General features: G+C 72.6%; 417 protein-coding genes, 1 tRNA gene, 3 pseudogenes and 2 riboswitches (2 of these 423 cut by a window edge). Of the genes and pseudogenes, 184 read left to right on the plus strand and 237 right to left on the minus strand.

The genetic code is table 11. The features are described 5' to 3' along the window. Positions 1 to 708, minus strand: the 5' portion of a protein-coding gene (lon, locus tag ACFY29_RS00260) for an endopeptidase La (protein WP_328416441.1). Its footprint begins 1,623 nt before the window's first position; the window shows 708 of its 2,331 coding nt (coding positions 1-708); it begins with the start codon at positions 706 to 708; its stop codon lies off the left edge, out of view. Between the two features lie 38 nt (positions 709 to 746). Next, entirely contained in the window at positions 747 to 1,031 is a 285-nt protein-coding gene (locus ACFY29_RS00265; RefSeq protein WP_386981935.1) for a hypothetical protein, read from the minus strand. 69 nt (positions 1,032 to 1,100) lie between these two features. Here ACFY29_RS00265 and ACFY29_RS00270 point away from each other — a divergent pair, with 69 nt between their 5' ends. Both ACFY29_RS00270 and ACFY29_RS00275 read left to right on the plus strand, forming a co-directional pair. Next, complete coding sequence (locus ACFY29_RS00270; protein ID WP_386981938.1) at positions 1,101 to 1,436, plus strand: LuxR C-terminal-related transcriptional regulator; 336 nt, start codon at positions 1,101 to 1,103, stop codon at positions 1,434 to 1,436. Positions 1,437 to 1,594: 158 nt separating this feature from the next. Next, positions 1,595 to 1,942, plus strand: coding sequence for an Lsr2 family protein (locus tag ACFY29_RS00275; protein WP_328416437.1), 348 nt, complete (start codon positions 1,595 to 1,597; stop codon positions 1,940 to 1,942). A gap of 342 nt (positions 1,943 to 2,284) precedes the next feature. On the opposite strand, the gene ACFY29_RS00280 is transcribed toward ACFY29_RS00275, so the two are convergent. Both ACFY29_RS00280 and ACFY29_RS00285 read right to left on the minus strand, forming a co-directional pair. After that, positions 2,285 to 3,556: a hypothetical protein gene (locus ACFY29_RS00280; protein WP_386981943.1), complete on the minus strand. Its 1,272-nt coding sequence runs from the start codon at positions 3,554 to 3,556 to the stop codon at positions 2,285 to 2,287. A gap of 293 nt (positions 3,557 to 3,849) precedes the next feature. Next, positions 3,850 to 4,722, minus strand: a complete 873-nt coding sequence (locus ACFY29_RS00285; protein ID WP_355611359.1) for a DUF2726 domain-containing protein — start codon at positions 4,720 to 4,722, stop codon at positions 3,850 to 3,852. Positions 4,723 to 5,427: 705 nt separating this feature from the next. Here ACFY29_RS00285 and ACFY29_RS00290 point away from each other — a divergent pair. From ACFY29_RS00290 to ACFY29_RS00300, 3 genes are all read left to right on the plus strand, one after another. After that, complete coding sequence (locus tag ACFY29_RS00290; protein WP_386981946.1) at positions 5,428 to 6,210, plus strand: Asp23/Gls24 family envelope stress response protein; 783 nt, start codon at positions 5,428 to 5,430, stop codon at positions 6,208 to 6,210. Beyond that, complete coding sequence (locus ACFY29_RS00295) at positions 6,207 to 6,767, plus strand: hypothetical protein (RefSeq protein WP_386981949.1); 561 nt, start codon at positions 6,207 to 6,209, stop codon at positions 6,765 to 6,767. Before ACFY29_RS00290 ends, ACFY29_RS00295 begins: the two co-directional genes overlap by 4 nt. Positions 6,768 to 6,833: 66 nt before the next feature. After that, positions 6,834 to 7,559 carry a helical backbone metal receptor gene (locus ACFY29_RS00300; RefSeq protein ID WP_386981952.1) on the plus strand — a complete coding sequence of 242 codons (726 nt, stop codon included), beginning with the start codon at positions 6,834 to 6,836 and terminating at the stop codon, positions 7,557 to 7,559. Between the two features lie 9 nt (positions 7,560 to 7,568). On the opposite strand, the gene ACFY29_RS00305 is transcribed toward ACFY29_RS00300, so the two are convergent. Next, entirely contained in the window at positions 7,569 to 8,447 is an 879-nt protein-coding gene (locus tag ACFY29_RS00305) for a TerC family protein (protein ID WP_386984570.1), read from the minus strand. A 220-nt stretch (positions 8,448 to 8,667) separates the two neighbouring features. Next, positions 8,668 to 9,357, minus strand: coding sequence for a CBS domain-containing protein (locus ACFY29_RS00310; protein WP_355611374.1), 690 nt, complete (start codon positions 9,355 to 9,357; stop codon positions 8,668 to 8,670). Between the two features lie 191 nt (positions 9,358 to 9,548). On the opposite strand from ACFY29_RS00310, the gene ACFY29_RS00315 reads away from it, so the two are divergent. Next, positions 9,549 to 10,106: a hypothetical protein gene (locus tag ACFY29_RS00315; protein ID WP_328416424.1), complete on the plus strand. Its 558-nt coding sequence runs from the start codon at positions 9,549 to 9,551 to the stop codon at positions 10,104 to 10,106. Positions 10,107 to 10,431: 325 nt separating this feature from the next. Then, positions 10,432 to 10,824, plus strand: coding sequence for an FKBP-type peptidyl-prolyl cis-trans isomerase (locus ACFY29_RS00320; protein ID WP_328416422.1), 393 nt, complete (start codon positions 10,432 to 10,434; stop codon positions 10,822 to 10,824). 188 nt (positions 10,825 to 11,012) lie between these two features. Here ACFY29_RS00320 and ACFY29_RS00325 read toward each other — a convergent pair whose 3' ends face one another. After that, on the minus strand, positions 11,013 to 11,399 hold the full coding sequence (locus tag ACFY29_RS00325) for an STAS domain-containing protein (RefSeq protein WP_328416420.1): 387 nt from the start codon (positions 11,397 to 11,399) through the stop codon (positions 11,013 to 11,015). A gap of 284 nt (positions 11,400 to 11,683) precedes the next feature. Here ACFY29_RS00325 and ACFY29_RS00330 point away from each other — a divergent pair, with 284 nt between their 5' ends. Next, positions 11,684 to 12,700, plus strand: a complete 1,017-nt coding sequence (locus ACFY29_RS00330) for an SMP-30/gluconolactonase/LRE family protein (RefSeq protein ID WP_386981957.1) — start codon at positions 11,684 to 11,686, stop codon at positions 12,698 to 12,700. A gap of 72 nt (positions 12,701 to 12,772) precedes the next feature. On the opposite strand, the gene ACFY29_RS00335 is transcribed toward ACFY29_RS00330, so the two are convergent. Beyond that, entirely contained in the window at positions 12,773 to 14,032 is a 1,260-nt protein-coding gene (locus ACFY29_RS00335) for an Ig-like domain-containing protein (protein ID WP_386981959.1), read from the minus strand. A 669-nt stretch (positions 14,033 to 14,701) separates the two neighbouring features. On the opposite strand from ACFY29_RS00335, the gene ACFY29_RS00340 reads away from it, so the two are divergent. Continuing rightward, complete coding sequence (locus ACFY29_RS00340; RefSeq protein WP_386981962.1) at positions 14,702 to 15,658, plus strand: TIM barrel protein; 957 nt, start codon at positions 14,702 to 14,704, stop codon at positions 15,656 to 15,658. A 25-nt stretch (positions 15,659 to 15,683) separates the two neighbouring features. Further along, positions 15,684 to 17,792, plus strand: a complete 2,109-nt coding sequence (locus ACFY29_RS00345; protein ID WP_386981965.1) for a PQQ-dependent sugar dehydrogenase — start codon at positions 15,684 to 15,686, stop codon at positions 17,790 to 17,792. Between the two features lie 54 nt (positions 17,793 to 17,846). Here the strand turns inward: ACFY29_RS00345 and ACFY29_RS00350 are convergent, their stop codons facing one another. The 4 genes from ACFY29_RS00350 to pdhA form a co-directional block, all read right to left on the minus strand. Further along, positions 17,847 to 19,523: a right-handed parallel beta-helix repeat-containing protein gene (locus ACFY29_RS00350; protein WP_386981968.1), complete on the minus strand. Its 1,677-nt coding sequence runs from the start codon at positions 19,521 to 19,523 to the stop codon at positions 17,847 to 17,849. A 136-nt stretch (positions 19,524 to 19,659) separates the two neighbouring features. Beyond that, entirely contained in the window at positions 19,660 to 21,036 is a 1,377-nt protein-coding gene (locus ACFY29_RS00355) for a dihydrolipoamide acetyltransferase family protein (protein ID WP_386981971.1), read from the minus strand. Further along, positions 21,033 to 22,049, minus strand: a complete 1,017-nt coding sequence (locus tag ACFY29_RS00360) for an alpha-ketoacid dehydrogenase subunit beta (RefSeq protein WP_386984572.1) — start codon at positions 22,047 to 22,049, stop codon at positions 21,033 to 21,035. Before ACFY29_RS00360 ends, ACFY29_RS00355 begins: the two co-directional genes overlap by 4 nt. Continuing rightward, on the minus strand, positions 22,046 to 23,212 hold the full coding sequence (gene pdhA, locus ACFY29_RS00365; protein ID WP_328416406.1) for a pyruvate dehydrogenase (acetyl-transferring) E1 component subunit alpha: 1,167 nt from the start codon (positions 23,210 to 23,212) through the stop codon (positions 22,046 to 22,048). Before pdhA ends, ACFY29_RS00360 begins: the two co-directional genes overlap by 4 nt. Before the next feature lie 106 nt (positions 23,213 to 23,318). Between pdhA and ACFY29_RS00370 the strand changes: the two genes are divergently transcribed. Together ACFY29_RS00370 and ACFY29_RS00375 are read left to right on the plus strand one after the other, a co-directional pair. Then, complete coding sequence (locus tag ACFY29_RS00370) at positions 23,319 to 23,825, plus strand: Lrp/AsnC family transcriptional regulator (RefSeq protein ID WP_386981975.1); 507 nt, start codon at positions 23,319 to 23,321, stop codon at positions 23,823 to 23,825. A gap of 73 nt (positions 23,826 to 23,898) precedes the next feature. Beyond that, the gene (locus tag ACFY29_RS00375) at positions 23,899 to 26,046 is read left to right on the plus strand and encodes an acyltransferase family protein (RefSeq protein WP_386981978.1); all 2,148 of its coding nucleotides are present in this window, start codon (positions 23,899 to 23,901) and stop codon (positions 26,044 to 26,046) included. 28 nt (positions 26,047 to 26,074) lie between these two features. Here ACFY29_RS00375 and ACFY29_RS00380 read toward each other — a convergent pair whose 3' ends face one another. Both ACFY29_RS00380 and ACFY29_RS00385 read right to left on the minus strand, forming a co-directional pair. Then, positions 26,075 to 27,046, minus strand: coding sequence for a DNA primase small subunit domain-containing protein (locus tag ACFY29_RS00380; RefSeq protein ID WP_328416402.1), 972 nt, complete (start codon positions 27,044 to 27,046; stop codon positions 26,075 to 26,077). 22 nt (positions 27,047 to 27,068) lie between these two features. Further along, entirely contained in the window at positions 27,069 to 27,395 is a 327-nt protein-coding gene (locus tag ACFY29_RS00385) for a hypothetical protein (RefSeq protein WP_386981982.1), read from the minus strand. Positions 27,396 to 27,593: 198 nt separating this feature from the next. Between ACFY29_RS00385 and ACFY29_RS00390 the strand changes: the two genes are divergently transcribed. Next, positions 27,594 to 28,325, plus strand: coding sequence for a histidine phosphatase family protein (locus tag ACFY29_RS00390; protein WP_386981984.1), 732 nt, complete (start codon positions 27,594 to 27,596; stop codon positions 28,323 to 28,325). A 61-nt stretch (positions 28,326 to 28,386) separates the two neighbouring features. After that, positions 28,387 to 28,477, plus strand: a riboswitch (ZMP/ZTP riboswitch). A gap of 18 nt (positions 28,478 to 28,495) precedes the next feature. Beyond that, positions 28,496 to 29,932, plus strand: a complete 1,437-nt coding sequence (locus ACFY29_RS00395) for a glycine hydroxymethyltransferase (RefSeq protein ID WP_386981987.1) — start codon at positions 28,496 to 28,498, stop codon at positions 29,930 to 29,932. Between the two features lie 151 nt (positions 29,933 to 30,083). Here ACFY29_RS00395 and ACFY29_RS00400 read toward each other — a convergent pair whose 3' ends face one another. Both ACFY29_RS00400 and ACFY29_RS00405 read right to left on the minus strand, forming a co-directional pair. Next, positions 30,084 to 30,344: a hypothetical protein gene (locus ACFY29_RS00400; protein WP_328416394.1), complete on the minus strand. Its 261-nt coding sequence runs from the start codon at positions 30,342 to 30,344 to the stop codon at positions 30,084 to 30,086. Between the two features lie 107 nt (positions 30,345 to 30,451). After that, positions 30,452 to 31,567 carry an alpha-hydroxy acid oxidase gene (locus ACFY29_RS00405; RefSeq protein ID WP_386981990.1) on the minus strand — a complete coding sequence of 372 codons (1,116 nt, stop codon included), beginning with the start codon at positions 31,565 to 31,567 and terminating at the stop codon, positions 30,452 to 30,454. Between the two features lie 209 nt (positions 31,568 to 31,776). Between ACFY29_RS00405 and ACFY29_RS00410 the strand changes: the two genes are divergently transcribed. The 3 genes from ACFY29_RS00410 to ACFY29_RS00420 are packed head-to-tail and all read left to right on the plus strand — an operon-like array spanning position 31,777 to position 33,763. Beyond that, entirely contained in the window at positions 31,777 to 32,700 is a 924-nt protein-coding gene (locus ACFY29_RS00410) for an aminoglycoside phosphotransferase family protein (protein ID WP_355608949.1), read from the plus strand. A 19-nt stretch (positions 32,701 to 32,719) separates the two neighbouring features. Then, a complete protein-coding gene (locus ACFY29_RS00415) occupies positions 32,720 to 33,124 on the plus strand; it encodes an MmcQ/YjbR family DNA-binding protein (protein ID WP_355608946.1) in 405 nt (134 codons plus the stop codon). Between the two features lie 9 nt (positions 33,125 to 33,133). After that, entirely contained in the window at positions 33,134 to 33,763 is a 630-nt protein-coding gene (locus ACFY29_RS00420; protein WP_355608944.1) for an HAD family hydrolase, read from the plus strand. Positions 33,764 to 33,779: 16 nt separating this feature from the next. Here ACFY29_RS00420 and ACFY29_RS00425 read toward each other — a convergent pair whose 3' ends face one another. Continuing rightward, the gene (locus ACFY29_RS00425; protein WP_386981995.1) at positions 33,780 to 34,379 is read right to left on the minus strand and encodes a hypothetical protein; all 600 of its coding nucleotides are present in this window, start codon (positions 34,377 to 34,379) and stop codon (positions 33,780 to 33,782) included. A 268-nt stretch (positions 34,380 to 34,647) separates the two neighbouring features. Here ACFY29_RS00425 and ACFY29_RS00430 point away from each other — a divergent pair, with 268 nt between their 5' ends. After that, positions 34,648 to 35,592: an exo-alpha-sialidase gene (locus tag ACFY29_RS00430; protein ID WP_386981998.1), complete on the plus strand. Its 945-nt coding sequence runs from the start codon at positions 34,648 to 34,650 to the stop codon at positions 35,590 to 35,592. Between the two features lie 74 nt (positions 35,593 to 35,666). On the opposite strand, the gene ACFY29_RS00435 is transcribed toward ACFY29_RS00430, so the two are convergent. The 10 genes from ACFY29_RS00435 to ACFY29_RS00480 all read right to left on the minus strand — a co-directional run bounded on the left by ACFY29_RS00435 (position 35,667) and on the right by ACFY29_RS00480 (position 44,550). After that, entirely contained in the window at positions 35,667 to 35,816 is a 150-nt protein-coding gene (locus ACFY29_RS00435) for a hypothetical protein (protein WP_355609009.1), read from the minus strand. Positions 35,817 to 36,164: 348 nt separating this feature from the next. After that, the gene (locus ACFY29_RS00440; protein ID WP_386982001.1) at positions 36,165 to 36,503 is read right to left on the minus strand and encodes an antibiotic biosynthesis monooxygenase family protein; all 339 of its coding nucleotides are present in this window, start codon (positions 36,501 to 36,503) and stop codon (positions 36,165 to 36,167) included. After that, a complete protein-coding gene (locus ACFY29_RS00445; RefSeq protein ID WP_355608933.1) occupies positions 36,500 to 37,747 on the minus strand; it encodes a beta-ketoacyl synthase N-terminal-like domain-containing protein in 1,248 nt (415 codons plus the stop codon). Before ACFY29_RS00445 ends, ACFY29_RS00440 begins: the two co-directional genes overlap by 4 nt. Further along, positions 37,744 to 39,021 (minus strand): beta-ketoacyl-[acyl-carrier-protein] synthase family protein, encoded by a 1,278-nt coding sequence (locus ACFY29_RS00450; RefSeq protein WP_386982005.1) that lies wholly within the window; start codon positions 39,019 to 39,021, stop codon positions 37,744 to 37,746. Before ACFY29_RS00450 ends, ACFY29_RS00445 begins: the two co-directional genes overlap by 4 nt. A gap of 114 nt (positions 39,022 to 39,135) precedes the next feature. Further along, entirely contained in the window at positions 39,136 to 39,540 is a 405-nt protein-coding gene (locus tag ACFY29_RS00455) for a cupin domain-containing protein (RefSeq protein ID WP_328416379.1), read from the minus strand. Then, a complete protein-coding gene (locus ACFY29_RS00460) occupies positions 39,533 to 40,285 on the minus strand; it encodes an SRPBCC family protein (RefSeq protein ID WP_355608927.1) in 753 nt (250 codons plus the stop codon). Before ACFY29_RS00460 ends, ACFY29_RS00455 begins: the two co-directional genes overlap by 8 nt. Beyond that, a complete protein-coding gene (locus tag ACFY29_RS00465) occupies positions 40,282 to 41,724 on the minus strand; it encodes an acetyl/propionyl/methylcrotonyl-CoA carboxylase subunit alpha (protein ID WP_386982008.1) in 1,443 nt (480 codons plus the stop codon). The genes ACFY29_RS00460 and ACFY29_RS00465 overlap by 4 nt, the downstream gene beginning before the upstream one ends. Before the next feature lie 20 nt (positions 41,725 to 41,744). Further along, positions 41,745 to 42,320, minus strand: a complete 576-nt coding sequence (gene accB, locus ACFY29_RS00470) for an acetyl-CoA carboxylase biotin carboxyl carrier protein (protein ID WP_386984574.1) — start codon at positions 42,318 to 42,320, stop codon at positions 41,745 to 41,747. 110 nt (positions 42,321 to 42,430) lie between these two features. Next, complete coding sequence (locus tag ACFY29_RS00475; protein WP_386982011.1) at positions 42,431 to 44,215, minus strand: acetyl-CoA carboxylase carboxyltransferase subunit alpha; 1,785 nt, start codon at positions 44,213 to 44,215, stop codon at positions 42,431 to 42,433. Next, positions 44,212 to 44,550, minus strand: coding sequence for a TcmI family type II polyketide cyclase (locus tag ACFY29_RS00480; RefSeq protein WP_355608916.1), 339 nt, complete (start codon positions 44,548 to 44,550; stop codon positions 44,212 to 44,214). Before ACFY29_RS00480 ends, ACFY29_RS00475 begins: the two co-directional genes overlap by 4 nt. A gap of 446 nt (positions 44,551 to 44,996) precedes the next feature. Here ACFY29_RS00480 and ACFY29_RS00485 point away from each other — a divergent pair, with 446 nt between their 5' ends. The 5 genes from ACFY29_RS00485 (at position 44,997) to ACFY29_RS00505 (ending at position 50,193) form a co-directional block, all read left to right on the plus strand. Continuing rightward, positions 44,997 to 45,791, plus strand: a complete 795-nt coding sequence (locus ACFY29_RS00485; RefSeq protein WP_355608913.1) for a BTAD domain-containing putative transcriptional regulator — start codon at positions 44,997 to 44,999, stop codon at positions 45,789 to 45,791. A 95-nt stretch (positions 45,792 to 45,886) separates the two neighbouring features. Next, positions 45,887 to 46,234: a TcmI family type II polyketide cyclase gene (locus ACFY29_RS00490; RefSeq protein ID WP_386982016.1), complete on the plus strand. Its 348-nt coding sequence runs from the start codon at positions 45,887 to 45,889 to the stop codon at positions 46,232 to 46,234. A 13-nt stretch (positions 46,235 to 46,247) separates the two neighbouring features. Further along, positions 46,248 to 47,597 carry an FAD-dependent oxidoreductase gene (locus ACFY29_RS00495; RefSeq protein WP_386982019.1) on the plus strand — a complete coding sequence of 450 codons (1,350 nt, stop codon included), beginning with the start codon at positions 46,248 to 46,250 and terminating at the stop codon, positions 47,595 to 47,597. 243 nt (positions 47,598 to 47,840) lie between these two features. Further along, positions 47,841 to 48,776: a hypothetical protein gene (locus ACFY29_RS00500; protein WP_386982022.1), complete on the plus strand. Its 936-nt coding sequence runs from the start codon at positions 47,841 to 47,843 to the stop codon at positions 48,774 to 48,776. A 223-nt stretch (positions 48,777 to 48,999) separates the two neighbouring features. Continuing rightward, positions 49,000 to 50,193, plus strand: coding sequence for a low temperature requirement protein A (locus ACFY29_RS00505; RefSeq protein WP_386982025.1), 1,194 nt, complete (start codon positions 49,000 to 49,002; stop codon positions 50,191 to 50,193). 25 nt (positions 50,194 to 50,218) lie between these two features. On the opposite strand, the gene ACFY29_RS00510 is transcribed toward ACFY29_RS00505, so the two are convergent. After that, positions 50,219 to 50,977: an Asp/Glu racemase gene (locus ACFY29_RS00510; protein WP_386982028.1), complete on the minus strand. Its 759-nt coding sequence runs from the start codon at positions 50,975 to 50,977 to the stop codon at positions 50,219 to 50,221. Continuing rightward, positions 50,974 to 51,801, minus strand: coding sequence for a hypothetical protein (locus ACFY29_RS00515; protein WP_386982031.1), 828 nt, complete (start codon positions 51,799 to 51,801; stop codon positions 50,974 to 50,976). Before ACFY29_RS00515 ends, ACFY29_RS00510 begins: the two co-directional genes overlap by 4 nt. Positions 51,802 to 52,047: 246 nt before the next feature. Between ACFY29_RS00515 and ACFY29_RS00520 the strand changes: the two genes are divergently transcribed. After that, positions 52,048 to 52,254, plus strand: coding sequence for a hypothetical protein (locus tag ACFY29_RS00520; protein ID WP_252415601.1), 207 nt, complete (start codon positions 52,048 to 52,050; stop codon positions 52,252 to 52,254). A 261-nt stretch (positions 52,255 to 52,515) separates the two neighbouring features. Then, positions 52,516 to 53,475, plus strand: a complete 960-nt coding sequence (locus ACFY29_RS00525; protein ID WP_386982035.1) for a TIGR03557 family F420-dependent LLM class oxidoreductase — start codon at positions 52,516 to 52,518, stop codon at positions 53,473 to 53,475. 117 nt (positions 53,476 to 53,592) lie between these two features. Here ACFY29_RS00525 and ACFY29_RS00530 read toward each other — a convergent pair whose 3' ends face one another. From ACFY29_RS00530 to ACFY29_RS00550, 5 genes are all read right to left on the minus strand, one after another. Next, a complete protein-coding gene (locus ACFY29_RS00530; protein WP_386982038.1) occupies positions 53,593 to 55,107 on the minus strand; it encodes a hypothetical protein in 1,515 nt (504 codons plus the stop codon). A gap of 185 nt (positions 55,108 to 55,292) precedes the next feature. After that, complete coding sequence (locus ACFY29_RS00535; protein ID WP_386982041.1) at positions 55,293 to 57,389, minus strand: amino acid transporter; 2,097 nt, start codon at positions 57,387 to 57,389, stop codon at positions 55,293 to 55,295. Positions 57,390 to 57,476: 87 nt separating this feature from the next. After that, entirely contained in the window at positions 57,477 to 57,866 is a 390-nt protein-coding gene (locus ACFY29_RS00540) for a hypothetical protein (protein ID WP_355608888.1), read from the minus strand. Positions 57,867 to 58,256: 390 nt separating this feature from the next. Beyond that, a complete protein-coding gene (locus ACFY29_RS00545) occupies positions 58,257 to 59,027 on the minus strand; it encodes a DUF5995 family protein (protein ID WP_386982044.1) in 771 nt (256 codons plus the stop codon). A 134-nt stretch (positions 59,028 to 59,161) separates the two neighbouring features. After that, positions 59,162 to 62,059 carry an AAA family ATPase gene (locus ACFY29_RS00550; protein ID WP_386982047.1) on the minus strand — a complete coding sequence of 966 codons (2,898 nt, stop codon included), beginning with the start codon at positions 62,057 to 62,059 and terminating at the stop codon, positions 59,162 to 59,164. A 193-nt stretch (positions 62,060 to 62,252) separates the two neighbouring features. Here ACFY29_RS00550 and ACFY29_RS00555 point away from each other — a divergent pair, with 193 nt between their 5' ends. After that, positions 62,253 to 64,745 (plus strand): AAA family ATPase, encoded by a 2,493-nt coding sequence (locus ACFY29_RS00555; protein WP_386982050.1) that lies wholly within the window; start codon positions 62,253 to 62,255, stop codon positions 64,743 to 64,745. A gap of 95 nt (positions 64,746 to 64,840) precedes the next feature. Here ACFY29_RS00555 and ACFY29_RS00560 read toward each other — a convergent pair whose 3' ends face one another. From ACFY29_RS00560 to paaK, 5 genes are all read right to left on the minus strand, one after another. Continuing rightward, positions 64,841 to 65,455: a hypothetical protein gene (locus tag ACFY29_RS00560; protein WP_386982052.1), complete on the minus strand. Its 615-nt coding sequence runs from the start codon at positions 65,453 to 65,455 to the stop codon at positions 64,841 to 64,843. Positions 65,456 to 65,541: 86 nt separating this feature from the next. Continuing rightward, positions 65,542 to 66,108: a dienelactone hydrolase family protein gene (locus tag ACFY29_RS00565; RefSeq protein ID WP_386982055.1), complete on the minus strand. Its 567-nt coding sequence runs from the start codon at positions 66,106 to 66,108 to the stop codon at positions 65,542 to 65,544. Between the two features lie 55 nt (positions 66,109 to 66,163). Then, positions 66,164 to 67,270, minus strand: coding sequence for a nucleotide disphospho-sugar-binding domain-containing protein (locus ACFY29_RS00570; protein ID WP_386982058.1), 1,107 nt, complete (start codon positions 67,268 to 67,270; stop codon positions 66,164 to 66,166). Between the two features lie 10 nt (positions 67,271 to 67,280). Next, on the minus strand, positions 67,281 to 67,664 hold the full coding sequence (paaI, locus tag ACFY29_RS00575) for a hydroxyphenylacetyl-CoA thioesterase PaaI (protein ID WP_386984575.1): 384 nt from the start codon (positions 67,662 to 67,664) through the stop codon (positions 67,281 to 67,283). 31 nt (positions 67,665 to 67,695) lie between these two features. Next, positions 67,696 to 69,003, minus strand: a complete 1,308-nt coding sequence (paaK, locus tag ACFY29_RS00580) for a phenylacetate--CoA ligase PaaK (RefSeq protein ID WP_386982061.1) — start codon at positions 69,001 to 69,003, stop codon at positions 67,696 to 67,698. A gap of 345 nt (positions 69,004 to 69,348) precedes the next feature. Here paaK and ACFY29_RS00585 point away from each other — a divergent pair, with 345 nt between their 5' ends. From ACFY29_RS00585 to crcB, 3 genes are read left to right on the plus strand one after another with little or no spacing between them, the layout of a single operon-like run. Further along, entirely contained in the window at positions 69,349 to 70,107 is a 759-nt protein-coding gene (locus ACFY29_RS00585; RefSeq protein ID WP_386982064.1) for a class I SAM-dependent methyltransferase, read from the plus strand. A gap of 33 nt (positions 70,108 to 70,140) precedes the next feature. Then, a complete protein-coding gene (locus ACFY29_RS00590; protein ID WP_386982067.1) occupies positions 70,141 to 70,626 on the plus strand; it encodes a fluoride efflux transporter FluC in 486 nt (161 codons plus the stop codon). Then, positions 70,623 to 70,985, plus strand: coding sequence for a fluoride efflux transporter CrcB (gene crcB, locus ACFY29_RS00595; RefSeq protein ID WP_386982070.1), 363 nt, complete (start codon positions 70,623 to 70,625; stop codon positions 70,983 to 70,985). Before ACFY29_RS00590 ends, crcB begins: the two co-directional genes overlap by 4 nt. 126 nt (positions 70,986 to 71,111) lie before the next feature. Here the strand turns inward: crcB and ACFY29_RS00600 are convergent, their stop codons facing one another. The 17 genes and pseudogenes from ACFY29_RS00600 to ACFY29_RS00680 form a co-directional block, all read right to left on the minus strand. Beyond that, positions 71,112 to 73,304, minus strand: a complete 2,193-nt coding sequence (locus ACFY29_RS00600; protein ID WP_386982072.1) for an FtsX-like permease family protein — start codon at positions 73,302 to 73,304, stop codon at positions 71,112 to 71,114. Further along, the gene (locus tag ACFY29_RS00605) at positions 73,301 to 73,981 is read right to left on the minus strand and encodes an ABC transporter ATP-binding protein (protein ID WP_386982075.1); all 681 of its coding nucleotides are present in this window, start codon (positions 73,979 to 73,981) and stop codon (positions 73,301 to 73,303) included. The genes ACFY29_RS00600 and ACFY29_RS00605 overlap by 4 nt, the downstream gene beginning before the upstream one ends. After that, a complete protein-coding gene (locus tag ACFY29_RS00610; RefSeq protein ID WP_386982078.1) occupies positions 73,978 to 74,502 on the minus strand; it encodes a PadR family transcriptional regulator in 525 nt (174 codons plus the stop codon). The genes ACFY29_RS00605 and ACFY29_RS00610 overlap by 4 nt, the downstream gene beginning before the upstream one ends. 104 nt (positions 74,503 to 74,606) lie before the next feature. After that, positions 74,607 to 76,238, minus strand: coding sequence for a uroporphyrinogen-III C-methyltransferase (cobA, locus tag ACFY29_RS00615; protein WP_386982080.1), 1,632 nt, complete (start codon positions 76,236 to 76,238; stop codon positions 74,607 to 74,609). Further along, positions 76,235 to 76,831: a precorrin-8X methylmutase gene (locus ACFY29_RS00620; protein ID WP_386982083.1), complete on the minus strand. Its 597-nt coding sequence runs from the start codon at positions 76,829 to 76,831 to the stop codon at positions 76,235 to 76,237. The genes cobA and ACFY29_RS00620 overlap by 4 nt, the downstream gene beginning before the upstream one ends. Before the next feature lie 88 nt (positions 76,832 to 76,919). Continuing rightward, positions 76,920 to 77,117 carry a 4Fe-4S binding protein gene (locus ACFY29_RS00625; protein ID WP_328416320.1) on the minus strand — a complete coding sequence of 66 codons (198 nt, stop codon included), beginning with the start codon at positions 77,115 to 77,117 and terminating at the stop codon, positions 76,920 to 76,922. Next, the gene (gene cobJ / locus ACFY29_RS00630) at positions 77,105 to 78,862 is read right to left on the minus strand and encodes a precorrin-3B C(17)-methyltransferase (protein ID WP_386982087.1); all 1,758 of its coding nucleotides are present in this window, start codon (positions 78,860 to 78,862) and stop codon (positions 77,105 to 77,107) included. Before cobJ ends, ACFY29_RS00625 begins: the two co-directional genes overlap by 13 nt. Then, entirely contained in the window at positions 78,850 to 80,190 is a 1,341-nt protein-coding gene (gene cbiE, locus ACFY29_RS00635) for a precorrin-6y C5,15-methyltransferase (decarboxylating) subunit CbiE (RefSeq protein WP_386984577.1), read from the minus strand. The genes cobJ and cbiE overlap by 13 nt, the downstream gene beginning before the upstream one ends. Further along, positions 80,151 to 81,221: pseudogene (locus ACFY29_RS00640) on the minus strand (cobalt-precorrin-5B (C(1))-methyltransferase); the annotation flags it as partial. The pseudogene ACFY29_RS00640 and the gene cbiE, both read right to left, overlap by 40 nt. Beyond that, positions 81,218 to 82,084, minus strand: a complete 867-nt coding sequence (cobM, locus tag ACFY29_RS00645; RefSeq protein ID WP_386982090.1) for a precorrin-4 C(11)-methyltransferase — start codon at positions 82,082 to 82,084, stop codon at positions 81,218 to 81,220. The gene cobM and the pseudogene ACFY29_RS00640, both read right to left, overlap by 4 nt. Beyond that, complete coding sequence (gene cobI, locus ACFY29_RS00650; RefSeq protein WP_386982093.1) at positions 82,081 to 82,869, minus strand: precorrin-2 C(20)-methyltransferase; 789 nt, start codon at positions 82,867 to 82,869, stop codon at positions 82,081 to 82,083. The genes cobM and cobI overlap by 4 nt, the downstream gene beginning before the upstream one ends. Next, positions 82,866 to 84,233 (minus strand): cobyrinate a,c-diamide synthase, encoded by a 1,368-nt coding sequence (locus tag ACFY29_RS00655; RefSeq protein WP_386982096.1) that lies wholly within the window; start codon positions 84,231 to 84,233, stop codon positions 82,866 to 82,868. Before ACFY29_RS00655 ends, cobI begins: the two co-directional genes overlap by 4 nt. Further along, positions 84,230 to 84,841, minus strand: a complete 612-nt coding sequence (cobO, locus tag ACFY29_RS00660; RefSeq protein WP_386982099.1) for a cob(I)yrinic acid a,c-diamide adenosyltransferase — start codon at positions 84,839 to 84,841, stop codon at positions 84,230 to 84,232. The genes ACFY29_RS00655 and cobO overlap by 4 nt, the downstream gene beginning before the upstream one ends. Continuing rightward, on the minus strand, positions 84,841 to 87,075 hold the full coding sequence (locus ACFY29_RS00665) for a magnesium chelatase subunit D family protein (RefSeq protein ID WP_386982101.1): 2,235 nt from the start codon (positions 87,073 to 87,075) through the stop codon (positions 84,841 to 84,843). Before ACFY29_RS00665 ends, cobO begins: the two co-directional genes overlap by 1 nt. Then, positions 87,072 to 90,740, minus strand: coding sequence for a cobaltochelatase subunit CobN (gene cobN / locus ACFY29_RS00670; RefSeq protein ID WP_386982104.1), 3,669 nt, complete (start codon positions 90,738 to 90,740; stop codon positions 87,072 to 87,074). The genes ACFY29_RS00665 and cobN overlap by 4 nt, the downstream gene beginning before the upstream one ends. Positions 90,741 to 90,860: 120 nt before the next feature. Beyond that, positions 90,861 to 90,992, minus strand: coding sequence for a hypothetical protein (locus ACFY29_RS00675; RefSeq protein ID WP_386982107.1), 132 nt, complete (start codon positions 90,990 to 90,992; stop codon positions 90,861 to 90,863). Between the two features lie 84 nt (positions 90,993 to 91,076). Then, positions 91,077 to 91,206, minus strand: a riboswitch (cobalamin riboswitch). 513 nt (positions 91,207 to 91,719) lie between these two features. After that, entirely contained in the window at positions 91,720 to 92,055 is a 336-nt protein-coding gene (locus tag ACFY29_RS00680) for a hypothetical protein (RefSeq protein WP_328416301.1), read from the minus strand. 120 nt (positions 92,056 to 92,175) lie between these two features. Here ACFY29_RS00680 and ACFY29_RS00685 point away from each other — a divergent pair, with 120 nt between their 5' ends. The 5 genes from ACFY29_RS00685 to ACFY29_RS00705 all read left to right on the plus strand — a co-directional run bounded on the left by ACFY29_RS00685 (position 92,176) and on the right by ACFY29_RS00705 (position 97,532). After that, positions 92,176 to 92,757, plus strand: a complete 582-nt coding sequence (locus tag ACFY29_RS00685; RefSeq protein ID WP_386982111.1) for an RNA polymerase sigma factor — start codon at positions 92,176 to 92,178, stop codon at positions 92,755 to 92,757. After that, complete coding sequence (locus ACFY29_RS00690) at positions 92,750 to 93,463, plus strand: hypothetical protein (RefSeq protein WP_386982114.1); 714 nt, start codon at positions 92,750 to 92,752, stop codon at positions 93,461 to 93,463. The genes ACFY29_RS00685 and ACFY29_RS00690 overlap by 8 nt, the downstream gene beginning before the upstream one ends. A 313-nt stretch (positions 93,464 to 93,776) precedes the next feature. Further along, entirely contained in the window at positions 93,777 to 94,067 is a 291-nt protein-coding gene (locus tag ACFY29_RS00695; RefSeq protein ID WP_386982117.1) for a hypothetical protein, read from the plus strand. Between the two features lie 602 nt (positions 94,068 to 94,669). Next, positions 94,670 to 96,814: an RNA polymerase recycling motor ATPase HelR gene (gene helR / locus ACFY29_RS00700; RefSeq protein WP_386984579.1), complete on the plus strand. Its 2,145-nt coding sequence runs from the start codon at positions 94,670 to 94,672 to the stop codon at positions 96,812 to 96,814. A 52-nt stretch (positions 96,815 to 96,866) separates the two neighbouring features. Then, a complete protein-coding gene (locus ACFY29_RS00705; protein ID WP_386982120.1) occupies positions 96,867 to 97,532 on the plus strand; it encodes a hypothetical protein in 666 nt (221 codons plus the stop codon). A 61-nt stretch (positions 97,533 to 97,593) separates the two neighbouring features. Here ACFY29_RS00705 and ACFY29_RS00710 read toward each other — a convergent pair whose 3' ends face one another. After that, a complete protein-coding gene (locus tag ACFY29_RS00710; protein WP_355608815.1) occupies positions 97,594 to 98,832 on the minus strand; it encodes an MFS transporter in 1,239 nt (412 codons plus the stop codon). A 164-nt stretch (positions 98,833 to 98,996) separates the two neighbouring features. Between ACFY29_RS00710 and ACFY29_RS00715 the strand changes: the two genes are divergently transcribed. Both ACFY29_RS00715 and ACFY29_RS00720 read left to right on the plus strand, forming a co-directional pair. Then, entirely contained in the window at positions 98,997 to 99,986 is a 990-nt protein-coding gene (locus ACFY29_RS00715; protein WP_386982124.1) for a LacI family DNA-binding transcriptional regulator, read from the plus strand. Positions 99,987 to 100,108: 122 nt separating this feature from the next. Further along, positions 100,109 to 100,816, plus strand: coding sequence for an alpha/beta hydrolase (locus tag ACFY29_RS00720; protein WP_386982127.1), 708 nt, complete (start codon positions 100,109 to 100,111; stop codon positions 100,814 to 100,816). A gap of 62 nt (positions 100,817 to 100,878) precedes the next feature. Here ACFY29_RS00720 and ACFY29_RS00725 read toward each other — a convergent pair whose 3' ends face one another. Further along, complete coding sequence (locus ACFY29_RS00725; RefSeq protein WP_386982130.1) at positions 100,879 to 102,003, minus strand: aromatic acid exporter family protein; 1,125 nt, start codon at positions 102,001 to 102,003, stop codon at positions 100,879 to 100,881. 78 nt (positions 102,004 to 102,081) lie between these two features. Here ACFY29_RS00725 and ACFY29_RS00730 point away from each other — a divergent pair, with 78 nt between their 5' ends. Then, positions 102,082 to 102,600 (plus strand): FAD-dependent monooxygenase, encoded by a 519-nt coding sequence (locus ACFY29_RS00730; protein ID WP_386982132.1) that lies wholly within the window; start codon positions 102,082 to 102,084, stop codon positions 102,598 to 102,600. A gap of 20 nt (positions 102,601 to 102,620) precedes the next feature. Here ACFY29_RS00730 and ACFY29_RS00735 read toward each other — a convergent pair whose 3' ends face one another. Further along, positions 102,621 to 103,049 (minus strand): NUDIX domain-containing protein, encoded by a 429-nt coding sequence (locus ACFY29_RS00735; protein ID WP_386982135.1) that lies wholly within the window; start codon positions 103,047 to 103,049, stop codon positions 102,621 to 102,623. A 328-nt stretch (positions 103,050 to 103,377) separates the two neighbouring features. Here ACFY29_RS00735 and ACFY29_RS00740 point away from each other — a divergent pair, with 328 nt between their 5' ends. The 17 genes from ACFY29_RS00740 (at position 103,378) to ACFY29_RS00820 (ending at position 120,452) form a co-directional block, all read left to right on the plus strand. Next, the gene (locus ACFY29_RS00740; protein WP_386982138.1) at positions 103,378 to 104,073 is read left to right on the plus strand and encodes an LppM family (lipo)protein; all 696 of its coding nucleotides are present in this window, start codon (positions 103,378 to 103,380) and stop codon (positions 104,071 to 104,073) included. 150 nt (positions 104,074 to 104,223) lie between these two features. Continuing rightward, positions 104,224 to 104,568 carry a hypothetical protein gene (locus ACFY29_RS00745; protein WP_328416277.1) on the plus strand — a complete coding sequence of 115 codons (345 nt, stop codon included), beginning with the start codon at positions 104,224 to 104,226 and terminating at the stop codon, positions 104,566 to 104,568. 11 nt (positions 104,569 to 104,579) lie between these two features. Then, the gene (locus tag ACFY29_RS00750; RefSeq protein ID WP_328416275.1) at positions 104,580 to 105,188 is read left to right on the plus strand and encodes a glycine zipper family protein; all 609 of its coding nucleotides are present in this window, start codon (positions 104,580 to 104,582) and stop codon (positions 105,186 to 105,188) included. Further along, positions 105,185 to 105,883: a carboxypeptidase-like regulatory domain-containing protein gene (locus tag ACFY29_RS00755; RefSeq protein ID WP_328416273.1), complete on the plus strand. Its 699-nt coding sequence runs from the start codon at positions 105,185 to 105,187 to the stop codon at positions 105,881 to 105,883. The genes ACFY29_RS00750 and ACFY29_RS00755 overlap by 4 nt, the downstream gene beginning before the upstream one ends. 23 nt (positions 105,884 to 105,906) lie before the next feature. Next, entirely contained in the window at positions 105,907 to 107,154 is a 1,248-nt protein-coding gene (locus ACFY29_RS00760) for a phage tail sheath subtilisin-like domain-containing protein (protein ID WP_328416271.1), read from the plus strand. A gap of 1 nt (position 107,155) precedes the next feature. Next, a complete protein-coding gene (locus tag ACFY29_RS00765) occupies positions 107,156 to 107,638 on the plus strand; it encodes a phage tail protein (protein ID WP_386982143.1) in 483 nt (160 codons plus the stop codon). 1,612 nt (positions 107,639 to 109,250) lie between these two features. Further along, positions 109,251 to 109,496, plus strand: a complete 246-nt coding sequence (locus tag ACFY29_RS00770) for a hypothetical protein (RefSeq protein WP_386982145.1) — start codon at positions 109,251 to 109,253, stop codon at positions 109,494 to 109,496. Further along, a complete protein-coding gene (locus ACFY29_RS00775) occupies positions 109,496 to 110,443 on the plus strand; it encodes a hypothetical protein (protein ID WP_386982148.1) in 948 nt (315 codons plus the stop codon). Before ACFY29_RS00770 ends, ACFY29_RS00775 begins: the two co-directional genes overlap by 1 nt. Beyond that, positions 110,440 to 112,050 carry a phage baseplate assembly protein V gene (locus tag ACFY29_RS00780; protein ID WP_386982151.1) on the plus strand — a complete coding sequence of 537 codons (1,611 nt, stop codon included), beginning with the start codon at positions 110,440 to 110,442 and terminating at the stop codon, positions 112,048 to 112,050. The genes ACFY29_RS00775 and ACFY29_RS00780 overlap by 4 nt, the downstream gene beginning before the upstream one ends. After that, positions 112,050 to 112,388, plus strand: a complete 339-nt coding sequence (locus tag ACFY29_RS00785; RefSeq protein WP_386982154.1) for a hypothetical protein — start codon at positions 112,050 to 112,052, stop codon at positions 112,386 to 112,388. Before ACFY29_RS00780 ends, ACFY29_RS00785 begins: the two co-directional genes overlap by 1 nt. Continuing rightward, the gene (locus ACFY29_RS00790; protein WP_328416260.1) at positions 112,385 to 112,819 is read left to right on the plus strand and encodes a GPW/gp25 family protein; all 435 of its coding nucleotides are present in this window, start codon (positions 112,385 to 112,387) and stop codon (positions 112,817 to 112,819) included. Before ACFY29_RS00785 ends, ACFY29_RS00790 begins: the two co-directional genes overlap by 4 nt. Next, a complete protein-coding gene (locus tag ACFY29_RS00795; RefSeq protein WP_386982158.1) occupies positions 112,816 to 115,509 on the plus strand; it encodes a putative baseplate assembly protein in 2,694 nt (897 codons plus the stop codon). The genes ACFY29_RS00790 and ACFY29_RS00795 overlap by 4 nt, the downstream gene beginning before the upstream one ends. Continuing rightward, complete coding sequence (locus tag ACFY29_RS00800) at positions 115,490 to 116,005, plus strand: phage tail protein (RefSeq protein WP_386982160.1); 516 nt, start codon at positions 115,490 to 115,492, stop codon at positions 116,003 to 116,005. The genes ACFY29_RS00795 and ACFY29_RS00800 overlap by 20 nt, the downstream gene beginning before the upstream one ends. Next, positions 116,002 to 116,931, plus strand: coding sequence for a hypothetical protein (locus ACFY29_RS00805; RefSeq protein ID WP_328416254.1), 930 nt, complete (start codon positions 116,002 to 116,004; stop codon positions 116,929 to 116,931). The genes ACFY29_RS00800 and ACFY29_RS00805 overlap by 4 nt, the downstream gene beginning before the upstream one ends. Beyond that, on the plus strand, positions 116,928 to 117,389 hold the full coding sequence (locus tag ACFY29_RS00810) for a hypothetical protein (protein WP_386982164.1): 462 nt from the start codon (positions 116,928 to 116,930) through the stop codon (positions 117,387 to 117,389). The genes ACFY29_RS00805 and ACFY29_RS00810 overlap by 4 nt, the downstream gene beginning before the upstream one ends. Before the next feature lie 19 nt (positions 117,390 to 117,408). Further along, complete coding sequence (locus tag ACFY29_RS00815) at positions 117,409 to 118,164, plus strand: hypothetical protein (protein ID WP_355608772.1); 756 nt, start codon at positions 117,409 to 117,411, stop codon at positions 118,162 to 118,164. A gap of 50 nt (positions 118,165 to 118,214) precedes the next feature. Then, the gene (locus tag ACFY29_RS00820; protein ID WP_386982168.1) at positions 118,215 to 120,452 is read left to right on the plus strand and encodes a hypothetical protein; all 2,238 of its coding nucleotides are present in this window, start codon (positions 118,215 to 118,217) and stop codon (positions 120,450 to 120,452) included. Positions 120,453 to 120,501: 49 nt separating this feature from the next. On the opposite strand, the gene ACFY29_RS00825 is transcribed toward ACFY29_RS00820, so the two are convergent. Genes ACFY29_RS00825 through ACFY29_RS00850 form a run of 6 tightly spaced genes read right to left on the minus strand, consistent with a single transcriptional unit; the run spans position 120,502 to position 126,415 of the window. Beyond that, positions 120,502 to 121,395 (minus strand): PmoA family protein, encoded by an 894-nt coding sequence (locus ACFY29_RS00825; protein ID WP_386982171.1) that lies wholly within the window; start codon positions 121,393 to 121,395, stop codon positions 120,502 to 120,504. Beyond that, the gene (locus ACFY29_RS00830) at positions 121,392 to 122,021 is read right to left on the minus strand and encodes a hypothetical protein (RefSeq protein ID WP_386982174.1); all 630 of its coding nucleotides are present in this window, start codon (positions 122,019 to 122,021) and stop codon (positions 121,392 to 121,394) included. The genes ACFY29_RS00825 and ACFY29_RS00830 overlap by 4 nt, the downstream gene beginning before the upstream one ends. Then, positions 122,005 to 122,904: a carbohydrate ABC transporter permease gene (locus ACFY29_RS00835; RefSeq protein ID WP_355608765.1), complete on the minus strand. Its 900-nt coding sequence runs from the start codon at positions 122,902 to 122,904 to the stop codon at positions 122,005 to 122,007. The genes ACFY29_RS00830 and ACFY29_RS00835 overlap by 17 nt, the downstream gene beginning before the upstream one ends. Further along, entirely contained in the window at positions 122,904 to 123,887 is a 984-nt protein-coding gene (locus ACFY29_RS00840; protein WP_386982178.1) for a carbohydrate ABC transporter permease, read from the minus strand. Before ACFY29_RS00840 ends, ACFY29_RS00835 begins: the two co-directional genes overlap by 1 nt. 31 nt (positions 123,888 to 123,918) lie before the next feature. Then, positions 123,919 to 125,265, minus strand: a complete 1,347-nt coding sequence (locus ACFY29_RS00845) for an ABC transporter substrate-binding protein (RefSeq protein ID WP_386982181.1) — start codon at positions 125,263 to 125,265, stop codon at positions 123,919 to 123,921. Between the two features lie 19 nt (positions 125,266 to 125,284). Further along, positions 125,285 to 126,415, minus strand: coding sequence for a LacI family DNA-binding transcriptional regulator (locus ACFY29_RS00850; RefSeq protein WP_355608756.1), 1,131 nt, complete (start codon positions 126,413 to 126,415; stop codon positions 125,285 to 125,287). A gap of 239 nt (positions 126,416 to 126,654) precedes the next feature. Here ACFY29_RS00850 and ACFY29_RS00855 point away from each other — a divergent pair, with 239 nt between their 5' ends. From ACFY29_RS00855 to ACFY29_RS00885, 7 genes are all read left to right on the plus strand, one after another. After that, complete coding sequence (locus ACFY29_RS00855; protein WP_386982185.1) at positions 126,655 to 127,983, plus strand: Gfo/Idh/MocA family protein; 1,329 nt, start codon at positions 126,655 to 126,657, stop codon at positions 127,981 to 127,983. 25 nt (positions 127,984 to 128,008) lie between these two features. Beyond that, the gene (gene uxaC / locus ACFY29_RS00860) at positions 128,009 to 129,445 is read left to right on the plus strand and encodes a glucuronate isomerase (RefSeq protein WP_386982188.1); all 1,437 of its coding nucleotides are present in this window, start codon (positions 128,009 to 128,011) and stop codon (positions 129,443 to 129,445) included. Next, entirely contained in the window at positions 129,442 to 130,746 is a 1,305-nt protein-coding gene (locus ACFY29_RS00865; protein WP_386982191.1) for an enolase C-terminal domain-like protein, read from the plus strand. The genes uxaC and ACFY29_RS00865 overlap by 4 nt, the downstream gene beginning before the upstream one ends. Beyond that, entirely contained in the window at positions 130,737 to 132,230 is a 1,494-nt protein-coding gene (locus ACFY29_RS00870; RefSeq protein WP_386982194.1) for a mannitol dehydrogenase family protein, read from the plus strand. The genes ACFY29_RS00865 and ACFY29_RS00870 overlap by 10 nt, the downstream gene beginning before the upstream one ends. Before the next feature lie 55 nt (positions 132,231 to 132,285). Beyond that, a complete protein-coding gene (locus tag ACFY29_RS00875) occupies positions 132,286 to 133,464 on the plus strand; it encodes a Gfo/Idh/MocA family protein (RefSeq protein WP_386982197.1) in 1,179 nt (392 codons plus the stop codon). A gap of 213 nt (positions 133,465 to 133,677) precedes the next feature. Beyond that, positions 133,678 to 135,066 (plus strand): polysaccharide lyase family 1 protein, encoded by a 1,389-nt coding sequence (locus tag ACFY29_RS00880; protein ID WP_386982200.1) that lies wholly within the window; start codon positions 133,678 to 133,680, stop codon positions 135,064 to 135,066. Positions 135,067 to 135,192: 126 nt separating this feature from the next. Further along, entirely contained in the window at positions 135,193 to 135,921 is a 729-nt protein-coding gene (locus ACFY29_RS00885) for an HD domain-containing protein (protein WP_386982203.1), read from the plus strand. A gap of 106 nt (positions 135,922 to 136,027) precedes the next feature. Here the strand turns inward: ACFY29_RS00885 and ACFY29_RS00890 are convergent, their stop codons facing one another. The 17 genes from ACFY29_RS00890 to ACFY29_RS00970 all read right to left on the minus strand — a co-directional run bounded on the left by ACFY29_RS00890 (position 136,028) and on the right by ACFY29_RS00970 (position 155,172). Next, positions 136,028 to 136,792: a BTAD domain-containing putative transcriptional regulator gene (locus tag ACFY29_RS00890; RefSeq protein ID WP_386982205.1), complete on the minus strand. Its 765-nt coding sequence runs from the start codon at positions 136,790 to 136,792 to the stop codon at positions 136,028 to 136,030. 137 nt (positions 136,793 to 136,929) lie between these two features. Continuing rightward, positions 136,930 to 138,057, minus strand: a complete 1,128-nt coding sequence (locus ACFY29_RS00895) for a hypothetical protein (protein ID WP_355607216.1) — start codon at positions 138,055 to 138,057, stop codon at positions 136,930 to 136,932. 13 nt (positions 138,058 to 138,070) lie between these two features. Continuing rightward, positions 138,071 to 140,416 (minus strand): hypothetical protein, encoded by a 2,346-nt coding sequence (locus tag ACFY29_RS00900; RefSeq protein ID WP_386982208.1) that lies wholly within the window; start codon positions 140,414 to 140,416, stop codon positions 138,071 to 138,073. 11 nt (positions 140,417 to 140,427) lie between these two features. Beyond that, entirely contained in the window at positions 140,428 to 141,864 is a 1,437-nt protein-coding gene (locus ACFY29_RS00905) for a baseplate J/gp47 family protein (RefSeq protein WP_386982211.1), read from the minus strand. Further along, positions 141,857 to 142,372 (minus strand): hypothetical protein, encoded by a 516-nt coding sequence (locus tag ACFY29_RS00910; RefSeq protein WP_386982214.1) that lies wholly within the window; start codon positions 142,370 to 142,372, stop codon positions 141,857 to 141,859. The genes ACFY29_RS00905 and ACFY29_RS00910 overlap by 8 nt, the downstream gene beginning before the upstream one ends. Before the next feature lies 1 nt (position 142,373). Then, positions 142,374 to 142,697 (minus strand): hypothetical protein, encoded by a 324-nt coding sequence (locus tag ACFY29_RS00915; protein ID WP_386982217.1) that lies wholly within the window; start codon positions 142,695 to 142,697, stop codon positions 142,374 to 142,376. Between the two features lie 10 nt (positions 142,698 to 142,707). Then, positions 142,708 to 144,735, minus strand: a complete 2,028-nt coding sequence (locus ACFY29_RS00920) for a hypothetical protein (RefSeq protein WP_386982218.1) — start codon at positions 144,733 to 144,735, stop codon at positions 142,708 to 142,710. Further along, positions 144,732 to 145,379: a hypothetical protein gene (locus tag ACFY29_RS00925; protein ID WP_386982221.1), complete on the minus strand. Its 648-nt coding sequence runs from the start codon at positions 145,377 to 145,379 to the stop codon at positions 144,732 to 144,734. Before ACFY29_RS00925 ends, ACFY29_RS00920 begins: the two co-directional genes overlap by 4 nt. Next, the gene (locus ACFY29_RS00930; RefSeq protein ID WP_386982223.1) at positions 145,379 to 145,879 is read right to left on the minus strand and encodes a hypothetical protein; all 501 of its coding nucleotides are present in this window, start codon (positions 145,877 to 145,879) and stop codon (positions 145,379 to 145,381) included. Before ACFY29_RS00930 ends, ACFY29_RS00925 begins: the two co-directional genes overlap by 1 nt. Positions 145,880 to 145,881: 2 nt before the next feature. Continuing rightward, entirely contained in the window at positions 145,882 to 147,360 is a 1,479-nt protein-coding gene (locus ACFY29_RS00935; RefSeq protein ID WP_386982226.1) for a hypothetical protein, read from the minus strand. Further along, positions 147,357 to 150,566 carry a hypothetical protein gene (locus ACFY29_RS00940; RefSeq protein ID WP_386982229.1) on the minus strand — a complete coding sequence of 1,070 codons (3,210 nt, stop codon included), beginning with the start codon at positions 150,564 to 150,566 and terminating at the stop codon, positions 147,357 to 147,359. The genes ACFY29_RS00935 and ACFY29_RS00940 overlap by 4 nt, the downstream gene beginning before the upstream one ends. A 2-nt stretch (positions 150,567 to 150,568) precedes the next feature. Then, a complete protein-coding gene (locus tag ACFY29_RS00945) occupies positions 150,569 to 150,823 on the minus strand; it encodes a hypothetical protein (protein ID WP_355607190.1) in 255 nt (84 codons plus the stop codon). A gap of 42 nt (positions 150,824 to 150,865) precedes the next feature. Next, positions 150,866 to 151,294 (minus strand): hypothetical protein, encoded by a 429-nt coding sequence (locus ACFY29_RS00950; protein WP_355607187.1) that lies wholly within the window; start codon positions 151,292 to 151,294, stop codon positions 150,866 to 150,868. 17 nt (positions 151,295 to 151,311) lie between these two features. Further along, positions 151,312 to 152,481, minus strand: coding sequence for a hypothetical protein (locus tag ACFY29_RS00955; RefSeq protein ID WP_386982232.1), 1,170 nt, complete (start codon positions 152,479 to 152,481; stop codon positions 151,312 to 151,314). Positions 152,482 to 152,527: 46 nt separating this feature from the next. Beyond that, complete coding sequence (locus tag ACFY29_RS00960) at positions 152,528 to 153,469, minus strand: hypothetical protein (RefSeq protein WP_386982235.1); 942 nt, start codon at positions 153,467 to 153,469, stop codon at positions 152,528 to 152,530. A gap of 815 nt (positions 153,470 to 154,284) precedes the next feature. Beyond that, positions 154,285 to 154,650 carry a barstar family protein gene (locus ACFY29_RS00965; RefSeq protein WP_386982238.1) on the minus strand — a complete coding sequence of 122 codons (366 nt, stop codon included), beginning with the start codon at positions 154,648 to 154,650 and terminating at the stop codon, positions 154,285 to 154,287. Between the two features lie 72 nt (positions 154,651 to 154,722). After that, positions 154,723 to 155,172 (minus strand): ribonuclease domain-containing protein, encoded by a 450-nt coding sequence (locus tag ACFY29_RS00970; protein WP_386982241.1) that lies wholly within the window; start codon positions 155,170 to 155,172, stop codon positions 154,723 to 154,725. A 325-nt stretch (positions 155,173 to 155,497) separates the two neighbouring features. On the opposite strand from ACFY29_RS00970, the gene ACFY29_RS00975 reads away from it, so the two are divergent. Then, positions 155,498 to 156,265: a hypothetical protein gene (locus ACFY29_RS00975; RefSeq protein ID WP_386982245.1), complete on the plus strand. Its 768-nt coding sequence runs from the start codon at positions 155,498 to 155,500 to the stop codon at positions 156,263 to 156,265. Between the two features lie 111 nt (positions 156,266 to 156,376). On the opposite strand, the gene ACFY29_RS00980 is transcribed toward ACFY29_RS00975, so the two are convergent. The 8 genes from ACFY29_RS00980 to ACFY29_RS01015 all read right to left on the minus strand — a co-directional run bounded on the left by ACFY29_RS00980 (position 156,377) and on the right by ACFY29_RS01015 (position 163,088). Further along, positions 156,377 to 157,309 (minus strand): HNH endonuclease, encoded by a 933-nt coding sequence (locus tag ACFY29_RS00980; RefSeq protein WP_355607173.1) that lies wholly within the window; start codon positions 157,307 to 157,309, stop codon positions 156,377 to 156,379. Positions 157,310 to 157,555: 246 nt separating this feature from the next. Beyond that, a complete protein-coding gene (locus ACFY29_RS00985; protein ID WP_386982248.1) occupies positions 157,556 to 158,104 on the minus strand; it encodes a hypothetical protein in 549 nt (182 codons plus the stop codon). A 68-nt stretch (positions 158,105 to 158,172) separates the two neighbouring features. Next, on the minus strand, positions 158,173 to 158,460 hold the full coding sequence (locus ACFY29_RS00990; protein ID WP_355607168.1) for a transcriptional regulator: 288 nt from the start codon (positions 158,458 to 158,460) through the stop codon (positions 158,173 to 158,175). Further along, the gene (locus tag ACFY29_RS00995) at positions 158,457 to 158,951 is read right to left on the minus strand and encodes a hypothetical protein (protein WP_386982251.1); all 495 of its coding nucleotides are present in this window, start codon (positions 158,949 to 158,951) and stop codon (positions 158,457 to 158,459) included. The genes ACFY29_RS00990 and ACFY29_RS00995 overlap by 4 nt, the downstream gene beginning before the upstream one ends. 47 nt (positions 158,952 to 158,998) lie before the next feature. Continuing rightward, positions 158,999 to 159,118, minus strand: coding sequence for a DUF3024 domain-containing protein (locus tag ACFY29_RS01000; RefSeq protein WP_386984581.1), 120 nt, complete (start codon positions 159,116 to 159,118; stop codon positions 158,999 to 159,001). Between the two features lie 253 nt (positions 159,119 to 159,371). After that, complete coding sequence (locus tag ACFY29_RS01005; protein ID WP_386982254.1) at positions 159,372 to 160,325, minus strand: DUF559 domain-containing protein; 954 nt, start codon at positions 160,323 to 160,325, stop codon at positions 159,372 to 159,374. Between the two features lie 205 nt (positions 160,326 to 160,530). Then, the gene (locus tag ACFY29_RS01010; protein ID WP_386982257.1) at positions 160,531 to 162,156 is read right to left on the minus strand and encodes an ABC transporter permease; all 1,626 of its coding nucleotides are present in this window, start codon (positions 162,154 to 162,156) and stop codon (positions 160,531 to 160,533) included. Further along, positions 162,153 to 163,088 carry an ATP-binding cassette domain-containing protein gene (locus tag ACFY29_RS01015; RefSeq protein ID WP_386982259.1) on the minus strand — a complete coding sequence of 312 codons (936 nt, stop codon included), beginning with the start codon at positions 163,086 to 163,088 and terminating at the stop codon, positions 162,153 to 162,155. Before ACFY29_RS01015 ends, ACFY29_RS01010 begins: the two co-directional genes overlap by 4 nt. Positions 163,089 to 163,196: 108 nt before the next feature. Between ACFY29_RS01015 and ACFY29_RS01020 the strand changes: the two genes are divergently transcribed. Beyond that, positions 163,197 to 163,967, plus strand: coding sequence for a TetR family transcriptional regulator (locus ACFY29_RS01020; protein WP_386982262.1), 771 nt, complete (start codon positions 163,197 to 163,199; stop codon positions 163,965 to 163,967). A gap of 39 nt (positions 163,968 to 164,006) precedes the next feature. Here ACFY29_RS01020 and ACFY29_RS01025 read toward each other — a convergent pair whose 3' ends face one another. Next, positions 164,007 to 165,800, minus strand: a complete 1,794-nt coding sequence (locus tag ACFY29_RS01025) for an ABC transporter ATP-binding protein (protein WP_386982265.1) — start codon at positions 165,798 to 165,800, stop codon at positions 164,007 to 164,009. Positions 165,801 to 165,883: 83 nt separating this feature from the next. Here ACFY29_RS01025 and ACFY29_RS01030 point away from each other — a divergent pair, with 83 nt between their 5' ends. Then, positions 165,884 to 166,312, plus strand: a complete 429-nt coding sequence (locus ACFY29_RS01030; protein ID WP_328416208.1) for a MarR family winged helix-turn-helix transcriptional regulator — start codon at positions 165,884 to 165,886, stop codon at positions 166,310 to 166,312. 157 nt (positions 166,313 to 166,469) lie between these two features. Further along, entirely contained in the window at positions 166,470 to 168,254 is a 1,785-nt protein-coding gene (locus ACFY29_RS01035; protein ID WP_386982268.1) for an N-acetylglutaminylglutamine amidotransferase, read from the plus strand. A gap of 13 nt (positions 168,255 to 168,267) precedes the next feature. On the opposite strand, the gene ACFY29_RS01040 is transcribed toward ACFY29_RS01035, so the two are convergent. The 5 genes from ACFY29_RS01040 to ACFY29_RS01060 form a co-directional block, all read right to left on the minus strand. After that, complete coding sequence (locus ACFY29_RS01040; protein ID WP_386982270.1) at positions 168,268 to 169,401, minus strand: glutamate--cysteine ligase; 1,134 nt, start codon at positions 169,399 to 169,401, stop codon at positions 168,268 to 168,270. 91 nt (positions 169,402 to 169,492) lie between these two features. Next, positions 169,493 to 170,701, minus strand: a complete 1,209-nt coding sequence (locus ACFY29_RS01045; protein ID WP_386982272.1) for an RNA polymerase sigma factor — start codon at positions 170,699 to 170,701, stop codon at positions 169,493 to 169,495. Positions 170,702 to 170,703: 2 nt separating this feature from the next. Continuing rightward, the gene (locus ACFY29_RS01050) at positions 170,704 to 171,060 is read right to left on the minus strand and encodes a YciI family protein (RefSeq protein ID WP_328416200.1); all 357 of its coding nucleotides are present in this window, start codon (positions 171,058 to 171,060) and stop codon (positions 170,704 to 170,706) included. A gap of 246 nt (positions 171,061 to 171,306) precedes the next feature. Continuing rightward, positions 171,307 to 173,940: a discoidin domain-containing protein gene (locus ACFY29_RS01055; protein WP_386982274.1), complete on the minus strand. Its 2,634-nt coding sequence runs from the start codon at positions 173,938 to 173,940 to the stop codon at positions 171,307 to 171,309. Between the two features lie 204 nt (positions 173,941 to 174,144). Next, positions 174,145 to 175,344, minus strand: a complete 1,200-nt coding sequence (locus tag ACFY29_RS01060; RefSeq protein WP_386982276.1) for an ROK family protein — start codon at positions 175,342 to 175,344, stop codon at positions 174,145 to 174,147. A 233-nt stretch (positions 175,345 to 175,577) separates the two neighbouring features. On the opposite strand from ACFY29_RS01060, the gene ACFY29_RS01065 reads away from it, so the two are divergent. The 4 genes from ACFY29_RS01065 to ACFY29_RS01080 all read left to right on the plus strand — a co-directional run bounded on the left by ACFY29_RS01065 (position 175,578) and on the right by ACFY29_RS01080 (position 180,177). Further along, on the plus strand, positions 175,578 to 176,876 hold the full coding sequence (locus ACFY29_RS01065) for a sugar ABC transporter substrate-binding protein (protein WP_328416193.1): 1,299 nt from the start codon (positions 175,578 to 175,580) through the stop codon (positions 176,874 to 176,876). 70 nt (positions 176,877 to 176,946) lie between these two features. Beyond that, positions 176,947 to 177,939, plus strand: a complete 993-nt coding sequence (locus ACFY29_RS01070; protein ID WP_386982279.1) for a carbohydrate ABC transporter permease — start codon at positions 176,947 to 176,949, stop codon at positions 177,937 to 177,939. Continuing rightward, on the plus strand, positions 177,932 to 178,771 hold the full coding sequence (locus tag ACFY29_RS01075) for a carbohydrate ABC transporter permease (protein ID WP_328416190.1): 840 nt from the start codon (positions 177,932 to 177,934) through the stop codon (positions 178,769 to 178,771). The genes ACFY29_RS01070 and ACFY29_RS01075 overlap by 8 nt, the downstream gene beginning before the upstream one ends. Positions 178,772 to 178,800: 29 nt before the next feature. After that, entirely contained in the window at positions 178,801 to 180,177 is a 1,377-nt protein-coding gene (locus ACFY29_RS01080) for a GH1 family beta-glucosidase (protein WP_386982281.1), read from the plus strand. A gap of 64 nt (positions 180,178 to 180,241) precedes the next feature. On the opposite strand, the gene ACFY29_RS01085 is transcribed toward ACFY29_RS01080, so the two are convergent. From ACFY29_RS01085 to ACFY29_RS01095, 3 genes are read right to left on the minus strand one after another with little or no spacing between them, the layout of a single operon-like run. Beyond that, positions 180,242 to 182,701 (minus strand): FtsX-like permease family protein, encoded by a 2,460-nt coding sequence (locus ACFY29_RS01085; protein WP_386982283.1) that lies wholly within the window; start codon positions 182,699 to 182,701, stop codon positions 180,242 to 180,244. Then, positions 182,698 to 183,423, minus strand: a complete 726-nt coding sequence (locus tag ACFY29_RS01090) for an ABC transporter ATP-binding protein (RefSeq protein WP_355607119.1) — start codon at positions 183,421 to 183,423, stop codon at positions 182,698 to 182,700. The genes ACFY29_RS01085 and ACFY29_RS01090 overlap by 4 nt, the downstream gene beginning before the upstream one ends. Then, entirely contained in the window at positions 183,420 to 184,043 is a 624-nt protein-coding gene (locus ACFY29_RS01095) for a PadR family transcriptional regulator (protein WP_386982285.1), read from the minus strand. The genes ACFY29_RS01090 and ACFY29_RS01095 overlap by 4 nt, the downstream gene beginning before the upstream one ends. Positions 184,044 to 184,186: 143 nt before the next feature. On the opposite strand from ACFY29_RS01095, the gene ACFY29_RS01100 reads away from it, so the two are divergent. The 7 genes from ACFY29_RS01100 to ACFY29_RS01130 all read left to right on the plus strand — a co-directional run bounded on the left by ACFY29_RS01100 (position 184,187) and on the right by ACFY29_RS01130 (position 190,198). Further along, complete coding sequence (locus ACFY29_RS01100) at positions 184,187 to 184,861, plus strand: TMEM175 family protein (protein ID WP_328416180.1); 675 nt, start codon at positions 184,187 to 184,189, stop codon at positions 184,859 to 184,861. Between the two features lie 175 nt (positions 184,862 to 185,036). Continuing rightward, positions 185,037 to 185,501 carry a 2Fe-2S iron-sulfur cluster-binding protein gene (locus ACFY29_RS01105; RefSeq protein WP_386984583.1) on the plus strand — a complete coding sequence of 155 codons (465 nt, stop codon included), beginning with the start codon at positions 185,037 to 185,039 and terminating at the stop codon, positions 185,499 to 185,501. After that, positions 185,498 to 186,490, plus strand: coding sequence for an FAD binding domain-containing protein (locus tag ACFY29_RS01110; protein ID WP_386982287.1), 993 nt, complete (start codon positions 185,498 to 185,500; stop codon positions 186,488 to 186,490). Before ACFY29_RS01105 ends, ACFY29_RS01110 begins: the two co-directional genes overlap by 4 nt. Then, a complete protein-coding gene (locus ACFY29_RS01115; protein ID WP_386982289.1) occupies positions 186,487 to 188,586 on the plus strand; it encodes a molybdopterin cofactor-binding domain-containing protein in 2,100 nt (699 codons plus the stop codon). The genes ACFY29_RS01110 and ACFY29_RS01115 overlap by 4 nt, the downstream gene beginning before the upstream one ends. A 28-nt stretch (positions 188,587 to 188,614) precedes the next feature. Further along, a complete protein-coding gene (locus tag ACFY29_RS01120) occupies positions 188,615 to 188,971 on the plus strand; it encodes an ArsR/SmtB family transcription factor (protein ID WP_386982291.1) in 357 nt (118 codons plus the stop codon). A 5-nt stretch (positions 188,972 to 188,976) separates the two neighbouring features. Beyond that, on the plus strand, positions 188,977 to 189,618 hold the full coding sequence (locus ACFY29_RS01125) for an SRPBCC family protein (protein WP_328416172.1): 642 nt from the start codon (positions 188,977 to 188,979) through the stop codon (positions 189,616 to 189,618). A 64-nt stretch (positions 189,619 to 189,682) separates the two neighbouring features. Continuing rightward, complete coding sequence (locus tag ACFY29_RS01130; RefSeq protein WP_355607098.1) at positions 189,683 to 190,198, plus strand: NUDIX domain-containing protein; 516 nt, start codon at positions 189,683 to 189,685, stop codon at positions 190,196 to 190,198. A 149-nt stretch (positions 190,199 to 190,347) separates the two neighbouring features. Here the strand turns inward: ACFY29_RS01130 and ACFY29_RS01135 are convergent, their stop codons facing one another. The 4 genes from ACFY29_RS01135 to ACFY29_RS01150 all read right to left on the minus strand — a co-directional run bounded on the left by ACFY29_RS01135 (position 190,348) and on the right by ACFY29_RS01150 (position 196,452). Next, positions 190,348 to 192,288 carry an ABC transporter ATP-binding protein gene (locus ACFY29_RS01135; RefSeq protein ID WP_328426598.1) on the minus strand — a complete coding sequence of 647 codons (1,941 nt, stop codon included), beginning with the start codon at positions 192,286 to 192,288 and terminating at the stop codon, positions 190,348 to 190,350. Between the two features lie 148 nt (positions 192,289 to 192,436). Then, positions 192,437 to 193,069: a flavin reductase family protein gene (locus tag ACFY29_RS01140; RefSeq protein WP_386982293.1), complete on the minus strand. Its 633-nt coding sequence runs from the start codon at positions 193,067 to 193,069 to the stop codon at positions 192,437 to 192,439. Positions 193,070 to 193,171: 102 nt separating this feature from the next. Further along, on the minus strand, positions 193,172 to 194,611 hold the full coding sequence (locus tag ACFY29_RS01145; protein WP_386982295.1) for an ATP-binding protein: 1,440 nt from the start codon (positions 194,609 to 194,611) through the stop codon (positions 193,172 to 193,174). A 173-nt stretch (positions 194,612 to 194,784) separates the two neighbouring features. Further along, positions 194,785 to 196,452, minus strand: a complete 1,668-nt coding sequence (locus ACFY29_RS01150; RefSeq protein ID WP_386982297.1) for an FAD-dependent oxidoreductase — start codon at positions 196,450 to 196,452, stop codon at positions 194,785 to 194,787. A gap of 152 nt (positions 196,453 to 196,604) precedes the next feature. On the opposite strand from ACFY29_RS01150, the gene ACFY29_RS01155 reads away from it, so the two are divergent. The 7 genes from ACFY29_RS01155 (at position 196,605) to ACFY29_RS01185 (ending at position 203,226) form a co-directional block, all read left to right on the plus strand. Further along, positions 196,605 to 198,842, plus strand: a complete 2,238-nt coding sequence (locus ACFY29_RS01155; protein ID WP_386982299.1) for a hypothetical protein — start codon at positions 196,605 to 196,607, stop codon at positions 198,840 to 198,842. Between the two features lie 25 nt (positions 198,843 to 198,867). Continuing rightward, on the plus strand, positions 198,868 to 199,359 hold the full coding sequence (gene smpB, locus ACFY29_RS01160; RefSeq protein ID WP_328416160.1) for an SsrA-binding protein SmpB: 492 nt from the start codon (positions 198,868 to 198,870) through the stop codon (positions 199,357 to 199,359). Positions 199,360 to 199,485: 126 nt separating this feature from the next. Further along, complete coding sequence (locus ACFY29_RS01165; protein ID WP_386982301.1) at positions 199,486 to 199,878, plus strand: SCO5389 family protein; 393 nt, start codon at positions 199,486 to 199,488, stop codon at positions 199,876 to 199,878. Between the two features lie 261 nt (positions 199,879 to 200,139). Then, entirely contained in the window at positions 200,140 to 200,565 is a 426-nt protein-coding gene (locus ACFY29_RS01170; protein ID WP_328416157.1) for a MerR family DNA-binding transcriptional regulator, read from the plus strand. A 32-nt stretch (positions 200,566 to 200,597) separates the two neighbouring features. Beyond that, entirely contained in the window at positions 200,598 to 201,350 is a 753-nt protein-coding gene (modA, locus tag ACFY29_RS01175) for a molybdate ABC transporter substrate-binding protein (RefSeq protein WP_386984585.1), read from the plus strand. Next, entirely contained in the window at positions 201,347 to 202,162 is an 816-nt protein-coding gene (locus ACFY29_RS01180; protein WP_386982303.1) for an ABC transporter permease, read from the plus strand. The genes modA and ACFY29_RS01180 overlap by 4 nt, the downstream gene beginning before the upstream one ends. Beyond that, the gene (locus ACFY29_RS01185; RefSeq protein WP_386982305.1) at positions 202,159 to 203,226 is read left to right on the plus strand and encodes an ABC transporter ATP-binding protein; all 1,068 of its coding nucleotides are present in this window, start codon (positions 202,159 to 202,161) and stop codon (positions 203,224 to 203,226) included. Before ACFY29_RS01180 ends, ACFY29_RS01185 begins: the two co-directional genes overlap by 4 nt. Before the next feature lie 52 nt (positions 203,227 to 203,278). Here the strand turns inward: ACFY29_RS01185 and ACFY29_RS01190 are convergent, their stop codons facing one another. The 3 genes from ACFY29_RS01190 to ACFY29_RS01200 all read right to left on the minus strand — a co-directional run bounded on the left by ACFY29_RS01190 (position 203,279) and on the right by ACFY29_RS01200 (position 205,622). Beyond that, positions 203,279 to 203,692, minus strand: a complete 414-nt coding sequence (locus tag ACFY29_RS01190) for a type II toxin-antitoxin system Phd/YefM family antitoxin (protein ID WP_386982306.1) — start codon at positions 203,690 to 203,692, stop codon at positions 203,279 to 203,281. A 42-nt stretch (positions 203,693 to 203,734) separates the two neighbouring features. Next, the gene (locus ACFY29_RS01195; protein WP_386982308.1) at positions 203,735 to 204,307 is read right to left on the minus strand and encodes a GNAT family N-acetyltransferase; all 573 of its coding nucleotides are present in this window, start codon (positions 204,305 to 204,307) and stop codon (positions 203,735 to 203,737) included. A gap of 79 nt (positions 204,308 to 204,386) precedes the next feature. After that, positions 204,387 to 205,622, minus strand: coding sequence for a hypothetical protein (locus ACFY29_RS01200; RefSeq protein ID WP_386982310.1), 1,236 nt, complete (start codon positions 205,620 to 205,622; stop codon positions 204,387 to 204,389). A 188-nt stretch (positions 205,623 to 205,810) separates the two neighbouring features. Between ACFY29_RS01200 and ACFY29_RS01205 the strand changes: the two genes are divergently transcribed. Continuing rightward, a complete protein-coding gene (locus tag ACFY29_RS01205; protein WP_386982312.1) occupies positions 205,811 to 207,370 on the plus strand; it encodes an NAD(P)/FAD-dependent oxidoreductase in 1,560 nt (519 codons plus the stop codon). A gap of 60 nt (positions 207,371 to 207,430) precedes the next feature. Continuing rightward, positions 207,431 to 207,751: a PKD domain-containing protein gene (locus ACFY29_RS01210; protein WP_386982314.1), complete on the plus strand. Its 321-nt coding sequence runs from the start codon at positions 207,431 to 207,433 to the stop codon at positions 207,749 to 207,751. Positions 207,752 to 207,848: 97 nt separating this feature from the next. Here ACFY29_RS01210 and ACFY29_RS01215 read toward each other — a convergent pair whose 3' ends face one another. Both ACFY29_RS01215 and ACFY29_RS01220 read right to left on the minus strand, forming a co-directional pair. Then, on the minus strand, positions 207,849 to 209,768 hold the full coding sequence (locus ACFY29_RS01215) for a hypothetical protein (RefSeq protein WP_386982316.1): 1,920 nt from the start codon (positions 209,766 to 209,768) through the stop codon (positions 207,849 to 207,851). Further along, on the minus strand, positions 209,753 to 210,517 hold the full coding sequence (locus ACFY29_RS01220; RefSeq protein ID WP_386982318.1) for an ABC transporter ATP-binding protein: 765 nt from the start codon (positions 210,515 to 210,517) through the stop codon (positions 209,753 to 209,755). The genes ACFY29_RS01215 and ACFY29_RS01220 overlap by 16 nt, the downstream gene beginning before the upstream one ends. Positions 210,518 to 210,737: 220 nt before the next feature. Between ACFY29_RS01220 and ACFY29_RS01225 the strand changes: the two genes are divergently transcribed. Further along, the gene (locus ACFY29_RS01225) at positions 210,738 to 211,694 is read left to right on the plus strand and encodes a DUF4034 domain-containing protein (protein WP_386982319.1); all 957 of its coding nucleotides are present in this window, start codon (positions 210,738 to 210,740) and stop codon (positions 211,692 to 211,694) included. 57 nt (positions 211,695 to 211,751) lie between these two features. Here the strand turns inward: ACFY29_RS01225 and ACFY29_RS01230 are convergent, their stop codons facing one another. The 8 genes from ACFY29_RS01230 to ACFY29_RS01265 all read right to left on the minus strand — a co-directional run bounded on the left by ACFY29_RS01230 (position 211,752) and on the right by ACFY29_RS01265 (position 219,722). Beyond that, entirely contained in the window at positions 211,752 to 212,906 is a 1,155-nt protein-coding gene (locus tag ACFY29_RS01230; protein WP_386982321.1) for a hypothetical protein, read from the minus strand. Beyond that, complete coding sequence (locus ACFY29_RS01235; protein WP_386982323.1) at positions 212,899 to 213,702, minus strand: sugar phosphate isomerase/epimerase family protein; 804 nt, start codon at positions 213,700 to 213,702, stop codon at positions 212,899 to 212,901. The genes ACFY29_RS01230 and ACFY29_RS01235 overlap by 8 nt, the downstream gene beginning before the upstream one ends. Next, on the minus strand, positions 213,699 to 214,850 hold the full coding sequence (locus ACFY29_RS01240) for a dihydrodipicolinate synthase family protein (protein ID WP_386982325.1): 1,152 nt from the start codon (positions 214,848 to 214,850) through the stop codon (positions 213,699 to 213,701). The genes ACFY29_RS01235 and ACFY29_RS01240 overlap by 4 nt, the downstream gene beginning before the upstream one ends. Beyond that, complete coding sequence (locus ACFY29_RS01245; RefSeq protein ID WP_386982327.1) at positions 214,847 to 215,998, minus strand: Gfo/Idh/MocA family protein; 1,152 nt, start codon at positions 215,996 to 215,998, stop codon at positions 214,847 to 214,849. The genes ACFY29_RS01240 and ACFY29_RS01245 overlap by 4 nt, the downstream gene beginning before the upstream one ends. A gap of 38 nt (positions 215,999 to 216,036) precedes the next feature. Then, complete coding sequence (locus ACFY29_RS01250) at positions 216,037 to 216,792, minus strand: ABC transporter ATP-binding protein (RefSeq protein WP_386984587.1); 756 nt, start codon at positions 216,790 to 216,792, stop codon at positions 216,037 to 216,039. 43 nt (positions 216,793 to 216,835) lie between these two features. Then, a complete protein-coding gene (locus ACFY29_RS01255) occupies positions 216,836 to 217,840 on the minus strand; it encodes an ABC transporter substrate-binding protein (RefSeq protein ID WP_355607039.1) in 1,005 nt (334 codons plus the stop codon). 25 nt (positions 217,841 to 217,865) lie between these two features. Beyond that, entirely contained in the window at positions 217,866 to 218,825 is a 960-nt protein-coding gene (locus ACFY29_RS01260; protein WP_386982331.1) for an ABC transporter permease, read from the minus strand. A gap of 180 nt (positions 218,826 to 219,005) precedes the next feature. Further along, entirely contained in the window at positions 219,006 to 219,722 is a 717-nt protein-coding gene (locus ACFY29_RS01265) for a cupin domain-containing protein (RefSeq protein ID WP_386982334.1), read from the minus strand. Between the two features lie 172 nt (positions 219,723 to 219,894). Here ACFY29_RS01265 and ACFY29_RS01270 point away from each other — a divergent pair, with 172 nt between their 5' ends. Both ACFY29_RS01270 and ACFY29_RS01275 read left to right on the plus strand, forming a co-directional pair. Further along, on the plus strand, positions 219,895 to 220,983 hold the full coding sequence (locus ACFY29_RS01270) for a LacI family DNA-binding transcriptional regulator (RefSeq protein ID WP_386982337.1): 1,089 nt from the start codon (positions 219,895 to 219,897) through the stop codon (positions 220,981 to 220,983). A 39-nt stretch (positions 220,984 to 221,022) separates the two neighbouring features. Further along, complete coding sequence (locus ACFY29_RS01275; protein WP_328416126.1) at positions 221,023 to 221,508, plus strand: GNAT family N-acetyltransferase; 486 nt, start codon at positions 221,023 to 221,025, stop codon at positions 221,506 to 221,508. Positions 221,509 to 222,017: 509 nt separating this feature from the next. Here the strand turns inward: ACFY29_RS01275 and ACFY29_RS01280 are convergent. Beyond that, entirely contained in the window at positions 222,018 to 223,292 is a 1,275-nt protein-coding gene (locus tag ACFY29_RS01280) for an MFS transporter (RefSeq protein ID WP_386982341.1), read from the minus strand. 74 nt (positions 223,293 to 223,366) lie between these two features. On the opposite strand from ACFY29_RS01280, the gene ACFY29_RS01285 reads away from it, so the two are divergent. The 3 genes from ACFY29_RS01285 to ACFY29_RS01295 all read left to right on the plus strand — a co-directional run bounded on the left by ACFY29_RS01285 (position 223,367) and on the right by ACFY29_RS01295 (position 226,707). Next, positions 223,367 to 224,488: a hypothetical protein gene (locus ACFY29_RS01285; RefSeq protein ID WP_386982344.1), complete on the plus strand. Its 1,122-nt coding sequence runs from the start codon at positions 223,367 to 223,369 to the stop codon at positions 224,486 to 224,488. 99 nt (positions 224,489 to 224,587) lie between these two features. Further along, on the plus strand, positions 224,588 to 225,793 hold the full coding sequence (locus ACFY29_RS01290) for an NAD(P)/FAD-dependent oxidoreductase (protein WP_386982346.1): 1,206 nt from the start codon (positions 224,588 to 224,590) through the stop codon (positions 225,791 to 225,793). Further along, complete coding sequence (locus ACFY29_RS01295) at positions 225,790 to 226,707, plus strand: RNA polymerase sigma-70 factor (protein ID WP_355607021.1); 918 nt, start codon at positions 225,790 to 225,792, stop codon at positions 226,705 to 226,707. Before ACFY29_RS01290 ends, ACFY29_RS01295 begins: the two co-directional genes overlap by 4 nt. Positions 226,708 to 226,710: 3 nt before the next feature. On the opposite strand, the gene ACFY29_RS01300 is transcribed toward ACFY29_RS01295, so the two are convergent. The 3 genes from ACFY29_RS01300 to ACFY29_RS01310 all read right to left on the minus strand — a co-directional run bounded on the left by ACFY29_RS01300 (position 226,711) and on the right by ACFY29_RS01310 (position 228,210). Next, positions 226,711 to 227,193: an SRPBCC family protein gene (locus ACFY29_RS01300; RefSeq protein ID WP_355607018.1), complete on the minus strand. Its 483-nt coding sequence runs from the start codon at positions 227,191 to 227,193 to the stop codon at positions 226,711 to 226,713. Then, complete coding sequence (locus ACFY29_RS01305; RefSeq protein WP_355607016.1) at positions 227,190 to 227,513, minus strand: metalloregulator ArsR/SmtB family transcription factor; 324 nt, start codon at positions 227,511 to 227,513, stop codon at positions 227,190 to 227,192. Before ACFY29_RS01305 ends, ACFY29_RS01300 begins: the two co-directional genes overlap by 4 nt. 136 nt (positions 227,514 to 227,649) lie before the next feature. Beyond that, positions 227,650 to 228,210: an NAD(P)H-dependent oxidoreductase gene (locus ACFY29_RS01310; protein WP_328416110.1), complete on the minus strand. Its 561-nt coding sequence runs from the start codon at positions 228,208 to 228,210 to the stop codon at positions 227,650 to 227,652. Between the two features lie 137 nt (positions 228,211 to 228,347). Between ACFY29_RS01310 and ACFY29_RS01315 the strand changes: the two genes are divergently transcribed. After that, a complete protein-coding gene (locus ACFY29_RS01315) occupies positions 228,348 to 228,812 on the plus strand; it encodes a MarR family winged helix-turn-helix transcriptional regulator (protein ID WP_328416108.1) in 465 nt (154 codons plus the stop codon). Between the two features lie 9 nt (positions 228,813 to 228,821). Here the strand turns inward: ACFY29_RS01315 and ACFY29_RS01320 are convergent, their stop codons facing one another. The 8 genes from ACFY29_RS01320 to ACFY29_RS01355 form a co-directional block, all read right to left on the minus strand. Beyond that, positions 228,822 to 229,436 carry an FMN reductase gene (locus ACFY29_RS01320; protein WP_355607010.1) on the minus strand — a complete coding sequence of 205 codons (615 nt, stop codon included), beginning with the start codon at positions 229,434 to 229,436 and terminating at the stop codon, positions 228,822 to 228,824. Beyond that, entirely contained in the window at positions 229,433 to 230,530 is a 1,098-nt protein-coding gene (locus ACFY29_RS01325; protein ID WP_386982353.1) for an LLM class flavin-dependent oxidoreductase, read from the minus strand. Before ACFY29_RS01325 ends, ACFY29_RS01320 begins: the two co-directional genes overlap by 4 nt. A gap of 310 nt (positions 230,531 to 230,840) precedes the next feature. Next, entirely contained in the window at positions 230,841 to 232,688 is a 1,848-nt protein-coding gene (locus ACFY29_RS01330; RefSeq protein ID WP_386982357.1) for an IucA/IucC family protein, read from the minus strand. Further along, a complete protein-coding gene (locus tag ACFY29_RS01335) occupies positions 232,685 to 233,278 on the minus strand; it encodes a GNAT family N-acetyltransferase (protein WP_386982359.1) in 594 nt (197 codons plus the stop codon). The genes ACFY29_RS01330 and ACFY29_RS01335 overlap by 4 nt, the downstream gene beginning before the upstream one ends. Next, a complete protein-coding gene (locus ACFY29_RS01340; protein WP_386984589.1) occupies positions 233,275 to 234,564 on the minus strand; it encodes a lysine N(6)-hydroxylase/L-ornithine N(5)-oxygenase family protein in 1,290 nt (429 codons plus the stop codon). The genes ACFY29_RS01335 and ACFY29_RS01340 overlap by 4 nt, the downstream gene beginning before the upstream one ends. A gap of 35 nt (positions 234,565 to 234,599) precedes the next feature. After that, positions 234,600 to 236,150 carry a pyridoxal phosphate-dependent decarboxylase family protein gene (locus ACFY29_RS01345; RefSeq protein WP_386982362.1) on the minus strand — a complete coding sequence of 517 codons (1,551 nt, stop codon included), beginning with the start codon at positions 236,148 to 236,150 and terminating at the stop codon, positions 234,600 to 234,602. A gap of 97 nt (positions 236,151 to 236,247) precedes the next feature. Beyond that, complete coding sequence (locus ACFY29_RS01350; RefSeq protein WP_386982365.1) at positions 236,248 to 237,105, minus strand: siderophore-interacting protein; 858 nt, start codon at positions 237,103 to 237,105, stop codon at positions 236,248 to 236,250. 4 nt (positions 237,106 to 237,109) lie between these two features. Continuing rightward, positions 237,110 to 238,141 (minus strand): ABC transporter substrate-binding protein, encoded by a 1,032-nt coding sequence (locus ACFY29_RS01355; RefSeq protein ID WP_386982368.1) that lies wholly within the window; start codon positions 238,139 to 238,141, stop codon positions 237,110 to 237,112. A 157-nt stretch (positions 238,142 to 238,298) separates the two neighbouring features. Here ACFY29_RS01355 and ACFY29_RS01360 point away from each other — a divergent pair, with 157 nt between their 5' ends. From ACFY29_RS01360 to ACFY29_RS01380, 5 genes are all read left to right on the plus strand, one after another. Then, positions 238,299 to 239,339 (plus strand): iron chelate uptake ABC transporter family permease subunit, encoded by a 1,041-nt coding sequence (locus ACFY29_RS01360; protein WP_328416095.1) that lies wholly within the window; start codon positions 238,299 to 238,301, stop codon positions 239,337 to 239,339. A 76-nt stretch (positions 239,340 to 239,415) separates the two neighbouring features. Then, positions 239,416 to 240,444, plus strand: coding sequence for an iron chelate uptake ABC transporter family permease subunit (locus ACFY29_RS01365; RefSeq protein ID WP_355606994.1), 1,029 nt, complete (start codon positions 239,416 to 239,418; stop codon positions 240,442 to 240,444). A 29-nt stretch (positions 240,445 to 240,473) separates the two neighbouring features. Continuing rightward, positions 240,474 to 241,298 carry an ABC transporter ATP-binding protein gene (locus tag ACFY29_RS01370; RefSeq protein WP_328416091.1) on the plus strand — a complete coding sequence of 275 codons (825 nt, stop codon included), beginning with the start codon at positions 240,474 to 240,476 and terminating at the stop codon, positions 241,296 to 241,298. A gap of 55 nt (positions 241,299 to 241,353) precedes the next feature. Then, positions 241,354 to 243,417, plus strand: a complete 2,064-nt coding sequence (locus ACFY29_RS01375; RefSeq protein WP_386982373.1) for a penicillin acylase family protein — start codon at positions 241,354 to 241,356, stop codon at positions 243,415 to 243,417. After that, on the plus strand, positions 243,407 to 243,979 hold the full coding sequence (locus tag ACFY29_RS01380) for a GNAT family N-acetyltransferase (protein ID WP_386982376.1): 573 nt from the start codon (positions 243,407 to 243,409) through the stop codon (positions 243,977 to 243,979). Before ACFY29_RS01375 ends, ACFY29_RS01380 begins: the two co-directional genes overlap by 11 nt. 53 nt (positions 243,980 to 244,032) lie before the next feature. Here ACFY29_RS01380 and ACFY29_RS01385 read toward each other — a convergent pair whose 3' ends face one another. The 4 genes from ACFY29_RS01385 to ACFY29_RS01400 form a co-directional block, all read right to left on the minus strand. Next, positions 244,033 to 244,650: a bifunctional 4-hydroxy-2-oxoglutarate aldolase/2-dehydro-3-deoxy-phosphogluconate aldolase gene (locus ACFY29_RS01385; protein WP_386982379.1), complete on the minus strand. Its 618-nt coding sequence runs from the start codon at positions 244,648 to 244,650 to the stop codon at positions 244,033 to 244,035. Continuing rightward, positions 244,647 to 245,390 carry an IclR family transcriptional regulator gene (locus ACFY29_RS01390; protein ID WP_386982382.1) on the minus strand — a complete coding sequence of 248 codons (744 nt, stop codon included), beginning with the start codon at positions 245,388 to 245,390 and terminating at the stop codon, positions 244,647 to 244,649. The genes ACFY29_RS01385 and ACFY29_RS01390 overlap by 4 nt, the downstream gene beginning before the upstream one ends. A 3-nt stretch (positions 245,391 to 245,393) precedes the next feature. Next, positions 245,394 to 246,422, minus strand: coding sequence for a sugar kinase (locus tag ACFY29_RS01395; RefSeq protein ID WP_386982385.1), 1,029 nt, complete (start codon positions 246,420 to 246,422; stop codon positions 245,394 to 245,396). An 87-nt stretch (positions 246,423 to 246,509) separates the two neighbouring features. Then, positions 246,510 to 247,376: a S1 family peptidase gene (locus ACFY29_RS01400; protein WP_386982388.1), complete on the minus strand. Its 867-nt coding sequence runs from the start codon at positions 247,374 to 247,376 to the stop codon at positions 246,510 to 246,512. Positions 247,377 to 247,562: 186 nt separating this feature from the next. Here ACFY29_RS01400 and ACFY29_RS01405 point away from each other — a divergent pair, with 186 nt between their 5' ends. Continuing rightward, positions 247,563 to 248,744 carry a low temperature requirement protein A gene (locus tag ACFY29_RS01405; RefSeq protein WP_386982391.1) on the plus strand — a complete coding sequence of 394 codons (1,182 nt, stop codon included), beginning with the start codon at positions 247,563 to 247,565 and terminating at the stop codon, positions 248,742 to 248,744. 18 nt (positions 248,745 to 248,762) lie between these two features. On the opposite strand, the gene ACFY29_RS01410 is transcribed toward ACFY29_RS01405, so the two are convergent. The 8 genes from ACFY29_RS01410 to ACFY29_RS01445 form a co-directional block, all read right to left on the minus strand. Next, positions 248,763 to 249,335, minus strand: a complete 573-nt coding sequence (locus ACFY29_RS01410; protein ID WP_386982394.1) for a nucleosidase — start codon at positions 249,333 to 249,335, stop codon at positions 248,763 to 248,765. A gap of 67 nt (positions 249,336 to 249,402) precedes the next feature. Then, complete coding sequence (locus tag ACFY29_RS01415; RefSeq protein WP_386982397.1) at positions 249,403 to 249,966, minus strand: hypothetical protein; 564 nt, start codon at positions 249,964 to 249,966, stop codon at positions 249,403 to 249,405. 21 nt (positions 249,967 to 249,987) lie between these two features. Then, the gene (locus ACFY29_RS01420; RefSeq protein WP_386982400.1) at positions 249,988 to 251,181 is read right to left on the minus strand and encodes an ABC transporter permease; all 1,194 of its coding nucleotides are present in this window, start codon (positions 251,179 to 251,181) and stop codon (positions 249,988 to 249,990) included. Further along, positions 251,178 to 251,915, minus strand: a complete 738-nt coding sequence (locus ACFY29_RS01425; protein WP_386982403.1) for an ABC transporter ATP-binding protein — start codon at positions 251,913 to 251,915, stop codon at positions 251,178 to 251,180. Before ACFY29_RS01425 ends, ACFY29_RS01420 begins: the two co-directional genes overlap by 4 nt. Next, the gene (locus ACFY29_RS01430; protein ID WP_386982405.1) at positions 251,915 to 253,156 is read right to left on the minus strand and encodes an efflux RND transporter periplasmic adaptor subunit; all 1,242 of its coding nucleotides are present in this window, start codon (positions 253,154 to 253,156) and stop codon (positions 251,915 to 251,917) included. The genes ACFY29_RS01425 and ACFY29_RS01430 overlap by 1 nt, the downstream gene beginning before the upstream one ends. Before the next feature lie 46 nt (positions 253,157 to 253,202). After that, positions 253,203 to 254,765, minus strand: a complete 1,563-nt coding sequence (locus tag ACFY29_RS01435) for a sensor histidine kinase (RefSeq protein WP_386982408.1) — start codon at positions 254,763 to 254,765, stop codon at positions 253,203 to 253,205. Next, positions 254,762 to 255,526, minus strand: a complete 765-nt coding sequence (locus ACFY29_RS01440) for a response regulator transcription factor (protein ID WP_386982411.1) — start codon at positions 255,524 to 255,526, stop codon at positions 254,762 to 254,764. Before ACFY29_RS01440 ends, ACFY29_RS01435 begins: the two co-directional genes overlap by 4 nt. 58 nt (positions 255,527 to 255,584) lie before the next feature. Beyond that, positions 255,585 to 256,886, minus strand: coding sequence for an efflux RND transporter periplasmic adaptor subunit (locus ACFY29_RS01445; RefSeq protein ID WP_386982414.1), 1,302 nt, complete (start codon positions 256,884 to 256,886; stop codon positions 255,585 to 255,587). Positions 256,887 to 257,106: 220 nt separating this feature from the next. Here ACFY29_RS01445 and ACFY29_RS01450 point away from each other — a divergent pair, with 220 nt between their 5' ends. Both ACFY29_RS01450 and ACFY29_RS01455 read left to right on the plus strand, forming a co-directional pair. Next, positions 257,107 to 257,736 carry a hypothetical protein gene (locus ACFY29_RS01450; RefSeq protein WP_386982417.1) on the plus strand — a complete coding sequence of 210 codons (630 nt, stop codon included), beginning with the start codon at positions 257,107 to 257,109 and terminating at the stop codon, positions 257,734 to 257,736. Between the two features lie 175 nt (positions 257,737 to 257,911). Further along, complete coding sequence (locus tag ACFY29_RS01455; protein WP_386982420.1) at positions 257,912 to 258,343, plus strand: Rieske (2Fe-2S) protein; 432 nt, start codon at positions 257,912 to 257,914, stop codon at positions 258,341 to 258,343. A gap of 13 nt (positions 258,344 to 258,356) precedes the next feature. On the opposite strand, the gene ACFY29_RS01460 is transcribed toward ACFY29_RS01455, so the two are convergent. The 4 genes from ACFY29_RS01460 to ACFY29_RS01475 form a co-directional block, all read right to left on the minus strand. After that, positions 258,357 to 261,272: an Hsp70 family protein gene (locus tag ACFY29_RS01460; protein WP_386982423.1), complete on the minus strand. Its 2,916-nt coding sequence runs from the start codon at positions 261,270 to 261,272 to the stop codon at positions 258,357 to 258,359. Between the two features lie 103 nt (positions 261,273 to 261,375). After that, positions 261,376 to 261,669 carry a hypothetical protein gene (locus tag ACFY29_RS01465; protein ID WP_355606950.1) on the minus strand — a complete coding sequence of 98 codons (294 nt, stop codon included), beginning with the start codon at positions 261,667 to 261,669 and terminating at the stop codon, positions 261,376 to 261,378. A gap of 232 nt (positions 261,670 to 261,901) precedes the next feature. Continuing rightward, complete coding sequence (locus ACFY29_RS01470) at positions 261,902 to 262,444, minus strand: GNAT family N-acetyltransferase (RefSeq protein WP_386982426.1); 543 nt, start codon at positions 262,442 to 262,444, stop codon at positions 261,902 to 261,904. 9 nt (positions 262,445 to 262,453) lie between these two features. Next, positions 262,454 to 263,653 carry a helix-turn-helix domain-containing protein gene (locus tag ACFY29_RS01475; protein WP_386982429.1) on the minus strand — a complete coding sequence of 400 codons (1,200 nt, stop codon included), beginning with the start codon at positions 263,651 to 263,653 and terminating at the stop codon, positions 262,454 to 262,456. A gap of 300 nt (positions 263,654 to 263,953) precedes the next feature. On the opposite strand from ACFY29_RS01475, the gene ACFY29_RS01480 reads away from it, so the two are divergent. After that, entirely contained in the window at positions 263,954 to 264,199 is a 246-nt protein-coding gene (locus ACFY29_RS01480; RefSeq protein ID WP_386982432.1) for a hypothetical protein, read from the plus strand. 270 nt (positions 264,200 to 264,469) lie between these two features. Here the strand turns inward: ACFY29_RS01480 and ACFY29_RS01485 are convergent, their stop codons facing one another. Then, positions 264,470 to 264,994 (minus strand): DinB family protein, encoded by a 525-nt coding sequence (locus tag ACFY29_RS01485; protein ID WP_386982435.1) that lies wholly within the window; start codon positions 264,992 to 264,994, stop codon positions 264,470 to 264,472. Positions 264,995 to 265,158: 164 nt separating this feature from the next. Here ACFY29_RS01485 and ACFY29_RS01490 point away from each other — a divergent pair, with 164 nt between their 5' ends. Together ACFY29_RS01490 and ACFY29_RS01495 are read left to right on the plus strand one after the other, a co-directional pair. Further along, positions 265,159 to 265,851: a response regulator transcription factor gene (locus ACFY29_RS01490; RefSeq protein WP_386982438.1), complete on the plus strand. Its 693-nt coding sequence runs from the start codon at positions 265,159 to 265,161 to the stop codon at positions 265,849 to 265,851. After that, positions 265,844 to 266,857, plus strand: a complete 1,014-nt coding sequence (locus ACFY29_RS01495) for a sensor histidine kinase (protein WP_386982441.1) — start codon at positions 265,844 to 265,846, stop codon at positions 266,855 to 266,857. Before ACFY29_RS01490 ends, ACFY29_RS01495 begins: the two co-directional genes overlap by 8 nt. A 27-nt stretch (positions 266,858 to 266,884) precedes the next feature. Here ACFY29_RS01495 and ACFY29_RS01500 read toward each other — a convergent pair whose 3' ends face one another. The 3 genes from ACFY29_RS01500 to ACFY29_RS01510 are packed head-to-tail and all read right to left on the minus strand — an operon-like array spanning position 266,885 to position 268,988. Further along, positions 266,885 to 267,640, minus strand: coding sequence for a class I SAM-dependent methyltransferase (locus tag ACFY29_RS01500; RefSeq protein WP_386982444.1), 756 nt, complete (start codon positions 267,638 to 267,640; stop codon positions 266,885 to 266,887). Next, entirely contained in the window at positions 267,637 to 268,317 is a 681-nt protein-coding gene (locus tag ACFY29_RS01505) for a DUF2064 domain-containing protein (protein ID WP_386982446.1), read from the minus strand. Before ACFY29_RS01505 ends, ACFY29_RS01500 begins: the two co-directional genes overlap by 4 nt. Beyond that, positions 268,314 to 268,988 (minus strand): glycosyltransferase family 2 protein, encoded by a 675-nt coding sequence (locus tag ACFY29_RS01510; RefSeq protein WP_328416039.1) that lies wholly within the window; start codon positions 268,986 to 268,988, stop codon positions 268,314 to 268,316. Before ACFY29_RS01510 ends, ACFY29_RS01505 begins: the two co-directional genes overlap by 4 nt. 145 nt (positions 268,989 to 269,133) lie before the next feature. Between ACFY29_RS01510 and ACFY29_RS01515 the strand changes: the two genes are divergently transcribed. Continuing rightward, positions 269,134 to 270,669, plus strand: coding sequence for a hypothetical protein (locus ACFY29_RS01515; protein ID WP_386982450.1), 1,536 nt, complete (start codon positions 269,134 to 269,136; stop codon positions 270,667 to 270,669). Positions 270,670 to 270,837: 168 nt separating this feature from the next. Here the strand turns inward: ACFY29_RS01515 and ACFY29_RS01520 are convergent, their stop codons facing one another. Continuing rightward, positions 270,838 to 271,902: an NAD-dependent epimerase/dehydratase family protein gene (locus tag ACFY29_RS01520; protein ID WP_386982453.1), complete on the minus strand. Its 1,065-nt coding sequence runs from the start codon at positions 271,900 to 271,902 to the stop codon at positions 270,838 to 270,840. 243 nt (positions 271,903 to 272,145) lie between these two features. On the opposite strand from ACFY29_RS01520, the gene ACFY29_RS01525 reads away from it, so the two are divergent. Together ACFY29_RS01525 and ACFY29_RS01530 are read left to right on the plus strand one after the other, a co-directional pair. After that, entirely contained in the window at positions 272,146 to 273,510 is a 1,365-nt protein-coding gene (locus tag ACFY29_RS01525; protein WP_386982456.1) for a molybdopterin-dependent oxidoreductase, read from the plus strand. Then, entirely contained in the window at positions 273,503 to 273,997 is a 495-nt protein-coding gene (locus tag ACFY29_RS01530) for a hypothetical protein (RefSeq protein WP_386982459.1), read from the plus strand. The genes ACFY29_RS01525 and ACFY29_RS01530 overlap by 8 nt, the downstream gene beginning before the upstream one ends. Here the strand turns inward: ACFY29_RS01530 and ACFY29_RS01535 are convergent. The 7 genes and pseudogenes from ACFY29_RS01535 to ACFY29_RS01565 all read right to left on the minus strand — a co-directional run bounded on the left by ACFY29_RS01535 (position 273,964) and on the right by ACFY29_RS01565 (position 279,775). After that, entirely contained in the window at positions 273,964 to 274,671 is a 708-nt protein-coding gene (locus ACFY29_RS01535) for a dihydrofolate reductase family protein (RefSeq protein WP_355606914.1), read from the minus strand. The two genes, ACFY29_RS01530 and ACFY29_RS01535, sit on opposite strands and share 34 nt — an antisense overlap. A 140-nt stretch (positions 274,672 to 274,811) precedes the next feature. Beyond that, positions 274,812 to 275,429: pseudogene (gene ribA / locus ACFY29_RS01540) on the minus strand (GTP cyclohydrolase II); the annotation flags it as partial. 58 nt (positions 275,430 to 275,487) lie between these two features. Then, complete coding sequence (locus tag ACFY29_RS01545) at positions 275,488 to 276,426, minus strand: lysylphosphatidylglycerol synthase transmembrane domain-containing protein (RefSeq protein ID WP_386984591.1); 939 nt, start codon at positions 276,424 to 276,426, stop codon at positions 275,488 to 275,490. A 64-nt stretch (positions 276,427 to 276,490) separates the two neighbouring features. Continuing rightward, positions 276,491 to 277,315 carry a class I SAM-dependent methyltransferase gene (locus tag ACFY29_RS01550; protein WP_386982462.1) on the minus strand — a complete coding sequence of 275 codons (825 nt, stop codon included), beginning with the start codon at positions 277,313 to 277,315 and terminating at the stop codon, positions 276,491 to 276,493. Further along, positions 277,312 to 278,397 (minus strand): glycosyltransferase family 4 protein, encoded by a 1,086-nt coding sequence (locus tag ACFY29_RS01555; protein WP_386982465.1) that lies wholly within the window; start codon positions 278,395 to 278,397, stop codon positions 277,312 to 277,314. The genes ACFY29_RS01550 and ACFY29_RS01555 overlap by 4 nt, the downstream gene beginning before the upstream one ends. Further along, on the minus strand, positions 278,394 to 278,792 hold the full coding sequence (locus tag ACFY29_RS01560; RefSeq protein WP_328416026.1) for a 6-carboxytetrahydropterin synthase: 399 nt from the start codon (positions 278,790 to 278,792) through the stop codon (positions 278,394 to 278,396). Before ACFY29_RS01560 ends, ACFY29_RS01555 begins: the two co-directional genes overlap by 4 nt. 2 nt (positions 278,793 to 278,794) lie before the next feature. Next, entirely contained in the window at positions 278,795 to 279,775 is a 981-nt protein-coding gene (locus ACFY29_RS01565) for a dehydrogenase (protein ID WP_386984593.1), read from the minus strand. 93 nt (positions 279,776 to 279,868) lie between these two features. On the opposite strand from ACFY29_RS01565, the gene ACFY29_RS01570 reads away from it, so the two are divergent. Continuing rightward, complete coding sequence (locus tag ACFY29_RS01570) at positions 279,869 to 280,810, plus strand: CDP-alcohol phosphatidyltransferase family protein (RefSeq protein WP_386982467.1); 942 nt, start codon at positions 279,869 to 279,871, stop codon at positions 280,808 to 280,810. Then, positions 280,810 to 282,552 (plus strand): sulfatase-like hydrolase/transferase, encoded by a 1,743-nt coding sequence (locus tag ACFY29_RS01575; RefSeq protein WP_386982469.1) that lies wholly within the window; start codon positions 280,810 to 280,812, stop codon positions 282,550 to 282,552. The genes ACFY29_RS01570 and ACFY29_RS01575 overlap by 1 nt, the downstream gene beginning before the upstream one ends. Positions 282,553 to 282,578: 26 nt before the next feature. Here ACFY29_RS01575 and ACFY29_RS01580 read toward each other — a convergent pair whose 3' ends face one another. Beyond that, positions 282,579 to 283,022: a helix-turn-helix domain-containing protein gene (locus ACFY29_RS01580; protein WP_328416024.1), complete on the minus strand. Its 444-nt coding sequence runs from the start codon at positions 283,020 to 283,022 to the stop codon at positions 282,579 to 282,581. Between the two features lie 141 nt (positions 283,023 to 283,163). Between ACFY29_RS01580 and ACFY29_RS01585 the strand changes: the two genes are divergently transcribed. Then, on the plus strand, positions 283,164 to 284,030 hold the full coding sequence (locus tag ACFY29_RS01585) for an aldo/keto reductase family oxidoreductase (RefSeq protein WP_386982471.1): 867 nt from the start codon (positions 283,164 to 283,166) through the stop codon (positions 284,028 to 284,030). A gap of 115 nt (positions 284,031 to 284,145) precedes the next feature. Next, positions 284,146 to 284,556: a hypothetical protein gene (locus ACFY29_RS01590; protein ID WP_386982473.1), complete on the plus strand. Its 411-nt coding sequence runs from the start codon at positions 284,146 to 284,148 to the stop codon at positions 284,554 to 284,556. 82 nt (positions 284,557 to 284,638) lie between these two features. On the opposite strand, the gene ACFY29_RS01595 is transcribed toward ACFY29_RS01590, so the two are convergent. Next, positions 284,639 to 285,232 carry a helix-turn-helix domain-containing protein gene (locus ACFY29_RS01595; protein WP_386982476.1) on the minus strand — a complete coding sequence of 198 codons (594 nt, stop codon included), beginning with the start codon at positions 285,230 to 285,232 and terminating at the stop codon, positions 284,639 to 284,641. 82 nt (positions 285,233 to 285,314) lie between these two features. On the opposite strand from ACFY29_RS01595, the gene ACFY29_RS01600 reads away from it, so the two are divergent. The 3 genes from ACFY29_RS01600 to ACFY29_RS01610 all read left to right on the plus strand — a co-directional run bounded on the left by ACFY29_RS01600 (position 285,315) and on the right by ACFY29_RS01610 (position 290,290). Further along, positions 285,315 to 286,880: an FAD-dependent oxidoreductase gene (locus ACFY29_RS01600; protein WP_386984595.1), complete on the plus strand. Its 1,566-nt coding sequence runs from the start codon at positions 285,315 to 285,317 to the stop codon at positions 286,878 to 286,880. 229 nt (positions 286,881 to 287,109) lie between these two features. Next, a complete protein-coding gene (locus tag ACFY29_RS01605; protein WP_386982478.1) occupies positions 287,110 to 288,750 on the plus strand; it encodes a hypothetical protein in 1,641 nt (546 codons plus the stop codon). 145 nt (positions 288,751 to 288,895) lie between these two features. Further along, positions 288,896 to 290,290, plus strand: coding sequence for a dihydrolipoyl dehydrogenase family protein (locus tag ACFY29_RS01610; RefSeq protein WP_386982480.1), 1,395 nt, complete (start codon positions 288,896 to 288,898; stop codon positions 290,288 to 290,290). Between the two features lie 38 nt (positions 290,291 to 290,328). On the opposite strand, the gene ACFY29_RS01615 is transcribed toward ACFY29_RS01610, so the two are convergent. Genes ACFY29_RS01615 through ACFY29_RS01625 form a run of 3 tightly spaced genes read right to left on the minus strand, consistent with a single transcriptional unit; the run spans position 290,329 to position 293,021 of the window. Next, the gene (locus tag ACFY29_RS01615) at positions 290,329 to 291,105 is read right to left on the minus strand and encodes a nucleotidyltransferase domain-containing protein (protein ID WP_386982482.1); all 777 of its coding nucleotides are present in this window, start codon (positions 291,103 to 291,105) and stop codon (positions 290,329 to 290,331) included. Positions 291,106 to 291,165: 60 nt separating this feature from the next. Further along, entirely contained in the window at positions 291,166 to 292,542 is a 1,377-nt protein-coding gene (locus tag ACFY29_RS01620; protein ID WP_386982484.1) for a hypothetical protein, read from the minus strand. Between the two features lie 5 nt (positions 292,543 to 292,547). Then, positions 292,548 to 293,021, minus strand: coding sequence for a hypothetical protein (locus ACFY29_RS01625; RefSeq protein WP_386982486.1), 474 nt, complete (start codon positions 293,019 to 293,021; stop codon positions 292,548 to 292,550). A gap of 103 nt (positions 293,022 to 293,124) precedes the next feature. Here ACFY29_RS01625 and ACFY29_RS01630 point away from each other — a divergent pair, with 103 nt between their 5' ends. Both ACFY29_RS01630 and ACFY29_RS01635 read left to right on the plus strand, forming a co-directional pair. Next, positions 293,125 to 293,976, plus strand: coding sequence for a copper resistance protein CopC (locus ACFY29_RS01630; protein WP_386982488.1), 852 nt, complete (start codon positions 293,125 to 293,127; stop codon positions 293,974 to 293,976). Between the two features lie 256 nt (positions 293,977 to 294,232). After that, positions 294,233 to 296,629 carry a ricin-type beta-trefoil lectin domain protein gene (locus ACFY29_RS01635; protein ID WP_386982490.1) on the plus strand — a complete coding sequence of 799 codons (2,397 nt, stop codon included), beginning with the start codon at positions 294,233 to 294,235 and terminating at the stop codon, positions 296,627 to 296,629. Between the two features lie 94 nt (positions 296,630 to 296,723). On the opposite strand, the gene ACFY29_RS01640 is transcribed toward ACFY29_RS01635, so the two are convergent. After that, positions 296,724 to 297,110: a DUF2267 domain-containing protein gene (locus tag ACFY29_RS01640; protein ID WP_328416002.1), complete on the minus strand. Its 387-nt coding sequence runs from the start codon at positions 297,108 to 297,110 to the stop codon at positions 296,724 to 296,726. 215 nt (positions 297,111 to 297,325) lie between these two features. On the opposite strand from ACFY29_RS01640, the gene ACFY29_RS01645 reads away from it, so the two are divergent. The 4 genes from ACFY29_RS01645 to ACFY29_RS01660 all read left to right on the plus strand — a co-directional run bounded on the left by ACFY29_RS01645 (position 297,326) and on the right by ACFY29_RS01660 (position 298,896). After that, positions 297,326 to 297,658, plus strand: coding sequence for a nuclear transport factor 2 family protein (locus tag ACFY29_RS01645; protein ID WP_328416000.1), 333 nt, complete (start codon positions 297,326 to 297,328; stop codon positions 297,656 to 297,658). A gap of 129 nt (positions 297,659 to 297,787) precedes the next feature. After that, entirely contained in the window at positions 297,788 to 297,955 is a 168-nt protein-coding gene (locus ACFY29_RS01650) for a hypothetical protein (protein WP_328415998.1), read from the plus strand. After that, positions 297,955 to 298,380 carry an ATP-binding protein gene (locus ACFY29_RS01655; RefSeq protein WP_386982493.1) on the plus strand — a complete coding sequence of 142 codons (426 nt, stop codon included), beginning with the start codon at positions 297,955 to 297,957 and terminating at the stop codon, positions 298,378 to 298,380. Before ACFY29_RS01650 ends, ACFY29_RS01655 begins: the two co-directional genes overlap by 1 nt. Before the next feature lie 111 nt (positions 298,381 to 298,491). Further along, a complete protein-coding gene (locus ACFY29_RS01660) occupies positions 298,492 to 298,896 on the plus strand; it encodes a nuclear transport factor 2 family protein (protein ID WP_328415995.1) in 405 nt (134 codons plus the stop codon). Between the two features lie 9 nt (positions 298,897 to 298,905). On the opposite strand, the gene ACFY29_RS01665 is transcribed toward ACFY29_RS01660, so the two are convergent. The 7 genes from ACFY29_RS01665 to ACFY29_RS01695 all read right to left on the minus strand — a co-directional run bounded on the left by ACFY29_RS01665 (position 298,906) and on the right by ACFY29_RS01695 (position 302,348). Beyond that, positions 298,906 to 299,442, minus strand: coding sequence for an SUKH-4 family immunity protein (locus ACFY29_RS01665; RefSeq protein ID WP_386982496.1), 537 nt, complete (start codon positions 299,440 to 299,442; stop codon positions 298,906 to 298,908). Beyond that, positions 299,439 to 299,996, minus strand: coding sequence for a hypothetical protein (locus ACFY29_RS01670; protein WP_355606865.1), 558 nt, complete (start codon positions 299,994 to 299,996; stop codon positions 299,439 to 299,441). The genes ACFY29_RS01665 and ACFY29_RS01670 overlap by 4 nt, the downstream gene beginning before the upstream one ends. Further along, complete coding sequence (locus tag ACFY29_RS01675) at positions 299,993 to 300,523, minus strand: endonuclease (protein WP_328415989.1); 531 nt, start codon at positions 300,521 to 300,523, stop codon at positions 299,993 to 299,995. The genes ACFY29_RS01670 and ACFY29_RS01675 overlap by 4 nt, the downstream gene beginning before the upstream one ends. After that, the gene (locus ACFY29_RS01680; RefSeq protein ID WP_386982499.1) at positions 300,516 to 301,010 is read right to left on the minus strand and encodes a hypothetical protein; all 495 of its coding nucleotides are present in this window, start codon (positions 301,008 to 301,010) and stop codon (positions 300,516 to 300,518) included. Before ACFY29_RS01680 ends, ACFY29_RS01675 begins: the two co-directional genes overlap by 8 nt. 4 nt (positions 301,011 to 301,014) lie before the next feature. Next, a complete protein-coding gene (locus ACFY29_RS01685; protein ID WP_386982501.1) occupies positions 301,015 to 301,344 on the minus strand; it encodes a hypothetical protein in 330 nt (109 codons plus the stop codon). Continuing rightward, positions 301,341 to 301,754, minus strand: a complete 414-nt coding sequence (locus tag ACFY29_RS01690) for a YbaB/EbfC family DNA-binding protein (protein WP_386982503.1) — start codon at positions 301,752 to 301,754, stop codon at positions 301,341 to 301,343. The genes ACFY29_RS01685 and ACFY29_RS01690 overlap by 4 nt, the downstream gene beginning before the upstream one ends. 108 nt (positions 301,755 to 301,862) lie before the next feature. Beyond that, positions 301,863 to 302,348, minus strand: a complete 486-nt coding sequence (locus ACFY29_RS01695) for a molybdenum cofactor biosysynthesis protein (RefSeq protein WP_355606856.1) — start codon at positions 302,346 to 302,348, stop codon at positions 301,863 to 301,865. Between ACFY29_RS01695 and ACFY29_RS01700 the strand changes: the two genes are divergently transcribed. Beyond that, entirely contained in the window at positions 302,347 to 302,475 is a 129-nt protein-coding gene (locus ACFY29_RS01700; protein ID WP_386982505.1) for a hypothetical protein, read from the plus strand. The genes ACFY29_RS01695 and ACFY29_RS01700 overlap by 2 nt on opposite strands. Positions 302,476 to 302,477: 2 nt before the next feature. On the opposite strand, the gene ACFY29_RS01705 is transcribed toward ACFY29_RS01700, so the two are convergent. Together ACFY29_RS01705 and ACFY29_RS01710 are read right to left on the minus strand one after the other, a co-directional pair. Further along, a complete protein-coding gene (locus ACFY29_RS01705) occupies positions 302,478 to 304,580 on the minus strand; it encodes a PQQ-dependent sugar dehydrogenase (protein WP_386982507.1) in 2,103 nt (700 codons plus the stop codon). A gap of 37 nt (positions 304,581 to 304,617) precedes the next feature. Beyond that, the gene (locus tag ACFY29_RS01710; RefSeq protein ID WP_386982509.1) at positions 304,618 to 305,574 is read right to left on the minus strand and encodes a LamG-like jellyroll fold domain-containing protein; all 957 of its coding nucleotides are present in this window, start codon (positions 305,572 to 305,574) and stop codon (positions 304,618 to 304,620) included. A 132-nt stretch (positions 305,575 to 305,706) separates the two neighbouring features. On the opposite strand from ACFY29_RS01710, the gene ACFY29_RS01715 reads away from it, so the two are divergent. The 4 genes from ACFY29_RS01715 to ACFY29_RS01730 all read left to right on the plus strand — a co-directional run bounded on the left by ACFY29_RS01715 (position 305,707) and on the right by ACFY29_RS01730 (position 308,720). Further along, a complete protein-coding gene (locus ACFY29_RS01715) occupies positions 305,707 to 306,741 on the plus strand; it encodes a LacI family DNA-binding transcriptional regulator (protein ID WP_355606844.1) in 1,035 nt (344 codons plus the stop codon). A 163-nt stretch (positions 306,742 to 306,904) separates the two neighbouring features. Then, positions 306,905 to 307,081 (plus strand): hypothetical protein, encoded by a 177-nt coding sequence (locus tag ACFY29_RS01720; RefSeq protein ID WP_328415975.1) that lies wholly within the window; start codon positions 306,905 to 306,907, stop codon positions 307,079 to 307,081. A 92-nt stretch (positions 307,082 to 307,173) separates the two neighbouring features. Continuing rightward, the gene (locus ACFY29_RS01725; RefSeq protein ID WP_386982512.1) at positions 307,174 to 307,578 is read left to right on the plus strand and encodes a hypothetical protein; all 405 of its coding nucleotides are present in this window, start codon (positions 307,174 to 307,176) and stop codon (positions 307,576 to 307,578) included. A gap of 125 nt (positions 307,579 to 307,703) precedes the next feature. Continuing rightward, positions 307,704 to 308,720, plus strand: a complete 1,017-nt coding sequence (locus ACFY29_RS01730) for a methyltransferase (RefSeq protein WP_386982514.1) — start codon at positions 307,704 to 307,706, stop codon at positions 308,718 to 308,720. 81 nt (positions 308,721 to 308,801) lie between these two features. Here the strand turns inward: ACFY29_RS01730 and ACFY29_RS01735 are convergent, their stop codons facing one another. Continuing rightward, on the minus strand, positions 308,802 to 309,653 hold the full coding sequence (locus tag ACFY29_RS01735; protein ID WP_328415970.1) for an alpha/beta hydrolase: 852 nt from the start codon (positions 309,651 to 309,653) through the stop codon (positions 308,802 to 308,804). A gap of 154 nt (positions 309,654 to 309,807) precedes the next feature. On the opposite strand from ACFY29_RS01735, the gene ACFY29_RS01740 reads away from it, so the two are divergent. Next, entirely contained in the window at positions 309,808 to 310,674 is an 867-nt protein-coding gene (locus ACFY29_RS01740) for a metallophosphoesterase family protein (protein ID WP_386982516.1), read from the plus strand. Between the two features lie 62 nt (positions 310,675 to 310,736). Here ACFY29_RS01740 and ACFY29_RS01745 read toward each other — a convergent pair whose 3' ends face one another. The 4 genes from ACFY29_RS01745 to ACFY29_RS01760 form a co-directional block, all read right to left on the minus strand. After that, positions 310,737 to 313,121, minus strand: a complete 2,385-nt coding sequence (locus tag ACFY29_RS01745; protein ID WP_386982518.1) for a discoidin domain-containing protein — start codon at positions 313,119 to 313,121, stop codon at positions 310,737 to 310,739. A 158-nt stretch (positions 313,122 to 313,279) separates the two neighbouring features. Continuing rightward, positions 313,280 to 314,533, minus strand: coding sequence for a YeiH family protein (locus ACFY29_RS01750; protein WP_386982520.1), 1,254 nt, complete (start codon positions 314,531 to 314,533; stop codon positions 313,280 to 313,282). Then, positions 314,533 to 314,679, minus strand: coding sequence for a hypothetical protein (locus tag ACFY29_RS01755; RefSeq protein WP_328415962.1), 147 nt, complete (start codon positions 314,677 to 314,679; stop codon positions 314,533 to 314,535). Before ACFY29_RS01755 ends, ACFY29_RS01750 begins: the two co-directional genes overlap by 1 nt. Before the next feature lie 403 nt (positions 314,680 to 315,082). Beyond that, complete coding sequence (locus ACFY29_RS01760) at positions 315,083 to 316,966, minus strand: adenylyl cyclase (RefSeq protein WP_386982522.1); 1,884 nt, start codon at positions 316,964 to 316,966, stop codon at positions 315,083 to 315,085. A gap of 507 nt (positions 316,967 to 317,473) precedes the next feature. On the opposite strand from ACFY29_RS01760, the gene ACFY29_RS01765 reads away from it, so the two are divergent. Then, positions 317,474 to 318,499 (plus strand): LPXTG cell wall anchor domain-containing protein, encoded by a 1,026-nt coding sequence (locus tag ACFY29_RS01765; RefSeq protein ID WP_386982524.1) that lies wholly within the window; start codon positions 317,474 to 317,476, stop codon positions 318,497 to 318,499. A gap of 112 nt (positions 318,500 to 318,611) precedes the next feature. Here ACFY29_RS01765 and ACFY29_RS01770 read toward each other — a convergent pair whose 3' ends face one another. Then, positions 318,612 to 319,367 (minus strand): alpha/beta fold hydrolase, encoded by a 756-nt coding sequence (locus tag ACFY29_RS01770; protein ID WP_355613037.1) that lies wholly within the window; start codon positions 319,365 to 319,367, stop codon positions 318,612 to 318,614. A gap of 59 nt (positions 319,368 to 319,426) precedes the next feature. Between ACFY29_RS01770 and ACFY29_RS01775 the strand changes: the two genes are divergently transcribed. Continuing rightward, the gene (locus ACFY29_RS01775) at positions 319,427 to 322,465 is read left to right on the plus strand and encodes a BTAD domain-containing putative transcriptional regulator (RefSeq protein WP_386982527.1); all 3,039 of its coding nucleotides are present in this window, start codon (positions 319,427 to 319,429) and stop codon (positions 322,463 to 322,465) included. A gap of 7 nt (positions 322,466 to 322,472) precedes the next feature. Here ACFY29_RS01775 and ACFY29_RS01780 read toward each other — a convergent pair whose 3' ends face one another. From ACFY29_RS01780 to ACFY29_RS01795, 4 genes are all read right to left on the minus strand, one after another. Further along, a complete protein-coding gene (locus tag ACFY29_RS01780) occupies positions 322,473 to 323,027 on the minus strand; it encodes a dihydrofolate reductase family protein (protein WP_386982529.1) in 555 nt (184 codons plus the stop codon). A gap of 72 nt (positions 323,028 to 323,099) precedes the next feature. Beyond that, a complete protein-coding gene (locus ACFY29_RS01785; RefSeq protein ID WP_386982531.1) occupies positions 323,100 to 323,654 on the minus strand; it encodes a hypothetical protein in 555 nt (184 codons plus the stop codon). 94 nt (positions 323,655 to 323,748) lie between these two features. Then, positions 323,749 to 324,003, minus strand: a complete 255-nt coding sequence (locus ACFY29_RS01790; protein WP_386982533.1) for a hypothetical protein — start codon at positions 324,001 to 324,003, stop codon at positions 323,749 to 323,751. After that, positions 324,000 to 324,230: a DivIVA domain-containing protein gene (locus ACFY29_RS01795; protein ID WP_328415948.1), complete on the minus strand. Its 231-nt coding sequence runs from the start codon at positions 324,228 to 324,230 to the stop codon at positions 324,000 to 324,002. The genes ACFY29_RS01790 and ACFY29_RS01795 overlap by 4 nt, the downstream gene beginning before the upstream one ends. Before the next feature lie 170 nt (positions 324,231 to 324,400). Here ACFY29_RS01795 and ACFY29_RS01800 point away from each other — a divergent pair, with 170 nt between their 5' ends. The 3 genes from ACFY29_RS01800 to ACFY29_RS01810 are packed head-to-tail and all read left to right on the plus strand — an operon-like array spanning position 324,401 to position 326,400. After that, positions 324,401 to 325,288 (plus strand): helix-turn-helix domain-containing protein, encoded by an 888-nt coding sequence (locus ACFY29_RS01800; RefSeq protein WP_386984597.1) that lies wholly within the window; start codon positions 324,401 to 324,403, stop codon positions 325,286 to 325,288. Beyond that, on the plus strand, positions 325,281 to 325,490 hold the full coding sequence (locus ACFY29_RS01805; protein WP_386982535.1) for a DUF397 domain-containing protein: 210 nt from the start codon (positions 325,281 to 325,283) through the stop codon (positions 325,488 to 325,490). Before ACFY29_RS01800 ends, ACFY29_RS01805 begins: the two co-directional genes overlap by 8 nt. Continuing rightward, entirely contained in the window at positions 325,483 to 326,400 is a 918-nt protein-coding gene (locus ACFY29_RS01810; protein ID WP_386982537.1) for a GNAT family N-acetyltransferase, read from the plus strand. Before ACFY29_RS01805 ends, ACFY29_RS01810 begins: the two co-directional genes overlap by 8 nt. A gap of 763 nt (positions 326,401 to 327,163) precedes the next feature. On the opposite strand, the gene ACFY29_RS01815 is transcribed toward ACFY29_RS01810, so the two are convergent. From ACFY29_RS01815 to ACFY29_RS01825, 3 genes are all read right to left on the minus strand, one after another. After that, complete coding sequence (locus tag ACFY29_RS01815) at positions 327,164 to 327,925, minus strand: maleylpyruvate isomerase family mycothiol-dependent enzyme (RefSeq protein WP_386982539.1); 762 nt, start codon at positions 327,923 to 327,925, stop codon at positions 327,164 to 327,166. A gap of 106 nt (positions 327,926 to 328,031) precedes the next feature. Beyond that, complete coding sequence (locus tag ACFY29_RS01820) at positions 328,032 to 328,634, minus strand: dihydrofolate reductase family protein (RefSeq protein WP_386982541.1); 603 nt, start codon at positions 328,632 to 328,634, stop codon at positions 328,032 to 328,034. A 160-nt stretch (positions 328,635 to 328,794) separates the two neighbouring features. After that, positions 328,795 to 330,078, minus strand: coding sequence for an SGNH/GDSL hydrolase family protein (locus ACFY29_RS01825; RefSeq protein WP_386982543.1), 1,284 nt, complete (start codon positions 330,076 to 330,078; stop codon positions 328,795 to 328,797). A 196-nt stretch (positions 330,079 to 330,274) separates the two neighbouring features. Between ACFY29_RS01825 and ACFY29_RS01830 the strand changes: the two genes are divergently transcribed. Then, entirely contained in the window at positions 330,275 to 333,568 is a 3,294-nt protein-coding gene (locus ACFY29_RS01830; protein WP_386982545.1) for a BTAD domain-containing putative transcriptional regulator, read from the plus strand. Positions 333,569 to 333,591: 23 nt separating this feature from the next. Here the strand turns inward: ACFY29_RS01830 and ACFY29_RS01835 are convergent, their stop codons facing one another. Next, the gene (locus ACFY29_RS01835) at positions 333,592 to 334,074 is read right to left on the minus strand and encodes an SRPBCC family protein (RefSeq protein ID WP_386982547.1); all 483 of its coding nucleotides are present in this window, start codon (positions 334,072 to 334,074) and stop codon (positions 333,592 to 333,594) included. Then, a complete protein-coding gene (locus ACFY29_RS01840) occupies positions 334,071 to 334,433 on the minus strand; it encodes an ArsR/SmtB family transcription factor (RefSeq protein ID WP_386982549.1) in 363 nt (120 codons plus the stop codon). Before ACFY29_RS01840 ends, ACFY29_RS01835 begins: the two co-directional genes overlap by 4 nt. A gap of 141 nt (positions 334,434 to 334,574) precedes the next feature. On the opposite strand from ACFY29_RS01840, the gene ACFY29_RS01845 reads away from it, so the two are divergent. Next, positions 334,575 to 335,552, plus strand: coding sequence for an aldo/keto reductase (locus ACFY29_RS01845; protein WP_386982551.1), 978 nt, complete (start codon positions 334,575 to 334,577; stop codon positions 335,550 to 335,552). Between the two features lie 63 nt (positions 335,553 to 335,615). Here the strand turns inward: ACFY29_RS01845 and ACFY29_RS01850 are convergent, their stop codons facing one another. From ACFY29_RS01850 to ACFY29_RS01860, 3 genes are read right to left on the minus strand one after another with little or no spacing between them, the layout of a single operon-like run. Then, a complete protein-coding gene (locus ACFY29_RS01850; protein ID WP_386982553.1) occupies positions 335,616 to 336,359 on the minus strand; it encodes a YqjF family protein in 744 nt (247 codons plus the stop codon). Positions 336,360 to 336,378: 19 nt separating this feature from the next. Next, positions 336,379 to 337,536, minus strand: coding sequence for a winged helix DNA-binding domain-containing protein (locus ACFY29_RS01855; protein WP_386982555.1), 1,158 nt, complete (start codon positions 337,534 to 337,536; stop codon positions 336,379 to 336,381). Then, complete coding sequence (locus ACFY29_RS01860; protein ID WP_386982557.1) at positions 337,533 to 338,666, minus strand: epoxide hydrolase family protein; 1,134 nt, start codon at positions 338,664 to 338,666, stop codon at positions 337,533 to 337,535. The genes ACFY29_RS01855 and ACFY29_RS01860 overlap by 4 nt, the downstream gene beginning before the upstream one ends. A 62-nt stretch (positions 338,667 to 338,728) precedes the next feature. On the opposite strand from ACFY29_RS01860, the gene ACFY29_RS01865 reads away from it, so the two are divergent. Further along, positions 338,729 to 339,697, plus strand: a complete 969-nt coding sequence (locus ACFY29_RS01865; RefSeq protein WP_386982559.1) for a helix-turn-helix transcriptional regulator — start codon at positions 338,729 to 338,731, stop codon at positions 339,695 to 339,697. A gap of 147 nt (positions 339,698 to 339,844) precedes the next feature. Continuing rightward, on the plus strand, positions 339,845 to 340,306 hold the full coding sequence (locus ACFY29_RS01870; protein ID WP_355613000.1) for a DUF5709 domain-containing protein: 462 nt from the start codon (positions 339,845 to 339,847) through the stop codon (positions 340,304 to 340,306). Positions 340,307 to 340,363: 57 nt separating this feature from the next. Here the strand turns inward: ACFY29_RS01870 and ACFY29_RS01875 are convergent, their stop codons facing one another. The 3 genes from ACFY29_RS01875 to ACFY29_RS01885 all read right to left on the minus strand — a co-directional run bounded on the left by ACFY29_RS01875 (position 340,364) and on the right by ACFY29_RS01885 (position 344,480). Then, entirely contained in the window at positions 340,364 to 341,944 is a 1,581-nt protein-coding gene (locus tag ACFY29_RS01875) for a DHA2 family efflux MFS transporter permease subunit (protein ID WP_328415918.1), read from the minus strand. Between the two features lie 291 nt (positions 341,945 to 342,235). Beyond that, entirely contained in the window at positions 342,236 to 343,039 is an 804-nt protein-coding gene (locus tag ACFY29_RS01880) for an IclR family transcriptional regulator C-terminal domain-containing protein (protein ID WP_386982561.1), read from the minus strand. 4 nt (positions 343,040 to 343,043) lie between these two features. Next, positions 343,044 to 344,480, minus strand: coding sequence for an amidohydrolase family protein (locus tag ACFY29_RS01885; protein ID WP_386982563.1), 1,437 nt, complete (start codon positions 344,478 to 344,480; stop codon positions 343,044 to 343,046). Between the two features lie 194 nt (positions 344,481 to 344,674). Here ACFY29_RS01885 and ACFY29_RS01890 point away from each other — a divergent pair, with 194 nt between their 5' ends. From ACFY29_RS01890 to ACFY29_RS01920, 7 genes are all read left to right on the plus strand, one after another. Next, positions 344,675 to 345,811: a CaiB/BaiF CoA transferase family protein gene (locus ACFY29_RS01890; protein WP_386982565.1), complete on the plus strand. Its 1,137-nt coding sequence runs from the start codon at positions 344,675 to 344,677 to the stop codon at positions 345,809 to 345,811. Next, positions 345,796 to 346,566, plus strand: coding sequence for a citryl-CoA lyase (locus tag ACFY29_RS01895; RefSeq protein WP_386982567.1), 771 nt, complete (start codon positions 345,796 to 345,798; stop codon positions 346,564 to 346,566). The genes ACFY29_RS01890 and ACFY29_RS01895 overlap by 16 nt, the downstream gene beginning before the upstream one ends. Positions 346,567 to 346,593: 27 nt before the next feature. Then, the gene (locus ACFY29_RS01900) at positions 346,594 to 347,460 is read left to right on the plus strand and encodes an extradiol ring-cleavage dioxygenase (RefSeq protein WP_328415908.1); all 867 of its coding nucleotides are present in this window, start codon (positions 346,594 to 346,596) and stop codon (positions 347,458 to 347,460) included. Further along, the gene (locus tag ACFY29_RS01905; protein WP_328415906.1) at positions 347,457 to 347,819 is read left to right on the plus strand and encodes a hypothetical protein; all 363 of its coding nucleotides are present in this window, start codon (positions 347,457 to 347,459) and stop codon (positions 347,817 to 347,819) included. The genes ACFY29_RS01900 and ACFY29_RS01905 overlap by 4 nt, the downstream gene beginning before the upstream one ends. Continuing rightward, complete coding sequence (locus ACFY29_RS01910; protein ID WP_386982570.1) at positions 347,816 to 348,781, plus strand: zinc-binding alcohol dehydrogenase family protein; 966 nt, start codon at positions 347,816 to 347,818, stop codon at positions 348,779 to 348,781. The genes ACFY29_RS01905 and ACFY29_RS01910 overlap by 4 nt, the downstream gene beginning before the upstream one ends. 84 nt (positions 348,782 to 348,865) lie before the next feature. Beyond that, positions 348,866 to 350,290, plus strand: a complete 1,425-nt coding sequence (locus tag ACFY29_RS01915) for an aldehyde dehydrogenase family protein (protein WP_386982572.1) — start codon at positions 348,866 to 348,868, stop codon at positions 350,288 to 350,290. 305 nt (positions 350,291 to 350,595) lie between these two features. Next, on the plus strand, positions 350,596 to 351,429 hold the full coding sequence (locus ACFY29_RS01920; protein WP_328415900.1) for a helix-turn-helix transcriptional regulator: 834 nt from the start codon (positions 350,596 to 350,598) through the stop codon (positions 351,427 to 351,429). 16 nt (positions 351,430 to 351,445) lie between these two features. On the opposite strand, the gene ACFY29_RS01925 is transcribed toward ACFY29_RS01920, so the two are convergent. Both ACFY29_RS01925 and ACFY29_RS01930 read right to left on the minus strand, forming a co-directional pair. Next, positions 351,446 to 352,267, minus strand: coding sequence for an alpha/beta hydrolase (locus tag ACFY29_RS01925; RefSeq protein ID WP_328415898.1), 822 nt, complete (start codon positions 352,265 to 352,267; stop codon positions 351,446 to 351,448). 114 nt (positions 352,268 to 352,381) lie between these two features. Further along, on the minus strand, positions 352,382 to 353,239 hold the full coding sequence (locus tag ACFY29_RS01930; RefSeq protein WP_386982574.1) for an AraC family transcriptional regulator: 858 nt from the start codon (positions 353,237 to 353,239) through the stop codon (positions 352,382 to 352,384). A gap of 50 nt (positions 353,240 to 353,289) precedes the next feature. Here ACFY29_RS01930 and ACFY29_RS01935 point away from each other — a divergent pair, with 50 nt between their 5' ends. Further along, on the plus strand, positions 353,290 to 353,712 hold the full coding sequence (locus ACFY29_RS01935; RefSeq protein WP_386982575.1) for a DUF2000 family protein: 423 nt from the start codon (positions 353,290 to 353,292) through the stop codon (positions 353,710 to 353,712). A gap of 94 nt (positions 353,713 to 353,806) precedes the next feature. On the opposite strand, the gene ACFY29_RS01940 is transcribed toward ACFY29_RS01935, so the two are convergent. Together ACFY29_RS01940 and ACFY29_RS01945 are read right to left on the minus strand one after the other, a co-directional pair. Continuing rightward, on the minus strand, positions 353,807 to 356,332 hold the full coding sequence (locus ACFY29_RS01940; protein ID WP_386982577.1) for an ABC transporter permease: 2,526 nt from the start codon (positions 356,330 to 356,332) through the stop codon (positions 353,807 to 353,809). 11 nt (positions 356,333 to 356,343) lie between these two features. Beyond that, positions 356,344 to 357,102, minus strand: coding sequence for an ABC transporter ATP-binding protein (locus ACFY29_RS01945; protein WP_386982579.1), 759 nt, complete (start codon positions 357,100 to 357,102; stop codon positions 356,344 to 356,346). Between the two features lie 147 nt (positions 357,103 to 357,249). Between ACFY29_RS01945 and ACFY29_RS01950 the strand changes: the two genes are divergently transcribed. The 8 genes from ACFY29_RS01950 (at position 357,250) to ACFY29_RS01985 (ending at position 365,941) form a co-directional block, all read left to right on the plus strand. Beyond that, entirely contained in the window at positions 357,250 to 358,452 is a 1,203-nt protein-coding gene (locus ACFY29_RS01950; protein ID WP_386982581.1) for a sensor histidine kinase, read from the plus strand. Next, the gene (locus tag ACFY29_RS01955) at positions 358,449 to 359,087 is read left to right on the plus strand and encodes a response regulator transcription factor (RefSeq protein ID WP_328415888.1); all 639 of its coding nucleotides are present in this window, start codon (positions 358,449 to 358,451) and stop codon (positions 359,085 to 359,087) included. Before ACFY29_RS01950 ends, ACFY29_RS01955 begins: the two co-directional genes overlap by 4 nt. Before the next feature lie 57 nt (positions 359,088 to 359,144). Further along, entirely contained in the window at positions 359,145 to 360,548 is a 1,404-nt protein-coding gene (sthA, locus tag ACFY29_RS01960; protein ID WP_328415887.1) for a Si-specific NAD(P)(+) transhydrogenase, read from the plus strand. 73 nt (positions 360,549 to 360,621) lie between these two features. After that, on the plus strand, positions 360,622 to 360,777 hold the full coding sequence (locus ACFY29_RS01965; protein ID WP_386982584.1) for a hypothetical protein: 156 nt from the start codon (positions 360,622 to 360,624) through the stop codon (positions 360,775 to 360,777). A gap of 65 nt (positions 360,778 to 360,842) precedes the next feature. Beyond that, entirely contained in the window at positions 360,843 to 363,593 is a 2,751-nt protein-coding gene (locus tag ACFY29_RS01970) for an AAA family ATPase (RefSeq protein WP_386982585.1), read from the plus strand. A gap of 46 nt (positions 363,594 to 363,639) precedes the next feature. Continuing rightward, positions 363,640 to 363,906: a hypothetical protein gene (locus tag ACFY29_RS01975; protein ID WP_355612963.1), complete on the plus strand. Its 267-nt coding sequence runs from the start codon at positions 363,640 to 363,642 to the stop codon at positions 363,904 to 363,906. A 14-nt stretch (positions 363,907 to 363,920) separates the two neighbouring features. Next, entirely contained in the window at positions 363,921 to 364,478 is a 558-nt protein-coding gene (locus ACFY29_RS01980; protein WP_386982587.1) for a hypothetical protein, read from the plus strand. 20 nt (positions 364,479 to 364,498) lie between these two features. Next, the gene (locus ACFY29_RS01985; protein ID WP_386982589.1) at positions 364,499 to 365,941 is read left to right on the plus strand and encodes a hypothetical protein; all 1,443 of its coding nucleotides are present in this window, start codon (positions 364,499 to 364,501) and stop codon (positions 365,939 to 365,941) included. A 111-nt stretch (positions 365,942 to 366,052) separates the two neighbouring features. Here ACFY29_RS01985 and ACFY29_RS01990 read toward each other — a convergent pair whose 3' ends face one another. The 12 genes from ACFY29_RS01990 to ACFY29_RS02045 all read right to left on the minus strand — a co-directional run bounded on the left by ACFY29_RS01990 (position 366,053) and on the right by ACFY29_RS02045 (position 380,874). Continuing rightward, entirely contained in the window at positions 366,053 to 367,423 is a 1,371-nt protein-coding gene (locus ACFY29_RS01990) for an endo-1,4-beta-xylanase (protein WP_386982591.1), read from the minus strand. A gap of 35 nt (positions 367,424 to 367,458) precedes the next feature. Further along, the gene (locus ACFY29_RS01995) at positions 367,459 to 368,757 is read right to left on the minus strand and encodes a PHB depolymerase family esterase (RefSeq protein WP_386982593.1); all 1,299 of its coding nucleotides are present in this window, start codon (positions 368,755 to 368,757) and stop codon (positions 367,459 to 367,461) included. A 480-nt stretch (positions 368,758 to 369,237) separates the two neighbouring features. Continuing rightward, on the minus strand, positions 369,238 to 370,386 hold the full coding sequence (locus ACFY29_RS02000; RefSeq protein ID WP_386982595.1) for an acyl-CoA dehydrogenase family protein: 1,149 nt from the start codon (positions 370,384 to 370,386) through the stop codon (positions 369,238 to 369,240). 60 nt (positions 370,387 to 370,446) lie between these two features. Then, positions 370,447 to 373,233: an AAA family ATPase gene (locus ACFY29_RS02005; protein WP_386982597.1), complete on the minus strand. Its 2,787-nt coding sequence runs from the start codon at positions 373,231 to 373,233 to the stop codon at positions 370,447 to 370,449. A gap of 64 nt (positions 373,234 to 373,297) precedes the next feature. Then, the gene (locus ACFY29_RS02010; protein WP_386982598.1) at positions 373,298 to 373,909 is read right to left on the minus strand and encodes a TetR/AcrR family transcriptional regulator; all 612 of its coding nucleotides are present in this window, start codon (positions 373,907 to 373,909) and stop codon (positions 373,298 to 373,300) included. Between the two features lie 91 nt (positions 373,910 to 374,000). Then, the gene (locus tag ACFY29_RS02015) at positions 374,001 to 374,768 is read right to left on the minus strand and encodes an SDR family oxidoreductase (RefSeq protein WP_386982600.1); all 768 of its coding nucleotides are present in this window, start codon (positions 374,766 to 374,768) and stop codon (positions 374,001 to 374,003) included. Between the two features lie 167 nt (positions 374,769 to 374,935). Beyond that, on the minus strand, positions 374,936 to 376,222 hold the full coding sequence (locus ACFY29_RS02020) for an ABC transporter substrate-binding protein (protein ID WP_386982602.1): 1,287 nt from the start codon (positions 376,220 to 376,222) through the stop codon (positions 374,936 to 374,938). Positions 376,223 to 376,305: 83 nt separating this feature from the next. Continuing rightward, positions 376,306 to 377,430, minus strand: a complete 1,125-nt coding sequence (locus ACFY29_RS02025; protein WP_386982604.1) for a branched-chain amino acid ABC transporter permease — start codon at positions 377,428 to 377,430, stop codon at positions 376,306 to 376,308. Further along, positions 377,427 to 378,305: a branched-chain amino acid ABC transporter permease gene (locus tag ACFY29_RS02030; protein ID WP_328415864.1), complete on the minus strand. Its 879-nt coding sequence runs from the start codon at positions 378,303 to 378,305 to the stop codon at positions 377,427 to 377,429. Before ACFY29_RS02030 ends, ACFY29_RS02025 begins: the two co-directional genes overlap by 4 nt. Positions 378,306 to 378,336: 31 nt before the next feature. Beyond that, a complete protein-coding gene (locus ACFY29_RS02035; protein ID WP_328415862.1) occupies positions 378,337 to 379,059 on the minus strand; it encodes an ABC transporter ATP-binding protein in 723 nt (240 codons plus the stop codon). A 25-nt stretch (positions 379,060 to 379,084) separates the two neighbouring features. Next, positions 379,085 to 379,870, minus strand: coding sequence for an ABC transporter ATP-binding protein (locus tag ACFY29_RS02040; RefSeq protein WP_386982606.1), 786 nt, complete (start codon positions 379,868 to 379,870; stop codon positions 379,085 to 379,087). Positions 379,871 to 380,007: 137 nt separating this feature from the next. Continuing rightward, entirely contained in the window at positions 380,008 to 380,874 is an 867-nt protein-coding gene (locus tag ACFY29_RS02045; RefSeq protein WP_386984599.1) for an alpha/beta hydrolase family protein, read from the minus strand. A gap of 562 nt (positions 380,875 to 381,436) precedes the next feature. Here ACFY29_RS02045 and ACFY29_RS02050 point away from each other — a divergent pair. Continuing rightward, positions 381,437 to 381,859 (plus strand): annotated as a pseudogene (locus ACFY29_RS02050) (catalase HPII); the annotation flags it as partial. 68 nt (positions 381,860 to 381,927) lie between these two features. On the opposite strand, the gene ACFY29_RS02055 reads toward ACFY29_RS02050, so the two are convergent. After that, on the minus strand, positions 381,928 to 382,803 hold the full coding sequence (locus ACFY29_RS02055; protein ID WP_386982607.1) for an LLM class F420-dependent oxidoreductase: 876 nt from the start codon (positions 382,801 to 382,803) through the stop codon (positions 381,928 to 381,930). Positions 382,804 to 382,956: 153 nt separating this feature from the next. Here ACFY29_RS02055 and ACFY29_RS02060 point away from each other — a divergent pair, with 153 nt between their 5' ends. Genes ACFY29_RS02060 through ACFY29_RS02070 form a run of 3 tightly spaced genes read left to right on the plus strand, consistent with a single transcriptional unit; the run spans position 382,957 to position 386,281 of the window. Further along, positions 382,957 to 384,123, plus strand: a complete 1,167-nt coding sequence (locus tag ACFY29_RS02060) for an acyltransferase family protein (RefSeq protein WP_386982609.1) — start codon at positions 382,957 to 382,959, stop codon at positions 384,121 to 384,123. Further along, a complete protein-coding gene (gene alr, locus ACFY29_RS02065) occupies positions 384,120 to 385,262 on the plus strand; it encodes an alanine racemase (RefSeq protein WP_386982611.1) in 1,143 nt (380 codons plus the stop codon). The genes ACFY29_RS02060 and alr overlap by 4 nt, the downstream gene beginning before the upstream one ends. Further along, the gene (locus ACFY29_RS02070) at positions 385,259 to 386,281 is read left to right on the plus strand and encodes a D-alanine--D-alanine ligase family protein (protein WP_386982613.1); all 1,023 of its coding nucleotides are present in this window, start codon (positions 385,259 to 385,261) and stop codon (positions 386,279 to 386,281) included. The genes alr and ACFY29_RS02070 overlap by 4 nt, the downstream gene beginning before the upstream one ends. 16 nt (positions 386,282 to 386,297) lie before the next feature. On the opposite strand, the gene ACFY29_RS02075 is transcribed toward ACFY29_RS02070, so the two are convergent. From ACFY29_RS02075 to ACFY29_RS02090, 4 genes are all read right to left on the minus strand, one after another. Then, positions 386,298 to 386,807, minus strand: coding sequence for a hypothetical protein (locus ACFY29_RS02075; RefSeq protein WP_328415850.1), 510 nt, complete (start codon positions 386,805 to 386,807; stop codon positions 386,298 to 386,300). Continuing rightward, a complete protein-coding gene (locus ACFY29_RS02080; protein ID WP_386984601.1) occupies positions 386,804 to 388,183 on the minus strand; it encodes an ATP-binding protein in 1,380 nt (459 codons plus the stop codon). The genes ACFY29_RS02075 and ACFY29_RS02080 overlap by 4 nt, the downstream gene beginning before the upstream one ends. 74 nt (positions 388,184 to 388,257) lie before the next feature. Next, on the minus strand, positions 388,258 to 388,953 hold the full coding sequence (locus ACFY29_RS02085) for a response regulator (RefSeq protein ID WP_386982616.1): 696 nt from the start codon (positions 388,951 to 388,953) through the stop codon (positions 388,258 to 388,260). A gap of 61 nt (positions 388,954 to 389,014) precedes the next feature. Then, positions 389,015 to 390,025 carry a phosphatase PAP2 family protein gene (locus ACFY29_RS02090; protein WP_386982618.1) on the minus strand — a complete coding sequence of 337 codons (1,011 nt, stop codon included), beginning with the start codon at positions 390,023 to 390,025 and terminating at the stop codon, positions 389,015 to 389,017. 273 nt (positions 390,026 to 390,298) lie between these two features. Between ACFY29_RS02090 and ACFY29_RS02095 the strand changes: the two genes are divergently transcribed. Further along, complete coding sequence (locus ACFY29_RS02095; protein ID WP_355613886.1) at positions 390,299 to 390,814, plus strand: winged helix-turn-helix domain-containing protein; 516 nt, start codon at positions 390,299 to 390,301, stop codon at positions 390,812 to 390,814. A gap of 133 nt (positions 390,815 to 390,947) precedes the next feature. On the opposite strand, the gene ACFY29_RS02100 is transcribed toward ACFY29_RS02095, so the two are convergent. After that, positions 390,948 to 395,321: a S8 family serine peptidase gene (locus ACFY29_RS02100; protein WP_386982620.1), complete on the minus strand. Its 4,374-nt coding sequence runs from the start codon at positions 395,319 to 395,321 to the stop codon at positions 390,948 to 390,950. Between the two features lie 349 nt (positions 395,322 to 395,670). Here ACFY29_RS02100 and ACFY29_RS02105 point away from each other — a divergent pair, with 349 nt between their 5' ends. Then, positions 395,671 to 396,189, plus strand: a complete 519-nt coding sequence (locus ACFY29_RS02105) for a winged helix-turn-helix domain-containing protein (RefSeq protein WP_328415841.1) — start codon at positions 395,671 to 395,673, stop codon at positions 396,187 to 396,189. A 60-nt stretch (positions 396,190 to 396,249) separates the two neighbouring features. Here the strand turns inward: ACFY29_RS02105 and ACFY29_RS02110 are convergent, their stop codons facing one another. Then, complete coding sequence (locus ACFY29_RS02110; protein WP_386982623.1) at positions 396,250 to 397,146, minus strand: diiron oxygenase; 897 nt, start codon at positions 397,144 to 397,146, stop codon at positions 396,250 to 396,252. A gap of 48 nt (positions 397,147 to 397,194) precedes the next feature. On the opposite strand from ACFY29_RS02110, the gene ACFY29_RS02115 reads away from it, so the two are divergent. The 8 genes from ACFY29_RS02115 to ACFY29_RS02150 all read left to right on the plus strand — a co-directional run bounded on the left by ACFY29_RS02115 (position 397,195) and on the right by ACFY29_RS02150 (position 405,646). After that, a complete protein-coding gene (locus ACFY29_RS02115) occupies positions 397,195 to 397,923 on the plus strand; it encodes a TetR/AcrR family transcriptional regulator (protein WP_328415838.1) in 729 nt (242 codons plus the stop codon). Continuing rightward, positions 397,920 to 398,219 (plus strand): DUF4873 domain-containing protein, encoded by a 300-nt coding sequence (locus tag ACFY29_RS02120; protein ID WP_386982625.1) that lies wholly within the window; start codon positions 397,920 to 397,922, stop codon positions 398,217 to 398,219. Before ACFY29_RS02115 ends, ACFY29_RS02120 begins: the two co-directional genes overlap by 4 nt. Then, positions 398,219 to 399,712, plus strand: coding sequence for a flavin-containing monooxygenase (locus ACFY29_RS02125; protein ID WP_386982627.1), 1,494 nt, complete (start codon positions 398,219 to 398,221; stop codon positions 399,710 to 399,712). The genes ACFY29_RS02120 and ACFY29_RS02125 overlap by 1 nt, the downstream gene beginning before the upstream one ends. Then, positions 399,702 to 400,574: an SDR family oxidoreductase gene (locus ACFY29_RS02130; RefSeq protein ID WP_386982629.1), complete on the plus strand. Its 873-nt coding sequence runs from the start codon at positions 399,702 to 399,704 to the stop codon at positions 400,572 to 400,574. Before ACFY29_RS02125 ends, ACFY29_RS02130 begins: the two co-directional genes overlap by 11 nt. Continuing rightward, complete coding sequence (locus tag ACFY29_RS02135; RefSeq protein ID WP_386982631.1) at positions 400,571 to 401,398, plus strand: alpha/beta fold hydrolase; 828 nt, start codon at positions 400,571 to 400,573, stop codon at positions 401,396 to 401,398. Before ACFY29_RS02130 ends, ACFY29_RS02135 begins: the two co-directional genes overlap by 4 nt. 76 nt (positions 401,399 to 401,474) lie before the next feature. Next, entirely contained in the window at positions 401,475 to 402,095 is a 621-nt protein-coding gene (locus ACFY29_RS02140; protein ID WP_355613872.1) for a TetR family transcriptional regulator, read from the plus strand. A 74-nt stretch (positions 402,096 to 402,169) separates the two neighbouring features. Then, the gene (locus tag ACFY29_RS02145) at positions 402,170 to 403,750 is read left to right on the plus strand and encodes an MDR family MFS transporter (RefSeq protein WP_386982633.1); all 1,581 of its coding nucleotides are present in this window, start codon (positions 402,170 to 402,172) and stop codon (positions 403,748 to 403,750) included. Positions 403,751 to 404,089: 339 nt separating this feature from the next. Further along, entirely contained in the window at positions 404,090 to 405,646 is a 1,557-nt protein-coding gene (locus tag ACFY29_RS02150; protein ID WP_355613870.1) for an OFA family MFS transporter, read from the plus strand. Between the two features lie 50 nt (positions 405,647 to 405,696). On the opposite strand, the gene nrfD is transcribed toward ACFY29_RS02150, so the two are convergent. The 4 genes from nrfD to ACFY29_RS02170 all read right to left on the minus strand — a co-directional run bounded on the left by nrfD (position 405,697) and on the right by ACFY29_RS02170 (position 412,302). Then, positions 405,697 to 406,770, minus strand: coding sequence for an NrfD/PsrC family molybdoenzyme membrane anchor subunit (nrfD, locus tag ACFY29_RS02155; protein WP_386982636.1), 1,074 nt, complete (start codon positions 406,768 to 406,770; stop codon positions 405,697 to 405,699). Further along, positions 406,767 to 407,810 carry a 4Fe-4S dicluster domain-containing protein gene (locus ACFY29_RS02160; protein WP_386982638.1) on the minus strand — a complete coding sequence of 348 codons (1,044 nt, stop codon included), beginning with the start codon at positions 407,808 to 407,810 and terminating at the stop codon, positions 406,767 to 406,769. The genes nrfD and ACFY29_RS02160 overlap by 4 nt, the downstream gene beginning before the upstream one ends. A 3-nt stretch (positions 407,811 to 407,813) precedes the next feature. Further along, positions 407,814 to 411,089: a formate dehydrogenase gene (gene fdh / locus ACFY29_RS02165; RefSeq protein WP_386982640.1), complete on the minus strand. Its 3,276-nt coding sequence runs from the start codon at positions 411,087 to 411,089 to the stop codon at positions 407,814 to 407,816. Between the two features lie 139 nt (positions 411,090 to 411,228). After that, positions 411,229 to 412,302 (minus strand): XdhC family protein, encoded by a 1,074-nt coding sequence (locus tag ACFY29_RS02170; RefSeq protein ID WP_386982642.1) that lies wholly within the window; start codon positions 412,300 to 412,302, stop codon positions 411,229 to 411,231. Between the two features lie 118 nt (positions 412,303 to 412,420). Between ACFY29_RS02170 and ACFY29_RS02175 the strand changes: the two genes are divergently transcribed. Genes ACFY29_RS02175 through ACFY29_RS02210 form a run of 8 tightly spaced genes read left to right on the plus strand, consistent with a single transcriptional unit; the run spans position 412,421 to position 420,706 of the window. Continuing rightward, a complete protein-coding gene (locus ACFY29_RS02175; protein WP_386982644.1) occupies positions 412,421 to 413,293 on the plus strand; it encodes an FAD binding domain-containing protein in 873 nt (290 codons plus the stop codon). A 2-nt stretch (positions 413,294 to 413,295) separates the two neighbouring features. After that, positions 413,296 to 413,844, plus strand: coding sequence for a (2Fe-2S)-binding protein (locus tag ACFY29_RS02180; protein ID WP_328415812.1), 549 nt, complete (start codon positions 413,296 to 413,298; stop codon positions 413,842 to 413,844). Then, the gene (locus ACFY29_RS02185; RefSeq protein ID WP_386982646.1) at positions 413,841 to 416,231 is read left to right on the plus strand and encodes an aerobic carbon-monoxide dehydrogenase large subunit; all 2,391 of its coding nucleotides are present in this window, start codon (positions 413,841 to 413,843) and stop codon (positions 416,229 to 416,231) included. Before ACFY29_RS02180 ends, ACFY29_RS02185 begins: the two co-directional genes overlap by 4 nt. A gap of 11 nt (positions 416,232 to 416,242) precedes the next feature. Next, on the plus strand, positions 416,243 to 417,109 hold the full coding sequence (locus ACFY29_RS02190) for an XdhC family protein (RefSeq protein WP_386982648.1): 867 nt from the start codon (positions 416,243 to 416,245) through the stop codon (positions 417,107 to 417,109). Positions 417,110 to 417,112: 3 nt separating this feature from the next. Then, positions 417,113 to 417,688: an NTP transferase domain-containing protein gene (locus ACFY29_RS02195; protein ID WP_386982650.1), complete on the plus strand. Its 576-nt coding sequence runs from the start codon at positions 417,113 to 417,115 to the stop codon at positions 417,686 to 417,688. Then, positions 417,685 to 418,554: an AAA family ATPase gene (locus tag ACFY29_RS02200; protein ID WP_386982652.1), complete on the plus strand. Its 870-nt coding sequence runs from the start codon at positions 417,685 to 417,687 to the stop codon at positions 418,552 to 418,554. Before ACFY29_RS02195 ends, ACFY29_RS02200 begins: the two co-directional genes overlap by 4 nt. Beyond that, on the plus strand, positions 418,551 to 419,471 hold the full coding sequence (locus ACFY29_RS02205; RefSeq protein WP_386982654.1) for an SRPBCC domain-containing protein: 921 nt from the start codon (positions 418,551 to 418,553) through the stop codon (positions 419,469 to 419,471). Before ACFY29_RS02200 ends, ACFY29_RS02205 begins: the two co-directional genes overlap by 4 nt. Further along, on the plus strand, positions 419,468 to 420,706 hold the full coding sequence (locus ACFY29_RS02210; RefSeq protein WP_386982656.1) for a VWA domain-containing protein: 1,239 nt from the start codon (positions 419,468 to 419,470) through the stop codon (positions 420,704 to 420,706). The genes ACFY29_RS02205 and ACFY29_RS02210 overlap by 4 nt, the downstream gene beginning before the upstream one ends. On the opposite strand, the gene ACFY29_RS02215 is transcribed toward ACFY29_RS02210, so the two are convergent. Further along, on the minus strand, positions 420,631 to 421,587 hold the full coding sequence (locus ACFY29_RS02215) for a LysR family transcriptional regulator (protein ID WP_386982658.1): 957 nt from the start codon (positions 421,585 to 421,587) through the stop codon (positions 420,631 to 420,633). The genes ACFY29_RS02210 and ACFY29_RS02215 overlap by 76 nt on opposite strands. 369 nt (positions 421,588 to 421,956) lie before the next feature. On the opposite strand from ACFY29_RS02215, the gene ACFY29_RS02220 reads away from it, so the two are divergent. From ACFY29_RS02220 to ACFY29_RS02235, 4 genes are all read left to right on the plus strand, one after another. Beyond that, positions 421,957 to 422,823, plus strand: a complete 867-nt coding sequence (locus ACFY29_RS02220) for an aldo/keto reductase (RefSeq protein ID WP_386982660.1) — start codon at positions 421,957 to 421,959, stop codon at positions 422,821 to 422,823. A gap of 61 nt (positions 422,824 to 422,884) precedes the next feature. Next, on the plus strand, positions 422,885 to 424,153 hold the full coding sequence (locus ACFY29_RS02225) for an MFS transporter (RefSeq protein WP_386982662.1): 1,269 nt from the start codon (positions 422,885 to 422,887) through the stop codon (positions 424,151 to 424,153). A gap of 67 nt (positions 424,154 to 424,220) precedes the next feature. After that, positions 424,221 to 424,283, plus strand: a tRNA-OTHER gene (locus ACFY29_RS02230). Positions 424,284 to 424,835: 552 nt separating this feature from the next. Further along, a complete protein-coding gene (locus ACFY29_RS02235; RefSeq protein WP_386982664.1) occupies positions 424,836 to 426,365 on the plus strand; it encodes a TROVE domain-containing protein in 1,530 nt (509 codons plus the stop codon). A 254-nt stretch (positions 426,366 to 426,619) separates the two neighbouring features. On the opposite strand, the gene ACFY29_RS02240 is transcribed toward ACFY29_RS02235, so the two are convergent. Continuing rightward, positions 426,620 to 427,774 carry an epoxide hydrolase family protein gene (locus ACFY29_RS02240; protein ID WP_386982666.1) on the minus strand — a complete coding sequence of 385 codons (1,155 nt, stop codon included), beginning with the start codon at positions 427,772 to 427,774 and terminating at the stop codon, positions 426,620 to 426,622. Between the two features lie 61 nt (positions 427,775 to 427,835). Between ACFY29_RS02240 and ACFY29_RS02245 the strand changes: the two genes are divergently transcribed. Further along, on the plus strand, positions 427,836 to 428,801 hold the full coding sequence (locus ACFY29_RS02245; RefSeq protein WP_386982668.1) for a helix-turn-helix transcriptional regulator: 966 nt from the start codon (positions 427,836 to 427,838) through the stop codon (positions 428,799 to 428,801). 13 nt (positions 428,802 to 428,814) lie between these two features. Here ACFY29_RS02245 and ACFY29_RS02250 read toward each other — a convergent pair whose 3' ends face one another. Both ACFY29_RS02250 and ACFY29_RS02255 read right to left on the minus strand, forming a co-directional pair. After that, complete coding sequence (locus ACFY29_RS02250) at positions 428,815 to 429,582, minus strand: hypothetical protein (RefSeq protein WP_386982670.1); 768 nt, start codon at positions 429,580 to 429,582, stop codon at positions 428,815 to 428,817. A gap of 69 nt (positions 429,583 to 429,651) precedes the next feature. Next, complete coding sequence (locus ACFY29_RS02255; RefSeq protein WP_386982672.1) at positions 429,652 to 430,398, minus strand: glyoxalase; 747 nt, start codon at positions 430,396 to 430,398, stop codon at positions 429,652 to 429,654. A 168-nt stretch (positions 430,399 to 430,566) separates the two neighbouring features. On the opposite strand from ACFY29_RS02255, the gene ACFY29_RS02260 reads away from it, so the two are divergent. The 4 genes from ACFY29_RS02260 to ACFY29_RS02275 are packed head-to-tail and all read left to right on the plus strand — an operon-like array spanning position 430,567 to position 433,824. Next, positions 430,567 to 431,496 carry a hypothetical protein gene (locus ACFY29_RS02260; protein WP_386982674.1) on the plus strand — a complete coding sequence of 310 codons (930 nt, stop codon included), beginning with the start codon at positions 430,567 to 430,569 and terminating at the stop codon, positions 431,494 to 431,496. Next, a complete protein-coding gene (locus tag ACFY29_RS02265; RefSeq protein ID WP_386982676.1) occupies positions 431,493 to 431,945 on the plus strand; it encodes an ABA4-like family protein in 453 nt (150 codons plus the stop codon). The genes ACFY29_RS02260 and ACFY29_RS02265 overlap by 4 nt, the downstream gene beginning before the upstream one ends. A gap of 32 nt (positions 431,946 to 431,977) precedes the next feature. Further along, positions 431,978 to 433,201 carry a sensor histidine kinase gene (locus tag ACFY29_RS02270; RefSeq protein WP_386982678.1) on the plus strand — a complete coding sequence of 408 codons (1,224 nt, stop codon included), beginning with the start codon at positions 431,978 to 431,980 and terminating at the stop codon, positions 433,199 to 433,201. Further along, complete coding sequence (locus ACFY29_RS02275; RefSeq protein WP_355610365.1) at positions 433,198 to 433,824, plus strand: response regulator transcription factor; 627 nt, start codon at positions 433,198 to 433,200, stop codon at positions 433,822 to 433,824. The genes ACFY29_RS02270 and ACFY29_RS02275 overlap by 4 nt, the downstream gene beginning before the upstream one ends. Before the next feature lie 24 nt (positions 433,825 to 433,848). Here the strand turns inward: ACFY29_RS02275 and ACFY29_RS02280 are convergent, their stop codons facing one another. Continuing rightward, positions 433,849 to 434,565 carry a YoaK family protein gene (locus ACFY29_RS02280; protein ID WP_386982680.1) on the minus strand — a complete coding sequence of 239 codons (717 nt, stop codon included), beginning with the start codon at positions 434,563 to 434,565 and terminating at the stop codon, positions 433,849 to 433,851. 69 nt (positions 434,566 to 434,634) lie between these two features. Here ACFY29_RS02280 and ACFY29_RS02285 point away from each other — a divergent pair, with 69 nt between their 5' ends. Further along, positions 434,635 to 435,318, plus strand: coding sequence for a GntR family transcriptional regulator (locus tag ACFY29_RS02285; protein WP_328415782.1), 684 nt, complete (start codon positions 434,635 to 434,637; stop codon positions 435,316 to 435,318). On the opposite strand, the gene ACFY29_RS02290 is transcribed toward ACFY29_RS02285, so the two are convergent. The 8 genes from ACFY29_RS02290 to ACFY29_RS02325 all read right to left on the minus strand — a co-directional run bounded on the left by ACFY29_RS02290 (position 435,315) and on the right by ACFY29_RS02325 (position 444,763). Then, a complete protein-coding gene (locus tag ACFY29_RS02290) occupies positions 435,315 to 437,105 on the minus strand; it encodes a gamma-glutamyltransferase family protein (RefSeq protein WP_386982683.1) in 1,791 nt (596 codons plus the stop codon). The genes ACFY29_RS02285 and ACFY29_RS02290 overlap by 4 nt on opposite strands. Further along, positions 437,102 to 438,061, minus strand: a complete 960-nt coding sequence (locus tag ACFY29_RS02295; RefSeq protein WP_386984603.1) for an ABC transporter ATP-binding protein — start codon at positions 438,059 to 438,061, stop codon at positions 437,102 to 437,104. Before ACFY29_RS02295 ends, ACFY29_RS02290 begins: the two co-directional genes overlap by 4 nt. A 38-nt stretch (positions 438,062 to 438,099) precedes the next feature. Beyond that, positions 438,100 to 439,161, minus strand: a complete 1,062-nt coding sequence (locus ACFY29_RS02300; RefSeq protein WP_386982685.1) for an ABC transporter ATP-binding protein — start codon at positions 439,159 to 439,161, stop codon at positions 438,100 to 438,102. Continuing rightward, the gene (locus ACFY29_RS02305) at positions 439,158 to 440,045 is read right to left on the minus strand and encodes an ABC transporter permease (RefSeq protein ID WP_328415777.1); all 888 of its coding nucleotides are present in this window, start codon (positions 440,043 to 440,045) and stop codon (positions 439,158 to 439,160) included. Before ACFY29_RS02305 ends, ACFY29_RS02300 begins: the two co-directional genes overlap by 4 nt. Beyond that, positions 440,042 to 440,998 carry an ABC transporter permease gene (locus ACFY29_RS02310; protein ID WP_328415775.1) on the minus strand — a complete coding sequence of 319 codons (957 nt, stop codon included), beginning with the start codon at positions 440,996 to 440,998 and terminating at the stop codon, positions 440,042 to 440,044. The genes ACFY29_RS02305 and ACFY29_RS02310 overlap by 4 nt, the downstream gene beginning before the upstream one ends. A gap of 6 nt (positions 440,999 to 441,004) precedes the next feature. After that, a complete protein-coding gene (locus ACFY29_RS02315) occupies positions 441,005 to 442,678 on the minus strand; it encodes an ABC transporter substrate-binding protein (RefSeq protein ID WP_355610356.1) in 1,674 nt (557 codons plus the stop codon). Between the two features lie 115 nt (positions 442,679 to 442,793). Further along, positions 442,794 to 444,026, minus strand: coding sequence for an MFS transporter (locus ACFY29_RS02320; RefSeq protein WP_386982688.1), 1,233 nt, complete (start codon positions 444,024 to 444,026; stop codon positions 442,794 to 442,796). A gap of 152 nt (positions 444,027 to 444,178) precedes the next feature. Then, complete coding sequence (locus ACFY29_RS02325; protein WP_355610352.1) at positions 444,179 to 444,763, minus strand: TetR family transcriptional regulator; 585 nt, start codon at positions 444,761 to 444,763, stop codon at positions 444,179 to 444,181. Between the two features lie 9 nt (positions 444,764 to 444,772). On the opposite strand from ACFY29_RS02325, the gene ACFY29_RS02330 reads away from it, so the two are divergent. Next, positions 444,773 to 445,525, plus strand: a complete 753-nt coding sequence (locus tag ACFY29_RS02330) for an NAD(P)-dependent oxidoreductase (RefSeq protein WP_386982690.1) — start codon at positions 444,773 to 444,775, stop codon at positions 445,523 to 445,525. 134 nt (positions 445,526 to 445,659) lie between these two features. Here the strand turns inward: ACFY29_RS02330 and ACFY29_RS02335 are convergent, their stop codons facing one another. Next, positions 445,660 to 446,172, minus strand: coding sequence for a hypothetical protein (locus tag ACFY29_RS02335; protein WP_328415766.1), 513 nt, complete (start codon positions 446,170 to 446,172; stop codon positions 445,660 to 445,662). Then, complete coding sequence (locus tag ACFY29_RS02340; protein ID WP_386982693.1) at positions 446,172 to 448,037, minus strand: RyR domain-containing protein; 1,866 nt, start codon at positions 448,035 to 448,037, stop codon at positions 446,172 to 446,174. The genes ACFY29_RS02335 and ACFY29_RS02340 overlap by 1 nt, the downstream gene beginning before the upstream one ends. A 334-nt stretch (positions 448,038 to 448,371) precedes the next feature. Between ACFY29_RS02340 and ACFY29_RS02345 the strand changes: the two genes are divergently transcribed. Then, positions 448,372 to 450,537 carry an AAA family ATPase gene (locus ACFY29_RS02345; protein WP_386982695.1) on the plus strand — a complete coding sequence of 722 codons (2,166 nt, stop codon included), beginning with the start codon at positions 448,372 to 448,374 and terminating at the stop codon, positions 450,535 to 450,537. Between the two features lie 16 nt (positions 450,538 to 450,553). Here ACFY29_RS02345 and ACFY29_RS02350 read toward each other — a convergent pair whose 3' ends face one another. The 3 genes from ACFY29_RS02350 to fxsT all read right to left on the minus strand — a co-directional run. Next, complete coding sequence (locus ACFY29_RS02350) at positions 450,554 to 451,741, minus strand: hypothetical protein (RefSeq protein ID WP_386982697.1); 1,188 nt, start codon at positions 451,739 to 451,741, stop codon at positions 450,554 to 450,556. A gap of 94 nt (positions 451,742 to 451,835) precedes the next feature. Then, positions 451,836 to 452,834, minus strand: a complete 999-nt coding sequence (locus ACFY29_RS02355) for a hypothetical protein (protein WP_386982698.1) — start codon at positions 452,832 to 452,834, stop codon at positions 451,836 to 451,838. A 12-nt stretch (positions 452,835 to 452,846) separates the two neighbouring features. Continuing rightward, a protein-coding gene (gene fxsT / locus ACFY29_RS02360) for an FxSxx-COOH system tetratricopeptide repeat protein (protein WP_386982699.1) crosses the window boundary here: on the minus strand, positions 452,847 to 454,487 show its 3' portion. 2,193 nt of this gene lie beyond the right edge of the window; 1,641 of the gene's 3,834 nt are visible here — the last part of the coding sequence; the start codon falls outside the window, past its right edge; it ends in the stop codon at positions 452,847 to 452,849.

Raw genomic sequence — 454,487 nt, forward strand, 5'->3', positions numbered from 1 at the left:
CCGGTAGTCGGCCGAGCCGTCCGGCTCGTCCTCACCCAGCTCCTTGCGGATCGCGGCGAGCTGCTGGCGGAGCAGGAACTCCCGCTGGGACTTCTCCAGCCCCTCCCGCACGTCGGTGTTGATCTGCTCGGTGACCTCCTGCTCGGCCAGGTGTTCCTTCACCCAGCCGACCAGCAGCTCAAGCCGGGCAGTGACGTCCGGGGCGGCGAGCAGTTCGGTCTTCTGCTCCAGGCTCAACCAGGGCGCATAGCCGGCCGAGTCGGCCAGCTCGGAGAGGTCGGTCATCCGCTCCATCGCGTCGATGACCTGCCAGGCGCCACGCTGCTGGAGCACGGAGGTCGTCAGGGCGCGGTACTCGCGGGCGAGCTCCCGGGCCCGGCCAGCGGGGGCGGGTTCGTCGAGTTCGGTCGCCTCGACCCAGAGTGCGGCGCCGGGGCCGGGCACGCCGGAGCCGATCCGGGCCCGGGACAGGCCACGGATGACGGCGGCCGGCTCACCGTCGGGCAGCCGTCCCACCTTCTCGATGGTGGCGACCGCGCCCACCGGGCCGTACTCGCCGTCGATGCGGGGCACGGCGAGCAGCTTGCGGTCACCGGTCGCGCGGGCTGCGTCGACCGCGGCCTGAGTGGTCGGGTCGAGGGTCACCGGGATGACCATGCCGGGCAACAGCACGGCATCGGTCAGAGGAAGTACCGGAAGAGTTGCCATCGAACACCTGCTATCGCGTTGACTTGAGCGTGTCTCACTCAAGTAACAAAGCGTTCCCCTTGTTCCGGAGTGTGACCCAGGCCACTGTCCGGCTCCGGTCGGCGGGCCGGCAGCAGCAGCTCACGCGCCAGCCGGCCGCCACCGGCGATCCCCACGGCGAGCGGGATGGCGAGGCTGATCGCGGCCAGGGCGACCACGATCCGGCCGGGCAGCCCGGCGGCGGCGGCGAGCACGGTCAGCGCCGCGAAGACCACCAGCTTCATCCGGGTCCGGGCCAGGGGAACCAGCCCGGTCTCCCGGGTGGGTGCGACGACGGACGACATCAGTTCTCCTTCGGTACGGAACGCGTCGGTCAGAGCAGGACGAACAGCGCGGCCGACCCGGCGCCCGCCTTGGACGCGCTGCGCGCCGGCGCCGAGGGGTACCTACCGAAAACCAGCGAACCGGGGGATCTCCTGCCCCCGCTGCTCGCCATCCTCGATGGCTGGGCGGTGCTGCTGCGCGCCGTGCTGCGGCCTTCGCGCGCCGCACCGGTCGACCTGGATGACGAGGAGCGCCGGCTGCTGCGGGCGATCGCCGTCGGCCGTAGCACCGTCGACATCGCCGAGGAACTGCACGTCTCGGAGCGAACGGTGAAACGGATGACCGCCACGCTGCTGCGGAAGCTGCGGGTATCCAACCGGGCGGAGGCCGCCGCCGTCGCCGGACAAGCCGGTCTGCTCGGGTGAATGAAGGCGGCCAACGCCCCGATTCGGCGTCCGTTCGCGGATTTGCTCGCCAACCAATCGCGACGCGCCGAAATGAAAAGGGCGCATATTGTTGCGGTTTCCCCGGGTGGTGGGTCAGACTTTGGACACATCCCGCCACACACAGGGAGTAATCGGCAATGGCGAGAAAAGTAATCACGGTGCTGACCGACGACCTCGACGGTGGGAAGGCAGACCGGACGGTCGAGTTCAGTCTCGACGGCGTGGCCTACACGATCGACGTCTCCGACGAGAATGCCGGCGTCCTGCGCAAGTCGCTGGATCCGTACATCAATGCGGGTCGGCGCATCGGGCGGGGCCCGGTTGAGGGCGCTCGCGCAGTCCGGCGGCCGGGGCGACCCAGCGGCGCCGGAATGGATCGGGAGCAGAACCGGGCCATCCGGGAATGGGCCGTCAAGAACGGCTACAAGATTTCCGAACGGGGCCGGATCCCGGTCGAGGTGGTTGAGGCGTACAAGAACCGCTGACCGGACGACACACAGACGGGGCCCGCCGGAAACGGCGTGGCCCCGTCAGATTGTCCGCGGCCGCCTTTCGGGCCGATGGGTCATTCCCCATCACTCCCCTCGGTAGACACGGCGCGGGGGGGGGGGGGGGGGCCGCCGGCGGGGGGGGGCCCCCGGGGGCCCCCCCCCCCCGCCCCCCCCCCCCAACCCCCCCCAACCCCCCGCCCCCCCACCAGGGGGGGGGCGGCCCCGTGGGGGGGGTTGTCATCAACCCACACCCCCCCGCGGGGGGGCGGGGGGGGGGGGGGGGCCCGGCGGGGGGGGCCCCGGGGGGGCCCCCCCCCGCCGCAGGTCGACTCAGACTCAGTTGACCTCGATACGCACCGCGTCGAACGCCGGGGTCTGGTTGGCGCGTTCCATCATCGGCAGCCGGTGCGAGCCGTCGCCGGCCCAGACCGCGCACTGCGCGGTACCCGACTCCGGCAGACCCGGGATCTGGATGGTCACCTCGTCCGGCTGGGCACTACCGCGCCCGTCCTCGGTGGCCACGAAGAACGCGGGCACCTCCTGCGGCTCCGGCGGGGTGGTCAGGCTGTCCAGCATGCGGCAGGCGGTGTGGAAGTGGCCGCGGACCAGACCCTGGTCGTTGAGCAGCGAGCTCTCCACGTAGTACCCGCCCTGACCAGCCGCGAGGAAGCGGTCCCGGATCAGGTTGCGGGTGCTGACCCGCAGGGTGAAGGCCTGGTTGCGGCCGACCTCACCGGGGAACTGGGTGATCAGCAGCGACGGGTTGTTGGCGGCAGCGCCGACCTCACCGAACTCGGTGCTCACGCAGCGGTTGCCGTTCTGGAAGCCGTCGTGCGGCTGGAGCTGACTCTCGTCGCAGTCGTTGGCCAGCACGCCGAGCCCGGCGCCGGGGGCGTTGCCACCGTTGTTCCCGCCGTTATTGCCGCCGCCGGTGTTCCCACCATTGTTGCCGCCGGTGTTGCCGCCGGTGTTCCCACCATTGTTGCCGCCCGTGTTTCCGGTCGGCTGCACCTGACACTCGGCGAGCTGCGCCAGCCCCTGCGGGCGGGGCCCGACCCGGTCGATGGCGGTCGTGATCCGGTCCAGCACCGCACGTCGCTTGGCGGCCAGTGGCTGGAGGATCGAGCTGCGGATGAACGCCTCACCCTTGCTGCCCTCGGCGGCCAGCCGGCGGTCGGCCTCCGCGATCTGGGTCTGCAACTGCGCGAGGTTGCGGTCCACCTCGGCCCGGGCCCGGTCCGGCACCTGCGGCAGCTTCGCCGTCACGTCCGGGCAGGCGATGGCCGAGCCGGTGCCCGACGTACCGTCCTTGCCGTCCTCGCACTCGGGGACCGACTGCTGCCCGTCACCCCAGTGGTTACGCACCCAACGACCGTTCTGCCAGGTCCGGGTGGTCGAACCGGCGCCAGTCGGCGCGGTCGCGCCCGGGCTCGGCTCCACGCACTGCCCCGCAGCCGGTCGCGGCTTGTTCGTCCGCCGATCCTGGGCCGACGAAATCTGGGTCACGGCGACGACTCCGCCGAAGACCACGAGCGTGCCGACAACGGCCAGCAGACGCTTGCTCCGCGCGTTGCCGGATGACCGGCGCGCCCGTGTGGACCTGCGCATCGAATTGCTCTCCTTCTCGATCCGGTAGTGGATTCCTGCCCTCGGCGGACCGACGGATGTGAGAGGGCACGCCACAGCGGCGACCACCGTGACCTACCCGGTAACGTGTCGATGGCCGACGATGCCCTTTCCGCACCGTCTCCCGCGTCCGGTCGACGCGGATGGGGAGATCCTGTTCATTCGCGCAGGAGTACGGGACGGCGACCGGGAAGGTTCAACCGGCGCACAGGAAATTGCCGCGACCCGACGCGGAGCCGGTGCGGAGAAGGGTCAGCAGGTGCGGCAGGCGCTGGTCAGTCGGCGCAGAGGTGGTCGAAGGCGAAGCCACCCACCAGTTCGTGCCGGCGCTGGCTCAGCGCGACGATGTCCGCGGTCAATTCGGCTCGCGGTTGCAGATCGGGGCCACCGATCTCGGCGGCGCGTAGCCGTTCCCCGACGGCGACCGTGGCGAGGTCCTCGGCAAGCCGGGCCGCGTCGATGCCACAGGAGAAGCGGTGCTCGGTTACCGAGACCCGTTCCACCAGGCACGCGTCGGGGCGTACGTGCACCCAGCTCCACCCCTGCGCGGGGCCGTCCGACCAGCGCACGTGCAGCCCTCGCACGATCGGGTCGGCGAGCCGCCGGGCCACGTACGCCTCGACAGCCGCCGCGCGGGCCAACGCGCCGAGGTCATTGACCGGGCCGGTACGGCCGTCCGGCAGCCGCCCGAGGATGTCCCGGAAGCCCACCGGGGCCGCCTCGTCCCCGGCGCCGCCCGCCGCGTAGGCGCGCGCGTCGATCACGTACTCCACCAGGCGTCGGCCGTGCTCGGCCGCCCGCAGCGTGGGCGACCCGACGCGCAGCACCGGCAGCCCGACCGCCGCGCTCACCGCGTCCTTGAGCCGCTCGGCGCGCTGCTGTGCCGAGCCGGCCGCAGCGACCGGGCCGATCTCCACGGCGACGATCGGACGCCCGGTGTCGGCGGCGCAGATCACGAAGTCGAAGCCGGCCCGGCTGGCCGAGCTCCACTGGCTGCCGGTGACGCCGGGCGGACGCCCCTGGACCAGCTCGCTGAGCCGGCGCGCCGGGTGGACCCGGTGGCCGGCGCGGGTGAGCAGCGTGTCCCGCCCACCGTCGGCGGGCAGCGCCCGCAGCCAGCCGAGGTCGTCGCTGACGGTGCTCGTCATCTGCCTGATCCATCCGCCGGTCGGTCGCGCCGGGCCGAGTCTAGGCGGTCGATCATGGTGCTCGCCTCGGCGGTGCGGCCGGCGCCGCCCCAACCGGCCGGACCCGCGCGCCCACCGACCGCTACTCGGCGCGCCCATCACCGGGCCCTCGATGGTGTGCTTCTGCCGGATCGGTCAAGGGAACCGAGGGGACCCGCATTGAGGCCCTCCTGGGGACGAAGGGGCCTTGCAACGTTGTAGAAGCGTCAACGGCGGCCGGACGGTGCCAGCGCTGGACCGCCACTGTGACCGGCATCACAGGAGCGTCGTGTTCCAGAGGTCCTCGCCTGGTGTATCCAGCGGGGTCGCCGGTAGCGGGCCGGCCGGGAGGTCAGCATGTCGCGACAGCAGTTCGGCGGCCTCGCCGATGGCAGTCTGGGCGCTCGCCCGCGCCAGAGTGACCGCCCTCGCCCTGCTCGCCGGCCTCGCCGGGCTGGTGATCCGACCATCCTCCGGCGACCCCGCGCTGATCGAGCTGGGCGACACCACAAACTCCCCCAGCGACCCATCGCCACCCGCCCGTCCGTCCCGACCGCCGGCCCAGCCCGGAGCGCCAGCGGGAATCCAAGCACCGGGAGCAGCCCGCGCGTTGGCGCGAACCGGCGAGAACGGGGTGCCGCCGGGGCGCCGGACGTCGCGCGGATCGCGGTCGACGCGGCCGGCCGGGTGCCGGGCGTATCCGGCGTACACCCGGCCGCCGTCCGCCTGGCCGACCGGTCCGTGGGCCTCGACCTGCACCTGGTCACCTCGTACGGGCACAGCGTGCCCGCCGTCGCCGAGGCGGTCCGGAGGGCGGTCGCCGACCGGGTATCCGCCGGCACCGGGCTCGCCGTGGCCGCGGTGACCGTCACGGTGGACGACCTGCTCGTCCCCGGCGCGGACGGCGCCGGGACAGGGCGACCGGCCAGACGGCCGGAGGCGGACATGCGGACCGCCAACCGGATCGCCTCGCTGCTACTGGCCGCCGCCCTGCTCGCCGGCGGCGCGCTGCTGGCCGTACAGGCGCTGCTGGTCACGCTGGATCGCCCGGCGCCGCTGTTCCCCCGGACCGGCGGGTACGACGCGCTGACCAACACCCAGTGGCGCGACCCGACGGTCCGGGCGATGGCCGGCGCGGCGTTGCTGCTCGGGCTGTCCATCCTGATCGCCCAGTTGCGCCGCTGGACGCCGGTCCGGCTGCGCATCGACGAGCGGGACGGCTGGTACCTGCACCGCCGCTGTGTGGAGCGCCGGCTGGCCGACGCGGCGCGTGCCGTGCCGGGCGTCCACCGGGCCCGCGTGCGGGTCCGTCGACGCGGCGACCAGTGGCGCCCCCGGGTGCGCGCGAGCGGCGACCCGGCGACCCGCGCCGAGGTCGAGTTCGCGGTGCACCAGGAGCTACACCGACTCGCCGCGCAGCGCACCGGCCGGATCGAGGTCCGGTTGCTGCCCGGAGGGCGGCCCGCATGACCGACGCCGCACACCGACTGCTGTGGACCATCATCGCGCTGCTGCTGGTGGCGAGCGGAGCGGCGGCGCTTGCCGTCAGCTTCGGCGTGCTGCCCGGCGGTGATCCCGGTGCGGTACTGCTCGGCCCCGGGCTGCTGGACCGGTGGCGGCTGGCAGCGCCGTGGAGCACCCTGGCCGCGGCGGTGGCCGGAGTGCTGGTCGCCCTCTCCGGGCAGCGCCTGCTGGACCGGGAACTGCGCCGGCCCGGCCGGGCACTGCGGGGCACACTGAGCCACCCCGGGCGCCGGCCCGGCCGTACCCGACTGGCCGCCGAGGTCCTCGCCCACGCGCTGGAACGCGACCTGACCGGCAACCCCGGTGTACGCCGCGCCCACGTGATGCTCACCGGCGCACCACCGCGCCCCGACGTGTGGATCCGGGTGGACATGACCGCCGACGCCGGGGCCGCCGGCGTACGCGAGCACGTCCACGCCGCGGTCCGCCGGTTCGCGACGACCGCCGACTGCCAACCGGCGCACCTCGACGTGACCGCCCGGATCGAGCCCGGCCGCCCCTGACCCGCGCCGCGCGGCGCCAGCCGGCATGATCGGTACCGGGACGGGTGGCGGACGGAGGTACGCGGGGTGCGGGTGGTGTCGCTGGTGCCGTCGCTGACCGAGGCGGTGGCGCTGACCCTGCCGGGAGTGCTGGTCGGGGCCACCGACTGGTGCAGCCACCCGGCCGGGCTGGACGTCGCCCGGGTCGGCGGCAGCAAGTACCCGGACCTGGACCGGGTCCGGGCACTGCGGCCGGACCTGGTGCTGCTGAACGTGGAGGAGAACCGCCGGGTCGACGCGGAGGCGCTGCGGGCGGCCGGTGTGCCGGTGCGGGTTACCTATCCGCGTACCGTCTCCGGGGCGTTGACCGAGCTGGCCGAACTGCTGGCCGAGCTGGGTGCGCCGGCGGAGCCGACCTGGCTGCGGGCGGCCCGGCGGGCGTGGGCGGATCCGCCCCGGCTCGCGCCGCCCCGCCGGGCGGTGGTGCCGGTCTGGCGTCGACCCTGGGTGGTGCTCGCCGACGACACGTTCGCCAGCGACGTGCTCCGCCGGCTCGGCGTGGTCAACGCGTACGACCAGCAGCCCGAGCGCTATCCCCGCCCGAGCCTGGCCGAGCTGCGTGAGCGCAAGCCGGAGCTGGTGGTGCTGCCCGACGAGCCGTACCGGTTCACCGCCGACGACGGGCCGGACGCGTTTCCGGGCGTACCCTGCGCCCTGCTCTCCGGGCGACACCTCACCTGGTACGGCCCGTCGCTGGCCGAGGCGCCCACACTGCTGGCCGACCAGCTGTCCCGGCCCGTGCTGGCCGGCTGACCGCGCGGGTCAGGCGACGTCGCGGCCGCGCCGGATGGCCAGGATGCTGGCCGCGATGGAGACGGCCAGGATCAGCACCACCACCGCGAGGGTCAACCAGACCGGCAGCTTGCCCACCGGCGTCTCGGCCAGGATCAGCTTGACGCCCGCGAAGGCCAGCAGCAGGGCCAGCCCGTAGCGCAGGTAACCGAAGTGCCGCAGCAGGCCGGCGAGGCAGAAGTAAAGGCTGCGCAGCCCCAGCACGGCGAACGCGGTGGCCGTCCAGACCAGGAAGGTGTTCGTGGTGATGGCGAGGATCGCCGCCACCGAGTCGATGGCGAACACCACGTCGGTGGCCTCGATGGCGACCAGCGTCACCAGCAGCAGGGTGGCCTGGCGCCGGCCGGCGACCCGGGTGGTGAACCGGTCACCGTGGTACTGGGCGTCGGTGGGTACCACCCGCCGGAACAGCCGGACCACCAGGTTGCGCTCCGGGTCCACGTCCGGCTTCCCGCGCACGGCCAGCCGCCATCCGGTCCAGACCAGGAAGGCACCCAGCACGAACGCGGCCCAGCTGAGCCGGTCCAGCAGCTCGGCACCGGCGAGGATGAACAGCAGCCGGAACACGAGCGCGCCCACCACGCCCCAGAACAGCACCTTGTGCTGGTAGCCCGGCGGGACCCGGAAATAGCCGAAGATCAGGGCGAAGACGAAGACGTTGTCCACCGAGAGCGCCTTCTCCAGCAGATAGCCGGAGAAGTAGGCGCTGGCCGGCTCGCCGCCCAGGCCGAACCAGACGACCAGCCCGAACAGCAGGCCGGCGCTGATCCAGACAGCACTCCAGACCACCGCCTCGCGCAGCTCGATGACGTGGCTGTCCCGGTGCATGAGCACGTCGATCGCGAGCATCACGGCGATCACCGCGCCGACCGCCGCCCAGGCCCACAGCGGCACCGCGACCGTCGCCTCGTCCACCCGGCGCCCCCCGCGTCGACCACTGTGCACCCGCCGCGCTGCCCCGCCGGCCGGCCGCTCCCGAGCCTAGGCGAGCGGCCGATCCGGCGAAGTCGCTCCGGCGAAGTCGATGCCCCGGCGGCCGGCGCGCCGGCCGCCGGGCCGGCGGCGATGATCAGGCGACCGGCATCACCTGCGTCGGATCGGGAAGGGTGTCATCGGCGTCGTAACCGATCGAGTTGGTCACCTGCACGACGCCACTGACCTGGGCCGCGAGCCGGCCGGCTAGGTCGACGGCGGAGCGGCGGTCCAGCCGGCCCGCCAGGGTGACCTCGCCATGGCGGACCTCGACGGTGACCAGACCGTCCCGCACGGCGAGCACCCGACGCAGCACTTCCTGCACCACGTCCTCGCGGATCTCGGCGTCCGAGCGCAGGTGCACCCGCAGCAGGTCGGCGCGGCTGACGATGCCGACCAGCCGACCCAGGTCGTCCAGCACCGGCAGCCGCTTGACCTGTTCGTGATCCAGCAGCCGGGCGGCGGCCGGCAACGACGCCTGCGGGCACGTGGTGACCGCTGGCGCGGTCATCAGATCGCGGGCCAGCAACGCCTCGCTCTTGCCCCGCGCGTCGCGCTGTCGGCGGCTCTCGAAGATCCGACGCTGCGCCGGCTCGCCGGCACGCTCGATGCGGTGCAGCAGGTCCGCCTCGGACACCACGCCCAGCACCCGGCGGAACCCGTCGATCACCGGCACCGCGCTCACGCCGCGGCGCAGCAACAGGTCGACCATCTCCCGGTACGGGGTGTCCGCCACCACGGTCACGACCTCCCGGGTCATCACGTCGCCCACCTGCCAGGTCCTCATCACGGCCTCCCTTTCGTAACTCCACCTCGGACGCTACGACCGACCGACGGTCACGGTCAGGGTCGCCGGACCGCGCCGTGGGGGGTCCAAGGTCCCGGGCCTTTGCGGTCCGTCGGCCCTGCTGCCCGACAGTGCGACGGGTGTCCACTTGAGATGCCACCGAGAAGCGCGGTGCGAGGCAGAGAAGGGACGTGGAGACCATGACCGCGACGACCGAGCGGATCACCGCCGAGACCAACGCTCCGGCGGCGGGCACCACCCGGGAAAGGGCCGTCCGGTACATCCTGGCCGGCACCCGGATGGCGCTCGGCTGGATCTTCCTCTGGGCGTTCATCGACAAGCTGTTTGGCTTCGGGATGGCCACCGAGTCGAAGAACGCCTGGATCAACGGGGGCAGCCCGACCAAGGGGTTCCTCACCTTCGGCGTGACCGGACCGTTCAAGGACATCTACGCCAACATCGCCGGGGCAGCCTGGGCGGACTGGCTGTTCATGATCGGCCTGGCCGGGATCGGTGTCGCCCTGCTGCTCGGTATCGGCATGCGGGTCGCCGCCGTGGCCGGCGGACTGCTCCTGGTCATGATGTGGACCGCGGTCCTGCCTCCGGAGAACAACCCCTTCATGGACGACCACCTGATCTACGCCGCGGTGCTGGCGGTGCTGGCGCTGGTCAACGCCGGCGACACCTGGGGCCTCGGCCGGGTCTGGGCACGGCTGCCGATCGTCCAGCGGATGCCCTGGCTGCGGTGACCCACACCGCTTCACCCCTCGGGGGGGGGGGGGGGGCCGGGGGCGGCCGCCCCCCCCCCCCCCCCCCCCCCCCCCCCCCCCCCCCCCCCCCCCCCGGGGGGGGCCCCCCCCGGGGCCCCCCCCGCCGACACACGTGTGCCCGACCCGCCGCCGCCCGGTGCGCCCGGCGGGTCGCGCCATTCCGCCGGGGGTGCCGCCCGCAGGCAGCGGGTTCCGCCAAAATGCTCCCGGGCCAGGTGGCGGGTCCGCCGCACATCGGTGGGGTGCGATCCGGCAGGATCGACGGTGACCGGACACATCACCCAGCACGGCAGGAGATCCCCGCATGAACCAGGCAGCAGGCGCCCGATCCGGCAAGCCCGAGGTGGGTCCGATCGAGGGTGCGCCGCCGGCCGACCTCGTGATCGAGGACATCACCGTGGGCGAGGGCCCGCAGGCCGAGCCGGGCCAACTGGCCAGCGTGCACTACGTGGGCGTGTCGCACTCCACCGGCGGCGAGTTCGACTCGTCCTGGAACCGGGGTGAGGCGTTCGAGTTCCCGCTCGGCGGCGGCCAGGTCATCGCCGGCTGGGACCAGGGCGTGATCGGCATGCGCGTCGGCGGCCGGCGCCGCCTCACCATCCCGCCGCACCTGGGGTACGGCGACCGCGGCGCGGCCGGCGTCATCAAGCCGGGCGAGACGCTGATCTTCGTCGTCGACCTGCTCGACGTGCGCTGACGAAACGTGGGGGTCGCCGGCCCACGCCGGCGGCCCCGCTCGGCCCGTCCACCAGGGCCTGAGGAAGGCCGGGTGGCCACGGTCCGGGTGCGGTCCCGGTGCCACGGTCCGGTGCGGTCCGGTGCGGTCCGGTGGTCATGGTCTGGTGAGGCGGACGGCCGCGCGGTGCCCGGGCCCGGCGGCGATGGTCAGGCGGCCAGCACCAGGGTCGAGGACGGGGGCATCCGGCGTCGCTCGGCCTCGACAACCCGGGCCGGCTCCAACACCGGCATCACCCGGTGCAGACCGGTGGCGCGCAGCACTCGGGCCACCACCGGGGTCGGATCGACCAGGACCAGCTCGCCACCACGCGCCCGGACGCGCAGGTGCGCGGCGAGCAGGGTGCGCACCCCGGCGGCGGAGAGCAGCCGCAACTCGGACATCTCCAGCCGGAGCACCGGACGGGCCGGCGCGGACCACAGCGCGGACCGGAACGCGGCCACCGTGGCGATGTCGACCTCGCCGGCCACCCGCACCTGGACCACCTGGTCACCCACGCTGACCTGCACGTCCAACCGGTCGCTGTGCTCTCCCATACCGACGAATCTAGCCCCCACCACCGACAGTTTCGCCCCTCCACCGAGTGATTCCGGGTACGCCCAGGGTCATCCCCGGAGGGCACCCGCCTCCCCCTAAGGGCGGAGGCCAGGGTGCCCCCTTGGTCCCGCTGGCCTGCGGGGGACGCACGGCTGCCGGCACCCCACGCCACCCGGCGGGCGTGCCGGCCAACGGGAGTCCGAGGCGTGCTCGGCGACGGCCGCCGCGCCGCGCCGCGGCGGTGCTCCCGGTCGGCCGGGCATCGGCGGTGGAGAATGGGACGATGCTGATCCCCCGGCCCCGGCCGCCCCGGCTCATCCGGCCCGTCCGCGAGCCGGCCACCGTCCCTCCCCCGCTCACCGGAGCGTGGGCCGCCATCGACCGCCGGCTCGACCAGGTCGACCTGCTGCCGTTGCCCGACGGCGCCGTCGGTCCGGAGGACGTACTGGTCGATCCGACCGGACGAGTGATCAGCGGCGACGAGGATGGCCGGCTCTGGTGGTGGCCGGCCGACGCGCGGGCCGGCACCCGACCCCGGCTGCTGGCGGAGACCGGCGGCCGACCGCTCGGCATCGAGTTGGACCCGTCCGGTGAGGCGCTGGTGGTCTGTGACGCGTACCGCGGGTTGCTGCGGGTCACACCGGACGGCGCCGTACACGAGCTGACCGGGACGGCACCGCCGGTGCACCTGGCCAACAACGCGACGGTGGCCCGCGACGGCACCATCTACTTCACCGACTCCTCCGATCGGTTTCCTGTCTCGCACTGGAAGCGGGACCTGCTGGAGCACCGCCCCAACGGCCGGGTGCTGGCCCACCACCCGGGCAGCGGGCGCACCGAGGTGGTGGCCGACGGGCTGTACTTCCCCAACGGGATCGCGCTGACCCCGGACGAGTCGGCGCTGATGCTGGTGGAGACCACCACCCACCGGCTGCTCCGCGTCGAGCTGGGCGGCGGGGTGCGAGTGCTCGCCGACCTGCCCGCCTATCCGGACAATCTCTCCGCGGTGGGTGACGGGACGTACTGGATCGCGCTACCCAGCCCGCGGGTCCCGATCGCCGAGCGGCTCCTGCCGCACCCTCGCCTACGCCAGATCGCCGCGTTGCTGCCCGACGCGATGCAGCCACAACCGAAGCGCTACGGGCTGGTCGCGCTGGTCGACGGCGCGGGCGTGATCCTCCGTACGCTGCACGGCCCGGCCGGGCACTACTGGATGATCACCGGGGTACGCCAGCACGGCGACCAACTCTGGTTGGGCAGCCTGATCGGGCCCGGGGTGGCCCGGGTACCGCTGGACTGAGCGCCCGCCGAAAGCCGGCCGGGGCCGACCCGCCGAGTCGGCGGGCCGGCCCCGGAGGCCGTCTGTGGTGTCTCAGCGACCGCTGACCGAGGGCGCCGGTGCGGGTGACCCGCCGGCCACCGCGCCCGGGTGCGCCGGGGCGACCGGTGCGGGCCGCAGCCCGGCCGGCACCGGCAGGGCGCTGCCCCGGATGAACTCGTCCCAGCTCACGTTCCACGCCGTCCAGCCGTTGCCGGCCTGCAACTCCACCTCGGTGCCCTTCACGGTGACCAGGTCGCCGACCTGGGTCACACCCATCAACCAGTCCGCCGCGGTGGCGGCGACGTTCGTGCACCCGTGCGAGACGTTGGTGCTGCCCTGGTCGCCCTCCGACCAGGGGGCCGAGTGGATGAACTCGCCACCCCAGGTGAGTCGCTGGGCGTCGTCGACGTCGACCACGTAGCCTCCGTCCGGCTCACCGCGGGTGTCGAACGTGGTCCGCTCGTGCTTCTCCATGATCACCATCTTGCCGCTGGAGGTCGGCGTGCTCGGCTTGCCCAGGCTGACCGGGATCCGGCGGACCTGCTTCCCGTCGCGCAGCACGGTCATCTGCTTGGTGTCGTTGTCGATCTCCAGCGCGACCTGTTTCCCGATCTTGGAGGTCGCGGTCCGCTCGGCGTCGCCGATCTTGTCCTTGCCGATCGGCAGTCCCTGCAGGCCGGCCCGGACGCTGATCGTGGTCCCCGGACGCCAGAAATCGGGTGCCCGGTAATAGACCTGACTTCCGTCTTCCAGCCACGACCAGGCACCCGGCTGGGGCGGATTCGTCTTTACGAACAACCGACGCTGGACGTCCGCCCTGGCCTCTTTCGGAATTCCCGGGTCAAACGCCACGGTTACCGGCATCGCGGTGCCGTACGTCCGGTTGCCGACGAAATAGAGGGTGCTGGTGATCTGCGGTTTGGTGGATTTGGCCATGGTGGTGAATGTCGACGTGCGGGTCGTCGTGGCACCCGAGTCGCCGGTCGCGGTCACCTCGGCGGTGTAGGTCCGCTTCGGTTGCAACGGCGTGCTCGGCACCCAGCCCGAGCCATCCTCCCGCGGCTCCGCCTTGACCTGCTTGCCCTTGTCGTCCGTGAGCTTGACGCCGGTGACCCGCCCGCCCTTGACCGCAGTGCCCACCTCGGCGCTGACCGGCACCTCGCGGGCCTTGTCCCCCGGCGTCACGGTGAGTTCCGGCGGGGCGGCGTGCCCCTTGCCCGACGGGTCCCGGTCGGCGGTGCACCCGCCGACAGCCAGCGGTACGGCTGCGATGGTTACCGCCAACATCGTCAATCGCCGCCTCAACGTCATGTTCAGTCCCCCCGTTTTCGGCTTCCCTCTGCCACATTCTCGCCGCCGCGACTGGCGTGCCCATGCCATTCGGAAATAATCGGCGTCGCATTTATCGGCGCATTTTCCGCAGCAATGCGCCGCTTGTCGAAACAAAGACACGACAGGTCCCCCCTGCCCGCCGCGCACCGGTCCGACCGACCCCGACCCACCCGCCCCACAACGTCCCGTCCGGCCCTCACCACGGCGGGCTTGCACTTTCTGCCGCAGTTGCGCAGCTTTCGCCCCGTAATGACCGGGCAGGAATCGGCGCGGTCTCGGCTCGGAGGGTGGTCCGGCACGGAGCGGCTTGCCCCATGGGGAGCGAGGGAGGTCAGGGCGGTGCCGCAGCGCGAGGGCAGCCTTTTGTTGTCTGGAGCGAAACTTCTGCTGATCGGGACGAAGCTTTGCCTTCGTCCGGAGGCAAGGGTAGGGTCGCGATTCAGATAGAAGGTTGCCCATTCGTCGATCAGCCTGCCGCCGACCTCTGCCGGGTCGCCGCGTTCCGCTCCTGATGGGTCCGGGCCGCACCCGCGCGCCGTCCGTCACGTCCCCGCCGGATCCCTGATCCGGCCGGTTCGGCGCGCCCGGAGGCGGCAGCCGGTCGACTGCCGCCGACGGCGTGCCAGCCGTCAGGAAGGGACCACCACCATGGATCAACAGACAACCCAGGCGGAGCCGTTACCGGTCTCCGGGCCGGTCAGCCGGCGCGGTGTGCTCCGCGCCGCGACCGTCTCCGCCGCAGCCCTCGGCACCGCCGGCCTGCTCGCCGGCCCGGCCACCGCCGCGTCGGCCGGGCACTCCAACGGCCGACGGCGGGTGCCGGTGGACCGGATCAGCATCCAGCTCTACACGGTGCGCGACCAGCTCGCCGCCGACCTGCCCGGCACCCTGGCCGCGTTGCGCCGGATCGGCTACCGGCGGGTGGAGCACGCCGGCTTCGTCGGGCGTACCGCCGCGCAGTTCCGGGCCGCACTGGACGCGGCAGGGCTGCGGTCCACCTCCGGGCACACCGGCATCCCGCAACCGTTCGACGCCGGCGCCTGGGAACGTGCCCTCGCCGACGCGAACGTGGTGGGCAGCAAGAAGATCGTCCATCCGTACTTCGGTCGAGACGCCAACGGGCAGCCGATCCGGGACCCGGCCGTCTACCGCGCCCTGGCCCGGGACCTGAACCAGGCCGGCCGGCTCGCCGAGCGCGCCGGGCTGGACTTCGGCTACCACAACCACCAACTGGAGTTCGTGCCACTGACCGACGGCTCCACCGGCTTCGACATCCTCACCGGGCAGACCGACCCGCGGCTGGTCCACTTCGAACTCGACCTCTACTGGACCTGGCGCGGGGCACACGACCCGGTTGACGTGATCCGGGCCAACCGCGGCCGGATCCGCCAGGTGCACGTCAAGGACCTCGACGTCGAGGGCGGCTTCGCCGATCTCGGGGACGGCGTCATCGACTTCGGCCGGATCTTCGCCCACGAGCGGGAGGCTGGCATCGAGGAGTACATCGTGGAACGCGACGATGCGGGCACCCCGCCGCGCGCCCCCGCTGACGCCCTGGACACCGCCCGGGTCGGCTTCGACTATCTCGCCTCACTCCGGTACTGACCACCACTCCTCGGGGGACGACCTGATGAACAGGACCGCATTCGTGTCCGCCCTGCTGCTGGTGACGGCCGGCCTGGCCGCACCACCGACAGCCGCGACCGCCGCGCCCGCGCCGGCCGCCGCGCCGCCGGACAGCAGCTTCCAGAAGGTGACACTGAACGACTTCCCGGGCGAGCCGATGAGTCTCGCCGTCCTGCCCGACCTGCGGGTGCTGCACACCTCCCGCACCGGCGAGGTGCGCATCCACGACCCGCGCACCGGGCTGAACACCCTGGCCGCCGACATCCCGGTGTACGAGCACGACGAGGAAGGGCTGCAGGGGGTCGCCATCGACCCGGACTTCGCCAAGAACAAGTGGGTCTACCTCTACTACTCGCCGCCCCTGAACACCCCGGTGGACGACCCGGCCACCCCCGACGTCAACGAGGGGGACGCGCCGCTGGTCGGCACCGAGGCGGACTGGCAGCGGTTCCGGGGCGCGCTGCGGCTGTCCCGGTTCAAGCTGGACGGGATGCGGCTGAACCTCAGCACCGAGCAGCAGATCATCGACGTGCCCACCGATCGGGGCATCTGCTGCCACGTCGGCGGCCAGATCGACTTCGACGGCAAGGGCAACCTGTACCTGTCCACCGGCGACGACACGAACCCGTTCTTCTCCGACGGCTTCATTCCGATCGACGAGCGGGCCGACCGCAACCCGGCGTTCGACGCCCAGCGCACCTCCGCCAACACCAACGACCTGCGCGGCAAACTGCTGCGCATCCGGGTGAAGCCCGGCGGTGGCTACACGGTGCCGGCCGGCAACCTGTTCAAGCCGGGGACCGCGAAGACGCGCTCGGAGATCTACGCGATGGGGCTGCGCAACGCGTTCCGGTTCGCCGTCGACCGGCGTACCGACAACGTCTACCTGGCCGACTACTCCCCGGACGCCTCGTCGTCCAACCCCGCGCGAGGGCCGGCCGGGCACGGCCGGTGGATGCAGATCGACAAGCCGGCGAACTACGGCTGGCCGTACTGCGTGACGCCGACGATCGCCTACCGCGACTACGACTTCGCCACCGGCGAGTCCGGGGCGAAGTTCAACTGCAAGCGCCCGGTCAACGACTCACCCCACAACACCGGCAAGCGGCAACTGCCGCCGGTCGAGCAGCCGGAGGTCTGGTACCCGTCCGCCGCCTCCGGGGAGTTCCCCCAGCTGGGCACCGGTGGCATCGGGCCGATGGGCGGCCCGGCGTACGACTACGACGGGACCAGCACCTCCCGCACCCGGTGGCCGGCCTACTACGACGGGGTGCCGCTGTTCTACGAGTGGACCCGGGACTACATCAAGGAGTTCCGGCTCGACTCCGACGGCGACGTGAAGGACATCCGTCCGGTGGTGCCATCCCTGGTGGTGGACAACCCGATGGACATGGAGTTCGGGCCGGACGGCGCGCTCTACGTGCTGGAGTACGGCGACGGCTACTTCGCCGAGAACCCGGACGCCCAGCTGTCCCGGATCGACTTCGTCCGGGGCAACCGGACGCCGATCCCGAAGATCAGCGCGGACCCGACCGCCGGGCAGGCGCCGCTGACCGTCGCCTTCTCCAGCGCCGGCACCACCGACCCGGACGGTGACCCGCTGCGCTACGCGTGGGACTTCAACGCGGACGGTTCGGTGGACAGCACCGACCCGAACCCGACCTGGACCTTCCAGGAGAACGGTTCGTACACGCCCACGGTGAAGGTGACCGACCGCACCGGACGCTCCGCGGCGGCGACTTTGCCGCTGCTGGTCGGGCCGCGCGCGCCGATCGTCGAGTTCGTCACCCCGGTGGCCGGGCAGCCCTTCCAGTTCGGGCAGACGGTCGCGTACCAGGTGAAGGTCACCGACGACCTGCCGGTGGACTGCTCCCGGGTGAAGGTCACCTACGTGCTCGGCCACGACGAGCACGGGCACCCGCTCTCCTCGGCGACCGGGTGCGCCGGGACCATCGCCACCTTCGTGGACGGCGGGCACGGCGGGGCGGACAACCTCACCGCGGTCTTCGTCGCGGAGTACACCGACGCGCCGACCGAGCCCGGTGTGCCGCCGCAGACCGGCACGGCGACCGTCGTGCTGGATCCTGACCCGGTGGCCGGCCTGGCCGGCTGACCGCCCGTCGGCGGCGGCGGCCCGGTCGGGTCGCCGCCGCCGACGCGCCAGGGCTCAACTCCAGTCGTGCTCGTCGTGGTTACCACTCCAACGCCCACCGACCGGTGGAGTGTCGAGCCGCATCCCGCCGGCGCCGTTGCCGGCCAGGTCGTTGTCCTCCACCCGGCAGGCCACGCAGCTACCCCTCCCGGTGATCCACAACCCGTGGGTCTGGGTCTGGTCGTCGTGGTTGTCCCAGATCCGGTTGCCACGCACGGTGGCAGAGTCGAAGTGCGCGTTGATGGCGATGCCGGCCCGGGTCTCCGGCGCGGCAACCAACTCGTACGGAGTGCCCGGCTTCGGCGTGTCACCGCTCCACCCGCTGAACGCTCCGGGGCGTACCGGAGCGAGGGTCAACTCGGTGTCGTTGTTCGCCGCCACCATCGCGACCCGCTTACCGACCCGCAGCACCTTGCCGCGGTGACCGTCGTGTGGCCAGTGGGCGGCCCGGTCCACCATCGACCGCTCGCTGTAGCGAACGCTCTCCCCGCCACCGGTGGCGGCCTCGCCGCACTGCCGTCCGTTGTTACGCAGCCGGTTGTTGAGCAGCACCGCGTCGGTCATCGGGCGGTCCACCCGGACGGCGTCGAGGCCGTTGCCCCAGAACTCGTTGCTCTCGATCACCACGTCCATCGCCGGGCCCTGGTAGCCGTGCCCCAGGTCGTGCCCGTGGTAGCCATGCCGACCGTTACCGCTGATCCGGTTACCCCGGATGGTGTACGGCCCGGGTGTGTTGCCCATGCTGATCCCGTCGCAGCCGTTGCCGTCGATGACACAGTCGGTCAGCACCCCGCCCCGCCCGGCGACGCCGGCGGTGCCCTCGGCGGAGATGTCGAAGCCGGCCTCCAGGTTGCCGGTCATCGTGCAGGCCGAGACGATCAGCCCATCGGCACCCCAGTCGGAGATGCCGAACCGGTTGCCCTCGCTGTGACAGCCGATGATCCGGTAACCCCGCGGCGGCGACCAGTAGTCCTTCTGCAACTCCAGGAAGATCCCGTTGGTGCCGTTTGCCATGGTGGTGCAGTTGGCGATGGTCAGCCGTTCCACCGCGCCCCAACCGCCGATGCCCACCCCGATCCCGGCGCCGCCCATCTGCTCGCCGTTGTCCAGCCGCCCGCAACCGACCACCACGACGCCGTCGATCAGGCTGTCCTGGAGGAAGTCGCAGCCGAGTCCGGTGGCGGCGGTGTGGTGGATGTAGAGGTTGCGGAAGACGCCGCGCACCACGTACTGGAGGCCGAGGCCCTTGGCGAGGTAGTTGTACTCCGCCATCGCCACCCCGGACCCGTCGATCTCGAAGTCGGCGAAGGTGCAGTCGGCGATGTGCCGGTCCCGGTCGGCGCCGTGCTGCACGGTGGTCCAGAACGCCAGCGGGGTCGGGTCGGTGCGGTTCCCGACGTTGCTGAGCAGGAACCGGGTGGCGGCGGGGCCGGCACCGATCAGCGAGACGCCGCTGCGCCACACCGTGCCGGCGTCCCGGATCGAGTAGATGCCCGGCGGGCAGTAGATCACTCGGGCCCGCCCGTCGGCGGCGTAGCCGTCGCCGAGCCGGTCCACCAGGGCGGCGAGCGCCGGCTGGTCGTTCGTCACCCCGTCGCCACAGAGTCCGTAGTCGCGGGCGTCGCAGTAGAACGGCGCACCGGCGACGGCCGGCTGACGGGCCCGTACGGCGACGGGCGAAACGTGCTGCACCGGGCGCTCCTCTCAGCGGGAGGGTGGCCTTCCGGTGCGCCGGTTTCCCGGCGGCGACGGCAGGAAACGTCCGCCGGACCTCCGAGGTGCGTCGACCCCGACGCCGCGTGCGGCGCCGGGGTCGAGGATGCGGTGGTCAGACGTTGGCGATCAGCAGCGCCGGCCGTTCCACGCAGTCGGCGACGTGCCGCAGGAAGCCACCGGCCACCCCGCCGTCGCAGACCCGATGGTCGAAGGTCAGGCTGAGCTGGGTCACCTTGCGGACGGCGAGCTGCCCGTCGACCACCCACGGCTTGTCCACGATCCGCCCCACCCCGAGCAGCGCCGCCTCCGGGTGGTTGATGATCGGCGTGGAGCCGTCGACGCCGAACACTCCGTAGTTGTTCAGGGTGAAGGTGCCACCGGTCAGTCGGGCCGGCGCCAGGGTGCCCGCCCGCGCCGCCGTGGTGGTGGCCGCCAGTTCGGCGGCGAGCTCGGCGGTGGTGAGCCGCTGGGCGTCGCGCAGCACCGGCACCAGCAGGCCCCGGTCGGTCTGCGCGGCGATGCCCAGGTGCACCCCGGCGGACTGGACGATCCGCTGGGCCTCGGTGTCGACCCGGGCGTTGAGCTGTGGGAACCTGCGCAGACCGCTGAGGCAGATCCGGGCCAGCAGGGCCAGGATGCTCACCGGCGCGTCCGGCGTCGCCGCGTTGATCGCGGCCCTGGTCTCCAGCAGCCCGGTGGCGTCCACGTCGACCCAGATGGTCACCTCGGGGATCTCCCGCCGGCTGCGGGAGAGCTTGTCGGCGATCACCTTGCGCACGCCGGTGAGCGGCACGATCACGTCGCCGTCCCCGCCCGGGGTCAGCGCGACGTGCGGGTCCGGCACGGCGGCGAGCCGGGCGGCGGGCACGGCCTGCGTCGCCTCCACGTCGGCGCGACGGATGACGCCGCCGGGCCCGGTGCCGCGCACCGTGCTCAGGTCGACGCCGCGCTCCCGGGCCAGCCGCCGGACGATCGGCGAGATGACCAGGACGGCCGGCGCCGTGGTGCCGGCCGGGGCACCGCTGGCGGCCCGGTCGGCACCGCCCGCCGGGCTGCTCGCGACGGACACGCCGGCCGACACGGCCTCGGTGGGCTCGGGGGCCAGCGCCAGCCGGGGCCGACGCCGGCGCCGGGTCGCCCCGCCGTGCCCGGTGCCGTACCCGATCAGCACGTTGCCCGAGCCGGCCCGCTCCTCCTCGCGGTAGGTGGCGTGCCCGGCCTGCTCGTCGCCGCCGTCCAGCGGCGCGATCGTGATCAACGGCTGGCCGACCGGGCGGACCTCACCCGCCGCGCCGTGCAGGGTGACCACCCGGCCGGCGTACGGGCAGGGCACGTCGACGACCGCCTTGGCGGTCTCCACCTCGACCACGCTCTGGTCGACCGTCACGACGTCGCCCACGGCGACCCGCCACTCGACGATCTCGGCCTCGCTCAGCCCCTCGCCCAGGTCGGGCAGGAGGAAGACCTGCGTCCGCTCGACCGTGGTCATGCCGCGCTGCCCTGCACCGACCAGCGCGGGTCCGGCTGGTCGTCCCACTGCAACCGGGCCACCGCGTCGAGCACCCGATCCACTCCGGGCAGGTGGGTGTGCTCCAGCATCGGCGCCGGGTACGGGATGTCCAGCCCGGCCACCCGCAGCACCGGCGCGTGCAGCGCGTGGAAGCAGCGCTCCTGCACCCGGGCGGCGATCTCCGCCCCGACGCCGGCGAAGCCGGGCGCCTCCTGGATGACCACGCACCGGCCGGTGCGCCGCACCGAGGCGGTGATGGTGGCGTCGTCGAACGGCACGATGGTGCGAACGTCCACCACCTCCAGGTCCCAGCCCTCCTCCCGGGCGGCCTCGGCGGCCTCCAGCGCGACCGGCACGGCCGGCCCGTACGCCACCAGGGTGGCGTCGCACCCGGCACGACGGACGACAGCCCGACCGAACGGCTCGGTCCGCGCTGGCAGCTCGGCCTCGGCGCTGGCGAAGTAGAGCTTCTTGGGCTCCATGAAGACCACCGGGTCGGGGTCGTCGATCGCCTCCCGCAGCAGCGAGTACGCGTCGTCCACGGTGGCCGGGGTGACCACCTTCAGCCCCGGGGTGTGCGCGTAGTACGCCTCGGACGAGTCGCAGTGGTGCTCCACCCCACCGATCCCGCCGGCGTACGGCACCCGGATGACGATCGGCACGCTCAGCGCGCCCCGGGTCCGGTTGCGCAGCTTCGCCACGTGCGAGGCGATCTGCTCGAACGCCGGGTACGCGAACGCGTCGAACTGCATCTCGACCACCGGCCGCAGCCCGGACATGGCCAGGCCGACGGCGAAACCGACGATGCCGGCCTCGGCGAGGGGGGTGTCGAAGCAGCGCTTCTCCCCGAACCGCGACTGCAGTCCGTCGGTGATCCGGAAGACGCCACCGAGCTGGCCGACGTCCTCGCCGAAGACGACCACCCGGTCGTCGGCGGCGAGCGCGTCGGCGAGCGCGGCGTTGAGCGCCTTCGCCATGGTGGTGGCCATCAGGCGTCACCCTCCTCGTCGCGGGCGGCGGCCAGCTCGGCGCGGACCTGTTCGCGCTGCTCGACCAGTTGGGGGGTGGGCTCGGCGTACACGTGGTCGAAGAGGCTCAGCGGGTCGACCGTCGGCTGCTCGTTCATCCGGGTCCGCAGGTCCGCCGCATACGCCTCGGCCTGCTCGGCGACCTCGGCGACCGCCGCGTCGTCGAGCACCCCGCGGGCCCGCAGGTAGGTCTCCAGGCGGGTGACCGGGTCCCGGTCGCGCCAGGCGTCGACCTCGGCGCCGTCGCGGTAGCGGCTGGCGTCGTCGGCGTTGGTGTGCGGCTCCATCCGGTAGGTGTGCGCCTCGACCAGGAACGGCCCCTTGCCGGCGCGGGCGTGCTCCACCGCGCGGGTGAGCACGGCGAGCACCGCGACCGGGTCGTTGCCGTCGACCTGCTCGCTGGGCACGCCGTAGCCGACGCCCTTGTAGGCCAGTGACGGTGCGGCGGTCTGCCGGGACAGCGGGACGCTGATCGCGTACCGGTTGTTCTGCACGAAGTAGACGACCGGCGCCTTGAACACGGCGGCGAAGTTGATCCCCTCGTGGAAGTCGCCCTCGCTGGTCGCGCCGTCGCCGATGAAGGCCAGCGCCACGGTGTCGCGGCCCTGGTACGCCTCGCCGTGCGCCAATCCGGCGGCGTGCACGCACTGGGTGGCGAGGGGGGTGCACTGCGGCGCGGTCCGCACGGCGGCCGGGTTGTAGCCGCAGTGCCAGTCGCCGCGCAGCAGGGTGAGCACCTCGACCGGGTCGATGCCCCGGGCGACCAGCGCCATCGATTCGCGGTAGGTGGGGAAGACCCAGTCGGTGTCGCGGACCGCGAGCACGGCGGCGACCTGGCAGGCCTCCTGGCCGCGGGAGGACGGGTAGACGGCCAGCCGGCCCTGCTTGGTCAGCGCGGTCGCCTGGGTGTCGAACCGGCGGCCGAGCACCATCCGCCGGTACAGCTCGCGCAGCACCTCGGCGGGCGGCTCCGGGTAGTCGGTGCGGGTGGGCAGCGGTGTGCCGCTGGGGTCGAGCAGGCGGACCGGCTCGGCGTCCGGCAGCAGCGAGCGCGCCGGGTCGGGCGGGGTGGCCGCTCGACGGGTGCGCGGGGATGCCCTGCGGACCGCCTGGGGAGTGGTCGTCACGGCGGAACCTCCTGGGACGTGTGGTGGGCCTATGCTTCCGCCTGTCGGATGATTGACTCAAGATCCAGGTAGAACGCGGGACGGTTGGCATGCGAATGGCGCATCGGTGAGCCAGGAGGCCGGAGACGGGTCGGGCCGGACCACCGGATCGGGACGATCGGCCCGGCACCTGGACGAGGTGGACCGGCGGATCCTCGACGAGTTGGTCCGCGACGGGCGTACCTCGGTGCGCACCCTGGCCGAGCGGATCCACATCTCGCGCACCAACGCGTACGCCCGGGTGGAGCGACTGGTGCGCGACGGCGTGATCACCGGGTTTCGGGCCCAGGTGGCGCCGGAGGCGGCCGGGCTGGGCACGTCGGCGTACATCGCGTTGACGATCGAGCAGAACACCTGGCGGGAGGTGTCGGCGGAGCTGGCCCGGGTCCGCTACGTCGAGCACGTCGCGCTGCTCAGCGGCGAGCACGACGTGCTGGCCCTGGTCCGCGCGCCGGACAACGCCACCCTGCGGGACGTGGTGCTGGACCGGGTGCAGCACATCGCCGGGGTGCTGTCGACGCGGTCCTGGCTGGTCTTCGAGGAGTACGACGGGACGCAGAGCCCCTGGCAGTAGGCCATAACACGAAGACATTGACAGACATGCCGAGATGCATCGTTCTGCGGCTAACCGCCCGTACTATCCCGGCGTGGCTATACCGGCAGAAATGTGGACACAGGCCAGGGCCGCTGCGCCGACACCGCCGAAGCCGGCCTCGGGCGGCTCGGGGTCCTTCCGCGGGGACATCGAGGGCATGCGGGCGGTGGCCGTGCTGCTGGTGCTCCTCGGCCACGCCGGGATACACCACCTGCCCGGTGGCTTCGTCGGTGTGGACGTGTTCTTCGTGATCTCAGGCTTCCTCATCACCGGCCTGCTGCTCACCGAACTCGACCAACGTGGACGGCTCTCACTTGTCGACTTCTACGCCCGCCGAGCCAAGCGCCTCCTTCCCGCCGCAGCGACGGTCCTCGTCGCGACTCTGGTGCTGACCTACTACTTCCTGCCCCGGGGCCGCTGGTCCACGACCGCCTGGGACGTCATCGCCAGCGCGTGCTACGCGATGAACTGGCGCATGGCCGGGCAGTCCCTCGACTACGCCGCCGCCAACGACGCCCCGAGCATCGCCCAGCACTTCTGGTCCCTCGCCGTGGAGGAGCAGTTCTACCTGGTCTGGCCGCTGCTGCTGATCGCCCTCGGTTGGGTCGCCCGCCGGAGGGCACGCGGGCGCCACGGCCTCTACCTGTTCGGGCTGGCGTTGATCGCGGTCCCCTCGTTCGCCTGGGCGCTGCGCGTCTCGCCGACCGGTCCGTCGGCGTACTACGTCACCACGACCCGGATGTGGGAGTTGGCCCTCGGCGGTGCCATCGCCGTCACGGCGACCTGGCTGAGCCGGTCTCCGCGCCTGGTGGCCGTTCCCCTGGCCTGGGCCGGACTGATCGCCGTCGGCGCGTCGGCCGCGCTGATCCGCACGGAGGCCGGCTTCCCGGGGTACGCCGCGCTCGGCCCCACCCTCGGCACCGCCGCGGTGATCGCCTTCGGGCCAGCGGCCGGCCGCGCCGGGCCCGCACTCCTGCTGGGCCGGCAACCGCTGCGCTACGTCGGTGGGATCTCGTACTCGCTGTATCTGTGGCACTGGCCGCTGCTGATCGCCGCGCAGGCGCACTTCGGTGAGCTCGGCGTCGTTGCCGCGCTCGCGGTGGTGGCCGCCTCGGCGATCCCCGCCGCGCTCACCTACCACTTCATCGAGAATCCGGTCCGTCGGTCGCCGACTCTCGCCGCACGGCCACCCGCGGCCCTGCGCGTCGGTGCCGTCTGCACCTGTGCCGCCGCGCTGGCCGGCCTGCTGTTCCAGCTGGCCATCCCGTCGACGGCGGGCCCGGCCTCCACCTCCGTCATCATGGGCCAGGTGCCCGGAGCCACCACCCATGCGGCACCGCCGCCTGCGCCGGGCGCCATGGCTCTCGGCTCCTCCCCCCGCACCAGCCGCGCCGGAGCGCCCGTCGACCAGGTCGCCTCGATCACCCCCGACCCGCTGGCGGCGAAACAAGACGCGTCGCTCCAGAACGCGAGCTGCCATGTGGACTTGGTTTCCTCGACCCCGAAGGCCTGCGTCCACGGGAAACCGGATTCGACGACCAGGGTCGCACTCGTCGGCGACTCCCATGCGGACCACTGGATTCCTGCCCTGCGGGGAGCGGCGGAGACGAACGGCTGGCGCCTCGCCACCTACACCAAGTCCGGCTGCCCCTTCCTGACGGCCGAGATCTCGCTGGACGACCGGCCCTACTCGTCCTGCACCGAGTGGAACAGGAGGGTACGGGCGGAACTACTCGGCGCGGACCGCCCCGACATCCTGATCACCACTCACTCCGTGTACCCGGTCCGGGGCGAGCCGGAGTCGAGGAGCCAGTCCGCGATGGCCCGCGAGCTGCGGAAGACGTGGAGCAGCCTGATCGCGGAAAAGCTTCCGGTGGTGGTGCTGCGGGACACGCCGCTCCACCTGAAGGACATCGCCGAATGCGTGTCCGAGAACCTGAAACGCCTGACGAGGTGCGCCACACCCCGGGCCGCTGCGCTCCGCCTCGGCGGCGGTCCCGCCCAGGAAGAGGCAGCAAAAGGGCTCATCGGCGTCCGCCTGATCGACCTGAACGACTGGATCTGCCCCGCGAACCACTGCGCGGCGGTCATCGGAGGCGTCCTCGTCTGGCGCGACGCGCACCACCTGACCGCCACGTACTCGGCCACCCTCGCACCCCGACTGGGCACCGCGCTCAAGCCCGCGATCGCCGAACTCTGAGCCGTTCGACAGGCCCGAGGGCGGGTGGTCACCGCTCAGGCGGGGCCTCCAGCCCTTCCCGGTCGGCCAGCTCCAGCAGCGGCTCCAGCGAGTGCCGGTCGCCGTCCAGGCCGGCGTGCGGGTCGCCCCGCTCGGCGAACCGGGCCGGCACGGACAGCACGTCGAAGTCCTCCGGCCTGGCGTCCTCCAGCTCCGCCCAGTCCAGCGGCGCCGACACCAGCGCCCTGGGCGTCGGCCGGATCGAGTACGCCGAGGCCATCGTGTGGTCCCGCGACATCTGGTTGTAGTCGACGAAGACCGGCCGGTCCCGCTGCTCGCGCCACCAGGTGGTGGTGACCAGCTCGGGCAGCCGGCGCTGCATCTCCCGGCCCAGCGCGAGCACCGCCCGGCGGCAGTCGCCGAAGCTCCACCGCGGCTCGATCGACAGGTAGACGTGCAGGCCCCGCCCGCCGGTGGTCTTCGGGTAGCCGGTCAGGCCCAGCTCGGCGAGGAACGCCCGCACCTCCCGGGCGACCGGCACCACCTGCTCGAAGCCGACGCCGGGCATCGGGTCGAGGTCGATGCGCAGCTGGTCGGGGCGTTCCACGTCGCCGGCGCTGACCGGCCACGGGTGGAAACGCAGGGTGCCCAGGTTGGCCGCCCAGATCACCACGGCCAGCTCGCTCGGGGCGACCTCGTCGGCGGTGCGGCCGCTGGGGAAGGTGATGTGCGCGGTCCGCACCCACTCGGGTGCGCCCGCCGGCAGCCGCTTCTGGTAGAACGCGTCGCCCCGGTTGGTCTGCCGGGTGGCGATGGTCGCGCCCTCGAAGACGCCGCGCGGCCAGCGTTCCAGCATGGTGGGCCGGTCCCGCAGTGCGCGCAGGATGCCGTCACCCACCGCCAGGAAGTAGCGGACCACGTCCAGCTTGGTCAGCCCGCGTTCCGGGAAGTACGGCTTGTCAGGGCTGGAGACGCGGACCAGCCGCTCTCCCACCTGGATCTCCTCCGCCACCGTGGCCACGCCCCTGAGGGTACGACGGCGGTCACGTGATCAGCAGGACGCCGACCAGGATCAGCGGCAGCCCGACGAAGAGGAAGATGCCGACGCCGGTGAGCACCCGTCCGCCGCCGGCCTCCTCGCGCTCCGGTGCGATCCCGAACGTGGCACGGGGGCCCAGCATGCCGATGCGGCTCAGCGTCAGGTCGCCGGTCACCCCGAACAGCGCGCCGACCACCATCAACGCGATCCCCAGTCGGCCGGTGAAGTCGCCGCCGTCGACCGCGACCCAGATCGCCGTCGCGACCGCGACCAGAACCGCGGCGATGACGAACAGCAGCAGTGCTTCCCGCAGACCCCGGACGACCGTCATCGCCGACCCCACCCCTTCGTCCCGGGGCGGCCCGACCGCCCCCGGTCGGACATTGTTCCCCATCGAACCGTCGGGCCGCTGTCCCGAACCGGACGCAACACCTGAGCAGCCATCAGCGCCGATCGGGTCCGGCGGGGCGGACCGGCACAGCGATGATCCGGCACGGTTACCCCGGCGGTGCTCGGGTAGGGGGCCGACATGGCGGAACTGGCGACGCTCTGGATCATCCGGCACGGGGAGAGCACCGCGAACGTGGCGGCGACCCGGGCCGAGGCGTCGGGCGAAGAACTGATCGGGCTGACCCATCGGGACGCGGACGTGCCGCTCTCCCCCATCGGCGAGGAGCAGGCCCGGGCCACCGGCCGCTGGCTCGCCGGGCTGCCCCCGGACCGGCGCCCGGACGTGGCGGTGGTCTCGCCGTACCTGCGGGCGGTCTCCACCGCCGAGCTGGCGCTGCACGGCACGGAGGTGCCGGTGAGCCGCGACGAACGGCTGCGCGACCGTGAGCTGGGCATCCTCGACGGCCTGACCGTTCACGGGATGCAGCGGCGGTTTCCGGACGAGGCCGAGCGGCGGGTCCGGGTCGGCAAGTTCTACTACCGGCCGCCCGGCGGAGAGTCGTGGACCGATGTGGCGCTGCGGCTGCGGACGCTCCTCGGCGACCTGCGCCGGGACCACGCGGGCAAGCGGGTGCTGCTGTTCGGCCACGACGCGCTGGTCTTCCTGCTGCGCTACCTGGTGGAGGGGCTGACCGAGCCGGAGCTGATGGCGCTGACCCGGGAGTGCGTGATCGCCAACTGCTCGATCACCGACTGGTTCGACGACGGGCAGGGCCGGCTGGTCCTGGGCGGGTTCAACGAGGTCGGCCACCTGCGTCAGCAGGGCGCCGAGCCGACCAGGGAGGACGAGGTCCATGCCGAGCCGGTCTGAGGTGAAGGTGATTCCGACCGCGGAGGTCGGCCGGGTTGCTCCGGGCCGACCCGGTAGGATCTGCCCGGGCCGTTACTGGCGCGTGGGGATGGAGAACCATCGGGGAGCGGCCCCGTCACGAGGACGTTTTGCCGAGCGCCTGGGCCTTCCGCACGCCTGTAGGAGGTCGCATGTCGCGCAACGCCGAGTCCACCGCATTCCGGAGTGCCCTTGAGGTGATCCGGGCCGTCGAGCCGCGGGTGGCCGACGCCATCGGCGCCGAGCTGACCGATCAGCGGGAGTCTCTCAAGCTCATCGCCAGCGAGAACTACGCCTCCCCGGCGACCCTGCTGGCGATGGGCAACTGGTTCAGCGACAAGTACGCCGAGGGCACGGTCGGGCGTCGCTTCTACGCCGGCTGCCAGAACGTCGACACCGTCGAGGCGCTCGCCGCCGAGCACGCCCGTGAGCTGTTCGGCGCCGCGCACGCGTACGTGCAGCCGCACTCGGGCATCGACGCCAACCTGGTGGCGTTCTGGGCGGTACTGGCCGACCGGGTGGAGTCCCCCGCGCTGAAGAAGGCGCAGGTACGGCAGGTCAACGACCTCACCGAGGCGGACTGGTTCGCGCTCCGCCGCGAGCTGGGCAACCAGCGGATGCTCGGCATGTCGCTGGACGCCGGCGGTCACCTCACCCACGGCTTCCGGCCGAACATTTCCGGCAAGATGTTCGACCAGCGCAGCTACGGCACCGACCCGGCGACCGGTCTGATCGACTACGACCGGGTGGCCGAGGCGGCCCGCGAGTTCAAGCCGCTGATCCTGGTCGGCGGCTACTCCGCGTACCCCCGGAAGGTGAACTTCCGGATCCTGCGGGAGATCGCCGACTCGGTCGGCGCCACGTTCATGGTCGACATGGCGCACTTCGCCGGCCTGGTGGCGGGCAAGGTCTTCACCGGCGACTTCGACCCGGTGCCACACGCGCACATCGTCACCACCACCACCCATAAGTCGCTGCGCGGCCCGCGCGGCGGAATGGTGCTCTGCCAGCCGGAGCTGGCCGACCAGGTGGACCGGGGCTGCCCGATGGTGCTCGGTGGGCCGCTGCCGCACGTGATGGCCGCCAAGGCGGTCGCGCTGGCCGAGGCCCGCCGTCCCGACTTCGCCGACTACGCCCAGCGGATCGTGGACAACTCGCAGGCCCTCGCGGAGGGGCTGCTGCGCCGGGGCGCGAAGCTCGTCACCGGCGGCACCGACAACCACCTGGTGCTGATCGACGTGTCCGGCTACGGGCTCACCGGCCGGCAGGCCGAGCAGGCTCTGCTGGATTCGGGCATCGTCACCAACCGCAACTCGGTCCCGCAGGACCCGAACGGGGCCTGGTACACCTCGGGCATCCGGATCGGCACCCCGGCGTTGACCACCCGGGGGCTGGGCACCGCCGAGATGGACCAGACCGCGGAGCTGATGCACACCGTGCTCACCCAGACCACGGCCGGCGCCAACGCCGACGGCACCCCCTCGAAGGCCAAGTACGCCCTCGACCCCGCCCTGGCCGACAAGATCGCCCGTCAGGCCACCGACCTGCTGACCCCGTTCCCGCTCTACCCCGCCATCGACCTGGCCTGACACTCAGGCTGGCCGGCACCGGCGCGCCGGGCGCGCCGGGATCACCGTGGGTAACGCCGTCGGTGGCGCTCGCTCGGACGAGCGCGATACCTCTGAGTCATCGATGACTCAGAGGTATCGCGCTTGGGGGTGCACGGCGGGCGGACGCGCCTCAGGCCAGGGGGCGCTTGAGGTGGTAGCGGTGCACCTCGGTGCTGCCCTGGACGTTGTTCACGTCCTCGGCTGCGGAGACCAGCTCCCAGCCTTCCCGGCCGGCCCGGTTGAGGTGCGCGATGGCGGTGTCGCCGTAGGCGGTGATGTCCTTGCGTGACCCGTCCGGGCCGTACCAGATGAACGAGACGTGAAAATTGCGGCCCTGTCCCTGATAGCGGCGGACAAGCAAGGCGTACTCCCAGGCAACCATGCGGCCCATTATGACCGTCCACCCAGGACGGCGGCAGGCGGGTCGTCGCTCATTGCCATCCGGTGAACGCGGTGTGTCAACACACCGAGCGGGTCGACCGGCTCGGTGGCCAGTGGTCACCCCACCGCGACCGTGCGTAGCTCGCCGGCCGCCGCGGTGTCGGGGCAGCCGGCCAGGGTCAACGCGTCGCGCAACTCGGCGGCGAGCAGCGCCAGCGCGTCCCGCGCAGCGGGCTGGCCGCCGGCGGCCAGCGCCCAGAGCAGCGGCCGGCCGACCAGCACCCCGGCGGCGCCCAACGCGAGCGCCCGCAGCACATCGGTGCCACCGCGGATGCCGCTGTCAAGCAGCACCTGGCAGCGGTCGCCGACCGCGTCGACCACCTCCGGCAGCATGGTGACGCTGGCCGGCGCCCCGTCCAGCTGCCGGCCGCCGTGGTTGGAGACGACCACCGCGTCCGCACCGGTCCGTACCGCCTCGGCCGCGTCCCGAGGGTCCAGCACCCCCTTGACCACGAGCGGCAGGTCGACGTGCTCGCGCAGCCAGGCGAGGTCCGCCCAGCGCAGCGCCGGCGCGAACGACGCGTCGGTGTGCGCGGCGATCGCGGACATCCCGGGAGCGCCGGCGTGCGCCAGGGCGTCCCGCCCGTCGGGCAGGTTCGCGGCGAACACCTCGGCGGGCAGCCGGAACGCGTTGCGCAGGTCCCGGGGGCGCCGGCCGAGCACCGGGACGTCCACGGTGACCACCAGCGCCCGGCAACCCGCCGCGACCACCTGGTCCAGCAGGTCGCGGACCAGGGCCCGCTCGCGCAGCCAGTAGAGCTGGAACCAGACCTCGGCGCCCGTGCCGGCGACCTGCTCGATCGGCGTACTGCCCAGCGTGCTGGCCAGATACGGCACCCCGGCCGCGGCGGCCGCCGCCGCGAGGGCCAGCTCCCCGTCGGGGTGCACCAGCCGCTGGTAGGCCATCGGCGCCACCCCGACGGGCATCGCGTACGGGCGGCCCAGCAGTTGGGTGCTCAGGTTGGCCGCGCTCACCCCGCGCAGCATCCGGGGCAGCACCGCGACCCGGTCCAGGGCGGACCGGTTGGCGTTCAAGGTCACCTCGGCCGCACTGCCGCCGGCGACGTAGTCCCACACGTCCGGCGGCAGCACCGCGCGGGCCCGCTCGGCGTACTCGTCGAGCGACACCGCCGGCGCCTCGGCCTGCAGGTCGGTCAGCACCGGCTCAGCCATCCCCTACCCCCGTGACATGCCGTCTCTTCGGGCTCGACATGGAACCCATCGTGTGGCTGCCCGGACCGTCCGCTCACGGCGTCCGCCCGGGCGATGGTTGAGAATCCTAGCCGCTGTCGATGATGGGCTTCGCAACCCACGCCCGCCACCACCCCCTGCCCGGCGCAAACCGGTTGCGTGCCCCGGCCGACCCCCGCAGGCTCGGACGGATGAGCGCAGAACCCCTCCCCGACGTACCGGACACCAACCACCCGGTGGCGGCCCGGATCGACGTGGCACTGGTCCGCCGCCTGGTGGCCGAGCAGTTCCCGCACTGGGCGGAGCTGCCGGTCCACCCGGTCGAGGTCGGCGGCTGGGACAACCGCACCTTCCACCTGGGCGACGCGATGACCGTGCGGCTGCCCAGCGGCGAGGGGTACGCCCTCCAGGTCGCCAAGGAACAACGCTGGCTGCCGGTGCTCGGCCCACGGCTGCCGCTGGAGGTGCCCGCCCCGCTGGCCCACGGCCGTGCCGGCGCCGGCTACCCGTACCCGTGGTCGGTCTACCGGTGGATCGACGGGCGGACCGCCCAGGTCGAGCGGATCGGCGACCTGACCCGGTTCGCCACCGATCTCGCCGGCTTCCTGCGCGCGCTGCGGGACATCGACGCCACCGGCGGGCCGGCGGCCGGCCGGCACAGCGCCTGGCGGGGTGGCCCGCTGTCCACCTACGACGCGGAGACCCGCGCGGCGATCGAGGCGCACCGCGACCGGTTGCCCGTCGACGCGGTCACCGGCATCTGGCAGGCCGCCCTCGACGCCACCTGGGCCGGGCCGCCGGTCTGGTTCCACGGCGACGTCGCGTCCGGCAACCTGCTGGTCCGCGACGGCCGGCTCGCCGCCGTCATCGACTTCGGCTGCTGCGGCGTCGGCGATTCCGCCTGCGACACCGTGATCGCCTGGACACTGCTGTACGGCGCCAGCCGGGCCGCCTTCCGCGACGCGCTCGGCGTCGACGAGGCCACCTGGGCTCGCGGGCGCGGTTGGGCGCTGTGGAAGGCGTTGATCACCCTGGACAATCCGGAGCCGGCGAAGGCCGCCGAGGCCCGCCACGTGCTCGGTCAACTGCTCGCCGAGCACGCCGTGGCCCCCTGAATCCCCGTACCGTGTGGACATGGCCAGCTGGGAGGACGTCCGCCGGATCGCACTCGCACTGCCCGAGACCACCGAACGGGCCTCGTACGACGGGCTGCCCGCCTGGCGGGTGCGGGACAAGCAGTTCGTCTGGGAACGACCACTGCGCGGAGCCGACCTCGCCGCCCTCGGCACGGCCGCGCCCGACGGGCCGATCCTCGGCGTACGGGTGCCCGACCTCGGCGTCAAGGAGGCCCTGCTCGCCGACGACCCGTCGGTCTACCTCACCACCCCGCACTTCGACGGCTATCCGGCCGTGCTGGTCCGGCTCGACCGGATCGGCCTGCCCGAGCTGACCGAGGTGATCACCGAGGGGTGGTACGCCCGCGCCCCGAAACGCCTCGCCGCTGCCCACCGAGCCCAGCAGGAGCCAACCGACGGCTAGGCTCGGCGGGTGGAGCAGGTGGACGCGATCGTCTTCGACATGGACGGCACGCTGATCGCCTCACACGCCGCGGTGCCGGCCGCGTACCGGGCCGCCATCCTCGCTGGCGGCGGGCGGCAGCACACCGACGAGGAGATCATCGCCGGTTACCCGCTCGGCGCGCCGTCGGCCCTGCTCACCGCGCTGCTCGGCCGGCCCGCCACCGAGACGGACGTCGAGCGGTACCACGCGGAGCTGGCCGCTGTCGCCGAGCAGGTCGCCAGCTACGACGGTGTGCCCGAGCTGCTGGCGGGCCTGGCCGGTCCGGCGCCGCTCGGGCTGTTCACCGGCGCCAGTCACCGGGCCGCCCGCATCCTGCTGGAGCGGGTGGGGTTGGCCGGCCACTTCCGGGTCATCATCGGCGGCGACGAGGTGACCCGGCCGAAGCCGGCTCCCGACGGGGTCGTCCTGGCCTGCCGGCGCCTCGGAGTCGCCCCGCAGCGGAGTGCCTACGTCGGCGACTCACCCCTCGACCTGCGGGCCGCCCGGGACGCCGGTGCGCTGGCGGTGGCGGCGCGCTGGGGCCACCAGTACGACCCGCACGCGCCCGCCGACCTGACCGTGGCCCACCCCCGCGACCTCCGCGCGCTCCTCGCCTGAGCGACCGGCGGTCGCGTCAGCGGTCGGCCGGGGTCGGGTCAGCGGCCGGCCGGGGAGTCGGAGTGGCGTGTTCGGTGCCGCAGCGTGGGCAGCGCAGCCGCGCCCCGGCGGCCCGGGGCACCCGTAGCCGCTGACCGCAACCGCAGGTGAACACCGGCCGGGTCGCCCGCAGGTATTCGTCGCGCTCGCGCTGCGGCCAGCTGCCATGGCAACGGTTGCACCGCTTCGGCGGGTAGCTCTGGTAGTAGGCCAGCCCGAACGCGCCCGCGATCATCACGGTGGCGGAGAACGGCAGGCCCAGCAGCGCGAGGAGGGCGGGCAGCAGTGCGCCAAAGCCGTCCGACAACACCACACCGACCACTGTGAACACCACCGCCGGCACGCCGAGCAGCAGGCCCGCGAAGCCCCACGTGAAGACCAGCAGGGACAGCACGAAGAGCACCCGCACCCCACCGGGCGCCCAGCGGGCCACGCCGTACCCGCCGCAGCGCGGGCAGTTCGGCGAGGCGGGATGCGGCACGACCCGCAGCGCCTTCGGCGCGAGCCACTCGACGAGCCGCTTGACGATCTCCTCGACCAGTTTGGTCGCCAGGGACTGGAGAAACGAACTGAACATGCCTCCACCCCACCCCAGCGCGCCGACGCGGCCGCGCGGGCGACACCAATCCGACAGCACCGGCCAGGCCCGTCCGGGTGTTCGTCGTACGTTCGTCTCGTGGCCGCGCGGGCGTCGGCAGGGGCGGCTAGCGTCGGCCGTCGTCACCGCGCCCGAACCCGGGTGGGGGCACCGGGTCGGGAGTACGGGCCGGCACCCGCCGAGCGGAACCGGGCACTGGCCGGCACCCGGGACGTCCCGCTCCCCCAGCGCCAGGAGGCCGCCGCGCATGACGTCGTCACCCACCCGCCGCACCGCTGCCGAGGTCACCGCCATCCACCGGATTGGCGACAGCGCGCCGCACAGCGCGTTCACCGACCTCGTCCGGTACGCCGGGAGCTGGTTCTGCGCCTTCCGCGAGGCGCGGACCCACCTCTCCGACGACGGCGTGATCCGGGTGCTGACGTCGATCGACGGGCGGTCGTGGACCTCCGCGGCTGTCGTCCGTCAGGCCGGCACCGACCTGCGCGACCCGCGCTTCGTCCCGCGACCCGACGGGCGGCTGCAACTGCTGGCGGCGGCCGCCACCGGGGAGGCCACCAAGACGTTCCAGACGGTGACCTGGCTCTCCGCCGACGGGTACGCCTGGGGCGACCCCATCCCGGTCGGCGAACCGGGCGTCTGGGTGTGGCGGGCGGCCTGGCACGACGGCGCGATGTACGGCGTCGGCTACGCCACCCGTGAGCCGAGGTTCGCCCGGCTCTACCGCAGCACCGACGGCCTCGACCTTCAACCGTGGGTGCCGACGCTGTTCGCGGACGGGTACCCCAACGAGTCGGGGCTGGTCTTCGACCCGGACGGCACCGCCATCTGCCTGCTGCGCCGCGACGGTGTTGGTGACGCCGCCACCGCGCAGCTCGGCCGGGCCGGGCCGCCGTACCGGGACTGGAGCTGGACCGACCTGGGTGTCCAGGTGGGCGGGCCGACGCTGCTCCGGCTGCCCGACGGGCGGCTGCTAGCTGGGCTACGCCTGCTCGACGGCGAGGTGCGCACCGCGGTCTGTGCCGTGGACCCGGAGCGGGGCGAGCTGATCGAACTGGTCTCGCTGCCCTCCGGCGGCGACACCAGCTACCCCGGCCTGGTCTGGCACGACGACCTCCTCTGGGTCAGCTACTACTCCTCCCACGAGGAGCGGACCTGCATCTACCTGGCCGAGGTCAGCCTGACCGGCTGAGCGACCGCCCGGCCAGGCCCTCGCCCGCCGGCCGGCCGGGCGCGGGTCGACGTCGACCTGGCGCAGCGGGCCGGTCACGGCGTGGCCGCCGAGGGCAGCGCGTCAGGCGAGCGGACCAGCTTGCCGGTGGTGGTACGGGGCAACTGGTCGAGCAGGTGCGGAATCGCCTGCGCCCCGGCGCGCCAGGTGGGCAGTGGATGACCGGTGAACAGAACGTCGTCCACCCATCCGGGGCCTGTCGCCGTTGGATCCTCTGCCGCCACTGCCGATCACCGCCCAGCATCAAGAGGGCCCGTCACGTACGCCCGTCGGGGTGCTGGTGGGAACCTTACGACGCCCACCGGATACATTGCCAGATGTAAATGGCTAGATCAGTTGGGCGGCTGGCCGGATTTCCGACAGCCCGTTCGACGGGCAGGATCGGTCCGCGTATGCCGACAGAGCGTCACCGCCAGTTGACGCAGAGGGCAGACGCTGCGCGACCCGACAATGAGCCCGCCCGCACCGTGCTCGGTGAGGACAGGGGTGTCCTCACCGAAGGCGAGGCCGCCTCGGTCACGGATCGAGCGCGATCATCCCGGCGGCGCTGGAGCCAGGACGGGGGTGGGGGTCTGGGCGTGGATGTGGAAGCGCAGCGAGCGGGCGTCGGTGAAGCACTCCCGCATCGGGCGCACCAGGTCCCGGTGCTCGGGGCTGCGCTCCCAACTCTCGAAGTCGGCCAGGCTCGCCCACTCGCTGGTGATCAGCCACTGCTCCGGGTCCGTCGACGAGCGGCAGACCTGGTCGACCAGATGCCCCGGCACCCCGCCGGCGACCAGATGCCGGACCGCCTCGTACGCGGCGAGGAACCGCTCGGTGCGCGCCTGGGGCACCCGCACCAGGAAGACCACCCGGGCCCGCTGCTCGCTCATGCAGTCTCTCCCCTCACCGGCGCGGCCCCGCGCAGGACCAGCGCGCTGTTGAACCCGTCGAAGCCCCGGGCGCAGACCAGCGCGAGCCGGCTGCGCGGCCGGCGGTGCTCGCGCAGGAAGTCCAGCTCGCATCCATCGGCCACCTCGTCCGGGCCGGCGGACGCGGGCAGCGTGTCGTGCGCGAAGGCGAGCAACGCGGTGGCCACGTCCAACGCCGAGCCGCCCTGGTACGCCCGCCCGGTCAACGACTTCTGCGTGGTCACCGGAGGCAACCGGTCGGCGAAGACGGCGCGCAGCGCCTCGGCCTCGCTGCGGTCGTAGCGGGGCACGCCGAGGGCGTCGGGCAGCACCACGTCGATCCCGGCCGCCGCGACGCCGGCCCGGTCCAGGGCCAGCCGCATCGCGCGGGCGTACTGGGCCGGGTCGCCGGCGCTGTCCGCCGTGGTGTGCGCGGCGTCGTGGGTGGCGCCCCAGCCGCTGACCTCGCCGTAGATCCGGGCGCCCCGCGACAGCGCGTGCCCCAACTCCTCCACCACGAACACCGCACCACCCTCGGCCGGCAGGTAGCCGCTGGCCGCGGCGTCGAACGGCCGGTACGCCCGCTCCGGGTCGGCCACGTCGCTGAGCAGCCCGGAGCGCAGTTGACAGGCCAGCGCGTACGGGCTCAGCGGGCATTCGGTGGCCCCGGCGATCACCACCGGGGTGCCCCGCCGCACCGCTCGGGCGGCGTGCGCCAGACTGTCCAGCCCGCCGGCCGCTTCCGCTACCAGCACCCCGCTCGGGCCCTTGAACTGGTGGTGGATGGAGAGCTGCCCGACGCTGGCCGCGTAGAACCAGGCGATCGACTGGTACGCCCCGACGGTGCGCGACGAACCGCCCCAGAGCCGTTGCAGCTCCCGTTGGCCGAACAGGTTTCCGCCGGACGAGCTGGCCAGGGTCACCGCGTAGCCGTACGGGTCGGGGGCCCGTTCGGGCAGGCCGGCGTCGGCCAGCGCCAGCCGGGTGGCGGCGAAGCCGAGATGCGTCCACCGATCGGTCTGCACCAACTGCCGGCTGTCGGCGTACCCGTCGGCGGTGAAACCGGGTACTTCCCCGCCGAGGCGGGTCGGGTAGCCGGCCGGGTCGAACAGGGTGATCGGCCCGGTCCGCCGGGTGCCGGCGAGCACGGTCCGCCAGTGCGCGTCCACGCCGACGCCGCTGGGCGCGACGACGCCGATGCCGGTCACCACCGCCCGGGCCGTCACCGGGCCGCCACCGCCCCGGGCAGCCGGCGGAACACCATCGCCGACTGGAAACCGCCGAAGCCGCTGCCCACCGACAGGGCCACGTCCACCGGGACCTCCCGCGCCTCGTTCGGCACGTAGTCCAGGTCGCACTCCGGGTCCCGGGTGGTCCAGTTGGCCGTCGGCGGCACCACGCCGAACTCGATGGCCAGCGCGCACGCGGCCATCTCGATCGACCCGATCGCGCCGAGCGAGTGCCCGACCATCGACTTGATCGAGCTGATCGGCACCCGGTACGCGGCCTGGCCCAGCGCCCGCTTGAACGCGGCCGTCTCGTGCCGGTCGTTCTGTCGGGTGCCCGAGCCGTGCGCGCTGATGTAGGAGACCTGGTCGGGGGCGATCCGTCCCTGCTTGAGCGCGTCGGTGACGGCCAGCCCCATCTCCAGCCCGTCCGGGCGCAGCCCGGTCATGTGGTAGCCGTTGCTGCGGCTGGCGTAGCCGGCCACCTCGCAGTAGACGTGCGCGCCCCGCCGCCGGGCGTGCCCGGCCTCCTCCAGCACCAGCACCGCCGCACCCTCGGCCAGCACGAACCCGTGCCGGTCGGCGTCGAACGGGCGGGAGGCGTGCGCCGGGTCGTCATTGTCCGGGCTGGTCGCCTTGATCGCGTCGAACGAGGCGACGGTGACCGGCGAGATCGGCGAGTCGGCCGCGCCGGCCAGCACCACGTCGGCCTCACCGTCCACGATCATCTGGTGGGCGTAGCCGATGGCGTCGATGCCGGAGGTGCAGCCGGTGGAGACCACCTGCGCCGGGCCGTGCAGCCCGTGCCGACACGCCACGTCGGCAGCCAGGCTGCTGGGCACCAGGGCCTGGTAGAGGTACGGGCCGCCGCGCGCCGCGTCGACCAGCCAGCGCCGGCCGTGCTCGCTGACCGTCACGTACTCCTGCTCCAGGGCCATCGTGCCGCCCACGGCGGTGCCGAGCACCACCCCGGCCCGGTCCCGCTCGGCGTCGGCGAGCACCAGCCCGGCGTCGGCGATCGCCTCGACGGAGCAGGCCAGCGCGAACTGCACGTACCGGTCGGCCCGGCGCCGCTCGGCCTCGGTGAGCCCGGCGGCCACCGGGTCGAAGTCGCACTCGGCGGCGATCTGCGAGCGGAACGCCGACGGGTCGAAGAAGCTGATTCGCCGGGTGGCGGTCCGCCCCTCGGTGATGGTCTTCCAGAAGCGGTCCCGGCTGGCGCCGCCGGGGGCGACCACCCCGATTCCGGTCACCACCGTGCGGCGCCCGCTCACGACGCCACCTCGGTTCGCGACTGCGGGGCTCGCAACCCCGGCTCACTCCTCGCGCTCACGACGCCACCTCGGTTCGCGACTGCGGGGCTCGCAACCCCGGCTCACTCCTCGCGCTCACGACCCGCCTCGCTGCTCGACGAGCTCGGTGTCGACGTGCCCCAACTCGGGCCGGGGTGCCAGCGGACCCAGGTGGAAGACCACCTCGGCCGGTTCGACGCCGGTGTTGCGCAGTCGGTGCCGCACGTTGATCGGCACGAACAGCGCCTCGCCGGCGGCCAACAGCATCGGCTGGTCGTCCAGGTCGACGGTGATCGCACCGCGCGCCACGTACAGGAACTCCTCGCTGTACGGGTGGTAGTGCTCGGCGATCTGCTCCCCCGGCGCGAGCGCGGCCACCCCGAGGAAGCCGGAGGTGCTGCCGACGGTGCGGGGGCCGAGCAGCACCCGCAGCTCACCGCCGCGCCGCCGGTCGGCGGGTACGTCCCGGGCGGCGATCGGCCGGGTGCTCAGGTCACTCATCGTCGGCCTCCGTCGGCTCGTTGCCGGCCGGGCGGCCCTGGTCGGCGCGTTCCCGGGCGATCCGCTCCACCCGGTCCTTGATCACCGTGAGCTGGATGACGCTGTTGGTGTTGATCCGCTCGGTCATGGCGGCGTTGTCGACCGGCGCGGTCGGCTTCATGGCGAAGTCCTGCACCCAGGTCATCCGCGTGCCGCCGGCCTCCTCGGTGTAGCGCCAGTGGATGCGCATGTACTCGAACGGCCCGGTCTCCACCCGGTGCGCCCGGACCTGCCGGCTCACCGGGTCGGCCGTGCGTTCACTGACCCAGCTCCAGGCCACCCCGTTCTCGTCGGGGTGCATGGTGAGCCGGAACCGGACGGTGTGCCCGTCGCGGTGCAGGATCTCCACCACGGCGTACTCGGTGAACAGCTCGGTCCAGTTCGACACGTCGTTGGTGATCTCCCAGACCAGTGCCAGCGGCGCGTCGATGAGCGTGCCGTTCTCGGTGTGCCCGGGCGGGTCGGCGCGGCGGGCGACCAGGTCGGCCACCGCCGGGATGCTCAGCTGGCCGGCCTGCTCGGGGATGCTCACCTGCCATCGGTCGGCGACGACGGCGGAGAGTTCCAGCAGGGCGAGCGAGTCCATGCCCAGCTCCTCCAGTGACGCGGCGGGCGCCCGGGCCGCGGCGTCGGCGTCCAGCCCGCAGTGCGCCACCAGGATGTCGGTGATCTCGGCGGTCAACGGGCGACCATGGGTGACGGTCATCGGGTCCTCCTGTGGGATACGTCGGGCTCCACGGCGGGCGCGGTGCGCGGTGTGGGGGTGGCCGCCGGCCGCTGCGCTGGCGCCGGGCCGGACGCGGCGAGCAGGCGGTCGACCAGGCCGGTGGTGTACCGGCCCTTGCGGAATGCGGCGTCGTCGAGCACCCGCCGGACGAACGGGATGGTGGTTCGCACGCCCGGCCCGGCGATGTCGAACTCCTCCAGGGCGCGCTCCAGCCGGTTGAGCGCCAACTCCCGGTCGGGCGCCCACACCACCACCTTGGCCAGCAGCGAGTCGTACCAGGGGCTGACCACGTAGCCGGCGCTGGCGTGGGTGTCCACCCGGGTGAACGGGCCGCCGGGCGGCACGAACCGTTCCAGCCGGCCGGGGGTCGGGGCGAAGCCGCGCTCGGGGTCCTCGGTGTTGACCCGGCACTCCACCGCGACGCCGTGCAGCCGGATCTCCTCCTGGCGCCAGCGCAGCGGCACCCCGGCGGCGATGTGCAGCTGCTCGTGCACCAGGTCGATCCCGGTGACCATCTCGGTGACCGGGTGCTCCACCTGGATCCGGCAGTTGATCTCCAGGAAGTGGAACCGTTCCTCCGCGTCGACCAGGAACTCCAGCGTGCCGGCGCCGACGAAGCCGACCTCCAGCGCGCCGCGCAACGCGGTCTCCGCGATGGTGTCGAGGGTGCCGGCGGGCAGCGCCGGCGCGGGCGCCTCCTCGACCAGCTTCTGGTGCCGGCGCTGCACCGAGCAGTCCCGGGTGCCCAGGTGCACCCCGTTGCCGTGCCCGTCGCAGAGCACCTGCACCTCCACGTGCCGCGCCTCGGTGAGGTACCGCTCGACGTACACCCGGTCGTCGCCGAAGGCGGCCTGCGCGGCGGCCCGGGTGCGGGTGTACGCCCGGGGCAGTTCGCCCGGCGTGCGCACCACGGTCATCCCCCGGCCGCCGCCACCGGCGGCGGCCTTCACGATCACCGGGTAGCCGATGGCGTCGGCCACCTCGGCCGCGGCGGCGGCGGTCGGCACCGGCTGGACACTGCCCGGCGGCAGCGGCAGGCCCGCCCGGCTCATCAGGGCCCGGGCCGAGGACTTGTCGGCCAGCGCGGCCATCACCGCTGGCGGCGGGCCGATGAAGATCAGCCCGTTGTCGGCGCAGATCTCGGCGAAATCGGCGTCCTCGGAGAGGAATCCGTAGCCGGGGTGCACGGCCTGCGCGCCCACCTGCCGCGCCGCCTCCACGATGGCGGCGGCGTTGAGATAGCTGCGGCGGCTCGACGCGGGCCCGATCCGGACGGCCTGGTCGGCGAGGCGGACCGCCGCCGAGTCGGCGTCCGCGGCGGAGTAGACCACCGCCGTCCGGACGCCGAGCTCCCGGCAGGCCCGCAGCACCCGCAGCGCGATCTCGCCGCGGTTGGCGATCAGCACGGTCTCGAACATCGGTCACCCCACCCGCGCCATCAGGCCGAATCCAGCTCGACCAGCGGCTGGTCGTACTCCACCGGCTGGCCGTCCTCGACGAGGATCGCGACCACCCGACCGGCACGGTCGGCGGCCACCTCGTTCATCAGCTTCATCGCCTCGACGATGGCGATCGGCTGACCCGGGCGGACCAGGTCGCCCACGGCGACGAACGGCGCCGCGCCGGGCTCCGGCGCCCGGTAGAAGGTGCCGACGATGGGCGCCCGGACCGCGGCGCGCCCGGGCACCGGCGGCCGGATCACCGCCGCCGGCGGGCCGGGCACCGTCGCGTCCGGCGGCACGGTCGCCGCCTCGACCGGCGGCGGAGCCGGGGGTACGTCCGGCCGCGCCGGATCGCCAGGGTGCCACTCGACCTCCAGCACCGCCGGCCCGCTGCGCAGCCGGATCCGGCGCACCGGCCCGCTCAGCTCGGCGACCAGTTGGCGCGCCTGCCGGCGCAGCCCGGCCAGCACCTCCTCGCCGCCCGCCCCGGCGTCGTCGGGCCGGCTGCCGTCCGGTGGACGGTCGGCGTCGAGCCGGACCCCGCCGTGCCCGTTTCCCGGTTCGGGGTGCAGGGACGCGCCGTCGTGCCCGGCGGACCGACGGTCGACGCCGGGCGTCCCGGCGGCGGACAGCGCGTCATCGCCGGGCGCCTGGACAGTCGACACCGCCCGGTCCCCGGCGGTCACCGGGCACCCGCCCGGGCACCGGTACGCGGCGCGCCGAACCGCCGGAACCGCTGTCGGCGGAGACGGACCAGCATCGCGGGCGGTACGTCCAGCAGTGGCAGCAGATTGGCCAGCAACGCGGCGCGCAACCGCCGGGCGGTCTCCGTGGGGTCGTCGTGCGCGGCCGCCGCCGGCTCCGGCACGATCTCGTCGACCACCCCGAGCCGGTGCAGGTCGGGCGCGGTCAACCGCAGCGCGCGGGCCGCCTGCGGCGCTGCGGACCGGTCGGGCCAGAGGATGGCGGCGCAGCCCTCCGGGCTGATCACCGAGTAGACGGCGTGCTGGAGCATCAGCACCCGGTCGGCGACCGCGAGCGCCAGCGCGCCACCACTACCGCCCTCGCCGGTGATGACGGCCAGCACCGGGGTGGGCAGCACGGTCAGGGTGAGGATGTTCTCCGCGATGGCCGCCGCCTGGCCCTGCTCCTCGGCGCCCACCCCCGGGTCCGCGCCGGGGGTGTCGACGAGGGTCACCACCGGCAGGCCGAGCCGGGCGGCGAGGCGCATCAGCCGCAGCGCCTTGCGGTGCCCGGCCGGGCTGGACATGCCGAAGTTGCGGGCCACCAGCTCGGCCGTCGTGTGCCCTTTCTGGTGGCCGATCACCATCACGTGCCGGCCATCCAGCCGGGCCACGCCGCCGACGACCGCCGGGCAGTCCCCGCCGAGCCGGTCGCCGTGCAACTCCACGAACCCGTCGAAGACGGAGTCGAGGTAGTCCAGAGTGGTGGGTCGACCGGGGTTGCGGGCCACCCGCACGGTGTCCCAGGGGTCGCGTGCCGCCGGCGCCGGGTCGGCGCTGGCCGTAGGTGTGCCGGCGGACGCGCCTCGACCCTCGCCGACCGGCGGGATCGTCGCGGGCGCCACCGTCGAGCCGTCGTCGGCCAGGCGCTCATGGCCCGGCGCCGGCTCCTGCCGGGGTACGGGCGGGCGCGCCGGGCGGCCGGTACGGGTCGCGGCGAGCAGCGCCGTCAACCGCCCGCGCAGCGACCGGCGCTGCACCACCATGTCGATCTGACCGTGCCGCAGCAGGAAGTCGGCGGTCTGGAAACCCTCCGGCAACGCCCGCCCGGTGACCTGGCGGATCACCCGGGGCCCGGCGAAGCCCATCCGGGCGCCGCTCTCGGCGAGCACCAGGTCGGTGTTGGTGGCGAACGACGCCGCCACCCCGCCGTAGGTCGGGTCGGTGAGCACGCTGACGGTGAGCAGACCCGCCTCGCGCAGCGCGGCGATGGCCTGGCTGACCGTGGCCATCTGCATCAGCGACAGTGCGCCCTCCTGCATCCGTGCCCCGCCGGAGGCGGTGACCAGGATGAGCGGGCTGCGGTCGTCCAGCGCCCGTTCGGCGGCCCGGGTTATCAGTTCCCCCACCGCGCATCCCAGGCTCCCGCCGAGAAATCGGAAGTCCATCACCGCCAGCACGGCCGGGTGCCCGCCGATGGTGGCGGTGGCGCAGACGACCGCCTCGGCCAGCCCGGTACTGGCCCGGGCTGCGGTGAGCCGGTGCGGGTACGGCAGCACGTCGACGAAGTCGATCGGATCCGCTTCGGGCAGTCGGTCGGGCAGCAGGCGCAGCGAGCCCGGGTCCACGAGCTGGCGTAGGCGTTCCGGGGCGCCGAGCCGGGCGTGCGCGCCGCACTCCGGGCAGACGTCCAGGTTGCGCCGCAGGCGTTTGCGGTACAGCAGGCTCGCGCAGCCCGTGCAGCGGGACCAGAGCTGCTCCTCGCGGGGCGCGGTGGCGGTCACGACCGCCGCCCGGCGTCCACGGCGTCGAACCGGTAGAAGCAGTGCGCCATCGCGTCGCGCGGCGACCGCCAGGTCGGCAGGTACGGCGAGACGTACGGCCGCAGCCGGTCGCTGACCCGGACGAACTCGGGATGGCCACGGGCGGCCTCCACCGCGCCCTGCGCCGGCTGCTCGGTCTCGAGCAGGTGCACGTAGAGGTCGTGCAGGCGGTACAGCGATCGGTGCCGGACGCCGACCAGACGCGGCAGCTCCGTCGCGTCCGACTCGGCGAAGATCTCGGCGACCCGCTCCTCGGCGGTCGGGACCACCTTCGCGACGATCAGCGATCGGTCCATGGCTGGGCCTCCCCCCACGGCGTCCGGGCCGGCGGCGGGTGACCCCGGACCGCTGGACGACTCCCGACACGATGCGGCAGTCCACGTCACGGCGGCGTCACCGTGGCGGGCCGTTCTGCGACGCTGGCTGGTGACGCTGCGTTGACGCAACCTGTGTATCAGCTATGCGCCGGGAAGCTCTGCGACGAAGGACTCGGGCGGGTGTTTTAGCAGTTCAGAACCGATCTCACGGTTGGCCGATCACCGACAGAAGGTCCACACTTCCGTTGACTCACCGTGACCCTATTGATAATCTTCACCGTGGTCAGCCCGGCGGCTCGAGCGGGCGGGGCCGCGCCCCGACAGCCATGGTCGTTTCCCACCGTTGGGGTCGACAGTGGCGTCACGGGCAGCCGATCCGGGACACAGGAGACAGTCGGGACGAGCGTTCCGCAGGGGGTGCCGCCGTGGCCGCTGATCCGTCCGTGCCGACCGCCGGACACCCTCCCGAGGCCGGCGTCTCGCTGCATCTGCTCGGCGGTTTCCGGCTGCTGCGTGGCGCGGCGCCGATCGTGGTGCCGCGCGGGCTGCAACGGGTCATCGCGCTGATCGGGCTGCGCCCCGGCGCCACCCGCAGCCAGCTCGCCGGGCTGCTCTGGCCCGACGCGTCGGAGGAACGGGCGCTGTCGTCGCTGCGCACGGCGCTCTGGCGGCTGCGGCAGGACCCCTGCTGCCCGCTGACCGTGGCCGGTGACACCGTGCGGCTGGGCCCGGCGGTCCGACTCGACGTGGACGAACTGGTCGGCACGGCGGCCCGGGTCCGGGACGGCGACGAGCCGCGTACCGCCGCCGGAGCTCTCGCCGCCGGCCGGCACGACCTGCTGCCCGGCTGGTACGACGACTGGGTACTGCTGGACCGGGAGCGGCTGCGCCAACTGCGCCTGCACATGCTGGAGCAGCTGGCCGGGCAGCACCTGGTCGCGGGGCGGCACGGTGACGCGCTGGAGGCCGCGCTGGAGGCGATGGCCGCCGAGCCGCTGCGCGAGACGCCGCACCGGCTGGTGGTCCGCATCCACCTCGCCGAGGGCAACGCCTTCGAGGCCGTACACGCCTTCTACGTTTACCGCGACCTGCTGCGCCGGGAGCTGCGCCTGGAGCCCAGCCCCGCGATGAGCGCCCTGCTCGACGACACGCTCGCCCCGATCCGCGAGGCCAGCCGGGAGGCCGCCGGTCGGCCGTCACCGGTCGGCCGGCGTACGTGACGGTGACGTGACAGTCGCTGCGGCACGGTGGGCACCTTGGAGCACGTGGCCGTCGACCCGAGGGTCGGGGAAGCCACCGGCGGAAAGGGGGTCCCATGAGTCGTCTACTGGTCGTCAGCCGAATCATCCCGGGCGCGGAGGGGCGGGTGGCGCAGATCTTCGCCGAGTCCGACGCCAGCGAACTGCCCGGTCTGACCGGTGTCACACACCGGTCGCTGTACTGCCTGCACGACGTGTACGTACACCTGTTGGAGACCTCGGACGTCGACCCGGACGCGCTGGCCGCCGCCCGCAACCACCCGCTCTTCCAGCAGGTCAACGAGCGGCTCTCCGCGCACACCTCGCCGTACCTGCCGACCTGGCGCTCCCCCCGGGACGCGATCGCCGGCTGCTTCTACCGGTGGGACGCGGCCGAGGCGCCCGCGGCGCACCCGGCCGGCTGAGCGGACGGGCGACGTGTCCACCCCGGCACCGCACGTCCTGATCATCGGCGCCGGCACCGGCGGGCTGTGCCTGGCACACGGGCTGCGCCGCGCCGGGATCAGCGTCGCCGTCTACGAGCGGCACCGCCACCGCGCCGAGGGGTTGCTCGGCTACCGGGTGGGCATCGGCCCGACCGGTAGCCGGGCGCTGCGGGAATGCCTGCCGCCGGAGCTGTTCGCCACGTTCCTGGCCACCTGCGCCCGGCCACCGCGCTACTTCAACGTGGTCACCCAGGGGCTGCGCCAGACCGCCTCGTTCGAGCTGCGGCCGGACGCCGACCCGGTGCACACCGAGCACTCGGTGGCCCGGATGGTGCTGCGCCAGGTGCTGCTCACCGGCGTGGACGACGTCGTGCACTTCGACCGGACCTTCGTCCGGTACGAGCAGCGCGACGACGGCACGGTCACCGCGTACTTCGCCGACGGCACCAGCGCCACCGGCGACCTGCTGGTGGCCGCGGACGGCACGCACTCGGCGGTACGCCGCCAGTACCTGCCACACGCGGTCACCCGCGACGCCGGCACCATCAACGTCGCCACCCGGATCCCGCTGACCGCGCGCACCCGCGACCTCGTCCCGGAGCGGGTCCGCCAGGGCATCTCACTGATCTTCGGCACCGGCGGGACGATGGGCGTCCTGCACATGATGGAGTTCAAGTGGGACGCCGAGCGAGCGATCAAACCCGGCGTCGGCGACGCCGACGCCGCCCTGCTGCGCCAATGGCCGGGCCTGACCCACGACACCACCACCGACAACATCAACCTGATCATCTGGAGCGCGGCCCGCCGGTTCCCGGCCGACGTCATGCAGCGCCGCGGCGAGGACCTCGTACGGGTCGCCCTGGACCTCACTCCGAACTGGCATCCACACCTGCGGGAGCTGTTGACCCGCGGTGAGCCGGACAGCGCCCTACCGATCAAGGTGACCACGTCCGAGCCGGTGCCGCCCTGGAAGAGCAGCACGGTCACCCTGCTCGGCGACGCCATCCACACCATGACACCCGGTCGCGGGGTGGGCGCGAACACCGCGCTGCGCGACGCCCGCCTGCTCTGTCAGCAACTCGCCCGCGCCGTCGCCGGCGACAAGACGCTGCTGCAGGCGGTCGCCGACTACGAGGCCGCGATGGTCCCGTACGGCTTCGCCCGGGTCATCGAATCGCTGAACCGCAGCGGCACCAGCGGCGACGACCGGATGTACCGGCCGGTGGTGGGTCGGCTCGCGCTGCTCGGCGCACGTGGCTACTTCGGGGTGACCAGCCGGGTACCCCGACTGCGCCGCCGGTTCGTCGACGACTTCCACACCTACGAGGGCGACCAGGACTGATCCCCCTGCCGATCCGGGTCCGGCGTCCCCACGCCGGGCCCGGATTCCGTCGTGCCCAGCACAACGCTGCGTCACCCATCCGGCACCCGGTGCGGCGACCGTCCCACCCGTACCGCACCCGACCGATCCTCCCTGTCGGCGTAAACGCGCATGTGCAAAGCTGCGGCGAGTTTTTCTCGTGACTTTTCTGACGACGTGATAGGGAGATTCGCCGTGGCGTGGTCTATCGGACACTCGCTGATAGTGATACTGGCACTGCTGCTGGGCCTGGCCGCTGGATGGTTGCTGCGCGGTCGGCAGGGCGTACGGGTCAGCGGGCAGGGTCCGTCGATCGTGGACGGAGATCCTGTCGCTGGCCTGGCCATGGTCGCCACGCCGGCACCGGCGGCCACCACCGACGAGGCCCGGCCGGCAGCGACCGTCGACCCGGCGCCGGCCGCGGTCGCCGACGAACCGGTCCCGGTGGACACGGTCAGCGCACCGGCCGCGGTGACCACGCCGGACGATCCCGCCCCGGCAGGCGCCCCGAGCACTGTCGACCCGGCCGACATGGCGTTGACCGACGCCCCGCCGGCCTTCTCCGCCACCGAGCGGTCCGATGCGGAGGCCCTCCGGCCCGAGCCCGCCGCGGACCCGGAACCCGCGCCGGTCGCGGTCGAGGAGCAGCCCGCCCCGGCGGCCGTGATCGCTCCCCGCCAGCCGGCGGATGACGTCACGCCCACGGACGCGCCGCAGGCCGAGGCCACGCCGATCGAAGCCACCACGACCGAGGCCACCACGACCGAGGTCGAGGCCACGCTGGCCGACACGACCCCGGTGGAGACGACGGCGGCCAGTGAGCCGGCGCACGTCGACGCGGAGCCGGTGCGGGCCACGCCGCCGGTCCGGCCGATCGCCGCCACCGCGCCGAACGGTGCGGACACCGGCTCGGAGGGCCCGGCCGACGACTTCCGCCGGATCCAGGGGATCGGGCCGAAGATGGCGGCCGCGTTGCAGGCCGCCGGCGTACGCACCTACGGCCAGCTCGGCGAGCTGGACGAGCCGGCGCTGCGCGACCTGATCCGGGCTGCCGGCCTGCGTGCCGCCCCCGGGTTGGCCAGCTGGCCGCAGCAGGCCCGGGTGCTGGCCGGCGCCGGTGACGAGATGGCCGCCGTCCTGCCGGGCGACGCCCGCGGCTGACGACGAGAACCGGGCCCCCGGCGAGGCCGTCCTGCGGGGCGGCGGGCCGGGGGCTCGGCCGTTCGGGCGGAACGACCGCGCGTCGACCGCCGAGGCCCGAGTCGATCACCCTCGGTCGAGGGAAGACCGGACAACCGGGAGGTAGCGTCGTCGGCTGCTCGCTACCGTCGGTCGAGGCAGGCGGATGGCCCCGCCGATTCGACCGGCACCGCAGGAGCAGCCCGTGCACTTCGCGCCGGACTCCGGGGCCGGCCCTCCGCTGCGCGACCCGGAGGGCCCACGCCGGGTGACGCTGCTCGAACTCTTCTTCGACCTGGTCTACGTGGTCGCGCTCGCACTGATCTCCCGGGGCATGGTCGAGGACCTCGACTGGCACCGGGCCGTTGAAGCGCTGATCCTGCTGGCCGCAGTCTGGTGGACCTGGGCCATCACCACCCTGGTCACCGACCTGTACGACCCGCAACGCAACGAGATCAAGCTGCTGATCACCGCGGTGATGTTCGGCGCGCTGCTGATGACCACCGCGATCCCGGAGGCGTTCGGCGCCCGGGGGCTGGTCTTCGCCGCCACCTACGTGGCGATCCACCTCGGCCGCGGGCTGTTCCTGATGCCCCTCGTGCGCAGGGAACCGCAGACCCAGCGCCGGGCGGCGCGGATCTTCGTCTGGTTCGCCGTGTCGGCGATCCCCTGGATCATCGGCGGGTACGTCAGCGACGACGCCCGGATCGCCTGCTGGGCCCTCGCGCTCGCCATCGACTACGGCGGTTTCCGGCTCGCGTACCCGGTGCCCGGCCTCGGGGTCGTGCCGGAGAAGCAGCGCAGCGTCACCGCGGAGCATCTCTCCGAGCGCTACCAGCAGTTCTTCATCATCGCCCTCGGCGACGCCATCCTGACCATCGGCACCATGTTCAGCCTGGCACACTCCGAGGTGGAGAACATCGGGTCGTTCGCGGTGGCGTTCCTGACCACCCTGGTGCTCTGGCGGATCTACGTGCACAAGTCCGGCGAGCTGCTGCCGGTGGCCATCAAGGCGTCCAAGGAGCCGAGCAAGTTCCTGTTCACCGCCCCGTACACCCACCTGCTGATGGTTGCCGGGGTGGCGACCACGGCCACCGGATTCCACCTGGTGCTGCACGAGCCGACCCAGCGGACGCCGCCGGCCTGGCTGGCGGTGATCCTGGGCGGCCCGGCGCTGTTCCTGGCTGGCCGGGCCGCGTTCGAGTACGAGGTGTTCAGCCGGGTGTCGCTGTCCCGCCCCGGCGGGCTGCTGGCGCTGCTGACCATCGCGCCCGCGGCGCTCTTCCTGCCACCAGTCTTCGCATCCCTCGGTGCCCTGCTGGTGCTGGCGGGCGTGGCGTATGCCGACTTTCGGCGCAGCCGCGGCAAGCCGCCGGAGGCCCCCGCCCCACCGCACTGAACCACCCGGTCGCCGGGCGGTCCGGTCAGCGCACCGCCGCCCCGGCCAGCAGCCGACCCGCGTCCGGCACGTACGGCTCGACGCCCAGGCCGGTGAGCAGTTGGTGCACGGTGGCGGTGGCCGCGGTGAGCACCGGGCGGCCGAGGCGGGCCTCCACCTGCGGTACCGCCGCCAGCGACGGCAGCTGGACGCAGGCGGAGAGGACCACCGCGTCCACGTCGGTCACGTCCAGCCGGTCGGCCAGCTCCACCAGGCGCTGCGCCGGGATCCGACCCACCGCGACGTTGTCCGGCTCGCTGAGACTCACCGCCTCCGTCACCCGCACACCGTGCGCGGCGAGGTAGCCGGCGACGGTCGCGGTCAGCGGCGGCAGGTACGGCGCGATCAGCGCCACCCGGCGGGCACCCAACGCACGCAGCCCGGCGACCAGCGCGCCCGCGCTGGTCACCACCGGCATCTCGTGACCGGCCCGGCCGGCCGCGCGGCCCAACCGCCGCTCGGCCCGCTCGTGCGCGCCGCTGCCCTCGCACATCACCGCCACCAGGCAGGCGTACGCGAGCACGTCGCAACGGGCGTCGGCCAGCTCGGCGGCGCACCGGAGGGCCGAACGGTTCATCCGGGCCAGCTCGTCGGGCGTCACCTGCTGCAGCCGGACCCTGCTGGCATGGGTGGTGAAGTGGACCGTCGGGTCGACGGTCTCGCGCCGTCGCAGCATCGCCGGGATCTCGGTCTCCATGGTGGTGTTCGAGCTGGGCACCACCAGCCCGATCCGATATCCGCTCACACCAGCGCCCCGGCGTACCCCCGGACCTGCAGGCGCTGCCCGGCGGCGCCGCCGAGGCGCACCTGGAGCCCGAGCGGCGCGGCGGCTCGGCGCACGTCGTCCAGGTGCAGGGAGCCGTGCCGGTCCACGGTGAGCACCGGCGGTTCCTCCAGCTCACCTTCCGGCGCGTGGAAGGAGAGCAGGGTGACCGAGGTGGTGAGGTAGCCCGGGTAGGCGGCGCGGGCCGCCGCCTCGTCCCGATGGGCGAGCACCACCAGGTCGTCGAGGTGGGCGAAGTCGGCGGCGAGACCTCCGGCCTTCCAGTGCGCCGGTTCCTCCGCCGCGCCGGTGAGGTGCCGGGACCGATTCGCCGAGGTGATGTAGAGGTGGTCCGACCCGGTCTCGGCGAGCGCCCGCTCGAAGAAGGCGTTGGACGGGCAGGTCAGCCCGGGCGCGATCACCTGGGTGGTGCGCAGCCCTCGGTCGACCTGGGTGAGATGCTCGGGCAGCCGGTCCGCCGCGGGGCCACGGAAGCCGAACGGACCGGCGCCGTAGAGGGCGTCCATCAGCGCCCGCACCCGGCCGACCGGCAGCCGGGGCGAGATCCGGGACCAGTCGAACATCGCCGGGATCCGGCCGACCGCGGTGGTGATGCTGCCAACCTGGTGGATCGGTCGGCCCTTGGCCAGGTTGACCCGGCGCACGGTGGCCGCGTCCGGGCGGGTGACGATGACGTAGAAGTTGGCAAACGCCGCCGCGACAACCGCGCCGCCGGCCAACGCGCGGGCCGCAGCCGCGACGTCCTCGGGGCGGTCGATGTACAGGGGCGGTGTCGGCGCGTCCATGAGTCCTCCTCGGCGGGGCCGTGAGGCAGTTCTACGTCCGGCGACGCGTACGGCGGCCGGGTTGGTCGTCGATCCGATAGCCGGCCCGCACTACCCGATGCGGGCGGCCGATGCCCGGGCCGTACCGACGGCGGACGCCATCGGCCGGACGGACGATCCCGGTGGTTGTCGCGGGCCGTTAGCCGCGAGACCGGATTGGGTACAACGCCTGCACCTCGACCCACCACATTCCTTCAGGAGGCAGCGATGCGCGGCACCTCGATACTCGGAGTCATCGTCGTGATCTGGCTGATCATCGGCGCGATCGCCGGCGGCCAGCGGGGCTACTACAGCGGTGACGACACCAACTGCGCCGAAGCCGGCACCATCCTGGTCACCATCGTGGCCGGGCCACTGAACTACATCGGCGCCAACCCCAAGGTCGACTGCAAGCTGCCCGAGCCGTCCAAGTAGGACACAGACGCCGGCCCGCGCCCGTCCGGGGCGCGGGCCGTTCGCTGTCCGGACCATGCCGCAGCGGAACGCGGGCGCGTCGGAGGCTCCGCCGACCGTCCGTCCCCCGCCGGGGTCCACGCGGCCGTCGGAGGCACCGCACATCGCCTAAGGCGTCCTAGGAGGCTGGCTAGCTGGCCGTCCCGCGTTTGTCGGTCCCGAGGCCGGGAACCGCTCCGGCGTCAGTCGCCGGGCGGAACCGGACCGAATCGGGAGCATGGCATGCAGATCGGCTACAAGCTGGCCTCGGAGGGCTACGGGCCGCAGGAGATCATCCGGCAGGCCGTCCGGGCGGAGCAGGTCGGTTTCGACTTCGTGGAGATGAGCGACCACTTCCACCCCTGGCTGGACGTCCAGGGCCACTCGTCGTTCACCTGGAGCGTGCTCGGCGCGATCGCGGCGAAGACCAGCAACTTGCGCCTGGCCACCGGCGTCACCTGCCCGACCGTGCGCTACCACCCGGCGATCATCGCGCAGGCCGCGGCGACCATGGCGCTGATCTCCGACGGACGGTTCACCCTCGGCGTGGGCGCCGGCGAGCGGCTCAACGAGCATGTGGTCGGGCAGGGCTTCCCCAGCGTGCAGGGCCGGCACGAACGGCTGCGCGAGGCTCTGGAGATCATCCGGCTGCTCTGGCAGGGCGGCTACCAGTCGTACGAGGGCCGGCATCTGCACCTGGAGGACGCTCGGCTCTTCGACCTGCCGGACACACCGCCGGTGATCGCGGTGGCGGCCAGCGGCGAAGCGTCGGCCCGGCTCGCGGCCGAGCTGGGTGACGGGCTGTTCGCCACCGAACCGGAGGCGTCGATCGTCGAGCACTACCGGCGCGCCGGCGGAGCGGGCCCGCGCTACGCCGAGGCGCCGTTGGCCTGGGCCAGCGACGAGCAGCAGGCGGTGCGGGCGGTGTTGCAGACCAGCCGGTGGATGGTCACCGGCTGGAAGGTGATGAGCGAGCTGCCCAACCCGGTCAACTTCGACGCGGCCAGCTCGTACGTCGAGGAGAAGCACATCCGCGAGCTCTTCGCCGTCGGACCCGACCCGGAGCCGCACGTGGCCAAGGTCCGGTCGTACGTCGAGGCGGGCTTCGACCACATCGTGCTGCAGAACGCCGGGCCCGACCCGGATGGTTTCCTCGACTTCTTCGCCGGAGAGCTGTCCGGTCGGCTGCGCGCGCTGGGTTGAGTCGCCGCCAGCCGTGAACGACAGCCGCCGCGAGCCGTGACGACACCGGCCGCCCGGACGATCGCCGTGATCGTCCGGGCGGCCGGCCGCGCTCCGGATGGCTGCGCGGGTCGCTGCTCAGCGGAAGCAGTGCGCGATCGGCACCGCGCTGCCCTCGCAGTTGGTCGGCTCGTTCTCGACGACCACGCTCTCGTCGTCGATCCTGGCCCCGGCGTGCTCGGCGAAGATGCCGCTCGGCTTCACCGTGGCCGCGTTCCCGGTGACCTTGCTGGTGTAGATCGCCACCGAGCCCGCGGTGGCAAAGATGCCGCCGCCCTTGGACGTCGCGCCGACCGCCTCGTTACCGGTGACGTCGCTGCCGCGAACCAGCAGGTTCGACTTGGCGGCGTAGATGCCGGCGCCGATGCCGTGGGTGGTGTTGCCGTCGACCACGCTGTCGTCGAGCGGCAGCAGGCCCTGCACGGTGGAGATGCCACCGCCGTTGACGGTGGAGGTGTTGCCGCGGATGGTCATCTTGCGCATCACCAGCACCGCGTCGGAGTTCGCGGCGCCGCCGCCGACCTGGGCGGTGTTGTTCAGCAGCTCGGTCTCGTAGACCTTGGTCCGGGCCGAGAAGCTGGCCAGCCCGCCACCCTGGCCGGCGCTGTTCTCCGCGAAGGTGGTGCTCTCCACGTCGGCCGCGCCCCGGAAGTTGCCAAGCCCTCCGCCGTAGGCATTGGCGCTGTTGCGGTGGAACTCGGAGCGCTTCAGCGTCAGTACGCCGCCGTTGAGCAGGCCCCCGCCCTTGCCCGCGGCGCCGGCGGCGCTGTTGCCGATGAAGGTGGAGTCGGTGACCACCATGTTGCCGTCGTTGAAGATCCCACCGCCGCCGCCCTCCGGGGACAGCGAGGTGCTCTGGGTGACGGTGACCCGCTCCACCACGGCCGTGGCGCCGTGCACCACGTGCACGCTGCCGCCCTCGATGGCCGAGCGGCCGTTGTGCAGCTCCACGTCGCGCAGGGTCAGCTCGCCACCGTCGCGGACGGTGAAGAAGCGGAACGCCGGGGCCTGGGCGTCGCGGGCGATGGTGGCGCCGGCGCCGTCAATGGTGATGGGCTGGTAGATCACCGGCAGACCAGCGGTGTCGTCGGCCGGGTTGTGCGGCGGCGCGTCCGCGTCACCGGGGGTCTCCGCGGCGTCGGCCGCCTCCCGCGCGTCGCGGATCCCACCGTCGTACTGGTCCTTCTCCTGGAACGCGTCGGTGAGGGTGTACCGGCACTTGGGCGCGAGCCGCAGCTCCGCGCCACCCTCGGCGTTGGCTGCCACCAGCGCCGCCACCAGCTTCGCCGCGTCGCAGGGCACCGACACGACGCCGCGCTTGCCGGTGCCCGGCGTGTTCGGTTGGCCCGGCTCGCCGCCGCGGCCCCCGTCGCGCTCCGGGGCAGTCGGGTCGGCGGCCTCCCGGTCGTCTTCACCCCGCGCCTCGGCAGCGGTCAACCTGCCCAGGCCCGAGAGGGAGAGGTCGCGGTCGGCGGCGGCGGCGCCGCCGGCCACTCCCACCACCAGGCTCCCGGCCAGGAGCCCGCCGGCTAAGAACCATCGGGACCGCCGCCTGGGTCGGGCCGGGCGATCTCCTCCACGATAAGTGGACATCAAGGTGCCTACCTTCCTGCCTGGGTGAACGTGACCGCGCGCCGATCCGGGCGCGGGGGGCTCGACGTGCCGCCGGCCACCAAAGGTCACGATAAGTCCGCAATACGGACAAGAAGGCGTGAACGTGAATAGTGTTGCCATTCACGTTCAAAGTCGTCAAACGGTGTACGGGACGGTCACCACGGTCAGCCGCCGACGTGGATACCGGGCCGGCGCAGCGGGTCCGGCTCGGTGCGGCGAATGATCTCCCGCACCACGGGCGGAGTGTCTCCCCGGCCAAGGATGAGGTAACGCAGCAGGTGCGCGATCGGGCTTCCCTCCGACCACTCGAAGTGCCCGTGCGGCCGGACCCCGGTGGCGTCGCGCAGGGCCAGCAGGATCGCGGCGATCGCGTTGGGCACGGCAGGGCTGCTGGCCCGCAGCACCCGGAACCCGCCCACCTCGACCCCGTGCACCCGCAACACGTGCCTGAACTCCGACGGGTCGACCACGTCGATCTCCAGGAACAGCACGTCGGCGGCCCCGGGCACCGGGTTCATCCCGCGCTGCGCACGCTCCTTGATCGTGTATTCCTTTACCGACCCGCTCTGCCGCTTGTTCGCGATCAGGTGCAGCTGCCCGTCGTGGGCCAGCGACTCGGCGACGAACCGGCGGGCCGGCTCGTCGAACTCGATCCGCTCGGCGCGCAGCTCGGTGGTCCGGGTGACCCGGGAGATCAGCGAGACCACGATGATGCCGAGAATGAACAGCGCGGAGATGGTGATTCCGTCCGGCTGCTCGATGACGTTCTCCAGCAGCGCGTACAGCAGCACCAGGGTCAGCACGGTGAAGCCGACGGCGGCCGAGCGCTGGCGACGGCGGGCCGCGGAGATGGTGACCGCCACCGCGCCGGAGACCATCATCGCCAGGATCCCGGTGGCGTACGCCCCGGCCTGGGCGTTGACGTCGGCCCGGAACGCGATCGTGATGGCGACGCTGACCAGGGTGTAGACGATGACCACCGGGCGCACCGCCCGCGCCCACTCCGGGGCCATGCCGTAGGAGGGCAGGTAGCGGGGCACGATGTTGATCAGGCCGGCCATCGCCGAGGCGCCGGCGAACCAGAGGATGAACACGCTGCTCACGTCGTAGACGGTGCCGAAGACCTCGCCCAGGTAGCGGTGCGCCAGGAAGGCCAGCGCCCGGCCGTTCGCGGCGCCGCCCGGCCGGAACTCCTCGGCCGGGATGAGCGCCGTGGTCACGAAGGTGGTCGAGATCAGGTAGACCGACATGATCAACGCGGCGGTGGTGAGCAGCCGGCGGGTATTGCGGATCCGGGCAGCCAGCCGGGCCTGCGGGTCCGGCCCGTCGGCTGCCACGAGCGGCATCATGCTGACCCCGGTCTCGAACCCGGACAGCCCCAGCACCAGCAGAGGGAAAGCCATCACGGCGGTGAGCAGCACGTTGCCCAACCCGCCGCCCTCCGCGGTCAGCGCGGCGGTCCAGTCCGACACGATGCCCGGGTCGGCGACGATCCGGGCCACCGCGACCACCACGATCACCGCGTTGAGCAGCAGGAAGACCACGACCAGCGGGATGGCCACCACCACGGCCTCGCGGAAGCCGAGCAGGAACACCCCACCGAGGATGAGCAGCAGCACCACCGTGACCACGACCGGAACGACGGGGCTGTGCAGGGTGTCCGGCAGCAACGGATTTTCCAGCAGGTGCACGGTCGCGTCAGCCGAGGAGAGGGTGATCGTGATGATCCAGGAGGTGGCCACGAAGCCCAGCAGCACGAGCACGAAGATCTTGCCCCGCCAAAACGGCAGCAGCCGCTCCAGCATCGCCACCGAGCCCTGCCCGTGCGGGCTCTCCTGGGCCACCCGCCGGTACATCGGCAGCATTCCGAACAGGGTGAGGGCGACGATCAGCAGGGTCGCGAGCGGGGAGAGCGCGCCGGCCGCCACCGCCGCGATGCCCGGCAGGTACGACAGGGTGGAGAAGTAGTCCACGCCGGTCAGGCACATCACCTGCCACCAGGAGTGCGCCCGACTCTGCGCCTCGGTCGCCTCCGGGCCCGGCGGCTGCACCTGGTGCTGAAAGAACCACCGGCGCAGCGGGCTCGCCGGCGGCGCCGGCCGGACCGGGCCGGCCACCCGTTCGGGCATCACGACACCCTGCCGGCCGCCCGGGTGCGCGCGGGCCGGGTCGCGGGCGGCGCGCAGCGCCGGGTCCGGCCCGGTGGGCGGGTGGCGACGTCCGCTGCCGCGTCGTGGTTTCGCCCGGTGCTCGTCAGCCATCGCCCGTCCCACCCTCGCAGGTCCTGATCCGACCGTAGGCGGTACGTAGTGGCCCGGCCGGTGGAACCGGGCAGGCAGACGGCCTGCTCAGGGCAGGTCCGGGCCGACGAACAGCCGCGCCAGGGCGGGCGGGTCGGCGACGGTCACCGTGGCCGCCGGGTGCCGGAGCCACCCCCCGGGCGCCAGGGCCGGCACCGGTACGCCGAAGCGCAGGCAGACCCCGCCTGCCGCGGTGCTGCCGAAGCTCACACCGCGATCGGCCAGCGACACGTGCGGGCCGATCACCCGCCACCACCGGTACGGGCCGCTCACCTCGACGCCGGTCACGTTGTCCCGATCGGTCCGCAACTGCCACGGCCCGTACCGGATCAGCAGTTCCCGGTCGCTGACGGTGACCCAGGCGGTTGCCGGCCGGACGCCCAGCAGCGCCAGGGCGGGGCGGAACACCGGGTCGAAGCGGAACGGGAACCGCGTCACGGGGCCGGTCATCCCGCACCGGGCCGGATGGCGGGTCGAGGCACCGGGCCGCCCGGCCGCAGTGGGCCGGGCCGCGCGGGCCGGGGTCGGGCGGCGGGCCGGCGCCGGGCCAGGACGGTCATGGCGCGGGCGTACCCGGAACTTGCCCGGCGACACCCCTCGTCCCGCCGGATCTCCCGCCGTCCCTCCCCGCCGCCTCTCCCCCACCGGCGGCCGGCCCGCCCCCGGGCCGGCCGCCGGTGTCAGCCGGTCGGCACCCCCCGGGTCGACCGGCTGTCCCCTCGGGGCCGACCGAGTTTCTCGGACCGGCCACGTGGAACTGGCGGGAGGGATGCGTCCCCGCGCTCCGCCCACCCCCCTGGGGCGGAGCGCGGGAACCCCCCGTCCCGGCTACTGCAGGAACGCCCCCAGGGGCGAGAGCAGCAGCCGACCGAGCGCCGCGGCATTGTCGTCCAACCGCGTGCGCTCACACTCGCGGGCGTCCGGATCGTGCCGGCACCGCCAGATCTTCTGCGCGTTGCGCCAGGCGACATCGCGGGTGTACTCGACCAGCTCCCCCTGGTACCAGTCGTCGATGTCACCGTTGAGCATGTCGATGAGCAGCTGCCACCGCTCCAGGTAACCCCGGCGCAGGCCGGGGATCTTGTCCGCGAAGATGTTGTTGATCTCGAGGTAGTCGTGGTGCTGGTCGCTGCCGTCGACCGGCTCCGACTCCAGGTGGTCGAACGTTGTCACCAGCGCGAACGGCAGGTCGAAGTTGATGTGCGCGTTGACCCCGGCGGCCGCCGAGGGCAGCGGGCGCGCATCCGGCCCACGCATCCGCTCGAACAGGCACGACCAGGCCTTCGGGGTGCCCGGGCTGGAGTCGGTCCACAGTCGCAGCGCGTCGAAATACCGCGCCGCGAACTCGACGTCCAGGCGGGAGAGGAACGCCGGGTCGACGAAGCGGTCGTCGTACAGCCCGTCCAGCACACTGCTGGTGATGGTCAGGTACAGCTTGTTGAAGTCGGCCAGCGGGCAACTCTCCTCCAGCGGAGGCAACCGCACCAGCATGTCCTGGAGCTTGGCGAGGTGATCGACCACGGCCGGCACGTCCGCGGGGTGGTCGGCGAGCAGGTCGACGATGTCCCGGTGCACGGGCCCCCAGACCGGTTCGGTCATCTCTCCTCCATGGTGGTCCGCAGCACCCCCGTGCCGCCGTCGACGGTGCTCAGCCTTTCAGCCGACACCCGCCCGTCGGATCAGTAGAACGACGTATCCCGGCGCGCACAGGCGCCGGCTGACGGACCGGTCGGTCAGCCGCGCCGGTTGCGCAACTGGATCGCGCTGGCCTGGACGCGGGTGCGGACCTGGAGCTTGTCGAAGATGTGCGACACGTGCACGCCGATGGTCCGCTCGCTGATGAACAGCCGCTGCCCGATCTCCTTGTTGGTCAGCCCCTCGGCGACCAGGGAGAGCACCTCGCGCTCCCGCACGGTGAGCGCCGCCAGCTCGTCGTCGACCGGCTCGGCCGCCGTACCCGGCGTGCCGTTGGTGGCCTCGCGCTCCTCCAGCGGCACCCGGGCTCGCCCGGCCAGCTCCCGGATCTCCGAGGTCAACGGCACCGCACCCAACCCCTGCGCCACCCCGTACGCCTCGCGCAGCAGCTTGCCGGCGGTGGCCACCCGGCTGCGCCGGGCCAGCAGCGCCTCGGCCTGCCGCAGCCGCGAGTACGCCGCCGGGTAGGGGTGGTTGCGACGGTCCCACTCGGCGACCGAGTTGGCCCACAGCTCCGGATCGCTGCCGTCGAGGCGGCTCACCTCGGCGGCGCAGAGCGCCAGGAAGCCGTCCACCACCGAGCGCACCGGTCGGGCCGCGGACGCGCTCTTGCGGGCCACCCGTTCGGCGGTCTCCCGCAGCCGGCGCACCGCCGTCGGGTCCACCGCTACGGTGCGGCTGGCGTGCGCCTCCGCCTCCGCGCGCAGGCCGTGCCAGACCAGCGCGGAGAGGATCGTCACGTCGTCGGAGCGACTCTCGGTCAGGCCGCGCTGCACCGCCTGCCGCGCCACGTCGTGCCGGCCCTCCCACATGGCCAGCCCGGCGCGCAGGGTGAGCAGCGGGATGACGTGCCGCGCACCACCGCCGGCGAGCACGGTGGCCACCGCGTCGAGGTCCCGGCCGGCGGCCTCGATGTCGCCGTAGCCCACCGAGAGCCGGCACCGGGCCAGGAGCAGCTCCACGGCGTCCGCGCCGGACGGGCGGTGCCGCAGCGCGGCGGCGACCACCTTCTCCGCCTCGGCCCACTGGCCCACGCGGAACAGGCCGTTGGTGGCGATGGCCAGCAGCCGGGTCTCCCAGGTGCGGCCCAGCCCCAGCTCGGCCACCCGCTCGGCGCCCCGCCGGGCCACCACCACCCCCTCTTCGAGGATGTTCAGCGGCCCGGTCAGCAGCTCCGCCAGGTGCAGGTACGCGCAGGCCACATCCTCCGGCTTACCGGCGCGCTCGGCGGTGTCGAGGGCCTGGCGCATCACCGCGAGCCCGGCGTCCGGGTCCTCCAGATAGGCGTCGCTGAAGCCGAGCGCCGCACTGGCCAGCACCACCTCGGTGGTGGAACCCTCCACCGTGGCGGCCAACTCCAGCGCCTCCCGGGCCCGCTGGCCTGCGTCGGCGTACCGGCCCAGGTGCAGCAGCAGCTCGGCCAGGTGCGCGGCGGCGGTGGCCCGGTCACGTGGCGAGCAGTCCGCCGCCACCAACGCCCGCTGGTACTCCTCCTCGGCCAGCGCCGAGCGCCCCGCGGCAGCCAGGTAGCGGGCCCGGCGGATGTGCAGCGCGCAGGTCGGCTCGCCACCCTGCACCGCGGCCAGCTCCTCCAGCAGGGCCAGCGCGCGGGCGTGCTCCCCACAGTGGTGGGCCGACTCGGCGGCGTGCCCGAGCAGCTCGACCCGGTCCACCGCCAGCGAGCCCGGGTCACCGGCCAGCTGCAACGCCGCCGACCAGTGCCGGTGCGCCTCGGCGTAGCCGTGCAGCCGCTCGGCCTCCTGCGCGGCGGCCACCGCCGCCGGCAACGCCCGGGCCGGCTCACCGGCCAGCCGCCAGTGGTGCGCCAACCGGGCCTGGTGCAGCTCGCCCGGTGCCGCGGTCAACGCCTCGGCGTAGCGGCGGTGCAGCCCGGAGCGCTCGGCCGGCAGCAGCTCGTGTGCCAGCACCTCGGCGACGAGCCTGTGCCGCAGCCGGTAGCCGTCGTCGGCGCCGACCAGCAGCCGGTGCGCCACCGCGGCGCGGGCCGCCTCGATCAGCTCCTCCTCCGGCAGCCGGAGCACCTGGGCCAGCATCCAGTGCTGCACCGGCTCGACGCCGGTGGCCACCGCGTGCACCACTGCGTGTGCGTGCTGGGGCAGCGCGTCGACCCGGGCGAGGAAGATCTCGCGCAGCGTCTCCGACAGCCCGTCCCGGCCGTCGCGCAGGTCGCGGGCCAACTCCTCGATGACGAACGGGTTGCCGCCGCTGCGCTGCCACACCTGCTCGGCCGCGTCGGCGGACAAGGTCCGGCCGACCACCGCGGCGGCGAGCCGTTCGGTGCCCGCCCGGTCCAGCGGGGCCAGGTCGAGCACCCGCACCGTCCGCAACCGGCGCAGCTCGGTGAGCACCCGGCGTAGCGGGTGTGCGCCCTGCAACGACTCGGCACGCACCGCGGCCAGTACCGAGAGCTGGAGGTCGCCGAGCCCGGCCAGCAGGTACAGCAGCAGCTGCCGGGTGCTCCGGTCGACCCACTGCAGGTCGTCCAGGATCAGCACCAGCGGCCGTCCCTCGGCGATCAGGTGCAGCCCGCGGGAGACCCGCTCCAGCAGCGCACCCGCGCCGTCCGGGCCGGCGGTCTCGTCGGCGAACATCTGCAACAGCCCACGGACCGCCGAGGAGGTGCGGGCCTGCGAGGCGGACAAATCAGCGTCGAAGCGCCGCAACGCCTGCAACAGCGGGTGCAGCGGGGAGGCGTCGCCGATGTCCAGACAACTGCCGGTGAGCACCAGTGCGCCCTGGTCACGCAGTTGGGCGCCGATCTCGCCGAGCAGCCGGGTCTTACCCACGCCACTCTCACCGGTCAGGAAGACGGCGGCGGTCTGCCCGTGCGAGACGTCACCGAGCAGCGCGGTCCGAACCGTCTGCACCAGCTCGGCTCGGCCCACGAGCGGTGCAGTGTCCACATCGCTGGCCATGGCACGCAGCCTAATCACACGCCCCCGAACCGTTCTACGGCCATCTCCCGCTTGTGGTACTCCTCGCGTCGACATTGCGACTAAAGGTTGCGGTGGGCCGACATACGTCGTTCTGCCGATCCCCTGTCGGCCCAGGAGTGCCAATCTCCGAAGGTCGTCAACCATCAGCTGGGGAAAGGCCGGTGCGATACCCATGAGCAGCACCGTCGTCGACATGCAGCGGACCGCCCACCGACACTGGCCGGTGCCGGAGGAGAGACGCACGGTAACCGTGCTCTTCGCCGACATCGTCGGCTCCACCGCGCTGGTCGACCGGCTGGACCCGGAGGACGTCCGGGCGCTGCAACGGGCCTACTTCGACACCGTCGGCGGTGTGCTGCACCGCTGGCACGGGGTGGTCGAGAAGTACGTCGGCGACGCGGTGATGGCGCTCTTCGGCGCGCGGCACTCCGACGGCTTCGACGCGTACCGCGCGGTCCGCGCCGGACTGGAGATCCAGGCCGCGCTGGACCGTCGGCAGATGGTCGGGGACATCAAGCTGCGGGTGCGGGTCGGTGTGGCCACCGGCGAGGTGGTGGTCGACCTGGGCGGCGCCGTCAGCGGCGGCCACGGCGTGGCCAGCGGCGCGGTGATCACCACGGCTGCCCGCCTGCAGGAGTACGCGCCACCCGGCGCCGTCGCGCTCTGCGCGACCACCGCCCGGGCCACCGCCGGCCTGATCGCCCAGCGCCAACTGGCGCCGGTGCCGGTCTCCGGTCGGGTGCCGCCGATGCCGGTCTGGCACGCCGTCGGCCCCGTACGACCCAGCGCCGACCGGCACGACGGCCCCCTGATCGGCCGCCGCCGCGAGCTGGCCACCCTCCGGGACCAGCTGAGCCGGGCAGTCCGCGAGCAGAACCCGCGCTGGGTGTCCCTGGTCGGCCCGACCGGCAGCGGCCGCAGCCGACTGCTGCACGAACTGACCCGTTCGCTGACCACGGTGGACGGAGTGGCGGTGCGCTGGTGCGTGGCGACCTGCCAGCCGTACCCCGACCAGGTGCTGGCGCCGGTCGCGGAGCTGCTCCGCGATTTCGCCGGGATCCGCCACGGTGACGGCCCGGCGATGGTCCGCGACCGGCTGGCCAACGCCCTGACGCCGCTGCTCCCGCCGGCCCGGGTCGCGGCGGCGGTGCCGGCGCTGGAGCGGCTGCTGACCGCACCGGACGGCTCGGCCGCGGCGCTGGCCGGCGCGGCGATCTGCCGGGACGCCCTGCTGCGCCTGGCCGCCCACCGGCCGCTGTTCGTCGCCGTGGACGACCTGGACCGTGCCGCGCCCGCGGTGAGCCGCTTCCTGCACGCACTGTTCACCGCGGCCACCGCGCGACGGGTGCCGCTGGCCGTGGTCACCCTGCACCAGCCCCAGTGGGCCGACACCCGGCCCGGCCCCGCCCGGCGGATGGCGATCCGGCCGCTGGCCGCAGTGCAGTCCGGGCGACTGCTGCGTCAGCTGTTGACCCGCGCCGGGCAGCCGGTGGCCCTGGTCGACCGGCTGCTTCCGCTGGTGGGCGGCCGGCCCGGGCACGCGGCCGCGTACGTGGCATCCATCGGGGATGGTGCGGACCCGGCGGCGCTCCCGCTGCCGGAGGCGGTGCGCCGGGCCGTCGGCGCGGAGCTGGACCGGCTCGACGGCGAGCGCCGGGCGGTGCTGATGGCCGCCGGCACGCTCGACGGCGTGATCTCCGACGCGGCGCTGGACCGGGTGCTCGGCTGGACCCCCGGGCGGTCCGCTCCCGTTCTGCGCGCGCTCGTCGCCGCCGGGCTGCTGTTCCCCCGCCGCGCCAGCGGGTACGCCTTCGCGGCGCCCGCGCTGCGCCGGGTCGCCGCCGAGCGACTGCCCCGCGCGTTGCGCGCCGTCTTCGCCCTCCGGGCCGCCGACGCCGCCCGCCTCGACGCTGTCCAACTCGACGCCAGCCACCTCGACACCAGCCACCTCGACGCCGTCGACCCGGACGTCCTTCGACGGGAGGCGAGCCCCGCCGCCGACCGGCCTGCCGGCGACCCCGTCGTCGGCGCCAGGTCTGCCGCCGTTGGTTCCGAGCGTGTCGGCGCTGCCACCGCACGCGCCGAGGTCGTGCGCCTCGACGCCGTCCGCTCCCAGGCCCGCCGCCTCGACGCCGTCTTCGCTGAGCTGGCCGCGGCGCGACCGAGCGGGTCCATCCAGCCCGCGGCGCGACCGAGCGGGTCCATCCAGCCCGCGGCGCGGCCGCGCGGGTCCGTCCAGCCTGCGCCGCTGCGCCGACACCTCCCCACCTCGACGGCGGCGGCCCCGCCGCCCGTGCCGAGTTCCGGGATCGGCCGTCCGGCGGCCGTCCGCCGGCTCCGCGCCGTCGCGTCGGCGGGCGACATGCCGTCGACGCGTTCCTCTGCGCTCGCCGTCCACCGCGCGGCCTCCCGGCTCGGCGCGCCCGTGGCGACCCTCTCCGGGGGTCATCCGCCCGTAGCCGCACCGGCGTCGCCGACCGGTGCATGCGCCGACGCTTCGCCGGCATCGGTCCGCGCGGCACCCACCGGGCCGGGGTCAGCCGGGCGACGCCCCCTGCCCGGCCACGGCGCGCTGGCCGTCGTCGGTGCTCCGCCCGGCGCGGCGCACGCCGTACCCCGCCCGCCGCTGATCCGCTGGCCGGACGGCCTGGCCGCGTCCGCCTGACGGTCCGTCGGCGGATGTGGGCTGGTGGGCGAGGTACGGAGATCTACCGAACTCCTACGGCAGTTGCAGGGTAGGCGCCGGTCCAGGCGGCGAGGCTATTGCTGCGGGGCCGAGGGTGCAGTGGGGGTCACCGTCGGAGCGTCCGCTTGGCTTCCGCGTGCCTGAGGCAGACGTCTCTGTGGACGTCGGAGCGAGGCGACCGACCAACGGGATGTGCGTCCGGGGACGAGCGGGTGGGTCAGTGGTTCACCGTTGGACTCACGGATCTTCTGTTGCAGGAGGTGGAGCGTCGGCCACCAGTCGGGGTAGCGCTCCACCACCTCGACGAGAACCGGGCTCTGCCGCAACATCTGCGCGGGCCAGTGGTGCCACGAATGAGCGAAGTTGAAGGCGGGCAGGAGCGAGGCCATCTGCAGGTTGCACTCAAGTACGTCGCCGAGCAGTTCCGCGAGGGTCAACACCTTCGGCCGCTCCACGTCGTCCGTCGTGGCGGGCTTCCCGTCGAAGAAGTACGGGCGTGCCGACGGGTCGTGGAGCAGCCGTTCGTGCCAGGCGCGAATGAGGTTGTTGACCTCCACGAGGGCGGCGGCCGACCCGATCCCGTTGTTGATGCGGCTCTGTCTCGCGACCTCCCGGGTCTGCAGTGCGGAGAAGCCGAGCGATACCGCGACCAGCACCAGACCGACGACACTGAGGACTGTCTCATTCACGGCTACGTGCCCTTCGAGGACGGGAGTCTGTCCTCACGCTAGAAAAGTGCCGCAACCATCGACAGTCGTTGGGCCCGGACAGGTGCTCAGGGGGCGGCGAGGAAAGCCAGCACCCGTGGCCAGGTCGCCGCGGCGGCCTCCGGGGCGTACTCGGCGACGTCCGGGTCGGTGAACAGGTGCCCCACGCCCGGATAGCGGAAGACCGTCAGGTCGGTGCCGGCCTCGGTCATCGCCCGCTGCCACTCGTCGACCTCGTCCGGCGTGTCGTACGGGTCCGGGTCGGCGAGGTGCAGTTGCACCGGCAGGCCGGGCCGGACCGACTCCGGCGCCCCACCGGTGCCGTGCAGCAGGAGCAGACCGGCGCTGTCGGGACGCTCGGCCAGCAGCGCCCCGGCCACGCCGGCACCCATCGAGAAGCCGGCGAGCACCGCCTCCGCCGGCAGTTCCCGCAGCGCCGCCCGAGCCCGGTCGAGCACCACGTCCTGGCCGATCTTGTCGAGCAGCGCGAAGCCCTCCTCGACGGTGTCGGTGGCCGGAACGCCGTACAGGTCCGGGGTGACGACCCGGTGTCCGGCGGCGCGCAGCCGGTCCGCGGCGGCGCGCACGGCGGGCCGCAGCCCGTACACGGAGTGGAACAGCACGACGTGTCGCATCCGGCCATCCTGCCCCAGCTGGGCGTCGATCCGGTGCGGCCACGCGGGCCGGCCGTCAGACCAGCGCGGCCAGCCGGGCCACCAGGTCGGACGGCGGCGGCATGGCGGCGATCTCCCGGCTGACCTGCCCGGCGGCGGTCCGCAGGCGGTCGTCGGTGAGCAGCCGGGTCAGCGTCTCCGGGGTGATGTCGCGCGGACGCAGCGCCAGGCCGGCGCCGCGGCGAGCCACCAGCTCGGCGTTGTGCCGGCGGTCTCCCGGGCCGACCGTGGCCATCTGCGGCAGGCCGGCGGCGAGGGCGCCGAAGCAGCTGCCCGCCCCGCCGTGGTGGACCAGCGCCGCGCTCGCCGGCAACGCCTCGTCGAGCGGGATCCAGTCCACCACCCGGACGTTGTCGGGCAGCGTACGGGCCGACCGCTGGTCCGGCCGGACCAGCACGAACTCGGCATCCACTTGGGCGGCGGCCGCCACCACAGCGGGCATCGGCCCCTTGTCGCCGGGGCCGGTCAGGGTGCTGCGGGTGACCAGGATCCGGGGTCGTTCACCAGGTTCCCGCAGCCAGGGCGGCAGCTCGCCGCCGCCCACGTAGGAGGTGTACCGCATCGGCCACCCCTCCTGCGTCGCCACGCTCGGCGGTGCCACGGCGAGGGCGGCGGCCGGTGGCGGCAGCTCGCTCAGGCCGTGCCGGCGCAGCGCGGCGCCGAGCCGGGCTGAGGTGGCCTGGACCAGGTCGCGTCCGTCGAAGAGGGCATTCTCCTGCCGGACCGCCGGCACACCCAGCCGGGCGGCGGCCACCGCGCCGGCCACCGCGAACGGCTCGTACACCACCAGGTCCGGCCGCCACTCGGTGGCCAGCTCGACGACCGGGTCGGTGAGCTGGTCGTTGAGCGCGCCGAAGAGCAGGCCGGCGCCCCGGGTGCCGGCGGTGCCGGCCAGCTCGGCCCGGGCGATCAGCGGATGGCGGGGAAAGACCCGCAGCGCGATCCGGCCGAAGTCGAAGCCCGGCGCGACGTCGTGCACCGACACGCCAGCCCCGGCGGCGGCAAGCCCACCGCCACCGGTGGCCAGCAGCACGTCGTGGCCGGCGTCACGCAACGCCACGGCGAGCGGCACCAGCGGGAAGACGTGGCCGACCAGCGGCGCGGACACCACCAACACGCGCATGGCCGGGATCCTATGTCGACGGAAGCGACGCCGGGGTCCGGCTGCGCCCCCGGAACTCCGCGACCACCGCGCCATCGTCCCGGGTGACGGTGACGTCGTAGATGCCGCTGCGGCCGTACCGGGTGCGCTCGGTGGCACAGGCGGTGAGCAGGTCACCGGCACCGGCCGGCCGGACGAAGGTGATCTCGCCGCCAGCGGCGACGGTGACCGGGCCCCGACTGTTGCAGGCCAGCGCGAAGGCGGTGTCGGCGAGCAGGAAGACGAAGCCACCGTGGGCGATCGCGTGGCCGTTGAGCATCTGCTCGGTCACCCGCATCCGGGCCACCGCCGCACCGTCGCCAGCCTCGACCAGCTCGATGCCGAGGCCACGCGAGGCCGCGTCGGCGTCAAACATGTCGTACGCCGGATTGCGCTGTTCGGTCACCTCAGCTTGCCCGGCGCTGGTCGACGATGCGCCGCATCTTGCCCACCGACCGCTCCACGCCGTCCGGGGCGAGCACGTCGACCGCCACGCTCACCCCGATGGTGTTCTTCACCAGCTCGACCAGGGTCGCGCCGGCCCGCTCGGCGGCGTCCACGCCGACTCCGGCCCGCCGCTCCACCCGCACCGTCAGGGTGTCCAGCCGGCCCTGCCGGTCGAGCACGCACTGGAAGTGCGGCGACAGTTGCGGGGTGCGCAGGATCAGCTCCTCGATCTGGGTGGGGAAGATGTTCACCCCGCGCACGATCATCATGTCGTCCGTCCGGCCGGTGATCTTCTCGATCCGACGCATCGGGCGGGCGGTGCCGGGCAGCAGCCGGGTCAGGTCCCGGGTGCGGTAGCGGACGACCGGCATCGCCTCCTTGGTCAGCGAGGTGAGCACCAGCTCGCCCTGCTCGCCGTCGGGCAGCACCGCGCCGGTCAGCGGGTCGATGATCTCCGGGTAGAAGTGGTCCTCCCAGAGGTGCAGACCGTCCTTGGTCTCGACGCACTCGGTGGCCACGCCCGGCCCCATCACCTCGGAGAGCCCGTAGATGTCGACCGCGTGGATGTCCAGCCGGTCCTCCATCTCGCGGCGCATGTCCTCGGTCCACGGTTCCGCGCCGAAGATGCCCACCCGCAGCGAGGTGGCCCGCGGGTCGACGCCCTGGCGCTGCATCTCGTCCACGATGGCCAGCATGTAGCTGGGCGTGACCATGATGACCTCGGGTTCGAAGTCGCGGATCAGCATGACCTGTCGTTCGGTCATACCGCCGGAGACCGGGATGACCGTGCAGCCCAGTTCCTCGGCACCGTAGTGCGCGCCGAGTCCGCCGGTGAACAGCCCGTAGCCGTACGCCACGTGCACCCGATCGCCGGGACGGCCGCCGGAGGCGCGGATCGACCGGGCCATCAGCCGGGCCCAGGTCCGCAGGTCGTCGCGGGTGTAGCCGACCACCGTCGGCCGGCCGGTGGTGCCGGAGGAGGCGTGCAGCCGGGCGACCCGTTCCCGGGGTACGGCGAACATGCCGAACGGGTAGTTCTCCCGCAGCTCCGCCTTGCCGGTGAACGGGAAGCGGGCCAGGTCCTCGAGGTCCCGGCAGTCGTCGGGGTGCACGCCGGCCTCGTCGAATGCCCGGCGGTAGTGCGGCACGTTGTCGTACGCGTGCCGCAACGACCAGCGCAGCCGCTCGTGTTGCAGGGCGCGCAGCTCGTCGACGCCGGCCCGCTCGATCGGTTCGAGCTCCTCGGGGCGAGGGGTGCGGTCCTGCATTGCGGGTGCCTCCTGTCCGCCGGACGCGGCCGGGTCGTGCCGGCCGACGCGGGTACGGTACGCCCGCGCTTAGGGGTGCTCGGGGTCCAGGTTGCGTGCGGCGCGGTCACCAGCGGGGCGGTGTGGGTGCCGCGTCGGTCGTCGGCGCGGAGGATCCGGGTCGCAGGACGCGCTGCTCCAGGCGGGTGACCAGCACGCGGATCTCGACCGCCGACCGGGGTTCGGCGCGGGGTCGGGCGGTGCCCGACCCCGCGACGGATCATCGCCCCGCCATCCTCTCGCAATTGCACATTGTTGGCAACAAGGTCTGGACAGCGGGCCGGTGCCGTAACTAGCCTCAGCGTCATGACTCCTTACATCACCGAACCGTCGGCCTGGCAGGAGAGCTGGGACCGCCAGCAGGAGGCCTACCTGCCGGACCGGGAGCACCGCTTCGCCGCCATGCTGGACGCGGTGGACGCGGTCACCGACGGCGCGCCCCCGCGTCTGCTCGACCTGGCCGGCGGCACCGGCACCATCTCGCTGCGCACCCTGCACCGCCACCCCGACGCTCGGGTCACCCTGCTCGACCTCGACCCTGCGCTGCTCGCCCTCGCCCGCGCGTCGCTGGCCGAACGCGCCACCGTCGTCACCGCCGACCTCGCCCGCGCCGACTGGGCCGACGCGCTGCCCTACCGCGACTTCGACGCGGTGCTCACCGCCACCGCCCTGCACTGGCTGCCCGCCGAGCGGCTGGCCGGGCTCTACGCGGAGATCCGCGACGTGCTGCGCCCCGGCGGCATCGTCGTCAACGCCGACCACATGCCCGACGACGGGCTGCCCGAGCTGACCAAGCGGCTGACCGCGTGGGCACGGGACCGGCGCGACGGCCGGTACGCCGCCGGCGCGGCCCTCTCCTGGTCCGACTGGTGGGCACGGGCCGGCGCAGACCCCACCCTCGCCCCGCTGGTGGCCCAACGCCAGGAGATCTACCCCACCGGGCACAGTCCCGAATGGAACCCGCCCGTGTCCTGGCACCTGACCGCGCTGACCGCGGCCGGCTACACCGAGGTCGGCACCCTCTGGCGGGGCGGGTCGGACGCGGCAGTGGTGGCGGTGCGCTGACCAGGCCGCACCCCGCCGGGTGACAATCGTGGTGTGGGAGGACCTGGGTCAGAGCCGTCCGAGCGGCGTACCGATCCCGACGTCGATCTGCGGGTACCCGCCGACCGGGCGGAGCTGCCCGCGCACCGGGCGGCGGTGCTCGGGGCCATCGCCGCTGGCGGGGTGCTCGGCACGCTGGCCCGCGCGGGCCTGCAGGCGGCCTTCCCGCACCATCCAGGTGGCTTTGCCTGGGCGACGTTCGGCATCAACGTCGGCGGCTGCCTGCTGATCGGCGTACTGATGGCGGTCCTCGGCCACCTCGGCGGCGGACCGCCGTTGGCCCGCCCGTTCCTCGGCGTCGGCGTGCTCGGCGGGTTCACCACCTTCTCCACCTACGCCATGGACATCCACCAGGCGGTGGCCGCCGGCGCGCCTCAGATCGCGCTGGCCTACCTGGCCGCGACGCTGGTGGGCGCGCTCGCCGCCGTGTGGGTCGGCGACGCGCTCACCGCCGCGACGCTGAAGTGGGGCGCGCGGTGACCGTGCTGCTGATCGCGCTCGGCGCGGCCGTCGGCGCGCCGCTGCGCTACCTCACCGACCGAGCGGTGCAGTCCCGGCACCGCTCGACCTTCCCGTGGGGCACCTTCACCGTGAACGTGGCGGGCTCGCTGCTGCTCGGCGCGGTGCTCGGGCTGCCGGCCGGGCCGGCGGTGACCGCGCTGGTCGGCACCGGGTTCTGCGGGGCGCTGACCACCTACTCCACCTTCGGTTACGAGACAGTGCGGCTGGCCCGTACCGGGCACCGGTGGCAGGCCCTGGCCAACGCACTGGGCAGCGTCGCCGCCGGCCTCGCCGCCGCGACCGCCGGCGTCGCCCTGGTCCGGTGGCTGACCGGCTGAGCATGACGAGTTCCCGCCGTTCCGTCGTGGCCGTGGCCGTGGCCGACACGGTGGCGAAGAGTGCCGGACCGGGCCACCGCCGCAGCCGGCGAGGCTGCGGCGGTGATGCCGTGACGCGTACGCGGGCTATTCGCTGCGGGCGGTCTCCGGTCCCGTGATCCGTTCCAGCAACGGCAGGGCGCAGGCGATGATGCCCAGGCAGGCTGCCAACCCGACGACGACGATCACGTAGAAGCCCGGGCTCGGCGCAGTGAGCCTGTAGTCCATCTGCGCCTCGAGGAACAGTTGTGCGGCGAGGAGGCCCATCCCGACCGCGACCGCTGCGACGGCGAGCATCGGTACGGCGCTCTCGAGCGCGACCACACGTCGGAGGACCCCCACCGGCGCACCGCTGAGTCGCAACAGACTGAATGGGCGCTTGCGCTCGGTGAGACCGCCGACCACGCTGACCGCGAGACTGCAGCCGGCGAGCGCGAGGCTGGTGACGATGATGACGTTCGCCAGTTGTTGCCAGCCGCGCAGGGTGTTGGCAAAGCCCGACTCGAAGTCGCCGGGAACGTTCGGGCCGACCCAGAAGGTCGGGTAGGCCAACTCGAGGACCGTTCGCGAGCGTTCCACCGCGGCGGCCGAACCATCGGTGCCGACGACGATCGACGTCACCGGCAACCGCGGAAGGTCGTCGAGTGGGACCGATGCGGCGGGCCAGACCCTCGTGGACGACGCCGATCCACGGAAGGGGACGAGGCTCGTCGGCACCTCGGCCACCGAGGCGCCGTCCGCGCACCGGCCGTACGCCCTCGGGAGGTCGGTGCACGCGATCACCCCGGGGTCGTCCGGGAGTACGGTCTCCAACGACCGGTCGCGTAGGGCGTTGGTGACGATCGGGTTTTCGCGGACGACGGTCGCGTTCTGCACGCCGGGGATCGCGCGGAGGTCGGCGAGCGCCGGGTCGGTTTCTGCCGGCGGGTCCTCGGCGAAGACGGTGGACAGGGTGCCGGCGTCGGTGGAGCCGATGGCCGCCGGGCCGCGGTTGTCGACGATTGTGGTGATCACGCCGACGGCCACGCTCGTGACGAAGAGCGCGAGCATGATCCCGCTGATCGCGCGGAAGCCGGCTTTCGGGTTGTCGGCGAGGCGTCGGGCGGCGATCAGCGTGGCGGGTCGGTTGGCGCGCCGGGCCAACACCCGGGCGCCCACCATCGTCAGCCAGGGGCCGGCGAGGATCAGGCCCGTCATGATGAGCAGGAACCCGGGCAGGAACACCGCGGTCTGGCCGTCGGACGTCTCGGGCCGGTGGCCGAGGGCGAAGGCCAGCACACCGACCCCGAGCACGAGCGGGATCAGCCGGTACGCGCTCGGCGCGCGTGGGGTTACCCGCCTGGTGACGCCGAGCGGTGAGATCCGCACGCGGCGCAGCGAGATCTGCGCGGCCACCGCCGCACCGGCCGGGACTCCCAGCGCGACGAGCAGGCCGTCCAGCACGCCCAGCGACATGTCGCTGGGGAAGAACGACATGCCGGTGAACGGGATGTCCGCGAGCGAACCGCGGAACGCGAAGAAGAGGAGGAAGCCGAGGGCGGTACCGGCGACGGCGGCGGCGGCCGCCTCGACCGCGGCGACCATCGAGATCTGCTTCGGCGTCGCCCCGACCAGGCGCATCGCGGCGAAGCGTTGCTCCCGACGGGCGGCGCTGAGCCGGGTCGCCGTGCCGATGAAGATCAGCACCGGGAACAGCAGGCCGCCGGCGATCACGCCCAGGATGAGGTTGACCGTCGTCTCGGGGAGCCTGGGAGTGTTGTCGCCGACGCTGGTGAGCTGCTGGGCGCGGGGCAGCTCGGCGACCTTGTCCGGGGTGCCGCCGACGATGACGAGCAGGGTGTCCGGTGAGGCCAGTGCCGCCCGGCCGATCGTGCCGAGGTCGCGTCCCGCATAACGGTCGCCCAGGTGGTCGGCCGGGTGGGCGGCCAGCAGCTTCTGCAACTCGGGCGAGGCGTAGTACTCCCCCGGCCCCGGCGTCGTGGGAATGCCGACCGGGGTGGGCGCGCTCGGTCCGGTCGCCGCGACGTCGATCCGGATGATCTGCTCGCCGTGGAAGTAGTCCTCCCGCGTCGACCACCACAGCGGGTCGGCGTCGCCACCGGTCGAGGCGGTGGGATACATCGACGCCTGCCTGGTGAGCTGCGCGTTGGCGGCGTTGACTCCGGCGAGGGTGACCAGCAGCAGCCCGGTGCCCACCGCGACGGCAGCGGCGATGATGGCGAGGCGGGTGAGCGCCTCCCGGCCGCCGGCGACGGCGAGGCGGAGCCCGAAGCCGATCATGAGGCGATCCTCTCCGGCGCGTTCACGCGCCCGTCGCGGACGATGACCTCGCGGTCGGCGTACGCGGCGATCCTCGGCTCGTGGGTGACCAGGATGACCGTGGTGCCCTGCTCGCGGGCGGCGGTGACCAGCAGGTCCATGACCTGTTCGCCGGTGAGCGAGTCGAGCGCACCGGTCGGCTCGTCGGCAAAGAGCACCTCCGGCTCGGCGACCAGGCCGCGGGCGAGGGCGACGCGTTGTGCCTGCCCTCCCGACAGCTCCCCCGACCGGCGCTGCTCCAGGCCGTCCAGGCCGAGGCGCTCAAACCAGCCGGACGCCTTGCGGAGCGCCTTCGTCCGGCGGATCCCACTGAGCAGCAACGGAAGGGCCACGTTCTCCACGGCGGTGAGCTCGGGGACCAGCTGGCCGAACTGGAACACGAACCCGAAGCGGTCCCGGCGCAGGCCGCTGCGCTCGGTCTCGGTCAAGGAGTCGATCCGTGACCCGTCGAACAGGACCTCGCCGGAGTCGGGCACGAGGATTCCGGCCAGGCAGTGCAGCAGGGTCGACTTGCCCGAGCCGCTGGGACCCATGACAGCGAGGATCTCGCCCTGGTCCACGGCGATGCTCGCGCCGCGCAGCGCGGGCGTCCGGCCGAACGAGAACTCCACCTTGCGGGCTTCGATCATGACGGTCATGGCCGCACCGTTTTCCTCAGGGCGTCCAGCCGGGCGCCGGTCATCTCGATCCAGCGGAGGTCCGCCTCCAGGTGGTACAGCCCATGGTCGGCGAGCAGCGCGTCGACGAGGCTGCCGGTGCGCTTGACCTCGGTGAGCTCACGCATCCGCTCCAGGTGTGCGCCGCGTTGGGTGTCGAGGTACTCGCTGGCGGGACGGTCCAGCATCAGCGCGAGCACGACCTTCGTGAAGAGCACCGACTGCAGGTGGGGCTCCGGCTCGACCGGCTGGGTCAGCCACTGCTCGACCTCGGTCGCGCCCAGGTCCGTGATGATGTACCGCTTGCGGTCGGGGCCGGCGCCGGGGCCGACCTCGCTGATCACCACCTTGCCGTCGCGGGCCAGGCGGCCGAGGGTCGAGTAGACCTGGCCGAAGGGCAGCGGCTTGCCACGCCCGAAGAAGGCGTCGTAGTCCCGCTTCAGGTCGTACCCGTGGCTGGGCTCCCGTTCGAGCAGGCCGAGCAGGGTCAAAGGAACGTTCATGCCGTGAGACTACCCTGAGGGTATACCTCGCGTATATACCTTCAGTATCTTCTCGAAACCCGAGCCACGCCGCCCCGGCCACACTGGGCCGGGGCGGCGGGTGGTCAGGTGGCTGGGAGGCCGGTGGCGGTGAGGGCGACCACCGGGCCCACCACGAAGACCGCCGGTGGGCGGATCTCCTCCCGGCCGGCGACCGCGCCGATCTCGTCCAGTCGGGCCGGAAGGGCGCGCTGCCCGGGGTGCCCGGCGTCCTGCACGGCCAGCACCGGGGTGTCCGGAGCCCGGCCGTGTTCGACCAGCGCGGCGGCGATCTTGGCGATGGTGTCCACCGCCATCAGCAGCACCAGCGTGCCGCGGGCCCGGCCCAGCGCCGCCCAGTCGACCAGCGAATCGGGGTGCCCGGGCGGCAGGTGCCCGGAGACCACGGTGACGTCGTGCGCGACCCCGCGGTGGGTCACCGGCACACCGGCCAGCGCCGCCGCGGCGAACGCGCTGCTCACCCCGGGGACGACGGTCACGGGCACGCCGGCCGCCGCGCAGGCCTGCACCTCCTCGTGGCCGCGACCGAACACGTACGGGTCGCCGCCCTTGAGCCGGACCACCCGCCGGCCGGCGCGGGCGTGCGTCATCAGGGCAGCGTTGATCGCCTCCTGGTCCATCGACGGTCCACGGGGCACCTTGGCGGCGTCGACGATCAGCACGTCGGGGCGCAGCCCGGCGAGCAGCCCGTGCGGGGCCAGGCGGTCGACCACCACCACGTCCGCGGCGTCGAGGAGCGCCTTGCCGCGTACAGTGATCAGGTCGTCGGGTCCCGGCCCGCCGCCGACCACCGCGACCGATCCGTGGTCGTGCTGGTCGTGCCCGTGCCCGTGGTGGTGGTGGCCGCCGACCGGGTCGTCGGGGTGGTCGTGCGGGCGTTGCGGGCGGCCCACCTTGTCGGCGAAGCCGGGCATCAGCACCCGGTACGCGCAGGTGTCGCAGTTCATCCGGATGTCCCCGCCCAGCGCCTCGGCGTACCGCTCCAGCACCAGGTCGGCCAGCGCGTCGCAGTCGCCGATCAGGTCGGCCACCCGCACGTCCAGCTCGGGGTGGGCGGCGGCGAACTCCGCGGACTGGGCGACGATCCGGTCCGGCAGCACCCCGGCGAACAGGAAGTACGGCGCGACCACGATCCGCCGCGCGCCGAGCCGACGCAGCCGGTCCAGTACCCCCGGCACCGACGGCTCGGCCAGGGAGATGAACCCCGGCTCGACGCCGGCGTAGCCGCGCCCCTCCCAGAGCAGCCGGGCCACCTTGGCCACCTCGGCGTTCGCGTCCGGATCGGTGGAACCCCGGCCGATCAGCGCGACCCAGGTGCCGGCCCGATCCGCTCCGGCCAGCGCCGCGTCGATCCGCTGTTCGAGGGCGTCGTGCAGCAGCGGGTGCGGCCCGAGCGGACGCCCGTAGCGATAGCTCAACCCGGGGTGGCGCTCTTGCTCGCGTCCCATCGCGGCGGGGATGTCGCCCTTGCCGTGCCCGGCGGCGGTGAGCACCAGCGGCAGCGCCACCAACGCCTGGTGCCCGCGCGCGACGAGCGCACCGACCGCGTCGGTCAGCGGCGGGCGGGACAGCTCGATGAAGCCGCCCTCCACATCACCGACTACGCCGCGGCGACGGACCCGCTCGACCAACGCGGCGAACTGGTCGATCCCGGCCACGCTGCGGGTGCCGTGCCCGACGATGACCAACCCGGTCATGGCATCTCCTCGACGTAGAGCAGGGCGTTGAGGGCGGCGGCGGCGACCGCCGAACCGCCCTTCTCCCCCACGTTGGACACCCCGGGCAGGCCGCTGGCCCGCAGCGCCACTTTGGACTCGGCAGCGCCCACGAAGCCGACCGGCAGGCCGACGACCAGCGCCGGCGCGGCGTCCAGGGTGAGCAGTTCGACCAGTGCGGTCGGCGCGCAGCCGACCACCCAGACCGCGCCGGGCCCGACCCGGTCGAGTGCGATCCGCACGGCCGCCGCCGAGCGGGTGATCCCGGCCGTCCGGCCCAGCTCGGCGGCGGCCGGTTCGGCGACCGGACAGACCAGTTCCAGGCCGGCTCGGGTGATGCCGGCGGCGACCATCGCCACGTCGGTGACCACCGGCACGCCGGCGCGCAGCGCGGCCAGCCCCGACTCCAGGGCCGGCTCGTCGCAGACCAGCTCGTCGACGTACGCCAGGTCGGCGCTGGCGTGCACCACCCGCTCGGTCACCGCCCGGCTCAGCGGCGGCAGGTGGGACAGGTCGACCCGGTCGCGCAGGATGCGGTACGACTCCGCCTCGATGGGGTGCACCACCCGGCTCACCGCCGCTCCCCCACACCGGCAGCCGACCGGGCAACACCGAACCGGTTCCCCCAGCCAGCCGGCGAAGCGGTGCTGACCACGGTCGAACTCATCGGACTCCTCCACGTTCATCGGGGTCGGCGACGCGGATCGCGTCCACCGGGCAGATCTCCAGGCACTCCAGGCAGCCGGTGCAGCGGTCGGCGCGGACCGTCAGGCCGCCGGCGACCGGCCGGATCGCGTGCGTGGGGCAGGTGAGCAGGCAGGCACCGCAGCCCTGGCAGGCGCCGATGGTCACGATCGCCACCGGTACCCCCGGGGCGTGACCATGCGGCCGGCGACCAGCCGGGTGTCGCTGCTGCCGACGACCACGACGCTGTACATGTCGACCACGGCCGGGTCGAGGGTGGCCAGGGTGGCCAGGTGCACGCGTTCGCCGGGGCGGCTGGCGTTGCGCACCACCCCGACCGGCGTGTCCGGGGGGCGGTGTTTGCCGAGGATCGTGAGCGCCGCGCCGAGCTGCCAGTCCCGGTTGCGGCTGCGCGGGTTGTAGAACAGCGTCACGAAGTCACCCTCGGCCGCCGCGGTCACCCGCCGCTCGATGACCTCCCATGGGGTGTGCAGGTCCGACAGGCTCAGGTAGGCGTGATCGTGGCCGAGCGGGGCACCGAGCAGCGCGCTGGCGGCCAGTGCGGCGGTCACCCCGGGGACGCCGACCACGTCGATCCGCTCGTCGGCGTACTCCAGGGCAGGGCTGGCCATCGCGTACACCCCGGCGTCGCCGGACCCGACCAGGGCGACCGCGTGGCCGGCGTCGGCCTCGGCGACGGCGGCGCGGGCCCGTGCCTCCTCCGCGCCGAGCCCGCTGGACAGCACGCGGGTGCCCGGGCGGAGCAGGTCGCGGACCTGGTCGAGGTACTGGTCGAGGCCGACCACCACGGCGGCCCGGCGCAGCTCGGCCACCGCACGCGGGGTGCGCAGGTCGGCGGCGCCGGGGCCGAGCCCGACGACGGCCAGCCGGCCGCGCGGCGCGTGCCGGGCCACCGCCACGGTGGCCATCGCCGTCGCGGTCTTCGGCACCAGCAGCGCGGCGTCTCCCGGGCGGCCGGACGTGCCGAGCAGCGCGGCGGCCTCCGCCACGCTCGGCGTGCCGACCGCGGCGCGGACCACCTCGCTGGGGTGCGGCACGTCAACCGCCGCCAGCCGCGCCGCCGGCCAGGTCACCAGGGGTACGCCGAGCGCGTCGGCGGTGCTCCGGATGCCCGCCTCGTCGGCCTTGACGTCGGCGCTGGCCAGGCAGCGCAGGCTGGCCGGACTGAGGCCGGCCTCGGCCAGCACCCGGTGCAGCAGCTCCGCCACCTCGGCGGCCGGTACGCCCCGGCTGGCGCCGACCCCGGCGACCAGTGACGGGGGGCGCAGCACCGCGGTCCGCTCGTCCAGCGGCACCACCCGGTCGGTGACCAGCAGCCGGTACCCGTCATCCGCCGCGTCGACGGTGCCGCCCTCGCCGCTCTCGGCGGTGGCGGGCTGTGGTTGGACGTTCGGTGGCAGGGCGGGCAGCGGCCAGGCGGCGTCGGCGATCAGCCGGACCGGCTCGCCGTCCAGGATGGCCCGGGACACGGCGGCGACGGCACCCTGCACCGGCCAGCCGAGGGTGTCCAGCCCCGGCAGCCCGACCGCGTCGGTGGCGGTGGTGACCACCGGCCGGGCGTTTAGCAGCGCGCCGACCTGCTCGGCGAGGTCGTTGCCGCCACTGGCGTGCCCGCCCAGCAGCGCCACCGCGTGCCGGGCCGCCTCGTCGACGACCACCACGGCCGGGTCGGTGCGCTTGTCGCCGAGCAGCGGGGCGAGGATCCGCACCACCGCGCCGGTGGCCAGGAAGGCGACCACGGCGTCGCACCGCCCCCACGCGGTCCGCAGCGCGTCGGCGACGCTCTCCCCCTCGACCAGCCGGGCGTGCGGCCAGGCGGCGGCGACGGTCTGGGCGTGCCGTCGGCCGGCGGCGGTGGCCGCGACCAGCCCGATCCGGGTGTGCGAGGTCAGGTTGTGCACGGGCGCTCCCCGGTGAGGACGACCACCGGGTTGGTGGCCGCGAGGCGGATCGACCCGCCGGGCAGGTCGGCGAGGCGGGCGGCGGAGAGCTGACTGCCCTCGACCGTGTAGCCGGCGGTGCGCAGCAGGCCGACGGCCGGCGCGACCCGGTCCAGGGCGGCCAGGGTGAGCACCACCCGGTCGGGTCGGCGGGCCGCCACGGCGGCGAGGACGTCGGCGCCGCCGCCACCGACGAAGACCGCGTCGGGCTCGGGCAGGCCGGCCAGCACCGTCGGGGCACGCCCGTGGACCAACCGGACGTCGACGGCGTGCGCGGCGGCGTTGGCCCGGATCGTGTCGCCGGCCCGAGGGTCCTGCTCGACGGCGAGCACGGCCGCGCCGAGCAGCGCGCACTCGATGCCCACCGAGCCGCTGCCCGCGCCGATGTCCCAGACCAGCCGACCCAGTCGGGGGCGCAGCCGGGCGATGACGAGGGCGCGTACCTCCGACTTGGTGATCATCGAGTCGCGGTGGGCGTACCGGGTCTCCGGCAGCGCCCAGCCGCCCGCCGGCGTGGCGGCGGGCTGGTTGTCCCACCGCATCCCGCCGAGGTTGGCCGGGTCGGTGGTGGCGAGGCTGAGCAGCACGTGCGGGTCGGACCACGTCTCGGCGGCGGCCTGCTCGGGGGTCACCTCACGGATCCGTTCGGCGTCGGTGCCCAGGTGTTCGGCGACCACCAGGCGGCGCGACCAGCCGGCCAGCCCGGCGCCCAGCTCGGCGGCGCCGGCGCCCGGCGCGGTGAGCACGGCGACCAGCGGCAGCGCCCGGCAGGCGTTCAGCGCCGGTCGCGGGTCACGGCCGTGCGCGGTGACCACGGCGGCGCCGTCCCAGGGCAGTCCGGCGCGGGCGAACGCGGCGGCCACACTGGACACCGCCGGGACCACCCGCAGCGGCAGCCCGGCCGCGCGCAGCCGCCGGACGATGCCGAACAGGCCGGGATCCCCGCTGGCCAGCACCACGGCCGGCACCCCGGCGGCGACGGCGTCGGCCAGCCGCCGCACGGCCGGGGCGAGCGGGCCGAGGGCTACGGTGGCCGCGCCGGGCGGTACGGGCACCGCCGCCAGGTGCCGGGCGGCCCCGACCACCAGAGCGGCGGCGGCCAGCGCCGGCGCGAGCGCGGGGTGCGGCGGGGCGCCGGCGGCGTCCAGACCGATCACGGTCACCGGGGTCACCGGTCCCACCGGCCCGACGAGGCGACCACCCGCGCGCCGGCGAAGTCGACCATCGCCACGTCCACGGTGACCGTCGGCCCGGCGAAGCGCCGCAGCACCTGGCCGACCCGCTGGCAGAGCAGGTCGCCGGCCGGGGCGAGCAGCCCGGCGGCCTCCCACAGCTCGTACGCGTGCCGGCCGGTGTTCGCCTGGGTCACCTCGTCGACCAGTGCCGGGTCGCCGCCGGCCTCGGCGGTCACCGCGCCGAGCAGCGAGAGGTCCACTTTGGAGCGGGTGTAGTGGGTCATCAGGATGCCGGCGGCGAGTTTGGCCAGCTTGCCGGCCATGCCGACGAAGACCACCCCGGTCATCGCGTCGCCCACGGCGGCGGTGACCGCGGCGCCGGTGAAGTCGCCGACCTCGACGAAGCACACCTCGGGCAGTTCGGGCAGCAGCGCGCGGGCGGCCCGTTCGGTACGCCCGCCGGTGCAGAGCACCACGGTCCGCTCGCCCTGGGCGGCCATCACGTGCACGGCCTGCACGACGCTGGCCCGCCAGGAGGCGGTGGAGAAGGGTCGGACGATCCCGGTGGTGCCGAGAATCGAGATGCCGCCGAGGATGCCGAGCCGCCGGTTGGTGGTCTTGCGGGCCATGATCTCGCCGCGCGGCACGCTGATCACCACGCGGACGCCGACCTCGGTGAGGTCGACCACCTCGGCCACCGCCTCGCTGATCATCCGGCGTGGGGTGTCGTTGATCGCCGGGCCGCCGACCGCGAGCCCGAGACCCGGCTTGGTGACCGTGCCGACGCCGGAGCCGCCGGCCAGTAGCAGCCCGGGTGCGTCAGCCCAGTCCACGGTGGCGGTGAGCTCGGCGCCGTGGGTGACGTCCGGGTCGTCGCCGGCGTCCTTGACCACCACCGCCTCGGCCCGGGCCGGCGGGGTGCCGGTCACCTCGCAGCGGGCAACCGGGAAGCGCACCCGCCGCCCGGCGGGCAGGCCGATCTCCACCTCCGGCTGGGCCGCGCCGGTGACCAGCGCGGTGACCGCGGCCTTGGCCGCCGCCGTCGCGCAGGCGCCGGTGGTCCAGCCGGTGCGCAGCGCGGTGGGCCGGACCTTCGCGGTCCGCGGCAGGTCCGGCTCGCGCAGCGGCGGCTCGGCGTACGTCACAGTGGGTGGCCCGGTGTGGCCGGCTCGCCGCCATCCTGGACCGCCCCGCCGGTACGGGCGCCCGCCTGGCGGCGGAGTTCGGCGCGGGCGGCCGGTTCGGCCCGACGGAAGGTGTGGAAGTGCCCGGGGTGGTACAGGTGCGACCGGGTGCCCTCGGCGGCCAACGCCGGGCCGACCAGAAAGAGCGTGTGCTTCCAGAGCCGGTGCTGCTTGACCGTGGCCTCCAGGGTGCCGACCGTGCAGCGCACCACCAGCTCGTCCGGCCAGGTTGCCTGGTACGCCACCACGGCCGGGGTGTCCGCCGGGTAGCCGCCGGCCAGCAGCTCGGTCTGCACCTGCCCGGAGCGGGCGGCGGAGAGGAACAGCGCCATGGTGGTGCCGTGCCGGGCGAAGTCGCGGACCCGCTCGCCGGGCGGCATCGGGGTCTTGCCACCCTCCAGCCGGGTGAGGATCACCGACTGGGCCACCTCGGGGACGGTCAGCTCCCGCCCGACGATCGCCGCGACGGCGGTGAACGAGGAGACCCCGGGCACGATCTCGACGGCCAGGCCGAGCGCCCTGCACACGTCCAGCTGCTCCTGCACCGCGCCCCACAGCGCCGGGTCGCCGGAGTGGATCCGGGCCACGGTCAGCCCGTCCTCGGCGGCCCGCTGGTAGAGCGGGAGCACCCCCTCGATGGGCAGCTGTGAGGAGTCGACGATCTCGGCCCCGGACCGGGCGTAACCGAGCACGTCGGCGTGTACCAGGCTGGCCGCCCAGATCACGATGTCCGCCTCGGCGATCACCCGGGCGGCCCGCAGGGTCAGCAGGTCCGCCGCCCCGGGGCCGGCCCCGACGAACCAGACCTTGCCGTCGGTGGTCACAGCTTTCCTCCTCGTTGCTCGCGGCGGGCCGGGACCAGCAGCGTCGACAGGTACGGCAGGTCGTGCTCGGGGTCGTCGACCGGGCCGATGCGTTCATCGGGCAGCCCCAGGCTGCGCCCGAGCACGGCGTCGGCGAGCCGGCCCTGTCGGCGCAGCTCGGCGAGCAGTTCCGGGTGCCGCCGCCAGCCCTTGTAGGCGACCACGGTGCCCGGCCCGGCCAGCGCGTCGGCGAAGAGCGCCAGCCCGGCGGTTGCCGGCAGCAGGGTCAGCGGCTCGCGTCCCTCGCATAGCGGGGTGCCACTGCGCGCGGCCAGCTCCTGCATGGCGGTGACACCGGGCACGGTCGCCATCCGCACCGCCGGGCGCAGCGCCCGGACGCTCTGCGCCAGGTAGCCGAAGGTGGAGTAGACGTTCGGGTCGCCGATGGTGGCGAAGGCCAGCGACCGCGCGCCCCTGTCGATGGCGTCGACCACGGCGCGCGCGGCGTCGTCCCAGGCCGCCGTCCGGCGGGCGGTCACCCCGCCCCGGTCGTCCAGGGCGAACGGCAGCCGGCGCAGCCGGTCCGCCGCCACGTACTCCCGCACGGTCCGCTCGGCCCGCCCGGCTGCGGCGTCCGGGTCGGGTCGGTCCGCCATCACGGGTACGAAGACCCGGTCGGCCTCGCGCAGCACCCGCACCGCCTTGACGGTGAGCAGTTCCGGGTCGCCGGGTCCGACACCGACCCCGGTCAACGTGGCGTCGGCCGAGCCTCGGTGCGCGGCGGCGGGACGAACGGCGGCGGTCACCGGCACGCCTCGACCAGGCGGCGGGCGGCGCCGGGGTGACCGGCCCAGTGGGTGTGCAGGTAGGAGGCGTGCACCCGGCCGGCGACGAAGCCATGCTGCGCGCCGTCCCAGCGCCACGCCGGCCGGTCGCCGTGCACCGGGTCGGTGGTGGTGCGGTGGAACTCGTGACCGCGTACCGGTTCGCCGGCCCGGGCCACCGGGGAGTCGGTGACGGCCACCGCCTCCCGGTAGCCGAGGGTGAGCCGGCCGGTCATCCGGGCGGTCAGGTCCAGCCGGCCGCACATGGGTACGCCGTCCAGGTACCGCCCGAGGTAGAGCAGCCCGGCGCACTCGGCCACGATCGGCCCGTCGAAGGCGGCCAGCTCGGTGCGAAGCGCGGCGTTGGCGGCCAGCGCCTCCGCGTACGCCTCGGGGAAGCCGCCGCCGACCACCACCGCGCGGGTGCCGGCGGGCAGCGCCGGATCGCGCAGCGGGTCGACGGTGACGACGTCCGCGCCGGACGCGGCGAGCAGTTCGGCGGTCTCCGCGTACGAGAAGGTGAAGGCCGGACCACCGGCGAGCGCGACGCGCGGTCGCTCCGAGCCGGCCGGCCCGCCGACGGCGGCGACCGGGTCCCAGGCCGGGGCGGTCAGTGCCGGGGCGGTCCGGGCCAGGTCGAGCACCGCGTCGAGGTCCACGGTGGACTCGACCAGCTCGGCGAGGGCGGTGACGATCGCGAGGGACTCGGGTGCCCGCTCGGCGACCGGGACCAGCCCCAGGTGCCGGGCCGGGGCGGCCACCTCGGCGGCCCGGGTGACCGCCCCGAGCACCGGTACGCCCACCTCGGCCAGCGCGTCGCGCAGCAGCGTCTCGTGTCGGGGCGAGCCGACCCGGTTGAGGATCACCCCGCCGATCCGTACGGCCGGGTCGAAGGCGGCCATGCCCAGCGTCAACGCGGCGGCGGAGCGGCCCTGCGCGGTGGTGTCCAGCACCAGCAGGACGGGTGCCTCGATCAGCCGGGCCACGTGCGCGGTGGAGGCGTAGTCGCGGCGACCGACAGCGCCGTCGTGCAGACCCATCACGCCTTCCACCACGGCCACGTCGGCGGGCGTCGGGACGGTGGCGCCGTGGCGCAGCAGCGGGGCGATCAGCTCCGGGCCGACCAGGAACGGGTCGAGGTTGCGGCCGGGCCGCCCGGCGGCGAGCGCGTGGTAGCCGGGGTCGATGTAGTCCGGGCCGACCTTGTGCGGGCTGACCGTCAGGCCACGGCGGCGCAGCGCGGCGAGCAGCCCGGTGGCCACGGTGGTCTTGCCGTGACCGCTGGCCGGCGCGGCGACCACCACCCGGGGCAGCGGCCACGGCTCTGCGGCGACTCCGACGCTCACCACTCGATGCCCTTCTGGCCCTTCTGGCCGGCGTCCATCGGGTGCTTGACCTTGGTCAGCTCGGCCACCAGGTCGGCGGCGGCCATCAGCCGCGGGTCGGCGTCCCGGCCGGTGATCACCACATGCTGGAAGCCGGGCCGGTCGGCCAGGGTGGCCACCACCTCGTCGACGTCCACCCAGCCCCACTTCATCGGGTAGGTGAACTCGTCCAGCACGTACAGCCCGTAGCGCTCGGCGGCCAGGTCGCGCTGGATCTGCCGCCAGCCCTCCAGGGCGTCGGCGGCATGGTCGGCGTCGGCGCCGCGCTGGATCCAGGACCAGCCCTCGCCCATCTTGTGCCAGGCCACCGGTGCGCCCTGGCCGGTGCGGTCGTGCACCTCGCCGAGCGCCCGGAAGGCGTTCTCCTCGCCCACCCGCCACTTGGCGCTCTTGACGAACTGGAACACCCCGACCGGCAGGCCGGCGGTCCACGCCCGCAGGGCCAGCCCGAAGGCTGCGGTCGACTTCCCCTTCATCTGTCCGGTGTGGACCATCAGCAGCGGCCGGTGGCGTCGCTGTCGGGTGGTCAACCCGTCGGCGGGCACCGTGCTCGGCTTCCCCTGCGGCATCAGGCGACACTCCTGTCTGGCGTGCTGGCGGTGCGGGCTGAGGCTTGCGGGTGCCGCAGGGGGTTGGCGGCGACGTCGTCGAGCCGGCGGTGGGGGGCGTGCAGTTGGAGTGCCAGGCGGTTGGCCAGGTTCAGGCGGACGGGGCCGGATTCGCAGTCGACGACGACGCAGGCGGCGCCGGTTGCGGCCAGCACCGCCGCCGCTCCCGCCGCGCGGTCCAGCGGGCGGCGGCCGGCGGTGGCTCGGCCGTCGGTGACGACCAGGACCAGGGGACGCCGCTTCGGGTCCCGCAGGCGCTCCACCCGCAGCAGGTCGGCGGCGGCGAGCAGCCCCTCGGCCAGCGGCGTACGCCCGCCGGTGGGCAGCTCGGCCAGCCGGGTCGACGCGGCCAGCACCGACGAGGTGGCCGGCAGCAGCGTCCGCGCGCCCGCGTCCCGGAAGGCGATCACCGCGACCTTGTCCCGCCGCTGGTACGCGTCGGTGAGCAGGGCCAGCACCGCGTCCTTGACGGCGGTCATCCGCTGCCGGGCGCCCATCGAGCCGCTGGCGTCCACCACGAACAGCACCAGGTTGCCCTCGCGTCCCTCCCGGACCGCCTCGCGTACGTCGTCCGGGCGCAGCCGCAGCGGGCCGGTCAGCCGTCCCCGCGCGGCCTGGTGCGGCGCGGCGGCGCGGACCGTGGCCGGCAGGTGCAGCGCCCCGACCCGGCCCGCCGGCACCCGGGCACCGGTGGTGCGGCCCCGCCCGGTGCGGGCGCGCGAACGCCGGCCGGGCACCCCGTCACCCACACCCGGCGCGGTGAGCAGCCGCGCCTTCAACCCACCCCGGGGTACGGCCATCGGCTGACCGCCCGCCGTGGCGTGCGCCCCGCCCCGGCTCGGGTCGCCGTCGGCCGCCCCGCTGGCCACGCCGTCGCCTCCCTCGGTCCGGTCGCCGCGTGGCCCGTTGTCCTGGTCGGGTCCGCTCCAGTCGTCGTCGTCCGACGCGCGCTGCGGCAACCCGCCGTCGGAACCCTGATCGGCCCGTCCATCGAGGCCGGTGTCGCCAGCGGCCGTCTGCCCGGCCCGGCCCGGACCAGGGTCTGCTCCGTCGGGGCCTCGTCCATCGGGTCCACGTCCGTCCGGACCGCCATCGCCGTCCGGACCGCCGCCACCCTGCGGACCACCACCGCCGTCCGGCCCCCGGTCGGGGCCGTCATCGTCCGGTTCGTCGTCGGGGTGCGCGTCCTGGGCTCGCTGCAACGCCTCGTCCAGAAGCTTCTCGTCCAGCCCGGGGGTGTCGAACGGGTCGCGGCGGCGCCGGTGCGGCAGGGCCAGCCGGGCGGCCACCCGGACGTCGTCGATGGTGACCCGGTCCCGGCCGTGCCAGGCGGCGTGCGCCAGCGCGGTACGGGCCGTGACGATGTCGGCACGCATCCCGTCCACATCGAACGCGGCGCACACCTCGGCGATCTGGCGCAGCGCGGCGTCAGGCAGCCGTACCCCGGGAAGCCGACGGCGGGCGGCGGCCACCTGGCTGGCGATCTCGGCGTCGGCGTCCGCCCAGCGGGCGGCGAAGCCGGTCGGGTCGGCGTCGGCGGCGAGCCGACGGCGGACCACCTCGACCCGGATCGCCGGGTCCCGGCTGGCGCCGACCTCGACGGTGAGCCCGAACCGGTCGAGCAGCTGCGGGCGCAGCTCCCCCTCCTCCGGGTTCATGGTGCCGACCAGCAGGAACCGGGCGGCGTGGCTGACCGAGACGCCCTCCCGCTCGACGTGACTGCGGCCCATCGCCGCAGCGTCCAGCAGCAGGTCGACCAGATGGTCGTGCAGCAGGTTGACCTCGTCGACGTAGAGCACGCCCCGGTGCGCGGCGGCGAGCAGGCCCGGTTCGAAGGCGCGTACCCCCTCGCCGAGGGCCTTCTCCAGGTCCAGCGAGCCGACCACCCGGTCCTCGGCGGCGCCGACCGGCAGCTCCACCAGGCGGGCTGGTCGGGTCTCGGCGGGGGCGCCGGCCGGGTGCGGGCCGTCCGGGCAGGCCGGGTCGGGCTCGGCCGGGTCACAGCCGAACCGGCAACCCGCGACGCGGGGTACGGGGGGAAGCAGCGCGGCGAGGGCGCGTACGGCGGTCGACTTGGCGGTGCCCTTCTCGCCGCGGACCAGCACCCCGCCGATCGCCGGGGACACCGCGTTGAGCAGCAGCGCCAGCCGCATGTCGGCCATGCCGAGCACGGCGCTGAACGGGTAGGTGGTCATGCGCGGTCCTCCAGGTCACCCTCGCTGGCCAGGTACGTGTCGCGGAGCCGGTCGAGGGTGGCCGGCTCGGGTTTGGCCCACAGCCCCCGGTCGGCGGCCTCCAGCAGCCGCTCGGTGATGCCGCGCAGCGCCCACGGGTTGGACCGCTCCAGGAACTCCCGGGTGGTCTCGTCGAAGAGGTACGCGGCGGCCAGGTGCTCGTACATCCAGTCGTCGACCACGCCGGCGGTGGCGTCGTAGCCGAACAGGTAGTCCACGGTGGCGGCCAGCTCGAAGGCGCCCTTGTAGCCGTGCCGGCGCATGGCGGTGATCCACTTCGGATTGACCACCCGGGCCCGGAACACCCGTCGGGTCTCCTCGGCCAGGGTGCGGGTGCGCACGTCGTGCGGCATCGCCGAGTCGCCCACGTACGCCTGCGGCGAGGCGCCGGTGAGGTGGCGGACCATCGCCACCATCCCGCCGTGGTACTGGAAGTAGTCGTCGGAGTCGACGATGTCGTGCTCGCGGGTGTCCTGGTTCTTCACCGCCACCGCGATCCGGGCGAACGAGCGTTCCATGTCGGCGCGCGCCTCCCGGCCGTCCAGGCCACGGCCGTAGGCGTAGCCGCCCCAGACCGCGTACACCTCGGCCAGGTCGGCGTCGCTGCGCCAGGTCCGGGCGTCGATCAGCGGCAGCAGCCCGGCGCCGTACGCCCCGGGCTTGGAGCCGAAGATGCGCGCGGTGGCCCGCCGCTCGTCGCCGTGTTCGGCGAGGTCGGCGGCGACGTGCGCCCGGACGTAGTTCTCGGCCTCGGGCTCCTCCAGGGCGGCGACCCGCCGGACGGCGTCGTCGAGCAGCGCCACCACGTGCGGGAACGCGTCGCGGAAGAAGCCGGAGATGCGCACGGTGACGTCGATGCGGGGCCGGCCCAGCTCGGCGGTCGGCACCACCTCGACGCCGGTGACCCGCCGCGACCGGTCGTCCCAGACCGGCCGGCAGCCCAGCAACGCGAGCACCTCGGCGATGTCGTCGCCCTGGGTCCGCATGGCGCTGGTGCCCCACACGGTCAACCCCACCGAGCGGGGGTACGCCCCGGTGTCGGCGAGGTGCCGGGCCAGCAGGGAGTCCGCCAGGGCCACCCCGACATCCCAGGCGTTGCGGCTGGGAATGGCCTTGGGGTCGACGGAGTAGAAGTTGCGGCCGGTGGGCAGCACGTTGACCAGACCCCGGGTCGGTGAACCGGATGGGCCGGGCGGCACGAACCGGCCGTCGAGCGCGCCGAGGGTGTTGGTCAGCTCGTCGGTGGTCCGGTCCAGCCGGGGCACCAACTCGGTGGCGGCGAAGTGCAGCACCGCGGCGACGTCCGGGATCGGTCGGCCGGTCACCTCCTCGACCACCGCGTCGACGGCCCCGGTGGGCCAGTCGAGGGTCTCCATCGCGATGACCAGCCGTCGCGCCAGCGCCTCGATCAGGTCGACGGCGTCGGCGGCAGTGCCGGCCGGTCCGTCCACCACGTCGGTCAGCTCGGTGGGCAGGGCCAGCCGCTGTCCCGGCGTCGCGAGCAGTTCCTGCTCGTCGAGCCCGTACGCGCTGGCGAGGGCCTGCCGCAGGCCGGGCAGGGCACGGGTGCCGCCCCAGATCTGCGGGGCGCGCAGCACCGCGAGGACCAGGTTGACCCGGGGTTCGCCGGTCGGCGCGGCGGCGAGGATGTGCAGCCCGTCGCGGATCTGTACGTCCTTGACCTCGCAGAGGTAGCCGTCGAGGTGCAGCACGAAGTCGTCGAAGTCGTCGGCGGCCGGCATCGCCTCGGCGTGCAGGTCGTGGTGCAACTCGGCGGCGCGCACCAGGTCCCAGATCTGCGCCCGCACGGTGGGCACCTTGGCCGGGTCGAGCGCTTGCACGGTGGCGTACTCGTCGAGCAGTTGCTCTAACTTGGCCAGGTCGCCGTAGGTCTCGGCGCGGGCCATCGGTGGCACCAGGTGGTCGATCACCACGGCGTGCGCCCGCCGCTTGGCCTGGGTGCCCTCGCCGGGGTCGTTGACGATGAACGGGTACACCAGCGGCAGGTCGCCGAGGACCGCGTCGGGCGCGCAGTCGGCGGCGAGGCCGAGGCCCTTGCCGGGCAGCCATTCCAGGGTGCCGTGCTTGCCCAGGTGCACCACGGCGTCCGCGCCGAAGCCGCCGTCGGCGACCGGCGCGGCCAGCCAGCGGTACGCGGCCAGGTAGTGGTGGCTGGGCGGCAGGTCCGGGTCGTGGTAGATGGCGATCGGATTCTCCCCGAAGCCGCGCGGTGGCTGGATCAGCAGCACCACGTTGCCGAAGCGCAGCCCGGCGAGCACGATGTCCCCGCCGTCGGTGTACAGCTCGCCGGGTGGCTCGCCCCAGTGCTCCCGCATCCGCTCGCGCAGCCCGGCCGGAATCCCTTCGAACCAGCGCCGGTACGTCTGCCCGGGCACCCGGGCCTCGGCGGCGGCCAACTGCTCCGGGGTGAGCCACTCCACGTCGTGACCCCCGGCGGCGATCAGCGCGTGGATCAACGCGTCTCCGTCGTCGGGCACCGGGCCGTCGCCGAGGTGGTAGCCGGCGTCGGCGAACGCGGCGAGCAGCCGGACCGCCGAGACCGGGGTGTCCAGCCCGACGGCGTTACCGACCCGGGAGTGCTTGGTGGGGTACGAGCTGAGCACCACGGCGACCCGCTTGTCGGCGTTGGGCACGTACCGCAGCCGGGCGTGCCGCACCGCGATGTCGGCCACTCGCGCGGCCCGTTCCTCGTCGGCGGCGTAGACCGAGATCCCGTCGGCGTCGATCCGCTTGAACGAGAACGGCACGGTGACGATCCGGCCGTCGAACTCGGGGATGGCCACCTGCATCGCGGCGTCCAACGGGGACAGTCCGGCGTCGCTGCCGGACCACTGCTCGCGGGTGCTGGTCAGGCAGAGCGCCTGGATGACCGGCACGTCCAGGGCGGCCAGCGCGCCGACGTCCCAGGCGTCCTCATCACCGCCACCGGAGGCGTCCGCGGCGACCGCGCCGCCGGCCGCGAGCATCGTGACGAGCAGCGCGTCGCAGCGGGCGAAGAGCCCGAGCGGGCCGGCGCCGGCGGTCAGGCCACGCAGTGAGCCGCAGAAGATGGGTAGCGGGTTGCCGCCGGCCGCCCGTACCGCGTCGGCCAGCACGTCGACGAAGCCGGTGTTGCCGGCCAGCGTGTGCGCCCGGTAGAAGACGATCCCCACGGTGGGCCGGTCCGGGTCGACCGGGTACTCGCCGTGCACGCCGTACGCCGGGGTGGGCGCGGGCGGGGCGAAGCCCTCGCCGGTGAGCAGCACCGTGTCGGAGAGGAACCGGGCCAGCTGGCCCAGGTTCTCCGGGCCGCCCTCGACCAGGTACGCCAGCGCCTGGGTGGCCACCCCGGACGGCACGGTGGAGACGACCATCAGCTCCGCGTCGGGCACCGCCTCACCGCCGAGCACGACCGTCGGCAGGCCGCTGGCGAGCACCGCGGCGAGGCCGTCCGGCCACGCCTGCCGGCCCCCGAGCAGGCGTACGACGGCGAGGTCGGCCCCGTCGAGCAGGGCGGGCACCTCGTCGGCGGCGACCCGCGCGGGGTTGGCCAGCCGGTAGTCGGCATCGCTGGAACGGGCGGCCAGCAGGTCGGTGTCGGCGGTGGAGAGCAGCAGGATGCGCACGGAAGGCTCCGGAGAGTGACGTCCCCGTCGCCCATGAGGGCGACCTGGACGAAGCGGGTGGATGCGGCGTCAGCCGGTACGACCGAGCGGACGGGTCACCGACGCGGGCGTCGGGGCCGGTCAGCGCCGGGTGCGCGACTCAGCGGTGCCGGTGGCCGGCGCGGTCGTCCACCCGACCGGCGCGGCGCATGCCGGCGGGGCCGGATCCGGGTGCGGCTGCGGGTACGGCGGAGCGTCCACCGTGCGGGTCATGACGGTGCTCGTCAACGAAAGAGACGCCATGCGCCATCGGGTCCTCCTCGGGTGTCCACGCCCTGGGGTACGTCCCGACGGCCGAAGTATCCTGGCTTCCGGATCGACGCTCTCCCCCGGCCTTCCAACCGCAGACACACGGTCGTGGCGCACGAGGGGGGATCACTCCCCGGTGACAGTGGCGGGACCGCGTCGGAATCGCACCGACTTCCTTCACTGCCGTCAGGCCGCGAATGCTGCCACACCCGTCCGCCGCCGGTCAACGCTGCCCCCACCGCCGAAGGCCGGGCCCAACCGATCGAGATACGCCGATCGGTACGCCTCGATTCGCCGCCCTCACAATGCCCCGCTTGAATGCCGCGCGCCCTTTGCCCTGCCGCACCCGGCGCGATAGCGGCAGCGCGTTCATCGTTGCGTTCCCGGCAACGGAACAATGGCGGGCGGACCATCCGGCCAGCCCGGGTCCCTGACGGGAGCGTTGAATCGGCACCCCCCGCCTCGAAGAGAGCGGACGTGGGTCAACGGCCACGATCAATCCGGCCCGACCCCGGGATCCGAACGCGGACCCCCGGCGCCCCACCAGTGACGCCGGCCCGGAACAACGTCCGGACCGAGGTTGCCAGGACCCCGCCGGAGGCGGAAATGTGATCGTCGACGCGGTCAGCCCAGGTCAGCGAAGCAGCGGACGGCGGCACCACCGTCGGCCATGATCCGCAGGCGGCGGGCCTCAGCGGGCGTGGCGCTCCGGGTGGGCCCGGCTCCACACCCGCATCCGCTCCGGGTAGCCGGTACGGGCCGCCTCGTACAGCGGCACCGCGTGCTTGCGGGCGATGGCGCCCGCCGCGCGTGGCGTGCCCGTCCGGCGGCGGATCCACTCGCCGTCGTGGGCGATCGCCATCACGGTGGTGTCGGTCGCGGTCGTCTCCGGCTCCAGGTAGAACTCCACCCCCTGCCGGCTGGCGATGAACGCCTCCAACGCCGCGAGGTCGTCCCGGGTCGCCTCCCGGTCCAGCTTCGTCGGGGTCGCTTCGGTGCCCCGTGCCCGTCGACTGAACCAGCCCATGACCCACCCCTCTCCTCGATGCCCTCCCAGTGCACCACCGATTCCTGGCAATACGCTGCACGTCGGGTGGGAGTGAGCTGGCCGAACCGCGGGTGGAACCCAGAGCGCGCGGGCGGTGTCATGAGTGTGATCCAACCGGAGGTCCCCCTGGACGACGACGTGCTCGTCACCCGCGCACGGGCAGGTGACCTGGAGGCATACGACCTCCTGGTCGCCCGGCACACCGCGTCCGCGTACCGGACGGCGGTGCTGCTCGGCGCGGGCTCGGATTCCGAGGACGTCATCCAGGAGGCGTTTGTGAAGGGATACCGCAAGCTGTCCCGTTATCGGGGCGAGTCGTCCTTCCGATCATGGCTGCTGGCGATCGTCGCCAACGAGACCCGCAACCTGCATCGGTCGCGCAACCGGCGGGACGGGCTCGTCCTGCGGGCTGCGGCGGCGAACCCGGCGTCCGAGATCGCCGAGGATGGCGCGGTCGACGCGGTCCTGGCCGGGGAGCGCCGCGCCACGCTGGTGCAGGCGCTGCGCCAACTGCCGGTGCGGGACCGCGAGGTGATCGTCTGCCGATTCCTCCTCGATCTCAGCGAGGAGGAGACGGTGGCGACGTTGGGCTGGCCCCGGGGCACGGTGAAGTCGCGGACGTCCCGCGCTCTGGCGAAGCTCCGCGGCCTGCTCGATCGCGAGGAGGTCCGGCATGGGTGACCTCGAAAGGGAACTGCGCGACCTGTCGGCCTGGCTGGAGACACCCGACCCGCCCGAGGTGACCGCGCGCGTACGCGCACAGCTCACCGCGCCCACCCGCCGGCGACGCCGGTGGCGCTCGTATGCCGCTGCGGCGCTCGTCGCCCTGCTGGTGGCGGTGCTGCCGCCGGGACGGAGCGCCCTCGCCGACGCCGTCGCGGGGCTGCTGCGCTTCGCCGGAGTCAGCGTTGCCACCTCGCCCGCGGAGCTGCCCACCGGCACTCCGTCGCCGTTGCCCGCGCAGCGGACCACCACCCTCGACGAGGCACAACGGGCGGTGCGCTTCCCGATTCGCCTGCCGGCGAAGCTGGGCACGCCCGAGCAGGTGCTGGTCGCCGATCCCGACGGCACAGGGCGCTACCGGGTGGCGACGCTGCTCTACGGCGGGGGCACGTTGCGCATCGATGCCTTCGACGGTCGACTCGACCTGGCCTTCCACAAGGAGACCAGCAGGCCGGCGGACTGGGTCCAGGTCAACCGCGACTTCGCCGTCTGGGTCGGCGGCCCACACACACTGGCCTATGTGGACCGGGCGGGAGAGGTCCGGGTGGAGACCGCCCGGCTCGCCGCCTCGACCCTGATCTGGCAGGCCGGTGGCGTGAGCTATCGGCTTGAGGGCGACCTCAGCAAGACCGAGGCGATCGAGATCGCCGGATCGCTGAGGTAGGGACGTTCGGGAACCTGGCAGGCCGGTCCGGTGTCTAGAGGGTGCGACGCGCGATTCGAGTCGCCAACGCTTATCCGGGAGGGGCGAGATGGGTTCGTGGGCCAGGTTCATGCTGGGGTCGGTGGTCCTGCTTGCGGGGTGTACGACCGGCCAGTCAGCCACGCCGGCCGGCGCTCCGGCCACCACGGCCCCGGCGAGCGCGGCGCCAGGCTGCAGCTCGCGGGTCGAGACGGGGTCCCTGCCGGACTGGGCGGACGCCGGGTTCAGCGGGGACGCCCGGGCCCCGCACGTCTTGGGCGCGAGGGGCGACATCGTGGCGGTGCTGTTCGCTCACCCACTGGCTCAGGTCAGGCAGGACGGGTCGAGCAACAAGATCCTGTGGGTCTCCCGCGCTGCCACAACGTCGCCCGACACGACGTCGCCCGACACGCTGGCGATCACCGCGACGCTGGACGGCACCGACACCAGGGTGACCCGGGAGGTCGCCGGCGGCCCTGGCCCATCGATCATCGACATGCCGCGGGCGGGCTGCTGGCACCTCGAACTCCGCTGGGCGGGACACACCGACACGATGGACCTGGTGTACGCCGACCGGCTGCCCTGACCGTCGTGGGCATGTTGCCGCCGGCATCGGTTTCCCGGCGGCAGGCCGTTGGCTGACCGCCTCATGGTGTGCGGGGGGTGTCCGTCTGGCGGACGATCAAGGGAAAGGGAAGTACCTACCCACTCCCTTCCACTCTCAACATATACCGCACCGGGGGCCTTGTGGCAAGACCCGGGTGATGCCACAGAATTGCCGGACCAAGGACATAACCTGCGGAAATGGGAGTCGCGAAATGCGGGTGTTGTTGTCGACGAGCGGGTCGCGCGGGGACGGGGTCTCAGGCAGATGCGCATGGCCTTCCCCCACGGTGTCGTAACGCGCCAGGACAGGGCTACCCGAGCCTGAGCGGGTGGGAGATGGCGGCGTAGAACACCGCCGCCGGTGACGCGCTGTTCGGCGCGGCGCTCAACCTCCAGACCGGCCTGCCACCGGTGGACAACGTACGCGGCCATGCCTCGGGCCGCGCGATACGCGTACGCGCAGGCGGTCCCGCGGGCCTCGACAGTGCTCGCGCGAGTGGCCATCGAGGCGATCCGTGCGCAGAGCCGTCGCGCACTCGTTCGACTGCAGGACCTCAGATCGGAGCTGATGACGTGACCTCGCTGACCACCAGCGTGTTTGATCTTCCCGACCACCTCTCCCCCAAGGCCGAGCCGGCGCTGATCGCGGGCGACGAGCGGCACTTCGCGGCCATCGCGGAACGCCTGGAGCAGTTGCTCGCCGACCTGTCCGACCGCCTCGACGCGGCGCGCAAGGCGCCCGGCGGCAAAGGCCGGCAGGCGGTGGACCGGGACATGGAGGTGCGCCGGCTGACGGCGCGTCTGCGCGCACTGGGTCGCTTCGGTCTGGACCTGTGTATCGGCCGCATGGTCAGCGCGGACAGCACCGAGCCCGTGTACATCGGGCGACGTGGCCTCACGGACGACGAGGGTCGTCGGCTGTTGCTCGACTGGCGCTCCCCCGCGGCTGAGCCGTTCTTCGGAGCCACCCACGCCAACCCGATGGGTCTGGCGAGCCGCCGCAGGTTTCGCTGGACCCTCGGCCGGATCAGCGACTACTGGGATGAGGTGTTCACCCCCGACGGGCTTGAGGGGCACGCCGCGCTCGACGACCAGTCCGCGTTCATCGCCAGCTTGGGCAGCAGCCGGTCGACCCAGATGCGGGATGTGCTGAGCACCATCCAGGCCGACCAGGACGCCATCATCCGCGCGGGATCGAGCGGCGCTCTCGTCGTGGACGGCGGCCCGGGTACCGGGAAGACCGTCGTCGCCCTGCACCGCACCGCCTACCTCCGCTATGCCGACCCTCGCCTCGGTCACGGCCGAGGCGGTGTGCTGTTCGTCGGTCCGCACCAGCCCTACCTGGCCTACGTCGCCGACGTCCTCCCCAGCCTCGGCGAGGAGGAGGTGCAGATCTGCACCCTGCGGGACCTCGTCCCCGAGGGTGCCGCGGCAACCATCGAGACCGACCCGGACGTGGCCCGCCTGAAGTCGTCCGCGGACCTGGTGAAGGCGATCGACGCGGCCGTCAGGTTCTACGAGGAGCCGCCGACCGCACCGATGACGGTCACGACGGACGAGGCCGACATCCGGCTGAGCGCCGACGACTGGGCCGAGGCGTTCGAGGCACCGGGGCCCGGCACCCCGCACAACGAGGCGCGTGACGAGGTCTGGGAGGAACTGCTCACGATCCTGACGGACAGGTACGACGGCGATGAGCCGGATGACGTGGTCCGCAGGTCGCTGCTGCGGAGCAGGGAGCTGCGCACGGCCTTCAACCGCGCCTGGCCGCTGCTCGACGCGGCCGACCTCGTCGGAGACCTGTGGTCGGTGCCCGCCTACCTGCGCAAGTGCGCTCCCCGGCTCAGCCCCGACGAGGTCCGCAAGCTGCAGCGCGGCGACGCCCAGGCCTGGACGGTGTCCGACCTGCCGCTCCTGGACGCGGCACGGCAGCGGCTCGGCGACCCGGAGGCGTCAACGCGTAAGCGTCGGCAGGGGGCCATCGTCGCCGTCGAGCGCGAGCGGATGGCCACGGTCGTCGATGAACTGATCGAGGCCCACGCCTATGACGACGGCGAAGGTGTGCTGTCGAGCCTGCGCCAACTGGATCTCCAGGATGCCCTGGTCGACGAGACCGCGCTGCCCAGCGCCGACCCGGACCTGCTCGCCGGCCCGTTCGCGCACATCGTCGTGGACGAGGCCCAGGAGCTGACCGACGCGGAGTGGCAGATGTTGGTGCTCCGCTGCCCGTCCCGAAGCTTCACCATCGTCGGGGACCGTGCCCAGGCCCGGCACGGGTTCACGGAGTCCTGGCAGGAACGACTCGAACGGGTCGGGCTCGACCGGATAGACCTGGCCTCCCTGAGCATCAACTACCGGACGCCGGAAGAGGTCATGGCGGAAGCCGAGCCGGTCATCCGGGCCGTGCTCCCGGACGCCAACGTGCCGACGTCGATCCGCGGCAGCGGCGTCCCCGTCGTACACGGACCTGCCTCTGATCGGGATTCGGTCCTCGACACCTGGCTCGCCGCGCACGCCGAGGGCATCGCCTGCGTCATCGGCGATCCCACCTTCGTGCCGACGTCCCGGGTCCGGTCGCTGACCCCGGAGCTGTCGAAGGGGCTCGAGTTCGACCTGGTCGTGCTCGTCGACCCGGAGGCGTTCGGCTCGGGCATCGAGGGAGCGGTTGACCGCTATGTCGCGATGACCCGCGCGACCCAGCAACTGGTCATCCTCACGAACTCCTGAGGTCCGGGAGTGGGGGGCGGCGCCCCGGTCAGGAGGTCTTAGGCTGCGGGGCGTGCCCCAGGATGTGCGGGAGGCGGCGGCCCGCGACAACGCCGAATGGTGCGACGTCGTCTGCGGCACTCACGGGTTGACCGGCCGGATCGACGCCGACGCCTGGTCGGTCCCCCGCCGCTCCCCACCCTGGTACCCGGACGCGGTCACCCTGCGCCCGGGCGTCGACGCCGGCGCCCTGCTGGCCCGGATCGACGCCGGGTCCGGTGCGTCGGTGAAGGACAGCTTCGCCGACCTCGACCTCACCGAGCACGGCTTCCGGGTGCTCTTCGACGCCCAGTGGATCCACCGGCCGCCGGCGGACCCACCGGCCGGCCCGCCGCTCACCCGGGTCACGACGCCCGCGGGGCTGGTCGCCTGGGCGGCGGCGCACGGCGGCGGGGACTTGTTCCGCCCGGCACTGCTGGCCGACCCCCGGGTACGGGTGCTGGCCCGGTACGACGACCGGGGTGCGGTCGTCGGCGGCGCGGTGGTCAGCGGCGACGGCGTGTACGGCGTCTCCAACCTGTTCGCCCGTACCGGCGACCCCGGCGAGATCTGGCACGGGGTGCTCACCACCCTGCCCCGGCTGCCGCTGGTCGGCTACGAATCCGGCCCGGACCTCGCCGCCGCCCGCAAGGCCGGCTTTGTCCCGGTAGGGCCCCTCCGAGTCTGGCTCCGCGACTGACCTTCCGCCTCGGTGATCATGAGGTTGGCGGCGCGAAACGCCGGCATCGAGGGCGATAACTTCATGATCGCCGGGGCGGACGCAGCACCGACACCAGCGCCAGCGTCGGCACCAGCAGCAGCGGCACCACCAGCAGCGCGTCCAGGGTGCCGACCCGGTCGCCGAGCAACCCCAGCAACGGCGGCCCGCCCAGGAAGGCGGTGTAACCGATCACCGCGACCACGCTGACCCGGACGGCGGCGTGCGCCTCCTCGTCGGCCGCCGCGCTCATCCCGACCGGGAAGCCCAGCGACGCGCCGAGTCCCCAGAGCGCGACGCCGACGATGGCCACCGGCCCCGAGCCCGCCAGCACGGCCAGGCTCGCGCCCACCACGGCGAGCAGGATGGTGCCGCTGAGCACCGGCACCCGACCCCACCGGTCCAGCGCGATCGTGCCCGCGGTGCGCCCGAGGGTCATGCCGACGACGAAGACGCCGAAGACCGCCGCGCCGGCCGCCTCGCTCAGGTCCCGGCCGTCCACGAAGGCGACCGCCAGCCAGTCGTTGGCGCTGCCCTCGGTGAACGCCATCACCAGCACGAACAGCCCGATCAGCAGGGTGCGGGGCTCGCGCCAGGCGGCGAGCTGTGCGCGGCGGCCGGCGGCCGGGCTGGCGGCCGCCGCCGGGGCGGCCGGGTCGACGACCGGCCGGGGCAGGAACGCCCGCGAGCCGAGCACGGTGCCGGTCAGCACCACCACCGCCACGGCGGCGAGGTGCGCGCCGACCGACACGTCGAAGCGGGCGGCCCCGGCGCCGAGCCCCGCGCCGGCCACCGACCCGAGGCTCCAGGCCGCGTGGAAGCGGGGCATGACGGTACGCCCCAACCGCCGCTCCACCACCGCGCCCTCGACGTTCATCGCGACGTCGCAGGCACCCGAGCCGTAGCCGAAGGCGACCAACCCCACCGCGACGACGACGGCCGAACCGGCCACCGTGGCGCCCAGTCCGGCCACGGTCACGCCCACTGCGACCAGCACCGTGCCCAGTCGCACGGTGCGGGCCGCGCCGAAGCGCTGGGCGAGCAGGCCGGAGGTGGGCATGGCCAGCAGTGCACCGACGCTCATCGCCAGCAGGAGCAACCCGAGCCGGCCGGCGGAGAGGTCCAACGCCTCGCGGACCGCCGGAACCCGGGAGAACCAGCTGCCGACGGCCAGCCCGTTGAGGGTGAAGACGACGGCGACGCCGTTACGGGCGAGCCGCACGGCACGTGACGGTGCCGGGGCGGTGTCGGGCGAAACCGATGAGCTGGTGGGGGCGGTCACGGGCGGCGGGTCCTCTTTCTCGGGGTGATCTCCTGGCACGATCGCACACCTGAGAGCGCTACCACCACAAACCGGCTACCGCCCCTTACCGGCTCTGCCTCCGGTCGGGGGATGATTCGAGGCAGGTGTTCGTCCGCCCGGACGGGTAACCGGAGGAGGGGACGATGACGGCAGCGGCACACCGACCGGCCACCCTGGAGGACGTCGCGCGGATCGCCGGGGTGTCCCGGTCCACAGCCTCGCGGGTGATCGCCGGGACCGGGTTCGCCTCGCCGGCAGCCCGGGACCGGGTGGCGGCGGCCGTCGACCGGCTCGGCTACGTGCCCAACCCGGCCGCCCGGGCGCTGGTCCGGGGCGGCGGCGTACGGCTGGTGGTGGCGGTCGCGGGGACCAGCGCCGCGGTGCTGGACGACCCGTACGTCCACCAGGTGGTCGGCTCGGCGGCCCAGGTCTGCGCGCCGGCCGGTATCGGCGTGGCGCTGCACTGGCTGCCGTTGAGCGATCCGAGCCCTCTCGACCAGCTCGCCGGGGACCGCAGCGTGTGCGGCGTGGTGCTGGTCAACACCACCGCGGAGCTGCTGGCCGCCGTGCCACGGTCGCTGCACGGCCGGGTGGTCTCGATCGGCGTCGGCTCAGCCACCGTCCCGTCGTTCGACGTCGACAACGACGCTGGCGCCAGCGAGGTGCTGCGTCACCTGTACGGCACGGGTCGCCGCCGGATCGCCATGGTGACCGGCCCCCGCTGGCTGCCGTGCTCACAGCGCCCAGTGGTGGCGTACCGCCGGCTGATGCGCGAGGCCGGCCTGCCGGAGCGGGTGCTGCCCGGCGACTTCACCGCGGCACGCGGCCGGGCGGCGGCCGACGAGGCGTTGCGGCGCTGGCCGGAACTCGACGCGATCTACGCGATCAGCGACGAGACCGCGCTCGGGGTGATCGCGGCGCTGCGCGACAGCGGGGTGCGGGTGCCCGGCGACGTCGCCGTGGCCGGCTTCGACGACATCCCGCTGGCCGGCATGACCACCCCCGCGCTGACCACCGCGAGCCACCCGGTGGGCCGGATCGCCGCCGCCGCGGCCACCGCCGTGCTGGACGGCCGCCGGACCGTGCCGGAGACCCTCTTCCCATCCGCCCTGGTGGCCCGCGACAGCGCCTGACCCGGTCAACCTGGCAGCCCGCGGCAGCTGCTGACCGGGCTGCCGGTGATGGCCGGCGGTTAACCCGTGGCGGGTCGGGTAAACGTGGCGCACACCCTGCCGACAGCGAGGAGCGGTGACCCGTGTCCGAACCCGCGCCGCCGGACCGCGTGCCGGCGGACGATCCACGGCACGGCCGGTTGACCGCCCGTGCCCACCCGCCGGTGGCGTCGGCGCCCACCGGGCTGATGCCGATGACCGGCGCCCACGGTGGGCCGCTGGCGATGGCGTACGCCCCGGAGCCGGCCACCGACGGGACCGCGTACCGGTTGGTGGTGCTGCTGCACGGGGCGGGCGGCTCCGCGCGGCAGGGCCTGGACCTGCTGCTGCCGGTCGCGGACGCGCATCACCTGCTGCTGGTGGCCCCGCAGGCGTCGGCGAGCAGTTGGGACCTGATCGCCGGCGGCTTCGGGGTGGACGTGCGGCGCATCGACGGGCTGCTGGCCACCGTCTTCGACGGCTATCCGGTGCGTGAGGTGACGCTCGGCGGCTTCTCCGACGGCGCCTCGTACGCGCTCTCGCTGGGCCTGGCCAACGGCGACCTCGTCGACGCGGTGCTGGCCTTCTCCCCCGGCTTCGCCGCGCCGCCGGTGACGCACGGCCGGCCGCGGATCTTCGTTTCGCACGGGGTGGACGACCGGGTCCTGCCGATCGACCTGTGCAGCCGGCGGCTCGTCCCGCACCTGCACAGCCTCGGCTACGACGTCACCTACGAGGAGTTCCCCGGCGGCCACGAGGTCTCCACCCCCTTGCGCCAGTCCGCCACCGACTGGCTGACCACCCCACCCTGACCGCCCCCGGGACACACGTCACCGCGCGGGCCGAGGGCGTGGTCGGGGTGAGGAGGTGGTGGTCAGATCGCGGGGAGGCCGAGGGCTTCGTCGACACGGGTGAGGACGGTGGCGTCGTCGTCGGGGCCGAGGCCGCGCAGCAGGTCGATGGCCGTGGCCCGGACCTGGCCGATGATCATGGCAAGCGGGAGGGTCTGGGCCGACCCGAAGAGCTGCCCGGCGGTGTGTACGGCGGCCAGCGCCAACTCGTCCGCCCGGATGGCGTGCCGGTCGGCGGCCTCGTCCTGCCCGTCCAGGTCGGCGGCGAGCGCCGAGCCGGCCTCCCCGACCGCCTCGGCCAGCGACCGCAGCGCGGCACCCAGTTCGGGCGGCGCGGGGGACGGCAGCCGGCTGAGCGTCACCCCGGCACGGGCGAGCACCCGTACGTTGCGTACCACGTAGTCGATCTGCCGGATCGACTCGTCCACCGACCGCAGACGGCCGATGTGCCGGTGCCGACGCACGTTGAGCCGCAGCGCCTCGCCGGCCGCCAGCACCCCGTCGCGCAGCCCGTCGACCCGGACGTCCATGCCACGGGCCTGGGCCAACGCGGCGACCGCGCCGGCCTCGTCCCGGCGGTCCAGCGCGTCGGCGATCCCGCCCAGCAGCCCGGCCAACTCGTCGAACGTGCGCCGCACCTCGGCGACCAGCGGGGCCAGCGGACGCCGGGCGTCGACCAGCAGGCTGACCGCGAGCGCGACCACGCCGCCGACCAGCGCGTCGACGAAGCGGAACGGCACCAGCGACCCGTCCGGCGGCGCGACCACCACCAGGTAGAGCGCGGAGACCGCGGCCTGCACCAGGGTCACGCCGCTGGCGCCGAAGGCCACCGCGAGCAGGACCGTGAGCAGGATGACGGTGAACACGGTCCAGGTGCTGCCCGGACCCAGCGCCTGCACCACCAGGTCCGCGACCAGCACCCCGGCAGCCACCCCGAGGACGACCTCGACGGCACGCCGGATTCGCTGCCCCCGGGCCTGACCGAGGACGATCAGCGCCGCGGCCGGGGCGAAGAAGGGCTGCGGGTGCCCGAGCAGCCGAGTGGCCAGCAGCCAGGCCACGGTCGCCGCGAGGGTCGCCTCCAGCACCGGCCGCCACCCGTGCCGCAGCCGTTCGCCGGCCACCCGCAGGCCGCTGAACCGCGCCATCCCCCACCTCCCCCACCGATCGCCGGACCGCACCACTCCACACCCGGAGCGACCCTCGCGATCGTCTACCATCGCGCGATGGACCCGCTCACCGGGCTGCTCGACGGCCGCGTGCCGGACGAGCTGGCGGCCGTCCGGGAGCGCTTCGGCGACTGGCACGCGCCCATCCCGGCGCTGCTGGCGGCGACCCCACCCGAGGTCGTCCTGCGCAACGACATCCACCACCTGGCCGCACCGCTCCCCTCGTACGTGCGAGGACGGGTGGCGCTGCTCGGCGACGCCGCCCACCCGACGACCCCCAACCTCGGGCAGGGCGCCGGCCAGGCGATCGAGGACGCGGTGGTCCTCGGCGCGGTCTGCGCCGCAGGCGCCGAGGGGCTGCCGGCCGCATTGGCGGCGTACGACCGGCAGCGTCGCCCGCGCAGCCAGGCCATCGCCCGGGCCTCCTACCGCGCCGGGCGGTACGGCCAGCAACTGCGCAACCCGCTGGCCGTTACCGTGCGGGACGCCGCGTTACGGCTCGCCCCGGCGCGGGCCGCCCTGCGGGGCATGGCCCGCTACGCCGACTGGCAACCTCCGGCGGAACCGGCCACCTGATCGCCGCCCCGGCCGGTCGCTCAGCGGGCGGTGGTCGTGCCGGCGCCGGCGTACTCGGGTGAGGCGAGGAACCGGGTCAGCACCTCGACGGTGCCGGGTGTGAAGGGGCGACCGTCGAGCACCCGGTCGCCGGGGACGAAGACCATCGCAGCCCCCTCGCCGAGCACCACGTCCTCCTGCCGGGCCCGGGTGCTGCCGGTGAAGTAGTGCTTCACCCGGCCCAGCTCGGGCAGCGACTGCACGGCGAACGGACGCAGCGGACCGTCGGCGCGTAGGCCGGTCTCCTCCCGCAGCTCCCGCTCGGCGGTCTGCTCCGGGGTCTCCCCCGACTCGCCGTGCCCACCGGGCAGCCCCCAGACGTTCGGGTGGAAGGCGGCGTTGCCGTCGCGCAGTTGCAGCAGCAGCTGCCCGTCGGGATCCACCAGCAGCACACACGCGATCACGACCATTCCCGCAGCCTATGCCGGCAGGTGGTGGCCAGCGGTGACCCTGGGCCGCGCCGCAGAGGACCCCGCTCGCGCCGCTCTGGCCAATGGCGGAAACAGCGCCGTGAAACTGCGCTGGGCCCAAAACTCCAGAATAGCCATTTGTGCTGCCGGCGGCCTCATCCGAACGTGACAGCACACCGGTAAGATCGGCGACTGCGTTCTGACTGATCGCTGACTGCTCGTGGTGATAGCGATCACACACACTGAGCCCATGAACAGGAGAGTCAACCGCGGTAAGGCACTCCGCGTCGCGGTGTGTCTCCTCCTTCTCGCCGTTTTGAGCGGCTGCATGCAGCTCAACATGGGGCTCACCGTCAACGCCGACGACACGGTCGACGGGCAGCTCCTGCTGACCGCCCAGAAATCCCTGCTCAGCTCACGGAACAAGAACATCCCGGCGGCGTTCGCGGAGCTGCGACAGAACATTCCCGCGCTGCCGCCCGGCGAGGAGACCGGCTACCAGGACGAGAAACTTTTCGGCACCCAGATCAGTTACCGCAAGGCGCCGCTGGCGGGCTTCGACACCGAGAGCGTCAAACTGGTGCGGGATGGCGATTTCTACCGCTTCACGTTGCCGCTCGACCCGGCCAAATACGGCGGAACAATAGCCCAACAGAATCCGCAGCAGCAGCAGGCATTCCTCAAGTTGATGTCATTCGAGATCTCGGTGACATTTCCCGGCCGGGTGATCGACACCAATGGCATCGTCAACGGCCGGTCGGTCAGCTGGAAGGTGGACTCCAACCAGGACAAGCCGACCGAACTGCGGGCCGTCGCCGAGGCACCGCCGCGACCGTCGGCCTCGCCGGTCGCCGCCGCCGACGGAGGCGGGTTCCCCTGGCTGCTGATCGTCGGCGGGCTGCTCCTGCTGCTGCTGCTCGCCGCGGTGGGCGTACTCCTGCTGCGTCGCCGTCGCCCGACGGCGCCGGCGGCCCCCGGCCCGACCTCGCCGGGCCCGCCCGCCGGCGCGCCCGGGCCCGGCTGATCCATCCGGTGGCCGGCCCCGCCGGCCACGCCCGGCTCCGGCCGCCCCGCGACGACGGCGACCGGCTCCGGTGCTCCCACCCGGGAGCACCGGACCTCACCTCACCACCACCTCATCCCGGTCGCACCATCGCAGAAAAGGGGGATCGCCGTGAACGATCTCTTCACCTGGGCCGCCCTGGGCAGCCTCGCCGGCGCGAGCGCCGCCACCCTACTGGCCACCAACGTCATCGGCGGGCTGATCGGCCCCAGCGGCGACAAGGCCCGCAAGTGGATCGCCATCGGCATCGCACTGCTGCTGTCCTACGTGACCGCGGCGTTCGCCGACAACGCCGGCGGCGAGAAGTGGATCATCGCGTTCTTCAACGCCCTGGTCATCTTCTCCGCCGCGCTCGGCGTCAACCAGATTCCGCCCGGCAACCGGCAGGCGACCCAGGCGTCGCCGACCCAGCTCGCGCAAGGCCGCGAGCCCCGCATCCTCCGCTCCTGGGTCTGAGGAGTGACATCATGATCTTCGGAATCATCAGCGCGGCAGTCCAGGTCGGCTTCGGCGCCCTGTTCGGCCTCCTGGCCGGCGGCCCGATCGGGCTGCTGATCGGCGCCGTCGTGGGCCTGCTGGTCGGCGCGGTCTTCGGCTGGGCGGTGGCCTCCGCCGGGGTGTACGGATCGGACGCCCGCGGCATCCTCCTCTTCGTCGTCGACCACACGTGGAGTCTGCTGAACACGTTCGTCGGGGCCATCTACCTGGCCGTGCACCTGCTCTTCGGGCACTCGCTGGACCGGCCCACCTCGCAGGGCAGCGGCCGGGTCAGCGTGGTGGAGGGGGTCTCGCCCCGCTACGCCACCACCATCGGCACCGTCTGCGCCGGCTCCAGCTCCGGCATCCAGCGGCACGAGGACGTGCACATCTTCCAGGGCCGCCTGCTCGGCCCGCTCTACATCCCACTGGTGCTGGCGAACTACGTGCTGTTCACCATCGCGCCGGTGTGGCTGCTCTACCACGACCACACCAACGCGCCGATCAACCGGTTCACCCGCTACTTCGAGATCGGCGTCTACCCCCACGTCTGGAACGAGGCCATCGCCTACCGGATCCAGGGGACGCCGCCGCGATGACCAACCACGGGCGCGGACCGATCGAGACGGCCACCGCCGAGCTGACCGCCTGGCTGGCCAGCGCGGCGGGGGGACCCGTCCCGATCGGCCCGCCCCGCACCGACGGCGATGCCGCCGGGCTCACCCTCTGGCCGATGGAGCTGCGCCCGGCCCGGCAAACCCGCTCCAGCGGCGCGGTCCGCGAGCCGTACCGGTTCACGATCCGCTACCTGCTCTGCGCGGCCGGGCCGGCCGGGCTGCCCGGCCTGGACCGGGTGCTCACCGCCGCCACCAGCGACGGCAGCTATCCGGTGGTGCTGGAGGCCGGCGACGCCACGCTGTGGACGGCGTTCGGCAGCGCACCCCGCCCGGCGCTGCTGATCGACGTGCCGGCGCAGGTGGACCACCCGACCCCGGCCGCGCCGCCGGTCCTGCAACCGCTGCGGCTGCGGCAGTTGGAGCTGCGCACGCTCGCCGGCCGGGTGGTCGGCCCCGAGGACCAACCACTGGCCGCCATGCGGGTCGAACTGCCCGGCACGGCGTCCGCCACCCGCACCGACCCCGACGGCCGGTTCCTGATCGTCGGAGTCCCGCACGACCCCGAGCAACCGGGCCCGGTCCGACTCCGGCTGACCGGACGAGGGCTCGTGCTCACCGCCGAGGTCGACCCCGCCGAACCCGAGATCGTCATCGTCTGCGCGCCACCGACCCACTGACGCCCACCCGCACAGGAGGACCGATGCCCAGCTACTTCTCCCCCGGCATCTACGTCGAGGAGGTCCCCGATGGCGCCCGACCGATCGGGCCGCAGAGCACCAGCATCGCCGCGTTCGTCGGCGTCGCCCCGGACCGCTCCGCCCAACTGGGCAAGGCGGTGCCGGTCAACAACTGGACCGAATTCCTCCGGCTCTTCGCCGGCGGCGAGCAGGCGGAGAGCACCGCGCTGGCGCGGGCGGTCTTCGGCTTCCTGGACAACGGCGGCGCGCGCTGCTGGGTGGTCAACGTCGGCGAAGGCGGCGCGATCACCGGCACCGGGCAGCGGCGCGGTGGCCTGCAACTACTGGAAGCGGTCGATGAGATCTCCATCATCGCCGCGCCCGGCTTCCACGACGTGGTGGCCCACGAGGCGCTGCTGAGCATGGCCGAGCGGACCCGCACCATGGTGGCGATCTGCGACCCAGCGCCGGACATCGATGACATCTCGGCGTTGACCCGGGTCGCCACGCCGTCCTCCGGCAAGCCCCCCAAGCCCGCCGAGGGCGCGGCCAGCGGTTCCGGCGGCTCGGGCGGTCCCGGTGGCTCGGGCGGTCACGACGGGGCGGCGTACCGGCCCCGGCAGTCCGAGTTCGGCGCCTTCTACTACCCATGGCTACGCGTGCGCGACCCGATCAGCGGGGAGCTGGAACTCACCCCGCCGAGCGGGCACCTGGCCGGCATCTGGGCCCGCACCGACGCCCTGCGCGGCGTGCACAAGGCACCGGCCAACGAGCCGGTACGCGGCGCCGTCGACCTGGGCTACCTGGTCACCCGACCGGAACACGACGTGCTCAACCCCAAGGGCGTCAACGTGATCCGCTACTTCGCCGGCGAGGGCATCCGCGTCTGGGGCGCCCGTACGCTCGCCGCCGAGGCCAGCGAGTGGCGCTACCTCAACGTGCGCCGGCTCAGCATCGCCATCGAGCAGGCCATCGCCAACGGCACCCGGTGGATGGTCTTCGAGCCCAACGACTTCACCCTCTGGCGCTCGATCCGGCGTGACATCGGGGCGTTCCTCACCCGGGTGTGGCGCGACGGCGCGCTGCTCGGGCGAAGCCCGGAGGAGGCCTTCTTCGTCAAGTGCGACGAGGAGACCAACCCGTCGGAGGTCCGTGACGCCGGCATGGTGATCGCCCACATCGGCATCGCCGTCGTCAAGCCCGCCGAGTTCGTGGTGTTCAAGCTGAGCCAGTGGGCCGGCGGCACCGAGACCGAGACGATCGGAGGCTGACATGCCCACCACAGCCACCCCGCAACCGGGTGCCCCGGTCGACCCGTACCGGGCGTACAACTTCAGGCTGCTCATCAACGGCGTCACCAACGGCCACTTCACCGAGATGAGTGGGCTGGAGGTGAACATCCCCGGGCAGCCGTACCGGGAGCACGGCCTGGGCCGGATGCGGATGGTGCCCGGCCAGGCGGAGTACGAGCCGGTGACCCTGCACTTCGGGCTCACCGCGTCCCGGGAGCTGTGGGACTGGGTGAACGCCACCGCCCAGGGCACGCTCAACCGCCGCAACGTCTCCGTGGTGCTGCTGGACTCCGTGGGCACCGCCGAGGTGCTGCGCTGGAACCTGATCGGCGCCTGGCCCACCCGCTGGCGCGGGGCACACCTCAACACGCTCAGTCACGAGATCGCCATCGCGTCGCTGACGCTGCGCTACGAGGGCCTGGAGTTGGAGACCGGCGGTGCCACCGCGCCGACTCCCGCGTAGCTGGCTGGCCGGCCGGCTGCGCTCGGCCGCCGGGGCCGTGCAACGCCTCGCCGGACGGGTCGAGCCCAGCGTCGCGACCGGGCAGCACTCGGTGCGCAGGCCGTCGGACCTGCGCACGGCAGCGCCGCGCCGCTTCGGGGAGCCACCGCAGCACTGGCTGGACCTGGTCGCCGCGCACGCCCCCGGTCTGCTGCAGGACCTGGACCTCGACGTACCTCCGGACGGTCGGGCCTCGACCGACGCTGCCGACACGGACACCGGCGACGGGCGCTACGGCCGGCCCGGCCGCGAGGACGGTGCCGGACCAATGGACCGGGGCCCCGGTGGTCGGACGACCACAGTCGGCCAGGGACCGGGCGAGCCTGGTCACCGGTCCCGGTCCACTGCCGACCCGCAGGGTGGGTTCGGAGGGCCGACCGGGATCCCAGGTACGGGTGGGTTCGAGGGGTACGACGCTGCCGGCGGGCTCGGTGTCCCTGGCGGCGCGTTCGGCGAGCCTGCCGGTACCGACGGCCCTGCCGCCGCTGGTGAATTCGGCTGGCGTGACGCTGGCGGCTTCGGAGAGCCCGGCTCGGCGGACGGGTCCGGAAGGCACGGCCCGGCAGGCGGACCCAGTCTGGCTGGGCGGTTCGGAGTGCCCGGTGCTGCCAACCGGTTCGGAGGATCGGGCGGGTGGCGGGCGGGTGGCGGGTCCGGGCACTCCGACGACCCGTCCGGCAGAGGTGGTGGACTCGGCGGATCTGGGCATGGCACCGCCGGTTCGTTCGGTGCCGCCGACACGTTCGGCAGGGGCAGCTCGTTCGGCGCCTCCGATGCGGCGGGTACTTCTGGCACCGCCAGAGTGTTTGGCACGGGGATGGCGTTCGGCGTGGCGGGTGGAGCGGCGCTCGATGGGACACTGCCGGCCCGACTGCGCGTCCGTCGCGGGTTCGACTCGGCGGCTGGGTCGGGTGCACCGGCGGGGTCGACTACGTCGGCGGGATCGGGTGCGTCGGCCGGATCGGGCGCGTCGTCGGGACGGGGTGGATCGGCGCAGCTTGGCGCGTCCGGCGCGGTTGGCGGGATGGCCGGCGACAGGTCAGCGGCGTCTGGACGGGAGAGGGAGGCCGTTGGGCCATCCCGGCCGATGATCCGCCCGGCGGTCCCCGGCCCACTCGGCTCGCCTCCAGGCACCGGCCCCGCCGACCGCCGGACCGAGCACCCCAGAACGGCCTTGACCACTCCCCAACCCACCCCCGCGCGCGGTTCGCGGGAGTCGCGCCAGTTCTTGGAAGATTCCGGGCCCCCTGGGGGCACGTTCCCTCCAAGATCTACAGCTGCGTTTGAGAGCGCCTCGGATGAGTGGGACGGAGGACACTCCTCGGCGGGCGGACGCGGGTTCTCGGCGAGACCGGGTGGGCTCGAAGCGAACGAGGACGGGTTCGGGATCGGCCGCAGCGGGTTCGGGGCTGGCGGTGACCCGACAGGATTCGGGGTTGGCGGCGGGCGGCTGGGCGGGGTTTCGGCGGCGGGTGGTGTGCCAGGCGGGCGGGACCTGGGCGAGGGCGACGGGCCAGCCGGGTGGACGGGTCCGTCGGGTACGGGGCCAGAGACGGGCGCCGGCCCGATCGGCGTGGCCCGCGCCGCTGGCCGCGGTCCCTGGCCGGCCCTGCCGGACGAGCCGGCGTCGCCCGGACACCGGGCCGGCGAGGCGGAGCCGGGTGGATCGGGGCCGGACCTGATCGGCGGTGGATGGTCGGCGGTGGCCAGCGGCCTGTGGCCGGCGCTGCCGGACGACCGGCCGCTGTGGACAGTGCCCGGTGAGGCGCTGGACGCGGCACAGCTGAGCCGCCTGGATCGGGAACAGGCGGGCGACTGATGGAACGCGTCGCCTTCCTCATCGACTCCTCCGGCGAGCGGGTGGACTGCCTGCTCAACCCGGAGACCGTGCAGGTGACCCGACTCGCCGGGGTACGCCATCGGGGTGCCGCCGGTGGGCAGCTCACCGGGGCCGGGCTGGCGGACGACCCGCTGGTCTTCACCGGTGGCGGCCGGACCGAGCTGGTGCTCGACCTGCTCTTCGACGTCGACTTCGTAGAGGCGCAGGTCCGCCCGAGCGACGTACGGGTGCTCACCCGGCCGCTGTGGATGTTGGCGGAGAACTCCACCGCCGAGCACGGGTGGCTGCGGCCGCCGCTGGTCCGGTTGGTCTGGGGCAAGACCTGGAACGTGCCCGGCGTGATCATCGCGGTGGCGGAGCGGTTCGACGCGTTCACCGGCACCGGCTCGCCACGGCGCTCCTGGCTGCGACTGAAGCTGGTCCGGGCGGCCGAGACGGCCGACCAGGCGGAGGCCGGCTTCGCCGAGGAGCTGGCTGCGGCGAACACCCCGACCGCCGCCCCGGGCAGTGCAGTGGTCGCCGCCGGTGACGGCGCCGCCGAGCCGGGGCGCTCCGGGGTGCGCTTCGATCTGCTGGCCAACGACGCGCTCGGCTCGCCGCTGCGCTGGCGGTTGCTGGCCGAGCACAACCGGATCACCGATCCGCTGGCGGTGCCGGCCGGCACCACACTGGCCGTTCCGCCGGCCGGTGCCACCCCGGCCGGCGGGATGGCGGGCAGCGGGTCGACGCTGGCTGGTGCGGTGGCCGGGGTCGCCCGGGCGGTGGCCGGCGCGGTCGGTGCTGGCGCGTCGTTCGTGGGCGCCTCGATCGCCACCGCCCCGGCGGCCTGGGGTGCGGCGACCGGAACGAGGACCACCCCAACACCGACCGGCGGCAACCCAGGCAGCACCAACCCCGGCGGCACCACCCCGGGCGGTGCGCCGTGACCAGCGTCGCGCCCCGGGCGCTGACCGTCCTCCTCGACGGCGTCGAACTGGCCGGCGCGGCCCGCCAGCGGGTCCGCTCACTGCGGGTGGCCGCCCGGCTCGACCAACCCACCCAGGCAGAGCTGGTGCTCGCCACGACCGCCGGGGGCGGCGCGTTCGACCCCCCGGTGCGCCCCGGCACGGCGCTCGACCTGCGGCTCGCCGATCATCCCGACGCGCTGTTCACCGGTGAGGTGACCTGCGTGGAGGTCGAGTACGCCGCGGACGGCGCCGCGGTGCTGCGGCTGCGGGCGTACGACGCGTTGCACCGGCTGCGCAAGCGACAGGGGCTGCGGGTCTTCACCTCGGTGACCGCCGCCGAGCTGGCCCGGGAGCTGTGTGGCGAGGTCGGGCTGACGGTGACGGCGGAGACCGACGGGCCGCGGCTGGAGCGGCTGCTCCAGCACCGGCACAGTGATCTGGAGCTGCTGCGCGAAGTGACCGGCCGGGCCGGGCTGCACCTGGCCGCCGACGGCGACGGGGTACGTCTGATCACCCTCGCCGGGTACGGCGAACCGGTGAAGCTGGCCCTCGGCGCGAACGTGCACACCCTGCGGCTCGCCACCAACCTGGACCAGGCCAGCGGCGCAAGCGCCGCGTTGGGCTGGCACCCGCAGCGGGCCGAACCGATCAGCCAGCAGGCCGACGAGGCGCGCTGCGGTCGGCCGGCGGGCGACCGGCCGGACCCGGCCGACGTGGGCGCCGACGGGGTACGCACAGCGGTCGACCAGCCCGGCCGCAGCGACGACGAGCTGGCGGCGCTGGCCCAGGCCCGGCTGGACACCCGGGCCGCCGCGCTGGTGACCGCCGAGGGGGTGGCCGAGGGCGATCCGGCGCTGCGACCCGGCCGGCGGATCGACCTGAGCGGCGTACCGGACCAGGTCGCCGGGGCGTACGTGCTGACCGAGGTGGTGCACACCGTGGACGGCAGCGGCCACCTGACCCGGTTCTCCACCGTGCCACCGGCAGCCCCGCCAACAGGAGCCGGCGCAACGGGTGGAGCGGCCGGCGCGGTGGTCACCCTCGGCACCGTCACCGACGTCACCGACCCGGACGGGCTGGGCCGGGTCCGGTTGACCCTGCCGGCATACGGGGACCTGGACGTCGGTTGGCTCGCCGTGCTCTGCCCGGGCGCGGGGCGCGGCAAGGGGCTGGTGGCTCTCCCCGATCCGGACGACACCGTGCTGGTGGTGCTGCCCGGCGGCGAACCGGCCTCGGGCATCGTGCTCGGCTCGCTCTTCGGCGCCGTCGAGCCGTACGACGCGGGCATCGACGACGGCCGGGCCCGCCGCTGGACACTGCGCACGGCCGGCGGGCAGTCGATCGTGGTCGACGACGTCCAGCGCAGCCTGCGACTGGCCACCGAGGGTGGTAGTTGGCTGGAACTCACCCCCGATCTGGCCACCCTGCACGCGGCGACCGACCTGGTGATCTCCGCGCCCGGCCGGGCCATGGTGGTCCGTGCCCGCAGCGTGGACTTCCTGCACGCCGAGTCGACCGAGGACCCGATCACCGCGGCCGAGCAAGCGCGTGCGCTCGCCCGCGCACACCACGAAGGAGGCGGCTGATGCGCTGGATCCACCGCGACTCGATGATCACCTGCGACCACGACGGCCGGGTCGAGAACCGGCCGTCGCAGCGGTGGGTGACCGTCACCGGCGTGCCGGTGCTGGTGGACGACGACCCGGAGGGACGGAAGATCATCGCCTGCCCGAACTACGGACCGACCATCAAGCCGTGCACCACGACGGAGACGTTGCGCGTCGGCTACAGCGAATGGCTGCGGGTCGACGGGCACCGGGTGGTGCTGGACAACCTGGAGGGGTTCACCAACGGCACGCCGCCCAACGCGGTCCACCACACGGTGCGCGACCCACGCCAGCGATTCCTGGGGGCGGACCGGTGAGGGCTTTCCGCTTCGTCGGCGCCGGCTTCGACGCCGGCCGGTCCGGTGGGTTGGCGCTCACCGCGGCCGGCGGCCTGGCCATGACCGAGGACGACGAGAGCGTACGCCAGGCGCTGTTCCTGCTGTTGTCGACCACGCCGGGCGAGCGGCTGATGCGGCCCGGGTACGGCTCCCGGCTGCACCGGCTGATCTTCGCGCCCAACGACGACACCACCGCCGGGCTGGCCATCCACTACGTCCGGCAGGCCATCGCCCGCTGGGAGCCCCGGGTCGAGGTGATCGACGTGGACGCCGGGCCGGATCCGGACGACGCGTGGCGGCTGGTGATCCGGCTGGACTACCGGGTCCGGGCCAGCCTGACGCCCGGGCAGTTGGTCTTCTCTGTGGACCTGCTCCCGATCGACGAACCGGCGCAGGAGGGACCGTCATGACGCTGCCCGTGCCGCACCTGGACGACCGCGCGTTCCTCGACCTGGTCACCGAGGCCCGGGAACGGATCCGGCAGTCCTGCCCGGCCTGGACCGACCTGTCGGCGCACGACCCGGGCATGGCACTGGTGGAGGCGTTCGCGCACCTCACCGAGGTGATGATCTACCGGCTGAACCAGCTGCCGGAAAAGGCGTACGTCTCGTTCCTGAACCTGCTCGGGGTGGCCCGGCACGCGCCCACCGCGGCGTGGGCGGACGTCCGGTTCACCCGCAGCGGCACCGACCGGGGCGCCGTGCGGATCCCGGCCGGCCTGCGGGTCGCGGCGGCCCGCGGCGCCGATCCCCGGCCGGTCGTGTTCGTCACCACCGAGCCGGCGCTGCTGCCCGCCGGCGAGGCGTCGGTGACCGTGCGGATGCACCACTGCGAGCCGGTCGAGGCGGAGCTGCTCGGCACCGGCACCGGCCAGCCGGGCCAGGTGCTACGGGCGGCCCACGCCCCGCTGGCGCACACCGCCGAGGCGCTGGACCTGCTGCTCGGCGTGGAGGTGCCGGCCGGCACGGTGGAGCTGGGCGCGGCGGCCCGCGAGCACGACGGCCGCACCTTCGAGATCTGGCGGCCGGTGGACAGCTTCGCCGGGCTCGGCCCGCAGGCCAAGGTGTACCTGGTGGACCGCTGCTCCGGCACGGTCACCTTCGCTCCCGCCCTCGACCTGCGGCCGCCCGCCGGGCCGTCCCACCCCGACACCCCCGGCGAGCCCACGCCGACCGATCCGGCCCCGCCCGCGGATCTCGCGGCGGGTGATCCGGCGCGGTCGCCGGTGACCGTGGCGGCGGTGCCGCCAGCCGGGCGGCAGGTGCGGCTCTGGTACCGGGCCGGCGGCGGGCCGACCGGCAACGTGGCCGCAGGCACCCTGACCAGCCTGCGCGACCCGCTACCCGGCGTACGGGTGGACAACCCCGCGCCAGCGGCCGGCGGGCGCGAGATGGAGGCGCTGGAGTCGGTGCTGCTGCGCGGCCCGTACGAGTTCTTCGCCCAGCAGCGCGCGGTCACCGCCCGGGACTTCGAGGTGCTGGCCACCAGCTCCGGCGCGGTGGCGCGGGCCCGCGCGTTCACCCGCGCCGCGGTGTACAGCTTCGCCCGGCCGGGCGAGGTCGAGGTGGTGCTGGTGCCGTACGTGCCGTCGACGGCCCGCCCGGGTGGCCGGTTGCCGGTGGCGGTGCTGCGCGAGCACGAGGTGCCCGAGGCGCGGCGCCGGGTGGAGGCGGACCTGGAACAGCGCCGGATGGTCGGCATCCGGTCCCGGGCGACCTGGGCCCGGTTCAAGGCGGTCTCGGTGCAGGCCCGGGTGGTGGTCCGGCGGGAGGAGGACGTGGACGCGGTCCGCCGGCGGATCCACGACCGGCTGCACCAGACGCTGAGCCCGCTGCCCACCGCGCTCAACCCGACCGGCTGGCCGTTCGGCGAGCCGCTGCGTGCGTCCAACGTGTACCGGCTGCTGGAGCACGCCGAGCCGGGTGTGCGCTACGTCGAGTCGGTCCGGTTCGTGGTCGACGAGGCGCCCGACGCCGAGGTGCGCGCCCTCGCCGTCGACCAGTACCAACCTCGCACCTGGTACGCCGGGCGGGGCGCGGTGCTGTTCCGCTCCAGCAACGCCGGCGCGGGCTGGGAGCCGGCGGGCCGGTTCGACGGCGAGACGGTGCTGCGGGTGGCGCCCGCGCCGGCGCCGGTACGGCCGGGCATCGTGCCACGTCCCGGCTCGGTGGCCGTGGTGACGCTGCGCGCCTCCGGCGGGTCCCGGGTGCACCTGAGCACCGACCTGGGCGAGACCTGGTCGCTGCTGACCGACCTGGATTCGCGGATCTCCGACGTGGCCTGGCTGGACCGGGACGGCGCGGGCGCGCTGCTGGTGGCCACCGACACCGGCCTGTACGAGGTGTCGCTGCTGCCCGGCGCGGTGCCCTTGCAGATCCTGGTCGATCCGTCCGACGCCGACAGGGGGTTCTACGCGGTGCGCGCGTTCGTCTCCGAACGGGGTGCGCCCGGCGTCGCGGTGGCCGCGCAGGCGGGCTTCGGGGTGTACCTGTCGACCGCCGGCGGCCGGCCGGGCAGCTTCGCCCACGTCGGTCTCTCCAACGTGGACAACCGGGTGCTGGCGGTGCAGTACGACGGCCCGGCCACGCTGCTGTGGAGCGGTGCCGGTGAGCCGGATCCGAAGAAGCCCGGCCAGGGCTGCCACCGCACCCGGTTGTTCGAGTCCGACGTGCAGTGGCAGACGGTGCAGGGCGGCTGGATCGGCGGCACCTGCCGGGACCTCGCGTTCGCCGGCCCCCTCGCTGTGGCGGCCACGCAGAGCGGCGGGGTGCTGCGGCTGGACACCCTGGCCGCGCAGCCGCAGTGGCAACCGGTGATGGTCAACTGCGGGCTGCCGCTGCGCGACCGGACCCGGTTCGTACCAGTGGACGCGATCGCCGTGAGCGGCAGCGCCACCACCGGCGCCGGTGGCCAGGCGGTGGAGCGGCTGATCCTGGCCGGCGGCGAGCGCGGGGTGTACCGCAGCGCCAGCGCGGTGGACTGGACCGCCAGCGCCAACCAGGCCACCGCCGACGTGGTGACCGTCCCGGACACCTGGCTGCTCTGCTCCGGCGAGCACAACATCGAGGTGGTGCGGCAGGATGCGACGCTCGGCGATTGAACGGCTGCTGCCCGCCGCCTACCAGCGGGCCTGCGTGCCGGGCAGCGTGCTCTGGGCACTGCTGGAGGTCATGGAGGAGCTGCACGCCCCGGACGAGGCCATCCTCGCCGAGGTGGACGCCCTGTTCGACCCGTACCGGGCGCCGGACGGGCTGGTCGCCCAGCTGACCCGCTGGGTGGCGATGGACCACGTCGTGGCCTCGCCCCGCCCGGACGCGCCGCTGCCGTTGCCGGTGGGCCGGCTGCGCGACCTGGTGGCCAACGGGGCGCTGCTGGCTCGTTGGCGCGGCACCCCGTACGGGATGCGAAGAGCTCTCGAGGTGGCTACCGGGTTGAGTGGTTTCGCCTTGGACGAACCGGCCGAGCAGCCGTTTCACGTCGTGGTGCGGGTACCGGCGGCCGCCGCCGGCCAGCTCGCCGTGATCACCCGAATCGTCGAGGCGGAGAAGCCCGCCTCGACCACCGTCGAGATCGTCGTCGCAGAGGAGTCGTCATGACCACCGAGTGGGCGGTCGTCGCCGCCGCCGAACAGTTCACCCTCGACCCGCGCAACAGCGGCGAGTTGACCTTCACCGTCTCCAACCCGGGCAACGCGCCGGACACGGTGGTGTTCGACGTGGCGCCCGGCGACGGCTCCCAGCGGGCCTGGTTCACCGTCACCGAGCCGCAGCGGGTCGTGCCCGGGCAGGGCTCGGTCTCGTTCCTGGTCAAGCTCGCCGTGCCGGCCGGCACCCCGCCGCGGCGCTACGACATGACCGGGTTCGCGTACTCGGCGAACACCGCGCCGGAGGAGAGTTCCCGCTCCAGCGGCCGGGTCACCTACGAGGTACGGGCGGTCGCCCCGCCACGGCGTACCCCGTGGCCGTGGATCGCCGCCGCGGCGGCGCTGGTGCTGGTGGTGGTGACCGTGGGGGTGGTGCTGCTGACCCGCGGCGGCGACCCGGACCCCGGCGAGCCACGGGTGGTCACCCTTGAGGCGGAGAGCCTGGTGGACGCCGCCGTGGTGGAGTCACCGCGGACCAGCGGGGCGGTCGTGGTGGCGCAACCCAACTGCTGCGGAGTGACCTGGTCCGGGGACAAGCAGCTGTTCTTCCAGGGGCTGGCCATCGGCGACCAGGTCACAGTCACGGTGCAGATCCCGGCCGACGGCACGTGGCGCTTCGCCGCCGTGCGCACCACCTCGCTCGACTACGCCAACACCGTGTTCGCCATCGACGGCAACCAGGTCGGCGGGGCGTTCCTCGGCTTCACCCCGACGGTGCAGAAGACGGAGTTCCTGGACGTCGGCACGGTTCGGCTGACCAAGGGTCCGCACCGGGTCACCCTGCTGGTGGTGGGCAAGACGCAGGGCACCAACCGCTACTTCGCGGGCGTCGACGAGATCCGGTTCACCGAGCTCGTGGCGCAGGCCGTCGCGCGATGAGTGGCCGGCAGAAAGCGCTGCTGGGGCTGCTCGCCGTCCTGCTGGTGGCGCTGTTCGTGGTCGCGGTCGGCGCGGGCCGCGACGACCAGGGTGATCCGGGGGCTCGGCACGGGCTGGTCGAGCGGTTGGGCGCGCTGGGCGCCGAGCGCTCGGCCGTCGACCCGGCCACGGTCAGCGCCGACTGCGCCGACGAGACCGGCGTGCTGGTCTTCTCCGGTAGCTGCGTGCTGCGGGTCGCCGACCCGGGCGGGCTGCGCACCCTGGTGCTGCGCAGCGGGGCACGGTTCACGGTCGTCGCGCCGGCGCCCGGCGACGCCGAGCTCACCATCCGCGACGAGGTCGAGCCGGCGGCGGACGGCACGGGCGCGGTGGCGAAGGTCGCCGTCGACCAGGCGACCGAGGTGGCGGTGACCTGTCCCGGTCTCGGTGGCTGCACGGTCACCGTGGCCACGTCCTGACCGAGAAGGCGGTGCCGCCGTGGGCGACCTGCGCAAGCCGTTCCTGCTGCTGGCGATGCTCGCCGTCGTCCTGGCGATCGGGGTGGAGTTGGGCGCCGGGCTGCTGCTCGGCGGCGCTGACGCCGGCACGGCACTGGTCGACAGTGCCGGCGACCTCGACGTGGAGCTCGACGACGTGTCCGGGGTCAGCGAGCCGTCCGGCCGGGGCACCGGCTACCTGGCGTTGATCGACGCGGTGGCGGTCTGGAGCACCGGGCTGTTCTGCCTGGGCCTGCTGCTGCCCGAACGGATCCAGGGCCGGGTGCAGGGCGTCGCCAGCCTGATCTTCTCGGTCATCCTGATCATCGTCGGGCTGATCGCGCTGATCGTGGCGTTCGTGGAACTGATGATCATGGTGTCGTTGTTCCTGGCCGTTCCGTTCGGCACGCTGGCCTATCTGGCCCTGTGGGGGTTCTTCCCAGTCGGCGAGGCGGCGGTGCTGCTCGGGCTGGTGCTGCTGCTCAAGCTGGTCTGGGCCGGGTTGCTGGTGCTGGCCCAACCGCGTTTCCTGCAGAACAAGGGCCTCGTGCTGCTGATCCTCACCACCCTGCTGTGCACGGTCGTGCTGGAGTTCCTGCACAACCTGGTGCCGGTGATCCTGGTCAGCATCGTCGACGACGTGGCGGCGCTGGTCTTCGCGGTGATCGCCATCATCTGGGGGCTGGTGCTGCTGATCGGTTCGATCCCGGCGATCGTCAAGGCCGTCCGGGTGACCGCCACGCTGCCCACCCGTTGACGTTTCGGCGATCGGCACCGCCCCGGTGGATCGTCTGTGATCCTGGCGGCGTGGACGGGACGCCGGCGTGCGACGCAGTGGAGCTGCGCGTGCACGGCGTCTCCGGGGTGACCGCGGAACGGATCCTCGATCACCCGATCGTGGTCCGGGTCGCCGGGGACACCCACGCGGGCTTCTTCCGACCCCGTCCGGGGAGCGGCGTAGCCGGTGGGGCCACCCCCGGAGTCACCGTTGAGGCGTACCACTGGGGATCCCTGACCGCCGGCGCCGCGGTCCGGTCGGCCTCGATGCTGTTGCTGCTGCCCTTCATGCTGGGCAACCTGGCCATCTGGCTGCGGCCGCCGGGGCAGGACCGGTGGGGGTTGCTCGGCGTGCTCTGCCGGCTGCTCGCCGGCACCCTCACCGCCACCTTCGTGCTGGCGATCGTGGGCGTCACGCTGGATCTGATCGGCTGGCAGTGCGTGCCCTACCCCGGGTGCCGGGCCAGCCGCCCCTACCTGGCCTGGCTCTACACGCTGCCGTCCGGCCCCCGGCTGGCTCTGCTCGCGCTCGTCCCACTGCTCGCGCTGCGGGTCGTCTGGGCGATCGGCGTCCGGTCCGCGCGGGCGTTCGAGGGCTTCGGCCCGTCGTCCGCGCAGCCGCCCGCCCCCGGTCAGACCGAGGGCCTCGAAGACGCCGGTTTCTGGTACGACGAGCGGACGATCGGTTGGCTGCGCCAGGTCCACGTGGCGCTCGGCGTCGGCACACTGAACGTCAGCCTGCTGGCGGGCATCTCGCCCGGCGGCGTCGGCGTATCCGGGCACATCGTGCAGTTCGTGGCGGCCGTCGGGCTGCTCGTGTTCTGCGTGGTCCTGCTCTGCCTGCCCGTGCCCGCCACCACCGCGTGGACCCGGCGGTTACTGCGATCGCTGTGGACGGCCACCGCGGGGGTGAGTGTGCTGTGCCTCGGCTCCGCCGCCCTCGCGGGCGCGGCACCGTCCGGGTCCGGCAAGCTGCCCGGGTACGAGGGCGCGGCAGCTGGCGTGGTCGCGGCCCAGGGCGTCCTGCTCGTCGTGCTCACCGTCGTGACGTACGCCCGCCAGCGCACTGCCGGCGCCCACGCCCGCCACTTCCTGCGCGGGCTCGGCACCCCGATCATGGCGGCGTCGGCGGTGAGCGTCGGTGCCGCCTTCACCGCCACCCTGGTCTACCGGACCGCCGACGCCCTCGACCACGGCGACATTCCCGATCCGATCCGGCCCAACGCGTCGAGCCTCGGCCCGCTGGAGCCGCCGGTCGCCTACTGGTGGGCCGCACTCGCCGGGCTCACCGCGCTGCTGGTGGGCGCGGCGGCTGCCTCGGCCACGCTCCTGCTGAGCCGGCAGCGGCGACGTCGGCTGGCGGCACGCGTCGTGGAGCGGGACTACCCGAACGTGCCGGCGCAGGAGCAGAAGCGGCTACGCCTGGTCCGGGAGACCATCGCCCGGTCCCGGTTCACCGAGGAGCTGGGACCGGTGCTCATCGCGTTCCTGGTGATCGCGTCGCTCGGGCTGGTCACCGTCGCCCTGGACCTGATCGGGATCGGTCCCACCCAGCTCGCGGCCCGGCTTGGCGGACACGGTGGCGCGCTGGCGGTGGTCGCCGCCTACGTCACCGACGCGGGTGTGTGGGTGATCAGCCTGCTGGTGATCTGCCTCATGGTCCTCGGTTTCCGCGCCTACCGGTCTTCCCAGACCCGCCGGGTGGTGGCGGTGCTGTGGGACCTCGGCACCTTCTGGCCCCGCACGGTCCACCCGTTCGCGCCGCCCAGCTACGCCGCCCGCACCGTTCCGGAGTTGGCGAAACGGGTCACCGGGCTCGCCGCACACGGGCCGGTGATCCTCTCCGGGCACAGTCACGGCTCGGTCCTCGCCGCCGCCACCATCCTGCAACTACCGCCGTCCGTGCTGTCCCGGGTCTCGCTGCTGACCTACGGCTCGCCGCTGCACCGCACCTACGCCCGGCTCTATCCGGCGTACCTGGGGCCGCAGACGCTCTGCGACCTGGGCGAGCGGATCGGGTGGCGGTGGCGGAACCTGTGGCGGGACACCGATCCGATCGGCGGGCCGATCTTCCCCGGGGCCTCGGACACACCGCCGTCCTGCGCCGACCCGGCAGCGGACGACGTCGACATCCGGCTCCGCGATCCCCGCAGCCTGACCATCGACCCGGCGGATACCGTGCCGCCCCCGGTCGAGCGGCACTGGCCGTACCACACCCAGGCCGCGTATCAGGCGGCGGTCCGCGAGCTGACCGATCGCTCCCGCTGACCACGCCCACGGTCGGTCGGCGTCGGCGCCCCGGGCGTGCACATCGGCCTCAGGGCACCGCCCCGACCAGGGTCGCAGCCCGGTTCCGGTCGAGCGTCCCGTCGGCCACCCACACCCGGTACCGGCCGTGCCGGGTCTCGCCGGCCGCGACCACGGCCGGCCGGTCGAACGCGAACGCCACGCAGACCCCCGGGTACATCGCGGTCCGCACGAACCACCGGTCGCCGCGCCCGAGACCGGCGAAGACCAGGGTGTACGCCCCGCCGCCCGGCCCGACGCCGGTCAGCGCGAGCCACGGCGCCGCACTGCCGTTGACCGCCTCCTCCCCTTCGGCGTCGGCGGTGAACACCGCCGGTTCGCCGTCGGCGGCGGCCCGCCAGAAGAACCCGCCATAGCCGGCCCCACCGGGGCGACCGTTGGTGGCCGGGCTGCCCAGGCGCACCTCCCGGTCGCCCGGGGCGGTGAGGGCGGAGTCCAGGTCGAGCCGCCAGGCGTCCGGCGCCAGCGCCGACGCGGCGAGCCGACGCCGCTCGGTCAGCAGCGTCCGGCCGGCACGGTCACGCCACTGGAGGTCGTGCGCGTACCGGTCCGGGGCCCGCTCGACGTGACCGGCGTGCGCGATGACCCCGTGGTCGTCGCGCCAGGTGTAGCCGACGTCGCGGACGTAGGTGCGTCCACCCCAGAGGTTGGTGCCGTTCACGTCCTGCACGGCGAGGGAGGCGCCGAGGTGCCACACGTGGTCGGCGGGCAGGGCGTCGGTGACGACCGTGCCGCGCAGGGTGCGTACCGGGTGCAGGTACGGCCGGGGACCGTGCCGCACGTCCAGCTCCGGGTCGAGCACGTACCGGGCCACCTCCGTCCCGTCGACCAGCAGCCGTGCCGGTTCCTCGGTCGTGGTGGCCGGGTCGGTGGCGCTGTGGCCGGACGGGCGCTCGGTGGTCATGGCAGCTCCGGGTGGGCGGGGAGCGACCGGCGACCGGCGACGGCGTACAGGGCTGCCACCGTGTAGCCGGCGAGGATCGGCACCGCCACCGGCGTGACCAGGACGCCGAGCAGCCCGGCCAGCGCGGTCACCCCGCTGAGGGCGGCCCAGCGGGCGGGCTGGTCGAGGCAGGCGCGGGCGGCGGACCGGGCCGCCGCCCACCACCGCCCGCCCCCGTTCCCGCCCACCTCGACGACGACCAGCCCGGCCCACCCGGCCAGGCCGGCCGTGACCAGCGCGGTCAGCAGCAGCGCGGGCGGGCCGCCCGGCACCCGGCCGGTGGCCAGGGCGGCCAGGTCGGCGGCGAGCAGCCCGGCCACGGCGACCGCCAGCAGGCTGACCGGCACGCCGGGCAGCACCGAGCGACCGAACCGGCCCAGGGTGGCCCGCGCCGGCGGCCAACTGCCGGTACGGGTCCAGTCGTGCACCGCCGCGCTGGCGGTGCCGACCGCCGCGGCGGCGGTGACCAGCGGTGCCGCTGCCAGCACCAGCAGGATGCCGAGCAGCGCCAGGTCGGCCGCGTCCCGGGCGACGTCGCGCCAGTCCCGCCGAACGCCGGTGTCCTCCGGCTCAGCCCTTGATGCCACTGGTGTTGATCCCCTCGACGAGCATCCGCTGGAACGCGACGAAGAACAGGAAGACCGGCAGAAGCGACAGCACCGACATGGCGAACATCGGCCCGACCGCGCTCTGGCTGGTCGAGTCGATGAACAGGGTGAGCGCGACCGGCACGGTGTAGTCCTCCAGTTGGGAGAGGAAGACCAACTGCCGGAAGAAGTCGTTCCAGGTCCAGATGAACGAGAAGATCGCCGTGGTGACCAGCGCGGGACGGCTCAGCGGCAGGATGATGTGCCGGAAGATGCCGAACGGGCCGGCGCCGTCGATCCGGGCCGCCTCGTCCAGCTCGCGTGGGACGCCCCGCATGAACTGCACCATGAGGAAGACGAAGAACGCCTCGGTGGCCAGGAACTGCGGGATGAGCAGCGGCAGGTAGGGCCACTCGCCGCCGACCAGCCCGAGCGTCCGGAACAGGATGTACTGCGGCACGATCAGCACGTGTTGGGGCAGCAGCAGCGTGCCGATCATGACGGCGAACCACATGCCCCGCAGGCGGAACCGCAGCCGGGCGAAGGCGTACGCGGCCAGCAGGCAGGAGAGCCCGTTGCCGACGACGGTGAGGAGGCTGACCATCGCGCTGTTGAGGAAGAACCGGCCGAAGCTGACGTCGAAGTTGGACCACCCGGCGGTGTAGTTGCCCGGGGTGAACCGCTCGGGCAGCAGCCCGACGTTGTTGACGATTTCCTCCTGGGACTTCACCGAGGTGCCCAGCATCCAGATCAGCGGGTAGAGCACCACGGCGACGATCGCCACCAGGATCAGCAGTCGCAGTGCCGATCGTCCGCCGGTGCGCCGACGCGCTGCCGGCGCCGGCCCGGTCGGTACGCCGGCCGTCGGGGTCACCGCCACCATCACCGGTCCTCCCCGTCGGAGTAGTGCACCCAGAACCGCCCGGTGCTGAAGAAGATCGCGGTGATCACCGCGATGGCGAGCAGGAACACCCAGGCCATGGCCGACGCGTAGCCCATCTCGAGGTCGGTGAAGCCGGTGATGTAGAGGTTCAGCGTGTACATCAGGGTGGAGTCGACCGGGCCGCCGGTGCCGTTGCTCAGCACGAACGCGGCGGTGAACCCCTGGAAGCCGTTGATCGTCTCCAGCACCAGGTTGAAGAAGATCACCGGGGAGAGCATCGGCAGGGTGACGTTGCGGAACTGGCGGAAGCGCCCGGCACCGTCGACCGACGCGGCCTCGTACAGCTCGGTGGGCACCTGCTTCAGGCCGGCCAGGAAGATCACCATCGGCGCGCCGAACTGCCAGATGGCCAGCACCATCAGCGTCTCCAGGGCCCAGTCGGGGTCGTTGACCCACGGCTTGCCCTGGATGCCGAAGAGGCTCAGCAGCGAGTTGAACGCGCCGTCGCGGTTGAACATGTTGACCCAGACGATGGCCAGCGCGACGCTGCCGCCGAGCAGCGACGGCAGGTAGAACAGCCCGCGGAACAACCCGACCCCGCGCCAGGCACGGTTGAGCAGCAGCGCCACGCCGAGCGCCGCGGCGAGCTTCAGCGGCACGGCGACCAGCGCGAAGGTCAGGGTCACCCGCACCGCGTGCCAGTACGACGGGTCGGCGGTGAACATCCGTTCGTAGTTGGCCAACCCCACCCACTCCACCTCGGAGAATGGGGTGAGGATGTCGTAGTTGGTGAAGCTCAGGTAGAGCGACAACAGCATGGGGACCGCCGTGACACCCATCAGGCCGATGAGCCACGGCGACAGGAAGACGTACCCCGCCAGACCTTCGCTGTGCCGGATCCGTCCGGGCCCGCGCCTCTCGGCGTGGGCCCGGACGGATCCGGGGCCAGGTCGGGTCGGGTCGGGTGCCGTGGTCAACGCCACGAACAGCTCCTCTCCTCGCCTGGTGGGGCGGTCAGGCGATGGCGGACTTGCACGCCTCGATGAACTGGGCGGCTGCCGCGGCGGGGGTGGCTCGGCCGTACTGCGCGTTCTCGGCGGCCTTGATCAGCTCGGACTTGACCTTGCTGTGCCCCTTGATCGGCACCTGCGGGGACTTGCCGAACTTCTGGGTCAGCTCCGCCTCGACGGCGATGGACTGCTTCATCGCCGGGTCGGTGGTGTCGTCGCTGACCACACGACGCAGGTCCAGATTGGACGGCAGACCGCGGTCGGTGCCGAGCAGCTTGACCGCCTCCTGGTCGTTGTTCAGGAAGTTGATCACGTCGACCGCGACGTCCTTGTTCTTGCTGCCCTTGAACACCGACCAGTACATCGAGGCCCGGGCCCACTGCGCGCTCGGGTCACCGGGGTAGGCGATCACGCCCAGCTCGTCCTTGGTGTTCTTCTTCAGGTCGGGCATCTGGTTGGCCCAGACCCAGGAGGTCGCCGACTTGCCGGTGACCACCAACTGCTTGGTGACGTCACTGGAGTTGCCCTCGTGGATGACGTCGGCGGTCGGGGTGGCCTTACGGTCGCGGGCGCCCTTCCACAGGTCGAACCACCCGGTCACGTCCTCGGCGGTGAAGCCCAGCTCCTTGCCCTTGTAGAGGTCCTTGCCCTGCTGGCGCAGCCACACCCAGAACGCCTTGTAGTCGGCGCTCGGGTCCTGCGTGCCGGGCACCCCGGTCTTCTTCGACACCTCCTCGGCCCAGGCGATGTGCGCCTCCCAGCTCATCCCGGTGGTGGGCTCGGGCAGGCCGTTCTTGGTCAGCAGCGTCTTGTTGTAGACCAGACCCTGGGTGTTCTCCCCGGCGGCCAGACCGGCGAGCTTGCCGTCGACCACGCCGTACTGCCAGAGGCTCTCGGGGAACTTGGAGGTGTCCAGCTTGCCGGACTCCTGGTAGGAGGTCAGGTCGAGCGTGGTGTTGCGGGCCGCGTACTCGGCCAGGTAGTTGTCGTCGATCTGGAACAGGTCCGGCGGGTTGCCGCCGGCGGTGAGCGTGGCCAGCTTGTCGAAGTAGCCCTGGTTGGCCTGCCAGGTCTTCTCGAAGGTCACGTTCGGGTGCTTCTTGGTGTAGAGGGCCAGGGCGTCCTCGGTCAGCTTGGCCCGGGCGTCGCCGCCCCACCAGAAGATGGACAGCTTGACCGGGGCGTTGGGATCGGCCGATTCGTCGTCTCCGCCGCAGGCGGCGGCGCCGAACAGCAGCGGTGCGGCGACCGTCGCGGCGAGCAGGCCGCGCAGCAGCCGCCGCCGGGGCAGCGGGGTACGGTGGGTGCGCCCGACGGACGCGCTGGCGGTGGGGGGCGTTGCGGGGTGCATGTGCGCTCACTCCTCGGCATTAGGAGGCGACGGCGTCACCGGTGGCCGCGGTCGGGGTGCCCGGGCCCGCAGGGCAATGCGGGTCCGGGCTCTGCGGCGCGGCCAGGGGACGTACCGGTCGGGCCTGCGGGCCCGGGCCGGTCGAGTCGCGGATGACCAGGTCGGTCTGGAGCATTACCTGTGCGGTGGTACGACGGACGCCGAGCGCCGTGCCGGCACCGAGCCCTCGCGCGCCGCGCGGTGACTCGGTGTCCTGTTGCAGCAGCATGTCGACGGCCGTCCGGCCGGCGGCCGCGGTGGGTGTGGCCACCGTCGTCAGTTTGGGGCGGGTGAGCCGGCTCAGGGCGATGTCGTCGACCCCGACGACACTCACCTCCTGCGGCACCCGGACCCCGAGCGCGTCCAGCCCCTCGATGAGGCCGATCGCCATCAGGTCGTTGTAGGCGAGCACGGCCGACACCCCGCTGCGGCGCACCTGCTCGGCGACGGCGGACCCACCGGTCTCGGTGGGCGCGTTCGGGCCGAGCAGGGTCAACTCCGCGCCGCCGGCCCGGGCGGCCGTGGCGGCGGCCCGGCGCATCTCCCGGTTGGTCCACGAGCTGCGTGGCCCGCCGAGGAGCGCGATGCGGGTGTGGCCCAGGCCGATCAGGTGCTCGATCGCCGCCCGGGCGCCCTGCCCGACGTCCATCAGCACGCAGGGCAGGCCGGTCACCTGGCGGTTCACCACCACCAGGGGGACCTCGCGGCTGAGCTGCTCGATCAGGCTGTTGCTCATCCGCGGGCTGCACAGCAGCACCCCGTCCACCTGCTTGGCCAGCGCGTGGACCAACTCCTCCTCGGTGGTCGGGTCCTCGTTGGTGTCGGCCACGAAGACGTGGTAGTCGCGGTGCCGGGCCTGGCTCTCCGCCGCCTTGATCAGCGGCGGGAAGAACGGGTTCGCGATGTCCGCGATGATCAGCCCGATGTTGTGCGTCCGCCCGGTGATCAGGGCGCGGGCGGCCCGGTTCGGCCGGTAGCCCAGGTCCTCCGCGCAGGCCAGCACCCGGACCCGGGTCTCCGGGTTGACCAGGTGCGGAGCGGAGAAGGTGCGGGACACGGTCGAGATGTGCACCCCGGAGGCACGGGCGACGTCCCGGATGGTGACTGGCACGGCGGCCCCTTCGTCCGATGTGGCGGCGGTCACGTGGGTGGGGCCAATTAATGCAAACGGTTGCGCCAGTGTCAACGGTGGACGATTACGGTTCTGTTGCGTCAGCGCTCCCACTGGCGACTCGCAGCCCCGCAAACACTGACATTTACCGCCGATTGTGCCGCCCTCGTTGACGCGATCGGATCGAGCATGATTACTTCACTGCAAACCTTTGCAGGATCATCCGGGGAGGCGACCGAATGTCACCGAGTGCCGACGGCCGGGTCCGGTACGCCGTCGTGGGCGCCGGCGCGCGGGCGGAGATGTTCGTCCGGGCACTGGTGCTCGACCACGCCGACTCCACCGAGCTGGTCGCCTTCGCCGACGTCAACCAGGCCAGGATGGACGCGCACAACCGCTGGCTGACCGAGCTGGGGCACCGGCCGGTGGCCACCTACCCGGCCGGCGACTTCCTGGCGATGCTGGACAAGGAGCGCGTCGACGTCGTCCTGGTGACCAGCGTCGACGTCACCCACGACGAGTACGTGGTGGCCGCGCTGCGCGCCGGCCGGGAGGTCGTCACCGAGAAGCCGATGACCGTGGACGCGCCGCGCTGCCGGCGGATCCTGGATGCCGTGACGGAGACCGGCGGCCGGGTGACGGTCGCCTTCAACTACCGCTACAACCCCCTGCACGAGCAGGTCCGCCGGCTGCTCGCCGACGGCGCGGTCGGCGAGATCGGCTCGGTGCACTTCGAGTGGCTGCTCGACGTGCGGCACGGCGCCGACTACTTCCGCCGCTGGCACCGGGACAAGGCCACCTCCGGCGGGCTGATGGTGCACAAGGCCAGCCACCACTTCGACCTGGTCAACTGGTGGCTGGCCGCCACCCCGATCGAGGTGTACGCGGCCGGACGGCTGTTCTTCTACGGCGACACCGGCCGCCGGCACGGCTACGCCCGCGACTACGAACGGGCGCACGGCTCCCCCGCCGCCGTCGACGACCCGTTCGCGCTGCGACTCGACGCGCACCCCCGGCTGCGCGAGTTGTACCTCGACGGCGAGGCCGAGGACGGCTACCAGCGCGACCGCAACGTCTTCGCCCCGGGAGTGAGCATCGAGGACGACATGGCGGTGCTCGCCCGCTACTCCACCGGCGCCACGATGACCTACCACCTCACCGCGTACGCCCCCTGGGAGGGCTACCGGGTGATGGTCAACGGCAGCCGGGGCCGGCTGGAGCTGGAGGTCACCGAGAACGACTTCGTCGACCGAGTCACCGCCGGCGCGGTCAAGGGCGCCGCGCTGCACGGCACCGAGGCACCCGCCGAGGGCGGCAACGCGACGCTCACCGTGCGCCCGTTCTGGGCCCCGCCCCGGCAGATCCCGGTCGAGGGTCGCACCCGGCACGGGCACGGCGGCGCGGACGCCCGGATGACCGGCGTGCTCTTCGGTGGCCACCCCGACCCGCTGGACCGGGCCGCGACCGCCGACGACGGCGCCCTGGCCCTGCTCACCGGCCTGGCCGCCAACCGGTCCTTCGAGACCGGCCAGCCGGTCCGGGTCGCCGACCTGCTCACCCCCCGCTGACCCACCCGACGAGGAGCCCAGCCCCGTGTCGACGTTCGACCACACCGACCTGCTCCTACCACCCGAGCCCGGCCAGCGCGCGCTGGCCCGGGAGCTGTACGCGCTGGCCGCCGAGCAACCCATCATCTCGCCGCACGGGCACGTCGACCCGGCCCTGCTCGCCGAGGACCAGCCCTTTCCGGACCCGGCGCAAATGCTCATCGTTCCCGACCACTACCTGACCCGGATGCTGCTCAGCCAGGGCGTACCCCCGGCGGACCTGGGCGTTCCCACCCGCGACGGCAGCCCGGTGGAGACCGACGGCCGGGTCATCTGGCGGCGCTTCGCCGCGCACTGGCACCTGTTCCGGGGCACCCCGTCGCGGCTCTGGCTGGAGCAGACGTTCCGCACCGTGTTCGGGGTGCACACCCCGCTGAGCCCGGCCACCGCCGACACCCTCTACGACGAACTGTCTGCCCGGCTCGCCGAGCCGGACTTCCGGCCCCGGGCGCTGTTCGAACGGTTCGGCATCGAGGTGCTGGCCACCACCGAGTCGCCGCTGGACGACCTCGGTCAGCACGCCAAGCTCGCCGCCGACGGCTGGGGCGGGCCGGGCGGCCGGGTGGTCACCACCTTCCGCCCGGACGACGTGGTGGACATGGAGTTCGAGGGCTGGTCGACCAACGTGGAGCGACTGGGCGAGCTGGCCGGCGAGGACACCGGCACGTACACCGGCTACCTGGCCGCGCTGCGGGCCCGCCGGGCCGCGTTCATCGCCGCCGGGGCGACCTCCTCCGACCACGGTCACCCGACCGCGCGCACCCTGGACCTGGCCCCGGAGGAGGCCGAGCGGCTGTACGACCGGGGCCGGCGCGGCGAGGCAGGCCCGGCCGACGCGGAGGCGTTCCGGGCGCACATGCTGGTGGAGTTCGCCCGGATGTCACTCGACGACGGCCTGGTCATGCAGTTGCACCCCGGCGCGGTGCGCAACCACAACCGCTGGCTGCACGCCCGGCACGGCCGCGACGTCGGCGGCGACATCCCGCAGGCCACCGAGTACGTGCACGCGCTCGCCCCGCTGCTCGACCGTTACGGCAACGACCCCCGGCTGCGGGTGGTGCTCTACACACTCGACGAGTACACCTTCACCCGCGAGCTGGCGCCGCTCGCCGGCGGTTACGCCGCTCTGCTGCTCGGCGCGCCCTGGTGGTTCCTGGACTCCCCCGAGGTGCTGCGCCGGTTCCGGGAGACGGTCACCGAGAGCGCGGGCTTCTACAACACCACCGGGTTCGTCGACGACACCCGGGCGTTCTGCTCCATCCCGGTCCGCCACGACGTGGCCCGTCGGGTGGACGCCGGCTTCCTGGCCCGGCTGGTCGCCGAGCACCGGCTGCCGATGGACGAGGCGGCCGAGACCATCGTCGACCTGGCGTACCGGCTGCCGAAGCGGGTCTTCAACTTTGGGAAGGAACAACAGCGGTGACGGTCACCATCACCTCCGTCGAGGTGCACGACGTACGGTTCCCGACCGCCGCCCGGGGCGACGGCTCCGACGCGATCAACCGGGGCGACTACTCGGCGACATACGTGGAGCTGGGCACCGATGCCGGGCCGACCGGCGCCGGGTTCACCTTCACCAACGGCCGGGGCAACGAGATCACCTGCGCGGCGGTCCGTGCACTGGCCCATCACGTGCAGGGCCGCACGGTCGAGGAGATCGCCGCCGAGCCGGTGGCGTTCTGGCGATCGCTCAGCGCCGACGTGCAGCTGCGCTGGTTGGGCCCCGAGAAGGGCGTCATCCACATGGCGACCGGCGCGCTGGTCAACGCGGTCTGGGACCTGCGGGCCACCCTGGCCGGCAAGCCGATGTGGCGGTTCCTCGCCGAACTGCCCACCGACGAGCTGGTCGCCAGCATCGACTTTCGGCACATCACCGACGCGCTCACCCCGGACGAGGCCGCCGCCATCCTGGACAAGGGATTGATCGGAGGGGATGGCAGGCTCGCGGAGCTCAAGGAAAGTGGTTTCCCTTCGTACACCACCTCGGTCGGATGGCTCGGCTACCCCGACGACAAGGTGCGGGCGTTGACCCGGCAGGCGTACGACGACGGCTGGCGGGCGATGAAGATGAAGGTCGGCGGCCCGCTCGCCGACGACCTGCGCCGGGCCCGGATCATCCGGGCCGAGATCGGCCCGGACGCGCTGCTCATGATGGACGCCAACCAGGTCTGGGACGTCGACGAGGCGATCACCGCGATGACCGTGCTGGCCGAGGTGGACCCGTACTGGATCGAGGAGCCGACGCACGCCGACGACATCCTCGGGCACGCCCGGATCGCCCGCGCGGTCACCGAGCTGACCGACGGGCGGTGCCGGGTGGCCACCGGTGAGGTGGCCGCCAACCGAGTGATCTTCAAGCAACTGCTCCAAGCCGAGGCGATCGGCGTGATGCAGATCGACGCGTGCCGGGTCGGCGGCGTCAACGAGGTCCTCGCGGAGCTGCTGCTGGCGGCCAAGTTCGGGGTGCCGGTCTGCCCGCACGCCGGCGGCGTCGGCCTCTGCGAGTACGTCCAGCATCTGGCGATCTTCGACTACCTGCGGGTCGGCACCGGCCTGGACGGGCGGATGGTCGAGTACGTCGACCACCTGCACGAGCACTTCGTCGACCCGGTACGTACCCGGGGCGGCCGTTACCTGCTGCCCGAGCGGCCCGGCTACAGCGCCACCATGAAGCCCGCGTCGATCGCCGAGTTCCGCTTCCCGGACGGCCCGGCATGGCGGTGACCGTCGGCGCCTCCCGACTCGGCCTGGGCATGCTGCGTCAACTGCCCGCCGAGGCTCGACCGCTGGTCCGGCCGGGCACCGTGCAGACCGGCATCGTCCACCTCGGGCTCGGTGCGTTCCACCGGGCGCACCAGGCCGTCTACACCGAGGCCGCGGTCGGTGCGGCCGGCGGCGACTGGGGCATCGTGGCGGTCGCCCCGCGCAGCACCGCCCTCGTCGAGGCGCTCGCCGCGCAGGACAACCTGTTCAGCGTCAGCACCCTCTCCGCCGCCGGTAGCGCCACCCGGGTGGTGGGCGCGCTGAGCGGGGTACGGCACGCGGCCAGCGACCCGGCCGCCGTGGTGGCGCTGCTCGCCGATCCGGCGGTGCGGGTGGTGACGCTGACCGTCACCGAGAAGGCGTACCAGCTCGACCCGGTGACCGGCCAGTTGTGCCCCGATTCGGCGCTCGCCGCGGACCTGGCCGGCGGCCGGCCCCCGACCACCGTGCCGGGGCTGCTGCTGCGCGGGCTGGCCGCCCGGGCCGCGGCGGACGCCGGGCCGGTGGCGCTGGTCAGCTGCGACAACCTGCCGGCCAACGGCCGGCGGTTACGCGGCCTCGTCGACCAGGCCGTCGGCCGGGCCGCCGGGGTACCCGCCGGGCTGCTCGACTGGGTGACCGGCAACGTCACCTGCCCCGGCACCATGGTGGACCGGATCGTGCCGGCCAGCACCCCGGAGACGATCGAGGCGGCCCGCCGGGCGCTCGGCGTGACCGACCTGGCCGCGGTGGCTGCCGAGCCGTACGCGCAGTGGGTGATCGAGGACGACTTCCCCGGCGGCCGGCCGGGCTGGGAGCACGCCGGGGCGGTGCTCACCGACGACGCCGGTCCCTGGGAGCGGTTGAAGCTGCGCACCCTCAACGGCGTGCACTCGGCCGCGGCGTACCTGGGCGCGCTGGCCGGGCGGGAGACGATCGCCGACGCGCTGGAGATCCCGCACCTGACCGATGTGCTGCGCCGGCTGATCGCCGAGGACGTGGCGGCAAGCTTCACCCCGCCGGACGGGGTACGGGTGGTCGACTACGGCGAGCAGGTCCTCGCTCGGTTCGGCAACCCGGCGATCCGGCACCGCACCCTGCAGGTGGCGATGGACGGCTCACAGAAGCTGCCGCAACGGATCCTGCACACCATCGCCGACCTGCGTGCGTCCGGAAGGTCCGCCCGCTGGGGCGCGCTGGTGGTGGCCGCCTGGTTGCGCTTCGTGCTGGGCCAGGCCGACGACGGCCGTCCGCTGCCGTTGCAGGATCCCCTCGCCGGGGCGATCCGGGCCGCGCTGGACGCCGGCACGCAGAGCCCGGCCGGCGTGGTCGACGCGGTCTTCGCGCTGCGCGAGGTCATCCCTGCCGAGGTGGCCGGGGACGACGAGGTTCGGGCCGAGGTGACCGCCTGGCTGACCGCGCTGGAGCGACACGGCGTCGAGGCGACGCTGGCCGGTGCCCGGTGAACGGGCCGACGCTGGCTTGCGGCCCGGCCAACGGGGCGACGCTGGTTGGTGCCTGGTGAACGGGCACACGCCGCCGACCCGGGTGGCGGTGATCGGGGCGAACGGGCACGGCCGGTGGCACCGGCGGGTGATCGCGCCACTGCACGCCGCCGGACGGCTGAAGCTGGTCGCCCTGGTCGACGTCCGGCCGGTGGAGGACGAGCCCGCGGCGCCGGTGCCGCCCGGAGTGGGAGTGTTTACCGACCACCGGGCGATGCTCGCCGCCGCGCGGCCGGAGGTGGTGGTGATCTGCACCCCGCCGCACACCCACCTGCCGATCGCCCGAGACGCCCTGGCCGCTGGCGCGGACCTGCTGCTGGAGAAGCCGCCGGTGCTGTCGCTGGCCGAGCACGAGGAGCTGACCCGGGCGTTGGCGGCCACCGGCCGGGTGGCCCAGGTCGGCTTCCAGGCGCTCGGCTCGGCGGCGCTGACCGCGCTGACCGACGCGCTGGCCGCCGGCCGGGTGGGCACGGTCACCGGCATCGCGACGGTCGCCGCCTGGCAACGGCCGGACGCCTACTACGTCCGGTCCCCGTGGGCCGGTAAACGGACCCTGGACGGCCGACCGGTACTGGACGGCGCGCTGGCCAACCCGCTCGCGCACGCGGTGATGCAGTGCCTGGCGGTCGCCGAGGTGCTCGGCGGTGCGCCGCCGTGGCCGACGGCGATCGAGGTGGAGCGCTACCGGGTCCGGCCGATCGAGGTGGAGGACACCGCGGTGCTGCGGGTCCGGTTCCGCGCCGGTCCGCCGGTGCTGGCGGCGGTCACCCTGGCCGCCGAGGAGTTCGTGGCGGGCGAGGTGGTGGTGACCGGCACAACGGGGCGGGCGGTGCTGGAGTATCCGACGGACCGGCTACGGCTGCCCGGGGACGTGGTGACCCGCCGGGTCCCGGGGCGGCGGGGCCTGCTGGAGAACCTGCTCGCGCACCGGGCCGACCCGGACGGGGTGCCGCTGATCGCCCCGCTGGCCCGTACCGCGCCGTTCACCGCGCTGCTGGACGCGTTGCGGGCCGCGCCGGAGCCCCGGCTGCTCGACGGCGACCTGGTCGCCGACGTGGGCGAGGGCGGAGATCGGGTACGCCACCTGCGGGGCATCGTCGATGTACTGCGCCGGACGGCCGAACGGGGGGCGCTGCCGAGCGAGCTGGCGGTGCCGTGGGCGACCCCGGCGTACCGCGCGGAGCTGGCGGGTTAGGGGGCGACGGCAACCGGAGTGCAAACACCGCCCGGACTCCTACGGGCCACATCGGACAGATCCCCCGATTCCTCGACCGGCGAGGTCGGGGCAATGCCGATCGAGCCGGACAACTGCAACATTCCTGCACACACGCCATATTGACTCTCACAAAACACCGAACCTACCGTTCCTGGTGACTGCCGAATCACCACCAGCGAACGGGAAGAATCGATGCGCAGAATCCTCACCGGCGCTACGGTGATCGCCCTCCTGCTTGTTGCCGCACCGGCCGGCGCCGCGCCCCGCCCGGACTCACCGGCCGCCGCTGTCACCGGCCCGGACTCGCCGGCCGCCGCCGACCGGCTCTCCTGGTCGGCCCGCCACCTCGGTCGGCAGGCGCTGCCCGAGCGGGACGGCTGGGCGGCCGAGGGCGCCGGGACCAGCGGCGGATCGGCGGCGACCCCCGAGCGGACCCGGGTGGTCCGCAGCCGGGCCGAACTGGTCGCCGCGCTGGGCGGCGACAACGCCAGCAACGCGACCGACGCCACCCCGAAGCTGATCTACGTGGACGGTGCCGTCGACGGCTTCGAGGGACCGGACGGCACGCCGCTGAGCTGCGGCGACCTGGCCGACCCGGCGTACCGGCTGGACGCCTACCTGGCCGCGTACGACCCGGCGGGGTGGGGTCGGGTGCCGCCGGCCGGGCCGCTGGAGGAGGCCCGGGTGCGCTCGGTGGCCAACCAGACCCGGCAGACCCAGATCAACGTCGGCCCCAACACCACCATCGTCGGGCTACCCGGCGCCCGGCTGACCGGGCTCACCCTCATGATCGACCGAGCGCCGAACGTCATCGTCCGCAACGTGACCTTCGTCGATGCCCGGGACTGCTTCCCCGCCTGGTCCCCGACGGACGGCGAGGCCGGCAACTGGAACAGCCAGTACGACCAGATCTCGGTACGCCGCAGCGAGCACGTCTGGGTCGACCACAACACCTTCACCGACGGCGACAACCCGGACAGCGCCCAACCGACCTACTTCGGACGGCCGTACCAGGTGCACGACGGGTCGCTGGACGTCACGCACACCGCCAGCCTGGTCACCGCGTCCTGGAACCGCTTCACCGGACGCGACAAGCTGATGCTGATCGGCTCGTCCAACACCGTCGGCCCGGACGTGGGACGGCTGAAGGTCACCCTGCACCACAACCTCTTCGACGGTGTCCTGCAACGGCTGCCCCGGGTGCGCTTCGGCCAGGTCGACGTCTACAACAACCACTACCGGCTCGGCGGCGCCGACTTCCAGTACGCGCTCGGCGTCGGCGTGCAGTCCGCGCTGTACGCGCAGAACAACTTCTTCACCCTGGACGCGGCGGTCGACCCGGCCGACCTGCTCTACGACTGGGGCGGCACCGCGCTCACCGAGCGGGGCACCTGGGTCCGCCGGGGCGGCGCTCCGGCGCGACCGGTCGACCTGCTGGCGGCGTACAACGCGGTGCACGACCCCGACCTGGGGGCCGACGCGGGCTGGACGCCGACCCTGCGCCGCGACCCGGTCCTGCCGGCGCCGCTGGTCCCGCTCCTGGTCGGGCCGCTCGCCGGCGCCGATCGGCTGCCGATCTGAGCAACCGGCCCACCATCGTTCCCACGACCGGGCCGAACGCCGTGACGGCGTTCGGCCCGGTCCCGTGCGGTCGGGTCGGCGACGCACGGGGCCATCGACATGGTGAAGATCGGCTATAAGTGACGCATGGACTTCCCGCCGCACCTGGGCAGCATGCCGATGCACGCGATCACCGAGATCCACGGCGAACCAGGCCTGCTGGAGCGCTTCCGGTTGGAGGTCCTGCAGTTCGACGACCACGCCCGGGCCCGGCTGACCGCCGCGCTCGACCTGGCCGCCGACCTGCACCGTGACGACCGGCGGGTCCGCGAGCCGTACCTCAACCACCTGCTGCGGGTGGCCATCCGGTTGATGCACCACTACCAGGTACGCGATGTGGACGTGATCGTCGCCGGCCTGCTGCACGACGCCGTCGAGGACCACCCGGCCGACCTGGCCGGCGGTGACGTGGGCACCGACCCGACCAGCGCCGCGCTGGCCGCTTTGGCCAGCCGGTTCGGGCCGCGGGTGGCCACCCTGGTCGCCGCCGTCACCAACCCGGCGTACGACCCGCAGCGCGACCGGAACGCGCAGTACCGCGAGCACCTGGCGGTCAGCCTGGACCGGGAGCCGTGGGCTCGGGTGATCAAGGTTTCCGACTTCACCGACAACGGCGTCGGGGTGATCCACACGGTCGGGCCGAAGGTCGTCTCATCGGCCCGCAAGTACCGGCCGCTGGTGCCGCTCTTCCGGGAGCTGATCGCCCGACCGGACACGCCGCTGTCGCCGGCGGTGAAGCGGCACATCTTCGGCCAGCTCGACCTGGCCGAGGAACGGTTCAGCGCGATCCTGGACCAGCCCGTCCATCCGAACTGACCAGGCCGGGGGCATCACCCGACCGGGTTCCGCGACAAGATCTCAGATCTTCGTAGAAGCCTCTCGTATTACGGTGGGTTTCCGCCAAGTGGGAGGACAGAGCCCGCTACCCGCCGGCCATGCCGGCCCGCACCAGGTGCTCCAGCCACGGCGTCGGCACCACCCCCAGCTCCCGGCTCAGGTCGGCGCGGAACAGCTCGAACCGGCGCATCGCCTCGTTGATGTTGCGCTCCGCCAGGTGCACGGCGATCAGCGTCCGAGTGGCGCTCTCCCGTAGCGGCTCCAACTGCACGGCGGTCAACGCGACCTGCACGGCCTCGCTGAACCGGCCCTGGGCGGTGAGCCGCTCGGCGAGGGCCTCCAGCGCGTACAACTGCGTCTGGCGCAGCCGCTCCCGTTCGGTCAGCACCCAGTCGTCGTACCAGCCGGGCAGCAGCTCGCCGGTCGCCAACGCTGGCACGCCGGGACCGGTACCCACCGGTGACCCGCCGGCCAGCAGGGTGGCGGCCGCCGCGCCCAGGGTGGCCACGTCGCTGGTCACCCCTGCGGCCAGGGCCAGCCGGTCCTGTTCCTCCACGAGCGGCTCGGTGGTGATTCGGTGCAGCCGCCAGAGCATGGTGCGCAGGTTTGCCCGGGCACGTTCCTCGTGCGAGCCGGGCCAGAGCGTACCGGCGGCCTCGGATCGGGCGCACCGCTGGCGTACCCCGAGGTAGGCCAGCAGCCGGCGGGCGCCCTGCGGCACGGCCACCGCGCGCCCGTCGCGTTCCAGCCCGAACCCGCCCAGCAGCCGCAGCGCATACCGGGGCCGCTGCCCCGCTCCGGCGTCGTGCGCTCCGGAGCGGAAATCGTGCGTCACCTCGTTGACAGCCATCCATGCGCCTTTCACACCCGATCGCCCCGTGCGAGTTTCACGGTCGGGTGTGGACGGTCGACGCGCCAGCGCTGTGTCGTCACACCGACCCGCCGAGCGGCGCGGATCAGCCGTTCGCCGGAGTTGGTGCCGCCCGTTCAGCGCAGCTTGTTCAGCGTCCGGGCGTACCCGGTCCACTCGGCGGCGTCGCCGACGTCGGCCCGGATCTGGGCCTCCTTCATGATGGCGAGCACCTGCTCGGCCGGCGCGTCGGCCAACTTGCCGAGCGTGCTGATCCCGGCGCGGGCCAGCGCCGCCCGGGCCTTGGTCGGCACCCCGGTGAGCATCGCGATGTCGGCGTCACCGACGTTCTCCAGCTCGGTCTCGATGCCGAGCGCCGCGGCCACCGCCGACTGGGCGCCGACCGTGGTCCGGACGATCACCGCCTCCCGCTCGCTCACCTCGGCGAACATCGCGTCGACGCTCGGGTAGCTGGTGTCGGCCGGAAGCACCTTGAGCACGTCGCGGATCAGCCGGCCGTCGGCCACCTCGTCCTCGCCGAAGATGCGAATGAACTCCGTGAGCTTCACCTCGCGCGGGAAGCGCTGCCGAACGTCGGAATGCTCGGCGGCGTACCGCTCGAGATGGGCGGCGCCCCGGAGCTTTGGTCCGGCGACCACGTCCACGCCGAGGGTCTCCACGGCGGGCAGCACGATGGTGCCGGCCTTGGTCTGCCAGATGCTGACCTTCTTGTCCATGAACATCGTGGTGCCCATGTACTTGCCGAAGTCCAGCGTGCTGATGTAGTTGGGGATCTGTTCGATCGCGTGCGGGCCGAGGGTGACCTTGTTCTCGTGCACCGTCGAGTGCAGCCGGTTGATCTCGGCGCGGATCTCGTCGAGCAGCCGGCGCAGGCTCACCCGCATCGCCGCCATGCAGGAGAACGCCTTGGCCAGATCGGTGCCGAGGTGGTCCAGGTCGTGCTCGATGCGGTGGAACCGCTCGTTGAAGCCCTGCTCGCCGGGGGTCTGCCCGGCCTGCACGACGTCCTCGCCGTCGACCCAGTCGCTGTGCGCGAAGGTGCGGGCGAACGGCGGCGGCGCGCAGCCCGGCTCCACCGCCGGGAACGACTCGGCGTAGCTAAACACCCGCTTCGCGGTGCCCACGTTCTCGTAGATCCAGGAGGAGACCAGCACGCTGGCGTCCGAGGCCGGGATGCCGTGCTTGGTGAACGCCTCGTACAGCTCGGTGACGGTCACCCCGTCGTAGTTGATCTCGCTCGCCATGGTGGTGTCCCTCTCAGAGCTGGTCGTACACGCCGCGGTGCCGGCGCTGCTGGAAGGTGCGGAAGGTCCGGGCCACCGCCGGGCGCAGCGGCTCGGCGGCGCCGTCGGCGTCGAGGTCGACGTGGTCGCGCCGGATGCCGAAAGTGTTGATCTCCACGCCGAGTGGGCAGACCCGGGTCAGTGCGTTCATCAGCCGCTCGTACTGCGCCAGGGTCAACGCCACCCCGTCGGGCAGCTCCACCCGGAACTCGTACGGGTCGGTCAGCCCGGTGCGCACATAGGAGAGCGCCACCACCGCGACCAGCCCGGCGTGGGTGGGCCGCAGCGTGGTCCGCGCGCCGACCGCCTTGATCTCCGCCGTACCGCCGCCGAGCCCCACGGTGTACCAGCGGAAGCCGGTGGCCCGCCTCTCGGCCAGGTTCAGCCCGGCCTGCGGCAGCCCGATCACGCTGCACACCAGCAGCACCCGGTTGCCGGTCTCGACCAGCGGCAGCGCGGCGGCGAGGTGCCGATCACGCAGCAGCCCGACCAGCCGGGCAAGCCGGTCGGCGGCGGCTGGCTGGCCGGCGATCAACGCGGTGGCCAGCGCCGCCGGCAGCTCGATGGTCTCCACCAGCTCGTCGGGGAGCCGGTTCAGCGCGGCCACCACGGGCGCCGGGTCCCGCACCGCCGGCAGACCGGCGGCGGCCAGCACCTGGTCGATCGGCTGCCCCGCCGGCCGGGTCGGCACGGCCGCCCACCGGGTCCGGGCCACCGCGTCGGTCAACGGCGTCCAGGCCGGCTCCCCCGCGCCGGTCCAGGCCGACGCGGCGCTCGCGAGCCCAGCCAGCAGCAACGCGTTTCCGCCCGGGTCACCGGGCGCGTGGAACTGCGCCTCGACCGCCGCGTCGACACCGACCGCCGCACTCAGCGGCGCGGTCACCGCCAGCCCCCGGGTCGGCAGGTGCGACAGGTACATCCGGGTGGTGCTGATCCGGTGCGTGGTCGGCAACCCGCACACCCGCCACAGCCACGCCAGCTCGCCGTCGGCCGCCACGGTGGGCACGCCGTACGCGCGGGCGGCCGCGATCAGCGCCTCGGCGGTCCGGTCGGCAGTGGGCGTCCGGCCGGTGTCCAGCACCCGGTTGCGCAGATCGGTGGCCTGCGCGGGGGTCGGCCAACTCACGTCCACACCGAGACCCAGCTCGTAGCGGCTGCCACCGGCGTCATCCTGGGCCCGGGTCACCTGCCACACGATCGCCGAGCCGAGCGCCCGACAGACCCGCCCCGCCCGGTCCAGGGCAGCGGCCAGCGGCGGCGCGATGCCGTGCGCGCTGTCGAAGGCGTACGACTGGCGCAGGCTGGCCCGCAGCGCGGTGACCTCGGTCAGCCGGCTGGCCGGTAGCGCCCGGCCGGCGTGCGTGGTGTTGTTCGGCGGGGTGTTCGCGGGCAGCACCAGCCGGTCCCGGCGCAACTGGGCGAGGAAGTTCGTCCGGTGCTGCGGATCGCCGGCGGCGACCAGCCGGATCGCCACCGCGAACCGGTCGTCGTCCTCGCGCAGGGTGAACCGGGCGCCGCCGGGCAGATCGGCGAAGAGCCCGGCGTTCGGGTCGGTGTCCGCGCCGGGGCCGTTGAGCAGTCGACGCACCGCACCCGGGGTGGGCAGCAGGAACCGCCGGTAGAGCCCGAGCCGGTGGGCGTACGCGGGGTCCGGCTCGCGGGCCGGCGGGGCCAGTCGGCGCGCGTACACCTCGCCGCTGGTCGGCTCGTGCACCAGCTCGTCGACGAAGCGGGCCACCCCGACGTCCGCGCCGATCCGGTCCAGCGCGTCACGTCGGGCGTGCGCCAGGGTCCGGTACGCGTGCACCTCCCGGGCGGCGCGGCGCAGTCGGTGCTTCTCGTACGACATCAGGTAGAGCAGCCGACCCAGGTTGCCCTCCAGCACGGCCAGCTCGACCAGCGCGGCCCGCGCCGCCCCGGTGACCGCGGTGGCGGCGGCGCCCTCGACGGCCCGCTCGACCGCCACGGCGACGGTGAACGACGCGACCAGCGGCTCGTCTGCGGTGTCCGGCGCGTACGCCGGCACCGAGGCGCCGGCGGCCGACCAGGGCGCGAAGACCACCGGCGGGAGCACCCGCTCGCCGGTGCCTCCCGGGTTCACGGTGACCGTCACCCGGACGGTCTCCTCGACCAGGTCCCGGCGCAGCACCACGGTGAGCAACGGGTGGCGGCTGGTCCAGTCCACCGCGGCGGTGCCGGCGGTGGCGATCGGCACCACCACCCGCCGCACGGTGCCCGGGTACGGGCCCTCCAACTGGTCGACGAGGTTACGTTCGACGGACGGGTCGGCCCCGTCCACCGGCACCCGGATGTCGGTCATCGCGCCCCCGCTCAGACGATCCGGAACGGCCGGGGGTCGTCCCGGTCGACGTAGACGGGCACCTGGTTGGCGGCGAGCACCGCGTTGTCGCCGACCGGCAGCCGCTGCACGCCGTCGCCGGTGGGCGCGCTGCCGGTCACCACCACCGCCGAGTCGGCCGGGAAGCGGACCAGCCGCAGCTCGCGGACGTCCGCGACGCCCGGCTCGTTCATCAGCGTCCAGATCACCTCGGCCGCCCGGACCGGCTCGCCGAAGGGCAGCTCGTCGACGTAGCGACGCAGCCGGGCGTGCAGCCGGGCGCGCAGCTCGGTGGCGGCGGTGGAGGCGTTCACCGTCTCCCGGGAGCCGGTGGGCAACGGCAGGCCGCGGATCACCAGGTCGGCCTCGACGCCGAGGCCCACCTCGTCGGCCCGATCCACCGAGGCGAAGATGCCCACCGGGCGCAGGTCCTCGATCACCGACTCGACGGCGGCCTGCAGCCCGTCCGGACCGTCCCAAATGGCCGCGGCGGTCGGCGCGACCAGCACCGTCACGTAGTACGGGTTGCCGAGGTCGCGTTCGGTGCTGAAGACCCGCTCGATGAAGTTGAAGTTGCCGAAGATGGACTGGTTGAGGTCCAGGCCGCCCCGACCGTCGAAGACCTGCACCTGGCGTACCCCGGGCACGGTGCCCACGGCCAGGCCGATCGCCTCGGCCGTCCAGATGGACCGGGGTGCGGCCAGCAGCAGCTGCCGGTAGCGGGCGTCGGAGACCTGCTGTTCGCCGCCGGTCAGCGCGACGGTGTGCGTGATCTCCACCAGCTCCTTGCCGGCGGCCTGCTCGGCGTCGTCCAGGTCGGCGAGCAGCGTGTCGGCCCGGTTCCACCGGTCGACCTTCTGGCTGGCCTGGGTGGGGTCGAGGTTGTGCGCGGGACCGGGGTAGAAGGCCGCGACGGCCGGTTCCCGCTCACCGACGGCGGCGGAGAGCACCACCGTCTCGTCCAGCGCGACGTGGTGCCCACCGGGGGTGGACAGTCGCGCGCCACGGGGCAGCGTCAGCTGGGTGCGGCCGGTCGGCAGCGCGTCCTTCAGCTTCACCTTCACCGTGCCCCGGGCCTGCAGGTACGGCCGGGGGATGCCGAGCTCCTCGCCGAGGCGGGTCAGCGCGTCAGCGGTCGCCGACACCACGTACGAGTTGTCGTAGACCGCGCCGAGCGCCGACCACAACCGGGCGTCCTCCAGCGCGGCCAGTTCGAGGACCTTGCGCAGCACCGCACCGCTGGTCAGGTCGACGTCCTCGCCGAAGAGCAGTCGGGCGGTGGCCAGCTTCTCGGCTAGCAGCCGGGCGAAGGACTTCGGTACGAAGCCGGTCTCGACGATGCCGAAGCCGGCCGAGCCGGTGGCTCGTAGCGCGGCGGCGTCGACGGCCAGCACGTCGGCCAGCTCGGCCGGGATGGTGGGATCAGACACTGGGCAGCTCCCCGAGGTGCACCGAGAGCCGGTCGTCGGTGATGGTTTCGAACTGGACCTGCACCTGCAGGGTGCGGGAGGCGCGCAGCGCGGCCCGGGCGGCGTCGTCCTGGCCATCGCCGGTGCCGCCGGCACCGAGCCGGCCGTCGTCGAGGTTGACGTCGACGATCCGGCGGACCCGGGGATCGCGGTCGAGCAGGGTGATGATGCCGATCCGCACCTGCTCGCGGATCAGGGTCGGCTCGACCGGTTCGGCCAGGGCGTTGAGCCCGTCGAAGCCGAAGGTGGCGTCGAAGACGTTCGAGCCGCGCAGCGTGGTCAACGCCACCGCGAGGCTCTGCGCCACGTTCTCGGTACCGGCGACGAGGGCCAGCACCCGGCCGTTCGGGCCGTCGTCGAAGACGACGTCGCGGGCCAGGTCCAGCCCGGGCATGGTGGGTTCGAAGGCGAGGCCCCAGCCGAGGTAGCGGCGCTGCGCGGCCTCCCGTTCCCGCTCGGTCCGGTCCATCTCAGACCGCCCGCAGCTTGCTGTGGCCGGCGGTCGCGGCCAGGCCGGAGGTGCTGCCGTTGGTAGCGCCGCTGAGGCTGTCCAGGGCGACCCCGGCACCGCCGACGTGCAGCTTCTGAGCGGCGCCGGACGCCGACACGACGTTCTTGCACTGCACGGTGGAGCTGCTGTCGGTGATCAGGCAGCCGGTCACCGACTTGCCGGTGATGCCGTCAGGGCGGACCACCGGGCTGCCGGCCACCGTCAGCTTCGCCTGCCCGGCCGGGGTGACCGTGCCCTGGCTGGGACAGTGCACGTCACTTGACGTGGTGAGCACGAATGCCATCTCGCTCTCCTCAGTGGACGTTCATCGCGTTGCTGACCTGGACGTCGACGTCGTCGGCGGCGATGCTGACCGAGCCGCCGCTGATGTTCACCGCGCCGTTGCCGGCGTCCAGGTCGATCTGGGTGGCGGTGATGGTGATCGAGCCGTCCTGTTTCATCACGATCGACGACCCGCCGGCGGCGTGCTCGATGGTGATGCTGTCCGCCTCGTCGGCGCGTTCCGGGCGCTGACCCCGGCCCCGCAACTGGGCCCGGCCCACCCGCACGGTCAGCTCACCCAACTCGATGACCCGGTTGCCGTCGCCGTCGGTCAGGTCGTGCGCCACCTTGCCGTCGTGGTCGGCGGGCACCACCGTGTCGCCGATGGATGACCGGCTGTTCGTGGCCACCCCGACCGGCAGCGACAGCCACCAGTCCCCCGGCTCGGAGACGGGAGCGTGCCCGGTGGGCCAGAGCGCGCCCACCTCCACCGGGTCGTCCGGCGCGCCGTTGCGGTAGGCCAGCGCCACCCGGGTGCCCGGGTAGCGGGGCAGGATGAGCCCGCAGCCACCCCACGCGAACGGGGTCAGGTAGGTCACGCCGGGCAGCGGCGCGGGCTGCTCCCGGCGTACCGGCAGCCGGCGGGCGCCGTTGGGTCGGCCGTCGGGGCGGGCGAGCCCCTCCCAGACCGTCTCGGTCTGCGCCGGCGGCTCGACCGCGCCGCTGGCGTTGGTGGCTGCCGCCCGCACCTCGCCGATCTCCAGCCCGCGCGACTCGCCCCGGGCCGCCCTGGCCGCGCGGCGCACCGCCTCGGCGGCGGCCACCCCGGGCGACGAGGCTGGCGCGGCCGGGTCGGCGGTGCCCACGCCGGAAGCGTCGCTCCAGGTGTCCCAGGCCAGGGTGGCCGAGGACACCTCGACGCCCTGCACCACCGTCACGAAGCCGGCGGTACGCGACAGGGTGTGCCGGGCGGCGCTGAGGTAGAGCAGCTTCGCCCCGGCACCCAACTCGCCGGTCGACGGGGCGAACGGAGCCGCGAACGAGCCGAGCAGCGCCGCCCCGACGCTGCCCAGCGTGGTCGCCTCGTCCACCGCGGGCGGGTCGAAGCGGACCAGGTCACCGGGCTTCAGGTCGGGCCGGCCCTTGCACGTCAGCGTCCACGCCCGCCGGCGCGGTGGCGCGGTGCCGCCGGCCTCGGTCGCCGCGTACGGGTCGGTGTCCTGGCTGCCGTTCTCGGTGCACTCCAGCAGGCCCGTGGCGAGGGTGAGCGGCTTCGGCTCCCCCTCCGGGTACGGGATCGGGCGCTTGCCGACGTGCACCGTGCCGTCGCGGATCAGCAGCATTCCCCGCCCGTACGCGTTGAGCGACTGCTGCAGCGCCCCGCCGATCCGGTCCAGGGCGGCACGGTAGAGCAGCCCGGCGCCGAAGGTGACCCGCTCGTCTCCGGCCGCCTCGGTGGCGCCCCGGGTCATCGTGCCGTCCGGGTTGGCGGCCCAGCCGGTCACGTCGACCCGGGTGCGCTCGGCGATGGCCCGGATCGCGGCGGTGAAGTTCGCCGCCTCGAACCGCTCGGCGACCCGCTGGCCGAGCCGGGCGTACGCCTGCTCGACGAGGGTCAGCTCGGTGTCGTACGTCCGCTCGCCGGTGAGCCGGCGCACCTTGGTCACCCGCAGCACGGCGACCAGCGCCTGGGTCAGCTCGGCCGGTGACGGGCCGGCGTTGACGCCGACCAGATTGGTGAAGAACGCGCCCACGGACGTGTTCGCGTCACGCCAGTACAGGTGCAGCTTCGCCACCAGCGGCGGTTGCCCTTCGGCGGTGCGCAGCGCGGCGAAGTGCTCGTCGATCAGCCCCTGCACGGTGATCGTGTACGCGCCGGGGCCCAGCCCGTCGGGCAGCGCGGCGTCGATGGCCGCGTAGTAGTCGGCGCTGGACAGGGTGAGCGCCGCGTCCTGGCTCAGCCCGGTCGGGGTCTCCCGGTGGAAGGTCAGGGTCCAACCGGCGTCGTTGCCGACCGCGCCCTGGCGCACCTGGCCGGTCTGGAACGGCGTGAGCGTCATCGCAGCACCCTCCGCAGCTTCTTGTCGAGCAGGTAGCGGTAGCGCAGCTTGCCGGGGCCCAGCTCGGATTCGACCCGCTGCGCTGGTGGGCGGCGGCGCCAGACGAACTCGTTGATCGGCGGCGGCCCGAACCGGTCCACCGCGCGGTCCGCGGGCCGCCAGGCCAGCGTCATCGACGAGCCGTAGTCGCCGGAGCCGCGTACCGTCCCGGCGTGCAGCAGCCAGGACAGCACCACCAGTTCCACGGCGACCGGGGCGGACCCGGTGGCGGCCGACGGGCCGGCGTCGGGGCAGACCCGGCGCAGGCCGGCGGCGAGCGGCACCGAGCCGAGGATCCGAGTGCCCTGGCGGACGACCAGTCGCAGCGGCACCCGTCCGACCAGCACCGGCGGCCGGGGCGTGGCCGGCGGCGCGGGCCGGGGTGCCAGGTCGTCGGCGGAGCTGGTGACCACCGCGAGGGGGTCGGTGTCCAGCCACTGTCGGGCCAGCCCGGTGGGCAGGATCAGCACCGCGTGTACGCCGGCGCCGAGCTCGATGCGGTGCGGCAGGCCGGCGGTGAGGTTCTGCCGGACCTCGGTGAACCCGTCCGGCACCTCGATCGGCGTCTCCGGCAGCAGGTAGCGGTCGATCGGGAACGGTGGCATCAGTTGCCCAACCCGTCGGCGAGCGCGCCGACTCCGATGCTGGCCACGTCGAGCAGCTTGCCGAGCAGGCTGGGACGGGGCACGTGGACGAGGGTGATGGTGGCGTCCAGGACGTCGCGGCGGGCGGCCGAGGCGTTGAAGGTCAGCGACTGCACCTGCATGTCGGTGCGGATGGTCATCGAGGTGACCAGGATCAACCCCCCGAACTTCCCGCCCGAGTACGCGGCCAGCGCCGTGCCGCGCTTGCTCGCCTCGGCCATCGTCTCCAGGGCGAACTTCCAGGCGTAGCGTTCCGCGCCGACCAGCACCCCGGTCAGCGTGATGGTGTCGTCGTGGGTGGCCACGATGGCCTTGTGCGCGGTGGAGCCGATCGGCGGCAGGTGGTAGGTCTGGGCCAGGGAGATGGCGGTGACCGCCCAGAGCGGGATCGGCAGCACCCCGTCGCTGATGATCGCCGACGGCACCGTGTCGTACCGCATGAAGCTGCTGGTGAATGCCATGCTCAACGACCTCCGGTGGGTGGCAGTGGCACCGGTGCGCCGGTGGGTTCGACGGCCAGGCCCAGGTCGCGCAGCGCCTGGGTGATCTCGCGGACCTCGCCGGCGGCGCTGGTCACCCGCAGCCGCAGCCGGCGCTCCTCCAGTGCCCGGCTGATCCGCGCCGGCCGGGTGGCCGCCGAGCCGCGTCGGTTGATCCGCTCGATCTCGGCGGCGGCGTCCTCCATCCGGGATATCGCGTCGAGGATCCGCGGGTCGGGGGTGAAGCCCGGGTCGTCGCGTTGCAGCCGGGTGATGGCGTCGCGGAAGTCGGCAGCGTCGCGGCGCAGGTTGGCGACCAGGTTGTCGGTGAGCGCGCTGACCCCGCCGACGCTGGTGGCCCGGTGTGACTTGTCGTCGACCAGCCACACCCAGCCGTCGTGGCCGATGCCGACGAGGTCGGTACCGGCGACCTTGACGTTGGCGTCCGGCCCCTTGAGGAACAGCTCGATGCTGCTCAGCGAGAACGCGGCGGTGTACTCGCCGAGCACGCCCCGGCCGTAGGTGACCATGTCGTGTCGCAGGTAGGCGCGGAAGCCGGGGCCGTCGTCGGCGCGTCCACCCCGGTCGCGGAAACGCCGCCACAGGGTGGCCAGAGCCTCCGGGTTGTGCAGGGCGAGCTGCTGGGTGAGCCAGACGTCGCCGCCGGCCACCACGGCCCGCAACTCCGGGTCGGCGATCCGGGCCAGGGCCTCCGCGAGCCGGGCCTGGCTGACCTGCAAGCCACGGTTGCGCGCCCGACCGAGGTCGTCCACGGCGGTGCGTAGCCGGCCCAGCTCGTCGGGGGTGAGCCGGCCGCCGAGCCGGGTCTCCAGGTCGGCGACGGCGGCGCGCTTGCCACCCTCGGTCTCGCTGGCCACCGCCCGCCACAATGCCTGCGGCTCCAGTGCGGCGGCGCGGCGCACGGCGGCCTGCCGGTCGGCGGGCATGGCCCGGAACGCGTCATTGACCGCCGCGGCCGGCTCGGAGTGCAGGCCGGCTGCGCCGCCGCCGGCCTCGAACTCCCGCAGCATCGAGTCGGCGTACGCGGCCGCGTCCTCGGCCAGCCGCAGCGGCGCGTCGCCGACGATGCCGTCGCGGGGTCGGCTCAGCTCGCGCATCTCGGTACGGAGCTGGTCGAAGGATTCGCCGAGCGCTTCCACCCGCACCCCTTCGGGCAGAGTCCCGCCCTCGAGCACGTGGTCGAGGATGCCAGCGATCCGCTCCCGCAGCACGGCGATCCGCTCCAGCCGGGCCACCGCGTTGCCCAGATGCAGGTCACCCACGTCGTCGACGACGCGTCGGATGATGTGCTCCAGCAGCCGCCGGGCGCGTACCTCGCCGGCGTCGCCGTGCCCGGCCACGGTCCGCATGAAGCGGCGCAGCCGTGGGTTGGCGTCGGCGGCGGCGTGCACCGCGGCGGCGTCCAGGAAGCGGCCGGCGCGGAACCGGCGGGGCGGGGTCACGGCCGCACCGCCGGGACGCGTGGCCCGGCGGCGGCGCCACCGGGTTGGGAGTCGAGCACCATGAGGAGGAACCGGGCGCCCTCCGGGCCGCCGACCGCGCTGCGCAGCATCGCCTCCCGCTCCACGTACGCCAGCACCGGCTCCATCAGCTTCTGCACGACGCGTTCCAACACCTCGTTGAGGAGGATCTCGGTGATGAACGCCTGCAGCAGGTCCCGGGAGGCCGCCTCGATGACCTGCCGGGCGACCCGGCGCGCCACGTACCGGCCGCCGGACCGTAGCCCGGCGCGCAGCCCGTACCGCAGGGCAACCCGGCCGCCGCGCATGGCCGCGCCGCCGATGGTGCCGATCTCCGGGATCAGTGACAGCGCCAGCCCGAGGTACGCGGCGAAGAGTTCCACCTCCACCTCGGCACGGGTGAGCACCAGCTCCGGGTCGATCAGCGCCCCGTAGAGCCGTTCCCGCCGGTGGGCGTGGACCACGTCACCCACGGCGACAGCCACGCCGATGGCGAAGCCCAGCGGTGGGCAGAGCACCGACAGGGCGATGATGCCGACGGTCAGCGCGAACGCCGACAGCGCCTGCCGGCCCAGTTCGCTGCTGAACAGGTCGTCGACGCCGAGCGCGTAGAACCCGTTGCCGCCGAAGAACTCGCCGAGCTGCTGGTGGGTGACGAGGTGGATGCCCTGCAGGGCGTACCGGCCACCGGGGATGGTGGCGGACGGGATGTGTTCACTGATCCGGCTGGAGCGGAACGCGAAACCGGCGTCCTCGCGGGCACGGCCGAGCATCTCGGCGTTGTTGCGCCGCATGTCCTGCAGTACCCGCCACAGCTCGTCGCGGATCGCCGACCGGTCACCGGCGAAGCGGGCAAGCACGTCGGGCAGATCGGCGATCTGCTTGACCAGCGGGTCGATGCCCTCGGCCTCGCCGCGCTGGATGACCAGCGCCTGCTCGATGTCGGCGACGGTCCAGAGCACTCCGTGCGAGTCTCGGATCCGGGCCACCCCGTCCCGCTCGACGATCTCGCCGGCCGCGCCGGGGCTGGTGAGGGCGGCCTCGGCGGCGAGGAACGCGCCGGAGAGCGAGTGCGCCGCGCCGTACCAGGCGGTGGAGGGGTTGACCAGGCTGGCGGTGGCGAGCGCCTCTCCACCGGTGCTCGTATAGGTCAGGAGCGTCCGGGCCGTCTCGTGTCGACGCAGCCGGTCGCGGAGGCCCTGCAACTCGACGTAGTCGGTGAGTTGGGAGACGATCAGCCGCTCGAAGATCGGCGCGTACCGGGCGAAGTTGGTGATCCGGGCCTGGATGCCCTGTCGGGAGGTGAGCAGCAACTGCACCAGCATGGCCTTGTTGCCGATCACGAAGATCGTCCCGACAGCGTCCTTCACCGCCGGTGTGAACTCGTGCAGGAAGTGCAGGTTCCAGGCGGCCGGGTGCTCCTGCAGGCCGCTGCGGATCCGGGCCCAGTGCTCCGGCTTCCGATAGACGGCCATGATCCGCTGGGCCAGGTGGTCCAGCCGGGGAACCACCCCGGCGAGGTGGCGCAGGAACTGGATGGCGGGCGAGGCGACCGGCCGGAAGTCCAGCGGCCCGAGCCGGCCGGTGCCCTCCGGAACCGGGCGGCTGAACCCCTCCCGTTCCGCCGCGCCGACCATGACGCCGATCGCGGCGGCCCGCGCGCGCAGCACCGCGGCGGCCTGCAGGCAGAAGGTCGCCGGATAGCGGCAGGGTTGGTTCATCTGCAGCCGGAACGCGATGTCGTCCATCAGCCGGCGCAGCTCGTCGGCGTCCGCGCCGAGCGCGTCAAGTTCGGGTTCGCCGTTGAGCGATCCGCACGCCGGGATCTCCGCACGTCCGCCGGTGACCAGCGGGAACCGGCTCGCACCGGCGCCGGGCGGCGCGCTCGGGGCGCTCGGGTCGAAGACGAACCCACCTCGAGGCGTACCGCCGGCTCCGTCGCCGGTGCCGCCACCGGCGCCCGTGCCGGTCCCTGTGCCGTCGCCACCCCCGGTGCCCGTGCCACCGCCGGCGCCCGTGCCGCCGCCAGCGCCGGAGCCGGTGCCGCCGCCCGGGCCGGTACCGCCGCCGACGCCGCCGCCGGGCGGCGCGTTCGGGTCGACCGGCGTTGTCGGGTGCTGCTCGACGCTGATCGGCAGCAGGTTGGCCCGCCCGGTCCAGTGCAGCGTCGTGTCGGTGGCCTCGGTGCCGACCAGCAGCAGGGACGTGCCGCCCACCTGGACGACGATCAGGCAGGTCGGTGTCGCGCCGCCCAGCGAGCCGAGGATCCCGTCGACCCGCCGGTTCACCTCCACCTCGACGGCCCGCTCGACCTGCGTCCGGTACTCCTCGACGGTGGTGGTCTCGCCGCGCGGCTGCGCGGTCTGCAGCCGGGACCGGATGTCGGCGCCGATCTCCTCGTCCACCATGGCCACCAGCGCGGCCCGGTCGGCGACCGGTCGGCGGTCGACCGTGCCTGGTTGCGGGCTGGGCGTCCGCGCCTCGATCTCGAAGTGCGGCTGCGGGGTGGCCCGGAATACCGTCTCACCGAACCGGTCGAAGGTGAAGTACGACAGCGGGGTGGTGGTCACCATGACCAGCCACACCTGCCGCCCTTCCGGGTCGGTGACCCGGGCGATGACGCCCTGTGCGGCCCCGGAGGGCAGGCCACCGTGCTGCCGGACCGCCTCCCTGGCCAGCTCGGCGAAGTGGCCGACGAGGTAGGTGACCGGGCGCAGGTGCCAGTCGTAGCGCACCGGCGGCGCCGCGTCGCCGTCCACCGGCACCTCGGCGGCATCGCCACCATCGTCGTAGGACGGCACCCGGTAGACGGCCAGCAGGTGGCGCATCCGCTGCGGATCGAACAGCTCGGTCGGCGGCCGGCTCAGCGGCGCGGCCACGCCGACCGGCAACCCCGGGTCGAGCCGCGCGGCGGTCACCACCTCGTCGATGCGCCGGCGCAGCCGGGACTCGAAGGCCCGCCGGTCGTCCGGGGACACCCGCTCACCGGCCACGCCGGTCCAGCGGAACTCCGGCGCGCCGGGGCGTACCTCCAGGTAGCCGCCACGCGGCGCGACCACCTCGCGCCGGGAGCGTTCCAGTGCGCGGGCCAGGGCCGTGGCGAGCGCCGCGGTCACCTCCTCCGGCCGCTCGGTCACCGACCGGGCGTCCAGCCGGATCCGCACCGGCACGTGCACCGAGATGGCCACCGTCAGAACCGCCCGTCCAGGTGCTCGGCGAGCCGGGCCAGCGCGAGGTCGGCGAGCGCGTCGGCGTCGACCGCGCCGCCGCCGGCGACGACCTCGATCTCCACCGGGAAGTGGTACGCGATGACGGCGCGATCGTCCTCGGCAACCTGCTCGGCCTCCGCCTCGCTGCCGGCCGCCGGCAGCACCAGCTCACCCGCGTGCACCAGGGCCAGCCCGGTACGGGTGACCCGGGCGGCACGGCCAGCTCCGGTCGCCATCTGCTACCTCCGGTTCGTCGTCGGCGGGCTGTCGTTGGCGGGTTAGGGCAGCACGGACGGGTCGCCGACCTTCGGGTCGACCGTGGCGGCCAGGCTGAACCCGCTGAAGGTCGCCGCCGGGGCGCCGGAGATGGTGGCGGTGGTCGGCGTCGCGCTGGTGATCAGGCAGTCCTGCAGCACGAACGAGGAGAACGCCCAGTCGTCGCCGGTGTGCTCCAGCAACGCGATGTCGAACAGCTCACCGTCGAGCGCCAGCTTGGTGAGCCGGCCGGCAACGTCCCCGATGGCCTTGACGGTCATCGTGAAGTTCATTGACACCGGCGCGTGGATCGCCCCCATGTGGGTCACCTCGCACGAGTGCAGCGGCTCGACGTTGAGCGAGAACGACGGGCTGAACGAGTCGATCGGGCTGATCAGCACCGTCTCGGTGCCCTTGGTGTACTGCACCGCGAGGCGGGTCTTCCACTCCATGGTCTGGTTCCTCCGGGTCAGAACTTGGCCACGAGCGTGACCAGCAGGCGGCTCACGGCCGGGCCGTACGTGACGGTGACGACCAGGTCGACGGTGCGGTCGGCCCGGGCGGCGGTGACGATCGAGGTGTCGGTGGCGGTGCGGGCGACCTCCGGGATGGTGAGGATGTCCAGCACCGGGATCTCGATCCGGTAGTCGTCGATCACCGCCTGCCGCTTGAGCGGGCCGAGGATGCCGTCCACCTGGGTCTTCAGCAGGGTCATCCCCGGCTTGGTGATCCGCGCGTCGCCGACCAGGCCGATCAGGCCGGCGCGGAGCATGAACTCGATCTGGTCGAGCGTGCGCACCAGGTCGACGTGCAGCAGGCTCGCGTCCGAGGTGAACAGCCGCCCGTCGGCGAAGTGCAGGCTCTCCCCGGTGATCAGTGTCGGGTCGATGATCGGCGTGAGGTTGGCCTCGGACAGGCCCTTGATCTCGGCCGGGCTGTACTGCTTGGCCACCGGCATGGCCACCCCACGGATCTTCTTCAGCACGATGCTGTGGTGTACCGGCAGCCCGGCCACGGCCGCCATCGCGGCGGTGGCGGCGTCGCCGTCCGCACCCCGGGCAGCGATCATCACCATCCGGCTGGTGCTGCTCTTGAGCGGGTTCGCCGCGGTGGTGATGTCGGCGACGTAGGTGGGGCCCTTCTCGGTGGCCGGGTTGACCATGGCGAAACCGAGCCGCCGCTGGCCGGCCGCCGACATCGTCTCCACGTGCGCCTTGAGCGCGTGCAGCCCCGTCGGCGCGCCCGCCCCGGCGGGGTTGCCGACGGTCGACTCGTTGGCCAGCGACACCATGGTCACGTCGTCGGCGGCCTCCAGACCGCTGAGCGCGGCGGCGTAGTCGTCGCCGGCGACCTTGACCCCGTACACCTTGGCCGGGCGCGGGTCCTGCAGAAAGGCCAGCTCCAGCGAGTTGTAGAGGGCGTTGCGGACCACGCTGCCGGTCTGCCGGCGGGCGAAGTTGGTGACCGCGTCGTCGAGGGTCTCGATCCGGACCGGGGTGTTCGCCGGGGCCGAGCCACCGTCGGCGGTGGTCGGGGCCTTGCCGACCACGGCGATGACGCCGGGCGAGCGCTGGGCCAGGGGCGCCGGTGGCGGCACGATCCGGACCTCGATGAACGGGAATGCTGCTGTCGGTGCCACGGGTCCTCCCGGACGGAGTTGCTGCTGCGGTCGATGGGCGGGAGTCTCAGGTCGTCAGGGCGGCCAGTCCGATGCCACTGCGGGCGAGCCACTGGCCGGCCCGGGCGAACCGGGCGGCCCGTCGTTGCACGTCGGTGCCGGTGTCGCCACCGGGCCAGCCGTCGTCGTCGAACGTCTCGATGGGCACCACCCAGACGGCGACGACCCGATGCCGCCGCCGAACGTCGTCCGGTGCGGGTACGTCCAGCCCCAACTCCTCGGCGCGAGCCCGCACCAGGCGGGTCTCGACGAGCAGGTCGGCCAGGGAGAAGCCCTGGTCGCGGATCAGCACGGCGGCGGCGAACGGCAGCGGACGCGGAGTGGGTGGGGCGGCCGACGGGGCGGCGTAGCGCAGTTGCACGGTGGCCCCAGCGGCCTGCCCGCGCATCCGCGCCACCAGGTCACCGGCATTGGCGGCCCCCACGCCGGCGAGCAGCCGGTCCAGGTGCGCGTCGGTGAACGCGGCAGGCTGGTGCAGCCCGGCCCGCAGCCGGGTCACCAGCCGGGTACGGCGCTCGGTCTCCAACTGCGCCGGGTCGGTCGGCAGCGCACCCAGGTCCGCGATGATCTGCGGGTCGACGTCGAAGGCGGGCACCGCCACGTCGAGGTCCTCGACCCGGTCCCGGGCCGCGCTGGTGCGCACCACCAGGCTGCCCCGCCAGAGCGCGTCGATGCGCAGCGCCGAGCCCCCGAGACCATGCAGCCGTACGTGCAGTTCGGTGCGGCTGGTGCCGCCCGAGCCGAGCCACTCCCCCTCGGCCAGGGTGACCGGAGCGGCGGCGAAGCCGAGGGTCAGCTCGTCGAACACCGCGGAGTACGGGGGCGCGACCGGCATCGCCTCGGTGTCGTACGCAGCCTCCACCAGGTGGGCCAGCGACGCGTCGTCGAAGACGGCGGCGCGGGTGCCCGGATCGGCCAACCGCACCAGCACTCCGTCGACGAAGTCCACCGCACCGACCTCCCCGCTACTCGCGCCGGTGCACCCTGCCCAGCTCGGCACGAGGATCGCGAAGGGCCCGTCACCCGACCGTCACCGCAACCGTCACCGCGACCGGACACGGCCCCGACTGTCGGGAACTGAGCACCCGCACAGCGATCCGACGCCTTCAGCCGCCGACCCCCGGCCTCCTGCCCTCAGGCGTGGCCACCCGTCAGCGGCCCCCGGCTTCCGCCACCCGGGCTCCGTCATAAGACGCGCGGCGCGGCACGGCACGGCGCGGACAGGCACGGCGCGGACAGGCACGGGACGGCGCGGCACGGAGCGACGCGGCACGGACCGACCACGGCACGGCGCGGCCCGGCACGGCACGGCACGGCGCGGACAGGCACGGCATGGGCCAGCGCAGCGTGGACCGGCACCGCATCGGCTAGCACCGCATGGGCTAGCGGGGCGGCGCGGGCCGGCGGCAATGTCGCTAAAGAGCGCGATACCTCAGAGTCATTTTGATACCTCAGAGTCATCACGCTCGTCGGGACATGTGCCCCCAGGTGCCGTCACCCTCCGTGAGACACCGTCGACACCCGGGTGACGAACGGCCTGCAGGGTTCCAGGGGCGTCTCCGGTCGAGCCGAACACCGCCGTCACCGCAGGCGTCGAACACCGCCGCCGTCACCTTGGCGCCGGACACCGCCGTCACCGCGCCGAACACCGCCGCCGTCACCGCTGGCGCCGGACACCGGCGGCGCCGGGCACGCCTTCCGGTCGTTCGGGGCTGGGCGGGGAAATCCCGCTACGCGGCGACCATTCGCGGGTCCGGGTAACTGTCAGGCGGGCGAGGCTTCGTGCAGGACGACGCGTAGGGGGTGCGGGGCGGTGGTGGCGAGGTTGCCGAGCACTGCGAGCAGCAGGGCGTACTGACCGGCCGGCTCGTCGGCGAGCAGCTGGTTGGCGTCGTTGATCAGCAGTGTGAGCGGGCCGGCGTCCAACCGGTCCCGAAGCACGTCGGCGAGGGCGTCCCAGGTGCTCCCCAGGTAGGTCGGCAGGGCCAGCGCGTCGGCCAACGCGGCGAAGAGCGCGGGCCGGGTCCGAGTCGCCGCGCCGGCCAGCACCGACGCGCCAGGCACCTGCGGGGCGCCGTCCCGGCACACGGTCAGCCAATCGGGCAACCGACCACGGTCCTGATCGAACATCACGTGCCTCCTGGTGTGGCCGGGCGACGGTGCTGCGGGGCCGGCCGGGTCGACCGGCCGGCCCCGGGTCGGTCAGAGCCGGTAGAAGTCGGTGTAGTGGTTGGGCGAGAACCAGGTGACCCCGGTGCTGCGGTTCACCACGATCCGGTACGCGTCCCGGGCGGCGCCCTGGGTGCGCGGGTACACGTCGTACTCGTGGTAGGTGCCGTTGGTGGGCAGTTGACCCTCGTAGTTGTAGAACCGGCCGCCGGCGAAGTTGGATTTGCCGCCGCTCCAGGAATACCAGCCGCGGCTGGTCGGGAAGCCCTTGGCGGACCAGCCCGAGCGGGCGGTACGGGCGTCCGCGCAGCGGCTGATGGTGCAGGAGTTGTAGACCGCCGCCGACGCGGAGTCGGTCAGTTGGGGGGCCACCACGGACGGGCCGACCAGCGCGGCGGCGACCAGGGCGAGGAGCAGGGCGAGGGCGGTGGTACGCCGGCGGATCGCGCCGAGCGTGGCCAACGGGGACACGAGGGTGGACACAGGCTGCCTCCAGACCATCCGATCCATCGATCCGCATCACTGTCGGATCGGAACCAGTCTCACCGTTGCCCCCTGCTCGCAACAGCCCTCTCCGCGCCAACTACTCCACAATGTTCGGTGAACCTCGGACGATCCAGTCCTCCGCTCGCGCGTCGGCGTGCGCTCTCAACGGCGTGGCGGCCGGCATATCGGTCACGGGTTGTTAGCGTGAAACGCGGATCCGTGACCATGGAGGGGTGCCATGACAGACACCCCCGATGGGCGGCCGAGGCCGGCGGATCGGTGGAGGCATCGGGGCATCCGCGGGCTGACCATCACCCGGGACGTGAGTGTCCGCAGTTGGCGTTGGTGGGCACGGACCTGGGATCGACTGGTCGCGGCGCTCCAGGATGAGGCGCCCGTGGGGCTGGGCGCCGACCCGTCTCCGTCCGGTCCGCTCGTCGAACAGCGCGACGTGCCCCGACTGATCGTGGTCCCTGCCCGTGGCTACGTGTACTCGTTCTACATCCGCGCCACGTTCGCCTGGTCGTCGCCGTCGAGCCTCCGGTCCGAGGTGTTGAGCTGGTACGTGCAGTACTTCCAGCCGAACGCGGTCCAGCGGCTGACCCGGCTCGCCGCAGACGCCGCCCGAGACCTACCTCCGCACCGGGCAGCGGACCTGGAGTTGGCCTTGCAGCGGGCGCTCGCCGACGACCCCACGTGGGACTATCAGCGGGGCGACATCGTCATCACCTGCCAACCCGATGCCACCATACGGCTCGACGAGCGGATCATGCCGACGTTCCAGCCGCACGTCGACCGGCTGATGAAGCTGGAGTACCAGTTCGACGAGCAGCTGCGAAAAGCCACCTACGCCCAGGAGCTGAGCCGGCGCTGGGCCGCGATCCTCGGCGAACACGTCGACGCCGAAGACGAGGACGTCGCCGACGCCCGCCAACACATGCTCACCGCACAGAGGGAGGCAGCCCGCTGGATCAGCGAACTCCTCCACCACCACTCTCAACACCCCACCGACCCGCCGGCCCCGCCCCCAATCCCACCCCAGCAAAGCCGCCCCAGCCCCGCCCCGCCGCCCTCCCATCCCAGTCCATGATCACTCGCGTTCGGCAGTTCGGCACCCTGACGACCACTCGCCAGAAAATGACCATGGGCGGGGGTGACGGACGGCGAGGATGGTCAGGATTTGCGAACAGGGGCACTGCGATCAAGCCGCTTTGTACACAGTGTCGAGGTGCCATTCCAGGAATTCGGCACGCGGCCGATCGCTGCGCCGCTCCGGAAGGGCGATCTGCTCGCCCGCCTTCGCATAGAACTGCTCGCCATTGCCGAACTCGCTCCGAAGCCGAGGACTGACCATGAGCCGATGTTTCGGATCGACGCCCAGATAGCCCCGGTCGAAAAGGATGTGCACGTCCGACTTGAGTAGCAGGCCGTTGTCAAGCCGATGCTCGCCACCCATCGGAAGCGGACGGATGTGCGCGGCCTGTAACACAGGCTGAACTTTGTTGCCGGTGATGGCGCAGCGCCGGCCGTAGGCCCCCAGAACCACCGCCTTGAATGACTGCTGCCCGAGCCGCTGGGGCACCAATCGGGGATCCCCATAGACGGGACCAGGACGATGCCAGGGCCCGTTCAGATCCACCTCGGCCGACGTCCCGATCAACCGGTGCATCAGCAGATCGAAGTATCCCGCTACCTCGGCATCAGCCAGGTTGTAAGTCTTGCCCTGCACGACGTTCGACGCGAATGCTGGCGGTGGGTCGACGGTCGACGCATCGTGAAAGAAGGTGACGTCACGAACGAATATGCAGCCGATGGTCGGATCCTCTCCGGAACCAATCGCCTGCTTGCGGTAACGCCCGACGCTGTAACGCATCTCATCGATGCTCGCAGCACCATTGGCCTCGCCGAAGAGCTCCCAGGCCTCCGATATTCGAAGCTGGGTGAAGCCGCTGAAGAAGCCTCCACCAACCACCCGGTTCAGTGGAAAGTGCGCCTTGAAGAGGAAGGGCTCGCCTGGGGTGAGCGCGCGGAAGGCACCGCCAGAGGGCCGCCAGAAGTTGACCTCATTCAGCTCGGGACGCTCCGCGAGGAAGCGGTACCACCTCTCGTCGGTCACACCTACGAAGGCCTTCACATCGAACAGGGTGCGTGAAAGTTGATCTGAACGCCACCATCTGAACGGTCACGTGCGCTTGCGTCGAGACGCCACAGGCGCTGGAGCAAGATCGTGCTCGATCCTGGAACGAGTGGCCTTCGCAGCGACCCGATACCACTACATCGAGGATCGAGCAGGATCATCCGGACCAGCACCACTCCACATTCGCTGGTCGGCGACGATCAGGGGCGAGCGGAGGACGTCAGCCTGCTGTCACGTCGGATGTCACGGTTGATCGGTCGAGAAGCGCTGCTGCAAGGCGGACGACTGTTCCACCGACCCACCCCGGACGCCAAGGCTGCGCCGGGCCATCCGGTAGTAGGCGTCACGGGCTTCGTTGACCCGGTTGAGCATGACGGCGATGTCCGGCGGCGGGTCGACGATCCCGCGAGCGAGCCGTTCGACCTGCCAGACCGCGTCCCGCCAAACAGCGGCGGCGGCGACCGTCGGCTCGTCGCCGAGCAGCAGCAGGTTCTCCCAGACGATGGTGCGCCTGGCGTCCGCCTCGGCCAACCGGGCCAGCCCGTCCTCCCGGTCGATGGGGTGGCTGTGCGATCCCGGCCGGTGATCGGCCGTCATCCGCAGCGCCACCGCGTGACTCTCCTTGATGGCATGCGCGTACTCGACGTACGCGTCGAGCCGCCGCTCGTCCCACCGGATGCTCTGGCTGCGCCGCCACCTTGCCCGGTCGGCCAGCGAGGTGGCGAGGATCGTGCCCAGGGTGCCGACCAGGACGCCGAGGAGTGCCGGAAGCTGCGTCAGAAGGGTGCCCACGACGCAGAGGCTGCCAGCAGCGGGCAAGCCCCGCCAGCCGCGGCGTGCCATGCCGGTGCACACCAGCGCTACGCGCCGCCGATCAGTGCCCTCAACGCCGCGCAGTGCTGCTCGTACGCTCGCTGCCCAGCCGGAGCTATCCGATAGGTGGTACTACCCCCACGGCCACGACCGGTTTTCGTCGAGCTGACGTAGCCAGCCGCTTCCAACGTGGACATCTGCTTTGACAGGTCCGACTCGCTGATCTGCAGGTGGTCCTTCAGAAACCGAAACGAGACCGAGGAGGCGTTGGCCAGGACGGCCATGGCCGCCAGACGCTTGGGCACGTGGATGATCGGGTCCAGTCCATCGATCACCGAAGGCGTGCCCGGGTCGTGGCGGCAGCTACGGCGTAACGCCGCTCGTAGACCGCCAGGCCAACCGTCACGAGGACGAACGCCGCCCCGGCGGCAGCCGGGACGCCGACCAGCCACCAGACGAGCCCGACGAGGAGAATGACCGCGGCCAGGCCAGCCAGGTATCCGCGCCACACTCCGGCGATCTCGACGGGCGGCGTTCCCTTGCCCGGCATCGGGAGCGCGCCGTGCCGACGCTGCATCCAGACAACGAACAGGGCCTCGACGGCGATCAGGACGGCGAGCGACGCCATGAACAGTGCCACGTTCTCGCGCCACCAGGTGAACGTGCCGATCATGGCAGCGGCCCAGGCACCGACGGAAGGCGCGTACCACCACGGGGTGGGCGGATAGGTGACGTAGGGCGCGGCGGCACCGCGCTCGGCCGCTTTGAGCTGTTCCTCCAGATCAGTACTTTCCACGTCGGAAAGTTTAATGAACACTTTCCACATGTGCAAGTGATAGGTCCAAACGCTGGCCGGTGCGGACGCCCGAGCCATCAGCCCCAGAAGATGCCGGTGGGGTCACGGCCGATCTCGTCGAGCAGGATGCTGACGTCGACGGACGGCCGGGCAGGGTCGTAGCGGTGAAACCGCACATCCCGGTCCCGGTAGTACAGGGCCTAGGTGCCGGCGGTCTTCGTATATCGCAGCCGTGCGCTGGGGAAACTCGTCCACTCCGGGCCAGTGTTCGCACCCCACGGCCGCCGCCGCTCGACGATCGTGAGATGCCGGGGACCGCCCTCGCATTCCACCCGCACCTGGTCTCGTGCCGCTTACGGCACGCGCTCGTCGCACCAGCTCCGCACCTGCGCTACGTCCTGCTCGGGAAGCCCCATGGTCTTCACTCTCCCCGTCAGCCATCGCACCAGCTCAGGCGATCGCGCCCGCCCGACGGGTCGCGAGGATGGCCAGGGTTTCGCGGCGTACCGCGTCGGCCTCGTGAACCAGGCGGCGGTGGGCGAAGCGGACCACCAGGATCCCGATGGTCGCCAACAGCGCGTCTCGCCGCAGGTCAACCTCTCGCTGGCGTGGGTCGCCGTGCGTGGCGGCGCCGTCGAGGTCGATGTTGACCTGCTCACACTCGGCGAACATGTCGAGGTACATGGTGCGCCGCCCAACGCGTATCGGGACCTGCCGGCGGAACGCCGGCATCCCCGGGCCGGTGAAGACGTGCTCGTGCCCCCAGATCTCCAGCGGGCTGCGGCAGCCGTCGGCGAGCCTCGTCAGCAGCGCTCGGAGCGCCGCCCGGCCGATCAACTTCGGCACATTTCCCAGGGCGATGGCTAGCCGCTCGGGCGTGGTCAGCCGATCGTTGACCGCTCGAATCACCGGCGCCCGCCGCTCGGTTGGCGGCAACGTCGGCCACGAGTCGACGAGGGCCTGCTCAACACGGGTCACCGTCAGCCCTCGCCGGACCACCACTTGTGGCGGTTCGAGGATGAGGCCCTGGCGTCGGTGCACCACCACACCGGGTCGGGTGCGCAGGCCGGAGCCCGCCGGTGCACTCAGATGGACCAGCTCGCCGACCGCCTGCTGGCGCAGCCCCCATGCGCTGAGCGCGCTGAGGTGACTGAGTGCGCCGCAACCCTCGGCCCAGGCGAGAGCCGCGCGCTGACCCAGAGCAGGGTCGAGTCGACTCAGGGCAGGGGTGCCGGGCCGAGCAGCAACCAGGTGCGCCGCTACGAACACCTCGGGCAGCACCCGCACCAGATCGCCGCTACGGCAAGCCTGCTGCAACGCCCACCGCGGCACCACCTGCCTGGCAGTCTCACGGGTCACCAGCCCCGCGCCAAGCGCTACCAACTCCCGCAGCACCGGATTCACGCCACTGACCGTGTCGCCCCACCCCAATCCCCCGCAACCCCTCCACCTCGCCCCTGTGCACACCCACCAACCTGTGGACAGCGCCCGCCGCCGCTCGATTTCTGCTAGCCGGACCGATCGGTGGCAGGTCAGCAGGGCAGGCGTCGGCGTGTCGAGTTGCTCAGCTGCCAACGATCACGAGAAGCCAACGACCACGGGGAGCAACTCAGCTTGGGACGTCGCGGTGGCGGAAGGCCGCGACGCCGACGGCTAGCAGCGCCGCCGCCACCCCGGCCAGCACCACCAGCGGCAGCACCGCCAGGTCGACCGCGGGCACGGAGGGCACATGGGTGTACGGAGAGAGGTTGAGCGCGGCCTGCGGCAGCTCCAGCACCGCGCCGAGTTGCCCGAGGAGCAGGAAGACCAGCAGCGCCGTCCAGGAGAGCACCACCGACCGGCGGGGCAGCAGTCCGAAGAGCGCGGTCACCACTCCGGCCACCACGAGCAGAGCCGGCAGCCGCAGCAGTGCAGCCCCTCCCAACTCGATGGCCGCGCCGAGCGGGTCGCCAGTGACCAAGCCGTAGCCGAGCCCGGTGGTCAGGCCGGCGAGCAGCAGCAGGGCGACCGCACCGAGCGCCGCGGCGAGCACCTGGGTGCCGAGCCATCGGGTACGGCTCACTGCGGTGGCGAGGGCGGCCTCCAGCACCCCGTCGGCTTCGTCGCCGCGTACCCGCAGCATGGCCTGCACCACGTACGCCCCGATCGTCAACGCGAACAGCCCGAGCATCGCGGCCAGATACGCGTCGACCAGGTCGGTGCCACCGCCCATCGCGTTGATCGCCTCGGCGGCGGCCGGGTTCTGGTCGATCATCGCGTTGAACTCGTCGGCGGCGACGCCCATCGAGAGGCCGAGCACGGCCACCCCGACCGCCCAACCGAGCAGCGTGCCGCGCTGCATCCGCCAGGCCAGCCCGGCAGGGCTGAGCAGCCGCGCCGCAGCGGTCGCCGGCCCGCGCCGAGGGGCGACCAGCCCGGCGCCCTGGTCCCGTCGCTCCGCGAGGGCGTACGCCAGCGCCACCCCGGCGAGCAGCAGTACGACGGGCAGGGCGAGCACCCACCAGCGTTCTCCGGCGAAGGCCCGCACCTGGTTGCCCCAGCCGAGCGGCGAGAGCCAGGACGGCCAGGCACTCTCCACCTGGGTGCCGTCGGCGCTGGAGTCGCCGAGCACATCGCCGGCGGCACGCAGCACGAAGGAGAGCCCGACGACGGCAGCGGCGAGGGCGTTGGCGCCCCGGGAGGTGACCGAGAGTTGCGCGGTGACCGCGGCGATGCCGGTGAAGCCCACCCCGACACCTCCGACCGCGCCGGCTGCCGCGACCGAGCCGGCCAGCGGCAGGCCGGCGCCGGCCAGAGCGAGCGTGAGCAGGGCCGCGGCCAGCACGTTCGCCGCGACCACGACCAGCAGCGCGGCGGTGAGCGGCGCGTACCGGCCGACCACGGAAGCGCCGAGCAACTCCGCCCGGCCGGTCTCCTCGTTCTGCCGGGTGTGCCGGGCCACCGTGAAGGTGCTCAGCAGGGCGACGATCAGGGCCAACGTCACGTACGTCTCCGCGACCACCACGGCGCCGAGGTCGGCGCTGGCGATGGGGCCGTTGAAGGCTCGGGCGACCAGGCTGGACGCCGAGGTGGCGGCGTAGCCGTGGCGGGCCGCCTCGTCCGGGTAGACGCCGGCGACGCTGCCGGCGAGGGCATAGCCGAGCAGGGGCGTGCCGAGGACCCAGATCGCGAGGCGGATCCGGTCGCGGCGCAGCACGAGACGGGCCAGCCGGCGGGTGCCGGTGAGGGCGGTCATCGGGCACCGGCCTGCGGGGCCTCGGCCGGTTGGTGATCGTCGGCGGCGGGTTGCTCCTCGCCGTAGTGGCGCAGGAACAGCTGCTCCAGGGTGGGTGGGGTGCTGGTCAGCGCGCGGACGCCGAAGCGGATGAGCTGGCCGAGCAACTCGTCGAAGTGCGCCGGGTCGACCTCCAGGTGGGTACGCCCGTCGACCTCGTGCACGCCGTGCACGCCGGGCAGCGCGTCCAGGCCGGTCACCGGCCGGGCCGTCTCGACGATCACCGTGGTGCGGGTGAGGTGGCGCAGCTCGGCAAGGGTGCCGGACTCGACGGTACGACCCTCGCGGATGATGCTGACCCGGTCGCAGAGCGCCTCGACCTCGGCAAGCACGTGGCTGGAGAGCAGCACGGTGGCGCCGGCCTGCTTGATCCGCCGGATCTCGTCCTGGAACACCGCCTCCATCAGGGGGTCGAGGCCGGAGGTCGGCTCGTCGAGCACGTACAGCTCCACGTTGGAGGAGAAGGCGGCGACGATGGCGACCTTCTGCCGGTTGCCCTTGGAGTACGTGCGGCACGCGCGGGTCGGGTCCAGGTCGAAGCGCTGCAGCAACTCATCGCGGCGACGCCGGTCGAGGCCTCCACGCAGGTCACCCAGGAGATCGATCGCCTCCCCGCCGGAGAGGTTCGGCCAGAGGCTGACGTCGCCCGGCACGTACGCCAGGCGGCGATGCAGACGCACCGCGTCGCGCCACGGGTCGGCGCCGAGTACCCGCGCGTCGCCGGAGTCGCGGCGGAGCAGCCCGAGCAGGATCCGGATGGTGGTGGACTTCCCGGCTCCGTTGGGCCCGAGGAAGCCGTGCACCTCCCCCGGCTCGACCCGCAGGTCGAGCCCGTCGAGTGCCCGGATGCCGCCGAACGTCTTGACCAGGTTGCCGATCGAAATGACGGGCATCGCCCCTCCTGCCATCGGATGCGTCGACCGTCCTCACTGTACTGACCGTCGGTCAGTCGAATCAACGGTGAGGTCTGCCACCGGTCAGGGCCGGCTAGGCTGGCCGGCATGACCGCCGATCCCGCGGACGACACCCGCACCCGGATCCTGCGCGCCGCGCTCGACCTCTTCGCGGAGCACGGCTACCAGCGCACCTCGCTGCGCCAGATCGGCGAGCGGCTGCGGCTGACCAAGGCTGCGATCCTGTACCACTTCCCGGCCAAGGAGCACCTGCTCGCCGCACTGGTCGAGCCGCTGGTGGCCGACCTGGAGGCGCTGCTCGACGCCGCGCAGGGGCAGCCGACCGAGCAGGCCCGGTGGACGGTGCTGGAGGGCTGGGTGGACACCATGCTCGCCCACCGCCGGCCGCTCGGCATGCTCTTCCACGACATCGCGCTGGTCGGCCGGGGAGACACGTACCACCGCCTGATGGGGATCGCGATGCGGGCCAACGACCTCATCGCCGGGCCGGACGCTGGACGCCGCGAACGGGTCCGGGCGGTCCAGGCGGTCGCCGCGTGCAGCGACCCGATCGTCTTCTTCACCGACGTGCCGGACGAGGTGCTGCGTGCCGACATGCTCGACGGCGTACGCCGCCTGCTGGCCATGCCGCCCGCACGCCCGGACGCCGCACCCCTGGTAGCGGCAGCACCGGGCGCCGGGGCGACTCCCCGCCGACGGCAACCGGGGCGGCCGCGGGCACTGGGCCGGGAGCAGGTCGAGGCGGCCCGGCGGATGCACGCGGCGGGCACCCACTCGGTGAACGCCATCGCCACCACTCTGGGTGTCTCGCGGGCCACCGTCTACCGACACCTGGACGACAGTAATGAGACGGTTTAGCGACTGTTTCGAGACGGTTGTGAACCGGCTGCCGATCGGTCAGGCCGCCAGGGTGGCGTAGCGGCCGTTGTGGTGCAGCAGGCTGTCGTGGGTGCCGGCCTCGACGATCCGGCCGTGGTCGAGCACCGCGATCTGGTCGGCGTCGCGGACGGTGGAGAGCCGGTGCGCGATGGTGATCGTGGTACGCCCCTCGGCGAGCACGTCGAACGCCCGCTGCACCGCCCGTTCGGTCTCGGTGTCCAGCGCGCTGGTGGCCTCGTCGAGGACCAGGATGCGCGGGTCGCGCAGCAGCGTGCGGGCGATGGCCAGCCGCTGCTTCTCGCCACCGGAGAACCGGTGGCCGCGCGAGCCGACCACGGTGTCGTACCCGTCGGGGAGGCCGGCGATCAGGTCGTGGATCTGTGCGGCGCGGGCGGCGTCCTCGATCTCCGCGTCGGTGGCGTCCGGCCGGGCGTAGCGCAGGTTCTCCCGAACGGTGGTGTGCAGCAGGTAGGTCTCCTGGCTGACCACGCCGACGATCGCGGCCAGGTCGGCCAGTCGCAGATCCCGCAGGTCGACGCCGTCGACGGTGACCCGGCCGGCGGTCGGGTCGTGCAGGCGGCTGACCAGCCCGGCGAGGGTGCTCTTGCCGGAGCCGGTCTCGCCGACCAGGGCGAGGCTGGTGCCGGCGGGCACGTCCAGGGTGATCCCGGCGAGCGCGGCGGTGTCGCTGCCCGGGTAGCCGAAGGTGACGTCCTCCAGGCGCAGGTGCCCGCGTACCCGGGTGGGGTCGAGGCGGACCGGCTCGGTGGGGTCGGCCACGTCGACCGGCAGGTCCAGGTATTCGAAGATCCGGGCGAACAGCGCCAGCGAGGCGGTCAGTGAGACGCCCACGTTGAGCAGCCCCATCAGCGGCCGGAACAGGCCGCCCTGCAGGGCGGTGAAAGCGACCAGGGTGCCGATGCTCAGCGTGCCGGCGGTGCCGGGCAGGCCGGCCGCGAGGTAGATGACCGCCGGTACGGCAGCGAAGATGATGCTCATCGAAGCCATCCGCCAGCGGCCGGCCAGCTCGCTGCGCAGCTCCAGGTCGACCAGCCGGGCCGACGAGGCGGTGAAGCGGTCGATCAGCGCGGGCCCGGTGCCGAGGGTCTTGGCCAGTTGCACGCCGCTGATCGACAGCCCCTCCTCGACGGTGACGTTGAGGTCGGCGAGTTCGCGCTGGCGCTGGGCGGTGATCTCCCGGCGCATCCGGGCGACCCGGCGGGTCAGCCAGATCGCCGGCGGCAGCACCACCAGCGAGACCAGGGAGAGCTGCCAGGAGAGTGCGACCATCGCGACTGCGGTGGCGATCACGGTGGTGAGGTTGGACGCGACGGCGGTGGCGGTGGAGGTGACCACCGACTGCATGCCACCGATGTCGTTGGTGATCCTGGACTGCACCTCGCCGGTGCGGGTCCGGGTGAAGAAGCCCAGCGACTGCCGCTGGAGGTGGCTGAAGACGTCGGTGCGCAGCCGGTGCATGACCTGTTGCCCGACCTGGGTGGAGATCCAGGTCTGGACGACGCCGAGGGCGGCGGTCACGGCGGCCACCGCGACCATGCCGAGCACCAGCCAGACCAGCAGGGTCACGTCGCCCTGCGGCAGTGCCCGGTCGATGACGGCACGCAGCAGGAACGGGGTGGCCATCGCGATGATCGAGGAGGCCACGATGATCGCGGTGACGGTGGCCAGCGCGGGCCGGTGGGCGGTGAACAGCCGGCCGATGCGGCGCAACGACACCTGGCGGGCCTGCGCCTTCTCGTCGGCGCTGACGGTGCGGTGGCCGCGGTCGCGGCCGGCGGGGGTGGGTTCCAAGGGGGAACTGCCTCTCGTCGGGGACATTGCTGAGGTTACCTCATCATGAGGGAACAACGGCATCCCCTGCTACCGTATTCCCCGTGACGGAGCGCACGGCGGACGGCGACGACGAGAGCCTGGCGGAGACCTTCTGGGCGGTGGCCGGGCGGCTGCGCCGACAGGCGCGGGAGTCGTTGGCGCCGTGGGACGTCACACCCAGCCAGTCCCGGGCGCTCGGGGTGCTGGCCCGGCACGGTGAGCTGCGCCCCGGCGGCATCGCCGAGCACCTGCGCATCGCGCCCCGCTCGGCCACCGAGGTCATCGACGACCTCCAGGCCCGTGGGCTCGTCGAACGCCGACCCGACCCGGCCGACCGGCGGGCGACCCTGGTCGCGCTCACCGACGAGGGCAACCGGGTCAGCGCCGCCATCCGGGCCGCGCGCCGGGCCGAGGCGGATCGCTTCTTCGGCCACTTGGACGACGCCGACCGCGCCCAGTTCGCCCGCATCCTGCGTACCCTGCTCGGCTGAGCACGGCAGGCGCCTCGGCGGTGACGGGGTTTGCCCACCCGGCGCCCGGGTAGCCAGCGGCCCCGTCCGGTCGACGGGACCGGCCCCGACCGGCCGGGCGACGCGACAGGAGGATGGCCGTGCCGCTGGTGTCCCACCTGACCCATCGCCCCGGCTGATGTGCGGGATCAGCGGGGAGGCACGGTTCGACGGTCGGCAGCCCGACGCCGCGGCGGTCACCCGGATGACCGAGGCGATGCGTTCGCGCGGCCCGGACGGCGAGGGGCTGTTCACCGACGGCTGGGTGACCCTGGGGCATCGCCGGCTGACCATCATCGACCTGTCCGACGCGGGCGGACAGCCGATGGTCCGCGACGACCTGGGCTTGGCGCTGGTCTTCAACGGCTGCATCTACAACTACCCGGAGCTGCGCGAGGAGCTGCGGAACGCCGGGTACGCGTTCCACTCCACCAGCGACACCGAGGTGATCCTGGTGGCGTACGCGCACTGGGGTGAACGCTTCGTCGACCACCTGGTGGGCATGTTCGCGATCGGCCTGGTCGACCGTGCCCGGCGGCGGCTGGTGCTGGCCCGCGACCGGCTCGGCATCAAACCGCTGTACCTCGCCGAGACCCCCGGCCGGCTCCGGTTCGCCTCCACCCTGCCCGCGCTGCTGCGCGCCGGTGACGTGGACACCGACGTCGACCCGGTGGCGCTGCACCACTACCTGTCGTGGCACTCCATCGTGCCCGGGCCGCGGACCGTGCTGCGCGGCGTCCGCAAGATGCCACCGGCCACCCTGCGGGTCATCGAGGCGGACGGGCGCAGCCGGGAGGAGGTGTACTGGCGTCCGGACTACGTCCGGGAACCGGCCGACGCCGGGATGGACGCCGCCGACTGGCGGGCCGCCATCGGCGACGCGCTGCGCACGGCGGTACGCCGGCGGCTGGTCGCCGACGTGCCGGTCGGGGTGCTGCTCTCCGGAGGGCTGGACTCCAGCCTCATCGTGGCGCTGCTCGCCGAGGCCGGCCAGCAGCACCTGCGGACGTTCAGCATCGGCTTCGACAGCCGCGGCGACGAGTCCGGCGACGAGTTCCACTACTCCGACCTGGTGGCCCGCGCGTACGACACCGACCACCACCGGATCCGGCTGGCCGACGACGACCTGGTGCCCGCCCTGCGACGCGCCGTCCTGGCGATGGCCGAGCCGATGGGCAGCCACGACGTGGTCGCGTTCCACCTGCTGTCCGAGCAGGTGGCCCGGCACGTGAAGGTGGCACAGTCCGGGCAGGGCGCCGACGAGGTGTTCGCCGGCTACGGCTACCACCAGCCGCTCGTCGAGGCGCCCCGGCACGGCGCGGCCGAGACGTTCGCCGCCGCGTTCTTCGACCGCGACCACGACGAGCTGCGCCAGATCGTCGGCCCGGCGTACGCGCTGGACCACGACGCCAGCCGCGACCTGCTCGCCGGGCACCTCGCCGCGCCCGGGGCACAGAGCGCGCTGGACGCGGTGCTGCGCCTGGACACCCACCTGATGCTGCCCGACGACCCGGTCAAGCGGGTGGACAACATGAGCATGGCGTGGGGCCTTGAGGTGCGGACGCCGTTCCTCGACCAGGACCTGGTCACCCTGGCCGCGCACTGCCCGCCCGAGCACAAGGTGGCCCAGGGCGGCAAGGGCGTGCTGAAGGAGGTCGCCCGGGAGGTCCTGCCGGCCGAGGTGATCGACCGGCCCAAGGGCTACTTTCCGGTGCCGGCGCTGCGCAACGTGGACGGGCCGGTGCGCGAGCTGGTGGCGGAGGCGTTGCAGGCGCCGGCCGCGCGCGAGCGGGGCCTGTTCCGGTCGGAGTACGTGGCGCGTCTGCTCGCCGAGCCGGACCGGGCCGAGGCGGCGGCCGGCAGCAACAAGCTGTGGCAGCTCGGCCTCCTGGAACTATGGCTCCAGTCGCACGACATCCGCTGAGCCGGGGGTCGGGTCAGCCGGCGGAGGTGCGGGCGGCCAGGTCGTCGATGACCGCCCGCAGGTCTCCGGTGCGCTCCAGCACCCGCCGCTGCCGGGTCGCGCCGGTGCCCTCGCGGCGCAGCCGGGCCAGCTGCCCCAGCACATAGCCCAGATCCCCGTGCCGCAGCAGGGCCGGGGCGATCATCGTCATCAACTCGTCGACCAACACCCAGGCCGGCCTGGTCCCACCGGCGCGCAGGTCGATCAGCTCGCCGTCGAGGCCGTCGTGGGCGGCCCGCCAGTGCGCCGCGGCGACCAGGCAGTCTCGGGTACGGGGGGCGGGCACCCCGGCGCGTACGTCGTCGGCGAGGGCGGCGACCAGTGCTCGGACCAGCGCGGCGACCAGCACGGCGTCGTCCACTTCCGGGCAGACGTCGCCCACCCGCACCTCCACTGTCGGGTACGCCGACGACGGCCGGGCGTACCAGTAGACCATCGCGGCGTCGAGCATGATGCCGGCGGCGATCAGCTCGTCGACGGTCCGGTCGTAGTCGGCGAGGGAGTCGAAGTACGGCGTCGGGCCGATGCTGGGCCAGCGCTCCAGTTGCATCGACCGCCAGCTGGCGTGGCCGGTGTCGTGCCCGTCGTGCAGCGGCGAGTTGGTGGTGATCGCCTGCACCACCGGCAGCCACACCCGCAGGTGGTTGCAGACCTGCACGGCCAGTTCGCGATCGGACAGCCCCACGTGCACGTGGCAGCCGCAGACGGCCGGGTCGTGCGCCACCGGCCCGTACCGGCGCGACATCGCGTGGTAGCGCGGTTTGTCGGGCACCGTCCGGTGCGGCTCGGCCACCGGGGTGGCCCCGACCGCCACCAGCCGGGCACCCGCCGCCGCGGCGGCCTCGACGGCCGATCGGCGCAGTGCCACCAGGTGAGCGCGCAGATCGGTGAGGTCGGCACAGACCGGGGTGACCATCTCGACCATGCTGTGCCGGAACTCCTGCCGGCTCTGCTCCCGGGCCGAGCCGCGCAGCGCGGCCAGCACCTGGTCGGCCACCGGTAGGTTCCGCCCGCTGTCCGGGTCGAGCAGCAGGAACTCCTCCTCCACGCCGAGCGTGAGGGCGCTCAGGTCGGGCACGGTTGCGGCGGCCGCCGGACGGTACGTCATGGCGCCCTCCATCTGCTCCTGCGGCCGGGGCTCGACGCCCCGGCCGGCGGGTGCCTCGGTTTCCCGGCCCGCCCCGCCGGCAAACGCACGGTCAGCCCGGTGACACGGCCGCCGCACGCCCGGCGAGGAAGGCCCGCTCGGCCGCGTTGTCCGTCAGCGCGGCGGCCGTCCGGTACTCGGCGGCGGCCTCCCCGCCCCGGTCGAGCCGGGCGAGCAGGTCCGCACGGACCGCGTACCGCACGTGGTAGCCGTCCAGGTCGAGGCGGTCCACCTCGGCCAGCGCGACCGCCGGTCCGGCCACCTCGGCGAGCGCAACCGCCCGGTTCAGCGCCACCACCGGGCCGGGAGCGACCGCCGACAACTGGTCGTACAACTGGAGGATCTGGCCCCAGTCGGTGTCGGCGGCGCGCGAAGCGGCACTGTGCACGGCGGCGATCGCGGCCTGGATCTGGTACGGCCCCGGCCGGTCGCGGCGCAGACAGCGGCGGACCAGCGCCTGCCCCTCGGCGACCAGCGCGGCGTCCCAGCGGCCCCGATCCTGTCGGGGCAGTGGCACCAGCTCGCCGGCGGCGGTGGTCCTCGCGTCCCGGCGGGATTCGGTGAGCAGCATCAGCGCGAGCAGGCCGAGTGCCTCCGGCTCGTCCGGCATCAGCTCGGCCAGCAGCCGGGCCAACCGGATCGCTTCGGTGCACAGCTCCGCGCGGACCAGTCGCCGCCCGGCGCTGGCCGTGTACCCCTCGTTGAAGATCAGGTACAGCACCGCGAGCACGGCGTGCAGCCGGTCGGGCAGGTCAGCGTCGCGTGGCACCCGGTACGGGATCCGGGCGTTGCGGATCTTCGACTTGGCCCGGACCAGCCGCTGCGCCATCGTCGGCTCGGGCACCAGGAATGCGCGGGCGATCTCGGCGGTGCTCAGGCCGCCGAGCAGGCGCAGGGTGAGCGCGACCCGGGCGGCCGGTGCGAGCGCCGGGTGGCAGCAGGTGAAGATCAGACGTAGCCGGTCATCGCGCACCGGTCCCTCCTCGGCGGGTACGTCGGCCGCGTACAACAGGGCCGCCTGGGCGTGCCGGTCGGCCCGGGACGCCTCCCGGCGCAGCCGGTCGATGGCCTGGTTCCGAGCGGTGGTGATGATCCAGCCGGCGGGGCTGGGCGGTGGACCGGTCTGCGACCACCGCCGTACCGCGATGGTGAAGGCCTCCTGGACGGCCTCCTCGGCGAGGTCGATGTCGCCGAGGAGGCGGACCAGGACGGCGACCGCGCGGCCGTACTCCGCGCGGAACACCGCCTCCAGGTTCTGCACGGTCAGTCCCCGGCTCCACCCTGGAACGGGCGTACCTCGATCGGCAGCGTGGTGGCCAGCGCGTAGCGGCGGCCCCAGTCCAGGGCGGCGTCCAGGTCGGGCACGTCGATGATGGTGATACCGCCCAGGTGCTCCTTGCCCTCGACGAACGGCCCGTCGGTGACCAGCACCTCGCCGTCGCGGGGGCGCAGCACGGTGGCGGTCTCCGGGCCGTGCAGGCCCTGCCCGAAGACCCACGACCCGGCCCCCACCAACTCGTCGTGCAGCTCGCCGAGCTGACGCATCACCCCGGCCAGGAACTCCGGGTCCGGCGGCAGCTCACCCTGGGGCTGGTGGATGCTGAGCAGGTACAGCGTCATCGTTCCTCCTTGCGGGGGCGGCCGGCCCGTCGCCGACCCCTCATCCTCCACACGAACGGCCCTCGCCCGGATCGACATACCGCTAGAAAAGATTCGGCCGGATTCCCGCCGGCGCGACGGCGCGGTGTCGGCGGGGGTGCGGCGCGACCGGGCCGGCCCGGTCTCGGCGGGACCGGGCCGGCTCGGCCCACGGTGCGACCCGCACGGCCCGGTCGACGGCGCGACCGGGCCGGTCGGGTGCCCCGGTCAGGGGTAGGTGGTCAGGTACACCTGCTGGTTGGCCGCGTTGGCGGTGCCGCCGGTGTTGTTGATCACCCGGTTGATGGTGCCGACGCCACCGAGCGAGACGGTGACCATGTTGGTGAACCGCACGTTCGGGTTGGTCGGCGCCTCGATGGCCCGGTCGGCGATGACCGCCGGGTTCACGTTGAAGTAGCAGTAGCTGCCCATCCCCCACGCCTGGTGGCTGGTGACGGAGTCGGCCACCTTGTACGCGGCGTACCCCCGGGTCGCGCCGTTCATCCAGGCGCCCTGGTTGGGCGGGTCGTACGGCATCTCGTTCTGGTAGAAGTACGTCCGCCCGCCGTTGCCGTTCCAGACCGTCTGGTACTTCTGGTAGTGCTCGACGAAGAGGCCGTACATGGTGACGTTGTCGCCGTTGACGGTGAGCCCGGTGTCGGCGGTGTTCAACGTCCACCCGGTGGGTACGCCGCTGGCCGCGTGGTCGGCCCGCCACAGCCACATGTGGTCACCGATCACGTTGTCACTGTTGACGGTCAGCGTGTTGGTGGCCCTGCCGACGTGCGGTCCACCGATCCGGAAGAACACGTCGTGCAACGAGGTCGGGTTCGCGGCGTGGCTCGCCGCCGAGCCCGTCGGCCCGACCTCCATCAGCACCGGCGAGTTCGTCGTGCCGGCCTCGAACATGATGCCGGCCACCTTCACACCGTCCACGTCGGCCACCCGCATCCCGACGCTGCCGTTGTCGGCCTGGATGGTGGCCAGGCCGAGGCCGAGGATCACCGTGTCGGCCCGGTTGACCTGGATCGGCTCGGTGACGTGGTGCACACCCGGGGTGAAGAGCAGGTGCTTGCCCTGGGCCAGGGCCGCGTTGATGGTGGCCGCGCTGGTGCCGGGCTGGACGATGAAGAACTGCGACAGCGAGATGGACGAGCCGGCCGGGGTCTTGCCGTACCAGCTGGTGCCGGTGGAGTTGTTCCGCAGTGCCGGCACGAAGACCCGGTACTCGCCGGTGCCGTCGACGTACAGGAACGGCTTCTCCCGTACCTGCGGGGTCTGCGGGATGACGGTGTGCGACGGGTTGGGGAAGCTCGGCGGCGGTGCGCCGGTGACGCCCTGGAAGACCATGTTCCACACCGAGCCGGTCCAGCCGTTGCCGAACTCGCTGTTGCGCGAGTACCACTGCTGCTGCGAGCCGGAGACGACCAGGCCGTCGACGCGGGTGTCGGCCATCAGGCCGCCACTGGACCAGCCGTCGCCGCCGTTCCAGAGCTGGATCTGGTTCTGCGCGCCGCGCAGGTGCATCCGCCGGTACGGCGCGGCCTGGGACACCGCCCAGCGCTCGACGCTCACCCCTGCCGGCAGGGTGACCGAGAGGTTCTCCGCCGCGCGCCAGAAGTTCTGGGTGGCGTTGCCGCCGAACCAGGCCGCCTCCACCCGGACGTGCCCGTTGAGGTTGACGTCGTCGGGGCTCATGCCGAGCCCGGCGACCTGGGTGAAGAAGCCGAGGTTGACGTCGGCGGTGTAGGTGCCGGACTTGAAGAGCACCGCGTATCGCTGCGGGCCGAACTGGTTGGTCTCCTGCTGGGTGAAGAGCGTGTTCAGTCGACTCTGGATGGTGGCGGTCGGGGTGCTCGGGTCGAAGACGAAGGTGTTCGGACCGAGGTTCGGGTTGCGCGGGTCGGTCGGGTCGACCGGCGGCTCGCTGGTCCCACCGGTCGTGTTCACGGCCAACTCCCACAGCGAGTAGCCGTAGGTGGTGCCCCGCGCGGTGCCGTACATCCGCAGGTAGCGACCGCTGCCGGTGACGGCGAGGGTCTGCGTGCCGCCGGCGCCGGTGGTGGTCGAGTAGATGGTGGTCCAGGTGTTGCCGTCAGCCGAGGTCTGGAGCTGGAAGGCCCGGGCGTACGCGGCCTCCCAGGTGAGCACCACCCGGCAGATCGACTGCGTGCTGCCGAGGTCGACGCGCAGCCACTGGGGATCGCTGGCGGCGCTGGCCCAGCGGGTGCCGGCGTTGCCGTCGACCGCGGCGGACGCGGGGGTGCCGGCGTTCTCGGTGGACGAGGCGGTAACCGGGCGACCCTGTGCGGCATTGGTGCTGCCGCAGGTGGGCGTGCTGCCGCCGGTCTCGCCATAGACCTGGAACTCCCAGAGCGAGTAGCCGTAGCCGGTGCCCCGGGCGGTGCCGTACATCCGCACGTACCGGCCGGCGCCGGTGACGGCGAGGGTCTGCGTGCCGCCGGCGCCGGTGGTGGTCGAGTAGATGGTGGTCCAGGTGGCCCCGTCGTCGGAGGTCTGGAGCTGGAAGGCGCGGGCGTAGGCACCCTCCCACTGCAGGGTCACCTGGCTGAGGGTGGCCCGGGCACCCAGGTCGACCTGGAGCCACTGGGGGTCGCTGAACGCGCTGGCCCAGCGGGTGCCGGTGTTGCCGTCGACGGCGGCGGCGGCCGGGGTGCCGGCGTTCTCGGTGGACGAGGCGGTGGCCGGGCGGCCCTGCGACAGCAGGGTGGGGGCGGCCTGCGCCGGTGTCGGGACGCCGGCCGGGGTGAGCGCCGCGACCAGGGCCACGGTGAGCCCGAGGAGCAGGTGTCGGACGGCACGCCGGGGACGCGGGCGTGCGGATGTAGCGCGAGATGTCATGACATCGCCTGTCGATAGGGGGTTACGGACGACGCGCGGGTGGGATCGGGCTCGCCCGTGGTGCCGTGGGTGGTGCCGCCGATGCGACGCCGCGGGGCGGAGAGCGCTCTCGTAGGAGTGTTGCGGCGCGATTGCGACGGCGTCAAGACATCGATCTATAACACTGTTATTTATCCCGAAGGTTTGTTGTGGGCGAATTGCCCCTCAGCGGCGTACGCCACCCTCGGTGAGGAACCGGGCAATCGGCAGCGTGGCGGCACCCAACGCCACGGCGTCCACCCCGAGCCGGCACAGCTCGATCGACGCCTGCTCGTACGGCTGGCGCAGCGCCTGCCGGCCGGCGGCCTCCCGGACGGCCGGCAGCAGGTCGCCCAGCGCCATCGCCGCCCAACCGCCGAGCACCACCCGCTCCGGGTTGAACAGGTTGATCAGGTTGGCCACCCCGGCGCCGAGGTAGCCGGCGGTGTCGTCCAGCACCCGTCGGGCGGTGGCCGAGGTCGCGGCGGCATCGACCAGGGCGGCGAGCTGGGACTCCTCGTCCTCGCCCGGCACCGGCCGGCCCCGGCGTGCCTCCCGGTAGCGGTCGATGATCGCCTCCGCGCCCACGTACGCCTCCAGGCAGCCGCGCGCGCCGCAGCGGCAGGCCCGGCCGCCGTACACCAGGGTGGTGTGCCCCCACTCCCCCGCGCTGCTGGACGCGCCCCGGTAGGTGGCGCCGTTGGTCACCACCGCCGCGCCGACACCGGAGCCGACCAGCGCGAAGACCGCGTGTCGCGCGCCCCGGCCGGCGCCGAACCACATCTCCGCCTGACCGAGGGTCTTCGCGCCGTTGTCGATGTGCAGCGGCAGGTCGGTGCCGGCGCCGATCAGGCGCTCCAGCGGCACCCGGTCCCAGCCCAGGGCCTGGGCGTGCACCACGGCCTGGGTGCCCTGCTCGACCACCCCGGAGACGCCGATCCCGACGCCGAGCACGTCGCTGGTGGCCACCTGGGCCTGGCCGGTCACCGCCTCGATGCCGGCCAGCACGTGCCCGGCCACCACGTCGGGCTCGGTGCGCGCCGGGTCGAGTGGGTACTCGACGCTGGCCAGCAGGGTCATCGCGAAGTCGAACAGCTCGACCCGGACCCGGGTCTCGCCCACGTCCACCCCGACGACGAAGGCGAACCGGGGTGCGACCCGCAGCAGCATGCTGGGTCGGCCCCCGTCGGACTCGGCGGCGCCGGCCTCGGCGACCAGCCCCTCGTCGATCAGGTCGGCCACCACGTTGCTCACCGCCGGCTGGCTCAGCCCGGTGCTGCGCACCAGGTCCTGCCGGGTGAGCGGGGCGTCGAGGAAGAGCTTCGTCAGCAGGGCAGACCTGTTGCGCAGCCGGACGCTCCGGTTGGTGGCTCGCGCCAGCTCCACTCGGCACCTCGATCCCGTCGGTCGTTCGAGCGACTGTAACCGGCCCGTGCTTGACGACCCACTGGACAGCAACTTTAATGACGACATTCATTAAGCCGTGATGTAACTCCCGGGAAACGCCACCGGACCCCGGCGGCGCACCCCGAAATCCCGTCCGCAGCCGGCCGTCCGTCGCCCACCCCTATCGACGACGGAGGCCGGCGGACCCCCACCACGTACCGGAAGGGCTGACCGTGTCGAGACGACACCTCGGGATATTCACCGCCGCCGTACTGGCCGCGGCCTCGCTGACCGCCTGCGGCGGCTCCGGCGACGACTCCGCCGGATCGGGCAAGACCCTCACCTACTGGGCCAGCAACCAGGGCGCCAGCCTGGAGGCCGACAAGACGATCCTCCAGCCGGAGCTGGACAAGTTCGAGAAGCAGAGCGGCATCAAGGTCAACGTCGAGGTGGTCCCCTGGTCGGACCTGCTCAACCGGCTGCTCGCCGCCGCCGCCTCCGGCAAGGGCCCGGACGTGGTGAACATCGGCAACACCTGGTCGGCCTCGTTGCAGGCCACCGGCGCCCTGGTCGAGTTCGACGACGCCACCCTGCAGGCCGTTGGCGGCAAGGACCGCATCGTGCCCGCCGCGCTCGCCGCCGCCGGCGCCCCCGGCAAGCCGCCGGCCGCCGTGCCGCTCTACAGCATGGCCTACAGCCTGTACTACAACAAGAAGTCGTTCGCCGACGCCGGCATCACCGCACCGCCGACCACCTGGGAGCAGCTTGCCGAGTACGGCAAGAAGCTCAGCACCGGTGGCAAGTGGGGCCTGGCGATCGAGGGGGCCAACCCGTCGGAGAACGCCCACCACGCCTTCACCTTCAGCCAGCAGTACGGCGGCGAGTGGTTCGACTCGGCCGGCAAGCCGACCTTCGACACCCCGCAGAACGTCTCGGCGATCAAGCGCTACATCGACTTCATGGCCGCCGACAAGATCACCAACCCGAGCAACGCCGAGTACGCGCAGAACCAGTCGGTCTCCGACTTCGCCAACGGCAAGGCCGCCATGCTGCTCTGGCAGTCCGCCGGCTCGAACCTGAAGACGCAGAACATGCCCGCCGACGCGTACGGGGTGGCCCCGGTGCCGTTCCTGGCCAGCCCGCCGGCCGGCGGCAAGAAGGTCAACAGCATGGTCGCCGGCATCAACATGGCGGTCTTCAAGCACACCAAGAACCGTGACGGCGCGCTGAGCTTCGTGAAGTTCATGACCAGCGACGAGGAGCAGACGATCCTCAACCGCACGTACGGGTCGCTGCCGGCGGTGAAGACCGCGGGCTCCGACCCGGCGTTCACCGCCGTGGAGCAGAAGACGATCCAGGAGACCCTGGTCACCACCGCGGCCCCGCTGCCGCAGGTGCCCGAGGAGAGCACCTTCGAGACCCTGGTCGGCACCGCGATGAAGGAGCTGTTCGCCGACGCGGCCAGCGGCAAGCCGGTCACCGAGGAATCGGTGAAGGCCAAGCTGACCGACGCGCAGCAGAAGATGCGCTGACCCAGGCGTCGCCGGTGGCCGTGGTCGGGTGCTGAGCCCGGCCACGGCCACCGCCTCCGAGAGGACCCCGATGGCAACCAGCACCACCGCGCCGGACGCCGACCAGCGCGAACCCCGGGCCGGGTCGCCGGCCCGGAGGCCGGCCCGCCGGCCCCGCGGCCCCCGCCGCTCGCTCCTGCCGTACCTGCTGCTCGCACCGGCCATCGTGCTGGAACTCGCCATCCACGTGATCCCGATGGTGGTCGGGGTCTGGATGAGCCTGCTGGAGCTGACCCAGTTCCACATCCGCAACTGGTCCACCGCGCCCTTCATCGGGCTGGAGAACTACCGGGCGACGCTCGATGTGAACAGCGCCGCCGGCAAGGAACTGCTGCACTCGTTCTGGGTCACGCTGGTCTACAGCCTGCTCTCGGTCGGGTTCGCCTGGCTGCTCGGCATCTCGGCGGCGGTGGTGCTGCAACGGCCGTTCCGGGGCCGGGCCATCCTGCGGGCGCTGTTCCTCACCCCGTACGCGCTGCCGGTCTACACCGCCGTGATCACCTGGAGCTTCCTGCTGCAGCGCGACACCGGCCTGGTCAACCACGTACTGGTCGACCAGCTCGGGCTCCTCGACGACCGGCCGTTCTGGTTGATCGGCGACAACAGCTTCTGGTCGCTGCTCGTGGTGTCGGTCTGGCGCAACTGGCCGTTCGCGTTCCTCTGCCTGATGGCCGGCCTGCAGAACGTCCCCGGCGAGCTGTACGAGGCCGCCGCCATCGACGGCGCCGGGTTCTGGCGCCGGCTGCGCTCGGTCACCCTGCCCATGCTGCGGCCGGTGAACCTGGTGCTGCTGCTGGTGCTGTTCCTCTGGACCTTCAACGACTTCAACACCCCGTACGTGCTCTTCGGCGGCTCCGCGCCGGAACAGGCCGACCTGATCTCCATCCACATCTACCGCAGCTCCTTCAAGACCTGGGACTTCGGGTCCGGCTCGGCGATGTCGGTGGCGCTGCTGCTGTTCCTGCTGGTCGTCTCGGCCGCGTACCTGCTGATCACCAACCGCCGGAGGGACGACCATGCGTGAGACCGCCGGTGAGCGCTGGGGTCGGCGCATCGTGCTGACCCTGCTCACCCTCTTCGTCGTCATCCCGCTCTACGTGATGGTCACCTCCGCGGCGAAGCCGCTGCAGGACGTGCAGAACGGCTTCACCTGGTGGCCCAGCCGGCCCACCCTGCAACCGTTCATCGACATGTGGAGCACCGTGCCGCTGGCCCGCTACCTGGTGAACAGCCTGGTGGTGTCGAGCATCGCGGCGATCTGCTCGGTGGCGGTGGCGATCTTCGCCGCGTTCGCGGTCAGCCGGTACCGGTTCCGCGGCCGGGGAGTCTTCTCGGTGACGGTGCTGTCCACCCAGATGTTCCCCGGCATCCTGTTCCTGCTGCCGCTCTTCCTCATCTACGTCAACCTGGGCAACGCCACCGGCATCGAGCTGTACGCAAGCCGCACCGGCCTGATCATCACCTACCTGACCTTCTCGCTGCCGTTCTCGATCTGGATGCTGGTCGGCTACTTCGACTCGATCCCCCGCGGGCTGGACGAGGCGGCGCAGGTCGACGGGGCCGGGCCGCTGCGCATCCTGTTCCAGGTCATCCTCCCGGCCGCCGTGCCCGGCGTGGTCGCGGTCACCGTGTACGCGTTCATGACCGCCTGGGGTGAGGTGCTCTTCGCCTCGGTGATGACCGATGAGGGCAGCCGCACCCTGGCCGTCGGCCTGCAGGGCTACTCCACCCAGTTCAACGTCTACTGGAACCAGGTGATGGCCGCCTCGCTGGTGGTCAGCATTCCGGTCGTCGCCGGCTTCCTCGCCCTCCAGCGCTACTTCGTCGCCGGCCTCACCGCCGGCGCGGTCAAGTGAGTCATCCAACCCCAGAGGAGAACGTACCCGTGCCGGATTTGTCCAAGCTGCCGCCCGACTTTCTCTGGGGTGTCGCCACGGCGGCATACCAGATCGAGGGGGCCGTCGACGTCGACGGCCGGGCGCCGTCCATCTGGGACACCTTCTCGGCGACCCCCGGCAACGTCGACAACGGCGACACCGGCGCGGTGGCCTGCGACCACTACCACCGGTGGCCGGAGGACCTGGCGCTGCTGCGCCGGCTCGGCGTCGACGCGTACCGGTTCTCGGTGGCCTGGCCCCGGGTGATGCCCGACGGCGTCGGTGCGGTCAACCCCGCCGGGTTGGACTTCTACGACCGGCTGGTCGACACGCTGCTCGCCGACGGGATCCGGCCGTTCGTCACGCTCTACCACTGGGACCTGCCGCAGGCGCTGCAGGACCGGGGCGGCTGGCCGCAGCGCTCCACCGCCGAGGCGTTCGCCGACTACTCGGCGGTGGTCGCCGCCCGCCTCGGCGACCGGGTGACCGACTGGAACACCGTCAACGAGCCGCTCTGCGTGTCCTGGATCGGGCACCTGGAGGGGCGGATGGCCCCGGGCGAGCGGGACCTGACCCGCGCGGTGCACGCGTCACACCACGTGCTGCTCGGGCACGGCCTGGCCACCCAGGCGGTACGCGCCAACGCCGCCCGGCCGGCCTCGGTCGGGCTGGTGCTCAACCTCAGCCCGATCGAGCCGGCGACCGACCGGCCCGAGGACGTCGCGGCGGCCCGGCGCGCCGACGGGCACGTCAACCGCTGGTGGCTGGACCCGATCCACGGGCGCGGCTACCCCTCCGACATGATCGCCACTTACGGAGTCGAGCCGCCGGTGCGCGGCGACGATCTGGCGGTGATCGCCACACCCACCGACTTCCTCGGGGTGAACTACTACTTCCGCCAGGTGGTGGCCGACGACCCGACCGGACCGCCGCCGTACGCCCGGCAACTGCCGGTGCCCGGCTCGGTGGAGACCGCGATGGGCTGGGAGATGTACCCGACGGGGCTGGAGCGACTGCTGGTCGAGGTGAACGAGGAGTACCGGCCGGGCCGGATCATCGTCACCGAGAGCGGCTCGGCATGGCCGGACGAGGTCACGGCGGAAGGCGCGGTAGAGGACAAGGAGCGCACCGACCACCTGGAGCAGCACCTGGCGGCGTGCGCGTCGGCGGTGGCCCAGGGCGTGCCGCTGGACGGCTACTTCGTCTGGTCGCTGCTGGACAACTTCGAGTGGGCGTACGGCTATGACAAGCGCTTCGGGCTGGTGCACGTGGACTACGCCACCCAGCGCCGGACGGTGAAGGCGAGCGGCCTGCGCTACGCCGAGCTGATCCGCGCCCACCAGCGCGTCGCCGGTGCGACCGGGACCGCCACACCGGCGGCCTGAACGGGGGTCGGCGAGGCTGGGCACCCTGGGCGCCGCGTCGAGCGGCGCCCAGGGCGTTCCGCGCTCAGTCCAGGAGCCGGCGGGACAGCGACGGCGGCAGCCGGCCGGCGAGCAGCCAGCCGGCGACCGCGGCGAGCAACGGCAGCCCACCGGCGGTCGCGACGAGGTGAACGACCGGCACGGCGCCGAGCGGGTCGAGGTCCCGGTGCAGGGCACCGGCCAGGGCCAGGTAGGCACCGGCCACGCCCAGTACGGCACCGAGCAGGGCGAGCGCTCCGGCGGTGGTGGCGGTGAGCGTCCGCCGGACCCGCCTCGGTGCGCCGGTCGCGGTCAGCGTCCGCAGGTCCGCTGCGGCCTCACCCCGGATGAGCCCGACGGTCGTCGCCAGCACGCCGAGCGCGAGCAGCACGCCAGCGCCGGTCGCGCCGGTCCGCAGCGCGGTCAGCGAGCTCTGCTCCCGACGGGACTCGATGGTGAGCCCGGCAGCGGCGGCCAGGTCCTGGGCCGTCGCCAACTGCGCGTCGGTGAGGGCCCGGTCGGCCGCGAGGAACCAGCCGACGCGGGCCGGTTGCCAGCCGTGCCGGCCGAGCGCGGCGGCGGTGATCAACGAGTCGGGCAGCCCCGTGTAGCCGGACCGGGGAAGGGTGCGCACGATCGGACGCACGCCGCGGGCAGGGATGTTCATCAGCTCCAGCGCGCCGGTGCGAGTGCTGAGCACATCGGTGTCGGGCTCGACCGTCATCCCGGCCACGCCGTTCAGCCGGAGCAGCCCGGGGTTGACGACGTAGAGCGGCTGGGAGGTCGTGGACTCGCCGGCCGCCGCCGGGGGGCCGATCTCGACGGCCGGGTGGCCGGTCGGTCCGCCCTCCCGACCCGGGTCGAGGTATGCGGCCACCACCGCCATGTCCAGCGGAATGACGGTGGCCGCACCCACGGTGGTCGCGATGGTGTCGGTCCGGGCCTGGAGAGCGGCGATCTCGGCCGCCGTGCGCTCCGGGATGACCGGATCCGGTTGGCCGATCCGGATCAGCAGTTGGCTGGCCGCGAGGTTGCCCAGCCCGGCTGCCTCCTGGCTGCGGTACTCCGCCGCGGCGGAGCCCACGACGATCGCCGCCGACAGCCCCACCGCGAGGCTGATCGCGGCGAGTGCGGCCCCGGCCCGGACGCGGTACCGGGCCAGATCCGCCAGGGCCAGCCGGACCGCCACCGGCAGGCCTCCCCGGGCCGCCGCCAGAGCCGGGATGGCCAGCGGACCGACGAACAGCACGCCGAGCGCGACGCCGACGGCGCCCACCCCGATGAGCAGCGGGTTCGACCCGTCGGAGAGCACCAGCGCCGTGAGACCGGCAGCGAGCAGCACGGCCGCGGCCACGGCGGTCCGCCGCGCTGGCGGTGGGACCGGCGGCCGGGCCGACAGCGCGCTCATGATCGGGGTACGGGCGACCGCGCGGGCCGGCCACCAGGCGGCGGCGGTCGCCGTCGCGACGGCCAGCAGCATGCCCGCGCCGATGGTGAGCCAGGGCAGGTCGAACCGGCCGATGCGGTGCCCGGCGGCGGTCTCGACGAACCCCGCGGTGACCAGCCAGGCGGCCACCCCGAGGGCGGTGCCGCAGACCGCCGCGACTGACCCGACCGCCGCGCCGTTGACCAGCAGCACCAGCCTCAGGTGTCGGCGGGTGGCGCCCATCGCCGCCAGCATGCCGAGCTGACGCAGCCGGCGTTGTGCCAGCACCACGAACCCGGCGGCGGCCACGAGAGACACCAGCAGCAGGCCGACGGTGGCCAGCACCAGCGCGGCGATGGTGAGCGCGGTGCGCTCGGCCACCGGCCGGGACTCGCGCACCAGCGGACCGTCGATGGTCTGCCGGAACTCCTCCATGCGGTCGTGGTCGCCGGCCACCAGGACGGTCACCGACTGCGGTCGGTCGGCGTGCGCCGGGTCGGTGAGGGCGAACTCGTCGTGCAGGTCCGCCGGGTTCTCCACCACTCCGACGATCAGGCGGTCGGAGTCACCGAGCTGGACCCGGGTGCCGAGCTCGGCGCGCAGGGCTCGCGCCACCTCGTCGGTCACCGCCACCTCGGCGGGCCCGGTCGGGTAGCGGCCCTGCCGCAGGGCGAGCATCGGCTCGCCGTACGCGCCGGCGGGGTCCTGGGCCCGGACGTCGACCGGGTCGAACAGCCCCGGCACCGGCACGTGCCGGTGCCCGATGACGTCGATCGTGCCGAACCACGCCCGAGCGGCGGTGACCCGGGCATCCAGCGCGGCCGGATCGTCGCCGGGGATCCGGATGAGCTGGTCGGCGCGACCGAACGTGGCGTCGCTCGACGCGGCCAGGTTCCAGGTCGCCGCCAGGCCGAAGGTGGTGCCGGTGACCGCGACGGTGAGCAGCGCGATGGCCAGCAGTTGCTGCCGCCACTCGCGGCGGAAGAGCCGTACCGCCCAGCGGATCACCGCGCGGCGAGCCGGAAGTCCGCCGCCAGCGGGCCGGGCGGTCCGCCGGCTGCGGCCCGGGTCGGCGGTCACGACGTCGGGTCCGGGGCGAGCAGGGCATCCGGGCCGGCCGACGGTGCGGTCTGGTCGACCACCCGGCCGTCCCGAATGAAGATCACTCGATCGGCCCAGGACGCGAGCTGGGCATCGTGGGTGACCATCACTCCGGCGATGCCGCGCTTGCAGGCCGAGCGGAGCATCCGCAGGACGGCTTCGCCGTTGGCGGCGTCGAGGGCGCCGGTCGGCTCGTCGGCCAGCAGCAGCCGCCGGTCCCCCACCACGGCCCGGGCGATGGCGACCCGTTGGCGCTCACCGCCGGAGAGGTCGTCGGGAAAGTGGCCGGCGCGGTCGGTCAGCCCCAGCTCGTCGAGCACGTGCAGGGCGGCGGCGCGCGCCGGACGTACGGCCATGCCGTCCAGCTCCAGGGGCAGGGCCACGTTCTCGACGGCGGAGAGGCCGGCGAGCAGGTTCAGGTCCTGGAAGACGAAGCCGAGCGACCGGCGACGCAGCCGGGCGGTGGCGTCGGCGGACAGCGCGGAGAGGTCGGACCCGCACACCGTCACCTGACCGGCCGTCGGCTCCTCCAGGGTGCCCGCGATGGTCAGCAGGGTGCTCTTACCCGAGCCACTGGGACCCATGACCGCGACCAGTTCACCGGCGACCACGTCCAGGTCGACCGCACGCAGGGCGTGTACGGCGGCGGCGCCGGCCCCGTACACCTTGGACACCTGTCGCAGGCTCAGCACGACGCTCATCGCCGGGCTCCTGCCGCGTCGTCCCGGGCTGGCCGCGTCGGGCGACTCTCCTGGTCGTCCGCGGCCAGCGACGGGTCCGTGGGCGGTGCGCTGGCGGCGGGCTGCGTCGGGTGGCTGCGCAGGCGGGCGTCCGCCGCGTCCAGCCAGCGGACGACCGCTTCCAGTCGGAACAGCTCGGCGTCGACGACGAGGCCGAGGCCGATGTCCTCCGGTGCCGCGTCGGCCTTGAGGTGGGTGTAGCGCTGCATCTCCTCGACGATCCGCCGCCGGTGGGTCTGCAGGATCTCGGTGACGTCCACCTGGGTCAGGCGCATCGCCACCTGCACCTTCATCACGAGCTCGTCGCGGGGCGGCGGCCCGGCCTGGGGTGGCGTACGCAGCCAGCTGTGCAGCTCCCGTTCGCCGTCGGCGGTGAGCCGGTAGCGCTTCTGTGCGCCGTCGCGGCCGGCGTCGTCGGTCTCGACGTGGCCCTCGCGCTCCAGGCGTTGCAGCGTGGTGTAGACCTGCCCGACGTTGAGTGGCCAGACCTCGCCGGTGCGCGCCTCGAACTCCTGCCGGAGCTGGAGACCGTACTTCGGCGCCTCGGTGAGCAGCGCCAGCATGGCATGACGGATGCTCACGAACCATCACCTACAGTTAGCATACTCGGTATAATACACAGTATTATCGAGTCGGCACTCCCCCGTCCGACCTCCGTCCACAGTCGTCCTCCCGTTCGGACAAACCGCCGTCGGCGGATCGCGCCGACGGTTAGCCTTCCCGAATGGCCGCAGCAGCCGACGAGGTCGGGCAACCCGACGCCGGGCTACGGATGTCCGAGACGGACCGGCTGACCGCGTTCAGCGACGGCGTCTTCGCCATCGTCATCACGCTGCTGGTCATCGAGCTGCGGGTGCCGGAATACCACGAGGGTGAATTGCTGACGGGGCTGCTCGACGAAGGAGCGTCCTACCTGGCCTTCGTGGTGTCCTTCATCTATATCGGGGTGCTCTGGCTCAACCACCACGCGCTGGTCCGGCTGATCCGCGGCACCACCCTCGCGCTGAGCTGGATCAACCTCGGCATTCTCTTCGGCGCGGTGATCATCCCGTTCCCCACCGCCGTGCTGGCGTCCGCGTTCACCCACGGTGACACCGCCGACCGCCGCGCCGCCGTCGCCCTGTACGCGCTGGCCGCTGCCCTGATGTCGGCCCCCTGGCTGGTGTTCTTCGGCTACCTGCGCCGCCACCCGGCGCTGCTCCAGCGCGAGGTCAGTCCGGAGTACGTGCGGACGCAGCGGCTGCGACCGGTCACCGGCCTGGTCCTCTACGGGCTCAGCGGCCTGCTCGGCTGGTTCGTCAACCCCCTGCTGGGCCTGATCGGCGTCATCGTCATGGTCATGTACCACGCGTTCACCAGCGAGGGGCTGCATCGGCGCCCGGCAACAGCACGGCGGTGATCGGCGGGTCCGGCACTCGGAGCACCTCCCGCACGCAGCTACATGGGTTATTCGCCCGCATATGTACCAGTAAAGCTAGTCTGGGCCGGTGCAGGGCAGACCGGACAGCGAGACAACCACCGACGAGCGGCACTCGTCCCGGGTCACGTTCGAGGTCAACGACGCGCCACGGAAGCTGACCCTGGACAACCGCACCACGCTGCTGGACACCCTGCGCGAGCGGCTCGGCCTGACCGGGGCGAAGAAGGGCTGCGACCACGGCCAGTGCGGCTCCTGCACCGTGCTGCTGGACGGCCGCCGGGTGAAGAGCTGCCTGGTCCTCGCGGTCACCCTGGACGGCCGGTCCGTGGTCACCGTGGAGGGACTGGCCGGGCCGGACGAGCTGTCCCCACTCCAGGCTGCCTTCGTCGCGCACGACGCGTTCCAGTGCGGCTACTGCACCCCCGGCCAACTCTGCTCCGCCCGCGGCATGGTCGACGAAGTCGCCAAGGGCTGGCCCAGTGCGGTCACCGACGACCTCACCGCACCGGCCGAGCTGACCGACCCGGAGATCCGCGAGCGGATGGCCGGCAACCTGTGCCGCTGCGCCGCGTACCCGCACATCGTCGCGGCCATCCGTGAGACGGCGGTGACGACGTGAGGCCGTTCCGCTACCACCGGCCGGCCGACGTGGCCGAGGCGGTCGCCGTGCTGACCGCCGAGCCGCAGGCGGCGTACCTGGCCGGCGGGACCAACCTGGTGGACCTGATGAAGCTCGGTGTGCAGCGGCCCGACCTGCTGGTGGACGTGAACCGGCTGCCGCTGGACGCGGTCGAGGAGCTGCCCGACGGCGGGCTCCGGATCGGCGCGACGGTACGCAACAGCGACCTCGCCGCCCACCCGGTGGTCCGCCGGGACTACCCGGTGCTGGCCCGCGCCCTGCTCGCCGCAGCCTCCGGGCAGTTGCGCAACCTCGCCACCACCGGCGGCAACCTGTTGCAGCACACCCGCTGCGTCTACTTCCAGGACACCGGCAAGGCGTGCAACAAGCGCGAACCGGGAAGCGGTTGCGCCGCCCGGCACGGCCAGAACCGCGACCTGGCCGTGCTGGGCTGGTCCGATGAGTGCGTGGCCACCCACCCGTCGGACCTGGCGGTCGCGCTGGCCGCGCTGGACGCGGTGGTGGAGGTGCACGACGCCGGCGGCGCCCGCGACATTCCGCTCGCCGCGCTGCACCGCCTGCCCGGGGAGCATCCGGAGCGGGAGACCACGCTGGCCCGGGGTGCGTTGATCACCGCCGTCCGACTGCCGGCGCTGCCGATGGCCCGCCGCTCGACGTACCTCAAGGTGCGGGACCGGGCCTCGTTCGCCTTCGCCGCTGGCTCGGTGGCCGCGGCGCTGGACCTCGACGGCGACGTGGTCCGCGACGTCCGACTGGCGTACGGGGCGGTGGCGCACCGGCCGTGGCGGGCCTACCGGGCCGAGGAGGAGCTGCGGGGTCAGCCGTTCAGCCCGGAGCTGGCGGCGCGGGCCGCCGACGCCGAGCTGGCCGAGGCACGCCCGTTGCGGCACAACGGCTTCAAGCTGCCGCTGACCCGGGCGATCACGATACGGGCGCTCACCGAACTGGCCGGCGGGACGCCGCCGTGAGCGCCGGCGCGGTCGGTCGGGCGTACCCCCGGATGGAGGGTCCGGAGAAGGTCACCGGCACGGCGCGGTACGCGGTGGAGTACCCGGTGGACGGAGTCACCTACGGCTGGGCGGTACCGGCGGCGGTGGTCCGGGGTCGGATCACCCGGGTCGACGCCGAGCCGGCGCTCGCGCTGCCCGGCGTGCTGGCCGTGCTGCATCACGGCAACGCGCCACGGCTCGCGCCCGGGCCCGAGCCGGACCTCTGGCTGTTGCAGGAGCCGGTGGTGAGCTACCGGGGGCAACTGATCGCGGTGGTGGTGGCCACCAGCCTGGAGGCGGCCCGGGAGGGCGCCCGGCTGGTCCGGATCGACTACGACGCCGGGCCACACAGCACCGTGCTCACCGCCGATCATCCTGGCCTGTACCGGCCGGACCACGTCAACCCCAGCTACCCGACGGACACCGCCGAGGGTGACTTCGACGCCGGGTACGCGGCCGCTCCGGTCCGGGTGGACGCCACGTACCGGACGCCGGCCTACCACAACAACCCGATGGAGCCGCACGCCACCACCGCGCAGTGGCATGGGGAACGGTTGCTCGTACACGACTCCAACCAGGGCGCCGCGCCGGTACAGGCCGCCCTGGCCGAGCTGTTCGAGATGCCCCGGGAGGCGGTCCGGGTGATCACCGAGCACGTCGGCGGCGGCTTCGGCAGCAAGGGGTACGCCAAGGCGGCGGTGGTGCTGGCCGCGCTGGCGGCCCGGCACGTGGACCGGCCGGTCCGGCTGGCGCTGACCCGGCAGCAACTGTTCGGCCCGATCGGCTACCGCACCCCCACCATCCAGCGGGTCCGGCTCGCCGCCGACACCGACGGACGGCTCACCGCGATCTGCCACGACGCGATCAGCCAGACGTCGACCCTCCGCGAGTTCGCCGAACAGACCGCCGTCTACACCCGCAGCATGTACGCCGCACCGCACCGACGCACCACGCACCGGCTGGTGCGCCTCGACGTGCCCACGCCGTTCTGGATGCGCGCCCCGGGAGAGTGCCCCGGCGCGTACGCGCTGGAATCGGCGATGGACGAGCTGGCCATTGCCGTCGGCATCGACCCGGTGGAGCTGCGGATCCGCAACGACCCGGCGGTCGACCCCGAGCTGGGACGGCCGTTCACCAGCCGCAACCTGGTCGCCTGCCTGCGCGAGGGCGCCCAGCGGTTCGGCTGGGCCGACCGGGATCCGACACCGCGAGCCCGGCGCGACGGGCGCTGGCTGATCGGCACCGGGGTGGCCGGCGCAAGCTATCCGGCCCGGTCGCACGCCGCCGCCGCGGCGGCCACCGCGCGCTCCGACGGCGGATTCCTGGTGCGGATCGACGCCACCGACATCGGCACCGGCGCCCGGACCGCGCTCTGGCAGGTGGCGGCGGACGCGCTGGGGGTGCCGCCGGAGCGGGTGGAGATCCGGATCGGCGACAGCGACCTGCCGGCGGCCGGGGTGGCCGGCGGGTCGATGGGCACCGCCTCGTGGAGCTGGGCGGTGATCCGGGCGTGTGACGCGCTACGCGAGAAGCTGCGGGACGCCCCCGAGGGGGTGCAGGCCGACGGCGAGGTGACCGCCGAGGTGAACACCGCCGACGAGGTGGGCGCGCAGCCCGCGCTGCCCCGGTACGCGTACGGGGCGCACTTCGTCGAGGTCCGGGTGGACGCGGACACCGGCGAGGTGCGGGTGAACCGGCTGCTCGGGGTGTTCGCCCCCGGGCGGGTGGTCAACCCGACGACCGCGCGCAGCCAGCTCATCGGCGGCATGACGATGGGGATCTCGATGGCCCTGCACGAGGAGGGCCTGCTCGACGAGCGGTACGGCGACTGGGTCAACCACGACCTGGCCACCTACCACATCACCGGCTGCGCGGACGTGGAGCGGATCGAGGCGCACTGGATCGACGAGCAGGATGCCGAGCTGAACCCGGCCGGGGTGAAGGGCATCGGCGAGATCGGCATCGTCGGCGCCGCGGCGGCGATCGCCAACGCCGTGCACCACGCCACCGGGGTGCGGATACGCGACCTGCCGATCCGGCTGGACAAGCTGATCGGTCTATCACCCTTGGCTTAAATAAGCCGGGGATGATATAAAGGTCGTCGTGCACGCTTTCGACGTGCTGGGCGATCCGGTCCGGCGCCGCATCCTGGAGCTGCTCGCCGCCGGCGAGCAGACCGCCGGCGCGGTCAACGCGGTGATCCGTGACGAGTTCGGCATCTCACAGCCCGCCGTGTCCCAGCACCTCAAGGTGTTGCGGGACAACGGCTTCGCCACCGTGCGGCCGGAGGGCACCCGGCGGCTGTACGCGGTCGACCCGCGCCCGCTGCGCGAGGTCGACGGCTGGCTGGAGCACTTCCGCCGGTTCTGGACCCCGCCCCTGGCGGCACTCGCCACCGAGCTGGCCCGGGGCCGACGCGAGCGTCGGCTGCGCGGGCCAGGAGACCCCGAAGAGAGGTAGACACGATGATCGACGCGACGGAGCAGATCAACGCCGTCCAGCGCACGGTCGGCAGCCGCACCCTGGAGGCCGGCGAGGCCCGGGTGAGCACGGTCAGCCAGACGTACCACGCGACACTCGAAGATCTCTGGGATGCCTGCACCAACGCCGAACGTATTCCGCGTTGGTTCCTGCCGATCTCCGGCGACCTGCGGCTGCACGGGCGCTACCAGCTCGAGGGCAACGCGGGCGGCACCATCGAGACCTGCGACCCGCCGCACCGCTTCACCGCCACCTGGGAGTACGGCAACGAGGTGAGCTGGATCGAGGTGCGGCTCACCCCGGTGGACGCCGAGCGGACCCGCTTCGAGCTGGACCACATCGCGCATGTCGACCAGGACCGGTGGGCCCAGTTCGGCCCGGGTGCGGTCGGCGTCGGGTGGGACCTGGGCCTGCTCGGCCTCGCCTCCTATTTGGCCGGCGACGGCAGCGGGGTCTCGCCGGAGCAGAGCGTCGAGTGGAGCGCCTCCGACGAGGGGCGCCGGTTCATGGAGCTGAGCAGCCAACTGTGGGGGGAGGCGAGCACCGCCGCCGGCACCGACGCCGACGAGGCAAAGGCCGCCGCCGAGCGCACCACCGCCTTCTACACCGGCGCCCCGACCGCCTGAGCACATCCCCCGCGCCGCCGCCGTCCTCCGATCGACTGCGGCGGTGCGGGTAACGTGCAGCCGCATGATCGGTTCGCCGTACTCGCACTGCTCCTACTGCGGCGCCGCCTACCCGGCGACGGCCGGGTGGCCGCGGGTCTGCGCGGGCTGCGGCGAGACCGTCTGGCGCAACCCGCTGCCCGTCGCGGTGGCGGTGCTGCCGGTCCGCACCGCCGAGGGCCTGGGCGTGGTGGTGGTCCGCCGGGACATCGCGCCGGCCCGCGGGCTGCTCGCGCTGCCCGGCGGCTTCATCGAGTACGGCGAGGAGTGGTCCGACGCGCTGGTCCGTGAGCTGCGGGAGGAGACCGGGCTGGTCGCGGCGGCCGAGGACGCCCGCCTCTTCGCGGTGCACGGGGCACCGGCCGGCGGCACCATGATGATCTTCGGAGTGCTGCCCGAGCGGCCGATCGAGGAACTGCCGCCGTCGGCGCCGACCGAGGAGGCCACCGAGTGGCTGGTGCTCACCGACCCGGTCGAGCTGGCATTCTCCACCCACACCCGGGTGCTCGCCGACTTTCTCACCCCCAACCGCCGCGCCTGACCTCCCACTCCCCCGGCCTCTCCCGGGTCAAGATCGCGCTGCATCCTGGTTGTAGTGGTATCGGGGCGGTTGGAGGCCACTACGACCAGGATGTAGCGCGATCTTGAGTCGGTTCGGTCGGCGCGACAGCCGCGCGATCGGCGCGGGTGTCAGCGGGGTAGTGCGTCGTCAGTGCCGGCGAGGTAGCCGGCGGCCTGGAGCTCGAACAGCTCCCGGTAGAGACCGCCGGCCGCCATCAGCTCGTCGTGGTTGCCGTGCTGGACGAGTCGACCCCGGTCCATGACGAAGATCCGGTCGGCGTGCCGAACGTTGGCCAGCCGGTGGGTGATCAGGACGACCGCTCGGTCGGGTCGGCGGCGCAGGTGCTGGAACAGGGCGTGTTCGGCGCGGGCGTCCAGCGCAGCCGATGGTTCGTCGCAGATCAGCAGCGCGGCGTCGCGGTAGAGGCCGCGAGCGGCGACCAGCCGCTGCCACTGCCCGCCGGACAGCTCGTGCCCATCCTTGAACTCCCGGTCGAGCAGGGTGTCGTAGCCGTGTGGCAGGCCGACGATCATGTCGTGCGCGGCGGCCGCTCCGGCTGCCTCCTGCACGCTGGGGCCGGGTCGCTCCGGCGGGCGGTCGTGCCGGCCTACGCGGATGTTCTGCCCGGCGGTGAACGGGAACTTCCACCATTCCTGGGTCATCACGGCCACCTGCGCGCCGAGGGCGCGTGGGTCCAGCTCGGCGGCGTCGACGCCGTCCCAGCGGATCACCCCGCCGGTCGGCCGGTAGAGCCCCGCGATCAGTTTGGCCAGGGTGGTCTTGCCGGAGCCGTTCTCGCCGACCAGCGCGATCACCTCGCCCCGCCGGACGGTCAGGCTGACCCGGTCCACCGCCGGCGCGTCGGTGTCCGGATAGCGCAGGCTCACCTCGTCCACCTCGATCGCGTCGACACCCTCGGCCACCTGGTCGCCGCCGATCGGCACGCGGGTCTGGGCGCGGTCGAGGAAGTCGCGGTAGTCCTGGTAGTAGAGGGCGTCCTCGTACAGCGAGTTGGTGGCGATGACCGCGACGCCCAGGCTGGTCCGCGCGGACTGCAGGGCGAGCAGTGCGGTGGCCGCGGCCGCGAGGGCGACCATCCCGTTCAGCAACAGGCCGCCGAGGACCGCGTACACCCCGAAGGTGGCCAGGCCCGCCACCGTGGCGCCGACCACCCGGGTGCCGGTCTGCGAGCGGACCAGGCGCAGTTGGGCCCGGGTCTCGACGGCCATCACCCCGCGATACTCGGCCAGCAGGAAGTCGCGCATCTGGTAGGCGCGCACCTCGGCGGCGGTGTGCCGGTTGGCCATCAGGTGGGCCAGCATCCACATCCGACGCCGTCGGGTGATCCGGGCCAGCATCGCCAGGTACTCCCGGCGGGCCATCCGCACCGCAGTGATCGCCTGGGGTATCGCCGCGAGCAGCAGGCAGGGCAGCAGCAGCGGCTGGATGACGGTCACCGCCACCGCGGTGGCGAGCATGCCGACCACACCGGTGACCAGGTTGACGGTGTGGTCGACGATGTACGCCGCCTCCGCCATCCCCCGGTCCCGCGCCCGATCCATCTCCTCGGCGAAGCCGGCGTCGTCGAACGCGGCCAGGTCCACCGCCGTGGTGGCCTCGAACAGCCGAAGCTCGACCTGATAGTTGATCTGCGGGGTCAGTCGGGCCTGGGCCCAGCCGGCCGCGATCGTGAGACCGCCGCGCGCCGACACCGCCGCAGCGGCCACGATCAGCGCCGGCAGGGCCGAGCGGACCCGGTCCGGGGTGGGACCCGCGGCGAACAACTCGCGCAGCACACTGGTCGTGGCGAGCAGGCCGAACGTGGTCATCACCCCGGCGGCGACGTTGAGCCCGATGGACGCGACGGTGTCCCTGCGGTTGGTGGCCCAGGCCAGCCCGACCGCCTCCCGGACCAGCCGGGGCAGCCGGCGGGCCACCGCCCAGAAACTGGTGTGCGCGAACTCCTGCGCGTGGTGCATCCAGTCGCGATCCTCCAGCTCCGGCAGCATGGTGTCGGGCGGATCGCCCGGCGGATCGTCGTCCTGGGGAGCGGTGCGCTGCCGGGCCATCGACTCCACGGACCCTCCTCGGGGCGGGATCACGGATGCCGCCCGACACTACTGCCCGCAACCGTTCGATGTCTTCAGGTAATCGGCGCGTCGCACGGGTGTGCCAATGGCGTGTCGTCACAAACCGGAAGATCCCGAGTCACCCAGGTCAGCCGGCCGGCGTCTCCGAGCGGAAGCTGTGACCCAGCTCGGCGCCGAGCCCGAAGTAGTGGCGGAAGTTGTAGATCAACGGATGCCAGGCCGCCGGGTCGACATGGTCGGTGCCCGGCACGACGATGCGGGCGTCGGCGTGCACCGCCAGGACGTGGGCCTCGACGATGAGGAACGTGTCAGTGACGTCGGCGTGGATCCGGGTGGCACGGGCCTCCAGGTGCAGCGGGCACTCGGCCACCCGGGGCGGTCGGACGCAGCGCGACGGCTGCGGCCGCAGGCCGGCGGCCTCGAACTTCGCCGGCTCGTGTCGGAACCGGTCCCGCTTGGCCACCGGCACCGGGTGCCGTCCGGTCAACGGCGCCAGCCGCTCGACAGCCTCCCACTGGTCAGCAGCGGGAAGATTGATCACCAGGTCGGGGCGAGCGGCAAGATTGTGCGCGGTCTGCCCCTCGCGGCCGAGGCCCAGCACGACGACCTGGCCGAGGGCCCACGCCGACGAGATCGGTGCCAGGTTGGCGCTGCCGTCGTCGTTCTCGGTGCTGAGCAGCGCCACCGGGGTGCCGAAGTACAGGATGCTCGGGTTGATCGTCAGGTGCTCGGTGGCGGTTGGGGTGTGGCTGATCGTCATGGTCGCCGACCGTACGGCCGTCATCGTTCGGCCCGCGCCGAAGCGACCACTCCAGGTCGGCCGCGCCGGGTGAAGGCGATGAACGCCCGCCAACTCCGCGGGTCAGGGGGTCGGCGGCGTGGCCTCGGTGACCCGCAGCAGGACCCGGAAGGTGGTCCGCCCCGGCTCGGTCTCCACCCGGATGTCGCCGTGGTGCTTGTGCACCACGATCCGGTACGAGATGTCCAGCCCCAGGCCGGTGCCCGCGCCCACCGGCTTGGTGGTGAAGAAGGGCTCGAAGATGCGCGGGCGTACCTCGGGCGGGATGCCGGGGCCGGTGTCGGTGATCTCCACGGCCAGCAGGTCGCCGACGCGTCCGGTGCGGACGGTCAGCACGCCCTTCTCCCCCATCGCGCCCAGCGCGTTGTCGATCAGGTTGGTCCACACCTGGTTCAGCTCGGCGGCGTACGCGGGGACCGGCGGGAGGCCGTGGTCGTACTCGCGGACCAGCTTGACCTGGGCGGGGATCTTCGCCTTGAACATCACCAGCGTGGCGTCGAGCAGGTCGTGCACGTCCACCACCTGGTACGGCGCGCGGTCCAGCTGGGAGTACTGCTTGGCGGCGCCGACCAGGCCGGAGATCCGGGTCACCGCGTCGCCAATCTCGCGCATCAGCAGCTCGGTGTCGACGGTGTAGGTGAGCCAGCGCACCGCCGCCTCCAGGTCCGCCGGGCCGACCGCCTCCTTCACCCGACCCAGCCAGGCCGCGTCGAGCCCGCCGCCGACCAGGATCGGCGCCAGGTCCCAGGCGCCGCTCACCCCGCGCTCCTCCAGCCAGTCGGTGAGGGTGTCCTCCGCGTCGGCGGTGGCCATCGGGGTCAGCTTCGGCGCGGTGGCCACCCGGGCCACCGCCTCCTCCTGCAACGCGACCAGCCCGTGCAGGGCCCGGCCGTCCAGCCGGCCGTCGGCGATCATCGCGAGCTTGTGCCGCATCCCGGCGACCCGGTCGCGCAGCACCGAGGTGGCCCGCACCGCCGCCGCAGCCGGATTGTTCAGCTCATGGGTCAGCCCCGCCGAGAGTGAGCCGAGCGCCAGCAGCCGCTCCCGTTCGCCGACGATCGTCTGGCTGTTCCGCATCCCGAAGAACAGCCCCTCCAGCAGGTGCATGGGCATCGGGAACCAGGACCGCAGGGCGTGCGCGAAGTCCTCCGCCGGCAGCACGAAGAACTCCGCGTCGGTCACCGCCCGCAGACTGTTGCGGTAGATCTGCTCGACCTGGTCGCCCAGGTACGCCTGGGTGGCCCCGCCGTACACCCCGCGCTGGTCGGTCCGGCTGGTCTCGACGTCGTCGCCGCGCACCTGCCGGCTCAACGCCACCGCGCCGCGCAGCAGCACGAAGAAGCAGGTGGCCGCCTCGCCTTCGCCGTACACCAGGGTGCCGCCGGCACGCTGCTCGACCCGGCCGTGTTCGGCCAGCCAGTCGAGCTGCGCATCGTCGAGTGCCTCGAACAGGAACAGGGTGCGCAGCTGCGCCGGCGTCAGGCGATCGGTCTCGGTGCTCACTGGGCCTCCCTCGTTCGCGATTGCGGGGCTCGCAGGCCCAGCTCGCTCCTCGCGCTCACTGGGCCTCCTTGGTTCGCGACTGCGGGGCTCGCAGGCCCGGCTCACTCCTCGCGCTCACTGGGCCTCCTTGGTTCGCGACTGCGGGGCTCGCAGGCCCGGCTCACTCCTCGCGCTCACTGGGCCTCCAGGTAGCGGTGCACGAGCGACACGGCCATGGCGCCCTCGCCGACGGCCGAGGCGACCCGCTTGACCGACTCGGCCCGCACGTCCCCGGCGGCGAACACCCCCGGCAGGCTGGTCTCCAGGTGGTACGGGTCGCGCGACAGCGACCAGCCTGCCGGCCGCCGACCACCGGTCACCAGGTCGGGACCGGTGACGATGAAGCCACGCCCGTCGCGGACCAGCACCCCGTCCAGCCAGTCGGTCCGGGGCTCGGCGCCGATGAATATGAACAGCCATGACGTGTCGACCGAGCGGGCCTCCCCGGTGCGGGTGTCGCAGAGGGTGAGCCGTTGCAGGTGGTCCTGCCCGGCGCCGCCGACCACGGCGGTGTGCGGGTGCACCGTGATCCGGTCGATCCGCTCCAACTGGTCGATCAGGTACCGCGACATCGAGGTGGTCAGGTCAGCGCCCCGGATCAGCAGGTGCACCCTGGCCGCGTACCGGGAGAAGTGCACTGCGGCCTGGCCGGCCGAGTTGGCCCCGCCGACGATGTAGACGTCCTGCTCGACGCAGTTCGGCGCCTCGGTGGCGGTGGAGCCGTAGAAGACCCCCCGGCCGGTGAAGTCGGCCAGCCCGGGGGCGTCGAGCACCCGGTAGGAGACCCCGGTGGCCAGCACCACGGTGTGCGCGGCGATCTCGGTGCCGTCGCCGAAGCGCAGCAGCCGGGCGGAGCCGGCCTCGGTCAGGCCGACCACCTCCCGGGCGCTGAGCAGCTCGGCGCCGAACTTCACCGCCTGTCGCCGGGCCCGGTCGGTCAGCTGCGCGCCGGAGACGCCGTCCGGGAAGCCCAGGTAGTTCTCGATCCGGCTGCTCTGGCCAGCCTGCCCGCCGGTCGCCCGCCGCTCGACCAGCACGGTGCGCAGGCCCTCCGACGCGCCGTACACGGCCGAGCCCAGACCGGCCGGGCCGGCGCCGATCACCACGAGGTCGTAGAAGTCGGACGCCGGCACCACGGTCAGCCCGGCCAGCCCGGCCAACTCGGCCTCGCTCGGCGCGATCAGCGCCTTACCCTCGGCGGTCACCACCAGCGGCACGTCCGCCTCGGTGGCCCCCGCCGCGTCGAGCAGTCGGACGCCCTCCGGATCGTCGGCCAGCAGCCAGCGGTACGGCACCAGATTGCGGGCCAGGAAGTCGCGGACCTTGAACGACGGCGCCGACCAGCGGTGACCGACCACCCGGATCTCGGTGGTCGCCGCGTCCGGGGTGACCGCCCACGCCTCCAGCAGGCCGTCCACCACCGGGTACAGCTTCTCCTCCGGCGGGTGCCAGGGCTTGAGCAGGTAATGGTCCAGGTCGACCACGTTGATCGCCTCGATGGCGGCGTCGGTGTCCGCGTACGCGGTGAGCAGCACCCGGCGGGCGGCCGGGAAGATGTCCATCGCGGCCTCCAGGAACTCGACGCCGGTCATCTCCGGCATCCGGTGGTCGGCCAGCAGCAGCGCCACCTGCTCGCCGCGCAGTTTGACCTCCCGCAACGCGTCCAGCGCCTCCGGGCCGGAGGCGGCCCGCAGCACCCGGTAGCGGTCGCCGTAGTGGCGGCGGATGTCCCGGGCCACCGCCCGGGAGACCACCGGGTCGTCGTCGACGGTCAGGATCACCGGGTTCGCCATGGCGCCCATGAAACCACCTGACCGGGGTACGCCGCACCGGCCGGGGTCGGTCCGGCCGCCGAAGCACGCTTGGCCGGGGCCGGGACGGGTAAGCCGGGTCGCCGCGCGGGTGGCCGCACACCGACCACCCGCCCAGCTGCCGCGCACACCTCGGGGGGCCCATGGCGGACGCGTCGCCGACCGGACCGACGACGTCGGGCCGCATCGTGGAGCTGCGGGTGCACGGCGTCTCCGGTGCGGGGGCGGACCAGGTGCTGGACCGGCCGCACGTCCATCAGGTCGCCGGCGACCGCAGCGGCGGGTTCTACCGCCCACGCGCGGGCTACCCGGACGAAACCGGGACGGGCGGGATGACGCTGGAGGCGTACCGGTGGAGTGACCTGCCGTCCGGCACGGCCGTGCGGACGCTGTCGCTGGTGTTCCTGCTGCCATTCATGCTCTGCAACGTGGCGCTCTGGATGCGCCCGGCAAGCCGCGCCTCGAAGCACGGCATCGTCGCGCTGTGCCGGGTGCTCGCACTCACCCTCACCATGCTCTACGTGCTGTCCATCGTCGGGGTGGCGCTGGACCTCGTCGCCTGGCGCTGCACGGGCACCCCGTCCTGCCTGGCCGAGCGGAGCTGGCTGTCCTGGCTCGGCGGGCGCTCGCCCGGAGTGCGCCTGGGCTTGCTGGCGCTGGTGCCGGTCGCCGCCATCGGGCTCGTCTGGTGGCTGGGCGCGCGCCCCGGCCACTCGTTCGACGCGTTTCGGACCCGGGAGCCCGCAGCCTCCGAGACCCAGTTGAGTGCGGTCGGCCAGTGGGACGGCGCACCGCTGGTGGGCCGGCTGCGCTCGGTGCACGTCGCCGCCGCGTTCGCCACCCTGGACGGCAGCCTGCTGGCCGCCCGGGCCAGCCGGGGCGCCTCGTGGGATCTGCTGCTGCTGCTGGTGGCCACCGGGGCGGTGCTGCTCGCCTGCCTGGTCCTGCTCACCGTGGTGCAGAGCATCGACCGACCCCGCCCGGCCGCCCGGGTCGACGCGCTCACCCGCGGGCTGCGCACGATCACCTGCGGGCTGACCATCCTGGTGATCGTGCACACCATCAGTAGTCCGCAGCCGTGGCCGCAGAGCCGCGAGCTGCCCGGGTACGGCGCCAGCGTGGCCTGGCTGTTCGCCAGCCAGACCGCGCTACTGGTCGTACTCACCGCGCTGGTGATCTGGCGACGGGGCGGGCGGCCGGGCAGCTCACCGCTGCGGGCGCTGGGCGCGCCGGTCTTCGTCACGGTGGCCGCAGGCCTCGCCGTGGCGTTCTCCGCCGAACTGGTCTACCGGGTGTCGGATCTGCTGGACCGGGACGGGGACACCGCTGACGGGCTGGCCACCAGCCCGCCACTGGCGTACAAGTGGGCGATCTTCGGGTTCTTCATCGCGGTGCTGACCGCGCTGCTGGTCGGCGGCGTGGTCACGGTGCTGACCCGGCATGGTCGGTGGGGGGCCGCGAGGGCGATCGTGGCCGCCGACTTCCCGCACGCGCCGCCGGAGGCGGCGGACCGGCTGCGCCAGGTCGAGCGGACGGTGGCCCGGGCCCGGTTCACCGAACGGCTGGAACCGCTCACCACGGTCTACGCGGGACTGGCCGCGCTCGGCCTGGCCACCAGCGTGCTCGGCCTGTTCCAGCTCTATCCCGGGGACGTGATCCAGCGCTACGTCGGTGTACCCGCCGACCTGGTCAACTTCCTGATCGGGATGGGCAGCTACGCGATCGCCGCGATCGTGCTCGGGTTGGTGATCGGCGGCATCTTCGCGTACCGGACGGCGCAGTTCCGCCGGTACGTGGGCGTGCTGTGGGATCTCGGCACCTTCTGGCCCCGGGCCGCGCACCCCTTCGCTCCGCCCTGCTACGCCGAGCGGGCCGTGCCGGAGCTGACCCGGCGGATCACCTACCTGGTCGAGCAGGGCGAGAGGGTGTTGCTGGCCGGGCACAGCCACGGGTCGGTGCTGCTCGCCGCCACGGTGCTGCAACTGCCACCCCGGGTCACCGACCGGGTCGCCCTGCTGACCTACGGGTCGCCGCTGCAACGGGTGTACGCGCGGCTGTTCCCCGCGTACGTCAACGACGAGGTGCTGCGGGAGATCGGCGAGCGCGTCGGCTGGCGATGGCGGAACCTGTGGCGGGACACCGACCCCCTCGGTGGCTGGATCTTCGCCCGGCACCGACCCGGAGACCACGAGACGCTGACCGGGCCGATGGCGGCGGTGGACACCCGGCTGGCCGACCCACACGGCGTGGTGCCACCGCCGTACGACAGCGTGCCACCGCCGATCCTGGGCCACTGGCCGTGCGAGTCGGAGGAGTCGTTCGTGGCTGCGGAGCGGGACCTGATTGAGCGGCTGCGCGCGGACCGGCGGCTGAGCCCCTGAGCCGCCGGCCGGATATCGTCGCCGGGTGACTCCGTCCCAGCAGCCCGAACGCCGGCTGATCGCCTCGAACAAGAAGGCCCGACACGACTACACCGTGCTCCGGACGTACGAGGCGGGCATCGTGCTGGTCGGCACCGAGGTGAAGTCGCTGCGCGAGGGGCGGGCGTCACTGGTGGACGCGTTCGCCCACGAGCGCGACGGCGAGCTCATGCTGTACGGCCTGCACATCGCCGAGTACGCCTACGGCACGTGGACCAACCACGCCCCCCGGCGCAACCGCAAGCTGCTGCTGCGCCGGTCCGAGATCGACCGGATCCTGGAAAAGGTCCGCGAGGGCGGGGTGACCCTGGTCCCGCTGTCGATGTACTTCGACAACGGCTGGGCCAAGGTCGAGCTGGCCCTGGCCAAGGGCAAGCGCACCTACGACAAGCGGCAGACGCTGGCCGAGCGGGACGCCAACCGGGAGATCGCCCGCGAGCTGGGCCGGCACCTCAAGGGCCACCCCCGCCGGGCCTGACCGCCGGGAGACCGCAAAACGGCGGTACGGCGCGCGCGGACATCGTTGACGTCGTCCGGAGGACGTGGTGTGCTCAGTTCGCGCCGTTAACGACAACGGCTTTCGTTATCGACTTGGAGGAGAACCATGTCGCTGACCGTCCCGCCCGCCCTGCTCGACGCCGCCGAACGTGGCCCGGTCGATGACGACGCCTTCATCGCCTGCGTCCGCGACTCGCTGCCGTACGCCTGGGCCACCGTCAGCCGGGTGGTCGCCGAACTGGAGTCCAGCGGGTCCGACCGCGCCGACAACGCCATCCCGCCCCCGACCGAGGCCGACCGGGGGCAACTGCTCCGGGCGTTGGCGAGCGACGCGATCCGGGCTGGCCTGGAGCGGCACTTCGGGGTTCGCCTCGCCTTCCAGAACTGCCACCGCGTGGCGGCCTTCCGCCCCGACACGGTGGACGGGCCGGCCTACCGCCGCTTCGTCTCACCGCGCGGTCAACTGCTCAACCAGTCGCCTGAGCTGCGCAACTGCTGAACCTCCCCGGGATGAGCCGGCCCCACCCTCGGTCGTGCGGGTGGGGCCGTGCCCGAGATCCGCAACGCCAGGGAAAGTGCCGCGTCGAGGCGGCCGCAGGGAGCACCTTCCCTGCAACTGGGCTGATCCGGACACCAGGAAGAACGACTTCCGGGGCGGTCACCGACGGCCGCACCTGCGGCCTGAAAGAGCCCTCGGGGTACGTGAAAGCTGGCTCCCAGGCCCTTTCGTACTCGCAGATGCGGGCGCTAGGGTGTGGCCGTGACGATGTTTCGGATCGGCGAGGCGGCCGACCTGCTCGGCGTCAGCGCCGACACGATCCGCCGCTGGGTGGACGCCGGGCGACTGCCCGCCGGGCGGGACGCGCACGGCCACCGGGTCATCGACGGCGTCGACCTGGCCGGTTTCGCCCGCGCCCAGGCGGCCGACCCGGACGCGGGCGCGGAGCTGTCCTCGGCCCGCAACCGACTGCGCGGCATCGTCGTCGACGTCCGCAAGGACACCGTGATGGCCCAGGTCGACATCCAGGCCGGCCCGTTCCGGATCGTGTCGCTGATGAGCCGGGAAGCGGTCGACGAGCTCGACCTGCGGGTCGGGTCGGTGGCCGTCGCAGTGATCAAGTCGACCACGGTGGTGGTGGAACGGGCCGCACCCGCCGCCCCAACCAGGGGAAGGACCGGCGGATGAGCAGGCAGGGAGTGCGCGCCGCGCTGGTGGCCATGGTGGCGGTGGCCGGGCTGGTGGTTTCCGGCTGCGCCGGGGACGAGGCACCGGGTAGCGCCGCGGACGGCCAGGTCACCGGCACGGTGACGGTGTTCGCCGCCGCCTCGCTGACCGAGTCGTTCACCCGCATCGGCAGTGACTTCGAGGCCGCCAACCCGGGCAGCTCGGTCACCTTCAACTTCGCGGGCAGCTCGGCCCTGGCCAACCAGATCAACCAGGGGGCGCCGGCGGACGTGTTCGCCTCGGCCGCGCCGACGAACATGACCACGGTGACCAAGGCCGGCAACGCCGACGGCACACCGAGCACCTTCGCCCGCAATCAACTGGTGATCGCGGTGCCCCGGGGCAACCCGAAGGGGGTGACCGGGCTCGCCGACCTGATCCGGCCAGGGGTGAAGGTGGCACTCTGCGCCGAACAGGTGCCCTGCGGCGCGGCGGCCCGGACCGCGCTGGACGCGGCCGGCGTCGCGCTGACGCCGGTCACCCTGGAGCAGGACGTCAAGGGCGCGCTGGCCAAGGTGAAGCTCGGCGAGGTCGACGCGGCCCTGGTCTACCGCAGCGACGCGCGGGCGGCGGCCGCCGACGTGGCCGGCGTGGAGTTTCCCGAGTCGGCGCGGGCGGTCAACGACTACCCGATCGTGGCGCTGAAGGAGGCGCCGAACCCGGCCGGCGCGCAGGCCTTCGTCGCGTACGTCCGCTCGGCACCAGCGCAGGCGGTTCTCGCCGAGGCCGGGTTCCAGGCTCCGTGAGCCGGGTCCTCGACGCCGCCGCGCCCCGTCGGCGGGGTCGGGTGCCGGCGGCACTGCTGATCCCCGCCGGGTTGGGGCTGCTCTTCCTCGTCCTGCCGCTGGCCGGGCTGGTCGTCCGGGCGCCGTGGACGACGCTGCCGCAGCGGCTCACCGAGCCGGGAGCGCTGACCGCGCTGCGACTGTCGGTGCAGACCGCCACCCTCGCCACCGTGCTCTGCCTGCTGCTCGGCGTGCCGCTGGCCTGGCTGCTGGCCCGGGTCGAGTTCCCCGGCCGCCGGCTGGTCCGCGCCCTGGTCACCGTGCCGCTGGTGCTGCCACCGGTGGTCGGCGGGGTGGCACTGCTGCTGGTCTTCGGCCGTCGAGGGCTGCTCGGCGGCTGGCTCGACGCCACGTTCGGCATCACCCTGCCCTTCACCACCGCGGGCGTGGTGCTGGCCGAGGCGTTCGTCGCCATGCCGTTCCTGGTGATCGCCGTGGAGGGTGCGCTGCGGGCCACCGACAACCGGTACGAGGAGGCCGCCGCGACGCTGGGCGCCGGCCGGTGGACCACCTTCACCCACGTCACGCTGCCCCTGGTGGCACCGGGGCTGGCCGCCGGCGCGGTGCTCTGCTGGGCCCGGGCGCTCGGCGAGTTCGGCGCCACCATCACCTTCGCCGGCAACTATCCGGGCCGGACGCAGACCATGCCGCTCGCCGTCTACCTGGCCCTGGAGACCGACCTGGAATCCGCGATGGTGCTCAGCCTGGTGCTGCTCATCGTCTCGGTGGGCATCCTGGCCGCGCTACGGGACCGCTGGATCACCGGCCCATGACCGCACCGCTGCTCGACGCCCGGCTCGTCGTCGACCGGGACGCCTTCCGACTCGAGGTGCCGTTGCGGGTCGCACCCGGCGAGGTAGTCGCGTTGCTCGGGCCGAACGGCGCCGGCAAGACCACCGCGCTGCGCGCGCTGGCCGGGCTGCAGCCGCTCACCGCCGGGCACGTCACCCTCGACGGCGTCGACCTGGACCGGCCGGCAAGCCGGGGTTGGGTGCCCACCGAACGTCGGCCGATCGGCGTGGTCTTCCAGGACTACCTGCTCTTTCCGCACCTGAGTGCCCTGGACAACGTGGCATTCGGCCCGCGCCGGCACGGCGTCGACCGGCGGGCGGCGCGGACCACGGCCCGGGACTGGCTCGGCCGGGTGGGGCTGGCCGGCCAGGCGCACCGCCGGCCCCGACAGCTCTCCGGCGGGCAGGCGCAGCGGGTGGCGCTGGCCCGGGCACTGGCCGTCGAGCCGTCACTGCTGCTCCTGGACGAGCCACTCGCCGCGCTGGACGCCCGCACCCGATTGGACACCCGCGCGGAGCTGCACCGCCACCTGTCCGCGCACCCCGGGGCGACGGTGCTGGTCACCCACGACCCGCTGGACGCGTTGGCGCTGGCCGACCGACTCGTCATCGTGGAGGGTGGGCGGGTGGTGCAGGAGGGTGACGGCCCGAGCGTGACCGCCCGCCCCCGCACGGACTACGTGGCCCGGCTGGTCGGGCTGAACCTCTACCGGGGCCGAGCCGAGGGGCACGGGGTACGGGTCGCGCCGGACCTGTCCCTCACCGTCGCCGACCGGCTGGACGGCGAGGCGTTCGTCGCGTTCCGCCCGACGGCGGTGGCCCTGCACCCGTCCCGGCCGGAGGGCAGCCCGCGCAACACCTGGGCGGGCACCGTCGCCGGCGTCCAACGGCACGGCGACAACGTGCGGGTGCAGCTGGACGGACCGATCGGCGTGGCCGCGGACGTCACCCCGGCCGCCGCCGCCCAGCTGCGGCTGATCCCCGGGCAGCGCGTCTGGGTGGCGGTCAAGGCGACCGAGACGCACGCCTACCCGGCCAACGGCTGACCCCGGCCCCCGGCGAGCAGGGTCGGCGTGCGGGCGGCCGGCCTACAGCGGCTCAGCCGGCAAGCAGGTCGGCGTGCGCGGCGCGCAGCCGGGCCAGCGCCGGGTCGCTGCCGGGGATGACGCGCCGGTCCAGCTCAGCCCACGCCTCGGCCAGCGCCGCGCGGACGGCACCCAGCTCGGCTGCGTGCCGCTGACTGCTGCGCCGGTGCTGCTCGTCGAGCCGACGGGCCCAGCCGGCGGTGACCGTGGCGAGCCGGTCAGCGTCGGCGCGAGCCTGCGCACCGCTGCGGGCGGCGGCGGCCGGGACGATGGCGGCGATCGGACGGGGATCGCCGTCGCGGGTGACGACGGTGACCGCGTCGGTCAGCTCGGCCAGCGCGACAAGCTGACTGAACCGGGTGCGCGCCTCGCGCAGCGGCACGGAGCGCGGCGGGTCGGGGTGCGGGGTGAGCGCGGGGACGGCCATGGATGCATGGTGCCGCCCGGGTACGACAGAACCCTGCCGTCGTCAGTGGACGGTAGGCTGCCGGGCGGCCGGCCCGGCCAGCCACTCGTCGGCCAGCACCGACCAGACCTCAAGGTCGATCCGCCCGTTCGGGCGCGGGTACACCTGGCGGAGAGTGCCGTCGTGGCGCAGGCCGAGCCGGCGGGCGAGCGCGATGCTGCGGGCGTTCTCGGCGTTGGTGCGCCACTCCACCCGCTGGATGCCGCGCTCGCGTACGGCCCAGTCGACGATTCGGCGGATCGCCGGTGCGACCATGCCGCGCCCCTGCGCCGCCGGCTCCACCCAACAGCCCACCTCGCAGACGCCCAGCGCCACGTCGAACGACACGAACATCACCCCGCCGACCAGCGTGCCGCGCCACCACAGCCCCCAGATGCCACCGGCGTCGGTAGCCCAGCGGTCGGCGTACCGCTGGAGCACCGCCCGGGCCGAGGGCAGGTCGGTGGCGACGAACGACGGCGACACCCACGGCTGGATGTGTTCCCGGGCCCGGTCCAGGTGGGCGAGGAACTCCTCGGCCCGCCACGGGTCCAGCGGGCGCAGCTCAACCTCCTCGGTCAGCGGCAGGGCGAACACGAAACCTCCACGGGGTACGGGCCGACGTCGGGTAGCAGGCTCCCACAGGCCCGGTGGGCCCGGCAGGCCGGAGGCCCGCTCATATGATCATGTGTGTCCAGTAGCTGAGCCAGAGTACGAACAGCGCGCCCTGCACCAGGGCGAGGGCCGCGGTCAGCCACACGTCGACGGTGGCGCGGCGCGCCCAGCGGGTCAGCACCAGGGCCACCGGGAACGCGGCGAGCAGGTAGCGCAGCAGGCTCTTGTAGACCGGCGGGCCCATCGACAGCGGCACCAGCACCATGAGTACGCCGTAGACCAGGTAGGCCAGCTCCCGGCGGCGGAACCCCGCGACCAGCACGGCCAGCACGGCCACGGCGAACCAGACCCGGGCGGCGTCGCGCGTCTCCCCGGCCAACCCACCCAACAGCACCGGCACCGGGTTCTGCACCTCGATCCCCCACCCTTCCTGCTGGGCGTGCTGGTAGGCGAACCAGTCCCCACCACGCCACCGACAGAACGCCATGAAGGTGAACCAGCCGGCGGGCAGCAGCAACAGCGGCCAGCCGATCCGCAGGTATCCGAGCAGGGCGCGCGGGCCGAGCCGCCAGTCGTGCTGGCGGAGCAGCACCAGGGCCAGCGGCAGCGCGACGAGCAGGCCGACCGACCGGCTCATCGCCAGGAAGTAGCCGAGCACGCCGACCAGCAGCCAGCGGCGCCGCTCCGCGTAGTAGAACGAGGCCAGCGCGAGGCAGACGAAGAGCGACTCGGTCAGCGCGGCCTGGAACAGGAACGCGGTCGGCAGCAGCACCAGGTACCGGGTGAACCGGCGAGCCGCGTCCGGATCGCCGAGCAGCAGCTCGGCCAGCCGGTAGCCGTACCAGAGGGCCAGCAGGAACGCGACGTTGCTGATCAGCAGCAGGGCCAGCGCGTTGTCGCCGCCGAGCAGCGCGCCGACCGGCCGGGCCAGGAACGGGTAGAGCAACGGGAAGCCGAAGTCCGCCCACGGCCCGGTCAGCGGCAGCTGGCTCAGCCGCAGGTAGAGCAGCGCGTCCCAGGCGAACCAGAAGGAGATCCACCGGTGCCCGGAGACGTCCCGCTGCTCCGCCCACATCAACGCCTCGTCCGGCGGCGGCGCGCCGGGGATGCCGTCCCAGGCGTGCAGGACCAGCAACCCGACCAGGGTGAGCAGCAGCTTCGCGCCGAGGAAGAGGCCGAGCAGGTAGGGCCAGGGCGACGGCACCCGGCGGGCCAGCCGCGTCCCGGCCCGGGCCGCCCCGGCCAGTCCGGCGGCCAGCGCCGTCGCGCGCCCCCGGCCGCTCCGCCACCGGCGCATCCGCCCCGCTCCCCCGGTCCGCCCCAGACTCACCCGCCGCGGGGGTGTCGCCCCTCCCGTTGTACGCCGCCGCGCGCCCCGCCGGAGCGGAAACCGCCGTGACCCGCGCCGCCGCGAGAGTGAAGTCCGGCGCAGAACGGGTACGCGCCGCGCCTCAACCACAGCGGGTGAGCAGGGAGCGCGGGGGCATGGGCGAGCAGCACGGCACGGTGGTCATCGGTGCGGGGCCGGCTGGACTCACGGCTGCGTACGAGTTGCTCCGGCACGGGCTGCCGGTACAGGTGTTCGAGGCGGACGAGGTGGTCGGCGGGATCAGCCGGACCGTGGAGCGCGACGGGTGGCGCTTCGACATCGGCGGGCACCGGTTCTTCACCAAGGTGCCCCGGGTGGAGGCGTTCTGGCACGAGATCCTGCCGGACGAGGACTTCCTCACCCGGCCCCGGATGAGCCGGATCTACTACCGGGGCGCGCTGTTCAACTACCCGCTGAGCGCGGCGAACGCGCTGCGCAACCTCGGGCTGCCGGAGGCCGCCCGCTGCCTGGGCTCGTACGCCCGTGCCCGGCTGCGCCCGCCGCGGGACCAGTCGCACTTCGAGGGCTGGGTGTCGGCCCGGTTCGGCTGGCGGCTGTACTCGATCTTCTTCAAGACGTACACCGAGAAGGTCTGGGGGATGCCGGCGGACCGGCTGCAGGCGGACTGGGCCGCGCAGCGGATCAAGAACTTGTCGCTGGCCAAGGCGATCCGCAACGCGGTGCTGCCCCGGCGGTACCGCACGGACGTGACCAGTCTGATCGAGCAGTTCCAGTACCCGAAGTACGGACCGGGGATGATGTGGGAACGCTGCGCCGAGCAGGTGCGCGACCGTGGCGGGGAGGTGTCGACCGGCACCTGGGTCACCGCGGTGCACCGCGACCCGCGGCGACGGCGGGCGATCAGCGTGACGGTCAACGGCCCGGGCGGGCAACGCACCACGCCGGCCGACCACGTGGTCTCGTCGATGCCGATCTCGGAGTTGGTGGCGGCGCTGCGCCCGGAGCCGCCGCCGGAGGTGCTGGCCTGCGCCGCCGACCTGCGCTACCGCGACTTCCTGACGGTCGCGCTGGTGGTGCCGGCCGAGTTCTCGTTCCCGGACAACTGGATCTACGTGCACGACCAGGGCGTGCGGGTGGGCCGGATCCAGAACTTCGGCTCCTGGTCGCCGTACCTGGTCAAGGACGGCCGCACCTGCCTGGGCCTGGAGTACTTCGTCTTCGAGGACGACGAGATGTGGCGTACCCCGGACGCCGACCTGGTGGCGCTGGCCACCGCGGAGCTGGAGCGGCTGGGGTTGGCCCGGCCCGGCGTGGTGGAGGCCGGCTACGTGGTGCGGATGCCGAAGGCGTACCCGGTGTACGACGAGCGCTACCAGCACAACGTGGACGTGATCCGGGCCTGGCTGGCCGAGGCGGTGCCGAACGTTCACCCGGTGGGGCGCAATGGCATGCACCGCTACAACAACCAGGACCACTCGATGCTCACCGCCATGCTCACCGCGGAGAACATCGCCACCGGCAGCGCGCATGACGTCTGGTCGGTGAACGTGGAGCAGGACTACCACGAGCAGTCCACCGGCGGCGACCGGCGGCGGGGCACGGGCCGGGACGCGCCGGTGCTGCCGAGCCGGATCGTCACTGCCCCGGTCACGGTTCCCGGGGGCATCGGCGCCACCGGGGATGGCGAGCGGCCGGCGCAGGTGCCGCTGGGCTGACAGCGGTGGCGGGGCCAGCCCGGGGCGATCAGATCAGGAAGACGCTTACCTTAAGGACTATTGACGGTTATCACTGGCTGTCAGTACCGTGATTCGGGCAGCAAGAAAGAGCCCGGCGGGACGCTCGCCCTCGCGGCCAGCCCGGGCAGCGGCACGGCGCCGCTGACCACCACCCTGACCGCGACCGCGACGGCGCCGTCCGGGCAGAGCATCACCGACTACGCGTGGGACTTCGGCGACAACAGCGCCGTCACGCACGGTGCGACCCTGCGGTCGACCGGCCACGGCTACCCACGCAAGGGGACCTTCACCGCCCGGGTGACGGTCACCTACACCAGTGGGGAGACCCGCTCGGCCAACCTGACCATCACGGTCAACTGACCATGGTCACCGGCGGGCGGGGGAACCATCCCGCCCGCCGGTCACCGTCGGTACGCGCAGACCGGCTTGTCTCGGTCAGCCACCCGGGGGGCGCCCGTCAGACGGATTCGAGTTCGTGGTGTTCCGGGTCGCCGCCCGCGGCCTCGTCGCGCTCGCGGGCCGCGACGGCCTCGCGCTGGGCACGGATGTTCTTGTTGCGGAAGGTGAGCAGGATGGCCTGGGCGTACAGGAAGATGCCGATCAGGATGCTGGCGGCGGCGATCGTAAGCCCCCAGCCGCGTGGCAGGTACATCGCCAGGAACCAGGACTGCACGTCGGTGCCGGTGAGGATGAACACGAGCGGCACCAGGCCCTGAGGGAACAGCAGGATCGATCCGCCGACCCAGTAGAGGGCGCCGATCGTCGCGTCCCGCTTGGATATCTCGATCTTGGTGCCGTCCGACGCCGCTGCCCGGCCCGCTGCCGTGTTCCGGCCGGTACGCATGATGTGCAGCATGTCCGCGCCCTTGGCGGTGAGCTGCCGGGCCGCCACCGAGCCCAGCCACCAGGCGAGCGCGATGCCGGTGGCCAGGCTGATCGGTCCGCCGGCCCACAGCAGCACGGGCAGGTCGAACCGATCGCCGAGGATCACGGCGGTGATCGCCGGGGCGACCGGGATCAGGCCGATCCAGAACAGCACATTGGACTGACCGGTGGTGTCGGCGTGTTCGAGCGGGTTGTCCGGGCGCTTGTGGGCGTCGGGACCGGGCACCATCGCGGCCACCGAGGCGTAGACGATCAGGCCGGCACCGCCGCCGAGCAGCGCCGGCACGGTGGCGGCGATCCACGGCCAGGCCCAGGTGTAGCCGCTCCAGATGGTGAAGCCGATGCTGAGGGCGATCGAGATCGGGCCGAACAGAGCCAGGTAGGCCCACTGCCGGCCACGTACGTCCGCACGTTGGGTGCCGGTCGTGATGGTCTGCCAGAGTGCCGTGCCGTCCTGGCTGTACAGGTTGCAGGCCGACGTGATGGCGAACAGCGCGACGGCCGGGCCGGCCCACGGCAGCAGCGCCTTCGCATCGAAGGTGAGGGGCAGCAGCGCGGTGAGCAGCGCCCAGACGATCGGCACGGTGGCCGTGGTGGTCCGCTGTGGGTCACGCCACCAGGTGCGCAGCTCCTTGCGGAAGGCCGCGCCGGTCGGGCCGGCGAACGGGCCGCCGGTCGGCACGGGAGCGTGGCTGGTGCCGCGGATGGTGACCCGGGAGCGGCGTGGTGTGCCGAGGGTGGCCGCCCAGATCAGCAGGAGCAGCCCGATGAGTACGGCCAGGCCGGCGAGCGCGCCGAGGACCAGCGCCCAGTCACCGTGGTCGGCGGCGTCGACGGCGACCACGCCCCAGCTCGACGGAATCCAGCGCAGCGTGGTGGAGAACGTGGACGAGAAGCCGGTGGAGAGCACGTCCGAGTAGATGACCGCGACGATGACCATCCAGCCGGACTGAGACAGGACGATCATGGCGGCGAACAGCACGCCGGTGATCGCGGCGCCGACCCGGGAGGTGGCGACAAAACCGAAGAGGGCGTACGCGACGCGCGACAGCAGCACCACGAACACGAGTTCCCCGGCAGCGGCCGGCACGGCGATCAGGGCCGGCACCACTCCCCGGTGTGCCGCGTACGTGATCAGGCTGAGGAAGGCCAGAGCCGTGACCGCCGTGGTGATACCGACGAAGGCGGCGCCGAGCAGGCCGACGGCGAGTTTGCGGCGCGGCACCGGAAGCAGCGCGAAGTGGTCGGCGCGCAGCACGGCCGAACCGCCCCACAACGGGCCGACCACCCAGCCCAGCATCCACGTCACCCAGACGCAGGCGAGCAGATCGCCCAGCACGCCCGGCTCGGCGATGTCGACGAACGTCAGCCAGATCGTGGCCGCGGCGAACAGCAGCCCGAAGATGCCGCCGGTGACCATCCAGGCGGCCTTGCCGCCGCTCATGGAGTTCCGGATGATCGCCAGCTTCATCCGGATCAGGACGCCAGCCAAGACAGGCCCCTCCCGGCGTGCTCGTCGCCACCGACCAGCCGGACGAAGGTCTGCTCCAGCGTCTGCTCGCCGCGGACCTCGGCCAGCGGCCCGTCCGCGACGACCCGACCCTTGGCCATGACGGCGACCGTGTCGCACAGCTGCTCGACCAGCGCCATGACGTGGCTGGACAGCACCACCGAGCCGCCCGACTCGACGAACCGTATGAGGATTGCCTTGAGCGCGGCCGCGGACACCGGGTCGACCGCCTCGAACGGCTCGTCCAGCACCAGCAGTCGCGGCCCGTGCAGCAGCGCGGTGGCCAGGCCGATCTTCTTACGCATGCCGGTCGAGTAGTCCACCACGAGGGTGGTCTCGGCCTCGTTGAGCTCCATCACGTCGAGCAGCTCATCAATGCGCTCGGCGAGCACGGCCGGTTCGATCCCGCGTAGCTGCCCGATGAACGTGAGCAGCTCCCGGCCGGTGAGCCGTTCGGGCATCGCCAGCCCGTCGGGCAGGACGCCCATCATCGTCCGCGCCTGCACCGGGTCTTTCCAGACTTCTACGCCGAACACCTCGGAGCTGCCCGCATCGGGGCGCAGCAGGCCGACCGCCATGGACAGCGCGGTGGTCTTGCCGGCGCCGTTCGGGCCGACGAGGCCGAAGAACGATCCCTGCGGCACGGTCAGATCGACGTGGTTGACCGCGATGTTCGCGCCGAACGCCTTGTGCAGACCGGTCAGGCGCAACGCCGGTGGCCTGCCATCCACGTCGGATCGATCCGTTACAGGGTCCTGCGTGGCCTCTGCTGCCATGGAAGCCCCCGTGGATGTCTGTTTGATACGACCGGCATCAGTTTGCCCGAGACGGCGTACCAGCGGAATGGACGCACCCTGACGGTGGGCGGTGGGCGGTGGTCGGCCGCCGCGGCCGAATCTGATCATCTAATATCAGCGGCCGGTACGGCGTACGACATGGGGGTTGGGTTGCATGTGGCCGTTCACGAAGCGGTCAAAGGATCCGGTCCTGGACCCGACCTTTGGTGACCCGCACCGGAAGGCCCTGATCCGGACGCTGGAGAAGCGCAACTGGAAGTTCGCCCGGGAACTGCTCACCATGGCGGCCGATCCGGACGAGATGGCCTTCCTCATGGAAGCCGTCGGCAGGGTCGATGGGATCCAGGACTGGATCGGCGACTGGATCGACGCCGAGCCTGAGTCAACGCTGCCCGTGCTGGTGGCCGGCTGTCACGCCGTGTACTGGGCGTGGGACGCACGCGGCGGCAAGCGGGCGAAATACACCACTGCTGACCAGTTCAAGGGTTTCCATGAGCGGTTGCACTACGCCGAGACGTTGTTGCAGAGGGTCCTCACCCGCGAACCCGACAACGTGACCGCGCGGGCATGGCTGGTCACCAGTGCCCGAGGCCTGGGCATCGGGGCGGCGGAGGCCCGGCAGCGCTTCGAGGCGGTGACTCGACTGCACCCGGGGCACGTGGTCGCGCACGAGCAGCGGTTGCAGTACCTGTGTGCGAAATGGTCCGGCAGTCACGAGGAGATGTTCGACTTCGCGCGGGGCGCCGCAACGGCGGCCGGACCGAACAGCCTCCTGCACGAACTGGTGGCCGTCGCCCACGTCGAGAAGTGGGACGCCTCTGAACGAGAGGAGGGCAACGAGTACATCGTCTCCGACGAGGTCCGTGCCGAACTTCTCGCCGCGGCGGACAATTCGATCTTCCACCCGGATTACATCCCCGCCGGCCCCGGCTGGGCACCCCGGGTGGCGGTGTTCGCGATGGCCTTCGAACTGGCCGACGAGTTCGACGCGGCGTGGCATGCATTCGCGCTGCTGGACGGGTTGGTCACCGACTGGCCGTGGCAGATCCTCGGCGACCCGGTCGAGAGGTTCACCGCCTCCCGCGACTATGTGACCGCGAACCGTAGCTGACGTTCCAGGCGGCGGCCGAGGCCTACCGCAACCGTCCGTTGGTTGATCAGTCCCGAGTCAGCGGCGTCGCCGCCACGCCAGGGTGAGCAACGCGGCGACAGCCAGCCCGAGCAGCGGGGCGACGCCCACCCCGACGAGCGTGCAGGCGACCGCCAGCAGCGCCGGCGGCACCCAGCACCAGGCGGGCACGGTCCGTGGGGTGCACCCCCGCCGACGGGCCGCCGCCTCCACGGCCATCGGCACCACCAGCACCGGCAGCGCGGCGGCCAGCAGGGTCAGCCAGGGCAGCACCAGGCGGTCGAAGCGCGCCACCGCCAGCAGCCCGCCGAGCACCGCGATGGCGAGCATCGCCGTGCGGGCCGGCACCCGCGGCGCCAGGCCGCGCACCGCCAGCGCCCCGGAGTACGTCGTGGTCAGCGCCGCCGCGAAGACCGCCACCGCGACGAACAGATTCGCGTACGCGGCCAGCCCCGACCCGGCGGCGAGCAGCGCCACCACGTCCGCCGAGCCGGTCCGCAGCCACAGGCCGGCGCCGGCGAGCACCCCGAGCAGCGCCGGCCCGACCAGTAGCCCCACGCACCAGGCCAGGTCCCGCCGCCGGGCCAGGCCGACGCTGAAGTCCGGCGCGCGCAGCGCGAAGACCGCCGCATAGCCGATCAGCGCGGCGGCGTCGGCGAGCCCGCCGGCGGCGAGGCGGACCGGTGCGCCCGGTGGTGGCAGCACGGTCAGGCACCAGACGACCAGCACCACCGCGCTGAGGGTGGTGAGCACCGCGATCCGATTGCCGAGCCGGGCCGGCGCCCAGGAGACGGCGAGGACCGCCACCTCCAGCAGCACCGGTCCGGCCCAGCCGGGCAGATGCGTCAACGCGGCCAGCGAGGCGCCTCCGAGCCCGACGTTGAACCCGTTCCAACCGACCATCGACACGGCCAGCACCGCCGCCAACAGCAGCCGCGAGGTGTTCCCCAGGTACGCCGGCAGCACCGCGGTCAGCGTCCCGCCGTCGCCCAACGGTCGGCGCAGACCGATCCGGCCCTGTCCCCAGAGCAGGGCCGCCATCAGCAGCCCGCCGACCAGCAGCCCGGCCACCGGCACGGCGCCGCCGTGCCGGGCGGCCATCGCCGCGCCGAGCACCAGGGTGGCCGGCGCGGTGCCGATGCCCAGCCAGGCACCGACCGTCGCCGGCCACCGCCGTTCAGGAGCCTCAGACAACGTGGTGCAGGTAGCCGGCAATGGCCGCGTCCAGCACCTCCGCGCCCGGCCGCGCCCACACCTGCGCGGAGAAGACCTCCACCTCGATCGGGCCGAGGTAGCCGGCCGCGTCCACCGCCTCGCGCAGTCGGCGCAACTCGATGCACCCCTCGCCGGGCAGCGCCCGACCGAGCAGCACCCCCTCCGGCAGCGGCGTCACCCAGTCACAGACCTGGAACGCGGCGATCCGCGCGCCGGCCCGGTCGATCTGGGCGTACACCGTGTCGTCCCACCAGACGTGGTACGCGTCCACGACCACACCGACCACCGCCGGGTCGAACCGCTCGGCGATGTCCAGCGCCTGGCCGAGGGTGGCGATCACACACCGGTCGGCAGCGAACATCGGGTGCAGCGGCTCGATCGCCAGCCGGACGCCGGCTGCCGCCGCGTGCGGGGCCAACTCCCCGATCGCGTCGGCGACCCGGCGGCGGGCGCCGTCGATGTCCCGGCTGCCCGCCGGCAGACCGCCGGAGACCAGGACCAGCTCCGGGGCGCCCAGGGTGGCCGCCTCCTCGATGGCCCGCAGGTTCTCCGCCCGCCAGTCGTCGGCCTGGAAGAAACCACCCCGGCACAGCGAGGTCACGGTGAGGTCGGCGTCGCGGACCAGCTTCGCCGAGCGGGCCAGCCCGTGCTCGGCCACCGGCTCGCGCCACAGCCCGACGCCCGGCACACCGGCCGCCACGCAGCCGGCCACCACCTCGGGCAGCGGCCAGTGCTGCGCGGTGGCCTGATTGAACGAGAACCGCGCAAGGCTCATTGCGCCACTCCCGCGACGGTGAACAGCGCCCGGGCGCGGGCGGCGGCCAGCTCGGCGTCGGGCAGCAACCCGGCGGCGTCGGCCAGGGTGAGCAGGGTGGCCAGGTGCGCCGGGGACCGGCCGGACTGCGCGCCGCCGACCATGGTGAAGTGCTCCTGGTGCCCGGCCAGCCAGGCCAGGAACACGATCCCCGTCTTGTAGTGCCAGGTCGGTGCCGCGAACAGGTGCCGGGCCAGCGGCACGGTCGGCCTGAAGATCTCGTCGTACGCCGCCAGGTCCCCCCGGTCCAGCGCGCCCAGCGCGGCGGCGGCGGCCGGCGCGATGGCCGCGAACACCCCGAGCAGCGCGTCGGAGTGGCCCACCTCGTCGCCCCGGATCAGCTCCGGGTAGTGGAAGTCGTCGCCGGTGTAGAGCCGCACCCCGGCCGGCAGACGGCGACGCAGCGCCACCTCCCGCCCGGCGTCCAGCAGCGACACCTTGATGCCATCCACTTTGGACTGATGCGCCTTGATCAGCTCAACGACCGTGTCGGCGGCCAGGTCCAGATCGACCGCACCCCAGTAGCCGGTCAGCGCCGGGTCGAACATCGGACCCAGCCAGTGCAGCACCACCGGCTCCTCGGCGGCGGACAACAGCTCGTCGTACACCTGGAGGTAGTCCTCCGGGCCGCGCGCCGCGGCGGCCAGGTGCCGGCTGCACATCAGCACCGGCCGGACGCCGGCCGCGCGTACGTCGTCGAGCTGCTCCCGGTACGCCGCGGTGACCTCGGCCAGGGTGGCCGGGCCGACCGGCAGTTGGTCGGTGCCGACTCCTGCGACGATCCGCCCGCCCACCGCGCGGGCCTCGGCGGCGCTGCGGCGGATCAGCTCCCGGGTGGCCGGGTAGTCCAATCCCATCCCCCGCTGGGCGGTGTCCATCGCCTCGGCGACCCCCAGCCCGTACGACCAGAGATGCCGCCGGAACGCGAGAGTGGTGTCCCAGTCCACCGCCGCCGGCGCGCCTGGCACGTTCTCCGCGCCGGGATCGGCCACCACGTGCGCGGCGGCGTACGCGATCCGGCTGGTCGCCGCTGCCGCCGGGCGGGCGAAGCCGCTCCCCCCGGCCAGCCGGTACCGCCGCCCCCCGGGCAGCACCACCTGGGCCGTCACGGGTTGAGCTCCGGCACCTCGACGCGGACACCGTCGCGGGCCGAGCGCAACCCCAGCTCGGCGAGCTGCACGCCGCGCGCCCCGGCCAGGAAGTCCCAGCGGAACGGCTCACCGGCCACGACGTGCCGCAGGAACCCCTCCCACTGCACCTTGAAGCCGTTGTCGAACTCCTCGTTGTCGGGCACCTCGGTCCACTGGGCCCGGAAGTCCTCGGTGACCGGCAGATCCGGGTTCCACACCGGCTTCGGGGTGACCACCCGGTGCTGCACCCGGCAGCGGCGCAGCCCGGCCACCGCGCTGCCCTCGGTGCCGTCGACCTGGAACTCCACCAGCTCGTCGCGGAACACCCGCACGCACCAGGACGAGTTGAGCTGCGCGATGATCCCGCCGTCCAGCTCGAAGATGCCGTACGCGGCGTCGTCGGCGGTGGCCGGGTAACTGCGGCCGTCCTCGTCGACGCGCTCGGGCACGTGGGTGGCGGTCACGCAGGAGACGGCATTGACCCGGCCGAACAGCTCCTCCAGCACGTAGTGCCAGTGCGGGAACATGTCCACCGTGATGCCGCCGCCGTCCTCGGCCCGGTAGTTCCAGGACGGACGCTGGGCCGGCTGCCAGTCGCCCTCGAAGACCCAGTAGCCGAACTCGCCGCGCACCGAGAGGATCCGGCCGAAGAAGCCGCCGTCGATGAGCCGCTTGAGCTTGCGCAGCCCGGGCAGGAAGAGCTTGTCCTGCACCACCCCGGTCCGTACCCCGGCAGCGTCCGCGGCCCGGGCCAGGTCGAGCGCGACGGCGGTGTCCTCGGCCAGTGGCTTCTCCGTGTAGATGTGCTTGCCGGCCTCGATCGCCTGCCGGATCGCCTTCTCCCGCTGCTGGGTGACCTGGGCGTCGAAGTAGATCTCGACGTCGTCGCGGGCCAGCGCCGAGGTCAGGTCGGTGGTCCAGTCGGTCAGCCCGTGCCGCTCGGCGAGCTCCCGGAGCTTCGTCTCGTTACGCCCGACCAGGACCGGTTCCGGCCAGATGGTCGTGCCGTCGGCCAACGTCAGGCCGCCGGACTCGCGGATGGCCAGCAGCGAGCGGACGAGGTGCTGCCGGTAGCCCATCCTTCCGGTCACGCCGTTGACGATGATGCCGATCGACCTGCGGGTCATGGTGTTCCTTCCGTCGTACTGGTCGTGCCGATCCACGTTCAGTGGTTGGCGGCCGCGCTGCCGAGCAACCCGCGCAGGTCGGTGGCGAGCCGGTCGAAGCGCGGATCCGACATCACCTGCGCGTAGTCGCGGTGCGCCGGCAGCTCGACCGGGAAGGTGCGGATGATTCGGCCGGGGCGGGCGCTCATCACCACGACCCGGGTGCCGAGGAACACCGCCTCGGCGATGGAGTGGGTGACCAGGACCACGGTCGTGCCGGTCTCCCGCCAGATCCGGTGCAGCTCGGCGTTCATCTGTTCCCGGGTCAGGGCGTCCAGGGCACCGAACGGCTCGTCCATGAGCAGCACCGGCGGCGAGTGCAGCAGCGCTCGGCAGAGCGCCACCCGCTGCTGCATGCCGCCGGACAGCTCGTGCGGCAGCGCCTTCTCGAAGCCGGTCAGGCCGGTCATCTCGATCAACTCGTCCGCCCGGCGAGCCGCCTGCGCCCGGTCCATGCCGCGCATCTCGGCCTGGAGCAGGATGTTGGCCCGCGCGCCGCGCCACTCCAGCAGCGCGGCCTTCTGGAAGACGAAGCCGATCTCCTTCTGCGGGCCGCGTACCGGGCGGTCCAGCAGCGACACCTCGCCGCTGGTCGGCCGGACCAGCCCGGCGACGATCTTCAGCAGGGTGGACTTGCCGCAGCCGGACGGACCGACGATGGTGACGAACTCTCCCGGTTCGATGTCCAACGACACGTCGTCCAGCGCGGTGGTCTGCGACCGCCGGGAGCTGAACCGGACGGTCAACCCGGCCATCCCGATGGCGGTGCCGGTGCGTGCCGGCGCGGCGGTCACCGGGTCACCCCTGGGCCGCGTACGAGGCGTCCCAGTACGCGTTGGGCGCGCCCGGGTCCTTCAGCTCCGCGTAGCGGGCCATCAGGTCGATGGTCTCGGTCCACTGGGCCTCGGTGTTCACCCCGGGCGGGCCGTCGGCGCCGATCAGCGGCAGGTTGAGGGCGAGTTGCTTGGTGAGCACCTCGGCCGGGGGCTCGTTCTCGGCCAGGGCGGTCATCGCGCTCACCGCGCCGGCGGGATCCCGAGCAGCGTCAGCCCAGGACTTCTGGGTGGCCCGGACGAACTTGCGGGCCAACTCCGGGTCCTTCTGCAGGGTCTGGGTGTTGGCGATCAGGCCGGTGCCGAGCAGGTTCATCCCGTAGTCGGCGAAGAGCAGCACGTCGACCTTCTTGCTCGTCCGGTTCTCGATGGTGGGGGCCTGGTCGTGGAAGAAGCCCATGATGGCGTCGACCTTGCCCTCGGCCAGCGCGGCGATCTTGCCGGCGGCGTCCACGTTGACCACCTTGACGTCGCTCTGCTTGAGGCCGTTCTTCTCCAGCCAGGCCGGGAAGGTCGCGTAGAGGGCGTCGCCGGGGGTGCCGCCGACGGTCTTGCCCTTGAGGTCGGCCGGGGACTTGATGTTCTCCTCCGCGAAGAACTCCACCGAGGAGGGGCCCTTCTCCAGGTACGCGCCGAGGCTACGGACCGGCATGCCGGTGGCCACCGACTTGAGCAGCACCGGGCTGTCCGCCCAGCCGAAGTCGGTCTGCTTCTGGGCGACCTGCTTGATGGTGTTGCCCGAGCCGTTGCCCGGGAGGATCTTCAGCTCGATGCCCTCGGCGGCGTAGTAGCCCTTCTGGAGCCCGTAGTAGAACGGGGCGTGCTCGCCGTAGGGCACCCAGTTGAGAGTGAGCGTGACCTCCTTGTTGCCGCCGGCGCCGGTGGTGCCGGAGGAGTCGTCCCCGCCGCAGCCGGTGGCGGCGAGCAGCAGGGCGGCGGTGGCCAGGATGGTGGTGGCGGTGCGCTTCATCGGTTTTCCTCCGTGATGGGGTCGGTCAGGAGGTGGTGAGCGGCACGCCGGCCCGACGGCTGGCATGCCAGGGAATGAGCAGCGCCTCGGCGATCTCGACCAGGACGAACAGAACGATGCCGATGGCGGACATCAGGATCAGGTCGGCGAACAGCAGCGGGGCGTCGAGGTTGCCGTTGGCCAGCAACAGGACGTAGCCGAGCCCTTCGCTGGCGCCGACGAACTCGCCGACCACGGCGCCGACCACCGCGAGGGTGACCGCCACCTTGAGGCCGGCCATCAGATGTGGCAGCGCGTTCGGGAAACGGATCTTGCGGAAGGTGCGCCACGGCCCGGCACCCATCGTGGCGGCGAGGTCGAGCAGCTCCGGGTCGGTGGAGCGCAGCCCGGCCACCCCGGAGATGACCACCGGGAAGAACGCGATGAGCACGGCCAGGATGACCTTCGGGGTGAAGCCGAGGCCGAACCAGACCACCAGCAGCGGCGCGATGGCGATCTTCGGAATGACCTGTGCGAACAGGACGATCGGGTAGAGCGCCTTGTCCAGGGTGCGCGAGTAGGCGATGGCGACCGCGGTGGCCAGCCCCAGCGCCGCGGCCAGCACGAACCCGACCACCGTCTCGTAGAGCGTGACCATGGTGTGCCGGGCCAGCTCGGACGACTGCTCCGTCATCGTGGTCCAGACCTGGACGGGAGTGGGCACCAGGTAGTTGGGCACGTACTCCCGGGCGGCGACGAACCACCAGACGGCGAAGAACGCCGCCAGCACCAGCGCCGGACGCCAGAGCGAGTCGGCGAGGACCAGCGCCCGCCGGCCGATCGTCGGTCGTGGCGGTCGGCCACCGACACCGGGTGGTGGACCGGCCACCATGGACGATCCAGAACGGCCGGCCGGCTGGGCGGCCGCCGGTGTGGCGGATTCACCGGCCGCCGTCGCGGCGGCGGCGGCCTTCCGGCCCGCCGTGTCCAGAGCGTTCTCGGTCACGCGGAACCTCCTCGGGGCCCGGCACAACAGCCGCGGAACGGGCCGGTCGGCAGATCAGGCAAACGCTTTCCTGGAGCGTAGGCGGCCCCTCGACGGCAGGCAAGGCCTTTCCTCGATCTGTTTCCACCGCACCTGCGCCGAGGCCTCGCACCCGGCCCACCAACCATCCCTAGTGGACGGTCAAGCCGTGGTTGGATAGGTGTCGAGCAATCCGCACATGCCCAGCCGGCCCTGCTCGATCGGTTCGTTCACCGCGTACACCCCGGCCTGGCCCAGGTGCCCGGGATCTCCCCGTTCGAGGGCGTCGAGCTGCTCGCCGGTGCCGGCGGCGGCCCGGCCCGCGCCGGCGGCCCACCGCTCTCGCCACCGCGCCAGCAGCGGCCGGCGCAGCGCCAGAGCAGCGGAGTGGAACGCCGTCAGCGCCGCTGGCCCGCCGCTCCGCAGTGCCTGGAAGCCGGTCACCGCCAGATCCCGCCGGCGATACGCCGCGCTCACGTCGGCACCCGGCGCTCCCCCGCCCGGCAGCTCCGCTGCGGCGGCGTACGCGGCCGGGTCGGCCAGCACCTCGGGCGGGAACGTGAGCACCGCGTCGCCGTCCTCGGGCAGGCCGCTGTTCTGCATCAGCACCACAATGGTCAGCCCACCGCCGTTGACCAGGCGGTGCACGGTGCCCGGCTCGAACCAGACCACCGCCCCCGGCCGCAGCGGGGTCTCCTGGTAGCCGGTGGTGGTGAGGGTCTGCACCGCGCCCTCGCCGCCGGTCACCACGTACCCCTCGGTGCAGCAGAGGTGCACGTGCGGGGTGCCGCCGACCACGCCGTCCGGCGCGACGGTGTCGTAGACGCGCAGCCGGGACACCCCGATCCCGCCGGGCAGCGGAGCCGCCCGGTCAGACACCGGCGCACCCGCCGGTGTCATGCGCCCCCGGCAGCACGGTGAGGTCGTCGATTGGAAGCACCGCGAAGCGATCGGACACGGCCGGACCTCCCTGCGGGAAAGGGCTTTCTCTGCGGTACCGTGACGCTAGCCGGCACGACGAAACGCCGTCAACAGATCGAGGGGACGGGCCATGGCGACCCTGTCTGACGTGGCGCGTCGCGCGGGCGTCTCGCCCGCCACCGCCTCTCGCGTGATCAACGGCAGCAGCAAGCCGGTCACCGACGAACTGCGCGAGCGGGTGCTGGCCGCCGTCGCCGAGTTGCAGTACGTCCCGAACGCACACGCCCAACTGCTGGCCCGTTCGCACCGCAGCGCGGTCGGCGTGATCGTGCACGACGTCTCCGACCCGTACTTCGCCGAGATCACCCGCGGGCTGCAACGGGTGGCCACAGACCGGGGCCGGCTGCTGATGATCTGCAACAGCTACCGGGACCCGGACCGCGAGTTGGAGTACGTGGAGCTGCTGCGGGGCCACCAGGTGGCGGCGCTGATCCTGGCCGGCTCCGGCTACCACGACGACGCGTTCACGCGGCAGCTCAACGAGAAGCTCGCCGCATACGAGGCGACCGGCGGACGGGTCGCGGTGATCGGCCGGCACGAGCACTCCGGCGACGCGGTGATGCCCGACAACCGGGCCGGTGGCTACCTGGCCGGGCGGGAGCTGTGCGACCTTGGGCACCGGGCCATCGGCGTGGTGGCCGGCCCGCGCATCCTCACCACCACCACCGACCGACTGGCCGGGTTCCGGCAGGCCCTGGCCGAGCAGGGCCGCGAGCTGCCCGAGCGGCGGATCCGGTACGCCGAGTTCGACCGCGACGGTGGCGCCGAGGCCACCGCCCGGCTGCTCGACGCCGATCCGGAGCTGACCGCGATCGTGGCGCTCAACGACTCGATGGCCATCGGCGCGCTCGCCACGCTGCGGGCCCGCTCGATGGCGGTGCCGCAGCGGGTCTCGGTGGTGGGCTTCGACGACATGCCGATCGCCCGGGACGTGACCCCGGCGTTGACCACCGTACGGCTGCCGCTGGTCGACATGGGAGTCCGCGCGATGTCCCTGGTGCTCGGCGCCGAGGCGCCGGAGCCCCGCGTCGAGGTGCTCCCCGCCGAGCTGGTCCGGCGGGACACCGCGGGCCCGGCCCCACAGCCCAAGCGGGACGCCGCAGGCTTGGCGCCACGCACTCGGCGGGGTGGTCGGACGCCCGGACGCACCTCGGAATAACGAATTGTCCAGGGCTCGTCCGGGGCTTAACCTCCCCCGGTGCTGATTCGGGAGTTCGTCGACCAGGACTGGTCGCAGGTGTGGCCGATCATCGAGGAGGTGATCCGGGCACAGGAGACCTTTCCCTACGATCCCGCGATGACCGCCGAGCAGTCGTACGGCATGTGGGCCGAGGCGGCGCCGGGGCGGACCGTCGTGGCGGTGGACGGCGAGCGGGTGCTCGGCACCGCGAAGATGGGCACCAACCGGCCCGGGCCGGGCGCGCACGTGTCCACCGCGAGCTTCATGGTCGCCGCCGACGCCCGGGGCCGGGGCGTGGGCACCGCACTGTGCCGCGACGCGCTGGCCTGGGCCCGCCAGCAGGGGTACGCCGGCATGCAGTTCAACGCCGTGGTGGAGAGCAACCGGTCGGCGGTGGAGCTGTACCGGCGGGAGGGCTTCGACGTGGTCGGCACGGTGCCGGGCGCGTTCCGCCACCCCGCCCTCGGCCGGGTCGGCCTGCACGTCATGTACCAGGAGTTCTGACCGGACCGGCGGGTGCGGCGGAACCCGCTGGCGGGTACGTCGCACTGCTGCGTGCCTGTCGAGCTGCCCCAGATGTGGGGCAGGCGGTTCCCGGCCAACGGTGCCGGCGGTGCGGACTGGTCCACCCCCGGCCTGCGGTCACTTCCACCCCGGCCTGCGGTCGCTTCCACCCCGACCCGCGGTCACCTCCACCCCGACCCGCGGTCGCTTCCACCCCGGCCTGCGGTCACTCGAACTCGCCGGTTCCGGTCGGAGGCAGTGCGCGACGGCATTGCTGCCCCATTTCTGGGGCAGCTCGACAGGCAGCCAGGGCGGAGTGGACGACCTGGGGCAGCTGAAAGCGCAACGGGTACGTGCTCGGCCGGCGGTTGGCGCGGGGCGGACGGGGGCAGCGGGACGGGATCTGGCTCGTGCCGCAGCGCGGGGCGGATGGGGCAGCGGGACGGGATCTGGCTCGTGCCGCAGCGTGGGACCGGCCGGCTCGAAGGACGACCGGGGTGGAGCTGCGGCTAACCGGCCTCCCCCACCGGGATGGCGACGGGCGACCGACGTGGCTCCGCGCCGGCCCGGCGGATCGGGCTGAACAGGCCGCCGACCGCGACCAGTAGGCAGCCCGTCCCCGCGACGAGGGCGACCGTCGGGACGCCGTACCGGGCGGCGGCCCAGGTCAGCGCGACTGCCCCGGCCGGCCCGAGGGCGTAGTGCGTGCTCCAGAAGGCCGAGGTGACCCGGCCGAGTAGGTGGTCGGGGGTGATCTCCTGACGAAGCGACATCGAACAGATCCCGCCCACGCTGAGGCAGCACAGGTAGACCGCGGTCAGCACGGTGACCGTCGGCACGGTGGTCGCGAGGCCGACGCCCGCGAGGGCCAGACCGCAGACGCAGTGCGCGCTGATCCAGGTCACGCCGAAGCCGCGTCGGCGGCGTAACGGCGCCACCAGTAGCGCCCCGACGACCGTGCCGAGCGCCGCCAGGCCGAGCACCGTGCCGACGGTCCGGTCGGAACCGCCGAGGTCGTGCTTGACGTGGTAGACGAGCACGTCGGTGAAGCCGTAGGTGAGGAAGATGAACACCGACAGCAACACGGTCAGCGACCGCAGCACCGGCTGGCGCCACAGGAACCGCGCCCCGGCCAGAAACTCGGCCAGCGGCCGCTCCCGGCGTACCGGAGCGGTGCCGTCGGGCTGGGCGGGCCGCAGCCGGATCATCCGGAGGCCGGCGGCGGAGAGAGCGAAGCTCGCCGCGTTGACGGCGATCGCCGTCGCCGGGCCGAACCGGGCCGACACCACGCCGGCGAGCAGCGGCCCGAGCACGGCCGCCGCCGCGTAGGTCGCCTGCAACCGCCCGTTGGCCTCGGTGATCCGGTCCCGGTCGACCAGGTTGCGGACCGCGGTCACCGCGGCGACCTGGAACACCATCCCGGCGGCCTCGCAGATCGGCAGTACCACGAAGAGCAACCAGACCTGCGGACCGGCGAGCCAGGCCAGCGGCACCAGGCCATAGAGCACCAGCCGGGCCACATCCGCCACGATCATCAGGGTGCGCCGGTCGTACCGGTCGACCAGCACCCCACCGAAGATCCCGGCGGCGACGGACGCTGCGCCGGCCACGGCCGTCAGCAGGCCCATCTGGGTGATCGACCCGGTCGCCTGGAGCACCAGCAACGGCACCGCGAGGTAGGCGAACGAGTCGCCGGCCGCGGAGAGCGACTGCGCGACCCAGTACGTGCCAAAGGTGCGATCCCGCCACAGTGGGGTCCGGCCACCGCCGGCAGGTCGACTCATCTCGCCGAGGGTAGTGCGCGCGGTCGCCCCGTTCGGACCGCCAGGCGATCGCGCGCCATCGATAGGCTCGCACCGTGACGCTCAAGGGAGCACTGACCTGGATCTCCACGGGCGGCGGCGGTCTTCTCATCGGGGCCGCGCTGGGCCTCCTGATGACAGTGGCCTTCGAGGACCCGCTCAAGAAACTCCTGCAACGGGTGCGCCGAAGGAGCAGAGTTCTACGGTCGAGACGGCGCACGCCGGACGCGTCGGGCTTCGAGTTTGGCGGCGCCACGTCGCCGTGCGTCATCGTGGCGGGCGATGGCACCGAGGCCATCAAAGAGGAGCTGGTGCATCTCGTCGTCAGTGACGAGCCCGTCGAACTACCTGCGGAGTTGGCAGCGTGGCGGTCGGAGATCGCCGCTGAGGAGCAGGCCAGGAAGGCATCCGGGTCAGCGCACCACTGGAACGGTGATTGTTTCGCGGTCGAGAAACTGGTCGAGGAGCGGACGGCTCGCGACGAGGAGGTGGAGATCTTCCTCCACCTGCGACGGACGGATTACTACAGCTTTCTGGCCAGTCAGCACCTCGACAGGCGATTCAGGGACGGCACGACGCCGCGGAGCAGGTACATCGACCCGGTCGGCCACCGCAGGGCGCCCGTGTTCATGTCGCTGAGCCTCGGCACCAGCGTTCTGGTCATCACGACCGACAACCATGTTCTGATCTGCCAGCGGGGCCCGGATGTCGGGTCCCGCCCTCTGCACTGGGGGGTCTCGGCCGACGAGGGGCTCAGCGCGAGGCTCGACTCGCCGAGCGGTCTTCCGCCTCGGATACATGCTGCCGCCCGGCGCGGGCTGTGTGAGGAACTGTCCCTCGAAGATCATGAGTATCGCCTGGCTCTGCTCGGCTTCACCATCGACACCGAGCGTCACCAATGGGATTCGGTGTTCGTGGCGTACGCGCACGACCTCAGCTCAGAGCAACTCGATCGCCGGCTGAAGCGAAGCGCCAAGGACCGTGGGCTGGAGATCGAGTCCTGGGAGTTCGTCCCCTTCACTGTCCGGTCCGTCCTGCAGCGGCTGCATGGCGGGCGGGCGACGCGGGCCTGGACTCCGGTCGCCCCCGTTGCCCTCTATCTCGCTCTGGTCCACGAATATGGACGATGGCGAGTTGAGCGGCTGGCAAGGAACCATTCGAAGCGCCTCCGCAGGTGACGATCGACATGTGTCGGGCGTCACACCGCTCCCATGTCACGGACGGACGGGCGCTCCGCATCTCGTGGTCGTCAAAACGAGCGGCGGAGGGGCACGACGATGAACACACCACACGGAGCCGACACGGCGAGCACGCACTGCGTCCTGATCCTGGGCGCGGGCTACGCGGGCATGGCCGCGGCGATCCAGCTCGCGGCCCGCACCAAGCGGCGCGCCGATGTGCAGGTGACCCTGGTGAACGCGCAGGAGCGATTCACCGAGCGGTTGCGGCTGCACATGACGGCGACCGGGCAGCAGCTCGGCGAGATGGACATCCCGGCGCTCCTGGCGGGCACGGGCGCGCGGTTCGTACGCGGCTGGGTGACGGCGGTGGACGTGCACACGAAGACCGTGCGGATCGACGACAGCCGGGTGCTGCACTACGACACCCTGGTGTACGGGTTGGGCAGCGTGGCCGACACGGCGCTGGTGCCGGGTGTCGACGACCACGCGTACACCCTCAACAGCGCCCAGGACGCCGCGTTGCTGGCCGACCGGCTGGCGCGGCTCGCCAGCGGCACGGTGGTGGTCGCCGGCAGCGGGCTGACCGGCGTCGAGTCGGCCGCGGAGATCGCCGAACGGTACCCGAAGGTGAACGTGGTACTGGCAGGCCGGCAGGAACCCGGCGCCAGCATGACCGTGAAGGCCCAGGCGTACCTGCGGACCGCGCTCGATCGCCTCGGTGTCCAGGTGCGCAGCGGAACGGCGGTGACGAAGGTGCTGCCCGACTCGGTCGAGCTGGCGGGCGGGGAGTCCATCGCCGCCGACGTCGTGCTGTGGACGGGCGGTACGCGGGTGTCGCCGGTGGCGGCCGCCGCGGGTCTGACCGTCGACGGTCGCGGCCGCGTCGTGACCGACGCCGCGCTGCGGTCGGTGTCGCACCCCGACGTGTACGCGGTCGGCGATGCGGCCGCGATCCGGCAGGGCTACGGCGTCATGCACGGCACCTGCCAGAGCGGGATGCCGACCGGTGTGCACGCCGCGGTGTCGATCGTCCGTGCGCTCAACGGCAGGCAGCCGAAGCCGTTCCGCTTCGGCTACTACCACACGCCGGTGAGCCTCGGACGGCACGACGCGGTGGTGCAGTTCACCCACCCCGACGACAGCCCTCGTCGGGGCTTCCTGACCGGCCGTACGGCGACCTGGTACAAGGAGACCGTGAGCGCCTCCCCCTGGCCGACCTATCGGCGAATGAAGAAGATGCCCTCCTCGGGCGCGTTCTGGCCGCACGGTGGCCGCTTCACCCGGTTGCGGGGCGCGCGGTGACCCCTCCGCACCCGGATCCCGACCAGCAGGTCTTCCACAACCACCGCAACCTGCTGTTCTCGGTGGCGTACCGCATCCTCGGCAGCGCGGCGGACGCCGAGGATGCGGTCCAGGACGCCTGGATCAAGTGGTCGGCGGCCGATCGCTCCCAGGTGGCCGACCCCAAGGCGTACCTGGCGCGGATCGTGTCGAACCTCGCGCTACAACGGTTGCGCTCCAGCCGGCACCAGCGCGAGACCTACGTGGGGCCGTGGCTGCCCGAGCCGATCCTGACCGAGGGCGACACCGCCGACACCGTCACGGATGCCGAGTCGGTGTCGATGGCGATGCTGGTGGTGTTGGAGACGCTCAGCCCGCTGGAGCGGGCCGTGTTCGTGCTGAAGGAGGTCTTCGACTTCAGCCATGCCGAGATCGCGGTGGCGGTGGAACGCTCGGAGGCCGCAGTGCGCCAGGCCGCGCATCGTGCTCGCGAGCACGTGCGCGCCCGGCGGCCACGCTTCACGGCGGACCGGTCGCAGCAGCGTGGGGTCACCGAGCGGTTCATCGCCGCCGCGACCGGTGGCGACATCAACACCCTGATGGAGTTGCTGTCCCCGGACGTCACGCTGTGGACCGATGGCGGTGGCAAGGTCCGCCAGGCCCTGCGTCCCATCGTGGGTGCGCGGACGGTCGCCGCCTGGTTCGCGGCCATCGGCACCGTCACCTACCAGGGCATCGAGCCTGCCGACATGACGGCCGAGGTGGTCGAGATCAACGGCGGCCCGGGCATGGTGTTCCGGGGTGCGGGCCGAGTGATCGCCACCGTCACCTTCGACATCGACGCCGACGGCCGCATCGCCGCCATCCACAACGTCGCCAACCCCGACAAGCTCCACGCCGTCGCCGGGGGCACCGCTCACGACATCACGACCTGACCGTCAGTCGCTCTCGGTGAAAAGGGCGGCGTACCGGGTCAGGTACAGCGGCCATCCTTCGTCGTGGGCGACGCCGTCGCTGACGGACTGCCAGCCGGGTCCGTGCCGGTCGAGGTGACGGTGCTCCAGCTCCACCCGGGTGCGCTGCGGCGACTCGGCGACGAACGTGACCTCGACCTCGCTGGTGTTGTCCGGCTCGGTCTCGACCTGCCACTGCGGGCTGATGTCCCAACTGAACACGACCCGGTCCGGTGGGTCGTAGGCGAGGACACGGGCCCAGCGGCACTCGGTGCCGTCGACGCCCCGGTCGTAGATGTGACCGCCGACCTTCGGTTCGAACACGGTCTCGGCGATGGCCACGCCGAGGAGGTTGTGCTCCGGCGGTTTGACGTCGCCGAACCGCTCGGTGAACACGGTGAAGGCTCGCTCGATCGGCGCCTCGACAATGATCTGCCGGCGGACCACGGCGTCTGTTGCTGGGGTCATGACTGCTCCTCGGTGGGTTGTTCGACCACTTCCTGGTAGCTGGACAGGGCACGGTTCCAGAACGTGTCGAGCTGGTCGCGCAGGGCGGCGACGCCCGCCGGGTTGAGTCGATAGACCCGGCGGGTGCCGGCTGCGCGGTCGGTGACCAGCCCGGCGTCCTTGAGCACCTTCAGGTGCTGGGATACCGCGGGCCGGCTGATCGGCAGCGCTTCGGCGAGTTCGCCGACGGCCTGCGGCCGCTCAGCCAAGCACGCGACGATGGCGCGCCTGGTGGGGTCGCCCAGGGCGTCCCAACCATCGCCAGCTTGGTAAGTATCCACGAACGGTAAGCTACGGCTTACGGATCACCGAGTCAAGCAGCACCGGCCGAAAGACCTGCCCCACCGCGGGATGGACGCACGGAGCCGGCCGCGGGAAGGATCCCCGCGGCCGGCTCCGGGTTGGTGCGAAACGTGGTCAGCGCTGGCGCAGCGGTGCGAGCGCGGTGCTCCAGGCCACGACCTGGTCGAGGGTCACGCCGAGCGCGTCCCGCTGGTGCTCGTTGGGCTTGAAGACGCTGAAGTTCTCGAAGTCGGTGAAGAGCGACAGCGCGACCTGCGAGCGCACGTCGGCCATCTGGAGCTCACCGGCGATCAGACGCAGGTGCTCGACGGCCCGCGCGCCGCCGACCGAGCCGTAGCTGACGAAGCCGACGGCCTTGTTGTTCCACTCGGCGTAGAGGAAGTCGATGGCGTTCTTCAGGGCGCCCGAGGTGGAGTGGTTGTACTCGGGGGTGACCATCACGAACCCGTCGAACGACGCGATGGTCTCGGCCCACCGCAGCGTGTGCGGCTGGGTGTACTGACCCATCGACGGCGGGTACGCCTCGTCAAGGTGCGGCAGCTTGTAGTCGAGCAGGTCGATCAGCTCGAACTCCGCGTCGGAGCGCTGCTTGGCGACCTCGAGCACCCAGCGGGCGACGGCTTCGCCGTTACGCCCCGGGCGGGTGCTCCCGAGGATGATCCCGATCCTGGTCATGGTTGCGCCTTTCCAGAAGGTCCTTGCCTGGCGGATGAAAGCTAGCTAATTCTTGCTTGGTCAAGCAAATACTTGTCCTATGCTTACCGTCACAGCGAGGGTGAGCAATTGCTCGGTCAAGCAACTAGGATTGGGGCATGTCCGGCAGCTCGGCAGAACCCCTGCTCCCCCTCAACCCCGACGAGGAGGCGCTGGTCCGTTCCCTGGGCCAGCTGATGTTCGTCCTGCCCCGGGCGATCGACGCGGACATGACCGGCGACCGTCAGCTGCCGCTGACCGAGTACACCGCCCTGCGGGTCCTCTCAGAGGCGCCGGGTCGGCAGATGCGGATGAACGAACTCGCCGCGGAGTGCCAGCTCTCGCTCAGCGGGATGACCCGCACCATCATTCGGCTGGAGACGCACGGCCTGGTCGAGCGGGTCCGCAGCGAGCAGGATGCCCGCGGCTGGAACGCCGTCCTCACCGACGCCGGCTTCGCCCGGCTGGAAGAGTCCTGGCCGAGCCACCTGGCCGCCGTGCGGCGGCGGTTCCTGGACCACTTCGAGGGCCTCGACCTCGCCCAGTTGGCCCGCGCCTTCCGGCGGGTCGGGACGGCCGACTGAGCCAGGCGCTTACCCGCCGCCGAGCAACCGCTCGAACGGCGCCGGGTCGGCGTACGGGTCGACGGGAGCTGGTGGGTCGCGCCGGTCCACCTCGCGGGCCAGTTCGCCGGCCGCCCGGTCGATCCGCTGGACCAGCGAGCCCTGGGCCGCGTCGCCGGCCCCCCAGTCCTCCGGTGCCGCGAACACCGCGGTGGGCACCACGACCGCGTGCAGGTAGCTGAAGAGCGGCCGCAACGCGTGCTCCAGCACCAGCGAATGACGCCCCGTCCCGCCGGTGGCGGCGACCAGCACCGGCTTGTCGACCAGGGCGGCGTCGTCGAGGACCTCGACGAACATCTTGAAGATCCCGTTGTACGAGGCGGAGAACGTCGGCGTCACCGCGACCAGCGCGTCGGCACGCCGGACGGTGTCCTGCACCCGTTCAAGGTCCTCCGACGGGTACCCCGCCAGCAGGTTGTTGACCAGGTCATGCGCGTGGTCGCGTACCTCGATCAGCTCGACGTCGACCTCGGCGCCGAGCCGTTCCAGCTCACGGCGGACCGCGTCGGCCAACCGGTCGGCGAGCATCCGGGTCGACGACGGCTGTCGCAGGCCGGCCGACACGACGGCGATGGTGCGCTTCATCGGGCCTCCTCCACGGCGCCGGCCAGCGCCGCGGCCTTCAGGGAGGCGTGGGTGGGCGCGTCCGGGACGTGGGCGGGACGGCCCACCGCGAACTCCTTACGCAGCACCTGGACGACCTCGCCCAGCATCTCGATCTGCTCCAGCACGGTCCTGCGGGGGACCCCGATCCCGTCGACGTTGAAGACCTGCCGCTGGTAGTCGCCGCCGGCGTACTCGCGGAAGGCCAGGGTCCGGTCGATCACCTCCTGCGGGCTGCCGACCAGGAGCGCCGTCTGCTTCATCGTCTCCTCCAGGGACGGCCCGTGCCCGTACGCCGCGGAGTTGTCGAAGTACGGGCGGAACTCCCGCTTCGCGTCCTGCGAGTTCTTCCGCATGAACACCTGGGCGCCCAGGCCGACGATCGCCTGGTCCGCGGGGCCATGCCCGTAGTGCTCGAACCGCCGGCGGTAGAGCCCGACCATCCGCTGGACGTGGGCCTTGGGCCAGAGCAGGTTGTTGTGCAGGAACCCGTCGCCGTAGTAGGCGGCCTGCTCGGCGATCTCCGGGCTGCGGATCGAACCGTGCCAGACGAACGGCGGCACGCCGTCCAGCGGGCGCGGGGTCGAGGTGAACGACTGCAGGGGCGTGCGGAACCTCCCCTCCCAGTCGACCACCTCCTCGCGCCAGAGCCTGCGCAGCAGGTCGTAGTTCTCGACCGCGAGCGGGATGCCGTTACGGATGTCCTGCCCGAACCAGGGGTAGACCGGGCCGGTGTTGCCGCGCCCCATCATCAGGTCGACCCGGCCGTCGGCCAGGTGCTGGAGCATCGCGTAGTCCTCGGCGATCTTCACCGGGTCGTTGGTGGTGATCAGCGTGGTCGAGGTGGACAGAATGATCTTCTCGGTCCGGGCCGCGACGTGACCGAGCAGGGTGGTGGGCGAGGACGGGAAGAATGGCGGGTTGTGGTGCTCGCCGATGGCGAAGACGTCCAGCCCGACCTCTTCGGCCAGCTTCGCGTACTCCACCACGGCCTTGATCCGTTCGTGCTCGGACGGCATCCGCCCGTTCACGGGGTCGCGTGCCACGTCTCCCACGCCGAAGATTCCGAACTGCATCCGAACTCGCCTGCCTCGCTCGCACCGGTCGTGCCTGACGTTCATCAGCAACCTCGGGCGCGCGGTACCGATTCCTTGACTGGTCAAGGAGTTTCGTGGCGGCGGTCACGTACCTGCCTGCCGGCAGGAAGCCCATCTCACACCGCCCAGACGCCGGTGGCGGCGGCCGACCGCGGGGTCACCTCGGTATCAGTCATGCGTCCATTGCACCCGTTGGCGAGCGCCCTGGCCATGTGCGGCAGCGTCGCGGGGATACGCGTCCGTCTCGCTCCGGCCCGGTCGGCGTCGCCGACCAGGCCGGAGCGCGTGGTCAGCGGGACGGGCCGTAGGGGGCCAGCGGGTTGGTCAGGGTGCCGACGAACTGGAGGGCGGCCGACGGGTCGGTCAGGTCGATCATCTGCTGGTTGTCGCGAAGTTGGAGCCGGTTGAGGCAGGACAACGTGAACTCCGGAGCGAACAGGTCGTAGCGGCGGGCGCGCTCGGCCAGGTGCGGCACCCGGTCCAGATAGTCGGTGGCGCAGGCGGCGACGGTCCGCCAGAAGTCCTCCTCGGCCAGCACGCCGGCCTCGGCCAGCACCGCGTTGAGGTGGCGCAGGAAGCAGTCCACCACGTCGGTGAAGATGGTCAGCAGCTTGGTGTCGTCGGGCACCTCGACCCTGATCCGCTCCACCGCCGCCGGCAGCTCGACCTCGGTGCTCATCACCGCGATCTCCTCGGCGATGTCCTTGAAGATCACCCGCTCGACGGTGTCCTGCTCGTCGAGGACCAGGATGACGTTCTCGCCGTGCGGCATGAAGGCCAGGTCGTGGGCGTAGAAGCTGTGCAGCAGCGGGGTCAGGTAGGCGTCCAGGTAGCGGCGTAGCCACACCTCGGGCGCCAGGCCGGACCGGGCGATCAGCGCCGCCGCCAGCGAGCCGCCGTCGGCGTCCACGTGCAGCAGCGCGGCCATCGTGGACAGTCGCCGCCCCGGTGCCAGGCCGGGCACCGGGCTCTCCCGCCACAGGGCGGCCAACATCTTGCGGTACGGGGAGGTGCGGTCGGTGGCCGACTCGTACTGGCGGTGCCGGTAGCCCACCGCCGCCCGCTCCCGGATGACGGTCAGCCCGGTGCCGGCCAGCACCTCGTCACCGGCGATCAGCTCGGCCAGCCAGTCGTTGATCGCCGGGGTGGCCGCCATGTACGCGGCCGACAGCCCGCGCATGAAGCCCATGTTCAGCACCGACAGCGCGGTCTTGACATAGTGCCGGCTCGGCTCGGTGACGTTGAAGAAGGTGCGGATGGACTGCTGGGCCAGGTAGCTGTCCGGCCCGGGGCCGAGGTGCACCAGCCGGCGCTCGGCCAGCTCACCGGCGAAGGTCACCGCCAGCTTGTTCCACCACTGCCAGGGGTGCGCCGGGATCAGGTGGTAGTCGACGAGATCCAGGCCGAGGTCGGCCATCGTGGCCGCGAACCGTGCCCGGGTCTCCGGGTCCAGCTCACCGTCGATCAGCGCGTCATAGTCGAGATCGGCGGCGCTGCTGAACGTCGAGTGGTCCCGGTGCGCGGCCAGCCATTCGAGCCGGACCGGCGCGGCGGCCTCCGGGGCGTACCGGTGGTACTCGTCGACGCCGAAGCCGAGCCGGCCGTTGTTGGCCACGAAGCAGGGGTGGCCCTCGGTCATCGACGTCTCGATGGTCTGGAAGTCCGCCCCGGCCAGCTCGGCGGCGCTCGGTGCGGGCTGGGCCAGTTTGTACGCGGTGCCGGCCAGCGTGGAGGTGATCTCCTCCAGGTAGACCGGGAGCACCCGTGCGGAGAGCCCGAGGGTGTCACGCAGCTCGACGATCAGGTCCACCGCGTCGGGCGGCAGAGACGTGCCGTCGCGGTGCCGGGTGATGCTGTCCGGGTCGATCTGCCAGTGCGCCAGGGCGAGCACGCGGGCGGCGAACCGGTAGGTGACCGCGCCGTCGTCGCTGTGGATCTCGTACCACTGCCGGTCGTCGTCGGCGGCCGACACGGGTTCCGGGGTGAGCAGCCGTTCGTGGGTGAACTCGGAGAGAGCCTTGCGGACCAGCAGCCGGTTGGCCCGGGCCCAGCGCTGCGGGGTGAGATGCCCGACCGGGTCAACGGCGGCGGCCGGGACGGCGGCGGACGACTGGGTGGGGACGGCGGTGGCGGTCACGCCGGGGCTCCTTCGGCTCGGGTGGCGGCGGCGCGCTGCGTGGCGGCGTGGAACTGCGCCCGGGTGCAGACGCTGAGCAGCGCGTCCTTCTCGGGCTTGGCGATGGTGCCGACGACCTCGAAGCCGACGGCGGCGTTCAGCGCGTGCACGGCGGTGTTGCGCACGTCCGGTTCGACCACCACCCGTCGGGTCGACGGGTCGGCGAAGAGCCAGGCCATCACGGTGCTGATCACCGCCCGGGTGAAGCCGTGCGCCGGGCTGCCGGTGGGCGCGCAGAGGAAGTGCATGCCCACGTCGCCGGGCTGGGCGTCGTACAGGCCGACCAGCTCGACGTGGGCGGGGTCGTAGCGTTCGGCGAGGAAGGCGGGTTGCCCGCGCCACAGGCCGAGGTACGCGTCGTGGTGCGGGTGGTCGGCGATCCGCCGGTACTCCTCGGCCACCCGCGCCGGGTCCGCGTCCTGCATCAGCCAGAACGCGGCCTTCGGGTGGGTCACCCAGGCGTGCAGCAGCGCGGCGTCGGCGTCCGGGTCGAGGGTCCGCAGCGCGAACTCGCCGAGCTGGTCGTCGACGCGGGTGAAGACGACGCTCACGACGACATCCCGGCGGGCGCGCCGAACTCCTGGAACGTGATGCTCTTCTCGATCGGGTAGTGCTCCCGGCCGAGCAGTTCCCGGATGATCCAGGAGTTGCGGTACGGGCCCATGCCCAGGTCGGGCGAGGTGATGCTGTGCGTGTGGGTGCCCGCGTTCTGCAGGAAGATGCCCCGACCGGTGTGGTCGATGCTGTAGTTGCGGGCCACGTCGAACCGGCCGTGGGAATCCCAGCGGATGCGGTCGCGCACCGGCGTCAGGAACTCCGGCACCTGGTAGTGGTAGCCGGTGGCCAGCACCAGGCCCTCGGTCCGCAGGGTGAAGTCCCGCTCCTGCTCCACCTGGCGCAACCCCAGCGTGTACGCCCCGTCGTGGTAGCCGGCGCTGGTCAGCTCGGTGTTGGTGAGCAGCCGGGTGTTCACCGGCCCGTCGATGCTCAGCGCGTAGAGCTGGTCGAAGATCTCGTTGATCAGGTCGGCGTTGATCCCCTTGAACAGGCCCTTCTGCGCCGACTCCAACCGGTAGCGGGTCTCCTCGGGCAGCGCGTGGAAGTAGTCCACGTAGTCCGGTGAGGTCATCTCCAGGGTGAGCTTGGTGTACTCGAGCGGGAAGAAGCGCGGCGAGCGGGTGACCCAGTTGAGCTGGTAGCCGTACCGGCCGATGTCGCCGAGCAGGTCGTGGTAGATCTCCGCGGCGCTCTGCCCGCTGCCCACCACGGTGATGCTGCGCTTGGCCCGCAGGTCGTCCCGGTGCTCCAGGTAGCGCGAGTTGTGCACCGCGTCGCCGGGCAGCCCGGCGACGGCGGCGGGCAGGTACGGCGGTGTGCCGGTGCCGAGCACCAGGTGCGGGGCGCGGTATTCGAGCGTCTCCCCCGCGCCGGTGCTGACCCGCACCACGTAGTGCTCGTCGGCCGCGTCGTACTCCACGGTGGTCACCGACTGGCCGAAACGCAGGTTCGGCAGCTTCGCCGCCACCCAGCGGCAGTAGGCGTCGTACTCGCTGCGCAGGGGGTAGAAGCTCTCCCGGATGTAGAACGGGTAGAGCCGGCCGATCTCCTTGAGGTAGTTGAGGAAGGAGTACGGCGAGGTCGGGTCGGCGAGGCTGACCAGGTCGGCGATGAACGGCGTCTGCAACCGGGCCGATTCCAGCAGCATGCCGGGGTGCCAGGCCAGGGTCGGCCGGGCCTCCAGGAACACGCCGTCCAGTTCGTCGATCGGCGCGGTGAGGCAGGCCAGGCCCAGGTTGTACGGGCCCAGCCCGATGGCGATGAAGTCGTGGGTGGACATCCGGCCCTCCAGCCGCGGGTTCGGGGACACCGGCATCAGCCGACGTGGCAGGTCAGGTCAGCGGCGGCGCGGTCGTGCACGTACCGGCCGGCGTGGGTCGCGATCAGCTCGAGCACGTGCCCGACGTCCTCGACCGTGGTGGCCGGGTTGAGCAGGGTGAACTTCAGGAAGTGCCGCCCGTCCACCCGGGTGCTGGCGACCAGCGCGGCACCGGAGGCGGCCAGCGCCTCCCGGGCGTGCAGGTTGGCCGCGTCGGCCAGCTCCCGGCCCTGGCCGGTGGGCAGGTAGCGGAAGACCACCGTGCTGAGCGCCGAGCGGGTGACCACCTCGAAGCGGGGGTCCTCGCTGACCAGTTCCCAGGCGTCGGCGGCCCGGTCGACCACCTCGTCGAAGAGCGCGCCGAGCGCGTCCGGGCCCATCACCCGCAGGGTCAGCCAGAGCTTCAGCGCGTCGAAGCGGCGGGTGGTCTGCAGGCTCTTGTCGACCTGGTTGGGGATCCGCTGCTCCACCATTCGCGCCGGGTTGAGGTAGTCGGCGTGGTAGGTGGCGTGCCGCAGCACCTGCCGGTCGCGGACCAGCAGCGCGCTGGAGCTGACCGGCTGGAAGAACGACTTGTGGTAGTCGACGGTCACCGAGTCGGCCCGCTCGATGCCGTCGAGCAGGTGCCGGCGGGTCGGCGAGACCAGCAGCCCGCAGCCGTACGCGGCGTCCACGTGCAGCCAGACGCCGGCCGCCGCGCAGATCCCGGCCAGCTCGGCGAGCGGGTCGATGGAGCCGAAGTCGGTGGTGCCGGCGGTGCCGACGACGGCCATCACCACCAGCCCTGCCTGCCGGCACCGGGCGATCTCGTCGCGGACGGCGGCGGGCCGGATCCGCCGCTGCGGGTCGGTGGACACCGCGATCACCGCGTCCGGGGCGAGGCCGAGCAGCTTGGCCGACTTCTGCACGCTGAAGTGGCCGGCCGCGGAGGTGATGACGCGCAGCCGGGGCAGCAGTTCGGCGCGGTCCGCCGGGCTGGTCGCGGCGGCGCACGCCTCCTCGCGGGCCAGCAGCAGCGCGTGCAGGTTGGACTGGCTGCCCCCGCTAGTGAACACGCCGTCGGCGTTCGGGCCGAGGCCGATCCGGCTGGCGGTCCAGTCGATCAACCGCCGCTCGATGAGGGTGGCCCCGGCGCTCTGGTCCCAGGTGTCCAGCGAGGAGTTGACCGCGGTGAGCACCGCCTCGCCGAGCAGCGCCGGGATGGCCACCGGGCAGTTGAGGTGGGCGAGGTAGCGGGGGTGGTGGAACCAGACGGCGTCGTGCAGGTAGACGTCCTCCAGCTCGTCCAGCGCGGCGGTGGCGTCGCCGAGCGGCCGGTCCAGGTCGACGCGGTCGACCAGGGGGGCCAGCTCGGCCGGGGTGATCCCGGTGCCGGGCTGGTCCACGGTGGCCACCCGGCGGGCGACCCGGTCGACGCCGGCGGCGAGTGTCCGCCGGTACTGCTCGACCGATCCGTCGTGGAGCAGCTGGGCTCGCGCGGCGGCCGGAGCGGCAGCCGGCGCCGGTGGCGGTGCGGTGGTCTTGACGGGGTACGTCGGCACAGTCACGGGATGTCCTCCACGTTCTCGACGATGGGCAGCCGGAACCCTCCCCCGGCGCGTTCGTGCGCGCCGGGGGCCGTGCTGCCTTCAGATGGGTCGCCGCTCAGGCGGTGGCGCCGACCAGCGCCTCGGCGCGCAGGTCTTCCTCGGATGCCCCGCGTCGCCAGTAGCCGGCGAAGGTCACCCGTCGGCGGTCGATGCCCCGCTCGCCGACCAGGTGCCGGCGCAGTGCCCGCACCGCGCCGGATTCACCGGCGATCCAGGCGTACGGGGTGCCGGTGGGCAACCGGGCGCCGCGGATCGCGGTGACCAGCAGGTCGCTGCCGGGTGGGGTGCTGCCCCGCACGATCCACCGGATCTCCGCGTCCGCCGCGGTGGGCAGCTCACCGATGTCGGCGGCGGCCGGCACCTCGATCCAGGCGCGGACCCGGGTGCCGGCAGGCAGCCAGGCCAGGATGCCGGCGGCGGCCGGCAGCGCGGTCTCGTCGGCGGCCAGCAGGACGACGTCGGTGTCGTCCGGCGGGCGGAAGCAGACGCTGCGGTTGTCCCGCACGGCCGGGCCGAGCAGCAGCAACCGGTCACCGGGCCCGGCCTGACCGGCCCAGCGCGAGGCGGGGCCGGTGTCACCGTGGCTGACGAAATCGATGTCCACCTCGGCGGCGGCCGGGCGGTGCTCCCGGATGGTGTACGAGCGCATCACCGCGCGGATGTCCGGCGGAAGTGCCCGCCAGGCGCCGAACCAGTCGTCGCCCAGCTCGATCGGCACCACCGGGGCGTCCTGTCCGGGGTGCGGCAGGAACAGCGAGACGCTCTGGTCCCGGCCGCCGCCGGCGAACCCGGCCAGCTCCGCACCGCCGAGTGTGACCCGTACCAGTGAAGCCCCGACCCGGCGGGCCCGGACGACGTGCGCGGCGAAGAAGCGGTACTGGAGGGCGACAGGCTCGACGGTGCTCGTACTCATGGCGTCAGCTGACCTTCTTCGCGTTCCGGATGGCGGTGGCGAGGTTCTCCAGCAGTGGCGCGGACCCGGCGTACGAGAAGCGGGGCACCGCGTCCCACGGGGTCACCTGGTTGGTCTTGACCGCCGGCAGCTGCTGCCAGGTGGGCTTGGCCGCGAGGTCCTTGGGCTGCAGGGCGGTGCTGCGGCTGTCCAGCAGGATCAGGTCGGCCGGGAACTTGGCGGTGTTCTCCCAGCTGAGCGCCTCGAAGTAGTCGCCGGCTTCGAGCTTGGTGGGGATCACGATGTCCACGCCCAGCTCGGCGAAGTACATCAGGTCGGTGCTCACCTTGGGGTTGGAGACGTAGAACAGGTCGGGGCTGCCGGAGCAGGCCATCACCTTGATACCCGGGTTGGCCTTGACCGCCTGGCGGACCGCCTCGGAGGCGGCGTCGAAGCGGGCCTTCGCGTCGGTGACCTTCTTGGCCGACAGGTCGGCGCCGAGCGACTCGGCCAGGGCTGCGTACCGCTCGATCGGCTTGGTCATCGGCACCCGGGCGGTGGTGATCGCCACGCTGGGCGCCAGCGGCAGGATCTTGGCCTTGCTCTCGTCCGGCACGTACCAGAGGGCGTCCGGGTCGTACATGTGGGTGACCAGCAGCTCGGGGCGCAGGGCCGCGTACTTCTCCAGGCTGAACTCGCCCCACACGTTGCCGAGGATCTCCACCGACTCGACGTTCAGGTCACCGGCCTGCGGGTCGGCCGTGCCGTCGGCGCGCTTGGTCTCGCCGAACACGCCGACGATCTGCTTGTCGAGACCGAAGTCGACCAGGGCCGCCGCCACGCCGGTGAAAGCGACCACGCGGGCCGGGCGGGCCGCCGCGTCGATCTTCTGGTTGCGGTCGTCGGTGAACGACCAGGGACCACTTCCGTTGCTGGCAGCGGGCTTTGCGTCGTCGTCCTTGCCGCAGCCGGCGAGCAGGGCGGCCAGCGTGGCGGCGCCACCGGCGGCCAGCAGCCCACGGCGAGAGAGGCGACGGGCGGACAGAGCATCGGGCATGGTGTCGTCTTTCGATCAGGGGATGGCCGGGGTCGACCAGGACAGCGGGGTTAGGTTAGCCTAACCTCGGCCTTTGTCAACAGCGGTACGCCGTGTCGCCACACCCCCGGAGCCCACACTGGACGCCACACCCTCCGTCATCCGCTCGGCACGATCCGTGCCGGATGGGTCGGCGGCCCCACCCCCCGCACCACCGCCGGCGCGGCGCGGTCGCCAGGCGGCCCGCGCCGCCGGCCTGGTCGGCGCCGTGGCGCTGCTCGGCGTGGTCCTCCTGCTCAGCATCGCCGTCGGCGCGAAGGCCATGCCGCTCGGCGACGTCTGGTCCGGGTTGCTGCACCACGACGCCGCCGAGTACGCCGTGGTGCACCGGATGCGCCTGCCGCGCACCCTGCTCGGGCTGCTCGCCGGCGCGGCGCTCGGAGTCGCCGGCGCGGTGATGCAGGCCCTCACCCGCAACCCGCTGGCCGACCCCGGGCTGCTCGGCATCAACGCCGGCGCGTCCGCCGCCGTCGCCACCGCCGCCGCCTTCCTGGGCGTCACCGCCATCGGCGGGTACGTCTGGTTCGCGCTGCTCGGCGCGGCCGTGGTCACCGCGCTGGTCTACGCCGTGGGTGGTGGACGCGGCGCCACCCCGGCCCGCCTCGCACTGGCCGGCGCGGCGCTGAACGCCACCCTCTACTCGTACGTGAGCGCGGTGATGCTGCTGGACACCGCCTCGCTGGAGCGGCTGCGGTTCTGGACGGTCGGCTCACTGGCCAGCGCGGACTCCGCGACCGTGACCCGGGTGCTGCCGTTCATCCTGGTCGGCCTGCTGGTCGCGCTCGGCGCCGCCCGCCCGCTGAACGCCCTCGCGCTCGGCGACGACGCGGCACGGGCCCTGGGTGCCCGACCCGCGCTGATCCGGGCCGCCGTGATCGTCGCGGTCACCCTGCTCTGCGGAGCGGCGACCGCCGCCTGCGGCCCGATCGTCTTCGTCGGGCTGCTGGTGCCGCACCTGGTCCGGGCCCTGACCGGCCCCGACCTGCGCTGGCTGCTGCCGTACTGCGCGGTGCTCTCCCCGGTGCTGCTGCTCGGCGCCGACGTGCTGGGCCGGGTGCTGGGCCGACCGGGTGAACTCCAGGTCGGCATGGTGACCGCCGTGCTGGGCGGCCCGCTCTTCCTCTGGCTGGTCGCGCGCGGGCGGGTGGCCCACCCGTGAGCGAGCGCAGCGAGCGAACCAGCAGGCTCAGCACCGTGGCGCGTCGCGCCACCGCGGAACGAAGCGGAGCTGTGGCGTGACCGTCATCCGTACCCCTGGCGGGCTTTCGCTGCGGTTCCGCCCCCGCGCGCTGGCCGTTGGCGCCGGCGCCGCGCTACTCGCCGCCGGACTGGGCCTGGTGGCCATGGGCAGCGGCGACTACCCGATGGGCCCGGCCGACGTGCTGCGTACGCTCACCGGCGGCGGCACCCCGGCGGAGCATTTCATCGTAAACGAGCTGCGGCTGCCCCGGCTGGTCACCGCGCTGCTGGTCGGCGCGGCGCTGGCGCTGGCCGGCACCGTGTTCCAGTCGCTGGTGCGCAACCCGCTCGGCAGCCCGGACGTGCTCGGCTTCACCCAGGGCGCGTCGACCGGCGCGCTGGTGGTGGTCGTCCTCGGCGGCGGCAGCCTGGCGCTGGCCGGCGCGGCGGTGGCCGGCGGGCTCGCCACCGGCCTGTTGATCTACGCCCTCGCCTGGCGGCGCGGGGTGCACGGCTACCGGCTGATCCTGGTCGGCATCGGCGTCGCCGCGATTCTCACCGGCGTCAACGGCTACCTGCTGACCCGGGCGCCGCTGATGGACGCGGCCCGCGCGGTGCTCTGGCTGACCGGCAGCCTGGACGGGCGGGGCTGGGCCAACGCCGGGCCGCTGCTCGTCGTCACCGCCGTTCTGGGGCCGCTGGTGCTCGTCGGCTGCGGCCCGGCGCTGCGGATGATGGAGCTGGGCGACGACACTTCCAGCGCCCTCGGTGTGCCGGTACGCCAGCTACGCCTGATCCTGCTGGCGGCGGCGGTGCTCCTCGTCTCGTTCGCGGCGGCCGCCGCGGGACCGGTGTCCTTCGTGGCGCTCGTCGCGCCGCACGTGACGAAGCGGCTGACCCGGGCGCCCGGCCCGAACCTGCTGCCGTCGATGGCGGTCGGCGCGGCGCTGTTGGTCGGCGCCGACCTGCTGGCCCAGCGCGCGTTCGCCGGGCACCAGCTTCCGGTCGGTGTGGTGACCGGAGTGATCGGCGGCGGCTACCTGGTCTGGCTGCTGGCCATGGAACGCCGGGCGGGTCGGCTGTGAACACCCGCGACGCCCTCGAAGGAGCACCCATGCACCCCGGCAGTTCCCGGCTCGGCGGCACCGCGCTGACCCTCGCCTACGACCGGCGCACGATCGCCGAAGACCTGACCGTGGCGGTGCCCGACCAGTCGTTCACCGTGATCATCGGTCCGAACGCCTGCGGAAAGTCGACCCTGCTGCGGGCGCTGTCCCGGATGCTGCGCCCGACCGTCGGAACGGTCCTGCTGGACGGCCGGGACATCCACGACCTGCCCGCCCGGAAGGTGGCCCGCACCCTCGGCCTGCTGCCGCAGTCGTCGATCGCGCCCGACGGGATCAGCGTCGCCGAGCTGGTCGCCCGGGGCCGCTACCCCCACCAGGGGTTGCTGCGGCAGTGGTCGCGCGAGGACGAGCGGGTGGTCGAGGAGTCGATGGCCGCCACCGGGGTCGACGACCTCGCCGACCGGCCGGTGGACGAGCTCTCCGGCGGCCAGCGGCAGCGCGTCTGGATCGCCATGGCGCTGGCCCAGCAGACCCCGCTGCTGCTGCTCGACGAGCCGACCACGTACCTCGACATCGCCCACCAGATCGAGATCCTGGACCTCTGCGCCCGGCTGCACGAGGAGCAGGGACGCACGCTGGTCGCGGTGCTGCACGACCTCAACCACGCGGCCCGCTACGCCACCCACCTGATCGCCATGCGCGACGGGCGGGTGGTGGCCGCCGGGGAGCCGGCGTCGGTGGTCACCGCCGACCTGGTGGCCGAGGTTTTCGGGCTGCCCTGCCGGGTGATCGACGACCCCGAGACGGGCACCCCGCTGGTCATCCCCGCCGCCCGGCGCCGGGCCACCGCGCCCGCCCCGGAGCCGGCGTGACCCGCGCGCGCCGGGTGACCGGCGTGACCACCCGCCCGTACCGGATGGCGGCGGCGTGACCGCCGGACGCTTCCGCGACCGGTGGGGCGTGCCGCACCTGCGGGCCGACGACCCGCTCGCCCTGGCGACGGCGCAGGGCCGGGTGACCGCGTACGACCGGGCCTGGCAGATCGAGGTGGAGCGACACCGGGCCCAGGGCACCAGCGCCGCCTTCCTCGGCGCCGACGCGCTCGGCTGGGACCGCTTCGCCCGGCAGGTCCGGCTCGACGACACCGCCCGCCGCTGCCACGCCGCGCTCGACCCGGCCACCGCCGCCTGGGTGGCCGCGTACGTGGCCGGGGTGAACGCCGGTCTTGCCGCCGGGGCGGCCCGAGCGCCCGAGTTCGCCGCCGCCGGGCTGACTCCCGGCCGGTGGCAGCCGTGGACCCCGCTGGCGGTCTGGCTGGGCCACCACATCCTGTTCGCCGGGTTCCCCTCCAAGCTCTGGCGCGAGCACGTGGCGCACCGGCTCGGCCCGGCCGCGGTCGACCTGTTCGCCACCGACGGGCCGGCCGTCGCCGGCAGCAACGGGTGGCTGCTCGCCGCCGGGCGGACCGGCACCGGCGCCGCACTGCTCGCCGGCGACCCGCACCGGTTCATCGAGGATCCCGGCGTCTACCAGCAGATCCGGCTGGCCTGCCCGGAGTACGACGTGGTCGGGCTGGCGATGCCGGGCGTGCCGGGCATCGCCCACTTCGCGCACACCGGCGCGGTGGCCTGGGCCATCACCAACGCCATGGCCGACTACCAGGACCTGTACGCCGAGCAGCTACGCCGGCACGGCAACGAGGTGCGGGCCCTCGGCCCGGACGGTTGGCGACCCGCGCACGTCCACGTCGAGATGATCGAGGTGGCCGGGGCGGACCCGGTCGAGGTCGAGGTGGTGGAGACCGATCGGGGGCCGGTGATCGCCGGCGGGCCGGACGAGCCGACCGCGGTCAGCCTTCGCTACCCGCCCCGGGTCCGCGCCGAGCTCGGCTTCGCGGCGCTGCCGGAGCTGCTGCGCGCCCGGACTGTGGCCGATGTGGACCGGGCGCTGCGGCACTGGGTGGAGCCGGTCAACGTGGTGCAGGCGGCGGACACCGCCGGCGGGCTGCTGCACCGGGTCGCCGGCGCGGTGCCGGTGCGGCATCCGGAGAACGGCCGGCGGGTGGTCCCGGCCTGGCGGGCCGAGCACGCCTGGCGCGGCTGGTACGCGCCGCTGCCCCACGCTGAGGTGGTCGACCGCGCGGTGATGGCCAACGAGCGAGGGCTGGCGGCGCCGCTCGGGGTCGAGTTCGCCCCGCCACACCGGGCGCGCCGGATCGCCGAGTTGCTCGACGCCGGTGGCGGCTGGACGCCCGAGCGGCTGGCCGCCGTGCACACCGACACGTACCTCGGCTCGGCCGGCCCGCTGCTGGCCGTACTGGCCGGGGTGACCGCGCTCGGCCCGGCCGCCGCCGCGTTGCGGGACCGGCTGCTGCACTGGGACCGGCGGATGGCCGCCGACAGCACCGACGCCGCGGACTTCGCCACCCTGCGGGCGGCCGTGGTCCGCCGGCTGGCCGCCCACCCGGCGGTGGCCGCGCTGGCCGAGCCGCCGGCGTACCCGGAGGTGTTCGCACCCTGGTTGGCGCTGACGCCGCGGGTCGGCTACGCGCTGGAGCACCTGCTGGGCACCGCCCGGTTACCCGGCCTGGACGTGGCGGCGCTGGTGGGCGCGGCGGCCGAGGAGGTCGCCGGCCCGACCGGTGCGGCGAACGGACAGACGCACTGGGGTGACCTGCACCGGCTGGCGCCGTGGCGGGCGCTGCCCGATCCGGACGCCGGGCCCGGTCCCCGGCTGGACGGCGACCACGACTGCGTGCTGGCCACCTCCAGCGTGCCCGGGGTCACCCACTGGTGCGCACGCGGGCCGGCGGCGCGCTTCGTCTGGGACCTGGCGCGGCGGGAGGACAGTCGCTGGGTGGTCCCGCTGGGCGCCTGCGGGGTGCCCGGCGACCCGCACCACGACGACCAGAACGCCGCGTGGTTGTCCGGCGAGCTGCTGCCGGTGACCACCGACTGGGACCAGCTCACCGAGGAGCGAGATGAGTACTGACGCGACGAGGGCCGATCAGCACCACTACCGGCGGGACGTCACCGGGTTCGGGGTGGTGACCATCCGACCGGTGCGGCCGGACGAGGACGTTGACCTGCTGCACGGCTGGGTCACCGAGGAACGGGCCCGGTTCTGGGGCATGCGCGAGGCGAGCCGCGACCGGGTGCACGAGATCTACGCGTACCTGGACGCGCTGGCCACCCACCACGCGTACCTGGTGCACCGCGACGGCGTGCCGGCGGCGCTGGTGCAGACCTACCAGCCCGAGGCCGATCCGGTCGGCGAGTGCTACGACGTGCGCCCCGGCGACGTCGGCATGCACCTGCTGATCGGGCCACCGGTGACGGTCGAGCGCGGCTTCACCGGCGCGCTGCTCGGCGCGATCCTGGACTTCGTCCTCGCCGATCCGGCCCGACTGCGAATCGTGATGGAGCCGGACGCCCGCAACGACAAGATCCTCGACCGGCTGCTGCGCACCGGGTTCCAGTCCGGCCCGCTGATCGACCTGCCGGAGAAGCGCGCGCGACTGTTCTTCCTGGACCGGGCGGCGGTCACCGGCTGACGCCGTCCTCATCGGGAAGCAGGCCGGGGTGCGCGGGGCACCCCATCCGGGGGTCAGCGGGTGGGCGCTCCGAGGGCAACCAGGTCGGCCAGGCGGTCGAGTTGGTTCGGGTCGGACAGCGCGGAGCCGACCGCCACCACCCGCACTCCGGCGGCGAGGAACGCACCGGCGTTGTCGGCGTCGAGGCCGCCGGTGGCGACGAAGCGGAGGTGCGGCAGTGGGCCGGCAACGGCCCGGAACCAGGCCGGCCCGAGGGAGATCGCGGGGAACGCCTTGAGCCAGGTGAGGCCGTGTCGCATCGCCTGCTGTGCCTCGGTCGGGGTGGCCACGCCGGGCAGGTGGGGCAGGCCGCGGCCGGCGGCGGCGTCGGCGACCGCCAGGTCCAGGCCGGGCGCGACGGTGAACGCCGCCCCGGCGTCGGCCGCCGCGGCGACCTGCTCCACGCCGAGCACGGTGCCGGCGCCGACGATCCGGCCGCGCTCAGCGCCCGCCTCGACGGCGGCGCGCAGCGCCGGCACCGCGTCGGCGGTGGCCACCGGCACCTCCACCACGTCGATACCGAGGTCCCAGGCCCGGCCGGCGAGCCGGACGGTCTCCGCCACCGGCAGGCCGCGCAGGATCGCCATCACGCGGGCGGCGCCGAAGATGTGCTCGAAGTCCGCTGTGGTCATGGTCCACTCCATCCGAGGTCGCGGGAGATCTGTTGCGTGGTGGCCAGCAGCCGGGGTAGCAGGCGTCGCAGGTCGGCCAGGGTGGCGACCACCGTCGGCGCGGTCACCGACACGGCCGTGGTGACCGCGCCGTCGGCCTGCCGCACCGGGGCCGCCACGCAGGTGATCAGTGGCTCGAACTCGCCGTCGTCGGCGGCCCAGCCCTGGTCGGCGACGGCCGCCAGCTCCGCGCGCAACGCCCCCGGGTCGCAGATGGTGCCCGGGGTGTACGCGCGCAGCTCGGTGCGGTCGAGCAGCCCGGTCAGCCGGGGCTCCGGGCAGAACGCCAGCACCACCTTGCCCACCCCGCTGGCGTGCAACGGCGCGGTGCGCCCGATCCGGGAGTACATCCGCACCTGGCCACGGGCCTCGATCTTGTCCACGTAGACCAGCTCGTCGTCGACCAGTTGGGCCAGGTGGATGGTGTGCCCGCAGTCGCGGCCGAGCGCAGCCAGGTGCGGGTGGGCCACCGTGCGCACGTCCAGGGAGTCCAGGGCCTGCTGGGCGAGACCGATCAGCCGCAGCCCGACAGCCCAGCCGCCGTCGCTGCGTCGGGCGAAACCACCGGTCTCCATGGTCTGCAGGAGGCGCAGCGCGGTGGACTTGTGCACCCCCAGGTGGGCGGCGACGTCACCGAGCTGGGCGGGCTCACGGCCCAGCAGCTCCAGCACCCGCATCGCCCGGTCGACGCTTTGCGACACGCCTCAGACCTCCGCTCGCACGCCGGTCAGGTCCAGCGGCGACCAGGCCTCGACGGGGGCGTCGAGCAGCCGGGCGAACCAGGCCCACGGCGGCACCGGAGCGTTGTCGCCGCTGCTGCCCAGCGCCTGAGCCGCGACCAGGTGACCGAGGCGCAGCCGGCGTACCGGGTCGAGGCCGCGAAGCAGCCCGGCCACATAGCCGGCGGCGAACGCGTCCCCGGCGCCGACCGGCTCCACCACCGTCACCCGGGGAGCCCGGACGAAGACCGGCTCGGCGTCACGGGGCAGGGCGGTGGCGCCCACCGCGCCGTCCTTGACCACGACCGTCTCCGGCCCGGGCAGCAGCCGGCGCACCGAGGCCGGGTCGACGGTGCCCCACAGGGCGTCCGCCTCGTCCTGGCCGACGAAGACCAGGTCGCTGCGGTCGGCGAGGTCGCGCAGCACCGGGGCGGCCCGGTCGGCCGGCCAGAGCCGGGCCCGGTGGTTGACGTCGAAGCTGACCAGCGCGCCCGGCAGCGGCCGGTCGGTCACCGCGTGCTCGACCAGGGCTCGGCAGGAGGCGGAGAGCGCCGGGGTGATCCCGGACAGGTGCAGCACCCGGACGCCGGCCAGCCGAGGGTCGGCCAGTACCGCCCGGTCCAGCCGGGACGCGGCCGAGCCGGCCCGGTAGTAGTGCACGGTGGTCGACGCCGGGCCCGGGTCCTTGACGTACAGCCCGGTGGGAGCGGCCGGGTCGACGGTCACCAGGTCGACCCGGACGCCGGCGGCGGCGACGTGCCGGACGACGGCCCGGCCGAAGGGGTCGTCGCCGACCCGGCTCACCCAGGTCGCCCGGTGTCCGAGCCGGGCCAGGTAGCCGGCCACGTTGGACTCCGCGCCGCCGACCGACACGGCGACCCGCTCGGCGTGCTCCAGTTGCTCGCCCGGCGCGGGGCAGAGCACCACCATGGTCTCCCCCACCGTGGCCACCTCGACCGGTGGGAGGCCGGCCGGGTCGGTCGCGTGGTCGGGTCGGGAGTCAGGGGTCGGCACACGTCCTCCCGGCGGGGGTTCGGGGTGCCGCCGAGCCTATGTGCGTTGCGCAGGACGAGCAACCCGTTGCGCTCTGCGCAACGGGAGTCAGGGCAGCGTCAGCCCGTACGCGGCGAGCACCTCATTGATCGGCTGGTAGTAGGTGGTGCCGCCGGAGGTGCAGTTGCCGCTGCCGCCGGACAGGATCCCGAGGATGGTGCCGGTGGCCGCCACGTAGAGCGGCCCGCCACTGTCGCCCGGCTCGGCGCAGATGTTGGTACGGATCAGGCCGTAGACCACATCGCCGCTGGCGTAGTTGACGGTCTGGTTGAGGCCGGTGACGGTGCCGCAACGCACCCCGGTGGTGGAGCCGCTGCGGCACACCGCCTGACCGATGTACGCGTTACCGGCGCCGTAGATGGTCAGCAGGCCGGGGTAGGTGTAGACCGCGCTGGGATGGGCGATCCGGCTGGTGTAGCGGATCAGGCCGTAGTCGTTGCTGGGAAAGCTGGTGGCGGTACGGGTGCCGAGCACGGCGGTCTGCGCGCTGTCGGCGTACCAGGCACTGGCGACAGTGGTGCAGTGGCCGGCGGTGATCACGTAGTAGGTGCTGCCGCTGCGCACGTTGGCGCCGAGCGAGCAGCGACCGCCACCGCCGTAGATGCCCTGTCCGGCGGCGATCAGGGTGCGCAGCGTCCCGGGCTCCCGGCGCAGCAGCGCGCCGGCCCGGTCGGCCACCGTGCGCAGCGCCGCCACCTCGGCGGGCGCCACGGTGTCGTCGACGGTGATGGTCATCCGGCCGGTGGCCGGGTCGAGGCCCCAGGCGGTGCCGGGCGTACGTACCCCGGCCAGCGCGGCCGGGTCGGCGACGGGCGCGGCGGGGGCGGCCCGGTCGGGGACGGCGGCCTGCGCCGCGCCGGGCGCGACGAGCAGGAGTGCGGTCAGGACGAGGGCGACGAGCGGGGAGCGGCGCATCCGAACCTCCGAAGAGATCGAGATATATGAATGCCGTCAAGCATCACCCGACGGCTGACGCCATGGCAACCTCAGGCCGGACGCACGGGTGACCAGCCTGGGGGTGGGTCGGCGGGAATCGCTGATCCGGGGACGGGCCGCGCCGGTGCCGCCGATAATCCTCGGAGACGCGGCGGGAGGCCGGGCATGACCACCGGAGGCACTGCGGCGCTGGTACGCCGCCCGGACGGGTCGGCCCGGGCCACGCTGCTGGAACTCCTCTTCGACGTGGTCTTCGTGGCCGCCCTCGCCATGGTCTCGAAGCTGATCGCCGAACGCGACTCCTGGAGCGGCTCCGGGCCGGTGCTGCTGACGCTGGCGGCGATCTGGTGGACCTGGTCGGTCACCTCGACCACGACCGAGTTCTACGACCCGGATCAGCGCCCGATCCAGGCCATCCTGATGGTCGCCATGGTGGGATCGGTGGGGATGGCGGCGGCACTGCCGATGCTGTCCGCCGGGCACGCGATGGTCTTCGCGATCGCGTACGTCACCACGCACGTGGTGCGCGGCGTCGTCCTGGTCACCACGTTGCACCGACAGCGGCACCGGGCGGCCATGGAGCGGGCCTCGCGGTTCATGTTCTGGTTCTTGGTCTCCGGCGTCTTCTGGATCACCGGAGCGGTGGCCGGATCGCCGAACTGGAGGCTCTGGACCATCGCGATAGCGATCGACCTGGTCTCCGCGGCGGTCCGGTACCCGATGCCGTGGCTGGGCCGGGTGCCCCTCGACCAGTACGAGCGGACCACCGGGCACCTGGGCGAGCGGTACCAGCAGTTCATCATCCTGGCCCTCGGCGACATCATCCTGGTGCCCATCCTGGAGGTCAGCCGGACGCATCTCGACCGCTTCCGGCTCGCCGCCCTGCTCTGCGCCTTCGCCACCATGCTGATGCTCTGGCAGATCTACGTCTTCCGGGCCGGCGAGTTGCTGAAGGCCGGTGCTGACGCGAGGCGAGCAGCCCGGCTTGCCCCGTACACCCATCTGGTGATGCTGGCCGGCGTGGTCTGCACGGCGGCCTCCTTCGACCTGGTCGCCGACCGGCCGACCGGAACGACGCCGACGTCGTGGCTCGTGCTGATCCTCGGTGGCCCGGCGCTGTTCGTGATCGGGCGCATCCTGTTCACCTATCTGGTGACCGCCATCGTGCCTTGGCGGCGGCTGGTCTGGCTGCTGCTGCCGGTGCTGGCACTCCCGTGGGCCGGTGGCTGGCCGCCGCTGCTGGTCACCGTGGTCGTTGCGCTCGGGCTGGCCGGCGCCGCCCTGGTCCCGGCGAGCAACGTCCGGGTGACCAGACCGGGGCTGCGGATGCGGCGACAGCAACCCTGAGCCGCCGGGGCGGCCGGATCAGTCGAGGTGCCGACCGGTCCAGTCGGCGAGGTCCCGGGCGCAGGCGTCCACCGACTCCCGCCACGTCCGGGCAGCACCCTCCCCCGCCTCGTCGCTGACCTGCTTGACCAGCCGGCACGGCACGCCAGCCTGGTTGGCGGCCCAGGCGACCGCGTACCCCTCCATGTCGACCAGGTCGGCGCGCTGCGCCAACCGGTCCCGCGCGGCGTCGTCGGCCACGAAGGTGTCGCCGGTCGCCAGCACCGCGCCCTCGGTGGCCAGCGGCAGCGGCGCGCCGTAGGTCTGGCCGGTGAGCGTGCGCAGCAGGGCGGTGTCCAGGTCGTGCTGAAGTACGGTGGCGACCTCGTGGATGCCGGTCCAGCCGGGGCGCAACGCGCCCGCCGTGCCCAGGTTGAGCAGCAGGGCGGGGTGCGGCCCGGCGGCCAGCACCGCCGCCACCGCGCTGGCGGCGTTCACCTTGCCCATCCCGGTGAGCAGCACCGGCAGCTCCGGCGGCAGGTACCGGGCCTCCTCCTCGACGGCGAGGACCACCAGCGGACGATCGGCGCGGACCGTACCCCGAAGAATCACCGGAGCATCGTACGGGCCGCCTCGGCGGGATACCCGGCCGGTTCGGCGGGCTCGGCGCGAGCGCCGGTCAGCCCCCGGCGGTGACCGCGGTGGCGGTGACCGTGCCGTCGGTCGCCGGGCCACCCTGCACGGTGACGCTCTGTCCGGCCTTGAGGCCGCTCAGCTTGCTGGCCTTGGTGGTGCGGACCTCGGTCTCGTCGGTGGTGCGCACGGTGACCACGGTGCCGTCGGCGGTCTCCAGGTAGAGCGTTCCGCCGTCGACCAGCTTCACCTTCCCGTTGGTGGTCGCCGGCGCGGTCGCGCCACCGGTCTCACCCGTGCCGCTCGGCCCGGCGCCGCTCTGGCCACGCCCGCCGGCGCCCGGGAAGGCGGTGGGAACACCACCCGGGAAGCCGGCCCGCCCCGAGCCGGCGGTGCTCGACGACTCACCCCAGCGTTGCTGCACGTGAACCCCGCCCAGGAAACCGGCCAGCACCAGCACGAGCGCGCCGAGCGCCAGGGTTGCCCGGTTCCACCAGCGGCGCGGCGCCGCTGCGGCGAGCGCGGCGGTCAGGTCGCGATCCGGGGCCCCCGCCGAGGCCGCCGGGTGGTCGTCCACCCGGTCGAAGATGACGGTGTCGCTGCTGTCCATGTCAGTTCCTCGCAAGTCGGCCTACTCGTAGCGCAGGGCGTCGATGGGGCGCAGCCGGGCCGCCCGGGCCGCCGGAAGGCCGCCGAAGAACAGGCCGATCGCGACCGAGACCCCGAGGGCCAGCCCCACCGAGCTGGGCACGACCACCGGGTGGACGCCGACGATGGTGAACCGGGCACCGATCAGCGCCGCCGCCACCCCGAGCGCCCCACCGAGCAGGCTCAGCAGGGTCGCCTCCACCAGGAACTGGGTGAGCACGGTACGCCGGCGTGCCCCGAGCGCCTTGCGGATGCCGATCTCCCGGGTCCGCTCGGTCACCGTCACCAACATGATGTTGGTGATGCCGATGCCGCCGACCAGCAGGCTGATCGCGGCCACCGCGCCCAGCAGCACGGTGAACGTGTCGGCGGTCTCGGACTGGGTCTGCAACAGCTGCGCGGCGTTCTGGATCCGGTACGGGGTGCTGCCCGAGGTGGACGCCGGCAGGCGCTGGGCGAGCACGGTGGAGATCTGCCCCTGCGCCGCCGACACCCGGTCCGGATCGCTCGCCTCCACCAGGATCGAGCTGAGCGGCCCGTACCCGGTGAGCACCTCACGTACCGCCCGCAGCGGAGCGATCGCGGTGTCGTTGGCGTCCTGGAAGCCGGTCGAGGACTTCTCCGCCAACACCCCGACCACGGTGAACAGCGCGCCGCCCACGGTCACCTGCCGACCCACCGGGTCCAATCCGGCGAACAGCTCGTCTGCCACGGTCCGACCGAGCACCACCACCCGGCGGCCCTGCGCCTCGTCGTCGGCGCTGAACGCGGTGCCGCTGGCCACCGGCGAGTTGGCCACGGTGAACCAGCTCGGCCGGGTGCCGACGAACTGCGGCACCTCGTGGTCGGCCCCCTCGAAGGTCAGGGTGGCGCTGGTGGTGGCCAGCGGGGAGACCGACCGTACATCGGGCGCGAGCACCGGGTCGGCGAGCGCGTCGGCGACCTGGAGGGTCAGCCCGCCGGCGCTGCCGCCCCGGTTGGTGCCGGTCACGGTCAGCGTGTTGGTGCCCAGCGCCTCGATCCGGTCGGTGATCGCCTGGGCAGAGCCGTTGCCGACGGCGACCAGCAGGATCACCGCGGCGACGCCGATCAGGATGCCCAACATGGTCAGCGCCGAACGCAGCTTGTTGGCGGCCACGCCGCGCAGCGCGAACCGGACGGTCTCGGCGAGGTTCATCGGCCAGACCCCGCCGTCGTATGCCGCCCGCCCTGCCGGACGTCCGAGCGGACCTGCCCGTCGAGCAGCCGGATCAGACGTCCGGCCCGGGCACCCACCTCCGGCTCGTGGGTGATCAGCACGATGGTCCGGCCGGCCGCGTTGAGCTGGTCGAGGACGGCCAGGATGTCCTCGGTGGACTGGCTGTCCAGGTTGCCGGTCGGTTCGTCAGCCAGCACCAGTGCCGGCTCGGTGACCAGCGCCCGGGCCACCGCGACCCGCTGCTGCTGGCCACCGGAGAGCTGGTTGGGCTGGTGGTTCGCGCGATCGGCCAGTCCCACGGCGTCCAGCGCGGCGAGCGCCCGCTGCCGCCGCTGGCCGGCCCGCACCCCGGCGTACGCCAGTGGCAACTCGACGTTGGCCAGCGCGCTGGTCCGCGGAATCAGGTTGAACGCCTGGAAGACAAAGCCGATGAGCCGGTTGCGGACCAGGGCGAGCTGACGGTCGGCGAGGCGGCCGACGTCCACCCCGTCCAGCAGGTACTGCCCGCCGGAGGGCACGTCGAGGCAGCCGAGGATGTTCATCAGGGTCGACTTGCCGGAGCCGGAGGAGCCCATGATGGCCACATAGTCGCCAGCGGTGACGGCCAGCGAGACCCCGCGCAGGGCGTGCACCGCGGCCGGGCCCTCGCCGTACACCTTGGTCAGCATCCGGACGTCCAGGACCGGTCGGCGTGACACGTTTCCCGACGTCATCAGCGGGTTCCGTTCCCGCCCCGAGCACCGCCGCCGGTGACGCCGCCCCCGCCGGGGAGCCCACCGCCCGGGAAGCCACCGCCACCCGGCAGGCCGCCCCCGCCGGGGAGGCCACCGCCGGCGCTGCCCGTGCTGCTGCCCTCCGGCAGCACCACCCGCTCCCCCTCGGTCAGCCCCGAGGTGACCTCGTACGCCTGGTCGCCGGCGAGCCCCACGGTGACCCGCCGGCTCTCCGACCCCGTGTCAGTGACCACCGTGACGGTGCGCCGGTCGCCGGTGCCGCTGACCGCTGCCGAGGTGACCAACAGGACGTCCGCAGCGGTGCCGGTGACCACGGCGACCCGCACGGTCTGCCCCGGCTTCGCGCCGGCCGGCAGCTTGTCGACGCTGACCGTGACCCCGTAGGTGACCACGTTGTTGGCGGTGGTGGCCTGCGGATCGACCGCGACGACCTTGCCACCGGCCTCGGCCCCCTGCAACGCGTTCCACGTGATGGTGGCCGCCTGGCCGTCCTTGAGCCGGGTCGCGTCCGCCTCGGCGAAGCCGGCGGTGACCTGCAGCTTTGTCAGGTCGGCCAGCTCGACGAACCCGCTGGAGGTGGTGGACCCGGAGCTGGTGGCGCCGGTCGACCCGCTGCCGCCCTGCTGCGCGGTGGAGGAGCCCCCGGTCGAGCCGCCGCCGGTGGCGGACCCTCCGGAGGAGCTGCCCACGGTGCCGTTGACGGCGACCACCGTGCCGGCCATCGGCGCGGTCAGCCGGGTGCCGCTCACGGCGGCCTGCGCCTCGTCCACCGCCAGCTCGGCCTGGGTGACCGAGTTCTCCGCCGACGAGGTGTCCGAACCGGCCTCCTCGGCGCGGTCCAGGGCGTCCCGCGCGGCCGTCAGGTCCGCCTTCGCCACGTCGAGGTCGCGTTGCGCGGCTGCCGGGTCGACGGTGGCCAGCAGTTGGCCCTTCTTCACCCGGTCGCCGACCCGCACCGGGATCGCGGTGACGGTGCCGGCGGTGGCGAAGCTGGCGCTGGCCGTCGAGGCGCTGCGCACCGAGCCGTCGGCGGTGACGGTGGCGGTCACGGTGCCCCTGGACACACTGACGGTCCGGGTGCCGGTGGGCCTGGCATCCGCCGTCGAATCGCCGCGCACCGACAGCCAGGCCCAGCAGCCGCCGCTGGCCAGCAGCAGGACCAGGGCGGCGTTGACCGCGACGGGGGGCCGGCGCAGGACGGCCGGCAGGCGCACTCGCATGCCGGTCAGCCTCGTCGGCACGGCTGGGAGGATCTTCGGCGCAAGCTCAGAGCTGGCTCGGAATGGGTGCCGCCGGATCGTCGCCCGGCGGGGCTGGTTGCCGGGGTACGGCGGGCAACAGCACCCGGAAGGTCGTCCCCGACCCCGTCCCGGTGTCCAGCTCGATCCACCCGCCGTGCGCGTGCACGATCGACGCGGCGATGGACAACCCCAGACCGGAGCCGCCCCCGCTGCCCCGGCCCCGGCTCGGGTCGGCCCGGTACAGCCGCTCGAAGACCCGACCGGCGTGCTCGGCGGGGATACCCGGCCCGTCGTCGTGCACCTCCAGCACGGCGAACCCGTCGGCGGTCGGCGCGGGGACCGGCCCCGAGCGGACCATCGGCCCGGCCGTCGGGGCGACCAGCCGGCCGACCCGGACGGTCACTCGGGCTGCGGGCCCGGTGTGCTGCACCGCGTTGCCGACCAGGTTCGCGGCGACCTGGCGCAGCCGGTGCTCGTCGCCGAGCACGGTCGGCGTCTCGAAGGTCGGGTCGTGCTCGGCGAGCGTGCTCAGCCGCACCGGCCGGCCCGGCGTACGGGCGTGCGCATCCCGGATGGTGTCGGCGGCGATCTCCAGCAGGTCCACCGGACGTAGCGTCGGCGTGCGCTGCCGGTCGAGTCGGGCGAGCAGGAGCAGGTCCTCCACCAGTACGCCCATCCGGGCCGCCTCGCTCTCGATCCGACCCATCGTCTCGTCCAGCGCGGGACCGGGTGGGGTGCCGCCGCGCCGGTACAGCTCGGCGAAGCCGCGGATCGAGGTCAGCGGCGTCCGCAGCTCGTGCGACGCGTCGGCGACGAACTGCCGCAGCCGGCGCTCGGAGGCCGCGCGGGCGCTCATCTCGGTGCCGATCCGTTCCAGCATCAGGTTCACCGCGGCACCCAGCCGACCCGGCTCGGTGTGCGGATCGGTGTCGTCCACTCGACGGGTCAGGTCGCCGCCGGTGATGCCGGCGACGACCTGCTCCATCCGGGTCAGCGGGCGCAGCCCGAGCCGCACCACCGAAGCGGCCAGCAGCCCGAGGCCGAGCAGCACTCCGCCGGTGACCGTGACGTCGATGAGCAGCAACCGGTCGGCGGTCTGGGTCACCTCGGCCAGGGAGGCGCCGACCACCACGACCCCGCCGGTCCCGCCCGCCGGCACGGCGAGCAGCCGCCAGTCCGCGCCGCCGTGGTCGCCGGAGACGGTGTACGGCCGGCCGGCGCGGGCGCGGGCGGTCACCTCGGCCAGCGATCCCGGGTCCGGTGCCGCCGCACTGGGGGCGCTGCTGTGCTCGGCGTCGCGGGTGCCGTCGGCGCGGTAGAACAGGACGAGCTGGTCCGGACCGAGCCGGGCGATCCGTCCGACCAGGGCACCGGGTGGACCGGCGCCCGGGCGGGGCTCGCCGGTGAACGGGCGGACCTGTACGGCGAGTTGCTCGTCGACCCGGTCCACCAGGTAGCTGCGCAGCAGCAGCAGGCCGGCGGCGTTCGCCCCGAGCAGGGCCAGCGTGGCGAGCGCCCCGACGACCAGGACCAGTCGGGACCGCAGCGTCCAGTGCGGCCACGGGCGCACCCGGGGCAGGCGGCTCACTCGTTGCCGCGCGGCGTCCGCAGCGTGTAGCCCACCCCGCGCACGGTGTGGATCAGCGGTGGACCGGACCGGTCGACCTTGCGCCGCAGGTAGTAGACGTACGACTCGACGATCCGCCCGTCGCCGCCGAAGTCGTAGTTCCAGACCCGGTCCAGGATCTGCGCCTTGCTGACCACCCGGCCGGCGTTGAGCAGCAGGTAGCGCAGCAGCCGGAACTCGGTGGGCGACAGGTCTACCGGCCGCCCGCCCCGGCGTACCTCGTGGGCGTCGTCGTCCAACTCCAGGTCGGCGTAGCGCAGCAGCCGGGTGTCCGGGGTCGGCGGCAGCTCCGATCGGGTACGCCGCAGGATCGCCCGGATCCGCAGCACCACCTCCTCCAGGCTGAACGGCTTGGCCACGTAGTCGTCCGCACCGGCCACCAACCCGGCGACCCGATCCTCGACGGTGTCCCGGGCGGTGAGGAAGAGCACCGGCACCGGCCGGCCGGCGGCGCGCAGACGCCGGGCCACCTCGAAGCCGTCCAGGTCGGGCAGCATCACGTCGAGGATGACCAGGTCCGGAGCGAACTCCTCCACGGCGGCCAGCGCGGCCCGCCCGGATCCCGCCACCCGCACGTCGTACGCGACGAGCCGCAGTGTGGCGGCCAGCAGGGTGGAGATGTTTGGCTCGTCGTCGACCACCAGGAGGCGGGCGCTTGTGGACTCACCCTCGGCGGTCGGGGCGGGGCTGGCCGTGGGCGGCCGGAGGACGTTGGTATGCACTGGCACTGCGTACCGGACCGGGCTCGACATTCGCTGTGCTGAACCTGTGCACCGGCTGTCACCAGGAGCGCAGCACCAGCTCACCGGCGGCGATCCCGGAGGTTATCTCGGTGTACTGGCCGCCGCGCAGCCCGACGGTGACGGTGCGGGCCGGCCCGCCGTCGGCTGGCAGCACGCTGCCGGTGCGGTCGGCGCCGTCGTGCACGGCGGTGGATGGCACGCGCAGCGCGTCCGGTACGGCACCGGTCTGCACCGTCACGGCGGCGCTCTGCCCGACCAGCAGGTTCTCCGGGGCGGTGGTGAAGGACAGCACCACGCCGTAGCGGACCATCGTGCCGTCGGCGGTGCCGACCGGGTCGACCTGCACCACGGTCGCCGCGAACGTCTGCTCCGGCCGGTCGGCCAGGGCCAATGTCGCGCTCTGCCCGACCGCGAGCGCGCCGGCGTCGGCCTCCGGGAACTTCGCCACCACCTGCATGGCGTACGTGTCGGCCAGGGTGATGAAGGTGGCACCGCGGCCTACCTGGCTGCCCACGGGCCCGGCAACGGAGAGCACGGTGCCAGCCATCGGCGCGGTGATGGTGGCGCCGTCGAGGGCCTCCTGCGCCTCGGTGAGGGCGGCCTCGGCCTGGTTGACCCGGCGCTGGGCGGCCAGGATCGGGTCGGTGCCCCGGGCGGTGGTTCCGGCGTCCCCGCCGCAGTCCGCGCCGCTCTGCCCAGGGGCGGCCGGCGTCCGGGATGCCCCCGATCCGCCGGCGGCGGTCGGCACGGGACCTCCGGGCGTACGGCTCGGCGCGGCGGAGTTCGCGGTGGGTCGGGGCGTTGGGCTGCTGCCGGGGGTGGGTGTGCCGGTGGCCGGCGTCGCCTCGGGCGTGCCGGTGGGCTGCGGCGAGCGCCAGACCACCGGTCGTACCCCGGAACCGGTGCCGGTCTGGCAGCTCGCCGCCGGGTCGTCGGCCTCGTCCCAGGCCTTGGTCAGCGCGTCCCGCGCCTCGGCCAGGTCGGTCTCGGCATCCTGGACGGTGTCCGCCGCGTCGGCAGCGTCGGCGTCGGCGACCGCCGCGAGCCGCTGGCCGACCTTGACCACGCTGCCCGGCCGGACGCTGACCGTCTGCACCGTGCCGGCGATGGTGAAGCCGAGGCTGCGGGTGGTGGCTGGCTGGACGGTGCCCGAGGTGGCCACCTCGACCGCGACCGGCCCCCGGTCGACGGCCACGGTCACCGGTCGGGCCGGCGCGTCCGCGGCGTCCGCGGTCCAGGCGCGCACGCCGGCCGCGCCAAGCAGCAGCAGGCCGGCAGCGCCGGCCGCCCACCACCGGGTCCGCCGGGTACGCCAGCGTCGCTTCAGGCCGATCCCCATGGTCGGGCAGTCTGCGCAGCGCGCCTCGCGGTCGGCTCGACCCCACCTCAGAGTTGGCTCGGAACCGGACACCGGCTCGGGTGCTCGCCCCGCGCAGAGCGGGCAACCGGTGGAGCCGGTGCCCTGGGTCGCTCCGAGGGAACTCCGAGCCAGGTCCGAGCCGCCGACGAGGTACGGCCGGTTCGCTGAGCAACTACCGGATGAGGCGTGAGGAGCACCCGTGCCGTTGACCAAGAGGCGCCGTCGGCTGGCGGCCGTACTGACCGCCGCCGCCTCGGCAGTCCTGCTGCTGGCGGCCTGCGGCGGCGGGTCGGACGACGAATCGACCGACGCGAACGGGGTGGGAAGCTCCTTCACGGCGTACCAGGACTGCCTGCGGGACAACGGCGTGGCGTTGCCGACGATGGATCCGTCCCGCGTTCCCGGCGGCGCGCGCGGCACCGCCCGCCCGTCGGGCTTCCCGACCGCCCGCCCGTCAGGCATGCCGACCGACCGCCCGTCGGGCTTCCCGACCGCCCGGCCGTCGGGCAGCGCAGACCCGTCGCGGGGCGCGGGGCGCGGCTTCCCGGGCGGCGCTCGGCCGGAGGGGGTCGACGAACAGACCTGGCAGAAGGCGCAGCAGGCGTGTGCGTCGGTGCGGCCCAGCGGCCCGCCGGGCGGCTTCGGCGGCCCGGACGCGTCCGGCGCGCCGGGCGCACGACCGGGCGGATCGGGCGACGGGCGGTCCACCGCCTACCGCACCTGCCTGAGCGACCGCGGCCTGGATCCGGACCGGCTCGACGACAGCGACCCGAAGACCCGCGAGGCGTTGACCGCCTGCGCGGTACTCAGCCCGTCCCCGAGGACCTGACCACCACCGCGCCGGTCGCGCCCAGCCAACATTCAGCTCGGTCGCATCGCGCGTCCAGCGAGGTGGGGCAGGCTGGTCCGGCGAGCCACCGGGCCCGTCCGGATGCGCCATCCCGACCACGTGGCGGCGCACCCCGACGTCGGCGGTCCGGTCCGCCGACCGAGAGGTGACGACGGTGTACGACGGGCAGGATTTCCTCCGCGACAATCGCTGGTGCCTGAGCCGGCGCACACTGCTGACCGGGGCCGGTGCGGTCGGCGCGGCCGGGCTGCTCAGCGCCTGCGGTGCCGGCGACCCTCCGACCGGTCAGACGGCCGCCGAGCCCGGCACCGTGCTGACCCGTACCAGCGACGTGCCGGTCGGCGGCGGCACGATCGTCGGCGGCGTGCTGGTCGTCCAGCCCGAGGCCGGCACCTTCACGGCGTACGACGCGACCTGCCCGCACCAGGGCGTACGGGTCGGCGCTCCCCGCGACGGGGTGATCACCTGCCCTGCCCACAACTCCACCTTCTCGGCCACCGACGGCGCCCGCCTGGGCGGCCCCGCCACCCGCGGGCTCACCGAAATCCCCGTCCGGGTGGACGGCACCGACATCCTCCGCGCCTGAAGATCGCGGGCGGTCACTCGTCGGCGAAGCTGTACAGCACGAAGTCCTTGTCCGCACCGCAGGCGATCACACGGGTGTTCCAAGAACACGACGCGCTGCGGACCTCCTGGAGCTCGCCCAGCTCGTCGACCTCGCCTGACTTCGCCCACACACCTGCCAGGACGCGGTTGTCCGCCACCGTGCTGGGCGCCTTGGCGAAGACCAGCAGGTTGCCCTCGTCCAGCCGGGCCGCCACGCCGCGGCGGTCGCGCAGCACCGGCTTTCCGGCGGCGTCGAAGAGGGTGACCGTCGACTCCGGGCTGTCCCGCTGGGCGAGCAGTCGGGTGCCGAGTGGGACCAGGTCGGTCACGCCCGGCGCCGACCAGTGGATCGCCTGCTTGCCCTCGGTCGCCGCCACCACCTCGGTGCGCTCGGCGTCGCTGTTCGGCACCTCCAGCAGGCACGCCCGCCGCTCGCCGCAGGCCACCAGCTCCTTCGGCCGGTTCTGGTCGTTCCCGGCCCGGTAGAGCACCACCGGCTCCGCGTCGGAGCCCAGGTCGTACGCCAGCAGTTGGTACCCGCCCTCGTTGGCGGCCACGTAGAGCCGGTCCTCGTGCGCCACGACCAGGTCGTCGAGGTCGGCGACGCTGCCCCACTGGCGCAGCACATTGCCGGAGGACATGTCGAGCAGCCGCACGGACCGGTCCGCCCCGACCTGCACCAGTCGACGCCCCTTGCCCGTCCACGGGTTGCGGGGCGCGCCGTCGAGGAAGGCCGGCCCGCCGGCCGCCTGATCGGTGCCCACCGGCCGGACGACGGTGCGACTGCCGCCGTACCGGTCACCGGGGTTGGCCTGGATCCACTTCTCGTTGCCGTTGGTCAGCCGCAGGCCGACCAGCCGGCCGCCGGCCCGGTCCACCAGCACCGCCACGTCGTCGGCGAAGTACACGTCGTCGTCGCCACGGACCATCCGCGACCAGCGCTGTTCGCCTGAGCGACCGTCGAGAATGGCCAGCGCGCGAGGGGTGCTGTCGCCCGGGGCGTCGGCGAGGACCGCGACCGCCCCCGGGACGGCGACCAGCCCTTCCCAGTCGTCGGCGGTGACGTCGGTCGGCTCGCGCCACAGCTCATCGCCGGTGGCCGTGTCGACGGCCACCACCTCCAGCCGGTCGTCCGGCAGCGGGTACCCGAGGTAGGCCCGGTCGCCGAGCACCGCCGTCCACATGCCGGCCGGCCGCTCGGCGCCGGCCGCCGGCCGGGACAGCTCGCTTAGCGCCCGGAACTCCAGGTCCGGGTAGCGGTCACGGGTGAGGTAGAGGGTCGCCGCGGTGGCCACCCCGGCCAGGGCGAGCACCGCGCCGAGCACCACCCAGCGGGCCCGCCGCCAGCGCGTTCCGGTGGCCGGGGTGAGCGTCGACGGTGGGGGCGCCCCGGACCCGCCGACCAGGGTGGACGGTACGCCCGCCGGCCCGTGCACGGTCGGCGCCGGCGTCCCGGGCCAGCCCGGCCCGGCCGGCAGGGTCGAACCCGGCCCGGGCTGCGACGGCAGGGTCGGTGCGATCGGTCCGGCACCGGCCGGCACGGTCTGCGCGGCGGAACCTGCCCCGGCTGGCACGGTAGGTGCGGTGGAACCTGCCCCGTTCGCCACGGTCGGGGCGGGTGGGGCGGCGGGTGACGTCGGCGCGTACGGCGGTCCGGCCGGTGAGGTCGGCACCGGCGACGCGGACAGGCCCGCCGGAGCCTGAGCGGGTACGCCGACCGGGGCGGGCGAGGCGACGGGCGGTCCGGCGTACGCCGGCGCGGGCACCCCTCGGCGCAACGGCAGATCGGTCAGCGCGCCTTCGGCCACCGGCAACTCCGGCTGGTCCAGCACCGTCGGCGCCACCCCCAACTCGGCGTGCAGCATCCGGGCCACCAGCGGGATCCGCGACGATCCGCCGACCAGGAACAGCCCGGAGAGCTGATCGGGGCGGAGTCCAGCGGCGGCGATCACCTCCCGGGCCCGGTCCACCGCGCGGCGCAGCAGCGGCGTGGCCACGCGCTCGACGTCCGCCCGGGTCAGCCGCACCGCCTCGGCCACCCCGGGCACCGCGACCGGTGCCACGGTGGACCGGGACAGCGTCTCCTTGGCGCCCCGGACCTCGTCCCACAGCCGGATCTGGTCGCGACGCTGCGCCACATCCGTCGGCTGGATCAACCGGGCCCACTGCGCGGCGTGCCGGTCGCCGACCAGCTCGCCGACCCGCTGCATCAACGCCGCGTCAAGATCCAGGCCGCCGAGGTCGGGCAGGCCACCATCGGCGACCACGCTGAAGCCGGAGTCACCCCACGGGTCGGCGCCCTCGTTGCGCAGCACCGCGACGTCGAGCGTCCCGCCGCCGAAGTCGAACACCGCGATCGCGCCGCCGACCGGCACCGGCCGGTGCAACACCTGGGTGTAGTAGCGGGCGGCAGCCACCGGCTCACGCAGCAGCCGGGTGCCCGGCGGCGTCGGCCCGGCGAGGGTGTGCTCAGCCGCCTGCGGCCAGCCCGCCTGCATCAGCGCGTCGCCGAGCACCTGCCGCCGCGTCTCATCCCAGGCCGCCGGGCAGGTGACCACCGCCGGGGGCAGGAAGCCGACCGTGTTCACCGCGGCCCGCGCGACGGCTGCCAGCACCGCGGCGAGCAGTTCGGCCGGCGGGTACGAGCGGTCGCCGAGCAGTACGCCCGGCGCGTCCACCCGGCGCTTCGGGTTAGCCTCGAACCGGGCCGGGTCGGCCTGCGCCAGCCGCCGAGCGTCCCAACCGGCGTGCAGCGTGCCGTCCGGGTCGGCGTACACACCGGACGGACTGACCGGCTGACCGTCCATCAGCAGCGGACGCGTCCGCCCGTCCGGCCACCGCAGCACCGCCACCGTGTTGGACGTACCGAGGTCGACGCCGAGAGCGAAGCCCTCGTGCTGTCCTGCCATCTGCCCGATACCTCCGCCGCGACGAGGGGAACTCAGCCCCGCATCGTACGCAGCCGGCACGGCCGCCCTGATCACTCGGTCACGCGGATGACGTCGGAGCCCACTAATCGGTGGAGTAGGCCACCGAACGCCAAGCACCGAACGCCCACTCGAGGTCCGCGGCGTCCGCGCTGGCGAAGACCGTCTCCACGTACGTTCCGTCGCGGAAGTTGTAGCCATAGAGGGTGAACGCCGGGTCGCCGCTGTGGCGGTAGAGCCAGGCAGCCCTGTGACCGATCCCGTCGCAGCCGCCCTCACCTACCTTGCCTACTGGGTCCGGTGGCAACTCGGCGTCGAGCGAGGCGATGATGTCGGCGCCGTCGGCACACCGCCACTGGACGCCTGGCGAGACACGCACCATCCGACCCGACTCGCGCCAGGTCGCTGCTTTCTCTGTGGCACCCTGCTGCGTCCAAGGACCGATCAGCTCGATTGACCAGCCATCACCCAGAGACCTTCGCACCCCTCCAGTGTGATTACCAGCCGGCGTTCCGTCGATCGGTGGAAGCATGCGTACGGGCAACCAACTCATCGTCGAGCGATCAATCAGGTCTCGTCGATCAGCCCTGTACGGCAGGGCGGCACGGCCGTCAGTCGCCCTGAACTGGCACCGCCGGCAGGTCGAGTAGCAGCAGATCCATGGGGGTCCCATCCGGCAGCGGCGACCGGGCGACCTGCCGCCATCCGGCCCGCTCGTAGATGCGGCGCGCGGCAGCTCGCGGATCGGATGCCAGGGTGGCGTACCGCTCGGGTCGCCCGCCGAGCAGCCGGACCATCAGCCCGGAGCCGACACCATCGCCGCGTCGCTCAGGGGTGACGATCCACTCCATCACGGCGAGTTTGTCCGCGACCAGCACGTCGGCAGGCGGATCCTGGTCGCTGCGCAACCACCACCTACCGGCGGGCATCGTCCACCCGTACGCCGCTCCGATGAGCCTGCCGTCGTCCTCTGCCGCAACGAGGGTGAACCCGGGCCGGGTCGCTTCAGCAGGCAGACCATCCGCGAACCGGCTCACCTGCTCCGGCCCCTCTTCGTACGGAGGTTCGGCGTAGACGAGCGCGTACAGCTCGACCAGCGGAGAGAACAGGGGTGCGGCTGCGGTCCCGGCGCGGACGGTGTAGGTGACGGGCATCCCCGGATGCTAGGCGGTGACCCGCTCCACGAGCTCCGCGTAGACGGGACGGCGCCGTTCCGCTGTGGGCACCACGTCCGCCACCTGCCGGGCGACGGACCGCAGCAGCGCGTTGTGCTGGTCCACCGGCAGTCCGTCCAGCAGGTCCGCTGCCAGTCTGAGCCCGTCGGGTATGTGACCGCCCCGGATGAGGCACGCCGCTTGGTGCAGCTGCACCTGCGCCCGCAGCCGCGCCTGCGACTGCGGATACAGCTCCAACGCCCGCTCCTGCGCGGCCTCCGCATCGGCGAACCTGCCAGCGTGCGTGTACACCCACGACTCGGTGTGCCGCAGCCGATGCTCCGGCCACCCCCACAGCGACTCCACGTCACCGACCACCGCCGCGGGAAGCTGCTCGGCGAGGTCGGAGAGTTGCCGCACCGTCGCCATCGCCTCGGCGTGGCGTCCGGCGAGGGACAGGGCCTGTGCCCGCCCGGCCAGCAACCCACACGACGCTGGGGTGGCCTGCCCATGCAGCAGCGGCAGCACCTGATCCGACATTGCCACCACCTCGGCCGGGGGGCGACCGTCATAGCAGCCGTTGACGACATCCCAGGCCCGCACGAGTACCCGTACGTCGGGCTCACCGGACTCGTCGGCCACCTGCTGCGCGGTCAACCACCAGCGGCGAGCCATCAGTGCCTGCCCGGACGCGACCAGGCCAAGGGCGACGATCACGGACAGGCAGCCGGCGGCGCGCAGTAGGTGGGGTCGGCGGGCACCCGTGTCGGCGGCGATCTGGTGTTGCAGGACGATCAGATCTGCGCTGAGCTTGTCCATCAGCGTGTCGGAGGGCTGGCGGTAGTAGCCGAGCCCATAGCCAGCGACAATCTGCTCCCACTCGTCGTGGTCGACGTCCACGGCCGCACCCAATCCGTGGCGCAGTGCCTCCAGAGCGACCAGCGGGGAGGCCACTGGGGCTGCGGCGAGGGCGCCCATGGCTTGAATGACGGTGCGTCTGCGCATGTCGGTGTTGCCTGTCCGCTCCCGTTGGTACGCCTGAACCAGCGCACCACCCGCGCCCAGGGCGTCGTCGTAGGCGGCGACCACGGCGTCAGTGACTGGCCGGTCGCCGCGCTCGATCTGCCCGAGGTAGCCGAAGTCGTAGGCCACCTGGATGGCCATGGCGCGCAGCGACAACTTGCCGGCCTTGCGGTGCCGCCTGAGCATGTCACCGAAACCGTCCACATTCGCTCCCAGCGTGTGCGCTGCTGTGTGGGCCCACTGCTCACGGCTGCCGTTTGCCCAGCGTATCGGCAAGTCTGAACCTGTTGGCACACGATGCCGACGGAATGGCGCAGCACCTCGAAGACGGATGGTAAGGCTGCTGTCGCCGAGCTTCGGCGTGGCCACTGGCAGGACCCCTGCAATGCCGGCCGTCAAACACCCGTTCGCATACGGATCCGCCGGAACGTCCGGGCAACCGGATCGCCCGCAACCGGGGCCGCCACTACCTCCAAGGCGTCGAACATGATCGTGGAACTGGATGTACCCCGTGGCACCCGCCTACTCCTCTTGGCCGTTGAGAATCAGCCCAACCCGACCGCACGTGACGAACTGGTGTGGGCGGTGGCGGTATACCGCGACGCCACCGACGGGATGGTGCTGGTGCATGGCCACGTGTGCGGCGCCGAGGGTGAGTGCGCCCGGGGTTGGTGCTTCGAGGCGAAGGTGCTCGTGGCGGCGATCCGCGCGAACCTGGACGGCGCCCGGTGAGCGTGCCCACCCCGATGCAGGTCGCCGGATGGTGGCAAACCCTCGCCGAGCACCAGCAGCGTTACGGTCGATGCCCGCGCTGCGGAACTCGTGCCCGGTGTTGGCCCCCGGGCATCGGCTCTGGCCGAGCTGATCGCCCACGACGTGTACCACTTGGACGCCATCGCGCCTGTCGCACGGCAATCTCCCGGGGCAGCCCGACCGTCGGCACCGTAAAGACGGCCCACAGGTCTCGGCCAGGGTGACTGCCCAGCGATGGCGCTCAGACGGTCAAGCGGGCTGCGCACGCAGTAGCCGGAGCTGACCGATCTCCGCGACGTTCTTCATCAGCTCGGAGTTGACCCAAGCGATCATGTGCGTAACCGTGTGATCAGGGTCGTCCTGCCAGGGGAACGGCGCGGTTCCTTCGAGGTCGGCGTCGGTGAGGCGGTCGAGGAGACCCAGCCACTCGGTGCGCAGGTCCCGCAGCCAGGCGACTGTCGGCTCGCCCGCACCTGGCCACTCAACGTCCGTGCGCTGCCGTGGTGATTGCCCCCGAAGATGATCCATCGCTACGGTCCACCACCAGCCGATGTGCCACGTCAGCCAGCCGATCGTCGGTACCGGGATCGGGTCGGGTTCGGTGTCGGCCCAGTCGGGAGTCCAGCTGCCGTCGGAGCTACGCCGTACGGACCAGCAGAGCGTGGCCGGCTCCCAGAGGAAGTCCGCGGGTTCGAGTCGCTCCAGGTGGTACTCGAACAGCGACCACGTCAGGTCGAACTGCCAGCGCAGGAGGGTCAGGGGCGGTACGGGCATCCGGCGATTCTGTCGCGGCGCGGCACCCCCGTCGACAGGATAATCAGCAGCTTGCCGCTGGGGCCCGCTCCGGACGGGAAGGTCGGCCGGACGTAAGGGGATCGCAAGATCTGGGGAATCGTCGACCGCAGCGGTGCTGGCTAGGCTGGCCGGGGAGGTGGCCGGTGGCGCAGCGGGTGCTCGTGGTCGACGACGACCGGACCGTCAGCGACGTGGTCTGCCGCTACCTGGAGCACGCCGGCTACGACGTCAGCCACGTCGGGGACGGGCTGGCCGCCCTGGACGCCGTGCAGGACCGGGCGCCACACCTGGTGGTGCTCGATCTGATGCTGCCCGGGCTGGACGGGTTGCAGGTGTGCCGGCGGCTGCGGGAGCGGCCGGACGGCGTACCGATCATCATGCTGACCGCGCGCGGCGACGAGGCGGACCGGGTGCTCGGCCTGCAACTGGGCGCCGACGACTACCTGGGCAAACCGTTCTCCCCACGCGAGTTGGTGCTGCGCGTCGGTTCGGTGCTGCGCCGGGCCGGGGAGCCGGCCGGGCCTCCGGCCGAGCCGCTGGTCGACGCGGGCCTGGAGGTGGCCACGGGGCCTCGGGTCGCCCGCCTGCACGGCCGCGAGCTGGCTCTGACGCTGCGCGAGTTCGACCTGCTGGCACACCTGATGCGGCACCCGGCACGGGCGTTCCGCCGCACGGAGCTGCTGGAGCGGGTGTGGGGCTGGAACTTCGGCGACCAGTCCACCGTGACCGTCCACGTGCGGCGGTTGCGGGAGAAGATCGAGGACGACCCGGCCGAGCCCCGGCGGATCGTCACGGTCTGGGGCGTCGGCTACCGGTACGAGCCGACCGATGCGTGACCTGGCGCTGATCTTCGGCGCAGCGCTCGCCGCAGCACTCGGGGTCGGCCTGGTCGGCGCGCTGACCCTGCGGCTGCTGCGCGACCGGTCGATCACCGTGCACGTGTGCGTCCTGCTCGCCGTCACCGTGGCCGCCGTGGTGGCCGGAGTGGTGGTGGTCGCCCAGGCGATGTTCCTGTCCCCGCACGACCTCCAGGTCGTGCTGCTCACCGTTGCCGCTGCCGCGGTGGTGAGCCTCGCCGTCGGCTGGCATTTCGGGCGTCGGTTGGCCGTGGCGGCGGTCTGGGCGGACCAGGCCCGGGAGCGGGAGCGTCGGGTCGAGAAGGGTCGCCGGGACCTCGTCGCCTGGGTGTCACACGACCTGCGGACGCCGCTGGCCGGGCTGCGGGCGATGGCGGAGGCGTTGGAGGACCGGGTGGTCGACGACCCGGCGACGATTGCCGAGTACCACCGGCGGATCCGCGCGCAGACCGATCGGATGACTCGCCTGGTGGACGACCTGTTCGAGCTGTCCAGGATCAACGCCGGGGCGCTGCGGCTGACGCTGTCGGCGGTGCCGCTCGGCGAGGTGGTCTCCGATGCGCTGGCCAGCGCCGCACCGCTGGCCGAGGCCCGCCGGATCAGACTGGTGGCCGCCGAGTCGGGCTGGCCCACCGTGCTGGCGAGCGAGCCCGAGTTGGCCCGGGTGGTGGGCAACCTGCTGCTTAATGCGGTGCACTACACCCCCAGCGACGGCACCGTCCGGGTGGCCGCCGGGTGCGAACGCGACGCCGCCTGGCTGGCGGTCGCCGACACCTGCGGCGGCATCCCGGAGGACGACCTGCCCCGACTGTTCGACGTGGCGTTCCGGGGTGAGCCAGCCCGCACTCCCCGCTCGGGCGGGGAGGGCTCGGGCGGGCTGGGGTTGGCGATCGTCCGAGGGTTGGTCGAGGCGCACGGCGGTCGGGTGGACGTGCAGAACGTCGTCGGCGGCTGCCGCTTCGTGGTCCGCCTACCGGCGGCGTGACCTGCGTCGAGCGGCCGGCCCGTACGGTCAGGTGCGGTCGGAGACGCGCGGGTGGACGGCGGTCAGCTCACCGAACCAGCGCCGGCCCCGGGGGAAAAGCTCCCGCACGGCCAGCCCGGCGGCCCCGGCGACCTGGTGGACGACGTGCGCGTCGAGCCGGGCCCAGCGGAACGGTGGGCCGAGCCGGACCGGGCCGGCCGGACAGGTGGCGGCCACCCGGGCGTGTCCCTGCCAGAACCCAGCGCCGGGGGGCTCCAGCTCCACCAGCACGGTGCCGCCGGGCCCGAGCAGCGTCCGGCACCGGTGCAGCAGCGCGACCGGATCTCCGCCGATGCCGATGTTGCCATCGATCAACACCGCGTGTGCCCACCGGCCCTCGCTGGGTAGCGGGTCGAACAGGTTGCGGCGCAGGGCGACGGCGCCCCGGGCTCGGGTCAACCGCACCGCGTGCGCCGAGACGTCCACGCCGACGGCCGCCAGCCCGGCCCGGGCCAGCGCCACGGTGAGCCGGCCCGGCCCACAGCCGAGATCCAGCGTCGGCCCGACGCACCGAGCCACTACCGCGGTCACGGCCGGCTCGGCCGGGCCGTGCCAGCGTCGCACCGGAAGCCGGCTGCGCACCCCGTCGCCGTGCACCAACCACCGACCGCCCGCCGCTCGGTCGCCCAACGCGGCGGCGAAGCCGTCGGGCCCGGCGTCACAGCCCGGCGAGCCGTCGCACCCGGCGGGGCGGGGCGGTGCCGCCTCGGGCGGGACGTCAACTGCCGTGTCGACCGGGTTCATCGCCGGTCCCCCGGCACCAACGCGAGCTGGACCGCGGCGACCTCCCGGGCGAACCGGCCGTCCGGCACCTCTGCCGCCACCGCCAGCGCGTCGGCCCACTCGTCGACGTCACGCAGGACCGGCAGCGGCACGGTCCGCAGCCCTCGCCCGGTCAGCGCCGCCCAGGTGTCGTGGCCGGTGTCGGGCGTCGACATCGGCACCCCGCGCAGCACGTCCGCGTGCCGGGGGTCGCGCAACCCCAGCGACCACCAGCCGCCGTCGCGTGCCCGGCCGAGAACCGCGTCGGCGGCCCGCAGCCGGCGTACCGCGGCGGCCAGCCGGACCGGGGTCAGCTGCGGGGTGTCCATCCCGATCTGGAGCACGGGCCGACCCGGGTACGCCGCCGCCACCTCGGCGTACGCGTTGGCGAGCCGGTCGCCGAGCCCGGCGCCCCGCTGGTCCAGCACCGGCCAGCCGGTCAGCGCGGCGGTCAGCTCGGCGGCGTCCTCCGCCTCCGTCAGCCGGCCCGTAGAGGCCAGCACCGGGGTCACCCCCGGCGTGGCGCGAACGGCGTCGAGGGTGTCGCGCAGCGCGGCGGCGGCGATCTGGGCCGCCTGTTGCGCGGTGGCCGGCGGGCAGAGCCTGGTCTTCACCGCCCCGGGCACCGGCGCCTTGGCGACGACCAACAGAACGGTCACCGGGGGCCGTCCACGGTGCGCAGCACGCCGGCGAAGTCGCGGGTGGCGCGCAGGGTGCCCCGGACCGAGCCGGACACCTTGGATCGGGTGCCGGCGGCTCGCGGCGCGTACGTCACGTCCAGCTCGTGGATCCGCCAGCCGGCGGCGGCGGCCCGGATCAGCAGTTCGAGGGGGTAGCCGAAGGCCCGGTCGGCGACGCCGAGGGCGAGCAGCTCGTCGCGCCGGGCCACCCGGATCGGGCTGAGGTCCCGCAGGGGTACGCCCCGACGCCGCAGCAGCGCGGCGACCAGCGCCGTACCGGCCCGGGCGTGCCACGGCCAGACCCCGGCCCCGACCGGTCGACGCCGGCCCACGCTGAGATCCGCCGTGCCGGCCGCCACCGGGGCGACCAGGGCCGGCAGCTCGGCCGGGTCGAAGGAGCCGTCGGCGTCGAGGACGCAGATCAGCTCACCGTCGGCGGCTTCCAGGCCGGCGTGCACCGCCGCGCCGTACCCACGGCGGGGCTCGTGGACCACCCGGGCGCCGTGCCGAGCGGCTACCTCGGGCGAGCCGTCCCGGGAGCCGTTGTCCACCACGATGGCCCGGTAGCCGGGTGGCAGGGCGGTGAGCACGCCGGGCAGGGCGGCCGCCTCGTCCAGGCAGGGCAGCACCACGTCGATCTGAGTCGGCATACCGCCGACGCTAGGACGGCACCCGGCCGGCGGAGGCCGGAATGTGCTTACCGAACCCTTACCACCAGGGCATTTCTTACCGTCCGGTGACGGGCCGGCGGTTCCGCCCCGGGAGGGCGGGCTGTCGCCGTACCGTCCGGTGGTCATGACCTCGACCGCCGCTCCCGCCGCCGCCCCCGAACGGGCCACGACCCGCCGCTCTCGGGGGGACCTGCTGGTGCTGGGCGTGGAGGCGGCGCTGCTCGCGGTGGCCGTGCTGGTGGGGGCGCTGCTCAACGCGCGCGGCGCCGGGCTGTACGCCGACGCCGCCCCGCTGTACGCGACCTGGCGGCCGCATGTGGGCTGGGGCAGCCCGGCCGCGCTGCTGGTCGCGGTCGCGGTGGTGGGCTGGGGCGCACGGTGGGCCCGCACCGCCCGGTGGGGTGTCCTGCTGGTCGCCGCGTGGTTGGCGGCGGTGGCCTGGACACTGTCGTTGGCCCTGGTGGACGGCTGGTCGGCGGGGCTGGCCGGGCGGCTCACCCCGCAGGCCGAGTACCTGCACGAGGTTCCCCGAGTCACCGACATCCCGGCGATGCTGGCCGGGTTCACCGGACGCATCCTGGACTTCCAGCCGGACGCCTGGTCCACCCACACCGCCGGGCATCCCCCGGGCGCACTGCTGATCTTCGTCTGGCTGGACCGGGTCGGTCTGGGCGGGGGTACCGCAGCCGCGCTGGCCTGCGTGCTGGTCGGGGCCACGGTGGCGGTGTCGGTGCCGGTGACGCTGCGGGCGCTCGACGCGGACGACGCGGCCCGCGCGGTGCTCCCGTTCCTGGTGCTGCTGCCGGGCGCGGTCTGGGTGGGCGCCTCCGCCGACGGCATCTTCGCCGCCGTGGTCGCGGCCGGCCTCGCCCTGCTGGCGGTGCGTGGCCGGGCCGCCGCAGCGGCCGGCGGCGCGGTGCTCGGCTTCGCACTGCACCTGTCGTACGGGTTTCTGCTGGTCGGGGTGCTCGCGCTGGCCGTGCTGGCACTGCGGCGGACGCACCGGATGGGTGCGCTGCTCGCCGCCTGCGCCGGGGTGGTGGCCGTGACGGCGGTCTTCATTGCGGCGGGTTTCCACTGGTGGGACGGGTACCGGTTGGTGGTCGAGCGGTACTACCAGGGCTGGGCCGCCGACCGCCCATACGGCTACTGGGTGTGGGCCAACCTGGCCGCCCTGCTGCTCAGCGCCGGGCCGGTGCTCGGGCCGGCGCTGCGGCGGGTGCTGCTGGCCGTCCGATCGGAGTGGTGGCGGCGCGGGCTACCGGCTCGTGGCCGTCTCGCCGGGCGAGTTGCGCTGCGCGGGGCGCTGCCGGCCCGCGCCCCCACGCCGCCGGCCGGGCCGGCACCGGGCGGCCCGCGCTTCGGTCCGGGCGCGGCGGCTAGCGGGTGGCGGACCGCCGGCCGCGTGACCAGGCCGGCTGCAGCGGCGGTACGCGCGGTCGGGCCGACCCTGCTGCTACCGCTGGCCGCCGTGGTAGCGGTGCTCGGTGCGGACCTGTCCGGGCTGAGCAAGGCCGAGGTGGAGCGGATCTGGCTGCCGTTCGTCGTCTGGCTGCTGGTGGCCACCGCCCGTCTGCCGGCCGGCTCGCGGCGCTGGTGGCTGGCCGGGCAGGCGGCCACCGCCCTGGCCGTCAACCACCTGCTCTGGACGGTGTCGTAGCCACGGGTCCGGCGGCACCCCGGACGGGACGCGTGCGGCGCGCCCTGGCGTGGGGGCTCTACCCCGCTCGAGCGTGATGACTCTGAGGCATAAATATGCCTCAGAGTCATCACGCCTAGTACCCACACCGCCTCGGCGAAGCTGGCAGCGAGCGCGGGGGATGCGCGGTCAGCCGGCGATGGCGGCCGGCTCGCGCAGCGGGTCGGTGGCGAAGCCGGCAACCCCCTCGGCGAAGCCGACCCGGGCGGTGTAGCCGAGCAGTTCGGCGGCCCGGCGCGGGTCGGCCACCACGTGCCGCACATCGGCCGCCCGGGCGCCACCGACCACCTGCGGGGCAGGTCCGCCCATCGCCTCGGCCAGGGTGACCGCCAACTCCCCCACGGTGTGCGGCTCACCCGAGCAGACGTTCACCGGCACCAGCGTGGCCGGCGGCGCGGTGCTGGTCAGGGCCAGCAGGTTCGCCTTCGCCACGTCGGTGACGTGCACGAAGTCGCGCTGCTGCCGGCCGTCCTCCAGCACCCGGGGAGCCTCGCCGGCGGCCAGCGCGGACCGGAAGATCGACGCCACTCCGGCGTACGGGGTGTCGCGGGGCATCCGGGGACCGTAGACGTTGTGGTAGCGCAGCGCCCAGACCGCGCCGCCGGTCTGCCGGGCCCACGCCGCGGCCAGGTGCTCCTGGGCGAGCTTGCTCGCCGCGTACGTGCTGCGCGGCTCCAGCGGCGCGTCCTCGGGCACCAGCACCGGGTCGAGGCCGAGGCCGCAGCGCGGGCAGGTCGGGTCGTACCGGCCGGCCGCGACGTCCTCGGCCCGCCGGGGCGTGGGACGCACCGTGCCGTGGCCGGGACAGGTGTAGCGCCCCTCGCCGTAGACCACCATCGAGCTGGCCAGCACCAACCGGCCGATCCCGGCCCGGTGCAGCGCCGCGAGCAGTACCGCCGTGCCGTAGTCGTTGTGCGTGACGTAGTCGGGGGCGTCCGACGGGTCGAGGCCGTGCCCGACCATCGCCGCCTGGTGGCAGACCGCGTCCACCCCGGACAGCAGTCGGTCCAGCAGCGGGCCGTCGCGGACGTCGCCGCGTACCACCTCGTGGCGGCGGGACCAGGCGGGCAGCTCGCCGCCGTGCGCCTGGGGCAGCAGCGCGTCCAACGCCACCACCTCGTGCCCCTGCTCAACCAGCAGGTCGACGACCTGCGACCCGATGAACCCGGCCGCGCCGGTGACCAGTACCCGCATTCCGGTCACGGTAGGACGGACGAGGTACCCGGCGGGCCGGTTCGGGTGACCCGTAAGGAGTTCGCAACAGCTCGGCGGCGCGGGCGACCGGTAAGTGTTCGGTAATACAGCAAACCGGCCCGAACCGTACCGGCGCGGTCTAGCCTGCCCGCAGCGCACCCGCCACCGCCCCCGGCGGTCCGGCGCGCGCCGGCCGACGGCCCGCGCCGGCGTCGGTGTCGGCTCGGCGAGGAAGGAGCAACGGTGCCCACCAGCAGATCCGGCCCGAGCGGCCAGAGCGACGCGCCGGCCGCAGGTGGCTACGGCGCGCCGCGCCGGTTCTGGCGGTCGTTGGACCGGCACCGGCCACCCGGGGTGGACGCGGTCGAACGGAGTTGGCGCAGTCCGCTGCGCGGTCCGTGGCTCACCGCTGTCTACGGGTCGGTGCTGCTGGTGGCGCTGCCCTTGGTGATCATCACGGGGCTGCTCGATTACGTCGCCTACGGCCCCCGCTTCGACCAGGCGTTGCCGAGCAACGTGGGCTGGCTGCGGCTGCCCGACTTCGACTGGCCGACCCGGCCGTCCTGGCTGTTCCGGGTCACCCAGGGTCTGCACGTCACGCTCGGGATCGTGCTCATCCCGGTGGTGCTGGGCAAGCTCTGGTCGGTGCTCCCGAAACTGTTCGACTGGCCGCCGGCGCGCTCGCTGGCCCAGGTGCTGGAACGTCTCACCCTGCTGCTGCTGGTCGGCGGGATCCTGTTCCAGATCGCCACCGGTCTGCTCAACATCCAGTACTCGTACCTGTTCGGCTTCGACTTCTACACCGCCCACTACTTCGGCGCCTGGATCTTCACGGGTGCGTTCGTGGCGCACGTGGTGCTCAAGTTCCCCCGGCTGGTGGCCGCGCTGCGGTCCCGGCCCCTGGGCGCCGAGCTGCGGACCCCGCGCACCGCGACCCGGCCCGAGCCACCCGACCCGGACGGTCTGGTCGCCGCGGCGCCCGGTGCGGCCACGGTCAGTCGGCGCGGCGCGGTCGGCCTGGTCGGCGGCGGGGCGCTGCTGCTGGCCGCGCTGACCGTCGGGCAGAGCCTGGACGGCCCGCTGCGCCGCACCGCGCTGCTGCTGCCCCGGGGCCGACAGCCCGGCCCCGGACCGAACGGCTTCCCGGTCAACCGCACCGTCGCCGCCGCCGGCGTACGCCCCGAACAGACCGGCGCCGGCTGGCGGCTGACCCTGCGCGGCGGCGGCCGGACGGTGACCCTGGACCGCCCCGGGCTGCTGGCCATGGCGCAGCACACCGCCGTGCTGCCGATCGCCTGCGTGGAGGGCTGGTCGACCCGGCAGACCTGGACCGGTGTACGGCTGCGCGACCTGGCCGCCCTGGTCGGGGACGCCGACCCGTCCGCCGCGCGGGTGTCGTCACTGGAGAAGGCGGGGCTGTTCCGTCAGGCGGTCCTCGCGCCCAATCAGGTTCTCGATCCGGATTCGCTGCTCGCCCTGCGGGTCAACGGCGTCGACCTCTCCCCCGACCACGGCTACCCGGCCCGGGTCATCGTCCCGGCCCTGCCCGGGGTGCACTGCACCAAGTGGGTCGCCGAGATCGACTTCCGGGGCCGGGCCGATGACTGAGCTGGCCGCCCGGCTGCGCACCGGCTACGGCGCCGGCCCCCGGCATCTGATCGTGGTGACGGCCGCCATCGTGCTCGCCGGCTGGGTGGCGCTGCGGCTGGCCGGGGAGGCGACGGCCGGCCGGATGCTGCTCTGGTTCCTCGGCGCGGTCATCGCCCATGACCTGGTGCTCTTTCCGGTGTACGCGACCGCCGACCGGTTGCTGCGGGCCGTCGTCCGCCCCGGGACGAACCGCCGGGTGGCGCTGCTCAACCATGTCCGGGCACCGGTGCTCGCGAGCGCCCTGCTGTTCCTGGTTTTCGCCCCCGGCATCCTGCGGCTCGGCGAGTCCACCCACCTCGCGGCCACCGGGCAGGACCAGCGGCCCTACCTGGCCCGCTGGCTGCTGCTCAGCGCCGCCCTGTTCCTGCTCAGCGCCCTGACGTACGCCATCCGCGCCATCGCCGGCCGGCGTCAGGTTTCGCCGAAGCGGTCGGAGAGGGCGTAGCGGAGCAGCACCACGTCACCGATCTGCCGTGCCTCGGCCAGCCGCGCCCGGCGCCCGGCGTGCCAGGGGAAACTGCCCTCGCCGACAAACCGGGGCGCCCGGTCGTCACCGACGAAGAACGGGGCGACCACCAGGTGCAGTTCGTCGGCGAGGCCGGCGGTGAGGAACTGTGCGTGCACCGTCCCGCCGCCCTCCACCATCAGCCGCCGCACGCCCCGGGCAGCCAGGTCGGCCAGCAGCCATCCGGGGTCGACCGGCTCACCCGCGTCCACCACGGTGGCCAGCCGGCCGAGCCGCTCCTGGGTCTTTTCCAGCGCGCCGGTGGCGCAGTAGACGAGCCGGGCCGGGTCGCCGGCGGTGAAGAACCTGGCGGTCGGGTCGAGGTCGCCTCGGGCGGTCAGGGTGACCTTGGTGGGTGAGGCGGGCCGGCCGCATGCCACCCGCTCGGCCCGACGGTGGGCCGAGCGGACCAGCAGCCGGGGATCGTCGCGGCGGACGGTGCCGGCGCCGACCAGGATCGCGTCGCAGCTGGCCCGGACCGCGTCGACCCGGTCCAGGTCGTCCTCGTTGGACAGCAGCAGCCGCTGGTCGGAGGTGTCGTCGATGTACCCGTCGATCGAGGTGGCGCAGCTCAGCAGCACGTACGGCCGCGCCGTCGCCGGCCAGCAGCTCACCGGGAGACGGGCCGGTCGGGGGTACGGCCCGTCGGCGCGGGCGGCGCACCCTCCGCCACCAGCGCCTCGGCCGCCCCGGCCTCCGCTGCCGCCCCCGTTTCGGCTGCCGCCGTGGTCTCGGCTGCCTCGGTCTCCGCCGCCTTGGCCGCCTTCGCCGCCAGGTAGCCGGCGTTGGCCGGGGACAGGAAGACGCTGGTGGGCACCCGCTCGGCGACCGCCACGCCCAGCCGGGTCAACTGCTCGGCCTTGTCGGGGTTGTTGCTGAGCAGCCGGATCCGCGGCACGCCCAGCGTCGCCAGCATCTGCGCGGCCACGCTGTAGTCCCGTTCGTCCTCGCCCCGGCCGAGCGCGAGGTTCGCCTGGTACGTGTCCAGCCCCGCGTCCTGCAGGGCGTACGCGTCGAGCTTGGCGTACAGGCCGATGCCACGGCCCTCCTGCCGCAGGTAGAGCAGGAAACCACCGGCCTCGGCGATCCGCTGTGCCGCCTCGCGCAACTGCGGCCCGCAGTCGCAGCGTTGACTGCCGAACACGTCGCCGGTCAGGCACTCGCTGTGCGGCCGGACCAGTGGCGGCTCACCGTCGGTGGCGAGCCGGTCCAGCGCGCCGGCCCAGTCGCCGAGGCCGAAAGCGAGGTGTTCCCGGCCGTCCACCAGGCCCTTGAACGAGAACACCCGGGCGGTCGTGGCGTAGCCATCGGGAAACGCCAGCGGCACCGTGACCTGCGTACGGACCGTGGCGACCGGCAGTGCTTCGCGCATGGGACTCCTTTGTCCAGCGTCACCGTCGCGCGGCGACGCGTAGCGTCTCACAACCGGCTCAACAGCCGCCGCCGGAGGGACCTTCCCGCCCGGCGGCCGGAACCCGAGCCCGCCGGGCGAGCAGCACCGCGGCCCCGGGCAGGCTGGCCACCAGCACAAGTGCACCGTAGACGGTGGCGGTGGCGACTCCCTCGGCCGCGCTGAGCCCGGCCGCGCCGAACGCCCACGCGGCCACCCCCTCGCGCGGGCCGAAGCCGGCGATGTTCAGCGGCAGCCCCATGGCGAGCAGGGCGAGTAGGGTCAACGGCAGCAGCCGGGACAGCGGGGCGTCCGAGCCGGCGGTGCGCGCCGCCACCAGGAAGGTGGCCAGGTGACCGGCGACCATCACGGCGGAGGCGAGCAGCACGCCGAACCAGGTCCGTCGGGCCAGCAGCCCGGCCCGGACGTCCGCCACGGCGGTGCGCAGCCCGCGCGCCCACCGCGACCGGCCGGCGTGCGGCAGGACCCGTGCCAGCAGCACGGCGGCCAGTCCGACGACGGCCAGCAGCGCGGCGGCGGCCGGCAGGTACGGCCGCACCGGAGACGGGAAGGCGGCCAGCACCACCAGCGCGACAACCACCAGGACCACCTGACCGGCGGCACGTTCCCAGACCACCGCGCGGATGCCCCGGCTCACGTCACCGGCATCCCGGCCGTGGCGGACCGCCCGGTGTACGTCGCCGAGCACCCCGCCGGGCAGGGTGGCGTTGAGGAACACCGCCCGGTAGCAGTGCGCCACCGCGGTGGCCAGCGGGAGCCGTACGCCCAGGCCACCGGCGACCAGGCTCCACCGCCAGGCCGCGCAGACCGTGGTGAGTACGCCGATGAGCAGTGCCGCGGCCAGCGCTGGCGCGTCGATCAGCCGCACGCCGGCCAGGAACGGGCCGCTGCCCACCTGCCACAGCAGGACGGCGAGCAGACCCACCCCGCCGACCACTCGTGCCCAGGCCCAGAACATCGGCGCCGGTCCTCCCTGAAGATCGTCCACTTGCTCTAGTGCACGTACCCGGGGCGTCAGTGGTTCATCCCTGGGCGAGTAGGTCCCGGTGCTCGACGAGCACTCCGAGCCGGCCGGCCGCCGCGTCGGCCAGCCGGCGTTCGGAGTACGCCTGCGCCGGGCCGGCCAACTCGGGTCGCTGTTCGCAGGCCGCGCCCAGCCAGCCCCGGAACCACTCGGCGGCCAGGTCGGCCTGCTCCGGGCCGAGCCGCCACGGGCTGCGCCGCTCCCGCACGTTGCCGCCTCGGCGGGCGAACGCGGCTGCGGTGGCGGCGACGGCATCCGGGCCGAGCAGCCGCCGGCCGTCGACGGTACGCCGCTGGTGGTCGTTGAACGCCGCCTCGATCACCGGGTCCAGCGGGTCCGCCGGGGTGAGCCTGACCTGCCCGGTCACCGAGAGCGCGAACAGGGCAGGGCGCCCGGCGTCGGCGCAGGCGGCCACCACCCGCTCGACCTCCTCGGCGGTCAGCATGTCCAGCAGCGCGGACGCGGTGACCAGCGCACTGTCGGCCAGGTCGGTGGCGGTCAGCCGGGTGAGGTCGCCGCACCGGGTGCTGACCGTGACGGGTGCTCCATCGGCGGCGGTGACCCCGGTCATCGCGTCGGCGGCACGGGACAGCAGATCGGCGTCCCGATCGTGCAGCACCCAGTGCTGCGGCCCTGGCAGGCGGGCCGCCAGCCAGCGGCTCATCGAGCCGGTGCCGCTGCCCAGGTCGTGGATCAGGGTCGGGGCGTCGCTGGTCAGCCGGAGGCGGAGGGCGTCCACCAGGTCCTCGGCGCGGGCCGCCGCGTCGGCGGGCTCGCGCAGCCGCAGCCAGTCGGCGAACGGCAGGGTCTCCTCGACGGTCACTCCGCCACCTCCTCCAGCACCGCGGCCAGGCGCGCGGTGGTCACCGGCCAGTCGGTCAGGGTGTCGCGTCGGGCGAGCGCGGCACGCCGCAGCCGGGCGCGCAGCTCGTCGTCGCCCAACCACCAGCTCAGCGCGCCGGCCAGCGCGGCCGGATCGTCCGGTGGGACCAGCAGCCCCGGCAGGTCACCATCGGGGGTCTGCCCGAGCGCCTCCGGTAGGCCGCCCACCTCTGTGCCCAGCACCGGCAGGCCGCGGGCCAGCGCCTCGGTGACGACCATGCCGTACGTCTCGCCCCGCGACGGCAGCACGAGCAGGTCAGCGGCGGCGTACGCGTCGTCGAGCGCCGCACCGGTCAGCGGGCCGGCCAGCCGGACCCGGTCGGTGAGGCCCGCGCCGGCGAGCCGGTCGCGCAGCCGGTGCACCAGCTCGGGCTCCCGGGTCAGCGTGCCGACGCAGACCAGCGTCCAGGGCACCGCGGCCAGGACGGACAGGGCGTCGACCAGCACGTCGTGGCCCTTGTGGCGGGTGACCGCGGCCACGCAGAGCAGCCGGTCGCCGGTGGCCGAGCCGGGGGGCACCGGCGACGTCGGCGTCACCCCTGGCGGCGCGGCCCGGACCCGGTCGGCGGGCAGCGGATGGCGGGCCAGCAGGCGGTTGCGGGTCCACTCGCTGGTGGTGACGACGGCCCGTGCGCTGGCCAGCGCACGGGCCTCGGCCTCGTCGTCCAGCGGCATGTGCACCAGGACGACCAGGCGCAGCCGTCGGCTGTGCGGGGTGAGCAGATCGGGCACGGTCGAGGCGATCAGGCCGTCGAGCAGCACCACGGCGTCGTCCGGCACGGCGGCGAGCAGCCGGGCCAGCTCCGCCCGGGCGGCCGGGTCGGGGTGCGGCCACGCACCGGGCACCGGGTGCTCGTGCACCGACCAGCCGTGCTCGGCGAGCCCGGCGCAGATCCGCCGGTCGTAGACGTTGCCGCCGCTGGGCGTGGTCGGGTCGTCGATGTCGCCGGGCAGGACGACGTGCACCGCGCGGGCGGGCGCTTCCGGTCGGTCGACCGGCGCCGGTCGGCCGGCACCGATCACAGCGACCGCTCGTAGCTGGCCCAGGCGACGTGCGACTCGTGCAGGGTGACGGTGATGCCGGCCAGCTCGCGCGCACCGGCGCCCAGGTCGCCGGCGTGCACCCGCTCGGCCAGCCGGTCGGCGACGGTGCGGGCCAGCACCTCGGTGGTGGTGTTCACCCCGGCGAACGCGGCCTCGTCGTCGAGGTTGCGGTAGGTCAGCTCGCCGAGCACGGCCCGCAGCTGTTCGGTGGCCAGGCCGATGTCGACCACGATGCCGTCGGCGTCCAGGTCCGGCCGGCGGAACGTCGCGTCCACCACGAACGTCGCCCCGTGCAGACGCTGGGCGGGGCCGAACACGTCGCCCCGGAAGCTGTGGGCGATCATCATGTGATCCCGAACGGTCACGCTGAACATGGTCACTCCCCGTCGTAGGTGATGAGGTGGCAGAGCGCGGGCAGGTCGCCCGTGCTCAGTCGGGCGAGCACGTCGGGCAGCTCCGCGAACCGGGACGCGCCGGTGATCAGCGCGTCGAAGGCGGGATCGTCGAGCAGGTCCAGGGCGAGCGCCAGCCGGTCGGTGTAGCTGCGCCGCCCCCGTCGAGCGGGCGCGACCATGCCGACCTGGCTGCTGCGCACGGTCAGCCGGCCGGAGTGGAACGCCCCACCCAGCGACACCTGCACCGGGCGGTCGCCGTACCAGCTCAGCTCGACGACGGTGCCCTCCGGTGCGAGCAAATCCAGCGAGCGTTGCAGCCCGGCGGCGGTGGCGCTGGCGTGCACGACCAGGTCCCGGTCACCGGAGGCGTCGGCCGGGCTGGCGAACTCGACGCCGAGCGCGCCGGCCACGCCGGCCCGGCGGGCGTCGGTGTCGACCAGTTCGACGTGCACGCCGGGGAACCGGGCGAGCAGCGCGGCGACGCAGCAGCCCACCATGCCCGCACCGACCACGGTGACCCGGTCGCCGACCAGCGGCGCGGCGTCCCACAGCGCGTTCACTGCGGTCTCCACCGTGCCCGCGAGCACCGCCCGCGCGGGCGGCACCCCGTCCGGCACCGGCACCACGGCGGTGGCCGGCACGACGTACGCGCTCTGGTGCGGGTGCAGGCAGAAGACCGTGCGCCCGAGCAGTTCCGGCGGGCCCTGCTCGACCAAGCCGACGCTGAGGTAGCCGTACTTCACCGGGCCCGGGAAGTCGCCCTCCTGGAACGGCGCGCGCATCGCGGCGTACTGGTCGGCGGGCACCCGACCGGCGAAGACCAGCGTCTCGGTGCCCCGGCTGACCCCGGAGTAGCGCGCCCGGACCAACACCTCGTCGGGGCCCGGGGCGGGCAGCGACACCGGCCGGATCTCCGCCGCGCCGGGCTCGCGCACCCAGCAGGCGTACGCCTCGCGGATCACCGTCGCGCACCTCACCTTTACTCCCGGCCGAACCGAACGGCCACGTTTTCCGTGTTCCCTGTTGGGGTCGTCGATCATAAACACGGAGGTACGGTGCCCACAGTTCGAAGCGGTCCGATGATCGGGCTGGGCGCGCAACTGGTCGTGCTGGCTGCGCTGGCCGCCACGGTGGGTCTGAGCGGCGCGGGTTGGCTGGTCGGGACCGGCTACGCGGTGGTGACCTGCCTCGCGTTGAGCCGGGGCCTGCACCGGGCCGGCGCGTCGCGGCTGGGCCCGGCCGACCGGGTGACGCTGACCCGGGGTGTCCTGGTCGGCGCGGTCACCGCGCTGGTGGTGGACTCGTTCAGCCGGCCCGCGCCGGTGGGGTTACTGGTCGCGGTGAGCGCGGTGGCGCTGCTGCTGGACGCGGTGGACGGCCTGGTGGCGCGGCGCACCGGCACGGTCAGCGCGCTCGGCGCACGCTTCGACATGGAGGTCGACGCGTTCCTCATCCTGGTGCTCAGCGTGTACGTCGCGCCGACCGCCGGTGCCTGGGTGCTGGCCATCGGCGCGATGCGGTACGCGTTCGTCGCGGCGAGCGCCGTGCTGCCCTGGCTGAGCGGGTCGCTGCCGCCGCGCTACTGGCGCAAGGTGGTGGCCGCCGCGCAGGGCGTGCTGCTGGCGGTGGCCGCGGCACGGGTGCTGCCGGAGCCGTGGACGACGCTGGTACTGGTGGTGGCGCTGGCGCTGCTGGTCGAGTCGTTCGGCCGAGACGTCGCCTGGCTCTGGCGGCGCCGGCCGGCGCCCCGCTCGGTGGTCCCGCAGGCACCGGCTGCCGCACTGGCGCCAGTTACCGCGCCGCCGACAGTTGCCGCACCGGCGCCGACCGTGCCGCCGGTGCGCGCGCCGCGGGCCGTGCCCGCCCTCGTGGTCCTGCCGCCGATGCTGCCGGTCGCGGTGCCGTCCCCGGTCTCCGTACCGCCCCTGCTGCCGGTGCACGCTTCCGCAATGGCGGGCGGCTCGGGCGGTACGGTCCACTCCGACTGGAGGCTGTGATGACCCTTCCCGCCCGGCTGAGCCGGCTGGCTGACCGGTTCCGCCCGCGCCGCCGGACGGCGGATGAGGCGTCGGCACGTACCCCCGGGGTGTTGGCCGCGAACGGCGGCCGTGCGCGGCGGACGGCGGGCGCGGTGGGCAGCCTGCTGGCGGTGCTGCTGGTGTTCGCCGTCCTGGTCGGCCCGGACCGGCTGGGTCTGCTCACGCCCGGCGCCTTCCTGCGCATCCCGCTGGAGGGGCTGCTCGTCGCCGCGCTGCTACTGGCGCTGCCGGCGCGGCCCCGGCGGGTGGTGGTGGTCGTGGTCGGGCCGCTGCTCGGCCTGCTGGCCATCGTGAAGCTCGCCGACCTGGGCTTCCGCACCGCCCTCGACCGGCCGTTCGACCTGGTGCTGGACTGGCTGCTGCTGGACGACGCGTTCGGCTTCGTCCGGGACTCGGCCGGCCGGGCCGGCGCGGTCGGCGCGGCGGTGGGCATCGTGCTGCTGGTCGGCGCGCTGCTGCTGGTGCTGACGCTGGCGCTGCGCCGGATCGCGTCGCTGCTGGCCCGCCACGAGCGGGTGGCGACCCGGGCGGTGGCCGCGCTGACCGTCGCCTGGGTGGTCTGCGCCGTCGTCGGGGTGCGGGTCGTCCCGGGCGTGCCGGTGGCCGACGCGGGGAGCACCGCGCTGGTCGGCGCGCACGCCGGGCAGGTGGACGAGCGGCTGCGCGACCGGGGGGCCTTCACCGCCCAGATCGCCGCCGACCCGTTCCGCGACGTCCCGGGCGACCAGTTGCTGACCGGGCTGCGCGGCAAGGACGTCCTTCTCGCCTTCGTGGAGAGCTACGGCCGCGACGCGGTCGAGGACCCGGAGCTGGCGCCGCAGGTCAACGCCGTGCTGGACGCCGGGACCGAGCGGCTGCGCGCGGCCGGGTACCAGGCCCGCAGCGGCTTCCTCACCTCCCCCACCTTCGGCGGCGGCAGCTGGTTGGCACACGACACGCTGCTGTCGGGCCTGTGGACAGACAACGAGCAGCGGCACCGCAGCCTGCTGGCCAGCGATCGGCTCACGCTCAACGGCGCATTCCAGCGAGCCGGCTGGCAGACCGTCGGGGTGCTGCCGGCGGCCACCCAGCCGTGGCCGGAGAAAAGCTTCTTCGCGTACGACCGCTACTACGACGCCGAAGCGCTCGGCTACCGGGGGCCGAAGTTCAGCTACGCCCCGATGCCCGACCAGTACACGATGTCGTTCTTCCAGCGGCAGGTCCGCGCCAGCGCCGACCGACCGATCATGGCGGAGATCCCGCTGATCTCCAGCCACTCCCCGTGGACGGCAGTGCCCCGGATGATCGGCTGGGACGAGGTGGGCGACGGCTCGATCTACCACGGCGCCGCCGCCGGTGACGACAGCGGCGACACCGATGGGGACACCGGCCGGATCCGTGCCGGATACCGGCAGTCCATCGGGTACTCACTGGAGACGTTGATCTCCTACGTGCAGACCTACGGGGACGACGATCTGGTGCTGGTCTTCCTCGGCGACCACCAGCCCGCCCCGGTGGTCACCGGCGAGGGCGCCAGCCGGGACGTACCGATCACCATCGTCGCCCGGGACCCGGCAGTGCTGGACCGGGTGGCGGGCTGGGGCTGGCAGGACGGCCTGCGGCCCGGCCCGCAGGCTCCGGTGTGGCCGATGGACGCCTTCCGGGACCGGTTCCTGACCACGTTCGGGCCGTCGACGCCGCCGATCGCCGCACCCCGCTGACCACGCAAACGTCGTGTCTGCTGGGCTCAGGCGACCTGGTTGTCGTATGTCGCGCGGTTGGCGAGCACGTCGTCCATGTGCGTTTCGGCCCAGCCCTTCAAGCCGCGCATCACCTGGTGCAGGGAGAGGCCGAGGTCGGTCAGCTCGTAGGTGACCGTGACGGGCACGGTCGGCACCACAGTGCGGGTGACCAGACCGTCGCGTTCAAGGGAGCGCAGCGTCTGAGTCAGCATCTTCTGGCTGACGCCGGCCAGCATGCGCGACAGCTCCGAGTACCGCATCGAGCGGGGTTCGCCGGCGCAGTCGGCGCCGAACTGCTGCGAGCCGTCGCTGCGTAGCGCGGCCAGAACCAACGTGACCCACTTGTCCGCGATTCGGTCGAGCAGCTTGCGGCTGGGACACTGCGCCACGAAAGCGTCATATTCCACCTTGGCCTGTGCCCTCTGCTGGGCCGCTGTCGTCGTCGCCATCGAACCATTCCTCCCACTGCTGGGTACGTTACGAACCTCTAGGTGCCTACTTCCCGTCAGGAAGTTACCCCCTGATAGTGGAACAGGTATCCGCGATGCACCAGCACCGCTCAGCGCGACGCGAAAGCCAGAGGTATGAGCATGGCCTCCACTTCCCTTCCCGGCGGCACCTGGACGCTGGGAGACCTGACCGTCACCCGGTTCGGCTACGGCGCCATGCAGCTCGCCGGCCCCTGGGTCATGGGACCGCCGGCCGACCACGACGGCGCACTCGCCGTCCTCCGCGAGGCCGTCGAGCTCGGCATCACCCACATCGACACCGCCGACGCCTACGGGCCGCATGTCACCAACCAGCTGATCCGGGAGGCGCTGCACCCGTACCCCGACTCGCTGCACATCGTGACCAAGGTCGGCGCGAACCGCGACCAGCAGGGCGGCTGGCCCGCGGCCCGTGACCCGGAGAGCCTGCGCCGGTCTGTGCTCGAGAATCTGGAGAACCTCGGTCTCGACGTGCTCGACCTGGTCAACCTCCGACTCGGCAATGCCGAGGGACCTCAGCCCGGTTCGGTCGCCGAAGCGTTCGAGACGCTCGTCGAACTCCAGCGGCAGGGCCTGATCCGGCACCTCGGAGTGAGCAACGCGACCCCGGAACAGGTCGCCGAGGCGCAGACGATCGCGCCGATCGTGTGCGTGCAGAACATGTACAACCTCGCGCACCGCCAGGACGACGAGCTGATCGACGCACTCGCCGACCAGGGCATCGCCTACGTGCCGTTCTTCCCACTCGGCGGCTTCAGCCCGCTGCAGTCCTCGGCGCTCTCGACCGTGGCCGCCCGGCTGGAGGCAACACCGATGTCTGTCGCCCTGGCCTGGCTGCTGCGGCGCTCGCCGAACATCCTGCTGATCCCGGGCACCTCGTCCACGACACACCTGCGCGAGAACATCGCGGGCGCGGGACTCTCCCTCTCCGACGACGACCTCGCCGAGCTGGACAAGATCGGCCGCTAACGGAACATCCGCCGGCGGATCGCGCAAGGTTGGGCCAGGAGGGCGGGATCAAGGCGCGGCGAGTGCCGCCGGCATTCGATGTTCACCGATACGGCCCCTGCGAAGATCACGGCGGATGGCCGAGACTGTAGCGATGTCGCAAGATGTCGGGGGTGCGCCACGCACGCAGGTAGCAATCACCGCTCTGCTCATCGTCGCTGGCGTGCTCATTCTCTTCGTCCCCGCCAGTAACGAGGGCAGAGTCCTCGTGCCCCTCAGCGAAGGTCACGGACTGTCCGCCGTGGACGTGGTCGGCGCAGCACTGCTGGCGTTCGGCGGCACCTGGCTGGAAGTGCTCGTGGTACGGCGCCTTCCGCATCTCGCCCTGCCCCCTCGGGCCTTGTTCGCACTCGGCCTGCTGGCCGGCCTCGGCATAGGGCTCCTGATCGCCTCGGCCTTTTCGGGATTCTTCTGGTGGTGGGCTGTCGGCGCCACCGCACTCGGCGTTGCCGTCCTCATCCTCGTGCCCCTCACAGCACGCCGTTGAGGCCGTTGACCGAACGTCCACTTCTGCCGATGACGACGCGCTGACTCACCACGCGGACGGCTAGCCGGGCAGACGCGCCGGACTACCCCTTGTCGGAGGTGGTGGGCCGGGCGCGGACGTGCAGCCGCTCCCCCTGCGGCCCGAAGAGGCTGAGAGCCTCCGTGGTGCCAGGGCCGGGGTTGATCACCCGGTGCGGAATGCGGGTGTCGAACTCGGCCACCTCGCCCGGGGTCAGCGTCAGATCGTGCTCGCCGAGCAGCAGGCGCAGCTGGCCCGAGAGCACGTAGATCCACTCGTACCCCTCGTGGGTCTGCTGGGTGTGCTCCCCGGTGGGCGTGTTCGGCGGGAGGATCTGCTTGAACGCCTGCAAACCGCCCGGTCGGCGGGTCAGCGGCAGGAACGTCACGCCGTGGTGGACGATCGGCTTGGGGCGTACCCGTGGGTCGCCGGTGGCCGGGGCGTCCACCAGCTCGTCCAGGGGCACCTGGTAGGCCCGGGCCAGCGGGAGCAGCAGCTCCAGCGTGGGCCGGCGGCTGCCGCTTTCCAGCCGGGACAGGGTACTCACCGAGATGCCGGTCAGTTCGGCGAGCTGGGCCAGCGTCGTGCCCCGTTGGTTGCGCAGGGCGCGCAGCCGTGGGCCGACGGCGGCCAGCGCCGCACTGTCGTCGTTTGCCATAACAGCAAGGATAGTTGCCACCTGGCCGGCGGCGACGGATGGTGGGCGCAGCCGACAAGTAAGGGGAACACCGGTGGACGAGATGTACGACGTAGTGGTGGTGGGCGGCGGCGCGGCCGGGCTCAGCGGAGCCCTGGCGTTGAGCCGAGCCCGACGGTCGGTGCTGGTGATCGACTCCGGCGAGCCGCGCAACGCGCCGGCCGGCCATGTGCACAACTACCTGGCGCGGGAGGGGACGCCGCCGGCCGAGCTGGTCGCGGCCGGGCGTGCCGAGGTGGCCGGATACGGCGGGCAGTTCCTGGCCGGGCGGGTGGAGACGGCGGTCCGGGACGACGACGGGTTCCGCCTCAGCCTCGACAACGGGCACGCGGTGCGGGCCCGACGGCTGTTGGTGGCCACCGGGCTGACCGACGAGCTGCCCGACGTCCCCGGTCTGGCGCAGCGCTGGGGTCGCGACGTGCTGCACTGCCCGTACTGCCACGGCTGGGAGGTTCAGGACCGGCGGATCGGCGTGCTGGCCACCGGTCCGATGGCCGTGCACCAGGCCGAGATGTGGCGGCAGTGGAGCTCGGACGTACTGCTCCTGCTGCACGACGCCCCGGCACCGGACGAGGAGGCGGCCGAGCGGCTGGCCGCCCGAGGCATCGCCGTGGTGCCGGGCCCGGTCGCCGCACTGGAGGTTTCCGGGGACGCGCTGAACGGCGTCCGGCTCGCCTCCGGCCGGGTGCTGCCGCTCGACGCGCTGGTGGTCTCGACCCGGACCGCCCCCCGCGCCGGGTTGCTGGTCGGGCTGGGCCTGGCCCCGGAGGAGGTGACGATGGGTGGGTACGTGATCGGCAGCCAGATCCCCGCCGACGCCACCGGGGCGACGACCGTCCCGGGCGTCTGGGTGGCCGGCAACGTCGCCGACGTACGCGGCCAGGTGATCGCAGCCGCCGCGGCCGGCCTGGGCGCCGGAGCGGCGATCAACGCCGACCTGATCGCCGAGGAGACCCGCGACGCGGTGACCGCGTACCGGCAGATGGTGGCCACGACCTTCGAGGAGCCGGCGTGGGAGGAGCGTTACAACTCCAAGCCGGCGGTGTGGAGCGGCCGGCCGAACCCGCAACTGGTCACCGAGGCCGCCGACCTGGCCCCGGGACGGGCGCTGGACGTGGGCAGCGGCGAGGGCGCCGACGCGGTGTGGCTGGCCGAGCGCGGCTGGCGGGTGACGGCGGCGGACATCTCCACCACCGCGCTGGGCAGGGCCACGGAGCACGCCGACGCCGCCGGCGTCGGCGACCGCATCGAGTTCACGCACGTCGACCTGCGCGACAAGCCGCCCGCCGAGGAGGCGTACGACCTGGTGTCCGCGCAGTTCATGCACCTGCCACCGCCGCAGCGGCGGGAGCTGTTCGCCCGGCTGGCCGCCGCCGTGGCACCAGGCGGCATCCTGCTGATCGTCGGGCACCACCCGTCCGACCTGTGGACGTCGGCGCACCGGATGCACATGCCGGACATGATGTACACCGCCGAGGACGTGGCCGTCTCACTGGATCCGGCCCGGTGGGAGGTGCTTACCGCCGAGGCCCGGTCCCGCGCCGGCACCGACCCGGACGGCAAGGAGATCACCCTGCACGACGCAGTCCTGGTCGCCCGCCGCCGCTGAACCCACCCAGCCACGTTGATCATGGAGTCGTGGTGGGCGACAAGAGCGGCGGATCAGGGCCTTCCGGGCACCACGACTCCATGATCGACCAAGGAAGGGCGGGCTCGGGAGCCGGCGGTGGGGCGGGCCTACTCTCGGCGCGGCCTCGGCGGTAGCGTTGCGCCACACTCACGGCCCGCGGGGTGCTCGACCGCCGGCCCTGGCGCCCTGATCGTCTGGAGGATGGTGCATGTCCATCGGCGCTGAGCCGTTCGCGGTACGCGACGACGCGGCCTCTCGGCCGAGCTTCGAGCTCGCCCTGCGCGGCTACGACAAACGGCAGGTCGACAAGCACCTGGAGCAGCTCGACGGTCAGCTGAAGATGCTGAGCGGTGAGCACGGGCGATCCGCCGTCCGGGTCCGTGAGCTGACCGCCGAGGTGCAGCGGCTGCGTGCCGAGCTGGCCGAGGCACACGAGCAACCGGCGCAGGTGGACCGCGCCTCGTTCCAGGATCTGGGCCCGATGATCGGGGAGATCATGGCGCTCGCCGAGAAGCAGGCCGGAATAATCACCGAGTCCGCTACCGACCGGGCGAACGAGCTACGGTCCGAGGCGGAGCGGATCCTCATGGACACCCGCGAGCGGGCCGCACAGGCACGTCAGGACCTGTCGGAGGAACTGGCGGCCCGGCGCGCCGAGCACGAGCAGGCACACGAGGAGCGGCGAACCCTGGCCGAGGCCGAGCTGACCGCGATCCGGGAACGTGCGGAGCAGCTACGCGCCGACGGTGAGGAGGCGCACGAGCGCGCACAGCACGAGGCGAAGCGGATCACCGAGCAGAGCGCGCAGCAGCTCAACCAGACGCGGGTCGCCGCCGACGCGCTGATGAAGTCGGCCCGTACCCAGATCCAGCAGGAAATCCAGTCGGCCCGGTCCAAGAGTCAGCAGGAGCTGGCCCAGTGGCAGTCCGGGGTGGAACGCGAGATCTATGAGCGGCGGACCGCGGCCGAGCAGGAGGTCGCCGAGCAGCAGGCAGCCGCGGAACGAGAGTTGGCCGAGCAGCGCAGCGCGACCGAGCAGCAGATTGCCGAACTGCTGGCCGAGGCACAGCAGCACGTGACCGAGCTGCGCAATCGCGCCAACGAGCAGGCCGCCGCTCACCAGGAGCAGCTCGCCACCGTGCTGCAGGAGCTTGCGGAGCGCCGGGAGGAGTCAGCCCAGCTGAACGACGAGCTGGAGACCGCCCGCCAGCAGCTCGCCGAGATCCGCCAGGAGGGCGAGACGCTGGAGAACGAGCTGTCCCGAATGCAGCAGCGGTTGGGCGAGGTCCGCCGGGACCTCACCGCCGAGAGCGCCCGCCTGGATGAGGCCCGCCGGGCCGGGGACTCCGCCGAGCGGCACGCCAAGGAGGTCCGCGCCCGGGTGCAGCGGGAGGCGAAGCGGGTGGCCGACCTGGCCGCGGCCGCCGTGATGGCCGCCGCCGCTGGCGGTACCGAGACCGCCGAGTACCCGATGGTGGGCACCCGATCCGGCGTCGACCGGCCCGGTGTCGACCGACCCGCCACCCACCGACTCGGTGCCGACCGACTCGCGGACGACCAGCCGGCTGACGAGCAGCCCATCGACGAGCGGCTCGCTGACAATCAGCCCGGTGCTGAGCAGCTCGGTGGCGATCAGCCCGAAGCCGACCAGTCCGACGACGAGCGGGCCGGCGGACCGGTCAGCACGGACGAGCCGGCCGTGACCGCCGACCGGACGACCGCCCCGCAGGGGTCAACCGGCGATGCCGAGCCGGCTTTCGGCCGACCCGGCGGCAACGGCGACCCCACGCCCGTGCCGTTCCTGCCCTTCGGGCAGCCGATCAGCGAGAACGGCGCCGCCCGGCACTGACCTCGGCGGCGGTCGACCGGGCCGCAGGTGGAGTGGGGCGATTCTGCCGGGAACCGGTTCGACGGTCTCGGCGGAGCTGGCAGGCTGGGTTGGCCGTCGCGCATGGGCGGCCGCCGGCCCGGCCGGCGAGCGAGAGGAGCGCCCCGTGACCGACCGACCGGAGGAGTTCGACCTGCTGGTCGTCGGCGGCGGCAAGGCCGGCAAGACGCTGAGCATGGACGTCGCTCGGTCCGGGCGCCGGGTGGCCCTGGTCGAACGCGGCATGATCGGCGGCAGCTGCATCAACGTCGCGTGCATCCCGACCAAGGCGCTGGTAACCAGCGCCCGCGCGGCCCGACAGCTGCGTGGCGCCGCCGCGCTCGGCCTGGTGGTGGAGGGCGGCCGGGTCGACGTGGACCTCCTGCGGGCGCACAAACAGGACGTCGTCGAGGGGATGGTCGCCGCCAACCGGCAGCAGTTCCTCGACTCCGGTCTGCACCTGGTGATCGGTCAGGCCCGGTTCGTCGGTTCCCGGACCGTGCGGGTGTCGCTGGCCGACGGCGGCGAACGGCTGCTGCGCGGTGCCGACGTGGTGGTCAACACGGGCACCCGCCCGCACCTGCCGTCCGTACCCGGGATGGCCGAGGCGAGGGTGTTGACCAGCGACAGCCTGCTTCACCTAGACCGGCTGCCGCCGCGACTGGTGGTGCTCGGCGGTGGCACCGTCGGGGTGGAGTTCGCGCAGATGTTCGCGTCGTTCGGCAGCACCGTGACGGTGATCGAGGGTGGTCCCCGTCTACTCGGCCGCGAGGACCCCGACGTCAGCAACGCGGTGCTGCAGGTGTTCCTCGACGACGGCATCGACGTGCGCGTCGGCGTGACGGTTGCCCGAGTCGACCGCAACGCCGACGGCACGGTCCGGGTCACTCTCGACGACGGGAGCCTGGTGACCGGGGACGACGTGCTCGTGGCGGCCGGCCGGGCGCCGGTCACCGACGAGCTCGGGCTGGATGCCGCCGGCGTCCGGCTCAACGATCGGGGCTTCGTGGTGGTCGACGAGTACCTGCGCACCGGCGCCGAGCGGACCTGGGCGGCCGGGGACGTCGCCGGCACTCCCCAGTTCACCCACGCCTCGCTCGACGACTACCGGATCATCCGGGCGAACCTGGCGGGTGAGCAGCGCAGCACCGCGGGTCGGCTCATCCCGTACACCGTCTTCACCACCCCGGAGCTTGCCCGGGTCGGGCTCACCGAGAGCGAGGCGCGCCGCGCCGGGTACGAGGTCCAGGTGGCCCATCTGCCGGTGGCCGCGATCCCCCGGGCACGTACGTTGCGCCAGACCGAGGGCATGTGGAAGGCAGTGGTCGACGCCCGCACCGACCAGATCCTGGGTGCGGCGCTGCTCGGCGCCGAGGCCGGTGAGGTCATCACGTCGGTGCAGTTGGCCATGCTCGCCGGGATGCCGTGGACCGCGCTGCGGGATGCGATCATCACCCACCCGACCATGGCCGAGGGCCTCAACCTGCTCTTCGCGTCGCTCCAGTCCCGCCCGGTCCGCTGAGCGAGCCGCGCCGGGCCAGGCGCTGCTCCAGCCAGGTGCTAGTCGGGCTGGCCGGCGATCTCGGCGCGGACCCGGTGCTGGAAGGCGCGCGCCTGGGCGCCGCTGGGTGGCGGCCCGCCGTGCCGCGCAGCGACCGCCCGACGGATCACCTCGGCCGGCTCTCCGGCGTCGATAAGCCGCTGCCCGGCCGCCGCCTTTGACAGCCAGACGCCGTCGCGGTGGCGTACCAACGACCGGCAGGCACCGAGCACCGCGTCCTCCGCGCCGGGCGCCGGCTGGTCGTCCGGTGGCGTCGGCAGGGCCAGCCACCAGGTCAGCGCCTCGATCAGCAGGCGACGCAGGTCGGCCGGGGCGAGGTCCGCGAAGACCTCGCCCGCTGGCGGCCCGAGGAGTGGCAGCCCGCTCTGGTGCAGGATGCTGCGGTCCAGCCCGTACCAGAACCGGCCGTCGGTCGCCGGCCGGTCCGCCGGGTCGAGGGTGCACCGGAACGTCATCCCGGAGCCGGTGTTCAGCTCGACCTCGAAGCCGGGCTCCGGGCTACCGGCGGCGGCCACCGCCCGTTGGTACGCGACCAACTCCAGCCCGCGTGCCGGACAGGGCAGCGCCTCGTGTCGCAGCCGCGCCACCAGCGCCCGCTTGTCTGCCTCGGTCAGCGGCCCGGCGCAGACCAGCGCCACGTCCACATCGCTGCGTCCGGCCTGGTACGCGCCGAGCCCCACCGAGCCGGCGCCGTAGGCGCCCACCAGGTCGTCGCCGAGCACGCCCCGGGCGGCGTCGACCAGCTCGTCGAGGTAGCGGCGAAGATCCGTGTCCACGCCCCATCCTCACCCGTGGCCAGCACCGCCCCGAACCCGGGTCGCGCGGCGGCGGCGGCCCTACCCGGCGTAGAGCAGCAGCAGGCCCGCGACGGTGTAGGCGACCATCAGCGCCAGCAGCGGGAGCTGACCGGCCACCGCTCGGGCACGGGGGAAGAGGTACAGGGCCCGGTCGTGGGCGAGCAGCGTGCCGAGCAGGTGCCCGAGGATGATGACGGTGATCTGGAGGCTGGCCACGCCGGAGGGGGTGACCAGACCGGTGTACGGCTGCCAGTCGGCGGTGCCGAGCCAGTTGGCGCCGGTGTCGAGGGGGTCGGAGAGCAGCGCGACGGTGCGCTGACCTTCCAGGATCAGCAGCGAGTAGTAGTGCGCCACCAGGTAGCCCGCCGCGATCGGCACGATCGAGTGGGCAAGCTCGCCCGGCACGCCACGAGCCGAGGCGGCACCGTCGACCGAGCCGGCACCGTCGACCGGGGCCGCGCCGGCATGGCCGATCCGGGCCGCGGCGACGGTGGCGGCGAGGTACGCGGCGGCGACGGCGGCGATGACCAGGATCAGCCCGACGCTGCCGGTGACCGCCGCCGGCAGGCCGTTCTCCTGGGTGAAGCGCAGCCAGGCCGGCGCGTTGGAGAGGCTGTCGAACATGGTCGAGCCGAGCAGTACGACTACCACGGCGACCAGCCCGGGCCGGGGCCGCAGCCCGGCGATCCCGTCGAGCGGGTTGCGCCACACCAGCACGCCGTCCGCGGCCCGGCCGACCGGGGCGAGTTGGCCGACCAGCCCGCTGTACACCTCGAACGGGTCGGCCCGGTCGAACCAGCCCGCACCGAACAACGCCGCCCCGGCCAGCATGACCACGGCGTACCCGGCGAGCCAGGCGGTGATGACCGGCAGGGTGGCCCGGTCGGGTGCGACCAGCTCCAGCCAGACGAACCCGAACAAGGTGACGGCGGCCGGCCAGAGCCCCAGGCCGGCCGGCAGCTCACGGACGCCGCTCGCCGGATCACGCCGCGCCGCCAGCGCGGCGAGCAGGTGCACGGTACGCAGCGGGTTGACCGTCCGCCACACCGGGCCGAGCACCAGCGACACGGGCACCAGCCCGACCCAGAGCAGCACGTAGAGCGCGCCGGCCGTCGGGTTGTCCGGGGTGTCCGGCCCGGCCAGCAGGCCCAGGCAGAACCAGCCGGCGGCGAGCAGGCCCACGCCGCGCAGTGCCCACCGGAACGCGGGCGCGTCAACGAGCCGGGCCAGGCGTTGCGGCACCGGCCGGCCGCTGGTCGCATCCCGGTCGAGCCGTGGTTCGCGCCAGAGCAGGCCCAGCGCGAGGAACGTGACGACCAGGGTCAGGGCGGCGGCGATGACGAGCTGCGGCAGCGTGATCGGCAGGTCCTGGCGACCACCGACACCATGCGCCAGCACCGCTGGGGCGCCGGTCATGGTGCTCAGCGGACGACGAGCTGGAACAGCACCAGCTCGGTCTCGTGCGTCTCCACCTCGAACAGTCCGGTCTTCTCGGCGCGGAACTCCACCGAGGCGGGCGTGCCGGCCGGCAGTCGGGCACCCAGCTCGTAGCCGTGCACGTGCAGCTCGTCGGAAACGTCCGAGGTGACCGTGATCCGTACCAGCTGGCCCTTGTCCACGGTGATCCGCCCGGTCGGCGGGTTGACCCGCCGCTTGGCGATCGTCACGGTGATCTGCCGGTCCACCGCTGGCGTGCTGGCGGTGGCGCTGGGTGTGGGGCTGTCCGGCAGGGCCGGCGCGTTGGTGGTCGTCGGCGGCGCCGCGGCCGTCGGCAGCGTCGACGGGTCGGCCACGGACGGGTCGTCGCTCTGCCCGCAGCCCGTGGCGAGCAGGGCGGTGAGGACACCGGTGGCGAGGACGGCGGGAATGCGGGAACCGGGGGCACGGACGAACACGGGCGGACTCCGAACGACGCGAGGGGGACGGCTGTCGATTTGATCGTCGGGGAGGAGAACTCTACGTCTTGTTCGGCGGCGAGGAAATGACCATGATGAACGGATGCGATCGAGGCTGGTCACTGCCCGTCACCTTCTGAGCCGTGCCGTGGCGGCGCTGGCCGCGACGTTGGTGGTGACGCTGCTGCTGCCGGCCGCTCCGGCGTCCGCGCACGGCCAGTTGGCGACCTCGACCCCGCTGACCGGCACGGTGGTCCGCGAGCCGTTGGCGCAGGTGGCGTTGTACTTCACCGAGAAGCCGGCGTCCAACGCCCACTTCACCGTCACCGGACCGAACGGGTCCCGAGTGGACAACGGCTGGTCGTACGGCGAGCCGAAGCGGTTGGACAAGCCGGTCCAGGAGTACTTCATGGTCAACGGGGTCTTCGAGCCGCGGCTGTACCACACCGGCTTCCCTGCCATGGTGTCCGTGGCGCACTGGCCAGCGAAGGGTCGGTACACCGCCAGCTACCTGTCCGTCGCCTCCGATGGTGAAGCGGTGCGTGGCAGCGTCACGTTTGACTACCAGGGCTCCGGCACGGCGGCGCCGGCCGGTTGGACGGCGCCCACCGACGGGCCCGCACCCACGCTGCTCGCCCTGGTCGAGGGCACCCCGTCGGCGAGTCCCGGCGCCGTCGGCGCGAGCCCCGACACGGGCGCGACCGGCGGCCCGGCGAGCGAGCCGGCCGGCGCCACGAGGAAAGAGTCGGGCGGTGGGTTGCCGCCGTGGCTGGTGCCGGCCCTGATCGTCGTGGTGGTGGCCGTTGTCGTGCTGGTGGCGGCCCACCGCCGACCCGCCGCCCGCGCCGGTGCCACTCCGAGCCGCCGGCCCGCCACCGTTGCCCGCAAACCTGGCACGCCCGCCCGCAGACCCGGCAACCGGGCTGGTGGTCCGGCCCGGCGTGGGCGGCGGTAGGTCTCGGCACCCGCCGCACCGGGCATTTCCGGCCTACCATCGCGAACTTTCGCACGGGCATCGGGAACTTTTGATGTATCGATGCAAAGGCATGGACAGATCCATCGAAGCACCTTAATGTCTCGACCCATCAGCCCGGTGTTTCCAAATCGTCACTCGTCGGCGTCGAGGACGTTTCGGATCCGGGCCGGCGGCCACCGCCTCCACCACTGATCAGCGCCGGCCGTCGGATACTCCTATCCCTCCTGGAGGAACGATGGGCACACGGCTGCTACGCCGATTCCGCAGTCCTGTCCTGGGCGCACTGGCACTCGTCCTCGCCGCCGGCTTCTGGGCCGACCCGGCCGACGCCGCCCCCGAGCAGGAACCGGGCGTCACGCTGCGCGTCTTCGACGTGCAGGTTCCGCTCTCCGAACTCTGCACGCTCAAGCCCGCGCAGACCCCGAACGTGGACAAGCTGATGTCCACGATCAACTGGACGTCGACCGCCGACTTCGGCTTCGACAACTACTTCGCCTCGCAGGTGCTCGGCAACATCACCACCACGCAGGCCGGCAGCTACACGTTCCGGCTGAGCAGCGACGACGGATCCAAGCTGTCGATCGACAACGTCGTGGTGATCAACCACGACGGCCTGCACGGCGCGACGCCGCCCAAGGAGGGCACCGTCACCCTCACCGCCGGGCTGCACCCGCTGCGGATCGATCATTTCGAGCGCGACGGCGGGCAGCAGATCACCCTGGAGTGGAAGACGCCCGGCTCGTCGTCCTTCGTGGTCGTGCCGAACTCGGCGCTGAGCACCGACGCCGGTGTGGTCCGGGTGACCGCGCCGGGCCGCAAGGAGTGCGAGGGGGTCACCGACTCCCCCGGTGACGGCCTGCCGCTGACCGCTGTGCACCCCGGCTACACGCTGACCAACCTGCGGCCCACCGGCTTCCAGCCGAAGGTCACCGGGATGGACTGGCTGGCCGACGGTCGACTGGTCATCTCCACCTGGGGCGGCAGCGACCAGTCCGGCACCTCCCAGGACGGCGAGGTGTGGATCATGGGCAACACCGGCGGCGCGACCGGGCCGGGCAACGTGACCACCAAGAAGATCGCCGGAGGCCTCAAGGAACCGATGGGGCTCAAGATCATTGACGGGGTGGTCTACGTCTCGGAGAAGCAGCGGCTGACCCGGCTGGTGGACACCACCGGCGACGAGGTGGCCGACCGCCTCGACACCGTCGCCACCTGGCCGTACGGCGGGAACTTCCACGAGTTCGCGTTCGGCCTGCTCTACCAGGACGGGTTCTTCTACCTGAACCTCTCGGTGTCGATCAACTCCGGTGGCGCCACCACCAACCCGCAGCCGGCCGTGAACCGCGGCACCACCCTCAAGGTCAACAAGGACACCGGCGCGGTCAGCTACGTCGCCGGAGGGTTGCGGACGCCGCACGGCATCGGCTGGGGCCCGGAGGGCGGCATCTTCGTCACCGACAACCAGGGCGGCTGGCTGCCCTCGTCGAAGTTGGTGCACATCAAGCAGGGTCGGTTCTTCAACCACTACATGAACCCGGCCGGCCCGTTCGACACCAACCCGGTCACCGCACCGGTGCTCTGGATGCCGCAGAACGAGATCGCCAACTCACCCAGCACCCCGCTGTACCTGACCAGCGGCCGGTACGCCGGCCAGTTCGTCATCGGCGACGTGACCTACGGCGGCCTCCAGAGGGCCTACGTGGAGAAGGTCAACGGCGAGTACCAGGGCGTCCTGTTCCGGCTCACCCAGGGCCTGGAGGCGGGCGTCTCCGAGGTGAACCTCGGCCCGGACGGCGCGATCTACGTCGGCGGGCTCGGCGCGGGCGGCAACTGGGGTCAGACCGGCAAGCTGTCGTACGGCCTGCAGAAGCTCACCCCGAACAGCACCAACGCCTTCGAGATGCTGGCCATGCGGGCCACCGAGGCCGGCTTCGAGTTGGAGTACACCCAGCCGGTCTCGGCGGAGACCGCCGCCGAACTGGCCGCGCGCTACAAGGTCAAGCAGTGGCGGTACCAGCCGACGGCCAGCTATGGCGGCCCGAAGATCGACGAGGAGACGCTGACCGTCACCTCGGCCACCCTCTCGGCGGACGGGAAGAAGGTCACCCTGGCCGTCAACGGTCGCAAGGCCGGCCGGGTGGTGCATCTGCGCTCGCCGCGCCCGTTCACCTCCACCAGCGGCCAGTCGCTCTGGAGCACCGAGGCGTGGTACACGCTCAACGCCATCCCGGGCAGCACCCCGCCACCGACCAGCGGGCCCATCACCGGGATCGGCGGCAAGTGCCTGGACATCAGCAACTCCGGCACCGCGGACGGCACGAAGATCCAGCTCTACACCTGCAACGGCACCGGCGCGCAGTCGTGGAGCCGGGTCGGCGACACCTACCGGGCGCTGGGCAAGTGCCTGGACGTGGACAACGGCGGCACCGCCAACGGTACGAAGGTCCAGCTTTGGACCTGCAACGGCACCGGCGCGCAGGTTTGGCAGAGGCAGTCCGACGGCTCGATCCGCAACCCGCAGTCGGGCAAGGTGCTGGAGGTCGCTGGCGCGGGCACCGCCAACGGCACCCAGATCCAGATCGGCACCTGGGCGAACGGCGCCCACCAGAAGTGGGTGGTCAGCGTCGGCTGATCACCTGCCGCCGGTCGTAGGGGCGTGGTCTGACCGACAACCGGTCGGGCCGCGCCCCGGACGGCCGACGCAGGTCGTTGGTGGCGGCGGTCGGTCAGGGGCCCTGCGGCAACGGCTGGGCCAGCGCCCCCAGGTCGGCCGGCAGTTGGGCCAGCACGTCCTCGAACTCCCGGTGCCCGACCACCCGGTGCATCGTCTGGAGTACGGCCCGGACGCCCCGCTCGGCGGCGGATCGATCCGTCCCGGCACGGTCAGCCACCCGCCGCATGAACTCGTCGTAGCCGAATGCTTCCGGCGGCTCGACGGCCTTGACCAGCAGCGGGCTCAGCTCAGGGGCCAGGTGGGGGGCCAACTCGGCCGCCTCCCCGCCGCTGAGCCGCTCGGTGAGGGTACGCAGAACGGCCTCGGTCAGCGGGCGTGCCTGCTCCGGCGGAACACCCGCCCGTGCCGCAACCTTGTCGACGAACGTCAGCTCGGCCATGCCCCCGCCCTTCCCGTTCCGGAGACGGGTGGCTACCCGGGCCCAGCGGCGGCAAACCCGGGCCAGGCGTCGTCCCTCTGCGCGAGAGCAGCGCGCTGCCGTACCACCTGCGTTCTCCTGGTTGGTCCGCGCGGCGCCGGCCGCGTCTCGTACGGTGAGGTCGAACGGGGAACTCGGCGGCTGCCCGACGGCGGCCTGCGTCGCAGGAGGAGCAGATGGCGGTCGACCTGCCCGACGTGATCGACCGGTACTTCCGGGCCGTCGACGACGGCAACCTGGACGCGTTCGTCGCCTGCTTCACGGACACCGCGAGCGTGGCCGACGAGGATCGGCTGCACGAGGGACGGGCCGCGATCCGCGCCTGGCGGGAGCGGACGACGGCGGCGTACTCGTACACCGCCGAGCCGGTGAAGGTCACGCCGCAGGCGGGCGACTCGTACCTGGTGCTCACCCGGGTGTCGGGCAGCTTTCCCGGCAGCCCGATCGAGCTGCGATACCGGTTCACGCTGCGCGACGGTCTGATCGGCGCCCTGAACATCCGCCCGTAGTGACCGCCCGATCCGGTTCGGCACGGCCGCCCTCCATCGCCGCCGAAACGGAGGACACGGCCGGCCAGCCAGCGGATGACATGATGTGCCGACAACGGCTGTTGCAACGAGGAAGGGTGCTGCTGACCGATGGCGCACTTCGAGGCCCGCACGTCCGCGGCACCCGGCCGGATCGTGGTGGCGCTGAACGGTGAGTGCGACCTGGCCGTCCGGGACGAGCTGACCAGCGCGCTGGACATCACCAGCGTTGGCAACCCGCTGCGTCCGACCGTCGACGACCCGCGTCTGGTGGGCTGATGCCGTCCGACCGGCGGGAGACCCGCAAGCTCACCGAGCAGTACGCGTCCGCTCGGATCCCGGACACCATGGCGTACCAGGCGGCGACCGACCTGCACGCGCTGCGCGCGTTCGTCTGCACCGGGGCACTCGCTCGGGGCCTGCCGCCGCACCGGGTGGAGTTGCTGACGTTGGCGGTCAGTGAGCTGGCCACCAACACCTTGCAGCACACGACCGGCGGCGGCCGGGTCCGGCTCTGGGCCGAGGCCGATCAGCTGATCTGCGATGTCGTCGACCAGGGGCCGATGCGGGCGTTCGGCCGCGACATGCCGCCGGCCGACGCGGTACGGGGTCGAGGGCTGGCGATCGTCGAGCAGGTCTGCGACGAGGTCGCCGTGCTGGCCGAGCCGGAGGGGACGGTCGTCCGCATCCGGCTCGGCCTGTGACCCGGCGGCTCGGGGCAGTACGCGCACGGCCAGCGTGCCGGGTCGATCCGCACCCGTTGGGGCCACGCCGGCTGCCACAATGCGGACAGCCCGGCCGGACGGTGGCGCCGGGTGGACCCTGATCAGGAGGACGGCACCATGCCGGACAGCGAACGCGAGGCGGAACTGTTCGACGCTGAGCGCACCTTGCAGGCCGCGCAGCGGGCCGGCGACGTCGCGGCCCTCGACCAGTTGCTCGTCGACCAGCTGATCGCCATCGGCCCGGACGGCGGCAAGCTCACCAAGCGGGACGACCTGACCGCACACCGGGACCGGACCTCGGTCGTCCAGGAGCTGGTCGAGGAGGAACTGGACCTGCTCGTCGTCGGGTCGACCGGGGTGACGTTCTTCCTGGGCCGGGTGGCCGGGGTGTACGACGGCGTGCCGTTCGCGGCGCGCCTGCGGTACACCCGGACCTGGGTCCACGACGACAGACACGGCTGGCGGGTGCTGGCCGCACACATCAGCCCGGTCTGACCCGCCGGCTCAGGTCGTGGACTCCAGCTCGTCGAACGCCAGGCTCCACCAGGATTCCGGCTCGGCGAACGCCGTCGGGTCGACCTCCCGCAGATCGATGCGAATCCGCGCGGCACGGGCCGCCCGCTCCCGGCCGCCCGGGTCGGTGGCGATGAGCTGGCCCAGCCGGTACAGGAACTCCACGAACGCGGCGAAGCTGCTGTTGACCGTCTCCAGGTTCGGCGTCTGCAGGTCGAGCAGCACCACCGCGCCGGTCGCCGCCTCCAGGCAGAACAGCAGCATCGGGTCCTCGGGCGAGCTGCCCAGCACGACGTACGCGCGCGGCGCCTCGTCGCCCACCTCGATCCGCAGGGTGGAGAAGAGCTCCACGTCGGGGGCGGAGACGTCGACCGTGAACAGGATCGGCACCTCGACCGGCAGGGCGCCGTACGGCGGGAACATCTCCGGCCCCAACGGGCCCAGGATCGCGTCGAAGCGCTGGTCCGGGAAGTAGATGACGCCCCGCTCGCCCCACAGCGCGACCAACTCCTCGCGGGTGACCGTCACCGCCCGCGCTCCGCGTCGGGGTCGTCCGCCTCTTCTTCGTCGTCCTCGTCGAGCAGGCCCTGCTGGCCGAGGAAGGCCCACCATCGGTCGTCGGCGGGGGTCAGCTCGGCGTAGCCCGGCCCGAGCAGGTAGTAGTGCACGAAGGAGTCCAGGTCGGGGGCGAGCTCCTCGAAGGCATCCGACATGAACCACTCGGTGCCGGTCGGCGTGAAGTACCAGATGGCGCCGGTGCCGCGATCCATGAAGATCGGCTCGTCGCTGTGGGTGCCGATCACCAGCCACCCCGCCCGGTCCTCGGGAATGGAGGAGAAGGCCGGCGCGTAGTCGAGGTGGTACTGGATGCCGGCGAGGGTCGATGTGGACGCCAACTCGATCCGACCGGCGCGCAGCCCGTCGGCCACCAGCAGGAGGTCCCGCAGGCCCGCCGGGAGGTCGGCCGGCAGGGCGTCGGTGGCCGCGCCGTCGCCGAACTGGGCGTACCCCAGATTTGCCGGCTGGTCCTCAACCAGGTCGGCCCGCAGCTCCTCGATGAGCTGGTGCAGCTCGGGGGTCAATCCACCACCTCTATTCGGATCGGGGTGCCGTCCGGCAAGTTCTGGATCTGCCCCCAGATCTGCGAGCCGATGTCCGTGTTGGTTCTACCATGCAGCAACTTGAGATTCTCAACGGTGTCCGGCCCGCCGAGCTGGAGCTCCCACACGTGGTCCGGGTGGTAGCTGCTGAGCCGTTCACTCAGCCGGTTGGCCAGATCCTTGTCGTGTGGCCAGTACTTGTCCCAGATCTTCTGCCGGATCCGCTCCTTGTAACCGTCGGTGATGCTCTTGTCCCGCTCGACCGGGTTGGTGGCCTTGTAGAGCTTGCCCTCGTCGCTGAGCTTCTGCAGCGCCGCCATCTTGCGCCGGAACTGCGAGGTGGCGTGGAAGTCCTTGCGCGTGACCTGGATCACCTTCGTCGGCAGGCTGTGATCCGGCCCGGTCACCCGGACCTTCGGCTTCTCGAGCTTCTTGACGGCCGCGCTGACGATCTTGCCGGCGGCCGGCTTCGGGGCCGCGCCGCGACCACTCCTCGGCTTGCTAGGCATCGAGAAGCTGCCCGATGACCTGGTCGATCAGCAGACCGACGATCTCGCGAGTGATCATCTGAAAGATCGGGATCTCGGCCAGCGTGGCCCCGAAGGTGGCCACCGCCGTCACGATCGCCTGCGCCACCTGAAAGGCGAGGATCGCCAGCTGCACGATCACCTGAATCTTCAACGCCAGGACGATCGCCGCGCAGATGATCAGGCCGGCGCCGAGAATGACGGCCGCCTGAGCAGCGTCCCGAAGCACCGAAGGCCCACTCTGCTCACCGGTCCACCAGCCCTGGAACGCCTGCACCGCCGGGCCGAGGTTCTGCGACCACACCTGGGTCGCGCCCGCGTCCGCCTCGCCGGCCGTGGCGCCGATCCGGCCGGCGAAGTCGATCCACGCCTGGCCCATCTCGAAGAGCTTCTCCTCGTCGCCCTCCGGCCAGGAGTAGCCGATCCAGCTCAGCGCGGTGACCAACTCACCCGGCAGCTGCAAGCCCACTCCGCTACCCCAATCCGCCGGCCAGCGAGCGCATCGTGCCCGCGCCGTCCTCGTCGACCCGGTCGTACGCGTCGGCCATGGTGGTCAGATCGCCACCGGCCGAGCCGATCTCCTCCGCCGCGATCCCGATGCAGTCGAAGACGTACGCGGCGACACCGGTGTAGGCGACCCCGATCAGCGAACCGATGTCGTCGGCCCCCCACGGCTCGCCGTAACCGGCCATCCGCGCCTCGAAGCCGTCCAACTCGTCGAGGAACCGGCTGGCGACATCGGAGACGGTCCCGCCGGCGTCGCGCATCGACTGCGGCTCCACCTCGAAGCCGTCGCCGCTCATTTCGGGCCGCCCCGGACCATCCGCTCCTGCGCATCGGTCAGCGCCTGGAGGAACGACCCCAGGCGCGGCACCGCCGTGTCCCGGACCTCCGCCAACTGCTCCCGCAACTGCGTCAGGTCACCGACCTGCGGGGGCACCGTGGCACCCCGCATCGCGTCGATCGCCGCGTTGACAGCGGTGGTGATGTGCTCGGTCAGCTCCACCGAACCGAGCCGCATCAGTCGGGGCTCCACCCAGAGCGAGTGCAGCCGACCGTCCGGGCCCAGCTCGGCGCGGACCTGACCGTCCGCTGCCTCGCCGGCCGGCGGGTCGGCCGGTACGTCGTCGGTCGGAGCGCTGACCGCCGCCAGCGCCTGCATCGTCGCGTCCAACATGCGGCTGAAGTCGCCGCTGACCGGATCCGCCGCCATGTGCCCTCCCCAAAGGCCGAACGGGCCGAGCCTAACCGACGGGTACCACGGCTTCACCCGGCCCGGCCGACCCTGGACACCATCATGGACGGATGACGCTCGCCGGCACTAGGACGCGGGTGCCCGCTCGATGGTGACGTCGACCGGCCCGATGCGCAGGGTGCCGTCGGTGAGTGGTGTGCAGCGGATGCCGCCGGTGGTGCGCAGCGCCTTCCACGCCCCCGGGCCGACCGTGACGTCCATCCACGCGCACGGCCGGGCGGCCCGGTTGACCCGCAGGCTGACCGGACCGTCACCGGAGTCCAGGACCAGCACCTTGCCGATCAGCTCGTCCACCGCGATGCCGGTGGTGAGGACGTTGCGCCGGACCTCCGCCAGGCCGACGCCGGGTGGCAACGACTCCCGGGCGATCACCGTCACGCTGGCGTCGCGGTGCGCGGGCTGGCCGAAGTACCGGTCGCCGACGATGCCGAGGCCGGCCCGGATCCGGACCACGTCGACCAGCTCACCGGGCGGGGCCGGCGCCGGGCCGTCGGTGGGCCGGCCCAGGAAGCGGTGCACGGGCGAGGCCAGCAACTCGACGATCTGCGGCATGGACGGATTCTACGAACCGGACGGCACCCTCCGGGCCGGCTCGGCGGACCCGGCCGTCGGTGGCCCCGCGGCCGGTGGTCGTGACGGTGGGGACGGCGACACGGGCGCCGCCGTCCCCGCGCGATGAGGTCAGGCCGGAGTGCCGGTGACGGTCAGGTTCCGCAGTCGGCCCACGTTGTCGAACGAGCCGAAGCCCACCCGCCCGGAGCCGAACGTGGTGTCCTTCGCGGTCATCAGCGGGTCCCGGTGCCCGTCGACGTAGACCGCGATCTCGCCGGTGGCCGGCAGGTGGACGACCCGTACGCGGTGCCAGTCGGCATCGGTGATCGCCGGGTTGGCGCCACGGGACCGGCCGTTCCACTGGTGGTCGATGCGCTCCCGGTCGGCATTGTTGACCTTGAAGATCCCGTTGTGCGGATAGATCGTGTTGTCGGTGGAGAGGTGGCCGTAGTAGAACTCGGTGTCCGAGCGCCAGCCGAAGACGATGATCACGTCCCGGTTGCTGACCTCCACCGGCGTGTCGAGCCGTACCCGCGCCTCGACCTCGACCGCCGACCACTCCGGACCGCCGGTCAGTACGGCGTACTCGAACGGCCGGCGCGGCCCGGGCCGGCTGACTCCGGCCTCGGCGAGGATGACCTGGTCGCGGGTGAACTGCCACTTCGCCGGGGTTACCGGCGCCCAGTTCGAGGCCCCCGCGGTGCGGCGCAGGGTGGTGTTCCCGACGTCGCCGCTGGCGAAGACCCGGGTGCCGGTGACCTTCCAGATCTTTCCGTTGGCCTTGGCGACCACATAGAGCTCACCGGCGGCGTCGGTGCCGAAGCGCAGGTCGACGCGGTTGGGGTCACCGGGGGCGCCGGGCCCCGACAGGTCCCGCATCCGGACCGGGCTGCCGGCGGTGTCGAACAGGGCAAGCTGGTGGATCGGGGCCAGGCCCCGGCCGCGACGCATCTCGTTCGCCTCGGTGTAGAGCACCCGGCCGTCGACCAGGTCACCGAAGACGTACTTCCCGCGCAGCGCGGGCAGGGCGCGACCCCGGTAGACGAACCCGCCGGCCACCGCGACGCCGACGTCGGCGCTGCAGTTCCAGCCCGCGGCGGGGTCGTGGTCGTACGCGGCGACCGGGTACGTGTACCCGTACTGGTCGTCGTCGGCGGGCAGCGGGAACAGCCGGTCGCAGGGGTTCGTGGCCGTCTTGTCGAAGACGAAGGAGCCCTCGCGCTCGCTCCAGCCGAAGTTGTCGCCGGCGCGCACCTCGTAGATCGCCTCGATGGCGTGCTCACCGATGTGCCCGAGGTACATCCGCCCGGTCGCCCGGTCCCAGCTGAAGCGGTGCGGGTCGCGGAAGCCCAGGGCGTAGATCTCACCGAGCGCGCCGGCCCGGCCGACGAACGGGTTCGTGGCGGGGATGCCGTACCGCCCGTTGCCGGAGGTGGTGCCGCGCGGATCGATCCGCAGCAGCTTGCCGTGCGGCACGCCCAGGTTCTGCGGGTCGGTGTTGCGCACACCCAGGCCACCGTCGCCGACCGCGAGGTACAGCAGGCCGTAGTCGGCGTCGTGGCGCTTCGCGGTGGGATTGAAGTTGATCTCCTGGATGCCGTGCACCTGGCCGCCGAAGCCGATGCGCAGCACCTCCCGCCGGGTACCGGCGAACGTGTCGGCGGCCGGGTCGGTCGCCGTCCACTCGGTGATGACACCGTGGTAGATCGTGCCGGGCTGGGCGTAGTCCGGCGGCGTGGTCGCCGCCGAGGCCGACTCGGTGTGGATGGTGTAGAACCGGCCGTTGGCGCCGAACTCCGGGTGGAAGGCGACGTACCCGAAGCCCTGGCCCAGGCCACGGCCGGAGAAGAACTGCGGCGCGAACGTCGCCGCCATGTCGAGGTAGACGTGCGGCACGCCACCCTCGACCAGGTAGAGGCTGCCGTTCAGGTCGGGCACGGCGCGCCGGCCGGAGCCGTCGGGCACCTCCATGATGGTGTTGATCCGGGCGGTGCGCATGAGCCGCTGATCGGTCGGGGCCGGGTTGGGGTACGACTGCGGGAAGCTGGCGTACTCGCTGAGGACCAGCCCGAGCCGCGACTGGATCGGCATCTCGGGGACCGGGTCGTAGACCGCCCCGGCGGCCTGGGCGGGCGTCGCGAGCAGGGTGGACAGGACCAGCACGAGGGCGGTGAGGCCGGCCGTCAGTACGGGTCTGCGGATCCTGCGGGCGCTGTCGTGGAGGGTGAGCACGCGTGTCTCCTTCTCGGTGGGACGGTGCCGAGGGTGGTCAGCGGGCCAGGTGGCGGTACTGCCTCCGCACGTCGCTCGCGGAGACCACGCCGTCGAGGAACATCAGGCCGTCCATGCGGCAGTCGCACGGATTGCGCTCCAGCGTGTCCTGGGGGAAGCTTCCGCCGATCTTGATGCCCCGGGGGTCGGAGGCGGTGGTCACGTGCGGGCCGGGCCCCGACACGAGCCACGGGTCGTCGGTGCGCGTGTAGAAGCCGTCCACCGGTTCGCCGTTGCGGTAGAGGGCGAGGGCGCCGGTGGCGAAGTCGAAGGTGGCGGCGAGGTGCACCCACTCCCCTTCCGGCAGCAGGTCCCGCCAGTCCTGGCTGGCGGCGAACGTCTGCGAGTTGCCGCCGTCGAGCCGCCGGCCGAGCGCGACCAGCCGCAGCTCCCCGTTGACGTCGATCAGCTCCAGCAGGGCCCGGACGCCGTGGCCGTCGGAGTCGCCTGTCAACACTCCGGCCAGCCCGATGGCGTTGAAGCGATCGTTCGGGTCGGCGGTGGTGGAGTTGGGCAGCGGGCTGTCCATCTGCAGCTTGAACCAGCCCATCACGGTGGTGCCGGCGGTGGCGTTGAAGGCGCGGAGCGTCCGCACCCCGCTGGCCGACCAGGTGCCAGCCTTCCAGTCGTCGTTGCCGGCCACCGCCGGGTCGACCTGCCGGGTCTGCAGCGCCCTGCCGCTGCCCCGGTAGGCGTGGTCGGCCACCCGCATGGCGGGACCGCCGTTGATCAGCTCGATCTCGGTCCCGGAGCGACCCTGGTCGCGCTCCAGCGCGGGGTCGCCCGGCACCGGGTGGTCGAAGTCGTACGCGGCGACCAGGTGCGCTCGCAGGGCCGGGTGGACATCGGACGGATGGTTCCGGTCCGCCTGTGCCGGTGGCGCCCCCGTGCCGGTCAGCACGCCGACCGCCAGGAGGGAGACGGTGGCGACGGCGGCTCTTCTGGCCCTGGACATCGCGTTCACCTCATTTCGCGGCACGCCGGTGCCGACTAACGTAAGCGCTTACGTAAGCGCTTACGTACCCTAGGCTTCGACAATCGTCACTGGCAAGAGATCAGGTGACATGGATGTTCCAGGGAGTTGCGGATGCCCAGGGCAGGCCAGCGACCTCGGCTCGTGGACGTGGCGGACCGCGCCGACGTCTCGCTGGCGACCGCCTCCCGGGCTCTCGCCGGCCGCGAGGGGGTCAGCGCGGAGGTGGCCGACCGGGTCCGGCAGGTCGCCCGCGAGCTGGGGTACGTCGCCAACCCGTACGCCCGCACCCTCGCCAGCGGCGCCAGCTCCACGGTGGGGTTGATCGTCCACCAGGTCGACGACCCGTACTTCTCCGAGATCGCCAGCGGGGTCATCCAGGTCGCCGCCGAGCAGGGGCTGCTGGTGCAGATCTGTCAGTCCGGTCGGGACCCCGACTACGAGCTGCAACAGCTCCGCCATCTCATCGCCCAGCGGGTCGGCATCATCCTGATCAGCGGCTCAGGGTACGACGACCCGCGGGTGGAGGCCGAGGCCCGCGCCGAGCTGGCGGCGTTCCAGGACCACGGCGGCCGGGTCGCCGCCATCGGGCGGCACGCGCTCGGCGTCGACGCCGTCCTGCCGGACAACGAGGCCGGCGGCCGGGCGCTCGCCCAGCACCTGGTGGATCTCGGCCACCGGCGGATCGCGGTCGCCGCGGGCAGTGCCGGTCTCACCACGGTCGCCGACCGGCTCGCCGGTGTCTCGTCGGCGCTGCGGCAGCGCGGGTTGTCCCCGGCCGACCTCGCCGTCGTGCACGGCGACTTCACCCGCGGCGGCGGCCGGGCGGCCACCGAGCAGATCCTGAACGAGCACCCCGAGACGACCGCGATCATCGCGCTCAACGATGCGATGGCGATCGGGGTGCTGTCGACGCTGCGGTCGCGCCGCGTCCCGGTGCCCGAGCGGATGTCCGTCGTCGGTTTCGACGACGTCTCCGTGGCGGCCGATCTCGCGCCCAGCCTCACCACCATCCGGCTGCCGATGACCGAGATGGGTCGCACGGCGCTCACCCTCGCGCTCAAGCCCCGCTCGACGCGTCCCCGGCGTCGCGCCACCGGGCACCTGCTGGTCGTCCGCGACTCCACCGGCCCCGCGCCGGGCACCTGACCGGCGACAGACCGTCGGCCAGGTTCGGCGGCACGCGGCCCAGGCCGGGAGCAACCGCCGCCGTCGTCGGTCCGGTCGGTCCCGAACCGGCTGTTCCCGGCTCGCCCGCCGCCCCGCCCGCCTAGGGTGACTTCAGCAGCTCGCGAGCAGGGAGGAAACGGCGATGGACCCGACGACGGAGGTCCTGTTGGACGCGCTCAAGCGAGCCGCGGAGGCGCACGGCGAGTACGAGAAGGAGCTGGGTCGGACCGACCCGGACTGGCCGCAGTGGTACGCGCAGCACATGACCCGCACCCTGACCGAGGACGGCTACCGGCTCACCGGACCGAAGACCCCCTGAGCGTCGACCTCGGCCGGTGACCCGCTCGGCGCTGGCAGGATGGGTACGGGTGCTCATTCCCGAACCGCCCCGAGCGGGGGGATGATCTCCGGATGACAGCGATGAGGGGTATGCGCGCACTGCTCGGGGCCCTGTTCCTGGCGGCGGCCACGGTCGGGGTGTGGTTGCTCTGGCTGGGCTGGGACACCGAGTACACCGTCGACCCGGAGACCGGGTCGTCCAGCGGCCCGTACGCGCCGTGGCAGGTGATCGGCTGTGTGCTGACCCTCGTGCTGCTCGCCGCCCTCGCCGTCCGGCGGCTCAGTCCGTGGCTGGTGGCGCCGGTGATGACGGTGGCCTTCACGGTGCCCTGGTCGTGGCAGGCCGCGTCGACCGACGACAGCGGACTGTGGGCCGTCGGGGCGATCCTGGTGCTGGTCGGGATGGCGATCGGCAGCACGCTGGTGAGCCTCGGCGCACGCCGGGTCGGCCGTAGCCTGGCCGGCCGAACCCGCTAGCCGAGACATCCGGCAGCCCGCTGTGGTGGTGCTCGTCCACACGCCGCCCGGTCACGCTGATCCGGGGCTGATCGACCGCCGTCCGCCCATCGTGGACGGACGATATCTGTGATCTTATATTCGCCATGATCACTCCGACTCCCCTCATGAGCCTGGTGGCCGGCGTCTGGGGTTTCAAGACCCTCGCGGCCGGCGTTGAGCTCGGCCTGTTCACCCGACTCGCCGACGGCCGGACGATGACCGTCGGGCAGGCCGCCGCCGAGTTCGGGTTGGCCGATCGCCCGGCCGACCTGCTGTTGGCCGCGAGCGCCTCACTCGGGCTGCTGGAGAAGGCCGGTGACGGCTACCGCAACTCCGAGCTGGCCGAGCAGTTCCTGGTGGAGGGCCGCCCGTACTACTTCGGAGCCCAGGTCCGCTACTCCGACCTGCGTACCTACCTGCCCTGGCACCGCATCGGCGAGGCGCTGCGGACCGACCGGCCGCTGACCTGGGACCCGCAGGCCCAGGAGTCGATGTTCGACACCGCCGACCCGGAGATGCTGGCGCAGTTCTGGGACGCCATGTACTCCACGTCCAGCTTCACGGCCAGTGCGCTGGCCGAAGCGTACGACTTCTCGCCGTACCGCCGGCTGCTCGACGTGGGCGGCGGCGCCGGCGCGTTCCCGATCGAGCTCTGCCGCCGGCTGCCCGAGCTGCGGGCGACCGTGCTGGACCTGCCACACGTGTGCGTACGGGCCGAGGAGCGGATCGCGGGTGCCGGTCTGACCGCTCGGATCGGCGCGGTTGCCGGCGACTTCCTGACCGACCCGGCGCTACCGGGCGGACACGACGTCATCCTGCTCAGCATGATCCTGCACGACTGGGACGAGCCGACGAACCGGGCGCTGCTGGCCCGGTGCCACGCGGCGCTGCCGCCCGGCGGGGCGATCGTCGTCTGCGAGCTGCTGCTCAACGACGAGCGCACCGGGCCGCCGGAGGCTGCCCTGATGGGCATGAACATGCTGGTCGAAACCGAGGGCGGCCGGAACTACTCGGGCGCCGAGTACGCCGCCTGGCTCTCCGACGCCGGCTTCGTCGACGCCCGCACCGTGCCGTTCGACGCCCCCGGCGCCAACGGCGCCGTGGTGGCCCGCCGGGGCTGACCGCCGACGACACCCGGCCCCGCGGGGCCGGGTGTCACGGCGTCCTCGCGGCACTGGTGTCCGATCGGCTACCGGTACGGGTCAGGCGCGAGCCTTCGCCGGCTGCTTCATGAAGTCCATGATCGCCTTGTTGACGTCGTCGGCGTTGGTCCACGGGAGACCGTGCGGCGCGCCCTTGAGCGTGATGAGTTGGGACGTCGGCGTCATCGGCGCGAGCCGCTGGCCGGTCACCGGGTAGGGCAACACGTTGTCCTTGTCGCCCTGCACGATCAGCAGCGGCACGTCGATCTTCGGCAGATCGGGACGGAAGTCCTCCTGCCAGGCGTCCACGCTGTCATGGGTGCCCTTGGCGGAGGCCATCGCACCGATCTGCCAGTGCGCCCGGTACGCCTCCTCGCTGACCAGCTTGCCCTTGTTCTCGCTGTAGTTGAAGAACGCGTCGCAGAACTGGGTCAGGTAGGCGAAGCGGTCCTTGATGATGGCCTGCTGGAAACCCTTGAAGAGGCTCGGGTCAACGCCTTCCGGATTGTCCTTGGCTTTGGCCAGCATTGGTTGCAGCGGGCTGACCACCACGGCCCGGCTCACCCGCTGCGAGCCGTAGTTGCCCAGGTAGCGGATCACCTCGCCGGTGCCCATCGAGTGACCGATCAGGGTCGCGTCGCGCAGATCCAGTTCGGTCATCAGCACGTCGAGGTCCGCGGCGAAGGTGTTGTAGTCGTACCCGAATGCCGGCTGGGCGGAGTTGCCGAAACCGCGCCGATCGTAGGTGATCGTCCGGTATCCGGCGTTCAGCAGCGCGGTGGTCGACTTCTCCCAGGTCGCCCCGTTGAACGGGAAGCCGTGGATCAGCACCACTGGCTTACCGGACCCGTGATCCTCGTAGTACAGGTCGATGGGTGCGGAATTTTCCGTTCCCACGGTGATGAAAGGCATGTTTCACTCCTGCTCCGGTTCGGCTGTCGGACGCCAGCGCTTTCCCGGGCGGTCGACGGATATGCCGACCACCGGAGTGCCCGCCGCCAGGTGTGGCGCGACACGGACCGGACAGGGGTGTCCCGACCGGGCCGCGCCGGCCTAGCCTCGGGGCGTGAGTCATCCGCCCCGGCTGCGGGCCGTCAGCGACCTGCACGTCGGCTATCCGGAGAACCGCTCGTTCGTACGGGAGCTGCGCCCGGACAACGACGGCGACTGGCTGCTCGTCGCCGGCGACGTGGCTGAGCGGTTCGCCGACATCGAGTGGGCGCTCGGGCTGCTCAGCAGTCGGTTCGCGAGAGTGGTCTGGGCGCCGGGCAACCACGAGCTGTGGACACCGCCCGACGATCCGGTGCGGCTGCGCGGCGAGGAGCGCTACCGCGAGCTGGTACGGCTGTGCCGGCGGTTGGGTGTCGTCACCCCGGAGGACCCGTACCCGGTGTGGGACGGCGACGGCGGCCCGGCCACGATCGCCCCGCTCTTCGTGCTCTACGACTACACGTTCCGGGTGCCCGAGGCGAGCACCAAGGAGCAGTCGCTGGCGTTGGCGTACGAGGCCGGGGTGGTGTGCACGGACGAGGCGCTGCTGCACCCCGATCCCTACCCGAGCCGGGAGGCGTGGTGCGACGCCCGGGTCGTCGAGACCGAGCGCCGGCTGGCCGAGCGCGACCCGGCCCTGCCGACCGTGCTGGTCAACCACTACCCGCTGGTACGCGAACCCACCGACGTCCTGTGGTTCCCGCAGTTCGCCCAGTGGTGCGGCACCGTCCGTACCGGAGACTGGCACCTGCGCTTCGGCGCGGCCACCGTGGTCTACGGGCACCTGCACATTCCCCGGACGACGTTCCACGACGGCGTACGTTTCGAGGAGGTCTCCCTCGGCTACCCGCGCGAGTGGCGGCGGCGCGGGCCGGTGCCGAACCCGGTGCGCACCATCCACCCGGCGGACGACCTGCGCCGGATGCAGCTACCGGCGGGCTGACACACACCATCGCGACCGGGGGGCGGCCGCCGGTCCTCGCCGGTGGCCGCCCCCGCTCGCGGTCAGCTCGTGTAGACCTCCAGTGCCGCCAGTTGCCCGGCCGGCCAGCCCGTGTTGCCGGTGACGGTGATCCGCAGGTAGCGGGTCTGCGCGGCGGTGAACGTGAGCGTCACCTGGTTCCCGGTGGCCGGGTTGAAGGTGCGCCCGGCCGCCGCGACCAGCGTGCCGAAGCTCGCCCCGTCGGTGCTGCCCTGCACCGCGAGGGTCTGCGTCCGGGTGGCCCAGGCCGCCGCCGGTGGCAGCTTGAGCACCACGCGCCCGACCGTGCGCGCCGCGCCCAGGTCGACCTGGACCCACTGCGGGAAGGCGTTGTTGACGCTCTCCCAGTAGCTGTTCGGGTCGCCGTCGACCACGTTGCCCGATCCGTAGCTCTGGGTGTGGCCGCTCTCTGCGGTGGGCCGACCCCGGGCGAGGTCCGCGTTGGCCGGGGCGTCCGTGGTGACCGTGACCGCGTTCGACGGGGCGGAGGTGTTGCCCGCGGTGTCCCGCGCGGTAACCGTGAAGCTGTATCCGGTGGACGGGCTGAGCCCGCTCACCGTCGCCGTGGTGCCGGTGACGGTGGCGACCACTGTGCCGCCCTGGCGTACCTGGTAGCCGCTCACCCCGGTGTCGTCGGTCGACGCCGTCCAGGCCAGTGACACGCTGGTCGCCGTCCGCCCGGTGACCGTGAGGCCGCTCGGCGCGGTCGGTGGGGTGTCCGGCCCGCCGGTCGCGGCGTACACCTCGACCTGGGCGAGTTGCCCGGCCGGCCAGCCGGTGTTGCCGCCGATGCTGAGCCGGACGTAGCGGACGGTGGTGGTCGGCACCGTGCGGGTGACAGTGTTGCCGGTCGCCGGGTCGAAGGTGAACCCGGCGGCCGGGGTGATGGTGGCGAAGGAGCCGCCGTCGGTGCTGCCCAGCACGGTGATGGTCTGGGTACGCGTCTCCCAGCCGGCGGGCAGCCGTAGTACGAGCCGACCGACCTGGTGGCTGGCGCCCAGGTCGACCTGCCACCAGTGCGGGAAGCCGCCGTTGCCGCTCTCCCAGTAGCTGGCGGCGCTGGAGTCCACCGCGTTCGACGCCGGGAACGGGCCGTTCTGGCTGCTCGCGGAGGCGGGCCGGCCGGCGGCCAGGTTCCCGCCGGTCGGCGGGCCACCGAGCATCGGCTGGGTGGGGCGTACGGGGGTGAGAGCGAGCTGCCCCTTGAGCATCCGTCCGCCGTCGGCGGTGATGCGGAGGTAGTAGTCGGAGGAGCAGGCCACGCCGTCCTCGTCCAGGGCCCGGATGTTCGCGCCGGCCGGGGTGGTGGCCTGGGTCTCGGAGGTCTTGGCGATCTGGTTGCCCTCGTTGTACTCGTCGAACATGGACACATACAGGCCCTGGGAGCCGAGCCGGACCATGTTGTAGATGTGCCGCCAGTAGAAGTCGCCGTGGCGGCGATGCCCTCCGGCGAGGTCACCGGGCATCACGCAGGGCTGGTAGTCGATGCCGCGCGCCACGCAGTCGGCCATGTCGGGGATGTTGACGTTGTTGTAGTACGAGTCGAGCCCCTCCAGGGTGGTGGTCCGGTAGACCATCCAAGGCGAGATCATGTTGAACGCGTGGTAGACGTCGAGGAAGCCGGGGCGGGAGTCCTCGATCCCCTGGCGCCACCAGGTGGGCACGCCACCGATGACGTAGCAGCCCTGCGCCTTGAACCAGTTGACGACCTCCAGGCAGGGCCCCGGGGTGAAGGGCCGGCTGGGTTCGCTGAAGCCGAAGCCCCAGATGCAGACGACCGGCTTGCCGTTCTGCCGGGCGTACGCGCTGGACGCGGTGTGCGCGGACATCTTGGTCGTCCAGTCGGTCTTGATCTCCGACTGCATGGTCAACCAGTCGGTGACGTCGTACATGATGTAGAACTTGCGGCCGTAGCGCTCGGCGGCCGAGCGGACCTTCTGCGTCATGGCGTCGCGGGTCGGCCCCTCGTCGCCCATCGGGTTGAACCGTTGCAGGGCGGCGGTGTCGCAGCCGTACTCCTGCATCCACCGGAAGTGGGTGTCCACCGTCTGCTGGTCGTAGGAGGAGAAGAGGGTGGCCGGCGAGCCGTTGCCGAGGTTGGGGTAGGCGGTCGGGTAGCTGCGGGTGTACTCGCGCATGTCCGGCCACGACACGATCGTGGTGTTGGCAGGCGAGGGCGGCTGGAAACGGTCACGGCTCCAGTGCCACCAGCCGCCGATGGGCGCCGAGTCGCCGGGGCAGCTGAACCAGCCCTGGTAGCCGACCGTCACCTTGCCGACCACGTCCCCGGGGGGACTGGCGGCGTGGGCCGGGCCGGCGAGGGTGGTGAGCAACTCGGTGGTGGAGGCGGCGGCGAGGGCGGACCCCGCCACCACCGACGTGACGAACCTGCGGCGGGAGACCGCCATGACGACCACTCCTTCGGGACGGAAGGCATTGACGGTCATCGTGGCAGTAGTGAAAGTGGACTCGCAAGAGTTCGACTGATCGATGAAAATATTGGTCAACGGGTCGGAAGGAAACGAGCACCCCGCCCCGCCGGGCGGTCCGGCGGGGCGAGGCCGACTCAGGCCGCGAAGTTGCGGAACAGCAGGGACGCCAGGCCGAGCGCCAACGCCAGGTTGAACACGGTGGCACTGGCGAACACCGCGACAGGCCGCCAGCCGGCCTCCCGCAGCGACGCGACCCGGACCTCCAGGCCGATGCTGACGAAGGCCAGGATGAGGAACCAGACGCGCAGGTCGTTGACGATGGCGATGGTGGCCTTGCCGTCCGCACCCGCCGCGTCGAGGTACCAGGTGGCGATGACCGACGCGGCAACGAATCCCAGGACGAACTTCGGGAAGCGCCGCCACAACTCCCCCAGCCCCGGTCGGGCCGCGCCGGGCTGACGCTCCACCCGCAACGTGAAGTACGCGGTGAGGGCGACGGCGACCACGCCCATCAGCGCGTTCTGGGTGACCTTGACGATGCTGGCGATCTGGAGCGCCTCCTCGCCGGCGAGCGCTCCGGCGGCGGTGACCGCGGCGGTGGTGTCGATGTTGCCGCCGATCCAGGCGCCGGCCACCGCGTCGGAGAGCCCGAACACGTCGGCCAGCCAGGGCAGGATGAAGATGGACGGCAGCGCGAAGACGATCACCAGACTCGCCGTGTAGGCCAACTGCTCGCGTCGCGCCCGGACGGCACCGGCGGCGGCGATCGCCGCGCTGACCCCGCAGATCGACACCGCCGAGGCGAGCAACGCGCGTAGCTTGTCGTCGAGCCCGAACCGGCCGGCCAGCCACCAGGTGAACAGGAAGACCCCGCTGATCAGCAGGATCGCCTGGGCGATCGCCGGGCCGGCGGCACTGGCGATGACGGCCAGGTTGATCGACGCCCCGAGCAGCACCAGACCGGTCTTGATGAAGAACTCGGTCCGGAACGCGGCGGCGATCCGGTCGCGCCACCCGAGCAGGGTGACGGCGACGTTGCCGAGCGGGCCGAGCAGGATCGCGTAGACCGGGTACTCGATCGCCGCCCCGATGTCCTCGACGGCGGTGCCCTCGGCCCACGAGGGGACGTTCTGCTCAAGGTAGCGGGTGAGCGCGGCGAGCCCCACCACGACCACCAGGCCGAGCGCCGTCCAGGCCCAGAACGTGCCGCCGCGCGCCACACCGGCGGGGCCGGCGGGGTCAACGGTCGACGGCGGCCCGCTGTCCGAGGCGGGCTCGACCGCGTCGGCGGGCACTTCGGCCGCGCGGGTGGCGTCGGTCGCGTCGGTCGCGCGGGTGGCGTCGGTCGTGCGGGGCTCATCGCCCGTGCGGGTCGCGTCGGTGGTCATCAGGGCACCAGCCCGGCGGGGATCGCACCGAGCAGGACGAGACCGAGCAGAACCAGACCGAGAATGGTCGCCACCCAGTCCTCGTTGAACGCGAGCCGGGACTCCCCCGCGGTTGGTGGGGTGGACGGTGACGGATCGGTGCTCATGACATACCTCCGAGGGGAAGGACCGATCCGGCCGTGACGGGATCGGGATGGGGGGCGGAACGCGGACGCGCGAGGACCTCGACGAGCGGGCGGGGTGGCGCCGGACACGGGTCGGCACGCCGAACATGGCAGCCGGGCCGGGCGGAGCGTGCGGGCAGCGACGGCGCTCAGTCGGTCGCCGTCGAGCTGGGACAGAGCTCGGAGGCGACCCGCATCAGGTCCACGACCCGACGGGAGGTGAGGAACGGACCGACCGGCATTCACCCATTTTCCTATCGGGACGATAGGAATTCAAGCCCACGGGAGTGGTTTCTCCATCCACCCGTCGACCCCACCCCCGCCGGACAGGCAGAGGGCCGGAGCCACACCGGCTCCGGCCCTCCGTCGGTACGCCCGACCTGCCCTACGGCAGCGGGTACTGCGCGAGGTAGACCGGCACGCCGACCTTGGTCATGTCGGCCGCGTCGCCCACGCCGTTCACCACGTGGTCGATCGTTCCGGCGCTGAGGTTGACGGTCATGATGTGGTGCAGCCGCACGCCCGGCCGGACCGGGACCTCGAAGCCGTTCTCGGTGTGGATCGACGGGTTGTTCTGGTTGAAGACGTAGACCCCGCCGCCGTACAGGGTGTGGTGGCGCACCCGGTCGCCGACCTTGTAGCCGGCCCAGCCCTCGACTGCGCCGTTCATCCAGTCGGCCTGCGTCGGCGGGTCGTACGGCAACTCGTTCTGGTAGAGGATCGTGGTGCCGTGCTCGCCATTCCAGACCGTGTTGTACCGCTGGAAGTGCTCGACGAAAAGGCCGGTGGCGGTCACATGGTCGCCGTTGATGACGGCGCCGTAGCGGCCGGTGTTGGTACGCCAGCGCTCCGTGTCGCCGTTGACGCCCTCGGTGAAGCCCTCGACGCCGTGGTCACCGCGCCACACCCACGTGTGGTCGATGAGCACGTTGTCGCTGTTGACCTCCAGCGCCGTGTTCGTCCGGCCGATGTGCGGGCCGCCGACCCGGAAGTAGACGTCGGACAGCGTGGTCGGATTGGCCGCGCTGCTGGCGTTGTGCCCGTGCTGCCGGCCCACCCGCAGCAGGACCGGCGACTCGACGCTGCCGGCGTCGATCGTGACGCCAGCGACGACCACGCCGGGCACGCCGGGCACGCCGGCAACGTCCAGCGGAATGGCGCCGTTCACCGCGGTGAGCGTGGCATGCCCGATGCCGAGCACCACCGTGTTGGGGCGCCGGACCTCGATGCTGCGGGCGATGTCGTACGTGCCGGGGGTGAGCAGCAGGTGCTTGCCGCGCGCGAGTTGGCTGTTGATGACGCGCACCGAGTCGGACGGCTTCGCGATGAAGAAGTCGCGGATTCCGATGGTCCGCCCCGCCGTCAGGCCGTCGGCCCAGGAGACGCCCCGGCTGTCCCGCTGCGCGGCGGGCACCCGGACGTTGTAGCCGCCCTTGGCGTCGACGAAGAGGTACGGCTTCTCCCGGCTCAGCGGGGTGGTCTCCAGCGTGGTGTACGGCGGGTCGGGGAAGGTGGCGTCGTCCGGAGCGCCCTCGACCCCGGCGAAGACCTGGTTCCACACCGCGTTGGACCAGCCGGCGACCTCACTGTTGCGGGTCAGCCACTGCTGCTGGGATCCGTTGGTGGTGGCCGGCAGTCGCGAGTCGGCGATGAAGCCGCCGCTGGCGAACTGGGGGCCGGCGGTGCAGTAGTCCATCAGCGACAGCCCGCCGCCGTTGATGTTCAGCCGACGCATCGATACCGCCTGGGACACCGCCCAGAAGTTCGCCGACGACCGGCAGCCGTCCTGGCCCGCCGCGTTGATGGTGAGCGAGAGATTGGACAGGGTGCGCCAGAAGTTGACCAGCGCGAGGCAGTTGCCGGTGCCGCCGTCCGCCAGGCAGCGGTTGTAGACCTCCAGCTTGCCGTTGACGCTGACGTCGGTGGGCGAGGCACCCAGACCGGAGACCTCGGTGTAGTAGCCGACCTTGGCCTGCAACGGCTGCTCCGCCGTGCCGTACGTGCCCGGCTTGAACAGGTAGGCGTGCCGCGCGGTGCCCATCTCGTTGTCGACCTGGCGGGCGTGCGCCGCGTCGAGGGTCTGCTGGATCTCGCTGATCGGCATGGCCGGGTCGAAGATCGTGACGTTGGGTCCGAAGTCCGGGGCGCCCTGCGTCGGCCGGCCGGCGCTGGCGGCGGTGCTGGTCATCGTGACGGCGGTGGTCAGCACCAGAGCGAGAATGAGGGTGCGTCCGGATCGCCGGCGCACCCGTCGGGGCTGGGTTGTCATGCGGTTCGTCCTCTCCGCTGGCCGGAGCGTGCTCCCGGCACAGCTGGGGCGTGAGAGCGCTCTCTGATCCCTCCGGCCGGAGGTTGGACCGGGACGAAGGGGTTGGCATGTTTCTACCTGGTAAATCGGCCGCACGCTATGACCCCGGCCCGCGAACTTCCGCCCGGGCGGGTGAGAATGGACGATGATGGTGGCGATGCGGGGAGTCGCCGACGCGGATCGACTCGTGCCCGCGTACAGCGAACGGGCCGGCATCGTCGCCACAGTCCGGCCACCGGCTGAACAACGCGTACACCGCTGACCAGGACCCGTAACAGGCAGGCGCGTCTCGCCACGGCGCACCGACCCACTGCTGGCCATCCGCGTCCGCCCTGCACGGCTACGGCGACCAAGTAGTGAACTCACCACGACGTCCACCATGTGGGGGATTCACGCCCGCTTGGCGTGACATGTTCTATTAGCGTTCGTTGCCCCCATTGTCACTGATCCACAACACGGGGGATTTACATGAGCGAGACCTCTGCGTCGCGCAGACGGGTTGGTATTCGTACGCGGCTGGGCGCCTTCGCGTTGCTGGCCGGCACCCTGCTGCTCACGGCAGGCTCGCCGGCTGTTGCCGCGCCGGAACCGCAGGTGTATCCGAAGCTGGAGCTGATCAAGACCGGAACCCCGGCCACCGGTCTGCAGGCCGGCGACAAGGTCACCTACACCTACACGGTGAAGAACCAGAGCACCGGCACGCACTACCCGATCACCAACATCACCGTCACCGACGACACGGTCACTGGCATCACCTGCAAGGACACCAAACAGTCGGCCACCGAGATCGAGCATGGTCTTGAGCTCGCGCCGGGAGAAAGCGCCACCTGCACCGGCAAATACACGGTCACCAGGGCGGACGTCAAGGCCGGCAAGGTGGTCAACACCGCCAGAGCGACCGGGCTGTTCCGCAAGGAGAGGGTAACGTCCAACAAGGCCGAATTCACCGTCACCACCAAGGCCAAGCGGGTGCAGGCCAGCCTGTCGATCGACAAGAAGGCCCGCGTCGAGTCGGACTGCCGCAAAAAGTGCGAGAACGACGGCTTCGCCTCCAAGGGTGACAAGATCTTCTACACCTACCGGGTGACCAACACCGGCACAGAGACCATCAAGAACGTCGCCGTCGACGACAAGACCGCCGGTCCGGTGGCCTGCAAGAACACTTGGCTGGCCCCGGGCACGAGCACCGACTGCCACGCCGTCCACCCCCACGTGGTGACGTGGGCGGACGTCAAGGCCGGCAAGGTGGTCAACACCGCCAGAGCGACCGGCACCTTCTACGACAAGAAGATCGTCTCCGACCCCGCCACCGTCACCGTCTGCATTCGGGACGGCAAGTTCGACCACCGGCACGACGGCAAGCACGACCAGGAGCTGCCGGTCACCGGCGACAACACCACCAACATCCTGTCCCTGGGTGGCGGCCTGCTGGCCGCCGGTGGTCTCCTGCTCGGGGCCAGTCGGCTGCGCCGCATGGTGCGCATCCAGGCCTGATCGGAAGGGCGACAAACTCCGGGCACCGCATGCGGTGCCCGGAGTTTGCCATTCTGAGGTGCTGTTCAGGAGCTCGCGGTACCAGTCGACTTCCCGACTGTGCTGGTCCTGGCTAGACCTCGTCCAGAAACTCGTCGATCATCGGGGCCAGCCAGTCGGCGCGCTGCGGGATCATCGTGTGGGTGGTGCCGGGCAGGATGGCCAGCCGGCACCCCGGCAGGCCGGTCAGGTCGCCGGGCACCGCGCCGCCGAGCAGCCGGAACATCCGCACCGCATGCTCGGGCTGCACGATGTCCGCGTCGGCCAGCACGATCATCGTGGGCGCGGCCAGCGCGCGGATCTGCTCGGTGGTCCACTGCGGCAGGTTCGCGTCCAGCACCTTCATCTTGGTGACCAGGTTGGCCCAGCCCGCCGGGTCCGGCGCGCTCCGCAGGTACTCCTCGTGGAACTCCGAGCCGTGCAGGTGCTCCGGTTGCAGGTCCTGGATTCCGTCGAGCAGCCCCGGGTGCAGGCCGGCGTCGTCGAAGCTCACCGAGGCGAGCACCAGCCGCCCGACCCGGTCGGCGTGATCGGTGCCGAGGCGCAGCCCCACCGCCGCGCCCATGCTCCAGCCGAACACGTCCGCCCGCCCGACGCCGAGGCGGTCCAGCAGCTCGACCACGTCGGTGGCGAAATGCTCCACGGTCAGCGGACGATCGAGGTCCGGTGTGCGACCGTGCGCCTGCAACTCGACGGCGATCACCCGCCGGGTCTTCGCCAGGATCGGCAGGATCGCGCCGAACGAGGTGCCGATGCCGGAGAGCGCCCCGTGGATCAGCACCAGGGGGCGACCCTCGCCGTTGCCGTGCTCTTCGTGGTGGATGTCCATGCCCACACGGTGCGCCGGAGCGCTTACGGCCGACTTCAGGTCGCCTTACCGCCGTTAGGATGATCGCCGTGCAGTTCGGGGTGCTCGGACCGCTCGCCGTCACCACCGACGCCGGCGAGCCGGTGGTGGTGCCCGGCACCAAGGTACGGGCGCTGCTGGCCGACCTGCTGACCAACCGCAACCAGGTGGTCTCGGCGGACCGCCTCATCGACGACCTGTGGGGCGCGGACGCCCCCGCGAACCCCACCGGCGCCCTTCAGGTGCGGGTGTCCCAACTGCGCAAGGCGCTCAACGACGCCGAGCCGGGCGCCCGCGAGCTGGTCGAGTCCCGGTCACCCGGGTACCTGCTGCGGGCCGGCGGGGTGGACGCCGACCGGTTCGCCGAGCTGACCCGGTGCACCGACGTCGACCGGCTGACCGAGGCCCTCGCGCTGTGGCGCGGCGACGCGTACGCCGACGTGGCCGACGCGGAGTTCGTCCGCGCGGAGGTCACCCGGCTGGCCGAGCAGCGTCTCGCCGTGCACGAGCGGCTGGCCGAGGCCCGGCTGGCCCGGGGCGAGCACGACCTGGCCGCCGCCGACCTCGCGGAGCTGGTCGCCCGGCACCCGCTGCGAGAGGGCCTTCGCGCGGTGCAGCTCCGCGCGCTGTACGCGGCCGGCCGCCAGTCCGAGGCGCTGGACAGCTACGCCGACCTGCGCGACCGGCTCGCCGACGAGCTGGGCCTCGACCCAGGGCCAGAGCTGGTCGCCCTGCACCGCAAGATCCTCGAACAGGACGCGGGTCTGAGCGCGCCGCCGAAGGCCGCGATCATCCGCAACAGCCTGCCGGCCCAGCTCGACGAGTTGGTCGGCCGGGCCGAGGCGCTGGCCGAGCTGCGTACCCTGCTGCCGCGGCAGCGGCTGGTCACGCTGGTCGGGCCGGGTGGCGTCGGCAAGACGCGGCTGGCCACCGAGGCGGCCCGCACGCAGTCCCTGCCGGACGGCGTCCAACTGGTCGAGTTGGCCCCACTGCCGGCCGGCGACCCGCGCGTCGCCGAGCAGGTGCTCGGCGCGCTGGACACCCGCGAGAGCGCCGGCACGAGCCTGTCGGCTGCCGATCGGCTCGCCGCCGCGCTGCGCCACAGACAACTACTGCTCGTGCTGGACAACTGCGAACACGTGATCGAGCCGGTCGCCGAGCTGGTGGCCCGACTGCTGCGGGACGCGCCCGGGGTGAGCGTGCTGGCCACCAGCCGGGAGCCGCTCGGTCTCACCGGGGAACTGCTCTGGGAGGTACCCCCGCTGTCCGTGCCGGAGGACGGCGACCTGGACGCGGTCCGGCGCTCGGCGGCGGCCCGGTTGTTCGCCGCCCGCGCCGCCGCGCAGCAGCGCGGTTTCCGCCTCGACGGGCGGACGGCGCCCGCGGTGGCCCAGCTCTGCCGCCGCCTCGACGGGCTGCCGCTGGCGCTGGAGTTGGCCGCGACCCGGGTGCGCTCCCTGGGCGTGCTGGGCGTGGTGGACCGGCTCGACGACCGGTTCCGGTTGCTCACCACCCAGCAGCGGGACGTGCCGCCGCGGCAACGGACGTTGACCGCGGTGATCGGCTGGAGCTGGGACCTGCTGGACGAGACCGACCGGCTGGTGCTGGCCCGGCTCGCGGTGTTCAGCGACGGCTGCACCCCGGAGGCCGCCGAGCAGGTCTGCCGGACCGATCTGGACACGCTGGCCCGGCTGGTCGACCGGTCGCTGGTGGTGCTGGACGACTCCGGCGTGGGCCCTCGCTACCGGCTACTCGAATCGGTTGCCGCCTTCTGCCTGGACCGGCTGACCGACGCCGACGAGGTACGCGCGCGGCACGCCGCGTACTACACGGAGCTGGCCGAACGCGCCGATCCGCTGCTGCGCGGCGGCGACCAGCAGCGGTGGCTGGCGCTGCTGGACGCGGAGACGGCGAACCTGCGGTCGGCGCTGGTCCACGGCGGCGGGCTGCGGCTGGCCATCGCGCTGAGCTGGTACTGGTATCTGCGCGGCCGGCTCACCGAGGCGCGACAGGCGCTGGCGATGCCCGACCCCGAGCACGAGTCCCGCGCCGCGGCCTGGCGGGTCGGTTTCGCGCTGTTGCAGGGCGACCCGATCGTGCCGGCCGAGCTCCGGGCCGCGCTGGCAGGCGACCCGGACGGGCGCGGCGCCTGGTTCGCGGCCACCGCGGTGATCGACCACAGCGACCTGGCCCTGGCATCGGAGCTGCTGCCCACCGCCGTCGCCGACCCGTGGACCGAGGCCGCGGTGCTCAGCTCCCGGGCCAAGATCGCGCACGCCAACGGTGACCAGGCAGCACTGGAGCACGCCGCGACCCGCAGCGCCGCGCTGTTCGCCAGCATCGGCGACCGGTGGGGCCGGCTCCAGGCGACCGAGTGGGTGGGTGGGCTGGCCGACATGCGCGGCGAGCATGAGCGCGCCGCCGCCCTGCACCGGGAGGGGCTGCGCTGGGCGGAGGAGCTGGCGCTGTGGCCGCAGGTGTGCAGCGAGCTGTCCTGGTTGGCCTGGCTGGCGGTGCAGACCCGCGACTACGCGCAGGGCCGGGAGCTGGCCGAGCGCGCGTACCAGCTCGCGGTGGAGCAGGCCTCACCCAGTGCGCTGGTCTTCGCGGAGATGAGCCTCGGGATGGCCGCCCGCCGCGACGGCAAGCTCGACGTGGCCGTCGCCCACCTCACCCACCTCGTCGAACAGGGCCGCGCGGAGACCCAGCCCGCGCTCTACCTGCCGATGATCCTGGTCGAGCTGGGCTACGCGGTCGAGCAGGGCGGCGACCCGGATGCCGCGCTGGCCCTGCACATCGAGGCGTTCGAGGCCGCCGTGGCGATCGCAACCCCCCGGGACGCCGTCAACACCCTGGAGGGGATGGCGTCGGCGGTGCGTTCCCCGGAGGTCGCCGCCCGACTGCTGGGCGCCGCGGCCGCCGCTCGGCTCGCCGCGCAGGCCCCGGCCGCCCCGGCGGAACGCGACGACACCGACCGGGTGGCAGCACGCGTGCTGGCTGCCCTGGGGCGGGAACGCTTCGACGCGCTGGTCGCCGAGGGCGCGAAGCTGAGCCCGGGCGAGGCCCGGGCTCAGCTCTGATCGGTGGTCAGCCGGCCGTCTTCGGCCGGTACGAGGCGATGATCACGCCGTTCTTGTGCACCCGGGTGTCGACCAGCTCGAACGACGCCTTGATGTCCGTCAGCGGCGTCGTCAGGCTGGGGCCGCCCTCCAGCACGGGGTGGATCCAGAACCGGACCTCGTCCACCAGGCCCGCCCGGACCAGCTGCGCGGTGACCGAGCCGTAGCCGTACTGGATGATGTCCTTGCCCTCCTGGGCCTTGAGCCTGGTGACCGCCTCGACCAGGTCGCCCTGGAGCACCTCCGTGTTGTTCCAGGTGGGGTTGGTCAGGGTGGTCGAGGCGACGTACTTCTTGACGTTGTTGAAGTACGCCGCGCCGGTGGTCGGGTCGTTCTCGTCCATGCTCGGCCAGGCGACGGACATGCCGTCGTAGGTGGCCCGGCCCATCAGCATCGCGTCCGCTGCGTTGGTCTGTTCGCCGGCGAGGCTGGCGGCCTCCTCTTCGAAGTACGGCGAGGTCCACATGGGGTTCTCGATGACGCCGTCGAGGGTGATGTAGGTCGAGTTGATGAGCTTGCGCATCGGGATCTCCTGGTTGTCGGTGGTGCTCTCGGTGACACCCAGAACTCTGTCGGGTCCCGCTTACGATTCGCTTCAGGTGCCCTTACCCGCGTCCGTAACCGGGTCGGTCAGCGGGATGGGCAACGCCTGCGCGGCCGCCGTGCCGCCACCGACCGAGTGCGCCGGCGCGGGACGGTCGCCGGTGCGGCTGTGCAGTCGCCCGCGTCCGGCCGGCCCGGCGCGCCGGGTCACCTCGCAGGTCACCATCCGCACCGGCGGTGGCGGCGCGGTGAAACGGCCCACTCCCCACCGCACCCAGATCGGGATGCGGCCGGCATCCGCCTCCGCCCGCAGCTTCTGCACCGTACGGGCCCGGTCGGTGTGGTCGACCTCGATCACCACCGGCGGGCCGTCGGGGCGGGCGCACGCCACGTCGAGGACGGAGTGCCGCTGCTCCAGCGGCGGTGGCAACGGCAGGACGCTGGGGGCACGCCGGTAGACCCGCCAGCCCTGGGCCTCGGCCCACCGCACCACCGACTCGATCACCCTCGCGGTGACCTCGTCGGTGTCCAGGTCGACGAAGGTCAGGTCGTCCAGCCAGCGGCCCAGGTCGGCGGCCAACCGCTCGCCCTCCGCCATGACCTCCACCGGCGCAGGATAACGCCTGAGCCGGTGGAGGTCGCGGTCGCGCCGAGGTGCCGGCTGACCAAGGCGGCGGTGGCCGGCCCGTCAGCGACCACGTTCAGCAACGCAAGCGACGCGAGCAGGGGCCGTCATGGTCGGCACGGAGCAGGCAGCGGCGGCGGCCGCCGGGCAGCAGGAGGTCGCAGAAGACGCGGTGGCGCAGGAACTGCTGATCTTCTTCGGACACCGTGGTCTCCCCCGGGTCCGTCATCGGCAGCGGGGTCAGCCAGCGGCCGATGACCCGGGCCAGGCGCTGCGCGGCGGCCAGGTCGGAGGCGACGACCGGCAGATGGACGACGTACCGCCGGCTCATCGCCGCCGACCCTGCGCGAGCCGCAGCCGCGCGACCTCCCGGCGACTCTCGGCGAGGGCCGCGTGCAGCGCGGCCATGTCGACGGCGACGCGGTCGAGCCAGGCGTACACCTCGGCGGGGTCGAGGCCGCGACGCCCGAGCCGGGCGGCCGGGAAGCGGCGCTCGCCCACCTGCCACGGCAGCAGGCCGGGGTACGTCGAGTGTGGTCGTTGGTGACGGATACTCACGTCGGGCCGCCTTCCTGGTCGCCTGTGGTCATCCTGTGACCGTGCGCAGCGAAGACGCAACTTCCTACACCGCAATTTCCCTGTTGTGCATTGACTTTCTTTCCTGCACCGCGTACGTGTTGCGAGAACGCGTAACGCAGCGTTGCGACATGGAATCAGGGAGTGTGCGGATGGCCGAGGACATCGGATCGACCGTGCCGCGTCGGCAGCTCGGGCGGCTGCTGCGGCAGTACCGCAACGAGGCCGGGGTGACGCTCGACGCCGCCGCGGAGGCGTTGGAGTACAGCCGACAGAAGATCTGGCGCATCGAGTGCGGCACCGGCTCGGTCCGGGTGCTCGACGTCAAGGCGATGTGCGACCTGTACGGGGTCTCCCCGGAGATGACCGAGGCGATGCGCGGGCTCGCCGTCGAGACGAAGTCCAAGGGTTGGTGGCACGCCTACGGCGACGCGGTGCCGAGCTGGTTCGAGCTGTACGTGGGCCTGGAATCCGCCGCGTCCCGCCTGAGGGGGTACGACGAATCGCTGATCCCCGGGATCTTGCAGACGCGGGGATACGCCGATGCTCTCTTCCGCCTGGGACGGATGCTCAGCGACGACGAGCGAGAGCAGGCCGTCGAGGTGCGGCTACAGCGGCAGGCGTTGCTCACCCGCCGGCTTCCCGCTGCTCCCCGGCTTGAGGCGGTGTTGTCCGAGGCGGTGCTCCGTCGCACGGTCGGCGGTCAGGCCACAATGGCAACGCAGCTCGACCACCTCCTGAAGCTGGCGGAACTGCCGACCGTGTCCGTCCGCGTGCTGCCGCTGGCGGCCGGCCCACAACCCGGGGCGGTCGCCGGAACCTTCATGATCCTGGACTTTCCGCCCGGCAATGGCGGCCGGGCCGTGCCGGAACCATCGGTCGTCTACAGCGAGTCGCTGACCGGTGCGCTGTACCTCGACAAGCCCGACGAGTTGGCCGGCTACGAACGAGTGTGGCGAGGACTGGATTCGCTCTCGCTTCACGAGGCAGAATCGAAAGACATGATCAAAAGGATCACCGGGGAGATACGGCATGACTGACCTGACCGGCGCCGTCTGGCGCAAGAGCACCCGCAGCGGCGACAACGGCGGCGCCTGCGTCGAGGTCGCCACCAACCTCCCCGGCGTCGTCGCCGTGCGCGACAGCAAGCACCCCGCCGGTCCGTCGCTCACCTTCACCCCGGACGCCTGGGCGGCGTTCGTCGTGGCGGTCAGCGCCCCGGGAAGGCATTCGATTGGCTGACCGCCAGGCTCCGGTCGCCGACCGGGACGTCCGGATCGTGCCCGCCAACGAGGCGTCGTGGGACGACCTCCAGGAGATTCTCGGCAGCGCCGACGCGGGCCGGTGCCAGTGCCAGTGGTTCAAGGTCCCGGGCTGGCTGTGGCGGGCATCCACCCCAGAGGGGCGCGTCGCGTCGTTCCGGGAGAAGACGAGCTGTGGCGAGCCGGATGCCCCGACCACCAGTGGACTGGTCGCGTACCTCGAGGACCACCCGGCGGGCTGGGTGGCGGTGGAGCCGCGGACGGCGTACCCGAAGCTGCGCAACCAGCGGGTTCCCTGGCTCGGCCGCGACGAGGACAGGGACGACGACGGGGTCTGGGCGGTGACCTGCCTGGTGGTCCGCAAGGGCTTCCGGGGTCGCGGCCTCACCTATCTCCTGGCCCGCGCCGCGGTCGACTTCGCGCGGGAGCGCGGCGCCCGGTCACTGGAGGCGTACCCGATGCTCGCCGAGGCGGGCAAGCAGATCACCTGGGGTGAGGCGCACGTGGGGGTGCGGCAGATCTTCGAGGACGCCGGGTTCAAGGAGGTCAGCCACCCCACCCTGCGGCGGGTCGTGATGCGGATCGACTTCGCGACGACGCGGGGCCAGCGGCATCACGTTCACCGGACCACGACCACCCCCGCCGGTCCGCTCCCCGTCGACCAGCGGGACCGGGGTCAACGCCGCCGCCACCCCCAGCGACGCGGGCCGGCCGAGCCTTGTGACGTCGCCTTTTCCCGGACCACCATCTCGGCCGCCACGCGCAGCGTCAGGGCGGGCTGCTCGCCGGCCGGCCCCAGCAGCTCCACCAGTCGGATGCCGAGCCCCAGCACCATCTCGGCGCGGTCGAAGTCGCGGATCAGCGCCAGGCACTGTGCGTACACCCCGTAGGTGTTGGCCATCTCCCAGAGGCTGAGCGGGCGCAGCGGGTCGAGCAGCCCCTGGCGCAGCTCGCAGGCCCGCGACGCGGCGAGCGCCGCCTCCCGGATGCTGTCGTCCGAGGCGGGCCGCGTGACGGCCCGGTGCAGCAACGAGGTCGCCTGGTTGTGGTAGGCCGTGCCCATCGCCTCCCTGGTACGCGGCCCGGCAGAGGGCGGAGAGCCGGTGAGCAGCCCCACCGCCACAGCCCGCTCCACCAACTCCAGCCGCGTGGTGGGCTGCCCGGCGGCGAACGCGACCTCGGCCAGGTCCACCAGCGCGGTGATCAGCTCCGCGAGCGCCTCGTCCCGTGGCGGGTCGGCCACGTTCCCACCCTCGGCTGCCACCGCGTCGTTCACCCGCTCGAAGAGCGTGACCGCCTCACCGCCGGGGGCCATCCCGTCGGCGGCCCGACCACGCGCGGACAGCAGCATCCCGCGCCGCCACAGTGCCCGGGCCAACTGCTGCTGATCGCGCCGGTCCATCCGACCCGGACCCTGCACGGCCTGCCGGTAGGCGTCGATGACCTGAATCCACAGCCGGTCCGCTTCCGCCCAGGTGTCCTGCCGCGTCGAGTGCTCCCGCGCCCGCTCGAACAGCCTTTCCCGCTCGTCCGGTCCCATCTCCCGCACCGCCCTCCGGGATAGCCACCCGTGACGCCCTCGCCGCTAACAGTGAACATCATCGATTCTATGGCGGCGGCGGCACACCCGGCTTCACTCCGGGCAGCGAGTCTTCACTGGGTTGCGGTCACGATGCAGCGGCGCAACGGGGCCATCGCCTCGGGTGGGCCATCGACGGTGACGCCGCTCGTCTCGCCGGCCAACTCCCGGCCCCACAGCCAGCGCAGCAGCGCCGTGGGCGGGCCGCTCACGGTCACGTCGGCGGCGTCGGCCGCGCCGTCGATCACGCGGAGCAGCCCCGGCCCGGTACGCACCGACCACGCCCCACCGTCGGTGCGCACCGTGTACGTCCAGCCCGGCGAGTCGGCCAGGATCTCGCTGAAGGCGCTGGCCCACTCGGCCACCGAATACTCCACGAACACTTTGAGCAGCTCGTCGATGCCGTCAACGGCGAGGTCGTCCGGAACGGGCGCGATCGGCGCACCGACGCCCAACTCGGCGTCGATGCGGTGGATGACCGTCTCCTGCGCCATCCGTCGGATCCAGAACCCGACGGTCTGGCCCGGCGCGTACCAGGAGCCAGCCCGGTCCTGCGGCTCGTGGGCCGCGAACTCGGCCAGCAGCCCGGCGTACGCCCGGTCGAGCAGCGCCATCGGCTCCTCGGCCGCAAGGTCCGCGGGCGGCCACGGCTCGGGCTCGGCACCCTCGCGAATGGCCAGGGTCTTGTGGAGGTAGACCTCGCCGACATGGTGGGTCAGGTCGGCGACACTCCAACCGGGGCAACTGGGCACCGCCGCGGTGGGGTCGATGGAGGCGACGGCGCGCAGCCGGGCGAAGTCGTCCGTGAGGCAGCCGAGGAATCGGGAAGGCTCCATGCCGGACAGTTCAGCACACGGTACGGATTCGTAGGGGGCACCACCCGCCCGGACCAGGCGGGACAGGCGGACGGGCGGCCCGGTCCGGGCCGCCCGTCCGAGTTGATCAGGCCGTCGAGCGTACCCGGTAGGCCAGGTGGGTGACCCCGGTGCCCTCGACGACGCTGATCGGCCCGTCCAGCTGGAGCGGCGCGATCTTCAGGTCGGCGAAGAGCGGGATACCGTCACCGAGCAGGACCGGGACGAGGTCGACGTGCACCTCGTCGAGCAGGCCGGCTTGGATCACCTGGGTCGCGATCGTGCCGCCGTTGACCCCGACCTCCTTGTCGCCGGCGATCGTCTTCGCCCGCTCGATGGCGCTCTCGATGCCGTCGGTGACGAAGACGAACGAGTCGTTCTCCGGTTCCCAACCGTCCGGCACGCTGTGCGTGACGACCACGACGGGCACGTCCAACGGATGCCGGCCGCCCCACCCGTTGGTCATGTCGAAGAGCCGTCGACCGACGACCAGCGCCCCGGTCCGCTCGGTGAGATCGCGGATGTGTCGCGCGCTCACGGCGGAGGTCCGGAACGTCAGTTCGGGGGTGGCCGTCAGCGTCTCGACGTCGCCGTTCTCGTACCACTGGAACAGGTACTCGAAGCCCCCGTGGGACGGGTCCGCGATGTAGCCGTCCAACGACATCGTCGCCCCGGTCGTCACCTTCGTCATCGGTCCACTCCTTGGTCTCGGTCGGCCCGGCGCACCCGGCCCTCATCCTGTGGTCGAAGCCGGCACCCCGGTGCTCGACACACCGCCCGACATTCTTTTCCGCCCAGGTCCAACCGACGATCAGCGCGCGTCCAGGTCCCCTCGGTGCCGTGACACGGGCTCAGCGGATCTGCGCGGCGACGGCGACGGCGGCAGCGGTCGCCCCGGTGTCGTTGAGGTGCAGGTGGTCGCCGTGGTCGTACGCCGGGCGCAGGGCGTCCGGGTCGGCCGGGTCGGCGAGAATCCGGTCGAGGTCGACGACCGCGTCGTACTCGCCACTGGTCCGGATCCAGTGGTTCAGCTCGTCTCGGAGCGCTTCCTTGTCCGGGGTGTCGTAACCCGTCGCGTTCTTGAGCGGCGGCATCGTGACGCCGATGACGGTGACCCCGCGTGCCCGGGCGGCCTGGATCAGTGCCCGATGGCCGTTGACGAGCTGGCCGGCGGTCACCACCGGCGAGGCGCCGCAGCCGAAGTCAGGGTAGCCGCCGGCACCGATGTCGTTGATGCCGATCAGGACGACCGCCGTCCGTACGCCGGGCTGCCCGAGTACGTCGTGCCGGAACCGGCTGACGCCCCGCTCGCCGTAACAGGGCGAGTCGGCGAGCAGTTTGTTCCCGCTGATCCCGGCGTTCACCACGGCGAGCGGGCGACCGGTGGCGACCAGTCGTTCGGCCAACTGGTCCGGGTAGCGGTTGTCGGCACCGGGAGTGGAGCCGTAGCCGTCGGTCTGCGAGTCGCCGAACGTCACCACCGTGCCCCGGGTACGCGGCGAGCCGGCCACGTCGACTCCGGCAAGGTGGTACCAGGACTGGCTGGTCTCACCGGCGAAGGCGGCGGAGTGCGGATCGAAACGGTGGTCGCCCGGGGCGCGGTAGGTGGTGGTGAGCCCGCTCTGGTGGAAGGTCGCCGGGCCGGTCGGTCCGGCGAAGTACAGCGTCACGGTCAGTGCTTCCAGCGCCCGTACCGGCAGGAGCACCGGGTCGGACGTCTTCTCCGTACCGGCCGCCAGGGTGGTCGACAACCGGCGGTCGAAGGTGACCGGACGCAGCGTGCCGAGCTGCACCGCCGCCCCGGACGTGGGCCGGCCGACGGTGGCACCGGTCAGCCGCAGTGGCTGGCTCCCGTACCGGTTGGACAGCCGGATCCGTAGCAGGGAACCGGCGGCGCTGACCCGGACCACCTGTCGTACCGACTGGTTGGTGAAGCCCGGGACGGACCAGTTCGGACCGTCCCAGTCGTTGCCCGGCACCGGATGGTGGTGGGCCGCCGACCAGGCCGCCGACCAGCCGGCGGTGGTGTGGCGCTGGGCGGGCTCCGAGGCGGTCGCGACGCCGGCAGGGATGGCGGGTACCAGCAGGAACAGGGCAACGAGTGCGGTGAGGAGGCGGCGTGGCGACGACGACACGGGAATGTCCCTTCGGGAGTGGGCGGGTGATCCGGCCGGGGTGCCCGGATCGGGGCGGTCGGCCGGTGTGCGTCCACCCTGCGCGGTGGGCTTTACGGTTTCTTTACGGTGACCTGCCGCAGGGCGAGCGAGGACGGGGATCATGGGCCGCGCGCCGGTACCCGCGGCGCAGCTCAGAGGCCGTATCCTGGCCGCCATGCGGTTCGGGGTGCTGGGCCCGTTGACGGTGTGGACCGCAGGCGGCGCCGTGGTCGCCGTCCCGGGGCTGAAGGTCCGGGCCCTGCTCGCCGCGTTGCTGCTGCACGAGGGGCAACCGGTGCCAGCGGATCGGCTCGTCGACTACCTGTGGGGCGACGCTCCGCCAGCAAACGCCGCCGGCGCCCTGTCCGCCAAGGTCTCGCAGTTGCGCCGGGTGCTGGCGGACGCCGAGTCCGGAGGTCGAGAGCTGGTGCGATCACCGCCGCCCGGCTACCGGATCATGGTCGATCGCGACGAGGTGGACGCTGGCCGCTTCCACCAGCTCGTGTCGCAGGCTCGCAGCGAGCAGGATGTCCGGTCCAGGGTCGCGCTGTTCTCGACGGCACTGGCGCTGTGGCGGGGGCCGGCCTTCGCCGACTTCCACGACGAGCCGTTCACCCGGGCCGCGGCCGCCGCCCTGGAGGAGCAACGGCTCGTCGCCACGGAGGACTGCCTCGAAGCCCGACTGGCGCTGGGCGAGCACGCCGTGGCCGCCGGTGAACTCGGCGACCTGCTGGCCCGGCAGCCACTGCGGGAACGCGCACGCGCGCTCCACATGCTCGCCCTGTACCGGGCCGGGCGGCAGTTCGAGGCGCTGAGCAGCTACGAGGAGCTGCGCGTCCAGCTCCGTGACGACCTGGGGTTGGATCCGGGCCCGGAGGTCGGGGCGCTGCACCGGGCCATCCTCACCCACGATCCGGAGCTGTCCGCACCGCCCGTACCGGCCAGCTCGGTCATCCCGGTGGCGGCGCCGCCCGCCACGGTGCGAACGAACCTGCCGGCCGCGCTGACCGAGCTGATCGGCCGCGAGGACGCGGTCGACGAGCTGGGGCTGGCGCTGGAGCACAACCGTCTGGTCACCCTCACCGGCATTGGCGGGGTCGGCAAGACCCGGCTCGCCGTGGAGGTCGCCCGCGCCCGGACGCCGACATGCCCGGACGGCGCGTCGTTCGTCGAGCTGGCTGGCCTGGACCGGTCCGACGCGCCGGAGACGCTGGACACGCTGGCCGACCTGGTGCTGGCCGTGCTCGACGTGCGGGACGCCGCCGAGCCGGGCGCACCGGTCACGTCGGTCGACCGCCTCACCCGTGTCCTGAGCGACCGACGGCTGCTGCTGGTCCTGGACAACTGCGAGCACCTGGTGGACCCGGTCGCGGAGCTGACCGCCCTGCTGCTGCGGGCGGCACCGGGGCTGCACGTGCTGGCGACCAGCCGGGAGCCCCTCGGCCTGGCCGGGGAGGTGGTCTGGGCCGTCCCGCCGCTGCCGGTGCCCGATCCCGCCGTCGGAACGGACCTGGCCGCCCTGGAGCGGTCCGGTGCGGTCCGGCTCTTCGTCGCCCGGGCATCTGCGGCGGATCGTGGCTTCGTGCTCGGTGCGCAGAACGCGGTGGCTGTCGCCACGCTGTGTCGTCGGCTGGACGGGATCCCGCTGGCACTCGAACTGGCCGCCACCCAGGTCCGCGGGCTGGGCGTAACCGGCCTGGTCGGCGGGCTCGACGACAGGTTCCGGCTGCTGAGCGCCCGGCACCGGGGCGTACCGCCTCGGCAACGGACGCTGCTGGCGATGCTGGACTGGAGCTGGCAGCTGCTCAGCGAGCCGGAACGGGTGGTGTTGCGGCGGCTGGCCGCGTACGCCGACGGCGGTCGGATCGACGCGGTACAAGCGGTCTGCGCGCCCGACGGCGTGCCCGCCGCGAGCGTCGCCGATCTGCTGGCCCGCCTCGTCGACCAGTCGCTGGTCGTCGTCGCGCCACGCGACGGCGTCCCGCACTATCGGCTGCTGGAATCCGTCGCCGCCTACGGCCTGGGCCAGATGGACGCCGCCGGCGAGCTGCGCCACATCCGCGAACGGGCCCACCGCTACCACGCCGATCTGGCCGAGCAGGCGCACGACGAGCTGCACGGCCATGGCCAACGACGGTGGCTGCGGCGACTCGACGCCGAATCCGCCAATCTGCGCGGGGCGCTGGACGCGGCGGTGCGCCAGCATGACGGCGACCTCGCGCTGCGACTGGCCAATGCGCTGAGCTGGTACTGGTTTCTGCGGGGCCGGTTCGCCGAGGCCGGACGCTGGCTCGGGGCAGCGCTGGGCTGCCCGCCGGCCGGCGCCACCGCCGCCCAGGCCGCCCGGGCCACGGCCTGGCACCTGGGCTTCTCGCTCCTGTCAGGCGACGTGGCGGACTGGCCGGCGCGCCACCGCGCGGCCATCCAGCGGTACGAGGAGGTCGACGACCCGCACGGCCGAGCCCGGGCCGAGTGGTTCCTCGCCTACTCGGAGATCGACCTCGGTGCGGTGGCGGACACCGGTGCCCTGCTCGACCGCGTCCTGGCCGACGTGCGACTGCTGGGAGACGAGTGGGGGGTGGCCGCCACGCTGAGCCTGCGGACCAAGCACGCGCACATCCGGGGAGACGGGGCGGCGGTGGCGCAGGACGGGGCGGAGAGCGCGGCGCAGTTCCGTCGGCTCGGCGATCGGTGGGGGCTGTTGCAGGTCACGGAGTGGCTCGGCGCCCAGGCGGCCATGTCCGGCGACTACGAGCGGGCGAGCCAGCTGTACCGGGAAGGGCTGCGCGTCGCGGAGGACCTTGGGCTCTGGTTCGAGATGTCCGGCCAGCTCTGCTGGCTCGGCTGGGTGGCGCTGCAGCGGGGGGACTACCCGGCGGCGCGGCAGCTCTGCGGGCGTGGGCTGCGGCTGGCCACCGAGCAGGGTTCACCGCTCGGCATCGTGTTCGCGGAGCTGTGTCTCGCCGCCGCGGCGCGGCGGGAGGGCAGCCTCGACACCGCGGAAGCCCACCTGCGGAATCTGTTGGAAGCCGCCGAGCGGCAGCAGGACGGGCCAGGGCGGCCCCTGTACCTGACCGGGGTCCTGGTCGAGCTGGGGTACGTGGCCGAGCTGCGTGGCGACCTGACGACGGCAACGGCCTGGCACCTGCGTGCCGCCGATGTCGCCCGGGAACTCGGTGCCGACCAGGACCTGGCGCAGGTCCTGGTCGGCCTGGCCGCTGCCGGTGCCGGTGGCGACCGCCCACAGGACGCTGCCCGGCTGCTCGGTGCGGCTGCGGCAGCGCGTGAGGCGACGGCACTGGCGCTGACGCCGGCCGACCGGGCCGACGTCGAGCGGGCAACCGCGACGGCCAGCGCGAGGCTGGGTGACGACGACTTCGCCGCCGCCCACGAGCAGGGGCGGCGGCTGTCGAGCGAGGAGATCCGCCACCTCGTGCACCGGTCGGGGCCGGCAGCCCTACGCCGCTAGGCCTTCGCGGCGGCGTGCGCCAATCAGTGGGACCTCATGAGGTCGACCAGCTGGTCCAGCGCAGCGCCCCAGCCCTCGTGGAAGCCCATCTCCTCGTGCGACTTCTTCGCCGACGCGTCGGCGTGGATCGCGATGGCGGTGTACCTCGTGCCGGCACCCGCCGGCTCCATCCGGACGACCGCGGTGAACGGGAAGCCGTCCGCGGAGACCTGCGGGCGGAAACCGGGGCCGAGGCCGGAGGTGAAGACCAGCGTCCTGCCCTCTTCCGCCACCAGGATGCAGCCGCTGCTCGGGTACTCCTCGCCCTCCGGCGAGCGCATGGTGGTGTCGAACCTGCCACCGGGCTGCAGGTCGATCTCGCAGGCGATGGTCGACCAGGGTTTCGGCGTGAACCACTGCATGAGCAGCTCGGGGGTGGTCCAGGCCCGCCAGACCAGCTCGGGCGCCACGTCGACGGTCCGCTCCAGGACGAGGTCGAGCTCCGGGTTCACGGTGTAGACGGTCATTGCTGCTGCTCCTTCAGGTCGTAGAGAAGCGAATCGAGTTGGTCGAGCCGCCGGGTCCACCGCGCGCGCTGCACGGCGAGCCAGGTGTCGAGGCGTTCGAGCGGCTGGGGCGCGAGCCGGTAGGTGCGCACCCGGCCCTTCTTTTCCGACGTCACCAGGCCGGAGCGCTCAAGAACGTTCAGGTGCTGGGTGAACGACGGCAGTGCCATGTCAAACGGGCGAGCCAGGTCGCTGGTCGTGGCCGGCCCCTGGCCGAGGCGCTCGACGACCTGGCGGCGGGTGGGGTCGGACAGCGCGTGGAACACGCCGTCCAGAGCGGCATCGATCGGGCCGCTCTCCTCCCGCACATGCTTAGCCATGTGCCTAACTATGACGTCGCACATCACTTAGGTCAAGCCCTAAGTGATGACGCCGCGGCCAGCCGCCGGCCACCGAAGATCCATCGAGGCTCGCAGCTCGGCAGTTCGCAGGAGATCGGAACCGGTCGTAGCGTAGGGCGCATGCGAACCACCACGCTGGGCAGTGCGGGCCCCGAGGTCGGCGTCATCGGTCTCGGGTGCATGGGCATGAGCCACGGGTACGACATCACCGGCCCCCGGGACGACGACACGTCGGTCTCCGTCATCCGACAGGCGCTGGACCTGGGCGCCACCCTGATCGACACGTCGGACGTATATGGGCCGTACACCAACGAGGAGCTGGTCGGCCGGGCGTTGGCCGGCGGCCACCGGGAGCGGGCCGTCCTGGCCACCAAGGTCGGGCTGGTGGTCACCTCCCCCACCGGTGGCCCCGGCAACTCGCCGACCATCGGCAACAACGGCCGCCCGGAGCACATCCGCGCGGCGATCGACGACAGCCTGCGCCGGCTCGGCACCGACCACGTCGACCTCTACCAGTTGCACCGGGTCGACCCCAACGTGCCGATCGAGGAGTCCTGGGGTGCGATGGCGGAGGTCGTGGCGGCGGGCAAGGCCCGACAGCTCGGCCTGTCCGAGGTGACGGTGGCCCAGATCGTGCGGGCCCAGGCGGTGCACCCGGTGGCGTCGGTGCAGTCGGAGCTGTCGCTGTGGACGCGCGACCCGTTGACCGAGGTGCTGCCGTACTGCGCCCAGCAGGGCATCGCCTTCCTGCCGTTCTCCCCGCTGGGCCGAGGCTTCCTCGCCGGCCGGTTCACCTCGTTCGACGATCTGCCCACCGACGACTTCCGGCGTGGCCTGCCGCGATTCCAGCAGGACGCGCTGCGCGTCAATCTCGCCATCGTCGGCCGGGTCCGCGAGATCGCCGATCGGGCCGGGGTCAGCCCCGCGCAGGTCGCCCTCGCGTGGGTGGTCGCCCAGGACCGCTACATCATCCCGATCCCCGGCACCAAGACCCCGAAGTACCTGGTGGACAACAGCGCGGCCGGCGACGTGCGGCTCAGCGCCGAGGACCTGGCCGACCTCGACGCCCTGCCCTCGCCCGAAGGCAGCCGTTACTGAGGCTCGACGCCTCGTCACGGACCGGCCGGCGGGACCGGGGAGCGGGCAACGGCCCGCCCCCGGTCAGCCGGGCCGGCGCGCGGTGACCGGCGGGCCGAACTGCACCCCGACGCCGGGGGAATACAGCACGCTGACCGGCGGCCCGGCCGGCGCCGGCAGCCCGGCCGCGGTGACCAGTTCGTCGTCCAGGTGCAGCAGCTCGGCCCGGTGCAACGGCCAGCGCGGGTGCCAGTTCGGCAGGTGCAGCGTGCGCCCGTACGCCCGGGTGTGCAGCCCCCAGCGGGCGGTGACGAAGTGCTCCAGCGGCGTCGGGTCGGCGATCCGCTCCCCCACCCGGACCGCCATCCGGCTCGTCGCCCCGGCCGGGCCGGGCCAGCGGCGTCGGCACCGATAGGTGAGCCGGTCACCGTCGCGGTCCAGGCGCATCGACGACCACAGGTACGGCAGCCGCAGCGTCGCCCGGGCGACCAGCACCGGGACCAGCCGGGACGCGTCGAGCGACCGGAACACCACCGCACGCCGGCCGGTGTCGTCGACCGAGTAGAGCCGGACGTTGGTCTCCCAGAAGGTGCCGAAGTACGGCACCCCCGGACCCCGGCCGAGGCCCAGCCCGACCATCCGGAAGCCGATCAGGCCGACGTAGCTGACACCGTCCAGGGTGTCCGGTCGGGTGCCGGCCGGCAGCAGCGCCCCGACGAGCTCCGGCGCGACGGGCCAGTGCAGGAAGGTGAGATCCTCCCAGCGCTGCCGCAGGATGGCCCGGGGGAACGTCTGCTGGGGCTCGCAGTCGACCGGCTCGATGTCCACCCCGTCATCCTGCCCTGGCTCACGCGTGCGGACCGACAGCCACCGCGCCGATGGTCAGCGACGGAGTGCCTTCCAGGATCTGGCCGACCCGCTCGACCTGCTCCTCCAACGCCTCCCGTTGGCCGGCGCCGAGCGCCCGCAACGGCTCGACCGTGACCTGGATGGTGCGGCCGGAACGACGGTGGTGCCACACCCCGGCGACCGTGCCGTCGACCAGCAGCACCGGGTAGTTGCCGGCCTGCCCACGGGCCAGTGCCCGCTCGGCGGCCGCCCCTGGGAAGAGCAGTTCGCGCGGGTGGCAACCCACGGTGTACGCGTCGAAGTAGGGCAGCAACCGCAACCCGGTCGGCCGGTCGTCCGGGAAGTCGGTGTCACCGGCCGCCACCCACGCCCGCGTGCCCGCCACCGTCACGGCCGCCAGGTCCAGTGACTCGAACAGCTTCACCGCCCACGGCGCGGGTACCGCCAGCCACCGGGCGAACTGCGCCGGGGTGGCCGGCCCATACGAGTACAGGTAGCGCCGGACGAGGTCGGCCAGCGCGGCCGGGCCGTCCATCGGGGCGAACCCGGGCAACCAGCGGGCCGGGCTGGTGTACGTGGTGGCGCGGGCGCGGTTGGGGCCGAAGCAGATGGCCCCGCTCCGGGTTGCGGCCCCCATGGCGGCGATCCACCGGGGCCACTTGTCCTGGAACGCGTCGATCACCCGCTCGCCGGCCCAGGGACCGGTGCGAGCGACCACCTGCTCGGTCAACTCGGCGGTGGTCAGCTCGGCCTCGGCCAGGGCGTCGGCGATGGCCCCGATCACCTGCGCGGTCTGCTCGGTGGTCAGCAGGTTCTTCTCGTGCGCTGGGATCGGCAGCGCCGACAGCGCGCCGGTCCACATCGGCAGGTCGGCGGCGGCGAGCAGGTGCACGGTCCCGCGCTGCCCGCGGCTCTTGACCACGGTGCGGTCCGTCCACACTGCCTGGCGCACCAGGGTACGGGTGGCACCCGGGACCCGTAGCCCGACGGACAACTCGGCGGCGGCGGCGACCTGGGCATGCGCCCCGCACATCACGGACACCACGGCGGCGACCGCGTCGGCGGCCGGCTCGGATCCCGCCTCGGTCGACCCCGCCGTGAGCGCGTGCCGCTCCAGGCGCCGGGCGCACACCTGCGCCCAGCTCACGTCGGTCATCGCAGGCCCGCGAAGAAGGCACGGATGTCTGCCGCGTGCGCCAACGGCTCATCCATGGCCACGAAGTGGCTGCCCGGGTTGCCCTCCGGCCAGTGGACGATGGTGTTGTCCTGCTCAGCGAGGCGCCGCATCAGCGCGGACCCGCCGCCGTACACGCCGGACGGCACCCGCTGCTGTCCCCTGGGCCAGGCGAACCCGCCGTCGTCAGCCAGCGTGAGACGCTCGTACATGGGCCACGAGGACGACCCCGACGTGCCGGTGAACCAGTAGAGGCTCACGTTGGTGAGCAGGTGGTCCCGGTCGATGGCCTGCTCGGGGGTCGGAACCGTCATGGTGAACTCCTTGAACTTCTGCATCATCCAGGCCAGCAGCCCGACCGGCGAGTCGGTCCAGGCGTACGAGAAGGTCTGTGGCGCGGCCCGCAGCAGCGCGTGATGGTCCACGCCGCCGCTCATCCACTGCTGCATCTGCTCCCACTCGGCGCGTTCCGCCTCGGTCATGCTTGGTATGTCGGCGGCGGTCGGGAAGCCGAACCCGCCGTTGATGTGCACGCCCACCACCTGCTCCGGCGCCACCGTCGCCACCTCCGGCGCGATGTACGCACCGAGGTCGCCGCCCTGGGTGCCGTAGCGGTGGTAGCCGAGGCGGGTCATCAGCTCGGCCCACATCCGGGCGACCCGGTCGACCGTGAACCCGTCCGGTGGCGCCTGCGAGAAACCGTAGCCGGGCACCGACGGCACGACCACGTGAAACGCCTGTGCCGGGTCCGCACCATGGGCACGCGGGTCGGTCAGCGGGCCGATCAGCTCGGTGAACTCGACCACGGAGTTCGGCCAGCCGTGCGTCAGCAGCAACGGCAGCGCGTCCGGCTCCGGCGAGCGGACGTGCAGCAGGTGCACGTCCAGCCCGTCGATCTCGGTGACGAGTTGCGGGAACTCGTTCAGCCGCGCCTCCTGCGCCCGCCAGTCGTAACCGTTCGCCCAGTACTCGGCCAGCTCGCGGAGGTAGTCCACCGGCACCCCCCGGCTCCAACCGGTGCCGGGCAACGAGCGCGGCCACCGGGTGCGGGAGAGCCGGTCGCGCAGGTCGTCGAGGTCCGATTGCGGGATGTCGATGCGAAATGGCGTCATGCCGGCCACGCTACGGCCCATGTAGGTCAGGTTCTGACACACATGGCTGGCATTCTGGAGCCATGTCCGACACCCCCGCCCGGCTGCTGGGCCTGCTGTCGTTGTTGCAGACCCCGCGCGAGTGGCCCGGCAGCGAACTGGCCACCCGGCTCGGCGTCAGCCTGCGCACCATCCGCCGCGACGTGGAGCGGCTGCGCGACCTCGGCTACCCGGTGCAGGCCACGATGGGCGCGATCGGCGGGTACCGCCTGGTCGCCGGCACGGCGATGCCGCCGCTGCTGCTCGACGACGAGGAGGCGGTGGCGATCGCGGTTGGCCTGCGTACCGCCGCCGGTCACGCGGTGGTCGGCATCGAGGAGGCCTCGGTGCGGGCGCTGGCGAAGCTCGAACAGGTGCTGCCGTCCCGGCTGCGCCACCGCGTCAGCGCGCTGGGGGCGGCCACCGAACCGCTGCTCACCTGGGGCCGGCCGACGGTCGACCCCGAGCACCTGAGCGCGCTGGCCGCCGCCGTCACCAACCGCGAACAACTGCGGTTCACCTACCGCCGGCGCGACGGCGTCGGCGGCGAGCGGCTGGTCGAGCCGTACAAGCTGGTGTCGGCGGGCCGCCGCTGGTACCTGGTGGGCTACGACAACGACCGGGGCGACTGGCGGATGTTCCGGGTCGATCGGATCAGCGCGCAGCGGACCACCCGGACGCGTGTCCCGCCCCGCCCGCTGCCGGCCACCGACGCCGCGGCGTTCGTGACGGAGAAGCTGCTGGAGCTCACGCCCGTCTACCGGGCGGTGGTGATCCTGCACGCACCGGTCGAGCGGATGGCCGGCCCGCTCGGCGGCTCCCCGGTCGACCTGGAGCCGATCGACGCCGCCAGTTGCCGGCTGCGCAGCCACGCCGACACCCTGGACTGGCTGGCGTGGCGCCTGCTGACCCTGGGCTGCGAGTTCGAGGTGCACGAGCCACCGGAGCTGATCGCGTACCTCCGCGAGATCGGCGGCCGGGCGACCCGCGCGGCCGGCTCGCAGCCCGGGTAGGCGTGGTGGAGCTGCTGGAACGCTGATCCGTTCCGCGCGTCGTACCCCGAGGTCCGCCAGCCGTGCCCGGCCGGCCCTCGGGATGCGGTGCCGGCGGGCGGTCATAGGCTGGTCCCATCGCTGCACCGTGACGAAGAGGAGACCACCGTGAGCCAGACCGAGCGGATGGATTCCGTCGAGGAGTGGAACGTGGCCGAGGACGACGGAGTCCTGGACGCCTCCGACACCCTGGACGACGACCGCGTCAGCGACCCACTCGACACCGGCATCATCGCCGAGGACCACTGGACGGCCGCGAACCGGTTCGGCACCACGCCCGCCGAGGAGCGGGCGGGCGAGTCCTTGGAGCAGCACCTCGCCCAGGAGGAACCGGACCTCGACCCGTACGCCGAGGGCGGCGACGACGAGGACGAGCTGACCCGCCGGGGGTACGAGCGCGAGGCGCGCGCGGGTCGTCTCGTCGCCTACGACGAGGGCCTTGGCGAGGACGAGGAGGCCGAGTCGGTGGCGTGGGACGCCGGGATCGACGCGGGCGCCGCCAGCGCGGAGGAAGCCGCGATCCACCTGGTCGAGGACCCTGACGGGCCCGGGGACGGCCCGCTTCGCTGAGCGCCGACCGCCGCGCTCAGCACCACGAGGGGCGCTGAGCGCGGCGGGCGGGGTCGATCAGTGGATGACGACGGGTGCCTTGGCCAGCTCGCCCTGGTCGTCGAGCGGCTGCGCCGGCTGGCGCCGGCGCGGCAGCAGGGCAGCCGGGATGAAGGTGAGCAGCACCAGCGCGAACGCGACCCAGAACGTGGTGGCGAACGACTTGGCGGCGAAGTCGAGCCCGCGCTCGATGAGCGACGGGTCCACCGGCATCTGCTGGAGCAGCTCCGGCCGCTGCTGGGAGGCGATGGCCAGCCCGGCCTCAGTGACCGGTTCACCGCTCGGGTCCACCAGCCCGGGGATCGGCCGGGAGCCGTTCAGCTCGTTGGTGAGGATCACCGACATCACCGCGGCGCCGATCGACCCGCCGATCTGCTGGAGGATGTTGACCAGCGTCGAGCCGCGAGCCACGTCGTGGGCCTGCAACGTCCGCAGCGCCGACGTCATGATCGGCATCATCGTGCCGCCCATGCCCAGGCCCATCACGAACAACGAGCCGCCGAGCAGCCAGTACGAGGTCTGCGGGTCGACCTGGGTGAAGGTGAAGAACCCGGCGACGATGAGCGCCAGCGCGAACGGAACCGTGCGACCGATGGGCACCCGGTCGGCCAGCGTGCCGGCGATCGGCATGGTGATCATCGCGCCGATGCCCTGCGGCGCCATCAGCAGACCGGCCGCCAGCGTCGTCTCGCCGCGCACCTGCAGGAAGTAGCTCGGGAACAGCAGGCCGGCGCCCATGAACGCGATGATGAAGACGAACAGCGTCAGCGAGGCGATGGTCAGGTTGCGGTTGGTGAACAGCCGCAGGTCGAGCAGCGGGTGCCGGGGCTTGAAGGAGTAGAGCACGAACGCCACCACCAGCGCGGCGCCGACCAGCATGGGAGCCCACACCTTGGTCTCGGCGAAGGTGCCCGTCTCCGGCAGTGACGAGATGCCGTAGAGGAAGAGGGCGAGCCCCGGCGAGAGCATCAGCATGCCGACGAAGTCGAACGACTCCGACGGCTCGGGGGCGTCCTTCGGCAGCGCCATCTGCGCGTAGATCAGCGCGACGACGCCGATCGGCAGGTTGATCAGGAAGATCCAGTGCCAGCTCGCGGCGTCGATCAGCCAGCCACCGAGGATCGGGCCGCCGATCGGCCCGAGCAGCATCGGGATGCCGAGAACCGCCATCAACCGGCCGATCCGGTGCGGCCCGGCCGCCCGGGTCATGATGGTCATGCCCAGCGGCATGAGCATGCCGCCGCCGAGGCCCTGCAGGACGCGGTAGCCGATCAGCTCGCCGATCGTGTCGGCGGTGGCGCAGAGCCCGGACCCGATCGTGAACAGGGCCAGCGCCACCATGTAGAGGCGTTTGGTGCCGAACCGGTCGGCCGCCCACCCGCTGAGCGGGATCACTGTGGCCAACGCGAGGGTGTAAGCGGTCATCGTCCACGCGACGCGGGCGTAGGACGCGTCGAACTCGCTCTGGAAGGTGGGCAGCGCCACGCTGACCACCGTCACGTCGAGGATCGACATGATCGCGCCGAGGACCACGACGCCGGCCACCTTGAGCACCGCGGCGTCGAGCTTGTCCGATGTCGCGACGGATTGCTGTGTCACAAACTCTCCTGAAGTCGGTTGAGCCGCCGAATGGTGGGTGGTGGCGGCGGTGCCGCGCCAACCAGGCGCGGGACGCGACGCACCGAGGCGACGACGCGCGCAGGCAGACTAACCGGCAGCACCGACGGTTCGCCGCCGGTTTTACGACCACAGCGGCGGCGCGTCCGATCAGCCCCCCGACTGGAACCGGACGTCGGGGTGTCGCTCACCGAGCGGACCGCCCGGCCACCGGCGAGGGCAGCCGGGCCAGGGTGGCCCCGATATGGAGGCGCGGCGCCGGACGGCGACCGGTCAGGCGGTGATCATCGGCACGGCGGCGGTCAGCGCCCAGTCGTGCCCGATGTCGGCCGCCGCGCGCAGCAACTTCGGCAGGTGGTCGTCGAGCAGCGTCTCCAGCGACGTCTCGGCGGCGTGCACGGTCACGTTGATCGCGGCGACGACCCGGCCGTCGCCGTCGCGCACACCGGTGGCGACGGACCGGATGCCCGGAGCCAGATCCTGGTCGGCGAGGTCCCAGCCCTTCGCCCGGACCTCGCGCAACACGGCGTCCAGTTCACTGGGCGAGGGCTGCCAGCGGGGCGTGATGCCGGAGCGGGTCGGCTCGGCGAGCACGGCGGCCAGCGTCTCCGGCGGCAGGCCCGCGAGCAGCACCTTGCCCATCGACGTCGCGGGGGCCGGGAAGCGGGTGCCGATGGTGACGGCGAGCGTGACGATCTTCGGTACGGCCACGCGTGCGACGTAGACGATGTCGCTGCCGTCGAGCTGGGCCATCGAGGTCGACTCGTTGGTCTGGGCGACCAGCTTCTCCATGTGCGGGCGGGCCACGTCCCACATGCTCAGCGCGTTGACGTACGCCATCCCCAGTTCCAGGACACGCGGGGTGAGGGCGTGGCCACGGCCGACCGCGCGGACGTAGCCCAGCGACTCGAGGGTGATGAGGATGCGCCGGACCGTGGGCCGGGCCAGGCCGGTGGCGGCGGCGATCTCGCTGAGCGTCGTCGACGGGCAACCGGGACGGAAGGAGCGCAGGACGTCGAGACCACGGGCGAGAGCCTCGATGAAGTCGGGTCCAGCGCCCCTTCCGTTGTCACTCATGCGCTCAATGCTTCCACTGCGCCGAGCCGGCGTCCCACTCGGTGTACTGGTACGGGTTCTCCAGGATCGCGGTCTCGGGGATGTCCGGGTTCATGCCCCGCTGCCACGCCTCCTCCCCCATGGTCTCGCGGAGGTGATCGATGGTGGCGGCCACCTTGGCCCGCGCGGCGACGAGGTCGACGTCGACCAGGCGGCCGTCGCGCTTGACCACCCGACCGCCCACCAGCACGGTGTGCACGTCGCCGCGTTGGGCCTGGAAGACGACGTGACCGTGCGGGTTCAGGATCGGGAACATCACCGGCGAGGCGTCGTTCTTGATCAGGACGACGTCGGCCTGCCGGCCTGGGGTGAGGGCGCCGATCGTGGAGTCCATGCCGAGGGCGCGGGCACCGCCCCGGGTGGCCCACTCGACGACCTGCTCGGCCCGCAGGTGGCAGTGGGTGATGGTGTCCTGCTTGGCGTGCGCCTCCAGGTGCTCCCGGGACCGGTCGGCGCCGAGCGTGCTCCGCATCGCCGAGAAGAGATCCCCGCTCCACCACACGCTGGTGTCCATGGAGAGCGACACCGGGATGTCGTGGTGGCGCAGCTGCCAGGTGGGCGGGTAGCCCTGCCCGGCGCTCTGCTCACTCTCGGTCGAGACGGAGACGGAGCCGCCGGTGGCGGCGATCCGGTTGTACGAGTCGTGGGTGAGCGTCGCGGCGTGCACGTAGACGGTCGAGGGGTTCATGAAGCCGTGCTCGTGCATCAGTCGGATGCCGTCGTCGTTGGTGGCGCCCCACACACCGGCGTGCGTGGTGACCGCGGCGCCCAGTTCCCGAGCCACCTCGAAGGCGGCCCGCTCCGGGAAGGCGGGATCGCCGGTGACGTCGAACGCCATCTGGAAGCCGGCCAGCTTGCCGCCGTCGATCCGGCGACGGTGGAAGTCGCGGAACTCCGGCGAGGCGGCCCACTCCCACGGGCCCTGCTGGATGTTGCCGTAGGCGAGCACGAACCGTCCGGGCACCGCCTCGAGGGCGTCGACAGCCGCGTCGGCGTGGTCGGGTGTCTGCAGGCCGTGCGACCAGTCGACGGTGGTCGTGACGCCCGCGTCGATCGCCTCGATGGCGCCGAGCAGGTTGCCGGCGTACACGTCCTCGGGCCGGAACAGCTTGCCGGACTCCAGGTAGTACCAGACGAAGTACTGCGTCAGGGTCCAGTCGGCGCCGTACCCGCGCATGGCGGTCTGCCACATGTGCCGGTGGGTGTCCACCATTCCGGGCATGAGGATGCCGTCGGTGGCGTCGATCTCCAGGGCGTCGTCGGGAGCGGTGAGGCCGACGCCGACCTCCGCGATCCGGTCGCCGATGACCAGCACGTCGGCGCCGGGCAGCACCGTGCGTGCGTCGTCCATGGTGAGAACCAGGCCGTTGCGGAAGACCACCGGCCGGTCGGTTGCGCTCATCGCCACCCATTCCTTTCGGGTACGAGGGATCCGGACCGTTGTCCGCTGTGCGGCCAGCCCGAGTGGCGCAAGTGTGGTATCGGTCACGATTCGTGTCAAGGGCGTGTTTCGGTGCGGTGAACCGGCCGTTGACAGCCCTCGTGCGGTGACGCAAGCTGTTTCGGCGGACAGGTGTCCGCAGAACGGGCGGAAACATGGTGCAGCATTCGACGGGGCCGCTGGCCGGCCTGCTCGTCGCGGACTTCTCCCGGATCCTCGCCGGGCCGTACGCGACGATGCTCCTCGCAGACCTGGGCGCGCAGGTGATCAAGGTGGAGAGCCCCGGTGGCGACGACACCCGCACCTGGATGCCGCCCACCCGCGACGGCGTCTCGACGTACTACCTCGGCATCAACCGCAACAAGCGGTCGATCGCCCTCGACCTCAAGGACCCGCACGACCTGGCGGCCGCACAGAGACTGGCCCGCCGCGCCGACGTGATGATCGAGAACTTCCGGCCCGGCGGCCTCGCCCGGTTCGGCCTCGACTACGACAGCGTCACCGCCGGCAACGAGAAGATCGTGTACGCGAGCATCAGCGGTTTCGGCACCGGTGCCGGCAGGGACTTCCCCGGCTACGACCTGATGGTCCAGGCGATCTCCGGGCTGATGAGCCTCACCGGTGACCCGGACGGCTCGCCGTACCGGGCCGGCATCTCCGTCTTCGACGTGATGGCCGGCCTGCACGCGAGCATCGGCATCCTCGCCGCGCTGCACCACCGCGACGCGACCGGGCAGGGTCAGCACGTCGAGGTCAACCTGCTCAGCTCCGCGCTGTCCGGCCTGGTCAACCACTCCAGCGGCTACGTCGCCGGCGGCACCGTCCCGTTCCGGATGGGCAACGCGCACCCCAGCCTCTTCCCGTACGAGCCGCTGCCCACCGCGGACGGCGAGCTGATCGTCATCGCCGGCAACGACGGGCAGTTCCGCAAGCTCTGCCAGGTGCTCGACCTGCCCACCCTCCCCGACGACCCGCGCTTCGGGCGCAACCAGGACCGCACGGCCAATCGCGAGCAGTTGCGGCCCCTGCTCGTCGAACGGCTCGCCAAGCGCACCAAGGACGAGTGGTTCCGGGACCTGCTCGCCGCAGGTGTCCCCTGCGCGCCGATCAACACCATCGACGGCGGCGTGGCGCTCGCCCAGGAGTTGGGGCTGGACCCGGTGGTCGCCGTCGGTGACGTGCCGGGGGTCCGCAACCCCATCACCTTCTCCGACACCCCGGCCCGGTACGAGCTGCCGCCGCCCGGGCTCGACGAACACGGCGAGGAGATCCGCGCGTGGCTGAAGAACTGAGCTTCCCGACCGGGATCGGCACGTCCGACCCGACCACCATCTCGCTGCTCGGACAGGACCTGGCCAACGACCTGATGGGCAAGGTCGGCTTCGGCGAGCTGGCGTACTGGCTGGTCGCCGGCCGCCGTCCCACCCCGGGCGAGGTACGGGTGTTCGAGGCGGTGCTGGTGGCGCTCGCCGACCACGGCTTCACCCCGACGGCGATCGCGGCCCGGCTGACCTACCTGTCCGCGCCCGAGTCGCTGCAGGGCGCACTCGCCGCGGGCCTGCTCGGCGGTGGCTCCCGCTTCCTCGGCGTCACCGAGGACTGTGGACGCTTCCTCGCCGACACGCTCGCGCATGCTGGCGAGGTCACCGACTACGACGCGGTGGCACTCGACGCCGTCACCCGGGCCAAGCAGGAGCGCCGGCTGGTCCCCGGGCTCGGGCACCCCGTGCACAAGGAGCAGGACCCGCGCACCCCCGTACTGATCCGGATCGCCACCGAGGAGGGCCTGCACGGCCCTCACCTCCGGCTGTTCGAAGCGATCGGACGGGTGCACCCGCAGGTGCTCGGCCGTACCCTGCCGCTCAACGGCGCCGGCGTCTGCGGCGCGGCGCTCGCCGACCTCGGTCTCCCCGTCGAGATGCTGCGCGGTTTCGCCCTGCTGGCCCGCGCGGCCGGGCTGCTCGGGCACCTCGCCGAGGAGCGACGCCGGCCGCTCGGCATGGACATCTACCGCACCGTGGACCGCAACGCCGTCTACGAACCCTGACCCCCCTGCTGCAGCGAAAGGAGTGGCATGGCAACCGTCGTCGCGGTCATCGCCTCCACCCACCACCCCTTCTACTACCGGGCCAGCACGGCCACGGGCGAGGACCGGCCCCCGTTCGCCGACGAGTGGACCAGCAAGATCCTGGCCTTCCGTGAGACGTTGACGCGGGCCAGGCCCGACGTGCTGGTGATGGTCGGCTCAGACCACTTCCACCAGCTCTGGCTGGACAACATGCCGCAGTTCCTGGTCGGCAAGGCGCCCAGCTACGACGCCAACTGGTACAACGAGGAGCGCGAGTTCGGTCTGCCCCGGATGCTGCTCAAGGGCCAGGAGGACCTCTCCGGGCACATCCTGCGGGCGGGTCTCGACGCCGGCTTCGACCTCGCGTTCAGCAACGAGCTGCGGATCGACCACAGCATCACCTGCCCGATCATCACGTTGCGGCCCGAGGCCGACCTGCCGATCGTGCCGATCTACACGAACATCTTCGCGCCGCCCCTGCCGCAGCCGAAGCGCTTCGTCCAGTTGGGCGCGGCGATCCGGGAGATCGTCGAGTCGTGGCCGTCGCACCTGCGGGTGGCCATCATCGGCACCGGCCACCTCTCGCTCGAACTGGGTGGGCCCCGGCAGTTCGGCCCGCACGGCCCGGACCCGGAGTTCGACCAGCGGGCGGTCGAGTGGATCGCCAATGGCGACCTCGACGGGTGCCTGCGTGAGGTCACCCTGGACAGCCTGCACTCACCCGGCAACGCCACCCACGGCTTCATGGACTTCATGCTCATGATGGGCGTGGCCGGGGCCGGCGCGAAGGCCGACCACGTCGACACCCTCGATCTGTTCCACACCATGGAGGCGTACTTCACCTGGTACCCGAACGGAGCGCCGGCGGCATGAGCAAGTACCTGCTGAACAAGTTCCTCTACATGGTCGACCGGGATCCAGAGCTGGTCGAGCGCTACCGGAGCGAGCCACGCGAACTGGTCGCCTGGTGGGAGGCCGAGTGCGCCAACACCGTGCTCAACTCCCACAGCGGCGAGGCGAGCACCTGGCTGCGCCTCGACGACGTCGAGCGTGAGGCGCTGGCCACCCACGACCACGTGAAGCTGTTCGAGTTGGGGGCGCATCCGTTCCTCACCCTGACCCTCTTCATCGCCGTCTTCGAGCGGGACAACACCGAGCCGCTGGAGTACCAGAAGTCCTACGGCGCGCGGCTGGCCCACTTCGCGCTGCCCTACCCGGACATCGCGACGTGATCCGCGCGGCCCTGCTCAGCGCCTGCGGCACGCCACCGACGATCGCCGAGCGACCGGCCCCCGTGCCGGCCGACGGCGAGGTGGCCATCACGGTCGAGGCGGTGCCGATCACCCCGCTCGACGTGCTCTGCGCCAGCGGCACCAGCTACTTCGGCACGCCGCCCACCCCGTACGTGCCGGGCGTGCAGGGTGTCGGCCGGCTCGCCGACGGCACCGGAGTGTGGTTCGGCACCTCGGCCGGGATGAAGCCCGGGGTCGACGGCAGCATGGCGACCACGGTCGCGGTGCCCACCGCCGACGTGGTGACGCTGCCGCCCGACGTACCGCTGACCCTGCTCGCCGCCCTGGGCCTCTCCGCCGTCGCCGCACACGCGGCCCTGACCAACGCCGGCGGCCTCGCGGCCGGCGAACAGGTCATCGTGCTCGGCGTCGGTGGTGTGGTCGGTCAGGCGGCCGTCCAACTGGCACTGCTCTCCGGGGCGCGCCGGGTGATCGCCGTGACCCGTTCGGCCGCGGCGCGGTCCCGGGCCGAGGAGCTCGGCGCCGCGGTCTCCGTCCCGCTGCTCCCGGACGACGACGTCGCGTCCCTGGCCGACCGGCTGCGCGACGCCGCCGACGGTCCGGTCGACCTCGTCCTCGATCCGGTCTTCGGCGTCCCGGCCGCGGCGGCGCTGCGGGTGCTGCGCCCGGCTGGCCGCCTGGTCAACCTGGGCAGCGCTGCGGGCGCGACCGCGCCGATCGAGTCCGCCGTTCTCCGCAGCGGATCGTTGCGGATGATCGGCTACACCAACAACGCGCTGTCGGCCGAGCAGCGGGCGGCGTCGCTGGCCGTGGTGGCCGGGCACGCGGCCGCCGGTCGACTCACCGTCGACCACGAGACCGTGCCGTTCGCCTCGGTCGCGGACGCCTGGTCCCGGCAGGACAACGGCACCGCGGCTGGCCGCCTCGTCCTCGCGCTCTGACCAGGCCCGGCCCCAGCCAGGGATCGTGAATCCCTGGATGAACCGCACCTGGTTGGGACTCGGCGCCGGTGCCACGGTCGGTCCATGACACCTGCCACCTACACCGTCACCGGTCACTGGATCGGTGGCGAGATCGTCGCCGGCTCGGCCGGCACCCTTCCCGTCGTGAACCCGGCGACCGGCGACGTGGTCGCCGAGACCCCGGCCGGCACCGCCACCGACGTCGACCGCGCCGTCGCCGCCGCCCGGGCCGCCTTCCCCGCCTGGGCGGCGACCACGCCGCAGCAGCGGGCGGACGTGCTGCGCCGCCTCGGCGCCGGCCTCACCGCCCGCCAGGAGGAGATCGCCGGGGCGATCACCGCCGAGATGGGCTCACCGATCACCATGTCCCGGACCGCCCAGGTCGCGTTCCCGGCCGCGGTCATCGAATCCGTCGCCGGCCTGGCCGAGGACTTCGCCTGGACCGAGGAGATCGGCACCTCGCTGATCGTCCGTGAGCCGATCGGCGTGGTCGGTGCGATCACGCCGTGGAACTTCCCGCTCCAGCAGGTCGTCTCCAAGCTGGCACCGGCGCTGCTCGCGGGCAACACGGTGGTCCTCAAGCCGTCCGAGAACGCTCCGCTGACCGCACGGATCCTCGCCGAGGTGGCGACCGAGGCGGGTGTGCCGGCGGGCGTGTTCAACGTCGTGTACGGCACCGGCCCGATCGTCGGCGAGGCCATCTCCGCCCACCCGGACATCGACATGATCTCCTTCACCGGCTCCACCCGGGCCGGGAAGCGGATCGCCGCGGTGGCCGCGGAGACCGTCAAGCGGGTCGCGCTGGAGTTGGGCGGCAAGGGCGCGAACATCATCCTCGACGACGCCGACCTGCCCGAGGCGGTCAGCCGGGGCCTGATGATGTCGTTCACCAATGGTGGCCAGGTCTGCGGCGCATGGCCGCGGATGCTGGTGCCCGCCTCCCGTCAGGACGAGGTCGTGGCGCTGGCCGTGGCGGCGGCGAAGCAGTACACCGTCGGCGACCCGACCGACGAGGCCACCCGGATCGGCCCGATGGCCTCCGAGGCCCACCGGCAGAAGGTCATCGGATACATCGAGCGGGGCATCGCCGATGGCGCCCGGCTGGTGTTCGGTGGCCCGGATCGGCCCGAGGGCTTGGCGAAGGGCGCCTACGTCCAGCCGACGATCTTCGCCGACGTCGACCCGCGCTCCGCCATCGCCCAGGAGGAGATCTTCGGCCCGGTGCTGACGATCATCCCGTACGCGGACGAGGAGGAGGCCGTGGCCATCGCCAACGGCACGCTGTACGGCCTGACCAGTGGCGTCTTCGGCGAGCCCGAGCACGCGACGGCGGTCGCCCGGCGGCTGCGGGTGGGCCAGGTCGACGTGAACGCCGGTCACTGGAACCCGCTCGCGCCGTTCGGCGGCTACAAGCAGTCCGGCAACGGCCGCGAGTTCGGCCGCTTCGGCCTGGAGGAGTTCCTGGAGACCAAGTCCATCCAGCGTTGACCGCGCCGGACGGTCCCCGGCCCGCGCCGTCGGGCCGGGGCCGTCCGCCGCCGCGCATCCTCGGCTTCGGTGAAGATCATGCTGGATCGTGGATGTAGTGGCCTCGTACGCCCCATCACACCCCTGGATCCAGGATCGAGCGCGATCTTGCGAAGGATCCGGTGGGTGGATATGGGACGCGAGGGGTCGCGAATCCGGTTTGTGGTCCTGTGTCCGTGCACGGCGAGGCGGAACACCGTGCCTGGGCTCGCCTGTTGCACTCAACGTGCCGGTCCACCCGCCGGCACCCACCGATCGGAGACACCGTGGACCGCGCCCAACTCGCCAGCTTCCTGCGTACCCGACGCGAGGCGCTGCAGCCCGAGGACGTGGGACTGCCCCGGGGCCAGCGCCGACGTACCGGAGGGTTGCGACGCGAGGAAGTGGCCGCGTTGAGCGGGATGTCCACCGACTACTACAGCCGGCTGGAGCAGCAGCGGGGCCCACATCCCTCCGAGCAGATGCTCGCCGCCCTGGCCCGGGGCCTGCGGCTCTCCCTGACCGAGCGGGACCACCTGTTCCAGCTCGCCGGGCACGCCGTCCCGCACCGAACGGTCCGGGCCGACCACGTCAACCCGGGGATGATGCGGATCCTCGACCGGCTCCACGACACTCCCGCCCAGGTGGTCAACCACCTCGGCGAGACGCTGGCGCAGACCGCACCGGCGATCGCCCTGCTCGGCGACGAGACCCGGCACTCCGGGCTGGATCGCAGCCTGCACCACCGCTGGTTCACCGATCCACAGACCCGACAGCTGCACCCGGCGCAGGACCACGCGGCGCAGAGCCGACTCCTCGTGGCGCACCTGCACGCGGCGTACACCCGCGACGGCCGGGGCTCGCGAGCGGCGGCGATCGTCGACGCGCTGCTGGCCGCGAGCCCGGAGTTCGCGGACCTGTGGCGGGAGCACCCGGTGCCGGCCGGCTACTGCCCGCCGAAGCACTTCGTCCACCCCGAGGTGGGGCCGCTGGAGCTGCACTGCCAGACCCTGGTGGACCCCGACCAGTCCCAGACGCTGCTGGTCTTCACCGCCGTACCCGGGTCGGAGAGCGACGAGAAGCTGCGGCTGCTCTCGGTCATCGGCTCCCAGTACGCCTGATCCTCCGGCCGCCCAGTCAGCCGCGCAGGAACGCCAGCAGATCCTTGTTGACCTGGTCCTGCAGGGTGGACGTCATGCCGTGCGGGGCGCCCGGGTAGTAGATCTCCTTGGCGTTCGCGACAAGCTTCGCGGTCTTGTGCGCCGAGTCCTTGACCGGCACGATCTGGTCGTCCTCGCCGTGCATCACCAGCGTCGGGATGTCGAACTTCGCCAGGTCGTCGCGGAAGTCGGTCTCGGAGAACGCCTTGATGCTCTGGTACGCGTTCCACAGACCGGACTGCATGCTCCACAGCCAGAACTGGTCGAGGATCCCCTTCGACACCTTCGCGCCGGGCCGGTTGGCGCCGTAGAACATCTGGGCGAGGTCCTGGTAGAACTGCGACCGGTCGGCGAAGAGCTGGCTCCGCAGGTCGTCGAAGACGCTGATCGGCAGCCCTTCCGGGTTGTCCGCACTCTGCACCATGATCGGCGGTACGGCCGAGATGAGCACGGCCTTCGCGACGCGTCCCGTCCCGTGCCGGCCGATGTAGCGGGCCACCTCACCACCGCCGGTGGAGTGACCGACCAGGTTGACGTCCCGCAGGTCCAGCGCCTCGATGACCGCGGCCAGGTCGTCGGCGTACCCGTTCATGTCGTTGCCGGCGCTGGCCTGGCTGGACCGGCCGTGCCCGCGACGGTCGTGCGCGACAACCCGGAACCCGTTCTGGACGAGGAAGAGCATCTGCCCGTCCCAGGCGTCGGCGCTCAGCGGCCAGCCGTGGGAGAAGGTGACGACCGGCCCCTCGCCCCAGTCCTTGTAGTAGATGTCGGTGCCGTCCTTCGTCTTGACATAGCTCATGCCGATGCCTCCTGGTCATTGGGCGGGAATCGGACGGACGGCTGGGGCCGGCACCCCGTGCCGACACCGCGCCTGCGGACACCGTCTACCGGTCCGGGGCGTCCTTCCCCGATGCTAGGTGCGGCCGCCGGAGGGCTGGGCCACATCGCCCGAATGCTGTTCACGTCGGCGCTGAGGGGCCGGGTAGCGGGCCGGGCTGACGCCCAGATGACGCCGGAAGTGGCGGGTCAGATGTGCCTGGTCGAAGAACCCCGCCCCGACGGCGGCCTCGGCGGGACGCTGCCCCGCCAGGAGCAGGCGACGCGCGAGCTCGACCCGGCGACCGGTCAGGTACGAGTGCGGCGGCAGCCCGTGTACGTGGGTGAACGTCCGGACCAGGTGGGTTGGGTGGGCGTGCAGCAGCTCGGCGGCCTCGCGCAGCGTGACGCCCTCGACGGTCCGGGCGTCCAGCAGCTCACGCAGTCGGTCGGCGAGGCCGCGTGTGCCGGGCAGGCCGCTGGCCGGAGCCTGCTGGCGGAGCTGCCGGCGGAGCCGTTCCAGGATGAGCGCGAGCCGACTGTCGGCCTCGAACTCGTCCCCACGTTCGGCGAGCACCTGGTGCAGGTGGTGGATCCGGTGCCGCAGTTGCGGATCGGCCAGGTTCGGCCGGTCGACCGCCCGGCCGGCCAGCTCCACACCGAGCGCCGAGGTGTCGAGGTACAGGACCCGCTTGCGGAAGCCGTGCGGCGTCGCGGAGCGGCCGTCGTGCGGCACGTGCGGCGGCAGCAGGGTGACTGACGTCCGTAGCGCGCCGTGCCGGTGCCGGTCGAGGTCGAAGCGGACCGCACCATCGTCGACGATCAACAGAGTCCACACGTCGTGGGTGTGCGGCGGGTACGCGTGATCCACGAAGTGGGCGTGGAAGACCTCGGCGACCCCGGCTACCGTGGGTCGCCACGCGCTGACGTGCGAGCCCGCCGGGCGGGTGGCCACGCTAAGAACGTACAAGACCGGTCGGTGCCGAGGCTGGCAGGTTCGAGTCCATGACCGAACCGATCCGCTTCAACACCAAGATCGCCGTACTGCTCCGCAACGACCTGGCGGGCTGGCAGCGGCTGAACGTCACCGCCTTCCTGGTCAGCGGCATCGCGAACGCCGAGCCGGAGTTGCTCGGCGAGGAGTACCGCGACGCGGACGACACCAGCTACCTGCCGATGTTCCGCCAGCCGGTGCTGGTCTTCGCCGGCGAGCGGGCCATGCTGACCGCCGCGCACTCGCGCGCGCTCGGCCGTGGGCTACGCCTGGCCATCTTCACGCAGGAGCTGTTCGCCACCGGTAACGACCGGGACAACCGCGCCGCCGTGCGGGCGGTCGGCCGGGAGAAGCTCGACCTGGTCGGGTTGGCGCTGCACGCCCCGCGCAACGTGGTGGACAAGGTGTTCAAGGGCGCCAACATGCACCCCTGACGTGGCCGCCGGGCATCCTCCTGCCACAGGTCCGGGCCAGCGACGAGTCGCGAAAGTGGCCCGGTGTCCAGCGCGGACACCGGGCCACTGGTGCTCAGCCGTCCATCCCCAACGCCTCCACGGGGCTGACCCGGGACGCCCGCCGGGCCGGCAGCACCCCGGCCAGCGCGGTCAGCACGACCAGCGCCGCGAAGAGCCCGACCAGCGGCAGCACCGGCAGGGCCAGCGGTGCGTTGATCCCGAGGACCTGCACCGCCAACCAGGCGTACGGAATGCCGAGCAGCAGGCCGATCGTCGCACCGATCACCCCGTAGAGACCGGACTCGACGGTCAGCATGCCGCGCAGGCCGGGCCGGGACAGGCCGACCGCGCGGAGCAGCCCGGACTCGCGTACCCGCTCCACCACCGAGAGCGCGGTCGTGGACCCCACACCGACCACCGCAATCAGTACGGTCAGGCTGACCAGGCCGACGGCGATCCAGAGCAGGGTGGTCAGCACCTCGGCGTGGCGGTCCCGCTCGTCGGCGAGCACCGCGAGGCCAACCCCGTCACTGCCGCCGATCGCCTGCCGCAGCGCCTGCACCGCAGCGGTACGGCCGTCCTCGCCGGGGCGGGCCGCGTCGGCCAGCAGACCGCTGAACGCCGGCGGCACGCCGAGCCGGTCGAGGTCGGCACGGTCGGTGACGATGCCCGCGTGCAGGGGGCCGTGGTCGGGCAGGACCGCGGCCACGCGTACGTCGACCGTCTTCCCGGCGAGGGCGAGCGTGGTGCTGTCGCCGGCCCGCAGCCCGGCGTCCCGGGCGACCCAGCTGCCCAGCACGATCCGGCCGGGGCCACGGTCGGCCAGCGTGCCCTGCGCCGCGTCCAGGTCTTCGGTGCTCGGCAGGGCCGGCAGGTCGAGGTCGATGGTCGGGTAGCCGGACTCGGCGCTGCCGAGCCGGTCGGCGCCGCGCATCAGCGTGACGTCGTCGATCCGCCGGTACGGCACCACACGGCTCAGCGCCCCGCGTGCCGCCTCGGCCCGCGTCACGACGGCTGCCGGTAGCGCTTCGCCGTTGCTGGCGGTGACCTCGAAATCGGTCGGAGCGGAGAGCGCCATCTCGCGGTCGGCGAGGATCCGCATCGACGCACCGCCGATGACGACACCGGAGATCAGGGTCACGCCGAGCGCGACCACCACGGAGACCGCGGCGGCGCGGCGCGGCGTCCCTCCGATTCCGCCGACCGCCAGCCGCCCGAGCGGCCCGAACTGGCGCAGCGGCCAACCCACCACGGCCAGCACCGGGCGCACCAACAGTGGCCCGAGGGCCACCAGCGCGAAGAACGCCAGCGTGCCGGAGCCGACGAGCAGGAGCAGCCCCGGCATCGGGTCGTAGGACTCCTGGTCCGGCGCGGGCAACCGGCTGACCGTCGCGGCGCACGCCAGTGCCGCGCCGGTGGCCAGTAGCCCCCCGGACACCAGGCGCAGCACCCCGACGCCGCGGCGGCCGGCGGTGATGCTCGCCGCCCGCAGCGCCTCCAGCGGAGAGACCCGGGCGGCGGAGAACGCCGGCGCCAGGACCGCCAGCACGGTGAGGACGACGGCGCCGACCACCACCGAAACCGCGGCGGCCAGTGGCAGGCCCGGCGCCGAGACCGCCTTTCCGGAGGCGCGCAGGACCGCCGGGAGGGCGTGCCCGGCCGCGAGAGCGGCGGTGACCCCGACGACTCCGGCGACCAGCCCGGTCAGGGCTCCCTCGGCGATCAGCGCCCCGACCAGGGCGCCCCGGCTCGCGCCGACCGCGCGCAACAGCGCGAGTTGCCGCATCCGCTGGGCGAAGACGATGCGGAAGGTCGAGGTGACCACCAGCGCCGCGGCGACGACCGCCACCGCGACGAACATGCCGACCAGGGCGAACAGCCGCCCGACCTGCTCGGCCTCCGCATCGGCCTCCGCCTGGCGGACCTCGTCACCGGTGCGGATCGGGAGGTCGGCCGGCAGCGTCGCGGTCATCCGGCCCCGCACCGTCTCCGCCGACGCGCCGGGGGCCACCCGCACATCGATCCGCTCCAGCGGGATCAGGCCGGCCCACGCGGTCACCACGCTGTCCGGGGCGTACGCGTTGAAGCCACCGTCGTCGGGGGTCTCGACCAGGCCGGTGACGGTGAGCCGGGTGGGGGTGGTCAGCTCACCGCCCGTCCCGCTGGTCACGGTGCCGACCGAGAGCCCCAGCCGCTCGACGGTACGCGGGCTGACCGCGATCTCACCGGGGCTGTCCGGATAGCTGCCCTGGACCAGCCGGACCCTGGCCAGCGGGCCGGTGCCGGGGTCGGCCTGCAGGTTGAGGTACCCCTCGCCGAGGGAGACACCGATGGTCAGCCGGCCGACCGCCTCGGCGACGCCCGGCACGGCGCGGACGCGCTGCAACGCCGCCACGCTGGGCGGCGGCGGCTGCTCCGGATCGCCGATCACCAGGTCGGTGGCGGCGGGGGTGCCGCTGAGGTTGTCCAGCGTGGTCCGTTCAGTGATCTGCTGGGCCAGCACGGTGCCGAAGACGACGAACGACGCGACCAGGATGGCCAGACCGGTCAGGATCAGCCGGCCGGGACGACGTGCCGCCGCGCTCACCTGGGTCCGCAACGCCGTCGCCCTCATGCGCCGGCCGCCAGATCGCGCAGCGCGTCGGTGACCGAGCCCTGGTCCGGCTTGTCGATCTCCCCGGCGACCCGGCCGTCGGCGAGCAGCACCACCCGGTCGGCGTACGCGGCGGCGATCGGGTCGTGGGTGACCATGACGACCGTCTGGCCGAGGTCGCGTACCGAGTCGCGCAGGATGGTGAGCACCTCCGCGCCGGAGCGGGAGTCGAGGTTGCCGGTCGGCTCGTCGGCGAAGACCACCTCGGGACGCGACACCAGCGCCCGGGCCAGCGCCACCCGCTGCTGCTGACCGCCGGAGAGCTCGCTGGGCCGGTGACCCAGCCGCTGGCCGAGCCCCAGCACGTCGACCAGGTGCGCGAGGAGTTCACCGTCGGGCTGCCGGCCGGCGAGATCCAGCGGCAGCGTGATGTTCTGCGCGGCGGTGAGCTGCGGCAGCAGGTTGAACGACTGGAAGACGAACCCGATCCGGTCCCGGCGCACCCGGGTCAGCGTCCGGTCGGACCGGCCCGTGAGCTCCGTGCCACCGAGCAGGACCCGGCCGGCGGTGGCCGTGTCCAGACCGGCGAGGCAGTGCATCAGCGTCGACTTGCCGGACCCGGAGGACCCCATGATCGCGGTGAACTCGGCCCGGCCGAAGCCGACCGAGACCCCGTCCAGGGCACGGACCGCGGTGTCGCCGCTGCCGTACACCTTCACCAGGTCGACCGCGGCGACGGCGGCGTGGCTGGTCTCCGGCGGGGCGTGCGTTGTCATGGTTCCTCCAGTGGCTGCGACAGTGACCGGGGAAGCCTCGCCCGCGAGGGTGGGTGGCCGCATCGGCCCGCGGTCCGGGATCACGGGCGCCGGGTCTGCCTTTCGGCCGATCCGGCCGACCCGCCGACCTGGCTACGCTGGGTCACGATGAACGCGCCGGGATTCTCGAATTGGTGGATACGCCTGGGCCAGCTCGCCGGCCTGGCAGCCATGGCCCTGCTCGGCCTCTTCGACCTGCGGTTCGGCCTGCTTCGGGGGATGGGCACAGCCTTTGCCCTGCTCCTCCTGGTGCGGTTGGGGCTGGCGATGGCGACCACGCTGGTCTGGCTGCCCGTGCACCGGCAGGGCTCCCGGCTGTTGCCACTGGCGGCGCTCCTGCTGGGCGCCACCTCACTCGCCGTCACCGCCGGTGTCGTCGTGCTCACCGGGGCCGGTACCCGCCCCATCGGCGGCACCTGGGGTCTGGCGGAGTCCGCCGGCCTGTTGGCGGTGGTCTTCGTGGTGGCCCGGCGCGGCGCGCCCCGGCTCGCGCCGTGGGCGGCGGTGGTCGCCGCGCTCGCCGCCGCCGCGCTGCCGCTGCGCGCCGGCGCCGAAAGCGTCTACGTGATCTTCGGGCTGCTCCAGGCACTCGCCGCGGTCGGCGCCGCCGCGGTCGGGATCTACCTACGCGTGGTCGCCGCCGGACGGGAACGGACGATCGCGCTGGTCCGGGCCGAACAGCGCGCCGAGTTCGCCCGCGACCTGCACGATTTCATCGCCCACCACGTGACCGGCATCGTGGTGCAGGCGCAGGGAGCCCGGTTCATTGCCGAGCAGGACCCGCAGCGGGTGATCGTCGCTCTGGAGCAGATCGAGCGCGCCGGCGCCGAGACGATGGCCTCGATGCGGCGGATGGTCGGCGTCCTGCGCAATCCGGACGCCCCGCCGGACGCGCCGCTGGCCCCACTGGCCGGCGTGGCCGACCTGGCACCGTTGCTGGAGGGCCACAACGGCACGACGAACGCGCCGGCCCGGCTGCACGTCGACGGGCCGCTGGACGGGCTGCCGGTGGAGGTCTCGACCTCGGCGTACCGGGTGGTGATGGAGGGGCTGACCAACACCCGCCAGCACGCCCCGGACGCCCGGTCGGTGGACGTGTCCGTGCGCCGTACCCCGGACTGGCTGCTGGTCCGGGTCGCCGACGACGGCGCGACCCCGCGCACCGCGCCGGCCCGGGGGCACGGCTTCGGCCTGATCGGCCTCAGTGAGCGGGTACGTGCCCTCGGCGGCACGATCACCGCCGGGCCCGGCGTCGCCGGCGGTTGGGTGCTCGACGCGGCGCTGCCGCTGCGCCCGGCGGTGGTCCGGTGATCCGGGTACTGATCGCCGACGACCAGGCGATGGTCCGGACCGGCTTCGGCATGATCATCGGGGCGCAATCGGACATGGAGGTGGTCGGCGAGGCCGCCGACGGGGTCGTCGCGGTCGAGCTGGCCCGGCGCCTGCGACCGGACGTGGTGCTGCTGGACATCCGGATGCCCCGCCTCGACGGCCTCGAAGCACTGCGGCTGCTCGCCGGGCCCGGCGTCACCGACCCGGTCAGGGTCGTCGTGGTCACGACCTTCGACCTCGACGAGTACGTGCACACCGCGCTGTCCAACGGCGCCTGCGGCTTCCTGCTCAAGGACTCCGGCCCCGCGCTGCTCGTGGAGGCGGTCCGCGCGGCCGTGTCCGGCGACGCGTTGATCAGCCCGTCCATCACCGTACGGCTGCTGGAACACCTCAGCCCGCCCGCTCCGGCGCGGGACCACGCCGGCCTGTCCCCCCGGGAACTCGACGTCGTGAAACTCGTCGCCCGGGGCCTGACAAACGCCGAGATCGCCACCCAGCTCTTCATCGCCGTGGGCACGGTCAAGACCCACCTGGCCAGCGTGCAGACGAAGCTCCCGGCCCGCAACCGCGTCGAGATCGCCGCCTGGGCCTGGGAACGCCGCCTCGTCGGCTAGCAGGCCCGCCGAAGCCGGGTCTGGCGCGGGCCGCGACATCTTGCGACGCTAACGCTCGTGTATGACTACGACCTGTTGGTGCTGGGCTCCGGACCCAGTGGTCAGAAGGCTGCGATCGCGGCCGCCAAGCTCGGCAGGCGGGTCGGCATCGTGGACCGCCGCGACATGATCGGTGGGGTGTGCATCAACACCGGCACCGTCCCCTCCAAGACGCTGCGCGAGGCGGTGCTCTATCTGACCGGGCTGAGCCAGCGGGACCTCTACGGCAGCAGCTACCGGGTCAAGGAAGAGATCACGGTCAGCGACCTGGCCGCCCGCACCCAGCACGTGATCACCCGGCAGACCGACGTCATCCGCAACCAGCTCGCCCGCAACCGGGTCGCGATGATCACCGGGACCGGCCGGTTCGCCGACGCCCACGCGATCTGGGTCGACGGCGGCTCCGGGCGCGAGTCCAAGGTGACCTTCGACAAAATCATCATCGCGGCGGGCACCCGCCCGGCCCGCCCGGACAGCGTCGACTTCGACGACCGGACCATTGTGGACTCCGACGGCGTCATCAACCTCCAGGCCGTACCCCGCAGCATGGTCGTGGTCGGTGCCGGCGTGATCGGCATGGAGTACGCGTCCATGTTCGCCGCGCTCGGCACCAAGGTGACCGTGGTGGAACGCCGCGACCGGATGCTCGACTTCTGCGACGAGGAGGTCGTCGAGTCGCTCAAGTACCACCTGCGCGACCTGTCCGTGGCGTTCCGCTTCGGCGAGGAGGTCGCCGCGGTGGAGAAGCACCAGACGGCAGCGCTGTGCATCCTGAAGAGCGGCAAGAAGATCGTCGCGGACACCGTCATGTACTCGGCCGGCCGGCAGGGCCAGACCGACGACCTGGCGCTGGAGTTGGCCGGGTTGCAGGCGGACAGACGCGGCCGGATCACGGTCGACGCCAACTACCGCACCTCGGTGGACAACATCTACGCGGTCGGTGACGTGATCGGCTTCCCGGCGCTCGCGTCCACCTCGATGGAGCAGGGCCGGCTGGCCGCCCAGCACGCCTGCGGCGAGCCGGTCCGGGAGATGCACGGCCTGCAGCCGATCGGCATCTACACGATCCCGGAGATCAGCTTCGTCGGGCAGACCGAGGCACAGCTCACCGACGCCTCGACGCCGTTCGAGGTGGGTATCGCGCGCTATCGCGAGCTGGCCCGTGGTCAGATCGTGGGTGACTCGTACGGCATGCTGAAACTGCTCGTCTCCCCCGACGACGGTCGGCTGCTCGGCGTGCACGTGTTCGGTACCGCCGCCACCGAGATCGTCCACATCGGGCAGGCGGTGATCGGCTGCGGCGGCACGATCGACTACCTGGTCGACGCGGTGTTCAACTACCCGACGCTCGCCGAGGCGTACAAGGTGGCCGCCCTGGACGCGTCCAACAAGATCCGCAACATCACCCGCATCGACGGCTGACACATCGCCAACGCGTGTCGGTGGTTTTCGCTAGGGTGCCGACACTGTTGCAGCGTGGGAGAAAGAGGCAGTCGTGGGCGCATCCGGGTGGAGCTACGTCGTCGCGCGCGAGCATCTGGGAATCATCAAGAATCTGGCCGAGCGGAGCTGGTTCGGCCGCTGCGCGATCCTGCACGACGTGCAGGGCCGACCCGAGGAGATCTACTTCTGGGGATACTCCGGCGACTGACGGCCGCACCCGGTCACCCGTTGGCGGGATGTCCGGCCGTCCTGGTCGGCTGCCAGAATTCCTCCATGCGACGCACCATCGTCGGGCGGGACGAGGTGTTCGACCGGGCCTGGCAGCTGCTGAGCCAACCCGGGCCGGTGCTGTTGGAGGGGCCCGCCGGCATCGGCAAGACCGAGTTGTGGCGGGCGCTGGTCGCGCAGGCCGCGCAGGCGGGTTGGCTGGTGCTGAGCTGCGCGCCCACCGAAGCCGAATCCGAGCTTCCGTACGCGGCCCTGGCCGACCTGCTCCGCCCGCTCGCCGACCGGGTCGCCGCGCTGCCCCGGCCACAGCGGGTCGCGGCCGAGGTGGTGCTCCTCTCCGGCGACGCCCACGAGGCGGTCGACGTGCGGGTGGTCGGAGCGGCCACCCGGTCGCTGCTGGAAGCCGCGACGGCGGCGAAGACCCACCCGGCGGTGCTCGTCGCGGTGGACGACGCGCCCTGGCTGGACCGGCCCAGCGAACGCGCGTTGCGGTACGCGCTGCGCCGCGTGACCGGCCTGGCCACCCTGGTGAGCCGCCGACGCGGCCCGGGTGCGCCCGAGGACGTACCCCTCGGGCTCGACGAGGGCCGCCACGGCGACCCGGTCGGCCGTGTCGAGGTGCCCCCGCTCGACGTCGGCGCGCTGCACCACGTCCTGCGCGATCAGCTCGGCGCCACGCTCAGCCGGCCGATGCTCGTCCGAGTGGCCCGGGAGGCCGAGGGCAACCCGCTGCTGGCCATCGAGGTGGTCCGGGCGGTACAACGCCTGCCGCGCCAACCCGCACCCGGTGACGACCTGCCGGTGGCCGCGTCCATGCACCACCTGCTCGCGGACGTCCTCGCCGGGCTGCCCCTGGCCAGCCGCGCCGCGGTGCGACTGGCCGCGCTGCTGACCGTGCCCACCCTGGCCGACCTGGCGGCGGCGGAGGTGTCCGCCGCCGCGCTGGACGCGCCCGAGGAGGCCGGGCTGATCGTCGTGACGCCGGCCGGCGTGCGCTTCACCCATCCGGTGTACGCGGCCGCCGTCCGGGCCGGCATCCCGCCGGGAGTCCGCCGCCGGCTGCACCGGCAGCTCGCCGACCTGCTCACCGATCCGGACGAGCGGGCCCGACACCTCGCGCTCTGCGCGACGGACCCGGACCCGGTGGTCGCGGACACCCTCGCCGCCGCAGCCGCGCGGTGGCACAGCCGGGGCGCACCCGACCTCGCCGCGGAGCTGCACGACCGCGCCGGCCAGCTCACCCCGGCCGACGACCGGGTACGCCTGGGCCACCGGCGACTCGCGGCGGCCCGCTGCCGATTCGACAGTGGCGACTTCCCGGCGGCCCGACAGGCGGCCGAGGCGGTCGCGTCGGAGTTCGACGGCGACGTCCGGGCGGAGTCGCTGCTGCTGCGCGCCGTCGTCGCCTGGTCTGGCGGTGAGGCAGCCCGGGTGGCGGTGGACAACGGCACCCGGGCGCTGGCGGCGGCCCGACCCGACTCGGCGCTGGCCGGGCGCATCCACGCCCACCTCGCCGTCTTCGACGACCGGACGGAAGCGGCCCGGGAGCACGCCGAGGCCGCCGCCACGCTGCTGGACGGACGCCACGACGACCACGACCTGCTCGCCGCCGCCCTGGTCCTGCTCTTCTTCCAGGAGGTACGGCTCGGCCAGGCGCCGCGTACCGACCTGTTGGACCGGGCCCTCACTTTGGAGGGTGACGAACCGGCCTGGCTGGCGAGCACGGTGCCCGCGATCTGGTGGAAGTCGATCGACGACGCGGAACGGGCCCGGCGGCGGCTGCACCGGATGCTCGGCCGCGCCGAGGCCCGGGGCGACGAGCCGCTGCAACACGAGCTGCTCTCCCACCTCGGGGAGGCCGAATTGCTGGCCGGGCGGTGGGACGAGGCCGAACGGCACATCACCGCGGCTCGGGAACTCGGTGACCAGCTCGGCACCGGCCTCGTCGGTGAGACCTGGCTGGCCGGGGTGCTCGACGCGCACCGGGGGCGGTTGGCCGAGGCGACCCGGGTGGCCGAGTCCGGCCTGCGGCTCGCCGACGAGTTGGACGACGACTGGTGCCGACGGATCCACCAGCAGTTGGCCGGGTTCGTGGCCCTCTCCGCCGGCCGGATGGAGGAGGCCGCGTCCGCGTACACCAGCCTGGCCGCGACCATCGACGCCAACGGTCTGGTGGAGCCACTCGCCATGCGGTTCGAGCCGGACTGGATCGAGGCGTGCGTCGCGGTGGGCGATCTCGACCGGGCGGCGGCCGTGCTGGAGCGTCTGACAGCCCGACACCGCCGGCTGCCGCGTCCCTGGACGACGCTCGGCTCCGCCCGTGCCCGCGCGCTGTTGGACAGCGCCACCGGCGTCGACCCCGGCGAGGCGCTCGACGCGCTGACGGTGGCGCGGGACGCCGTACCACCGGATGTGCTGCCGTTGGACCGCGCCCGCTGCCTGCTCGTGGCCGGGATCGTGCACCGCAGGTCCCGCCGCAAGCTGCCGGCCCGGCAGGCGTTGGAGGGAGCGCTCGCGGAGTTCACCGCGATCGGCGCGGCGGCGTTCGCGGACCGGGCCCGGGCGGAGTTGGCTCGCGTCGGTGGCCGCCCACCGACACCCCTGCACCTCACCGCCACCGAGGAGCGGGTGGCCCAGCTTGCGGCGCGCGGGCGGACCAACCGGGCCATCGCCGACGAGCTGTTCATCAGCCCGAAGACCGTCGAGGCGAACCTGGCTCGGATCTACCGCAAGCTCAGCATCTCCACCCGCGCGGAGCTGGGTGCCGCGATGAGCAGGGCCGACGCGCAAGCGTAGGGAAACGCCCGATTCCTCGCCACCGGCTGCGACCTAGCCTCAGGTCATGGCCGGCTACCTGTTCGCACTGGAGCAGTACGACCGCTCCCCCGACACGGACGGGGCGGCGCCGGCGTTCGGCACCCCAGACTGTCGGCTGGTCGCCGCCGTCCGGCTACCGACCGACGACGTCGTGATCGCGCTGGTCGAAGGCCCCAACGCGGAGGTGGTGGCCGCGGCCGCCGCAGCCGCCGCATGGCGGGTCGACCGCCTGATCCCGGCTCGGTGGATCCATCCACCCGGGACCGCCCCCACCAATCCGGAACTCCCGTGACCAGCGAGGGAAGCATGACTGTGCGCCGTCTGATCGCACCCGTGTGGTGCTCACTGCTGCTCATCCCGCTGGTCGCCTGCGGCGGAGCGGACGATGGTCCGGCCGCCCCGGTGGCCGACGCCGGGCAGAGCGTCACGGCCACGTCCGGCGGCGACCCGTCGGCCGCTGCCCCGGCGGAGGAGTCGCCTGCCGCGCCGGCCGTCGACGCCTGCGCCCTGGTGTCCAAGCGGGAGGCTGAGAAGCTGGCCGGCACCCCGCTGGAGGACCCGCTGGAGAAGCCGGCGCCGGACCGGGACACCTGCACCTACACCGGCCCGGTCAGCGGTCCGACCGCCCAGGTCGAGGTGTTCGTCGGCCCCGGCGCGAAGAAGTTCCTCGACATCGAACGCGAACTCGGGCACGAGCTGACCCCGATCAGCGGTGCGGGCGACGAGGCGTACGCGGAGGACGGCACGGTCTTCGTCAGCAAGGGCGGGGTGTGGGTCTCCATCCGACTCGTCCGCACCGATGACCCAGCCAGGTACCGCGCGGCCCTGGAGACCCTGGCCCGTACGACCGCCGGCCGGCTGTGACCCGCGGCGGAGGGGACGTGATGGCACCCGGATCCCGGCGGCACCGCGCGATGGTGGTGCTGCTCGCGGTGACCCTGTTGCTCCCGGCGGCCTGCGATCGGGGTGCAGCGGACCCGACGCCGCCCGGTCCGCCGGCCGGTGGCACCGGCGGCGACCAGCGGTACGGTGCGGCGCCCGCGCCCAATCCGGACGTGACCTATCAACCCGACGTGGTGTTCGTGGGCGGCGGCGGTGGATCGGTGCGCGGGCTCTCCGAGGATGCGCTCACCTGGCGCATCGATCCCGCCGCCAGCGGTGCCGACCGTCTCGCCCGGGGCAGGGTCATGTTCCTCACCGGTCGGGCGGTCGGGCGGGTGCTCGATGTACGCCGCGACGGGGAGGACCTGGCGGTGACCCTGGGACCGGTGGACATCACGCAGGTGATCCGCGACGGCACCTTCGCCGGTGACCGGCCGGTCTCCCTGGACAATCCGACCCGGTACGACGCGGGCACGCCGTTCTGGGCCGAGTACGACGGCGAGGCCGGCGGGGGCGGCGGTTCGGTGACGCCGGTGGTCGGGATGGCGGCCGGCACTGGGCGGCAGAGCGGGATTCGGCCGGCGGCCGGCGCGGGTGAGCAGCGGATCGACGGGTTCGCGGTCACCCCGATCTGCTGCGCGAGCGGAGTCGGCGCGCGGTTCAGCTACGACGGCGGCGGTATCCGCATCGTCGGCACGGTGACGCTGCTGATGAAGAGCCCGACGGCCCGGTTCCACCTGGAGATCCGGGGTGGCGCGATCCGTCGGGCGGAACTGCAGATCGGCGGTATGGCCGGGCTGCGGATCGAGATCGCGGGTGCCACCGACGCGGGGCGGAACGTCAACAAACGCATCCCGATCCCGCTGGACTTCAGCGTGCCGGTCGGCGAGATCCTCGGCGTCCCGTTCTCCATCACCGCCAACCAGCTTGTCGGAGTGCAGACGGCGTTCAGCGCCAAGGACGGCAACATCAAGGCGGCTGGCGAATGGTCGCTGGGCGGCTCCCTCGGGTTCGGCTACGCCGACGGCGCCTTCGGCGTCACGAAACCCTGGAACCTGACCGTCCGCAACAGCATCACCGACTCCATCTACGGCCCGTCGGTCGGTGTCAGCGGCATCATCGTCCATTACCAGGCAGCCTTCCGAGCCGGTCTGGGCGCCTTCGGCTTCACCGCCGGCCTGTATGCCACGGTGACCGCCACGGTGGGGCTGACCGTCGGCTCCGCCCTGGGCGCGCCGATCGAGCTGTGCCGCAGCACCCAGCTCGGCCTGTTCCTGGACTACGGCGTCGGCTACAGCATCCCCGCCGGTCTGGTGAAGGCGGTCAACGCCTTCCTCGAACTGATCAACGCCGGGTCGATCGAGGCGAAGTCGGGCATCGGTCGGGTGGACAACGTGTTCAACAAGCTGGACATCCAGCCGGACGTCAAGATCTGCCGGGCCTGACGGCCCTGGCTGAGCGCAGTGGGGGGCGCCGCAGCCAGGGCCGGGCGTGCCCGGTTCCGGGCCGGACGGTGTGGAGGGTTCGGGGCACCCTCCACACCGTCCGGTGTGGCGTCAGCCTGCCGCGCAGGTCGGGGTCAGGCTGCCGGCGGTGCCATTGGCCTGGAAGCCGAACTCGGTGGACTGACCGGCGCTGACCCGGCCGTTGTAGGCCACGTTCGTCCAGCGCGTGGTGCCGGAGTCACCGCTGCGGTTGGCGTTCCAGGCGTTGGTGACCGTCGCGCCCGTCGGCAACGTGATCGTCACCGCCCAGGAGTTGAGGGCCGACGATCCGGCGGTCACCCGCACCGTCCCCACGAAGCCACCCGTCCACTGGTTCACCGACACCGTCGCGGTGCAGCCACCAGGCCCCGGGGGCGGTGTCGTGGGCGGCGGAGTGGTCGGGGGCGGAGTGGTCGGCGGCGGGGTCGTCCCGTTGTTGAGCGCGGCGAGCACCGCGTCGTACGCCGGCTTCTTGGCGCCGCCGCTGGTGAACAGCAACGGGTTCTGCGAAGCCCGCCACGAATCGCTGTCCCGGATGCCCCAGACGGTGATGCCGTTGCAGCGGGGCACGGCGAGACAGTCCTGAACTACACTGCGGTACGTGGCCGCGGAGGCCCCCTCGATGTCCAGCTCGGTGATCTGCACGTCGACGCCGAGCGCCGCGAAGCTGGACAACGTGGTGCGGTAGTTGCTCGGGTACGGCGAGCCGCTGTTGAAGTGCGACTGGAGGCCGACGCAGTCGATGGGCACGCCGCGCTGCTTGAAGTCCCGCACCATCGTGTACACGGCCTGGGTCTTGGCATGCGACCAGTCGTCGGTGTTGTAGTCGTTGTAGCAGAGCTTCGCGGCGGGATCGGCGGCACGGGCGGCCCGGAACGCCGCCTCGATCCAGTCGTTGCCGGTCCGCTGAAGGTTGGAGTCACGCCGGGCACCCGAGCTGCCGTCGGCGAACGCCTCGTTCACCACGTCCCACGCCACGACCTGACCCCGGAAGTGGGTCGCCACCTGGGTGACGTGGTTGAGCATCGCCTGCCGCAGCGCGCTGCCACTCATGTTCTGCATCCAGCCCGGCTGCTGCGAGTGCCAGGCCAGGGTGTGACCGCGCACGCTCATCCCTCGGCTGCGCGCGTGGTTGACGATCTGGTCGGCAGCGCCGTAGCTGAACTGACCCTGCTGCGGCTCGGTCGCGTCGATCTTCATCTCGTTCTCGGGCGTCACCGAGTTGAACTCACGGTTCAGGATCGTGGTGTAGGCGCTGTCGCTCAGCTTGTTCGCGGCCACCGCCGTGCCGAAGTACCGACCCTGCTCGGCGGCGGACGCACCGAGCGTGGTGCCGGCGGCGGCGGGAGCCGCCAGGAGCATCGCCATGCCGGCGGCGAGAGCACCCACCCCGGTCAGCGCGATCGCGGCTCTTGATGCCGCCTTCCATTGCGGGTTTCGCATCGTGCAACTCCAGTTCTGGGTGGTGGTGTCGGGGGTCAGGAGGTCGAACAGGCGACGCCGTTCAGGGCGAAGGACGACGGTTTTCCGGTGCTGCCCTCGTGGGTGGCCTGGAAGCCGATGTCGACCGACGCGTTCGGCGCGATGGCGGCGTTGTAGGAGATGTTGCGGGCGGTCACCGCGCCGCTCGCCGGGGAGTACTGCGCGTTCCAGCCGTTGGTGATCCGCTGACCGGTGGGCAGCGTGAAGGTCAGCGCCCATCCGTTCACCGGCGCCGCACCCGTGTTGGTGATGGTGACGCTCGCGGTGAGTCCGGTGTTCCAGGCGTTGACCGCGTACCCGATCCGGCAGGCACCCCCGGTCGGGGGCGGAGTCGTCGGGGGCGGAGTGGTGGGCGGCGGAGTCGTGGGTGGCGGAGTGGCGCCGTCCAGCCCGAAGAAGCGGAGCACCTGCGCGGCGTCGACCGGCAGGTTGTGCGAGACGCCCTGCATGCTGATCGCCTCGACCGGAGCCGTGCCGCCGCTGCTCCCGTACCGGGTCCGGGTGTAGCCGGCCTGCGGTGAGTCGGTGTACGTCGGGGTCTGGCTCAGCCCGTGCACGTTGGTCCACTGCTTGACCTGCTCGCCGAAGTTCGGGTAGCGCAGCGTCTCATCGTTGGTGCCATGCCAGATCTGCATCCGTGGTCGCCGGCCGGCGTAGCCCGGGTACGCCTCGCGCACCAGGTCCCCCCACTGCTGCGGAGTCCTGATGAGCTGCCCGTTCGCGCACTCGCTGTTCCACTCCGAGCTGCCGCCGGTGGCGAAACAGCCGAACGGCACCCCGGCGAAGGACGCACCCGCCGTGAACACGTCCGGGTGGACGCCCAGCATGACGTTCGTCATCATCGCCCCGGAGGAGGTGCCGGTGGCGAAGATCCGGTCCGGGTCGGCGGCGTACCGCTGCCGCACGTGGTCGACCATCGACATGAGCCCGACCGGGTCGCTGCCACCGCCCCGGCGCAGTGCCTGCGGCGAGGACACGTCCCAGCAGAGGCTGCTGCGGGTCACCGACGGGTAGATCACGATGAACCCGTACCGGTCCGCGAGGGACGCGTACTGCGTGCCGGAGTGGTACGCCGGACCCGAGCCGGTGCAGTAGTGCAGGGCGAGCAGGATCGCCGGCCGGGACGCCACCCGGTCCGGGACGTACAGGTGCATCCGCAGGTTGGTGGGGTTGCTGCCGAAGCCTGTCACCTCGGTCAACGTGGCCGCCGAGGCTGGCGCGGCGAACGCCAACGCGGCAGCGGCCAGCGTCACGGTCGCCATGAGGGCGCCAAGCATTCTTTTCTTCAGTCTCATTCGCGATTCCTGGGGAGAGTGGCGCATGGAAGGGGAATAGATCGAGGACTGCCCTTCGCCCGACCCTGACCGCGGCTCGCGTGACTGTGTCAGCTTCAATCGAGGATGCTCGATTGTCAAGACTTCCGGAAACCTTTCGCCGCCCGGACCGGGCGGCAGCCTGCGCATCGACCGTGTTCACCGGACACTGGCGGGGACGTGTTACCGGAACATTCCCGATAGTCGATGGTTGCTCGGCTCCCGGCCGGATCGTCCGCTTCCACGAGTTCGACGATCTCCATGGCCCAACCGGTGGCTCGGCTCAGTGCTCCGGCGTGGGCTGATCCGGACAGCGGCATGCCCGCCCTCGGCACCATCGTCGCCTGACCCACCGGGTCGATGTCACCGCTCAGAGCGTGATGACTCTGAGGCATAAAAATACCGCAGAGTCATCACGCTCTTTCGTGTCCGGGCCACCCCGACGCGACACGCCGGGGGCGGCTAGAAGGCGTTGACGCCGGTGAGCGCGCGTCCGATGAGGAGCTGCTGGATCTGGCTGGTGCCCTCGTAGAGGGTGGCGACCCGGGCGTCGCGCAGGTACTTGCCGACCGGGTACTCGTCGATGTAGCCGTACCCCCCGAAGACCTGGACCGCGTTGTTGGCCGACCGGACGGCGGCCTCGCTCGCGAAGAGCTTGGCCATCGACGCCTCGGTGGCGAACGGCTGGCCGCGGTCGATCAGGTCGGCCACCTGCCACACCAGCAGCCGGGCCGCGTTGGTGTCCACCGCGATGCCGGCGAGCAGTTGCTGGACGAGCTGGTGACCGGCGATCGGCTTGCCGAACTGGGTCCGCTGCCCGGCGTAGCCGACCGCCGCGTCGAGGCAACCCTGGGCGATGCCGACGCAACCGGCGGCGACCGACATCCGGCCCTTGGCCAGGGTGGCCAGCGCCAGGCGGAACCCGGTGCCCTCCGCGCCGAGGCGGGCCGCGTCGGGCACCCGTACCTCGTCGAAGCGCAGCTCCCCGGTGGCCTGCCCGCGCAGGCCGAGCTTGCCGTGGATCTCCCGCCGGGTCAGCCCGGGGCTGCCGGTCGGGACCAGGAACGCCGTGATGCCCCGGTGCCCGGGGCCACCGGTGCGGGCGAAGACCAGCGCCACGTCGGCGGTGGTGCCGTTGGTGATGAACGTCTTCGTGCCGGTGAGCAGCCAGTCGGTGCCGTCGCGTACCGCGCGGGTCCGCAGCGCGGCCGCGTCCGAGCCGCTGTCCGGTTCGGTCAGCGCGAAGCAACCGAGTACGGCGCCGGAGCAGAGCCGGGGCAGCCACTCGGCCCGCTGCTCGACCGACCCGTGCGCGGCGATCGACTTCGCGACCAGGCCGAGTGAGACCGACACGATGCCGCGCACGGCCGAGTCTCCCCGGCCGAGCTCTTCCAGGACGAGGCAGTACGCGAGGTGGTCGCCCCCGGAACCGCCGTCGGACTCGGCGATGGTCAGCCCCAGAAAGCCCAGGTCGCCGAGCATGCCGACGACGTTCGGATCGACCGACTCGCGGCGATCCCAGGCCGCCGCGTGCGGCATCAGCTCCCGGTCGGCGAACTCGGCGGCGAGCTGACGGACTGCCGCCTGCTCGGCGGAAAGGGTGAGCTCCATGACGGATAAACTAGCGGTGATAGTTTTCCGCGTCCAGCGTGGACAGCGACCGACCGCCGGTCACCGGTCCGAGGTCAGCCCGGCGTGCCGCTCGGCGGCGAACGCGCGGGCAAGCTCGGTGCGGGAACGGATGCCGAGCCGGTGGAACACGTTGCGCAGGTGGTGGTCGACCGTGCGGGTGGAGAGGAACATCCGGGCGGCAATCTCCCGGTTGGTGGCCCCCTCGGCGACCAGTTGCGCGATCCGCAGTTGCTGACCGGTCAGCAGCCGTGCCGCGGGCAGGTCCGGCGGGCCGACCGACTCCCCGGCGGCGCGCAGCTCCGCGGTGGCCTGCTCGGCCCAGCAACTCGCCCCGAGCAGGGTGAACGTCTCGCGGGCCTGGTGCAGGTGCCCGCGGGCGTCGCGCGGGCGCCGGCTGCGGCGCAGCTCCTGACCGAAGAGCAGCTCGGTGCGGGCGCGTTCGAACGTGCCGGCCTCCATCGGGTGCAACCGCAACGCGGTCCGGAACTCCCGCTCGGCCTCGGCGCTGCCCCGTGGCGCGAGCAGCGCGTGACACCGGGCGGAGAGGGCCCGGCGCAACGGGCTCGCGGTGCTGCTGGCCCAACGGTCGAAGACGGCGAGCGCGGCGGTCGCCGCCGGTCGGTGCGCCAGATGGGCGGCCGCCTCCACCAGGTACGGGGTGGCCATCACCTGGACGAGGACCTGCCCCCGACCGGTGCCGAGCCGGGCCAGCGACGCCAGTCGGTCCGCAGCCTCGACGTGCCGGCCGTCGACCAGGTCGAGAACCGCCAGCGCCCACCCGGCGAGCGCGTGCGGCCGGCTGCCCGGTGTCGGTGCCTCGCCGATCTCGCGGATCCGTTGCAGGCTGGTGGCCCGGTCGGCGCGGATCGCGGCCAGCACGGCGAGCATGCCCAGGTGGACGTTGGCACAGTTGACCTGCCCGGTGGTGCGGGCGACCCGCAGCCCGGCACGGGAGGTCTCCGCCGCCGCCTCATGCCGGCCCAACCAGTACTCGGCGATGGCCCGCAGCTCCAGCGCCCGGGGCAGCATGGACAACTCGCCCCGGTCGCGGGCCAACCCGACGGCGCGCTCGGCGAGCCGGTGCGCCGCGCCGTCCACGGCCACCACCAGGCCGGCGGCTGCCGCGCAGGTGAGCGCGGTCGGGGTCAGTGCCGGCCCGGTCAACCGGCCACCGAGCACGACGGCCCGACGCAGCGCCGGGCCGGCCCGCTCGTGGTCGCCCCGCAGGGTCGCGGCCACCCCGGCGACCAAGGATGCCCTCAGCTCGACGCCCGGCGGCTCGTTCGGGCGCCGCAACGCCAGCGCCCGGCGCCCGACCTCGGCGTACCGGTACTGGTCACCGGCGAAGCAGACGGCCTCGCCGGCCCGCACCAGCGCGGCCAGGGCCAGGGCGCGGTCGGTGCCGGCCACCGCCCCGGCGGCGGCCAGCAACGTGACCGACGCACCCGAGGCGTCGTCGCACCGCAGTTCCAGCTCGCCACGGAGCAGGTCGGCGTGCCCGCTGACGACCGGGTCCACGCAAACGGCGCGGAGGCGGTCGAGCAGCAGTCGGGCCTGACCGGGTTGGCCGGCCGCCCAGGCGTACCGGGCCGCGGCCAGCAGGCGGGCGGCGGCGCGGGCCGGTTCGTCGCTGAGCTCGGCGGCCCGGCACAGCGCCGCCGAGGCGGTGGCCCAGCCGCCCTCCCCACCGGCCGCGGCCTGTTCCAGCTCGGTGGCCAGGGCCGGGTCGGTGCCCGCCGTCGCGGCGGCGAGGTGCATCGCCCGGCGCAGCCGCTGTCCCTCTGCGTCGAACACGTCGGCGAGCAGCCGGTGCGCCGCGCGGCGCTCCGCGAGCGGCGCGCTGGCCGCGACCATCGCGCGAGCCAGCGGCTGGGGGAAGTTGACGCCGGTCGGCTCGACACGGACCAGGCCGACGACCTCCGCCGGGGCGAGCGCCTCGACGGCGGTCCCGGCGGCCTCCGCCGCCCGGATCAGGGTGGCCGGCCGTCCGTCCTCGTTGAGCGCGGCGAGTAGCAGCATCCGCCGGCTGTCCGCCGGCAACTGGTCCAGCCTGGCCCGATAGGCGCGGCCCAACGCACCCTCGGCCGGCGGTGCGGTGGGCAGCGACTCCTCCCCCCGCCACTGCCCGGGACTAAGAACGCCGGCGAGGTCCACCAGGGCCTGCGGGTTACCGCCGCCGACCGCGGCGAGCGTGGCCGCGACCGGCGCGGCGGGCCGCTCGGGCAGCCGGTCGGTGAGGACGCTGACGCTCTCGCGCTCGTCCAGCGCTCGGAGCCGGTGCGCCGGGATCCCGTCGACCGTCGCGGTGACGTCCGCGGTGAGCAGGACGGCGACCGGCAGGTGCCGCAGCCGGCGGGCCACGACGGCCAGCACCTGGGTGGTCTGCCGGTCGCCCCGATCGACGTCGTCCATGGTGCCGAGCAGGGGGCGGTCCCGGGCGGCGGCGGCGAGCAGCCCGAGCACGGCCATCGACAGCGCCAGTTGGCGGTCAGCCGGACAGCCCTCTCCGGCCAGCGCCCGCCGCAGCAGGTGCCGCTGCTGCTCCGGCAGGGCGGCGGCCCGATCGAGCACCGGATCGAGCAGGCGCTGCAAGCCCGCGTACGGGAGTGCGGCCTCCTCGGCCAGGCCGGTCCCGGCGAGCACGGTGCACCGCTCGGCGTACCGGTGGGCGTAGCCGACCAGCGCGGTCCGGCCCGAACCCGGCTCGCCGTGCAGCAGCAGAGCACCACCGCCGTCGGTCACGCCGTCGAGCAGGTTCCGGACAGCCCGGCACTCGTCGTCCCGACCGCGCAGCACGGTTATTTGCACTCTTGATGCAGTAACCATGCATTCAGTGTCACCTATCGGTAACCGAATGGAAAGAGGTGGGCGATATCGTGCCGAGCCGGTATCAGCCGGCCGGCGCCTCGGCCAGCAGGGCGCCCACCGTCCGGGCCATCACCGCGCGGGCCTGATCCACACCCAACCCCAGGCCGTCGCACAGCATCGACCAGGCCGGCCACATGCTCGCCGCCACCAGCGCGTTGAGCAGCTGCCCCCGCCCACGCCCGGCCTGCGCCAACTCGGTGGCGAAGAGCTCCTCGACCTCGTCCCGGACCCGGTCGATGTGCTTGAGCCGGTTGCGGTGCAACTGGTCGGAGACCGGCTCGCGCATCTGGGCCGCCCTCGCCGACGGCGCGATGAGCTGGAGCAGCCGGGCGCGTTGCCGGCAGTACGCGTCGACCCGCTTCGCCAGCGGCAGCCCGGACGAGATCGGCCGGTAGGCGGCGTCCTGCTGGCGGAGCACCTCGGCCCCGCTCGCCTCGAAGAGCGTCTCCATGTCCTTGAAGTTGGTCCAGAGCGTCCGCAACGAGATGCCGGCTCGCTCGGCGATGCGTTCGCCGGTCGGCCGGAGGTCACCCTCGGAGATGAGCGCGAGGTGCGCCTCGACGATCGCCGCGCGAGTGCGCTCGGCCCGGGCGGTCCGCCCGTCGACCCGGACCGGGACCTCGACCGCGTCCATTCGCCCCCGCCCCTTCACCATGTCGTCCCCCGACGCACCGCCGAGTCTAGACAGGTGATGATCAGCGGCACCCGGGCGACCGCCGGCGCCGTCATCCGGCTCGACCGGTCAACGTGACGCCCCCGTCGCAGACGATGGTCTGTCCGGTGATCCAGGCGGCGTCCGCGGAGGCCAGGAAGGCGACCGTGCCCGCCACGTCCTGCGGCAGGCCGAGCCGCCCGAGCGGGTACCGCTCGGCGACCTCGTCCTCCCGGCCCTCGTAGAGAGCGGCCGCGAAGCGGGTCTTCACCACGCCGGGAGCGACCGCGTTGACCCGGACCGCCGGCCCCAGCTCCACGGCGAGGCTGGCGGTGAGGTGGTTGAGCGCGGCCTTGCTCACCCCGTAGAAGGCGATGCCGGGCGACGGGCCGAGCCCGGCCACCGACGATACGTTGACCACGCAGCCACCCCGGTCGGTCATGCCGGCGGCGCAGACCTCCTGCACCCAACCGAGCGCGGCGACCAGGTTGACGTCGAGGATCTTGCGCGCCGCCCCCAGGTCGAGCCCGACCAGCGGGCCGTGCACCGGGTTGATGCCGGTGTTGTTGACCAGGAGGTCCACCGGCCCGAACGCCTCGCTGACCTCCCGAACCGCGGCGGCCCGGTGCTCGGCGTCGTCAGCCCTCCCGGGTACGGCCACGGCGTACGCGGGCCCGCCCAGGGCGGTGACCGCCTCGGCCAACGCCTCCGGACGGCGGGCGGTCAGACCCACCCGCGCCCCCTCGGCCACCAACCGCTGGGCGATGGCCAGGCCGATTCCCCTACTGGCACCGGTGACGATGGCGACCCGATCGACAAGCCGGCCTGAATCTGCATTCACAGTGCAGATAGTAGAAGCGGCGATCGGTGTCGGTCAACGTCCGGAGGGTCGATCGTGTCGCCGGTCACTGCGCTGGGTTGGCTGGCTGGGCGCAGCCCTATGACCGGGCGTGGGCACGGCGATGTGCCGCGCGACCACGCCCGGTCGACTGCCGGGGCCGGGTGTCGTCAGGAGACGGTCGGTATCCCGTTGGCCGGTGGTGCCACCGGCGCCGCGCTGTACTCGCTGACCGGTCCGTCCTCCTCGTCGGTCTCGTACGTCGGCCCGAAGTAGCTCTGCACTCCCCCGCTCACCCGGGCCAGCCGCTGCCCGCCGTAGCCGGAGTGGTCGTCGGCGGAGAAGCGCAGCGGTGCCAGCCCGGGGCCCTGGAAGCCACCCTTCTGCACCGCCTCCAGCACCTTCTCCCGGGTGAGGTCCTTGCCCGCGGCGAGCAGCACCTGCACGAAGAGGTAGCCGACCGACATGCCGTAGACGGTGTTGCCGTCGAACGGCGCATCCCCGTTGTGCTCCTTGTTGATCCTCGTGAAGAGCTGGATCCACGGATTCGCGGTGTCGTTCTGCATCGGCAGGTAGTTGGTGCCGACCACGCCCTCCAGCAGCGGAGCGGCGGCGCCGAGCTGCTTGGCCAGGGTCGGGTAATCGGAGCCGACGTTGGACACCAGCCACTGCGGCTTGAAGCCCAGCCGCGCGGCGGTACCGATGGAGAGCGCGGTGAAGCCGGGCACGGTGGCGAGCACGACGACCTGGCAACCGGCCGCCTTGAACGCGCCGATCTGCGGCGCCACGTTGGTGTTGCTGGTGACGTACGTCTGCTTGACCGCCACGGCCGTGGCGCCGAGCACCTTCTCCACGCCGACCAGGCTGTCCCGGCCGAAGTCGTCGTCCTGACCCAGGAAGCAGACCTTCTGGCCGGCCAGGTTCGCCTTCGCGTACGTGGCGAGGATCTTGCCCTCGACCGTGTAGTCCGGGTTGAACCCGAACGTGCCGGGATACTTGTCCGGCTGGTCCCAGCTGCGGCTGCCGGAGGCGACGAAGAGGTCGGGCACCCGGTTGCTCTTGAGGAAGTCGAGCACGCCGGTGTGCGTCGGCGTACCGAGGCCGTTGAGGATGGCGAAGACCTTGTCCTGCAGGACGAGCTGGCGGACCACCTGCTGCGTGTTCGCCGGGTTGTAGCCGTCGTCCATGACCTTGTAGGTGATCTTCCGCCCGTGCACGCCGCCGTTGGCGTTGACGTAGTCGAAGTACGCCTTCGTCGCCGGGGCGATCTTGGAGTAGCCGGCCGAGGCCGGCCCGGTGAGCGGCATGTGGGTGCCGACGACGATCTCGCTGTCGGTGACGCCCGGCACCGATCCCCCGCCGGGACCGGAACCGTCGTCGCCGCTGCAACCGGCGGCGCTGATCAACAGGGCTATGGTGCTGGCGATCGCGAGACCGCGTCGTGCCGTACGGCGCATGGGAAACACCGACCTTTCTCGGTCCGGTTCTCAATCGAACGGTGTGGTGGTGGGGCGCCCGGCCGAGGCCGGACAGGGACAGCTCAGGACCGCCGGGCCGACCACCGGGCCAACAGCGCCCGGCCAAGACGCGACAGCAGACCCTGCACGCCGCCGGGTGCGGCGATCATGACGACGATCAGGGTGACTCCGAAGATCGCCAGCGGGAGGTTGCCCTCCAGCCGCTGCGCCACCGCGGGCGAGAGGGTGAGCAGCTCGGTCGCGGAGTGGGTGAGATCGGGCAGGGCAACCAGCAGGACGGCCCCCCACAGCGCGCCGGCGAGGCGACCGAGACCGCCGATCACCACGGCCATCAGGAGGAAGAGCGACAGGGTCAGCGAGAACGCGCCCGGAGACACGCTCTGCGCGAGCACCGCGAGCAGGGCGCCGCCGAGACCGGCGGTGGCGGCGCTGACCACGAACGCGAGCACCTGGGTACGGGCCACGTGGATACCGGCGAGGCGCGCGGCCACCTCGTCGTCGCGGACCGCCCGGAAGGTACGCCCGTACCGGCTGCGGATCAGGTTGGCCAGCAGCAGCAGGGCGAGCAGGGTGGCCCCACCGGCGAGCCAGAGCTGCCACCGCTCGTAGGGAAAGTACGGGCCGAGCGACATCGGCGGCGGCTCCACCGGCACCGACAGCCCCTGCTCGCCGTTGAAGACGCCGTCGAAGGTGACGGCCAGGGCCGGCACGACGACAGCCACGGCGAGGGTCACCCCGGCCAGGTAGGGACCACGCAGCCGGGCCGCGGCGACGCCGACCACCGCACCGACCGCGACCGTGCTGAGCACCGCCGCGCCGAGCGAGAGCGGCAGCAGCCAGCCACCGGTCATCCCCCGGTCGGCGAACGCGTTCTGGCAGAGAGCCACGGTGTACGCGCCGGTGGCCATCAACGCGCCGTGCCCGAGCGAGAGTTGGCCGTTGAGCCCGGTGAGGACCGTCAACCCGGCGGTGGCGCAGAGGTAGGCGGCCACGGTGGCGAGCTGGAAGTTGCGGAACGGCTCGACGGCGTAACTGACCCCGAGCAGCAGCAGCGCGGCGGCGAGCGCGAAGGCAAGGTGGCGCAGCAGGGTGGAGCCGCGCCGCCGGTCGACCGGACGGTCGCCGCCGCCAGTGCCTGCGCCGGCCAGGTTCTGCTGTGGCGGCAGGGCCGCCTGGGTGGCGCTCACACCCGCCTCGCCGTGACCGGGGCGAACAGACCGCCGGGGCGGACCAGCAGCACCGCCAGCAGCAGGACCAGCACCGCCAACGGCGTGAGGTCACTGCCGGCGTAACCGCTGACATAGGAGAGCAGCAGCCCCACCACCAGACCACCGACCACCGCCCCCGGTGGACTGTCCAGCCCGCCGACCACCGCCGCGGTGAACGCCGAGACGAAGACCAGGTCCATCGCGTGCGGATGCAGACCGAGCTCGGTGGGGATGACCAGCATGGCGGCCAACGCGCCCACGCCGGAGGCGAGCGCCCAGCCGAGGGTCAGCATGCCGCCGACGTTGACGCCGAGCAGGCGGGAGATCTCGGGGGCGAAGGCCGCCGCGCGCATCCGCAACCCGACCGCGGTCCGGGCGAAGAGCCAGGCCAGACCAACGACCACCGCCCCGATCGCCGCGAAGACGAACAGGTCGTACGGCGAGAGCACGGCGACCCCGCCAACGGTGAGGGCGGAGCGGCTGAACGGCGCGTCGGCGGGTCGGAACTCGCTGCCGTACACCATGCCCAGGACGGCCTGGATCAGCAGGACCAGTCCGAGCGCGACGATCACCGGGTTGAGCGGCGACGCGTGGTCGACGAAGCGCATCACGGCGCGATCCACCAGTGCGCCGAGCACCAGTCCGGCGAGGATCGCGACCAGGAAACCCAGCCAGTAGGAGCCGGTCGACGCGGACACGGAGTAGGCGACGTACGCGGCGGCGACGGCCATCGCCCCCTGGGCGAAGTTGACGACCCGCGCCGCCCGCCAGATGAGCACCAGGGCGAGCGCGAACGCGGCGTACACCGCGCCCCGGGACAGGCCGTCGATGGTGAGGAAGACGAAGCGGTCCAACAGTCCTCCCTCCTGGGGGACGAGGTGGTGGTCAGAAACCGAGGTAGGCGTGTCGCAGGTCGACGTCGTCGCGCAGCTTGGCGGCCGGGGCGGCGATCACCACCCGGCCGAGGGCCATCACCACGCCCTGGTCGGCCACGGCGAGTGCGCTGCGGACGTTCTGCTCGACCAGCAGCACGGTCAGGCCGGTACGGTCACGCAACTGGCGGAGCAGGGCCATGGTCCGGGCGACCACTCGCGGCGCCAGCCCGAGCGACGGCTCGTCGAGCAGCAGCAGACGTGGTCGACCGACCAGCGCCCGGCCGAGCGCGAGCATCTGCCGCTCGCCGCCGGAGAGCTGGTGGCCGAGGTGCCGACGCCGTCGGGCCAGCGGCTCGAAGAGCTCGTAGACCTCGTCGAGAGCACGGCCGGCGTCGGCCCGGTCGCGCCGCCACAGCCCGCCGAGCCGCAGGTTCTCGTCGACGGTGAGCTCGTTGATCACACCCCGCCCCTCCGGCACATGCGCCATGCCACGCCGGACGAGCTGCTCCACCGGTGTGCCGCGCAGGTCCTCCCCGGCGAGGAGAACCTGCCCGGCGGCCGGACGGATCATGCCGGAGAGCGCGCGCAGCAGGGTGGTCTTGCCGGCACCGTTGGCGCCGACGACCGCGGCGATGGTGCCGGCTGGGACGGTGAGGTCGATGGCCTGCAGCACGGGCGCGGCACCGTAACCGGCCACCAGCCCGCGCACCACCAGCAGGTCCGGCTCACTCATGCCGCACCACCCTTCGTCGTCGCGCTCATGCCGCGGCCTCGTCGATGGCGGCCCCGAGATAGGCGTCGGTGACGGCCGGGTCGTCGCGGATCTCGTCCGGCGTGCCGGCGGCGATCACCCGGCCGAAGTCGAGCACCACGATCTCGTCGCAGACCGCCATCACCAGGTCCATGTGGTGCTCCACGAGCAGCACCGCGCAGGGGTCGGCGTCCCGCTGGGGAAGCTGCCGGATCAGCTCCGCCAGCTCGGTGATGTCGTCGGCGCCGAGGCCACCAGCGGGCTCGTCGAGCAGGAGCAGCCGAGGCCGGGCGGCGAGCGCGCGAGCCAGAGCGACCCGCTGGCGTACGGCGAAGGGAAGCGTGGTCGGCGCGGCGTCGGCGTGCCTGGCGATCCCCAGATCGTCCAGGATGTCCAGTGCGTGCTGGCGCAGCCGCCGCTCGTCGCGGTCGCTGCTGGGCAGACCGAGCAGCGCCGACACGAAGCCGGCCCGCGCGGTGTGTGAGGCGCCGGTCATCACGTTCTCCAGCACCGTGAGCCCGGCGAAGAGGCCGGTCCCCTGCAGGGTACGGGCGATGCCGAGCCGGGTCAGCCGGTGCGGCCGGGGCCGCAACGGTCTGTCGTCGAGGGTGAGCGAACCCGTCTCCGGCGTGACGAAGCCGCAGATCACGTTGAACAACGTGGTCTTACCGGCGCCGTTCGGCCCGATCACGCCCACCACCCGGTTGGGTGAAACCCGCAGTGAGACGTCGTCGAGGGCGGTGAGGCCGCCGAACCGTACGCCGATGTGGTGCAATGCGAGCCCGCGCTCCATCACCCATCCCTCTGTTGTGGCGGGTGTTATTTACACTCGCAGTGTACGTTTCTCGGGTACCGCGTCAAGACCTTCAATACCTCGCCATCGACAGGCGGACGGGGCGGCCGCCAGCGGCGACCGCCCCGGGATCGCGATCAGGAACTGGGGCAGGTGTTGCGGTACTCCTGGATCTGCGAGCCGCTCGGGCCGGGGCAGAGGAACTGCTCGTAGCGGGTGTCGTCGTCGACGAACCGCTTGAGCCAGGCCACCATCTGCCGGGCCGTCGGCGTGTTCACCGTCTGCGGGAAGAAGTGGCTCGCTCCGTTCAGCTCCAGGTACGCCTTCTCCGCCGAGGCCGGGATGCTGTTGTAGAACGGCTCCGAGTGCGACGAGACCGGCGCGACACTGTCGCTCTCGCCACCGATGATCAGCGTGGGCACCCGAAGCTCGGACCAGCTCTTGTCCAAATTCCACGGTGCGAGCGGCACCGCGGCCTGCAACGACGGGCGCGCCGACGCCGCCTCCAGACTGCCGCCGCCGCCCATCGAGTGGCCAGCCACCGCGAGCCGACTGCCGTCGATCCGGGTACGCACCGAACTGCGGTCGACCAGGTAGTCGAGCGCGGCGAGGAGCTGACGGCCACGGCTGTCCGGCTGGTCCAGCCGGCTGTTGGTCTCGATGCCGATCACCACGAAGCCGTGCGAGGCGATCCGGGGGCCGAGCCAGCTGATGCTGGACCAGGCCGCGGTGTAGCCGGGCGAGATGGCGATCGCGCCGAAGGTGCCCTCGCTGGTGCTGGTCGGGTAGTAGATGACGCCACCGCCGAAGCCGGTGACGCTCAGCGAGGACACGTTCTGCGAGGCGGTGGCGAACGGACCGCGACTGGCCTCCAGGATCGCGGTGGTCGGGTTGGGGCCCCTCTCGTACGGGCTCGCCGCCTGCGCGGCGCCGGAGCTACCGGCCAGGACGCCTCCGGCGACCAGGGTGGCGGCCAGCACGAGCCGGGCGGCTCGGGCTGCCATGGAACGGGGACGGGTGGTGGTTGGTGACGACACGTCGGGCACTCCCTAGAGTCGAGGGATATCGACGTGCGTCAGTTTTGGCCGCTGCGTCGGCCCACGCATCGGTGAAATCACCAGTCCCGCCGGTCGGCGTCCGCCCTACCCGGGGTCGGGACGCGGACATCGGCTGTGTTTTGGCCCTCTGACCAGGGGTAGGGATGCCATCGCCTGCTCGTAGACGCTCCATGGAGGGGTTCGTTCAGTGGATTCCAGCAAGCCCGCCGAGGCGGTCAAGAACGCCGTGAAGACCGCCTCAGAAAAGATCGCCGACGCCCTGACGCCAGATGTCCCCGGCGCGCCGGGCAGCGCCCCACCACCCGTCGAGGAGCCGACGACGCCGCGCGACCCGTTGCCGCCGAAGACGGAGCAGGGGACTCCGCAGACCCGCACCCCGACCGGCGCGGAGACCGGCGCGCCGACGACCGCCAAGGGTCAGCAGGGCGCCTTCCTCACCACCTCGCAGGGGGCTCGGCTCCGCGACACCGACCACTCACTCAAGGCCGGATCACGCGGTCCGACGCTGGTACGCGCAGCCGTGTTCGAGGCCGGAATGGTGCCGCTGCTGATCGCCCCACACGGCGGCATGGTGGGCGGCATGCCGGTGCAGCGGACCTTCGCCACCGGCCGGTCGGTCGAGTTCGACGCGGTCCTGCTGGCCGGAGCGCCGGCACCCGCACCGGATGCCATCCCGGCCCGCGACGACAAGGCGGGTAGGGCGCCGGCGGTGGCCGTGGATCCCCGCGTGCTGCTCCTCGTCGAGGAGTGCTGGCGGCACGCCAAGACGATCGGCGCCTGGGGCGCCGGCGTCACCGTGCTGGAGCAGGCGGGGGTGAGCGGCACTCCCGGCGTCGTCACCGCGGGCTCCGGCGTCGAAGCCCTGACCGCGGTGCAGCGGCTGATGGCCGGGCACCGGGTGTGGGAACGGTTCCCCACCTCGGTCGCCTGACGCGGCCAGCTACGCACCAGGGGCTGTCCTCCGCTCGGTGGAGGACAGCCCCTGGTGTCGCGCCGGAATCAGCCGATGTCGGCCAGCCGGGGCAGCACCTCGTCGCCGAGCCGCTGGGCGAACTCCACCGGGTGGCGATCCGGCGTGACCTGCACCTCGGTGACCCCGAGCGCGGCGTAGTCGGCAACCTCGGCGAGGAACGCGTCGACGTCGGCCAACGGTGGCCGGTGGGCGACCACGGTCTTCTCGACGGTGTCGTAGTCGCGGCCCTCGACGACGCAGTGCCCCCGCAGCACCTCCAGCTTGCGCGCCACCTCGTCGGCGCCGGCGGCCGTGCCGAACAGGTTGCAGGCGTCGGCGTACCGGGCCACCAGGAGCAGCGTCTTCTTCTCGCCGCCGCCGCCGATCATGATCGGCGGGTGCGGACGGCTCAACGGCTGGGGCGAGTTGATCGTCTCGGCGAGCTGGTAGTGCTGTCCGTTGAACGGCCCGTTGTCGTCACCCCACATCTGCAGGCAGATCCGCAGCGTCTCCTCCAGCCGCTCGAAGCGCTCGGCCACCGGCACCACGGGCACGCCGAGGCCGCGCTGCTCCCGCTCGTACCAGGATGCGCCGATGCCGAGCCGGGCCCGACCGCCGGAGAGCACGTCGAGAGTGCTGACGATCTTGGCGAGCAGCCCCGGATACCGGTACATCACGCCGGTGACCAGCACGCCCAGCGTCATTCGCTGGGTCTTCGCGGCGACGAAGCCCAGCGTCGTGTACGCCTCCAACATCGGCTCCTCGGCCGGGGCCACCGCGTCCATCTGGAAGAAGTGGTCCATCACCGTGAACGACGCGACGCCGGCCTGTTCGGCGGTGGTGGCCGCCTCGGCCAGGGTCGGTGCGATCGCCGCCGGCTCGGCCGGGGTCGAGTACGTCCAGTAGTGCAGTCCGAGCTTCATTTCTCGACACCTCCGAACCGAGCCTAGTGGTCGTCGACGCCACAGACCCGCGGGTCGAGCAGGCCGACGGCGGGTGAGGTCCGGGGATTTCCATTACCGGTTCATGACAATTCGTGGATCACGCGCGGATATCCGGCTGACACCTTCTGCTGAGTGATCCCCCAGCCGACATCCACCGACTCCCGGCCCACCGGGTACGCGCCCGAGGTGGCGCGCGCCCGGTTCCGCCACCGGAGGCCCTGGACCCTGTCCAGCCCCGCCCCGGGACGGCCACGCCGAGCGGAGTGGGCCGACGCCGCGAAGGGCACCTGCATCATCCTCGTCGTCCTGTGGCACGTCGTCGTCAAGGACTACCTGCAGATCGACTGGCACGTCGGCGTACCGGTGCCGGGCCTGTGGGGGACGCTGGGCGAGCAGTTACTGCCGCTGCGGATGCCGCTGTTCTTCACCATCTCCGGCGTCTTCGCGGCGACCGCCGTCCAGCGCCCCTGGCGGGTCGTCGCCCGCAGCCGAATCGCCGGGTTCCTCTACCTGTACGCCGTCTGGCTGCTGATCCACACCGTGATCTTCGCCGCGGCCCCGGACTTCCCGACCGACCGCGCCACGTCCGCCCTCGGTCTGCTGGAACAGCTCACGATCACGCCCTCGAACCTCTGGTACCTGTACGCCCTGGCGCTCTACTTCACGGTCGCCAAGGTGGCCCGCCGGGCGCCCCGGATGCTGGTCCTCGTACCCGCCGCGGCGCTGTCCGCCGTCGCCGCCGCCGGCCTGCTCGACACACCGGGCAACCGCGCCGGCCTGTACCAGAACCTGATCTTCTTCCTCGGCGGCCTGTACCTGCGACCGCAGATCGAGTGGTGGGCGGCAACCGCCACCCGGCGCCGCCTCGCGCTGACCTCGGGTGCCTACGTCCTCGCGCTCGCCGCGATGGCGACGGTCGGCGCCCAGCGATGGTTCGGCGTGTGGCCGGAGGTCTCCGTCGTGGCGGTCGCCTTCGGCGTCACCGCGGCCGCCCAACTGGGCCGGTGGCCCGCCCTCAGCCGCCGACTCAGCACGCTCGGCCGCAACACGTTGCCGATCTACGTCATCCACCTGCCGGTCCTGGCCCTGCTGCACCGGCTGCTGCTCGCACCGGCCTCCCGGCTGGACCGCGTCGGGCAGGACCTGATCGTGCTCGGCTACCCGATCCTGCTGACCGGGCTCGTGATCGGCGTGAGCCTGGCCATCCACCGCGGGCTGCTGGCGGTGCACGCGCGCTGGCTGTTCGCCCTCCCCGGCGACCGCCGGACCGTACTCCGCCGGCTGGAGGCGGCCGGATGAGCGCGTTGGCCGAGGCGGTGGTCGACCTCGGGGCGATCGCCGGCAATGTCCGGACGATCGCGTCCCTCACCGGCACCGAGTTGATGGCGGTGGTGAAGGCGGACGGGTTCGGCCACGGCGCGGTGATGGTCGCCCGTGCCGCGCTGCGCGCCGGCGCGGGTTGGCTGGGGGTGACCTCGGCATCCGAGGCGCTGGCCCTGCGCAGCGCCGGCATCACCGCGCCCACGCTGAGCTGGTTGCACCGCCCGGACGACGACTTCGCCAGCCTGATCAGCGCCGGCGTCGACGTCGGCGTGTCGACGACGACCCACCTGCACGCCGTCGTCGACGCGGCCCACCGGCTCGGCGTACCCGCGCTGGTGCAGCTCAAGGCCGACACCGGCATGTCCCGCAACGGAGCCCGCGGGGACGACTGGCACGAACTGGTCGCCTGGGCCCGCAAGTACGAGCGGGAGGGCGGAGTCCGGGTGCGCGGCGTGTGGTCCCATCTGACCGACGCGGACGTACCGGGCAGCCCCGGGCTGGCCCGGCAGGTGGCGACCTTCGAGGAGGCGTTGCGGGTCGCCCGGTCCGCCGGCCTCGACCCCGACCTGGTCCACCTGGCCAACTCGGCTGCCGCGCTGTCGGCACCCCGGACCCGCTTCGACCTCTGCCGGATCGGGCTCGCCCTGTACGGCGTGGACCCGTTCGGCGGTACCGGGCCCGGTGAGTTCGGGCTCCGCGCCGCGATGACGCTGCGCACGACCGTCGTCAACGTGAAGCGGGTGCCCGCGGGCACGGGTGTCTCCTACGGACCCGAGTACGTGACCTCGGCGCCGACCACGCTGGCCCTGCTGCCGCTCGGCTACGCCGACGGCCTCACCCGGGCCGCCGAGGGCCGCGCCGCGGTGTGGCTCGGCGGCCGGCGCTGCCCGATCGTCGGGCGCATCGCCATGGACCAGTGCGTGGTCGACGCGGGCGACCTTCCCGTGGCGATCGGCGACCCGGTCGTGGTGTTCGGCCCCGAAGGGGACGACCTCGCCCAACCGACGGTCGCCGAGTGGGCGCGGTGGGCCGGCACCAACCCAAACGAGATCTTGACCGGTATCGGGGCCCGGGTGGCCCGCGACCACCTCCACGAAAGGGCGGACGTTTCATGACAACCCGACTGGCAGTGCTGTACGGCGGGCAGAGCGGCGAGCACGAGGTGTCCCGCCGCTCGGCGGCGAGCATCCTCGCCGGGCTGGACCGCGACCGGTACCAGGTCACCGAGGTGCTCATCGACCGGGACGGCGGGTGGCACGTCGACGGCCGCCCGACACCACTCCCCCAGGCGCTGCGCGTGCTACGCGCCCAGGACGTGGTGTTCCCGGCCCTGCACGGCCCGTACGGCGAGGATGGCACCGTGGCGTCGCTGCTGGGCTGGCTCGGCGTGCCGTACGTCGGCAACGGCGTCTTCGCCAGCGCCGCCGGCATGGACAAGGGAGTCACCAAGAGGCTCCTCAACGCGGAGGGCCTGCGGGTCAGCCCCGGGGTGACCCTGCGTCCCGGCGAGGAACTGTCCCCGGCCGACCGGCGACGGCTGGGCCTGCCGGTCTTCGTGAAGCCCGCCCGGGCCGGCTCCAGCCTGGGCGTCGTCAGGGTGACCGACTGGGCGGAACTTCCCGCTGCGCTGGAGCAGGCCCGGGAGGTGGACCCGAAGGTCCTGGTCGAGCAGGGGGCGCGCGGACGTGAGATCGACGTGGCCGTCCTCCAGCATCCCGACGGCCGGGTGCAGGCCGGTCCGCCCCTGGAGATCCGGGTGAGCGGCACGGGCTTCTTCGACTACGACGCCAAGTACGACGGCGGGGCGGTTTTCCAGATCCCCGCACCGCTCGACCCCGCCACCACCGAGGTGCTTCAGGACCGCGCGATCCGCGCCTTCCACGCCCTCGACTGCCGCGGGCTGCTCCGGGTCGACTTCTTCCTGCCCGCCGAGGGGTCCGCGGAGCCCATCGTGAACGAGGTCAACACCTTCCCCGGGTTCACCACCGCATCGCAGTTCCCGCAGATCTGGCAGCAGGCCGGGATCGGGTTCGCCGACCTGCTCGACATCCTGATCTCCGGCGCGCTGGCCGACCAGGGCCGGTCCGGCTCCGGCGGGTTGCCCCGGCCGGCACGGGCGGTCGATCTGGTGTGAGCGCCCCTCGCCCCGGTCACCTGATCGGACAGAACCGGGGCGGGCGGGCGCCATCCGGGCCGGCGACGGTGACCGGGACGAAACTGTCGGCCAGACCGGCGACCGCCGTGGTGCCGATCACGGTGCAGACGATCTGGTCGGCCGCGGTCCCCGACAAGGACATGACGGCACCCACCATCGTCACCGTGAGGCCGGGTTGGTCGCCCGTCACCGTCACCGTCACCAGGGAGGCCGGGACGAGGCCGACCGGCACCTCGCTGGTGAGCCCCTGTCTCCACTCGGAGTCGTCCGGACCCGCTGCCAACATCCGGAGCGTCTCCTCCGGCGAGGCGTCCATCTTGGTCGGGCGGATGACCAACACGAGTTGCCCGTGCGCGAGCAGGTAGAGCCTGACTCCCGCGGACGGACCGGTCGTCGCGGCGCTGCCGGTGATGACGCCGCTGGGCCGGACCCCGCAGCCCGCCACGAGCAGCGTGAGCAGAAGCCCGCCGGCGAGCAGCGCCCGAGCCGCCCGGCGGCCGGTCACCGTACGCCTCCGGCGTCCGCCGCCACCCGGGGCAGGCGGAGCGTGAACACCGCGCCGCCGGTCGGGCCGTTGCCGGCGACGAGACTTCCATGCTGCCCGGCGTGCCGGTGCAGGCGGGCGTTCTCCCATGCGATGGCGAGTCCCAGACCGCTGCCCTCGGTGCGGGTCCGCGCGGTGTCCGCCTTGTAGAAGCGGTCGAAGACGTGCGGCAGCACCTCCTGGTCCAGCCCGGGCCCCTGATCGCGGACCTCGATGGTGATCCAGTCCGGTTCGGCGCGCAGGTCCACGGAGACCGGCTCGGCCCCGTGCCGGAAGGCGTTGCCGACCAGGTTGGCGACGATGACGTCCAGCCGGCGGGGATCCAGCCGGGCGACGATTCCGGGCGGCAGTTCCGTCCGCACCCGATCGGCCCAGCCCCGGATCCGCAGGGTGGCGCTCACCGCCGCGGCCACGTCGACGTCGTCGAGGGCGAGCCGCGCCGTGCCGGAGTCGAACCTGCTGATCTCGATGAGGTCGTTGACCAGCCGAGTGAGGTTCTGCGTCTCCTGACTGACGAGCCGGGCGGCCTTGCCGGCATCCCCCGGCAGCCGGTCGGCCTCCTCGTCCAGCACGTCGGTGACCGCCGTCATCGCGGCCAGGGGCGTACGGAGTTCGTGCGACACGTCGGCCACGAAGCGCCGGGCGTCGGACTCCATCCGCCGCAGCTCGCCGACCTGCCGCTCCAGCGTCCCCGCCGTGTCGTTGAAGGTCCGCGCCACGTCGGCCAGCTCGTCGGCGCCCCGAACCACCAGCCGGGTTGTCAGGTCGCCCTCGCCGAGCCGGCGCGCCGCCCGTCCCAGCTCGCGTACCGGCCGGAGCACCCCTTGGGCGGCCAGCAGGGCCAGCAGGACGGCGAGGACCAGGGAGAGCCCACCGGTCAGCCACGCCAGGGTGGCGAGCCGGTCGATGCTCTGTTGTTCGGGGGCGAGGCTGCGCAGCGCATAGACCTCCAGCCCGGACGGCTGGGCGGTGCCATCGGGTCGCTCGAGCCTCAGCTGGGTCCCGATGAGCAGCATGGGTTGACCGTCGCGCGAAACGCGTTGCCAGGCGACGAGGCCACTCTCGACCGCCTGCCGCAGTTCCGGGCTGACCGGCTCGGGGAACTGCACGCCCTGCGCCCGCATGTCACGGTAGAGGATTACCACGTCTCCGTCCCGGTCGGAGAGGCGCTGGGACAACGCGTCGAGCACCTCCTGGGACGGCGGGAGCTGGCGTACCGGGTAGACCTCCGTGAGCTGTTCGGTCAGCGACACCACCGCGGCGTCCTGCGCCTGCTGGAGGATCACCCTCCGGGCCTGGAAGTAGCTTCCGCTGGCCACCACCGCGGTGGTGGTCATGCCCAGCAACGCGAAGGCCAGCAGCAGCCGAACCCGCAGGCCCGACGCCTGGCCACCGGCCCAGCGCCACAGCCTCACAGCGGCCCGAACCGGTATCCGAAACCGCGCACCGTCTGGATGAAGACCGGCACCGACGAGTCGTCCTCGATCTTGGCGCGCAGCCGCTGCACACAGGCGTCCACCAGCCGCGAGTCGCCGAGGTATCCGTGCTCCCACACGGCCGACAGCAGCTGCTGCCGGCTCAGCACCTGTCCCGGCGTGTACGAGAGTTCGAGCAGCAGGCGCAGCTCCGTCGGGGCGAGGCTGACCGGCTGCCCGCCCTTGCTGACCACCAGCGCCGCCCGGTCGATGGTCAGGGCACCGTGCTGTTCCAGGCCGGACCGCTCGCCGCCGCTACGTCGCGACTCGCCAGCGGTCCGTCGCAGCACCGCGCGGATGCGCGCCTCAAGCACCCGGGGCTGCACCGGCTTGACCACGTAGTCGTCGGCGCCGGCCTCCAGGCCCGCCACCACATCCATGTCGTCGTTGCGGGCGGTCAGCATGATGATCGGCAAGTCGCCGAGCTGCCGGATCCGGCGACAGACCTCAAACCCGTCCATCCCGGGCAGCATGAGATCGAGGATCACGACGTCGGACGAGGCCGCGCGCAACCGTTCCAGCCCCTGCTCACCGGTCGCCACGGCATCCACCGTGTGGCCCTGTCGGGTGAGCGCCAACTGCAGTCCGTCGCGCACCGTCTGGTGATCTTCGATCAGCAGGACCTGGGACATGTCGCCAAGTATCGCATCATGATTTGGTTTAGCCTTTTGTCGATGTCCTGGAGGTTGGGTATCAACCCTGCGCTGTCCCGCCGTCCCGAATGTTCACTGCCGGCTCCGGCTGGGCACGATGCCGCGAATGCATCGGGCCGACAAAATCCGCCGACCGCACCAGGAACACCACCGACACCACCGACAGCATCGTCAATCCGGTCGCCGCGACGATGGCGACGAGCGTCCCCCGCTGCACCGATGCGTCCAGACCCGGTCCGACCACCAGAAGCGCCCAGACCAGCACGACCAGCCCCACCGCCCCCTCGATCAGCCCGCGCCACAGAGTGCCGCTGTCCTGCCCACCGCGCGGGCCGGTGACGCCGCCCGGATCGTCCCGGCGCCAGCCCGCCAGCGCCGCCGCGGCCAGGCAGAACAGCGCCACGCCCAGCAGAACACCGCCGAGCGCGTCGCTGAACCGGTGCCAGCCCGCGATCATGGTGGCCGAGGCGATCACCGAGACGCCCACCGCGCCCGGTACCGCCAGCCATCGTCGGGCCCACCCGGGCAGGACCAGCATGAACGCCAGCAGCAGGGCCGTCGCGGCGGCGACATGACCGCTGGGAAAGCTGTTGTGGGTGGTTGAACTCTCGATCTGAAAGTCCGAACGGGGAAGCATCGACTTGACCGCTCCGGCCACCACCACCGCGGTGAGCACCATGCCGATACCCACGACTCCCGCCAGCAACCGCCGACCGAGCAGACCCACCAGCAACACCGCGCCGAGCAGGACGGCCAGGAGCACAGGGCTGCCGAAGGCCGCCAGCACGGTCTTGGACGGACCGACCAGGACGGTCTGCTGCTCGTACCCTCCGCCCCGCTCGGCACGCGGCAGGAGCAGTCCGTCCAGCCATTGGCCGGGGTAGGTCCGTACGAACACGACGCAGATCAGGCCCAGGACGACCAGGTGACCCAGGGCCGCACCGAGCAGAGGCAGGCCGAGGGGCGTGGCTGCGCGGACCTGTGGCAGCGGTCCCGCCGGCTGCGGGCCCGGTGCCGACCGCCCGACGTGGTACGACGATCCGAGGGACATGTCGGCCATGCTCCGCTCGCCAGGTCCGGGCACCGTCCGCGGATTGTCTTCGTTCTGTCACAACTTCCGGTGGGTTCCCGGCAAAACCGACGAAGCCGCCCCCGAACGGCTTGCCCGCACCTGAACGCTCATTCATATGCTTACATGCAACTATGTTTTACCCGACCGAGACGAGCCACCACTAAGGTCAGGACATCGATTGATCGATATTTTTCGGTCGGCGGTGCGAAAAACCATCCGGAGCGAGTTGGGGAACCGGAAGGGGTTGGGGAAATGCAGGGGATTCCGGCCGCCTCCTTGGTGATCGGCATCGCGTCCTCGCCGGCCGAACGCCGACAGTTGGCGCGGCTGCTCGGCGGGAGCGACGCATTCCTGATTGTTTCAAGCGTCGAGCAGGCACGGGAGTTCCTCGGGGTGGTCGAGGTGCCTCCCGTCGCCACGGCGACTCCCCCCGCTCAGGCGGTGGTCGCCGAGGCGGCGCAGAGCACGCACTCGCCGCCACCACCCGAGCTGGCCGTCGATTCCGACCGCCGGGTGCTGCGGTGGCGCGACCAGGAGATCGACCTGACCCGGCTGGAGCACGACGTGCTGCTCTGCCTGGTCGACGCACCCGGACAGGTCTGGACGTACGAGCGCCTGCACCTTGAGGTCTGGGGCAACAGGCACCTCGGCCGCGGGTCCGACATGCACTCGGTCATCCGACGGGTACGCCGCAAACTCGCCCGGCTGAACGCCGCCGCGACGATCCACGCGGTGCGTGGCGTCGGCTTCCGGCTCGCCCCGGTCTGATCGCGACCGGCAATCCGGGGGCGCCGCGGCTGCGGCGCCCCCGGATCGTGTCGCTCCGGCTCACCGCCGGCGAAGCTGGTCCGGCCCGCCTGGTCACTGACCAGGCGGGCCGGATCGTGCTACCGCTCAGACGTCAGCACCGAACGGGAGACAATCCGAAGTCCTCCACGGTGGGCGTGGTGGTGTTGACCTTCGTCTGACGGGTCTGGGGCTTCCAGCCGTCCTTGGCGACGATCATCGTGAGCGGGTTGTTCCGACGGTCCACCCAGTAGGCGTACTTGCCCTGGGCGTCGGTGGCGAAGGTCCACGACATCGCCCACGAGTCGACCTGGACCACCGCACCGGCAATCGGCGAGGTCGCACCCTGGCAGCTGGTCCCGGTCACCGTGCCCAGCAGCTTGCCCCAGGTCTTCGGAGGCGTCACGTTCATGGTCACCGCGACGGGTGCCACCGTGTACGGCGTGTTCTCCTTGATCCCCACCGAGCCGGAGTAGGTGCCCGGCTGATCGACATTCGCCGTCATCCCGACGGTGACCGTGACCTTCTGACCCGGCGCGAGGGTGACGGCCGACTTGTCGATCGTCATCCAGCTGACATCGGCCGCCGCCTCGGCACAACCCTCGAACCCGGGCAGCACCTCGCTGTCCGGCGCCGCGTTGAAGTTGCCGGACGAGCCGCCGATCTTGTAGAAGCCGCACGCCGCGCCACCGCGGTAACGCGCGGTGTTGGCGTTCGGCAGGTTGGACCACGAGCTGGTGGCCGGGTCGTAGGCGAAGCCGGCGTTGCTGATGGCTCCACCCTGCGAACCACCGACGACGAGGAGCTTGCCGCTCGCAACAGCGAACGAGCTGGCCCAGTTGTCGACCGGCGCATCGGCGATGGCGGTCCAGGTGTTGGCACCCGGGTCGAAGGCGTAGCTGGACTTCTGCGCGGCAGCGCCGTCATTGCCACCGGTGCAGTAGACCGTGCCGTCGATCCCTCCGCAGGAGGCGAAGGCCACCGACTTCGGGTAGTTGGCCAGCGTCTCCCAGGTGTCGCTGGCCGGGTCGTACCGGACGACACTGTTCGACATCGGCGTACAGGCGGCCGTGGTGCAGCCACCGATCGCGTACAGCTTGCCGTCGACGACCGCCTGGCCGGCAGCGGCTCGCGGCGCCGGGTTGTCGGCCAGCTCGGTCCAGGTGTTGGCCGCCGGGTCGTACGACCAGGTGGCCGAGTCCGGCCCGGAGGCACCCCAGCCACCGGTGGCGATGATCTTCCCGCCCACGACGCCCACCGTCAGGGCGTTGCGGGCGCCGGGAAGGTCGGCGACCGGCGTCCAGGTCTGCGCGACCGGGTCGTAGACGACGTTCTTCGTGGTGGAGGCGCTGCCGTCGCCACCGCCGATCGAGTAGACCTTGCCGTCCAGGTTCACCACACGGTTGTCCATGATGTTGGACGGGTAGTCGGTGATGTCCGTCCACGGCGCAGCCTGTGGGCTGACCGCGGCGGAGGTCGCCGTCGCCGCCTTGCCGGACGCCTTGGCGGCGAACGACGTCGGCACGGTGAGCCGCTGCTCCGGCGCGCCGCTGGAACCGAGCACCTGCTGCCTGGTCACCCGGGACCCGTCCGCCCGAAGGAGTTCGAACCCGTTGTCGCGCTCACTGAACTCGACGTCGACCGGCGCGCCGCCGGTGTTGGTCACCGTGAACGTCTTGCTGGCCTTGCCGCTGGGCATCTGGACCGTCGCGCTCAGCTGGGTCGGTGCCACCGACAGCCGGCCGGCCGCCAGCACGAAGTTCGCGGCGGTCGCCCAGTCTGCCTGGACGTCGACCTGCTTGCTCTGGCTGACGTAGTTGCCGGCCTTCGCGGTGAACTTGTGCGTGTCGGTCAGCGTCGAGAAGATCCAGTAGAAGCCGTCGGCCAGTCCCGGGTCGTCCGGGGTCGCCACGGTGACGCCCTTCTCGGCGGGCCGGTCGTCGCTGGTGACGGTGGCACCGTTGATGTAGCTGTTGTCGTTCTTGTCACGGACGTTGCCGACGACAAGACCACCGTCGACCGGCACGCAGGTGACCTGGCTGCCGATCAGTACGTTGTCGACCTCCCACCACCACTCGTACGAGGCGTCGTAGTAGTGGAACCGGACCTGGACCTGCGCCTGGCCGGCCGCCTGCGGGATCGGGATCTCGGTGACCTTCGGCCCCCGGACGTCCGTCGCCTGCCGGAGCACGTTCGTCCAGGTGGCCCCGCCGTCGATGCTCAGATCGACATCGCCGCGGTCGCTGGCCAGTTGGTTGAAGTCCTGGTTGAACCGGATGACCGGGGCGGTGACCCCGGTCAGGTTGACCACCGGGCTGACCAGCGAGGTGTCCTGGCTCCCGCCCGCGCCGTACGCGTCACTGTCGATCATCGCGAAGTTGCCGGTGCCGCCGGTCAGGTTGCCGCGGCTGCCGTCGTCGGTGAACTTCCAGACCTGGCCGTTGCCCTTGTTGTCCACAACGGACCAGCCGGCCGGCACCGTGGTGCCGTCGAAGGTCTCGTACTCACCGTCGGAGCCGAAGGTGTATCCGGGCGCCGTCGTACAGGTGGTGGTGTTCACCGGTACCGCGACGTTGGCGGTGACGTTACCCGACCCGACGACCACCTCCTTGGTGACCGTCTGGTAGCCGGGGTACTGCGACTCGTACTTCAGCGTGTAGGTCTGCCCGGCCGGCAGCTTGATGCTGTAGCGGCCGTTCACCGGCGTGGTGTAGTCGTACACGCCGGACACACCCTGCACGGTGACCTTCGCGTAGAGCGGCCAGCCGTGTCCGGAGCCGTCGGTGACAGCTCCGGTGACGTTGACGCTCGCCACCGCCGTCAGCGCGACGTCGAGCGTCGTGGTGGCGCCATCGGTGACCGTCGCCGGCTTCGTGGTGCTGCCGTACCCGAACGCCGTCACGGCGATCTGGTAGTCGCCGACCGGGAGTTGGGTCGAGTACTTCCCGTCGGTACCGGTGGTCACCTCGCGCGCGGTCGGGCCGGTGAGCGTCAGGGTCGCACCGGCGATCGGGGCGCCGGTGGCCGCGTCGGTGACCGTGCCGGCCAGGGTGCCGGTGTCGCCGGTCGGGGCGGCGTTGAGCAGCGCGAGCGCGTCCAGCAGGCCCTCGCCGTAGACGTTGTTGTCCGCCGGGGTGCCACCGCACTGGGCGTCGGCCTTGTCGATCGCGGCGCCGTTGAGCAGCGCACGGGTCGCGTCGATCTCACCGACCAGCGACGGCGCCGCCGAGTACAGCAGCGCGATCGTACCCGCGAGGTGCGGGGCGGCCATGGAGGTGCCGCTGGCGCTGCCGTAGGCGTTGCCCGGAAGGCTCGACCGGACGTTCACGCCGGGCGCCGAGATGTTGGGCTTGATGTCGCCGTTCTGCCCGGGACCCCGGCCGGAGAAACCGGCGATGTTGTTGTTGATGTCGTACGCGCCGGTCGAGTAGTTGCTGACCGAACTGCCCGGCGAACCACTGGTCTGGCATGCCGGCCCGCTGTTGCCGTTGGACCAGACTCCGAAGATCCCCGACGCGGCCCAGGCCAGCGTCACGTCCTCCATGAAGGGCTCGGTGGAGGGGTTCTGGCTGCCCCACGAGTTGTTGATGACGTTCGGTCGCTTGCTGGCGTCCGGGTTCTGGCCGTTGAGGTCGACCGGCTCCAGCATCCACTGACCGGACGTGATCAGGGCGGCGTCGCTGGGGCAGCAACCGTTCGCCGCGATCCACTTGACCCCCGGGGCGACACCAATCTGGTTCGCGCCGTCGGAGCCGGCCATGGTGCCCATCGTGTGCGTGCCGTGGCCATCGCCGTCACAGGGTGCGGTGGCGCAGGTCCCGGCGGCGTTGAACCAGTTGTAGTTGTGGTCGAACGTGCCGTCGCCGTTGTTGCCGCGATAGGAGTTGACCAACGCCGGGTGGTCGAACTGCACGCCGGTGTCGATGTTCGCGATGGTGATGCCCTCGCCGGTGACGCCGTACTGGGACCAGACGTCGTCGGCGTTGATGTTCGCGATGCCCCACTCGAGGGCGTTCACGGTCTTCTCGTCGGTGCCCTTGGTGGTCTCGGGCACCTTGTAGGCGACCGGGGCGTACAGGCCCTCGACCTCTGCGTGGGAGGCGAACTTCTGCACCATCGCCAGGGAGCCGCTGCTCACCTTGATGGCGTTGGTCGCCCAGAAGGTCTGGTACTTCGCGCCCGAGCCGTCAAGCTCGGCCCGGATCTTGCCCTGGCTCTCGGCGGCGGTCTTGCGCAGTGCGTCCGCAACCGCCGTGCCACGCTTCGCCCAGTCCTTGATGGCACTGGCCTTGCTCAGGTCCGCCCGGTCCTTGAACCGGATCCAGAAGTCCCCTTCGCTCTTGGCCTGGAGCTGCTTTGCCAGCTCCGGTCGGATCTTGTCTCCGACCGGGGTACCCGTGCCCATCCCGCCGCCGGGCGCGGCCTGCGCGGGCGAGCCGATGCTGACCATGCATGTTGCGGCGAGGATCATCGCCGCACCAGCGCTCACCAGTGATCTGGCTGTGCGCCGCCATTGTGGACGTCTGGACATCGGTGCTGCCTCCCTCAGAACGACCCAGGGTGAAATGGGCCATGTGAAGGTGCAGAAGGTTCGTCTCGATGGACCGAGTGAACGAACCCTTCCATGCCCCCCCATGCACCGCGCGGGTCACGCCGGTTGCCCGAGTGGACACTATGATCGAGAAGAAAGGACGATCAAGAACTTGCCGTGAGCAACTTGTCGCTAACCGTTGCCAGGCTGGGCAGCGTGCCTGCCAATCATTGTCAGGGGCGTGACAAGAACTGGGCAGGGATGCCCATCGATCCCGGGCGGTGCTGTGGCCGAGGACGACGAAGCGATGTTGGATGGGGCTGATCCGGCCGACGAGCCGTTCCCGCTGCTGATCGCGGTGACCCCATCGCCGACCGAGCGCATCCGGCTCGCGGAGCGCCTCGACGGCATCGCACCGCTGCTGCTGGTGGCCGACCTCGACGAGCTGCGCCGGCTGATCGCTGCTCCGCAACAGCTGGCCGGGACGCCACCCGAGCCAGCACCCGCCGCCGCGAGCGACGCCCTGGTCATCGACTCCGCCCGATCCACCGCCCGCTGCGAGGGCCGCGAGATCGACCTGACCCGGTTGGAGCACGACCTGCTGACCTGCCTGACGACCGCGCCGGTCCGGGTCTGGAGCTACGAAGAGCTGCACCGGTCGGTCTGGCGCGACGAGGGGCTGGAGCGCAAGGCGGACGTCCAGTCCCTGGTGAAGCGGCTGCGGCGCAAGCTACAGGACCTCGGCACCGGTGCCACGATCGAGGCGGTGCGGGGTGTCGGGTTGCGGCTGACCGACCGTCAGGAGCCGCGGATCGGCCGGGCCTGAACGCTGCCTGATGTGGGCAGTTCCGCGCTGCCTCGCCGGAGTCACCCTGGCGACGACGGGTCAGATCAGCCCGGCCCGGGTCCACAGCAGACGCCCTGGCCCAGCCACCAGGCCAACGCCCGCCAGGTTGGCGTGCACCCGCGCCGCCGACCAGTGCAGGGTGGCACGCCAGTGCGGGTTGGCGCGGGCAGCGGCCCGGCCGACCGCCGGTGGGATACCCACCGCCGCGTACGCGTCGGGATGGACCAGGCGGTTGGCGATCGTGTAGGCGGCCCGCCCGACCAACAGTCGGGCGTACGCCATGCCCACCGGGCCGGTGGCCGCGACTGCGCCGGCCAGCTCCTCGCGAGCGAACCGGACGTGTCGCGCCTCCTCGACCACGTGGATGCGGGAGACCATCCGGATGAGCGGCTGGAGCGACTCGTCTGCCATGATCTCGCGCTGGAACGCGTCGAGGATCTCCTCCGCGATGAGGATCGCGGCGTACATCCGGGGACCGCTGGCGGTGGCCTTCAGGAAGCGCCCGAGGTGGTGATCCACCGTGCTCGCCCGGTAGACGGGGCAGTCCATCGCCTCGATCAGCCGGCCGAACATGATGGAGTGCCGGCACTCGTCAGCCACCTCGGTCAGCGCGTACTGTGCCTGCGGACTGGTCGGGTCGGCGCCGTAGTACTCCCGGATCAGCATCTGCATGAGGATCGTCTCGAACCACAGCCCGGCGCTGGCCGCGCTGGCCACCTCGTGCTTGGTGAGCTCGACGCGCTGCTCCTCGCTGAGCTGCTCCCACAGCGGCGTGCCGTAGAGGCTGCTGCGGTGCGGCGGGAGCCAGTAGGCGCCCGGAGTGTGCGGGGCATCCCAGTCGATCTCGACAGTGGGGTCGTAGCTGGTCCGCAGTGAGGACGTGAGTAGTCGTTCGGCGACCGCCGCGCGCTCGGTCTCCGTCGGTGCGGCCTCCATGGCTCCTCCATATTGACGTGACGACCGGTAACTGTTACGAGTAGTAGCATGCAATCGCCGCTCACCGATGTCAATGCAACCGACCCGCCGCCCCCGCCCTCTGACGGCGATCCGAAGGCAAAGGGGAACGGCCGCCGGGACCGCTGGGCCGACCATCGTGAGCAACGAAGGCGGGAGCTGGTCGGGGCCGCCGTGCAGGCGTTGCTGCGGCACGGGCCGGGGGTCGACATGGACCAGGTGGCCGCCGCCGCAGGCGTCAGCAAACCGGTCCTCTACCGCTACTTCGCCGACAAGTCGCAGCTCTGGGTCGCGGTCAGCGAGGTGGTGGCGGCGCGCGTGGTCGACACCATCGCGCCGGCGGTAGCGCAGGTCCGCGAGGAACGTGACCTGGTCGAGGCGACGATCGACGCGTACCTCGGGGTGATCGAGTCGGAGCCGAGGCTCTACCGGTTCCTGATGCACCAGTCTGGCGACCCCGGCATCCACCAGGTGGTCGCCGGCACCAGCCGGCAGGTGGCCGCCGGGCTGGCCCGGGTGATCGGCGACCGGTTGCGTTCGCTGGGCCTGGACGCCGGTCCGGCGGAGCCGTGGGCGTACGGCCTGGTGGGCTTCGTGCAGGCGGTCGGCGACTGGTGGACCACGCACGGCCAGCCGATCAGCCGGGCGGCCCTCACCGATTACCTGACCGCTCTGCTGTGGAGCGGAATCGAGGGGGTACGGGCCAGCGCCGACCTGCCGCGCGAGCTCACCCGCGCCCACGAGCGGATCGTGCCGTGAGCTACCACGGCCCTGCGGCCGTCGAGGGCACCTCGGTCCGGGTGCACCTCAGTGGACGGTGGGAGCCGGTCGACGGCCGCTACCACTGGGGTGGGCGGATCGAGCCCGAGCCACGGGTGGCCCGCCTGCTGCGCTCCGGCCGGCGCGACGTCGAGTTACGCATCGCCGACCGCGTCCGGCCCGCCCGACTGGCCGAGGTCGACCCGTGGGGCGGCGTACGGATCACCGGCGTGGGCGATCCGCCCTGGCCGCAGTTGGCCGAACCGGGTGCCGTGTCCGAGCCTCTGGAGGAGTGATGGAATCAGACGTTGCCATTATCGGCGCCGGTTTCGGCGGTCTGGGCGCCGCCATCCGGCTCCAGCGGGCCGGCTTCACCGACTACCTCGTCTTCGACCGGGGTGACGACGTCGGGGGCACCTGGCGTGACAACAGCTACCCCGGCTGCGCCTGCGACGTCCCGTCGCACCTCTACTCCTTCTCCTTCGCCCCCAACCCCCGCTGGTCGAACACCTTCTCCAGCCAGCCGGAGATCTGGGACTACCTGCGCGGCTGCGTCGACCGCTTCGGCATACGCCCGAAGTTGCGGCTGCGCCACGAGGTGCGGGTTGCGAGCTGGGACGACCAGCGCCAACGCTGGCTGCTGCGCACCTCCGGCGGCGACCACACCGCCCGGGTCCTGATCTGTGCGGCCGGCCCGCTCAGCGACCCCGCCATCCCCGACCTGCCCGGGATCGACGAGTTCGCCGGCACGGTGTTCCACTCCGCCCGTTGGCAACACGACCACGACCTGACCGGCCGCCGCGTCGCGGTCATCGGCACCGGCGCCTCGGCGGTCCAGCTCGTGCCACAGATCCAGCCGACGGTCGAGAAGCTGACGCTGTTCCAGCGCACCCCCGCGTGGATCATGCCGAGGCTGTCGCGCCGGATCAGCCGGGTCGAGCAGGCCGTGTTCCGCACCGTGCCCGGCGCGCAGCGGGCCGCCCGGGCAGGGCTCTATCTGGTACGCGAAACCATGGGCCTGGGCTTCCTGCACCCGGCGGTCAACCGGCTCGCCTCGCGGCTGTCCCTGCGTACGCTGCGGCGTCAGGTCACCGACCCGCAGCTGCGGGACAAGCTCACCCCTCGGTACGCGATGGGCTGCAAGCGGGTCCTGATCTCCAACGACTACTGGCCGTCGCTCACCCGGCCGAACGTCGACGTGGTCACCGCCGGCATCGCTCGGATCGTGCCGGATGGCCTGGTTACCGCCGACGGCGGACACCACCGGGCGGACACCATCATCCTCGGCACCGGCTTCCACGTCACCGACTCCCCGGTCGTGCGGCGCATCCACGGCCGTGGCGGGCGCAGTCTGGGCGAGGCCTGGACCCCCAGCATGCACGCGTACCGGGGCACCACCATCGCCGGCTTCCCCAACCTGTTCTTCCTGCTCGGCCCGAACACCGGGCTCGGCCACACCTCCGTGGTGTTGATGATCGAGGCGCAGCTGCACCTGGTGCTCGCGGCCCTGCGGCACATGTGGGCCAAGGGCATCCAGGCCATCGAGCCCACCGCGGAGGCGCAACGACGCTGGACCGAACGGATCGACCGGAAGATGACCGGCACCGTCTGGCAGACCGGTTGTTCGAGCTGGTACCTCGACGCCACCGGCCGCAACACCACCATCTGGCCGGGCTTCGCCACCAGCTTCCGGATGCGGCTGCGCCGGTTCCGCCCGGCCGACTACCGGATCGCCACGGCCGGCAACACCCCCAACGATCCGGAACGGGAGCACGCCGATGCGGTATGACCTGGCGGGCAAGACCATGCTCATCACCGGCGCGGCACGCGGCATCGGGGCGCAGATGGCCCGCGAGGCCGTCGCCCGCGGCGCCCAGGTCGCCGTCGTGGGTCTGGAAGGCGAGCTGCTCAAGCAGCTCGGCGCCGACCTCGATGCGCACTGGTACGAGTGCGACGTCACCGACCAGGCGGCGCTGGACGCCGCGGTGGCCTCCACGGTGGACCGCTTCGGCGGCATCGACGTGGTCGTGGCGAACGCGGGCATCGCGAACCTCGGTACCGTCGCCGTGGGGCCGGTCGACGCGTTGGTCCGTACCGTCGAGGTGAACCTCTGCGGCGCGATCCGCACGGTCAGCGCGGCGCTTCCCCACGTCACCGCCGCCCGTGGCCACGTCCTGATCGTCTCGTCAGCCGCCGCCTTCACGGCGATGCCCGGCATGGCCGCCTACTGCGCGTCCAAGGCGGGCGTGGAGCAGTTCGCCAACGTGCTGCGCCTGGAGACCCGCGCACGCGGCGTCACCGTCGGCACCGCACATCCGATCTGGATCGACACCGACCTGGTCCGCGACATCCGTGACGACCTGGCGTCGTTCCGCACCGCGCTGCGCCGGCTGCCGTGGCCGCTGTCCACCGTCGTACCCGTCGAGCAGTGCGTCGACGCCCTGCTGCGCGGCATCGAGCGCCGCAAACGCAAGGTGTACGTGCCACGGTCGCTCGCCATGGTGCAGGCGCTGCGGCCGGTGGTGCTGAGCGGCCTCTCGGACGCGTTGATCACCCGGTTCGGCGGCCAGACGATGGTCGGCCAGATGGAGGACGAGGTACGCCAGCTCGGGCGTTCCTTCGGCAGGACGTCGGTGGGAGGGCAGTCATGACCGTTCACTTCCGTCGCGCGGGCAGCGGTGAGCCGCTCGTGCTCATCCACGGCATCGGTCACCGCCACCAGGCCTGGGAGCCGGTGTTCGACCGACTCACCGCCCACCACGAGGTGATCGCGCTCGACCTGCCCGGCTTCGGGAACTCCCCGGTGCCCGGCGCCGGCATGCCCGCCGACATGGCCGCCACCGTGGCCTCGGTCCTACCGGTCCTGACCGGGTGGGGGCTGGAGCGTCCGCATGTGGCCGGCTACAGCCTCGGTGGGGCGATCGGCCTGGAGCTTGCCGCCACCGGGGCGGTCGCCTCGGCCACCGCCTTCTCCCCCGCCGGCTTCTTCACGCCGGCGGAGCGCCGACGGGCGCTGGCCATCCTCAAGATCTTGCGGGCCAACTCGTACCTGCCCACCCCGATCATGCGGCTCGCGCTGCGCTCGGCGTACCTGCGGGCGTTGTGCTTCGCGCCGCTGATGGCCCGCCCGGCGCTGCTGGACGTCGACCGCGCGCTGGGCGACGCGCTCGCCCTGCGGCGAGGGCTCGGCTTCAACGCCGTGGCCCGAGCCGCCCGCCACTACCGCTTCGACTGCCCCCGGCTGTCCGACGCGACGGTGCCGGTGACCATCGGCTGGGGCGACTGCGACCGCATCTTCGGCGTCCACCAGGCCGAGCGTGCCCGGGCCGGCCTGCCGGCAGCCCGGGTGGTGACGCTGCCCCGCTGCGGGCACGTGCCGATGAGCGACGACCCGGACCTGGTCGCCGCGCTCATCCTGGAGACCACCGGCGCCGTGCCCCGCACCGAGCGACCGGACCCGTCGGTGGTCGCCTAGGCAGCGCGGGTCAGGAAAATCACTTCACAGACTAAAAACTTGCAGCCTCCGCAAGTTGGCTCCTAGCCTCGCTCGCGTGACCGACACCGACCACGCTGCCACCGGGCGTCGGGACCGCAAGAAGCGGCTGACGCGGGCCGCGCTGACCGCCGCCGCGCTGCGGCTGGTCGCCGAACGCGGCTTGGAGCACGTGACGGTGGAGGAGATCAGCGAGGCCGCCGACGTCTCCTCGCGTACCTTCTTCAACTACTTCACCTGCAAGGACGAGGCGCTCACCGACGACCCGGCGCTCGACGGCACCCCGGTCGTGGCGCGTCTGGCCGCCGTCCCTGCGCAGGTGCCGGCGTTGCAGGCGGTCCGGCTCGCCCTCGACGAGGCGATCGACACGATGCAGGCCGACCGGGAGTTGTGGCGGCTGCGGCTGGCCGTGATCGCCCAGAACCCCGCGCTGCTGCCGCGGCTGATAGCCGGCAACATCGCGACCGAGCGGGCCATGGTCACGGTCATCGCCACCCGCCTCGGCGTAGGTCCCGACCACGGCCTCCCGCCGCTGATCATCGCTGTCACCAGTGCCTCCTTCCACACCGCGATGCTGCGCTGGGCCGCCAGCGACGACACCCGCCCCCTGCGCGACTTCGTGGACGAGGCGTTCGCCGCCGTCGCCGCCGGCCTTCCGGATCCGCCACACCCCTCCTGACCCCACCAGTCCCCGCCCCGCCGCATCAGCTCCGGGGCCAGTCACTCCGCTACAAACCCGACAAGGGAGCGTCAATGACCACAACCGCCCCGCCCGCCGACACCGCCGATGTCGGCACGCGCATGTCGCGTCGGGAGGTTCTCCAGGCCCTTTCCGGCCTGATGGTCGGCATGTTCGTGTCCATCCTCGCCTCCACGGTGGTGGCGAACGCGCTGCCGCGGATCATCGCCGATCTGAACGGCAGCCAGACGGTCTACACGTGGATCGTCACCAGCGAACTGCTCGCCATGACGGCCACGGTGCCGCTGTGGGGCAAGATGGCCGACCTGTACAGCAAGAAGCTGCTGATCCAGCTCTCCCTGGGACTGTTCGTGGTGGGTTCACTCATCGCGGGCTTCACGCCGAACGTCGAGGTGCTGCTGCTCAGCCGTGTCGTCCAGGGCGTTGGCGCCGGCGGCATGACGGCGCTGGCCACGATCGTCATGGCGGCGATGATCCCGCCGCGTGAGCTGGGCCGCTACGCCGGCATCTTCGGCGCGGTCTTCGGTGTCGGCACCATCGCCGGTCCGCTGATCGGTGGCCTGCTCGTCGACACGTCTTGGCTGGGCTGGCGGTGGTGCTTCCTGATCGGGGTCCCGTTCAGCATCATCTCCATCGCCCTGCTGCAGCGCACCCTGCACCTGCCGGTCGTCCGCCGGAAGGCCAAGATCGACTGGGTGGGCGCCCTGCTCATCACCTCGGGCGTCTCCACGCTGCTGATCTGGTCGTCCCTGGCCGGGAACAAGTTCGACTGGGCCTCCGGCTGGACGGCCCTGATGGTCATCGGCGGTCTGGTCCTGCTGGCGCTGGCCGTGGCCGTCGAGTCGCGGGCGGCGGAGCCGATCGTCCCGTTGGACATCTTCCGCAACCGCACGGTCTCGCTGGCCACGATCGCCAGCGTGCTGGTCGGTGTGGCGATGTTCGGCGGCACCGTCTTCCTGTCCCAGTACTTCCAGATCTCGCTGGGCAAGTCGCCGACCGTCGCGGGCCTGATGAGCCTTCCGATGATCTTCGGTCTGCTCGTCTCGTCGACGGTGGCCGGCCAGCTCATCACGAAGTACGGCCGGTGGAAGGCCTATCTGGTGGCCGGCGCCGCGGTGATGACCGTCGGGATGCTGCTCCTGGGCACCATCGACGCCGACACCAGCGTCGTCGTCCTGTCGATCTACATGGCCGTGCTGGGCATCGGCGTCGGCATGCTCATGCAGAACCTCGTGCTCGCCGCGCAGAACGACGTTCCGGCCCACGAACTCGGCGCCACCACCTCGGCGCTGACGTTCTTCCGCAGCATGGGCGGCGCCATCGGGGTCAGCGCCCTCGGCGCGGTGCTGGCGAGCCGGGTGACCTCGCTGACGGCCGAGCGGCTCGGCCCGGCGGCGACGGCCGGCGGCGGCTCCGCTGAGGTGCCCGACCTGTCCACCCTGCCTGAGCCGGTGCTGCGCATCGTGCAGGACGTGTACGGCATCGCCACCGCCGACCTCTTCCTGGTCGGCGCGCCGTTCGCGCTGCTCGCGCTGATCGTCGTGCTGTTCATCAAGGAGAAGCCGCTGCACACCCTCAGCGGGGACGAACGACGCGCCCAGGATGAGGCGGCCGCAAAGGCCGCGATTCACTGAGCCGTACGACAGCACAACGGGGGCGGGCCGGTTGGCCCGCCCCCGTTCTGCGCCCACACCGCTGGCCGCCCCGTGACGTGGCCGCGTTTTTCGGTATCGACAAGCTGTGAACCGGTTGCCACGTAACGTGAAGTACAGCCGGCCAACGGCTGACGCCGGACGTGCGCCGGGCCGCCACTGTGGCGGCACCGCTCGGCCAACTGCCGGGAGTCCGGCGAGATTCCCGACCCGGCCTGATCCGGGTATGCGCGGATTCTGCCCAGTAGGCAGGACGACGTTGCGAGGCTTCGGACAGCTCTGCACCGCCGCCGGCCTACTCAGCCGCAGGAGGTGCGGACCATGCTGTCGGTATTCGATCCTCGGCACACTGTCGCTCCCCCGGGATACAGCCGCTGGCTCATCCCGACCGCGGCACTGGCCGTGCACGTGTGCATTGGCCAGGTCTACGCGACGAGCGTCTACAAGAACTCCCTCATCGCGCACTTCGACACCAGTCAGACGGCGATCGGGGCGATCTTCAGTATCGCCATCGTCATGCTGGGTTCGTCCGCGGCCGTGGGTGGCAGGTGGGTGGAGCGGAACGGACCGCGCCGGGCGATGTTCGTCTCCGCCTGTTTCTGGGCCGTGGGGTTCCTGGTCGGCGCGCTCGGCATCGCGACCCATCAGCTCTGGCTGCTCTACCTCGGATACGGCGTCATCGGCGGCATCGGGCTCGGCATCGGCTACATCTCGCCCGTCTCCACACTGATCAAGTGGTTCCCGGACCGGCCCGGCCTCGCCACCGGGCTTGCCATCATGGGGTTCGGCGGTGGCGCCCTGGTCGCCGGCCCGCTCGCGCGCCAACTGCTCTCCCTCTACGACTCCGGCTACAACCCGAACAACCCTGCTGCTGTGGCGTCGGGGCATGCCCTGGTGGCACTCTTCGTCACGTTCGGCATCGGCTACTTCGTGATCATGATGTTCGGCCCGTTCAACGTCCGGGTTCCTCCGCCGGACTGGCGGCCCGCCGGGTTCGACCCCGCGACCGTCGCCACCCGGCCTCTGGTGACGAGGGCGAGTGTGTCCGCGACGAACGCCGTACGTACCCGGTCGTTCTGGCTGCTGTGGATCGTGCTGTTCTGCAACGTCACGGCGGGCATCGGCATCCTGGAGCAGGCCAGCCCGATGATCCAGGACTTCTTCCGGGACAACGGGACCACCGCCATCTCGGTGTCCGCGGCGGCCGGTTTCGTGGGGGTGCTGTCGCTGTTCAACATGGCCGGGCGATTCGTCTGGTCGACGACGTCGGACCTCATCGGCCGCAAGCCCATCTACATGGTCTACCTCGGCGTCGGCATGGTGCTGTACGCACTGCTCGCCGTGGCCGGCCACTCCGCGACCGCGGTCTTCGTGCTGATCGCCGCCGCGATCATCTCCTTCTACGGCGGTGGCTTCGCCACCATGCCCGCCTACCTGCGCGACCTCTTCGGCACCTTCCAGGTCGGCGCCATCCACGGCCGGCTGCTGACCGCCTGGTCGGCCGCGGGCGTCGCCGGCCCGTTGATCGTCAACGGGATCCTCGACACGCAGGGCAAGCCCGGCACGCTCACCGCGTCGGCGTACCGGCCCGCGCTGTTCACCATGGTCGGCATCCTCGCCGTCGGGTTCATCGCGAACCTGCTGGTCCGTTCCGTGCCAGCGCGGTTCCATGAACCCGACCGGGGACCAACGTCCCCCGTGGCGCGCGCCAGCGTCACCGAGCCGGTCGCCCTCGGCCCGGAGAGCAGGCCCCCGGTGCCCGAGCACGTCGGTACCCAGACCGGGCGGCTCTGGTTGTCGTGGCTGCTGGTCGCGGCGCTACTCGGATACGGCATCGTCCAGACCGCCATCACCGCCGCGAAGCTGTTCACCGGCTGATGTCGTCCGCACCCGGGCGGGGAGGGTTGTCGAGCTGCGGCCCGAGGCGCTCAGGGCTGGTGGGGCGCAGCCGAGCCGTTCTGATCGAGCCGCTCCCGTTGTGGCACGACCGTGTACCTCGGATCGCGTGCCGACGCCCTTCCCGCCTCGAAAACGCCGAACCGGGTGGCGACGGACGATGCCACGAGGGCCGCGCCGGAGATCACCGACAGGGCCCGGTTGCGTCGGCTGAGCAGCGCCGCCGCGGTGCCCACGGCGAGCAGAGCGCGTCCCGCCTTGACCAACCGGCCGCTGCGTCCGTGCGCGTAGGGCTCGCCGGTCAGTCCCTGCCGCTCCAACTGACGCCCGCCGCCCAGCTCGATGGCCGCGGCGGCCAGGGCGAGTCGTCGCACGGGGTCGGTCTCCGCGGCCGGTGCCGCGATCAGTGCGACCCCGGACGCGGCGGCGAGCGCGCTGCCGGCGAAGACGAACGGAAGCGACGGGTAGGCGTCGTGCCAGGACGGTACGGCGGTGTCGGCGAGCAGCACCCCGGTGTACGTGGCCAGCGCTGGCGCGGTGGCCGCGGCGGCCAGGCCGGCGACGTTGCCGACGGGCGGTGCGATCCGGCGGGCGAGGCCGAACACACCGTGCTGCGGGAGCAGCGGCGCGAGTTCGGCGACTGCGGCCACACCGGCCAACGGCCCGAACGCGGCGAGGATCCAGGTGCCGACCGACATCGGTGAGGTCAGCTTGGCCACCCGGAGCATGTGGTGGAACCGGTCCGGCCGCCCAAGGTCGTGGACCAGCAGGTACGTGCTGGCGGCGACGCCGCCGAGGGCCGTCCAGCGGCCGACCTTGCGCAGGCCGGGCCGTCCGGTCAGTTGGGCGCCCGCTCCGATCAGCGCACTTCCGGCGGCGAGGCCGCCGGTGAACAGGTAGCCGGCGATGTCGTGCTTCCACACCGGCGGTTTGAGGACCGGCCGGCCGTAGTAGGAGGTGAAGTCGGCCGGCGGCACCGCGAGCTGCTCGCCGCCGTCGCCGCGCCGCCTGCCGGGCTGGCGCTTCCCGTCAGGCCGGTCGAGGCCGGCCTGGAACTCGCGGAACCGGGCGCCGACCGGCTCGTTCGATGGTGTCGCGTCGGTCATGGCCGCCTGCCCAGGAACGCGACCGCCGTGGCGACCGCCATCGTCATCGCCGCCAGGCCGGCGCGCTTCCACATGGCCGGCAGGTCCCGGGTGGTCACCACCGGATCCGGCGGCAGCCCATACACCTCGGGCTCGTCCAGCAACAGGAAGAACGCCCCGTCACCACCAACACCATCGTTCGGATCATGCCCGTACAACCGCGCCTCGGGCACCCCCCGCTCGTGCAACGTCTCGACCCGCGCGGCAGCCCGCTCCCGCAACTCATCCAACGGCCCGTACTGGATCGACTCCGTCGGACACGCCTGCGCACACGCCGGGGTCATCCCCGCACCCAGCCGGTCGTAGCACAACGTGCACTTCCACGCCCGACCATCATCCTTACGCTGATCGATCACACCGTAGGGGCACGCCGAGATGCAGTAACCACAGCCGTTACAGATGTCCTCCTGCACCACCACCGTCCCGAACTCCGTCCGGAACAACGAACCCGTCGGACAGACATCCAGGCAGGCCGCGTGCGTGCAGTGCTTACACACGTCCGACATCATCAACCAACGGAAATCCGTACGCTCCTCCGCGCCGGTGCCCCGACCCGGCGGCTGCGCACCCGGCATCCCGAGGAACTCCGGCCCGGCGGCCATCCGGGCCGCCGCCGGCGGCGAGCCGGGCGGCAGACCCGGATCCGTCCCGGTGTCGGTGCTGGTGTGCGCGGCGACCGCCGCCGTTTCCGGGCTGACCGGCGGTCCGTCCGGGTTGTCTTCGAACGCCGGGGTCGCCCAACCGACCGGGCGGGACTGTTCGACGAACGCGACGTGCCGCCACGCGTTCGCGGTCAGCGCCCCGGTGTTGTCGTAGGACATGCCGAGCAGGTCCAGGCCGGAGCCGGGGACGTTGTTCCACTCCTTGCAGGCGACCTCGCAGGCCTTGCAGCCGATGCAGACGCTGGTGTCGGTGAAGAACCCCATCCGCGGCGGGGCGTCCTCGTAGCCGGCGTCGGGCGCCGGGTCGAGCGGTCCGTACAGGCTGTTGGCGTGGGGCATCGGTCAGACCTCCGGGTCGCGGCCGCTGTCGGCGGCGTCGGTCGTGACCTGCGGTGGATAGTGCGGGCTGAGATCCCCCGACCGCCGCCGGTAGTCGACGAGGAGGTCCAGCAGGCCCTGGCCTCTCGGGCGTCGACCGGGCCGAACGTCACAGGTCCCGACCTTGCTCTCCTGGATCAGGACGTTCGGGTCGAGGCTGATGCCGAACAGGTCGTTGGCCGAGTCGCCGGTCACCAGACCCTCGAAGCCGAAGTGGTACGGCAACCAGACCTGATGGATGATCCGGCCGTCCACCCGCAGCGGGGTGAGCCGGTCGGTCACCAGCACCCGTGCCTCGATGGCCGCGCGGGCGCTGACCAGGTGGGCCCAGCCCAGGTGGTTGAGCCCTCGTTCGACCGCCAGTTCCGGCGACACCTCGACGAACATCTCCGGTTGCAGCTCGGCCAGCGGGCCGACCGTGCGGCTCATCGCGCCCGCGGTGTGGTGTTCGGTGAGCCGGCTGACCGTGAACACGTACGGAAACACCTCGCTGTACGGCTCCGGTGGGCTCGGGTTGAGCGTGTTGATCGGGTGCGTGTAGACCTTGCGGGTCGGGTTGGCCTGCTGGCGGTAGAGCGGGTTGCGCACCGGTGACTCGACCGGCTCGTAATGGGTGGGCATCGGCCCGTCGAGCACGCCGGTGGGCGCGTACAGCCAGCCCTTGCCGTCGCCCTGGAGGACGAACGGGTCGTCACCGGCGATCCCGGCCACGCCTGAGGAGTCCGGGGGCGGCCGGTAGGACGGTGGTTTGGTCTTCTCGAAGTCCGGCACGTCGTAGCCGGTCCACTCGGCCTTCTGCGGGTCCCACCAGACGTACTTCTTACGCTCACTCCACGGTTTGCCGTCCGGGTCGGCGGAGGCACGGTTGTAGAGGATCCGCCGGTTCGCCGGCCAGGCCCAACCCCACTCCGCAGCGACCCAGTCCTGCTCCGCGCCGGGCTTGCGGCGGGCGGCCTGGTTGACGCCGTCGGCGTAGACGCCGGTGTAGATCCAGCAGCCGCTGGCGGTGGAACCATCGTCCTTCATCTCGGTGAACGTCGACAGCGGCCGGCCGCTGGCCACCTCGTAGCCGTTGATCTCGTACAGCACCGATTCGGCGCTCGGCTCGGCATTCGGCCCGTGCGTCGGGTAGTGCCAGTTCAGGTCGAGCAGCGCCCGGTCGCGGGGCTGCGTTGACTGTGCCAGTCGTTCCCGGATGATGCGGCCGAGGTGGTAGAAGAACCACAGCTCGGAGCGGGCGTCGCCTGGGGGTTCGACGGCCTTCTCGCGCCATTGCAGCAGCCGTTGGGTCTGGGTGAAGGTGCCCTCCTTCTCCACGTGCGAGGCGGCGGGTAGGAAGAACACCTCTGTACGGCACTCCTCGGGCATGATCTCGCCGGTCTCGATCTCCGGCGCATGCTGCCAGAACGTGGCGCTTTCGATCATGAACAGGTCACGGACCACCAACCAGTCGAGGTTGGCCATGCCGAGGCGCTGGGCGCGCCCGTGCGCGGAGCCGACGGCCGGGTTCTGCCCGAGCAGGAAGTACCCCTTGATCTTGCCGTCGATCATGTTGAGCACCTGTTGGTACGTCCCGTGGTCGCCGGTCATCCGGGGCATGTAGCCGTAGCAGTAGTCGTTCTCGGCGGTGGCCGCGTCGCCCCAGTACGCCTTGAGCAGGTTCACCCCGTAGGCGCGGGCGTTACCCCAGTAGCCTTTCTGGCCGGGGTGGCGGATGCTGTCGACCCACTGGTCCAGGCTCGGGTGGTCGGCGTGGTGTGGCATCGGAAGGTAGCCGGGCAGCAGGTTGAACAGGGTCGGGATGTCGGTGGAGCCCTGGATGCTGGCGTGCCCGCGCAGGGCCATGACCCCACCGCCGGGGCGGCCCATGTTGCCGAGCAGCAGTTGGATGATCGCGCCGGTGCGGATGTACTGCACGCCCACGCTGTGCTGCGTCCAACCCACCGAGTAGATCAGCATCCCGGTACGTTCCCGGCCGGAATTCGCCGTCCAGGCCTGCGCCAGTTCCAGGAACTTCTCCTGCGGAATGCCGCAGACGCGTTCCACCATCTCCGGGGTGTACCGGGCATAGTGCCGCTTGAGGATCTGGTAGACGCACCGCGGATGCTGCAACGTCTCGTCCCGCTGGGTCTGCGAGTCGACCGGTGCGCCGTGCGACTCGTGCTCCAGCCCGGCGGCGGTCTCCCGCTGTGTCTCGGTGTCGCGGGTCGGGACGTTCTGCCCGTGCCCCTCGTACCGCCAGCTGGACTGGTCGTAGCTGGCGTTCTCCTCCTTGAAGCCGGAGAAGAGCCCGTGCAGATCCTCGGTGTCGCGGAACTCGTCGGTCACGATCGTGGCGGCGTTGGTGTAGGCGACCACGTACTCGCGGAAGTCGAGTTCGTTGTCCAGGATGTAGCGCACCACCCCACCCAGCAGGGCGATATCCGTGCCCGCCCGGATCGGCAGGTACGAGTCGGCCAACGCGCTGGTCCGGGTGAACCGCGGATCGACATGGAACACCTTCGCGCCGCGCCGCTTGGCCTCCATCACCCACTGGAAACCCACCGGGTGCGCCTCAGCCATGTTCGAACCCTGGATGACGATCACGTCAGCGTTGGCGATGTCCTGCTGAAAGGCCGTCGCACCGCCACGACCGAAGCTGGTCCCCAGACCGGGGACGGTGGAGGAGTGTCAAATACGGGCCTGGTTCTCGATCTGGAGCGCCCCCATCGCGGTGAACAACTTCTTGATGAGGTAATTCTCCTCGTTGTCCAGCGTCGCCCCACCCAGACTGGAGATACCCAACGTCCGGTTCAGCGGCCGACCCTGCGCGTCGACGTCCTCCCAGGTCTCCTCCCGGGCCGCCAACACCCGGTCGGCGATCATGTTCATCGCCGTGTCGAGATCGAGGTCCTCCCACTCCGTGCCGTAAGGCCGGCGGTAGCGGACCGTGGTCTGCCGCAATGGGCTGGTCACCAGGCTCTTGCTGGCCGCGCCCTTCGGACAGAGCCGACCCCGCGAGATCGGACTGTCCGGGTCGCCCTCGATCTGACTGACCTGCCCGTCCTTGACGAACACCCGCTGACCGCAACCGACGGCACAGTAGGGACAGACGGACTTGGCCACCGAGTCGGCCGTGTCGGTGCGGGCGGTGAGCGACAGGGAGCCGGCGGACTTGGCCGCGGCACCTCGACCGAGCGGGTCCGTGCCGGTGAGCTGACGGTAGAGCGGCCAGCTTTCGACCCAGCGGTGCACCCCCATCGCTGCACCTTTCCGACGAAAGCGATAAAACATGAACAGACTGACAATAGATGAGTAGCCGTCCGGCCCGCAGCGGATCCCGCAGCAACCGCTCGTACGCCAGGGTGCGGCGACCACCGTGCCGATCCCTCGCGGTCGATCAGGAATGGTGGATCGGGGTTTCCAGGTCGCTGAGCGGGCGACCCGAGCCGCCCCAGGCCTGGGCGACGATCTCGGCGGCGATCGCCACGGCCGTCTCCTCCGGCGTTCGCGCGCCCACGTCCAGCCCGATGGGCGAGGAGAGCCGGGCCAGCGCGGCCTCGCTCACGCCGGCCTCGCGCAGCCGTCGCAGCCGGTCCACGTGCGTACGCCGGCTGCCCATCGCGCCGATGTAGCGAGCCGGGGTGTGCAGGGCGACCTCAAGCAGCGGTACGTCGAACTTCGGGTCGTGGGTCAGGACGCAGAGCACCGTACGGTCGTCGACGGACGTCGACTCCAGGTACCTGTGCGGCCATTGGACGACGAGGTCGTCGGCGTCCGGGAAGCGCGTACGGGTGGTGAACACCGGGCGGGCGTCGCAGACCGTGACGTGGTAGCCGAGGAACCGGCCGATCCGGGCCATCGCGGCGGCGAAGTCGATCGCCCCAAAGATGATCATGCGGGGTGGGGGCACGTACGACTGCACGAACACGGACACGTCGTCGAGTCGCTCCTCCCCCTGCCGGCCCAGGTGCACCGTGCCGGTGGCGCCGAGGGCGAGCATGCCGGCCGCCTGCCGGGCCACCGCGTCGTCCAGGTCGCCCGCGCCGAGGCTGCCCGCGACCCGGTCGGGCCAGATCACCAGTTGCGCGTTCTCCACCGAAGCCGTGGCGACCGGCCGGCCGTCGCGGATCGCGGCGAGCACCTCGTCGGGCTCGGTCAGGGCGACGTCCGGCTGAACCAGGATCTGGATGGTGCCGCCGCAGGTCAGGCCGACGTCGAACGCGTCGTCGTCGCTGACGCCGAAGGTCTCGGTGCGGGCCTCGCCGGTCTCGACGGAGGTCAGGCAGAGGTCGTAGACGGCCCCCTCGACGCAGCCGCCGGAGATGCTGCCCAGGACCTCGCCGTGGGCGGAGACGGCCATCGCCGCGCCGGCCTGCCGAGGCGCCGACTGCCAGGTGCGGACGACGGTCGCGACGGCGAACGCGACACCGGCCGTGCGCCAGCCCGTCAACCCGTCGACGATGTCCCGCATGGCCGCACGATCCGTGAGCCCCGGTGGCACCGTCAACGGCGACCTAAGCAGTTGCTTAGGTCGCCGTTGACTTTGGCCCGCGCCGGGATGAGATTTTCCCGGACTGCGGAGGTGCGACATGCAGGTGCCGGCACCGTTCGAGTACGAGCGAGCCACCAGTGTGGACCATGCAATCAGCCTGTTGGAGCGGCTGGGCGGCACAGCACGCCTGATCGCCGGCGGGCACAGCCTGCTGCCGATGATGAAGCTGCGGCTGGCCAACTTCGACTACCTGATCGACATCAACGATCTGCACGCCGAACTCGGCTACATCGAGACAGGCCCGGACGAGGTACGGATCGGCGCGCTCACCCGGCATCGGGAGCTGCTCGACTCCACCGAGCTGGCCGCGGCGTTCCCCATCTTCGCCGACGCCGAGCGGGTGATCGCCGACCCGGTGGTACGCAACCGGGGCACGCTGGGCGGCTCGCTCTGCCAGGCCGACCCGTCCGAGGATCTCTCGGCGGTCTGCACGACGCTGGACGCGCGGTGCGTGATCCGTGGTCCGGGCGGTGCGGAGCGCGTCGTGTCCATGGAGGAGTTCCACGTCGGGCCATACGAGACGGCCGTCGCCGACGGCGAAATCCTGGTCGAGATCCGGCTGCCGGTGCGGCCGGGCTGCGGCAGCGCGTACGAGAAGGTCGAGCGCCGGGCCGGCGACTGGGCCGTGGTGTCGGCCGGCGCGGCGGTGTGGCTCGACGACGGCGCGATCGTGGACGCCCGGGTCGGGCTCGCGGCGGTCGGCCCGAACACGACGGGCATCCCGGAGATCTCCGCGACGCTGCGCGGCCAGGAGCCCTCGGAGAGTCTGTTCGAGCAGGCCGGGGCGATCGCTGCGGGTAGCTGCGACCCGGCGACTGACCAGCGCGGCAGCGCCGACTACAAGCGGCATCTGGCCGCCGAGCTGACCAGGCGGACCCTGCGCCGGGCCGTCGAACGGGCGAGGAGCTGAGCATGCAGGTCACGATGACCGTCAACGACGTCGAGGTCACCCGCGAGATCGAGGCCCGGCTGCTGCTGGTGCACTTCCTGCGGGACGTGCTGGGCCTGACCGGCACGCACTGGGGCTGCGACACCAGCAACTGCGGCACCTGCGTGGTCTGGCTGGACGGCGAGCCGGTGAAGTCGTGCACGGTGCTCGCCGCGATGGCCGGCGGCCACCAGGTGCGCACCGTCGAAGGTCTCGCCAGGGGCGCCGAGCTCGACCCGATCCAGCAGGGCTTCATGCAGTGCCACGGCCTGCAGTGCGGCTTCTGCACGCCGGGGATGATGATGACCGCGCGGGCGCTGCTCGACCGGAACCCGGACCCGAGCGAGACGGAGATCCGCGAGGCGATCTCGGGTCAGATCTGCCGGTGCACGGGTTACGCCACGATCGTCCGCTCGGTCCGGTGGGCCGCCGTGGCCGAGGCGGAGGCCGCAGCCCGGGTCACCGAGACCACCGAATCGACCGAAGCCGGCGAGATCGCCGACGCCGGCCAGCCCGCGGAGGCCGTCGCATGACAACCGTGCACGAGCGCGTGGACACCTTCCACGACAACGACCAGAAGCCCGTCGGGTACGGCCGGATGCTGCGCAAGGAGGATCCGCGGTTCATCCGCGGTCGCGGCCGGTACGTCGACGACGTTCAACTGCCCGGCATGCTGCACCTCGCGATCCTCCGGTCGCCGGTGGCGCACGCCCGGATCATCAGCATCGACACGAGCGCCGCCGAGGCGTCACCCGGGGTCAAGGCGGTGGTGACCGGGGCGATGCTGGCGCAGCAGGGCCTGGCCTGGATGCCGACCCTGTCCAACGACGTACAGGCCGTGCTCGCCACCGACAAGGTGCGCTTCCAGGGCCAGGAGGTCGCGTTCGTCGTCGCCGAGGACCGGTACGCGGCGCGCGACGCGCTGGAGCTGATCGACGTCGAGTACGACGTCCTCGACCCGGTGATCGACGCCCGTCGCGCGCTGGAGCCGGGTGCCCCGCTGATCCGCGACGACCTCGCGGACAAGGCGAACAACCACTGCTTCGACTGGGAGACCGGCGACGAGGCGGCCACGGAGGCGGTGTTCGCGCGCGCCGACGTCGTGGTGACGCAGGATCTCGTCTATCCCCGGGTGCATCCGGCGCCGATGGAGACGTGTGGGGCGGTCGCCGACCTCGATGCCGTCGACGGCAAGCTGCGGCTCTGGTCGACCACCCAGGCGCCGCACGCGCACCGCACCCTCTACGCCATCGTGGCGGGCATCCCCGAGCACAAGATCCAGGTGATCTCGCCGGACATCGGCGGCGGGTTCGGCAACAAGGTGCCGATCTACCCCGGGTACGTCTGCGCGATCGTCGCCTCGATCGTCACCGGCAAGCCGGTGAAGTGGATGGAGGACCGGTCGGAGAACCTGATCAGCACCGGCTTCGCCCGCGACTACATCATGCGCGGTGAGATCGCGGCGACCCGCGACGGCCGGATCCTCGGCATCCGCACCAATGTGCTGGCCGACCACGGCGCCTTCAACGGCACCGCCGCGCCGGTGAAGTACCCGGCCGGCTTCTTCGGGGTCTTCACCGGCAGCTACGACATCGAGGCCGCCTACTGCAAGATGACGGCGGTCTACACCAACAAGGCGCCCGGCGGCGTGGCGTACGCCTGCTCGTTCCGGATCACCGAGGCCGTCTACCTGGTCGAGCGGATCGTCGACTGCCTCGCCGACGAGCTGGGCATGGACCCGGCCAAGCTGCGGCTGAAGAACTTCATCCAGCCGGAGCAGTTCCCGTACACGACAAAGACCGGCTGGGTGTACGACTCGGGCAACTACGAGCCGACGATGCGGCTGGCGATGGAGATGGCCGGCTACGACGAGTTGCGCCGCGAGCAGGCGGAGAAGCGGGCCCGGGGCGAGCTGATGGGCATCGGCATCGCGTTCTTCACCGAGGCGGTCGGCGCCGGCCCTCGCAAGGACATGGACATTCTCGGGCTGGGCATGGCGGACGGCTGCGAGCTGCGCGTCCACCCGACCGGCAAGGCCGTGGTACGGCTCAGCGTGCAGTCCCAGGGCCAGGGGCACGAGACGACGTTCGCGCAGATCGTCGCCGAGGAGATCGGGATCCCGCCGGCCGACATCGAGGTGCTGCACGGCGACACGGACAACACCCCGTTCGGCCTCGGCACGTACGGCAGCCGTTCGACGCCCGTGTCGGGTGCGGCGGCGGCACTGGTGGCCCGCAAGGTCCGGGACAAGGCCCGGATCATCGCCTCGGGCATGCTCGAGGTCTCGGTGGCCGACCTGGAGTGGGACAAGGGCGCGTTCCACGTCAAGGGCGACCCGGGCACGTCCGTCACGATCCAGGACATCGCCCTGCGCGCGCACGGCGCCGGTGATCTGCCCGAGGGCATCGAGGGTGGGCTCGAGGCGCAGATCTGCTACAACCCGTCCAACCTGACGTACCCGCACGGCGCGTACATCTGCGTTGTGGACATCGACCCGGGCACCGCGCAGGTGACGGTGCGGCGGTTCATCGCGGTCGACGACTGCGGCACCCGGATCAACCCGATGATCATCGAGGGGCAGGTGCACGGCGGGTTGACCGACGGGGTCGGCATGGCGCTGATGGAGATGATCGCGTTCGACGAGGACGGCAACTGCCTCGGCGCGTCGCTGATGGACTACCTGATCCCGACGTCGCTGGAGGTGCCCGACTGGGAGACCGGCTTCACCGTCACCCCGTCGCCGCACCACCCGATCGGCGCGAAGGGTGTGGGCGAGTCCGCCACGGTGGGTTCGCCGCCAGCCATCGTCAACGCCGTCGTGGACGCCCTGAAGCCCTTCGGCGTACGGCACGCCGACATGCCGCTGACGCCGTCGCGGGTCTGGGACGCGATGCGCGGCCAGGCCCGTCCGCCGATCTGAGGGAGGCGACCATGACCACCATCGCGGAGCGCGCCCGGGAGCTGACCGTCTCCCGGGAGCCGTTCGTGCACGCCACCGTGGTCCGCACCCAGGACCCCACGTCGGCGCGGCCGGGCGACGCCGCCGTGATCCGGTCGGACGGCTCGATCGAGGGCTTCGTCGGCGGGGTGTGCGCCGAAAGTTCGGTGCGGGCGGCTGCGCTCGACACCCTGCGCGACGGCACCGCGCTGCTGCTGCGGGTGCTGCCGGACGGCACTCCCCCGTTCCCCGAGGCGCCGGGGGCGCGGGTGGTGGTCAACCCGTGCCACTCCGGCGGCGCGATCGAGGTCTTCCTCCGGCCGATGCTGCCGCCGCCGGCACTGCGGGTGGTCGGCGACACCCCGATCAGCGCCGCGGTGGCGACCCTCGCCGCGTTCCTCGACTTCGACGTCGTCACCTCCGACGAGGACGCCGGCTGCACGGCGGTCGTGGTGGCTGGGCTCGGCCGGGGCGAGCAGGAGGCGATCCGGGCCGCACTGGACGCCGGCGTGGGGTTCGTCGCGCTGGTCGCCAGCAGCAGACGCGGCGCGGTCGTGCTCGACGAGTTGGAGTTGACCGACGTCGAACGGGCCCGCGTCCACTCACCGGCCGGACTGGACATCGGGGCGTGTACGCCGCAGGAGATCGCCCTGTCCATCATGAGTGAGGTGGTCCGGGCGATCCGGGTGGACGGGCTGGCCCCGTCCTCGGGCGCGCCGGCGGCCCGGCCGCAGCAGGCCGTCGACCCGGTGTGCGGGATGACCGTGCTGGTCGGGTCGGAGACACCGCACGCGCGGGTCGACGGGCAGGACTTCTGGTTCTGCTGCGCCGGCTGCCTCGCGAGTTACACAGCGGCGTAGCCCGTGTTCCTGACCGGCCTGGTGCTCGCCGCGGGGGCGTCGGTGCGTCTCGGTGAGGCGAAGCAACTGCTCCCGTACCGGGGGCGCACGCTGCTCGACGCGACCCTGGAGTTGGCCCGCTCGTGCGGCTTCGACCAACTGCTCGTGACCCTGGGCGGCGCGGCGGGCGGGATCCGCGCCCAGGTGGACCTGACCGGGTGTCAGGTCGTCGAGAACTCGACGTTCAGCACCGGCTGCGGCTCATCGGTCAGCAGCGCGGCGCGGGCGGTGGACCCGCGCGCCGACGCGCTCGTGCTGCTGCTCGGTGACCAGCCCGGGGTACGCGCCGCCGACGTCCGGCGGGTCGCCACGGCGGCCACTCCGCTGGCCGTGTGCCGGTACGCCGACGGGCTGGGCCATCCGTTCCGCTTCGGCCGCGAGGTCCTTCCCGAGCTGTACGACCTGCACGGCGACAAGGCCGTCTGGAAGCTGCTGCATTCCGGCCGCTACCCGGTGACCGAGGTGCCCGCCGACGGGCCGGTGCCGATCGACGTGGACACCCGCGCGGACTACGAGCGACTGCTGGCGGGCGAGGCATGAAGGACGCGCTGAGCGTCCGGCACCGCCTCGACGCCGTCGACTACCTGGTCGACGACGGCATGGCGATGGCCCTGTTCCTGGCGCTGCGGCTCGGCCGGCCACTGCTGCTGGAGGGCGAGCCGGGTGTCGGCAAGACCGCCGCCGCCAAGGCACTGGCCCGAGCGTTGGAGACGCCGCTGATCCGGCTGCAGTGCTACGAGGGGCTGACCGCCGGTGAGGCGCTCTACGAGTGGAACTACCAGCGGCAACTGCTGGCGATCCGGCTCGCCGAGGCGCAGCACGCCAGGCTCACCGACGCGGATCTGTTCAGCGCCGAGTTCCTCCAGGAACGGCCGATCCTGCGGGCCGTACGCCATCAGGGGCCGGTACCGCCGGTCCTGCTGATCGACGAGATCGACCGCGCCGACGACGAGTTCGAGGCGCTGCTGTTCGAGTTCCTCGGCGAGGCCGGCATCACGATCCCCGAGCTCGGCACGTTCGCCGCACGCACACCGCCCATCGTGGTGCTCACCTCCAACCGCAGCCGGGAGCTGCATGACGCGCTGCGTCGCCGCTGCCTGTACCACTGGATCGACTTTCCCGAGCCGGCCCGGGCCGTGGAGATCGTCCGCCGGGCCGTGCCGGGCGCGACCGAGCCGCTGGTCCAGACGGCGGTCCAGTTCATCGGCGGCGTACGCGGCCTGGAGTTGGAGAAGTCACCCGGGATGGCGGAGACCATCGACTGGGTGGCCGCTCTCTCCGTGCTGGGCGCCGCAGACCTGGCCGCCGACGACGTCCCCCGGACCCTCGGCACCATCGCCAAGACCCCCGACGACCGCGCCGTGGTCGCCGCCGCGCTCGGCGCCTACCAGGAGAGTCAGCCATGAAGATCACCAACGAGTTCGCGGTCACCGTCCCGATCGAGCGGGCCTGGGCGGTGCTCACCGACCTTGAGGGGATCGCGCCGTGCCTGCCGGGCGCCCAACTGACCGGCGTCGACGGCGACGTCTACCGGGGCAGGGTGAAGGTCAAGGTCGGGCCGGTCATCTCGGAGTTCGCGGGCACGGCACAGTTCGTCGAGAAGGACGACGCGGCGTACCACGGGGTGATCGACGCGAAGGGCCGCGACGCCCGGTCGACCGGGAACGCCTCGGCGCTGGTCACCGCCCGGTTGCGGCCGGACGGCGACCGGACGCTGGTCAGCGTGGACGCCGACCTGAAGATCTCGGGAAAGCTGGCCCAGTTCGGCAGCGGCATGATCAAGGAGGTGTCGGGCAAGCTGCTGGCCCAGTTCGTCGCCAACCTGGAGGCCAAGCTGGCGGCCGAGCAGGCGACGCCGGTCGCCGGGGGCACCGCGCCGGTGCCCGCCGCCCGGTCCGACTCCGAGCCCGTCGCGTCGGCGCCCGCCGCTCGGCAGGAAGCCGAGCCGGTCCCGGCCGCGTCCGCCGCGGCGGTCGCGACCACGCCCGGCACCGCTGCCGTAACGCCCGCACCGGTCGAGCCGTCGCCGGTAGCGCCGTCGCCGGTAGCGCCGTCGGCCGCCAACTCCTCCCCCGCAGCGCCTTCCCCCGCCCGGCCGTCGGTCGCCGAGCCCTCAGCCGCCGACCGGTCGGCCGCCACCAGCCGGGCCGCGCCGGCCGTCGAGTCGGCGACCGCCGGCACGCGGACCACGCCGGCCTCCGAGCCGGAGGCGCTCGACCTGCTCAGCATCGCCGGGGGTTCGATCACCAAGCGGCTCGTACCAGTGATCGTGGGTCTCGTCGCGGTCGGCGCGGTGATCGCCTGGCTGGTCGCGCGTCGGTGAGCGCGGTCCTGCTGCGCGGGATCGACCGGGCCGCGTTCGCCGTGGCCCTCGCCGGCCGACTGCGGAACGCCGGCGTCCCGGCCGGGCTCACCGACGTCGACGACTTCGTCCGGGCGCTCGCCGCGAGCCCGCCCGACTCGATGTCCACGCTGTACTGGACCGCCCGGATCAGCCTGGTCCGGCGGCACTCCGATCTCGCCGCGTTCGACCGGGTCTTCGCGGCGGTCTTCGCGGACCCGCCACCCCTGCTGCCACCCTCGCGGTCCGCGCCCCCGGCGGAGGGTCACGACGACGTGTACGTGCCGGTGCCCGCCGACACGGACGACACCGGCCCCGGCGGCGGACTGCCGTGGGCCACTCTGCCGCCGGCCGTCGCCGAGGCGACGGAAGCCGACAGCGCGCTGCGGCTGCCCGAGCGGCGTCCCAGCGCCCTCGCCGGGCTCGCCGACCGGCCGTTCGATGAACTCGACGCCGCGCAGGTCACGATGCTCGGCGACGCTCTGCGCGCGGCCGTCGCCGGCTGGCCGACCCGGCGCACCAGGCGGCACTCCGTCGGCTCGGCCGGACCGCGAATCGCACTGCGGCCGACCATCGCCCGTGCTCGGCGCACCGGATGGGAACCCGTCGAGATCGTCCGCGAGCGGCCGGTGCGGCGCCCCCGCCGGGTCGTGCTGCTCTGCGACGTCAGCGAGTCGATGCGGGCGCAGGCGACCGCGTATCTGCACCTGATGCGGGCGTTCGCGGTGGTCGCCGACGCGGAGGTGTTCGCGTTCGCCACGAGACTGACCCGGCTCACGGTGGTGCTGCGACACACCTCGGCCGCCGAGGCCGTCGCGCAGGCCAGCGCCGCCGTGACCGACCGGTACGGCGGTACCCGGATCGCCACGAACCTGCGCGCCCTGCTCACCTCCCATCACGCCGACGTCGTACGCGGGGCCGTGGTGGTGATCGGCTCGGATGGCTGGGACAGCGACCCGCCCGACGAGTTGGCCGCCGTGATGGCCCGGCTGCGCCGCCGCGCGTACCGGATCGTCTGGTTGAATCCACGTGCCGGCGCCCCCGGCTTCGCTCCTCGGGCGGCGGGCATGGCCGCCGCGCTCCCCTACTGCGACCGGCTGCTGCCGGCCGGCACGTTCCAGGACCTGCTGGTCGCCGCCCGTCAGCTCCAGAGCGTCACGTGCACCGACGGCTTGAAGTGGCCGACGTTGACGCCCGCGCCGCGCATCATCGCCTGAATCGCCCGCGGGGTCGACGAGAACCGCCACAGCTCGTTGGCAGCCGACAGCGGGCCTGGGTTGGCGAGCACCTGCGAGTGCCACACCGCCTCGACAGTCGCGTGCGGCCCCACCACCTGCTTGAGTTGACCCTCGCGGAGATCCGGCGCGACGGTGAACGCGAGCGCCGGTGAGACGCCCCGGCCCCGCTTTGCCTCGCCCAGCGCCGCCGCGTGGCTCTGGAAGATCTGCTGCCGGTCGTCGGGCACCGCCAGCCGACGCAGCATCGCCGGGACCGCACCCAGGTCGGTGGCCGCCGACGGCCCGAGCAGCCAGGTCTGCTCCCGCAACTGCCCAGGGGACGCCGGCACGCCGGCGAGCGGATGGTCCGGGCCGGCGACGAGCACGAGCCGGTAGTTCATCATCGGCCGGCAGGCGATCGCCTGATCGACGACCGGCGGCTGCGGCCCGATCGCGATGTCCGCGGCGCGGGTCAGCAGCAGCGACTCGAACGCGCCCGGGTCGCCCACGCTCAACTCGACATCGAGGTCGGCGGCCCGCTTCGCGAACAGCTCGATCAGCCCCGGCGCGGCGAACTCGGCGAACAGGCTGGACGCGGCCACCCGCAGCAGCCGCCGGCCGCGCTTCGCGCCGCTCACCTCAAGCATCGTGCGGTCCTGTAGGCCCAGCAGCTCCGCCGCGCGGCTGGCCAGCCGGAGCCCGCCGGGGGTGAACGCGAGCCCCGCCGCGGTCTTGGTGAACAGCTTGTCCCCGAACTCCTTGCGTAGCTGTGCGACGTGAAGTGACACGGCCGACTCGGAGACCTGAAGCTCCGCGGCGGCCTGCTTGACGGACCCCAGCCGGACCACGGCGACGTACGCGCGCAGCTGCGTCGGGGTCATCGGCGTCACCCACCTCCCCGCCCGATCGCGTGGTTCGGCTCTCCATGGAGACGAACCACGATCATCTCCCGCTGAGCTGCCCCTCCGCCAGCATCGGTTCACCCGAACCAGTGGCGGCGCTTCACAGCGTCTCAGGCCTGGTCCACGGCGGCGGGAACGCGCTTTTTGAGCCTGTTGACTCCGCATTCGACGGTGTGCCGACGCTGGTAGATCGTGGGGTCGAAGGTGGATGGCCGGTCGCTGCGGGCGGTCGCCTCACTGGCCGGTCGGACTGCGTCCCACAATGAATAAACTAACAGTGATCTTGCGCGAGCGGTATCGGGCAGACGACCGACTGCCCAGGTCAGCAATGGTGGCTAGGTTCGTCCAATGCCCACCAACATGATCACTGCGAGATCCGCCGGCACCTATTCCCTCGGAGACCTGACCGTCAACCGGATCGGATTCGGCGCGATGCGCCTGACGGGCAACGGCGGCGCGGCGAGCGACCGCGCTCGGGTCATCGGCGTGCTGCGCCGGGCGATCGAGCTCGGCGTGAACCACATCGACACAGCGGCGTTCTACTTCACTCCGCTCCGGTCGGCGAACGAGTTGATCAACACGGCACTGTCGCCGTACGCCGATGACCTGGTCATCACCACGAAGGTCGGGCCGGGCCGCGACCCCTCGGGGGAATGGCTGCCGCTGGCCCGGCCGGACCAGCTGCGCGGGCAGGTCGAGGAGAATCTGCGCCAGCTCGGTCGCGACCATCTCGATGTCGTGAACCTGCGCCAGCACGGGCTGGACTCCGTCGCGGAGCACTTCGGCGCGCTGGCCGACCTGCGTGACGCCGGACTCATCCGGCATCTCGGCCTGGCGAACATTCGCCCGCAGCATCTCGCGCAGGCGCAGGCGATCGCCCCGGTGGTCTGCGTGCAGAACCCGTACGGCGTCGACACCCGCCGCATCCACGACCAGTTCGTGCGCGCCTGCGGCGAACAGGGTGTCGCGTTCGTGCCGTTCTTCGCCATCGCCGGCGACAAACGTGAGGCCGGCGGCGTGGCCGCCAACGCGGCGGTGGAGGCCATCGCACGCACGCACGGCGCGACGCCGGCACAGGTGCGGATCGCGTGGACCCTCAGTCGCGGGCCGCACCTGCTGGCCATCCCCGGCACCGGCAACCCCGATCACCTGGTCGAGAACCTGGCCGCCGGTGCGCTGAGCATGTCGCCGGACGAGTTGGCCACCCTCGAGTAACGGCGCCCGGCAGGGTGCAGCCCTGCCACGAGCCCACGATGGTCGACGAGAGGCCCGTCATTTGCCGACAGAGACGACGTCCATTCCCATCCCGCCGCCGAACAGATCATGGCTCGTTGCCCGAGGACTCATCCCCGCTCACGGCCCTCGCCGCGTCCTGGCCTTCGCGACCTTCGTCAACATGCTCGGAAGTGGCATCTTCATGGCCAGCGCCGTGCTCTTCTTCACCCGCTCGGTCGGGCTCCCCCTCGCGCAGGTCGCCCTGGGCATGGGCATCGCGGCCCTCGTCGGGCTGCTCGCCGGGATCCCGATCGGGCACCTTGCCGATCGGCGGGGCCCGCGCGAGATCTATCTGCTGACTCTGATCATCCGAGCCGCCACCATGGCCACACTCGCCTTCGTCCACACGTTCTGGCTGTTCGTCGTCGTGATCTGTCTGACCCAGCTCGCCCACTCAGCCGGCGGGGCGTCCCGCGGTCCGCTCGTGCGTGGTTTCGGCGGCACAAACCTGGCCCAGTACCGGGCCTATCTTCGTTCGGTCGCCAACCTCGCCGGATGCTGCGGTGCCCTCGCCGCCGGTGCCGCGGTGCAACTGGACACCCGCGCGGCTTACCTGGCCCTGGTCGTCGGCAACGCCATCAGTTTCGTGGCATGCGCCGGCATCATCACCCGGCTGCCCTCACTGCCACCGATCCCGGTGCCCCACCTGACCGGGCGCTGGATCGCACTGAAGGACAAGCCCTACATGGCAGTCACCGTGCTCGACGCCATCATGGGAATTCAGGGCCAGGTACTGGTCTTCGCGCTGCCGTTGTGGATCATCTTGCAGACCGACGCGCCACGCTGGTTCATCGGGGTGGCCGTGCTGGTAAACACCGCCCTCGTGGCGGCGCTCCAGGTCAGAGCGAGCCGGGGAATCGACACCAGTCCAGCGGCAGGTCGAGCCATGCGCCGTTCCGGGTTGGCGTTCCTGGTCGGGATGGCCCTGATCGCCGCCACGTCGACGATGCCCGGATGGCTCGCGGTCACGGTGATGACGCTCGGAGTCGCCGTGCACACCGTCGGCGAGCTGTGGCACGCGGCGGGCTCGCTCGAGTTGCAGTTCCGACTCGCGCCTCCGCACGCCCAGGGGCAGTACACCGGAGTCTCCGTGCTCGGCACGGGCCTGGCGAACGTCGCCGCCCCCTCCATCCTGGGCCTGCTCTGCGTCGCCTGGGGCGCCCCCGGCTGGTTGCTGATGGGCGGAATCTTCGTCGCGGTCGGGCTGGCCGCCCCGGCGGTCGTCCGGTGGGGGGAGCGAACACGTCTGGACCCGGCGGCGGCCGTCTAGGGTCGTGGACGTACGGAATCGGCTTGCTGGCTCGGGGGTGCGGGCCTACCGTCGTGGGGCACCTCCCGGTGCGCAGGTAACGGCTACTTCCGCTCTCAACGGGGAGACGTGGGTTCGAATCCCACCGCCACTTCGGGTGGCGTCGACCAGCGGCCCAGGTCACCTTGGCCCGCAAGGGCCGGTCGCCGTCGCCGCTTCGATCTCGGGAGGCGCGCTCACGCCGCACGCCCGGTGCGACGGACACGGCTACTTCCATGGTGCAGGCCCTGCAAGGGCCCCGCGGTTCGAACCCGCGAAACCGTGTCCACTTTTGATCTCGGGTGTGCGGCGTGACCACTCGCTACCGATCACAAGATCGCAAACTCCGTTGCCCGGGCGTCGGCGCCACCGCTACGGTCATGACCGCACTTCCCGGTGCGCAGGTGACGGTTACATCTGAAGGGGTTCGGACCCCGGTGAAGGACCATCCGTCGCCGACCTCGATCTCGGGAAGCGCGACCACACCACACACCCGGTGCGCAGGCAACGGTTACTTCAGGGTTCCGCAGATGGGGGTTCGAGTCCCCCGACACCTTCGGGTGGATGGTTCAACGGACAGAACGGCGGACTAGTCCGTGGCCGATTCTGATCTCGGGTGTGTGGTGCGGTGGCGCCTTCCCGGCCGACTGACGTGGGGGACGTCATGGCCAAGTTCAACATCAAGCTGCGCAAGAGCCGACACCGGCCGGTGACCGCCGAGGGCGCGCCAGGCTTCACCCGTGAGCCGCGCATCGAGCTGTTCCTGCTCGGTGTGTCGAACATGGTCGGAGAGGACACCTTCTACGAGGGCGCCACCGACCGGGATGCCCGCTTCCGAGACCTGGTCGCCGCCGTCGCCGTCACCGACCCCGACTGGTTCGCCCGTTTCGTGCCGTGGCTGCGCTCCGGCGCGATGATGCGCTCGGCGTCCGTGGTGGCGGCACTGGAAGGTGCCCGCGCCCAGGTCGCCGGGGAGATGCCGGGGTCGCGGGCGGTCGTGGACGCCGCGTTGCAGCGTGCGGACGAGCCGGGCGAGGCTCTGGCGTACTGGCTGGGTCGCCACGGCCGGGCGTTGCCCAAGCCGGTGAAGCGGGGCATCGCCGACGCGGCGGTCCGCCTGTACACCGAGCGGAGCCTACTCAAGTACGACTCCGTCGGCAGCCCGGTGCGGTTCGGTGACGTCATCGACCTGACCCACCCCACCGCGAAGGACGAGCGGCAGGGTGACCTGTTCCGGCACGCGCTGGATCGGCGGCACCAGCGGGACAACCCGCTGCCGGCGTCGCTCCGGATGCTGGCGGCGCGGGACGCGCTCATGGCGTTGCCGGTCGCGCAGCGCAGGGAGGTCACCGATCCGGCGGAGCTGGGCGCGGCCGGTATGACGTGGGAGGCTCTGGCCGGCTGGCGACAGAGCGCGATGGACGCCGCGGCGTGGGAGTCGATCATCCCGAACATGGGCTATCTGGCGCTGCTGCGTAACCTGCGCAACTTCGACCAGGCCGGAGTCAGCGACGCCGTCGCGGACACGGTAGCGGCCAAGCTCTCCGACCCGGGCGAGGTCTCCGCCTCGCGCGTGCTGCCGATGCGCTTCCTGTCGGCGTACAACGCGACACCGAGCCTGCGGTGGGCGTACCCGCTGGAGAAGGCGTTGCAGCACGCCCTGGTGAACGTGCCCGCCCTGGACCGACGGACCCTGATCCTCATCGACACCTCCGGTTCGATGCAGAGCTCGTTCAGCAAGGACGGCTCACTGCGCTGCTGGGACGCCGCCACGGTGTTCGGCCTCGCGCTGGCCGCCCGAGCACAGGCGGCAACGGTGGTGTCGTTCTCCCATGCCAGCCGGGTGTTCCCGGCGGTGGCGGGCGAGTCGGTACTGGCGGCGGTGCGCCGGTTCAAGGACGGCGGCTACTTCTACGGCATGGGAACCGACACCGAGAAGGCGGTACGGCAGCACTACGATCGGCACGACCGGGTGGTCATCCTCACCGATGAGCAGGCCCACTGGCACGGGGCCACCGACGTCGCCGCAGCGGTGCCCGCTGAGGTGCCGGTGTACACCTGGAATCTGGCCGGGTACCGGGTCGGGCACACGCCAACCGTTGGCAACCGGCACACCTTCGGCGGCCTGTCCGACGCCGCGTTCGCGATGATCCCACTCATCGAGGCCGGATCCCGCGACCTGTGGCCCTTCTGATCCGCGCGGCGGGGCTGGACGTGCCCCGCCGCCGGATCAGCCTCTCGCTCACCTCATCGAGCGTTCAGCGACGGGTGCCGCGTCGACGCGCTGCCCAGACTCCACCGACGATTGCCGCCGCGGTTGGAAGGAGACAGCAGAGGGTGAGGAGGAACAGGTGCCACGGCTTGATTGCTCCCATGGCTGCGAGAGTAGGCACCGGTGACCAACGCTGCCAGCACGGCCGAGCAAGCTGTCAGTGGCGGGCCCACTGGCTAACGGAACGAGCGGAAGAACGTGCGCACGTCCGCGGTCAGGAGGTCGGGGGCTTCCATGGCGGCGAAGTGGCCACCACGGTCGAACTCCGACCAGTGGGTGATGTTGTTGCCGGGCTCGGCGTACCGGCGGATCGCGATGTCCTGGGCGAACACGGCCACACCGGTCGGCGTGGTGGCGGGTGTGGTGTGCCAGGTGCTGGAGTGCATGTTCTCGTAGTACAGGTGGGCGGCTGAACCTGCGGTGCCCGTTAGCCAGTAGAGCATCACGTTGGTGAGCATCAGGTCCCGGTCGACGGCCGTCTCGGGCAGGTCAGTCGCGGGGTAGGTCCACTCCTTGAACTTCTCGACAATCCAGGCGAGCTGCCCGACCGGCGAGTCGTGCAGGCCGTACGCCAGGGTCTGCGGCCGAGTGGCCTGGATCTTGAAGTAGCCGCTCTCGTCGTCGGTGAAGTTCTTGAGTCGTCCCAGCCGGGCCTGCTCCGCGTCGGTGAGGGTGGCCCGTTCCTCGTCGGACACCGTCCCGAACGGGATGAACCCGAACGTGGCCGCGTTGACGTGCACGCCGACGACCCGATCGGTGGCCCGGCCCAGTTCCGGGGCGACCAGCGCGCCCAGGTCGCCGCCTTGGGCGCCGTAGCGCTCGTAGCCCAGCGTGCTCATCAACTCGGCCCAGGCCCCAGCTACTCGCCCGGTGTTCCAGCCGGTCTGCCGGGTCGGCCCGGAGAACCCGAACCCGGGCATCGAGGGAATGACGAGGTGGAAGGCGTCTGCGGGGTCGCCGCCGTGCGCGGCCGGGTCGGTCAGCGGACCGACGACTTTCAGGAACTCCACGACCGAGCCCGGCCAGCCATGGGTGAGGATCAGCGGCATCGCGTCCGGTTCGGGCGAGCGAACGTGCAGGAAGTGGACGTTCTCCCCGTCGATCTCGGTGGTGAACTGCGGGATCTCGTTCAGCTTGGCCTCGTGCTTGCGCCAGTCGTAGGAGGTACGCCAGTAGGCGGCCAACTCCTTCAGGTAGTCCAGCGGAACGCCACGGCTCCAGCCGACGCCGGGCAGTTCGCTCGGCCAGCGCACGGCCGACAGCCGGGCACGCAGGTCATCAAGGTCGGACTGGGGGACGTCGATCCGGTATGGAGTGATCGTTCTGCTCATGCGGAAACGCTAACAACACTAGCGGACAGCTTCGGTCCTATAGTCGTGGCAGACTGAAATGGTGAAGGAGACCTCCGCCCGACTGCTCCGACTGCTGACACTGCTGCAGACCCGCCGTGACTGGTCCGGCCAGGACCTCGCCGACCGGCTCGGAGTGACTACCCGCACGGTCCGCCGCGACGTCGACAAGCTGCGCGATCTCGACTACCCGGTGCACGCGAGCAAGGGCATCGCGGGCGGTTACCGGCTCGGTGCCGGCGCCCAACTTCCCCCGCTTCTCCTCGACGACGGCGAGGCGGTCGCCATCGCCATCGCGCTGCGCACCGCGGCGTCCAGCAGCGTGTCTGACATCGGCGAGACGGCACTACGTGCCCTCGTGAAACTCGAACAAGTCCTACCCTCACGGCTACAGCACCAGGTCAACGCCCTGCAACTGTCCACGGTCCGACCTCCCGGCTCCCGGCCAACGGTGGACACCGAGGTCCTCACCGCCATCGGCACGGCGTGCCGTGACCGGCAGGTTCTGCGGTTCGACTACTCCGGCCACGGCGGCACCACCAGCGCCCGGATCACCGAGCCACACCAACTCGTCACCTGGGGCCCCCGCTGGTACCTGGTCGCCTGGGATCTCCAGCGCCACGACTGGCGCACCTTCCGGGTGGACCGGATGCAACCTGCGGCCTCCACTGGGCCACGCTTCACGCCCCGCGAAATTCCCGGCGGCGACGCAGCGGCGTACGTCGCGCGCGGAGTTGCTCAGATCTGGCCATACCAGGCCATCGTCGAGCTACACACGCCGGCCACATCGGACGCGGCTCGGGACGCCGCAACCTACGGACGAATCGAACCCATCGATGAGCACAGGTGTCGCTTCTATTTCGGCGCCGAGAACGTCCGCGGAATGGTCTTTCTCCTCGGTGCTCTCGACGTCGACTTCCGTATCGAGGATGCACCGGAGCTTGCCGAACATCTCCGGCAGACTGCCGACCGGTACCACCGCGCCATCCAGTCCCCGGCTCTCTCGTAGCATAAAGACCGGGCTACCGCTGCCAGGTGTCGATGGTCTGTACGCCGTCGCGCACGACTCGGTCCAGGATGGCGGCGTTGCCGCTGGTGCCCTCCCAGCCCTGGTCATGGAACACGGTCACTGCTCCGTCGACACGTGCCACGGCGATCTGGCTGGACGCGTCGCGGCCGGTGCGTTCGCCGTTCAGGCTCTCCTCGGCCCACCTCCGGGTCAGCAGCAACGCCTCGTCCCCGACGCCGGGCAGGGCCCGGCTCTCGACCTTGACGGGGTTTCCACCCTGGTCGTAGGAGGGACACGCTCGAACAGCACCGAGGAGTCGTCGCATGTAGGCCGAAGCGCCGTCGCCGTCAAAGGTGAAGATGGTCTGATGGATCATGCCTTGCGGCACGTTGCTGGCTGGTTCCCCGGCCGTCTTGTAGGTGAGCGTCATCGAGGCGCTCGCGGTGACCTGTCGGCCTCCGGTGCCGAACTCGTTGCCGCACAGCGTCGGGAGGGCGTCCGCGACGGGCGTCGCCCGCCGCGGGGACTTCCGCAATTCGGGTGGCAGTTCACCGAAGGCCGACGTCGGGATGGTCACCGGGGTGCTCGCGCTCGGAGAGGGTTGGCCCACCTGGCCTGTCGCTGCGGACGCGGTCGACGGTGGGGCGGTCGACGGGGCCGGAGCGGTCCGGTCCTCGCCAACGGTGCAGGCGGCGGTCAGCGCGACGGTGCCGAGCAACGGCAGGGTCAGCGCAAGCAGCCTTCGCGCTCTGGCGGTCGGTAGCGGCGTGTAGTGGCTCATCATCACCTCCTCGTCCGGCCCGAGAATTCCCTGCGCCGACCCGACCGAAACGAATATCGCCGACGGACGTCAGCCCGCGTCGGGCAGCCACGGCCCGAGCACGGTGGGATCGGCGACGGCCTTCTCCACCTGCGTACGCTCCTGCTCGGTCAACGTCAGCGCCTGGAGGCGGCTCCCCCAGTCGGGCACACGCTCGGGCTCATCCAGCGCGATCGACAGCTCGATCAGCCCGGCGAGCGCCAAAGCCTGTTCGACCGCCGGCGCGTCGTCGCCGTGCCGGCGCAGCCCCGAGTTGAGTGCCCGGAACGCCGCCCGGTCGTCCATCTTGAACTCCCGCAGGATCCGGGCGTTGTCGAGCACCCGGGCCAGCCCCTGCAACTCCTTCGAACCGCCGTACTCCACCGCCGGCTCGTCTCGCTGGATGAAGGTGATGGTGTTGCCCGACGGGTCGACGATGCCGAACCGGGACGCGCCGGCGCGGTACCGGGTGATCCTGGGCAGTCCCTTGGCGAGCACCTTGCCGTAGGTGCGGCGCATCGCCTCGGTGAACGCCGCGTGGTACGCCGCGACCGCGTCGACCATCACCAGGCAGCCGCCGCTGGTCTCCGCCGTCGGGTCCAGGTCGCTCGGCGCGCGATCGTAGTGCAGGTGGATACCACTCCACCCGAAGGCCAGGTAGACGTACGGCTTGGTCTGCTCGTAGTGCACGTCGAACCCGAGCGCACGCCAGAACGCCAGGGTCGCCTCCGGCGACACGCAGTGCAGCAGCGGCACGATGGTCTCGTTGGGCTGGATCCGGTCCTCGTTGATCGCCATGGCCACTTCCGATCCCGTGGACAGGCCGGCCATTGTGCCAGCACAGACGAGGGGCCACGACCTCGTTTCGTCTCCTACCCAGGGAGGAGGCGGCGCTCCGACCTCCGGCCGCAACCGGGGCTCGCGGTCGGACGCGACCACGAGGCCCGGCCAGGAGCATCTACAGGCATGACTATCGCTCTGCGCCGGGCGGCACACTGGCACCGCCCACTGATGGTTTTCGTCTACGCCATGGCGGTGCTCGCCGTCGTCTCCGCGGTCGGGATGCTCGTCGACTCGCGCGTCCTCACCGGAGTGCCGATCTGGCTCAAGCCGTTCAAGTTCGCCGTGTCCTTCGTGGTGTACGGCACGACCCTCGCCTGGATGCTGTCGCTGCTGCCGCGCCGCAGCCGGATCGCCGAGTGGGCGGCCACGGTCATCGTCGCGACATCGGTGATCGAGATGGTGGTGATCGTCGGGCAGGTCATCCGCGGTACGACCAGCCACTTCAACGACACGACCCCGCTGAACGCCGCCCTGTTCGGCGTGATGGGTGCGTCGATCATGGTGCTGTTCTTCGCACACTTCGTCATCGGGATCGTGGTGTTGCAACGGCGGATCCCCGATCGGATCGCCGCCCGCGCGGTCGGGTGGGGGCTCGGCCTGTCCCTGCTGGGCATGCTGGCGGCGGTACCGATGGTGCTGCCCGCCCAGGATCCGGGGATCGAGGGGATCAGCGGGGCGCACAGCGTCGGGGTCACGGACGGCGGGGCGGGGCTGCCACTGGTCGGCTGGAGCACCACCGGTGGCGATCTGCGGATCGGTCACTTCGTGGGGCTGCACGCCCTCCAGGCGCTGCCGATCCTGGCGATCCTGCTGAGCCGGTTCCTTGGCACGCGGCTGGACGAGCGCACCCGGGCACGGCTGGTGGTCGTGGCGGGCGCGGCGTACGGCGTACTCACGGTGTTGTTGACCTGGCAGGCCCTGCGCGGTCAGCCGCTGCTACGTCCGGATGCGCTCACGCTGGCCGCCGTCGCGGCCCTGGTGGTCGTGACCGCGACCGCCACCGGCCTGGTGGTGGCTCGTCGGCGCGGCCCGGAACTGGCGCTGGCCGCATGACCGCGACGCTGTTCACCCTGACGTTCGCGGTGGCCGCGCCGTTCTGGGCGCTGATGATCCTGCTACCGCGCTGGTCGTGGACCGCCCGGATCATCTCCTCGCCGCTGATCGTGCTGCCGGTCGTGGTGATCTACGGCCTGCTGGTGATCCCGGCCTTCGCAGAGGTGCTGCCGGCCGTGACGTCGCCGACCCTGGACGGCGTGCGGGATCTGCTCGGCACCTCGGACGGCGCGGCGGCGGGCTGGGCGCACATGATCGCGTTCGACCTGTTCGTCGGGCGGTGGGCCTGGCTGGACAGCCGGGAACGGGGGGTACCGGCGCTGGTCATGGCTCCGGTGCTGGTGCTGACGATCCTGCTCGGGCCGCTCGGCCTGGCCGCCTACCTCGGGGTCCGGGCCAGGTGGCCACGGTCGGCGGTCGTCGCCCCAGCGCCGCAGCCCCTAGGCTGACCCCCGTGGGGTGGGCGGGACGGCTGTTCGACATGCGGAACACACTCGTGCGGATGGTGCTGCTCGACCTCAGCGGGGTGTGCTACCTGGCCTTCGGCACCCGGGCCGGGCCGACGCCGACGGTCACGCAGTGGGTCCTCGCGGTGGTCGCGTTCGCCGTGGCGCTGGTATTGCACCGTCGACCGCTGGCCAATCTGGTGGTGCAGGCCGGGCTGCTGGCGATCGCGATCCCGTTGATCGACAACTTCACGATCAACCAGGTGGGCGCCAGTTGGGCGTTGCTGGAAGTGACCATGCGGGTGCGTCGAGGACGCACCATCTGGCTCGCCGCCACGCTGCTGGCCGTGGTCGATCTGACCGACTCGATCGGTGACCCGCTCGGCCGGGTCGCCTCCGGCCTCGTCGGGCTGACCCCGGAGGTCGGCGTACCGCTGCTGCTCGGTCTGGTCATCCGGACCAACCGGGAGCTCAGCCGGCAGGCCGTGGAGCGGGCTGCGGCCGAGCAGCGCCGGCACGAGTCGGAGAGCCGCGCCGCGCGTGCCGACGAGCGGAGCGCCATCGCCCGCGAGCTGCACGACGTCGTCGCGCACCACGTGGCGTCGATGGTGCTGCGGGTCGGCGTGGCCCGGCACGTCCTCACCGACCTGGACCCCCGGGTGGGCCAGGTGTTCGACGACGTACACGGCACGGGGACCGCCGCCCTGGCGGAGCTGCGCCGGCTGGTCGCGGTCCTGCGCAACCCCGATGGGGTACGCGGTGACGCCGCGCTGACCGCGATCGAGCCGTCGGCGCTGCCAGCGGCGCTCGGTGCGACCGTCGACCGGGCCCGCCAGGCCGGCGTCACCGTGGAGGCCGAGTTCGACCCGGCGATCGGTTCGCTCGACGCGGTGCGCGGCCTGGCCGTGCTACGCCTGACCCAGGAGGCGCTGACCAACGTGGCCAAGCACGCCGGGACGTCCGCGCTGGCACGCCTGGTGGTTGCGGTCCGGGACGGGGCCGTGCACTGGGAGGTGTCGGACAACGGGCGCGGCGGGGTGCCGGCGGTGCCGCCCGGTGGCGGTCACGGCATCACCGGCATGCGCGAACGCGTCGAGGTCCTCGGCGGCCAGTTGGAGGCGGGCCCGACCGACACGGGGTGGCGGGTGCGTACCGTCCTCCCGGCCGTGCCGGCCGCGTCCGCCGCCGGACCGTCGGCCGTGTCGGTGCCCCGGGACCGCGAGGCACCTGCCGGGTCGCCCGCGCCGGAGGCGGCGTGATCCGCGTCCTGCTGGTCGACGACCAGCACCTCATCCGCGCGGGCCTGCGGATGCTCTGCGATGCCCAACCCGACATCGAGGTTGTCGGGGAGGCCGACAGTGGCCGCGACGCGATCCCGCTCGCCGCGCGACTCGTCCCCGACGTCGTCGTGATGGACCTGCGCATGCCCGGTGTCGACGGGATCACCGCGACCAGCCGCATCCTCGCCGACCGCCCCGCCACCCGCGTCCTGGTGCTGACCACGTTCGGTGACGACGACCACCTCTACCCCGCCCTGACCGCTGGCGCCTGCGGGTTTCTGCTCAAGGACGCACCCCCCGCCGAGCTGCTGGACGGCATCCGCCGGGCCGCCGTGGGTGACAGCCCGTTCAGCCCGGAGGTGCTGCAACGCCTGGTCCAGCGCGCGGTGCACGCCCGTGCCGAAACGCCGCGGCCGGTGCAGGGACTGACCGCCCGCGAACAGGACGTGTTGAACCTCGTCGCCGAGGGCCTGTCCAACACCGAGATCGCCGACCGGCTCCACATCGGTGTCACCACGGTCAAGACGCACATCACCAACCTGATGACGAAGACCGACAGTCCCAATCGGGTACGCCTTGCCCTGTTCGCCCGTGGCGCCTGACCCGTGTTCGCGCTCGGTGGACGGCTATGACCTCATTCGCGAGGACACGGCGATGACGAGCACCAGCGGCACGATCAGCAGCGCCGGCGCCAGTACCGGTAGGTGCAGGGCGACCAGGGCACCGACCGCGGCGCCGGTCATCAGGGCCAGCAGGACCTGGGCCTTGGGCCACAGGCTGCGCCACGGGCTGCGCGCGGCGACGCCGGCGATCAGACTCGTGAGGGTCCCGGTCAGGTACGTGGACGACAGGCCCGGTACGCCGAACCGTTGGATCGCACTGCTCTGCACGCCCAGCGCCGCCGCCGACAGCATCAGGAGCGCGAGATGGACGTGCTCGTCGTGGGTGGGAAGGCTGATCTCCCAGACGACGAGGAACACGACGAACACCACGAGCTCCAGGACGAGCGCCCAGGTGACCCGTCGCGGCCAGACGGGATCGTCCGGCTGCGCCGAGCCGACGACGCGGGCGCCCGCGAGGACGCCGACGATGAAGCTGACGATGGCGCAGCCGGAGGTCAGGGCGAGCTCGGCCTCGCCCCGGCCCGCCGAGAGTCCGAGGAGGACCATGTTGCCGGTCATGACGCTGGCGAAGGCTCCGCCGAGGGCGAGGAAGCCGATGGCGTCGGCACTTCCGGTCAGGAAGGTGAGCACGACGACGAGGGCCTGCCGCCGCCGCAGGAGGTGCTGGCTGTCCTGCGCCGCGGCGCGGGGGTGAATGACGCGGGGCGCTGTGCTCGACACTGTCGGCCACCTCCATAGATTGTTCTTCGTATACACTTTGTCCCGACAGATCACGGAAAGGCGATCAGGTTGGCTGAAGACCTGCGGGACAAGCTCGGCGCTCAACACCTACCGCTACGCGACCAGGTCCTCGCCGCACTGCGGACCGCCATCATCGACGGCGACTACCTCCCCGGAGAGCGGCTGACCGAGGACCGGTTGGCCGAGGACTTCGGCGTCTCCCGCAACCCCGTCCGCGAGGCGTTGCGCGTCGCGGAGGCGGAGGGCTTCGTGGTGATCCTCCCCCGCCGTGGGGCAGTCGTCGCCTCGCCCAGCAGCGGGACCATCGGGGACATGTTCGCCGTCCGCGAGCGCCTGGAGACACTGGCCGCCCGGCTGGCGGCCGAGCGGGCGAGCGCGGCCGACGTGGCGGCCCTGCGCGCGCTGCTCGACCAGGGCCGCGAGGCGACCGAGCGGCATGACCTGCCCCGGGTCGCCGAGCTGAACAGCGCCCTGCACCTGCGCATCCTCCAGATCAGCGGAAACCCCTGGCTGTCGTCGATCGCCAAGTCGCTGTACCTCCATGTCCAGTGGGTCTTCCGGCTGGGTGCGGCGGAACGCGCTCCACACTCGTGGGCCGAGCACATCCAACTGGTCGACGCCATCGAGTCAGGTGACGGCGACCGCGCCGAGCGGGCCGCACTCGACCATCTCGACGCCGCATCCGCGGCCGCCTACGAGAACGCCGAAGGCGGATACGGAGCGGCCCACTAACGGCCGCACGCGTAGCCCTGCATGCCCCGGGGGTTCGCTCCGGCGGCGAGCACGCCCGTGTCCGGATCGCGGGTCACGGCGCAGAGCCGGCCGAGGCTCCACGCGTCGGACAGTCGCACCTCGTGCCCGTACGCCCGCAGCGCCGCCAGCGTGTCCTCGCCGAGCCGGTCCTCCACCACCAGGACGCCGGGCTCCATGTCGCGCGGGTAGAACGACCCCGGCAGGCTGACGGTGTGCCACGCGGGCGCGTCGATGGCCTCCTGCAGGGACTGGCCGCCGACGAGATGCCGAAGCAGGAACGGCAGCTGCCACTGGTCCTGCTGGTCCCCGCCGGGTGTGCCGCACGCCAGTACCGGCTCCCCGTCACGGTGCACCATGGTCGGGCTCAACGTCGTACGCGGTCGCCGACCCGGGGCGAGGGACGAGGCGAGGCCCTCCTCCAGCCAGAACATCTGCAGCCGACTGCCCAGCGGGAAGCCGAGCTCCGGAATGGTGGGCGAACTCTGCAACCAGCCGCCACTCGGGGTAGCGGAGATCATGTTGCCCCAGCGGTCGACCACGTCCACATGGCAGGTGTCACCGCGGGTCACCCCGTCCGACTGCACCGTCGGCTCCCCCGTCGTGGGATCCGTCGGGGCGGTCGGACGCCCGGCACCCGGTCGGACGTGCGCCGGCAGGCGGGGTTCCGCCCCGTCGGGACGCCCCGGCTGCAGCTCCGCTGACGCTCGGGAGCCGATCAGGGCGGCCCGCTCCCGCGCGTACTCCCGGGAGAGCAGCGCCTTGGCGGGCACGTCGCCGCCGTCGCCGAACCAGGCCTCACGGTCGGCAAAGGCGAGCTTGAGCGCCTCGACCTGGGCGTGGATGCCGGTCGCGGTCGCCGGGTCGTACGCGCCGGGGTCGTCGAGCGCGTCGAGGACGGACAGCGTCTCCAGCAGCACCGGCCCCTGGCCCCAGAAACCGGTCTTCGCCACCGAGTAGCCGTGCCAGTCGAGGGTGGCCGGTTCCTCCCAGGTCGCCGAGTAGCCGGCCAGGTCGGCGCCGGTGACGAGACCGGCGTGGGGACTTCCGCTGGAGTCCTGGAACGGCTGCCTGCTGAACTGGTCGATCGCCTCGGCGACGAACCCCGTACTCCAGGCCCGACGAGCGGCCTCGATCTGTGCCTCCCGGTCGGTGCCGGCGGCCTGCCCGGCCTCGACCAGTCGTCGCAGGGTCCGCGCGTACGCCGGGTTGGCAAACATCTCCCCCGCCGCCGGTGGCCTGCCGTCGCGCAGCCAGAGCTGCGCGGAGGTGGGCCAGTGCTCCTCGAACAGGGACCGCACGGCCGCCACGGTGTCACCGACCCTGCCCACCAGCGGGTGGCCGGCACCGGCGTAGCCGATCGCCGGCTCCAGCACCTCCTCAAGGGAGAGCGTGCCGTGCTCGCGCAGCAGGAGGAGCCAGGCGTCCACTGCGCCGGGTACGGCCGCCGCGAGCGGGCCGGATCCGGGGATGAGGTCCATCCCGAGGGACCGGAAGTGCGCGATGGTGGCACCGGCCGGCGCCGGCCCCTGCCCGCACAGCACCTTCGGGTTCGGGTCCTGGGCGGTCGCCACGATGGCCGGCACCTCGCCGCCGGGGCCGTTGAGGTGTGGTTCGACGACGTGCAACACGAACCCGGCGGTGACCGCGGCGTCGAAGGCGTTCCCGCCGCGTTCGAGGATGCCCATGGCGGACTGGCTGGCGAGCCAGTGCGTCGAGGACACCATGCCGAAGGTGCCCTGGAGCGTCGGTCTGGTGGTGAACGTCATGACAACACCTCACTCGTATCTGCGGCCCGGACGTCGGGCCCGGTGCCGTCCGGCTGGACCAGGTGGCACGCGGCCATGCCGTCACCGATCGCCACCTGTGCCGGTACCTCCGTCGCGCACCTGTCGAACGCGAGCGGGCACCGGGTGCGGAAGCGGCAGCCGGACGGCGGGTCGAGCGCGGACGGCAGGTCGTCGCCGAGCAGCACCAGCTGACGCTGCCGTTGGCGGACGGGGTCGGCCACCGGCGCGGCCGACAGCAGCGCCTGTGTGTAGGGGTGGGCGGGCCGGGCGAAGATCCGCTCGCGCGAGCCCTTCTCGACGAGCTGACCCAGGTACATGACGGCGATGTCGTCGGCCAGGTACTCGACCGCGGACAGGTCGTGGGTGATGAAGAGGCAGGCGAAGCCGATGTCCCGTTGCAGGTCGGCGAGGAGGTTGAGCACCGACGCCTGCACGGACACGTCGAGCGCGCTGGTGGGTTCGTCCGCGATGAGCAACCTGGGCTCGGAGATCAGTGCCCGGGCGATGCTGACCCGTTGGCGTTGCCCGCCGGAGAGCTCATGGGGGTAGCGGCGTGCCACCTCGGCGCGCAGGCCCACCCGCTCAAGCTCGGTGGCGACCCGGGCCTCCCGGTCGCGCCGCGGGATCCGCCGGCCGGACAGCCGCAGCGGCTCGGCTACGACCTCCCCCACCAGCATGCGTGGGTCCAGGGAGGCGGCGGGGTCCTGGAAGACGATCGACACCGCACTGCGGTGCGGGCGTAGCTGTCGCCGGGACAGGTGCGTGACATCCGTCCCGGCGATCCTGACCACTCCGGCGGTCGGTTCCACGAGCCGCACCACGCAGCGGCCCACGGTCGACTTTCCGGAGCCGCTCTCCCCCACCAGGGCCGTGACCCGGCCCTTCGCGATGGTGAGGGACACCCCGTCCACGGCGCGTACCGGGCCGAAGTGCATCACCAGGTCCTCGACCTGCAGGGCGTCCGGCTCTGGCGTCACCGGTTCACCTCCTCGGGTTGCATGCGGGCGGTCGGGCAGGGGTGCCAACAGGCCGCGAGGTGGCCCGTCGCGGCGAGCGTGCCCCCGGCCCGCACCGCCTCCAGGGGCGGGGCGGAGTCGCGGCACCGCGTGTCGGCTGCCGGGCAGCGGTCGGCGAATGTGCACGCGTCCGGTTGGATCGACAGGACGGGCACCAGGCCGGGGATCTCCTGCAGCCGGTCGGTGCCGGCGTGCCTTCCCGGTGTCGGCGACGCCGACAGGAGCCCGGCGGTGTAGCGGTGGTACGGGTGCGCGAACAGGTCGGTGACCGGTGCCCGCTCCACCACCCGCCCGGCGTACATGACGACGACGCGGTCGGCGATGTCGGCGATCACGCCGAGGTCGTGCGTGATGATGAGGATGCTCGTGCCGAGCCGGTCGCGCAGGTCCCGCAGCACCTGGAGGATGCCGGCCTGGACCGTGACGTCCAGCGCGGTGGTCGGTTCGTCGGCCACCAGCACCTTCGGCCCGCAGGCCACCGCCATCGCGATCATCACGCGCTGGCGCATACCTCCGGAGAGCTGATGCGGATAGTTGTCGACTCGTTTCGCGGCGGACGGGATCCCGACGAGCGTCAGCAGTTCGACGGCGCGTGCCCGGGCGGCCCGTCGGGACATCCGTTCGTGGACCTGGAGCACCTCCCCGATCTGACGCCCGACGGTGAGCACGGGATTGAGGGACGTCATCGGCTCCTGGAAGATGTAGGCGATCTCCTTGCCGCGTACCCGGCGGAGCACCGACTCGCGGGTGCCGACCAGCTCGGTGCCGTTGAGCCGCGCCGAGCCGGTGATCCGGGCGCTCTCCGGGAGCAGGCCCGCGATGCTCATCGCGGTGACGCTCTTTCCGCATCCCGACTCGCCCACCATCCCGACGATCTCCCCGGGCGCGAGATCCAGACTGACCTTGTCGACCGCCGAGACGGTCCCGGTCTCGGTCGGGAACGAAACCGAGAGGTCGCGTATCTCCAGGACGGGTGTGTCGACCGAGGCGGCCTTTCCGGCCCGTTCGACCGTTGTCATCGCCGGTCTCCCTTCGGGTCGAGTGCGTCCCGGAGGGCGTCACCGAAGACGTTGAAGGCCAGCGCCAGACCCATGATCACAACACCGGGGAGGACGGCGGCCCACGGGGCACGGGAGGCGAACTGCTGGGCGGTGGCCAGCATGGTGCCCAGGCTGGGGGCCGGGGGTTGGATGCCGAGGCCGAGGAACGAGAGCACCGCCTCGCCCAGGATCGCCGCCGGGATCGCGACCGTGGCCTGCACCAGGATCACCGACGTCGCGTTGGGCAGGATGTGCCGGGCGAGCACCCACAGGTCGCTGGCGCCGTCCACGACGGCCGCGGCCACGAAGTCCAGCGACTTGAGCCGTAGCGTGTCCGAGCGCACCACCCGGATCACCCCGGGGATCTGGGCGATGCCGATGGCCACGGCGGCGTTGCCGAGACTGGCGCCCCGGATGGCCGCCAACCCCACCGCCATGATCAGGAACGGGAACGCGAGCAGCAGGTCGGTGAAGCGCGAGATCACCGCGTCCCAGGCGCGGAAGTAACCGGCCGCGAGCCCGAGCGGCACACCGATGACCAGGGAGGTGGCCACCGCCAGGAGCCCCACCTGCAGCGATGCCCGCGCCCCGAGCATGATCCGGGACAGGACGTCGCGACCCAGGTCGTCGGTGCCGAGCACGTGTCCGGGGGTGCCGGGGGGTGAGAACGTGTGGGCGAAGTCGGTCTGGTCGACGGAGTACGGGGCGATCCACGGCGAGAGCAACGCGATGACGGCGGCGAGGGCGAGCACGACGAAGCTCACGACGGCGAGCGGGTTCCGTCGCAACCGGCGCAGAACGCGGGTGCGCCGGGTGATGCTGCCGGAACCGGTCTCCGCCATCGGAACGGTGAGGACGGTCATGCCGGATCTCCCGTCACCCTGATCCGTGGATCGATGACCGAATAGAGCAGGTCCACGAAGAAATTGATCACGATGTAGGCCGTGGCGGTGAGCAGGACGACGGCCTGGATCACCGGATAGTCCCGCTGGAACACCGCGTCGATGGTCATTTTGCCGAAGCCCGGAAGCCCGAAGATCTGTTCGGTGACGACCGCCCCCGAGATCAGGCCCCCGAGTTGCAGGCCCACGACGGTCACCACCACGATGAGGCTGTTCCGCAGCGCGTGCTGGGTGATGACGGCTCGCGGTCGGAGGCCCTTCGCCTTCGCCGTCCGTACGTAGTCGGAGGAGAGCGAGTCCAGCATCGCCGAACGGGTCTGTCGCATGATGATGGCGGCGAGGCCGGTCCCGAGGATCACGGCCGGCAGGACGATGTGGTGCAGGTTGTCCACGGGATCCTCAAGGAACGGCACGAACCCGGAGGCGGGGAACAGCCCGGTCGCCACGGACAGGTAGAGGATCGCGAGCAGCCCGAGCCAGAAGTGCGGCACCGACAGGCCGATCAGGGCCAGCCCGTTGGCCAGCCACTCCGCCGGGCGCCCGCGGCGTACTGCCGCGAGCACCCCGGCGCCGACGCCGAGCGCCGTGGCGATGAGGATCGCCAGGATGGAGAGTTCGGCGGTGACCGGCAGGGCGGTCGTGAGCATCGACGAGACCGGCGTACCGGTCCGGATCGACACCCCGAAGTCGCCCTGCACCATGCGTTCCACGTACTGCGCGAACTGCAGTGGCAGCGGCTGGTCCAGCCCGTAGTGCCGACGGATGGCCTCGAGTGCCTCCGGTGACCGGTCCTCCCCGGCCAGCGCCAGGGCGGGGTCACCGGGGAGCGCCCGTACACCGAAGAACACCACGATCGTCGACAACAGCAGGGTCAGCGCAGACTGCCAGGCGCGGGTGAGGAGATATCGGGCCACGGCGACCTACTTGGTGAAACCGGCGAAGGCCGCGCGGATCACGCCGTCCGGGAAGACCTGCAGGCCCTGGATCTGCTTGCTGACGGCGGTCAGGTTCCGCTGCCGGTAGAGGTAGATCAGCGCGTCGTCCTGCTGGAGCAGCGTGACCGCCTGCCCGTACAGCTTCTTGCGCTCCTCGATGTCGTTGGACTGCCGGGCCTGGGTCAGCAGGGTGTCGAGCTGGGGGTTGCTGTAGCCGGCGACGTTCTGGCTCGCGCCGGTGCCGACGAAGTTCGTGATGTTGGCGTCCGGGTCGATCCGCCCGCTCCAGCCCAGTTGCAGCAGCTCGAAGTTGCCGCGGTCCTGCTCGTCGAGAAGGGACGAGTACTCCACCGGGTTGATCTTCAGGTCGAACCCGCCGTCCTTGACCATGGACTGGAGCGCCTGCGCGAGGCGCAGCGTGTCGGGCGTGTTCGACGCGAGCATCGTCACCGGGTACGGCGTCTGCACACCTGCCTCGGTGAGGAGTTGCTTGGCCTTGGCGGGGTCGTGCGCCGGGCAGGTCTGCGCCTCCGGCGACGAGAACGTGCTGGCCGGAGAGATGGGTGAGCAGGCGGCGGCGTGGATGCCGTTGAAGACGGCGTCGACCAGCGCCTTCCGGTCGATTGCGTGCTCGAAGGCCTGCCGAACCTTGGCGTTCTGCGCGAGCGGGCGGTTGATCGGCTTGGGCGGGGTGCCGATGCCGTCGACATTGCCGATGTTGATCGTGAGGCCCTGGTAGCCGAGGGACTGCGACTGCAGGACGGAGACCGCGGCGTCCTGCCGCAGGGAGGCGACGTCCTGGGTGGAGATGCTGTCGGCGACCTGGGCGTCGCCGGAGCGCAGGTTGGCAGCGCGGATGCTCGCGTCGCTGAGGATGCGCCACGAGATGGCGTCGAGGTGGACCTTGTCAGCCTCGTAGTAGTTCGGGTCCTTCACGACGTCGATGGAGTTCTGCGGTACCCGCTTGGCGAACTTGAAGGGGCCGACGCAGACCGGCGCCGAGGCGAAGTCGTCGCCCAGGCTCTGCAGGGCCTTGGCGCTCATGATCATGCCGGCCCGGTCGGCGAGGGCGCCGAGCAGGGGCGCGAACGGTTGCTTCAGCCGCAGCACGACGGTGTGCGCGTCCGGGGTGTCGACGCCGTCGATGGGACCCAGTTCGCTCTTGCGTGCCGACCGGGCGTTGGTCAGGTGTCGCTGCAGGGTGGCCTTCACGGCGGCGGAGTCGAACGCCGTGCCGTCCCCGAAGCGCACCCCCTGACGCAGCGAGATGGTCACCGTCCGGCCGTCGCTGCTCGTGGTGGGCAGGGCGGTCGCCAGTTGGGGTACGACCTGCGCCTGCTCGTTCACGTCGTAGAGCTTCTGGCACATCGCCTGGAAGACATAGCGGGAGTAGAGGCTCCGCGACAGCGTCGGGTCCAGGGCGTCGGGCTCCGCGGAGAGGGCGATGACCAGCTTGCCGCCCTGCTTCACGGCAGCGGGGTCTGCCGGCGTACCGAAGGAATCCTGGCCTGCCGACTGGTTGTCGCCGGACTGGGCGTCCCCGCTGTCCGACACCGGTGAGCAGGCAATGACCGTGCAGAAGACAGCGACCGCGGCCACGGCGGCCCGGAGCGGACGGCGGCGGGGCAGGCTCGTTTCCCTGAAGGTGAGGTTCGTCATCGGGAGCTCCTCGAGTGGGCGATTCCGGGGAGCGTATGTTGTATACGATGACCGCCGCAAGACCCTTGGAGGGCTCTCGAACGCCCGGTCATCGTGGACAAAACCCGGGCCCGCCTCAGCCGCCGGGACGCGCCCCGGCGCGGGCCGGGCCGCCCCGCACCAGGCTGATCAGGACGACCAACGCGAGCACCGCCACCACCGCACTGAAGAGCTCGGCAGCGGCCCGCAGACCGGTCACCTGGATCAGCAGGCCGACACCGACCGCCGGCACGCCGAGCATGGCGAACAGGATGGCGAAGAAGGTCGACACCACTTCGGCCTGGCCTTCCGGCGCGGTCTTCATCGTGATCGTGGTGATGCCGTCGCCGACCGCGACCCCGGCCGCGACACCAGTGATCGTCGAGCCGATCAGCAGGGTCACCAGCACCGCCATCCACATGCTGAACGCGAGCAGGCCGGCCGCCACGATCAGGCCAGCGCAGGCGCAGGCCAGCGCGGTACGTGAGGACAGAACACGGGTCAGTAGCTGACCGAACGCGGCACCGGCGAAGGCCAGGAAGACCACCAGCGCGGCCAGGGTGTGCGACTCCTCGTGCAGGACCATGCCGAGAAACAATCCGCTCACCGCCGTGAGCACTCCGAGTGCGGCGAAGCCCGCGCCGGCGGTGGTCGCGGAACGGACGAAGTCGCCGCGGATGTTCGGCGGTACGCGTAACCGCTGAGGTCGCAGGGTCAGCGGGGAACGTTGCGCCACCGTCTCCGGCACCCCGATCATCGCGATGATCCCGACCACCGCCAGGACCAGCACGATGACCCACGGCAGCCGGAGCGGCTCGGGCGCCACGTCCGACACGATTCCGGCCAGCAGGGTGCCGGTGGCGAGACCACCCAGGTTGGCGAAGATCGCCACGGTGGCCGCCCGCCTGGGATGCCGCGGATCCTTGATCAGCTCTGCCAGCGCCGCGGTCGCCGCCCCGATGACCAGTGCGGCGGAGAGACCGGCGAGCACGCGGCCCACGACGAGCATCGCCAGGTCCACGGCGGCCAGGAACACGGCGTCGGCGGCGACGGAGAGGACCAGTGCGGTGAGGATGACCGGCCGACGGCCGATCTGGTCCGAGAGGCGGCCGAAGATCAGCAGACCGACGACCACGCCGAGCGCGTACACCGCGTAGATCACGGTCACGGTCAACGACGAGAAGCCGAACTCCATCTCGTAGAGCGGGTAGAGCGGGGTCGGCACGGTGGTTCCCACGAGCGTGATCCAGAACGCGAAGGCGACCCGTACGGCGCCTGACGTGGAACCGGACCGCGCCGTTCCGCCATCGGCCTGGCTGGCGTTGGACATGACCAGTCCCCCCGGGCTCAAACCCCTGCTGCGGGCCGGCGCCGCCCGCACCCTCCCGTCGCGGCTGCTGTCCCTGTGTGCAGCATGGCCGCGGCCCTCGGCCGAGGTGCGGTAACAGCCCTAAACGCCCTCATCAGGTGGTGCGCTCGGGCTCACGACCGACGGGGTCGGCCGTGCAGGGCGGCCCGCAGCGCCGGCCCGAAGACGCGCCGGACGTCGGCCGGGGACAGCCCACCGATCGAACGGATCGGGTTCAGGTACCGCGTGAAGATCAGCCCACCCAGCACGCCGACCGCGGCGGTGGCGCGTTGCGTCGCGTCGGGCCCGCCGAGAAATTCAGCGATGCGGAGGCGCAGCTCACCGTCCAGGTAGTCACGCAGGGCGCGCATTGTGTCGTCGTCCTGCACCGCCATCCGGTTCTCGGCTGGCACGGTGGCGTCCCACAGGCCGGTGACCGAGTCGAGCAGGCGGTCGGCCAGGCCGGCCTGGTCACCCCGCAGGGCCTGGTCGAGAGCGGCGGGCTCGACGCACAGCAGGTTCAGCGACTGGCTGAAGAGGCCCTGCTTGGAGCCGAAGTGGTAGCTGATGAGCGCCGAGTCGACGTCAGCGGCCGCGGCGATCGCCCGGACCGTCGTGCCCGGATAACCGTGCTTCAGGAACAGCTCGCGCGCGGCCTCGGCGATGCGGGCCTTGGTATCGGGGTTGCCTCGAGGTCGACCCCGGGTTTTATTCAACACGATTGAATAATGCGCCTCTCCGGTGGCACGGTCAACGTCGTCAACCCCGCAACGAGGAGTGAGCACATGCGCACTGTCGTCTTTGGCGCCACCGGCCCCACCGGCCGCCAGATCATCGAGCAGGCCCTGGCCGCCGGCCACGAGGTCGTCGCGGTCACCCGCCGCCCGCACAACGTCCAGCCCCGCGCCGGCCTCGCCGTCGTCAGCGCCGACGTAGCGGACCTGGACGCCGTCCACCGGGCCGTCGCCGGCAGCGATGCCGTCCTGTCCAGCCTGGGTGTCCCGCTCACCCCGAGGCCGATCACCGTGTACTCGCGGGGCAACGCGAACATCGTGGCCGCGATGCACCGACACGGGGTGAAGCGCCTTGTCACAGTCAGCTCCAGCGTCATGGATCCAACGTGGCGACCGACCGGCGAGTTCTTCTTCAACAACGTGCTGGATCCGCTGTTCAACCGCAGGGTGGGCCGCACCGCGCACGAGGACATGCGTCGCATGGAGTCGCTCGTACGCGACAGCGACCTGGACTGGACCATCGTCCGGCCGTCCGGGCTGTTCGACCACCCGGCCGCCACGCGCTACCACGTGGCCGAGAACGTCGCGGACGGCCTGTTCACGGCACGTGCGGATCTGGCGGCGAGCATGGTGGCGCAGTTGACCGACGACCGTTTCGTCCGGCGGGCGATGGCGGTGATCACCACCGAGGTGCGGCCGAGTATCGCGGGTCTGATCTGGCGCGAGGCCGTCATGAGGAAGAAGTGACGCACCAGCCCGCGTCCTGGCCCGCCGCCCGACGGTTGCGAGGGCCCGTCGTCCCGCTTGCCGTGCTGGTCGCGCACGGCCAGCCGGACCAGCGCGGCGACCGTGCGGCCCTGGTTGCGGACCGTCGTGCCGCCTCAACCGGCGGTCGACGTCCGCCGTGCGCCGGGCGGCCACAGCACGGTCGTCGGGATGTGGCGCTGCCGCGCCCAGCCCACGGTCCGGTCGGTCGCCGCCTCGTGGCAGCCGGTCTCCCCGTCCCAGACAGCCACCACCCGGTGCACCCGGCGGAGCAGCTCCCGGTTCGCCGCCACGTAGGCCGCCGTGCCGGAGTGCCGGCATCCGGTGTGGACGACCTCGGCCGCCTGGTCGAGCAGCTCGTCGAAGGCGGCACGGCCGGCCGCGGGAATCGCCCGATCACGGTAGTCGGGGGCCGGCAGGACCACTTCGTACGTGCCGCCGGTGGCGAGCACCGCCCGCGCGAAGATCTGGTCGGCGCCGGTGGCCAGGCAGGTGACGCCCCGCACCGGCCGCTCGCTGATCCGTCGCAGCTCGGTACGGAGCGCGTCGTAGACGAGCCGCTCGGTGGCGGGGGTCAGGTTGGTGTGCCCGGTGATCCCCACCCGGACCGGCGCAGGGTCCAAGGTCATCAGACAATCCTCTCCCCCGAGGCGTCGCCCGACGCGCGCGGGGAGTCTTCCGGGCCACCGGCCTGGCGGGGCGGCCCCGGCGGGCCGGTCGGGTCGGGGGTCAGCCGGATCATCTCGAACCCGGCGTCGGACAACACCTCCGGCAGCGCCCGGATCTCGTCCCGGTTCGTCTCCTGGACGTCCCACGGCAGCTCGTCCCACGGTCGTAGCGCGGGGTGCCGGCGGCGGGTGTCGTCCCGCGGCTCGCCGTACACCCAGCCCTCCCCCCGCCGTTCCCGGCACCACCGTTCGTGTTCCAGTTGAGCCAGTTCGTCGATCCGGTCGTCGATGGCCCGGACGGCGTCCGGGTCCGCCGCCCCGGCGGTGGGGCCATGCCGGGGCGCCACCACGCAGCCGAGGCTCAACAGCTTGGCGGCGATGTCCTGCACGTGGGCACGGTTGGCCCGGCGTAGCGACTCGGGAAGCCGTGCCCAGTCCACCATGGCGGGTGTGTCGCCCCGGCGCACCCCGGCGCGCTCCTGCGACTGGAGGTACTTGTCGTGGATCTGCCGGGCCAGCCGTTCGGTGAGGTCCTCGGCGATCAACTCGGCGTCACAGGCCCGGGTCAGCACCGGATAGAGCTGGAGCCGGCCGTGCACCTCGTCGAGCAGGTCGTGCCGGCGGTCGCCGTGGAACGCGGCGGCGAGCGCCGCCTGCCGGTACACGGGTACGAACACCGTGCTCTCCGCCCGCTGCCAGAGTTCGGGGTTGTCCAGCGCCAACTGAAGCCCGTTGCGCTCGTCCACGGCGCAGACGTAGAGCCGGTCGTAGCCACGGCGCAGCATTCCCGAGTCGACCAGACCGTCGAGGTCCAGGTCGTACGCCCGCACCTCGCAGGCGGTGGGCAGGAAGGGGTGGCGGGTGGTCGCCAGCGCGAGCTCAGCGGTCGCGTCCGGGGCCACCAGGTCGACGTGCAGGGGTGGTACGGGCCGACCGGCCGGCGCTTCGGTCTGGCGCAGTTGCCAGTGCCGTGCGGTGGCCACGAGCGCGGCCCGACGGAAGCTGCCCCGACCAGCGATGAGGATCCGGACCGGGCGTCCCGTCGTCGTGGGCAGGGGATGGTGCCGGTACAGGGCCCGGGCGGCCACGTCGTCGACGTGGAAGTAGTCCAGCCGCAGCCGACTGGAGCCGGCGGCGCCCAGTCGTCGGGCCTGCAACGACAGGCACATCTCGGGGTCATGGACCTGCACGTAGACCCGGGCTGGCTGCCGTCGGTCCTGAATCAGCCGGCTCGCGGCGTTGGCGATGGCATGGTTGCGGTCGTCGTCGTCCGTGCAGGCGTAGACCGTGCGGGCGTGCGGCAGGCCGGCGCCGCGCAGCACCTCAGGGCTGGTCGGGTCGCCGGTGACCCCGAGGTAGCGGTGCCGGCGGTACTCCAGTGGCCCGAACGGCTCGGCGCGCACCACGACCACCCGCTCGCCCTCACTGAATAGCCGGTCGGCGAGCATGTGGGCGAACTGCGAGTCGCCGCAGACAACGGCGTGCCCCCTGGCCCGGCGGGCGCGCAGTCGCCGGATCTCGGCCGCCAGCAGCAGCCGGCTGGCCTCCACGACCGCGAGGAGGGTGAACAGCGGGGCGGCGAACCGGGCGACCTGCAACTGCCACGGGTACGGGCCGGGCTCCTGCAGCGGCTCCGCGCCGAGCACGAAGAGCTGGAGGTCGTAGTAGATCACGTCGTACAGGTCGTGGCCGGTGTCCGGCTCGGCCCGCAGCAGCCGCTCGAAGCCGATGAAACCGAGCACCAGCGCGAGCAGTCCGATCACCGCGAAGACCGCCCGCAGTGACCGTCCGGCCGGGCGGTACGCACCGGGGACCGGACCCGTCATCGACCAACTCCCTCGTCCGCGGGACCGTCTTCGCACCAGTGTCGCCGGCCGGCGACCGGGTGCCCACCGACCGCCCGGACCGTTCCCGGTGATCAGGCGGGATCGGTCCATCCCGAATCGTATTCGACGCAGTCGATCCGACCGGACCAGCGGCACCCCGGCTGATCGGCCCTTTTTGCAGGTGAGCGCCGCAGTCTGCGGCTGCGTACCGGTCCCCTCCGGTGGCTACCGAGGGCTACGATTGCAAGACGGGCCGGAGGGGGCGCACGAGCGGGTCGGCCTCGGGTCCCCCGACACCTGGCGCCCAGGCCGGAGCTACCGGAGGATCAGGGAGATGGACGCACTCGGAGGTCCACCGGCGGTAGGCCCGGTCAATCCCTTCTCACCGACCGCCGTGGCCCGGGTTACGGAGGACGGCACGGGCGGCAGCACGGTGATCACCGCTGCCATCCGCGACGCGACCGCCCAACTCGACGACTACCTGCGCACCGGCGACGGTGCCGTCGTCGCCGTCGTCGGTGACTACGGCACCGGCAAGACCCACCTCGCTGTCGAGTTGCTCGCCCACACCCGGCGGGTCACCGGAGCCGCCGGGCGGGCGATCTACCTGGACGCGCCGGGCGACACGTTCTTGTCACTGCACCGGCGGTTCCTCACCCTGCTGTCCCGCGACGTGGTGCGCGACCTGCTGACCCGGTACCGGACGGACCCGGCGGGCCGCACCACCTCGACGGATCTGCTCGTCCTGCGGCTGCGCGAGGAGCTCGCGGAGGTCACCACCGACCCGGCCTTCGGCACCGCGCTGGCGATGCTGCTCGACCCGGCCACCGAGGCGGCCGCCTGGGACTGGTTGTCGGGTCACCCGCCGGGGCCGGCGCTGGTCGCCGCCGGCGTGACCCCCAGCGCGGACGTGGAGGCCACCGCCGTCGAGGCGATGGGGGTGCTGGCCCTGCTGTACGGCCGGCGGCACGAACGTTTCGTCCTGGTCCTCGACGAGCTGGACAAGATCCTCACCGCGGGCGGCCGGCCGGGGCAGGAGACGATGGCCCGCCTACAGCGGCTGCTCGGGGTGTTCACGTCCGCCGGGGCCTTCCTGGTGATCGCCGGGCTGCCCGACATGCTCCATCTGCTCAGCACCGACGTGCGGCAGCGGATCGGGCCGATCGTGCGGATGTCGGCGCTGAGCGGTGCGGACGTCCGCACCTTCATCCGGCAGACCCAACTGCGGGCGCTCGGTGAGGCGCGGCTCGCACCGTTCACCGTGGAGACCACCGAATACCTGGCCAACCTCGCTGACGGGGTGCCCCGGCGGGTGATCCGGCTCTGCTACCACCTCTTCCAGCGCGCCGCCCAGGCCGGTACGCCGGTCACCCACGTCATGGTCCGTGAGGTGGTCCGGGTCCAGTTTGACCTGGCCAACCGGCAGGACGTCGCCGCCGACGTACGGCGGGTGCTCACCCAGGACGGCTGGTCGTACCAGCGGGACCATCTGGTCGGGTCGATGCGCGACCTCCCGGTGGACTTCTGGATACCCCTGGAGGAACGCAACGCCGGCTGCTGCGTGCTGCTCACCGAGTCGGTCCTCAAGTCCGAGGAGGTCGACGAGCTCAACCGGCGGGTCGTCGCGATCCGGGCGGCGGTCCCGGACAGCGAGGTCGTCCTCGTCGTCGTCGGCCACCTGCCCGCCGAGTTCGCCGCGGACCTCGCCGGCACGTTCAGCGTCGAACCGATCGTCCACGATCCGCAGTCGTTCGCCGAGGATCTCTCCGGCAGCGTCAAGGCCCTGATGCGCCGGCTGGAGCAGGCGATCGGCGCGGACGCCCTGACCTCGGTACGGCAGCGGGTCGAGCGGATCCACCGGCAGCAGAGCAACACCCAGCGCTCCATCGAGCAGCTGTCGTACCAGCTCGACGAGATCCGGGGCGAGCTGCGCCAGGACCTGGCCGGCCCGGCGGGACGGCTGAGCGTCGTACCGGAGCGGCACGACGCGGCGACGGGGGCGACGTACCCGCTGCCGGGGCGGGTGGCCCGGGTCTTCGTCGAGGCCATCACGGCACTGGACCAGCTCACCGGTTTCGAGCGGCGGCTGCGGGACGCATTCGCCCCGCACCGCGTGGCGACCGTCGCTGGCGCCGACGGCGGGCAGGCCCTGCGGTCGCTGCTGCGCTCCCGGGACGTGCAGCGCGCGGTCGGTACGTCGGTGGTCCTCCGCCGGTTGATAGAGGCGTTCCGGGAAGGGGCCGAGCAGTGGTACGACGGCCACCGCGCGAATCCTCAGCCGACGGATCTGGAGCGGTTGGACCTGCTCTGCGAGACCTACGACGGGATCGCCGAGTACCTGCCGCTGTTCCAGTTGGACACCCTGAGCGGGCTGGCCGCGCCCGGCGCGGGTGGTGAGGACGGGGCAGACTCGGCCGATCGGTCGCGTACCTGGTCGCAGGCGCGGTCGGTCTTCGACGGGCTGGGTGGTCGGGTCCGTCAGTTGCTGCTGGCCGGCTGAGCGTCGCCGGTCGGGCTCAACGGTCCGGTTCCAGGGTGCGGGCCGGTGGGACCTCACGCATCCGGGGCGGCCCGGTCGGGTCGGCGTCCGGCCAGGGCGCGACCATTCCCGGGCCGCCGGGGCGACGCCGGTCGAGCAGCGCGGTGGCCAGGGCGTGGATGACGTTGATGACCACGATGGCCGTCGCCACGATCCCCACCGTGCCGGGGAAGTCCCGTTCGAGGACGAGGGCGAGGATCACCGCGGTGATGCCGTTCTGCTGCCCCCAGGCGAGGTAGCGCCGGTCGGACGTGGGTAGGCCACGGGTGATCGGCACCGACACCACCAGTTGGGCCGCCACGGCCGCCAGGCCGAGCACCACCCCAGGGACGACGTCCACCCCCTGCACGAGCAACAGCCCGAGCAGGAAGGTGGCGACCAGGTACGCCGCCTGGGTGGACCGGCCGACGACCGGACCGAGCCGAGGTCGGAAGAAGAGCCCGGCGATCGCCACGCCGAGCATGAGGAACTGCCAGGCGGCGAAGAGAACCAGCGCGACCAGCAGCGCCACGGCCAGCCAGTTGAGCGCCGACCGGACCCGGGGTCGCACCGGGCGGGGCCCGTCCTCCCGCAGGCCGGCGGCGCGCAGCAGCAGCCACAGCAGCCAGGCGCCCGCCGCGAAGGCGATGTTGGCGAACAGGTCGACCAGGAGCTCCAGCGGACGGTCGCTGATCGCGCCGGCGAGCGCGCCCCCGTCACCTCCGCTGAGGTCCAGGGCGAACGCGGAGACGTAGACGGTGAGCAGCACGGTGATCGGGTCGTCGAAGGACGCCCAGATCGACAGGATGGAGCGGGCGCGGGCCGAGGTGCGGTCGGGACGGCTCATGGCGGCCACCGCGAGCGGGTCGATCTGGGCGACGGCCACACCGAGGACCAGGAATGCGGGGTCGCGGAAGGCCAGCACCATCACCCCGGCGATGAGCGCGGCCTTGGCGACCACGCCCACCGTGACGGCCAGCAGCACGGTGCCCAGGTGGGCACGGACCTCGGCGAGGCTGATGTCCCGGGTGCTCCCGACCAGGCCCACCGCCAGCAGGACCGACGCGAGCAGAACGTACTCGGGGGCGCGTTCGAGCCCGTCGATGTCGCCGGCCCAGGCCACCAGCAACCCGGCCAGGGCGGCGGCGACCACGGCCGCTGATCTCGCCAGTACGGTCACGGCCATCCAACCGACGCGTCGCTCCTGATTGATCCGAGGTGACGATACCGACGGCGGGAAACCACCTCAATCACGAACCACGTCGATCCCCCCGGACAATTCAGGCCGGCACCGCGAGTCGTCGGGCCACCGTCGCCATCTCCTCGTCCGCGCGGGAGACCAGGTCCTGGTCGAGGGTGACGCCGAACAGATAGTCGTCCGAAGAGAGCCGGTAGTAGTAGATCGCGCCCATCTCCACGTCGAGGACCAGCCTGGTGACGTCCCCAGCGACGGCCCGACGCAGGTCCCGACCCACCTGCAGGGCCAGCAGCGACAGGTCACCGGCGAGGCGCTGGTAGCGGTCCCGCCGATCGGCCACGGTGATGCCCCGGTTGAAGAACGGTTCCAGATCGGGGTGCTCAAGGATGTCGACCGCCGCGTGCTCACCCATCCGGTGGTGGCTCAGGTAGTGCAGGCCCGCCGGGCGCAGTGCCGCCGTGAGGGCCCCGTCGGGCGTGGACGACCCGGTCACGTGGGTCGGGAAGTCCTCCCCCGGCGCCGGGTCCGGTGTCGGTTCCCCGTCCGTGTCCGTGTTCCAGCCGCCGGGGTTCTGCGACCGCTGCCGCAGCAGCCGGCGCAGGTCGGTGGCGAGCTGCGAGGCGGCCCGGTCGACCACGCCGACCCGGCTCGGGTCGGCCACCGGCTCGGCGTCCGCCCCGGGTACGGCGGCGAAGCCGACCACGTGTTCGTTGCCCACCACAGAGTTGCAGAAGACGAGACCCGACCGGGTCTGCACGACCGTCCGGATCAGTGCCCCGGTGTGCAACTCCCCCAGCCGGCGGTGCAGCTCGCTGACCCGGTACACCAGTTGGGCGCCGACCCGGCGGTGCACCTCGCGGCGTTGCGACAGGTCGGCCTCGTCGCTTGGCGGCGGGGCGGACGGATGGGCGAACAGGTCCAGCGCGAAGTCGAGCACCCCGGTGGTGTAGTAGGCGACGTGGTAGACGCCGCAGCCGCTGAGCAGCAGCCCTCGGCAGAGGTCCCGCTTCTTGAGGAAACCCGGGACGTCCTGCTCGGCCGTCTCCTCGACCAGGGCGTCGCGCAGCTCCGGATCCGTCACCAGGTCACTCCCTCAGCTCTGCGGCACATCGATATCGGTGTCGGTCAGCGCAGCGGCGGCGTTCGGGGCGTCGTCCCGCAGCGCCTGGATCGCGGCGAGGTTGGCGAGGGCGTCCCGCGTGACCGGGTGGCCACGGCCGAGATAATGCAGGGAGGTCACGCATGTTTCCTCCTGGACCGGCAGCGCGCTGTCGACGTCCCCACGGGCGGCCAGGTTGCCGGCCTGGCAGGTCGTCGCCGCCAGCGTCCACGGGTGCGCGTCACCGAGCTTCGCCCGCAGCGAGCGCAGGCCGCGCTCGCCGTACCAGACGGCCTGGTCGAACTCCTTCGAGCCGCGCTGGAACAGGCCCAGGTTGACTGAGCAGATCGCGGTGAACGGGTGCCCCGACGCCAGCTTCCGCTCGTAACCGCGCAGGCACCGCATGGCGTGCTTGACGGCGATCCCGGCGTCGCCGGCGTGGTAGTAGTCGGCCGCCAGGCTGAGCAGGCTACCCCGGGTGTGCGGGTGGTCCTCGCCGAGGTGCTCGACATAGCCGCGGAACGTCTCGGTGCTGCGTTTCTTGGCCGGGATGGTCAGGCCGAGTCGGCGCTCGGTGACGGCGAGGCTGCGATTGACCCGCAGCTCGTCGAGGAGGCGGCCGGTGGGCAGCTCGTGGATGCGGGCGAGCGCCTCCCGCAGGGTGGCCAGCGACAGCTCGTACTCGCCGATCTCCCGCTCGCAGGTGCCGACCTGGCACGACGCCCGCCAGGTCCGCGGGTCCTCCGGGCCGAACAGCAGCATCCGGCGGTCCCGTTCCAGGCGGGCGAGCCGCAGGGCCTCCGGGGCGTCGCCGGTGAGCAGGAAGGAGATCCCGAGGTTGTTCACGGCCATCCGGGTGTTCGGGTGGTCGTCGCCGACCGTCTGGCGGAAGCCATTGAAGGTGGCCTGGTCCTCGACCAGGGCATCCTCGAACCGGCCCAGGCCGCGCAGGTCACCGCCCCGGCCGCGACCGGCGATGAGGGTATGGAAGTGGCGCAGGCCGTAGCGGCGGCGCTGCTCGCTGAGCACCCGCTCGTCCAGCCGCAGCGCCTCCTGGTGGTTGCCCAGCGCCCGGTACAGGTTCGCGGTCTGGACGAAGAGCCGCATGGTCAACTGGTCGGTCTCGTCACCGCGGTCCCACCGTTCGCACGCCGCCGAGGCCAACAGCAGCGCCGAGCGCCAGGCATCGCTGTCGTTGGACAGGAACAGGTGGCGCACCTGCTTGACGACCCAGTGCCGGACCCGCCGGTCGTCGGACTCCAGCGCCCCGGCCGGTACGAGATGCCGTTGCAGCTCGTCGAAGACGGCGGCGTAGCGGTTGTCGTCGGCCTCCGGATCGGTCGGAGCGTAGCCGGCGAGGCCATGCAGGACCTGCCGGTGCCGCTCCCGCCGCTCCGGCTCGGGGATGGCCTCCCGGAGCAGGACCTGGATGGCGCGGTGCATCCGCAGTGCCGCACCGTGCCCCCAGTCGACGTCGTAGAGCGCGAAGCGGGCGCCGACGGTGAGAACCAGGTCCACCTCAACGGCGTTGATCAGCAACTCGTCGGCGTCGGTGCCGGACGCGGCGGCGAGCTGGGTCAACATCGGAGTGGAACGCAGCAGTGGCAGCCCGATGCCCTCCGGCGAGAGGAAGGC

This window comes from Micromonospora sp. NPDC000668, from assembly GCF_042897975.1.
Taxonomy (GTDB): Bacteria; Actinomycetota; Actinomycetes; order Mycobacteriales; family Micromonosporaceae; genus Micromonospora.

Excerpts from the sequence above, each read along its gene's own strand:
- ACFY29_RS00265 (WP_386981935.1), bottom strand. The coding sequence starts at position 1,031 with ATGTCGTCCGTCGTCGCACCCACCCGGGAGACCGGGCTGGTTCCCCTG.
- ACFY29_RS00275 (WP_328416437.1), top strand. The coding sequence starts at position 1,595 with ATGGCGAGAAAAGTAATCACGGTGCTGACCGACGACCTCGACGGTGGG.
- ACFY29_RS00280 (WP_386981943.1), bottom strand. The coding sequence starts at position 3,556 with ATGCGCAGGTCCACACGGGCGCGCCGGTCATCCGGCAACGCGCGGAGC.
- ACFY29_RS00285 (WP_355611359.1), bottom strand. The coding sequence starts at position 4,722 with ATGACGAGCACCGTCAGCGACGACCTCGGCTGGCTGCGGGCGCTGCCC.
- ACFY29_RS00295 (WP_386981949.1), top strand. The coding sequence starts at position 6,207 with ATGACCGACGCCGCACACCGACTGCTGTGGACCATCATCGCGCTGCTG.
- ACFY29_RS00305 (WP_386984570.1), bottom strand. The coding sequence starts at position 8,447 with ATGCTCGCGATCGACGTGCTCATGCACCGGGACAGCCACGTCATCGAG.
- ACFY29_RS00310 (WP_355611374.1), bottom strand. The coding sequence starts at position 9,357 with ATGAGGACCTGGCAGGTGGGCGACGTGATGACCCGGGAGGTCGTGACC.
- ACFY29_RS00320 (WP_328416422.1), top strand. The coding sequence starts at position 10,432 with ATGAACCAGGCAGCAGGCGCCCGATCCGGCAAGCCCGAGGTGGGTCCG.
- ACFY29_RS00325 (WP_328416420.1), bottom strand. The coding sequence starts at position 11,399 with ATGGGAGAGCACAGCGACCGGTTGGACGTGCAGGTCAGCGTGGGTGAC.
- ACFY29_RS00330 (WP_386981957.1), top strand. The coding sequence starts at position 11,684 with ATGCTGATCCCCCGGCCCCGGCCGCCCCGGCTCATCCGGCCCGTCCGC.
- ACFY29_RS00335 (WP_386981959.1), bottom strand. The coding sequence starts at position 14,032 with ATGACGTTGAGGCGGCGATTGACGATGTTGGCGGTAACCATCGCAGCC.
- ACFY29_RS00340 (WP_386981962.1), top strand. The coding sequence starts at position 14,702 with ATGGATCAACAGACAACCCAGGCGGAGCCGTTACCGGTCTCCGGGCCG.
- ACFY29_RS00345 (WP_386981965.1), top strand. The coding sequence starts at position 15,684 with ATGAACAGGACCGCATTCGTGTCCGCCCTGCTGCTGGTGACGGCCGGC.
- ACFY29_RS00355 (WP_386981971.1), bottom strand. The coding sequence starts at position 21,036 with ATGACCACGGTCGAGCGGACGCAGGTCTTCCTCCTGCCCGACCTGGGC.
- ACFY29_RS00385 (WP_386981982.1), bottom strand. The coding sequence starts at position 27,395 with ATGACGGTCGTCCGGGGTCTGCGGGAAGCACTGCTGCTGTTCGTCATC.
- ACFY29_RS00390 (WP_386981984.1), top strand. The coding sequence starts at position 27,594 with ATGGCGGAACTGGCGACGCTCTGGATCATCCGGCACGGGGAGAGCACC.
- ACFY29_RS00395 (WP_386981987.1), top strand. The coding sequence starts at position 28,496 with ATGTCGCGCAACGCCGAGTCCACCGCATTCCGGAGTGCCCTTGAGGTG.
- ACFY29_RS00400 (WP_328416394.1), bottom strand. The coding sequence starts at position 30,344 with ATGGGCCGCATGGTTGCCTGGGAGTACGCCTTGCTTGTCCGCCGCTAT.
- ACFY29_RS00405 (WP_386981990.1), bottom strand. The coding sequence starts at position 31,567 with ATGGCTGAGCCGGTGCTGACCGACCTGCAGGCCGAGGCGCCGGCGGTG.
- ACFY29_RS00410 (WP_355608949.1), top strand. The coding sequence starts at position 31,777 with ATGAGCGCAGAACCCCTCCCCGACGTACCGGACACCAACCACCCGGTG.
- ACFY29_RS00415 (WP_355608946.1), top strand. The coding sequence starts at position 32,720 with ATGGCCAGCTGGGAGGACGTCCGCCGGATCGCACTCGCACTGCCCGAG.
- ACFY29_RS00425 (WP_386981995.1), bottom strand. The coding sequence starts at position 34,379 with ATGTTCAGTTCGTTTCTCCAGTCCCTGGCGACCAAACTGGTCGAGGAG.
- ACFY29_RS00430 (WP_386981998.1), top strand. The coding sequence starts at position 34,648 with ATGACGTCGTCACCCACCCGCCGCACCGCTGCCGAGGTCACCGCCATC.
- ACFY29_RS00440 (WP_386982001.1), bottom strand. The coding sequence starts at position 36,503 with ATGAGCGAGCAGCGGGCCCGGGTGGTCTTCCTGGTGCGGGTGCCCCAG.
- ACFY29_RS00455 (WP_328416379.1), bottom strand. The coding sequence starts at position 39,540 with ATGAGTGACCTGAGCACCCGGCCGATCGCCGCCCGGGACGTACCCGCC.
- ACFY29_RS00460 (WP_355608927.1), bottom strand. The coding sequence starts at position 40,285 with ATGACCGTCACCCATGGTCGCCCGTTGACCGCCGAGATCACCGACATC.
- ACFY29_RS00465 (WP_386982008.1), bottom strand. The coding sequence starts at position 41,724 with ATGTTCGAGACCGTGCTGATCGCCAACCGCGGCGAGATCGCGCTGCGG.
- ACFY29_RS00480 (WP_355608916.1), bottom strand. The coding sequence starts at position 44,550 with ATGGACCGATCGCTGATCGTCGCGAAGGTGGTCCCGACCGCCGAGGAG.
- ACFY29_RS00490 (WP_386982016.1), top strand. The coding sequence starts at position 45,887 with ATGAGTCGTCTACTGGTCGTCAGCCGAATCATCCCGGGCGCGGAGGGG.
- ACFY29_RS00515 (WP_386982031.1), bottom strand. The coding sequence starts at position 51,801 with ATGGACGCGCCGACACCGCCCCTGTACATCGACCGCCCCGAGGACGTC.
- ACFY29_RS00520 (WP_252415601.1), top strand. The coding sequence starts at position 52,048 with ATGCGCGGCACCTCGATACTCGGAGTCATCGTCGTGATCTGGCTGATC.
- ACFY29_RS00525 (WP_386982035.1), top strand. The coding sequence starts at position 52,516 with ATGCAGATCGGCTACAAGCTGGCCTCGGAGGGCTACGGGCCGCAGGAG.
- ACFY29_RS00530 (WP_386982038.1), bottom strand. The coding sequence starts at position 55,107 with ATGTCCACTTATCGTGGAGGAGATCGCCCGGCCCGACCCAGGCGGCGG.
- ACFY29_RS00535 (WP_386982041.1), bottom strand. The coding sequence starts at position 57,389 with ATGGCTGACGAGCACCGGGCGAAACCACGACGCGGCAGCGGACGTCGC.
- ACFY29_RS00545 (WP_386982044.1), bottom strand. The coding sequence starts at position 59,027 with ATGACCGAACCGGTCTGGGGGCCCGTGCACCGGGACATCGTCGACCTG.
- ACFY29_RS00550 (WP_386982047.1), bottom strand. The coding sequence starts at position 62,059 with ATGGCCAGCGATGTGGACACTGCACCGCTCGTGGGCCGAGCCGAGCTG.
- ACFY29_RS00555 (WP_386982050.1), top strand. The coding sequence starts at position 62,253 with ATGAGCAGCACCGTCGTCGACATGCAGCGGACCGCCCACCGACACTGG.
- ACFY29_RS00565 (WP_386982055.1), bottom strand. The coding sequence starts at position 66,108 with ATGCGACACGTCGTGCTGTTCCACTCCGTGTACGGGCTGCGGCCCGCC.
- ACFY29_RS00570 (WP_386982058.1), bottom strand. The coding sequence starts at position 67,270 with ATGCGCGTGTTGGTGGTGTCCGCGCCGCTGGTCGGCCACGTCTTCCCG.
- paaI (WP_386984575.1), bottom strand. The coding sequence starts at position 67,664 with ATGTTTGACGCCGACGCGGCCTCGCGTGGCCTCGGCATCGAGCTGGTC.
- paaK (WP_386982061.1), bottom strand. The coding sequence starts at position 69,003 with ATGCAGGACCGCACCCCTCGCCCCGAGGAGCTCGAACCGATCGAGCGG.
- ACFY29_RS00585 (WP_386982064.1), top strand. The coding sequence starts at position 69,349 with ATGACTCCTTACATCACCGAACCGTCGGCCTGGCAGGAGAGCTGGGAC.
- ACFY29_RS00600 (WP_386982072.1), bottom strand. The coding sequence starts at position 73,304 with ATGATCGGCTTCGGGCTCCGCCTCGCCGTCGCCGGCGGCCGGGAGGCG.
- ACFY29_RS00605 (WP_386982075.1), bottom strand. The coding sequence starts at position 73,981 with ATGACCGTCATGATCGAAGCCCGCAAGGTGGAGTTCTCGTTCGGCCGG.
- ACFY29_RS00610 (WP_386982078.1), bottom strand. The coding sequence starts at position 74,502 with ATGAACGTTCCTTTGACCCTGCTCGGCCTGCTCGAACGGGAGCCCAGC.
- cobA (WP_386982080.1), bottom strand. The coding sequence starts at position 76,238 with ATGACCGGGTTGGTCATCGTCGGGCACGGCACCCGCAGCGTGGCCGGG.
- cobO (WP_386982099.1), bottom strand. The coding sequence starts at position 84,841 with ATGCCGCAGGGGAAGCCGAGCACGGTGCCCGCCGACGGGTTGACCACC.
- ACFY29_RS00665 (WP_386982101.1), bottom strand. The coding sequence starts at position 87,075 with ATGACCACCTACCCGTTCAGCGCCGTGCTCGGCATGGCCGACATGCGG.
- ACFY29_RS00675 (WP_386982107.1), bottom strand. The coding sequence starts at position 90,992 with ATGACCCGCACGGTGGACGCTCCGCCGTACCCGCAGCCGCACCCGGAT.
- ACFY29_RS00680 (WP_328416301.1), bottom strand. The coding sequence starts at position 92,055 with ATGGGCTGGTTCAGTCGACGGGCACGGGGCACCGAAGCGACCCCGACG.
- ACFY29_RS00685 (WP_386982111.1), top strand. The coding sequence starts at position 92,176 with ATGAGTGTGATCCAACCGGAGGTCCCCCTGGACGACGACGTGCTCGTC.
- ACFY29_RS00690 (WP_386982114.1), top strand. The coding sequence starts at position 92,750 with ATGGGTGACCTCGAAAGGGAACTGCGCGACCTGTCGGCCTGGCTGGAG.
- ACFY29_RS00715 (WP_386982124.1), top strand. The coding sequence starts at position 98,997 with ATGACGGCAGCGGCACACCGACCGGCCACCCTGGAGGACGTCGCGCGG.
- ACFY29_RS00725 (WP_386982130.1), bottom strand. The coding sequence starts at position 102,003 with ATGGCGCGGTTCAGCGGCCTGCGGGTGGCCGGCGAACGGCTGCGGCAC.
- ACFY29_RS00730 (WP_386982132.1), top strand. The coding sequence starts at position 102,082 with ATGGACCCGCTCACCGGGCTGCTCGACGGCCGCGTGCCGGACGAGCTG.
- ACFY29_RS00735 (WP_386982135.1), bottom strand. The coding sequence starts at position 103,049 with ATGGTCGTGATCGCGTGTGTGCTGCTGGTGGATCCCGACGGGCAGCTG.
- ACFY29_RS00740 (WP_386982138.1), top strand. The coding sequence starts at position 103,378 with ATGCAGCTCAACATGGGGCTCACCGTCAACGCCGACGACACGGTCGAC.
- ACFY29_RS00750 (WP_328416275.1), top strand. The coding sequence starts at position 104,580 with ATGATCTTCGGAATCATCAGCGCGGCAGTCCAGGTCGGCTTCGGCGCC.
- ACFY29_RS00755 (WP_328416273.1), top strand. The coding sequence starts at position 105,185 with ATGACCAACCACGGGCGCGGACCGATCGAGACGGCCACCGCCGAGCTG.
- ACFY29_RS00760 (WP_328416271.1), top strand. The coding sequence starts at position 105,907 with ATGCCCAGCTACTTCTCCCCCGGCATCTACGTCGAGGAGGTCCCCGAT.
- ACFY29_RS00765 (WP_386982143.1), top strand. The coding sequence starts at position 107,156 with ATGCCCACCACAGCCACCCCGCAACCGGGTGCCCCGGTCGACCCGTAC.
- ACFY29_RS00775 (WP_386982148.1), top strand. The coding sequence starts at position 109,496 with ATGGAACGCGTCGCCTTCCTCATCGACTCCTCCGGCGAGCGGGTGGAC.
- ACFY29_RS00785 (WP_386982154.1), top strand. The coding sequence starts at position 112,050 with ATGCGCTGGATCCACCGCGACTCGATGATCACCTGCGACCACGACGGC.
- ACFY29_RS00795 (WP_386982158.1), top strand. The coding sequence starts at position 112,816 with ATGACGCTGCCCGTGCCGCACCTGGACGACCGCGCGTTCCTCGACCTG.
- ACFY29_RS00800 (WP_386982160.1), top strand. The coding sequence starts at position 115,490 with ATGCGACGCTCGGCGATTGAACGGCTGCTGCCCGCCGCCTACCAGCGG.
- ACFY29_RS00805 (WP_328416254.1), top strand. The coding sequence starts at position 116,002 with ATGACCACCGAGTGGGCGGTCGTCGCCGCCGCCGAACAGTTCACCCTC.
- ACFY29_RS00810 (WP_386982164.1), top strand. The coding sequence starts at position 116,928 with ATGAGTGGCCGGCAGAAAGCGCTGCTGGGGCTGCTCGCCGTCCTGCTG.
- ACFY29_RS00825 (WP_386982171.1), bottom strand. The coding sequence starts at position 121,395 with ATGACCACCGAGCGCCCGTCCGGCCACAGCGCCACCGACCCGGCCACC.
- ACFY29_RS00835 (WP_355608765.1), bottom strand. The coding sequence starts at position 122,904 with ATGGTGGCGGTGACCCCGACGGCCGGCGTACCGACCGGGCCGGCGCCG.
- ACFY29_RS00845 (WP_386982181.1), bottom strand. The coding sequence starts at position 125,265 with ATGCACCCCGCAACGCCCCCCACCGCCAGCGCGTCCGTCGGGCGCACC.
- ACFY29_RS00855 (WP_386982185.1), top strand. The coding sequence starts at position 126,655 with ATGTCACCGAGTGCCGACGGCCGGGTCCGGTACGCCGTCGTGGGCGCC.
- ACFY29_RS00870 (WP_386982194.1), top strand. The coding sequence starts at position 130,737 with ATGGCGGTGACCGTCGGCGCCTCCCGACTCGGCCTGGGCATGCTGCGT.
- ACFY29_RS00880 (WP_386982200.1), top strand. The coding sequence starts at position 133,678 with ATGCGCAGAATCCTCACCGGCGCTACGGTGATCGCCCTCCTGCTTGTT.
- ACFY29_RS00885 (WP_386982203.1), top strand. The coding sequence starts at position 135,193 with ATGGACTTCCCGCCGCACCTGGGCAGCATGCCGATGCACGCGATCACC.
- ACFY29_RS00890 (WP_386982205.1), bottom strand. The coding sequence starts at position 136,792 with ATGGCTGTCAACGAGGTGACGCACGATTTCCGCTCCGGAGCGCACGAC.
- ACFY29_RS00895 (WP_355607216.1), bottom strand. The coding sequence starts at position 138,057 with ATGGCGAGCGAGATCAACTACGACGGGGTGACCGTCACCGAGCTGTAC.
- ACFY29_RS00900 (WP_386982208.1), bottom strand. The coding sequence starts at position 140,416 with ATGACCGACATCCGGGTGCCGGTGGACGGGGCCGACCCGTCCGTCGAA.
- ACFY29_RS00910 (WP_386982214.1), bottom strand. The coding sequence starts at position 142,372 with ATGGACCGGACCGAGCGGGAACGGGAGGCCGCGCAGCGCCGCTACCTC.
- ACFY29_RS00915 (WP_386982217.1), bottom strand. The coding sequence starts at position 142,697 with ATGGCATTCGTGCTCACCACGTCAAGTGACGTGCACTGTCCCAGCCAG.
- ACFY29_RS00920 (WP_386982218.1), bottom strand. The coding sequence starts at position 144,735 with ATGACGCTCACGCCGTTCCAGACCGGCCAGGTGCGCCAGGGCGCGGTC.
- ACFY29_RS00925 (WP_386982221.1), bottom strand. The coding sequence starts at position 145,379 with ATGCCACCGTTCCCGATCGACCGCTACCTGCTGCCGGAGACGCCGATC.
- ACFY29_RS00930 (WP_386982223.1), bottom strand. The coding sequence starts at position 145,879 with ATGGCATTCACCAGCAGCTTCATGCGGTACGACACGGTGCCGTCGGCG.
- ACFY29_RS00945 (WP_355607190.1), bottom strand. The coding sequence starts at position 150,823 with ATGGCGACCGGAGCTGGCCGTGCCGCCCGGGTCACCCGTACCGGGCTG.
- ACFY29_RS00950 (WP_355607187.1), bottom strand. The coding sequence starts at position 151,294 with ATGGAGTGGAAGACCCGCCTCGCGGTGCAGTACACCAAGGGCACCGAG.
- ACFY29_RS00965 (WP_386982238.1), bottom strand. The coding sequence starts at position 154,650 with ATGTTCGATCAGGACCGTGGTCGGTTGCCCGATTGGCTGACCGTGTGC.
- ACFY29_RS00995 (WP_386982251.1), bottom strand. The coding sequence starts at position 158,951 with ATGTGGAAAGTGTTCATTAAACTTTCCGACGTGGAAAGTACTGATCTG.
- ACFY29_RS01010 (WP_386982257.1), bottom strand. The coding sequence starts at position 162,156 with ATGACCGCCCTCACCGGCACCCGCCGGCTGGCCCGTCTCGTGCTGCGC.
- ACFY29_RS01015 (WP_386982259.1), bottom strand. The coding sequence starts at position 163,088 with ATGCCCGTCATTTCGATCGGCAACCTGGTCAAGACGTTCGGCGGCATC.
- ACFY29_RS01020 (WP_386982262.1), top strand. The coding sequence starts at position 163,197 with ATGACCGCCGATCCCGCGGACGACACCCGCACCCGGATCCTGCGCGCC.
- ACFY29_RS01035 (WP_386982268.1), top strand. The coding sequence starts at position 166,470 with ATGTGCGGGATCAGCGGGGAGGCACGGTTCGACGGTCGGCAGCCCGAC.
- ACFY29_RS01040 (WP_386982270.1), bottom strand. The coding sequence starts at position 169,401 with ATGACGTACCGTCCGGCGGCCGCCGCAACCGTGCCCGACCTGAGCGCC.
- ACFY29_RS01050 (WP_328416200.1), bottom strand. The coding sequence starts at position 171,060 with ATGACGCTGTACCTGCTCAGCATCCACCAGCCCCAGGGTGAGCTGCCG.
- ACFY29_RS01055 (WP_386982274.1), bottom strand. The coding sequence starts at position 173,940 with ATGACATCTCGCGCTACATCCGCACGCCCGCGTCCCCGGCGTGCCGTC.
- ACFY29_RS01070 (WP_386982279.1), top strand. The coding sequence starts at position 176,947 with ATGGCAACCAGCACCACCGCGCCGGACGCCGACCAGCGCGAACCCCGG.
- ACFY29_RS01075 (WP_328416190.1), top strand. The coding sequence starts at position 177,932 with ATGCGTGAGACCGCCGGTGAGCGCTGGGGTCGGCGCATCGTGCTGACC.
- ACFY29_RS01090 (WP_355607119.1), bottom strand. The coding sequence starts at position 183,423 with ATGAGCGTCGTGCTGAGCCTGCGACAGGTGTCCAAGGTGTACGGGGCC.
- ACFY29_RS01100 (WP_328416180.1), top strand. The coding sequence starts at position 184,187 with ATGGCCGCAGCAGCCGACGAGGTCGGGCAACCCGACGCCGGGCTACGG.
- ACFY29_RS01125 (WP_328416172.1), top strand. The coding sequence starts at position 188,977 with ATGATCGACGCGACGGAGCAGATCAACGCCGTCCAGCGCACGGTCGGC.
- ACFY29_RS01130 (WP_355607098.1), top strand. The coding sequence starts at position 189,683 with ATGATCGGTTCGCCGTACTCGCACTGCTCCTACTGCGGCGCCGCCTAC.
- ACFY29_RS01135 (WP_328426598.1), bottom strand. The coding sequence starts at position 192,288 with ATGGCCCGGCAGCGCACCGCTCCCCAGGACGACGATCCGCCGGGCGAT.
- ACFY29_RS01140 (WP_386982293.1), bottom strand. The coding sequence starts at position 193,069 with ATGACGATCAGCCACACCCCAACCGCCACCGAGCACCTGACGATCAAC.
- ACFY29_RS01150 (WP_386982297.1), bottom strand. The coding sequence starts at position 196,452 with ATGGGCGCCATGGCGAACCCGGTGATCCTGACCGTCGACGACGACCCG.
- ACFY29_RS01155 (WP_386982299.1), top strand. The coding sequence starts at position 196,605 with ATGGCGGACGCGTCGCCGACCGGACCGACGACGTCGGGCCGCATCGTG.
- ACFY29_RS01165 (WP_386982301.1), top strand. The coding sequence starts at position 199,486 with ATGTCGCTGACCGTCCCGCCCGCCCTGCTCGACGCCGCCGAACGTGGC.
- modA (WP_386984585.1), top strand. The coding sequence starts at position 200,598 with ATGGTGGCGGTGGCCGGGCTGGTGGTTTCCGGCTGCGCCGGGGACGAG.
- ACFY29_RS01185 (WP_386982305.1), top strand. The coding sequence starts at position 202,159 with ATGACCGCACCGCTGCTCGACGCCCGGCTCGTCGTCGACCGGGACGCC.
- ACFY29_RS01190 (WP_386982306.1), bottom strand. The coding sequence starts at position 203,692 with ATGGCCGTCCCCGCGCTCACCCCGCACCCCGACCCGCCGCGCTCCGTG.
- ACFY29_RS01200 (WP_386982310.1), bottom strand. The coding sequence starts at position 205,622 with ATGCGCCGGTGGCGGAGCGGCCGGGGGCGCGCGACGGCGCTGGCCGCC.
- ACFY29_RS01205 (WP_386982312.1), top strand. The coding sequence starts at position 205,811 with ATGGGCGAGCAGCACGGCACGGTGGTCATCGGTGCGGGGCCGGCTGGA.
- ACFY29_RS01225 (WP_386982319.1), top strand. The coding sequence starts at position 210,738 with ATGTGGCCGTTCACGAAGCGGTCAAAGGATCCGGTCCTGGACCCGACC.
- ACFY29_RS01235 (WP_386982323.1), bottom strand. The coding sequence starts at position 213,702 with ATGAGCCTTGCGCGGTTCTCGTTCAATCAGGCCACCGCGCAGCACTGG.
- ACFY29_RS01245 (WP_386982327.1), bottom strand. The coding sequence starts at position 215,998 with ATGACCCGCAGGTCGATCGGCATCATCGTCAACGGCGTGACCGGAAGG.
- ACFY29_RS01250 (WP_386984587.1), bottom strand. The coding sequence starts at position 216,792 with ATGGCCGGGTTGACCGTCCGGTTCAGCTCCCGGCGGTCGCAGACCACC.
- ACFY29_RS01255 (WP_355607039.1), bottom strand. The coding sequence starts at position 217,840 with ATGAAGCGCACCGCCACCACCATCCTGGCCACCGCCGCCCTGCTGCTC.
- ACFY29_RS01270 (WP_386982337.1), top strand. The coding sequence starts at position 219,895 with ATGGCGACCCTGTCTGACGTGGCGCGTCGCGCGGGCGTCTCGCCCGCC.
- ACFY29_RS01280 (WP_386982341.1), bottom strand. The coding sequence starts at position 223,292 with ATGAGTCGACCTGCCGGCGGTGGCCGGACCCCACTGTGGCGGGATCGC.
- ACFY29_RS01290 (WP_386982346.1), top strand. The coding sequence starts at position 224,588 with ATGAACACACCACACGGAGCCGACACGGCGAGCACGCACTGCGTCCTG.
- ACFY29_RS01300 (WP_355607018.1), bottom strand. The coding sequence starts at position 227,193 with ATGACCCCAGCAACAGACGCCGTGGTCCGCCGGCAGATCATTGTCGAG.
- ACFY29_RS01310 (WP_328416110.1), bottom strand. The coding sequence starts at position 228,210 with ATGACCAGGATCGGGATCATCCTCGGGAGCACCCGCCCGGGGCGTAAC.
- ACFY29_RS01315 (WP_328416108.1), top strand. The coding sequence starts at position 228,348 with ATGTCCGGCAGCTCGGCAGAACCCCTGCTCCCCCTCAACCCCGACGAG.
- ACFY29_RS01320 (WP_355607010.1), bottom strand. The coding sequence starts at position 229,436 with ATGAAGCGCACCATCGCCGTCGTGTCGGCCGGCCTGCGACAGCCGTCG.
- ACFY29_RS01325 (WP_386982353.1), bottom strand. The coding sequence starts at position 230,530 with ATGCAGTTCGGAATCTTCGGCGTGGGAGACGTGGCACGCGACCCCGTG.
- ACFY29_RS01340 (WP_386984589.1), bottom strand. The coding sequence starts at position 234,564 with ATGTCCACCCACGACTTCATCGCCATCGGGCTGGGCCCGTACAACCTG.
- ACFY29_RS01350 (WP_386982365.1), bottom strand. The coding sequence starts at position 237,105 with ATGAGTACGAGCACCGTCGAGCCTGTCGCCCTCCAGTACCGCTTCTTC.
- ACFY29_RS01355 (WP_386982368.1), bottom strand. The coding sequence starts at position 238,141 with ATGCCCGATGCTCTGTCCGCCCGTCGCCTCTCTCGCCGTGGGCTGCTG.
- ACFY29_RS01370 (WP_328416091.1), top strand. The coding sequence starts at position 240,474 with ATGCACCCCGGCAGTTCCCGGCTCGGCGGCACCGCGCTGACCCTCGCC.
- ACFY29_RS01380 (WP_386982376.1), top strand. The coding sequence starts at position 243,407 with ATGAGTACTGACGCGACGAGGGCCGATCAGCACCACTACCGGCGGGAC.
- ACFY29_RS01385 (WP_386982379.1), bottom strand. The coding sequence starts at position 244,650 with ATGACCACAGCGGACTTCGAGCACATCTTCGGCGCCGCCCGCGTGATG.
- ACFY29_RS01400 (WP_386982388.1), bottom strand. The coding sequence starts at position 247,376 with ATGCGCCGCTCCCCGCTCGTCGCCCTCGTCCTGACCGCACTCCTGCTC.
- ACFY29_RS01405 (WP_386982391.1), top strand. The coding sequence starts at position 247,563 with ATGACCACCGGAGGCACTGCGGCGCTGGTACGCCGCCCGGACGGGTCG.
- ACFY29_RS01415 (WP_386982397.1), bottom strand. The coding sequence starts at position 249,966 with ATGGACAGCAGCGACACCGTCATCTTCGACCGGGTGGACGACCACCCG.
- ACFY29_RS01420 (WP_386982400.1), bottom strand. The coding sequence starts at position 251,181 with ATGAACCTCGCCGAGACCGTCCGGTTCGCGCTGCGCGGCGTGGCCGCC.
- ACFY29_RS01425 (WP_386982403.1), bottom strand. The coding sequence starts at position 251,915 with ATGACGTCGGGAAACGTGTCACGCCGACCGGTCCTGGACGTCCGGATG.
- ACFY29_RS01430 (WP_386982405.1), bottom strand. The coding sequence starts at position 253,156 with ATGCGAGTGCGCCTGCCGGCCGTCCTGCGCCGGCCCCCCGTCGCGGTC.
- ACFY29_RS01445 (WP_386982414.1), bottom strand. The coding sequence starts at position 256,886 with ATGGGGATCGGCCTGAAGCGACGCTGGCGTACCCGGCGGACCCGGTGG.
- ACFY29_RS01460 (WP_386982423.1), bottom strand. The coding sequence starts at position 261,272 with ATGGCAGGACAGCACGAGGGCTTCGCTCTCGGCGTCGACCTCGGTACG.
- ACFY29_RS01470 (WP_386982426.1), bottom strand. The coding sequence starts at position 262,444 with ATGCCCGTCACCTACACCGTCCGCGCCGGGACCGCAGCCGCACCCCTG.
- ACFY29_RS01475 (WP_386982429.1), bottom strand. The coding sequence starts at position 263,653 with ATGCTCAGGCGGCACCGCAAGGCCGGCAAGTTGTCGCTGCGCGCCATG.
- ACFY29_RS01480 (WP_386982432.1), top strand. The coding sequence starts at position 263,954 with ATGATCGTGGAACTGGATGTACCCCGTGGCACCCGCCTACTCCTCTTG.
- ACFY29_RS01485 (WP_386982435.1), bottom strand. The coding sequence starts at position 264,994 with ATGCCCGTACCGCCCCTGACCCTCCTGCGCTGGCAGTTCGACCTGACG.
- ACFY29_RS01495 (WP_386982441.1), top strand. The coding sequence starts at position 265,844 with ATGCGTGACCTGGCGCTGATCTTCGGCGCAGCGCTCGCCGCAGCACTC.
- ACFY29_RS01500 (WP_386982444.1), bottom strand. The coding sequence starts at position 267,640 with ATGAACCCGGTCGACACGGCAGTTGACGTCCCGCCCGAGGCGGCACCG.
- ACFY29_RS01510 (WP_328416039.1), bottom strand. The coding sequence starts at position 268,988 with ATGCCGACTCAGATCGACGTGGTGCTGCCCTGCCTGGACGAGGCGGCC.
- ACFY29_RS01515 (WP_386982450.1), top strand. The coding sequence starts at position 269,134 with ATGACCTCGACCGCCGCTCCCGCCGCCGCCCCCGAACGGGCCACGACC.
- ACFY29_RS01520 (WP_386982453.1), bottom strand. The coding sequence starts at position 271,902 with ATGCGGGTACTGGTCACCGGCGCGGCCGGGTTCATCGGGTCGCAGGTC.
- ACFY29_RS01530 (WP_386982459.1), top strand. The coding sequence starts at position 273,503 with ATGACTGAGCTGGCCGCCCGGCTGCGCACCGGCTACGGCGCCGGCCCC.
- ACFY29_RS01545 (WP_386984591.1), bottom strand. The coding sequence starts at position 276,426 with ATGTTCTGGGCCTGGGCACGAGTGGTCGGCGGGGTGGGTCTGCTCGCC.
- ACFY29_RS01560 (WP_328416026.1), bottom strand. The coding sequence starts at position 278,792 with ATGTTCAGCGTGACCGTTCGGGATCACATGATGATCGCCCACAGCTTC.
- ACFY29_RS01575 (WP_386982469.1), top strand. The coding sequence starts at position 280,810 with ATGACCCTTCCCGCCCGGCTGAGCCGGCTGGCTGACCGGTTCCGCCCG.
- ACFY29_RS01580 (WP_328416024.1), bottom strand. The coding sequence starts at position 283,022 with ATGGCGACGACGACAGCGGCCCAGCAGAGGGCACAGGCCAAGGTGGAA.
- ACFY29_RS01585 (WP_386982471.1), top strand. The coding sequence starts at position 283,164 with ATGGCCTCCACTTCCCTTCCCGGCGGCACCTGGACGCTGGGAGACCTG.
- ACFY29_RS01590 (WP_386982473.1), top strand. The coding sequence starts at position 284,146 with ATGGCCGAGACTGTAGCGATGTCGCAAGATGTCGGGGGTGCGCCACGC.
- ACFY29_RS01595 (WP_386982476.1), bottom strand. The coding sequence starts at position 285,232 with ATGGCAAACGACGACAGTGCGGCGCTGGCCGCCGTCGGCCCACGGCTG.
- ACFY29_RS01600 (WP_386984595.1), top strand. The coding sequence starts at position 285,315 with ATGTACGACGTAGTGGTGGTGGGCGGCGGCGCGGCCGGGCTCAGCGGA.
- ACFY29_RS01605 (WP_386982478.1), top strand. The coding sequence starts at position 287,110 with ATGTCCATCGGCGCTGAGCCGTTCGCGGTACGCGACGACGCGGCCTCT.
- ACFY29_RS01620 (WP_386982484.1), bottom strand. The coding sequence starts at position 292,542 with ATGACCGGCGCCCCAGCGGTGCTGGCGCATGGTGTCGGTGGTCGCCAG.
- ACFY29_RS01630 (WP_386982488.1), top strand. The coding sequence starts at position 293,125 with ATGCGATCGAGGCTGGTCACTGCCCGTCACCTTCTGAGCCGTGCCGTG.
- ACFY29_RS01635 (WP_386982490.1), top strand. The coding sequence starts at position 294,233 with ATGGGCACACGGCTGCTACGCCGATTCCGCAGTCCTGTCCTGGGCGCA.
- ACFY29_RS01640 (WP_328416002.1), bottom strand. The coding sequence starts at position 297,110 with ATGGCCGAGCTGACGTTCGTCGACAAGGTTGCGGCACGGGCGGGTGTT.
- ACFY29_RS01645 (WP_328416000.1), top strand. The coding sequence starts at position 297,326 with ATGGCGGTCGACCTGCCCGACGTGATCGACCGGTACTTCCGGGCCGTC.
- ACFY29_RS01650 (WP_328415998.1), top strand. The coding sequence starts at position 297,788 with ATGGCGCACTTCGAGGCCCGCACGTCCGCGGCACCCGGCCGGATCGTG.
- ACFY29_RS01655 (WP_386982493.1), top strand. The coding sequence starts at position 297,955 with ATGCCGTCCGACCGGCGGGAGACCCGCAAGCTCACCGAGCAGTACGCG.
- ACFY29_RS01675 (WP_328415989.1), bottom strand. The coding sequence starts at position 300,523 with ATGCCTAGCAAGCCGAGGAGTGGTCGCGGCGCGGCCCCGAAGCCGGCC.
- ACFY29_RS01685 (WP_386982501.1), bottom strand. The coding sequence starts at position 301,344 with ATGAGCGGCGACGGCTTCGAGGTGGAGCCGCAGTCGATGCGCGACGCC.
- ACFY29_RS01690 (WP_386982503.1), bottom strand. The coding sequence starts at position 301,754 with ATGGCGGCGGATCCGGTCAGCGGCGACTTCAGCCGCATGTTGGACGCG.
- ACFY29_RS01700 (WP_386982505.1), top strand. The coding sequence starts at position 302,347 with ATGGACGGATTCTACGAACCGGACGGCACCCTCCGGGCCGGCTCGGCG.
- ACFY29_RS01695 (WP_355606856.1), bottom strand. The coding sequence starts at position 302,348 with ATGCCGCAGATCGTCGAGTTGCTGGCCTCGCCCGTGCACCGCTTCCTG.
- ACFY29_RS01710 (WP_386982509.1), bottom strand. The coding sequence starts at position 305,574 with ATGTCCAGGGCCAGAAGAGCCGCCGTCGCCACCGTCTCCCTCCTGGCG.
- ACFY29_RS01715 (WP_355606844.1), top strand. The coding sequence starts at position 305,707 with ATGCCCAGGGCAGGCCAGCGACCTCGGCTCGTGGACGTGGCGGACCGC.
- ACFY29_RS01720 (WP_328415975.1), top strand. The coding sequence starts at position 306,905 with ATGGACCCGACGACGGAGGTCCTGTTGGACGCGCTCAAGCGAGCCGCG.
- ACFY29_RS01725 (WP_386982512.1), top strand. The coding sequence starts at position 307,174 with ATGACAGCGATGAGGGGTATGCGCGCACTGCTCGGGGCCCTGTTCCTG.
- ACFY29_RS01730 (WP_386982514.1), top strand. The coding sequence starts at position 307,704 with ATGATCACTCCGACTCCCCTCATGAGCCTGGTGGCCGGCGTCTGGGGT.
- ACFY29_RS01735 (WP_328415970.1), bottom strand. The coding sequence starts at position 309,653 with ATGCCTTTCATCACCGTGGGAACGGAAAATTCCGCACCCATCGACCTG.
- ACFY29_RS01745 (WP_386982518.1), bottom strand. The coding sequence starts at position 313,121 with ATGGCGGTCTCCCGCCGCAGGTTCGTCACGTCGGTGGTGGCGGGGTCC.
- ACFY29_RS01750 (WP_386982520.1), bottom strand. The coding sequence starts at position 314,533 with ATGACCACCGACGCGACCCGCACGGGCGATGAGCCCCGCACGACCGAC.
- ACFY29_RS01755 (WP_328415962.1), bottom strand. The coding sequence starts at position 314,679 with ATGAGCACCGATCCGTCACCGTCCACCCCACCAACCGCGGGGGAGTCC.
- ACFY29_RS01760 (WP_386982522.1), bottom strand. The coding sequence starts at position 316,966 with ATGACAACCCAGCCCCGACGGGTGCGCCGGCGATCCGGACGCACCCTC.
- ACFY29_RS01765 (WP_386982524.1), top strand. The coding sequence starts at position 317,474 with ATGAGCGAGACCTCTGCGTCGCGCAGACGGGTTGGTATTCGTACGCGG.
- ACFY29_RS01770 (WP_355613037.1), bottom strand. The coding sequence starts at position 319,367 with ATGGACATCCACCACGAAGAGCACGGCAACGGCGAGGGTCGCCCCCTG.
- ACFY29_RS01775 (WP_386982527.1), top strand. The coding sequence starts at position 319,427 with ATGATCGCCGTGCAGTTCGGGGTGCTCGGACCGCTCGCCGTCACCACC.
- ACFY29_RS01780 (WP_386982529.1), bottom strand. The coding sequence starts at position 323,027 with ATGCGCAAGCTCATCAACTCGACCTACATCACCCTCGACGGCGTCATC.
- ACFY29_RS01790 (WP_386982533.1), bottom strand. The coding sequence starts at position 324,003 with ATGAGCCGGCGGTACGTCGTCCATCTGCCGGTCGTCGCCTCCGACCTG.
- ACFY29_RS01800 (WP_386984597.1), top strand. The coding sequence starts at position 324,401 with ATGGCCGAGGACATCGGATCGACCGTGCCGCGTCGGCAGCTCGGGCGG.
- ACFY29_RS01805 (WP_386982535.1), top strand. The coding sequence starts at position 325,281 with ATGACTGACCTGACCGGCGCCGTCTGGCGCAAGAGCACCCGCAGCGGC.
- ACFY29_RS01815 (WP_386982539.1), bottom strand. The coding sequence starts at position 327,925 with ATGGAGCCTTCCCGATTCCTCGGCTGCCTCACGGACGACTTCGCCCGG.
- ACFY29_RS01820 (WP_386982541.1), bottom strand. The coding sequence starts at position 328,634 with ATGACGAAGGTGACGACCGGGGCGACGATGTCGTTGGACGGCTACATC.
- ACFY29_RS01830 (WP_386982545.1), top strand. The coding sequence starts at position 330,275 with ATGCGGTTCGGGGTGCTGGGCCCGTTGACGGTGTGGACCGCAGGCGGC.
- ACFY29_RS01835 (WP_386982547.1), bottom strand. The coding sequence starts at position 334,074 with ATGACCGTCTACACCGTGAACCCGGAGCTCGACCTCGTCCTGGAGCGG.
- ACFY29_RS01840 (WP_386982549.1), bottom strand. The coding sequence starts at position 334,433 with ATGGCTAAGCATGTGCGGGAGGAGAGCGGCCCGATCGATGCCGCTCTG.
- ACFY29_RS01845 (WP_386982551.1), top strand. The coding sequence starts at position 334,575 with ATGCGAACCACCACGCTGGGCAGTGCGGGCCCCGAGGTCGGCGTCATC.
- ACFY29_RS01855 (WP_386982555.1), bottom strand. The coding sequence starts at position 337,536 with ATGACCGACGTGAGCTGGGCGCAGGTGTGCGCCCGGCGCCTGGAGCGG.
- ACFY29_RS01860 (WP_386982557.1), bottom strand. The coding sequence starts at position 338,666 with ATGACGCCATTTCGCATCGACATCCCGCAATCGGACCTCGACGACCTG.
- ACFY29_RS01865 (WP_386982559.1), top strand. The coding sequence starts at position 338,729 with ATGTCCGACACCCCCGCCCGGCTGCTGGGCCTGCTGTCGTTGTTGCAG.
- ACFY29_RS01880 (WP_386982561.1), bottom strand. The coding sequence starts at position 343,039 with ATGAGTGACAACGGAAGGGGCGCTGGACCCGACTTCATCGAGGCTCTC.
- ACFY29_RS01885 (WP_386982563.1), bottom strand. The coding sequence starts at position 344,480 with ATGAGCGCAACCGACCGGCCGGTGGTCTTCCGCAACGGCCTGGTTCTC.
- ACFY29_RS01890 (WP_386982565.1), top strand. The coding sequence starts at position 344,675 with ATGGTGCAGCATTCGACGGGGCCGCTGGCCGGCCTGCTCGTCGCGGAC.
- ACFY29_RS01900 (WP_328415908.1), top strand. The coding sequence starts at position 346,594 with ATGGCAACCGTCGTCGCGGTCATCGCCTCCACCCACCACCCCTTCTAC.
- ACFY29_RS01905 (WP_328415906.1), top strand. The coding sequence starts at position 347,457 with ATGAGCAAGTACCTGCTGAACAAGTTCCTCTACATGGTCGACCGGGAT.
- ACFY29_RS01915 (WP_386982572.1), top strand. The coding sequence starts at position 348,866 with ATGACACCTGCCACCTACACCGTCACCGGTCACTGGATCGGTGGCGAG.
- ACFY29_RS01925 (WP_328415898.1), bottom strand. The coding sequence starts at position 352,267 with ATGAGCTATGTCAAGACGAAGGACGGCACCGACATCTACTACAAGGAC.
- ACFY29_RS01935 (WP_386982575.1), top strand. The coding sequence starts at position 353,290 with ATGACCGAACCGATCCGCTTCAACACCAAGATCGCCGTACTGCTCCGC.
- ACFY29_RS01945 (WP_386982579.1), bottom strand. The coding sequence starts at position 357,102 with ATGACAACGCACGCCCCGCCGGAGACCAGCCACGCCGCCGTCGCCGCG.
- ACFY29_RS01950 (WP_386982581.1), top strand. The coding sequence starts at position 357,250 with ATGAACGCGCCGGGATTCTCGAATTGGTGGATACGCCTGGGCCAGCTC.
- ACFY29_RS01970 (WP_386982585.1), top strand. The coding sequence starts at position 360,843 with ATGCGACGCACCATCGTCGGGCGGGACGAGGTGTTCGACCGGGCCTGG.
- ACFY29_RS01975 (WP_355612963.1), top strand. The coding sequence starts at position 363,640 with ATGGCCGGCTACCTGTTCGCACTGGAGCAGTACGACCGCTCCCCCGAC.
- ACFY29_RS01980 (WP_386982587.1), top strand. The coding sequence starts at position 363,921 with ATGACTGTGCGCCGTCTGATCGCACCCGTGTGGTGCTCACTGCTGCTC.
- ACFY29_RS01985 (WP_386982589.1), top strand. The coding sequence starts at position 364,499 with ATGGCACCCGGATCCCGGCGGCACCGCGCGATGGTGGTGCTGCTCGCG.
- ACFY29_RS01990 (WP_386982591.1), bottom strand. The coding sequence starts at position 367,423 with ATGCGAAACCCGCAATGGAAGGCGGCATCAAGAGCCGCGATCGCGCTG.
- ACFY29_RS01995 (WP_386982593.1), bottom strand. The coding sequence starts at position 368,757 with ATGAGACTGAAGAAAAGAATGCTTGGCGCCCTCATGGCGACCGTGACG.
- ACFY29_RS02000 (WP_386982595.1), bottom strand. The coding sequence starts at position 370,386 with ATGGAGCTCACCCTTTCCGCCGAGCAGGCGGCAGTCCGTCAGCTCGCC.
- ACFY29_RS02005 (WP_386982597.1), bottom strand. The coding sequence starts at position 373,233 with ATGGTTACTGCATCAAGAGTGCAAATAACCGTGCTGCGCGGTCGGGAC.
- ACFY29_RS02010 (WP_386982598.1), bottom strand. The coding sequence starts at position 373,909 with ATGGACGCGGTCGAGGTCCCGGTCCGGGTCGACGGGCGGACCGCCCGG.
- ACFY29_RS02020 (WP_386982602.1), bottom strand. The coding sequence starts at position 376,222 with ATGCGCCGTACGGCACGACGCGGTCTCGCGATCGCCAGCACCATAGCC.
- ACFY29_RS02035 (WP_328415862.1), bottom strand. The coding sequence starts at position 379,059 with ATGAGTGAGCCGGACCTGCTGGTGGTGCGCGGGCTGGTGGCCGGTTAC.
- ACFY29_RS02040 (WP_386982606.1), bottom strand. The coding sequence starts at position 379,870 with ATGGAGCGCGGGCTCGCATTGCACCACATCGGCGTACGGTTCGGCGGC.
- ACFY29_RS02045 (WP_386984599.1), bottom strand. The coding sequence starts at position 380,874 with ATGGCAGCCCGAGCCGCCCGGCTCGTGCTGGCCGCCACCCTGGTCGCC.
- ACFY29_RS02055 (WP_386982607.1), bottom strand. The coding sequence starts at position 382,803 with ATGAAGCTCGGACTGCACTACTGGACGTACTCGACCCCGGCCGAGCCG.
- alr (WP_386982611.1), top strand. The coding sequence starts at position 384,120 with ATGAGCGCGTTGGCCGAGGCGGTGGTCGACCTCGGGGCGATCGCCGGC.
- ACFY29_RS02070 (WP_386982613.1), top strand. The coding sequence starts at position 385,259 with ATGACAACCCGACTGGCAGTGCTGTACGGCGGGCAGAGCGGCGAGCAC.
- ACFY29_RS02080 (WP_386984601.1), bottom strand. The coding sequence starts at position 388,183 with ATGACCACCACCGCGGTGGTGGCCAGCGGAAGCTACTTCCAGGCCCGG.
- ACFY29_RS02085 (WP_386982616.1), bottom strand. The coding sequence starts at position 388,953 with ATGTCCCAGGTCCTGCTGATCGAAGATCACCAGACGGTGCGCGACGGA.
- ACFY29_RS02090 (WP_386982618.1), bottom strand. The coding sequence starts at position 390,025 with ATGTCCCTCGGATCGTCGTACCACGTCGGGCGGTCGGCACCGGGCCCG.
- ACFY29_RS02095 (WP_355613886.1), top strand. The coding sequence starts at position 390,299 with ATGCAGGGGATTCCGGCCGCCTCCTTGGTGATCGGCATCGCGTCCTCG.
- ACFY29_RS02105 (WP_328415841.1), top strand. The coding sequence starts at position 395,671 with ATGTTGGATGGGGCTGATCCGGCCGACGAGCCGTTCCCGCTGCTGATC.
- ACFY29_RS02110 (WP_386982623.1), bottom strand. The coding sequence starts at position 397,146 with ATGGAGGCCGCACCGACGGAGACCGAGCGCGCGGCGGTCGCCGAACGA.
- ACFY29_RS02115 (WP_328415838.1), top strand. The coding sequence starts at position 397,195 with ATGCAATCGCCGCTCACCGATGTCAATGCAACCGACCCGCCGCCCCCG.
- ACFY29_RS02125 (WP_386982627.1), top strand. The coding sequence starts at position 398,219 with ATGGAATCAGACGTTGCCATTATCGGCGCCGGTTTCGGCGGTCTGGGC.
- ACFY29_RS02130 (WP_386982629.1), top strand. The coding sequence starts at position 399,702 with ATGCGGTATGACCTGGCGGGCAAGACCATGCTCATCACCGGCGCGGCA.
- ACFY29_RS02135 (WP_386982631.1), top strand. The coding sequence starts at position 400,571 with ATGACCGTTCACTTCCGTCGCGCGGGCAGCGGTGAGCCGCTCGTGCTC.
- ACFY29_RS02145 (WP_386982633.1), top strand. The coding sequence starts at position 402,170 with ATGACCACAACCGCCCCGCCCGCCGACACCGCCGATGTCGGCACGCGC.
- ACFY29_RS02150 (WP_355613870.1), top strand. The coding sequence starts at position 404,090 with ATGCTGTCGGTATTCGATCCTCGGCACACTGTCGCTCCCCCGGGATAC.
- nrfD (WP_386982636.1), bottom strand. The coding sequence starts at position 406,770 with ATGACCGACGCGACACCATCGAACGAGCCGGTCGGCGCCCGGTTCCGC.
- ACFY29_RS02160 (WP_386982638.1), bottom strand. The coding sequence starts at position 407,810 with ATGCCCCACGCCAACAGCCTGTACGGACCGCTCGACCCGGCGCCCGAC.
- ACFY29_RS02170 (WP_386982642.1), bottom strand. The coding sequence starts at position 412,302 with ATGCGGGACATCGTCGACGGGTTGACGGGCTGGCGCACGGCCGGTGTC.
- ACFY29_RS02175 (WP_386982644.1), top strand. The coding sequence starts at position 412,421 with ATGCAGGTGCCGGCACCGTTCGAGTACGAGCGAGCCACCAGTGTGGAC.
- ACFY29_RS02180 (WP_328415812.1), top strand. The coding sequence starts at position 413,296 with ATGCAGGTCACGATGACCGTCAACGACGTCGAGGTCACCCGCGAGATC.
- ACFY29_RS02185 (WP_386982646.1), top strand. The coding sequence starts at position 413,841 with ATGACAACCGTGCACGAGCGCGTGGACACCTTCCACGACAACGACCAG.
- ACFY29_RS02190 (WP_386982648.1), top strand. The coding sequence starts at position 416,243 with ATGACCACCATCGCGGAGCGCGCCCGGGAGCTGACCGTCTCCCGGGAG.
- ACFY29_RS02200 (WP_386982652.1), top strand. The coding sequence starts at position 417,685 with ATGAAGGACGCGCTGAGCGTCCGGCACCGCCTCGACGCCGTCGACTAC.
- ACFY29_RS02205 (WP_386982654.1), top strand. The coding sequence starts at position 418,551 with ATGAAGATCACCAACGAGTTCGCGGTCACCGTCCCGATCGAGCGGGCC.
- ACFY29_RS02215 (WP_386982658.1), bottom strand. The coding sequence starts at position 421,587 with ATGACCCCGACGCAGCTGCGCGCGTACGTCGCCGTGGTCCGGCTGGGG.
- ACFY29_RS02220 (WP_386982660.1), top strand. The coding sequence starts at position 421,957 with ATGCCCACCAACATGATCACTGCGAGATCCGCCGGCACCTATTCCCTC.
- ACFY29_RS02235 (WP_386982664.1), top strand. The coding sequence starts at position 424,836 with ATGGCCAAGTTCAACATCAAGCTGCGCAAGAGCCGACACCGGCCGGTG.
- ACFY29_RS02240 (WP_386982666.1), bottom strand. The coding sequence starts at position 427,774 with ATGAGCAGAACGATCACTCCATACCGGATCGACGTCCCCCAGTCCGAC.
- ACFY29_RS02250 (WP_386982670.1), bottom strand. The coding sequence starts at position 429,582 with ATGAGCCACTACACGCCGCTACCGACCGCCAGAGCGCGAAGGCTGCTT.
- ACFY29_RS02255 (WP_386982672.1), bottom strand. The coding sequence starts at position 430,398 with ATGGCGATCAACGAGGACCGGATCCAGCCCAACGAGACCATCGTGCCG.
- ACFY29_RS02260 (WP_386982674.1), top strand. The coding sequence starts at position 430,567 with ATGACTATCGCTCTGCGCCGGGCGGCACACTGGCACCGCCCACTGATG.
- ACFY29_RS02265 (WP_386982676.1), top strand. The coding sequence starts at position 431,493 with ATGACCGCGACGCTGTTCACCCTGACGTTCGCGGTGGCCGCGCCGTTC.
- ACFY29_RS02270 (WP_386982678.1), top strand. The coding sequence starts at position 431,978 with ATGCGGAACACACTCGTGCGGATGGTGCTGCTCGACCTCAGCGGGGTG.
- ACFY29_RS02290 (WP_386982683.1), bottom strand. The coding sequence starts at position 437,105 with ATGACGTTCACCACCAGACCGACGCTCCAGGGCACCTTCGGCATGGTG.
- ACFY29_RS02295 (WP_386984603.1), bottom strand. The coding sequence starts at position 438,061 with ATGCACTTCGGCCCGGTACGCGCCGTGGACGGGGTGTCCCTCACCATC.
- ACFY29_RS02300 (WP_386982685.1), bottom strand. The coding sequence starts at position 439,161 with ATGACAACGGTCGAACGGGCCGGAAAGGCCGCCTCGGTCGACACACCC.
- ACFY29_RS02305 (WP_328415777.1), bottom strand. The coding sequence starts at position 440,045 with ATGACCGTCCTCACCGTTCCGATGGCGGAGACCGGTTCCGGCAGCATC.
- ACFY29_RS02315 (WP_355610356.1), bottom strand. The coding sequence starts at position 442,678 with ATGACGAACCTCACCTTCAGGGAAACGAGCCTGCCCCGCCGCCGTCCG.
- ACFY29_RS02320 (WP_386982688.1), bottom strand. The coding sequence starts at position 444,026 with ATGTCCAACGCCAGCCAGGCCGATGGCGGAACGGCGCGGTCCGGTTCC.
- ACFY29_RS02330 (WP_386982690.1), top strand. The coding sequence starts at position 444,773 with ATGCGCCTCTCCGGTGGCACGGTCAACGTCGTCAACCCCGCAACGAGG.
- ACFY29_RS02335 (WP_328415766.1), bottom strand. The coding sequence starts at position 446,172 with ATGACCTTGGACCCTGCGCCGGTCCGGGTGGGGATCACCGGGCACACC.
- ACFY29_RS02340 (WP_386982693.1), bottom strand. The coding sequence starts at position 448,037 with ATGACGGGTCCGGTCCCCGGTGCGTACCGCCCGGCCGGACGGTCACTG.
- ACFY29_RS02345 (WP_386982695.1), top strand. The coding sequence starts at position 448,372 with ATGGACGCACTCGGAGGTCCACCGGCGGTAGGCCCGGTCAATCCCTTC.
- ACFY29_RS02350 (WP_386982697.1), bottom strand. The coding sequence starts at position 451,741 with ATGGCCGTGACCGTACTGGCGAGATCAGCGGCCGTGGTCGCCGCCGCC.